At 70.8% G+C, this 461,373-nt stretch carries 399 protein-coding genes, 8 tRNA genes, 3 rRNA genes, 1 other RNA gene, 8 pseudogenes and 1 riboswitch (2 of these 420 only partly in view); of the genes and pseudogenes, 191 read left to right on the top strand and 228 right to left on the bottom strand.

Annotated features, from left to right (window positions below; translation table 11 throughout):
• Positions 1-894 carry the start of a YfjP family GTPase gene (locus tag CRP49_RS19800; RefSeq protein ID WP_373560396.1) on the bottom strand. The gene continues 1,413 nt to the left of window position 1, outside the view, so only the first 894 of its 2,307 coding nucleotides appear in the window; the start codon lies at positions 892-894; its stop codon lies off the left edge, out of view.
• 75 nt (positions 895-969) lie between these two features.
• Positions 970-2,577, bottom strand: coding sequence for a GTPase domain-containing protein (locus CRP49_RS19795; RefSeq protein ID WP_097254570.1), 1,608 nt, complete (start codon positions 2,575-2,577; stop codon positions 970-972).
• Between the two features lie 271 nt (positions 2,578-2,848).
• Between CRP49_RS19795 and CRP49_RS19790 the strand changes: the two genes are divergently transcribed.
• Together CRP49_RS19790 and CRP49_RS47935 are read left to right on the top strand one after the other, a co-directional pair.
• Positions 2,849-2,924: transfer RNA gene (locus CRP49_RS19790), tRNA-Arg, on the top strand.
• Between the two features lie 227 nt (positions 2,925-3,151).
• Positions 3,152-3,462: pseudogene (locus tag CRP49_RS47935) on the top strand (hypothetical protein); the annotation flags it as partial.
• Here CRP49_RS47935 and CRP49_RS19780 read toward each other — a convergent pair.
• The 4 genes from CRP49_RS19780 to CRP49_RS46485 all read right to left on the bottom strand — a co-directional run bounded on the left by CRP49_RS19780 (position 3,420) and on the right by CRP49_RS46485 (position 8,329).
• The gene (locus CRP49_RS19780; protein WP_097254569.1) at positions 3,420-4,274 is read right to left on the bottom strand and encodes a nuclease-related domain-containing protein; all 855 of its coding nucleotides are present in this window, start codon (positions 4,272-4,274) and stop codon (positions 3,420-3,422) included. The pseudogene CRP49_RS47935 and the gene CRP49_RS19780 sit on opposite strands and share 43 nt — an antisense overlap.
• Before the next feature lie 518 nt (positions 4,275-4,792).
• On the bottom strand, positions 4,793-6,541 hold the full coding sequence (locus CRP49_RS46490) for a hypothetical protein (RefSeq protein ID WP_143670013.1): 1,749 nt from the start codon (positions 6,539-6,541) through the stop codon (positions 4,793-4,795).
• 343 nt (positions 6,542-6,884) lie between these two features.
• The gene (locus tag CRP49_RS19775; protein ID WP_097257450.1) at positions 6,885-7,154 is read right to left on the bottom strand and encodes a barstar family protein; all 270 of its coding nucleotides are present in this window, start codon (positions 7,152-7,154) and stop codon (positions 6,885-6,887) included.
• Between the two features lie 173 nt (positions 7,155-7,327).
• On the bottom strand, positions 7,328-8,329 hold the full coding sequence (locus CRP49_RS46485; protein WP_143670012.1) for a hypothetical protein: 1,002 nt from the start codon (positions 8,327-8,329) through the stop codon (positions 7,328-7,330).
• Positions 8,330-8,974: 645 nt separating this feature from the next.
• Between CRP49_RS46485 and CRP49_RS19770 the strand changes: the two genes are divergently transcribed.
• The 6 genes from CRP49_RS19770 (at position 8,975) to CRP49_RS19745 (ending at position 14,581) form a co-directional block, all read left to right on the top strand.
• Positions 8,975-9,583: a hypothetical protein gene (locus CRP49_RS19770; protein WP_143670011.1), complete on the top strand. Its 609-nt coding sequence runs from the start codon at positions 8,975-8,977 to the stop codon at positions 9,581-9,583.
• Positions 9,584-9,811: 228 nt separating this feature from the next.
• Positions 9,812-10,336, top strand: a complete 525-nt coding sequence (locus CRP49_RS19765) for a hypothetical protein (protein ID WP_257033440.1) — start codon at positions 9,812-9,814, stop codon at positions 10,334-10,336.
• Positions 10,337-10,418: 82 nt separating this feature from the next.
• Positions 10,419-10,766 (top strand): hypothetical protein, encoded by a 348-nt coding sequence (locus CRP49_RS19760; RefSeq protein ID WP_097254567.1) that lies wholly within the window; start codon positions 10,419-10,421, stop codon positions 10,764-10,766.
• Between the two features lie 466 nt (positions 10,767-11,232).
• Positions 11,233-11,652 carry a hypothetical protein gene (locus tag CRP49_RS19755; protein WP_097254566.1) on the top strand — a complete coding sequence of 140 codons (420 nt, stop codon included), beginning with the start codon at positions 11,233-11,235 and terminating at the stop codon, positions 11,650-11,652.
• Positions 11,649-13,949, top strand: coding sequence for an FxSxx-COOH system tetratricopeptide repeat protein (gene fxsT, locus CRP49_RS19750; RefSeq protein WP_097254565.1), 2,301 nt, complete (start codon positions 11,649-11,651; stop codon positions 13,947-13,949). Before CRP49_RS19755 ends, fxsT begins: the two co-directional genes overlap by 4 nt.
• A 167-nt stretch (positions 13,950-14,116) precedes the next feature.
• Complete coding sequence (locus tag CRP49_RS19745; RefSeq protein ID WP_097254564.1) at positions 14,117-14,581, top strand: hypothetical protein; 465 nt, start codon at positions 14,117-14,119, stop codon at positions 14,579-14,581.
• A 218-nt stretch (positions 14,582-14,799) separates the two neighbouring features.
• On the opposite strand, the gene CRP49_RS19740 is transcribed toward CRP49_RS19745, so the two are convergent.
• The 5 genes and pseudogenes from CRP49_RS19740 to CRP49_RS19715 all read right to left on the bottom strand — a co-directional run bounded on the left by CRP49_RS19740 (position 14,800) and on the right by CRP49_RS19715 (position 16,752).
• Positions 14,800-15,024, bottom strand: coding sequence for a hypothetical protein (locus tag CRP49_RS19740; protein WP_101373475.1), 225 nt, complete (start codon positions 15,022-15,024; stop codon positions 14,800-14,802).
• Between the two features lie 301 nt (positions 15,025-15,325).
• Positions 15,326-15,727, bottom strand: a pseudogene (locus CRP49_RS19735) (GntR family transcriptional regulator); the annotation flags it as partial.
• Positions 15,724-15,948, bottom strand: a complete 225-nt coding sequence (locus CRP49_RS47930; protein WP_097254562.1) for a hypothetical protein — start codon at positions 15,946-15,948, stop codon at positions 15,724-15,726. The pseudogene CRP49_RS19735 and the gene CRP49_RS47930, both read right to left, overlap by 4 nt.
• 199 nt (positions 15,949-16,147) lie before the next feature.
• On the bottom strand, positions 16,148-16,462 hold the full coding sequence (locus CRP49_RS49130; protein WP_097254560.1) for a hypothetical protein: 315 nt from the start codon (positions 16,460-16,462) through the stop codon (positions 16,148-16,150).
• 5 nt (positions 16,463-16,467) lie between these two features.
• Positions 16,468-16,752, bottom strand: a complete 285-nt coding sequence (locus CRP49_RS19715; RefSeq protein WP_097254559.1) for a hypothetical protein — start codon at positions 16,750-16,752, stop codon at positions 16,468-16,470.
• 78 nt (positions 16,753-16,830) lie between these two features.
• Between CRP49_RS19715 and CRP49_RS19710 the strand changes: the two genes are divergently transcribed.
• Entirely contained in the window at positions 16,831-17,589 is a 759-nt protein-coding gene (locus CRP49_RS19710; RefSeq protein WP_097254558.1) for a GntR family transcriptional regulator, read from the top strand.
• A 207-nt stretch (positions 17,590-17,796) separates the two neighbouring features.
• Here the strand turns inward: CRP49_RS19710 and CRP49_RS19705 are convergent, their stop codons facing one another.
• Positions 17,797-18,258, bottom strand: coding sequence for a GNAT family N-acetyltransferase (locus CRP49_RS19705; RefSeq protein WP_097254557.1), 462 nt, complete (start codon positions 18,256-18,258; stop codon positions 17,797-17,799).
• Positions 18,259-18,409: 151 nt separating this feature from the next.
• On the opposite strand from CRP49_RS19705, the gene CRP49_RS19700 reads away from it, so the two are divergent.
• Complete coding sequence (locus tag CRP49_RS19700) at positions 18,410-18,712, top strand: TetR family transcriptional regulator C-terminal domain-containing protein (protein WP_179851685.1); 303 nt, start codon at positions 18,410-18,412, stop codon at positions 18,710-18,712.
• A gap of 120 nt (positions 18,713-18,832) precedes the next feature.
• Here CRP49_RS19700 and CRP49_RS19695 read toward each other — a convergent pair whose 3' ends face one another.
• Positions 18,833-20,902, bottom strand: a complete 2,070-nt coding sequence (locus tag CRP49_RS19695) for a hypothetical protein (RefSeq protein WP_218892964.1) — start codon at positions 20,900-20,902, stop codon at positions 18,833-18,835.
• Positions 20,903-21,107: 205 nt separating this feature from the next.
• Between CRP49_RS19695 and CRP49_RS19690 the strand changes: the two genes are divergently transcribed.
• Positions 21,108-22,067: a D-2-hydroxyacid dehydrogenase family protein gene (locus tag CRP49_RS19690; protein ID WP_097254555.1), complete on the top strand. Its 960-nt coding sequence runs from the start codon at positions 21,108-21,110 to the stop codon at positions 22,065-22,067.
• 49 nt (positions 22,068-22,116) lie between these two features.
• Here the strand turns inward: CRP49_RS19690 and CRP49_RS19685 are convergent, their stop codons facing one another.
• Positions 22,117-22,722: a DUF2087 domain-containing protein gene (locus tag CRP49_RS19685; RefSeq protein WP_097254554.1), complete on the bottom strand. Its 606-nt coding sequence runs from the start codon at positions 22,720-22,722 to the stop codon at positions 22,117-22,119.
• A 185-nt stretch (positions 22,723-22,907) separates the two neighbouring features.
• Here CRP49_RS19685 and CRP49_RS19680 point away from each other — a divergent pair, with 185 nt between their 5' ends.
• The gene (locus tag CRP49_RS19680) at positions 22,908-23,210 is read left to right on the top strand and encodes a chaplin (protein ID WP_097254553.1); all 303 of its coding nucleotides are present in this window, start codon (positions 22,908-22,910) and stop codon (positions 23,208-23,210) included.
• A gap of 108 nt (positions 23,211-23,318) precedes the next feature.
• On the opposite strand, the gene CRP49_RS19675 is transcribed toward CRP49_RS19680, so the two are convergent.
• The 8 genes from CRP49_RS19675 to CRP49_RS19640 form a co-directional block, all read right to left on the bottom strand.
• Positions 23,319-24,185, bottom strand: a complete 867-nt coding sequence (locus CRP49_RS19675; RefSeq protein WP_097254552.1) for a tyrosinase family protein — start codon at positions 24,183-24,185, stop codon at positions 23,319-23,321.
• Entirely contained in the window at positions 24,169-24,669 is a 501-nt protein-coding gene (locus CRP49_RS19670; RefSeq protein WP_097254551.1) for a tyrosinase cofactor, read from the bottom strand. Before CRP49_RS19670 ends, CRP49_RS19675 begins: the two co-directional genes overlap by 17 nt.
• Before the next feature lie 146 nt (positions 24,670-24,815).
• Entirely contained in the window at positions 24,816-25,328 is a 513-nt protein-coding gene (locus CRP49_RS19665; RefSeq protein WP_097254550.1) for a hypothetical protein, read from the bottom strand.
• A 148-nt stretch (positions 25,329-25,476) separates the two neighbouring features.
• Complete coding sequence (locus CRP49_RS19660) at positions 25,477-26,061, bottom strand: vitamin K epoxide reductase family protein (protein WP_097254549.1); 585 nt, start codon at positions 26,059-26,061, stop codon at positions 25,477-25,479.
• A complete protein-coding gene (locus tag CRP49_RS19655) occupies positions 26,061-26,561 on the bottom strand; it encodes a DUF5949 family protein (protein ID WP_097254548.1) in 501 nt (166 codons plus the stop codon). Before CRP49_RS19655 ends, CRP49_RS19660 begins: the two co-directional genes overlap by 1 nt.
• A gap of 114 nt (positions 26,562-26,675) precedes the next feature.
• The gene (locus CRP49_RS19650) at positions 26,676-26,969 is read right to left on the bottom strand and encodes a hypothetical protein (RefSeq protein WP_094214540.1); all 294 of its coding nucleotides are present in this window, start codon (positions 26,967-26,969) and stop codon (positions 26,676-26,678) included.
• A 210-nt stretch (positions 26,970-27,179) separates the two neighbouring features.
• Entirely contained in the window at positions 27,180-28,034 is an 855-nt protein-coding gene (locus CRP49_RS47925) for a hypothetical protein (RefSeq protein WP_257033439.1), read from the bottom strand.
• A gap of 168 nt (positions 28,035-28,202) precedes the next feature.
• A complete protein-coding gene (locus tag CRP49_RS19640; RefSeq protein WP_097254547.1) occupies positions 28,203-28,442 on the bottom strand; it encodes a chaplin in 240 nt (79 codons plus the stop codon).
• Between the two features lie 340 nt (positions 28,443-28,782).
• Here CRP49_RS19640 and CRP49_RS19635 point away from each other — a divergent pair, with 340 nt between their 5' ends.
• From CRP49_RS19635 to CRP49_RS19600, 8 genes are read left to right on the top strand one after another with little or no spacing between them, the layout of a single operon-like run.
• Complete coding sequence (locus CRP49_RS19635) at positions 28,783-30,093, top strand: glycosyltransferase (protein ID WP_097254546.1); 1,311 nt, start codon at positions 28,783-28,785, stop codon at positions 30,091-30,093.
• Complete coding sequence (locus tag CRP49_RS19630; protein ID WP_179851684.1) at positions 30,090-31,511, top strand: sugar transferase; 1,422 nt, start codon at positions 30,090-30,092, stop codon at positions 31,509-31,511. Before CRP49_RS19635 ends, CRP49_RS19630 begins: the two co-directional genes overlap by 4 nt.
• Positions 31,512-31,514: 3 nt before the next feature.
• Positions 31,515-32,873: an O-antigen ligase gene (locus CRP49_RS19625; RefSeq protein WP_097254545.1), complete on the top strand. Its 1,359-nt coding sequence runs from the start codon at positions 31,515-31,517 to the stop codon at positions 32,871-32,873.
• On the top strand, positions 32,870-34,510 hold the full coding sequence (locus CRP49_RS19620; protein ID WP_097254544.1) for a lipid II flippase MurJ: 1,641 nt from the start codon (positions 32,870-32,872) through the stop codon (positions 34,508-34,510). Before CRP49_RS19625 ends, CRP49_RS19620 begins: the two co-directional genes overlap by 4 nt.
• Complete coding sequence (locus tag CRP49_RS19615; RefSeq protein WP_179851683.1) at positions 34,494-35,255, top strand: polysaccharide deacetylase family protein; 762 nt, start codon at positions 34,494-34,496, stop codon at positions 35,253-35,255. Before CRP49_RS19620 ends, CRP49_RS19615 begins: the two co-directional genes overlap by 17 nt.
• A complete protein-coding gene (locus CRP49_RS19610) occupies positions 35,252-36,475 on the top strand; it encodes a glycosyltransferase (protein WP_097254542.1) in 1,224 nt (407 codons plus the stop codon). The genes CRP49_RS19615 and CRP49_RS19610 overlap by 4 nt, the downstream gene beginning before the upstream one ends.
• Entirely contained in the window at positions 36,472-37,128 is a 657-nt protein-coding gene (locus tag CRP49_RS19605; RefSeq protein ID WP_097254541.1) for a lipopolysaccharide biosynthesis protein, read from the top strand. Before CRP49_RS19610 ends, CRP49_RS19605 begins: the two co-directional genes overlap by 4 nt.
• Positions 37,125-38,282 (top strand): GNAT family N-acetyltransferase, encoded by a 1,158-nt coding sequence (locus CRP49_RS19600; RefSeq protein WP_097254540.1) that lies wholly within the window; start codon positions 37,125-37,127, stop codon positions 38,280-38,282. Before CRP49_RS19605 ends, CRP49_RS19600 begins: the two co-directional genes overlap by 4 nt.
• Here the strand turns inward: CRP49_RS19600 and CRP49_RS19595 are convergent.
• Entirely contained in the window at positions 38,255-39,223 is a 969-nt protein-coding gene (locus CRP49_RS19595; RefSeq protein ID WP_107487114.1) for a glycoside hydrolase family 26 protein, read from the bottom strand. The genes CRP49_RS19600 and CRP49_RS19595 overlap by 28 nt on opposite strands.
• A gap of 173 nt (positions 39,224-39,396) precedes the next feature.
• Between CRP49_RS19595 and CRP49_RS19590 the strand changes: the two genes are divergently transcribed.
• The 3 genes and pseudogenes from CRP49_RS19590 to CRP49_RS49125 form a co-directional block, all read left to right on the top strand.
• Positions 39,397-40,668 carry an ATP-grasp domain-containing protein gene (locus CRP49_RS19590; RefSeq protein ID WP_097254539.1) on the top strand — a complete coding sequence of 424 codons (1,272 nt, stop codon included), beginning with the start codon at positions 39,397-39,399 and terminating at the stop codon, positions 40,666-40,668.
• Positions 40,668-41,924, top strand: coding sequence for an NAD(P)-binding domain-containing protein (locus tag CRP49_RS19585; RefSeq protein WP_097254538.1), 1,257 nt, complete (start codon positions 40,668-40,670; stop codon positions 41,922-41,924). Before CRP49_RS19590 ends, CRP49_RS19585 begins: the two co-directional genes overlap by 1 nt.
• 3 nt (positions 41,925-41,927) lie before the next feature.
• Positions 41,928-42,527: pseudogene (locus CRP49_RS49125) on the top strand (hypothetical protein); the annotation flags it as partial.
• 171 nt (positions 42,528-42,698) lie between these two features.
• Here CRP49_RS49125 and CRP49_RS49120 read toward each other — a convergent pair.
• The 3 genes and pseudogenes from CRP49_RS49120 to CRP49_RS19570 form a co-directional block, all read right to left on the bottom strand.
• A pseudogene (locus CRP49_RS49120) lies at positions 42,699-42,860 on the bottom strand (chaplin); the annotation flags it as partial.
• Positions 42,861-43,035: 175 nt separating this feature from the next.
• Positions 43,036-43,287, bottom strand: a complete 252-nt coding sequence (locus CRP49_RS19575) for a chaplin (protein WP_306459742.1) — start codon at positions 43,285-43,287, stop codon at positions 43,036-43,038.
• A 273-nt stretch (positions 43,288-43,560) separates the two neighbouring features.
• Entirely contained in the window at positions 43,561-43,959 is a 399-nt protein-coding gene (locus tag CRP49_RS19570; RefSeq protein WP_097254535.1) for a rodlin, read from the bottom strand.
• Between the two features lie 257 nt (positions 43,960-44,216).
• Between CRP49_RS19570 and CRP49_RS19565 the strand changes: the two genes are divergently transcribed.
• Positions 44,217-44,615 carry a rodlin gene (locus tag CRP49_RS19565; RefSeq protein ID WP_097254534.1) on the top strand — a complete coding sequence of 133 codons (399 nt, stop codon included), beginning with the start codon at positions 44,217-44,219 and terminating at the stop codon, positions 44,613-44,615.
• A gap of 223 nt (positions 44,616-44,838) precedes the next feature.
• Positions 44,839-45,237: a rodlin gene (locus CRP49_RS19560; protein WP_094214524.1), complete on the top strand. Its 399-nt coding sequence runs from the start codon at positions 44,839-44,841 to the stop codon at positions 45,235-45,237.
• Positions 45,238-45,304: 67 nt separating this feature from the next.
• On the opposite strand, the gene CRP49_RS19555 is transcribed toward CRP49_RS19560, so the two are convergent.
• The 10 genes from CRP49_RS19555 to iolC form a co-directional block, all read right to left on the bottom strand.
• Positions 45,305-47,224, bottom strand: coding sequence for a long-chain fatty acid--CoA ligase (locus tag CRP49_RS19555; protein ID WP_097254533.1), 1,920 nt, complete (start codon positions 47,222-47,224; stop codon positions 45,305-45,307).
• Positions 47,225-47,310: 86 nt separating this feature from the next.
• Positions 47,311-48,834 carry a VWA domain-containing protein gene (locus CRP49_RS19550; protein WP_097254532.1) on the bottom strand — a complete coding sequence of 508 codons (1,524 nt, stop codon included), beginning with the start codon at positions 48,832-48,834 and terminating at the stop codon, positions 47,311-47,313.
• Positions 48,835-48,991: 157 nt separating this feature from the next.
• Entirely contained in the window at positions 48,992-49,855 is an 864-nt protein-coding gene (locus tag CRP49_RS19545; protein ID WP_097254531.1) for an ABC transporter permease, read from the bottom strand.
• Positions 49,852-52,683 carry a CocE/NonD family hydrolase gene (locus CRP49_RS19540; protein WP_097254530.1) on the bottom strand — a complete coding sequence of 944 codons (2,832 nt, stop codon included), beginning with the start codon at positions 52,681-52,683 and terminating at the stop codon, positions 49,852-49,854. Before CRP49_RS19540 ends, CRP49_RS19545 begins: the two co-directional genes overlap by 4 nt.
• Before the next feature lie 203 nt (positions 52,684-52,886).
• A complete protein-coding gene (locus tag CRP49_RS19535; protein ID WP_097254529.1) occupies positions 52,887-54,293 on the bottom strand; it encodes an APC family permease in 1,407 nt (468 codons plus the stop codon).
• A gap of 378 nt (positions 54,294-54,671) precedes the next feature.
• Complete coding sequence (gene mmsA / locus CRP49_RS19530; RefSeq protein ID WP_097254528.1) at positions 54,672-56,174, bottom strand: CoA-acylating methylmalonate-semialdehyde dehydrogenase; 1,503 nt, start codon at positions 56,172-56,174, stop codon at positions 54,672-54,674.
• A gap of 15 nt (positions 56,175-56,189) precedes the next feature.
• Positions 56,190-58,076 carry a 3D-(3,5/4)-trihydroxycyclohexane-1,2-dione acylhydrolase (decyclizing) gene (iolD, locus tag CRP49_RS19525; RefSeq protein WP_097254527.1) on the bottom strand — a complete coding sequence of 629 codons (1,887 nt, stop codon included), beginning with the start codon at positions 58,074-58,076 and terminating at the stop codon, positions 56,190-56,192.
• Complete coding sequence (iolB, locus tag CRP49_RS19520) at positions 58,073-58,888, bottom strand: 5-deoxy-glucuronate isomerase (protein ID WP_097254526.1); 816 nt, start codon at positions 58,886-58,888, stop codon at positions 58,073-58,075. Before iolB ends, iolD begins: the two co-directional genes overlap by 4 nt.
• 7 nt (positions 58,889-58,895) lie before the next feature.
• Positions 58,896-59,828 (bottom strand): deoxyribose-phosphate aldolase, encoded by a 933-nt coding sequence (locus CRP49_RS19515; RefSeq protein ID WP_179851682.1) that lies wholly within the window; start codon positions 59,826-59,828, stop codon positions 58,896-58,898.
• Between the two features lie 11 nt (positions 59,829-59,839).
• Positions 59,840-60,790, bottom strand: a complete 951-nt coding sequence (gene iolC / locus CRP49_RS19510; RefSeq protein ID WP_097254525.1) for a 5-dehydro-2-deoxygluconokinase — start codon at positions 60,788-60,790, stop codon at positions 59,840-59,842.
• Positions 60,791-60,915: 125 nt separating this feature from the next.
• On the opposite strand from iolC, the gene CRP49_RS19505 reads away from it, so the two are divergent.
• From CRP49_RS19505 to CRP49_RS19495, 3 genes are all read left to right on the top strand, one after another.
• Positions 60,916-61,830, top strand: a complete 915-nt coding sequence (locus CRP49_RS19505) for a sugar phosphate isomerase/epimerase (RefSeq protein WP_097254524.1) — start codon at positions 60,916-60,918, stop codon at positions 61,828-61,830.
• 349 nt (positions 61,831-62,179) lie between these two features.
• Positions 62,180-62,380: an AlpA family transcriptional regulator gene (locus CRP49_RS19500; protein ID WP_094214513.1), complete on the top strand. Its 201-nt coding sequence runs from the start codon at positions 62,180-62,182 to the stop codon at positions 62,378-62,380.
• A 58-nt stretch (positions 62,381-62,438) separates the two neighbouring features.
• Entirely contained in the window at positions 62,439-63,011 is a 573-nt protein-coding gene (locus tag CRP49_RS19495) for a GNAT family N-acetyltransferase (protein WP_097254523.1), read from the top strand.
• Here CRP49_RS19495 and CRP49_RS19490 read toward each other — a convergent pair.
• Together CRP49_RS19490 and CRP49_RS19485 are read right to left on the bottom strand one after the other, a co-directional pair.
• The gene (locus tag CRP49_RS19490; protein WP_094214511.1) at positions 62,992-64,035 is read right to left on the bottom strand and encodes a zinc-dependent alcohol dehydrogenase family protein; all 1,044 of its coding nucleotides are present in this window, start codon (positions 64,033-64,035) and stop codon (positions 62,992-62,994) included. The two genes, CRP49_RS19495 and CRP49_RS19490, sit on opposite strands and share 20 nt — an antisense overlap.
• 31 nt (positions 64,036-64,066) lie before the next feature.
• Positions 64,067-66,280 carry an MMPL family transporter gene (locus CRP49_RS19485; RefSeq protein WP_097254522.1) on the bottom strand — a complete coding sequence of 738 codons (2,214 nt, stop codon included), beginning with the start codon at positions 66,278-66,280 and terminating at the stop codon, positions 64,067-64,069.
• A gap of 160 nt (positions 66,281-66,440) precedes the next feature.
• Here CRP49_RS19485 and CRP49_RS19480 point away from each other — a divergent pair, with 160 nt between their 5' ends.
• The 4 genes from CRP49_RS19480 to CRP49_RS19465 all read left to right on the top strand — a co-directional run bounded on the left by CRP49_RS19480 (position 66,441) and on the right by CRP49_RS19465 (position 70,810).
• On the top strand, positions 66,441-67,079 hold the full coding sequence (locus CRP49_RS19480; protein ID WP_257033438.1) for a TetR/AcrR family transcriptional regulator: 639 nt from the start codon (positions 66,441-66,443) through the stop codon (positions 67,077-67,079).
• An 86-nt stretch (positions 67,080-67,165) separates the two neighbouring features.
• On the top strand, positions 67,166-68,104 hold the full coding sequence (locus tag CRP49_RS19475) for a PrsW family intramembrane metalloprotease (protein ID WP_097254520.1): 939 nt from the start codon (positions 67,166-67,168) through the stop codon (positions 68,102-68,104).
• Between the two features lie 87 nt (positions 68,105-68,191).
• Positions 68,192-68,431, top strand: a complete 240-nt coding sequence (locus CRP49_RS19470; RefSeq protein ID WP_097254519.1) for a heavy-metal-associated domain-containing protein — start codon at positions 68,192-68,194, stop codon at positions 68,429-68,431.
• Positions 68,432-68,560: 129 nt separating this feature from the next.
• On the top strand, positions 68,561-70,810 hold the full coding sequence (locus CRP49_RS19465; RefSeq protein WP_097254518.1) for a cation-translocating P-type ATPase: 2,250 nt from the start codon (positions 68,561-68,563) through the stop codon (positions 70,808-70,810).
• Positions 70,811-71,431: 621 nt separating this feature from the next.
• Here CRP49_RS19465 and CRP49_RS19460 read toward each other — a convergent pair.
• Both CRP49_RS19460 and CRP49_RS19455 read right to left on the bottom strand, forming a co-directional pair.
• A complete protein-coding gene (locus tag CRP49_RS19460) occupies positions 71,432-72,721 on the bottom strand; it encodes a citrate synthase (protein WP_097254517.1) in 1,290 nt (429 codons plus the stop codon).
• Between the two features lie 253 nt (positions 72,722-72,974).
• Positions 72,975-75,199, bottom strand: a pseudogene (locus CRP49_RS19455) (ATP-dependent RecD-like DNA helicase).
• Between the two features lie 127 nt (positions 75,200-75,326).
• Here CRP49_RS19455 and CRP49_RS19450 point away from each other — a divergent pair.
• The 6 genes from CRP49_RS19450 (at position 75,327) to CRP49_RS19425 (ending at position 82,315) form a co-directional block, all read left to right on the top strand.
• Positions 75,327-76,367: a LacI family DNA-binding transcriptional regulator gene (locus CRP49_RS19450; RefSeq protein WP_097254516.1), complete on the top strand. Its 1,041-nt coding sequence runs from the start codon at positions 75,327-75,329 to the stop codon at positions 76,365-76,367.
• On the top strand, positions 76,364-77,884 hold the full coding sequence (locus CRP49_RS19445; RefSeq protein WP_097254515.1) for a sugar ABC transporter ATP-binding protein: 1,521 nt from the start codon (positions 76,364-76,366) through the stop codon (positions 77,882-77,884). The genes CRP49_RS19450 and CRP49_RS19445 overlap by 4 nt, the downstream gene beginning before the upstream one ends.
• Positions 77,874-79,823 (top strand): substrate-binding domain-containing protein, encoded by a 1,950-nt coding sequence (locus CRP49_RS19440; RefSeq protein WP_097254514.1) that lies wholly within the window; start codon positions 77,874-77,876, stop codon positions 79,821-79,823. Before CRP49_RS19445 ends, CRP49_RS19440 begins: the two co-directional genes overlap by 11 nt.
• Before the next feature lie 73 nt (positions 79,824-79,896).
• Positions 79,897-80,799 (top strand): ribokinase, encoded by a 903-nt coding sequence (locus CRP49_RS19435; protein WP_097254513.1) that lies wholly within the window; start codon positions 79,897-79,899, stop codon positions 80,797-80,799.
• The gene (gene rbsD, locus CRP49_RS19430; RefSeq protein ID WP_097254512.1) at positions 80,796-81,185 is read left to right on the top strand and encodes a D-ribose pyranase; all 390 of its coding nucleotides are present in this window, start codon (positions 80,796-80,798) and stop codon (positions 81,183-81,185) included. The genes CRP49_RS19435 and rbsD overlap by 4 nt, the downstream gene beginning before the upstream one ends.
• Before the next feature lie 275 nt (positions 81,186-81,460).
• Positions 81,461-82,315: a phosphotransferase family protein gene (locus CRP49_RS19425; protein ID WP_097254511.1), complete on the top strand. Its 855-nt coding sequence runs from the start codon at positions 81,461-81,463 to the stop codon at positions 82,313-82,315.
• 41 nt (positions 82,316-82,356) lie between these two features.
• On the opposite strand, the gene CRP49_RS19420 is transcribed toward CRP49_RS19425, so the two are convergent.
• The 3 genes from CRP49_RS19420 to CRP49_RS19410 are packed head-to-tail and all read right to left on the bottom strand — an operon-like array spanning position 82,357 to position 85,489.
• Positions 82,357-83,157 (bottom strand): sugar phosphate isomerase/epimerase, encoded by an 801-nt coding sequence (locus CRP49_RS19420; RefSeq protein WP_097257447.1) that lies wholly within the window; start codon positions 83,155-83,157, stop codon positions 82,357-82,359.
• A gap of 32 nt (positions 83,158-83,189) precedes the next feature.
• Complete coding sequence (locus tag CRP49_RS19415; protein WP_097254510.1) at positions 83,190-84,341, bottom strand: dihydrodipicolinate synthase family protein; 1,152 nt, start codon at positions 84,339-84,341, stop codon at positions 83,190-83,192.
• The gene (locus CRP49_RS19410; RefSeq protein WP_097254509.1) at positions 84,338-85,489 is read right to left on the bottom strand and encodes a Gfo/Idh/MocA family protein; all 1,152 of its coding nucleotides are present in this window, start codon (positions 85,487-85,489) and stop codon (positions 84,338-84,340) included. Before CRP49_RS19410 ends, CRP49_RS19415 begins: the two co-directional genes overlap by 4 nt.
• Positions 85,490-85,767: 278 nt before the next feature.
• Between CRP49_RS19410 and CRP49_RS19405 the strand changes: the two genes are divergently transcribed.
• From CRP49_RS19405 to CRP49_RS19390, 4 genes are all read left to right on the top strand, one after another.
• Entirely contained in the window at positions 85,768-86,820 is a 1,053-nt protein-coding gene (locus CRP49_RS19405; protein WP_097254508.1) for a LacI family DNA-binding transcriptional regulator, read from the top strand.
• Positions 86,821-86,982: 162 nt separating this feature from the next.
• Positions 86,983-87,912: a bifunctional helix-turn-helix transcriptional regulator/GNAT family N-acetyltransferase gene (locus CRP49_RS19400; RefSeq protein WP_097254507.1), complete on the top strand. Its 930-nt coding sequence runs from the start codon at positions 86,983-86,985 to the stop codon at positions 87,910-87,912.
• Positions 87,913-87,928: 16 nt separating this feature from the next.
• Positions 87,929-88,729, top strand: a complete 801-nt coding sequence (locus CRP49_RS19395; RefSeq protein WP_097254506.1) for a sugar phosphate isomerase/epimerase — start codon at positions 87,929-87,931, stop codon at positions 88,727-88,729.
• Positions 88,730-88,909: 180 nt separating this feature from the next.
• A complete protein-coding gene (locus CRP49_RS19390; protein WP_097254505.1) occupies positions 88,910-90,151 on the top strand; it encodes an MFS transporter in 1,242 nt (413 codons plus the stop codon).
• Here CRP49_RS19390 and CRP49_RS19385 read toward each other — a convergent pair.
• Both CRP49_RS19385 and aroA read right to left on the bottom strand, forming a co-directional pair.
• Entirely contained in the window at positions 90,126-90,719 is a 594-nt protein-coding gene (locus tag CRP49_RS19385; RefSeq protein WP_097254504.1) for an alpha/beta hydrolase, read from the bottom strand. The genes CRP49_RS19390 and CRP49_RS19385 overlap by 26 nt on opposite strands.
• Before the next feature lie 58 nt (positions 90,720-90,777).
• On the bottom strand, positions 90,778-92,013 hold the full coding sequence (gene aroA, locus CRP49_RS19380; RefSeq protein ID WP_097257446.1) for a 3-phosphoshikimate 1-carboxyvinyltransferase: 1,236 nt from the start codon (positions 92,011-92,013) through the stop codon (positions 90,778-90,780).
• Between the two features lie 350 nt (positions 92,014-92,363).
• Between aroA and CRP49_RS19375 the strand changes: the two genes are divergently transcribed.
• From CRP49_RS19375 to CRP49_RS19360, 4 genes are all read left to right on the top strand, one after another.
• A complete protein-coding gene (locus CRP49_RS19375) occupies positions 92,364-94,190 on the top strand; it encodes a glycoside hydrolase family 3 protein (RefSeq protein ID WP_097254503.1) in 1,827 nt (608 codons plus the stop codon).
• A gap of 130 nt (positions 94,191-94,320) precedes the next feature.
• Positions 94,321-94,935, top strand: a complete 615-nt coding sequence (locus tag CRP49_RS19370; RefSeq protein ID WP_097254502.1) for a hypothetical protein — start codon at positions 94,321-94,323, stop codon at positions 94,933-94,935.
• 102 nt (positions 94,936-95,037) lie between these two features.
• The gene (locus tag CRP49_RS19365; RefSeq protein WP_097254501.1) at positions 95,038-95,358 is read left to right on the top strand and encodes a CU044_2847 family protein; all 321 of its coding nucleotides are present in this window, start codon (positions 95,038-95,040) and stop codon (positions 95,356-95,358) included.
• A gap of 25 nt (positions 95,359-95,383) precedes the next feature.
• Positions 95,384-99,481 (top strand): trypsin-like peptidase domain-containing protein, encoded by a 4,098-nt coding sequence (locus CRP49_RS19360; RefSeq protein ID WP_097254500.1) that lies wholly within the window; start codon positions 95,384-95,386, stop codon positions 99,479-99,481.
• Positions 99,482-99,539: 58 nt separating this feature from the next.
• Here CRP49_RS19360 and CRP49_RS19355 read toward each other — a convergent pair whose 3' ends face one another.
• The 5 genes from CRP49_RS19355 to CRP49_RS19335 all read right to left on the bottom strand — a co-directional run bounded on the left by CRP49_RS19355 (position 99,540) and on the right by CRP49_RS19335 (position 107,482).
• On the bottom strand, positions 99,540-100,964 hold the full coding sequence (locus tag CRP49_RS19355) for a S28 family serine protease (protein ID WP_097254499.1): 1,425 nt from the start codon (positions 100,962-100,964) through the stop codon (positions 99,540-99,542).
• A gap of 99 nt (positions 100,965-101,063) precedes the next feature.
• A complete protein-coding gene (locus CRP49_RS19350; protein WP_097254498.1) occupies positions 101,064-101,456 on the bottom strand; it encodes a hypothetical protein in 393 nt (130 codons plus the stop codon).
• Between the two features lie 134 nt (positions 101,457-101,590).
• Complete coding sequence (locus CRP49_RS19345; RefSeq protein ID WP_097254497.1) at positions 101,591-105,310, bottom strand: ABC transporter ATP-binding protein; 3,720 nt, start codon at positions 105,308-105,310, stop codon at positions 101,591-101,593.
• Between the two features lie 99 nt (positions 105,311-105,409).
• Positions 105,410-106,474, bottom strand: coding sequence for an esterase-like activity of phytase family protein (locus CRP49_RS19340; protein ID WP_097254496.1), 1,065 nt, complete (start codon positions 106,472-106,474; stop codon positions 105,410-105,412).
• A gap of 78 nt (positions 106,475-106,552) precedes the next feature.
• Positions 106,553-107,482 carry a serine hydrolase gene (locus CRP49_RS19335; protein ID WP_097254495.1) on the bottom strand — a complete coding sequence of 310 codons (930 nt, stop codon included), beginning with the start codon at positions 107,480-107,482 and terminating at the stop codon, positions 106,553-106,555.
• A 134-nt stretch (positions 107,483-107,616) separates the two neighbouring features.
• Between CRP49_RS19335 and CRP49_RS19330 the strand changes: the two genes are divergently transcribed.
• The 6 genes from CRP49_RS19330 to CRP49_RS19305 all read left to right on the top strand — a co-directional run bounded on the left by CRP49_RS19330 (position 107,617) and on the right by CRP49_RS19305 (position 113,919).
• Complete coding sequence (locus tag CRP49_RS19330; RefSeq protein WP_143670010.1) at positions 107,617-107,985, top strand: hypothetical protein; 369 nt, start codon at positions 107,617-107,619, stop codon at positions 107,983-107,985.
• A gap of 86 nt (positions 107,986-108,071) precedes the next feature.
• Positions 108,072-110,321, top strand: coding sequence for a glycosyltransferase family 39 protein (locus tag CRP49_RS19325; protein WP_097254493.1), 2,250 nt, complete (start codon positions 108,072-108,074; stop codon positions 110,319-110,321).
• A 159-nt stretch (positions 110,322-110,480) separates the two neighbouring features.
• Entirely contained in the window at positions 110,481-111,287 is an 807-nt protein-coding gene (locus CRP49_RS19320; RefSeq protein WP_097257445.1) for an endonuclease I family protein, read from the top strand.
• Between the two features lie 208 nt (positions 111,288-111,495).
• Complete coding sequence (locus tag CRP49_RS19315) at positions 111,496-111,849, top strand: peptidase inhibitor family I36 protein (protein ID WP_097254492.1); 354 nt, start codon at positions 111,496-111,498, stop codon at positions 111,847-111,849.
• Positions 111,850-111,888: 39 nt separating this feature from the next.
• Positions 111,889-112,431 carry a hypothetical protein gene (locus tag CRP49_RS19310; protein ID WP_143670009.1) on the top strand — a complete coding sequence of 181 codons (543 nt, stop codon included), beginning with the start codon at positions 111,889-111,891 and terminating at the stop codon, positions 112,429-112,431.
• 135 nt (positions 112,432-112,566) lie between these two features.
• Complete coding sequence (locus tag CRP49_RS19305; RefSeq protein ID WP_257033437.1) at positions 112,567-113,919, top strand: VanZ family protein; 1,353 nt, start codon at positions 112,567-112,569, stop codon at positions 113,917-113,919.
• A gap of 25 nt (positions 113,920-113,944) precedes the next feature.
• Here CRP49_RS19305 and CRP49_RS19300 read toward each other — a convergent pair whose 3' ends face one another.
• The 3 genes from CRP49_RS19300 to CRP49_RS19290 are packed head-to-tail and all read right to left on the bottom strand — an operon-like array spanning position 113,945 to position 118,124.
• Positions 113,945-115,630, bottom strand: coding sequence for a thiamine pyrophosphate-binding protein (locus CRP49_RS19300; protein WP_097254490.1), 1,686 nt, complete (start codon positions 115,628-115,630; stop codon positions 113,945-113,947).
• Positions 115,631-115,635: 5 nt separating this feature from the next.
• The gene (gene speB, locus CRP49_RS19295) at positions 115,636-116,607 is read right to left on the bottom strand and encodes an agmatinase (protein ID WP_094221415.1); all 972 of its coding nucleotides are present in this window, start codon (positions 116,605-116,607) and stop codon (positions 115,636-115,638) included.
• 56 nt (positions 116,608-116,663) lie between these two features.
• On the bottom strand, positions 116,664-118,124 hold the full coding sequence (locus CRP49_RS19290) for a sodium:solute symporter (protein ID WP_097254489.1): 1,461 nt from the start codon (positions 118,122-118,124) through the stop codon (positions 116,664-116,666).
• Positions 118,125-118,311: 187 nt separating this feature from the next.
• Here CRP49_RS19290 and CRP49_RS19285 point away from each other — a divergent pair, with 187 nt between their 5' ends.
• A complete protein-coding gene (locus CRP49_RS19285; protein ID WP_097254488.1) occupies positions 118,312-119,982 on the top strand; it encodes a PucR family transcriptional regulator in 1,671 nt (556 codons plus the stop codon).
• Positions 119,983-120,048: 66 nt separating this feature from the next.
• A complete protein-coding gene (locus CRP49_RS19280) occupies positions 120,049-120,837 on the top strand; it encodes a phosphatase (RefSeq protein ID WP_097254487.1) in 789 nt (262 codons plus the stop codon).
• A gap of 105 nt (positions 120,838-120,942) precedes the next feature.
• On the opposite strand, the gene CRP49_RS46880 is transcribed toward CRP49_RS19280, so the two are convergent.
• The 4 genes from CRP49_RS46880 to CRP49_RS19260 all read right to left on the bottom strand — a co-directional run bounded on the left by CRP49_RS46880 (position 120,943) and on the right by CRP49_RS19260 (position 124,510).
• The gene (locus CRP49_RS46880; RefSeq protein WP_179851680.1) at positions 120,943-121,284 is read right to left on the bottom strand and encodes a hypothetical protein; all 342 of its coding nucleotides are present in this window, start codon (positions 121,282-121,284) and stop codon (positions 120,943-120,945) included.
• 427 nt (positions 121,285-121,711) lie between these two features.
• Positions 121,712-122,578, bottom strand: a complete 867-nt coding sequence (tesB, locus tag CRP49_RS19270; protein WP_097254486.1) for an acyl-CoA thioesterase II — start codon at positions 122,576-122,578, stop codon at positions 121,712-121,714.
• A 35-nt stretch (positions 122,579-122,613) separates the two neighbouring features.
• Positions 122,614-123,771, bottom strand: coding sequence for an acyl-CoA dehydrogenase family protein (locus CRP49_RS19265; protein ID WP_097254485.1), 1,158 nt, complete (start codon positions 123,769-123,771; stop codon positions 122,614-122,616).
• A gap of 139 nt (positions 123,772-123,910) precedes the next feature.
• On the bottom strand, positions 123,911-124,510 hold the full coding sequence (locus CRP49_RS19260) for a TetR/AcrR family transcriptional regulator (protein ID WP_097254484.1): 600 nt from the start codon (positions 124,508-124,510) through the stop codon (positions 123,911-123,913).
• Positions 124,511-124,606: 96 nt separating this feature from the next.
• On the opposite strand from CRP49_RS19260, the gene CRP49_RS19255 reads away from it, so the two are divergent.
• The 10 genes and pseudogenes from CRP49_RS19255 to CRP49_RS19210 all read left to right on the top strand — a co-directional run bounded on the left by CRP49_RS19255 (position 124,607) and on the right by CRP49_RS19210 (position 137,505).
• On the top strand, positions 124,607-126,223 hold the full coding sequence (locus CRP49_RS19255; protein ID WP_097254483.1) for a carboxyl transferase domain-containing protein: 1,617 nt from the start codon (positions 124,607-124,609) through the stop codon (positions 126,221-126,223).
• Between the two features lie 11 nt (positions 126,224-126,234).
• Complete coding sequence (locus CRP49_RS19250) at positions 126,235-128,175, top strand: acetyl/propionyl/methylcrotonyl-CoA carboxylase subunit alpha (protein ID WP_097254482.1); 1,941 nt, start codon at positions 126,235-126,237, stop codon at positions 128,173-128,175.
• Positions 128,172-129,113 carry a hydroxymethylglutaryl-CoA lyase gene (locus CRP49_RS19245; RefSeq protein ID WP_097254481.1) on the top strand — a complete coding sequence of 314 codons (942 nt, stop codon included), beginning with the start codon at positions 128,172-128,174 and terminating at the stop codon, positions 129,111-129,113. Before CRP49_RS19250 ends, CRP49_RS19245 begins: the two co-directional genes overlap by 4 nt.
• Before the next feature lie 5 nt (positions 129,114-129,118).
• Positions 129,119-130,279: an acyl-CoA dehydrogenase family protein gene (locus CRP49_RS19240; protein ID WP_097257443.1), complete on the top strand. Its 1,161-nt coding sequence runs from the start codon at positions 129,119-129,121 to the stop codon at positions 130,277-130,279.
• A 139-nt stretch (positions 130,280-130,418) separates the two neighbouring features.
• Positions 130,419-131,465 carry an ABC transporter substrate-binding protein gene (locus CRP49_RS19235; protein WP_097254480.1) on the top strand — a complete coding sequence of 349 codons (1,047 nt, stop codon included), beginning with the start codon at positions 130,419-130,421 and terminating at the stop codon, positions 131,463-131,465.
• A gap of 44 nt (positions 131,466-131,509) precedes the next feature.
• Positions 131,510-132,331, top strand: a complete 822-nt coding sequence (locus CRP49_RS19230; RefSeq protein ID WP_097254479.1) for a siderophore-interacting protein — start codon at positions 131,510-131,512, stop codon at positions 132,329-132,331.
• 145 nt (positions 132,332-132,476) lie between these two features.
• Positions 132,477-133,942, top strand: a pseudogene (gene desA, locus CRP49_RS19225) (lysine decarboxylase DesA).
• On the top strand, positions 133,926-135,212 hold the full coding sequence (locus CRP49_RS19220; RefSeq protein WP_097254478.1) for a lysine N(6)-hydroxylase/L-ornithine N(5)-oxygenase family protein: 1,287 nt from the start codon (positions 133,926-133,928) through the stop codon (positions 135,210-135,212). The pseudogene desA and the gene CRP49_RS19220 overlap by 17 nt, the downstream one beginning before the upstream one ends.
• Positions 135,209-135,739 (top strand): GNAT family N-acetyltransferase, encoded by a 531-nt coding sequence (locus tag CRP49_RS19215; RefSeq protein WP_097254477.1) that lies wholly within the window; start codon positions 135,209-135,211, stop codon positions 135,737-135,739. Before CRP49_RS19220 ends, CRP49_RS19215 begins: the two co-directional genes overlap by 4 nt.
• Positions 135,736-137,505, top strand: coding sequence for an IucA/IucC family siderophore biosynthesis protein (locus tag CRP49_RS19210; RefSeq protein ID WP_097254476.1), 1,770 nt, complete (start codon positions 135,736-135,738; stop codon positions 137,503-137,505). The genes CRP49_RS19215 and CRP49_RS19210 overlap by 4 nt, the downstream gene beginning before the upstream one ends.
• Positions 137,506-137,572: 67 nt before the next feature.
• Here CRP49_RS19210 and CRP49_RS19205 read toward each other — a convergent pair whose 3' ends face one another.
• Entirely contained in the window at positions 137,573-139,174 is a 1,602-nt protein-coding gene (locus CRP49_RS19205; RefSeq protein ID WP_097254475.1) for a beta-N-acetylhexosaminidase, read from the bottom strand.
• Positions 139,175-139,236: 62 nt separating this feature from the next.
• Between CRP49_RS19205 and CRP49_RS19200 the strand changes: the two genes are divergently transcribed.
• Positions 139,237-140,118: a DUF4429 domain-containing protein gene (locus CRP49_RS19200; protein ID WP_097254474.1), complete on the top strand. Its 882-nt coding sequence runs from the start codon at positions 139,237-139,239 to the stop codon at positions 140,116-140,118.
• A gap of 33 nt (positions 140,119-140,151) precedes the next feature.
• Here CRP49_RS19200 and CRP49_RS19195 read toward each other — a convergent pair whose 3' ends face one another.
• The gene (locus CRP49_RS19195) at positions 140,152-141,717 is read right to left on the bottom strand and encodes a metallophosphoesterase family protein (RefSeq protein ID WP_097254473.1); all 1,566 of its coding nucleotides are present in this window, start codon (positions 141,715-141,717) and stop codon (positions 140,152-140,154) included.
• 165 nt (positions 141,718-141,882) lie between these two features.
• Between CRP49_RS19195 and CRP49_RS19190 the strand changes: the two genes are divergently transcribed.
• Complete coding sequence (locus CRP49_RS19190; RefSeq protein ID WP_097254472.1) at positions 141,883-142,140, top strand: hypothetical protein; 258 nt, start codon at positions 141,883-141,885, stop codon at positions 142,138-142,140.
• Between the two features lie 37 nt (positions 142,141-142,177).
• Positions 142,178-143,995, top strand: a complete 1,818-nt coding sequence (gene glmS / locus CRP49_RS19185; protein ID WP_097254471.1) for a glutamine--fructose-6-phosphate transaminase (isomerizing) — start codon at positions 142,178-142,180, stop codon at positions 143,993-143,995.
• Positions 143,996-144,114: 119 nt separating this feature from the next.
• Here glmS and CRP49_RS19180 read toward each other — a convergent pair whose 3' ends face one another.
• Positions 144,115-144,675, bottom strand: coding sequence for a GPR1/FUN34/YaaH family transporter (locus tag CRP49_RS19180; protein WP_097254470.1), 561 nt, complete (start codon positions 144,673-144,675; stop codon positions 144,115-144,117).
• Positions 144,676-144,799: 124 nt separating this feature from the next.
• On the bottom strand, positions 144,800-145,327 hold the full coding sequence (locus CRP49_RS19175) for a universal stress protein (RefSeq protein ID WP_094214432.1): 528 nt from the start codon (positions 145,325-145,327) through the stop codon (positions 144,800-144,802).
• Positions 145,328-145,642: 315 nt separating this feature from the next.
• Between CRP49_RS19175 and CRP49_RS19170 the strand changes: the two genes are divergently transcribed.
• The 4 genes from CRP49_RS19170 (at position 145,643) to CRP49_RS19155 (ending at position 148,388) form a co-directional block, all read left to right on the top strand.
• Positions 145,643-145,900, top strand: coding sequence for a hypothetical protein (locus tag CRP49_RS19170; protein WP_179851679.1), 258 nt, complete (start codon positions 145,643-145,645; stop codon positions 145,898-145,900).
• Positions 145,901-146,273: 373 nt separating this feature from the next.
• Positions 146,274-147,482, top strand: coding sequence for a helix-turn-helix domain-containing protein (locus CRP49_RS19165; protein ID WP_097254469.1), 1,209 nt, complete (start codon positions 146,274-146,276; stop codon positions 147,480-147,482).
• A 123-nt stretch (positions 147,483-147,605) separates the two neighbouring features.
• Positions 147,606-148,208: an oligoribonuclease gene (gene orn, locus CRP49_RS19160; RefSeq protein WP_094214434.1), complete on the top strand. Its 603-nt coding sequence runs from the start codon at positions 147,606-147,608 to the stop codon at positions 148,206-148,208.
• Positions 148,209-148,315: 107 nt separating this feature from the next.
• Positions 148,316-148,388 (top strand) — tRNA-His (locus CRP49_RS19155).
• A 73-nt stretch (positions 148,389-148,461) separates the two neighbouring features.
• Here the strand turns inward: CRP49_RS19155 and CRP49_RS19150 are convergent.
• Entirely contained in the window at positions 148,462-149,517 is a 1,056-nt protein-coding gene (locus tag CRP49_RS19150; RefSeq protein WP_097254468.1) for a LacI family DNA-binding transcriptional regulator, read from the bottom strand.
• A 311-nt stretch (positions 149,518-149,828) separates the two neighbouring features.
• Between CRP49_RS19150 and CRP49_RS19145 the strand changes: the two genes are divergently transcribed.
• From CRP49_RS19145 to CRP49_RS19130, 4 genes are all read left to right on the top strand, one after another.
• Complete coding sequence (locus tag CRP49_RS19145) at positions 149,829-151,160, top strand: ABC transporter substrate-binding protein (protein ID WP_097254467.1); 1,332 nt, start codon at positions 149,829-149,831, stop codon at positions 151,158-151,160.
• Entirely contained in the window at positions 151,157-152,182 is a 1,026-nt protein-coding gene (locus CRP49_RS19140; RefSeq protein WP_097254466.1) for a carbohydrate ABC transporter permease, read from the top strand. Before CRP49_RS19145 ends, CRP49_RS19140 begins: the two co-directional genes overlap by 4 nt.
• Complete coding sequence (locus tag CRP49_RS19135) at positions 152,179-153,072, top strand: carbohydrate ABC transporter permease (protein WP_179851678.1); 894 nt, start codon at positions 152,179-152,181, stop codon at positions 153,070-153,072. Before CRP49_RS19140 ends, CRP49_RS19135 begins: the two co-directional genes overlap by 4 nt.
• 102 nt (positions 153,073-153,174) lie before the next feature.
• Positions 153,175-154,602 (top strand): GH1 family beta-glucosidase, encoded by a 1,428-nt coding sequence (locus CRP49_RS19130; protein ID WP_097254465.1) that lies wholly within the window; start codon positions 153,175-153,177, stop codon positions 154,600-154,602.
• A gap of 69 nt (positions 154,603-154,671) precedes the next feature.
• On the opposite strand, the gene CRP49_RS19125 is transcribed toward CRP49_RS19130, so the two are convergent.
• The 3 genes from CRP49_RS19125 to CRP49_RS19115 form a co-directional block, all read right to left on the bottom strand.
• The gene (locus CRP49_RS19125; protein ID WP_097254464.1) at positions 154,672-156,138 is read right to left on the bottom strand and encodes a cellulose binding domain-containing protein; all 1,467 of its coding nucleotides are present in this window, start codon (positions 156,136-156,138) and stop codon (positions 154,672-154,674) included.
• A 112-nt stretch (positions 156,139-156,250) separates the two neighbouring features.
• Positions 156,251-157,651 carry a HAMP domain-containing sensor histidine kinase gene (locus CRP49_RS19120; protein ID WP_097254463.1) on the bottom strand — a complete coding sequence of 467 codons (1,401 nt, stop codon included), beginning with the start codon at positions 157,649-157,651 and terminating at the stop codon, positions 156,251-156,253.
• Entirely contained in the window at positions 157,648-158,367 is a 720-nt protein-coding gene (locus CRP49_RS19115) for a response regulator transcription factor (protein ID WP_097254462.1), read from the bottom strand. Before CRP49_RS19115 ends, CRP49_RS19120 begins: the two co-directional genes overlap by 4 nt.
• Positions 158,368-158,466: 99 nt before the next feature.
• On the opposite strand from CRP49_RS19115, the gene CRP49_RS19110 reads away from it, so the two are divergent.
• Entirely contained in the window at positions 158,467-158,967 is a 501-nt protein-coding gene (locus CRP49_RS19110; protein ID WP_097254461.1) for a hypothetical protein, read from the top strand.
• Positions 158,968-158,977: 10 nt separating this feature from the next.
• On the opposite strand, the gene CRP49_RS19105 is transcribed toward CRP49_RS19110, so the two are convergent.
• Together CRP49_RS19105 and CRP49_RS19100 are read right to left on the bottom strand one after the other, a co-directional pair.
• Positions 158,978-159,847: a spermidine synthase gene (locus CRP49_RS19105; protein ID WP_097254460.1), complete on the bottom strand. Its 870-nt coding sequence runs from the start codon at positions 159,845-159,847 to the stop codon at positions 158,978-158,980.
• A 34-nt stretch (positions 159,848-159,881) separates the two neighbouring features.
• On the bottom strand, positions 159,882-160,301 hold the full coding sequence (locus CRP49_RS19100; protein ID WP_097254459.1) for a hypothetical protein: 420 nt from the start codon (positions 160,299-160,301) through the stop codon (positions 159,882-159,884).
• A 265-nt stretch (positions 160,302-160,566) separates the two neighbouring features.
• On the opposite strand from CRP49_RS19100, the gene CRP49_RS19095 reads away from it, so the two are divergent.
• Positions 160,567-162,027: a tetratricopeptide repeat protein gene (locus CRP49_RS19095; RefSeq protein WP_097254458.1), complete on the top strand. Its 1,461-nt coding sequence runs from the start codon at positions 160,567-160,569 to the stop codon at positions 162,025-162,027.
• A gap of 223 nt (positions 162,028-162,250) precedes the next feature.
• Here the strand turns inward: CRP49_RS19095 and CRP49_RS19090 are convergent, their stop codons facing one another.
• Complete coding sequence (locus CRP49_RS19090; protein WP_097254457.1) at positions 162,251-162,847, bottom strand: histidine phosphatase family protein; 597 nt, start codon at positions 162,845-162,847, stop codon at positions 162,251-162,253.
• A 170-nt stretch (positions 162,848-163,017) separates the two neighbouring features.
• Between CRP49_RS19090 and CRP49_RS19085 the strand changes: the two genes are divergently transcribed.
• From CRP49_RS19085 to CRP49_RS19055, 7 genes are all read left to right on the top strand, one after another.
• Positions 163,018-163,962, top strand: a complete 945-nt coding sequence (locus CRP49_RS19085) for a phosphatase PAP2 family protein (RefSeq protein ID WP_097254456.1) — start codon at positions 163,018-163,020, stop codon at positions 163,960-163,962.
• 1 nt (position 163,963) lies between these two features.
• Positions 163,964-165,052: a hypothetical protein gene (locus CRP49_RS19080; protein WP_097257440.1), complete on the top strand. Its 1,089-nt coding sequence runs from the start codon at positions 163,964-163,966 to the stop codon at positions 165,050-165,052.
• On the top strand, positions 165,043-166,641 hold the full coding sequence (locus tag CRP49_RS19075; RefSeq protein WP_097254455.1) for a hypothetical protein: 1,599 nt from the start codon (positions 165,043-165,045) through the stop codon (positions 166,639-166,641). The genes CRP49_RS19080 and CRP49_RS19075 overlap by 10 nt, the downstream gene beginning before the upstream one ends.
• Positions 166,638-167,975 (top strand): AAA domain-containing protein, encoded by a 1,338-nt coding sequence (locus CRP49_RS19070; protein ID WP_097254454.1) that lies wholly within the window; start codon positions 166,638-166,640, stop codon positions 167,973-167,975. Before CRP49_RS19075 ends, CRP49_RS19070 begins: the two co-directional genes overlap by 4 nt.
• Positions 167,976-168,097: 122 nt before the next feature.
• On the top strand, positions 168,098-168,469 hold the full coding sequence (locus tag CRP49_RS19065) for a hypothetical protein (protein ID WP_094214450.1): 372 nt from the start codon (positions 168,098-168,100) through the stop codon (positions 168,467-168,469).
• Positions 168,470-168,589: 120 nt separating this feature from the next.
• Positions 168,590-169,165 (top strand): bifunctional DNA primase/polymerase, encoded by a 576-nt coding sequence (locus tag CRP49_RS19060; RefSeq protein WP_097254453.1) that lies wholly within the window; start codon positions 168,590-168,592, stop codon positions 169,163-169,165.
• Positions 169,156-169,229: transfer RNA gene (locus CRP49_RS19055), tRNA-Lys, on the top strand. Before CRP49_RS19060 ends, CRP49_RS19055 begins: the two co-directional genes overlap by 10 nt.
• A gap of 101 nt (positions 169,230-169,330) precedes the next feature.
• On the opposite strand, the gene CRP49_RS19050 is transcribed toward CRP49_RS19055, so the two are convergent.
• Positions 169,331-170,545 carry a M6 family metalloprotease domain-containing protein gene (locus CRP49_RS19050; RefSeq protein ID WP_097257439.1) on the bottom strand — a complete coding sequence of 405 codons (1,215 nt, stop codon included), beginning with the start codon at positions 170,543-170,545 and terminating at the stop codon, positions 169,331-169,333.
• Between the two features lie 365 nt (positions 170,546-170,910).
• Between CRP49_RS19050 and CRP49_RS19045 the strand changes: the two genes are divergently transcribed.
• Positions 170,911-172,722: a bifunctional diguanylate cyclase/phosphodiesterase gene (locus CRP49_RS19045; RefSeq protein WP_097254452.1), complete on the top strand. Its 1,812-nt coding sequence runs from the start codon at positions 170,911-170,913 to the stop codon at positions 172,720-172,722.
• Here the strand turns inward: CRP49_RS19045 and CRP49_RS19040 are convergent.
• The 3 genes from CRP49_RS19040 to CRP49_RS19030 form a co-directional block, all read right to left on the bottom strand.
• Complete coding sequence (locus CRP49_RS19040) at positions 172,701-173,789, bottom strand: LLM class flavin-dependent oxidoreductase (RefSeq protein ID WP_097254451.1); 1,089 nt, start codon at positions 173,787-173,789, stop codon at positions 172,701-172,703. The genes CRP49_RS19045 and CRP49_RS19040 overlap by 22 nt on opposite strands.
• An 87-nt stretch (positions 173,790-173,876) precedes the next feature.
• Positions 173,877-174,608, bottom strand: a complete 732-nt coding sequence (locus tag CRP49_RS19035; protein WP_097254450.1) for an aspartate/glutamate racemase family protein — start codon at positions 174,606-174,608, stop codon at positions 173,877-173,879.
• Entirely contained in the window at positions 174,605-175,399 is a 795-nt protein-coding gene (locus tag CRP49_RS19030; RefSeq protein WP_094214455.1) for an aspartate/glutamate racemase family protein, read from the bottom strand. The genes CRP49_RS19035 and CRP49_RS19030 overlap by 4 nt, the downstream gene beginning before the upstream one ends.
• A 129-nt stretch (positions 175,400-175,528) precedes the next feature.
• Here CRP49_RS19030 and CRP49_RS19025 point away from each other — a divergent pair, with 129 nt between their 5' ends.
• Both CRP49_RS19025 and CRP49_RS19020 read left to right on the top strand, forming a co-directional pair.
• Positions 175,529-176,482 (top strand): D-2-hydroxyacid dehydrogenase, encoded by a 954-nt coding sequence (locus CRP49_RS19025; RefSeq protein ID WP_097254449.1) that lies wholly within the window; start codon positions 175,529-175,531, stop codon positions 176,480-176,482.
• 16 nt (positions 176,483-176,498) lie between these two features.
• Positions 176,499-177,887 carry an amidase gene (locus CRP49_RS19020; protein ID WP_097254448.1) on the top strand — a complete coding sequence of 463 codons (1,389 nt, stop codon included), beginning with the start codon at positions 176,499-176,501 and terminating at the stop codon, positions 177,885-177,887.
• Here the strand turns inward: CRP49_RS19020 and CRP49_RS19015 are convergent.
• A complete protein-coding gene (locus CRP49_RS19015; protein ID WP_179851677.1) occupies positions 177,868-178,362 on the bottom strand; it encodes a DUF3830 family protein in 495 nt (164 codons plus the stop codon). The genes CRP49_RS19020 and CRP49_RS19015 overlap by 20 nt on opposite strands.
• 47 nt (positions 178,363-178,409) lie before the next feature.
• Here CRP49_RS19015 and ehuB point away from each other — a divergent pair, with 47 nt between their 5' ends.
• The 6 genes from ehuB (at position 178,410) to CRP49_RS18985 (ending at position 182,603) form a co-directional block, all read left to right on the top strand.
• Complete coding sequence (ehuB, locus tag CRP49_RS19010) at positions 178,410-179,327, top strand: ectoine/hydroxyectoine ABC transporter substrate-binding protein EhuB (protein ID WP_097254447.1); 918 nt, start codon at positions 178,410-178,412, stop codon at positions 179,325-179,327.
• On the top strand, positions 179,324-180,043 hold the full coding sequence (ehuC, locus tag CRP49_RS19005; RefSeq protein WP_097254446.1) for an ectoine/hydroxyectoine ABC transporter permease subunit EhuC: 720 nt from the start codon (positions 179,324-179,326) through the stop codon (positions 180,041-180,043). Before ehuB ends, ehuC begins: the two co-directional genes overlap by 4 nt.
• Positions 180,040-180,690, top strand: coding sequence for an ectoine/hydroxyectoine ABC transporter permease subunit EhuD (gene ehuD / locus CRP49_RS19000; RefSeq protein WP_097254445.1), 651 nt, complete (start codon positions 180,040-180,042; stop codon positions 180,688-180,690). Before ehuC ends, ehuD begins: the two co-directional genes overlap by 4 nt.
• Positions 180,680-181,462 (top strand): ectoine/hydroxyectoine ABC transporter ATP-binding protein EhuA, encoded by a 783-nt coding sequence (gene ehuA / locus CRP49_RS18995; RefSeq protein ID WP_097254444.1) that lies wholly within the window; start codon positions 180,680-180,682, stop codon positions 181,460-181,462. Before ehuD ends, ehuA begins: the two co-directional genes overlap by 11 nt.
• Before the next feature lie 212 nt (positions 181,463-181,674).
• Positions 181,675-182,433, top strand: coding sequence for an IclR family transcriptional regulator (locus CRP49_RS18990; RefSeq protein ID WP_101373532.1), 759 nt, complete (start codon positions 181,675-181,677; stop codon positions 182,431-182,433).
• Positions 182,434-182,529: 96 nt separating this feature from the next.
• Positions 182,530-182,603, top strand: a tRNA-Lys gene (locus CRP49_RS18985).
• On the opposite strand, the gene CRP49_RS18980 is transcribed toward CRP49_RS18985, so the two are convergent.
• The 5 genes from CRP49_RS18980 to CRP49_RS18960 form a co-directional block, all read right to left on the bottom strand.
• Positions 182,569-184,224, bottom strand: coding sequence for an AMP-binding protein (locus CRP49_RS18980; protein WP_097254443.1), 1,656 nt, complete (start codon positions 184,222-184,224; stop codon positions 182,569-182,571). The two genes, CRP49_RS18985 and CRP49_RS18980, sit on opposite strands and share 35 nt — an antisense overlap.
• 42 nt (positions 184,225-184,266) lie before the next feature.
• Entirely contained in the window at positions 184,267-184,734 is a 468-nt protein-coding gene (locus CRP49_RS18975) for a DUF3592 domain-containing protein (protein WP_097254442.1), read from the bottom strand.
• A gap of 118 nt (positions 184,735-184,852) precedes the next feature.
• Positions 184,853-185,467 (bottom strand): lytic polysaccharide monooxygenase, encoded by a 615-nt coding sequence (locus CRP49_RS18970; RefSeq protein ID WP_097254441.1) that lies wholly within the window; start codon positions 185,465-185,467, stop codon positions 184,853-184,855.
• A gap of 121 nt (positions 185,468-185,588) precedes the next feature.
• On the bottom strand, positions 185,589-186,734 hold the full coding sequence (locus CRP49_RS18965) for an SPFH domain-containing protein (protein WP_097254440.1): 1,146 nt from the start codon (positions 186,732-186,734) through the stop codon (positions 185,589-185,591).
• A gap of 90 nt (positions 186,735-186,824) precedes the next feature.
• Positions 186,825-188,111 (bottom strand): peptidoglycan-binding protein, encoded by a 1,287-nt coding sequence (locus CRP49_RS18960; RefSeq protein ID WP_097254439.1) that lies wholly within the window; start codon positions 188,109-188,111, stop codon positions 186,825-186,827.
• Between the two features lie 185 nt (positions 188,112-188,296).
• Between CRP49_RS18960 and CRP49_RS18955 the strand changes: the two genes are divergently transcribed.
• The 4 genes from CRP49_RS18955 to CRP49_RS18940 all read left to right on the top strand — a co-directional run bounded on the left by CRP49_RS18955 (position 188,297) and on the right by CRP49_RS18940 (position 193,551).
• A tRNA-Lys gene (locus CRP49_RS18955) sits at positions 188,297-188,370 on the top strand.
• 172 nt (positions 188,371-188,542) lie between these two features.
• Positions 188,543-189,265: a FadR/GntR family transcriptional regulator gene (locus CRP49_RS18950; protein WP_097254438.1), complete on the top strand. Its 723-nt coding sequence runs from the start codon at positions 188,543-188,545 to the stop codon at positions 189,263-189,265.
• A gap of 309 nt (positions 189,266-189,574) precedes the next feature.
• Entirely contained in the window at positions 189,575-191,617 is a 2,043-nt protein-coding gene (locus CRP49_RS18945; RefSeq protein WP_097254437.1) for a glycosyltransferase family 2 protein, read from the top strand.
• Entirely contained in the window at positions 191,614-193,551 is a 1,938-nt protein-coding gene (locus CRP49_RS18940) for a kelch motif-containing protein (RefSeq protein ID WP_097254436.1), read from the top strand. Before CRP49_RS18945 ends, CRP49_RS18940 begins: the two co-directional genes overlap by 4 nt.
• On the opposite strand, the gene CRP49_RS18935 is transcribed toward CRP49_RS18940, so the two are convergent.
• The 14 genes from CRP49_RS18935 to CRP49_RS18870 form a co-directional block, all read right to left on the bottom strand.
• On the bottom strand, positions 193,552-194,577 hold the full coding sequence (locus tag CRP49_RS18935) for a glycoside hydrolase family 6 protein (RefSeq protein WP_097254435.1): 1,026 nt from the start codon (positions 194,575-194,577) through the stop codon (positions 193,552-193,554). It lies immediately after the preceding gene.
• Between the two features lie 92 nt (positions 194,578-194,669).
• Entirely contained in the window at positions 194,670-195,329 is a 660-nt protein-coding gene (locus CRP49_RS18930) for a class F sortase (RefSeq protein ID WP_097254434.1), read from the bottom strand.
• A 15-nt stretch (positions 195,330-195,344) separates the two neighbouring features.
• A complete protein-coding gene (locus CRP49_RS18925) occupies positions 195,345-195,890 on the bottom strand; it encodes a hypothetical protein (protein ID WP_097254433.1) in 546 nt (181 codons plus the stop codon).
• A 117-nt stretch (positions 195,891-196,007) separates the two neighbouring features.
• Positions 196,008-196,787 (bottom strand): HAD-IIA family hydrolase, encoded by a 780-nt coding sequence (locus tag CRP49_RS18920; protein ID WP_094214473.1) that lies wholly within the window; start codon positions 196,785-196,787, stop codon positions 196,008-196,010.
• A gap of 128 nt (positions 196,788-196,915) precedes the next feature.
• Complete coding sequence (locus tag CRP49_RS18915; protein WP_097254432.1) at positions 196,916-197,971, bottom strand: 2-aminoethylphosphonate ABC transporter substrate-binding protein; 1,056 nt, start codon at positions 197,969-197,971, stop codon at positions 196,916-196,918.
• Positions 197,972-198,016: 45 nt separating this feature from the next.
• Positions 198,017-198,814 carry an ABC transporter permease gene (locus tag CRP49_RS18910; protein WP_097254431.1) on the bottom strand — a complete coding sequence of 266 codons (798 nt, stop codon included), beginning with the start codon at positions 198,812-198,814 and terminating at the stop codon, positions 198,017-198,019.
• Complete coding sequence (locus CRP49_RS18905) at positions 198,801-199,583, bottom strand: 2-aminoethylphosphonate ABC transporter permease subunit (RefSeq protein ID WP_097254430.1); 783 nt, start codon at positions 199,581-199,583, stop codon at positions 198,801-198,803. The genes CRP49_RS18910 and CRP49_RS18905 overlap by 14 nt, the downstream gene beginning before the upstream one ends.
• Entirely contained in the window at positions 199,576-200,622 is a 1,047-nt protein-coding gene (locus CRP49_RS18900; RefSeq protein ID WP_097254429.1) for an ABC transporter ATP-binding protein, read from the bottom strand. The genes CRP49_RS18905 and CRP49_RS18900 overlap by 8 nt, the downstream gene beginning before the upstream one ends.
• Position 200,623: 1 nt before the next feature.
• Complete coding sequence (locus tag CRP49_RS18895) at positions 200,624-201,310, bottom strand: HAD family hydrolase (RefSeq protein ID WP_097254428.1); 687 nt, start codon at positions 201,308-201,310, stop codon at positions 200,624-200,626.
• An 8-nt stretch (positions 201,311-201,318) separates the two neighbouring features.
• The gene (locus tag CRP49_RS18890; protein WP_257033675.1) at positions 201,319-202,404 is read right to left on the bottom strand and encodes a TIGR03364 family FAD-dependent oxidoreductase; all 1,086 of its coding nucleotides are present in this window, start codon (positions 202,402-202,404) and stop codon (positions 201,319-201,321) included.
• Positions 202,405-202,583: 179 nt separating this feature from the next.
• Positions 202,584-203,339, bottom strand: coding sequence for a GntR family transcriptional regulator (locus CRP49_RS18885; protein ID WP_097254426.1), 756 nt, complete (start codon positions 203,337-203,339; stop codon positions 202,584-202,586).
• 231 nt (positions 203,340-203,570) lie between these two features.
• Positions 203,571-204,425, bottom strand: coding sequence for a hypothetical protein (locus CRP49_RS18880; protein WP_097254425.1), 855 nt, complete (start codon positions 204,423-204,425; stop codon positions 203,571-203,573).
• Positions 204,426-204,503: 78 nt separating this feature from the next.
• Positions 204,504-204,788, bottom strand: a complete 285-nt coding sequence (locus tag CRP49_RS18875; protein ID WP_097254424.1) for a hypothetical protein — start codon at positions 204,786-204,788, stop codon at positions 204,504-204,506.
• 187 nt (positions 204,789-204,975) lie between these two features.
• On the bottom strand, positions 204,976-206,136 hold the full coding sequence (locus CRP49_RS18870) for an ROK family transcriptional regulator (protein ID WP_097254423.1): 1,161 nt from the start codon (positions 206,134-206,136) through the stop codon (positions 204,976-204,978).
• A gap of 48 nt (positions 206,137-206,184) precedes the next feature.
• Here CRP49_RS18870 and CRP49_RS18865 point away from each other — a divergent pair, with 48 nt between their 5' ends.
• The 3 genes from CRP49_RS18865 to CRP49_RS18855 all read left to right on the top strand — a co-directional run bounded on the left by CRP49_RS18865 (position 206,185) and on the right by CRP49_RS18855 (position 208,738).
• Positions 206,185-207,252, top strand: a complete 1,068-nt coding sequence (locus CRP49_RS18865) for a Gfo/Idh/MocA family oxidoreductase (RefSeq protein ID WP_097254422.1) — start codon at positions 206,185-206,187, stop codon at positions 207,250-207,252.
• A complete protein-coding gene (locus CRP49_RS18860; protein ID WP_094217847.1) occupies positions 207,252-207,752 on the top strand; it encodes a heme-degrading domain-containing protein in 501 nt (166 codons plus the stop codon). The genes CRP49_RS18865 and CRP49_RS18860 overlap by 1 nt, the downstream gene beginning before the upstream one ends.
• 92 nt (positions 207,753-207,844) lie before the next feature.
• Positions 207,845-208,738 carry an LLM class F420-dependent oxidoreductase gene (locus CRP49_RS18855; RefSeq protein ID WP_097254421.1) on the top strand — a complete coding sequence of 298 codons (894 nt, stop codon included), beginning with the start codon at positions 207,845-207,847 and terminating at the stop codon, positions 208,736-208,738.
• A gap of 1 nt (position 208,739) precedes the next feature.
• Here CRP49_RS18855 and CRP49_RS18850 read toward each other — a convergent pair whose 3' ends face one another.
• The 5 genes from CRP49_RS18850 to CRP49_RS18830 form a co-directional block, all read right to left on the bottom strand.
• The gene (locus CRP49_RS18850) at positions 208,740-209,555 is read right to left on the bottom strand and encodes a hypothetical protein (RefSeq protein ID WP_097254420.1); all 816 of its coding nucleotides are present in this window, start codon (positions 209,553-209,555) and stop codon (positions 208,740-208,742) included.
• Between the two features lie 148 nt (positions 209,556-209,703).
• Positions 209,704-210,561, bottom strand: coding sequence for a fumarylacetoacetate hydrolase family protein (locus CRP49_RS18845; RefSeq protein ID WP_097254419.1), 858 nt, complete (start codon positions 210,559-210,561; stop codon positions 209,704-209,706).
• Between the two features lie 139 nt (positions 210,562-210,700).
• Positions 210,701-211,417 (bottom strand): membrane protein insertase YidC, encoded by a 717-nt coding sequence (locus CRP49_RS18840; protein WP_097254418.1) that lies wholly within the window; start codon positions 211,415-211,417, stop codon positions 210,701-210,703.
• Between the two features lie 121 nt (positions 211,418-211,538).
• Complete coding sequence (locus CRP49_RS18835; protein WP_097254417.1) at positions 211,539-211,865, bottom strand: DUF6412 domain-containing protein; 327 nt, start codon at positions 211,863-211,865, stop codon at positions 211,539-211,541.
• 45 nt (positions 211,866-211,910) lie between these two features.
• Positions 211,911-212,438 (bottom strand): helix-turn-helix domain-containing protein, encoded by a 528-nt coding sequence (locus CRP49_RS18830; protein WP_179851675.1) that lies wholly within the window; start codon positions 212,436-212,438, stop codon positions 211,911-211,913.
• Positions 212,439-212,506: 68 nt separating this feature from the next.
• On the opposite strand from CRP49_RS18830, the gene CRP49_RS18825 reads away from it, so the two are divergent.
• Positions 212,507-213,925, top strand: a complete 1,419-nt coding sequence (locus CRP49_RS18825; protein WP_097254415.1) for an MFS transporter — start codon at positions 212,507-212,509, stop codon at positions 213,923-213,925.
• 17 nt (positions 213,926-213,942) lie between these two features.
• Here CRP49_RS18825 and CRP49_RS18820 read toward each other — a convergent pair whose 3' ends face one another.
• Positions 213,943-214,719 carry a class E sortase gene (locus CRP49_RS18820; protein WP_097254414.1) on the bottom strand — a complete coding sequence of 259 codons (777 nt, stop codon included), beginning with the start codon at positions 214,717-214,719 and terminating at the stop codon, positions 213,943-213,945.
• Between the two features lie 233 nt (positions 214,720-214,952).
• Here CRP49_RS18820 and CRP49_RS18815 point away from each other — a divergent pair, with 233 nt between their 5' ends.
• Positions 214,953-216,428: a glycoside hydrolase gene (locus CRP49_RS18815; RefSeq protein WP_097254413.1), complete on the top strand. Its 1,476-nt coding sequence runs from the start codon at positions 214,953-214,955 to the stop codon at positions 216,426-216,428.
• Here the strand turns inward: CRP49_RS18815 and CRP49_RS18810 are convergent.
• The gene (locus CRP49_RS18810; RefSeq protein ID WP_097254412.1) at positions 216,418-217,179 is read right to left on the bottom strand and encodes a TIGR03943 family protein; all 762 of its coding nucleotides are present in this window, start codon (positions 217,177-217,179) and stop codon (positions 216,418-216,420) included. The genes CRP49_RS18815 and CRP49_RS18810 overlap by 11 nt on opposite strands.
• Complete coding sequence (locus CRP49_RS18805) at positions 217,176-218,219, bottom strand: permease (protein WP_097254411.1); 1,044 nt, start codon at positions 218,217-218,219, stop codon at positions 217,176-217,178. Before CRP49_RS18805 ends, CRP49_RS18810 begins: the two co-directional genes overlap by 4 nt.
• 172 nt (positions 218,220-218,391) lie before the next feature.
• Here CRP49_RS18805 and CRP49_RS18800 point away from each other — a divergent pair, with 172 nt between their 5' ends.
• On the top strand, positions 218,392-219,408 hold the full coding sequence (locus CRP49_RS18800; protein WP_097254410.1) for a hypothetical protein: 1,017 nt from the start codon (positions 218,392-218,394) through the stop codon (positions 219,406-219,408).
• A 452-nt stretch (positions 219,409-219,860) separates the two neighbouring features.
• Here CRP49_RS18800 and CRP49_RS18795 read toward each other — a convergent pair whose 3' ends face one another.
• Positions 219,861-220,970 carry an MrcB family domain-containing protein gene (locus tag CRP49_RS18795; RefSeq protein WP_097254409.1) on the bottom strand — a complete coding sequence of 370 codons (1,110 nt, stop codon included), beginning with the start codon at positions 220,968-220,970 and terminating at the stop codon, positions 219,861-219,863.
• Positions 220,971-221,125: 155 nt separating this feature from the next.
• Between CRP49_RS18795 and CRP49_RS18790 the strand changes: the two genes are divergently transcribed.
• Together CRP49_RS18790 and CRP49_RS18785 are read left to right on the top strand one after the other, a co-directional pair.
• Positions 221,126-224,290, top strand: coding sequence for a DEAD/DEAH box helicase (locus CRP49_RS18790; protein WP_097257436.1), 3,165 nt, complete (start codon positions 221,126-221,128; stop codon positions 224,288-224,290).
• A 156-nt stretch (positions 224,291-224,446) separates the two neighbouring features.
• Entirely contained in the window at positions 224,447-225,109 is a 663-nt protein-coding gene (locus CRP49_RS18785; protein ID WP_179851674.1) for an HAD family hydrolase, read from the top strand.
• Here CRP49_RS18785 and CRP49_RS18780 read toward each other — a convergent pair.
• The gene (locus CRP49_RS18780) at positions 225,090-226,367 is read right to left on the bottom strand and encodes a transcriptional regulator (protein ID WP_097254407.1); all 1,278 of its coding nucleotides are present in this window, start codon (positions 226,365-226,367) and stop codon (positions 225,090-225,092) included. The two genes, CRP49_RS18785 and CRP49_RS18780, sit on opposite strands and share 20 nt — an antisense overlap.
• Positions 226,368-226,557: 190 nt before the next feature.
• On the opposite strand from CRP49_RS18780, the gene CRP49_RS18775 reads away from it, so the two are divergent.
• The 4 genes from CRP49_RS18775 to CRP49_RS18760 all read left to right on the top strand — a co-directional run bounded on the left by CRP49_RS18775 (position 226,558) and on the right by CRP49_RS18760 (position 228,609).
• Positions 226,558-227,049 (top strand): hypothetical protein, encoded by a 492-nt coding sequence (locus CRP49_RS18775; protein WP_179851673.1) that lies wholly within the window; start codon positions 226,558-226,560, stop codon positions 227,047-227,049.
• Between the two features lie 154 nt (positions 227,050-227,203).
• Positions 227,204-227,428, top strand: a complete 225-nt coding sequence (locus tag CRP49_RS18770; protein ID WP_097254406.1) for a DUF397 domain-containing protein — start codon at positions 227,204-227,206, stop codon at positions 227,426-227,428.
• 96 nt (positions 227,429-227,524) lie between these two features.
• Positions 227,525-228,007 carry a hypothetical protein gene (locus tag CRP49_RS18765; RefSeq protein WP_097254405.1) on the top strand — a complete coding sequence of 161 codons (483 nt, stop codon included), beginning with the start codon at positions 227,525-227,527 and terminating at the stop codon, positions 228,005-228,007.
• Complete coding sequence (locus CRP49_RS18760; protein ID WP_097254404.1) at positions 228,004-228,609, top strand: DUF5753 domain-containing protein; 606 nt, start codon at positions 228,004-228,006, stop codon at positions 228,607-228,609. The genes CRP49_RS18765 and CRP49_RS18760 overlap by 4 nt, the downstream gene beginning before the upstream one ends.
• Before the next feature lie 28 nt (positions 228,610-228,637).
• Here CRP49_RS18760 and CRP49_RS18755 read toward each other — a convergent pair whose 3' ends face one another.
• Positions 228,638-229,444: an inositol monophosphatase gene (locus CRP49_RS18755; protein ID WP_257033436.1), complete on the bottom strand. Its 807-nt coding sequence runs from the start codon at positions 229,442-229,444 to the stop codon at positions 228,638-228,640.
• Between the two features lie 228 nt (positions 229,445-229,672).
• On the opposite strand from CRP49_RS18755, the gene CRP49_RS18750 reads away from it, so the two are divergent.
• Together CRP49_RS18750 and CRP49_RS18745 are read left to right on the top strand one after the other, a co-directional pair.
• On the top strand, positions 229,673-230,863 hold the full coding sequence (locus CRP49_RS18750) for a TIGR03118 family protein (protein WP_179851672.1): 1,191 nt from the start codon (positions 229,673-229,675) through the stop codon (positions 230,861-230,863).
• A gap of 159 nt (positions 230,864-231,022) precedes the next feature.
• The gene (locus tag CRP49_RS18745; RefSeq protein ID WP_097254402.1) at positions 231,023-231,565 is read left to right on the top strand and encodes an MOSC domain-containing protein; all 543 of its coding nucleotides are present in this window, start codon (positions 231,023-231,025) and stop codon (positions 231,563-231,565) included.
• Positions 231,566-231,583: 18 nt separating this feature from the next.
• Here the strand turns inward: CRP49_RS18745 and CRP49_RS47915 are convergent, their stop codons facing one another.
• Both CRP49_RS47915 and CRP49_RS47910 read right to left on the bottom strand, forming a co-directional pair.
• Positions 231,584-231,706 carry an alpha/beta fold hydrolase gene (locus CRP49_RS47915; protein ID WP_257033435.1) on the bottom strand — a complete coding sequence of 41 codons (123 nt, stop codon included), beginning with the start codon at positions 231,704-231,706 and terminating at the stop codon, positions 231,584-231,586.
• Between the two features lie 23 nt (positions 231,707-231,729).
• Positions 231,730-232,071: an alpha/beta fold hydrolase gene (locus CRP49_RS47910; RefSeq protein ID WP_257033434.1), complete on the bottom strand. Its 342-nt coding sequence runs from the start codon at positions 232,069-232,071 to the stop codon at positions 231,730-231,732.
• A 279-nt stretch (positions 232,072-232,350) separates the two neighbouring features.
• On the opposite strand from CRP49_RS47910, the gene CRP49_RS18735 reads away from it, so the two are divergent.
• From CRP49_RS18735 to CRP49_RS18725, 3 genes are all read left to right on the top strand, one after another.
• Entirely contained in the window at positions 232,351-233,679 is a 1,329-nt protein-coding gene (locus tag CRP49_RS18735; RefSeq protein ID WP_097254400.1) for a S8 family serine peptidase, read from the top strand.
• Entirely contained in the window at positions 233,676-233,927 is a 252-nt protein-coding gene (locus CRP49_RS18730) for a hypothetical protein (RefSeq protein WP_097254399.1), read from the top strand. Before CRP49_RS18735 ends, CRP49_RS18730 begins: the two co-directional genes overlap by 4 nt.
• A gap of 89 nt (positions 233,928-234,016) precedes the next feature.
• Positions 234,017-234,319, top strand: coding sequence for a hypothetical protein (locus tag CRP49_RS18725; protein WP_094217821.1), 303 nt, complete (start codon positions 234,017-234,019; stop codon positions 234,317-234,319).
• A gap of 55 nt (positions 234,320-234,374) precedes the next feature.
• On the opposite strand, the gene CRP49_RS18720 is transcribed toward CRP49_RS18725, so the two are convergent.
• Positions 234,375-235,349, bottom strand: a complete 975-nt coding sequence (locus tag CRP49_RS18720; protein ID WP_097254398.1) for a GlxA family transcriptional regulator — start codon at positions 235,347-235,349, stop codon at positions 234,375-234,377.
• 151 nt (positions 235,350-235,500) lie between these two features.
• Between CRP49_RS18720 and CRP49_RS18715 the strand changes: the two genes are divergently transcribed.
• Positions 235,501-235,950, top strand: coding sequence for a hypothetical protein (locus CRP49_RS18715; protein WP_097254397.1), 450 nt, complete (start codon positions 235,501-235,503; stop codon positions 235,948-235,950).
• A 41-nt stretch (positions 235,951-235,991) separates the two neighbouring features.
• Positions 235,992-237,461 (top strand): alginate lyase family protein, encoded by a 1,470-nt coding sequence (locus CRP49_RS18710; RefSeq protein WP_097257434.1) that lies wholly within the window; start codon positions 235,992-235,994, stop codon positions 237,459-237,461.
• Between the two features lie 9 nt (positions 237,462-237,470).
• On the opposite strand, the gene CRP49_RS18705 is transcribed toward CRP49_RS18710, so the two are convergent.
• Positions 237,471-238,835 carry an SGNH/GDSL hydrolase family protein gene (locus CRP49_RS18705; protein WP_257033433.1) on the bottom strand — a complete coding sequence of 455 codons (1,365 nt, stop codon included), beginning with the start codon at positions 238,833-238,835 and terminating at the stop codon, positions 237,471-237,473.
• A gap of 196 nt (positions 238,836-239,031) precedes the next feature.
• On the opposite strand from CRP49_RS18705, the gene CRP49_RS18700 reads away from it, so the two are divergent.
• Positions 239,032-240,345 (top strand): DUF445 domain-containing protein, encoded by a 1,314-nt coding sequence (locus CRP49_RS18700; protein WP_373560356.1) that lies wholly within the window; start codon positions 239,032-239,034, stop codon positions 240,343-240,345.
• Between the two features lie 29 nt (positions 240,346-240,374).
• Positions 240,375-240,977, top strand: coding sequence for an RdgB/HAM1 family non-canonical purine NTP pyrophosphatase (gene rdgB, locus CRP49_RS18695; RefSeq protein ID WP_097254394.1), 603 nt, complete (start codon positions 240,375-240,377; stop codon positions 240,975-240,977).
• Positions 240,978-241,028: 51 nt separating this feature from the next.
• On the opposite strand, the gene CRP49_RS18690 is transcribed toward rdgB, so the two are convergent.
• The 4 genes and pseudogenes from CRP49_RS18690 to bcp form a co-directional block, all read right to left on the bottom strand.
• Positions 241,029-241,112 (bottom strand) — tRNA-Leu (locus tag CRP49_RS18690).
• Positions 241,112-241,786, bottom strand: coding sequence for an HNH endonuclease (locus tag CRP49_RS18685; RefSeq protein ID WP_097254393.1), 675 nt, complete (start codon positions 241,784-241,786; stop codon positions 241,112-241,114). The genes CRP49_RS18690 and CRP49_RS18685 overlap by 1 nt, the downstream gene beginning before the upstream one ends.
• Positions 241,783-242,421, bottom strand: a pseudogene (locus tag CRP49_RS18680) (HNH endonuclease signature motif containing protein). Before CRP49_RS18680 ends, CRP49_RS18685 begins: the two are co-directional and overlap by 4 nt.
• 146 nt (positions 242,422-242,567) lie before the next feature.
• Positions 242,568-243,035, bottom strand: a complete 468-nt coding sequence (bcp, locus tag CRP49_RS18675; RefSeq protein ID WP_097254392.1) for a thioredoxin-dependent thiol peroxidase — start codon at positions 243,033-243,035, stop codon at positions 242,568-242,570.
• A gap of 92 nt (positions 243,036-243,127) precedes the next feature.
• Between bcp and CRP49_RS18670 the strand changes: the two genes are divergently transcribed.
• The 3 genes from CRP49_RS18670 to CRP49_RS18660 all read left to right on the top strand — a co-directional run bounded on the left by CRP49_RS18670 (position 243,128) and on the right by CRP49_RS18660 (position 244,374).
• Complete coding sequence (locus tag CRP49_RS18670) at positions 243,128-243,457, top strand: DUF3618 domain-containing protein (protein ID WP_097254391.1); 330 nt, start codon at positions 243,128-243,130, stop codon at positions 243,455-243,457.
• Positions 243,458-243,573: 116 nt separating this feature from the next.
• Positions 243,574-243,876, top strand: a complete 303-nt coding sequence (locus tag CRP49_RS18665; protein WP_373560395.1) for a co-chaperone GroES — start codon at positions 243,574-243,576, stop codon at positions 243,874-243,876.
• 67 nt (positions 243,877-243,943) lie between these two features.
• Positions 243,944-244,015: riboswitch (guanidine-III (ykkC-III) riboswitch) on the top strand.
• A 38-nt stretch (positions 244,016-244,053) separates the two neighbouring features.
• Positions 244,054-244,374 (top strand): multidrug efflux SMR transporter, encoded by a 321-nt coding sequence (locus CRP49_RS18660; RefSeq protein WP_097254389.1) that lies wholly within the window; start codon positions 244,054-244,056, stop codon positions 244,372-244,374.
• A gap of 16 nt (positions 244,375-244,390) precedes the next feature.
• Here the strand turns inward: CRP49_RS18660 and CRP49_RS18655 are convergent, their stop codons facing one another.
• Positions 244,391-247,258, bottom strand: coding sequence for a transglycosylase domain-containing protein (locus CRP49_RS18655; protein WP_097254388.1), 2,868 nt, complete (start codon positions 247,256-247,258; stop codon positions 244,391-244,393).
• A 1,219-nt stretch (positions 247,259-248,477) separates the two neighbouring features.
• On the opposite strand from CRP49_RS18655, the gene CRP49_RS18650 reads away from it, so the two are divergent.
• From CRP49_RS18650 to CRP49_RS18635, 4 genes are read left to right on the top strand one after another with little or no spacing between them, the layout of a single operon-like run.
• Positions 248,478-249,278 (top strand): ABC-2 family transporter protein, encoded by an 801-nt coding sequence (locus CRP49_RS18650; protein WP_097254387.1) that lies wholly within the window; start codon positions 248,478-248,480, stop codon positions 249,276-249,278.
• A 55-nt stretch (positions 249,279-249,333) separates the two neighbouring features.
• Entirely contained in the window at positions 249,334-250,101 is a 768-nt protein-coding gene (locus CRP49_RS18645; protein WP_097257433.1) for an ABC transporter permease, read from the top strand.
• Positions 250,059-251,066, top strand: a complete 1,008-nt coding sequence (locus tag CRP49_RS18640) for an ATP-binding cassette domain-containing protein (protein ID WP_097257432.1) — start codon at positions 250,059-250,061, stop codon at positions 251,064-251,066. The genes CRP49_RS18645 and CRP49_RS18640 overlap by 43 nt, the downstream gene beginning before the upstream one ends.
• Before the next feature lie 51 nt (positions 251,067-251,117).
• Positions 251,118-251,816, top strand: coding sequence for a DUF1707 domain-containing protein (locus CRP49_RS18635; protein ID WP_097254386.1), 699 nt, complete (start codon positions 251,118-251,120; stop codon positions 251,814-251,816).
• 123 nt (positions 251,817-251,939) lie between these two features.
• Here CRP49_RS18635 and CRP49_RS18630 read toward each other — a convergent pair whose 3' ends face one another.
• The 3 genes from CRP49_RS18630 to CRP49_RS18620 form a co-directional block, all read right to left on the bottom strand.
• Positions 251,940-252,341, bottom strand: a complete 402-nt coding sequence (locus CRP49_RS18630; RefSeq protein WP_097254385.1) for a hypothetical protein — start codon at positions 252,339-252,341, stop codon at positions 251,940-251,942.
• A gap of 126 nt (positions 252,342-252,467) precedes the next feature.
• The gene (gene rph / locus CRP49_RS18625) at positions 252,468-253,205 is read right to left on the bottom strand and encodes a ribonuclease PH (RefSeq protein ID WP_097257431.1); all 738 of its coding nucleotides are present in this window, start codon (positions 253,203-253,205) and stop codon (positions 252,468-252,470) included.
• 77 nt (positions 253,206-253,282) lie between these two features.
• On the bottom strand, positions 253,283-253,516 hold the full coding sequence (locus CRP49_RS18620; protein WP_030782705.1) for a glucose PTS transporter subunit EIIB: 234 nt from the start codon (positions 253,514-253,516) through the stop codon (positions 253,283-253,285).
• A gap of 186 nt (positions 253,517-253,702) precedes the next feature.
• Between CRP49_RS18620 and CRP49_RS18615 the strand changes: the two genes are divergently transcribed.
• Both CRP49_RS18615 and CRP49_RS18610 read left to right on the top strand, forming a co-directional pair.
• Complete coding sequence (locus tag CRP49_RS18615) at positions 253,703-254,992, top strand: PTS transporter subunit EIIC (protein ID WP_097254384.1); 1,290 nt, start codon at positions 253,703-253,705, stop codon at positions 254,990-254,992.
• A gap of 92 nt (positions 254,993-255,084) precedes the next feature.
• Entirely contained in the window at positions 255,085-256,392 is a 1,308-nt protein-coding gene (locus CRP49_RS18610) for a PTS transporter subunit EIIC (protein ID WP_097254383.1), read from the top strand.
• A 76-nt stretch (positions 256,393-256,468) separates the two neighbouring features.
• Here the strand turns inward: CRP49_RS18610 and CRP49_RS18605 are convergent, their stop codons facing one another.
• Positions 256,469-257,221, bottom strand: coding sequence for an MBL fold metallo-hydrolase (locus CRP49_RS18605; RefSeq protein WP_094217802.1), 753 nt, complete (start codon positions 257,219-257,221; stop codon positions 256,469-256,471).
• A gap of 240 nt (positions 257,222-257,461) precedes the next feature.
• Here CRP49_RS18605 and CRP49_RS18600 point away from each other — a divergent pair, with 240 nt between their 5' ends.
• Positions 257,462-257,920, top strand: a complete 459-nt coding sequence (locus CRP49_RS18600; protein WP_097254382.1) for a type II toxin-antitoxin system PemK/MazF family toxin — start codon at positions 257,462-257,464, stop codon at positions 257,918-257,920.
• On the opposite strand, the gene CRP49_RS18595 is transcribed toward CRP49_RS18600, so the two are convergent.
• From CRP49_RS18595 to clpS, 9 genes are all read right to left on the bottom strand, one after another.
• Positions 257,917-258,393 (bottom strand): hypothetical protein, encoded by a 477-nt coding sequence (locus CRP49_RS18595; RefSeq protein ID WP_097254381.1) that lies wholly within the window; start codon positions 258,391-258,393, stop codon positions 257,917-257,919. The genes CRP49_RS18600 and CRP49_RS18595 overlap by 4 nt on opposite strands.
• Positions 258,394-258,519: 126 nt before the next feature.
• Positions 258,520-260,589 carry a putative Ig domain-containing protein gene (locus tag CRP49_RS18590; RefSeq protein WP_097254380.1) on the bottom strand — a complete coding sequence of 690 codons (2,070 nt, stop codon included), beginning with the start codon at positions 260,587-260,589 and terminating at the stop codon, positions 258,520-258,522.
• Positions 260,590-260,861: 272 nt separating this feature from the next.
• The gene (locus tag CRP49_RS18585) at positions 260,862-261,812 is read right to left on the bottom strand and encodes a PLP-dependent cysteine synthase family protein (protein WP_097254379.1); all 951 of its coding nucleotides are present in this window, start codon (positions 261,810-261,812) and stop codon (positions 260,862-260,864) included.
• Between the two features lie 17 nt (positions 261,813-261,829).
• The gene (locus tag CRP49_RS18580) at positions 261,830-262,108 is read right to left on the bottom strand and encodes a MoaD/ThiS family protein (protein ID WP_094217797.1); all 279 of its coding nucleotides are present in this window, start codon (positions 262,106-262,108) and stop codon (positions 261,830-261,832) included.
• 91 nt (positions 262,109-262,199) lie between these two features.
• Positions 262,200-262,295 carry a putative leader peptide gene (locus CRP49_RS49115; protein WP_309550412.1) on the bottom strand — a complete coding sequence of 32 codons (96 nt, stop codon included), beginning with the start codon at positions 262,293-262,295 and terminating at the stop codon, positions 262,200-262,202.
• Positions 262,296-262,374: 79 nt separating this feature from the next.
• Positions 262,375-262,797, bottom strand: a complete 423-nt coding sequence (locus CRP49_RS18575; RefSeq protein ID WP_097257430.1) for a Mov34/MPN/PAD-1 family protein — start codon at positions 262,795-262,797, stop codon at positions 262,375-262,377.
• 133 nt (positions 262,798-262,930) lie between these two features.
• Complete coding sequence (locus tag CRP49_RS18570) at positions 262,931-264,349, bottom strand: amino acid permease (RefSeq protein ID WP_097254378.1); 1,419 nt, start codon at positions 264,347-264,349, stop codon at positions 262,931-262,933.
• 342 nt (positions 264,350-264,691) lie between these two features.
• Entirely contained in the window at positions 264,692-265,297 is a 606-nt protein-coding gene (locus CRP49_RS18560) for a DUF2017 domain-containing protein (protein ID WP_097254377.1), read from the bottom strand.
• 12 nt (positions 265,298-265,309) lie between these two features.
• On the bottom strand, positions 265,310-265,627 hold the full coding sequence (gene clpS / locus CRP49_RS18555) for an ATP-dependent Clp protease adapter ClpS (protein ID WP_094217794.1): 318 nt from the start codon (positions 265,625-265,627) through the stop codon (positions 265,310-265,312).
• Between the two features lie 57 nt (positions 265,628-265,684).
• Here clpS and CRP49_RS18550 point away from each other — a divergent pair, with 57 nt between their 5' ends.
• Together CRP49_RS18550 and CRP49_RS18545 are read left to right on the top strand one after the other, a co-directional pair.
• On the top strand, positions 265,685-267,031 hold the full coding sequence (locus CRP49_RS18550) for a nicotinate phosphoribosyltransferase (RefSeq protein WP_097254376.1): 1,347 nt from the start codon (positions 265,685-265,687) through the stop codon (positions 267,029-267,031).
• Between the two features lie 97 nt (positions 267,032-267,128).
• A complete protein-coding gene (locus CRP49_RS18545) occupies positions 267,129-267,716 on the top strand; it encodes an isochorismatase family protein (RefSeq protein ID WP_097254375.1) in 588 nt (195 codons plus the stop codon).
• A 36-nt stretch (positions 267,717-267,752) separates the two neighbouring features.
• Here CRP49_RS18545 and CRP49_RS18540 read toward each other — a convergent pair whose 3' ends face one another.
• The 7 genes from CRP49_RS18540 to CRP49_RS18510 all read right to left on the bottom strand — a co-directional run bounded on the left by CRP49_RS18540 (position 267,753) and on the right by CRP49_RS18510 (position 273,702).
• Positions 267,753-268,136, bottom strand: coding sequence for a hypothetical protein (locus CRP49_RS18540; protein WP_097254374.1), 384 nt, complete (start codon positions 268,134-268,136; stop codon positions 267,753-267,755).
• Complete coding sequence (locus tag CRP49_RS18535; protein WP_143670007.1) at positions 268,136-268,657, bottom strand: hypothetical protein; 522 nt, start codon at positions 268,655-268,657, stop codon at positions 268,136-268,138. Before CRP49_RS18535 ends, CRP49_RS18540 begins: the two co-directional genes overlap by 1 nt.
• 35 nt (positions 268,658-268,692) lie before the next feature.
• A complete protein-coding gene (locus CRP49_RS18530; protein ID WP_143670006.1) occupies positions 268,693-269,274 on the bottom strand; it encodes a hypothetical protein in 582 nt (193 codons plus the stop codon).
• Between the two features lie 323 nt (positions 269,275-269,597).
• Positions 269,598-270,245: a hypothetical protein gene (locus CRP49_RS18525; protein WP_097254371.1), complete on the bottom strand. Its 648-nt coding sequence runs from the start codon at positions 270,243-270,245 to the stop codon at positions 269,598-269,600.
• Positions 270,242-270,787, bottom strand: a complete 546-nt coding sequence (locus tag CRP49_RS18520; protein WP_097254370.1) for an RNA polymerase sigma factor — start codon at positions 270,785-270,787, stop codon at positions 270,242-270,244. The genes CRP49_RS18525 and CRP49_RS18520 overlap by 4 nt, the downstream gene beginning before the upstream one ends.
• A 109-nt stretch (positions 270,788-270,896) precedes the next feature.
• Entirely contained in the window at positions 270,897-271,223 is a 327-nt protein-coding gene (locus CRP49_RS18515) for a hypothetical protein (RefSeq protein WP_097254369.1), read from the bottom strand.
• Positions 271,224-271,344: 121 nt separating this feature from the next.
• Complete coding sequence (locus CRP49_RS18510; protein ID WP_097254368.1) at positions 271,345-273,702, bottom strand: immune inhibitor A domain-containing protein; 2,358 nt, start codon at positions 273,700-273,702, stop codon at positions 271,345-271,347.
• A gap of 362 nt (positions 273,703-274,064) precedes the next feature.
• On the opposite strand from CRP49_RS18510, the gene CRP49_RS18505 reads away from it, so the two are divergent.
• On the top strand, positions 274,065-274,304 hold the full coding sequence (locus CRP49_RS18505; protein WP_094217789.1) for a hypothetical protein: 240 nt from the start codon (positions 274,065-274,067) through the stop codon (positions 274,302-274,304).
• 103 nt (positions 274,305-274,407) lie between these two features.
• Here the strand turns inward: CRP49_RS18505 and CRP49_RS18500 are convergent, their stop codons facing one another.
• Entirely contained in the window at positions 274,408-275,187 is a 780-nt protein-coding gene (locus tag CRP49_RS18500; protein WP_097254367.1) for an RDD family protein, read from the bottom strand.
• Positions 275,188-275,262: 75 nt separating this feature from the next.
• A complete protein-coding gene (locus CRP49_RS18495; RefSeq protein WP_097254366.1) occupies positions 275,263-276,999 on the bottom strand; it encodes an RDD family protein in 1,737 nt (578 codons plus the stop codon).
• Positions 277,000-277,231: 232 nt separating this feature from the next.
• Between CRP49_RS18495 and CRP49_RS18490 the strand changes: the two genes are divergently transcribed.
• Positions 277,232-277,645, top strand: a complete 414-nt coding sequence (locus tag CRP49_RS18490; protein WP_097254365.1) for an SsgA family sporulation/cell division regulator — start codon at positions 277,232-277,234, stop codon at positions 277,643-277,645.
• 50 nt (positions 277,646-277,695) lie between these two features.
• Here CRP49_RS18490 and CRP49_RS18485 read toward each other — a convergent pair whose 3' ends face one another.
• Complete coding sequence (locus CRP49_RS18485; protein ID WP_097254364.1) at positions 277,696-279,102, bottom strand: FAD-binding oxidoreductase; 1,407 nt, start codon at positions 279,100-279,102, stop codon at positions 277,696-277,698.
• Between the two features lie 92 nt (positions 279,103-279,194).
• Between CRP49_RS18485 and CRP49_RS18480 the strand changes: the two genes are divergently transcribed.
• Positions 279,195-280,682: a tetratricopeptide repeat protein gene (locus CRP49_RS18480; protein ID WP_097254363.1), complete on the top strand. Its 1,488-nt coding sequence runs from the start codon at positions 279,195-279,197 to the stop codon at positions 280,680-280,682.
• 60 nt (positions 280,683-280,742) lie between these two features.
• Here the strand turns inward: CRP49_RS18480 and hppD are convergent, their stop codons facing one another.
• Entirely contained in the window at positions 280,743-281,888 is a 1,146-nt protein-coding gene (hppD, locus tag CRP49_RS18475) for a 4-hydroxyphenylpyruvate dioxygenase (RefSeq protein ID WP_097254362.1), read from the bottom strand.
• 122 nt (positions 281,889-282,010) lie between these two features.
• Here hppD and CRP49_RS18470 point away from each other — a divergent pair, with 122 nt between their 5' ends.
• The 4 genes from CRP49_RS18470 to CRP49_RS46875 all read left to right on the top strand — a co-directional run bounded on the left by CRP49_RS18470 (position 282,011) and on the right by CRP49_RS46875 (position 283,793).
• Positions 282,011-282,493: an Lrp/AsnC family transcriptional regulator gene (locus tag CRP49_RS18470; protein ID WP_179851671.1), complete on the top strand. Its 483-nt coding sequence runs from the start codon at positions 282,011-282,013 to the stop codon at positions 282,491-282,493.
• Positions 282,494-282,534: 41 nt separating this feature from the next.
• A complete protein-coding gene (locus CRP49_RS18465) occupies positions 282,535-282,927 on the top strand; it encodes an ABC transporter permease (protein WP_306459741.1) in 393 nt (130 codons plus the stop codon).
• Positions 282,928-282,995: 68 nt separating this feature from the next.
• Positions 282,996-283,595 (top strand): transcriptional regulator, encoded by a 600-nt coding sequence (locus CRP49_RS18460; protein ID WP_097254361.1) that lies wholly within the window; start codon positions 282,996-282,998, stop codon positions 283,593-283,595.
• A gap of 21 nt (positions 283,596-283,616) precedes the next feature.
• Positions 283,617-283,793 (top strand): hypothetical protein, encoded by a 177-nt coding sequence (locus CRP49_RS46875; RefSeq protein ID WP_167444208.1) that lies wholly within the window; start codon positions 283,617-283,619, stop codon positions 283,791-283,793.
• Positions 283,794-283,827: 34 nt separating this feature from the next.
• On the opposite strand, the gene CRP49_RS18455 is transcribed toward CRP49_RS46875, so the two are convergent.
• The 3 genes from CRP49_RS18455 to CRP49_RS18445 are packed head-to-tail and all read right to left on the bottom strand — an operon-like array spanning position 283,828 to position 286,545.
• Complete coding sequence (locus tag CRP49_RS18455) at positions 283,828-284,619, bottom strand: S16 family serine protease (protein WP_097254360.1); 792 nt, start codon at positions 284,617-284,619, stop codon at positions 283,828-283,830.
• Between the two features lie 52 nt (positions 284,620-284,671).
• On the bottom strand, positions 284,672-285,781 hold the full coding sequence (gene menC, locus CRP49_RS18450; RefSeq protein WP_097254359.1) for an o-succinylbenzoate synthase: 1,110 nt from the start codon (positions 285,779-285,781) through the stop codon (positions 284,672-284,674).
• Complete coding sequence (locus tag CRP49_RS18445) at positions 285,778-286,545, bottom strand: chorismate synthase (protein WP_097254358.1); 768 nt, start codon at positions 286,543-286,545, stop codon at positions 285,778-285,780. The genes menC and CRP49_RS18445 overlap by 4 nt, the downstream gene beginning before the upstream one ends.
• 118 nt (positions 286,546-286,663) lie before the next feature.
• Here CRP49_RS18445 and CRP49_RS18440 point away from each other — a divergent pair, with 118 nt between their 5' ends.
• Positions 286,664-288,211, top strand: coding sequence for a CdaR family transcriptional regulator (locus CRP49_RS18440; RefSeq protein ID WP_097254357.1), 1,548 nt, complete (start codon positions 286,664-286,666; stop codon positions 288,209-288,211).
• Here CRP49_RS18440 and dapE read toward each other — a convergent pair.
• The 7 genes from dapE to CRP49_RS18405 form a co-directional block, all read right to left on the bottom strand.
• Positions 288,192-289,247, bottom strand: a complete 1,056-nt coding sequence (gene dapE, locus CRP49_RS18435; protein ID WP_097254356.1) for a succinyl-diaminopimelate desuccinylase — start codon at positions 289,245-289,247, stop codon at positions 288,192-288,194. The two genes, CRP49_RS18440 and dapE, sit on opposite strands and share 20 nt — an antisense overlap.
• Complete coding sequence (locus tag CRP49_RS18430; RefSeq protein WP_097254355.1) at positions 289,244-290,698, bottom strand: amino acid permease; 1,455 nt, start codon at positions 290,696-290,698, stop codon at positions 289,244-289,246. Before CRP49_RS18430 ends, dapE begins: the two co-directional genes overlap by 4 nt.
• Before the next feature lie 237 nt (positions 290,699-290,935).
• Positions 290,936-291,577: an IclR family transcriptional regulator gene (locus tag CRP49_RS18425; protein WP_094217775.1), complete on the bottom strand. Its 642-nt coding sequence runs from the start codon at positions 291,575-291,577 to the stop codon at positions 290,936-290,938.
• Positions 291,578-292,011: 434 nt separating this feature from the next.
• Complete coding sequence (locus tag CRP49_RS18420; RefSeq protein WP_097254354.1) at positions 292,012-293,805, bottom strand: DEAD/DEAH box helicase; 1,794 nt, start codon at positions 293,803-293,805, stop codon at positions 292,012-292,014.
• Between the two features lie 120 nt (positions 293,806-293,925).
• Positions 293,926-294,300, bottom strand: coding sequence for a type II toxin-antitoxin system death-on-curing family toxin (locus CRP49_RS18415; RefSeq protein ID WP_097254353.1), 375 nt, complete (start codon positions 294,298-294,300; stop codon positions 293,926-293,928).
• Positions 294,297-294,497, bottom strand: a complete 201-nt coding sequence (locus tag CRP49_RS18410) for a ribbon-helix-helix protein, CopG family (RefSeq protein WP_097254352.1) — start codon at positions 294,495-294,497, stop codon at positions 294,297-294,299. Before CRP49_RS18410 ends, CRP49_RS18415 begins: the two co-directional genes overlap by 4 nt.
• A 137-nt stretch (positions 294,498-294,634) precedes the next feature.
• Entirely contained in the window at positions 294,635-296,062 is a 1,428-nt protein-coding gene (locus tag CRP49_RS18405; RefSeq protein WP_097254351.1) for an MFS transporter, read from the bottom strand.
• 174 nt (positions 296,063-296,236) lie between these two features.
• Between CRP49_RS18405 and CRP49_RS46870 the strand changes: the two genes are divergently transcribed.
• The 4 genes from CRP49_RS46870 (at position 296,237) to CRP49_RS18390 (ending at position 297,425) form a co-directional block, all read left to right on the top strand.
• Positions 296,237-296,334 (top strand) — tRNA-OTHER (locus CRP49_RS46870).
• 19 nt (positions 296,335-296,353) lie between these two features.
• Positions 296,354-296,428, top strand: a tRNA-Cys gene (locus tag CRP49_RS18400).
• 170 nt (positions 296,429-296,598) lie between these two features.
• Positions 296,599-297,069 (top strand): hypothetical protein, encoded by a 471-nt coding sequence (locus tag CRP49_RS18395; protein ID WP_097254350.1) that lies wholly within the window; start codon positions 296,599-296,601, stop codon positions 297,067-297,069.
• A 164-nt stretch (positions 297,070-297,233) separates the two neighbouring features.
• Complete coding sequence (locus CRP49_RS18390) at positions 297,234-297,425, top strand: hypothetical protein (RefSeq protein WP_097254349.1); 192 nt, start codon at positions 297,234-297,236, stop codon at positions 297,423-297,425.
• A 1-nt stretch (position 297,426) separates the two neighbouring features.
• On the opposite strand, the gene CRP49_RS18385 is transcribed toward CRP49_RS18390, so the two are convergent.
• From CRP49_RS18385 to CRP49_RS18335, 12 genes and pseudogenes are all read right to left on the bottom strand, one after another.
• Positions 297,427-298,587 carry an SUKH-4 family immunity protein gene (locus tag CRP49_RS18385; protein ID WP_097254348.1) on the bottom strand — a complete coding sequence of 387 codons (1,161 nt, stop codon included), beginning with the start codon at positions 298,585-298,587 and terminating at the stop codon, positions 297,427-297,429.
• Positions 298,588-298,729: 142 nt separating this feature from the next.
• Complete coding sequence (locus CRP49_RS18380) at positions 298,730-299,266, bottom strand: AAA family ATPase (protein ID WP_097254347.1); 537 nt, start codon at positions 299,264-299,266, stop codon at positions 298,730-298,732.
• Entirely contained in the window at positions 299,263-299,388 is a 126-nt protein-coding gene (locus CRP49_RS47905; protein ID WP_257033432.1) for a hypothetical protein, read from the bottom strand. Before CRP49_RS47905 ends, CRP49_RS18380 begins: the two co-directional genes overlap by 4 nt.
• Positions 299,385-301,694 carry a xanthine dehydrogenase family protein molybdopterin-binding subunit gene (locus CRP49_RS18375; protein WP_097254346.1) on the bottom strand — a complete coding sequence of 770 codons (2,310 nt, stop codon included), beginning with the start codon at positions 301,692-301,694 and terminating at the stop codon, positions 299,385-299,387. The genes CRP49_RS47905 and CRP49_RS18375 overlap by 4 nt, the downstream gene beginning before the upstream one ends.
• Entirely contained in the window at positions 301,691-303,238 is a 1,548-nt protein-coding gene (locus CRP49_RS18370) for a 2Fe-2S iron-sulfur cluster-binding protein (protein WP_097254345.1), read from the bottom strand. The genes CRP49_RS18375 and CRP49_RS18370 overlap by 4 nt, the downstream gene beginning before the upstream one ends.
• A complete protein-coding gene (locus CRP49_RS18365) occupies positions 303,235-304,128 on the bottom strand; it encodes a xanthine dehydrogenase family protein subunit M (protein ID WP_097254344.1) in 894 nt (297 codons plus the stop codon). The genes CRP49_RS18370 and CRP49_RS18365 overlap by 4 nt, the downstream gene beginning before the upstream one ends.
• Positions 304,129-304,351: 223 nt before the next feature.
• Positions 304,352-305,982, bottom strand: a pseudogene (locus tag CRP49_RS18360) (beta-N-acetylhexosaminidase).
• A 10-nt stretch (positions 305,983-305,992) separates the two neighbouring features.
• Positions 305,993-306,838 (bottom strand): carbohydrate ABC transporter permease, encoded by an 846-nt coding sequence (locus CRP49_RS18355; RefSeq protein ID WP_097254343.1) that lies wholly within the window; start codon positions 306,836-306,838, stop codon positions 305,993-305,995.
• Positions 306,835-307,725, bottom strand: a complete 891-nt coding sequence (locus CRP49_RS18350; protein ID WP_097254342.1) for a carbohydrate ABC transporter permease — start codon at positions 307,723-307,725, stop codon at positions 306,835-306,837. The genes CRP49_RS18355 and CRP49_RS18350 overlap by 4 nt, the downstream gene beginning before the upstream one ends.
• Positions 307,722-309,014, bottom strand: a complete 1,293-nt coding sequence (locus tag CRP49_RS18345) for an extracellular solute-binding protein (RefSeq protein ID WP_097254341.1) — start codon at positions 309,012-309,014, stop codon at positions 307,722-307,724. The genes CRP49_RS18350 and CRP49_RS18345 overlap by 4 nt, the downstream gene beginning before the upstream one ends.
• A 199-nt stretch (positions 309,015-309,213) precedes the next feature.
• Positions 309,214-309,504, bottom strand: coding sequence for a DUF3039 domain-containing protein (locus tag CRP49_RS18340; protein WP_097254340.1), 291 nt, complete (start codon positions 309,502-309,504; stop codon positions 309,214-309,216).
• Positions 309,505-309,533: 29 nt separating this feature from the next.
• The gene (locus CRP49_RS18335; RefSeq protein WP_179851670.1) at positions 309,534-310,106 is read right to left on the bottom strand and encodes a YqgE/AlgH family protein; all 573 of its coding nucleotides are present in this window, start codon (positions 310,104-310,106) and stop codon (positions 309,534-309,536) included.
• 333 nt (positions 310,107-310,439) lie between these two features.
• Between CRP49_RS18335 and murA the strand changes: the two genes are divergently transcribed.
• Positions 310,440-311,780, top strand: a complete 1,341-nt coding sequence (murA, locus tag CRP49_RS18330) for a UDP-N-acetylglucosamine 1-carboxyvinyltransferase (RefSeq protein ID WP_094217755.1) — start codon at positions 310,440-310,442, stop codon at positions 311,778-311,780.
• Between the two features lie 108 nt (positions 311,781-311,888).
• On the opposite strand, the gene CRP49_RS18325 is transcribed toward murA, so the two are convergent.
• The 6 genes from CRP49_RS18325 to CRP49_RS18300 form a co-directional block, all read right to left on the bottom strand.
• Positions 311,889-312,170 carry an HU family DNA-binding protein gene (locus CRP49_RS18325; protein ID WP_018549700.1) on the bottom strand — a complete coding sequence of 94 codons (282 nt, stop codon included), beginning with the start codon at positions 312,168-312,170 and terminating at the stop codon, positions 311,889-311,891.
• A gap of 294 nt (positions 312,171-312,464) precedes the next feature.
• On the bottom strand, positions 312,465-313,880 hold the full coding sequence (locus CRP49_RS18320) for an NAD-dependent malic enzyme (RefSeq protein ID WP_097254338.1): 1,416 nt from the start codon (positions 313,878-313,880) through the stop codon (positions 312,465-312,467).
• Positions 313,881-314,234: 354 nt separating this feature from the next.
• Entirely contained in the window at positions 314,235-316,583 is a 2,349-nt protein-coding gene (locus CRP49_RS18315; RefSeq protein ID WP_097254337.1) for a UvrD-helicase domain-containing protein, read from the bottom strand.
• Positions 316,584-316,643: 60 nt separating this feature from the next.
• Positions 316,644-317,408: an anti-sigma factor gene (locus tag CRP49_RS18310; protein WP_179851669.1), complete on the bottom strand. Its 765-nt coding sequence runs from the start codon at positions 317,406-317,408 to the stop codon at positions 316,644-316,646.
• 50 nt (positions 317,409-317,458) lie between these two features.
• Positions 317,459-318,043, bottom strand: coding sequence for a sigma-70 family RNA polymerase sigma factor (locus tag CRP49_RS18305; protein ID WP_030167252.1), 585 nt, complete (start codon positions 318,041-318,043; stop codon positions 317,459-317,461).
• Between the two features lie 307 nt (positions 318,044-318,350).
• Positions 318,351-318,959, bottom strand: a complete 609-nt coding sequence (locus CRP49_RS18300) for an ABATE domain-containing protein (RefSeq protein ID WP_097254335.1) — start codon at positions 318,957-318,959, stop codon at positions 318,351-318,353.
• Positions 318,960-319,282: 323 nt separating this feature from the next.
• Here CRP49_RS18300 and CRP49_RS18295 point away from each other — a divergent pair, with 323 nt between their 5' ends.
• Complete coding sequence (locus CRP49_RS18295; protein WP_097254334.1) at positions 319,283-319,822, top strand: peptidoglycan-binding protein; 540 nt, start codon at positions 319,283-319,285, stop codon at positions 319,820-319,822.
• Here the strand turns inward: CRP49_RS18295 and CRP49_RS18290 are convergent.
• Positions 319,773-320,285 (bottom strand): helix-turn-helix transcriptional regulator, encoded by a 513-nt coding sequence (locus tag CRP49_RS18290; protein ID WP_097254333.1) that lies wholly within the window; start codon positions 320,283-320,285, stop codon positions 319,773-319,775. The genes CRP49_RS18295 and CRP49_RS18290 overlap by 50 nt on opposite strands.
• 316 nt (positions 320,286-320,601) lie before the next feature.
• Here CRP49_RS18290 and CRP49_RS18285 point away from each other — a divergent pair, with 316 nt between their 5' ends.
• Positions 320,602-321,096 (top strand): DUF1772 domain-containing protein, encoded by a 495-nt coding sequence (locus tag CRP49_RS18285; protein ID WP_257033431.1) that lies wholly within the window; start codon positions 320,602-320,604, stop codon positions 321,094-321,096.
• Positions 321,097-321,119: 23 nt separating this feature from the next.
• Here the strand turns inward: CRP49_RS18285 and CRP49_RS18280 are convergent, their stop codons facing one another.
• The 9 genes from CRP49_RS18280 to CRP49_RS18235 all read right to left on the bottom strand — a co-directional run bounded on the left by CRP49_RS18280 (position 321,120) and on the right by CRP49_RS18235 (position 332,270).
• Positions 321,120-322,313, bottom strand: coding sequence for a M20 family metallopeptidase (locus tag CRP49_RS18280; protein WP_097254332.1), 1,194 nt, complete (start codon positions 322,311-322,313; stop codon positions 321,120-321,122).
• On the bottom strand, positions 322,310-322,657 hold the full coding sequence (locus CRP49_RS18275; protein WP_097254331.1) for a helix-turn-helix transcriptional regulator: 348 nt from the start codon (positions 322,655-322,657) through the stop codon (positions 322,310-322,312). Before CRP49_RS18275 ends, CRP49_RS18280 begins: the two co-directional genes overlap by 4 nt.
• Positions 322,654-323,109, bottom strand: coding sequence for an SRPBCC family protein (locus CRP49_RS18270; RefSeq protein ID WP_097254330.1), 456 nt, complete (start codon positions 323,107-323,109; stop codon positions 322,654-322,656). Before CRP49_RS18270 ends, CRP49_RS18275 begins: the two co-directional genes overlap by 4 nt.
• A gap of 362 nt (positions 323,110-323,471) precedes the next feature.
• On the bottom strand, positions 323,472-324,623 hold the full coding sequence (locus CRP49_RS18265; protein ID WP_097254329.1) for a uroporphyrinogen-III synthase: 1,152 nt from the start codon (positions 324,621-324,623) through the stop codon (positions 323,472-323,474).
• Positions 324,624-324,786: 163 nt separating this feature from the next.
• Positions 324,787-326,169, bottom strand: a complete 1,383-nt coding sequence (locus tag CRP49_RS18260) for a NarK/NasA family nitrate transporter (protein ID WP_097254328.1) — start codon at positions 326,167-326,169, stop codon at positions 324,787-324,789.
• 162 nt (positions 326,170-326,331) lie between these two features.
• The gene (locus CRP49_RS18255) at positions 326,332-327,582 is read right to left on the bottom strand and encodes an acyltransferase (RefSeq protein WP_097254327.1); all 1,251 of its coding nucleotides are present in this window, start codon (positions 327,580-327,582) and stop codon (positions 326,332-326,334) included.
• The gene (locus CRP49_RS18250) at positions 327,579-329,753 is read right to left on the bottom strand and encodes a glycosyltransferase (protein WP_097254326.1); all 2,175 of its coding nucleotides are present in this window, start codon (positions 329,751-329,753) and stop codon (positions 327,579-327,581) included. The genes CRP49_RS18255 and CRP49_RS18250 overlap by 4 nt, the downstream gene beginning before the upstream one ends.
• A gap of 19 nt (positions 329,754-329,772) precedes the next feature.
• Entirely contained in the window at positions 329,773-331,080 is a 1,308-nt protein-coding gene (locus CRP49_RS47480) for a hypothetical protein (protein ID WP_143670005.1), read from the bottom strand.
• A gap of 224 nt (positions 331,081-331,304) precedes the next feature.
• Positions 331,305-332,270, bottom strand: a complete 966-nt coding sequence (locus tag CRP49_RS18235) for a LysR family transcriptional regulator (protein ID WP_097254323.1) — start codon at positions 332,268-332,270, stop codon at positions 331,305-331,307.
• 83 nt (positions 332,271-332,353) lie between these two features.
• Here CRP49_RS18235 and CRP49_RS18230 point away from each other — a divergent pair, with 83 nt between their 5' ends.
• Both CRP49_RS18230 and CRP49_RS18225 read left to right on the top strand, forming a co-directional pair.
• Positions 332,354-333,646 carry an MFS transporter gene (locus tag CRP49_RS18230; protein ID WP_097254322.1) on the top strand — a complete coding sequence of 431 codons (1,293 nt, stop codon included), beginning with the start codon at positions 332,354-332,356 and terminating at the stop codon, positions 333,644-333,646.
• 105 nt (positions 333,647-333,751) lie between these two features.
• A complete protein-coding gene (locus tag CRP49_RS18225; protein ID WP_179851667.1) occupies positions 333,752-334,762 on the top strand; it encodes a LacI family DNA-binding transcriptional regulator in 1,011 nt (336 codons plus the stop codon).
• 93 nt (positions 334,763-334,855) lie between these two features.
• On the opposite strand, the gene ssrA is transcribed toward CRP49_RS18225, so the two are convergent.
• From ssrA to ftsE, 5 genes are all read right to left on the bottom strand, one after another.
• Positions 334,856-335,224, bottom strand: a transfer-messenger RNA (tmRNA) gene (gene ssrA / locus CRP49_RS18220).
• Between the two features lie 89 nt (positions 335,225-335,313).
• On the bottom strand, positions 335,314-335,856 hold the full coding sequence (gene smpB, locus CRP49_RS18215; protein ID WP_097254321.1) for an SsrA-binding protein SmpB: 543 nt from the start codon (positions 335,854-335,856) through the stop codon (positions 335,314-335,316).
• A gap of 57 nt (positions 335,857-335,913) precedes the next feature.
• Positions 335,914-337,092, bottom strand: coding sequence for a S41 family peptidase (locus CRP49_RS18210; protein ID WP_179851666.1), 1,179 nt, complete (start codon positions 337,090-337,092; stop codon positions 335,914-335,916).
• Between the two features lie 67 nt (positions 337,093-337,159).
• Complete coding sequence (ftsX, locus tag CRP49_RS18205) at positions 337,160-338,077, bottom strand: permease-like cell division protein FtsX (RefSeq protein WP_094217737.1); 918 nt, start codon at positions 338,075-338,077, stop codon at positions 337,160-337,162.
• A gap of 36 nt (positions 338,078-338,113) precedes the next feature.
• Positions 338,114-338,803, bottom strand: coding sequence for a cell division ATP-binding protein FtsE (gene ftsE, locus CRP49_RS18200; RefSeq protein ID WP_031159396.1), 690 nt, complete (start codon positions 338,801-338,803; stop codon positions 338,114-338,116).
• A 232-nt stretch (positions 338,804-339,035) separates the two neighbouring features.
• Between ftsE and CRP49_RS18195 the strand changes: the two genes are divergently transcribed.
• Positions 339,036-339,230 (top strand): hypothetical protein, encoded by a 195-nt coding sequence (locus CRP49_RS18195; RefSeq protein ID WP_094217736.1) that lies wholly within the window; start codon positions 339,036-339,038, stop codon positions 339,228-339,230.
• 93 nt (positions 339,231-339,323) lie between these two features.
• Here the strand turns inward: CRP49_RS18195 and CRP49_RS18190 are convergent, their stop codons facing one another.
• The 4 genes from CRP49_RS18190 to CRP49_RS18175 form a co-directional block, all read right to left on the bottom strand.
• On the bottom strand, positions 339,324-340,229 hold the full coding sequence (locus CRP49_RS18190; RefSeq protein WP_097254319.1) for a hypothetical protein: 906 nt from the start codon (positions 340,227-340,229) through the stop codon (positions 339,324-339,326).
• Positions 340,230-340,520: 291 nt separating this feature from the next.
• A complete protein-coding gene (prfB, locus tag CRP49_RS18185; protein ID WP_097254318.1) occupies positions 340,521-341,627 on the bottom strand; it encodes a peptide chain release factor 2 in 1,107 nt (368 codons plus the stop codon).
• 190 nt (positions 341,628-341,817) lie between these two features.
• A complete protein-coding gene (locus CRP49_RS18180; RefSeq protein ID WP_097254317.1) occupies positions 341,818-343,044 on the bottom strand; it encodes a serine/threonine-protein kinase in 1,227 nt (408 codons plus the stop codon).
• A gap of 171 nt (positions 343,045-343,215) precedes the next feature.
• On the bottom strand, positions 343,216-344,913 hold the full coding sequence (locus CRP49_RS18175) for a serine/threonine-protein kinase (RefSeq protein ID WP_097254316.1): 1,698 nt from the start codon (positions 344,911-344,913) through the stop codon (positions 343,216-343,218).
• Between the two features lie 345 nt (positions 344,914-345,258).
• Here CRP49_RS18175 and CRP49_RS18170 point away from each other — a divergent pair, with 345 nt between their 5' ends.
• The 7 genes from CRP49_RS18170 to CRP49_RS18140 all read left to right on the top strand — a co-directional run bounded on the left by CRP49_RS18170 (position 345,259) and on the right by CRP49_RS18140 (position 359,741).
• Entirely contained in the window at positions 345,259-348,939 is a 3,681-nt protein-coding gene (locus tag CRP49_RS18170; protein ID WP_097254315.1) for an FHA domain-containing protein, read from the top strand.
• Between the two features lie 161 nt (positions 348,940-349,100).
• Positions 349,101-350,483, top strand: coding sequence for an ABC transporter substrate-binding protein (locus tag CRP49_RS18165; protein ID WP_097254314.1), 1,383 nt, complete (start codon positions 349,101-349,103; stop codon positions 350,481-350,483).
• Positions 350,484-350,490: 7 nt separating this feature from the next.
• Entirely contained in the window at positions 350,491-351,834 is a 1,344-nt protein-coding gene (locus CRP49_RS18160) for a carbohydrate ABC transporter permease (RefSeq protein ID WP_097254313.1), read from the top strand.
• Positions 351,831-352,742, top strand: a complete 912-nt coding sequence (locus tag CRP49_RS18155; protein ID WP_097254312.1) for a carbohydrate ABC transporter permease — start codon at positions 351,831-351,833, stop codon at positions 352,740-352,742. The genes CRP49_RS18160 and CRP49_RS18155 overlap by 4 nt, the downstream gene beginning before the upstream one ends.
• 184 nt (positions 352,743-352,926) lie before the next feature.
• Positions 352,927-355,191, top strand: coding sequence for a bifunctional glycosyltransferase family 2 protein/CDP-glycerol:glycerophosphate glycerophosphotransferase (locus CRP49_RS18150; RefSeq protein ID WP_097254311.1), 2,265 nt, complete (start codon positions 352,927-352,929; stop codon positions 355,189-355,191).
• A gap of 125 nt (positions 355,192-355,316) precedes the next feature.
• Positions 355,317-357,518, top strand: a complete 2,202-nt coding sequence (locus CRP49_RS18145) for a CDP-glycerol glycerophosphotransferase family protein (RefSeq protein WP_097254310.1) — start codon at positions 355,317-355,319, stop codon at positions 357,516-357,518.
• 6 nt (positions 357,519-357,524) lie between these two features.
• Positions 357,525-359,741: a bifunctional glycosyltransferase/CDP-glycerol:glycerophosphate glycerophosphotransferase gene (locus CRP49_RS18140; protein ID WP_097254309.1), complete on the top strand. Its 2,217-nt coding sequence runs from the start codon at positions 357,525-357,527 to the stop codon at positions 359,739-359,741.
• A gap of 39 nt (positions 359,742-359,780) precedes the next feature.
• Here CRP49_RS18140 and CRP49_RS18135 read toward each other — a convergent pair whose 3' ends face one another.
• Positions 359,781-360,194 (bottom strand): organic hydroperoxide resistance protein, encoded by a 414-nt coding sequence (locus CRP49_RS18135; RefSeq protein ID WP_094217855.1) that lies wholly within the window; start codon positions 360,192-360,194, stop codon positions 359,781-359,783.
• A 126-nt stretch (positions 360,195-360,320) separates the two neighbouring features.
• On the opposite strand from CRP49_RS18135, the gene CRP49_RS18130 reads away from it, so the two are divergent.
• Positions 360,321-360,806: a MarR family winged helix-turn-helix transcriptional regulator gene (locus tag CRP49_RS18130; protein WP_097254308.1), complete on the top strand. Its 486-nt coding sequence runs from the start codon at positions 360,321-360,323 to the stop codon at positions 360,804-360,806.
• Here the strand turns inward: CRP49_RS18130 and CRP49_RS18125 are convergent.
• Positions 360,754-362,334, bottom strand: coding sequence for a glycosyltransferase family 39 protein (locus CRP49_RS18125; RefSeq protein WP_257033674.1), 1,581 nt, complete (start codon positions 362,332-362,334; stop codon positions 360,754-360,756). The genes CRP49_RS18130 and CRP49_RS18125 overlap by 53 nt on opposite strands.
• Positions 362,335-362,611: 277 nt before the next feature.
• Between CRP49_RS18125 and CRP49_RS18120 the strand changes: the two genes are divergently transcribed.
• From CRP49_RS18120 to CRP49_RS18105, 4 genes are all read left to right on the top strand, one after another.
• Complete coding sequence (locus CRP49_RS18120) at positions 362,612-363,883, top strand: glycosyltransferase family 87 protein (protein ID WP_179851665.1); 1,272 nt, start codon at positions 362,612-362,614, stop codon at positions 363,881-363,883.
• 44 nt (positions 363,884-363,927) lie between these two features.
• The gene (locus tag CRP49_RS18115) at positions 363,928-365,538 is read left to right on the top strand and encodes a glycosyltransferase family 2 protein (RefSeq protein ID WP_097254305.1); all 1,611 of its coding nucleotides are present in this window, start codon (positions 363,928-363,930) and stop codon (positions 365,536-365,538) included.
• A 178-nt stretch (positions 365,539-365,716) separates the two neighbouring features.
• A complete protein-coding gene (gene galE / locus CRP49_RS18110; protein WP_097254304.1) occupies positions 365,717-366,697 on the top strand; it encodes a UDP-glucose 4-epimerase GalE in 981 nt (326 codons plus the stop codon).
• 9 nt (positions 366,698-366,706) lie between these two features.
• A complete protein-coding gene (locus CRP49_RS18105) occupies positions 366,707-367,642 on the top strand; it encodes an ADP-ribosylglycohydrolase family protein (RefSeq protein ID WP_097254303.1) in 936 nt (311 codons plus the stop codon).
• Between the two features lie 62 nt (positions 367,643-367,704).
• On the opposite strand, the gene CRP49_RS18100 is transcribed toward CRP49_RS18105, so the two are convergent.
• Positions 367,705-368,331 carry a TetR/AcrR family transcriptional regulator gene (locus tag CRP49_RS18100; RefSeq protein WP_097257426.1) on the bottom strand — a complete coding sequence of 209 codons (627 nt, stop codon included), beginning with the start codon at positions 368,329-368,331 and terminating at the stop codon, positions 367,705-367,707.
• 201 nt (positions 368,332-368,532) lie between these two features.
• Here CRP49_RS18100 and CRP49_RS18095 point away from each other — a divergent pair, with 201 nt between their 5' ends.
• The 4 genes from CRP49_RS18095 (at position 368,533) to CRP49_RS18080 (ending at position 374,283) form a co-directional block, all read left to right on the top strand.
• Positions 368,533-369,447 carry an ABC transporter permease gene (locus CRP49_RS18095; RefSeq protein ID WP_097254302.1) on the top strand — a complete coding sequence of 305 codons (915 nt, stop codon included), beginning with the start codon at positions 368,533-368,535 and terminating at the stop codon, positions 369,445-369,447.
• Complete coding sequence (locus CRP49_RS18090; RefSeq protein ID WP_097254301.1) at positions 369,440-370,306, top strand: ABC transporter ATP-binding protein; 867 nt, start codon at positions 369,440-369,442, stop codon at positions 370,304-370,306. The genes CRP49_RS18095 and CRP49_RS18090 overlap by 8 nt, the downstream gene beginning before the upstream one ends.
• Positions 370,307-370,408: 102 nt before the next feature.
• Positions 370,409-372,622, top strand: a complete 2,214-nt coding sequence (locus tag CRP49_RS18085) for a CDP-glycerol glycerophosphotransferase family protein (protein WP_097254300.1) — start codon at positions 370,409-370,411, stop codon at positions 372,620-372,622.
• Positions 372,619-374,283, top strand: coding sequence for a glycosyltransferase family 2 protein (locus tag CRP49_RS18080; protein ID WP_097254299.1), 1,665 nt, complete (start codon positions 372,619-372,621; stop codon positions 374,281-374,283). The genes CRP49_RS18085 and CRP49_RS18080 overlap by 4 nt, the downstream gene beginning before the upstream one ends.
• Positions 374,284-374,390: 107 nt before the next feature.
• Here the strand turns inward: CRP49_RS18080 and CRP49_RS18075 are convergent, their stop codons facing one another.
• The 3 genes from CRP49_RS18075 to CRP49_RS18065 all read right to left on the bottom strand — a co-directional run bounded on the left by CRP49_RS18075 (position 374,391) and on the right by CRP49_RS18065 (position 381,407).
• Complete coding sequence (locus CRP49_RS18075) at positions 374,391-375,866, bottom strand: hypothetical protein (RefSeq protein WP_097254298.1); 1,476 nt, start codon at positions 375,864-375,866, stop codon at positions 374,391-374,393.
• On the bottom strand, positions 375,847-376,320 hold the full coding sequence (locus CRP49_RS18070; RefSeq protein WP_373560355.1) for a GtrA family protein: 474 nt from the start codon (positions 376,318-376,320) through the stop codon (positions 375,847-375,849). Before CRP49_RS18070 ends, CRP49_RS18075 begins: the two co-directional genes overlap by 20 nt.
• Positions 376,321-376,451: 131 nt before the next feature.
• On the bottom strand, positions 376,452-381,407 hold the full coding sequence (locus CRP49_RS18065; RefSeq protein WP_097254296.1) for an NAD-glutamate dehydrogenase: 4,956 nt from the start codon (positions 381,405-381,407) through the stop codon (positions 376,452-376,454).
• 601 nt (positions 381,408-382,008) lie between these two features.
• Between CRP49_RS18065 and CRP49_RS18060 the strand changes: the two genes are divergently transcribed.
• Entirely contained in the window at positions 382,009-382,575 is a 567-nt protein-coding gene (locus CRP49_RS18060; RefSeq protein ID WP_094217713.1) for a DJ-1/PfpI family protein, read from the top strand.
• Between the two features lie 201 nt (positions 382,576-382,776).
• On the opposite strand, the gene CRP49_RS18055 is transcribed toward CRP49_RS18060, so the two are convergent.
• A complete protein-coding gene (locus CRP49_RS18055; RefSeq protein ID WP_097254295.1) occupies positions 382,777-383,445 on the bottom strand; it encodes an HAD family hydrolase in 669 nt (222 codons plus the stop codon).
• A gap of 59 nt (positions 383,446-383,504) precedes the next feature.
• Positions 383,505-384,017, bottom strand: a complete 513-nt coding sequence (locus CRP49_RS18050; RefSeq protein ID WP_097254294.1) for a hypothetical protein — start codon at positions 384,015-384,017, stop codon at positions 383,505-383,507.
• 303 nt (positions 384,018-384,320) lie between these two features.
• Between CRP49_RS18050 and CRP49_RS18045 the strand changes: the two genes are divergently transcribed.
• Positions 384,321-384,797: an Rv3235 family protein gene (locus tag CRP49_RS18045; RefSeq protein ID WP_257033430.1), complete on the top strand. Its 477-nt coding sequence runs from the start codon at positions 384,321-384,323 to the stop codon at positions 384,795-384,797.
• Positions 384,798-384,983: 186 nt separating this feature from the next.
• Here the strand turns inward: CRP49_RS18045 and secA are convergent, their stop codons facing one another.
• Entirely contained in the window at positions 384,984-387,794 is a 2,811-nt protein-coding gene (gene secA / locus CRP49_RS18040; RefSeq protein ID WP_097254292.1) for a preprotein translocase subunit SecA, read from the bottom strand.
• Positions 387,795-388,047: 253 nt separating this feature from the next.
• On the opposite strand from secA, the gene CRP49_RS18035 reads away from it, so the two are divergent.
• Positions 388,048-388,620, top strand: a complete 573-nt coding sequence (locus CRP49_RS18035; RefSeq protein ID WP_097254291.1) for a GNAT family N-acetyltransferase — start codon at positions 388,048-388,050, stop codon at positions 388,618-388,620.
• A 62-nt stretch (positions 388,621-388,682) separates the two neighbouring features.
• Positions 388,683-389,885 carry a winged helix-turn-helix domain-containing protein gene (locus tag CRP49_RS18030; protein WP_097254290.1) on the top strand — a complete coding sequence of 401 codons (1,203 nt, stop codon included), beginning with the start codon at positions 388,683-388,685 and terminating at the stop codon, positions 389,883-389,885.
• Positions 389,886-389,888: 3 nt separating this feature from the next.
• Here CRP49_RS18030 and CRP49_RS18025 read toward each other — a convergent pair whose 3' ends face one another.
• From CRP49_RS18025 to mtrA, 6 genes are all read right to left on the bottom strand, one after another.
• Positions 389,889-390,635, bottom strand: coding sequence for a response regulator transcription factor (locus CRP49_RS18025; protein ID WP_097254289.1), 747 nt, complete (start codon positions 390,633-390,635; stop codon positions 389,889-389,891).
• A 202-nt stretch (positions 390,636-390,837) separates the two neighbouring features.
• Positions 390,838-391,530 (bottom strand): ribosome hibernation-promoting factor, HPF/YfiA family, encoded by a 693-nt coding sequence (hpf, locus tag CRP49_RS18020; RefSeq protein ID WP_373560394.1) that lies wholly within the window; start codon positions 391,528-391,530, stop codon positions 390,838-390,840.
• Between the two features lie 307 nt (positions 391,531-391,837).
• Positions 391,838-392,713, bottom strand: a complete 876-nt coding sequence (locus tag CRP49_RS18015; RefSeq protein WP_097257425.1) for a ComF family protein — start codon at positions 392,711-392,713, stop codon at positions 391,838-391,840.
• A gap of 169 nt (positions 392,714-392,882) precedes the next feature.
• On the bottom strand, positions 392,883-394,733 hold the full coding sequence (locus CRP49_RS18010) for an LpqB family beta-propeller domain-containing protein (protein ID WP_179851664.1): 1,851 nt from the start codon (positions 394,731-394,733) through the stop codon (positions 392,883-392,885).
• Entirely contained in the window at positions 394,723-396,825 is a 2,103-nt protein-coding gene (gene mtrB / locus CRP49_RS18005) for an MtrAB system histidine kinase MtrB (protein WP_179851663.1), read from the bottom strand. The genes CRP49_RS18010 and mtrB overlap by 11 nt, the downstream gene beginning before the upstream one ends.
• Before the next feature lies 1 nt (position 396,826).
• Positions 396,827-397,516 carry a two-component system response regulator MtrA gene (gene mtrA / locus CRP49_RS18000; protein WP_187279108.1) on the bottom strand — a complete coding sequence of 230 codons (690 nt, stop codon included), beginning with the start codon at positions 397,514-397,516 and terminating at the stop codon, positions 396,827-396,829.
• 387 nt (positions 397,517-397,903) lie between these two features.
• Between mtrA and CRP49_RS17995 the strand changes: the two genes are divergently transcribed.
• Positions 397,904-398,446 carry a hypothetical protein gene (locus tag CRP49_RS17995; protein ID WP_097254287.1) on the top strand — a complete coding sequence of 181 codons (543 nt, stop codon included), beginning with the start codon at positions 397,904-397,906 and terminating at the stop codon, positions 398,444-398,446.
• Between the two features lie 88 nt (positions 398,447-398,534).
• Here CRP49_RS17995 and mtnA read toward each other — a convergent pair whose 3' ends face one another.
• Positions 398,535-399,677, bottom strand: coding sequence for an S-methyl-5-thioribose-1-phosphate isomerase (gene mtnA, locus CRP49_RS17990; RefSeq protein WP_097254286.1), 1,143 nt, complete (start codon positions 399,675-399,677; stop codon positions 398,535-398,537).
• Positions 399,678-399,817: 140 nt separating this feature from the next.
• Here mtnA and CRP49_RS17985 point away from each other — a divergent pair, with 140 nt between their 5' ends.
• The 5 genes from CRP49_RS17985 to CRP49_RS17965 are packed head-to-tail and all read left to right on the top strand — an operon-like array spanning position 399,818 to position 405,479.
• Positions 399,818-401,200, top strand: coding sequence for a glycerophosphoryl diester phosphodiesterase membrane domain-containing protein (locus tag CRP49_RS17985; RefSeq protein ID WP_097254285.1), 1,383 nt, complete (start codon positions 399,818-399,820; stop codon positions 401,198-401,200).
• Positions 401,201-401,204: 4 nt separating this feature from the next.
• A complete protein-coding gene (locus CRP49_RS17980; protein ID WP_097254284.1) occupies positions 401,205-401,987 on the top strand; it encodes a DUF4129 domain-containing protein in 783 nt (260 codons plus the stop codon).
• Complete coding sequence (locus tag CRP49_RS17975) at positions 401,984-403,180, top strand: DUF4350 domain-containing protein (protein WP_097254283.1); 1,197 nt, start codon at positions 401,984-401,986, stop codon at positions 403,178-403,180. The genes CRP49_RS17980 and CRP49_RS17975 overlap by 4 nt, the downstream gene beginning before the upstream one ends.
• Positions 403,180-404,169, top strand: coding sequence for a MoxR family ATPase (locus CRP49_RS17970; protein WP_097254282.1), 990 nt, complete (start codon positions 403,180-403,182; stop codon positions 404,167-404,169). Before CRP49_RS17975 ends, CRP49_RS17970 begins: the two co-directional genes overlap by 1 nt.
• Entirely contained in the window at positions 404,169-405,479 is a 1,311-nt protein-coding gene (locus CRP49_RS17965) for a DUF58 domain-containing protein (protein ID WP_097254281.1), read from the top strand. The genes CRP49_RS17970 and CRP49_RS17965 overlap by 1 nt, the downstream gene beginning before the upstream one ends.
• A gap of 86 nt (positions 405,480-405,565) precedes the next feature.
• Here CRP49_RS17965 and rrf read toward each other — a convergent pair.
• The 4 genes from rrf to CRP49_RS17940 all read right to left on the bottom strand — a co-directional run bounded on the left by rrf (position 405,566) and on the right by CRP49_RS17940 (position 412,286).
• Positions 405,566-405,682 (bottom strand): 5S ribosomal RNA (gene rrf, locus CRP49_RS17960).
• Positions 405,683-405,767: 85 nt separating this feature from the next.
• Positions 405,768-408,887 (bottom strand): 23S ribosomal RNA (locus CRP49_RS17955).
• 300 nt (positions 408,888-409,187) lie between these two features.
• A 16S ribosomal RNA gene (locus CRP49_RS17950) occupies positions 409,188-410,713 on the bottom strand.
• Together the 16S, 23S and 5S rRNA genes form the textbook arrangement of a ribosomal RNA operon.
• A gap of 565 nt (positions 410,714-411,278) precedes the next feature.
• Positions 411,279-412,286 (bottom strand): stage II sporulation protein M, encoded by a 1,008-nt coding sequence (locus CRP49_RS17940; RefSeq protein WP_097254280.1) that lies wholly within the window; start codon positions 412,284-412,286, stop codon positions 411,279-411,281.
• A 143-nt stretch (positions 412,287-412,429) separates the two neighbouring features.
• Here CRP49_RS17940 and CRP49_RS17935 point away from each other — a divergent pair, with 143 nt between their 5' ends.
• Entirely contained in the window at positions 412,430-413,470 is a 1,041-nt protein-coding gene (locus tag CRP49_RS17935; RefSeq protein ID WP_179851662.1) for an RDD family protein, read from the top strand.
• Positions 413,471-413,507: 37 nt separating this feature from the next.
• On the opposite strand, the gene CRP49_RS17930 is transcribed toward CRP49_RS17935, so the two are convergent.
• The gene (locus CRP49_RS17930; RefSeq protein WP_097254279.1) at positions 413,508-414,122 is read right to left on the bottom strand and encodes a hypothetical protein; all 615 of its coding nucleotides are present in this window, start codon (positions 414,120-414,122) and stop codon (positions 413,508-413,510) included.
• A gap of 105 nt (positions 414,123-414,227) precedes the next feature.
• A complete protein-coding gene (gene ahcY, locus CRP49_RS17925; protein ID WP_094220772.1) occupies positions 414,228-415,685 on the bottom strand; it encodes an adenosylhomocysteinase in 1,458 nt (485 codons plus the stop codon).
• 481 nt (positions 415,686-416,166) lie between these two features.
• On the opposite strand from ahcY, the gene CRP49_RS17920 reads away from it, so the two are divergent.
• Positions 416,167-418,248 carry a fructose-specific PTS transporter subunit EIIC gene (locus tag CRP49_RS17920; RefSeq protein ID WP_097254278.1) on the top strand — a complete coding sequence of 694 codons (2,082 nt, stop codon included), beginning with the start codon at positions 416,167-416,169 and terminating at the stop codon, positions 418,246-418,248.
• A gap of 91 nt (positions 418,249-418,339) precedes the next feature.
• On the opposite strand, the gene CRP49_RS17915 is transcribed toward CRP49_RS17920, so the two are convergent.
• The 6 genes from CRP49_RS17915 to CRP49_RS17890 form a co-directional block, all read right to left on the bottom strand.
• Positions 418,340-419,320, bottom strand: a complete 981-nt coding sequence (locus tag CRP49_RS17915; RefSeq protein WP_097254277.1) for a cation diffusion facilitator family transporter — start codon at positions 419,318-419,320, stop codon at positions 418,340-418,342.
• A gap of 132 nt (positions 419,321-419,452) precedes the next feature.
• Positions 419,453-420,604 (bottom strand): mannose-6-phosphate isomerase, class I, encoded by a 1,152-nt coding sequence (gene manA / locus CRP49_RS17910; RefSeq protein ID WP_097254276.1) that lies wholly within the window; start codon positions 420,602-420,604, stop codon positions 419,453-419,455.
• 94 nt (positions 420,605-420,698) lie between these two features.
• On the bottom strand, positions 420,699-421,826 hold the full coding sequence (locus CRP49_RS17905) for an SIS domain-containing protein (protein ID WP_097254275.1): 1,128 nt from the start codon (positions 421,824-421,826) through the stop codon (positions 420,699-420,701).
• A 105-nt stretch (positions 421,827-421,931) separates the two neighbouring features.
• The gene (locus tag CRP49_RS17900; RefSeq protein ID WP_007382472.1) at positions 421,932-422,102 is read right to left on the bottom strand and encodes a Trm112 family protein; all 171 of its coding nucleotides are present in this window, start codon (positions 422,100-422,102) and stop codon (positions 421,932-421,934) included.
• A gap of 355 nt (positions 422,103-422,457) precedes the next feature.
• Positions 422,458-423,822, bottom strand: a complete 1,365-nt coding sequence (locus tag CRP49_RS17895; protein ID WP_097254274.1) for a phosphomannomutase/phosphoglucomutase — start codon at positions 423,820-423,822, stop codon at positions 422,458-422,460.
• 162 nt (positions 423,823-423,984) lie between these two features.
• Positions 423,985-424,410 carry a DUF3499 domain-containing protein gene (locus CRP49_RS17890; RefSeq protein ID WP_094216539.1) on the bottom strand — a complete coding sequence of 142 codons (426 nt, stop codon included), beginning with the start codon at positions 424,408-424,410 and terminating at the stop codon, positions 423,985-423,987.
• 373 nt (positions 424,411-424,783) lie between these two features.
• Here CRP49_RS17890 and CRP49_RS17885 point away from each other — a divergent pair, with 373 nt between their 5' ends.
• Positions 424,784-425,167, top strand: coding sequence for a metallopeptidase family protein (locus tag CRP49_RS17885; protein WP_097254273.1), 384 nt, complete (start codon positions 424,784-424,786; stop codon positions 425,165-425,167).
• A 209-nt stretch (positions 425,168-425,376) separates the two neighbouring features.
• Here CRP49_RS17885 and CRP49_RS17880 read toward each other — a convergent pair whose 3' ends face one another.
• The 3 genes from CRP49_RS17880 to CRP49_RS17870 form a co-directional block, all read right to left on the bottom strand.
• Positions 425,377-426,885: a DUF5719 family protein gene (locus CRP49_RS17880; RefSeq protein WP_097254272.1), complete on the bottom strand. Its 1,509-nt coding sequence runs from the start codon at positions 426,883-426,885 to the stop codon at positions 425,377-425,379.
• The gene (locus CRP49_RS17875) at positions 426,882-430,505 is read right to left on the bottom strand and encodes a glycosyltransferase family 2 protein (protein WP_097254271.1); all 3,624 of its coding nucleotides are present in this window, start codon (positions 430,503-430,505) and stop codon (positions 426,882-426,884) included. The genes CRP49_RS17880 and CRP49_RS17875 overlap by 4 nt, the downstream gene beginning before the upstream one ends.
• A 172-nt stretch (positions 430,506-430,677) precedes the next feature.
• Positions 430,678-430,941, bottom strand: coding sequence for a WhiB family transcriptional regulator (locus tag CRP49_RS17870; RefSeq protein ID WP_003975777.1), 264 nt, complete (start codon positions 430,939-430,941; stop codon positions 430,678-430,680).
• A 635-nt stretch (positions 430,942-431,576) separates the two neighbouring features.
• On the opposite strand from CRP49_RS17870, the gene CRP49_RS17855 reads away from it, so the two are divergent.
• From CRP49_RS17855 to CRP49_RS17840, 4 genes are all read left to right on the top strand, one after another.
• Positions 431,577-432,083 carry a cysteine dioxygenase family protein gene (locus CRP49_RS17855; RefSeq protein WP_097254270.1) on the top strand — a complete coding sequence of 169 codons (507 nt, stop codon included), beginning with the start codon at positions 431,577-431,579 and terminating at the stop codon, positions 432,081-432,083.
• 106 nt (positions 432,084-432,189) lie between these two features.
• Positions 432,190-433,149, top strand: a complete 960-nt coding sequence (cofD, locus tag CRP49_RS17850) for a 2-phospho-L-lactate transferase (RefSeq protein ID WP_097254269.1) — start codon at positions 432,190-432,192, stop codon at positions 433,147-433,149.
• Positions 433,146-434,453, top strand: coding sequence for a coenzyme F420-0:L-glutamate ligase (locus CRP49_RS17845; RefSeq protein WP_097254268.1), 1,308 nt, complete (start codon positions 433,146-433,148; stop codon positions 434,451-434,453). Before cofD ends, CRP49_RS17845 begins: the two co-directional genes overlap by 4 nt.
• 131 nt (positions 434,454-434,584) lie before the next feature.
• A complete protein-coding gene (locus CRP49_RS17840; protein ID WP_179851661.1) occupies positions 434,585-435,598 on the top strand; it encodes a DNA-3-methyladenine glycosylase in 1,014 nt (337 codons plus the stop codon).
• 285 nt (positions 435,599-435,883) lie between these two features.
• On the opposite strand, the gene CRP49_RS17835 is transcribed toward CRP49_RS17840, so the two are convergent.
• Both CRP49_RS17835 and CRP49_RS17830 read right to left on the bottom strand, forming a co-directional pair.
• Positions 435,884-436,966 carry an NDP-sugar synthase gene (locus tag CRP49_RS17835; protein ID WP_097254267.1) on the bottom strand — a complete coding sequence of 361 codons (1,083 nt, stop codon included), beginning with the start codon at positions 436,964-436,966 and terminating at the stop codon, positions 435,884-435,886.
• A 196-nt stretch (positions 436,967-437,162) separates the two neighbouring features.
• Entirely contained in the window at positions 437,163-438,578 is a 1,416-nt protein-coding gene (locus CRP49_RS17830; RefSeq protein WP_097254266.1) for a peptidoglycan recognition protein, read from the bottom strand.
• Positions 438,579-438,689: 111 nt separating this feature from the next.
• On the opposite strand from CRP49_RS17830, the gene CRP49_RS17825 reads away from it, so the two are divergent.
• The 4 genes from CRP49_RS17825 to CRP49_RS17810 all read left to right on the top strand — a co-directional run bounded on the left by CRP49_RS17825 (position 438,690) and on the right by CRP49_RS17810 (position 444,544).
• Positions 438,690-439,445: a TIGR03089 family protein gene (locus tag CRP49_RS17825; RefSeq protein WP_097254265.1), complete on the top strand. Its 756-nt coding sequence runs from the start codon at positions 438,690-438,692 to the stop codon at positions 439,443-439,445.
• Positions 439,446-439,642: 197 nt separating this feature from the next.
• Complete coding sequence (locus CRP49_RS17820) at positions 439,643-440,812, top strand: LCP family protein (RefSeq protein WP_097254264.1); 1,170 nt, start codon at positions 439,643-439,645, stop codon at positions 440,810-440,812.
• Between the two features lie 232 nt (positions 440,813-441,044).
• Positions 441,045-442,817, top strand: a complete 1,773-nt coding sequence (locus CRP49_RS17815) for an LCP family protein (protein WP_097254263.1) — start codon at positions 441,045-441,047, stop codon at positions 442,815-442,817.
• Between the two features lie 128 nt (positions 442,818-442,945).
• Complete coding sequence (locus CRP49_RS17810) at positions 442,946-444,544, top strand: LCP family protein (RefSeq protein ID WP_097254262.1); 1,599 nt, start codon at positions 442,946-442,948, stop codon at positions 444,542-444,544.
• Positions 444,545-444,599: 55 nt separating this feature from the next.
• On the opposite strand, the gene CRP49_RS17805 is transcribed toward CRP49_RS17810, so the two are convergent.
• Positions 444,600-445,628, bottom strand: coding sequence for a glycosyltransferase family 2 protein (locus CRP49_RS17805; protein WP_097254261.1), 1,029 nt, complete (start codon positions 445,626-445,628; stop codon positions 444,600-444,602).
• Between the two features lie 247 nt (positions 445,629-445,875).
• On the opposite strand from CRP49_RS17805, the gene CRP49_RS17800 reads away from it, so the two are divergent.
• The gene (locus CRP49_RS17800) at positions 445,876-447,258 is read left to right on the top strand and encodes an LCP family protein (RefSeq protein ID WP_097254260.1); all 1,383 of its coding nucleotides are present in this window, start codon (positions 445,876-445,878) and stop codon (positions 447,256-447,258) included.
• Positions 447,259-447,309: 51 nt separating this feature from the next.
• On the opposite strand, the gene CRP49_RS17795 is transcribed toward CRP49_RS17800, so the two are convergent.
• Entirely contained in the window at positions 447,310-447,858 is a 549-nt protein-coding gene (locus CRP49_RS17795; protein ID WP_097254259.1) for an acyl-CoA thioesterase, read from the bottom strand.
• A 119-nt stretch (positions 447,859-447,977) separates the two neighbouring features.
• Here CRP49_RS17795 and CRP49_RS17790 point away from each other — a divergent pair, with 119 nt between their 5' ends.
• Positions 447,978-449,297 carry an LCP family protein gene (locus CRP49_RS17790; RefSeq protein ID WP_179851660.1) on the top strand — a complete coding sequence of 440 codons (1,320 nt, stop codon included), beginning with the start codon at positions 447,978-447,980 and terminating at the stop codon, positions 449,295-449,297.
• Here CRP49_RS17790 and CRP49_RS17785 read toward each other — a convergent pair.
• The 4 genes from CRP49_RS17785 to CRP49_RS17770 form a co-directional block, all read right to left on the bottom strand.
• Positions 449,294-450,112: a class I SAM-dependent methyltransferase gene (locus CRP49_RS17785; protein WP_097254257.1), complete on the bottom strand. Its 819-nt coding sequence runs from the start codon at positions 450,110-450,112 to the stop codon at positions 449,294-449,296. The two genes, CRP49_RS17790 and CRP49_RS17785, sit on opposite strands and share 4 nt — an antisense overlap.
• A 75-nt stretch (positions 450,113-450,187) precedes the next feature.
• Positions 450,188-450,553: a four-helix bundle copper-binding protein gene (locus CRP49_RS17780; RefSeq protein WP_097254256.1), complete on the bottom strand. Its 366-nt coding sequence runs from the start codon at positions 450,551-450,553 to the stop codon at positions 450,188-450,190.
• A 125-nt stretch (positions 450,554-450,678) separates the two neighbouring features.
• Complete coding sequence (locus CRP49_RS17775) at positions 450,679-451,458, bottom strand: SDR family oxidoreductase (RefSeq protein WP_097254255.1); 780 nt, start codon at positions 451,456-451,458, stop codon at positions 450,679-450,681.
• Positions 451,459-451,587: 129 nt separating this feature from the next.
• Positions 451,588-452,745, bottom strand: coding sequence for an acyl-CoA dehydrogenase (locus CRP49_RS17770; protein ID WP_097254254.1), 1,158 nt, complete (start codon positions 452,743-452,745; stop codon positions 451,588-451,590).
• 180 nt (positions 452,746-452,925) lie between these two features.
• On the opposite strand from CRP49_RS17770, the gene CRP49_RS17765 reads away from it, so the two are divergent.
• Positions 452,926-454,269 carry a UDP-glucose/GDP-mannose dehydrogenase family protein gene (locus CRP49_RS17765; protein WP_097254253.1) on the top strand — a complete coding sequence of 448 codons (1,344 nt, stop codon included), beginning with the start codon at positions 452,926-452,928 and terminating at the stop codon, positions 454,267-454,269.
• Between the two features lie 135 nt (positions 454,270-454,404).
• Here the strand turns inward: CRP49_RS17765 and CRP49_RS17760 are convergent, their stop codons facing one another.
• Complete coding sequence (locus tag CRP49_RS17760; RefSeq protein WP_097254252.1) at positions 454,405-454,911, bottom strand: CGNR zinc finger domain-containing protein; 507 nt, start codon at positions 454,909-454,911, stop codon at positions 454,405-454,407.
• Positions 454,912-455,038: 127 nt separating this feature from the next.
• Between CRP49_RS17760 and CRP49_RS17755 the strand changes: the two genes are divergently transcribed.
• Positions 455,039-455,398, top strand: a complete 360-nt coding sequence (locus CRP49_RS17755) for a VOC family protein (RefSeq protein WP_097254251.1) — start codon at positions 455,039-455,041, stop codon at positions 455,396-455,398.
• Between the two features lie 18 nt (positions 455,399-455,416).
• Here CRP49_RS17755 and CRP49_RS17750 read toward each other — a convergent pair whose 3' ends face one another.
• Positions 455,417-456,523, bottom strand: a complete 1,107-nt coding sequence (locus tag CRP49_RS17750) for a dipeptidase (protein ID WP_097254250.1) — start codon at positions 456,521-456,523, stop codon at positions 455,417-455,419.
• A 128-nt stretch (positions 456,524-456,651) separates the two neighbouring features.
• Positions 456,652-457,011, bottom strand: coding sequence for a MerR family transcriptional regulator (locus CRP49_RS17745; protein WP_097254249.1), 360 nt, complete (start codon positions 457,009-457,011; stop codon positions 456,652-456,654).
• Between the two features lie 62 nt (positions 457,012-457,073).
• Here CRP49_RS17745 and CRP49_RS17740 point away from each other — a divergent pair, with 62 nt between their 5' ends.
• A complete protein-coding gene (locus CRP49_RS17740) occupies positions 457,074-458,213 on the top strand; it encodes an alkene reductase (protein ID WP_097254248.1) in 1,140 nt (379 codons plus the stop codon).
• On the opposite strand, the gene CRP49_RS17735 is transcribed toward CRP49_RS17740, so the two are convergent.
• Genes CRP49_RS17735 through CRP49_RS17725 form a run of 3 tightly spaced genes read right to left on the bottom strand, consistent with a single transcriptional unit; the run spans position 458,162 to position 461,006 of the window.
• Positions 458,162-459,340: a dipeptidase gene (locus CRP49_RS17735; protein WP_097254247.1), complete on the bottom strand. Its 1,179-nt coding sequence runs from the start codon at positions 459,338-459,340 to the stop codon at positions 458,162-458,164. The two genes, CRP49_RS17740 and CRP49_RS17735, sit on opposite strands and share 52 nt — an antisense overlap.
• A 5-nt stretch (positions 459,341-459,345) precedes the next feature.
• The gene (gene purE / locus CRP49_RS17730; RefSeq protein WP_094216568.1) at positions 459,346-459,870 is read right to left on the bottom strand and encodes a 5-(carboxyamino)imidazole ribonucleotide mutase; all 525 of its coding nucleotides are present in this window, start codon (positions 459,868-459,870) and stop codon (positions 459,346-459,348) included.
• Entirely contained in the window at positions 459,867-461,006 is a 1,140-nt protein-coding gene (locus CRP49_RS17725) for a 5-(carboxyamino)imidazole ribonucleotide synthase (protein WP_097254246.1), read from the bottom strand. The genes purE and CRP49_RS17725 overlap by 4 nt, the downstream gene beginning before the upstream one ends.
• A 182-nt stretch (positions 461,007-461,188) precedes the next feature.
• On the opposite strand from CRP49_RS17725, the gene CRP49_RS17720 reads away from it, so the two are divergent.
• Positions 461,189-461,373: the 5' portion of a GtrA family protein gene (locus tag CRP49_RS17720; RefSeq protein ID WP_094216570.1), read on the top strand. The gene runs 319 nt beyond the window's last position; the window shows 185 of its 504 coding nt (coding positions 1-185); the start codon lies at positions 461,189-461,191; its stop codon lies off the right edge, out of view.

Genomic DNA, 461,373 nt, shown 5'->3' with positions numbered 1-461,373 from the left:
GCCGGTGGCGCCCGCGATGGCGACGACGGTGTGCCGCCCGGAGAGCTTGCGGCGGGCGGTCGCCTCGTCCAGGACCCGGCCCGCCTCGGCGAGGGTGCGGGTGTCCAGGCGGGTGCGGGAGAGGCCGACGAGTTCACGCAGGGCGTCGAGACGGGAGCGCAGGGGGCCGTCGTACGCCAGGGGCGCGGGGGTGTGGCTGCCCGCGCCGCGCGAGGGGGTCTCCAGTACGGAGGCGCGCTCGGCGGCGAGGGCGGCGGCGGTGCTCTCGGTCACGCGGCGTGCGATGAGCCCGTCGTCCCAGGCGTCGGCGGGGTCGGGGTCGTCGTCGGAGTCGGGGTCCGCGTCGGAGGCAGGGCCGGGGCCGGGGTCGGGGGTTTCGGCGTCCTTGTGGCCGGTGCGCGGTCCACTGTCGGCATCGGCACCGGCTTCGGAGGTCTTCACGCGCGCGTGCGGCTCCCCGTCCCCGTCCCCGTCCCCGTCCCTGTTCGGCTCGGGTACGCGCGCGTGGGGCTCACTCTCCTTGCGCTCCTGGGGAACCCACGCGTGCCACTCGCTCTCCCCGCGCTTCTCAGGTACGCGCGCGTGCAGCTCGCCGTCCGTATCGGCGTCCCGTTCCGCGGCGCCGGCCTCTGCTACGGCTTCGGCGTCTGTGTCGGTTGCCTCGGCACCGCGCCCCTCCGGGCCCGGGCCCTGTCCCGGAAGACCGTCCCCGGAGCCACCGTCCACCAGCGGGAGGCTGTCGCGGAGCGGAAGTCTGTCACCGTGCGGAAGGCTGCCGCCGAGCGGAAGGCTGTCACCCAAGGGATGGCCGTCGCCCAACTCGCCCTTGCCCCCGAGGCCGGGCTCCACTCCCCCGGACCCCTCCGCGTGCTCCGAGTGCTCCGCGTACTCCATGTGTTCCATGCGATCCATGTGATCCATGTGGTCCGTGTGGTCCGTGTGGTCGTGGTCAGTGACGGCGGTCACCGGTCACCTCTCCTTCTGCAGTACGGACAGCGCGGCGATGAGTTCGGCCTGGGGCTCGGCCTGGACGTCCAGGGCGTCGAGCGGGGCGAGGCGCCGCTCGCGTTCGGTGTGCATGACGCGGTCGACGTGTTCGGTCAGCAGGCGTCCGGCCCGGTCGCGCAGCCGCAGCGCGCCGTGGGCGCTGATCCGCTCGGCGAGCCCCTCGCCCGCGTTGCGCGCCCGGCGCCCGCCCAGCAGCGCGGTGGCGACCAGGGCGGCGACGACCTCGGCGTCGGGGGCGATGCTGCGCTCGAGTTCCCGTACCTCGTCCTCGGCGTACTCCTCCAGCTCGCGCCGCCAGCGCCGTACGGCGAGCCCGATGCGGTGCTCGGAGCTCTCCAGGGTGGGTTGCCGGTCGGCGAGCTCGGGGGCACCCGCGGCGGGCTCGCGCCGCCAGGCCTCGTCGACACGCTCGTCGGCGGCGGTGACGGAGCACAGCAGCAGCGCGGCCAGGCTCTCCACGAGGGAGTCCAGCAGCTCGCCGGGGGTGCAGTCGAGGGGGAAGGCGCGCCAGCGCTTGAGGGCGTCCCCGGCGAGCACGGCCCCGGACTGCAGTCGCCCGCGCACGCGCGCGTGCTCGCTGTCGTACGCGCTGTCGACGGCGGAGGTGAGCCGGAGGGCGGCCGCGTACTGGGCGGCGGTGGCGCTGGCCAGCTCGGGCAGGCGTGACGTCAGCGAGTCCAGGAGGCCGTGCGCCGTGCGGGCCATGACGTGCTGGCGGGCCGTGGAGTCCTGGGCGTGGTGGACGAGCCAGGTCCGCAGGGCTGCCACGGCGCTGGCGGGGAGCAGGCCACCGCCCCAGGCCGATTCGGGCAGCTCGGGCACGGTGAAGCGGGGTACGTCGCCGAGACCGGCCTTGGTGAGCAGGGCGCCGTACTGGCGAGAAACCTCGGAGACGACCTGGTGGGGCACGCGGTCGAGGACGGTCACCAGGGTGGCGCCGTACTCCTTGGCGGTGCGCAGCAGATGCCAGGGGACGGCGTCGGCGTAGCGGGCGGCGGTGGTGACCATGACCCAGACGTCGGCGGCGCAGATCAGCTGGGCGGCCAGGACACGGTTGTCGGCGACCAGGGAGTCGATGTCGGGCGCGTCGAGCAGAGCGAACCCACGCGGGAGGGTGTCGGCGGTCTCAACGCGCAGCACGCGCGCGTGGTCCCTGCCGGAGAGCAGGAGGTCGTCACCCGGCTCCTGGTCAGGCACCCACACGCGGGTGAGGTCGGGGAGGACGCGCATGGCGCTGAACCAGTGATGGTCCTCCGGATGGCATACCAGCACCGGTGTGCGGGTCGTCGGCCGCAGCACGCCCGCCTCGCTGACCCGGCGCCCCACAAGGGAGTTCACGAGGGTCGACTTGCCGGCCCCGGTGGAACCGCCGACGACGGCCAGCAGGGGCGCCTCGGGCTCCCGCAGCCGGGGCAGCAGGTAGTCGTCGAGCTGCGCCAGTAGTTCGTCGCGGTTCGCACGCGCGCGTGGGGCCCCGGCCAGGGGCAGCGGAAAGCGTGCGGCGGCGACACGGTCGCGCAGCGCGGAGAGTGTGTCGAGCAGCTGAGGCCGTACGTCCAAGGTCACCACATGCGAAGAATGCCCAATTTTAGGGGAATTCTGAAGCATATGGACATCTCAGCGCGCCGATGGAACACATCGGATGTAAGGGATGACTGGGACACGGGCACAGTCCAGGCATAACGAGTGCACAACACCCTGTGCGCCAGGGGCCAAAAGCGGTGCACGATTCGTACCTGCCTGCGATTATCAGGACCGCTTCACCGAACCTCCACATCGAGCCACGGAGGCGAAGCAACCGGGTCAAGGAACGGGGAGCTTTATCCTTGTCCCGCACCAGGCCCCCGTAGCTCAGTGGATAGAGCAGGCGCCTTCTAAGCGCTTGGCCGCAGGTTCGAGTCCTGCCGGGGGCGCCATCCCTCGCCCTCCCGATCGGGAGGGCTTTTTGCTGGTCAGGGCACGTTTCGCGAGACACGACAAAGCCCCGGGCGCTCCCCCGACGATCAAGGGAAGGCTCCGGGGCTGTACGGCTGTCACCGGGTTTTCGCGGGTGGCCGTGTCGAATACGTGTCGAAGTTCTCGGCGGGGCTCGGCCGGGGAGAGTCAGCCGACGTCCGGCAGCTATGGGAACTCCCTGGTGGCGGAGATCGGCATCCACATCGAGGGGGACGAACTCACCAGGGTCCATACGAACACGACGCGGGCATCGTGGCTCTGGTCTTCAGGTGCAAGCCCTCCGGCGGGACCGAGCACACATCCAGTGAGTCGACGGCCGTCGACCGGCTCGCACTCGAAGAGGTCAGCGAGCGCATGTCCGAGGTCTTCGCGGTCCGTCTCTTCGATGCTCTGGACGGCAACGGGCCGCACGTACGAAGTCACGCGGCCGAAGGCTCCTCAGCGCCTGACAATGCTCATGCTCCCAGCCAGGCCTGTCGATGTCGGGCGATGCTGTAGATCTCCTCAACCTGCGCGACGGACAGCACGCCGGCGAGCGGAGCCAGTGCCGAGACTTCGCGCTCGCGGTACACCCTCACCCTCAGCTGTGTGGCCACGACCTTCAGATCGATGACGCCGACAAAGACCAGGACCGGTTCGACTGGCACGGCAAAGCCGCAGTAGCGCTCAAGCACCCGCTGTACGCGCTGAGCCTCTGCCCGGCTCTTGCGGGCATACGGCTCGGCCGGGCCGTGATTGACCTTGACGGCATCATCACCAACCCAGACCGCCTTCTTCGGATGATGCTTGGTGTTGATGCTGAACACCCCGCCCGGCCCGATGAGTAGGTGGTCGAGGTCCACTTCCCGGGGCAGCGGGACAGAGTGCAGTACCCGCCACCCTTGAGGCCGAAGTCGATCGAGTTCGGCTCCCACACGTCGCTCCCCAGCCAAGCCCTTACGCCACGAGTCCCCTGCAGCGGGACGCCGGAGAAGGCGGGCCCAGAGCCGCGTGGGAAGTCCTGCGCTCTCTGTCGCGAGCCGCTCCTGCAACGCCTTCCCGGGAGGGTTCTCTGCGAGGTCGTCGTCGGTACGCAGCGGCGGCAGCCCAGAGGCCTGGCCAGGAGACATCGGCCCGCATGCCGGCGCTTGCTCCAGGCTGAGTAAGTGCCGCTGCAGCGTGGCGATCACGGCATCCTCGTACTGCCTGAGCAGAACAGTGATCCGGCCTGTCTTGCAGTCAGCCCAGCCAGCGGCTGTGCCATCGGGAAGATTGGCGTACAGACGGTCGTGACCGTGCCTCTTCCAGCGTGTGACTGTCAGCTCGCCCATGGTCCCCCCAGAGACTCGTCAGCATCGATGCCGCCATGCCAACAGCGAGAGCGTCCGGCCACAAGAGCGCGATCGGGATAGAACTTTCCCTACTTCATCAAGGCCCGCGCACGGCGCGGGCGCGCGCCGCCTCTGCGGCGCGGCCTGCCTCCTGTCTTCGCCCCGGCTGGCCGCGCCCGGCGGCGCGCTGCGTGCATGCGGGCAAGGGCGGTCCTTTTCCGCAGGCACAAGATGATGCCTCCGGCGGGGGATCGGCCGGCACCGGGTGGGAAGGGGGCGCCGTTCCCGGCCGCCGACTCACTGTGGTGAGCGTGGTGGGCTCCCATCCCGTCCACCGTCGACCCAGGCAGAGCCGAGCAGACGCGGCTCATGGCGTCCAGGTCGTTCGTACAGTGGCGCGCTCCACCTGGACGCCATGAACCACGCCCGCTCCACAGACGTGTGGGTCGACGGCGGACGGGATGGGAGCAGGGGACCTGTGCGTGTTAATGCGCGCCCTCCCCTTGCCATCGGAAGGTTCAGCTGGGCGTCGAAAGCAATCGAGACTCCAGTCTAGAAATTACACTATTTGCCTTTTCTAGATTCTGTTCTCGCGTTACTTGCAAATTACGGTCAACTATATCGTAAACGTGGTCGAGTATTTCTCCGAACCTTGCGCCGTCGGCATCGCTCTTGAATTTTGGAGGCGTCAATTTCATCTGAAGGGTTGAAACCCCATCAATCATTACCGGCCGCTGCACCGTCATCCTGTCTCGTAGCATCCGAAGGGCTCGATCTCCCGAGACCAGTGCTGCGACTTCAGGGATATCCCAGTGAATTCCTTGGAGTGCGAGGTCGGCTCGCCTCATATGCGTGAGGTCCCATGCGGCGCCCCAGCTGTTCTCTAGAACTCTTTTCTCTTTTCCTGGCTTTAGGAGTAGTTCCGCATATCCGGTCGTGTTGCCTCCGGAGAATAGAAAATCACAGGCGATTTGAAATTCGTACAGGCCTACAAAGCCGAGATCTCTGTCCAGTCCGTGTACATAGTCAGACAGAAGCCTGAGCTTTCGTTGGGTGTTAGCTCCACGGGACTGGCGGTACAGCAGTTGAAGGTTTAGCGCGAGCACGTACGATAGCGTCTGAAGTTGAGACTCCTTCCTGGGCATGCCGACAGAGAAGGCGTCCGTGGCTCGAACCGCCTGTGCCGGCACTCCGTCGTGGTTCATTAGATCCATCAGTGCTTCTGAATCCAAGCTAAGCACGGTATTGACCGCTCGGATTATCTTCCTAGCCCTGTGGTGGTTCACCGGAGCGGTGAATCGTCCCCAGCAATTTTCTGCGACCCCAAGGGTGAAGTCGACGTGCATCGGTCCGATTAGGGCGCGAAGGGTTAGCAGTCCTTCTAGCTGTCGCCGCATCGTGGGGGTGTGCGGTCTACCTGCACCGTAGAACCAACGTTCGATACCGACGATCACGTCTGAGTCAAGCATGAAGACTGTTGGATCCATTCCCGGAGCGATCTGCAACACCTTGTAAACCGCTTCGTCCGGGTTCTCAAGCGGTGCGATTGCACTGGTCTCATTAAGTGTCGTGGCGCGAACTCGCCCGTGTGCGAGCGCCGGGTACTTTCCAGCAAGGTCCGGAGGGTCGAGTCTCAGCAAGCCGACTCCTGCAATGAATTCAACCATGCCCGTTCTGGCGACTGCCTTTTTCCAGTGCGAGTTAGCTGACGACAAATCCATCTCGTCGACAATTCCGAGCCCACTGCGAGAGATGAATGCTCGATCGCCAATAACTGTCACTCTCGCGTCCTGGCGATGAGAAATCAGAAGATGCGACGGAGTGGAGTTCTCTGAGAGTTCGAACCCGTGGGCCTCTGCATACAATTTGGTGGCTGATTTGACGTTCCTGTGCCGTGGGGGGAGGCTGTGCACGAAGGCAGCAATATCAATCAGCATTATTGGTTCGCCGGAGGGTCTTAGCCCTGTCAGGTGGTGAATCTGGCCCGTATTCGAACCTTGCGCGAAGGGTACGTCGGCCGGGTCGAATCTTACGCGCGGGGCGGCGCATGTTGGGTGTGTGAGGAATATTCCCAATCCGTCATCTTGCTTGACCAATTGCACCGCCAGAAGGACATCGTGATGGATCTCGATGTCATTTTCGCAACCAGCGCATGTTAGATCGACGCCCTCAAATTTCTTCAGGGTCAGCTTGAGGGATTTCAAGACCTCTTTGCTCAAGCCGTCAGGAAGCCACCATCTGATCCGAATGGAACCATCTGGATTCATGAATTCCTCCCCCTTGACTTCCAGTTCCAGCCCCAGGCCTCGAACGGCATCGAGGACCCAAGGTTCGATGGTAAAGCCAGAATCGGTACGCCGTAGAGAATTTCCGTTGGTAGCTGTAGGTCAGTCCCTGGGCCGAACGTACGAGACAACCGGAGGCGGGGGATCCGGCTGGTCAGGCCCTGAGAGAGCTGGCCGCGCGGGGCCGTCCCTGGGCCGTCCGAGGCCGACCAACGCTGACAGCCGGCACCCGCGGGTGACCACCCCCACCCCGCTCTGGCCTGGGGCCCCGGAGATGATCTGCGACACTGGTAACGCCATGCCTAAGCCCGGAGATTGATCATCGCTAGGCATACTCGGCAACGAACTCCGGGCGGTACGTGGCTTGATAGTCATCGAGCGCCCGCCGAAGCATGGCGGCCCCGCGGGGAACGCTGGCCGCGAGCTGAGCCCAGCCCAGGAAGCGAACATGGGCAGGGACGCTGACCAGTCCGGTGATTGCGTCCCAGAAGGCATCCCAGTTCATGCCATAGAAGTTCGGGAAGCCCAGCTCCCGCTTCAGAAGCAGGTGCAGGGCGCGCTCGTCGGTCACCGCGCTGACCTCAATGGTGATCACGGCGACATGCTTGCATGTGGTCACAGGTTGCTGACATCCACGAGTGACACCAACGGCAGCGGACGGTGGCGACAACCAGGAGTCGCGCGCGGCACTGGTACACGAGGCGGGCCCCGCCAGACCGGGGCGAGGTCGAACTCCTAAAGCGGTGGTCAGGGCCGCGAGAGTCGGTGTCACGCTAGCTCGCGATCCACTTGGGACAGGTAGGTGAATGGGTGTTCTTTCCTCGCATAGCGCAGCGGGCGGACTTCCCTGGTAGCAATGTTGAATGCAATGCTGCCTGCAATGCCAGCAACCCAGCCGAGGTCCGGAACGACCAACGCACTTGCAGCAGCGGTTGCCACTCCCACCGTGACTGAGATCGATCTGTATACCCAAGCGGTGCGGCTAGCTCGGGCAGCCGACTGGTAGTCATCGCGTGCCTGTCTTAGCTCCACTTGCATTCGTTGCAACACGTCGGCCGGATGCTCCCATTCGCGGCTTAAATTGCTAAGCATGGTCTGCGTCGCGCCCATCAAGCGTTCACGCTCGGTGGCATACCTGTCACGAAAGGCGAGAATCTCTGAGGTGGGCGTGCCTGGTGCAGGCATGGGCAGCAGACGGCCGAGCTCGACTCGCCAGGCTGCCACGCCAAAGCCAGGAGCCATTGGACGTAATGATGTCTCGTAGGCAGAACGCTGATCGGTGTACGGGGTGTAGGCACGAGCATCGGATGTGCAAGCCACTTGCTGGGCCAACGCACCAATCAAGAGGAGCTGGACCTCGCGGGACACAGCAAGACCTGCGCGGTACTGCCCATGCGAGCTTTGAAGTCGTCGCCCCAGGCCGAGACGGATGATCTCTTCTTCCAAACAGTAGCCAAGCTTTGAGCGGAGAAGAAATGCATCCAAGACGGAATATTGAGGGCTCGGCGAGCGAGCAGCTAGCTCACGCAGCGCTCCGACCAACACTTCAAGGTGGGGCATGTCGTCGAGTGGTCGTCGGTACTGGGTGCCGAGAGATATGGGGTGGTAGAGCCCTCGCTCCTTGAGGTCCTTCAGCTCGCGCGAAACCGCGCCCTCGTAGACGTCTGAATCTCTAGGAACCACGGAAGCAAAATCGTCCCAATACAGAAGGGCCTGGTGGATGACCGCCTGGGGTGGTTCAACCAGTGGGTAGTAGAGCAGTGTAGGCATCGGGTTCCCCTCGGCACTTGCCTTACTTGCGGGTGATCAACCGTAGTGGACCGTTTGGGTCGCCGCCGTGGGGCTTGATGAACCTGAAACGTCCTTCGGGGGCGTGCACTTGTCCAAAAATGGGGGTTACTGGACCGAACGTGCCAGGTGCGTGCCAGATCCTGCGGCGAACCACGGGGAACACCGGGCGATGAGTTGGCAGTCAATCGGACGCCAACCATGACGCGTCGATGAATGCTAGAACGCTCACCGGCAGCGTGGCTGAGGCTGATGGAGGTGCAGCGAGGCGCACGTCTGCGTCATCGGTCGGCGTGCCCGCCGTAGTCTGACTGTCGTCGGCTGAGGTTCAGGCGGGGCGTGTCGAAGGTCCTGGCCGTCAGTCGGGCGGACCGAAGCTGGGCCGTCTCTGGGCCGTCCGAGGCCGCTCGGCAGTGGCAAATGATGACCAACGACAACCACCAGGCGCACGTGCCCGCCGCCTCTGAGCAGCGAAAACCAAGCTCACCAAGATCCCGGGCAAGACCCAGGGCAAGAAGACAGGGCTGCGCTGATTTGAGGTGACCGCGCCAGGGTTGGGTTTCGTGCACATCCATTCAGCTTTGGGTAGCTTCCTGGCTTATGCCCTTGAATGTTGTGGTCCCATTGGTGGTCACCGTCGTCGTGGCGGCCACGGGTTATGTTGCGACCTACCTGACAAATCTGCGTCTGACGCGCCGCAAGGATCATCTGGACCGGGTCAACCGCCAACTCAGCGAGCTCTACGGTCCGCTCTATGCGCAGTCTGAGGCCCTGAACCAAGCCTGGAAGAAGTTCGACGCCCGCTATAGGACGAAGTGGGTTCTGTCGGTCCCCGCCACCGCGGAGTGGGCCGCCACCTGGCGCTTGTGGATGTCAACGGTATTCATGCCGACCAACCGACGCATGGTCGAGACGATTGTCACGCATGCCGACCTGCTAATTGAGGACACGATCCACGACTCCCTGAAGGAGCTGTGCGCGCATGTGGCCTGCTACGAGCCCATCGTCGCCCGCTGGCAGGAAGACGGGTTCGACTCCGTCCAGTACGACGATCATGTATCGATCGCCGGCAACTTTCAGCACAAGGAGTTGTCCAAGTACCTACAGAAGTCCTTCGAGTCACTGAAGGTCGAACAGGGCAGGCTACTCGCACTACTGCAAGAGAGCCGACCTGAAGCGTCATTGGCTGCAGTACAGCCGACGCCCCCGTCCGGCAGCATCCCTACAGGGCGATAGAGCAACCAGTATGACTGTCAGTGACCGAGCCGCGGGAGCTGCGGCTCAGCCGGCTGCTGACATCCATACCTGACATCAACGGCTACGAACGGGGGCCTACGCCAGCATCTCCGAGCGGCTGCCGCACCAATTGCCTACCGCAGCCGGAGCGGGCTCGGATCGAACTCCTAAAGCGGTGTTCCAGGAGCCCCCGGCGCCTCACCAGCCGCGGTCGCTACGCTCGGACTCGTGAGCGAAGCCGCCCGACTCATAGCGAACCACCGAGTCCACGTCGTACCAGTTGTGTTGGCCCTGGCCAATCCACCATGGCAGCGAGACGTGTGGCTCGACCCGTCGGCGTTCGAAGACCTGGACCATGTCTTCCACACACTTTTCGACGACTTCTGTGACGCCGACGAGCCAGAGCGATACCTCGGCGTCAGCCTCCGAAGTGACGAAGAGGTCGTCCTAATGAGAGAGCTCGGTGTCGCGCTCAACGCCGCGGCGGCCGAGGCGCCCAACGACACCGACGCGGAGTTTCTCCAAGCCTCCATCTGGCCAGAGGTCGTGGCCATCGCCGGACGCCTCGCTCAGGTCATGGTCGCGAACGACCTGAGGGAACTTGCCGTGCTGCTCGACGAAGGGGCCGTGCCAAACCCGTGCCAGGTCGTGCGGGGAACCACGGGGAACGCCGGAGATCAGCGCGACGGACGCCCTAGCTCCGACATGGCCTCGTCGCAGGTCAGCCCGGCAGCTGCCCCTAAACGCCCCTAACTTCCCAAGCTGATGGCTTACCGCCGGCCTTGACCTCATCGGACGGCTTCCCTGCACCAGGTGCCGGACCGATCATAGGTTCATGGTGTCAAGCATCGTCGTTCAGTACACCGATCTCCTGAGGACCAGCGACTACGACCTGTGGAGCCGGTTGCGGGAACTCCTGAAGGGGCAGGGACTCGATCCGCACAGGACGATCGTCGTCGACCTCTTGCAGGAGGGCCCCGACCACGAGGACGGCCAAGTCATCTCCGAAGACGGCAGGGTCTACAGGTTCACCCTCTTCTATGACCAAGCAGCGGAGCACGGCGCGCGAAGTGCCTACCTCCACGGCTGGACCGACATCACCGATTCATGGCGGATCGGATCGTTGGCTATCCGAACAGCAGACGCCTTCGCTTGGATGTCTTCGCCCACCGAGTCGGGTTGACCACCGGCTCCGAGGCGGCCATCCGCTGGCCCGGCTGAGTGTCTCACTGCGTGACAACGCCCACGGACAACGGTGGACGAGCACGGACTCCAGCGGACCGTCACCGCAGGTGAGAGATGCTTTAGCCCAAGGCGGAGGCCTTATCCGATTTGCTTCGGGACGAAGAGGTCATGCCAGATGCGTGCCAGATCGTGCGGGGAACCACGGGGAACACCGGGGCACAAACGCACCCGCCCACCAGGCGTCGCCACGTTCCGCCGCAGGCCAGCCCCGTAGCGAGCCCTAGATCACATCAGCCTCCCAAGCTGAGGGCGCGCGCCCTGCCTACGGCATCGGTCGTCCCGGTCCCAGTTCTCTCAGCTGGGCGGCGGCGGAACCGCTTGAAGTTTGGGCGTTTGGACTGTGTGAGCGGGGGCTCTGTTCCTAGGCTGGGTCACCTGCAGTCGTGAGGATCGGGGGGTTGCAAGTGAGTACCGAGATCGTGCAGTTGGTGGAGCAGGCGGGGCCGTATCTGACGACTGCGGTGAGCGCGTACGGGGCGGCGGTGTTCACCCGGGCAGAGAGTGCAGCGGTGGATGCCACGGCGAATCTGGGGCGGCGCATCCTGCAGGCGGTGTGGCACCGCCGTGATGCGCAGGGCCGGGCGGAGCTGGAGGCTGCGGTCCAGGATGCGGTCGAGGCGCCGGAGGATGCGGACGCAGCGGCCGCTGTGCGCCAGCAGATCAAGCGTGCGCTGCGCGAGGACGCCGAGTTGGTGGCCGAGCTGGCCCGGATACTGCCGGCGGCCGAAGAGACGGTGAACGTGACGGCCTCGGGTGAGCGGTCGATCGCCGCGAAGACCATCGGCACGGCCGTCACCGGAGACAACACGACGATCAGGCCATGACAGACGGTGCGGTAGCCGGGGGCGGCGGTGTGCAGGCGACGGGTGCCCGGTCCATGGCGGTGGGCGGCGATGTCAGCGTGGCGATTACTGGGGACGGGGCCCGGGTGGTGATGCTGCTGGCCGAGGCGGTGCGCTGGGCCAAGGAGGTGGAGGCGCCGCCGGGGGCCGGGAATCTGCCCGGGTCCGCGTCCGGGGTGTTCGTCGGACGTAAGGGTGAGCTCGCTGAGCTGCGCCGGCTGCTGGCCGATCAGGGGGAGGCCGCGGTCACCCAGATCTCCGGGGTGCGGGGGGTCCACGGGTTGGGCGGGGTCGGCAAGAGCGCGCTCGCCCTGCGCTACGCCCACACCTACCGGCGTAGGTACACGCTGGTGTGGTGGATCAACGCCGCGAGCACCGAGCAGATCGTCACCAGTCTGGCCGCTCTCGCCACGCGGCTGTGCCCGCAGTGGGCGGCCACGGTGGGTGTGCAGGAGCGGGCGGCGTGGGCGATCCTGTGGCTGCAGTGGCATCCCGGCTGGCTGCTCGTCTTCGACAACGTCGAAGACCCCGCCGACCTGCGCCACTACCTCGGCACACTCCCGGAGGGGCACCATCTGGCCACCAGCCGCACCGCGACCGGCTGGCACACCATCGCCCCCACCATGCCCCTGGGCCTGCTCGATGCCGAGGCGGCCGTGGACCTGCTGTGCACCCTCGCCTTCGGAGCGGAACACGTCCCAACCCCGCGACAACGCCGACAGGCACAGGCGCTGACCGCCGAACTCGGCTACCTGCCCCTGGCGTTGGAACAAGCAGGTGCATACCTGTACCAGACAGGAACCGACCTGGACGACTACTCCGCCCGGCTCGGACGTGTCCTGGACACCGCCACGGAAGGCATCGACCCGCAACGCACGATCGCCCGCATCTGGCAGCACACCCTTGCCGCCATCGAAACCCGAAACCCCCTGGCCATCACCGTACTGAACGCGATCGCCTGGCTGGCCCCGGACGACATCCCCCGCACTCTCCTCACCCCTTTGGCCCCGGACCCGGTCACACTGGGCGAGGCACTGGGCGTGCTGCACGCCTACAACATGATCTCGTTCACCGCCGACCGGCAGAGCGTCAGCGTCCACCGCCTGGTGCAAACCGTCCTGCGCCACAACACCACCAACGAGCCCGACGCCTACCCGTTAGGCCGACAAGAGGCGGAGCACCTCGCCCGTGAGGCCATACCCAACCAAGACAGCGCAACCACGGAGTGGGAACGCCTCCTGCCCCACCTGTTCACACTCGCCACCACGATCACCCCACATCGCCCAGCATCAACCCAGACGGCTGACGCATACGAGGACGCGGCGCAGTACCTGTACCGACAGGGACGCGACGCCCACACCATCCCCTTGCGTACAGTCACCCTCGCCCAGCGGAAGCAGGTTCTGGGCGACACCCACCCCGACACTCTCTCCATCCGCAACAACCTCGCCCTCGCCTACGAGGCGGCGGGGGATCTGAGGCGGGCCATCCCCCTGTTCGAATCCACCCTCGTCCAGCGTGAGCAGGTTCTGGGCGACACCCACCCCGACACCCTGACGACCCGCAGCAACCTCGCCTACGTCTACCAGGCGGCGGGAGATCTGGACCGGGCCATCCCCTTGCACGAGTCCACCCTCGTCCAGCGTGAGCAGGTCCTGGGCGACACCCACCCCGACACCCTGACCAGCCGAAACAACCTCGCCTACGTCTACCAGGCGGCGGGAGATCTGGACCGGGCCATCCCCCTGTTCGAATCCACCCTCGCTCAGCGTGAGCAGGTTCTCGGCAACACCCACCCCCTCACCCTGCAAAGCCGCAGCAACCTCGCGCGCGTCTACGAGGCGGCAGGGGATCTGGGGCGCGCCATCCCCTTGCACGAGTCCACCCTCGTCCAGCGTGAGCAGGTTCTGGGCGACACCCACCCCTTCACCCTGCAAAGCCGCAATTACCTCGCCTACGCCTACCAGGCGGCGGGGGACTTGGAGCGAGCCATCCTCCTGTACGAGGCCACCCTTGCCCAGCGCGAGCAGGTCCTGGGCGACACCCACCCCGACACCCTGACCAGCCGCAACAACCTCGCCGGTGCCTACCAGGCGGCGGGGGACCTGGGACGGGCCATCCCGCTGTACGAGGCCACCCTTGCCCAGCGTGAGCAGGTTCTGGGCGACACCCACCCCCAGACCCTGACCAGCCGCAACAACCTCGCCGGTGCCTACCGAGCCGCCAGAGCTGTACAGCAGAGAGGTACAGCAACCTCAGAAACCGACCATGGTCAATGACGCCTCCTAACAGCCGAACGGTGGCCCCTATGACCTTCGTTGACCGATCTGTATAGAGCTACGGATCAGAAGGCCCTCGGTGCCAGTAACGTCGAGGACATCGCCGACTTGGCCCGAAGTTGGGCCAGCGGCCCACCCATGGCGGCGAGACGTGATCAGCTTGAGGCGTGGAGTCCGTCATCGCCAGCGCCATAGCCGTTCTCGGAACCCTGCTTGGGTCGGGGATCACTCTGGCGGTTCAGCAGCGCACCACCAACAGGAGCCATCAGTTCACCCGCCGCGAGAAGCTTCGGCAGGAGCGACTCGATGCCTACTCCGCCTATGCCGGCGCGCTGGTTAACTATCGCCGCTGTCTGGTCCATCTGTGGTTCTGTGAGCATGAGCAGCCGCCACCGGAGGACCCCGACGCGGTTCGTATCCGCGCCTACGACTTGCGCTCCAGCGCCCAGGAGGCGCTCTTCCGGGTGCAGATGCTGACGGATGACGACCAGCTGAGTCGGACCGCGGAAGACGTACTTGCGGACATCACGGAGCTGCCCAAGGCGGACGCCAGGGCTGAGCTGGACGAGATGAGAGCACGGACCCGTGACAACATCAGCCGACTCGTCGGCTCAGCGAAGCAGCACCTCTGAGGTACTTGCACAGGCCCCTGGTCTGATTCCGAACGCCGACGGACCGCACCACAACCGCACCAGATCGAGCGGGGAACAGCGGGGAACCACGGTGACTGGGGCAGCACCCCGTCGAGGCCCAGAGCGAACCGTTCATCCAGGTCACCGCCAAACCACCCCCAAATGCTCGCAGCTTCCCAAGCTGAGGGCGCGAGCCCTCGGCGCCGGCCGCCCCATGCTCAGCCGATGACCAGGCCCGTGATGCCGAAGACGAGCGTGAGGACGAAGCAGATCAGGCTCACCGCCGTTGCAAGGCGCGGGATCTCGTACGTGCGACGGAAGTTGGAGATGACGCCGTTGGACCAGAAGGAGCAGATCGCAACGATGACGGCCGGGGCAAAGAGCGGTGTTCCGTGACACACGTATGCGGCGCCCACAGCCAACCCAATGAGAACGATCAGCACATTGCCCCCCTGCATCTGCGGTGGTTCCCCAACCCCGCGCGGTGGCCACAGAATAGAGAAGAACCCAGCAGTAGTACCGGTTTCTGGCGGACGATCGCGAGATCGAGTTCAGCCGGGCCGTCTCTGGGCCGTCCGGGGTCGCACAACGTCAACCAACAACGACAGAAGCCCACGGCATCTGAGCAGCTCAGGGCCGTGGGCTTCGTCAGTCCCGCTGGTCGGCGGGACCGGTGATCACCAGACCGGCAAGTTGGGCCGCACTGAGCAGGTCATAGCCGCCAAACGCGCCCGCCCCTTCCTCTTCCTCGTGGCTTACGCAGAAGAACTCAGCGAGCGGACTGCCCGTCGGCACCTTGAGCAACGTCGTCAGGTGGCTGTCTGCCGGAACCGTGGTGGTGCGCACGGTGACACGCAGCGCCGCTTCAGCAGCGGTCCACGGGTCCAGCGTCCCCCATCCGCCGACGTACACGATCTTGCGGGGTGGGCGACGGACGAAGTTGCCCTTGCCGTGGATCTTCTCGACCAGGCCTTCGCCCTGGAGGACCGCGAGGGCGCTCCGCAGTGTCACCGTGCTGACCTTGTACCAGTCGGCGAGGTCGGCCTCGGACGGGAGACGTTCGCCTGACTTCATGCGACCGGTCGTGATCTGCTGCCGGAGATCGTCGGCGATGTCGTGATGGCGTGAAGGCACGGAGCGGGTCACCGCCTTCTCAGCACGCGAACGGCGGTGAGCCGGGATCGCGTGTGTATGGTCAGCAGCTCACCCGACTCGAAGAGAAGTTGCTTGGCACCTTGTGGGAGTTGGAAGAGGTCTGTCACCCGGCAGGCTCGGCCGCCGAGTTGGATGACGTCGCCACGCTGCACGGTGGTCGCGGTGACCTCGATGGTGGATACCAGCGCACCGCCGGGTGCCCAGCCGCTCACCGCTCCACCTCCACGAGCGTAGAACGGTCGGACCCCGAGTGGCAGAGGCAGGCGCACGTCTCGTAGACAACGGGTAGGTCAATCGGTGCGGAGACTGGCGACGACTCCGCGCAAGAAAGGTGCGTGCCGATGCGACAGGCGGTCGACCGGTACGGGACGGCCGTGGCGTCGGTGACGTGAAGCTGTCGGCGAGAAGGCATCAGCAGACCCCCGCCAGGGCCGACCAGGCTTCAGCCGGCAGATGGGAAGCGACGACCACCGGGCGCGGCCGTACTCGTTCCTCCCAAGCCAGCACGTACGGGCGGACGAGTGCGTTGTCCTCCCCCGCGAGCGAGTGTCGGTGGTTCGCGGTTTCGGAAGCCCGGCCCAGAATGACCGTCGACGCGTCAACAGACGCCGCCGAGAAGGCCGGGGTGGCTGTCGGCCGGGAGGGCGTTAACGGGCGGCGGTGCCTGCCCTTGGGGAAGCACCGCGCTCTGGTGAGTGAGGCGGCACGGCGGATACGGTTGAGCACGCTACTCAGCTCCTATCGCTGATGGCTGGTCCCCCGACATCGCCCGTCGTGGGGACCTCTTTGCGTACGACCGCCCAGAGGGTGCGGCCGTTCAAGCTGGTGGCGAGGAGCCCGAACCGATCGGCCTCGGCCACCACTTCCAGGACCTCCCGCCATAAGTCGGCGGAGAGCGATTCCGGTATCTCCGCTTCGACCGACGTGTACCGGTCGTGCTCCTCCACGCGCGCGGGGAGCCCGACGGCGGACAGCCGGGCGGCGAGGGTCGCCGCGCTAACTCCCGAAGCGGGCACAGGGCAGCCTCCGTCACCGGCGATCACTTTAAGTGAAGCTAGTTAACTAGATTAGAGCTAGTGGACTAGATTTTCCATATGCCTGAGCAGCCGCCCTATCTACGCATCGCCGACGAACTCCGGCGGCGGATCGCGGAGCACGTATGGGAGCCGGGGGATCGCCTACCCTCCCGCGCTCAGATCGGCCAGGAGTGCGGGGTGGGCGAGAACGTGGTCCGCCGGGCTCAGGAGCTGCTGATTTCCCAGGGTGTGCTGGAGGGCCGCGCCGGCTCGGGCACGTACGTCGCCGAGCCCCGGCAGCGGGTGCGGGTGGTCCGGTCGTCCGCGCGTGAGCAGCCCGACGGATCGCCGTTCCGGGCAGACATGAAGGCCGTGGGCCGGCAAGGGGATTGGGAGAGCCGGACTGAGGCCAAGGTGCCGGCTCCGGCGGACATCGCAACGCGGCTCGGCATCGCCGAGGGCGACCTATGCGTCCGGACGATGTACGAGTTCCTGGCCGACGGCAGGCCGGTACAGCTGTCCACGAGTTGGGAGCCGTACGACCTCACCGCCGGCACGCTTGTCGTCCTCCCCGAGGGAGGGCCGCACGCCGGGGCGGGTGTCGTCAACCGCATGGCCGCGATCGGCGTCACCGTCAGCCACGCCGTGGAGCAGCCGGAGCCCAGGCAGGCGACCGCCGAGGAGGCGTCACTCCTGGGCATTCAGAAGGCCGGGCTCGTCACGCACATCCGGCGGACGTACTACAGCGACCAAGGGCGGCCCGTGGAGACAGCGGACATTGTGGTGCCGGCCGCTCACTGCGAGATCGTCTACGAGATTCCGATCAACCGTCACTAGCCCAGCATCTGCCGCCAGTCGAATGCGTGTCGAAGGTCGGTCGATGAGGCACCCAGCTTGAGAAGAGAAGCAGGTCAGCAGGGGTGCGTTACCCGTCCCACCAAGCGCCTTCTAAGCGCATGGCCGCAGGTTCGAGTCCTGCCGGGGGCGCCACCCCTCGCCCTCCCGATCGGGAGGGCTTTGTGCTGCCCAGCAAGGTCAGAACACTCAGGACGCGGCCGACGCAACCGAGGCCGGCTCGCGCGTCATGAACACGTCCACCGGATCCTCGGACTCAAGAACGAACCCGTGCCGCTCATACAACCGCCGCGCCGGACTCCCCTGCAGCACGTTCAGTCGGACCAGGGTGCCCTCGCGGTCGCACCGCTTCAGCAGCTCGCGCAGCACGGCCCCGCCGATGCCGCTGCCCTGCAGGTGCGGGGCCAGGAAGAAGTGCTCCAGCCAGTGGGCGTCCTGCGCCGGTCGCAGCGCGACGCAGCCGGCGAACGTGCCGCCCACCTCGATCACCCAGGTATGCGCCGGCGCGAACCCGTCCCGCAGCCGCTGCCGCACCCGGTGCTCGTCGTACCGCCCGAGCCGCTCCAGATCCGGCCGCATCACCACGGCCCGCAGCTCGACCGCCGCCTCGAGGTCCGCCGCCGAAGCCGGCCGTATCTCCCAGTCCGCCATGATCGCCAGGCTATCCCGCGCCGAATTGCCCGGTCCCGGCAGAGTTCCCGATGCGAGCTTCTCGACGGCTTCAGCGGTCCGCGACCGTCCTCATCCGAGATCCACCCGCACCGTCACCAGTTCCGTCCCCATCACCCGCACCACCACCGCATTGGCCGCCCGCAGCGGATGCCGGGTGTACGTCGCCTTCGCCGCCACCTCGCCCGTGCTCGCGGCCGTGCAGCGGGAGACGCCGGCCGCGATCCAGGCCGGACTGCGGCAGACGCTGGGCGCGTTGCCCGCCCCGCGCCCGGGGCCGCGCCCCGACCCGGAGATCGGGGCGCGGCTGCTGTCGGCCGTCACCGACGGACTGGCGTTCGACGCGGTGAGCGCGCCGGGGAGCCTCGCGCGGGCCGATCTGGAGACCGCACTGGAGACCTACCTGGACCGCCTACTGCCCAGCGACCAGGATTGACAGCGCCCCGGTGGCCTTCGATCGGGCCGACCTGGAGACCGCACTGGACGACACCCACCTGGACCGCCTACTGCCCACCGACCAGGATTGACGCAGCCTCGGATACGGCTCGAACTCCGCTCAGGCCGCCAGTTCCGCACCCCCCGACGCACCTCTCGAGGCACCTCCCGACGCACCCCCCTCCGAATCCCCCACCGATTCCCCCTCCGCCCGCTCCGCCGCCGCCCTCGCCGCCAATGCGTTCGCCGCCGCGTTGAAGCGCTCCATGGAGGTCGGGTGGTCCGGGCCCAGGACGTACTCCTTGAGGGTGCGGCGGTCGAGGGTCATCGGGTCGGTGTGCGGGGGGCGGACCGCGTTCAGGATCTCGGGGAGGCGGGTGCAGTCGCGGTCGAGGAGGTAGGCGCCGCCGGCGGTGGTGTAGGCGGCCCGGAAGTCGTCGTCCGGGAGGTCTTGGGCGTTGGTGAGGACGTACGGCTTGAGGCTGGCCACGAAGTCGGCGACGACCGAGGAGACGTCACTGATGAGGATGTCCGCCTGGTTGAAGCACTCGTACAACGACGGCAACTGCTTGAGGATCACGTTGTGGCGGACCGGGCCCCGGGTCTCCCAGAAGATCCGGTGCCACTCGGCGCGCAGTTCCTGCCACTCGGCCGCCCCCGCGCGGTCGGGCACCCGGGACTCGCGCAGCTGCTCGGCGTCGTCGCCGCCGAGCCGGCCGGCCAGTTCGTCGAGGCGGGCCTGTATCTCCTGCAGCCGGGGCTTGGCCTCGGCGACCGCGGCCTGTGCCTCCGCCGCGCCGCGCTGTTCGTTGTCGGCCCGCAGCAGCTCGCGGATCGCCTTGTCGGCCGCGGCCGCCTCGGCGGAGCGCTTGCCGGTGAGCGGGTGCGGCTTGTAGATGACCCGGACGTTCTCCGCGAGGAGCCTCTCGATCAGGGGCACGCCCATCGGGATCAGCGAGGTATGGCAGTCGTCGTCGCTCCAGCCCTCCCAGGTCGGCGCGTAGAGGACGACGGGGAGCGGACCGGGCGTGTGCTCGGCGTGCAGACAGATCGGGGACAGCTGCGGGCGGCCCACCTCGACGATGGCGCTGTCGCTGATGGCGTGCCGTACGCGCTGGTAGCGGTCGCGGCCGGCGCGGCCGGCCACCCAGATCTCGTCGTACACCTTGCTGACCCGGTTGCTGCTGGCGAGCTTGTCGCTGTCGCCGTGGCCGATGAAGACGTGCTTGGCCTCGGCCACCCGCAGCATGTGCACGTTCTTGCCCGCGTTGCCCGGGTAGAGGACGACCCGGACGTCGGACAGCTCGAGTTCGGCCAGGTCGTCGGCCTTGGGGACGCAGACCACCGGGATCCAGGTGCGGCTGAGATAGCGGAACGAGGCCCGCTCCCGAAGGATGATCACCGGGCGCAGGTCGAGCTGCTCCAGCGTCTCGATCCACATGTTGACCTGGTACATGAAGTCGCGGGAGACGGAGGCGAAGCTGAAGTACAGCGCCACCTCGGGGCGGTATCCGGCGAGTTGGCGGTTGACCTCGGCGAACACCTCGTCTCGGGCGGGCATACGGCGGACCCTGCGGTACTGGCCCAGCAGCGCGAGGACGCCCGTCACGGTCACGCCGACCGTGAGCGCGAAGCCGGCGTACGCCGGGCCCCAGGTCCCGGCGGCCAGCGCGGCGAGGAGGCCGGCGTGGGCCGGCAGGTCCAGGTGGAGGAGTTTGCGCAGGAAGCGCCGGTAGAGGACGGCGGGCGGCTGCTTCGGGACGGGCAGCCCGCTCATGTCGAGGTTGCGGACGACCAGCGGCAGCACCCGGCGCCGGCGGACGGCGTGATGCACCGCCGTGTACAGCATCATCAGCGCGAAGTGGGCGCTGAAGACGGCGAGCGCGGCGACCAGCACCTCGTCCGGCGCGTTCATCCGGCTGGCCAGGGCGAGCACCATCACCGTGCGGACGGCGAACCGCAGCGGGCGGGTGAGCTGCAGCGTCGCCAGCCTGCGCACGAAGCCCGGAGCCCTGGAGTGCAGCACCTCGTCCACGAGATACGTCACCGCCGACGCCGCGGCGAAGCCCCACAGGGACGGCAGCAGCGCGAAGACGGGCAGCGCGGCGAAGCCGGCACCGAGCAGGAGTACGAGGAGCAGGTCGGCGGCCCCGCGCACGCGCAGGACACCACACAACCGACGGATCGTCATGGGCAGGATTCCTCTTCCGGGATCGTGTGCGCGCGCCGGGGCAAACGCCGCTGTTCACCGGTTCGACGTAAGAAGAGGGTGAAGAGTTGTACACCAGACAGAAAGAAAGGGTTCACGTTCCGTTTGGCTGGGGTACGGTGCCCGGCTCATGCTCCCGGCCGGCCGGTACAGTCGCCGCCGGGACGGGAGAGAGGGGAGTGACGACGTGCGACTTCGCTGTGCGGTGCTGGACGACTTTCAGGGTGCGGCCACCGAGTCGGCCGACTGGTCGGTGATCGAGGAGCAGGTGGAGGTCGTCGCACTGCGCGAGCACCTCGACGGCGAGGACGCCCTCGCCGCGGCCCTCGCCGATTACGACATCGTCGTCACCCTGCGCGAACGCGTCCCGTTCCCGGGCTCGCTGATCGCCCGTCTCCCGCGGCTGAAACTGCTCGTCGCCTCCGGGATGCGCAACAGCGTCATCGACTACGCCGCAGCCGAGGCGCACGGCGTCACCGTGTGCGGTACGGCGAGTTCGTCGACCCCTCCCGTGGAGCTGACCTGGGCGCTGCTGCTGGGTCTGGCCCGCGGGATCGTCGAGGAGAGCGACGCGCTGCGCTCCGGCGGGCCCTGGCAGTCCACCGTCGGCGCCGACCTGCACGGCCGCCGGCTCGGTCTGCTCGGGCTCGGGAAGATCGGCAGCCTGGTGGCGCGGGTCGGGCTCGCCTTCGGCATGCGGGTCGGCGCCTGGAGCCAGAACCTGACCAAGGAGCGGGCCGCGGAGGTGGGCGTGGAACTCGCCGCCTCCAAGGAGGAGCTGCTGGCCACCAGCGACTTCGTCTCCGTCCACCTGGCCCTCGGCGACCGCACCCGGGGCCTGGTCGGCGCCGCCGAACTGGCCCTGATGAAGCCGACCGCTTACCTGGTCAACACCTCTCGCGCGGCGATCGTGGACCAGGACGCCCTGCTGGCCGCGCTCCACGAGGGCCGGATCGCGGGCGCCTGTGTCGATGTCTTCGACGTCGAGCCGCTCCCCGCGGACCACCCGATGCGCACCGCACCCCGCCTCCTGGCCACGCCCCACCTCGGCTATGTCTCGCGGGCCAACTACGCGACGTACTACGGCCAGGCGGTGGAGGACATCCAGGCCTACCTCGCGGGTGCTCCGGTACGACGGCTGCCCTGAGGTTCCGTCACACGGCCTCCCCGCCTACGGACGGCCGCCCGATCCCCCGTCAGCCGACGTCCGGGCGCCGATAGATCCCCTCGCTCCGGTGCAGATGGTGGAGGTCCACCAGATAGCGCCGGAGCGTCACATGGTCGATCTCGTCGGAGTCCTCGCACCAGGCCCGCAGGCGCTCGTTGACGACCCGTTCCGGGTACTCGACGCCCGGCTCGAAGGTCTGCTCGGCGATGTGCCGTAGCACCAGCTTCTTACGGGTCCACTGAGCGGGCAGCCGTACCAGCCGCCGGTCCCGCACGAAGGTGTCCAGGACGGCGTCCGGTCCGTCCCCGGACCGTGCCGCCGGCCGCTCCCGTCGGGCCAGCCCGCGGAACAGGCCGTAGGAGACGGCCAGTCCGCCCCGCGCACCGTCCGCCGTCACCACGCCCTGTTCGCGCAGCCGCAGCAGCGCCAGTGCCGTGTCCTTCGCCGGCAGTCCGGCCGTCTCGGCGATCCGCTCGGGGCTGTCCGCGCCCAGCGCGACCGCCGCGAAGGTGCGCAGCCGGCTCTCCTCGGCCAGCAGCCCGATCAGCTGCCGGGCCCGCTCGGTCGTGTCGGTGTCGGTAACGGTGTCGGGTTCTGTGTCGGTGTCGGTGTCGGGTGCGGATTCGGTGGTCATGGCCGGAGGGTAGGGGGGCGGTCGCGCGCGGCGCCTCTCATTAACGCCGGCCTGCGCTGCTGCCCTTGTTGAAAGGGTGATCCGCCGCTGATCGCCGTGACCAGCCCCGAGCCACGCCGTTGAACGGGAAGTGCGGTGGCTGGTCCTGCCGCCGCACGCTCGTCGAGCAACAAAAGGAGAACGTAATGTCTCGCATTGCGAAGGCAGCCGCCATCGCTCTCGGCGCCGGTGCCGTGGTGATCAGCGGGGCCGGTCTGGCCCTTGCTGACGCGGGCGCCCAGGGCGGAACCGCCGAGTCGCCCGGCGTCCTGTCCGGCAACCTGGTCCAGGTTCCCGTCCACATTCCCCTGAACGTGTGCGGGAACACGGTCGACGTCATCGGCCTGCTGAACCCCGCCTTCGGCAACGGCTGCGCCAACCCGGGCAACGGCACGGCCACCCCCGGCACCCCCGGCCCCGGCAGCTACGGCAACAACTACGGCAGCTGATCCGAGCACACAGGGAAGGGCCCCGGCACCTCGAGCGCCGGGGCTCTTCCCATGCCGTGACACGACTGCCGTGAGCGAACTGCCGTCACACGACTGCCGTCACGCGGCTCACGCGTACCGGTAGATCCGGCTCATGTCCTCCAGCCCGTCCGGCGTCACGTCCCAGGGCGGCAGCTTCTGGTGCCGGGCGACGATCCGTTCGTGCTGCGGGTCGGCGAGGCCGGGCGGCTCCGCGGGCAGGTAGCGGTGGCTGCTGTGGGCCCGCTGCCACCGGTACCACTGCAGGTCCAGGAAGGTGTGGTGCAGCAAGAACACCGGGTCGTTGACGGCGCCGCCGCCGAGCATCGCGCCCCCGACCCAGCGGTGCACCCGGTTGTGATTGCGCAAGGAGGCGCTGCCGCTGCCGCTCCCCCAGCCCTCCAGCTTGTTGCGGAAGCCCCGGGGGACCGTGGAGTCCCAGGGCCGCACGTCGTAGACGGGGTCGTCGAGGGCCCACTGCAGCTGGCTCCTGGTGGGCAGCTCGAGGGGGGAGGCGGGGCGGCCCAGGTCCCGGGTGAGGAACCTGCCGTCGGTGATCCCCTCCTTGATGGTCCAGTGCCCCGCCGAGTAGGCGAACGGGCCGGTCATCACCTGCCGGTCGGAGCGCCGCCCGTTGCCGCCGAGCAGGTCGTTCGTCCAGGGCGCGGACGTCGTCGTACGGTCCCGGGTCCAGTTCCAGTACGGCATCGTCACCGAGGAGTCCACACGGCGCAGCGCCCGCTCCAGCTCCAGCACGAACTTGCGGTGCCAGGGCAGGAAGGAGGGGGCCATGTGGGCGGTGCGCAGGCCGTCCTCGCCGTCGGCGGTGTAGTAGTCGATGTGCAGGCGCACGAACTCGTCGTACTCACCGCGCCGTTTGAGCTCCAGCAGGGCGTTCACGAACCGCCGACGCTCGGTGCGGGTGAGCGTGCTGACGTCCTTACGCACGTACGCCATGCTCGCCCTCCATGTGCATATGTCCCGCCGGTGCCCCGCCGACCGGGCCCGGGGCGAGGTCGCGCAGTCGCTGGCCGGGGCCCATCTCGTCGACGGCGGCGCGGGTCGCCGCCAGCGGGGTCGGGTACGAGCTGTAGTGGTCGACCATGCTCAGCCAGGTGCCGTCGGCCCGGCGCATCAGGTGCAGCGGGCGGCCGTCGACGGTGACCTGCCATTCGCCTTCGCCTCCGGGCGCGGCGCGTCCGGTGAGCGACGTCACCAGGGAGCCCTGGATGCGGCGGCCCCGGTAGGTCTCGTCGAAGGAGGCGCCCTCGGGGCCGTCCGCCGAGGGCACGGGGCGGGAGGCGGCGACGACCGGCGCCAGCGCCAGGGCGGCGACCGAGGCCAGCAGCCCTCGCGTCACCTCCCTCCGCGTCACTCTCCCCGCACCCGCTCTGACCTGCTGCTCCGCACCCACCGCCACGCCACCGGCACCGACGACCATCGCTCACTCCTCGTCCGGGATCGGATATCCGTAGGGATAACCGACGGAACGCGGACGGGGTCACCGCCACAGGGCCATCCGGTGGGTACGACGGCCTCCGTACCGTCGGCTACAGGCCCGGGCCGAGGCCCAGAATCGACCGTCGGCTACAGGCCCGGGCCCAGGCCCAGATCGGCGCCGGGGACGGTCTGCAGGACCGGGGCGACGACGCCGGCCTGCGGGAGCTTGAGGTCCGGGAGGCCGAAGTTGTCCGGGTTGGGCGCGGTCAGGGGGGCGTCCAGTGCCAGGCCGGGGCCGAGGGTGCGCAGGTCGGAGGCGGGGGCGCCGACGCCGACGTGGTCGAAGTCGTCGCCGAGGACGTGCGGCACCGGTGCCCTCAGGTCCGCGCCGGGCAGGCTGCCGGTCACCGGCAGCTGGGGCAGCGTCCGATCGGGCAGGAGCCGGCCGGTGACGTACCGCGGCCCTTCGGGGGCGCCCGGCTTCAGCAGCGGCACCTCCAGACCGAGCTTGGGCACCTCCATGTTCAGGGACTTGGAGACGCCGTCCAGCGGTACGGGGACGGGGACCGTGCCGACCGCGGCGGCGGGGGCGGCGGCCCCCACGGCGGCCGCGACGCCCGTGACGACGGCGGCAAGGGTTCCTCGGGTGGTCGACTTCATGTCAGGTACGGGCCCTTTCAGGATGCGGAGGGTTCGACGTCCGTACCGCGTAACGAGCCGGAAAACGGCACCAGCGCACATTTCGCCCGGGTGCAGCAATTGTCGGCTCGTCACTCTTCAGGTCGGCCACTCATCAGCTGGTCACTCTTCAGCTCGTCCAGAAGTCCCACCATCGCGTCAGGACGAGCATTCCGATGACACCGATGTGCAGGAGCGGAGGCACCCAGGTGAATTCCGCGAAGAAGTTCCTGAGCCATCCGGGGGCGGGCAGGAACCCGTTCCTGACGACGAGTGAGGTGGCGTACCAGAACATGAGGATCGTGGCGACCCACGCCAGACAGCACCACAGGCACAGCGCGTTGATCCGGTAGAGCGACTCGAACTGCAGCCAGGAGCAGAACCCCACGCCGAACAGGCACCCGGCCTCGAACAGCAGCCAGTACCAGCCGGGGAACCTGGCGTCGGCCAGCAGGCTCACGCCGACGCAGACGACGATGCCGTAGGCCACCAGGCCCAGCATCGGGTTGGGGAACCCGAAGGCCGAAGCCTGGTCGCTCTTCATCACGCTGCCGCAGGACACCACCGGGTTCAGGCTGCACCCGGGGACGAAGTTCGGGTTCTCCAGCAGCTTGAACTTGTCCAGGGTGATGACCCAGGAGGCCAGCAGTCCGGCCGCCCCGGTGATCACCAGCAGCAGCCCGAACCCCCTGCCGCCGGCCAGGGTCCGGGGCATCAGCGGCGCAGGCTGCGGGCCGGCAGGACGACGTGCGCGGCGGACGTCAGGGTCTCCTCGGCACCGGCGAAGGCGGCCAGCGCAGCGGGCTCGACGGGCTTGCCGGGCTCTCCCTCGGGCCAGGCGCGGGTGGTGAAGACGAGGTAGGCGTAGCCGCGTTCGGCGACGGCGGCGAGCCACTCCGGCGGCGCGTCGGCCTGGGCGACCAGCTGCGGCATGTTGAGGACGGCCTGGCCGGCCTCGACGAGCAGGGTGACGGGCAGGCTGGGCTTGGTGGTGCCGTCGACCAGCGCGCCGCCGACCGGCAGGCCGTTGCCCACCAGCAGCTGCTCGACCGCGGCGGCGGTGGCCTCCGGACCGCCCTCGGCGTCCCCGAGGGAGTAGGCCAGCAGGTAGGGCATGTCGCTGCCGTCGGGTGCCTCGCCGCTCCAGGCCAGGACGACGAGCGTGCCGAGTGCGGGGGCACGGAAGGGGCTGGTTTCGCTTGAGGTTGAGGTCACCGCGCGACCTTATCGACGGGGTGTGGCGCGGCCCGGCGGCTTCTCACCCTTCCGGCCCAGCGCCCGGGACCGCTCCACACGATCGAGGGAAGAGGCCTCGAACCGCCTCGAACCTCAGCTCTGCAGGGGCAGGCCGCCGAGCAGGGGGTTGTGCTGGTTCAGGGCAGCGGTGGCGCCCTTGACGGTGTTGAGCACGGAGTCCTTGTTCTCGGTGTCGAGCGCGTCCGACTGGTGCTGCAGCGGCATGACGTCCTTCAGGGTGAAGCCGCCCTTGGTGAGCGTGTTCACGGCGCCGTTGAGGCTGGTGGGCGTCAGGTCGGCGGTGCTGTGGGCGGCGAACGCGGGCGCGGCGACGCCGGCGAGGGCCACGGAACCGGCAACGACAGCGGCAGCCTTCAGGGACTTCATCGTGTTCCTTTCTTCGGCAACTCACGTCACCCCAGGGATTCTGACGCCGTGCCTAACGAGTTCCCTCCGGGCCGGAAACCCCGCGCCGAGAAGACATATGAGATCCCCTTCCCGCCACATCCCCTTTCCGCCGGTGAACAGCCCTCAGCCGCCGTGCCCGACGGATACGTACGACGGACACGACGGCTGAGGCAGCGGGAATCGCGTGGGTCACCCGGTGGGCAGCGACGGGTCCGCCGGCAGGCTGGGCAGGGGCAGCGGCAGGGACAGGCCGTCGAGGGTCGAGGTGATCAGGTCGACCAGGTCGCTCACGACTCCGGTGGCGGTCGCCAGCAGCGCGTCGAGGTTGGAGGTGACGGCCTTGAGCAGCGCGTCGATCGCGTTGTTCAGGTCGTCGGTGAGGTCGCGGGCCTGGGGCACCTTGACGTCACTCTTGGCGAACGTGGTCAGCAGGGACGCGGACGAGGCGGCGGGCACGTTCGGCGCCGCGGGCACACTCGGCACGGCAGGCGTGCTCGGGGTGGCCGGCAGGGACGGGGCGGGGGGCTGGCTCTGAGAGGCCGACGCACTCGGAGAGGCCGCCGTACTGGGTGTGTTCGACGTACTCGGAGAAGCCGCCGTACTCGGCGTGGCCGGAGCGGTGGGCGTCGCCGGGGTCGTAGGAGTCGCCGGAGTGGTCGGCGTGGCCGGGGTGGTCGGCGTCGCCGGAGTGGTGGGCGTAGCCGGAGTCGTCGGCGTCGCAGGGGTCGTAGGCGCCACCCCTGCGGCCTTGGCGACGGCTTCCTTCGCCGCGTCGCCGAGCTTCCGGGCCTGGTCGGGGGTCAGGCGGCCCTTCTGGAGGGACTGGTCGAGCAGGTCGAGGACCGGGTTGAGAACCGGGTCGACGTTACGCAGGGACCTGACCTGGGCGAGCAACGTGTCGGCGCCGGGGACGGACGCGTGGGAGCTCGCGTGGGTGCGCTCCCGGGCCGAGTCGGCGGCGACGGCGGCCGGGCCGGCGATGCCGACCAGGAGGGCGGCGCAGAGGGTGGTGGACGCGAGACGCCGCGGGGGCAGCACACGCATGGGGGTTCCTTTCGGTGGGGCAGGGGCCTGTGCCCACCGTTGAACCCGCCATGACGTTCCGCAACCGCTCGCACACCCGCAGTGAACCATCCGGGGGAGACCGGAACCGGCCGTCCGCCCGCGGACGAAGCGCGGGCGGACGGCCGGCCGAAGGGCAGCGTCCCGACGTCAGTCGTTGCCGCACTTGTTGCCGAACGCCGGGTTCAGCAGAGCGATGACGTCCACGGTGTCGCCGCAGACGTTGACCGGCACGTGGACCGGGACCTGGACGACGTTGCCCGACGCCACGCCGGGCGAATCGGTGGAGACGCCGTTCGCGCCGGAGTCGGCGGAGGCCACACCGGCACCGCCGGCGACGGCCGCGATGGCGGCGGAGGTCAGGACCAGACCCTTCGCGATACGCGACATGGAGAGGTGCTCCTTGGGATCGACACAACATCCGGGCGGGATGCCCGGCGCTGTGTCAACGCTCCGCGCTCCCCGGGGTTGTGCCGCCAATGGGGTGATGTCCCGCTGTCGTGCGCCCGTCGCGCCCGGCGAAGGGCGCGCTCCGGCGGATACGGACGCGATCCGGCGCATGGCGTAGGGAGATCCACGATCCGCGCGGTGTGACCAGCGGGGCTTCCGGCTCGTTTCCCACCGGGACGCGTCGTGGGCCGGCGCGCTCTTCCGTCGCCGTGGGCGCGCAGGCATGACGCGCGTACCACCCGCGCCCCCGAGCGCCCCCCGTGAGCGAGGTAACCCCCGAATGCACCAGTCAGCACCCGTCTTCCGGCCGCGGGTCCTGCACCTAGCGCAACCCGTCGACGGCGGGGTCGCCCAGGTCGTACTGGACCTCGCCCGGGCCCAGCTCGCGGACGGTCTACAGGTCACGGCCGGCTGCCCCGGCGGTGAACTCGCCGCGGGTCTGCGGGACCTGGGCGCCGGGGTCCACGAGTGGCGGGCCGGGCGGTCGCCGGGTCCGGGGCTGGCCGGTGAGGTACGGCGGCTCGCACGGCTGATCGACGAGGTACGGCCCGAACTGGTGCACGCACACAGCGCCAAGGCGGGGCTCGCCGCCCGGCTCGCCGTGCGCGGGCGCATCCCGACCGTGTTCCAGCCGCACGCCTGGTCGTTCGAGGCCGTCGGCGGGGCCACCGCCGCCCTCGCCCGGCGCTGGGAGCGGTGGGGGGCGCGGTGGGCCGACCGGGTGGTGTGCGTCAGCGAGGCGGAGCGCACGACCGGCGTAAACGCCGGGGTGCGCGCCGCATACGCGGTGATCCCCAACGGCATCGACCTCGACCGCTTCTCCCCCGCCCCTGCCACGCCCGGCTTTTCCCCCGCCCCCGCCGCACCCGGCTCCTCCCCCGCCCCCACGGCGGCCCGGCCCGCACCCGACCGCGCCGCCCTGCTGCCCGGCCTCGACCCGGCGGCGCCGCTCGTGGTCTGCGTCGGACGGCTGTGCCGGCAGAAGGGCCAGGACGTGCTGCTGCGGGCCTGGGAGCAGGTGCTGCGCGCGGTGCCGCGCGCCCGGCTGGTGCTGGTCGGCGACGGACCCGACCGTGACACGCTGGCCGGACGGGCCCACCCCTCCGTCCACTTCACCGGCGCCGTGGCCGACCTCGTGCCCTGGTACCGGGCCGCAGACCTGGTGGTCCTGCCCTCGCGCTGGGAGGGCATGGCCCTCGCCCCGCTGGAGGCGCTGGCCTGCGGGCGGCCCGTCGTGCTCACCGACGTGAACGGCGCCCGCGAGAGCCTGCCGCCCGCGCTCGCGGCCCGCTGCCTGGTCCCGCCGGAGGATCCCGAGGCGCTGGCCGGGGCCGTCGCCGCGCTGCTGCCCGACGCACCACTGCGCGCGTCGCTCGGCGACCAGGGGCGCCGTCACGTCCGGTCCACACACGACGTGCGGCACACCGCCGAGCGGGTCGCGGACCTCTACCGCGTGCTCCTCGGCGCCGCCGAAGGGGCCGCCGAAGGGGCCGCCGAATGGCCTCTCGACACAGACTCCGGCGCCCCGGAGGCGAACAAGGAAACACGCCCGCCCGTGCCCTCCGAGTGCAGGGAGTCCATCCACTCGTGACTGCGGACAGCACCGTCCCCTCCCCCGGCGCGCAGCCGTGGGACCACGGATCCTCACCCGTCTCGGTGAGGCCGGCCCGCCCCGCGGGCAGCTTCCGGTTCCCGGCGCGGCGGCGGCCCGCGCGGTCCACCTCGCCCCTGCCGCTGCTCGTCGCCGATCTGCTCGCCGCACTGGCGGGCGCGGTCACCCTGGACGAGGCGAGCCGCCGGCTGTCGCTGGTCGTCGCGCTGGTGCTGGGAGCGATAGTCCTGCGCCCGCGCTCGTCCCGGGCGCTCCCCGGCGTGCTCGACGAACTGCCCGTCGTCTGCGGCCGGATCGCGGTCGCCTGGCTGTCGGTCGCCGCCCTGCTCGCCGCCTACGACCCCGGCCGCGCACTGACCGCCCGCACCCTGCTGCTCGGCTGGGCGGTGCACGCGGCGGCGGACTGCGCGGCGCGCGGCTGCGTGTACTGGCGGCGCCGCGCGGTGCTGCTGCGCCACCCGCGTACGGCCCTGGTCATCGGCCCCGCCGCCACCGCGCAGCGGGTGGCCGCCGCGCTGCTGCGGCACCCGCGTTGCGGGGTGCGGCCGGTGGGTGTCGTCGCCGAGCACCCCGACGGCAGGGGCGGGCTGCCCGTGCTCAGCACCGGCGAGGAGGTGGAGCGGGCGCTCATCCAGAACGGGGTACGGGTCGTGCTCACCGTCGACCCGGCCGTGCCCGCCCAGAAGGGTCCGCTGCTGCGGGCGCTGGTCGAGTCGGGCTGCACGGTGTGGGAGGTGGACGCGGACGGCCCGTCGTACGAGATGCGCGACCAGCTCGCGGGGTACTCCGTGCGCCGCCTGGACCTGGGCAACCGGCGGCGCGGCAGCCTCGGCAAGCGGCTGCTGGACGTGGTGGTGTCCGGGACTTCGCTGGTGCTGGCCGGCCCGGCGCTGCTGGTGTGCGCGGCCGTGCTCAGGCTCACCGACGGGCCCGGGGTCGTCTTCCGGCAGGAGCGCATCGGCAGGAACGGCCGCCCCTTCACTCTGCTGAAGTTCCGCACCCACCGCCCGGTCGACGAGCACGAGGCGGCGACCCGGTGGAGCGTGGCGGGCGAGCGCGAGATGAGCCGCTTCTGCCGCTTCCTGCGCATGAGTTCGCTGGACGAGCTGCTCCAGCTGTGGAACGTCTTCCGGGGCGACATGAGCCTGGTCGGTCCGCGCCCCGAACGGCCGTACTTCGTCGCCCAGTTCAGCCGGGTCCATCCCGGCTACGCGGCCCGCCACCGCGTGCGGACCGGCATCACCGGCCTCGCCCAGATCAACGGCCTGCGCGGCGACACCTCCATCGAGGACCGGGCCCGCTTCGACAACGCCTACATCGACACCTGGTCGCTGTGGCAGGACGTCTGCATCCTGCTGCGCACCGCGGCCGCGCTCGTGCGTTCCACGGGGAGCTGACCGATGAGCCTTGCCCTGCCCCTCGGCCGTCTGCGCGGTGCGTCCCCGGTGCTGCCGGTGGTGGCCGTGGTCGCCCTGCTCGCGCTGCCCCTCTCCCCCGGCGGCGAGGGCGGCGCGGGCCCGGCCGACGCGCTGTCGGCGCTGGTCGTCGCCTACTGCGTCGTACGACTCCTGCGCGAGCGGCGGCGCCCGCTGTCCCGTACCGCCGCAGTGGTCCTCGGCCTGCCGCTGCCCGGTCTCGCGCTGGCCGCGATGGGCGCGGTGTCGCCGGGCGCCGGGATCACCGGCCTCGGCCGTTACCTCCAGATCTTCGTCCTCGTCCCCGCCGCCGTCCTCCTGCTGATCCGCGACCGGCGTGACTTCCGGCTGCTGGCCTGGGCGTTCGTGGGGCTCGCGGTGTGGCAGGGGGCGATCGGCGTCCAGCAGTACGCCACCGGGACCGGCGCCTCCTACCAGGGCGAGGACATCCGCGCGGTCGGCACCTTCGGGGCGCAGGACGTGATGGGCATGGCGACCGTGGTGTCCTTCGGGCTGGTGTGCGCGGTGGGACTGGCGCTCGGCCGGACCCGGGTGCGCGAGCGGTGGGCCGCGGCCGCCTGCGCGCTCGCCCTCCTGCTGCCCCTGGCGCTGTCCTTCAGCAGGGGCGCCTGGATCGCCACCGCCGTGACGCTCACCGTCCAGCTGGTGCTGGCCGGGCTGCGCCGGGCGCTGAAGGTCGCGGCGGCCGTGGTGGCCGCGGGCGTGGTCCTGGTGGGCGGTCTCGGGGTGGGTACGGCGATGCTGCAGGAGCGGATCGACAGCATCACGCAGGTCACCGACGCGCCCGACCAGTCGGTCACCGACCGGTACACCATGTGGGCCGCGGCCACCGACATGTGGCGGCAGCGCCCGCTGACCGGCGTCGGATTGAAGGGCTTCCCCGAGTACCGCGACGGACACGCCTCGCTCGCGCTGTCCTCGGGCAGCGACACGGAGGGCGCGGGCGCCGCCTACCGCAGGCAGCCGCTCCTGTCCCCGCACAACATGTATCTGCTGGTGCTCAGCGAGCAGGGTCTGATCGGGCTGCTCTGCCTGGCGGGCGGCTGGCTGGCCATGCTGGTGTGCGCGCTGCGGGGTTTGTGGCGGGCCCGCCGTTCGGGCCGCGGCGTGGAGTGCGCGCTGGCCGCCTGCGGGCTGCTGGTCTGGCAGCTCGTCGACTTCGCCTACGCCGACATCGGCGGCCCGTCGACCGTACTGACCGCGGTGTGCTTCGGGCTGGTGGCGTGGTGGGCGCTGGTGGGCGGGGAGGCGGTGGCCTGCGGCGAGGCCGCCGCGTTCACGGGCACGCGGGGAACGGTCGTCGGGGAGGGGGCCCTCCGATGACCACGCAGGCCACCACCCCCCGGGAGGACACCGCCCCCGAACACGCCCCGCCCACCCGCGGGTTCCTCGCCAAGGCCACCCTCGTCACCGCCTCCCTCTCGGTCGCGGGGGCGCTGCTCGGGCTGGTGCGGGACCAGTCGCTGGCGCGGCTGTTCGGGGCCGGGCGGGACACCGACGCCTTCCTGGTCGCTTGGACGGTGCCGGAGTTCGCGGCCACGCTGCTCATCGAGGACGGGCTGGCGTTCGCGCTGATCCCGGCGTTCAGCGGGGCCCTGGCCCGGCGTGCCCAGGGTGCCCCCGGCGACCCCGTCCGGGCGCTGGTGGCCGGCACCCTGCCCCGGCTGGCGCTGGCCTTCGCCGCGGTGGGCGCGCTGCTCGCGGCGGCCGCCCCGCAGCTGGTCGAGGCCCTCGCGCCCGGCCTGCGCGACCCCGCGCTCGCCGTGGACTGCACCCGGCTCACCGCGACCTGTGTGCTCAGCTTCGGGCTCGCCGGGTACTGCAGCGCGGCCCTGCGGGCCCACCGCCGCTTCCTGGCCCCGGCGGCGATCTATGTCGCCTACAACGTCGGCATCGTCACCGCGATGTTCGCCCTCGGCGGCCACTGGGGGGTGCGCTCGGCCGCGCTCGGGGTCGCGGCGGGCGGCTGCCTGATGGTGGCCATCCAACTTCCGTCGCTGGGACGGCAGTTGCGCAGCCGCCGTACGGCCGGGTCGGTGGCCGCGGAGGTCGCCGGTGCGCGGCCCCTGGACATCGCGCTGATGGCCACCGTGCTGCTGTTCGCGCTGTGCCGGCAGTCGCAGGTGCTCATCGAGCGGTTCCTCGCCTCGAACCTGCCCGCCGGGGCCATCTCGCACCTGAACTACGCGCAGAAGGTCGCGCAGATCCCCATGACGCTGTCGATGATGCTGTGCACGGTCACCTTCCCGCTGGTGGCGCGGGCGCTCGCCGACGGCGACATCGAGCGGGCCCGTACCCGGGTGGAGCGCGATCTGGCGGTGGCCTGCTGCCTGGTGCTGCTCGGCACCGCGGCCGTCGTCGCCTGCGCCCCGCAGCTCGTCCAGCTCCTCTTCCAGCGGGGCGCGTTCACCGCCGAGGACACCGCGGCGACCGCGAGCGTGATGCGCGTGTACGCGCTCGGGCTGCTCGGCCAGACGCTGACGGGGGTGCTGGTCCGCTCCTACTTCTCGGCGGGCCGCGCCACCTGGTACCCGGTCGCCGCCATGGCCGCCGGCATCGCCGTGACCTCCTGGCTCGGCGCCTGGACGGTCGGCTCCTGGGGCGTCACCGGGATCGCCGCCGCCAACGCGCTCGGCATCACGGTCACCGCCGGCCTGCTGCTGTCCGGCATGCGGAGACGGACCACCCGTCAGAACAGCTCGCGCAGCGTGCCGATCCGTACCGGGCGGGTGCTGCGCGAGCTGGGCCGGACGCTGCCGGCCGCCGTGGCGGCCGCGGGGGCGGGGGCGCTGGTCGCGAGCAGGCTCACCGCCCCGGTCACCGGTCTGCTCGCCGGGGGCGCCACCGTCACGGTGGTGTTCGTCCTGCTCGGCCGGGCCCTGGGCGCCCAGGGCTGCGCGCCCGCACTCCGTTTCGTCCGCACCCTCGCCCGAAGGCTCGCCCATGCCGTCCTCCGTTGAGTCCCCGCTCCGCGCCGGGGCCACCAGACCCGGCCCCGTCCCGTGGATCGCCATGTACCACTCGGTCGGCGACTGCTCCGACGACCCGTACCGCGTCACGGTCACGCCCGGCCGGCTGGACCGGCAACTGCGCTGGCTGCGCGGCCATGGCCTCAGGGGCGTGTCGGTGGCCGAACTGCTCGCCGCCCGCGCCCGGGGCGAGGGACGCGGCCTGGTGGGGCTCACCTTCGACGACGGGTACGCGGACTTCCTCGACAACGCCCTGCCCGCGCTGGCCCGTTGGGAGTGCACGGCCACCCTGTTCGTGCTGCCCGGCCGGCTCGGCGGGGACAACGCGTGGGACCCGCTGGGCCCGCGCAAGCCGCTGCTCACCGGCCACGGCATCCGGCACGCCGCCCGGGCGGGCGTGGAGATCGGCTCGCACGGCCTCACCCACATCGACCTCACCCGCGCCGACGACACCACCCTCAGGGCCGAGACCGCCGAGAGCCGCGCGCGGCTGGAGGAGGTGACCGGCACCCCGGTCACCGGCTTCTGCTACCCGTACGGCACGGTCGACCAGCGGGCCGTCGACGCCGTACGGGAGGCCGGTTACGGCTATGCCTGCGCCATCGACCCCGGCGCGCTGAGCGGCCCGTACACCCTGCCCCGGGTGCACATCGGGCAGCACGACACCGCCGTACGCCTGTTCCTGAAGCACCGGCTGCACCGGCTGCGCCGCCGTCCCGTCGAGGGGCTGCGGTGAGGGCGCTGCACATCATCACCGGGCTCGGGGTCGGCGGCGCCGAGCAGCAACTGCGGCTGCTGCTGCGGCACCTGCCGGTGGAGTGCGACGTGGTGACGCTGACCAACCCCGGGCCGGTCGCCGAGGGGCTGGCCGCGGACGGCGTCCGGGTGGTCCACCTCGGCATGACCGGCAACCGCGACCTCGGCGCGCTGCCACGCCTGGCCCGGATCATCCGGGACGGCCGCTACGACCTGGTGCACACCCACCTCTACCGGGCCTGTCTGTACGGCCGGATCGCCGCCCGGCTCGCCGGGGTCCGCGCGGTCGTCGCCACCGAACACTCCCTCGGCGACTCGCAGATGGAGGGCCGGCCGCTCACGGCGGGCGTGCGCGCGCTGTACCTGGCCGGTGAGCGGCTGGGCCGGTCCACGGTCGCCGTCTCCCCCACGGTCGCCGAGCGGCTCACCCGCTGGGGCGTGCCCGGGCCGCGCATCGAGGTCGTGCCCAACGGCATCGACCTGGAGCGGTTCCGCTTCGACCCCGTACAACGCGAGCGCACCCGCGCCCGGCTCGGGCTGCCCGAGGACGCGTTCGTCATCGGCGGCATCGGCCGCCTCCACCCCGGCAAACGCTTCGAGGTGCTGATCCGGGCCCTCGTCGAACTCCCCGGCGACTGCAGGCTGCTGCTGGTCGGCGGGGGCGGCGAGGAGAGCGCCCTGCGCCGGACCGCCGAGGAGGCCCGGGTCGCCGACCGGGTGCTGTTCACCGGCGAGCGGCCGTACGACTGCGACGGCTCCCGGGGCCCGGACCTGCCCGCGCTGACCTCGGCGATGGACGTGCTCGCCTCGCCGTCCCCGGAGGAGGCCTTCGGACTGGCCGTCGTCGAGGCGCTGGCGGCCGGGCTGCCCGTGCGCCACGCCTGCTGCCCGGCCATCGACGACCTGCCGCCCGAAGCCGCCCCGAACGCCCTGCGCGTCCAGGGCGACGCGGCTGCCTACGCCCGCGCGCTCGCCGAGGTCCGCGCGGCCGGCCCCGGCCCGCGCACCGCCCCCGAGGCGGCCCGCCACTACTGCATCAGCCGCAGCGCCGCCCGCCTCATGGACGTCTACACGGCGGCGCTGGGCCCTGTCGTCAGACTCCCGCCTGCCGCGCTCCGGGCGGACGCCGCGAGTCTGACGACAGGGCCTGCCCGCACGATCCCCCAGCCCCGATCCTCCGAGGGAGTCACCTCGCCATGACCGAGAACCCCACCCGGTACCCCCGCCCCGACCGCTTCTCCCGCGCTCGCAGGCTGCCGCCCTGGTCGCTGGTGGCGGCCGGCGTCCTCGCGGGCGGGCTGCTGGGCGGTGCGTACGGCGTGCTGAAGGCGCCGACGTACACGGCCACCAGCTATGTCATCGCCGTACCCACCGAGCACTCCGACACCGCCTCCGCGCTCGGCTTCGCCCAGGCCTACGGCCGGGTCGCCACCCAGCTCGCGGTGCTCGGCGACGCGCAGGTGGCGGCCGGGGTGCCCGTGGACACCCTGCGCGACAGCGTCCGCACGGCCACCTCGCCGGACGCCCCGATGGTCGCCGTCTCCGCCACCTCCGCCCGCCCGGCCCAGGCCGCCGACATGGCCAACGCGGTCGCCCGGGCCCTCACCCGGCACGCCAACGACACCAAAACCGCCACGCACGTCGAACTCCTGCAGTTCTCCCGCGCGTTGCAGCCGACCGCGCCGACCTCCACGTCGGCCGGGGTGACCGCTCTGGTGGGGGCGAGCGCGGGTGGGCTGCTCGGCGGGCTGGTGCTGCTGGTGCGGCCGAAGCGCCGGCCGGAGCAGGAGCCGGTGCGGTCGGCCTCGGTGCCCGGACCCTCGGTCGCCGCCGACGCGCGCGGCCAGCTGTGACGGCGACGTACACGGCGCCCCCGACGTACACCGCCGGCCTCGTCACCGACGGGGACGCCTTCGCCGAACTGGCCCCGGCCTGGGGGCGGCTGTACGGGCGGTGCGCCGCCGCGACCCCGTTCCAGAGCCACGCCTGGCTGCACTCGTGGTGGCGGTCGTACGGCGACCGGGGGCGGCTCAGGCTGCTGCTGGTGCGTTCCGGCGGCGAACTGGTCGCCGCCGCGCCGATGATGCTGGTCCGCCGCCCGCTGCCCGCGCTGGTGCCGCTGGGCGGTGCGATCTCCGACTACGGGGACGTGCTGCTGGACGACGCCGACGACGGGCGCGCGTCCGGCGCCCTCACCGAGGCCCTGTCGGAGGCGGCGCGCACGGCGCTGATCGACTTCCGCGAGGTGCGGCCGGGCGGCGCGGTGGAGCGCGTCTACGACCGCTGGCGCGGGCCGCGCCGCACGATCGGCGACTCGATGTGCCTGGAGCTGCCCGCCGTACCCATGGACGAGCTGGTCGCCCGGCTGCCGTCGAACAAGGCCCAGCGGGTGCGTGCCAAGCTGCGCAAGCTGACGGCGCTCGGCGTGGAGCGGCGGGTGGTCGGCCCCGAGGACGTGGACGCGGCGCTGCACCGGCTGCTGGAGCTGCACCGGCTGCAGTGGCAGGGGCGGAGGGTGACGACCGAGCATCTGCATCCCCGGTTCCGGGAGCATCTGGTCCGCGCGGTGGGGCCGATGGTCCGCTCCGGCGACGCCGTCGTGACCGAGTTCCGGATCGGCGCCGAGGTGGTGGCGGTCGACCTGACGTTGCTGTCCCGGAGTCTGGCCGGCGGCTATCTGTACGGCGCCCATCCGAGCCTCAGGGAACGCAGGGCGGACGTGGCGGTGATGCTGCTGGAGGCGTGCACCGAAAGCGCCGCGAACACAGCGAACGCCGGTGCGGGCGGGCGCGGCACGCTGAGCCTGCTGCGCGGCAACGAGCCGTACAAACACCACTGGCGCCCCGAACCGGTCGTCAACCAGCGGCTTCTGCTGGCCCGGCGGCGCACCGCCCCGCTGCTGTCGGCCGCGCTGTGCGAGGCGGCCGCCCGGCGGCGGGGCAAGGAGGTGCTGCACCGGTGGAGGAGACGCGCTCAGGGTCAGCGGCCGTACAGGGCGGACCGGTAGGCCTCGGTCGACTTGGGGTTGGCCGAGCACTGCCACACGCCGTGCGGGCAGTAGTCGGTCAGCGTGTTGTACAGCGGCCGGTGCTCGTCCATCCAGTCGAGCATGCGCCGCATGTACTCGGGGTTGTCGCCGTTGCGGAAGAGTCCCCATTCCGGATACGAGACGGGCTTGCCGTGGGATTTCGCGAAATCCACCTGCTGCTGAAGACCGTAGGGCTCTTTCACCTGTTCGTCGAAGGACATTCCGGCCGGCTGGTCGTAGGAGTCCGTCCCGATGATGTCGACCGTGGCGTCCCCGGGATAGCACGCGGTCCACGGAACGGCGTCCCGGCCGCGGCTCGGGCTGAAGTCGAACCGGAACTTCTGGCCCGGCACCACCCGCATCGCCGTGACGATCCTGTTCCAGTACGCCTTCCAGGCCTGCGGGTCCGGTCCGCAGCGATGGGTGTAGGTGACGCCGTTCATCTCCCAGCCGAGCACGATGACCGTGTCCGGCACCTTCAGCGCCACCAGCCGCTCGGCGAGGGCGCGGAAGTGCCGGTCGAACTGCCCGGCCGCGCCCTGCCGCAGCAGCGAGCGCACCTGGTCGTCGGGCACGTGCTCCTCGTTGCGCTCCTGCATGGGCACGTTGAGGACGAGGGTCCGGTCCGTCTTCTGGCGCCGCCAGTGCGCCCAGGCGTCCAGGAAGCCGGGCGGACCCTCGATGTCCTGCCAGCGGCCGCCGGGCAGATAGGTGTGCGCGACCTTCAGCTCGGTGCCGCCGAGCCAGTGGCTCAACTCGGCGATGCGGGCCACCCCGATCGGCCCGGAGTCGAGGAAGGCGCCGAAGGGCGGGGGCTCCTTCGCGGGCTCGGGCGCGGCCGCGAGGGCGGCCGACGCGGTGACGGCCGCCGCGAGCACGGTCAGCCGCCGGGACCGGGCCCTTCGCCGCTGTGGAGCCATGCCTGCTCCTCTCCTCTCCGCTTCTGCTGCTTTGTCTCCGCTGGGCCGCGTCTCCGCCGCGCAGTTCCTGTTATTGACACCCAGTCATATCGATATGAATTCCGCCAGTGCGGCTACGGCTTTCAGGTGGCCCGAACCCCCGCACGGGCGAACGAGAAGAAAGGAATACGCCCGTGTCGCAGCTCGACGACCGGGTCCCCGCGGTGCTGCTGCGGATCGACCGGAATCCCTTTCACCACGGCACCCTGGGCGCCGTACGTTCGCTGGGCCGGGCGGGCGTGGAGGTGCATCTCGTCGCCGACTGCGCGGGAAGCCCCGTGCGCAGGTCGCGTTACATGCGCCGGATCCATCCCCCGCCGGCGCCCGGTGCGTCCCCCGGCGAGATCGCGGCCGCGCTGCGCCGGGTGGCGGCCCGGGTCGCACGGCCCGCGGTGCTGATCCCGCTGGACGACGCGAGCGCCGTCGCGACCGGCCGGCTGCGGGAGCAGCTGGCGCCCGCCTACCTGCTGCCGCAGCAGCCGGGTGCGCTGCCCGGCCGGGTGGCCGACAAGGCGGAGCTGGCCGGGGTGTGCGCGGCCGCCGCCGTCCCGCATCCGGTGACACTGGTCCCGGACAGCGCCGAGGACGCGGCCGCGGCCGCCTGGCGGCTGGGGCTCCCGATGGTGGCCAAGTGGAGCCGGCCCTGGCTGGTCCCGGCCGGCAGCGGGCTGCGCTCCACGATCGTGGTGACCTCCGCGCGGCAGGCCCGGGAGCTGTACCTGCGCTCCGCCGAGGCGGGCAGCAGCCTGCTGCTGCAGACCTTCCTGCCGCCGGGCCCGGACCGCGACTGGTTCTTCCACGGGTACGCCGACCGCTCGGGCGCCGTGCGCGCCGGCGGGCCCGGCCGCAAGCAACTGGCCTGGCCGCGTGGGGCGGGCCTGACCGCGGTCGGCCGGTGGACGCCCAACCCGCAGGTGCAGGCGCTGGCCGAGCGGCTCACCAGCGAACTGGGCTACCGGGGCATCTTCGACCTGGACTTCCGCCGCTGCGGCAGCACCGGCCGCTACCACCTGCTCGACTTCAACCCGCGCCCCGGCGCCCAGTTCCGGCTGTTCGCCGACAGCGCGGGCCTGGACGTCGTACGCGCCCTGCACCTGGACCTGACCCACCGTCCGTTGCCGGACGGGGTGCCGCTGCCCGGCCGGGAGTTCGTGGTGGAGAACTACGCGCCGCTCAACGCGCTGCGTCCGGCGCTCGGGGAGCGGGAGCTGGCCTGGCACGCGGCGGACGACCGGGCGCCGGGCCGGGCGCTGTGGGCGCTGTGGGGCCGGCACGCGGCGGGTCGGCTCGCCGGGCGCCTGCGGCAGCGGCCGGTCCGCCGTGGCCTCACCGACGACTTGTCCGACGACTTGTCCGAGGACTTGTCCGAGGACTTCTCCGACGACGAGAAAGCGAGCAGTTGCTGATGTACGACCTGCTGGTGGTGGGCGCGGGCCCGTACGGTCTGTCGATCGCGTCGCACGCCGCGGCGGCCGGGCTGAACGTGCGGGTCCTCGGGCGGCCCATGGCGTCCTGGCGCGACCACATGCCCCGCGGGATGTTCCTGAAGTCGGAACCGTGGGCCTCCAACCTCTCGGATCCCGAGGGCCGTTGGCGGCTCGACGTGTTCTGTGCGTTCCGGGGCATGACGGCCCGTCACGCGGAGCCGATCCCGCTGGACGTGTTCGCCGAGTACGGCCTGTGGTTCGCGCGCAACGCCGTTCCCGTGCTCGACGAGCGGACGGTGGCCCGCCTGGCGCCCCTCAACGGCGGCTTCGAGGCGGTCACCGAGGACGGCGAGACGCTCGCCGCGCGGACCGTCGCACTGGCCGTGGGCGTGCTGCCGTTCACCAAGATCCCGGCGGCGCTGCGCGGCCTCCCGCCGGAGCTGGTCTCCCACAGCAGCCACCACGCCGACCTCGACCGCTTCCGCGACGAGGACGTCACCGTGATCGGCGGCGGGCAGGCGGCCCTGGAGACGGCCGCGCTGCTCGCCGAACAGGGCACCCGGGTACGGGTGCTGGCCCGCGCGGAGCGGCTGTGCTGGAACGACGTGCCGCCGCCCTGGGAGCGCCCCTGGTGGCGCACCGCCCGCGCCCCGCACAGCGGCCTCGGCCCCGGCTGGCGGAACTGGTTCTACGCCGAGCGGCCCGGCCTGTACCGGCGGCTGCCGGAAGGGACCCGGACCGGGATCGCGGCCGGCGCGCTCGGCCCGGCCGGAGCCTGGTGGGTACGTGAGCGGGTGGAGAGCCGGGTGGAGGTGCTGCTCGGCCAGGAGGTGGCGGCGGCCCGTGCGGTGCCGGGCGGGCTGCGCCTGGAGACGGTGGCCCGGCGGGGCGGGACGCGGACACTGGAGACCGGGCACGTCATCGCGGCGACCGGGTTCCGGGTCGGCCTCGAACGGCTGCGGCCGCTCTCCCCCGAGCTGCGCGCGCTGCTGGCGACGACGGCCGACGGTGCCCCGGAGGTGGGGCCGGACTTCGAGTCGACGTACCCCGGCCTGTTCCTGGCCGGTCTGGTCACGGCCTCGGGCTTCGGCCCGGCGATGCGCTTCGTGCACGGCGCGACCTTCACGGCGGGCACGCTGGTGCGCGGGGTACGGCGCCGGCTGCGCTCGGGGCCGGCGGGCTGGCGGATCCCGGCCGGACGGCGTGGCGAGGTGCCGGAGGCGGTGGGGCGCTGAAGGATGCGGTACGGCGCCACTGCGGAAGGCGCCTGCGTGTGGCACGGGACGCGGGGTGCCGGGCACTGGGGTCCGGCACCCCGCGCGCTACCGACCGGAGGCCGCGCGGCCTCGCCGGTACAGGACCGTCCCGGCCGCGATCAGCGCGGCACTGGCGGCCGAGGTCGCCAGCATGGCCCGCGCGTCACCACCGGTGTGCGGAAGGCTCGGCGGCTGCCCCCCGTGGTGGCCGCCGCCGTAGGGCGGGGGCGTGTGGTCACCGCCGCCATAAGGGGGCGGAGTGGTGTGGTCACCGCCGCCGTACGGAGGCGGAGTGGTGTGACCGCCACCGCCGTACGGAGGCGGGGTCGTGTGACCGCCACCGCCGTAGGGAGGCGGAGTGGTGTGGTCTCCATCGCCATAGGGGGGCGGGGTCGTGTGGTCCCCACCGCCATAGGGGGGCGGGGTGGTGTGGCCACCCCCGCCATACGGAGGCGGAGTCGTGTGATCACTGCCGTGCGGAGACGGGGTCTTGTGGTCCTCGCTGCCGTACGGAGACGGAGTCTTGTGGTCCTCGCTGCCGTACGGTGGCGGGGTCTTGTGGTCCTCGCCGCCATAGGGAGGCGGGGTGGTGTGGCTGCCGCTGCCGTACGGGGACGGCGTCGTGTGGTCACCGCCGCTGCGAGAAGACGGGGTCTGGTCGCCGTGGCCCGAGTCGTGGCCGGAGTCGCGGTTCGAGCCCCCGTGCCGGTCGCCGCCGTCTTTCTTCGAACTGTGCGTGGTGGTACAGGAGTTGCCGAACGCCGGGTTCAGCGCGGCAGCCGCGTCCACGGAGTTGCCGCAGACGTTGACCGGGACTTCCACCGGGGCCTGGACGGTGTTGCCGGACAGCACGCCGGGCGAACCCTGTGCGACGCCGTGCGCGCCCGTGTCGGCGAGCGCATGACTGCCGTACATGGACAGCATGCCTGTCGCCGCGGCGGCCACGACCATGCCCTTGCTGAGGGTCTGTCGCAATCTCGTTGTCTTCCTGCTCGAAGAAGTGGGAAGGCCGGCCTCGGGACGAAGAATCGAAGGATCGACGGTCCGAGGCCGGCCAGGACACAGCCGGTGGGCTGGTGCGTTGCGTGCGTCAGTCGTTGACGCAGGGGTTGCCGAACGCCGGGTTCAGCAGACCGATGACGTCCACCGTGTTGCCGCAGACGTTGACCGGCACGTGGACCGGGACCTGGATCACGTTGCCGGAGATGACGCCGGGGGACTGGGCCGCCCCACCGGTGGCCCCGGAGTCGGCGAAGGCGGGGGCCGCCCCGCCCAGGGCCAGGATGGCGCCGGCGACGACAGCAGCGCTCTTCTTCATGAACTTTCCCTTCTCAGCGGTCATGCCCCTTTGACGGCCGAAACCGAGCGAGCACAGCTTGAACGGCTCGCACCATGACCGGCAGGTTGTAAAACGAGGGATAGACAGCCGAAGAAACTGCGGAACGCGCGTCGCCTTGGAATTCACTCGAACGCCATCAGGGAATTGACAGGTTGGCGTATACGAGGAGAAACGCTTCTTCGAAAAAGGCGACGAGAGACGGCGAAGGCCGCCCGGGCAGCGGTGCGGAAATCCGCACGCCACCCGGGCGGCCCTCGGACCGGCCCGGGCCGGCGGTCAGCCGTTGGTGGACAGGACCTTGAGGTCGTCCAGCACGTGCGACACCGGCTCGTCGCCCTTGGCCTGGGTGGAGTTCTCGGCGCACTCCTGGTACTGCGGCGCGGACAGCACCGGGATGTCCTGCACGCCGACGTTGACGGCGGCGAGGATGGACTGGGCGTTGACCTTCGCCGGCAGGCCGACACAGAGCTTGTTCAGCGAGCTCTGGACCAGCGTGGCCTGCGGGCTCATGTCGCCCGTGGTCGTGCTGTTGCCGAACGACTCGCTGGCGCCGTCGCCACTGAACGACGTGGTGCCGTTGTCGTTGTCGATGGCAAGCGCCTGCGGGGCCATCGCCGCCGACACACCGACGAGGGACGCGGCGACCGCCGCCACGGCCATTGCCTTCTTCAGCATCTTGCTTTCCTTTCCTGACTGCTCGCCAAGACGCACGTTCTGCCCCGCATCAACCGCGGCCGGATCGATTGGTTGCGGGTCATCACCCGTTCGGCTCGTTCGGCCTCGGGGAATCGGTGGAATTCCCCTGTCCGTCTCCCCGGGCATACGCCACAGCCCCGTTTAGGCCATCGGAGTGAAGCAGAGCAACCCATCGCCTGATGGGCAGTTGACCAGGAAGCTCCGGTGGTCGGGGTTTCTCCAGAAGGGAATTACAAGTGATCAAGAAGGTTCTGGCCTCCGCCGCGGTCGCCGCTTCCATCGTCGGTTTCTCCGCCGCCGCCGCGTCCCCGGCCCTGGCCGTCGACAACGACAACGGCACCACGTCGTTCAGCGGCAACGACGCCGTTCAGTCGTTCGGCAACTCCAGCACGAGCGGGGACCTGAGCCCCCAGCTGGCGCTCATCCAGGGCTCGTTCAACAAGCCCTGCATCGGCCTGCCGGCGAAGCTCAACGCCCAGTCCATCCTGGCGCTGGTCAACGTCGGCGTGCAGGACATCCCGATCCTGTCCGCGCCGCAGAACCAGCAGTGCACCGAGAACTCCACCCAGGCCAAGGGCGACGAGCCGCTCTCGCACATCCTCGACGACATCTCCGCCCTGTCCAGCAACGGCTGATCCGGAGATCTCCCGGCCCTGCACGGGCCCTCCCCGACGGGCCGCCGACTTCCCGGCGGCCCGTCGGCGTGTTCGGCCGCCCCCTGACGGCAAAGGGGGGTATCTATGGACTTATCGGACTGCATTAGCCCAATCGGGGCAAAGCCCGCAACTGCGGCGTGGTCCGGGCCGTTGACGATCACGCAGCTCCTCCCCGGAGTCCGCCTTTCGAAAGGGAACCAACATGAAGAAGCTGTGGGCGACCGCGGCTGTCGCCGCCTCGATCGCCGGTCTCGCTGGTGCGGCCGCCCCCCAGGCCCTCGCCGTCGACAACGACAACGGCACCACGTCGTTCAGCGGTAACAACGCCTCGTCGTCGTTCGGCAACTCGGGCACGCTCGGCGACCAGAGCCCGCAGCTGTCGCTGGTCGAGGGCTCGCTGAACAAGGCCTGCGTCGGCCTGCCCGCGAAGGTCAACGTCCAGTCGGTGGCCGCGCTCATCGCGAACGTCGGCGTCCAGGACATCCCGGTCCTGTCCGCGCCGCAGAACCAGCAGTGCGCCGAGAACTCCACCCAGGCCAAGGGCGACGAGCCGCTCTCGCACATCCTGGACGACATCTCCGCCCTGTCCAGCAACGGCTGAGCAAGGTCCTCCGCGCGGCGGGTCACCGGTTCCTCCGGTGGCCCGCCGCCGTCGTGTGCCGCTGGTGCTACTTCCGGTACAGCGCGTCGATCTGTTCGGCGTAGGCCGCCGTCACGGCGTGCCGCTTCATCTTCAGGGACGGCGTCAGCAGCCCGTTCTCCTCGGTGAACTCCCCCTCGACGAGTGCGAAGGCGCGGATCGACTCGGCGCGCGAGACGGCCTCGTTGGCGTAGTCGACCGCCTTCCGCACCTCGGCCCGCAGCCGCTCGTCCCGGACCAGCTCGGACAGCGGGGTGTCCGCGGGCAGCTTGCGGACCGCCAGCCAGTGGGCGACGGCCTCGGGGTCGAGGGTGATCAGGGCCGCCACGAAGGGCCGGTTGTCCCCGACGACCACGCACTGGCCGACCGGCGAGCGGCTGCGCAGCCGGTCCTCCAGGACGGCCGGGGAGACGTTCTTGCCGCCGGAGGTGATGATGATGTCCTTCTTGCGGCCGGTGATGGTGAGGTAGCCGTCCTCGTCCAGGGAGCCGAGGTCGCCGGTGGCGAACCAGTCGTCGGCGAGGACGGCGTCGGTGGCCGCCGGGTTGTTCCAGTACGACCCGAAGACCACCCCGCCCTTGATCAGCACCTCCCCGTCGTCGGCGATGCGCACGGACACGCCGGGGATCGGCAGGCCGACCGTGCCGGGGCGGGGGCCGAGCGGGGGCACGATGGTGGCGGCCGCGCTGGTCTCGGTCAGGCCGTAGCCCTCGTAGACGACGATCCCGGCCGCGTGGAAGAACAGGTTGAGGTTGCGGTCCAGCGGGGAGCCGCCGCTCATGGCGTACCGCAGACGGCCGCCCAGCTCCTTGCGGATGCGCCGGTAGACCAGCAGGTCGTACAGGGCCCAGGCGGCGTACAGGCCGGGTCCCGGACCCTTGCCGGTGCCGAGGAACTTCCTCAGGTACGCCTCGCCGAAGCGCACGGCGACACGTTCGGCGCGGTCGAAGGAGGCGCCGCGGCCGATCTTCTCGGCGGTGGCCCGGCCGGTGTCGTGGATCTTCTCGAAGAGGTACGGCACCCCGACCAGGACGGTGGGCCGGAACTCCTTGAGCGCGGGCCGGAGTTCGTCGGGCTTGACGCTCGGGAAGTGGCCGACCTCGATACGGCCCATCAGACAGGCGAGTTGCAGGGTGCGGCCGAGGATGTGGGCGAGCGGCAGGAACAGCAGGATGGAGGCCGTCCGGCCGGTGACGGCCTGGAAGACCGGGTGCAGCAGCTCGACGGTGTTGGCGGCCTCGGCGTGCAGGTTGGCGTGGGTGAGGACGCAGCCCTTGGGCTGTCCGGTGGTGCCGGAGGTGTAGCAGAGGGTGGCGATGGCGTCGGGGGCCACGGCGGCGCGCCGCTTGGCGACCTCGTCGTCGGCCAGGTCGCGGCCGAGGGCGGTGAGGTGGGCGAGGGCATCCGCGTCGAGTTCCCACAGGTGCGGTGGCTGGGGGTGGTGCGCGGTGCCGGTGGTGACCGTGGCGGTGTTCTCGGCGGTCTCGGTGACGACGTACCGGGCGCCGGAGTCGCGGACGATCCACTCCACCTGCTCGGCGGAGGAGGTCGGGTAGACGGGCACGGACTGGCCGCCGGCCGCCCAGATGGCGAAGTCCAGGACGGTCCACTCGTAGCGGGTGCGGCACATCACGGCGACCCGGCCGCCCGGTTCGAGTCCGGCGGCGATCAGCCCCTTGGCGACGGCGGTGACCTCGGCGGCGAAGGCGGCCGCCGTGACCGGGCGCCAGGCGCCTTCGGTACGGCGGCGCAGCAGCACCGCGTCCGGGGTCTCGGCCGCGTGCGTGAACGGGAGGTCGGCCAGGGAGCCGTCGGTGAGCGGCGGTGCCAGGGGCGCCGCACGCACCTCGCGCACGGCGCCCGTCGCGTCCCTGACGATCTCCACCGAGGCACGGGCCGCCAGGTCGGTGCGCTGCCGTGCCCGCTTCAGATCCCTGCGTACGCCCATGACGGCTCCCGGTGGCGGCTCGAACGTACCTGCCGGGACGTCAACTTACTCCGAAGTAAGGGAGGGTCAATGGGACGTGCGGTGGCTCAGTCCCCGGTGTCCGTGTGGCTCGCCTCCCGGATCGCGTCGGCGAGGTCCTGTACGTCCTGGTCCTCGGTGACGTCGGCCAGCGTGGCCGCGCGGCCGGCGAGGCGGGTGAGGCTCGGGGCGCCGGGGAGGGCGGGGCCGTCGTCGGTGCCGGCGCGCAGGGCGTCGGCGAAGTAGGCGGCCACCGCCGTGACCTGGAAGCGGGGGCTCGCCTCCCAGACGGAGCCCTTGAGGGCGCCGGTCTCCACGGCGCCGGACTCCTCGTGCGGGGCCCGGGTGATGGGGTCGAGCCAGCGGACGGTGGCGGTGGCGAGGTGGCCGTCGGCGCCCGGCCTGGTGCGCACCGCGTACAGGGCGGTGACGGTGTGGCCGGGGCCGACCTCGCCACCATCCACGTGGTCGTTGCGGAAGTCGTCGTCGGCGACCTTGCGGTCGTCGTAGCCGACGAGGCGGAACTCGGCGACGGTGTGCGGGTCGAAGGCGACCTGCGCCTTGGCGTCGCGGGCGGTCAGCTCGATGTTCTGCGGGAGTTGCTCGCAGAAGACCTTGCGGGCCCCGTCGGTGTCGGAGACGTAGGCGGTGTGGCCGTCGCCCTTGTCGGCGAGGCGTTCCATGAGGGCGTCGCCGTAGTTGCTGCCGACGCCGACGCCGAAGAGGGTGATGCCGTGCTCGCGGCGGGCGGAGTCGATGCGGCGCAGGATCGCGTCGGGGCTGGTCTCGCCCTCGTTGGCGAGGGCGTCGGAGACGAGGACGACCCGGTTGGTGGCGCCCTTGCGCAGGCCCTCGACGGCGGTGGCGTAGCCGGTCTCGACGCCCGCGCCGAGGTTGGTGGAGGACTGGGCCTCGAGGCCGTCGACGGCGTCGTGGATCTCGCCGCGGTGGCCGCCGAGGCGGGTCATCGGCAGGACGGTCTCGGCGTGTTCGCTGAAGGTGACGACGGCCACCGAGTCGTCGTCGCGCAGCCGGTCCGTCATGGTGTTCAGGGACTGCTTGGCGAGGTCGAGGCGGCCGGGTTCGTCCATGGAGCCGGAGACGTCGATGACGAAGGTGAGCGCGGCCGGTGGGCGCTTCTCGGTGGGTTCCGCGGTCCGGGTGGCGAGGCCGACGCGGACCAGGGACCAGTTGGGCCTCGCGGTGCGGGCGCCGTCGACGGTGACGGAGAAGCCGTTGCCGTCGGGGCGGCGGTAGTCCTGGCGGAAGCTGTTGACGAACTCCTCGGGGCGGACGGTCGACGGGTCGGGGGTGCGGCCGTCGGCGAGGGTGCGGCGGGCGTAGGTGTAGGAGGCGGTGTCGACGTCGAGGGCGAAGGTGGAGAGGTCGCCGTCGGACGGGGGCGACTCGAAGCCCCGCTCGTCCCGGCCGGGGGCGGGGGCGGGGGCGGGCAGGCCGCGCTTGTCGGAGCTGTTGGTGTGGTTCTCGGTGCCGCCCGCCCCGCAGGCCGTCAGCAGCAGGCTTCCCGCCGCCGTGAGGGCGAGCAGTGTGCCGCGTATCCGTCGTGATCGCTGTGTCCGGTTCCGCTCCATCTCGCGTTCCCCCTGCGTCGGTTGACGTCGGCTTGTGCGACCTCTGCCGACTGTGACGGCGCAGGGGGCCGGAACGTGCGATCCGGGGTGTTGCGGATGCGTCTCGAACCGGCCACGGCGGGGCCCTGTCGAGACCGGTGGGTGACCCTCCGGTGACCTAGGACACCACGTCCTTGCGGGCGAACCCCCGGAAGGCCAGGGCGAACAGCACCAGGGCGTACGTTATGGAGATCGCGGCGCCCTGGATCATGCCGGACCACTCGGGGTGCGGCTGGACGGCGTCGGCCCAGGCGAACTGCCAGTGCGCGGGCAGGAAGTCGCGCCAGTGGCCGAGGGCGGTGACCGCGTCCAGGACGTTGCCGACGATGGTCAGGCCGACCGCGCCGCCGACCGCGCCGAGCGGTGCGTCCGTCTTGGTCGACAGCCAGAACGCCAGTCCCGCGGTGACCAGTTGGGACACGAAGACGTACGCCACGACCACCAGGAGCCGCTGTGCCGCCGTGCCGGAGTCCAGTGCGCCGCCGGTGGGTATCTGCAGCGGGCCCCAGCCGTAGGCAGCCGTGCCGACCGCGAGGGCCACGACCGGCAGCAGCACCATCGCGGCGAGGCTCATCCCGAGGCCCACGGCGAGCTTGGACCACAGCAGCCGGGCCCGGGGCACGGGCGCGGCCAGCAGATAGCGCAGCGAGGACCAGCTCGCCTCGGAGGCGACCGTGTCCCCGCAGAACAGGGCGACCGGGATCACCAGCAGGAAGCCCGCCGAGACGAACAGGTTGACCGCGGCGAAGTTGGCGCCGGACGCGGTGGCCGTGTCCATCAGGGTGACCTGGCCGTTGCGGCTGCCCGGGTCGCCGCCGATCGCGAAGGCGATGAGCAGCACGAACGGCAGGACGGCCAGGATCCCGCCCATGATCAGCGTGCGCCGCCGCTTGAGCTGGCGTACCAGCTCCACGCGCAGGGGCAGCGTGCGGCCGGCACGGTAGCCGGAGGCCGTCTCGGTGCGCTCGACCAGCGTGCTCATGCGGAACCTCCGATCAGGGTGAGGAAGGCGTCCTCGAGACGGCGGTGGGGGCCGAGCGAGGCGACCGGGACTTCGAGGCGCACCAGCTCGACGAGGAGACGGGCGGCGGCCGCGGAGCCGGTGACGGAGAGCCCGGGCACTCCCCCGGCGGTCTCGGAGACGGGGGGCGGGACGGTGATCTGCTCGGCCTCACCGGCTCCGGGCGCGCCCGCGTCGTCGGACGCCGTGCCCCGGTCCGCGCGACCGGCGGCCACCGGGACCGCGACCGGCTCCGTCTCGGAGCGGGAGGCCTCGCCGGGTGCCAGCCGCACGAGCAGACCCCCGTCCGTCCGTACCGCCGACTCGACCCCGGGCAGCGTGGCGACCTTCTCGACCAACGGGTCCGCGATGTCGGCCGCCAGGCCGACGAGCAGGGTGTCGCCGGAGCCCACGATCTCGCCCACCGGGCCGGCCTGGACGAGGCGGCCGCGGTCCATCACGACCAGGTGGGTGCAGGACTGCTCGACCTCGGCGAGGAGGTGGCTGGAGACGATCACGGTACGGCCGGCGGCCGCGTAGCGGATCATCACCTCGCGCATCTCGCGGATCTGGGGCGGGTCGAGGCCGTTGGTGGGCTCGTCCAGGATGAGCAGGTCGGGCAGGCCGAGCATGGCCTGGGCGATGGCGAGGCGCTGGCGCATGCCCTGGGAGTAGGTGCGCACCGCGCGGGCGAGGGCGTCGCCGAGGCCGGCGATCTCCAGGGCCTCGTCCAGGTGCGCGTCCTCGGGCGGGCGGCCGGTGGCCCGCCAGTACAGCTCCAGGTTCTCCCGGCCGGACAGGTGCGGCAGGAAGCCCGCGCCCTCCACGAAGGCGCCGACCCGCGACAGCACGGGCGCGCCGGGCCGGATGGCGTGGCCGAAGACGCGGATCTCGCCGCCGTCCGGCTTGATCAGGCCCATCAGCATGCGCAGGGTGGTGGTCTTGCCGGCGCCGTTGGGCCCGAGCAGACCGAGCACCTGGCCCTTCTCCACGCGGAAGGACAGCTCACGCACCGCGTACCGGTCGGCGGACTTGGCGTACCGCTTGCTCAGGTTCGTTATCTGCAGCGGTACGTCGGCGAGTGCCGGGTCGGGTGCGGGGGCGGTCGTACGGCGGCGGCCGGTGAACAGCAGGGCGAGCGCGCCCGCGGCTCCGGCCAGGGGCAGCCACCACACCCAGGCGGGCAGGGGGGCGGCCGCGGTGGTGACGGCGGGGGCCGTCGGCACGCTCAGGTCTCCCTCGAGGGAGACGGTGTACGTGGCCGGGGCGGCCGGTGAGGCGTAGCCCAGGTCGGTGGAGGCTAGGACCAGGCGGAGCCGGTGGCCCTTCTGGACCTCGTGGTCGATCGCCGGGAGGGTGATCGTGACGTCCTTGCCGGACTTGGCGCCGGTGACGCGCAGGGGCGCGACGAGCTGCGAGGGCAGCACCTGCTGGGTGCCGTCGGGGCCGACGTCGTAGACCTTGCCGAACAGGACGGCGTCCTCGCTGGTGGAGGTGACGTGGGCCGTCACGGTCGGCGAGCCGGTGATCCTGAGGTCGCCGGTCACGGGCGCCGAGTCGAACTTCGCGTACTGGCCGGGGAAGTCGAGGGAGACACCGACGCCGAGCGCGGACAGCTGGGCGAGGCCGCCGCTGCCGCCGAGGCCGGGCAGGGCGGAGACGCCGGGCGGGCTGGCGCCCGCGGGGTTCGCGAAGCGCTGCTCGCGGCCGGTCAGGGCGATGGCCCGCTGGTGGTCGCGCAGGCCGGGGTAGCTGTCGGCGCTCGCGCCGCGCAGCTGGGCGGCGCCGTCGGTGGAGTCGACGCCTCCCGTGCGGGTGATCCGGAAGGCCGGGCCGGTGTCGGCGGACGTGTCGCCCTTGAGGTAGCGGTCGAACCAGCTCGCCACCCGCCCCTGCACCCGGCCGCTCTCCAGGTCGCCGCCGTCGTGTCCGCCCGCGATCCAGTCGACGTCGACCGGGGCGCCGCCCGCACGGATGGCCTTGGCGGCGGCGTCGGACTGGGCGAGGGTGAACAGGGAGTCGGTCTGGCCCTGCACCAGCAGGGTGGGCACCTTGATGCGGTCGGCGACCGCGGACGGCGAGCGCTCCTCCAGCAGTCTGCGGGCGGCCGCGTCCGGGGTGCCGGACTCGGCGACCCGGTCGTACATCCGGCACAGCTCCGGCTCGAACTTCGCGCAGCCGCCCGCGGTGTTGAAGAAGATGCCGGCCCACAGCTTCTTGAACACGCCGTTCGGGAACAGGGCGTCGGCGAGGTTCCAGTAGGTGATGGCCGGGGCGATGGCGTCGACGCGGTGGTCGTATCCGGCGGCGAGCAGGGAGACGGCCCCGCCGTAGGAGCCGCCGGCCAGGCCCACGCGCGGGTCGCCCGGCTTGTCGAGGCGGACCTGGGGCTGCTCGGCCAGCCAGTCGATGAGCCGGGAGACGTCGGCGACCTCGTGCTTCGGGTCGTTCAGCCCGACCTTTCCGGTCGAGTGGCCGAAGCCGCGCGCGGACCAGGTCAGCACCGCGTATCCGTCGCGGGCGAGGTCCTCGGCCTGCTGCCGGACGTCGTCCTTGCTGCCGCCGAAGCCGTGTCCGAGCAGGACGGCGGGGCGGCGGCCGGCCGAGCCTCCGGTGAAGTACGAGGTGTCGATGCGCGTCCCGTCGGCCATGGTCATGACCCGGTCGCTGCGGTGCACCGGCGGCGCGCCGTCGGAGGCGACGGCCGACCACGTGCCGGCGCCGGCGAGCACCACGACGGCGGCCGCGGCGGCCATCAGCCGCCGCGGCCCCTTGAGCAGCCCGCGGAGTGCGGGCCCGCTCTGCCTCATGCGCGCCCCTCCGGGGGCAGGTGAAGATCCATGCCTCAACGGTACGGGCCGCCACCGACAGCGGAGGCGGCCGCCAGGCTGAACCCCAGGCCCTCCTTGGGGCGTACGGGTCTGCCCCGGCGTACTTCAGGCGTGGTACGCAGACGTCCTCGCCGCCCGGCACGGTGCGGGCGGCGAGGACGCGGGGACGGGTGAGGGGTTCGCTAGGCCTGCTCGTCCTCCGGGATCGAGACCAGCCAGCGGGTCTCGCGGCGCGGGCGGAGGTAGAAGGCCCAGTAGAGGGTGGCGACCGCGGTGATGCCGCCGGTCCACAGCAGGTAGGTCGCCTCCTGCTGGGTGAGGATGTAGCCGAGGACCGCGATCAGCAGGACCGGCATCGCGGGCCACAGCGGCATCCGCCAGGCGGGCGTGTGCTTGTGGGAGCCGCGGCGGGCCAGCAGGGCGGCGACCGCGACCAGCAGGTACATGCCGGTCACCGAGACGCCCGTCACGCCGTACAGGGTGTCCAGGTTGACGAAGCAGAGCAGGGCGCCGGGGACGCCGACCGCGAGCGTGGCGACCCAGGGGGAGCCGAAGCGGCCGAGCTTGGAGAAGACGTTGTTGACCGGGCCGGGCCAGGCCTTGTCACGGGCGGAGGCGAACAGGACGCGGGAGTTCTGGATGACCATGACGATGCCCGCGTTGATGATCGCGAGGGCCACGCACAGGCTGACGAAGGTGCCGACCGCCGAGTTGGACCAGGCGGTGACCATGGAGCTGATGTCGCCGCCGGTCAGCTCCTTGAGGTCGCCGGCGCCCATGGTGATGGCGGCGACCGGGACCAGGATGACCACGGTGGAGATCGCCAGGGTGGCCAGCACCGTGCGGGCGACGTTGCGGCGCGGGTTCTCCAGCTCCTCGGAGAGGTAGACGGCGGTCGAGAAGCCCTGGGTGACGAAGAGGGCGATGGCGAGCCCGGAGACGACCAGCATGGCCGTCACGGTGTCCGTGTGGCCGTGCTCGCCGGCCACCTGCATGGAGACGAGGCTGCCGACCCCGCGGTGGCTGTGGGTGAAGCCCAGGAGGGCGACGACACCGGCGGCGACGACCTCCAGGACCAGGAAGATGCCGGTGATCCAGGCGTTGGCGCGCAGGTCGAGCAGGCCCGCGAGGGTGGCGAGCAGCATCACGCCGGCGCCGGTCATCGACGGGTCGAGGTGCACGATCGGCGCGAGGTAGTCGGCCGTGCCCATCGCGATCACCGGCGGGACGATCATCACGACCAGCAGGGACAGGACGAAGACGAGCCAGCCCGCGAGCCGCCCGGCCATCGTCGACACCATGGCGTACTCGCCGCCCGCGCTGGGGATGAGGGTGCCCAGCTCGGAGTAGCAGAACGCCACGGCGATACAGAGGAGGGAGCCGATGGCGATCGTCAGGGCGGTGGCGGTACCGAGGGAGCCGAAGAGGTCGGGGACGACCACGAAGAGCGTGGAGGCGGGCGTGACACAGGAGAGCGTCAGCAGGGTGCCGCCGACGATGCCGATGGAACGCTTGAGCTTCTGGGGGCTGTCAGGGGCCCCGGAAGCATCTATGACGGCTGTCTCGACAGGGCGGAGCGTGTCGGTCATGCGGCGGGTTCCGATCGACTCGTTCGACTGAGGGTGGGGTCGGGAGCGCTATCGCCTCCGGCGGCTCGTCGTACGTTCGTCTCGTCCGCTCCCGGCGCTGCATAGAGAACCCCGACGAAAACCATTGCGTCAATGGCCGTTTACCTTCGGAATCCGCACCTCCGACAAGACTTAAGAAGCATCACTTTCACAGGCTGCGCCGCCCTATAGGCGCATCCAGCAAGCCTCAGCGGAATGTGACCTTGCTTTCGAAGGTCATCTGCCCGTAACCCCTTCGCCATCCGTTTAATCCCGCAAGAACGAGAATCGCAGCCAAGGCGTCAAAAAAATGTCAGGCCGTCCGGTATCCGGACGGCCTGACAGGGGGTGGTGCAGCACTCAGTGGTTGCGGGGGAAGCCGAGGTCGACGCCGGCGGGGGCCTCGGAGGGGTCCGGCCAGCGGGTGGTGACGACCTTGCCGCGGGTGTAGAAGTGCGTGCCGTCGTTGCCGTAGATGTGGTGGTCGCCGAAGAGGGAGTCCTTCCAGCCGCCGAAGGAGTGGTAGCCGACGGGGACCGGGATCGGGACGTTCACGCCGACCATGCCGGCCTCGATCTCCAGCTGGAAGCGGCGGGCGGCGCCGCCGTCCCGGGTGAAGATCGCGGTGCCGTTGCCGAACGGGGAGGCGTTGATGAGGGCGACGCCCTCCTCGTAGGTGTCCACGCGCAGCACGCACAGCACCGGGCCGAAGATCTCGTCCTGGTAGGCCTTCGCGGACGTGGGCACCTTGTCGAGCAGGGAGATGCCGATCCAGTGGCCGTCCTCGTAGCCCTCGACGGTGTAGCCGGTGCCGTCCAGGACGACCTCGGCGCCCTCGGCGGCGGCGCCCTCGACGTAGGAGGCGACCTTGTCGCGGTGGACCTTCGTGATGAGCGGGCCCATCTCGGAGGTCGGGTCGTTGCCGGGACCGATCTTGATCTTCTCGGCGCGCTCGCGGATCTTGTCGACCAGCTCGTCGCCGATGGCGCCGACCGCGACGACGGCGGAGATGGCCATGCAGCGCTCGCCGGCGGAGCCGTAGGCGGCGGAGACGGCGGCGTCGGCGGCCGCGTCCAGGTCGGCGTCGGGCAGGACCAGCATGTGGTTCTTGGCGCCGCCCAGGGCCTGGACGCGCTTGTGGTTGGCGGAGGCGGTGGTGTGGATGTAGCGGGCGATCGGGGTCGAGCCCACGAACGAGACCGCCTTGACGTCCGGGTGCTCCAGGAGGCGGTCGACGGCCACCTTGTCGCCGTGCACGACATTGAAGACGCCGTCGGGCAGGCCGGCCTCGGCGAGCAGCTCGGCGATCTTGACGGCGGCCGAGGGGTCCTTCTCGGACGGCTTGAGGACGAAGGTGTTGCCGGTCGCGATGGCGATCGGGAACATCCACATCGGGACCATCGCCGGGAAGTTGAACGGCGTGATGCCCGCGACGACACCCAGCGGCTGGCGGATCGAGGCCACGTCGACCCGGCTGGCGACCTGCGTGGACAGCTCGCCCTTCAGCTGCACGTTGATGCCACACGCCAGGTCGACGATCTCCAGGCCGCGGGCGACCTCGCCGAGCGCGTCGGAGTGCACCTTGCCGTGCTCGGCGGTGATCAGCTCCGCGATCGCGTCCCGGTTCGCGTCCAGCAGCGCCCGGAACTTGAACAGGATCGACGTGCGCTGGGCCAGCGAGGACTGGCCCCAGGTCACGAAGGCGTCCTTGGCCGCCGCGACGGCCGCGTCCACCTCCTCGACCGACGCGAACGCGACCTTGGTGGTGACCGCGCCGGTCGCCGGGTCCGTGACCGGCCCGTACGTACCCGACGCGCCTTCGACGGTCTTGCCGCCGATCCAGTGGTTGACGATCTTCGTCATGCCCAGAAACTCCTTTTACAGATGGCGGCGTCGGGTCGAGACGTGCCGTTCGTACAGCTCACGTGCCTTGACCGCGGACGATCGGGTCGCGGTCTCGGCCACAGGAACATCCCACCAGGCCTGCGCCGGAGGCGCGCCCGACACAGTGTCGGACGTTTCGGTCTCCACGTAGACACATGTGGCAGTGTCGGCGGCCCGCGCCTCGGCGAGCGCCGCGCGCAGGTCCCGTACGGTCTTCGCGCGCAGCACGCGCATGCCGAGGCTGGCCGCGTTGGCGGCGAGGTCGACGGGCAGCGGAGCGCCGGTGAAGGTGCCGTCGTCCGAGGTGAAGCGGTAGGCGGTGCCGAACCGCTCGCCGCCCACGGACTCCGACAGACCCCCGATCGAGGCGTACCCGTGGTTCTGCACGAGCAGCATCTTGATCGCGATGCCCTCCTGTACGGCGGTCACGATCTCCGTCGGCATCATCAGGTACGTCCCGTCGCCGACCAGCGCCCACACGTTCCGCTCGGGTGCGGCGAGCTTCACGCCGATCGCGGCCGGTATCTCGTAGCCCATGCAGGAGTAGCCGTACTCCAGGTGGTACTGGTCCCGGGACCGGGTGCGCCACAGCTTGTGCAGGTCGCCGGGGAGCGAGCCGGCCGCGTTGATGATGATGTCGGACTCGTCCACCAGGGCGTCCAGGGCGCCGAGGACCTGCGGCTGGGTCGGCCTGATGTCCGGCTCGTCCGCCTCGTAGCAGGCGTCGACGCGCTGCTCCCAGCGCTCCTTGTCCTCGGTGTACTCGGTGACGTAGGAGTCGGCGGCCCGGTGCTCGTGCATCACCAGCGCCTCGGTCAGCTCGCCCAGGCCGCTGCGGGCGTCCGCGACCAGCGGCAGCCCGGCCAGCTTGTGGCCGTCGAAGGGCGCGATGTTGAGGTTCAGGAAACGCACGTCCGGGTTCTCGAAGAGCGTGCCGGAGGCGGTGGTGAAGTCGGTGTAGCGGGTGCCCACGCCGATCACCAGGTCCGCGGTGCGGGCCAGCTCGTCGGCGGTCGCGGTGCCGGTGTGGCCGACGCCGCCGACGTCCTGCGGGTGGTCGTGGCGCAGCGAGCCCTTGCCGGCCTGGGTGGAGGCGACCGGTATCCGGGTGGCCTCCGCGAACTCCGCGAGGGTCTCCTCGGCGCGGCTGTGGTGGACTCCGCCGCCCGCGATGACGAGGGGCCGGCGGGCCTCCCGGATCACCCGGACCGCCTCGGCCAGCTCGGTGGGGTCCGCGCCGGGACGTCGTACGACCCACACCCGCTCGGCGAAGAACTCCTCCGGCCAGTCGTACGCCTCCGCCTGCACGTCCTGCGGCAGGGCCAGGGTGACCGCGCCGGTCTCCACGGGGTCGGTGAGGACCCGCATGGCCTGCAGGGCGCTCGGGATCAGGGCCTCGGGCCGGGTGATCCGGTCGAAGTACCTCGACACCGGGCGCAGGGTGTCGTTGACCGACACATCGCCCGCGTACGGCACCTCCAGCTGCTGCAGGACCGGGTCGGCGGGGCGGGTCGCGAACACGTCGCCGGGCAGCAGCAGCACCGGGAGGTGGTTGATGGTGGCCAGCGCGGCGCCGGTGACCAGGTTGGTCGCGCCCGGGCCGATGGAGGTGGTCACCGCGTGGGTGGACAGGCGGTTCGACTGGCGGGCGTAGCCGACCGCCGCGTGCACCATGGACTGCTCGTTGCGGCCCTGGTGGTACGGCATGACATCGGTGTACTCGATCAGCGCCTGGCCGAGCCCGGCCACGTTGCCGTGCCCGAAGATGCCCCAGGTGGCGCCGATCAGCCGCTGCCGCTCGCCGTCGCGTTCCGTGTACTGGGCGGCGAGGAAGCGGACGAGTGCCTGCGCGACCGTGAGCCTCGTCGTCGAGGTCGTCATCGGTAAGCCTCCGTGTGATCCGGGTGGAAGCAGATCCGCCACTCCCGCGTCTCACCCGGACCGGACATGACGTTCAGGTAGTACATGTCGTGCCCGGGCTGGGCGATCGACGGGCCGTGCCAGCCGTCGGGGACGAGGACGGCGTCACCGGAGCGGACCTCGGCGAGGACGTCGGTCCCGCCCTCGCGCGAGGGGAATACGCGCTGATAGCCGAAACCGTTCGGGCCGTCGATCTCGAAGTAGTAGATCTCCTCCAGCTCGGACTCCTCGCCCGGCCGGTGCTCGTCGTGCTTGTGCGGCGGGTACGACGACCAGTTGCCGCCGGGGGTGATCACCTCGACGGCGATCAGCTTGTCGCAGTCGAAGGAGTCGGCAGAGGCGAAGTTGCGCACCCGGCGGGCGCAGGTGCCGCTGCCGCGCTCCTCGACGGGGACCTCCGGCGCGGGGCCGTAGCGGGCGGGGAGTCGTCGCTCGCACTTCGCTCCTGCCAGGGCGAAGCGGCCTCCCGCGCCGGAGGCGATCAGGACCTGGGCGTCCCGGGGCACGTACGCGAAGTCGGAGACCTCCGCGAAAACGCTTTCCCGGCCCAGGAGTTGGAATTCTTCCCCCGCGATGCGCACGGTACATCCGCCTTGCAGCGGAAGCACGATCCATTCACTGTCCCCAGTGGTGAACGTATGTGTACCGCCCGGTGACAACTCCACGATGCGCAGGCTGCTGTGCGTCCAGCCGGCCCGCTTGGGGTCGATGTCGACGGCGTACTGGGCGTTCGCGGTGGCACCCCGGGGCAGGTGCAGGTCGGTGCTGGTCATGCGGCCCTCACAGCAGTCCTACGGCGGTGTCCACGGCGGCGACCACATCGCCGTCCGCCGGGTACAGCAGCGAGCGGCCGACCACCAGGCCACGCACGGTGGGCAGTTGCAGCGCGCCGCGCCACTTCTCGTAGGCGGCCACCTGCTCCTCGGGCGAGTCGCCGATGTCACCGCCGAGCAGCACGGCCGGCAGGGTCGAGGTCTCCATGACCCGGGCCATGTCGTCGGGGTTCTCGGTGACCGGCACCTTCAGCCAGGTGTAGGCCGAGGAGCCGCCGAGGCCCGAGGCGATGGCGATGGACTTGGTGACCGCCTCCGCGCTCAGGTCGTTGCGCACCCGTCCGTCGGGGCCGCGCCGGCTGATGAACGGCTCCACGAAGACCGGGAGCCGGTGCGCGGCCATCGCGTCGATGGCGCGGGCGGTGGACTCCAGGGTGGTCAGGGAGCCCGGGTCGTCGTAGTCGATGCGCAGCAGCAGCTTGCCGGCGTCGAAGCCGAGGCGCTGGATGTCCTCGGGGCGGTGGCCGGTGAAGCGGTCGTCCAGTTCGAAGCTGGCGCCCTGCAGGCCGCCGCGGTTCATGGAGCCCATGACGACCTTGTGGTCGAGGGCGCCGAGCAGGAGCAGATCGTCCAGGATGTCGGCGGTGGCGAGGACGCCGTCGACGCCGGGCCGGGACAGCGCGAGGCACAGGCGTTCCAGCAGGTCGGCGCGGTTGGCCATGGCGAGCCTGCGGTCGCCGACACCGAGTGCGCCACGGGCCGGATGGTCGGCGGCGACGATCATCAGCCGGCCGTTCTCGTTCAGCAGCGGGCGGCGGCCCCGGCGCAGCGCGGCCTCGGCGATCGCCTCGGGGTGGTGGGTGCGGGTGCGGACCAGCTCGGCCACGTCCACGCGCGGCTGCCGAGTGCTGTCCCCGCCCTCGTGGTGGGTGCCTGCCACCCTGCCCGCCCTCACAGGACCGCTCCGGCCTCGAGCGCGGCGGCCACCTCGTCGGGGGTGGGCATCGCGGAGGAGCACTCCAGGCGGGAGGCGACGATGGCGCCGGCCGCGTTGGCGTGTCGCATGATCGTCTCCAGGTCCCAGCCCTCCAGCAGTCCGTGGCAGAGGGAGCCACCGAAGGCGTCACCGGCACCGAGTCCGTTGAGGACGTTCACCGGGAGCGGCGGGACCTCGGCGGACTCGCCCTTGTTGTTCACGGCGAGAACTCCCTTGGGTCCCTGCTTGACCACGGCGACCTCGACCCCGGCGTCCAGCAGCGCGCGAGCTGCTGCGTGCGGCTCACGCACCCCGGTGGCGACCTCGACCTCGTCCAGGTTGCCGACAGCCACGGTGGTGTGGCGCAGGGCCTCGGCGTAGAAGGGGCGGGCGGACGCTGGGTCCTTCCAGAACATGGGGCGCCAGTCCAGGTCGAAGACCGTCGTACCCGACTTCGCCCGGTGGGCCAGGGCCGCGAGGGTCGCCGTACGGCTGGGCTCCTCGCTCAGGCCGGTGCCGGTGATCCAGAAGATCCGGGTGTCCCGGATGGCGTCCAGGTCCAGGTCGTGGGCGTCGATCTCCAGGTCCGGCGCCTTGGGCTGCCGGTAGAAGTACAGCGGGAAGTCGTCCGGCGGGAAGACCTCGCAGAAGGTGACCGGCGTGGGCAGTCCGGGCACCGGGGTGACCCAGCGGTCGTCGACACCGAAGCCGCGCAGGGCCTCGTGCAGATAGGCGCCGAACGGGTCGTCGCCCGTGCGGGTGATCACGGCGGTCCGCCGGCCCAGCCGGGCCGCGGCCACCGCCACGTTCGTCGCCGACCCGCCGAGGAACTTGCCGAAGGACGACACCTGGGCGAGCGGGACACCGGTTTGCAGCGGGTAGAGGTCCACACCGATCCGCCCCATGGTGATCAGGTCGTACGCCATCGGCTTCCCTTCGTCACGGCTCTCCCCGGCTTTCTAGTCCTGTCCGCCGAGCCCTGTCAATGTTTTGTCCAGACATTCGGACGAGACCTTGACACCGCTTTCCACCGCCCCGCAGGCTGACGGCCATGACGTCGTTGTCACCCTCCTCACTTTCCCGTATCCGGATCGGATCGGCGCCCGACTCCTGGGGCGTCTGGTTCCCGGACGACCCGCAACAGGTCCCCTGGCAGCGCTTCCTCGACGAGGTCGCCGACTCGGGCTACGAGTGGATCGAGCTGGGCCCCTACGGCTATCTGCCGACCGACCCGGCGGTGCTCGCCGAGGAGACCGCCCGGCGTGGCCTGAAGGTGTCGGCCGGCACGGTCTTCACCGGCCTGCACCACGGCGAGGCGGTCTGGGACAAGACCTGGGCGCACGTCTCCGACATCGCCGCCCTCACCCAGGCGATGGGCGCCCGCCACCTGGTCGTCATCCCGTCCTTCTGGCGGGACGACAAGACGGGTGAGGTGCTGGAGCCGTCCGAGCTGACGGCTGCGCAGTGGCGCGATCTGACCTCCCTGACCGAGCGCCTCGGGCACGAGGTGCGGGAGCGGTACGGCCTCACGATCGTCGTCCACCCGCATGCCGACACCCACATCGACAGCGAGGAGAACGTCACCCGCTTCCTCGACGGCACCGACTCCGACCTGGTGTCGCTGTGCCTGGACACCGGGCACTACGCCTACTGCGGCGGGGACAGCGTCAAGCTGATCGAGACCTACGGCGAGCGGATCGGCTATCTGCACCTGAAGCAGGTGGACCCGGAGATCCTGGCCGACGTGCGGGCCAAGGGGACGCCGTTCGGGCCCGCGGTGGCGCAGGGGGTGATGTGTGAACCTCCCTCCGGGGTGCCCGAGTTGGGGCCGGTGCTGGATGCCGCGCAGAAGCTGGATGTGGATCTGTTCGCGATTGTGGAGCAGGACATGTATCCCTGCGATCCGGACAAGCCGCTGCCGATTGCGCGGCGGACTCGGGCCTTCTTGAGGTCGTGCGGGGCGTAAGGGCGCCTTCTCGTCTGCCGGGTTGTGTGATGGGGCGAGTGCGGGTCGTTTGTGGCTTGTCGCGCCCACGCTGCCGCTCGGGTTCGAGCAGCCTGTGCGTATCTCGTGTCATGGGTGCCCCGCCGGCGCGCCGGCGTGCGCCTTTGCTGCGGGTGTGTCACAAACACCCCCTTCCTGTCACACATGTCGCACCTACGCGAGTTCTCGGTCACACCGGTCAACAGCCACTTTCCCGTGGTCACTCTGCGTCGTTCACCGGGCACAGGCTTGGTGATCGCCAGCGCAGCGCCCGGCTCCCCCGACGGCCGCCCCCGGCCGCCGCCGCGGCGCGCGCAGGGAGGTGCAACTCATGACCGACCGAAGGCTCTGGTCCTACAAGGAGATCGCGGCGCACATCCGGGTGCAGCCGGACACCGTACGGTCCTACCGCAAGCACGGCCTGCTGCCTCCGCCCGACCACGTGGAGGGCGGCAAGCCCTACTGGTTCGCCGAAACCGTCCGCGCCTGGGTTGCCTCCCGACCGGGCAACCGGGGCCGAAGAGTGGACTGACCAGGCCTTCCGGAAAAAGCGACTGTGCCCCACCCGTCGCGTGGGGCACAGTCGCCTCATGAGCTTCTCCAGCTTCTCCGTCAAACCCGTCCTGACCGGCCGGAAGACCGTCCTGCGGCCCTTCACCGAGGCCGACGCCGACGTGATGTGGGAGATCATCGAAGACCCCGAGGTCGTCCACTTCACCTACGAGCCGTCCACCGAGCTGACCCCGGAGCGGCTGCGGTCCTGGTACGGCTCCCGGGCCGCCGCCCCCGACCGGCTCGACCTGGCCGTCACCGACCCCGCGACCGGTGAAGTACTGGGAGAGGTCGTCCTGTACGAGTACGACCCGGACGCCCGCAGCTGCACCTTCCGCACGCTCATCGGGCCCCGGGGCCGCGGCCGCGGGATCGGCACCGAGGCGGCCGGACTGATCGTCGCCCACGGCTTCGAGGAACTCGGTCTGCACCGCATCGAGTTGGGTGCCTACGCCCACAACCGCCGGGCCCTGCACGTCTACGAGAAGATCGGGTTCGTGGTCGAGGGGGTCCGGCGGGAGGTGCAGCGGCGGGACGGTGAGTGGGCCGACGAGGTGATCATGTCGATCCTCGACCGTGAGTGGGCCGCGCTCAGCTCCACGGTTCGATGACCGTCACGCCCGCGCCCGGTGCCGTACCCATCGCCGCCAGGGCCTCCGGGACCGCGTCGAGCGGGATCGTGCGTGTGATGAGCAGGTCCGGGCGCAGCACCCCGGACCCGACCAGCTCCAGCATCCCCGGGTAGGCGTGCGCGGCCATGCCGTGGCTGCCGAGGAGTTCGAGCTCCAGGGCGATGGCGCGGGCCAGCGGCACGGGGGTGGTGCCGTCCGCCGAGGGCAGCAGGCCCACCTGGACGTGCCGGCCGCGGCGGCGCAGGGAGTCCACGGAGGCCGCGCAGGTGGCGGGCGAGCCGAGGGCGTCGAGGGAGAGGTGGGCGCCACCGCCGGTCAGCTCCCGGACGGCGGCCGCCGTGTCGGGCACGCCGGTCGCGTCCAGGCACTCGGCCGCCCCGAACTTCCGCGCCAGGTCCAGGGCCCGGGGCGACACGTCGACGGCGACCACCCGCGCTCCCGAGGCCGCCGCGATCATCACCGCCGACAGCCCGACCCCGCCGCAGCCGTGCACGGCGACCCACTCGCCCGCCGCCACCCGGCCCTGCTGCACCACCGCGCGGAAGGCGGTGGCGAAGCGGCAGCCGAGGGCGGCGGCCGTGGCGTACGTCATCCCGTCCGGGATCGCGACCAGGTTCACATCGGCGTGGTCGAGGGCCACGTACTGGGCGAAGGAGCCCCAGTGGTGGAAGCCGGGCTGGGTCTGGCGCTCGCACACCTGCTGGTCTCCGGCCGCGCAGGACGGGCAGCTGCCGCAGGCGCAGACGAACGGCACGGTGACCCGGTCGCCGGGGCGCCAGCCGGTCACCCGGGCGCCCACCGTCTCGACGACTCCGGCGAGTTCGTGCCCCGGCACGTGCGGGAGCGTGATGTCCGGGTCGTGGCCCATCCAGCCGTGCCAGTCACTACGGCACAGGCCGGTCGCCTCGACCCGCACCACCACCCCGTGCTCGGCGGGCTCCGGATCCGGCACCTCCCGCACCTCGGCCGGCTCCCCGTACTGCTCGAACACCACGGCTCTCATGCGCCTCACCTTGTCACGGAAGCCACCCGTCTCACACTCCCGCCGGTTCCTTCTCCTTCTTCTTCGCCGGCGCGGCCGGTTCGCCCTCGCTGAGTCCGAACCGCTGGTGGAAGCGCCGCAAGGGGGCCGGGGCCCACCACGTGGCGCGGCCCGTGAGCCGCATGATCGCCGGGACCAGGAGGCTGCGTACGACCATCGCATCCATCAGCACCGCGAGGGCGATGCCGAGGCCCAGCATCTTGGTGTTGGTCACCCGGGAGGTGCCGATGGCGACCATCACCACCGCGAGGATGACCGCCGCCGCGGTGATCAGCCCTCCGGTGCGCTGCAGCCCGTGGCGGACCGCCTCGTTGTGGTCGCCGGTGCGGTCGTACTCCTCCTTGATGCGGGAGAGCAGGAACACGCCGTAGTCCATGGAGAGGCCGAAGGCCACGCAGAACATCAGGACGGGCAGGGTGGTCTCGATCGAGCCGGTGCTGGTGAAGCCGAGCGCACCGGAGAGGTGGCCGTCCTGGAACACCCAGACCACCGCGCCGAACATCGCCGTCAGGCTGAGCGCGTTGAGCACCACCGCCTGCAGCGGTATCAGCACGCTGCCGGTGAGCAGGAAGACCAGCAGCAGGGTGACGATCGCGATGAACGCCCCCGCCCAGGGCAGGCGTTCGCCGATCGCGTGCTTGGAGTCGACCAGGACGGCGGCCGTGCCGGTCACCTTGGTGTCGAAGGGAGCCTTGAGCGAGCGCAGGTCGCCGACCAGGCGCTGGGCGGCACTGTCGACGGCCTCGCCCTTCGGCTGCACCGTGAAGTAGGCCGTGTCGCCCTTGACCAGCGGGCCGTCGACGCGGACGACCTCGGGCAGGGCGGCCACCCGCTGCTTGTAGTCGGCGTACTGGGTCTGAGTGGCCCTGCCCTCGGCGAGGATCTCCAGGCCGCCGCCGGGGCTGCCCGGGAAGTCGTCCCGGATGTGCTGCTGCACCACGTGCGACTCGGCGCCCGAGGGCAGCTGGCGGTCGTCGGCGGTGCCGAACTTCACGCCCAGGAAGGGCAGTCCGAGGAGCACCAGCAGGGCGGTCGTACCGAGCGCGAAGAGCGGAGCGCGGCGCATTACCAGCGTGGCGGCCCGCGCCCAGGCGGTGCCCTCGGCGCCGGAGGGCTTCGCGGTGCGGCGGAAGAGGCGGCGCAGGTCGAGGGAGTTGACCCGGTGGCCGAGCAGGAGCAGGGCGGCCGGGAGCAGGATCAGGGCGGCCGCGGCGGCGAGCAGGACCACGGCGATGCCGGCGTAGGCGAAGGACCGCAGGAAGTACTGCGGGAAGACCATCATGGCGGCCAGGGAGACCGCGACGGTGAGGGCGGAGAACAGGACCGTGCGCCCGGCCGTGCGCAGGGTCGTGCCGACGGCGGTCAACGGGTCGGCCCCGGTGGAGAGTTCTTCTCGGTAGCGGCGGACGATGAACAGGGCGTAGTCGATGGCGAGGCCGAGGCCCAGGGCCGTGGTGAGGTTCAGCGCGAAGACGGAGACGTCGGTGAAGGACGTCAGGCCGCGCAGCACCGCGTTCGTGCCGAGGATGGCGACGATGCCGATGCCCAGCGGCAGCAGGGCCGCGATCGCGCTGCCGAAGACCATTACCAGCAGGACGAGGGTGATGGGCAGGGCGATCATCTCGGCGCGGGTGAGGTCCTCCTTGATGATCGTCTGCATCTCGTGCCGTACCGCGACGATGCCGCCGACCTTCACCTGGACCGGGCCGTGTGTGCCCCGGTAGTGGGGCGCTATGCGGTCCAGGGTCTTGCCCATCGCGTTCTCGTCGCCGGTGATGCGGGCGGCGATCAGCGCCTCGTGGCCGTCCTTGGCGCGCAGGGCGGGCGATTTCGACTGCCAGTAGGAGCCGACGCCGGTCACGCCCTGCTCGGTGGCCAGCCGCTCGGTCAGGTCACGGGCCCGGGCGGCGACCGCCGGGTCGTCGACGGAGGCGCGGCCGGAGTCCACCAGGAGCAGCAGGTTGGGCTGGGAGTCGGGGAACTCGCGCTCCAGGGCCTTGGTCGCGTACGTGGACTCGGCGGCCGGGTCCTCCCAGCCGCCGCTGCCCAGACGGTCCGCGACCCCGCTGCCGGCGAGCACGGCGAGCGCGGTGAGCACGAGGGCCGCCAGCAGCGACAGGCGCGGGCGGGCGGTCACGAAACGTGTCCAGCCGCCGACGGGGGGCGGTCCGTCCCCCGGGTGCGGCGCCTTGTTGACTTCGGTCATCGTGCGGTGTCCCCTTCACCCTGACCCAGGTCTGTGCAGGCAGGCAGCATGGGTCGGTCATTGCCATAAACTGGCAAACACGAGAGATCGCTCGCGTTTCTCAAGAATGCGAGCGACCGCTCGTGTTTGTCAATCGCCTTCGAAGGGCTGGGGATCACGCGTGTCCGAAACCTCGGATAAGGAGCAGCCGCGCCGCCGCCAGGCGCGCGGTGAACGCCGCATCGCGCAGCTCCTCCAGGCCGCCGCCCAGGTCTTCTGCACCACCGGCTACACCGCCGCCAGCACCAACGCCATCGCCCGCGAGGCGGGCGTCTCGCCGGGCACGCTCTACCAGTTCTTCCCGAACAAGGAGGCGCTCGCTATCGAGCTGGGCGACCGGCTCGTCCACGAGATGCAGGAGACGTACGGCGAGGCGCTGACCCCGGTCGAACCGGCCACCCCGCTGGAGGAGGCGATCGGCACGGCCGTCGACCGGTTCATCGCCTTCAACACCGAGCACCCGGTCTTCTTCGCGCTGATGCACGGCCCCGACGTACCCGGCAGGATCGCCGAGGCGCACGACCAGCTGCACGCCACCCTGGTCGGCCGTATCGAGGGCCTGCTCGGCTCCCTCATGCCCGGGGCCGGCCCGGCCGACGTCACGCGCACGGCCCACGTCTGCCTCGGCGTCTACAAGGCGGGCCTGGAGCTGGTCCTCGCCCACGAGGGCGCCGAGCGGGCGGCCTACGTCCAGGAGATCAAGGACGTCCTGATCCGCTACCTGGAACCACTGGTGGGCGACCAGCTCGGCCACGGGTGACCCCAGGGCGATCCCCGGACTGCGCCCGTGGGCACATCTGCCTAAAGTGCGGATAAATCGCCCAGCAGGAGCCCTAGGGGACCCACGTGACCCACTCGCCGCCGCCCGGTATGCCCCGGGCCCGCATTCCCGGCCCCCAGCAGCCCCCGCCGCCGTACCCGCGCATCGGCGCGGGCCTGTGGAGGCGCTGCCTGGGCGGCGGTCTCACCCTGTGGGCGCTGGCCGCGCTGGTGACGTACACGACGCGGAACACCACGCTGCTGCCGACCCTCGTCCTGCTCGGCGGATTCCTGGTCCCCGTCGTCTTCGTGCTGTGGGCGTACGAGCGGCACGGCCGGGACCTGGGCGTCAGTGCGGTTCTCGGCTGCTTCCTGGCCGGCGGCGCGCTCGGCGTGGTCGGCGCCTCGGCGATGGAGTCGTACCTGCTCTGCCCCTCCCCGGGGATGTTCACCGGCGTCGCCCTGATCGAGGAGGCCGCCACACTCGGCGCACTGGTGTTCGCGCTGCGCCGGCAGCCGGGCATCCGCGGGATCAGGGCCGGGCTGGTGCTCGGCGCGGCCGTCGGCTTCGGCTTCGCGGCCCTGGAGAGCTGCGGATACGCCTTCGCCGCGGCCGTCTCCGCCGACGGCATCGACCTCAGGACGCTGCTGGAGACGGAGATCCTGCGTGGGGTGCTCGCCCCCTTCGGGCACGGCCTGTGGACGGCGATCGCGGGCGGCGTACTGCTCGCCCACCGCCGTCCGAACGGGCACTTCCGGCTCGCCGCGCCGGTCGTCGGCACCTGGCTGGGCGTCTCGGTGCTGCACGCTCTGTGGGACGCCACGCACGGCATCGCGATCTGGCTGGTGACCCGCCTCTTGAGCACCGGCCCGGCACCGGAGCTGTTCGCACAGGGGTACATCCCGCGGCCCAGCGCCGCACAGGAGCACCTGTTCACGCTGTTCTCGGTCGGCGGTCTGATGCTCGTCGCCGTACTCGGCATCGCCTGGATGCGGTCGCTGGCACACCGGGACACCTCTTGGTGAAATACCCCCTAGGGGTATACTCTGAGAAACGTTGGGGCTCCCCCGTGGGCCCCAACGGCCCCACACGCCACGACGAGGAGTAACGACATGACCGCCCAGACCGACACTTCGGGCTCCGTCACCACCGTCTACCAGGTGACCGGCATGAGCTGTGGCCACTGCGAGGGCTCCGTCTCCGGCGAGATCTCCCAGATTCCCGGCGTCAGCTCGGTCAAGGCCGTCGCGTCGACCGGCGAGGTGACCGTCGTCTCCGAGGCCCCGCTCGACGACGAGGCCGTCCGCGCCGCCGTGGACGAGGCGGGCTTCGAGCTGGCCGGCAAGGCCTGAGAGCACGGCCCGAGCGACCGGGCCCGCCCCGAGCTGCGGGTGCGAGCCCCGAAACCTTTCACCGACCGGGCCGTGCCGACCAGCTGATACTGGCTCCGCACGGTCCGGTCCGATGTCTGGAGTCCGGACATGACCAGCACCACCACAGAGACAGCGGGCGCGATAGGCAGCACGTCCGAGGTCGAGCTGCTCATCGGCGGGATGACCTGCGCCTCCTGCGCCGCGCGGGTGGAGAAGAAGCTCAACCGCATGGACGGCGTGAGCGCCACCGTGAACTACGCGACGGAGAAGGCGAAGGTCAGCTACGCCGAGGGCGTCCAGATAGCCGACCTGATCGCGACCGTCGTGAAGACCGGCTACACCGCCGAGGAGCCCGCGCCACCGGAGCCCGAACCCGAGGCCGAGGCCGGCGAGAGCGCCGAGCACGACCCCGAACTCGCCGCCCTGCAGCACCGCCTGCTCGTCTCCGTGCTGCTCGCCGCCCCCGTCGTCCTGCTCGCCATGATCCCCGCGCTGCAGTTCGACAACTGGCAGTGGCTCTCGCTCACGCTCGCCGCCCCGGTCGTCGTCTGGGGCGGCCTGCCCTTCCACCGGGCCGCCTGGACCAACGCCCGGCACGGCGCCGCCACCATGGACACCCTCGTCTCGGTCGGCACGCTGGCCGCGTTCGGCTGGTCGCTGTGGGCCCTGTTCTTCGGCGACGCGGGCATGCCCGGCATGCACGACGAGTTCCGGTTCACCGTCTCGCGGATGGACGGCGCCTCCACCATCTACCTGGAGGTCGCCGCCGGAGTCGTCGCGCTGATCCTCCTCGGCCGCTATCTGGAGGCCCGCTCCAAGCGGCGCGCGGGTGCGGCCCTGAAGGCCCTGATGAAGCTGGGCGCCAGGGACGTCGCCGTACTGCGGGACGGGCACGAGGTGCGCGTGCCGGTGGCCTCGCTGGCCGTCGGCGACCGGTTCGTCGTACGGCCCGGCGAGAAGGTCGCCACCGACGGCACGGTCGTCCAGGGCGTCTCCGCGGTGGACGCGTCCATGCTGACCGGCGAGTCGGTGCCGGTGGACGTCGGCCCCGGCGACCGGGTCACCGGCGCCACGGTCAACGCGGGCGGCCGGCTGGTGGTGGAGGCGACCCGGGTCGGCACGGACACCCAGCTCGCCCGGATGGCCCGGCTGGTGGAGGACGCGCAGAACGGCAAGGCCGAGGTGCAGCGGCTCGCCGACCGGATCTCCGCCGTCTTCGTCCCCGTCGTCATCCTCATCGCGCTCGCCACCTTCGGCGTCTGGCTGGCGGCCACCGGCGACACCTCCGCCGCGTTCACGGCCGCCGTCGCCGTGCTGATCATCGCCTGCCCCTGCGCGCTCGGCCTCGCCACGCCGACCGCGCTGATGGTCGGCACCGGCCGGGGCGCCCAGCTCGGCATCCTGATCAAGGGGCCCGAGGTGCTGGAGTCCACGCGCCGCGTCGACACCGTCGTCCTGGACAAGACCGGCACGGTCACCACCGGCCGGATGACCCTCCAGGCGGTGTACGTCGCCGACGGCGAGGACGAGAAGGAGCTGCTGCGGCTCGCCGGAGCCCTGGAACACGCCTCCGAGCACCCCGTCGCGCGGGCGATAGCCGGGGGCGCCGAGAAGCGGGCCGGGCGGCTCCCCGCGGTCGAGCACTTCGAGAACGTCCCCGGGCGGGGCGTACGCGGGCGCGTGGAAGGCCGTGAGGTGGCCGTGGGGCGCCTGTACGACGCACTCCCGGAGGAGTTGGCCCGGGCCGGGCGACAGGCCGAGCAGGAGGGCCGTACGGCCGTCACGGCCGGCTGGGACGGACGGGCCCGCGGTGTCCTCGCCGTCGCCGACGCGGTCAAGGAGACCAGCGCCGAGGCGGTGCGCGAGCTGCGCGCCCTCGGGCTCACCCCGGTCCTGCTCACCGGGGACAACCGGACGGTCGCCGAGGCGGTCGCGCACACCGTCGGCATCGACGAGGTGATCTCCGAGGTGCTCCCCGAGGAGAAGGTGGACGTCGTACGGCGGCTGCAGCGCGAGGGACGCGCCGTGGCGATGGTGGGTGACGGCGTCAACGACGCGGCCGCGCTGGCCACGGCCGACCTGGGGCTCGCCATGGGCACCGGCACCGACGCGGCGATCGAGGCCGGCGATCTGACGCTCGTGCGCGGGGACCTCCGGGTGGCCGCGGACGCCATCCGGCTCTCCCGGCGCACCCTCGCCACCATCAAGGGCAACCTCGTGTGGGCCTTCGGCTACAACGTGGCCGCGCTGCCGCTGGCCGCCGCGGGGCTGCTGAACCCGATGATCGCGGGGGCGGCGATGGCCTTCTCCTCGGTGTTCGTGGTGACCAACAGCCTGCGACTGCGCCGCTTCCGCTGAAGTTCCCAGGGGTTACCGGGGGTTATGCGCGGCTGAAGTAAGAGTCCCTCTAGAGTCGGGCGCGAGCCTCACATAAGCTCTTCACAAGGCTCGCGCATCTTCCTTACGCTTGGGCCTCGATCGTCGTATCGGGGCTCTTGCGCACCTAAGGGACATATGCAAGAGACGCAGATCACAGTGATGCGAACGTAACCATCGAAGGGGTTCGAAGGTCTAAGTTGGCGATGTCAGAACAGCGTCTTGGGGGGCGCTGACTGGCATCTGGGGATGTCTTGGGGGACTTCCTCAGAGATGCGTTGCCGGGGCACGCACACCGGGAAGCTTTGAGCGGCCCTCCCAGCGTGCGTTGTCCCGGCAGATCGCACCGCATCACTGGAGTACGACGGGTTTTGCTCGTTGTGCTCAGACAGCGATTTCAGGCGCTGTCCTCTCCGAGCGCCCGGCCGGATCCCGTGGGGGGAATCCGCACCGGGACATGGGAAGGCGCCCTGGTCGTCGGCCCGTGGGGGGACTGACGGCTCAGGGCGCCTTCTTTTTTCCTGCTCGGCGGCGGCTCACGTCGCGACCACTCAGCACTGGTTCAGGGCCCGCCCTGCGGGCAGGCCCTCGCACTCAGTACGTTCAGCGCTCCTCGACCGGAACGAAGTCGCGCTCGACGACGCCCGTGTAGATCTGGCGCGGGCGGCCGATGCGGGAGCCGGGCTCCTTGATCATCTCGGTCCACTGGGCGATCCAGCCCGGCAGACGGCCGAGGGCGAACAGGACCGTGAACATCTCGGTCGGGAAGCCCATGGCGCGGTAGATCAGGCCGGTGTAGAAGTCGACGTTCGGGTAGAGGTTGCGCGAGACGAAGTAGTCGTCGGAGAGCGCGTGCTCCTCCAGCTTGAGCGCGATGTCCAGCAGATCGTCGGACTTGCCGAGGGCGGAGAGGACGTCGTGCGCGGCGGCCTTGATGATCTTGGCGCGGGGGTCGAAGCTCTTGTAGACCCGGTGGCCGAAGCCCATCAGGCGGACGCCGTCTTCCTTGTTCTTCACCTTGCGGATGAAGGCGTCGACGTCGCCGCCGTTCTCCTGGATGCCCTCCAGCATCTCCAGGACGGACTGGTTGGCGCCGCCGTGCAGGGGGCCCCACAGGGCGGAGATGCCGGCCGAGATCGACGCGAACATGTTGGCCTGGGACGAGCCGACCAGGCGGACCGTCGAGGTCGAACAGTTCTGCTCGTGGTCCGCGTGCAGGATCAGCAGCTTGTCGAGCGCGGAGACGACGACCGGGTCCAGCTCGTACTCGTCCGCCGGGACCGAGAAGGTCATGCGGAGGAAGTTCTCGACGTAGCCCAGGTCGTTGCGCGGGTAGACGAACGGGTGACCGATCGACTTCTTGTACGCGTACGCCGCGATCGTCGGAAGCTTGGCGAGCAGGCGGATGGTGGAGAGGTTGCGCTGCTTCTCGTCGAACGGGTTGTGGCTGTCCTGGTAGAAGGTGGACAGCGCCGAGACGACCGACGACAGCATGGCCATCGGGTGGGCGTCGCGCGGGAAGCCCTTGTAGAAGTTCTTGACGTCCTCGTGCAGCAGGGTGTGCCGCGTGATGTCGTTCTTGAACGTGGAGAGCTCGTCGACGGTCGGCAGCTCACCGTTGATGAGCAGGTACGCCACCTCGAGGAAGGTGGAGCGCTCGGCGAGCTGCTCGATGGGGTAGCCGCGGTAGCGGAGGATGCCCGCCTCGCCGTCCAGGTAGGTGATGGCGGATTTATAGGCGGCGGTGTTGCCGTAACCGCTGTCCAGAGTCACCAGACCGGTCTGGGCGCGGAGCTTCCCGATGTCGAAGCCCGTGTCACCGACGGTGCTGTCGACCACCGGGTAGGTGTACTCGCCGTCGCCGTACCGCAGTACTACAGAGTTGTCGCTCACGTCTTCCCTCACCCGACGTAGTGCCTCATCTTCGAGGTGCCCTGACTGTCTCTACCATCCCCCATTTGGCTCAGGAGAGTGCACTCGGGGTCGACCATTGGGCCTATTGGCGGCACTCAGTGCCGCCAACCTGCTCATCCTGCCCCCTCCGACCGGCATCTGGAAGTGCTCTGTGACCTTTGCGACTCGTTTGATCGATCATTTTTTGTGATGCGGTTCGCCACCCCTGTCGCCGCCCCTGCTCAGGAGCCGGTCAGGAGCCGTGCAGCCTGAAGTCCAGTGCCGTGCAGCGCCGTCCGGCCGAGACCGTGCGCACCGCCTGTCCGATCGCCTTGCGTGAACCGACGAGCACGACGAGCCGTTTCGCCCGTGTCACCGCCGTGTACAGGAGGTTCCGCTGGAGCATCATCCAGGCCCCGGTGGTGACGGGGATCACCACTGCGGGATATTCACTCCCCTGTGAACGGTGGATCGTCACCGCGTACGCGTGCGCCAGTTCGTCCAGTTCATCGAACTCGTACGGAACCTCCTCGTCCTCGTCCGTCAGCACCGTCAGCCGCTGGTCGACCGGATCGAGCGAGGTGACCACGCCCACGGTGCCGTTGAAGACGCCGTTCTTCCCCTTCTCGTAATTGTTGCGGATCTGGGTGACCTTGTCGCCGACGCGGAAGACCCGGCCGCCGAACCGCTTCTCCGGCAGATCGGGCCGGCCGGGCGTGATGGCCTGCTGGAGCAGGCCGTTGAGGGTGCCGGCACCGGCCGGGCCGCGGTGCATGGGCGCGAGCACCTGGACGTCCCGGCGCGGGTCGAGCCCGAACTTGGCCGGAACACGACGGGCGGCCACGTCCACGGTGAGCCGGCCGGCCTCCTCGGTGTCGTCCTCCACGAAGAGGAAGAAGTCCTTCAGGCCGTCGGTGAGCGGATGCTGCCCGGCGTTGATGCGGTGCGCGTTGGTGACCACGCCGGACTGCTGGGCCTGCCGGAAGACCCGGGTGAGCCGCACGGCCGGGACCGGGCCGCCCTCGGCCAGCAGGTCGCGCAGCACCTCGCCCGCGCCGACGCTGGGCAGCTGGTCGACGTCACCGACGAACAGCAGATGGGCACCCGGAGGCACCGCCTTCACCAGCTTGTTGGCGAGCAGCAGGTCCAGCATGGAGGCCTCGTCCACGACGACCAGGTCGGCGTCCAGCGGGCGGTCCCGGTCGTAGGCCGCGTCGCCGCCGGGCTTCAGCTCCAGCAGCCGGTGGACCGTGGAGGCCTCGGCGCCCGTCAGTTCGGCGAGCCGCTTGGCGGCCCGCCCGGTGGGGGCGGCGAGCAGCACCTTGGCCTGCTTGGCGCGGGCCAGCTCCACGATCGAGCGGACCGTGAAGGACTTGCCGCAGCCGGGCCCGCCGGTGAGCACGGCGACCTTCTCGGTCAGCGCGAGCCGGACGGCGGCCTCCTGCTCGGGGCGAGGTCGGCTCCGGTACGGGACTTCAGCCAGCCGAGCGCCTTGCCCCAGTCCACGTCCCGGAAGGCCGGCATCCGGTCCTCCGGCGTCCGCAGCAGGCGCAGCAGCTGGGCGGAGAGGGAGAGTTCGGCACGGTGGAAGGGCACCAGGTAGACGGCGGTGACGGGCTCCGCGTCCCCTTCGGGGCCGGGCACCTTCTCGCGTACGACCCCGGGTTCCACGCCGTCCTCCGCCGGTTCGGCCAGCTCGGCGAGGCACTCGATGACCAGCCCCGTGTCGACCTGGAGCAGCTTGACCGCGTCCGCGATCAGCCGCTCCTCGGGCAGGAAGCAGTGGCCCTGGTCGGTGGACTGGGACAGCGCGTACTGGAGGCCCGCCTTCACGCGCTCCGGGCTGTCGTGCGGGATGCCGACCGACTGGGCGATCTTGTCGGCGGTGAGGAAGCCGATGCCCCAGACGTCGGCGGCCAGCCGGTACGGCTCGTTCCTCACGACCGAGATGGACGCGTCGCCGTACTTCTTGTAGATCCGTACCGCGATGGACGTGGAGACCTCGACGGTCTGGAGGAAGAGCATGACCTCCTTGATCGCCTTCTGCTCCTCCCAGGCGTCGGCGATCTTCTTCGTCCGCTTGGGGCCGAGGCCGGGCACCTCGATCAGCCGCTTCGGCTCCTCCTCGATGATCTGGAGGGTGTCCAGGCCGAAGTGCTGGGTGATGCGGTCGGCGAAGACCGGGCCGATGCCCTTGACCAGCCCGGATCCGAGATAGCGGCGGATGCCCTGGACGGTGGCCGGCAGGACGGTCGTGTAGTTCTCCACCGTGAACTGCTTGCCGTACTGGGGGTGGGAGCCCCAGCGGCCTTCCATGCGGAGGGACTCGCCGACCTGGGCTCCGAGCAGGGCACCCACCACCGTGAGGAGATCGCCGCCGCCGCGGCCGGTGTCGACCCGGGCGACCGTGTAGCCGTTCTCCTCGTTGGTGTACGTGATCCGCTCCAGGACCCCTTCGACCACCGCCAGATTGGACATGATCCGACGCTACAGCCGGGCTCTGACATCACGATCCGGTCTCGGGCTCTTGTGGATGACCGTGTAATCGATTCCAATCCTCCGTACGTATTGATGTAAACGATTCCACGAGGAGGTGGAGCCGGCGATGGCGAGCATCAAGGACGTGGCCGCCGCGGCAGGCGTGTCCGTCGCCACGGTGTCGCGCGTCCTGAACGAGCACCCGTCGGTCAGCGCGGACGCACGCACGCGCGTACTGGCCGCCGTCGAGGCGCTGGGCTACCGCCCGAACGCCGTCGCCCGTTCCCTGCGCACCGACCAGACACACACCCTCGGCCTGGTCATCAGCGACGTACTCAACCCGTACTTCACCGAGCTGGCCCGCTCCGTCGAGGAGGAGGCCCGCGCCCTCGGCTACAGCGTGATCATCGGCAACGCCGACGAGCGGCCGGACCTGCAGGACCACCACGTACGGACCCTGCTGGACCGCCGGATCGACGGCCTGCTCGTCTCCCCCACCGACGGCGGCTCCCCGCTGATGCTGGACGCCGCGCGCGCGGGGACGCCGATGGTCTTCGTGGACCGGTGGATCCCGGGCGTCGAGGTACCGGTCGTACGGGCCGACGGACGCGCGGCCGTACGGGATCTCGTCGCGCATCTGCACGGGCTCGGGCACCGGCGGCTCGCGATCATCGCGGGGCCGGCGGCGACCACGACCGGCAGCGAGCGCGTCGAGGCCTTCCGGGCGGCCATGGCCGAGTACGGTCTTCCGCTCCCGGACGCCTACATCGGCCAGGGCGACTTCCAGGCAGAGAGCGGCCGGCGGGTCACCGAGGGCTTCCTCGACCTGCCCGAGCCGCCCGAAGTCGTCTTCGCCGCGGACAACCTGATGGCACTCGGTGCCCTGGACGCGATCCGCGCGCGCGGGCTGCGCGTCCCGGACGACATCGCGCTGGCCGCGTTCGACGACATCCCGTGGTTCGTGCACACCGATCCGCCGATCACCGCGATCGCCCAGCCCACGGGCGAGCTGGGCCGGGCCGCCGTACGGGCCCTGGTGGACCGCATCGAGGGGCGGGACGTCCCCGCGTCCGTCACCTTCGCCGCCCGTCTCGTCGTACGCCGCTCGTGCGGCGAGCCGGCTCCCCAGGAGCCGTCCCCCTCCCCAGTGCAAAGGAGCACGTCGTGAGCAACCCGGACGAGTTGCTGCGCATCGAGGGCATACGCAAGACCTTCCCGGGTGTGGTGGCGCTGGACGGCGTCGACTTCGACCTGCGCCGGGGCGAGGTGCACGTGCTGCTCGGTGAGAACGGCGCGGGCAAGAGTACGCTCATCAAGATGCTCTCCGGTGCCTACACGCCCGACGCCGGGCGGATCCTGGCCGGCGGCGAGGAGGTGCGCATCCACGGTGCGCAGGACTCCGAGCGCCTCGGGATCGCCACCATCTACCAGGAGTTCAACCTCGTTCCCGATCTGACGGTCGCCGAGAACATCTTCCTGGGCCGCCAGCCGCGCCGGTTCGGGATGATCGACCGGGGGCGGATGGAGGCCGACGCCGAGGTGCTCCTCGCGCGCGTGGGCGTGAACGTGTCCCCCCGCGCGCGTGTGCGCGAACTCGGTATCGCCCGCCTCCAGATGGTCGAGATCGCCAAGGCGCTGAGCCTCGACGCGCGCGTGCTCATCATGGACGAGCCGACCGCCGTGCTCACCTCGGAGGAGGTCGAGAAGCTCTTCGCGATCGTGCGCTCGCTGCGGGCGGACGGTGTCGGGATCGTCTTCATCACCCACCACCTGGAGGAGATCGCCGCCCTCGGCGACCGGGTCACGGTCATCCGGGACGGCAAGAGCGTCGGGCAGGTCCCCGCGTCCACTCCCGAGGACGAACTCGTACGGCTCATGGTGGGCCGCTCCATCGAGCAGCAGTACCCGCGCGAACGGGCCGAGCAGGGAGCCGCGTTGCTCACCGTCGAGGGGCTGACCCGGGACGGTGTGTTCCACGACGTGAGCTTCGAGGTGCGGGCCGGTGAGGTCGTCGGCATCGCAGGTCTGGTCGGCGCGGGGCGGACCGAGGTCGTACGGGCCGTGTTCGGCGCGGATCCGTACGACAAGGGGGCCGTGAAGGTCTCCGGCAGCGAGTTGAGGCGGCACGACGTGAACGCGGCCATGGCGGCCGGGATCGGCCTCGTACCCGAGGACCGCAAGGGCCAGGGGCTGGTGCTGGACGCCTCCGTCGAGGAGAACCTCGGCCTGGTGACCATGCGGAAGGCGACCCGGGCCGGGCTCGTCGACATCAAGGGGCAGCGCGAGGCGGCCGGGCGGATCGCCGGGCAGCTGGGCGTGCGGATGGCCGGGCTGGCCCAGCACGTGCGGACCCTCTCCGGCGGCAACCAGCAGAAGGTCGTCATCGGCAAGTGGCTCCTCGCCGACACCAAGGTGCTGATCCTCGACGAGCCGACGCGCGGTATCGACGTCGGCGCCAAGGTCGAGATCTACCAGCTGATCAACGAGCTGACGGCCGCGGGAGCCGCCGTCCTGATGATCTCCAGCGACCTGCCCGAGGTGCTCGGCATGAGCGACCGGGTGCTGGTGATGGCCCAGGGCCGGATCGCGGGTGAACTCTCCGCCGACGAGGCCACGCAGGACGCGGTGATGTCCCTCGCCGTGAGCACCCCTACTACCGAACTGGAGGCCACCGGTGGCCACTGACACGCTCAAGAGCACGACGGGCGCGGGTGGCGCCCCGGCCGGCCTGCGCCGCCTCCTGCTCGACAACGGCGCGCTCACCGCGCTGATCGTCCTGGTCATCGCCCTGTCGGCGCTGTCCGGTGACTTCCTGACGACGGACAACCTGCTCAACGTCGGTGTCCAGGCGGCCGTGACGGCGATCCTGGCGTTCGGTGTGACCTTCGTGATCGTGTCGGCGGGCATCGACCTGTCGGTCGGCTCGGTGGCGGCCCTGTCGGCCACCGTGCTCGCCTGGAGCGCGACTTCGCACGGCGTGCCGGTCTTCCTGGCCGTGGTCCTGGCGGTCGCCACCGGCATCGTGGCCGGTCTGGTCAACGGCTTCCTGATCGCGTACGGCAAGCTGCCGCCGTTCATCGCGACGCTCGCCATGCTGTCGGTGGCGCGCGGTCTGTCGCTGGTCATCAGCGGGGGCTCCCCGATCGCCTTCCCCGGCTCGGTCTCGCACCTCGGTGACACGCTCGGCGGCTGGCTGCCGGTGCCGGTGCTGGTCATGGTCGTCATGGGGCTGGTGGCCGCGTTCGTGCTCGGCCGGACGTACATCGGGCGCTCCATGTACGCGATCGGCGGCAACGAGGAGGCTGCGCGTCTGTCCGGCCTCCGGGTGAAGAAGCAGAAGCTCGCCATCTACGCGTTCTCCGGCCTGTTCGCCGCGGTCGCCGGCATCGTGCTGGCCGCCCGCCTCTCCTCCGCCCAGCCGCAGGCCGCCGACGGCTACGAGCTGGACGCGATCGCCGCGGTCGTCATCGGCGGGGCGTCGCTGGCGGGCGGCGCGGGCAAGGCGTCCGGCACCCTGATCGGTGCGCTGATCCTGGCTGTGCTGAGGAACGGCCTGAACCTGCTGAACGTCTCCGCCTTCTGGCAGCAGGTGGTCATCGGTGTGGTCATCGCGCTGGCGGTGCTGCTCGACACCCTGCGGCGCAAGGCGGGTGCGGCCCCGGTGGCCGCCGGCGCGGGTGGCGGCAAGGGCAAGCAGGCGGGGACGTACGCGCTCGCGGCGGTGGTCACGGTCGCGATCGTGGGTGCCACCTCCTTCCTGCACAGCGGCTCCTCCGCCACGACGACCCCGAAGATGGGCCTCTCCCTCTCCACCCTCAACAACCCCTTCTTCGTGCAGATCCGGTCCGGTGCCCAGGCCGAGGCGAAGAAGCTGGGCGTGGACCTGACCGTCACGGACGCCCAGAACGACGCCTCCCAGCAGGCCAACCAGCTGCAGAACTTCACCAGTTCGAACCTCGGCGCGATCATCGTCAACCCGGTGGACTCGGACGCGGCGAGCAACTCGGTGAAGGCCGCCGACCAGGCCCGGATCCCGGTCGTCGCGGTCGACCGGGGCGTCAACAAGGCCACGGTGGACGCCCTGGTGGCCTCCGACAACGTCGCCGGCGGTGAGCTGGCCGCGAAGACGGTCGCCGAGAAGCTGGGCGGCAAGGGCAGGATCGTGATCCTGCAGGGCCAGGCGGGCACCTCCGCGGCCCGCGAGCGGGCGGAAGGTTTCGCCAAGGGTCTGAAGGCCTACCCGGGCATCCAGGTCCTGGCCCAGCAGCCCGCTGACTTCGACCGCACCAAGGGCCTCGACGTGATGTCGAACCTGCTCCAGGCCCACCCGGACGTCCAGGGTGTCATCGCCGCCAACGACGAGATGGCCCTCGGCGCGATCAAGGCGCTGGGCTCCAAGGCCGGCACGTCGGTCCAGATCGTCGGCTTCGACGGAACTCCGGACGGTCTGACGGCGGTCAAGGACGGCACGCTGTACGCGTCAGTGGCGCAGCAGCCGTCGCAGCTGGGCAGGATCGCCGTGGACAACGCGCTGCGGGCGATCCAGGGCAAGAAGGTGGAGTCGACGGTGAAGGTGCCGGTGAAGGTGGTCACGAAGGAGAACGTCGCCGGGTTCACCGGCTGAGGTACCTCGGAGGCGGCCGGTGGCTCAGAGCGAGCCCCGGCCGCCTCAACTCGTTTCCCTAGGGAGTCTTTTCATGTACGACTACGACCTCCTGGTCGTGGGTTCGGCCAACGCCGACCTGGTGATAGGCGTCGAGCGGCGGCCGGCCGCCGGCGAGACGGTGCTCGGCGGCGACCTCGCCGTCCACCCGGGCGGCAAGGGCGCCAACCAGGCGGTCGCGGCCGCCCGGCTCGGGGCGCGTACGGCACTGCTGGCCCGGGTCGGCGACGACGCCCACGGCCGGCTGCTGCTCGACTCGCAGCGGGCGTCCGGGGTGGACACGGTGGGCGTGCTGGTGGGCGGGGCGCCGACGGGCGTCGCGCTCATCACCGTCGACCCCTCCGGGGACAACAGCATCGTGGTCTCCCCCGGCGCCAACGCCCGTCTGGCACCGGCCGACGTCCGGGCCGCCGTCAGCCTCTTCCTCGCCTCGCGGGTGGTGTCGGCGCAGCTGGAGATCCCGCTGGAGACGGTCGTGGAGGTCGTACGGAACCTCGCCGAGGGCAGCCGGTTCGTGCTGAACCCGTCCCCGCCGCGCCCGCTGCCCACAGAGGTGCTGGCCGCCTGCGACCCGCTGATCGTCAACGAGCACGAGGCCCGGGTGCTCCTCGGCGACTCCGCCGTCGGCGAGGAGCCCGAGGACTGGGCGCGGCTGCTGCTGGCCAAGGGCCCGCGCTCGGTGGTCGTGACGCTGGGCGCGGAGGGGGCGCTGGTGTGCGACTCCTCCGGGGTGACCCGGGTGCCGTCGGTGAAGGTGGACGCGGTGGACACGACGGGGGCGGGCGACGCGTTCACGGCGGCCCTGGCCTGGAAGCTGGGCGCGGGTTCCGCACTGGCCGAGGCCGCCGCCTACGCGGCCCGGGTCGGGGCGGCCGCGGTGACGAAACGGGGCGCGCAGGAGTCGTACCCGACGGCCTCGGAGGTCGACGCGCGGTGAAGAAGGCGGGCATTCTCAACCGTCATCTGTCCGGTGCGCTCGCCGAGTTGGGACACGGCGACGAGGTGCTGGTGTGCGACGCGGGCATGCCGATCCCGGACGGTCCCCGGGTGGTGGACCTCGCCTTCCGCGCCGGTGTCCCGTCCTTCGCCGAGGTGCTGGACGGGCTGCTGGCCGAGCTGGTGGTGGAGGGGGCCACGGCGGCGGAGCAGGTACGGGGCGCGAATCCGGCGGCGGCCGCGCTGCTGGACGGGCACTTCCCCGGCCTGGCGCTGGTCCCGCACGAGCGGCTGAAGGAGCTGTCGGCGGGGGCGCGGCTGGTGGTGCGCACCGGGGAGGCACGGCCGTACGCGAACGTGCTGTTGCGGTGCGGGGTGTTCTTCTGAGGCCCTGAAGTCACCGACTGAGGTCCTGAAGTCGGCGACGCCCTGACGTTTCGAGGGGGCGTACCCGGTCCGTCGACCGGGTACGCCCCCTCGGCTTTCCCCTCCGTATCAGAACCTCGCGATCCCCCCCGGGTCCCTCCCCTGGAGGTCCTGATGCGAAGTACGACACGCGAGGTGGGGGGAGGGTTGCACGCCCACTCGTGATTTTCGCGGGTACCTGCGACGGCCGCCGAATTCCGTTGCTCACCGCAAACCGGTGGCCTACGGTCCCGGTCATGCTGAAGGACCTCTGTGCCCGCCTCGGCCTCGCCGGCGCACCGCTGACCCGGTTCGCGGACGGCTCGCAGCCGGTCTACGCGGTGGGTGACGAGCACGTGCTCAAGCTGTTCCCCGGAGCCGCCGCAGAGGCCGGCGTCGCCGAAGGCCGCGTCCTCGCCCACCTCCAGGGACGGCTGCCGGTACCGACCCCGCGGGTACGTGAATTCGGCCCCTACGAGAACGGCTGGCACTACGTCCTGATGTCCCGCCTGCGCGGCGAGAACCTGGCCCACGTCTGGGACCGGGTGCCGCGCGGCCACCGCGACCGGCTCGTCACCGAGATCGGCGAGACCCTGGCGGTGCTGCACTCCCTCGACCCCGACCCCCTCGCGGACGTCCTCGGCCCCGGCGACTGGGGCGCCTTCCTGGACCGCCGGGCCGTCGGAGCCGTGGCACAGCAGCGCGCCGAGGGACTGCCGGCCGCCTGGCTGGAGCAGATCCCGGACTTCCTCGCCTCGGTCCCGCTGCCGCGCGCCCCACACCGTTCCCTGCTGCACACCGAGGTCATGCTGCAGCACTTCCTCGTCGATCCCGACGGCTGGCGTCTGACCGGGCTCTTCGACTTCGAACCGGCCATGATCGGCGACCGCGCCTACGACTTCGTGGCCGTCGGCCTGTTCGTCACCCGCGGCGACCCGCACCTGCTGGCCCGGCTCGCCGGGGCCTACGGCCACACCTTCGAGCCGCCCCAACTGCTCGCGTACACCCTGCTGCACGTGTACAGCGACCTTCCCTGGTACCTGAGCGAACTGCGCGCGCCCGCCGAGGAGACGCTGCCCTCGCTCGCGGAGGCGTGGTTCGGCACGGAGTGACGTGTCGGGCCCCTGCCACCCGGGCGGGGGCCCCTCGGCGGTCAACCGGCGACGTGCGTCACGAACCGTTCCGCCGTCTCCGCCAGCACCTCCCGCCCGTCCCTGGCCCACAGCTCCTCGTTGAACAGCTCGACCTCGATCGGGCCCGTGTAACCGGCCGCCTCCACGTACCCCTTCCACTCCCGCATGTCGATCGCGCCGTCGCCGATCTGGCCGCGGCCGGTGAGGACGCCCTCGGGCAGGGGGGTGGTCCAGTCGGCCAGCTGGAAGGTGTGGATGCGGCCGCCCGCGCCTGCCCGGGCGATCTGGGCGGGGGCCCGGTCGTCCCACCAGATGTGGTACGTGTCCACGGTCACGCCCACCTGGTGCGCCGGGAAACGCTCGGCGAGGTCCAGGGCCTGGGCGAGGGTGGAGACCACGCAGCGGTCGGACGCGTACATGGGGTGCAGGGGTTCGATGGCGAGGCGTACGCCGTGTTCCTCGGCGTACGGGCCCAGTTCCGCGAGCGCGTCGGCGATGCGCTCGCGGGCGCCGTGCAGGTCGCGCGAGCCCGCGGGCAGGCCGCCCGAGACCAGGACCAGGGTGTCCGTGCCGAGCGCGGCCGCCTCGTCGATCGCCCGGCGGTTGTCGGCCAGGGCCTGCTCCCGCTCGGCCGGGTCGATCGCCGTGAAGAAGCCGCCACGGCACAGGGTCGTCACCGTCAGGCCCGCGTCACGGACCAGCTTGGCGGTCGCCTCCACGCCGTACGACTGGACCGGCTCGCGCCACAGGCCCACTCCCGGTACGCCCAACTGCACGCAGCTGTCCACCAGTTCGGGGAGGGACAGCTGCTTGACCGTCATCTGGTTGATGGAGAAGCGTTCGAGTCCGGTGCTCACTGGTTCACCCCGTACAGCGACAGCAGGTTCTTCATGCGTTCCTCGGCCAGTTTCGGGTCCGGGAACAGGCCGAGGCCGTCGGCGAGTTCGTAGGCGCGGGCGAAGTGGGGCAGCGAGCGGGCCGACTGGAGGCCGCCGACCATCGTGAAGTGGGACTGGTGGCCCGCGAGCCAGGCCAGGAACACCACTCCGGTCTTGTAGAAGCGGGTCGGGGCCTGGAAGAGGTGGCGGGACAACTCCACGGTGGGGTCGAGCAGGGCGCGGAAGCCCGGCGTGTCGCCCGTGTCCAGGACGCGGACGGCTTCGGCCGCCAGGGGCCCCAGCGGGTCGAAGATGCCGAGCAGGGCGTGACTGAAGCCCTGCTCGTCGCCCGCGATCAGCTCGGGGTAGTTGAAGTCGTCCCCGGTGTAGCAGCGCACGCCCTGCGGGAGGCGGCGGCGCAGGTCGATCTCGCGCTGGGCGTCCAGGAGGGAGACCTTGATGCCGTCCACCTTGTCCGGGTGCGCCGAGATCACCTCCAGGAAGGTGTCCGTCGCCGCGTCCAGGTCGGACGACCCCCAGTAGCCCTCCAGTGCCGGGTCGAACATCGGGCCCAGCCAGTGCAGGACCACCGGATCGGCGGCCTGGCGGAGGAGGTGGCCGTAGATCTCCAGGTAGTCCTCGGGGCCGCGAGCGGTGGCCGCGAGCGCCCTGGACGCCATCAGGATGGCCTGCGCGCCCGCCTCCTCCACGACCGCGAGCTGCTCCTCGTAGGCCGCGCGGATCTCGGCCAGGGTGCCGCCGGTGATCTGATCGGTGCCGACACCACAGGCGATCCGGCCACCCACGCTGTGCGCCTCCGCCGCCGACCGGCGGATCAGCTCGGCCGCGCCCGCCCAGTCCAGGCCCATCCCGCGCTGGGCGGTGTCCATCGCCTCGGCGACACCGAGCCCGTGGGACCACAGGTGGCGGCGGAAGGCGAGGGTGGCGTCCCAGTCGACGGCGGCCGGCGAGTCGGGGGTCGTGTCCGCGAACGGGTCGGCCACGACGTGCGCCGCCGAGAAGACCGTACGGGAGGTGAAGGGGGTGCCGGGCGTCAGCGCGAGCGGTTCGGTCCGGGGCTCGTACGTCCTCAGGGCGCCGTTCACAAGAGGAAGTTGGATGGTCACAGCGCGATCTCCGGCACGTCGAGACGGCGGCCCTCGGCCGAGGACTTCAGGCCCAGCTCGGCGAGCTGGACGCCGCGGGCGCCGGCCAGGAGGTCCCAGTGGTACGGCGCGTCGGCGTAGACGTGCTTCAGGAACAGCTCCCACTGGGCCTTGAAGCCGTTGTCGAACTCGGCGTTGTCCGGCACCTCCTGCCACTGGTCGCGGAAGACCTCGGTGGCGGGGATGTCCGGGTTCCAGACCGGCTTGGGGGTCGCGCTGCGGTGCTGGGCACGGCAGTTGCGCAGGCCGGCGACCGCCGAGCCCTCGGTGCCGTCCACCTGGAACTCCACCAGCTCGTCGCGGTTGACGCGGACCGCCCACGAGGAGTTGATCTGGGCGATCGCGCCGCCCTCCAGCTCGAAGATGCCGTAGGCGGCGTCGTCGGCCGTCGCGTCGTAGGGCTTGCCGTGCTCGTCCCAGCGCTGCGCGATGTGGGTGGTGGCCAGGGCCTGGACGGAGGTCACCCGGCCGAACAGCTCGTGGAGCACGTATTCCCAGTGCGGGAACATGTCGACAACGATGCCACCGCCGTCCTCGGCGCGGTAGTTCCAGGAGGGGCGCTGGGCGGGCTGCCAGTCGCCCTCGAAGACCCAGTAGCCGAACTCGCCCCGGATGGACAGGATCCGCCCGAAGAAGCCGCCGTCGATCAGGCGCTTCAGCTTCAGGAGGCCGGGGAGGAAGATCTTGTCCTGGACGACGCCGTGCCTGATGCCCTTCTCCTGGGCCAGGCGGGCCAGCTCCAGGGCGCCCTCCAGCCCCGTGGCCGTGGGCTTCTCGGTGTAGATGTGCTTGCCGGCCGCGATGGCCTTCTTGATCGACTCCTCGCGGGCCGAGGTGACCTGGGAGTCGAAGTAGATGTCGACGGTCGGGTCGGCGAGGACGGCGTCCACGTCGGTGGAGACATGCTCCAGGCCGTGCCGGTCGGCCATCTCCCTGAGGGCGTGCTCGCGGCGGCCGAGCAGGATCGGCTCGGGCCACAGCACGGTGCCGTCGCCGAGGTCGAGGCCGCCCTGTTCGCGCAGGGCGAGGATCGACCGGACGAGGTGCTGGCGGTAGCCCATGCGCCCGGTCACGCCGTTCATGGCGATACGCACCGTCTTGCGTGTCACGTCAGTCCCCTTCGTGGGCGCCGGGCGCCCCGATCAGCATCAGCATCGTCGCCGTCAGCGGCAAGCGCAGCAAGCGCTTTCTATCTGGAGAAGCTAGCCTCTGAACTGGGTCTGTACAAGACCGTGTCCTCTTCGAGTTGTTCGAGGGGGCGAACAACCGGGGTCGTTGGCCTTAAGGTCTGCTCGACACCGCACGGGAACCGTGACCGTGCCCGGCCTGTCTACGTGGAAGTACGAGCACCAATGCGCGATCAGATGCGCGACCGGAGGACGACGAGATGACGGTGACCCTGGCGGATGTGGCGGCCCGCGCGCAGGTCTCCCCCGCGACGGTGTCGCGCGTGCTGAACGGGAACTACCCGGTGGCCGCCTCCACTCGCGAGCGGGTGCTGCGGGCCGTGGACGAGCTGGACTACGTCCTCAACGGCCCGGCCAGCGCGCTCGCCGCGGCCACCTCCGACCTCGTCGGCATCCTCGTGAACGACATCGCGGACCCCTTCTTCGGGATCATGGCCTCCGCGATCCAGGGCGAGATCGGCGGGCCGGGCGGCCGGGCGGGCGGCGAACGCCTGGCGGTCGTCTGCAACACCGGCGGCTCGCCCGAGCGCGAACTGACGTACCTCACCCTCCTGCAGCGGCAGCGGGCCGCGGCCGTGGTGCTGACCGGCGGCGCCGTGGAGAACGCGCCGCACGCGGCGGCGGTGGCGGCGAAGCTGCGCAAGCTGGCGGAGGCCGGGACCCGGGTCGTGCTGTGCGGGCGGCCGCCGACGCCGGACACCGAGGCCATCGCGCTGACCTTCGACAACCGCGGCGGCGCCCGCGCCCTCACGGACCACCTCATCGGCCTCGGCCACCGCCGGCTCGGCTACATCGGCGGCCCCGAGGAGCGGACCACCACCCGGCACCGCCTGGAGGGCCACCGCAGTGCGCTGGCGGCGGCGGGCATCGAGGAGGACCCTCGCTGGACGGTCTACGGCCGCTACGACCGCCGGTCCGGCTACGAGGCCACGCTGGAACTGCTGCGCCGGGACCCGTCCCTGACCGCGATAGTGGCCGCGAACGACTCCGTCGCGGTGGGCGCGTGCGCCGCGCTGCGGGAATCGGGACTGCGGATTCCCGAGGACGTGTCGGTGGCCGGGTTCGACGACCTGCCGTTCAGCATCGACGCGGTGCCTTCTCTCACGACGGTGCGGTTGCCGCTGTCGGAGGCGGGGGCCCGGGCCGGGCGGATCGCGATGGGGCGTGAGGAGCCGCCGCCCGGGGGGATTGCCTCGGTGCGGGGGGAGTTGATGGTGCGGGGGTCTACGGGGGTGCCTCGGCGCGTCGGCTAATAGCCGGCGTCTAGTGGTGCATCCGTCCCACGGCGGGCGTGGGCGGGCTTCCCTGGCATGGGGCAGCCCGCCGTGGAGTCGTAGACGGTGGACGGCGCGGGCGCTTCGGCCTAGCCTCGGAGGAACGGTATCTCTGACTGAGTCAAGTATCCGGGGGCGATCATGACCGTCCAGGACGTCCGTGCCTTCAACCGCTTCTACACCGGCGTCATCGGCGCCCTCGACTACGGCCGTCACCTCTACGCGCCGTACACCCTCACCGAGTCCCGGGTCCTGTACGAACTCGCGCACGCCCGGCATCTGGACGCGGCCGACCTGCGCACCCGGCTCGCGCTGGACGCCGGCTATCTGAGCCGCATCCTCAACAAGTTCGAGGAGGCGGGGCTGATCGAGCGCGGGACGTCCGCGGCGGATACGCGCCGCAGGAGCGTCACGCTCACCGCGGCCGGGCGCGAGGCCGCCGCGCTGCTGGACGAGCGGGCGCGGGAGACGGTGGGGGCGTTGCTGGACACCGTGGCGCCGGAGGACCGGCCGCGGCTGGCGGAGGCGATGCGGACCATCCGGGGCATCCTCGGGGGCGAGCAGGGGATCCCGGGTGACGTCGTCCTGCGGGAGCCGCTGCCCGGTGACCTCGGCTGGATCGTGCAGCGCAACGCCGCCCTGTACGCGGCCGAGTACGGCTGGAACGCCGACTACGAGGGGCTGGTGGCGAGGATCGTCGCCGACTTCGCCGAGGACCACGACCCGCATCTGGAGCGGGTGTGGATCGCGGAGCTGGAGGGGCGGGCGGTGGGGTGTGTGATGTGCGTGCGGGACGACGCTCCCGCCACCGCGCGGCTGCGGCTGCTGCTCGTGGAGCCCGACGCGCGCGGGCACGGCATCGGTGACCGGCTGGTGCGGGCCGTGGTCGACTTCGCGCGCGGAGTCGGCTACCGCGACCTGGTGCTGTGGACCAACGACGTGCTCAGCAGCGCCCGGCATCTCTACCGGCGGCACGGGTTCGTACTCGTCGCCGAGCGGCCGCACCGCTCCTTCGGCAAGGATCTGGTGGGGCAGGACTGGCGGTTGGATCTGCCCGGATCGGGCGTGTGACGAGTAGGGTCCGAGCATGAAGCTGGCGTTCTCCACTCTCGGTGTCCCCGGCCTGCCCGTCCCTGAGGTCCTGGCGCTCGCGACCGCGCACGGCTACCACGGCGTCGAACTGCGCACCCATCCCGAGGAGCCGGTGCACCCGGGCCTCCCCGCCGCCGAGCGGGCCGAGACGGCCGCGCTGTTCAAGGCGGCCGGGGTCGAAGTGCTGGGCCTCGCCGGGTACGCGCGCGTCGCCGCGCCCGGCGACGACACCCCCGTCCTCGACGAGATCCGTCAACTCCTCCAGCTGGCCCACGACCTGGGCGCCCCGTTCATCCGGGTCTTCCCCGGCGCCGACCCGGACCGGCCCCGCGAGGAGTCGGACGCCATCGCCGCCCGGCGGCTGGGCACCGCCGCCGAGGACGCCTCGGCGCTCGGTGTCCGGATCCTGCTGGAGACCCACGACTCGCACCGCACCGCCGCCGACGTGATCCGCGTCCTCGGCCCGGTGGGCCACCGGCAGGTGGGCGCGCTGTGGGACGTGATGCACACCTGGCTGGGCGGCGAGCAGCCCTCGGACAGCTATGCGGCACTCGCCCCGCACCTCGGCTACGTCCAGGTCAAGGACATCGCCTCGGCCGACGACACCACCCCGCTCCCGCTCGGCGCGGGCATCCTCCCGCTCACCGAGTGCGTGGACGTCCTCTCCCGCCACGGCTGGGACGGCTGGCTGTGCTGGGAGTACGAGAAGCGCTGGTACGAGGCGGCGGCCCCGCTCCCGGACCTGCTGGGCGCGGGCCGCGACCACCTCGTACGCCTGCTGGGCGAGGCTGCCTAGTACCTGTCCGGCGGATCAGGCCGACTCCGGGCACCGGTGCGAGATGAGCACCGGTGCCTGGGGCCCGATGAGCGCCCGCCCCCCGGATAATTCGCTGGCCGGGCCCCAGGCCCCCCGATAGCCTCCCCCGGTGATTCCGCCGCCCGCACGCTGTGCCCTCCCCTGCCCCCGTTCGCTCTCATGAGCCTCGCCCGCTCGCTCATCGACGTACGGCCGCTGCGTACCTCGCCCGTCTTCCGGCGGCTGCTGGTCGGGCGGACCGTGTCTCTGCTCGGTGGGTCCATGACGCTGGTGACGGTCATGTACCAGGTGTGGGACATGACCCGCAGTACGGCGTGGACCGGTGCGGTCGGGCTGGCGCAGGCGTTGCCGCTGGTGGTGTTCGGGCTGTTCGCGGGGGCCCGGGTGGACCGGGCGGACCGGCGGCGGATCTTCCTGACGGCCACCGTGGGCCAGGCCGCCTGCTCGCTGCTGCTGGCCGTGCAGGGCTTCACCGGGCATGTCCCGGTGGTGACGGTGCTCGGGCTGGTCGCCGTCCAGTCGGGCTTCGGCGCGCTCGGCGCCCCGGCGGCCGGTGTCTTCGTGCCGCGGCTGCTGCCCAAGGACCAGGTGCCCGCCGGTCTCGCCCTGAACCAGATCACCGGCCAGGCGATGTTCCTGCTCGGCCCGGCCCTGGCCGGTGTGCTGCTGGGCTGGCTGGGCATCGGCGCCTGCTATCTGCTGGACGCACTCAGCTTCGGTCTCGCCTTCTACGGCGCCTTCGGGCTGCCCGCGCTGCCGCCGGAGGGCGAGCCGTCGCGGGCGGGGATGCACGGGGTGCTGGACGGGCTGCGGTTCCTGGCCGGGCACCGGGTGGTGCGGGGCGCGCTGATCACCGACCTCGCCGCCACCGTGCTGTCGTTCCCGGTCAGCCTCTTCCCGCTGGTCAACGCAGAGCGGTTCGGGAACAGCCCGCGCACCCTCGGCCTGCTCCTGTCGGCCCTCGCGGTGGGCGGCGTCGCGGCGACGGCACTGTCCGGCTCCGTGACCCGGCTCGGCCGGCCGGGCGCGGTGATGCTGTGCGCCTCCGCCACCTGGGGCGCGGCCCTGGTCGCCTTCGGTCTGTCGACCGACCCGTGGATCGGCCTCGCGCTGCTCGTCGTGGCCGGGGCGGCGGACGCCACGTCGGTCGTCTCCCGGTCCACGATCGTGCAGACCCGTACCCCGGACGCGCTGCTCGGCCGGGTCACGGCGGCCGAGGCGATCGTCGGCCAGGCGGGCCCCAGCCTCGGCAACGTCCGGGGCGGCCTGGTCGCCGGCTGGAGCTCCGGCGCGACCGCCCTGGTCACCGGCGGCGTGATGTGCGTCCTGGCGGTGGCGGCGGTCGCGGCGACGACTCCCGAGCTGAGGGACCGGGCTACCGAGCTGCCGGACGCGCCGTGAGCGGTACCGCGCCGTCCAGGCACCAGTCGAGGACGCCCGGCCAGGAGCCGTAACCGGCGTCCAGGTCGAGGTGCGCGGCGCCCGGGACGATGTCGGTGGGAATGCCGAGCGGCGCACCGAAGAGACGGTCGGCGCCCTCGGGGCAGTACGGGTCGTCGTCGCCCGCGACGAGCCGGGTGTCGCCGGGCGGTACGAAGTCGGGGGCGGGCGGTGCGAAGGCCGCCACCTCCGGGTACCGGACGAGGACGGATCCGGACGGCGGCGCGACGAGCAGCACCCGGTCCGCGTACCTCTGCTGCTTGATGCCCCTGGCCGCGGCGTGCAGCCACAGCACGGCGGAGAGGCTGTGCGCCACGACGACCCGCTCCCCGGAGTCGTCCAACTCCTCCAGGTGCCGGGCCAGTTCGCCGAGCCACACCTCGAGGTCCGGGTCGTCCGGGTCGGGCAGCTGCGGGTAGGTGACCCGGTGGCCCAGGGCGGTGAGCCGGCCGGCGAGCCAGTGCTGCCAGTGGCCCTCGGGCCGGTGGTTCTGCCAGCCGTGCAGGATGAGGTACGAGCGCGTGGTCATGCGGGCGATGATTTCCGACCCCGTTCCTTCCGGTCCAGCAGGGACAGTCACCGTCCCATCAGCTGGTCGCGCTCAGTGCCGCGAACGCCTCGTGGAAGTCCGGGAACGTCTTCCGTACGCAGCCGGGATCGTCGTACGACAGCCCGGGCGTGCGCAGTCCGGTCACCGCGAAGGACATCACGATGCGGTGGTCGCCGTAGGACTTGATCCCGACGTCCGGCAGGGGCGTGCCGGGCCGGATCTCGATCCAGTCGGGGCCGGTCGCCACGTCCACGCCGAGCCGGCGCAGGTTCTCCGCGCAGGCCTCCAGCCGGTCGCACTCCTTCACCCGGGTGTTGGCCACGTCCTCGATGCGGACCGGACCGGAGGCGAAGGGCGCGATCGCGGCGAGGGTCGGCATGGTGTCGGAGATGTCCCGCATGTTGACGGTCAGGCCGCGCAGAACTCCCGTGCCGCGTACGGTCGTCCGGTCCGCGGCGACGTCCACCTCCGCGCCCATCCGCCCCAGCACCTCGACGAACCGCAGGTCACCCTGGAGGGCTCCCGATCCCAGGCCCGGCACGGTCACCTCGCGGCCCGGGGTGACGGCCGCCGCGGCGAAGAAGTAGCTGGCGGTCGAGGCGTCCGGCTCAATCGCGTAGGTGGTGGCCCGGTAGCCGCCCGGCGGGACCTCGAAGACCTCGCCGTCCCGGACCACCTCGACGCCGAACGCCCGCATCATCGCCAGCGTGATCTCCACGTACGGCACCGAGACCAGGTCGGTCACCCGGATCCGCAGGCCGTTGCGGGTCAGCGGGCCCAGCAGGAGCAGCGCGGTCAGGTACTGCGAGGACTGGCCCGCGTCCAGCACGACCTCGCCGCCCTCGACCCCGGCCGCCCGGACGGTCAGCGGGTGGTGGCCCTCGGCCTCCTCGTGCCGCAGGTCGACGCCGAGGTCGCGCAGGGCCCGGGTGAGCGGGCCGAGGGGGCGCCGGCGCATCTGCGGGGAGGCGTCGAAACGGTAGGTGCCGTGGCCCGCGGCCGCCAGGGTGGGCAGGAAGCGGGCGGTGGTGGCGCCGTCGCGGCAGTACACGTCGGCCTCGGCGAGCGCCGGGCCCTGCGGGCGGCCGTCCACCTGCCAGGCGTCCGGGGTACGGCCCACCCGGTAGCCGAGCCGGACCAGGCCCTCCGCGAAGCCCTCGGTGTCGTCGGAGCGCAGGGGCCGTACGAGGGTGCTGACGCCGTCGGCGGCGGCCGCGAGAAAGAGCGCGCGGGCGGTGATGGACTTGGAACCGGGGATGTCGACTGCGGGCATGGCCGCCATGATGGTGCGTCGCCCGGGCGGATGGGCGGAATGTCCAGGGGCTGGACCACGCCACCTCGCACACCCACGGGAACCCGCCGCCCTCCCCGCCCGTCCAACGCACAAGCTGCCGGACGAGTCCGTGGTGCGGTGTCGGCCCTCGCCGCAGGCCGCGAACGCCGACGTACCCTCTCCGCCGCACCACGCCCGACAGCCCACCGCCATCGGCGCGCCCCCCTCCCAAGCGCCGATGGCGGCCCCATGCTGGCTTACTGTGCAGTCACTTGACGGAAAGAAACTTCCCGGATATTGGTGACTCCTCGGAAGTTTCCTTCAGCGGTTCTCCTCTGGAAGGAGCGCACGTGCACGACAGCAGCACGGGAAACACCGCACGGCCGTCCAGACGGACCGTCCTCGCCGCGACCGCGGGCCTCACCGCCGCGCTGACCGCACCGGCCACCGCCGCCCACGCCGCCACCCCGAACGACCGCAAGCTCCGCGCCCTCGTCTCCCGCATGACGCTGGAGGAGAAGGTCGGCCAGCTCTTCGTGATGCGGGTCTACGGCCACTCCGCCACCACCCCCGACCAGGCCGACATCGACGCCAACCTCAAGGAGATCGGGGTCCGCACGGCCGCCGAGCTGATCGAGAAGTACCGGGTCGGCGGGATCATCTACTTCACCTGGGCCCACAACACCCGCGACCCCCACCAGATCGCCGACCTGTCCAACGGCATCCAGCGGGCCTCCCTGGAGCAGCCCCGTGGCCTGCCGCTGCTCATCGCCACCGACCAGGAGCACGGAATAGTGTGCAGGGTGGGCAAGCCGGCCACGCTGTTCCCGGGCGCGATGGCGATCGGGGCGGGCCGCTCCCGTTCCGACGCCCGCACCCTCGGCCGCGTCTCCGGCGCGGAACTCCGGGCCATGGGCATCAACCAGGACTACTCCCCCGACGCCGACGTGAACGTCAACCCGGCCAACCCGGTCATCGGCGTACGGTCCTTCGGGGCCGACCCGGACGCGGTGGCGGCCCTGGTGGCGGCCGAGGTGAGGGGCTATCAGGCGTCCCGGGTCGCGGCGACCGCCAAGCACTTCCCGGGCCACGGCGACACCGCCGTCGACAGCCACACCGGCTTCCCGGTCATCACGCACAGCCGGGACCTGTGGGAGAAGCTGGACGCGGTCCCCTTCCGGGCCGCGATCGAGGCGGGCATCGACTCGGTCATGACCGCCCACATCCAGTTCCCGGCCCTCGACGACTCCGGCGACCCGGCCACCCTCTCCCACCCGATCCTCACCGGCATCCTGCGCGGCGAACTCGGCTACGACGGGGTCGTGGTCACCGACTCCCTCGGCATGGAGGGCGTACGCACCAAGTACGGCGACGACCGGGTGCCGGTGCTGGCCCTGAAGGCCGGAGTCGACCAGCTGCTCAACCCGCCCTCGATCGACGTGGCCTGGCACGCGGTCCTGAACGCCGTCCAGAACGGCGAGCTGACCGAGGCCCGGCTGGACGAATCGATCCTGCGGATCCTTCGGCTGAAGGGCCGGCTCGGACTCCTCGACCAGGCGTACGTCACCCGGGCCGGCGTCGATCGCACGGTGGGCGCCGAGTCCCACCTGGCCACCGCGGACCGGATCGCCGAGCGGACCACGACCCTGCTGGTCAACGAGGACGACACCCTCCCGCTGGACCCCCGCACCGCGCCCAGGATCCTGGTCGTCGGCGCCGACCCGGCCTCCCCGTCCGGCACCACCGGCCCGCCCACCTCGGTCCTGGCCGGCGCCCTCACCGAACTGGGCTTCACCGCCACCGCCCTGTCCACCGGCACCGCCCCCTCCGCGACGACCGTCGCCAAGGCGGTGGCGGCGGCGCAGGACGCGGACGCGGTGGTCGTCGGGACGTACAACGTCACGGCGGGCAGCGCCCAGCGAACCCTGGTCGAGCAGTTGCTCGCCACCGGCAGACCGGTCGCGGGCGTCGCCATCCGCAACCCCTACGACGTGGCGCAGCTCCCCTCCGTGAAGGCCTACCTGGCGGCCTACTCCTGGACCGACGTCGAACTGCGCGCCGCCGCACGGGTGATCGCCGGACGGGTGGACCCACGGGGCAGGCTCCCGGTGCCGGTGCAGCGGGCGGATGATCCGACGCAGGTGCTGTACCCCCTCGGTCACGGCCTGACGTACTAGACGTACGTCACACACCGGACACACCACTCCCAAACGGCGGAAACCCCACCGTTCGCCTGGCGTGGCCCCCTCGCCGGGGCCACGCTGGACGGGGGTGTCTGGGGGGTTCGCAATGCACGGGAAAGGTGCCATGGGGGTGGCGTACCGACTACTGCCGCTCGCCCCTGCCCTCACCATGGCCATGCTGCTCACCGGCTGCCAGGGCCAAGCTGACGCCCCGGTGGGCAACGCCCGTCCCGCCACCCTCCGCCCCACCGGCTACGGCGCCCAGTTCCTCGGGGTCGGCGAATGCAGCTCCTTCGGCACCACCAGCTTCACCGAGGTGCCCTGCACCAGCGAACGGGCCGCCGCCCAGGTCGCCGCCCGCTACGACGGCACGGTCACCGACGGCCCGCTGTGCCCGCCCACCACCGACTTCGTCCTGCACATCAGCGAACAGCGGCCGCAGGACGACGAGGACGGCGACGGGGCGATCCCCCAGGGCTACGCCTGCATGCGCAACCTGGAACCCCCGCACCCCGGCGACCCGGGCGCCGGCGGCGGCCCCCGCACGATCCCCGGCGACTGCGTGTACGACTCGGGCGACGGCCAGGTGCGGGAGACGGCGTGCGACGGGTCGGGGCGCCGGAAGCCGCAGTACAGGATCACTGAGGCGGTCCCCGACCGATCCGACTGCCCTGCGTCGACCGTCCTCTACGTCCAGCTGAGCGGGCAGCGGCCGGTGGGCTGCGCCCGGCCGGTGTGAGGGCTCCTCCGTACGGCCCCCTCCGAGCTGCGGCACCTGTCGGACGTGATCGATGCTGGCCGGGATCCCTGATGAGCGCCCGCGAGCAACGAAGGAGGCGTCTTGACCACACCTCTGACCCGAATTCCGCTGGAGGGTGGGGGCTGCCTTCTGGTCGAGGGCGCGGCCGGCTTCGAGGGGCCGGTGAAGGCCGGGCGCGTCGGGGACGCCATTCGTGAGGTGCCGGAGACGCTGCAGCAGGCTCTGGTACCGATCACCCAGGCCGCGCAGGCCGCCCTGGACCAACTGCGCAAGGCGCGGCCCGACCAGATCACGGTCGAGTTCGGAGTGGACCTCGCGGTCGAGGCCGGGGCGGTGATCACCAAGAGCAGGGCGAACTGTCATCTGCAGGTGACGGTGTCGTGGAAGAGCGACGGTGGCTAGCCCCGGAAGAAGGGCTGACGATGGCATGCCGTCGGACCTGCCCACGGCGGTCGCGCAGATCCTCGGGCCGGACGGGAGCGTGGCGGGGGCGGGTTTCCTGGTGGCCGAGGACGTCCTGGTCACCTGTGCGCACGTGGTCCGGGCGGCCGGGTCCGGGCCCGGGGAGCGGGTGCGGCTGGCCTTCCCTCGTGCGGCGGGTGCCGACGGGCTGGAGGGGCACGTCGAGGGGTGGCGTGCGCCCGAGGGCGAGGACGTCGCCTTCGTCCGGCTGAGTGAAGTGCCGCCGGGTACACGGGTGTTGCCACTGGGCTCCGGGGCGGGGTGCGGCGGCCACGAGGTCCGGTCGTACGGCTTTCCGGCCCAGGCGCCGCGGGACGGGCACCTGGGCTTCGGCACGGTGGGCGATCTGCTGCCGGCCTCGCAGGACGGGAGCGCGCTCCTTCAGCTGACCGACGCCAACGACCTCACCACCGGGTTCAGCGGCGGGCCCGTCCTCGACCAGGTGACCGGCCTGGTCGTCGGCATGGTCACCGAGATCACGGCGCCCGACCCGTTGGCGCGGGGACAGGACATCGCGTACGTCACCCCGACCGAGGTCCTGCGGGAGGTCCGGCCGGAACTGGCGGCACAGGAGGTCTGCCCTTATCGAGGCCTGGAGCCGTTCACCGCGGAGCACGCCCGCTGGTTCGAGGGGCGCGGGGACGCGGTACGGCAGGTCGTGGCGAACCTGGCCCTGGGGCGGCGGCTGACGCTGCTGCTGGGGCCGTCCGGGTCGGGCAAGTCGTCGTTGATTCAGGCGGGGGTGTTGCGGGCGCTGGCGGAGGGGGCGGTGCCGGGGAGCGATCGGTGGCTGCCGGTGCTGGCGCGGCCTCGGCAGGATCTGCGGACGGAGATCGAGCGGGCCGGGCTGCCCGGAGCGGCGGGCGACGGGATCACGGCGGCGGTCGACCACAAGCTGGCGAGCGAGCCCGACCACGAGCGTGTCCTGCTGGTCATCGACCAGTTCGAAGAGCTTCTGGTCCAGGGTGCCGACGGTCGGCTACAGGACTTCCTGGCCGTTGTCGACGACGTCACCGCGGCCGCCGACGCGCCTACCAGGCTCAGCGTGATCCTGGTCATGCGCGACGACTTCTATCCCCAACTGGCCGCGCTTGCACCCAAGTTGCTGGAGGCTGCGACACCCGGGCTGCTCAACGTGCCGGGCGCGCTGAGCCAGCGCGATCTGCACGACATCATTGTGCTGCCCGCCGAGAAGGCGGGACTCCGCTTCCAGCCGGGGCTGCCCGAGCAGATCATCAGTGACGTCCTGGAGAGCAGCCCCGAAGCGATGGCGGCTCGGCTGGCTCCGGTCACCGTGCTGCCGCTGCTGGAGTTGACGCTCAAGCAGCTGTGGTCGCGCCGGGAGGACGGTTACCTCACCCATGAGGCGTACCGGCGCATCGGGGCGGTCACCGGAAGCCTGACGACGTGGTGCGGCAGCGCCCTGGATGAGCTGTCCACCGGTCAGCAGCAGATCGCGCGGCGCATCCTCACCTCGCTGGTGCACCCGGCGGACCCCGGCCGCCGTATCCCCGCGGTCCGCGCGCAGGTGCCTCTTGACGAGCTGCGCGATCTGGCGGCGGGCCCGGACGGTTCGCCCGTCGGCGACGTCAACGTCGTCATCGCCACGCTCACGCACCATCGCATCATCACCACGCAGTCGCTCCGCGATCCCCATCGCCCCGATGCGCCTCCCGGGGAGCCGGTGGCGGAACTGATCCATGATGCGCTCATCCGTGACTGGGGCAAACTGCGGGAGTGGGTGCACGAGGACCGCCGGTTCCAGGAGTGGCTCAACCGCACCCGTGAACGGCAGCTCCGCTGGGCCGGGAAGAAAGACCCGGGCGACCTGCTCGCGGGGACGGCGCTCGGGGAAGGCGTCGACTGGTCACGGGAACGTGGTCTGCCCGACGACATCGCGGCCTTTCTCTCCGCGAGCCGGCAACGCCAGGAGGCGATCGCTCAGCGGCGCAGGCGGCTTGTCACGGTGCTGGCCACGTTGCTGGTGCTCGCGCTGATCGCCGGCGGGGTCGCGGTGTGGCAGTGGCGGACGGCGGTCGGTGAACGGCAGGCGGCGCTGTCACGGCAGCTGGCGGCCCAGTCCGACACACTCATCAGAACGAACCCCGAACTCGCTTCGCTCCTGGCCATCCAGGCATACCGCACCAACCCGACTTCGGAGGCGCTCGACAGTCTCCGCACCGCCGCGGACCTTCCCCTGCAGCGACGCTTGTCCGGCCATGCCATGACGGTGACCTCGGTTGCGTTCAGCCCGGACAGCAGGACCCTCGCCACCGGAAGCTACGACCGGACCGTGCGCCTGTGGGACGTGGCCACCGGAACAACACGCCACATCCTGAAGAGACACACCGACCAGGTGTACTCCGTGGCGTTCAGCCCCGACGGCAGAACCCTGGCCACCGCCGGCATCGACGGGAGGGTTCTGTTGTGGGATGTTGCCACCGGTGATCCCCTTTACTCCCTGACATACAGCCAATCGGCAAATGCGGTGGCGTTCAGTCCCGACGGCAAAACCCTCGCCACCGCCACCGCCGACACCGTGCAACTGTGGGATGCGACCACCCGCAAGGCGGGCAGAGTTCTGAGCGGACACACGGGTCTGGTGAGCTCGGTCGCGTTCAGCCCGGACAGCAGGACCCTCGCCACCGCAAGCTGGGACCGCACCACGCGCCTGTGGGACGTGGCCACCGGAACAACACGCCACATCCTGGAGGGGCACACCAGCGAGGTGGTCTCGGTCGCGTACAGTCCCGACGGCAAAACCCTGGCCACCGCCGGAAACGATGTCACCGTACTGCTGTGGGATGTGGCCACCGGCAAGTCTCGTACATCCCTGACCACCGCTACGGATTCGGTGGCGTTCAGTCCTGACGGCAAATCCCTGGCCACCGCAAGCCCCGACCACACCGTGCAGCTGTGGAATGTGACCACCGGTGCAACGATCTCGTCCCTGACCGGACATAGCGACCAGGTCCTTCAGACAGCGTTCAGCCCCGACGGCAAGACGCTCGCCAGCGTCGGTCTCGACCACACCGTGCGCCTGTGGAAGGTGAGCACTGCCGTGATGGGCGTCACTCTGGCAGGGCACACCGATTCGGTGACATCGGTGGCGTTCAGCCCCGACGGCAACATCCTCGCCACTGGCAGCGTCGACCGGACTGCCCGGCTGTGGAACGTGCCCACTGGCAGGGCCCGCGCCCCCCTGCGGGGACACACCGGCGTGATCATCTCGGTGGCGTTCACCCCGGACGGGAAAACCCTCGCCACCGGCAGTTCCGACGCCACGGCCCGCCTGTGGGACGTAGCGACCGGCACAACACGCCGCATCCTGAAGGGGCACATCGACGGCGTGAATTCGGTGGCGTTCAGCCCCGACGGCAAGACCCTCGCCACCGTCGGCTCGGACCAGACCGTGCGGCTCTGGGACGTGGCCACCGGAACAACACGCCACATCCTGAAGGGACACACGGACGAGGTGACCTCGGTCGCCTACAGCCCGGACGGCAAGACCCTCGCCACCGGCAGTTTCGACTACACCGCCCGGCTCTGGGACGTGTCCGCGGGAACTACCCGCCACATCCTGCGGGGGCACAGCTCCGTGATCAAGTCAGTGGCATTCAGCCCCGACGGCAAGACCCTCGCCACCACCAGCAATGATCAAACAGCACGGCTGTGGAACGTGGCGACGGGCAAGACCCGGACCACCCTGACCGGACACACCAGAGAAGTGTTTTCGGTGGCGTTCAGTCCCGACGGCAAGACCCTCGCCACCGGCAGCAGCGACAACACGACACGACTGTGGGACAGCTCCTCCGGTAAAGAGCGCATCACGCTCACCAGACAGACCGACCCGGTGATCGCCGTGGCGTTCAGCCCGCGCGGCCACACGCTCGCCACCGGCAGCACGGACTTCACCGCGCGACTGTGGCATGTCGACCTCCCCGATCCTTCCGAAGCAGTCCAGAAGATCTGTCGTGCCGTCAACCGGGACCTGACCTCAGAAGAACGGACGGCCTACCTACCAGGCCAGTCATCAGGTCCCGTATGCCCAACCCACCGATAGTCAAGACAGCGGAGTCGGCCACGCCGACCCCGCCGTCATCAGCTGTCGAACTGACGCATCACGGACGCAACGCGGGCTCCCTCTCCACCCCCCGCACATCCAGCTTCGAGTCATACCGAGCCAGCGGCTTCGCCGCAGACGGGTTCTTCTGGACCGCGGACGACGCAACGCCCGCCCACTCCAGAATCCGCGCCGTCGCCAGCGACTTCTCGTCCGCCACCAGACCCGCCACGTTCGCCCCGTGGTTCAACCCGGGCGCCGTGAAGACGTACGAGTCACGGGCGCCCGCGCCGAGGCGGAAGCGTTCCGAGCCCCACGGGTCGTTCTGGCCGTAGACGAACAGCATGTGCTGCGCGTGGTGGCGGACCCACGTGTCGACGTCCCGCATCGCGAACGGCTGGAAGCGCATCGGGATGGAGCGCGGTACGAAGTTGCGCGGCGGCTGGTAGCCGTAGCGGATCAACTTCCGCTCGATGTACGGGAAGTGGATGGTGGGGGCGCCCAACTGCGTCCCCGCCTGGTAGTAGTACGGCGTGTACGTCTCCAGGCCCTGGTCGGTGTACGCCGAGAAGCCCGAGATCGTGTCCACCGAGTCCCAGATCGCCTCGTCCGTCGCGGTCGCCGCGGTCGCCGGGATGGAGGAGCAGTCGGACAGTAGGCTGTACTGCCAGAAGCCCCAGACGTAGTCGAGGACGACCGCCTCGTAGGCCTTGTCCAGGCCGCCGATGGTGTCGAAGGTGTAGTGGTTGTCGGCGGCGTACGCCGCGTACTTCTTCTCCAGCGGCTCGCGGCGGACCAGGGCCTCACGCTGGACGGCGTTCAAGCGGTCCCGGCACTCCTTGGTGCCGACGGTGGTGAAGAAGCGGTCGTAGGCCGAGTCCTCGTTGTTCACGACGTCGTTGGGGGCGACGTAGGCGACCACGCCGTCCATGTCGTGGGGGTAGAAGCGCTCGTAGTAGGTGGCCGTCATGCCGCCCTTGGAGCCGCCGGTGGCCAGCCAGTTGGCGGAGTAGATCGGCTTCAGCGCCTCGTAGACGCGGTGCTGGTCGCTCGCCGCCTGCCAGATGTCCAGCTTGGACCAGTCGGCCGGGTCGGGGCGGGACGGCGTGAAGAAGCGGTACTCCAGGGAGACCTGGTTGCCGTCCACGATCTGGGTGGGCTCGCGGCGGGACGGGTTGGTGGAGACGTTGTAGCCGCTGGTGTAGAAGACCGTGGGGCGCGAGACGTCCTTGTGCAGCACGGTGATGCGCTGCTGGAAGGTGCCTCGGTCCGGGTGGCGGTGGTCCACCGGCTGGGTGTAGTTCAGGACGAAGTAGCGGTAGCCGGGGTACGGCTTCTCCTGGATCAGGCTCATGCCGGGTATGGACAGGAGCCGGTCCTTGATGTCGGTGGGCTCGGACTGTGCGGCGGTGGCCGCGCCCGCTGTGCTCAACGTGCCTATGAACACCGTGAGCGCCAGCAGCCATCTGAGCGCCTTGCGCATGCGCACTCTCCCCTGTGAGACAGATGTCCGCCGGAAGCTAGCGGATCAACTGCCGTCACACCAGGGTGGATTGGGCGCTCTTCGCGATCAGCGGAGATTTCAGCACAGGATCCAGCCAGAGCTGACCGAACCCCGGCCCACCACGCCCTTCACCCACACGCACCGCTGCCCGGCATGGACGGTCACCGGGCCCGCGTGGTGCTTGTAGCTGCCCTTGTCCACGACCGGCCGGTTGCCACGGGCCTGCACGCTCACCGACATCACGCGCTTGACGCCCGGGTTCCGGGCGACGGTGACGGCGCAGACGTAGCCGTCGTGCTTGAAGACGTGCACGGTGCCGGTGCTGAAGGGCAGGGTCCGCACCTCGCGCCCGGCGCAGGAGCCGTCTGCCGAGGCGAGGGCGGTGCCGGGTACCGCGAGGGCGAGCCCGAGGGACCCGGCCAGGACGGCCGCGCCCATCGCCAGGCGCCTGCGTATCGCACCACTGTCCACTGTCGTCCTCCCCGTACCGCCGTCATGCGTGCCCGGTGACCGTACTGATGTACGGACGCATGAGGTGGGTCCGTGGTTGCACGACAGGAAGCAGGACGGGTCGAGCGGCCTCGATGCCTCAGTGTCTCAGTGCCTCAGTGGGAGACGCCCACCGGCTCCTCCGGCTCGGACTGGCCTACGAAGGTCCGCCACAGTGCGGCGTACCGGCCGCCGCGGGCGAGGAGTTCCTCGTGGGTGCCGTCCTCCGCCACCCGGCCGTGGTCCATGAGCACCACCCGGTCCGCGCGGGCGGCCGTGGTCAGCCGGTGGGCGACCACCAGCGTCGTACGGCGGCCCGCCAGGCGGTCGGTCGCCTGGTTGACCTGGGCCTCGGTGGCCAGGTCCAGGGCGGCCGTGGCCTCGTCGAGGAGGAGGACGTCGGGGTCGACCAGTTCGGCACGGGCGAGTGCGATCAGCTGGCGCTGGCCGGCCGAGAGGTTGCGGCCGCGCTCGGCGACCTCGTGGAGGTAGCCGCCGTCCAGGGTGGCGATCATGTCGTGCGCGCCGACCGACCGCGCCGCGGCCTCCACTTCGGCGTCGGTGGCGTCGGGGCGGCCGTAGGCGATGGCGTCGCGGATGGTGCCCTGGAAGAGGTACGCCTCCTGCGGGACCACGCCGAGGCGGTGGCGGTACGAGGTCAGGTCCAGGGTGCGCAGATCCGTACCGTCGGCCGTGACCCGGCCGGCGGTGGGGTCGTAGAACCGGGCCACCAGCTTGACCAGCGTCGACTTGCCGGCGCCCGTCTCGCCGACGAAGGCGACCGTCTGCCCGGCCGGGATCGTCAGGTCGATGCCGGTCAGGGCCTCCTCCTCGGCGCCGTACGCGAAGTGCACGTCCTCGAAGGCGATGTCGCCGCGCAGGGCGAGGACTTCGAGGGGTTCGTCGGCGGACTCGGTGGAGGTCGGCTCGCGCAGCAGTTCCTGGATGCGGCCCAGCGAGACCGTGGCCTGCTGGTAGCCGTCGAAGACCTGGGAGAGCTGCTGGACCGGGGCGAAGAACAGGTCGATGTAGAGGAGGTAGGCGACCAGGGCGCCGGTGGTCAGGGTGGCCGCCTCGATGCGGCCCGCGCCCGCGATCAGGACGCCGGCCGCGGCCACCGACGACAGCAGCTGGACGAACGGGAAGTAGACGGATATCAGCCACTGGCCCCGGATACGGGCCTGACGGTAGCTGTCGCTGCGCTCGGCGAACCGCCGCCCGCCGTCCCGCTCGCGCCGGAACGCCTGCACGATCCTGAGCCCGGCCACCGACTCCTGGAGATCGGCGTTGACCACCGACACCCGCTCACGAGCGAGTTCGTACGCCTTCACGCTCGCCCGGCGGAAGAAGAAGGTGGCGACGATCAGCGGGGGCAGGGTGGCGAAGACGACCAGGGCGAGCTGGACGTCGAGCACGAGCAGGACGCCCATGATGCCGAAGAAGGTGACGACCGAGACGAACGCCGTGACCAGGCCGGTCTGCAGGAAGGTCGACAGGGCGTCGACGTCCGTCGTCATCCGCGTCATGATCCGGCCGGTCAGCTCGCGCTCGTAGTAGTCCAGGCCGAGGCGCTGGAGCTGGGCGAAGATCTTCAGGCGCAGGGAGTACAGGACGCGCTCGCCGGTACGTCCGGTCATCCGGGTCTCGCCGATCTGCGCGGCCCACTGCACCAGCACGGTGCACAGACCCAGCAGGGAGGCCGCCCACACCGCGCCGAGGGCCATCTTGGTGACGCCCTGGTCGATGCCGTGCCGGATCAGCACCGGCAGCAGCAGGCCCGCGCCCGCATCCACGGCGACCAGCAGCAGGCTGACGAGCAGGGGCGCGCCGAAGCCGCGGAGCAGGCGCCGGAGGCCGTACGACTCCTCGGCGCGTACCGCGTGGGCCTCGTCGATGTCGGGGGTGTCGGTGGCCGGCGGCAGCGCCTCGACCTGGGCGAGGAGCTCGGGGGTGGCCGGGGTGCCGGACAGCGCCTGATCCTTGGGCTCGCGGTCGCCGGTCCACAGCCGTGGGGTGACCCCGCGCTCGGCGTCGAACTCGGCGTCCAGCTCCTCGCGGACGGACATGTCCTCCTGCGGCAGGGCGGGGCGGGCGTGGCCCGGGGAGACCCCGCCCAGTTCGTCCGGGTCGGTGAGCAGCCGGCGGTAGAGGGCGGAGCGCTCCTGGAGTTCCTCGTGCGTGCCGAGGTCGGCGAGCCGGCCGCCGTCCAGGACGGCGATGCGGTCGGCGAGGTTGAGGGTGGAGCGGCGGTGCGCGATGAGAAGGGTCGTACGGCCCTCCATGACGTGCTTCAGCGCCTCGTGGATCTCGTGTTCCACGCGGGCGTCCACGGCCGAGGTCGCGTCGTCCAGGACCAGCAGGCGCGGGTCGGTGAGCAGGGCGCGGGCGAGCGCGATGCGCTGGCGCTGGCCGCCGGAGAGGGTCAGGCCGTGCTCGCCGACCTTGGTGCCGTAGCCCTCGGGCAGCTCGGCGATGAAACGGTCCGCCTGGGCGGCGCGGGCGGCGGCCTCGATCTCCTCCTGGGTGGCGTCCGGGCGGCCGTAGGCGATGTTGCTGCGGACGGTGTCGGAGAAGAGGAACGAATCTTCGGGCACCAGTCCGATCGCCGCCCTGAGCGAGTCCAGGGTCAGCTCGCGCACGTCGTGGCCGCCGATCAGGACGGCGCCGTGGGTGACGTCGTAGAAGCGCGGCAGGAGCAGGGAGACGGTGGACTTGCCGGAGCCGGAGGAGCCGACGACGGCCAGGGTCTCCCCCGGCCGGATCTCGAAGCTGAGCCCTTCGAGGACGGGGCGCTCATGTTCGTACCCGAACGAGACGTCGTCGAACTCGACGGTCGCCGGCGCGTCGGCCGGGAGGGTCTTCGTGCCCTCCTTCAGGGTCGGCTCGGTGTCGATCAGCTCCAGGACGCGCTCGGTGCCGGCGCGGGCCTGCTGGCCGACGGTGAGGACCATGGCGAGCATACGGACCGGGCCGACCAGCTGGGCGAGGTAGGTGGAGAAGGCGACGAAGGTGCCGAGGGTGATGTGCCCGCGGACCGCGAGCCAGCCGCCGAGGGCCAGCATGGCGACCTGGCCGAGGGCCGGGACGGCCTGCAGGGCCGGGGTGAACCTGCTGTTCAGGCGTATGGTCCGCAGGCGCCCGGCGAACAGGCGGCGCCCGACCTCACGCAGCTTCCCGGTCTCCTGCTCCTCCTGCCCGAAGCCCTTCACCACGCGTACGCCGCTCACGGCGCCGTCGACCACGCCCGCGACGGCGGCGGCCTGGGCCTGGGCGTACCAGGTGGCGGGGTGGAGCTTGCTGCGGCTGTGCTTGGCGATCCAGCCGAGGGCCGGGGCCACGGCCAGGGCGACCAGGGTCAGCGGCAGCGACAGCCACGCCATGATCCCCAGGGAGATCAGGAAGAGCAGGACGTTCCCGATGGTCATCGGGAGCATGAAGAGCAGGCCCTGGATCAGCTGGAGGTCGCTGGTGGCCCGGCCGACCACCTGGCCGGTGGACAGCTCGTCCTGGCGGCGGCCGTCGAGACGGGTGATCGTGCCGTATATCTCGGTCCGCAGGTCGTACTGGACGTCGAGGGCGAGCCGGCCGCCGTAGTAGCGGCGGATGTAGGTGAGGGCGTAGACGAGGACGGCGGCGCCGAGCAGGGCGCCGGCCCACGGGGCCATGGAGCGGCTGTGGTCGCCGATGACGTCGTCGATGATCACCTTGGTGATCAGCGGGACCACGGCCATCACGGCCATGCCGCCCAGGGAGGCCCCGAGAGCGAGGACGACGTCCTTCGGATACCGCCAGGCGTAGCCCGCCAGCCGTCGTGCCCATCCCCGTTGCGCTGCCACGCCGGTGCCTTCCGTCAGACCTGCTCTTCCGGAAGACACCAACGTCAACAGGAGCGGATTTCATCCCTCCGCAATAAAACGAAAGCGGACGTCGGAACGTCAGGCACGTACCCGCAAGTAATAGAACCGGGTCGTCTGGGCCGGGTTCTGGTTGTCGTCGCTCACCAGCAGGACCTTCAGGCGGCCGGTGTGGTCGCGTCCGGTGATCGTCATGCCCTCGATGTTGTCGAGGAGGGGGTTCGGCTGGGGCTGCTTGGCCGTGGCGCCGAGGGAGGGGCAGGCGGCGATGTCCGTGAGCAGGGTCTTCCTGATCAGGCGGACGTCCGGCTGGCCGGTCAGGTTCTCGACGGTGCTGGTGTCGGTGGCATGGCGGAGGTCGGCCTCGTAGAGGCGGACGGTGTTGCCGACGCCTGCGGTGAAGCCGCGCTCCAGGACGAGGAGGCGGCCGTCGGGGGTGGCCTGGACCTCCGGGACGCCGAGGCCGGCGTCGGTGCGGTAGGCGTACTGGGCGGCGAGCCGGAAGCGGCCGTGGTGGCGGGTCCAGGTCTGGAAGCGGACGATGCCGGCGGAGTCCCCGGAGATCGCGTACTCCATGGAGGCCAGCAGGGTGCGGCCGCCGGGCAGCAGGGTCAGGCCCTCGAAGGTCTGGTTCGCGGTGGCGCGGCCGGCCGGGGCGACCAGAAGGGAGGACGGGACCGGGAGGCGGTCGAGGATCTTCCCGTCACGGGAGTAGCGCCGGACGGACGGCTCGGTCTCGGAGGAGATCAGCCGGGTGCCGTCACGGTCGATGACGAGACCCTCGGAGTCGAGGTCGGCGCCCTTCTCGTCGGCGAGGTGGACGGCCGAGGCCGGCTGGAGGGTCTTCGGGTCCAGGCCGAAGAGGGAGGACCGGTCCTCCAGCGCGGCCAGCGAGCCGATGGGGGTCCCCCCGCTCGAGCGAAGCCGAGAGTGGGGGAGGTCCACCGCGAGTGCGGAGAAGTTGCCGACGAAGGTGCCCTGGTACGTCGTCTTGTCGAGCGCGTCGGAGAAGCGGTCGAGGGAGACGGTCGGCGAACAGGCGTTGCCGTCCGCCGGGTCGGCGGCACCGGCGGGCCCGGCGGCGGCCAGGCAGGTGGCCGCCGCCAGGCCGGCGGTGAGGGTGGCGAGTACGGTTCCCAGGCGCATGGGCGCCACCGTAGGTCGGTCCGGTGACCGAAGGGAGACCGTCTCGTGAAGCGTCGTCAGCCCCGCGTCATCCCCGCGTCAGCCCTGCGGGGGCACCGCGGGGAACGCCTCGCTCGGCGTGGACGTCGGCGTGTAGCGCAGCGAGGTGGCGGAGGACGTCGCCGGGACGAGGTTCTTGTGGATGGCCTTCGCCACGTTCTGGATGGTGGTGACGCCGTAGTCCATGGTGCTGTTGTCCCAGGTGAGCACCGTCATCATGTAGTCGTGGCCGCCGCCGTTGAAGGTGCCGACGCTGTGCACCCGCCAGCCGTGCGTGGAGCGCTGCAGCCAGCCGTTCTTGACGTGCACGGTGACCGTGGACGGCGCCCCGGCCGGCGTCCCCCAGCGCTGCGAGGAGATGACCTGGCTCATCAGCTTCAGGATGTACGCGCGCGAGTTGTCGCTCAGGACCGTGTTCTTGGCGGTGATGAGCTTGAGCAGCTTCTGCTCGTCGGTGACGTTGATCTGGGTCAGGCCCCAGTAGCCGTTCGCGCCCGGGACGGTCTTCGTCATTCCGGCGGCGCTCAGGAAGCCCTTGATCTTCGTCAGCCCCAGCTGCTTCCAGAGCGTGCTGGTCGCGCTGTTGTCCGACTTGGTGATCATGGCCTTGGCGAGCGTGGTCTCACGGTCGGTCAGATACCGGTTGTGCTTCTTCGCGTCCCACAGCAGCGTGGCGAGAACGGTGACCTTGACGACGCTCGCGGAGTCGTAGGCGGAGGTGGCCCGCAGCGTGCAGGTGGTGTTGGTGGTGCGGTCGTAGACACCGATCGCGACGGTGCCCTTGCGGTTCGCCAGCGCCGCCGTGATGTCCTTCTGCAGCTTGGTGGCGAGGCCCGCCTTGTCGGACGTACAGCTGACGGCGGGGGGCGCGGCCGCGGCCGGGGTGGCGGCGGCCACGGTGGGTATGAGCACCCCGGCGCCGAGGGCTGCCGCAAGCACTCGGGCGTGTCGGGATATCCGGTGGGTCATGGAAGTTTCTCCCCCTTGAACGACGTCGGGCGCACCCCGGCGCCTACTGAGGTGACTCGTCGGGGTGGCCGAAAGTTGTACGCATGTTCCCAGGGCGGGAGTTCGGGGGGACGGGCGGGGGCAGAGATCCGGTCATGCCGGACGAGAAGGACAGCGAATTCAAGCGGTCGGGGCGGTTGTTCGCGGCGGTGGCGGTGTTGCGCCTCCTCGCCGATCCGCGCAGCTCCCTGCCCGGCCCGGAGGCGTTCACGGGGAAGGACAGCCCTGCTCGGCGGATCAATGACCTGAAGTCGAACCCGTACCACGCGCTACTGAAGGCGCGCAAACGGGGTGAAGAGCACACGAAGGCGGCAACTGCTGTATTCCGCTCTATACCTGACTTCCTGGAGCGCGACCCCATACCAAGCGACACCATAGGCGAGCGCCTGCTCGCGGACTTCACGGCCGGCTATGAAGCCCAACTGGCCAAGTACCGGGAGGACCACGAGGGCGTACTGGACTAGACGGAACCTTTCGCCCTCTGTGATTTCACAGCCAACCGCCAGGTACACCACAGCGCGCGCTCACACCGCCTCTGCACGCTGCTCCCGTGACATCTGCCACCGATCCCCTCCCCCACACGACGACCGTGACCGCCGGGCCGCCGCCCGCGGCCGCGGTCCCGGCCGCCGCGCCGCGCTGGTCGCTGCCCGCCCTGATCGCGATCATGATCCTGGCGTCGGTGCTCTACTCCTGGAACCTGTCCGGCTCCAGCCTCAACAGCTTCTACAGCGCGGCCGTGCTCAGCGGTACGCAGAGCTGGAAGGCGTGGTTCTTCGGCTCGCTGGACGCGGGCAACTTCCTCACCGTCGACAAACCGCCCCTCGCGCTGATGGTCATGGGGCTGTCCTGCCGCGTCTTCGGCTTCGGGACGTGGCAGATGATGGCGCCGATGATCGTGGCCGCGCTGGCGACGATCTGGATCCTGCACACGTCCGTGAAGCGGGTGTGGGGACACGCGGCGGCCGCCCTGGCCGCGCTGGTCCTGGCGTTGACGCCCATCACCGTGGCCATCAACCGGGACAACAACCCCGACACGCTGCTGGTCCTGCTGATGGTCGGCGGCGCGGCGCTCGCCCTGCGCGCGGTGACGGGCGGCCGCCTGCTGCCGCTGCTCGGTTCGGCGGTCTGCTTCGGGCTCGCCTTCAACACCAAGATGCTGCAGGGCTACATCGCGCTGCCCGCGGTCTTCGCGGTGTACCTGTACGCGGCCCGGCTCCCGCTGGTGAAGCGGATCGTCAACCTGGCGATCGCGGCCGTGGCGTTGGCGGTCTCCAGCTTCTGGTGGGCGGCGGCGGTCTCCCTCGTCCCTGCCTCGGAGCGGCCGTACATCGGCGGTTCGACGGACGGCACCGCCTGGAACCTGATCATGGGCTACAACGGGCTCGGCCGGGTCCTCGGCGGCGAGGGCAACGGCGGAGGCGGGGGCGGCGGAGGCGGCGGCTTCTCCGGATCCGCGGGCCTGGGCCGGATGTTCAACGACATCCTCGGCGGGCAGATCTCCTGGCTGCTGCCCTTCTCGGCGCTCGCGCTCGTCGCCGGCCTGATCCTGTGCGGCCGCGCCCCGCGCACCGACCTCACCCGCGCCGCGCTGGTGCTGTGGGGCGGCTGGACCGTGCTGCACTTCCTGACCTTCAGCATGGCCGAGGGCACCATGCACCCGTACTACACGACCGCGCTCGCACCCGGCATCGCGGTGCTGTGCGGGGGCGGCGGCGTGATGCTGCTGCGTGCGTTCCGGGACGACAAGCGGTGGGTGTGGGTGCTCCCGGTCGCCCTGGCCGTGACCGGTATCTGGGCGATCGTGCTGCTGCGCCGGGCCTCCGACTGGAACACCTGGCTGTGGCCGGTGATCGGTGTGGTCATGGCGGCGGCGATCGTGGGCCTGTTCGTCTTCCGGGGCGGCAACCGGGTGCGGCTGCTGGCGGCTTCCGTCGCCGCGGCGGTCGTCGCTGCGCTGGCCGGTCCGGCGGCTTACGCCTGGTCGGTGCCGGCGGGGTCGGGCGGTGGCCGTATGGGCGGTACGAACCCGACGGCGGGGCCGTCGACGGGGAGCGGCTTCGGTGGCGGCCCGGGCGGCGGCAACCGGGGCGGCTTCGAGGTCGCGGGCGGCGGTCCCGGCAACGGCGAGCTGCCGGGCGGCACCCAGCAGGGCGGCCAGGCGGGCGGCGGCTTCCCCGGCGGCGGGAACGGTGAGTTGCCGGGTGCCCCGAGCGGGCAGAACAGCCGTAGCGGCCAGACCGGCGAGGCTCCTGGGGGCAACGGCCAGATGGGCGGTACGCCCCCGGGCGGCACCGGCACCAACGGTGGTACGGCCGAGGGCGGCACCGGGCAGGGCGGACTGCCCGGCGGGAACGGCGGCTTCGGCGGTGGCGGCATGGGCGGCGGGCCCGGCGGTGGCATGGGCGGGGCCGACAGCGAGCTGATCTCGTACCTGAAGAAGCACCAGGACGGCGCCAAGTGGCTGCTGGCGGTGTCCAACTCACAGAGCGCCGCCCAGATCGAGCTGAGCAGCAACGTGCCCGTCATCTCCATGTGGGGCTTCACCGGCACCGACAACGCGATGACCGTCGCCAAGCTCAAGGAGCTGGTGAAGAAGGGCGAGCTGCACTACATCCAGATCGGCAGCGGCGGCGGCATGGGCGGCGGGCCCGGCGGCGGCAACAGCCTCAGCACCGAGGTGTCGAACTGGGTGAAGAAGCACGGTACGGCGGTGAAGGAGAGCGCGTACAGCAAGAGTTCTTCGTCGCAGAGCAACAGCTCGTCGCTCTACCGTCTGGACCCGTCGGACGTCAGCTGACACAACTCGCTTGAGAACGGCCCCCGATCGCCGGATCGGGGGCCGTTTGTCGTGTTCCTTCACCTGATGGAAACGTCCCACTCATTGCACGGCCTGCATGTCCATGCCACGCTCCCGGTTGCCGCCTCCATTCAACCCGCGTAGAACGGACCCCACATGATGCTGGCGACACCCCCGCGCCGCTGGAAGTCGGTGGCGCTGACCACGGCAGCCGTGCTGGTCGGCCTCACCGCCCCCACCCTGACCGCGACCCCGGCCCAGGCGACGACGACCGCGTACGACTCGACGTACTACAAGAACGCCGTCGGCAAGACCGGCACGAGCCTGAAGTCGTCCCTGCACACGATCATCAGCTCGGGTGTGACGAAGCTGTCGTACTCGGCACTCTGGGACGCCCTGAAGAACACGGACCAGGACCCGAACAACAGCGGCAACGTGATCCTGCTGTACTCGGGCATCTCGCGCAGCAAGTCGCTCAACGGCGGTGACAGCGGCGACTGGAACCGTGAGCACGTCTGGGCGATCTCGCACGGCGACCTCACCACCTCGACCGGCCCCGGCACCGACCTGCACCACATCCGCCCGGAGGACGTCGCGGTCAACGCCAAGCGCGGCAACCTCGACTTCGACGAGGGGGGCAGCACGTTCACCAACAGCGGCGGCAGCAGGGCCGACTCCGACTCCTTCGAGCCGCGCGACGCGGTCAAGGGTGACGTCGCCCGCATGATCCTCTACATGGCGGTCCGCTACGAGGGCGACGACGGTTTCGCCGACCTCGAACCCGACGACAAGGTCGGCAACGGCAGCAACCCCTACATAGGCAAGCTGTCGATCCTGAAGAAGTGGAACGACGAGGACCCGCCGGACGCCTTCGAGGAGCGCCGCAACCAGGTCATCTACGACTCCTACCAGCACAACCGCAACCCGTTCGTCGATCACCCGGAGTGGGTCGACAAGATCTGGTAGGCGGGGCGGGCGGCCGGCGGTTGTCGGCGCGGAGTGGACGGCTGTTGTACTAGTTCCACTAGTTCCACTTCTCCCACTAGTTCTACTTCTTCGCCCACACCGGTGATGTCGATCTTGGGCCCGGGCGTGTCCCCGATCCGGAACAGGAGCATGGCGATGCCTCGGCACCACGGCCGGGGTATCCCAACTCCCCTTTCTGGAGAGGCCCGTGAAGATTCGCTCCTGGTCCCTGGCCGCCGCTCTCGCCCTGACCGCCCTCCTCCTGCCCGCCCAGGCCGCCTCGGCCCAGGCCGCCGCGCCCTCCTGTCCCGACGGCTCGGTGTGCTTCTGGAGCGGGGACGGCTTCGGCGGGGACTACTGGGAGTGGACGGCCCGCAGCGGCTACCGCGACATGCCGCCCAACCTCCACGACAACGTGGGCTCCTTCGTCGCCTCCACCCGCGCCTGCTTCATCAACTGGGACCCGGTGGAGAAGCGGGACGTCTTCAACGGCGACTGGCGCTCCCAGTACTCCGGCGACTTCGGCGGGCGGATCGACGGGGTGGGCGCGGGCGCCTGCTGACCCCGGGCCGTTGCGGACCGGCGTGGCATGCTGATCCGCATGGCTCAAGACCCGTACGGCCGTTGGTCCTTCGAAGCGGCGCGCGAGCCTGCCCGGTTCGGGGCCGGTGAGGTCGACGGCGTTCCCGGCACGGAACACGCCGTGGACGCCGACGGGTCCCTGTGCGGCATTCCGGAGCAGCGGATCGTCCGTTACCGGCACCTGTTCGTCGCCCACGGCCGCCACGCCTGCCCCGAGTGCCGTCGGCAGGTGGCGGCGGCCCCGTCACAGCCGTCCGCGCAGGAACGCCTGCACGACAGGGTTGTGGCCGCCGCCCCGGGAAGCACCCGTGACGACCTGCTCTCCGCGCTGCGCACCGGCGCGAAGGTCGTTCGGTGGATCAACGGTCCGTCCGAGAGCCTGGCGCAGTACTACGTGAAGCTCGACGAGCTGCGCGACGGCGCGGAGGCCGTCGCCCAGGCGCTCGGCGCGGCCGAGTCGGTCGGTCTGGCCCAGGTCGACGACGGCCCCTGGCGGTTCACCGTCGTCCTGCCGCACGACGGTGGCCGCCCGGTCGTCGCCCGAGGACCGCAACGGCCCTAGCCGACCCCCGCCGTTCGTCCCCATCCCCTCAGCCCGAGGTAGGGTCGGCGCGACGCCCGCGACCCTGACCAGGTCGTCGGAGCGCGCGCCGTCGACGAGAGCGGGGGCGCTTCACGGGGGGAGTGCTGCAAAGCTGTGTTCGAAGCTGTCTTCGGCGACGACATGTGGTTCCTGGCCGGGCTCACTGTCGTCGCCCTCGTCGCAGGGCTGACCGCGTGGGCTGCGGCCCGTCGCCGCGAGGTGGATCACGCCGTCTGGTGGCTGCCGCTGACGTTCTGCCTGACCGGTGTCCTCGGTGTCACCCTCGCGCTGCGGGGCGGCGAGGCGGGACGGGCCGAGTGTGTGATCAACCATGAGATCACCGAGCCGCTGCACACCACGCAGGGTCTGTGGAATCTGGCGATGTTCGTCCCGCTGGGCCTGTTCGGTGTCCTGGCACTGCGGCGTCCGCTTCCGGTGCTCGTCGGTGCCCTCGCACTGCCCTGCCTCATCGAACTCGCCCAGGCCCTGGCCCCGTTCGTGAGCGGCATCTGCGACAGCGCGGATGTGGAGATGAACGCCGGTGGGGGCGTCCTGGGCGTGGCCGCCGGGCTGGTGCTGGTGCGCGGCCGCGTCGCGTGGCGTTCGTGGGCCAGGCCCACGCTGATCGTGGCCGGGGCGCTCGCCGTGGCCGGGCCGGCCGTCTTCCAGACCGCGATCACCGCGTACCACGTGGACGGTTCCAGCGTGCGTGACGCACACGGCGACGAGCGGGCGGCCGCCGAGCGCGTCATCCGTCAGGCCTTCGGCGACCGGTACCCCGTCGGAGCCGTGCACATCAGCCCCGGCATCGACGGCTACAACGGCTGGATGTCGATACAGATCGCGGACGGATTCCCCGCTGAGCTGATGTGGCCCGGCGGACGCCGCCTGACCGTGGACTTCGAGGACTCCCCGCACCCGACGAAGGCCGGCTTCCCCGTCCCCGGCGCCACCGCACCCCACGACACCCAGGACGCGTACCGCATCGCCCACTCTTACATGACATCCCACTACCCGTGGGCCGAGTCGGCCTCCTGGCACGACACTCACCCCGCCGGCAGCAAAGCCAAGTCCGGGTGGCTCACGTCATGGCGCTTCAAGGAGCGCGGGGTGGCGATGCCGCGCAGTCTCGACGTGCGGATCAACCGCTCCGGCCGCGTCTCCCAGCTGCTGGTCGACTTCGGCCCCGAGCGGGTCAAGCTTCCCGCCCGGCTGATCTCGGCGCAGCAGGCCGAGGAGATCGTCCGCAAGGAGCAGAAGAAGAGCGGTGCCGATCTCAGCCGACTGAGGATCCACGCCGACACCCTGAAAACCGAACGCGCCAAGGGCTGGCAGGGCCCCTGGCGCGTGGTGTGGTCCGTCCGCGTCACCGACCACCGGTGCACACCCCACGGATCCGGCGAGGCCAACGGCTGCGAGCCCTACGACACGGTCCTGGACGCCGGCACCGGAGAGATCTACGGCTGATGAGGCGCCCTGGGCCACAGGCGTCCTAGCCCAGATGCGTAGGCGCGAACATCCGCAGCACCGCCGGGAGTACGACCACCGACGGGCCGGGGGTCGCCAGGGCCTTCGCCAGATCCTCCTCCAGAGTCTCCGGAGTCGTACGAACCCCGGGGACGCCGAAGGACTCGGCGAGGGCCACGTAGTCCGGCCGCGTGAGTTCCGTGGCCGTTGCCTGGCCGAAGGCGTCCGTCATGTACTCGCGGAGGATGCCGTAGCCGCCGTCGTCGACGATCAGCCAGGTGACCGGGAGGTCGTACTGGCGTGCCGTCGCCAGCTCGGCGATCGAGTACAGGGCTCCGCCGTCGCCCGAGACCGCCAGGACCGGGCGGGTGGGGTCCGCGGCGGCCGCGCCGAGGGCCGCCGGGAAGCCGTAGCCGAGGCCGCCGGCGCCCTGGGCGGAGTGCATGGTGTTCGCGCCGTGGGGGTCGAAGGCCGACCAGGCCCAGTACGCCAGGATCGTCATGTCCCAGCAGGAGGGGGAGCCGGCGGGGAGTGCGCGGCGGACCGAGGCCAACACATCCTGTTCCAGGGTGAGTTCCTGGGAGGCTATGCGGTCGGCGACCTTCGCCAGCAGCTCCCGTACCCGCTCCGGTGCCGACTCGTCCGTGCGCTCCTCCACCGTCTCCAGCAGGGCCTGGAGGGCCAGGCGGGCGTCCGCGTGGATGCCGAGGGCCGGGTGGTTGGACTCCAGCTTGCCGAGGTCGGCCTCGACCTGGATGACGCGGCCCCGGGGCTTGAACGTGTGGTAGTTGGAGGAGAGTTCACCCAGGCCAGAGCCGACCACCAGGAGGACGTCCGCGTCCTCCAGGAAGTCCGTGGTGTGGCGGTCCTCCAGCCAGGACTGGAGGGAGAGGGGGTGCGTCCAGGGGAAGGCGCCCTTGCCGCCGAACGTGGTGACCACGGGGGCGTCGAGCTTCTCGGCCAGCTGCAGAAGCTTCCCCGAGGCGTCCGAGCGTACGACTCCGCCGCCCGCGATGATCGCCGGGCGGGCGGCGCGGGACAGCAAGTCGGCTGCCACCGCCGTGAGTTCGGGGCGCGGGACCAGGTCATCGGGGGTCGCGTCCATCGCCGTCACCACCGGCAACGACGTCTCCGACAGCAGCACGTCCTGCGGGATCTCCACCCACACCGGGCCGTGCGGGGCCGTCAGTGCCGACTGCCAGGCCGCCGCGATGGCCGAGGGGATCTGGGACTGGGTGCGGACCGTGTGGACCGACTTGACGACGCCCCGGAAGGAGGCGGACTGGTCGGGGAGTTCGTGCAGGTAGCCGTGGCGGCCGCCGCCCAGGCCCGCCGTCGGGATCTGGCTGCTGATCGCCAGGACGGGGGCGGAAGCGGCGGCGGCCTCCTGCAGCGCGGCCAGCGAGGTCAGCGCGCCCGGGCCCGTCGACAGCAGCAGCGGTGCCGCCTCGCCGGTGATCCTGCCGTACGCGTCCGCCGCGAAGCCCGCGTTGTTCTCCACCCGCAGGCCGATGTAGCGGAGCGCCGAGCGGCGCAGGGCGTCGAACATGCCGAGGGCGTGCTGGCCGGGCAGGCCGAAGACGGTGGTCGCGCCGAGCCCGGCCAGGGTTTCCACGACCAGGTCTCCGCCGTTGCGCCCGGGGGGCGGGTTCAGCGCGGTCGAGATCTGCGCCGCCGTCGGGCGGAGTACCAGGTCGTGGTCGTGAGTCACTGCGCTTACGCGTCCTTCCGGGCCGCCGCGATCTGGCGGCTCATGATGGTGGTCAGTTCGTACGCCGTGTGGGAGGCCGCCACCGACGTGATCTCCGCGTGGTCGTACGCGGGGGCCACCTCGACGACGTCCGCCGACACCAGGTTGCACGATGCCAGCCCCCGCAGGATCTCCAGGAGTTCGCGGGAGGTCATGCCGCCGGCCTCGGGGGTGCCGGTGCCGGGCGCGTGGGCCGGGTCGAGGCAGTCGATGTCGATGGAGATGTACAGCGGGCGGTCGCCGATGCGCTGGCGCAGCTGGTCGGCGACCTCGTCGGCGCCGCGGCGGTAGATGTCCGCGGAGGTGACGATGCCGAAGCCCATCTTCTCGTCGTCGGTGAGGTCCTGCTTGCCGTACAGCGGGCCGCGGGTGCCGACGTGGGAGAGGGCGGAGGTGTCGAGGATGCCCTCCTCGACCGCGCGGCGGAACGGGGTGCCGTGCGTGTACTCGGCGCCGAAGTAGGTGTCCCAGGTGTCGAGGTGCGCGTCGAAGTGGAGCAGGGCCACCGGGCCGTGCTTCTTCGCGACCGAGCGCAGGAGGGGCAGCGCGATGGTGTGGTCGCCGCCCAGGGTCATCAGGCGGGCGCCGGTGCCGAGGAGGTCGTCGGCGGCGGCCTCGATGGTCTCCACGGCCTCGTTGATGTTGAACGGGTTGACGGCGATGTCGCCACCGTCCGCGACCTGGGCGAGCGCGAACGGCGACGCGTCCTGCGCCGGGTTGTACGGGCGCAGCAGCCGGGACGCCTCACGGATGGCGTTGCCGCCGAAGCGGGCGCCCGGCCGGTACGAGACGCCGGAGTCGAACGGCACGCCCACGACGGCGACGTCGGCGGTGCCGACCTCGTCCAGGCGGGGCAGCCGGGCGAAGGTCGCGGGTCCGGCGTACCGCGGGATGCGGGAGGAGTCGACGGGGCCGCGGGGCGTCTCGTTGCTGCTCATAGTGAAATGCCTTCTTTCTTGCGCTTCGTCGCGCATGTACTGCTTTCCCTATGACTCTACTGGTGAGCCGGGACCGGTTCGGACGCGAGTTCGGGGGACCGTCCCGCCAGGCGCTCGCGCCAGGTGGTGAGGACGGCCTCGTCGGTGGGCCTGGTCGCCAGGGAGACGGCGACGTAGGCGGCGAGGGAGGCGAGCAGGCCGTAGTAGACGGGCTCGTTGGCGAGGATGCCGTAGCCCGCCATCAGGCCGATCACGGCGAGGCCGCCGACGATCACGGAGGCCAGCGCACCCTGCACGGTGCCGCGCTTCCACAGCAGGCCGCCGAGGATCGGGACGAGCAGGCCGCCGACCAGCAGGTTGTAGGCGACGGTCAGGGCCTCGACGACGTTGTTCAGCGCGATCGCCGTACCGATCACCGCGACGCCCATGACCAGGATGAAGACGCGGTTGCCCTTGACCTCGTCGTGCGCGTCGCCGTCCCGGCGCACCGCGCCCCGCAGCCGGGACCAGATGTCGTTGTTGGCGACCGTGGCGCAGGCGATCAGGGCGCCGGAGGACGTCGACATCACGGCGGCGAGGGCGGCGGCCAGCACCAGGCCGCGCACACCGATGGGCAGCTCGTCCTTGACGATGGTCGCGAAGGCGTCGTCGGGGCTGCCGAGCTTGGGGTAGAGGACCTTGGCGGCCGTGCCGATGACGGCACCGGCGAGGGCGTAGGCCAGACAGTAGGTGCCGGCCACCGTGCCGCCCCACTTGGCGGTCTTGTCGCTGCGCGCGGTGAACACGCGCTGCCAGATGTCCTGGCCGATCAGCATGCCGAAGGTGTAGATCAGCACGTAGGTGAAGATCGTCTCGCCGCCGATGCCCAGCGGGTCGAAGTACGAGGTCGGCAGCTTGGCCTTCATCTCGGAGAAGCCGCCGGCCTTGACCACCGCGATGGGCAGGAGCAGGAGCAGCACGCCGATCGTCTTGACGACGAACTGCACCATGTCGGTGAGCGTGATGGACCACATGCCGCCGAGCGTCGAGTACGCGACGACGATCGAGCCGCCGAGGATGATCGCGACCGTGCGGTTCATGTCGAAGAGCACGTCGAAGATGGTGGCGTAGGCGATGGTCGAGGTGACGGCGAGCATCAGGGTGTACGCCCACATGACCACACCGGAGATGACACCGGCCCGGCCGCCGTAGCGCAGGTCCAGCATCTCGGAGACGGTGTAGACCTTCAGGCGGGCGATGCGCGCGGAGAAGAAGACCGACAGGGCCAGCAGGCCGAGGCCGATGGTGAAGACCATCCAGGCGCCGGAGAGGCCGTACTGGTAGCCGAGGCCGACGCCGCCGATGGTGGACGCGCCGCCGAGGACGATCGCGGCCATGGTGCCGGAGTACATCGCGGGGCCGAGGCGGCGGCCGGCCACCAGGAACTCGCTCTTCGACTTGGCGCGGCGCATGCCCCACCAACCCATGGCCAGCATCCCGGCCAGGTAGACGACGATCACTGTGTAGTCGACGGCCATGTGGGGCCCTCCTTCGCGCACGGTCGGTGGCGTGTCGTGCAGAGACGTATGGGGGTTCCTGAGACAGGAGCGCCGACAGCTGATCGCGGGGACATCCGCCCGTACCCGCGGCTGCCGTGCTGACTTGACACTAGGTGGCCGGAAAGCGACTGCGAAGTGTACGTTTCATCCATACGAACGGGGTGGGATGGAGGAAACGCACACCATGCCGGAGACGATCACCCCAGCCGTCCCACCGACCCCACCGGTCCCGCTTTCGTCCCTACTGGCCCGTGAAGACCTGGCCCTGCGGCAGATCGCGGGCCCCTCGGATCCGGACATCGTGATCCACTGGGCGCACACCTCGGAGATGGCCGACCCGTACCCGTACCTGCTGGGCGGCGAGCTGCTGCTCACGGCCGGGGTGCACATCCCGGAGGCGGCGGGCTCGGGAACCTACTTCGACGACTACGTGTCCCGGATCGTGGCCGCGGGCGGGGCTGCCCTCGGCTTCGGCCTGGCACCCGTGCACGACACGGTCCCGCGCGCCCTGGTCGCCGCCTGCGACGCCTACGGCCTCCCCCTCCTGGAGGTCCCGCCGCAGACGACCTTCTCGGGCGTGGCCCGCGCGGTCTGGCAACTGATGGCCCAGGCCCGCCTGGCCGAACTCCGCCGCGTCACGGAGGCCCAGCAGAGCCTCGCCGCCGCAGCCTCCCGCCCCGACCCGATCCCCTCGGTCCTGCGCCAACTCGCCCAACGCCTTGGCGGCCACGCGATCCTCTACGGCCCCGACGGCACGGAGATCGCGGGGGCGGGCCGGGAGCCTGCGGAGGGGGTCCAGGAGGCCCTGGCGGGACTGGCGGGGGTGGTACGGCCGACGGGCCGGGGAACTCCCGGGCCGGAGCACGAGCCGGACGGCACCCTCGCGACCACGCACCCGACCCGCACCGACGCCACCCTCACCACCCCCGGCTCCCGTCCCACAGTCACCCCCTCCTCGTCCTCCACCGCCACCACCCCGAAAGCTCCCGCCACCCCGAAAGCTGCCGTAACCGCCACCACCCGACCCGCCCCCACCTCCGCCACCGACACCCACGCCGACACCCACCTCGCCGCCTACGCCCTCGGGGCCGGAGAAGGGTTCGTCCTCGGTGTGGCCACCCCGCGCCGCGAACCGGGCGACCACACCATCGCCTCCGTCGCCTCCGTGCTGCTGTCCCTGCTCACCGGTGAGCATCACAGCGGGGCCGGTGCGGCGCGGTCCTCGGCGCTCGTGCGGCTGTTGCTCGGTTCGGCGCCGGAGGAGGTGGCGCCGCTCGTGGGCGAGGGGCGGTGGGTCGTCGTGCACGCGCGGCCGGAGGGGCAGGCGCCGGACGCCGTGGCCGCCTCCGCGCTGGGGGCGGCGCTGGGGTCGCCGCTGGTCGACCTCGGCCGGGACGTCGTACGGGTGCTGGTGCCCGCCGAGCGGGAGCCGGTCCCGCAGCCGGGCTGGACGCTCGGGGTCAGTGCGGCCGCCGGCCCGCGTGAGTGGCCGGCCGCCGACACCCAGGCGGCCCGCGCCCTGGCCCGCGCCCGTGCCACCCGCACCCCGCTGGTCCGGCACGGCGCCCGGCCCGGCCTGGAGGACCTGGTGCCCCGCGCGGACGCCCAGGCGCACGCCCGGGCGCTGCTCGCCCCGCTCGCCGCGCAGCCCGCGCTCGCCGAGACCCTGCGTACCTGGCTGTCCCTGCACGGCAGTTGGGACCGTACGGCGGTGGCACTGGACGTGCACCGCAACACCGTGCGGCAGCGGATCGCCCGGTGCGCGGCGCTGCTCGGGGCGGACCTGGACGACCCGGACGTACGGATGGAGCTGTGGTTCGCGCTGCGCCAGGGCTGAGTGAGCCACGTCCCAGGGTGCGATATGCCGACGACTCGGCAGGTCCGCTGCCTCACAATGGGAGGCATGCCGATATCCGGGACACCCAGCCGCGCCCAGCTCGTCGACCACCTGGTGAGGACCCGTATCGCGGGGGACGTCGCCACACCCCGCGAGAACAACCTCTCCCACTACCGCAAGCTGGCCAACGGCGACCGCCACTACTGGTTCGGTCTGGAGCTGGGTGACCGCTGGTCGGACGAGCAGGACGTGCTCGCGGTGATGGCCGAACGGGTGGGCGTCAACGACGATCCCGAGTACCGGTACGGGCAGGACACCATCGACCCCGAGCTGACCGTGGACGCGCTGCAGCGCCTCGCGCTCCGGCTGCGCAAGGCGGCCGACGGGCAGCAGCGGGTGCTGTTCGCCACCGGCCACCCGGGCGGCCTGCTGGACGTGCACCGGGCCACGGCCGCCGCGCTGCGCGCCGCCGGCTGCGAGATCGCCGTCATCCCGGACGGGCTGCAGACGGAGGAGGGGTACGTCATGCAGTTCGCGGACGTGGCCGTCCTGGAGCACGGCGCGACGCTGTGGCACACGCACTCCGGCGAGCCGATGCGGGCCATCCTGACCGGACTTGAGCGCGAGGGGCGTCCGCTACCGGACCTGGTGGTCGCGGACCACGGCTGGGCCGGGTACGCCGGACAGCACGGCGTCGACTCCGTCGGATACGCCGACTGCAACGACCCCGCGCTGTTCGTCGCCGAGTCCGAGGGCACCCTCCAGGTGGCGGTACCCCTCGACGACCATGTCGTGAGCCCCCGCTACTACGACCCGATGACGGCGTATCTGCTGGCGGAGGCGGGCCTGGCATGACGGCCTTGGCATAACGCGTCACGGCCCCGGCACAACGCGCCGACGGGCGCCACGATGTGCGGCTCTGTCGGCAGAGCCGCACATCGTGCTCAGTTCGTGGTCGGGTCAGTGACCTCCTCCGCCGTGACCTCCGCCGCCGTTACCTCCACCGCCGTGGTCTCCACCGCCGTGGTCACCGTTGTCGTGGTCACCGCCGTAGCCGCCGTGGTCACCGTTGTCGTGGTCGCCGCCGTAGCCGCCATGGTCGCCGTGGTCACCGTTGTCGTGGTCGCCGCCGTAGCCGCCGTGGTCGCCGTTGTCGTCGTCACAGCCTCTGCTGTAGGAGCTGTGGTCGTCGTGGGACGAGCCCGCGAAGGCGGTGCCCGCCGTGCCGATGGCGGCTCCGCCTGCCAGCAGCACCCCGGCCGCGGACATCGCGACAAGACGCCTCGTGCGCTGTGATCGCATGGGATATACCTTCCATCTCCATCGTCGCTCGCGGCTCCCGGACAGGGGCGCGAGGTGATGGCCGACGCCGCGACAAAGGGGAAGATGCGGCGCGGTCTTCAGATGCCACCGCAGTGTGTTGAGCGGCACGGTGCATGCCAACGATGTCGGCACCTGCAGCCACCGGGGCGTGGTCACGCCATCGAGTGCTGCGGCTGAGGTCCGAGGGGTACGGAACCTCGCCAGCCGGGCAAACCGTGCGCTGCGGCTTTCACTCAAAGAGCCTAGTACCTCATGCGTCACTCGTCACTTCGAGCGACGATTCGCCGCCCGGGTCTCGGACCGGACCCTGGAAAGACCGCCCCACAGCCGGGCACACGGCCCGCATCCCGATCGTCAACTCCGTTACGCTCCGCATGTGTTCGCCCGTTCAACAGCTGCGCGGAAGTCAGCGCGGGACGCGGACCACGCCCTCCTGGATGACGGAGATCGCGAGCTGCCCGTCCTGGGTGTAGATACGGGCCTGGCCGAGGCCCCGGCCTCCGTGCGCGGACGGCGACTCCTGGTCGTACAGCAGCCATTCGTCGGCGCGGAAGGGCCGGTGGAACCACATCGCGTGGTCCAGGGACGCGCCGACGACGTCCCCGACGGCCCAGCCGCCGCGCCCGTGCGCGAGCAGCACGGAGTCGAGGAGGGTCATGTCGGAGACGTAGGTGGCGAGGACGACATGGAGCAGCGGGTCGTCGTCGAGCTTGCCGTTGGTGCGGAACCACACCTGGCTGTGCGGCTCGCGCGGTTCGCCGAACTTCCCGTACGGCGGCTCGTCCACGTACCGCAGGTCGATCGCCTCGCGGGCCTCCAGGAACCTCTCCACGACCTCCGGGGCCAGGTGGTCGTAGCCGCGCAGCCGCTCCTGGGAGGTGGGCAGGGTCTCCGGGTCGGGGGCGAGCGGCATGGGGGCCTGGTGGTCGAGGCCTTCCTCGTACGTCTGGAAGGACGCCGAGAGATGGAAGATCGGCTTGCCGTGCTGGACGGCGACCACGCGGCGGGTGGTGAAGGAGCGTCCGTCGCGGATGCGGTCGACGCTGTAGACGATCGGTGCGCCGGGGTCGCCCGGGCGCAGGAAGTACGCGTGCAGGGAGTGGGCGAGCCGGTCCGCGGGGACCGTCCGCCCGGCGGCGACCAGCGCCTGCGCCGCGACCTGCCCGCCGAAGACGCGCGGGACGACGGCGGAGCGGGACTGGCCGCGGAAGATGTCCTCCTCGAGCTGCTCGAGATCGAGCAGCTCGAGGAGGTCCTGGAGTGCCTGGCTCATGGCGTTAGTTGTACCGGCCAGTGATTGCGGGGACCTTACAGACCCATGTCCTTGGCGATGATCGTCTTCATGATCTCGCTGGTGCCGCCGTAGATGCGGTTGACGCGGTTGTCCGCGTACAGGCGGGCGATCGGGTACTCGTTCATGAAGCCGTAGCCGCCGTGCAGCTGGAGGCAGCGGTCGATGACGCGGTGGGCGACCTCGGTGCAGAAGAGCTTCGCGGAGGCGGCCTCGGCCGGGGTCAGCTCGCCGGCGTCCAGGGCCTCCGTGGCGCGGTCGGCGACGGCCTCGGCAGCGTCGACCTCGGCCTGGCAGGAGGCCAGCTCGAACTTGGTGTTCTGGAAGGCGGCGACGGGCTGGCCGAAGACGACGCGGTCCTGGACGTACTGCTTGGCGAACCGGACGGCGGCCTTGGCCTGCGCGTAGGCACCGAAGGCGATGCCCCAGCGCTCGGAGGCCAGGTTGTGGCCGAGGTAGTAGAAGCCCTTGTTCTCCTCGCCGAGGAGGTCCTCGACGGGGACCTTGACGTCGACGAACGCCAGCTCGGCGGTGTCGGAGGTCTTCAGGCCGAGCTTGTCGAGCTTGCGGCCGACGGAGTAGCCCTCGGCCTTGGTGTCCACGACGAAGAGGGAGATGCCGTGGCGGCGGTCCTCGGCGGTGGGCGCGGCGGTGCGGGCGCAGACGATCATGCGGTCGGCGTGCACGCCGCCGGTGATGAAGGTCTTGGCGCCGTTGAGGACGTAGTGCGTGCCGTCCTCGGAGAGCTTGGCGGTGGTCTTCATGCCCGCGAGGTCGGAGCCGGTGCCCGGCTCGGTCATCGCGATCGCCCACATCTCCTCGCCGGAGACGAACTTCGGCAGGTACCGCTTCTTCTGCTCGTCGGAGGCGAGCAGCTTGATGTACGGCAGGCCGAGCAGCACGTGCACGCCGGAGCCGCCGAAGGACACACCCGCGCGGGCGGTCTCCTCGTAGAGGACGGCCTCGAACTTGTACGAGTCGATGCCCGCGCCGCCGTACTCCTCGTCGACCCGGATACCGAAGACGCCCAGCTCGGCGAGCTTGTAGTAGAACTCGCGCGGGGCCTGCCCGGCGGCGAACCACTCGTCGTACACGGGCACGACCTCGGCCTCGATGAAGGCGCGGATGGTCTCCCGGAACGCCTCGTGATCCTCGTTGAACAGCGTGCGGCGCACTCCGCCACCTCCACGGACTTCGGCATGTCTAAGCGCTTGCTCAGAACCAACCGTACCGGTGAGTACGCGGAGTGGTCCAGGGTTGAACGGGGGTAATGCTCGTCACTTGTGGGGGCCGCCGGGGGGCGAGGCCTGCGGCTCAGTCGCTCCCCGCCGCCGCGAACGCCCCCCGCGCCATCCGGTGCAGCAACTCCGCCATGGCCCCGCGGCCGGGCAGGGTGCCGGCGCGGCCGAGGTGCGGGGTGGAGTTCAGCAGGCCGAAGACCGAGTGGACGGCGGAGCGGGCCGACGGCTCCGACAGGGCCGGGTACACCTCGCGGACCACCTCCACCCACAGCTCCACGTACTGCCGCTGCAGCTGGCGCACCAGCTTGCGGTCGCTGTCGCGGAGGCGGTCCAGCTCGCGGTCGTGGAGGGTGATCAGGGGGCGGTCGTCCAGGGCGAAGTCGATGTGACCCTCGATGAGGGAGTCGAGGACGTCGGAGGGGCCGGTGTGGCCGTCGGACTCCGCCAGGCGCCGCTTCGCCCCGGTCAGCAGCTGGCCGCTGATGCCCACCAGCAGCTCCGCGAGCATCGCGTCCTTGCCCGGGAAGTGCCGGTACAGACCGGGGCCGCTGATGCCGACCGCGGCGCCTATCTCGTCGACACCGACGCCATGGAAGCCGCGCTCGGCGAAGAGCCGGGCGGCCTCCTTGAGGATCTGCTCGCGACGGGTGGGGGCGTCGGTTCTGGTGACCATGCCAGCAATTCTAGACAGCGAGGTTAGCGGTCGTTAACCTGGAGGAAATGGTTAACGCTCATTAACAGTACGACCACTGGGTGAGGGGACCGCAGGATGCAGGAGGCACCGGAGCTGACGAGCGCGGCAGATCCCGCGTCGGAGGCCTGGCGGGCCAATGAACAGGCCCATCTCGCACTCGTCGAGGAGCTGCGCGGCAAGCTGGCCGCCGCGGCCCTCGGCGGCGGCGAGAAGGCCCGCGCCCGGCACACCGCGCGCGGCAAGCTGCTGCCGAGGGACCGGGTGGACACACTGCTCGACCCCGGGTCGCCCTTCCTGGAGCTGGCCCCGCTCGCGGCCGACGGGATGTACGACGGGCAGGCACCGGCCGCCGGTGTGATCGCCGGGATCGGGCGGGTCAGCGGGCGCGAGTGCGTGATCGTCGCCAACGACGCCACCGTCAAGGGCGGCACGTACTACCCGATGACGGTGAAGAAGCACCTGCGGGCGCAGGAGGTCGCCCTGGAGAACCGGCTGCCCTGCGTCTACCTGGTCGACTCCGGGGGCGCCTTCCTGCCCATGCAGGACGAGGTCTTCCCCGACCGGGAGCACTTCGGGCGGATCTTCTACAACCAGGCGCGGATGTCCGGCGCCGGGATCCCGCAGATCGCGGCGGTCCTCGGCTCGTGCACGGCGGGTGGGGCGTACGTGCCCGCCATGAGCGACGAGGCCGTGATCGTCCGTAACCAGGGCACGATCTTCCTCGGCGGCCCGCCGCTGGTGAAGGCCGCCACCGGTGAGGTCGTCACCGCGGAGGAGCTGGGCGGCGGCGAGGTCCACTCCCGGATCTCCGGCGTCACCGACCACCTCGCCGAGGACGACCCGCACGCCCTGCGCATCGTGCGGAACATCGTCGCCACCCTGCCCGCCCGGCAGTCCCTCCCCTGGGAGGTCACGCCGGTCGCGGAGCCGAAGGTGGACCCGTACGGGCTCTACGGCGCCGTTCCCGTGGACTCCCGTACCCCCTACGACGTACGCGAGATCATCGCGCGCGTGGTGGACGGCTCCCGCTTCGCCGAGTTCAAGTCCGAGTTCGGGCAGACCCTGATCACCGGCTTCGCCCGGATCCACGGCCACCCGGTCGGGATCGTCGCCAACAACGGCATCCTGTTCTCCGAGTCCGCCCAGAAGGGCGCCCACTTCATCGAGCTGTGCGACCAGCGCGGCATCCCGCTGGTGTTCCTGCAGAACATCTCCGGCTTCATGGTCGGCCGGGACTACGAGGCGGGCGGCATCGCCAAGCACGGCGCCAAGATGGTGACGGCCGTGGCGTGCACCAGGGTCCCCAAGCTGACCGTGGTCGTCGGCGGCTCGTACGGCGCCGGCAACTACTCGATGTGCGGCCGGGCCTACTCCCCGCGCTTCCTGTGGATGTGGCCCAACGCCAAGATCTCGGTCATGGGCGGCGAGCAGGCCGCCTCCGTCCTCGCCACGGTCAAGCGCGACCAGCTGGAGGCGCGCGGCGAGGACTGGCCGGCCGAGGACGAGGAGTCCTTCAAGGCGCCGATCCGCGCGCAGTACGAGCGCCAGGGCAACGCCTACTACGCCACCGCCCGGCTCTGGGACGACGGTGTGATCGACCCGCTGGAGACCCGTCAGGTGCTGGGCCTCGCCCTGACCGCCTGTGCCAACGCGCCCCTGGGAGACCCCCAGTTCGGCGTCTTCCGGATGTGAGGAGGGGAACCGTGTTCGACACAGTGCTGGTGGCCAACCGGGGCGAGATCGCCGTACGCGTCATCCGTACGCTCCGCTCGCTGGGCGTGCGCTCGGTGGCGGTCTTCTCCGACGCCGACGCCGACGCGCGGCACGTCCGGGAGGCCGACACGGCGGTACGGATCGGTCCGGCGCCGGCCGCCGAGAGCTATCTGTCCGTGGAGCGGCTCCTTGAGGCCGCCGCCCGCACCGGCGCCCAGGCGGTGCATCCCGGGTACGGCTTCCTCGCCGAGAACGCGGGCTTCGCGCGCGCGTGCGAGGAGGCGGGGCTGGTCTTCATCGGCCCGCCGGCCGACGCCATCGCGTTGATGGGCGACAAGATCCGCGCCAAGGAGACGGTGAAGGCCGCCGGGGTGCCGGTCGTGCCGGGTTCCAGTGGCAGCGGGCTCTCCGACGTCCGACTGGCCGAAGCCGCCCGCGAGATCGGGACCCCCGTGCTGCTGAAGCCGAGCGCCGGCGGCGGCGGCAAGGGCATGCGCCTGGTCCGGGACGTGACCCGGCTGGAGGAGGAGATCGCGGCCGCCCGCCGCGAGGCCCGCGCCTCCTTCGGTGACGACACGCTCCTGGTGGAGCGGTGGGTGGACCGGCCCCGGCACATCGAGATCCAGGTGCTGGCGGACGGCCACGGGAACGTGGTCCACCTCGGCGAGCGCGAGTGCTCGCTGCAGCGGCGGCACCAGAAGATCATCGAGGAGGCACCGAGCGTGCTCCTCGACGAGGAGACCCGGGCCGCGATGGGCGAGGCGGCCGTACAGGCGGCGCGCTCGTGCGGGTACCGGGGCGCGGGCACGGTGGAGTTCATCGTGCCGGGTGGCGACCCGTCGTCGTACTACTTCATGGAGATGAACACCCGTCTCCAGGTGGAGCACCCCGTCACCGAGCTGATCACCGGCTTGGACCTGGTGGAGTGGCAGCTGCGGGTGGCGGCCGGCGAACGGCTGGGCTTCGCGCAGGAGGACGTGACGCTGACCGGGCACGCGGTCGAGGCCCGGATCTGCGCCGAGGACCCCGCGCGCGGCTTCCTGCCGTCCGGCGGCACGGTGCTGCTGCTGAACGAGCCCCAGGGCGACGGCGTCCGCACCGACTCCGGGCTCAGCGAGGGCACCGAGGTGGGCAGCCTGTACGACCCGATGCTGTCCAAGGTCATCGCGTACGGCCCCGACCGCGCGACGGCGCTGCGCAAGCTCCGGTCGGCCCTCGCGGAGACGGTCACGCTGGGCGTGCAGACCAACGCGGGGTTCCTGCGGCGGCTGCTGGCCCATCCGGCCGTGGTGTCGGGCGAGTTGGACACCGGCCTGGTCGAGCGGGTGGTGGACGAGCTGGTCTCCACCGACGTACCGGAGGAGGTGTACGAGGCGGCGGCGGCCGTACGGCTGGAGGCACTGCGGCCGCGCTCCGAAGGCTGGACCGACCCCTTCTCGGTGCCGAGCGGCTGGCGGCTGGGCGGGACTCCGAAGCAGCCCGCCTTCGACCTGCGCGTGGCCGATCCGGTCACGTACGCCCCCCGAGGCGCCCACACCGTCACCGACGACCGGGTGTCCGTCACCCTCGACGGTGTCCGGCACTCCTTCCACCGGGCCGGTGACTGGATCGGCCGGGACGGCGACGCCTGGCAGGTGCGCGACCACGACCCGGTGGCCGCCTCCCTCACGGGTGCCGGGCACGCGGGCGCCGACTCGCTGACCGCGCCCATGCCCGGCACGGTGACCGTGGTGAAGGTCGCCGTCGGCGACGAAGTGGCAGCGGGCCAGAGCCTGTTGGTGGTCGAGGCGATGAAGATGGAGCACGTCATCTCCGCCCCGCACGCCGGCACGGTCGCCGAGATCGACGTGACCCCGGGCACGACGGTCGCCATGGACCAGGTACTCGCCGTGATCGCACCACACGACAAGGAAGGCGCGGTGGCGGAATGAGCGCCGACGGACTGCCCATGGTCGTACCGGCCCAGGACCTGCCCGCGCGGGTGCGGATCCACGAGGTCGGCGCGCGGGACGGGCTGCAGAACGAGAAGATGACCGTGCCGACGGAGGTCAAGGCGGAGTTCATCCGCCGGCTGGCCGGCGCGGGCCTGACGACCATCGAGGCGACCAGCTTCGTGCACCCCAAGTGGGTGCCCCAACTGGCCGACGCCGAGCAGCTGTTCCCGCTCCTCGGCGACCTCGACGTCGAACTCCCCGTGCTGGTGCCCAACCAGCGCGGCCTGGACCGGGCGCTGGCGCTCGGCGCCCGCCGGATCGCGGTGTTCGCCAGCGCCACCGAGTCCTTCGCGAAGGCCAACCTCAACAGGACGGTCGACGAGTCGCTGGCCGTGTTCGACCCGGTGGTGCGGCAGGCGAAGGACGCCGGCGGGCATGTGCGCGGCTATGTCTCCATGTGCTTCGGCGACCCCTGGGAGGGGGCGGTCCCCCTCCACCAGGTGGCCCGCGTCTGCAGGGCGCTGCTGGACATGGGCTGCGACGAACTGAGCCTTGGGGACACCATCGGGGTCGCGACCCCGGGCCACGTCCTCGAACTCCTCTCCCTGCTCAACGAGGAGGGCGTGCCGACCAACGTCATCGGCGTGCACTTCCACGACACCTACGGCCAGGCACTGGCCAACACCTACGCGGCACTGGAACACGGGGTCACGACGATCGACGCCTCCGCCGGAGGTCTCGGCGGCTGCCCCTACGCCAAGTCCGCGACCGGCAACCTCGCCACCGAAGACCTCGTGTGGATGCTGCAGGGCCTCGGCATCGACACCGGAGTCGACCTCGGCCGTCTCGTCGCCACCAGCGTGTGGATGGCCGCTCACCTGGGCCGACCCAGCCCGTCCCGCACCGTCCGAGCCCTGTCCCACAAGGAGCAGTGATCACGATGGACCACCGCCTCTCCCCCGAACTGGAGGAACTCCGCCGTACGGTGGAGGAGTTCGCGCACGATGTCGTGGCGCCGAAGATCGGCGACTTCTACGAGCGGCACGAGTTCCCGTACGAGATCGTCCGCGAGATGGGCCGCATGGGCCTGTTCGGGCTGCCGTTCCCGGAGGAGTACGGCGGCATGGGCGGCGACTACCTGGCCCTCGGCATCGCCCTGGAAGAGCTGGCCCGGGTCGACTCCTCCGTGGCCATCACCCTGGAGGCCGGCGTCTCGCTGGGCGCCATGCCCCTGCACCTGTTCGGCACGGAGGAGCAGAAGCGCGAGTGGCTCCCCCGCCTGTGCGCGGGCGAGATCCTGGGCGCGTTCGGGCTCACCGAACCGGACGGCGGCTCGGATGCCGGGGCCACCCGCACCACGGCCCGCCTGGACCCGGACACCAACGAATGGGTCATCAACGGCACCAAGTGCTTCATCACCAACTCGGGCACGGACATCACGGGTTTGGTGACGGTCACCGCCGTGACCGGCCGCAAGCCGGACGGCAAGCCGCAGATCTCGTCGATCATCGTCCCCTCGGGCACGCCCGGTTTCACGGTCGCCGCCCCCTACTCGAAGGTCGGCTGGAACGCCTCCGACACCCGCGAACTGTCCTTCCAGGACGTCCGCGTACCAGCCGCCAACCTGCTCGGCGAGGAGGGCCGGGGCTACGCCCAGTTCCTGCGCATCCTCGACGAGGGCCGCATCGCCATCGCGGCCCTGGCGACGGGCCTGGCCCAGGGCTGCGTCGACGAGTCGGTCAAGTACGCCAAGGAGCGCCACGCCTTCGGCCGGCCCATCGGCGCCAACCAGGCCATCCAGTTCAAGATCGCGGACATGGAGATGAAGGCCCACACGGCCCGCCTCGCCTGGCGCGACGCGGCCAGCCGCCTGGTCTCGGGCGAGCCCTTCAAGAAGGAGGCGGCCCTGGCCAAGCTGTACTCCTCCACGGTCGCCGTGGACAACGCCCGCGAGGCCACCCAGATCCACGGCGGCTACGGCTTCATGAACGAGTATCCGGTGGCCCGCATGTGGCGCGACTCCAAGATCCTGGAGATCGGCGAGGGCACCAGCGAGGTCCAGCGGATGCTGATCGCACGGGAGTTGGGGCTGGTGGGCTGAGGTAGCTCCGGCGGCCCACAGGTCGTACACAGGTTCGGGCGCGAGGCGCCCCACCCCCTGGACATCGACTGAGGTTAGGCTAACCTACCTTCGAACTTGTCCGGCGGGCGCCTCGCCCCGTTCGAAAGCAGTCATACCCATGTCCCATGCCCGTGCCACCCACTTCACTCGCCGCGGCCTGCTCGCCGCGGGCGGCGCCCTCGGACTAGGTGCGGCGCTCGCCGCCTGCGGGGACGACAAGGGGAAAGACGCGGACTCCGGGAAGGCGGCCAAGAGCGGCAAGTCCGGCCCCTGGAGCTTCAAGGACGACCGCGGTACGACCGTGAAGCTGGACAAGGTCCCCGCGAACATCGTGGCGTTCACCGGTGTCGGTGCCGCGCTGTTCGACTACGGCATCCAGGTCAAGGGCGTCTTCGGCCCGACGAAGACCACCGCGGGCAAGGCCGACGTCCAGGCCGGCGACATGGACATCAGCAAGGTGACGGTCCTCGGCAACACCTGGGGCCAGTTCAACATCGAGAAGTACGCGGCTCTCGCGCCCGACGTGCTCATCACGACGATGTTCGACGCCGCCGGCACCCTCTGGTACGTCCCCGACGAGTCGAAGAAGAAGATCGCCCAGCTGGCCCCCAGCGTCGGCATCTCCGTCTACGACCGCCAGCTCACCCAGCCGTTGCAGCGCATGTGGGAGCTGGCCGAGTCGCTCGGCGCCGACATGAAGGCGGCCGCCGTCACCGACGCGAAGAAGCGGTTCGAGGACGCCGCCGCCCGGCTGCGCGCCGCGGCCAAGGCCAAGCCCGGCATCAAGGTGATGGCCGGTTCCGCGAGCGACCAGCTCTTCTACGTCTCCGGCACCAACCTCTCCATCGACCTGGAGTACTTCAAGGCCCTCGGCGTGAACTTCGTGGAGCCGCCGGAGAGCGCGAAGAAGCAGGGCGGCGGCTGGTACGAGTCGCTGAGCTGGGAGAACGTCGACAAGTACAAGGCCGACATCATCATGATGGACGACCGGTCCTCGGCGATCCAGCCCGCCGACATCACCAAGGCGACGTGGAAGAAGCTGCCCGCGGTCAAGGCGGGGCAGGTCATCGCGCGGTCGCCCGAGCCGATCCTGTCGTACGACAAGTGCGTCCCGCTGCTGACGAACCTGGCGGAGGCCCTGGAAAAGGCCAAGAAGGTCAGCTGAACCCCCCTCACATCCCTTCCTGAACCACAGCCTCAGGAGCCCACATGACCACGGCCGTAGCCGCCCCGTTCCGTTTCTTCTCCCTTCAGGTCGTACGGACGAGGCGGCTCGGGCCGTCCCTGGTCCGGGTCACCTTCGGCGGTGACGACCTGTACGCCTTCCACTCCGACGGGCGTGACCAGTCCCTGTCGCTGTTCCTGCCGCATCCGGGGCAGAGCGAGCCCGTCGTCCCGCTGGACCTGGGGGACGGGTGGTGGCAGGGCTGGCGTGAACTGCCCGACGACATACGGGCGGTGATGCGCTCGTACACCCTGAGGGCGCTGCGCCGGGCCCCCGACGAGATCGACATCGACTTCGCCCTGCACACCCCCGCCGGGCCCGCCTCGCGCTGGGCCTCCCGGGCCGCCGCCGGTGACCGTGTCCTGCTGCTCGGGCCGGCGATCGCCGACAACCGGGCCATCCGGTTCCGGCCGCCGGTCGACACCGACCTCGTCGTCCTCTGGGGTGACGAGAGCGCCGTGCCCGCCGCCACCGCCATCCTGGAGTCCCTGCCGGCCGGCACCCGCGTGCGCGCCTGGCTCGAAGTACCGCACGCCGGTGACATCCAGGACGTGGCGACCGAGGCGGACGCGGAGATCACGTGGCTCGTACGGCTCGACGGGTCCCCCATGGCCGTCGACGCCGTACGGGCCGCTCAACTCCCCACCGCGGAAGCGCCGTACGTGTGGATCGCCGGTGAGTCCGGCCGGGTGAAGGAGCTGCGCAGGCACTTCGTCGGTGAGCGCGGGATCGACCGGCGGCGCGTCACCTTCGTCGGGTACTGGCGGAAGGGCATGACGGAGGAACAGCTCCGCGTGGCCGAGTAACTCCCCCTGAAGTGACCCCAGTCACGGGAGAGGCACGCCTCGATCCAAAAAACTTAGGTTAGGCTAACCTAAGTTCACCTCCCCGGCCTCTCCCGGCCTCTCCCCGCATCTCCCCGCACGGACAGTCCCCTCGGAGGACCCCCACATGCGCTCGCACCTGCTCAATGGCCTCACAGCGGAGCACTACCGCCGCTCCGTGACCCAAGGAGTCGAGCGGGTGGCGGCCAAACTCGCCACCACCGACCGTCCGTTCACCGGCGTCACCGTGGACGCCCTCGCCCCCCGCATCGACGCGATCGACCTCGACCGGCCACTCGGTGACTCCGCCGCGGTCCTGGACGAGCTGGAGGACCTCTACCTCCGCGACGCGATCTACTTCCACCATCCCCGCTACCTCGCCCACCTCAACTGCCCCGTGGTCATCCCGGCGGTGCTCGGCGAGGCCGTGCTCTCCGCGGTCAACTCCTCCCTCGACACCTGGGACCAGTCGGCCGGCGGCACCCTCATCGAGCGGAAACTGATCGACTGGACGGCCGAGCGGATCGGCCTCGGCCCGGCCGCCGACGGCGTGTTCACCTCCGGCGGCACCCAGTCCAACCTCCAGGCACTGCTGCTGGCCCGGGAGGAGACCAAGCCAGGGCCGGCAGGGTGGGAAGAAAGGGCCAGCCTCGCCGACCTGCGCATCTTCGCCTCCGAGGTCAGCCACTTCAGCGTGAAGAAGTCCGCGAAGCTCCTCGGGCTGAGCCCGGACTCCGTGGTCTCCATCCCGGTCGACCACGACAAGCGGATGCAGACCGTCGCCCTCGCCCACGAGCTGGAGCGCTGCAAGAGGGACGGCCTCGTCCCCATGGCCGTCGTCGCCACCGCCGGCACCACCGACTTCGGCTCCATCGACCCGCTGCCGGAGATCGCCGAGCTGTGCGCCCAGTTCGGCGCCTGGATGCACGTGGACGCGGCCTACGGCTGCGGGCTGCTCGCCTCCCTGAAGCACCGGGACCGTATCGACGGCATCGAGCACGCCGACTCGGTCACCGTCGACTACCACAAGTCCTTCTTCCAGCCGGTGAGTTCCTCCGCCGTGCTGGTCCGGGACGCGGCCACCCTGCGCCACGCCACCTACCACGCGGAGTACCTGAACCCGCGCCGCATGGTGCAGGAGCGCATCCCCAACCAGGTCGACAAGTCCCTGCAGACCACTCGCCGCTTCGACGCCCTCAAGCTGTGGATGACGTTGCGGGTGATGGGCGCCGACGGCATCGGCGAACTCTTCGACCAGGTCTGCGAGCTGGCCCAGGAGGGCTGGCGGCTGCTCGCCGCCGACCCCCGTTACGACGTCGTCGTGGAGCCTTCGCTCTCCACCCTCGTCTTCCGCTACATCCCGGCGGCCGTCACCGACCCGGCCGAGATCGACCGCGCCAACCTGTACGCCCGGGGGCCCTGTTCGCCTCCGGCGACGCCGTGGTCGCGGGCACCAAGGTCGGCGGCCGCCACTACCTGAAGTTCACCCTGCTCAACCCCGAGACGACGGCGGCCGACATCGCCGCCGTCCTCGATCTGATCGCCGGCCACGCCGAGCAGTACCTGGGAGAGTCCCTTGACCGCGCGTCCTGAAGCCCCGACCAAGACCTACGACTTCGTGGGGATCGGGCTCGGCCCCTTCAACCTCGGCCTCGCCTGCCTCACCGAGCCCATCGCAGAACTCGACGGAGTCTTCCTGGACTCCAAGCCCGACTTCGAGTGGCACGCCGGCATGTTCCTGGACGGCGCCCATCTGCAGACCCCGTTCATGTCGGACCTGGTCACCCTGGCCGACCCGACCTCGCCGTACTCCTTCCTCACCTACCTGAAGGAGAAGGGCAGACTCTACTCGTTCTACATCCGCGAGAACTTCTATCCCCTGCGCGTCGAGTACGACGACTACTGCCGCTGGGCGGCGAACAAACTCACCAACGTCCGCTTCGGCACCACGGTCACCGAGGTGACGTACGAGGACGACCGGTACGTCGTGCGCACCCAGACCGGGGAAACGTTTCGCGCCCGTCACCTCGTCCTCGGCACGGGAACGGTCCCCTATGTTCCGCAGCCGTGCCAGGGCCTTGGCGGCGACTTCCTGCACAACGCGCAGTACATGCACCGCAAGGCGGAGCTGCAGACCAAGAAGTCCATCACGATCGTCGGCAGCGGCCAGAGCGCGGCGGAGATCTACTACGAGCTGCTCTCCGAGATCGACGTCCACGGCTACGACCTCAACTGGGTGACCCGCTCCCCGCGTTTCTTCCCCCTCGAATACACCAAGCTGACCCTGGAGATGACCTCCCCGGACTACATCGACTACTTCCGGGCGCTCCCCGAGGAAACCCGCTACCGGCTGGAGAAGCAGCAGAAGGGCCTGTTCAAGGGCATCAACTCGGACCTGATCGACTCGATCTTCGACCTGCTCTACCAGAAGAACGTCGAAAGCGGCGACCGCCCGGTCCCCACCCGCCTGCTCACCAACTCGTCGCTGACGAGCGCCCGTTACGAGGACAGCTCGTACACCCTCGGCTTCCACCAGGACGAGCAGGACAAGGACTTCGAGATCCACACCGAGGGCCTGGTGCTGGCCACCGGCTACCACTACGAGCCCCCGGCCTTCCTCGACCCGATCCGCGACCGCCTCCGCTTCGACGGCCACGGCCGCTTCGACGTCGCCCGCAACTACGCGATCGACGTGACGGGCCGGGGCGTCTTCCTCCAGAACGCCGGCGTCCACACCCACAGCATCACCAGCCCCGACCTGGGCATGGGCGCGTACCGGAACTCGTACATCATCCGCGAGCTGCTGGGGACCGAGTACTACCCGGTCGAGAAGACCGTCGCCTTCCAGGAGTTCGCCGCATGACCTTCACCTTCCGCCCCCTCGACCCCCTGAAGGACGCCGAGCTGCTGCACGGCTGGGTCACCCACCCCAAGGCCGCCTTCTGGATGATGCAGGACGCGAAGCTGGAGGACGTCGAGCGCGCCTACATGGAGATCGCGGCCGACGAGTACCACCACGCGCTGCTCGGCCTGCGGGACGGCGTGCCCGCCTTCCTGATGGAGAAGTACGACCCGGCCCACCGGGAGCTGGTCGGGCTGTACGAGCCCGAGCCCGGTGACGTCGGGATGCACTTCCTGACCCCGCCCACCGACACCCCCGTGCACGGGTTCACCAAGGCCGTCATCACCGCCGTCATGGCTCACCTCTTCGAGGACCCGGCCACGCGCAGGGTCGTCGTCGAGCCGGACGTCCGCAACAAGGCCGTGCACGCCCTCAACGAAGCCGTCGGGTTCGTGCCCGAGCGGGAGATACGGAAGCCGGAGAAGCGGGCGTTGCTGAGTTTCTGCACGCGGGAGCGGTTCGTCGCCGCGACGGGGGTGGCCGCATGAGTCTCGCCGACGCCGTGGCCCACCTGTCCCCGGAGCGCTGGGACACGGCCAACCGCCTCCTCATCCGCAAGGCGCTCGCCGAGTTCGCCCATGAGCGGCTGATCACGCCCGAGCCGGAGGGCGACGGGTACGTCGTCCGCAGCGACGACGGGCTCACCGCCTACCGGTTCGCGGCCACCCTGCGCGGCCTCGACCACTGGGCGGTCGACGCCGGCTCGATCACCTGTCATCGGGCCGGGACCGAACTCCCCCTGACCGCCCTGGACTTCTTCATCGAGCTGCGGCAGGCGCTGGGGCTCAGCGACGAGATCCTGCCCGTCTACCTGGAGGAGATCTCCTCCACCCTCTCCGGCACCTGCTACAAGCTCACCAAGCCGAAGGTCACCTCCGCCGAGCTGGCGCGCAGCGGCTTCCAGGCGATCGAGACCGGGATGACCGAGGGCCACCCCTGCTTCGTCGCCAACAACGGGCGGCTCGGCTTCGGCATCCACGAGTACCTGTCGTACGCGCCGGAGACCGCGAGCCCCGTACGGTTGGTGTGGCTGGCCGCGCACCGGTCGCGGGCCGCGTTCACGGCGGGGATCGGGATCGAGTACGAGTCCTTCCTGCGGGAGGAACTCGGTGAGCGGACGCTGGACCGTTTCCGCGCCACGCTCACCGACCAGGGACTCGACCCGGCCGACTACCTGCTCATCCCGGTCCACCCCTGGCAGTGGTGGAACAAGCTCAGCGTCACCTTCGCCGCCGAGGTGGCCCGCCGGCACCTGGTGTGCCTGGGCGAGGGCGACGACGAGTACCTGGCCCAGCAGTCCATACGGACCTTCTTCAACACCTCCGACCCGCACAAGCACTATGTGAAGACGGCCCTGTCCGTCATCAACATGGGCTTCATGCGCGGGCTTTCGGCCGCCTACATGGAGGCGACGCCGGCGATCAACGACTGGCTCGCCCAGCTCGTCGAGAACGACAGCGTGCTGAAGTCGACCGGACTGTCGATCATCCGGGAGCGGGCGGCCGTCGGCTACCGGCATCTGGAGTACGAGCAGGCCACCGACCGCTACTCGCCGTACCGCAAGATGCTGGCCGCGCTGTGGCGGGAGAGCCCGGTGCCGTCGCTGCGCGAGGGCGAGTCCCTCGCGACCATGGCGTCCCTGCTGCACGTGGACCACGAGGGGGCCTCGTTCGCGGGCGCGCTGATCGAGCGCTCGGGCCTCTCCCCCGCCGAGTGGCTGCGGCAGTACCTGCGGGCCTACTTCACCCCGCTGCTGCACAGCTTCTACGCCTACGACCTGGTCTTCATGCCGCACGGGGAGAACGTGATCCTGGTGCTGAGGGACGGGGTCGTGCAGCGCGCGATCTACAAGGACATCGCCGAGGAGATCGCCGTCATGGACCCGGACGCGATCCTGCCGCCGGAGGTGCGGCGGATCCGGGTCGAGGTGCCCGAGGACAAGAAGCTGCTGTCGATCTTCACGGACGTCTTCGACTGCTTCTTCCGGTTCCTCGCGGCGAACCTCGCCGCCGAGGGGATCCTGGAGGAGGACGGCTTCTGGCGTACGGTCGCGGAGGTCACCCGCGCGTACCAGGAGTCGGCGCCGGAACTCGCCGACAGGTTCGCGCAGTACGACATGTTCGCGCCGGAGTTCGCGCTGTCCTGCCTGAACCGGCTCCAGCTGCGCGACAACCGCCAGATGGTGGACCTCGCCGATCCGTCGGGTGCGCTCCAGCTGGTCGGCAACCTGAAGAACCCGATCGCCGGCTTCTGACGGCTCACACGAACGGACGGGCACCCCGGAGTACGGTCCTCCGGGGTGCCCGTCCGTCAGCGTGGGCTCAGCTCGCCGGCCAGGGCACCTGCGGCGACCGGTAGTACGTGATCCCGAGGGCCTTCCAGCGCGGGCCCTGGGCCGCGAGGCGCACCCGATAGCGGGCCCAGTCATGGGTGGCCGCCGGGGACCAGCCCAGCTCGGCCGCTCCCGCGAGGCGCGGGAAGGCCATGTACTCGATGTCGGCGGACTTGGTGAGGGTCTCGGACCACAGCGGCGCCTCGACGCCCTTGACGGCCGAGGCGGGTGCTCCGGGGAGGTAGGCGCCCGGGTTCCAGTCGTAGGAGCGCTTCACCTCCACGTAGCCCGCCCACTTCGTGCCGAGCCTGGTGTTCCGGGTGTACTTCATGTCGAGGTAGAGCCGGTCGGCCGGGGACAGGATCAGCCCGGTGCCGTTCTGGGCCGCCTTGGCCACCTGGGCCTTCTCCGCCGCGCTGGTGCCGTCCACGCCCCAGTACTGGGCGAGGGCGCCCTGGGCGGGGGTGGCGCCGGTCAGCTGGTGCCAGCCGATGACCGTCTTGCCGTACTTGGCGACGATCGGCTGCACCCGGTCCATGAACTTCACGTAGTCGGCGTGGCTGGTGGAGTGCGCCTCGTCGCCGCCGATGTGCAGGTAGCGGCCGGGGGTGAGCGCGGCCAGCTCGCGGATGACGTCGTCCACGAAGGTGTACGTCACCTCCTTGGGCACGCACAGCGAGCTGAAGCCGACCTTGGTGCCGGTGTACAGCGGGGGTGCGACGCCGTCGCAGTTGAGGTCGGCGTAGGAGGCGAGGGCCGCGTTGGTGTGGCCGGGCAGGTCGATCTCGGGGACGACCTCCAGAAAGCGGGAACCGGCGTAGCGGACGATCTCCTGGTAGTCGGCCTTGGTGAAGTAGCCGCCGTGGCCGCCGCCGACCTGGGTGGAGCCGCCGTAGGTGGCCAGGCGCGGCCAGGAGTCGACGGCGATGCGCCAGCCCTGGTCGTCGCTGAGGTGCAGATGCAGGGTGTTGATCTTGTACAGGGCCATCTGGTCGATGTAGCGCTTGACCTGGGCGACCGTGAAGAAGTGCCGGGAGACGTCCAGCATGGCGCCGCGGTAGCCGTAGCGCGGTCGGTCCTCGATGGTGCCGCCGGCGATCCGCCAGGGGCCGGGCTGGACGGTCTTCTTCTCGATCGAGGCCGGGAGCAGCTGACGCAGGGTCTGGACGCCGTGGAAGAGACCTGCGGGGGTGCTCGCGGTGAGGGAGACGCCGTGGGGTCCGCTGCCGAGGCGGTAGCCCTCGGCGCCGAACGGCCCGTCGGCCAGGTGGAGTCGGATACCGCCGCCGCCCTGCTGGGTGAGCGGCAGCGGGTAGCCGGTGGACGGGCGCAGAATGCCGGCGAGGTACGCGCCGATCCGGCGGACCTCGGCCGAGTCGTCGACGACGAGGCGGGTGGCACGGGCGATGCGGTACGGGTATCCGGCGGGCCTGACCGAGGCGGGCGCGGGGACCACCCGGTCGAGCGGGGTCGTCGCGGCCGCGCTCGGGACGGGCGCCGCGCCGACGGTGAACGCGCCTGCCGCCGCCAGAAGCAGCAGTGACCCGAGGATCCGGGTCAGTCGGGGAGTCGTGCTGTGGTTCGGTCTCACATGCGCTCCCTTCACGAGTGGTAAAGACCACTCTCCCGCAGATCCGGTGAAACAATCCCCGCATGGCGGAAATCATCCAGAAGGACGGCACCTGGGCGTTCGACGGCGACGCCCTCAGGCTGACCCCCGGGCGGGACAAGAACGTCGGTCTGCTGCGCGGCACGCTGGGTGAACTCGTCGTACCGCTGGGCGCGTTGGCGGGCGTCTCGTTCGAGCAGGGGAAGAAGTCGGGGCGGCTGAGGCTGCGGCTGCGCGACGGCGCCGACCCGCTGCTGCACGCCACCGGCGGCCGGCTCACCGAGCCGCACGACCCGTACCAGCTGACCGTGGAGTCCGACCGGTACGGCGTCGCCGAGTACTTCGCGGACGAGGTCCGCAACGCCCTGCTGCTGGACGGGGTTTCCCCGGACCCGGTCGCCGGGTACCTGCTGCCGGGGCCGTCCGTGCCGCTGTCCGCCTCGGCCGGGGACGGCACGGCGGGCTTCGACGGCGAGCAGGTGCGCCTGGAGTGGAACTGGAAGACGGAGGACGCGAAGGCCGCCACCGGCCCCCGGACCATCCCGCTCACCGAGATCACGGCCGTGGAGTGGCAGCCGGCGGCGGGCCTGGAGAACGGCCATCTGCGCTTCACCGTGCGCGGCGCGCCCGCCACCGCACCGCCGAAGTACGACCCCAACGCCGTCGAGCTGTGGGGTTTCAAGAAGGACCCGCTGATGGCCCTGATCGCGGCCGCCGTACAGGCCCGGCTGCCGCACCCGTCGGCCCCGCCCGCCGAGACGGCCCTACGACCCGGGCCGGCGCAGCTCACGAAGGCGCCCCCCGCCGAGGACGACCACGACGCACTGCTGCGACGGCTGCGCGAGCTGGGCGAGCTGCACCGCTCCGGGGTGCTGACGGACGAGGAGTTCGCCCTGGCGAAACAGGCGGTCCTGAGGCGCATGTAGACGCACACAGAGGACCGCCTGCTCTCAGCAGGCCTACTTGGCCTTGCGTGCCACCGTGAAGTGGTCGATCCGGTCGCCGGTCTCGGCGATGCCCTGGACCTTCAAGGTGGTGTAGCGGCCCTTCGGCGCGGGGGTGACGTCCACGCGCAGGAAGGAGTAGTTCAGGTAGCGGACGCGCGACCAGGTGACGGTCTCGTTCTGCTTGCCGTCCTTGAGGTTGACGAAGGAGGCGACGGAGTCGACCTCGTGCTCGTGGCCCTCGTACGAGTCCGGGGCGGTGAAGGCGTAGAGGCTGCGGCCCGCCGCACCGGCCGTGACGTACACCACGCCCTCGGTGTCGGAGTACGCCGTCTCGCCGATCGGCAGCTTCTTGACGACCTGGTTGCCCTTGATGACGTCGGTGCGCTCGTACTGGTGGTTGTGGCCGTTGATGACCAGGTCCACCTGGTACTTGTCGAACAGCGGCACCCACTCCTGGCGCACGCCCCCCTCCGAGGCGTGCGCGGTGGAGGTGCAGTACGCGCAGTGGTGGAAGAACACGATGACGAAGTCGATGTCGTCCGAGGCGCGGAACTTCTTCAGCTGGTCCTCGAACCACTTCGTCTGGGTTCCACCGGAGATGCCCAGGTTCGCCGGGATCTCGAAGGAGACGTCGTTGGGGTCCAGCGAGATGATCGCCGTGTTGCCGTAGACGAAGGAGTAGACACCCGGGAGGTTCTTCGCGTCCGGGCCGTTGTCGGGGAGGCTCCAGCGGGCCTCCTCGCCGCCGTAGCCGTTCGGCGAGTACCAGGCCTCCATGTCGTGGTTGCCGTACGAGACCATCCACGGGACCTGCTTGGCGACCGACTCGGTCTGGTACAGGAACTGGTCCCAGGTGCGCGAGTCGAAGCCGGTGTCGGTGGTCTTGCCCGCGCCGGACGGGTCGCCGTAGGCGATGTCGCCGGCGTGCAGGTGGAAGGCCGGGTTCTGGCCGAGGATCAGGCTGTCGTTGGCCAGGGCGTGGTAGCTGACGCCCTGGTCGCCGAAGGCCGTGAAGGTGAACGGCGCCTTGTGGGCGGGGGCGGTGGTGAAGGTGCCCAGGGTGCCCAGCAGGTGCGGCTCGGCCGGGTCGAAGCCCTGGTGGCCCACGCCGTAGTAGTAGGTCCTGCCCGGGCGCAGGTGGGTGAGCTTGGCGTGGATGTAGTACTGGGTGCGGTCGCCGCTCGCGCCGACGCCGGCCGGGGTGTAGAGGGTGCGGACCTCGGCGGGGATCTTGCGGGAGAGGTCGCACGGGTGGCCGCCGATGCGGATGAACGGGTCCTTCACCGCGACCGGGACCTGCCAGGAGACAGTGATCTCGGTGCGCGGGTCGTTGCCCCAGGCGAGGTGGCGGCCGAACGGGGCGACGTAGGCGCCGTCGACCTGCTCGGTGGCGGGGGCGGTGCGCTGGGTCGGTACGGCGGCCTGGGCGGTGCCGCCCGGTATGAACGCGCCGCCCGTGACGGCGCCCAGGGTGACTGCGCCGCCTCTGATCATGGTGCGCCGCGAGAATCTGGCGCGCAGGTACTCATGCTGCTCGGCCATGCTCATGCGCTCGGCCAGCTTCTCGGGTACTCCCATACGAGGAATGTCCATGGCGTCTGAAACTCGTGGGTCCGGACGACGCGGCACAAGACGCAGGATGGACAGCTTGCAAACAGCGCCCCATAAGAGCTTCAACAGGCAGCTGCCCGGAATCGGGCAGGATTCTTGCGAAACCGGCGCTCGTACCCCAGGATCTACCGGGTGCACGAGGAACTTGTCGATCATCTGACGCGGTCCACGCCCCTGAACCGGGGCGAGGCGCTGCGGGTGATCCAGGACGTGCTCGCCTACTTCGACGAGACGACGCAGGACTACGTCCGTCGCCGCCACCGCGAACTGCAGGCCCAGGGCCTGCAGAACTCGGCGATCTTCGATCGGATCGAGGCGGACCTGAAATACCGGGCGGTGGCGCCGCCGGAGCTGACGCTCAGGCAGCTGCGCCGCATGGTCTACGGCTGAGAACCAGTCGGAACCACGGACTGAGGAATACCTATATATGTGCGGAATTGTCGGATACATCGGGAAGCGTGACGTGGCGCCCCTGCTCCTGGAGGGCCTGCAGCGCCTGGAGTACCGCGGCTACGACTCGGCGGGCATCGTCGTCACCTCCCCGAAGACGGCCGGCCTGAAGATGGTCAAGGCCAAGGGCCGGGTGCGCGACCTGGAGGCCAAGGTCCCCGCGCGCTTCAAGGGCACCACCGGTATCGCCCACACCCGCTGGGCCACCCACGGCGCCCCCTCCGACGTGAACGCCCACCCGCACATGTCGGCCGACCAGAGGGTCGCCGTCGTGCACAACGGCATCATCGACAACGCCTCCGACCTGCGCCGCAAGCTGGAGGCGGACGGTGTCGAGTTCCTCTCCGAGACCGACACCGAGGTCCTCGTCCACCTGATCGCCCGCTCCCAGGCCGAGACCCTGGAGGAGAAGGTCCGCCAGGCCCTGCGCGTGGTCGAGGGCACCTACGGCATCGCGGTGATGCACGCCGACTTCTCCGACCGCATCGTGGTGGCCCGCAACGGCTCCCCGGTGGTCCTCGGCATCGGCGAGAAGGAGATGTTCGTCGCCTCCGACATCGCCGCCCTGGTCGCCCACACCCGGCAGATAGTGACGCTGGACGACGGCGAGATGGCCACCCTCAAGGCCGACGACTTCCGCACCTACACCACCGAGGGCACCCGTACGACGGCCGAGCCGACCACCGTGGAGTGGGAGGCGGCGTCGTACGACATGGGCGGCCACGACACGTACATGCACAAGGAGATCCACGAGCAGGCCGACGCCGTGGACCGCGTGCTGCGCGGCCGCATCGACGACCGCTTCTCCACCGTGCACCTCGGCGGTCTGAACCTGGACGCCCGCGAGGCGCGCAAGATCCGCCGGGTGAAGATCCTCGGCTGCGGCACCTCGTACCACGCGGGCATGATCGGCGCCCAGATGATCGAGGAGCTGGCCCGTATCCCCGCCGACGCCGAGCCGGCCTCCGAGTTCCGCTACCGCAACGCGGTCGTGGACCCCGACACCCTGTATGTCGCGGTCTCCCAGTCCGGTGAGACGTACGACGTCCTCGCCGCCGTCCAGGAGCTGAAGCGCAAGGGCGCCCGCGTCCTCGGCGTGGTGAACGTCGTCGGCTCGGCGATCGCCCGCGAGGCCGACGGCGGCATCTATGTGCACGCCGGCCCCGAGGTCTGCGTGGTCTCCACCAAGTGCTTCACCAACACCACGGTCGCCTTCGCGCTGCTGGCCCTGCACCTCGGCCGCACCCGTGACCTCTCGGTCCGCGACGGCAAGCGCATCATCGAGGGCCTGCGCAAGCTGCCCGCGCAGATCTCCGAGATCCTCGACCAGGAGGAGGAGATCAAGAAGCTGGCGGAGCAGTACGCCGAGGCCCGCTCGATGCTCTTCATCGGCCGTGTGCGGGGCTACCCGGTGGCCCGCGAGGCCTCCCTGAAGCTCAAGGAGGTCTCCTACATCCACGCCGAGGCCTACCCCGCCTCCGAGCTGAAGCACGGCCCGCTGGCCCTCATCGAGCCGGCCCTGCCGACGGTGGCGATCGTCCCCGACGACGACCTCCTGGAGAAGAACCGCGCGGCCCTGGAGGAGATCAAGGCCCGCAGCGGCAAGATCCTCGCGGTGGCCCACCAGGTCCAGGAGAAGGCCGACGAGACGATCGTCGTCCCGAAGAACGAGGACGAGCTGGACCCGATCCTCATGGGCATCCCGCTCCAGCTGCTGTCGTACCACACGGCGAAGGTCCTCGGGCGCGACATCGACAAGCCCAGGAACCTCGCGAAGTCAGTGACAGTGGAGTAACTCCCTAGGGGCGCGGGGAACTGCGCGACCAGCGCCCACGCACCCGCACAGGCGCGACGAACAGAACGGACCCCCACGTGTGCCACCGATCACGTGGGGGTCCCTTCCGTGCCGCTGCATCAGCCGGTGGCCGTCACCCCCCGGCGGGCGGCACGCCCGGGAAGCGCCGTCGGCCAGTGCGCGAGCGCCGCCGTCGCCGCGTACCAGGCAACCGCACCGGAGACCGCGGCCACCCAGCCGCCGACCTTCGCGAGAGAGGAGCTGTCGGCGAAGGCCGCGACGGCGAGCAGCAGCATCGCCAGGAACAGCAGCCCGTGGACGAGCTGGCCGAGGCTGTCCCCGCCCGCCAGGGTCAGCGTGAGCGCCACGAGGGCGAACAGCAGCAGGAACAGGCCGGCCGCGTTGGCCGACATCTGACCCGCGACGGCCCAGGTGAACCAGAGAGCGCCGAGGGCCACGAAGCCGGTGCCGGAGCCGCTGTCACCGGCGCGGAAGGCCAGCAGGCCGACGAGGAACAGGGCGATGCCGCCCACGTAGTGAGCGAGTGTCACGGCGTCGGATGCCCCTACGCCGTCGATCACGCCGGTTGTGCCGAGCCCGAACGCCAACAGGGTGACACCCAGGGCGAGTCGGCCGACCACGGTGGTGTTTCCGCTTCCCGCGGAGACGTCGTTGTCCACAGCGGGCTCCCTTCATGCAGTGCAGTTGCGCGGTGACCGATATATGCCCTTCACAAGGGCACAAACACCTCTACGCACGAGTAGTTTCGCGCTGCACAAAGGGAGTTGACAGAGCGTCGGAAGCTCAGGGAATGACGATCACGGGCCGCTGCGCACGCTTGGCGAGCCGCCCGGCCACGGAGCCGAAGATCCGGCCCACGATGCCGTGCGTCGAGCCGACCACGATCGCGTCGGCCTCGTACTCCCGCCCCACCTCTTCGAGTTCGTGGCAGATGTCACCGCCGCGCTCGACCAGGATCCAGGGCACCTCGGCCAGATAGTCCGCGCACGCCAGCTCCAGACCGAGCACCTCGGTGCGGTGGTCCGGCACGTCGACGAAGACGGGCGGCTCGCAGCCGGCCCACACCGTGGTGGGCAGCCGGTTGGCCACGTGGACGATGATCAGGCCCGAGCCGGAGCGGTGGGCCATGCCGATGGCGTAGGCGAGGGCGCGCTCGCTGGACGTCGAGCCGTCGAAGCCGACGACCACACCGTGCTTGAAGGCGGGGTCGCAGGAAGGGCTTGACTCTTCCGCCGCCAGGGGCTCGGCCGCCGTGGGATCGGCGACGGGCCGCTTGCGGTCCGCGGGTTCGAAGAATTCGTGACCGGCCATGGCTGTCTCGGCGTTGTGATCCTTTGTGGGTGGGGGGTGACATCGGGTGGCGGTGCTGTGTCCGGGATTCGTCTTCCCAGCCCCATACCCCCAAGGGTACGGCGGCACGCCTCCTCTGCCCAGATCGCGCACACGCTCCGTAAGCGGCCCCCCGGTGTCCGTAGGGGTTCCCCGGAGCATGCACGAGCAGCGCCCGTAACGCAATGGTTGCTGCCCCGTACAGGCGGTTTGCACAGGATCCCGGGGCGACGGCCGGTGACCGACCGATCGAACAGGCGTTGAACCCGGGTGAGCCATCGCCGCAGGGAGTACGAGATGTCCGGACCCCGCTCCACCTCCGACCCGCACCCCGCCCCGGACACCACGAGCGACGTGATCCGCTGGGCGGCCTTCAGCTGCGTCCTCGTACCCGTGGTCCTCGTCTGGTACGGCACCTCGCTCGCCGGTGCCGCCGGCACCGCCCTCGGCCTCGCCGCCGTCACGGCCGCCTGCCGCGTCCTGCTGCGGCGGTCCGAGCGTTGCGCCGCGCAAAGAGGCGGACGTCACACCAAGCAGAAGACACCGGTCGACTGACCGGTTTTTGCGCCTCCGAACGCTTCTTTTCGGCCAACTTCTGGATGCCGTTCCGGAGGGGTCGCACCCACCCCCCAACCCCCGTTCCACCTGCACGGAAAGGGTCTGAGCGGACCCGCGCACCCTACGCGGTTTGGCCACTGCGACAAGGCGCACTTCCCTGCACGGCCCACGAGTGCAACCCTTCGTGATCGAATGCTTCACGCCAAGTTGTCATGTCGACAATGTCCGGCGTGTCTAACCGGCCACCGTGAGACCGCGGTAGCCAGTAGATTCGATCTTGATTACGGCGGGGGACTCGTGCAGGACCGAGGGGAAACGTGCAGGAGCGACACAACCGAGGAGCCGCGACCACCGAGGGGGGCTTAGCAGGATGAGCCACGACTCCACTGCCGCGCCGGAAGCCGCGGCCCGGAAACTCTCCGGGCGACGCCGCAAGGAAATCGTCGCGGTGCTGCTGTTCAGCGGCGGCCCCATCTTCGAGAGTTCCATTCCGCTGTCGGTGTTCGGGATCGACCGCCAGGACGCCGGCGTGCCGCGCTACCGACTGCTGGTGTGCGCCGGCGAGGAAGGCCCACTGCGGACCACAGGGGGCCTGGAACTCACCGCACCGCATGGGCTGGAGGCGATCTCGCGCGCGGGTACGGTCGTCGTACCGGCCTGGCGCTCGATCACCTCACCGCCGCCGGAGGAGGCGCTCGACGCACTGCGCCGTGCGCACGAGGAGGGCGCCCGTATCGTCGGGCTGTGCACCGGGGCCTTCGTCCTGGCCGCGGCCGGACTGCTGGACGGCCGCCCGGCGACCACACACTGGATGTACGCACCGACGCTGGCCAAGCGCTATCCGTCGGTGCACGTGGATCCGCGCGAACTGTTCGTCGACGACGGAGACGTACTGACCTCCGCCGGTACGGCCGCGGGGATCGACCTGTGTCTGCACATCGTGCGGACGGACCACGGCAACGAGGCGGCCGGCGCGCTGGCCCGCCGGCTGGTGGTCCCGCCGCGCCGCAGCGGCGGCCAGGAGCGCTATCTCGACAGGTCTTTACCAGAGGAGATCGGCGCCGACCCGCTCGCCGAGGTCGTCGCCTGGGCGCTGGAACACCTCCACGAGCAGTTCGACGTGGAGACGCTGGCGGCACGCGCCTACATGAGCCGCCGTACGTTCGACCGCCGGTTCCGTTCGCTCACCGGCAGCGCCCCGCTGCAGTGGCTGATCACCCAGCGGGTGCTGCAGGCGCAGCGGCTGCTGGAGACGTCGGACTACTCCGTGGACGAGGTGGCGGGCCGCTGCGGCTTCCGCTCACCGGTCGCGCTGCGCGGGCACTTCCGCCGCCAGCTCGGCTCGTCCCCCGCCGCCTACCGGGCCGCCTACCGGGCCCGTCGGCCGCAGGGCGAGCGGCACGGTGACACGGAGGCGCCGGTGGCACAGCCAGGGCTGTCGGGCGCGCCCGGCCTGCCCGGTCCCGGACCGCTGGGCCACACGCCCCCGGTCCTGCACCCGGACCGGGAGAGCGGGGTCCCGATGCAGAGCCGCCGCCAGCCGGTGAGCCTGCTGCCGGGACCGCGCAGCGGCAGCTGAGCGAGGCGTACAGAGAGAGAGGGGGCGGACACACACCCGCCCCCTCTCTCTATGCCTCCGGCGGCGAGATCACCCCGTGCACGGCAGACCCGCGGAGCGACCCCGCGCCGTAAGGTGAGACACATGAACGATCGCATGGTGTGGATCGACTGCGAGATGACCGGCCTCTCGCTGTCCGACGACGCTCTCATCGAGGTGGCCGCCCTCGTCACCGACTCCGAGCTGAACGTACTCGGCGAGGGGGTGGACATCGTCATCCGTCCGCCGGACTCGGCGCTGGAGACGATGCCGGAGGTGGTGCGTCAGATGCACACCGCGTCCGGGCTCCTCGACGAGCTGGCCGGGGGCACGACGCTGGCCGACGCCGAGGAGCAGGTGCTGGCGTATGTACGGGAGTGGGTGAAGGAGCCCGGCAAGGCCCCGCTGTGCGGCAACTCCGTCGGCACCGACCGCGGCTTCCTGCTGCGGGACATGCCGACCCTGGAGGACTACCTCCACTACCGGATCGTCGACGTCTCGTCGATCAAGGAGCTGGCCCGCCGCTGGTACCCCCGGGCCTACTTCAACAGCCCGGAGAAGAACGGCAACCACCGCGCCCTCGCCGACATCCGCGAGTCGATCGCCGAGCTGCGCTACTACCGCGAGGCCGTCTTCGTCCCGCAGCCCGGCCCGGACTCCGACACCGCCAAGTCGATCGCCGCCAAGCACGTCCTGCCGGCCCAGTAGGACCCCGCCGGAAGCCCCCGCGAAAACCTGTGCGCGAGCACCCCTTCGGACCCTGTAGACTTCTTCTCGGCCGGTCGGGGAAACGACAAGTTCCACCGCCGGTCATGGTGGGTGTAGCTCAGCTGGTAGAGCACCTGGTTGTGGTCCAGGATGCCGCGGGTTCGAGTCCCGTCACTCACCCTGAGTGATCAGCCGGTGACTCCGTCGAGAGACGGGTCACCGGCTGATTCGTTTTCGCGGTCACCCGCCCCGCTCAAGACGAAGCCCGCACCTCCAGCTCCGTGGACAGCACCGCATGCCGCCGCTCCAGCCCCCGGGACATGGCCGGGCGGCGGTCGGCTATCTCCGTGAGCAGGAGGTCGATCATCGCGCGGCCCATCTCCTCGATGGGCTGGCGGACGCTGGTCAGTGGTGGGTCCATGTGGCGGGCGATGGCCGAGTCGTCGTAACCGACCAGCGCCACGTCGTCCGGGATCCGGCGGCCCGCCTCGCGCAGGACCTGGCGGGCGCCCGCCGCCATGACGTCGGAGCCGGCGAAGACCGCGTCCAGGTCGGGGTGGCGTTCGAGCAGCGTGGTCATCGCGCGGCGGCCGCCCTCCTCGGTGAAGTCCCCGGGCTCGATGAGGAGTTCGTCCACCTGGCGGCCCGCGTCCCGCAGGGCGTCGCGGTAGCCGTCGACGCGGCGCTGGGCGCCGTAGACGTCGAGGCGGCCGGTGATGTGGGCGATCTTGCGGCGGCCCCGGGAGAGCAGGTGTTCCACGGCCGAGCGGCCGCCGCCGTAGTTGTCCGAGTCCACCGAGGTGAGCGTCTCCGTGGCCGAGCGCGGGCCGCTGATCACCGCCGGGATCTCCAGCTGGGCCAGCAGGTCGGGGAGGGGGTCGTCGGCGTGGACCGAGACCAGGAGGACGCCGTCCACTCGGTGGGCCGCCAGGTACTGGGCGAGGCGCTGCCGTTCGCGGTCGCTGCCCGCGAAGATCAGCAGTAGCTGCATCTCCGTGTCGGAGAGTTCGGCGCCCACGCCGCGCAGCATGTCCGAGAAGTACGGCTCCGCGAAGAAGCGGGTCTCGGGCTCGGGGACGACCAGCGCGATGGCGTCGGTGCGGTTGGCCGCGAGGGCGCGAGCCGCCGTGTTCGGGACGTAGCCGAGTTCGGCGACCGCCGCCTCGACCGCCGCGCGGGTCGCGTCGCTGACCCGGGGCGAGCCGTTGATCACCCGCGAGACCGTGCCCCGGCCGACCCCGGCCCGGGCGGCAACCTCCTCGAGCGTGGGCCGCCCACCGCTCCGGCCCCGCGCTCCGTGGCTTGCCATGGGATCCGCCTCCCTCACACCAACATCCTGGCTGGCTGGAATCTAACAGTCCTGGCCAGAGCGGCGAGCGACTCCGGAGGTCCGGGGAAGGCCAGTTAACGCTCGGATAACTGAACGCATCCCTCCGCGTCCGCTCCCTTGACACCCCGCCGCGAACCGACGACTCTTCAACACATCACTGGTGGGAGCGCTCCCACAGTACCTGACACATACACATCCCGCACGTTCCCCGCCCGAGCCGCAGCGAGTACGAACGGGCCCAACCATGCAGTTGGCCGGGGGGTCGGCACGTCAGGCAACAGGAGGACGCAATGCGCACGAGCATCCGCCGGTCCCGCAGGCTGGGGGCCTTCGTGGCCGTCGCCGCGCTGACCACAGGGCTGCTGGCCGGCTGCGCCAACGACTCGGACGACGGCTCGTCGAACGCGGACGGCGGCAGCAACGGCAGTGGCAAGGGCAAGATCACGCTGACCATCGGGACCTTCGGCGTCTTCGGCTACAAGCAGGCCGGCCTCTACGACGAGTACATGAAGCTCCATCCGAACATCAACATCAAGGAGAACGTCACCACTCGTACCGACGTCTACTGGCCGAAGGTGCTCACCCGCCTCCAGGCCGGCTCCGGCACCGACGACATCCAGGCCATCGAAGTCGGCAACATCACCGAGGCCGTCCAGACGCAGGGGAACAAGTTCGTCGACCTCGGCAAGGACGTCGACAAGTCGCAGTGGCTGGACTGGAAGAACGCCCAGGCCACCACCAAGGACGGCAAGCTCATCGGGCTCGGGACCGACATCGGGCCGATGGCCATCTGCTACCGCAAGGACCTGTTCAAGCAGGCCGGCCTGGAGACCGACCGGACCAAGCTCGCCGCGCAGTGGAAGGGCGACTGGGCCAAGTACGTCGACGTCGGCAAGCAGTACATGAAGAAGGCGCCCAAGGGCACCAAGTTCGTGGACTCCGCGTCCTCCGTCTACAACGCGGCCCTGGGCGGCGGCGACCAGCGGTACTACGACAAGGACGGCAACGTCGTCTGGGACAAGTCCAGCGGTGTGAAGACGGCCTGGGACGTGGCGATGTCCGTCGCGACCAGCAACATGTCGGCGAAGCTGAAGCAGTTCGACCCGACCTGGGACCAGGGGTACGCCAACGGCACCTTCGCCACGGTGGCCTGCCCGGCCTGGATGATCGGCTACATCGAGCAGAAGTCCGGTGACTCCGGCAAGGGCAAGTGGGACGTGGCGGCGGCCCCGACCGCGGCCAACTGGGGCGGCTCCTTCCTCGGTGTGCCGACGGCGGGCAAGCACCAGAAGGAGGCCGTCGAGCTGGCCAAGTGGCTGACCGCGCCCGAGCAGCAGGCCAAGGTCTTCGCCAAGCAGGCCAGCTTCCCGTCGACCCCGTCGGCGTACGCGAGCCTGAAGCCGGCCGCCGACACCACGGCGTACTTCTCGAACGCGCCGATCACGCAGATCTTCTCCGACTCGGCGAAGACCATCCCGACGCAGTACTTCGGCACGAAGGACCAGCCGATCAACACCGCGATCACCGACGTCGGCATCCTCCAGGTCGAGCAGAAGGGCAAGTCCCCGGCGCAGGGCTGGGACGCCGCGTCCAAGGAGATCAAGGACGTGCTCGGCCAGTGACCAGCTCCAAGCAGGCTCTCGCGCACCCCGCGTCGAGCGCCGAGGCCGCGCCCGGCACCCCGCCGGGCGCGGCCCGGGGCGCTCACGGTCGCGGTACGCCGGCGGGCACCGACTCCTGGCGCAGCCGGCTGTACCGCTGGGACATGAAGGCGTCGCCGTACGCGTTCGTGGCCCCCTTCTTCGTCCTGTTCGGGGCGTTCACGCTGGTCCCGCTGCTCTACACGGCCTGGTACTCGCTGCACGACGTCCAGCTGTCGGCGCTGGACCACCAGACCTGGGCGGGCCTGGACAACTACCGGAACCTGTTGTCCTCGGACTTCTTCTGGAACGCCCTGAAGAACACGTTCACCATCGGTCTGATCTCCACGGTTCCGCAGCTGCTGGCCGCGCTCGGCCTCGCCCATCTGCTGAACTACAGGCTGCGCGGCTCGACCGTGTGGCGGGTCGTGATGCTGACCCCGTACGCCACCTCGGTGGCCGCCGCGACCTTGGTGTTCACGCTGCTGTACTCGTGGGACGGCGGCATGATCAACTGGATCCTCCACTTCGTCGGCGTCGATCCCGTCAACTGGCGTGAGTCGGACTGGGGTTCGCAGTTCGCGGTGTCGTCGATCGTGATCTGGCGCTGGACCGGGTACAACGCGCTGATCTACCTGGCGGCGATGCAGGCGATCCCGACGGATCTGTACGAGTCGGCGGCGATCGACGGCGCGAACCGCTGGCAGCAGTTCCGGCATGTGACGATCCCGCAGCTCAGGCCCACGATCCTGTTCACGATCGTCGTCTCCACCATCGGCGCGACCCAGCTCTTCGGTGAGCCGCTGCTGTTCGGCGGGGTCAGCGGGTCCAAGGGCGGCTCCGAGCACCAGTACCAGACGCTCGGTCTGTACATGTACGACCAGGGCTGGATCATCGGCAACCTCGGCAAGGCGTCCGCGATCGCCTGGTCGATGTTCCTGATCCTGTTGATCGTCGCCGCGGTCAATCTGCTGCTCACCCGACGGCTGAGGAAGTCCCAATGACGACCAGTGAACTGACGCTGCCCGCGGCGAAGGCGACGAAGGTGAAGCGTCGCCGGGTGATGGGCGCGGGCAAGCAGCTGCACGCGGGCCCGGTGACGTACGTCGTCCTGACCGTCTTCGCCCTCGTCTCGCTGGCCCCGCTGGTGTGGACGGCCATCGCGGCCTCGCGCACCGACCGGCGGCTCGCCCAGACTCCGCCGCCGCTGTGGTTCGGCGGCAACCTGTTCAAGAACATGCAGGCCGCCTGGGACCAGGCGGGGCTCGGCACGGCGATGTTCAACTCGGTGATCGTGGCGGGCACGATCACGGTGAGCACGGTGCTGTTCGCCACGCTGGCCGGCTTCGCCTTCGCCAAGCTGCGGTTCCGGTTCTCCGGCCTGCTGTTGCTGCTGACCATCGGCACGATGATGATCCCGCCGCAGCTGGCCGTCGTACCGCTGTACCTGTGGATGTCGGACTTCGGCTGGTCCAACCAGCTGCAGACGGTGATCCTGCCGAGCCTGGTGACGGCGTTCGGCACGTTCTTCATGCGGCAGTACCTGGTGCAGGCGCTGCCGTCGGAGCTGATCGAGGCGGCCCGGGTGGACGGGGCGAGCAGCATCCGGATCGTGTGGCACGTGGTGTTTCCGGCCGCCCGGCCCGCGATGGCCGTGCTCGGCCTGCTGACCTTCGTGTTCGCCTGGAACGACTTCCTGTGGCCGATCATCGCCCTGAACCAGCAGAACCCGACCGTGCAGGTGGCCCTGAACTCGCTCGGCACCGGTTATGTCCCGGACCAGGCGGTGATCATGGCGGGTGCGCTGCTCGGCACGCTGCCGCTGCTGATCGCCTTCCTGCTGTTCGGCAAGCAGATCGTGGGCGGGATCATGCAGGGCGCGATCAAGGGCTGACCGCCTTCCGCCAGGGGCCGGGCCACCGCCGCCCCGGCCCCTTCCTCCCCCACCTCCCCACCCACTTCGTCGGTCTCCTACGACCTCAATGGGAGCGCTTCCATGCCTGAACCCGTTACCTCCGTGACCTTTCCTCCCGCCTTCCTCTGGGGCGCCGCGACCTCCGCGTACCAGATCGAGGGGGCGGTGCGGGAGGACGGCCGCACCCCCTCGATCTGGGACACCTTCAGCCATACGCCGGGCAGGACGGCCGGCGGTGAGACCGGTGACATCGCCGTCGACCACTACCACCGCTACCGCGACGACGTGGCGCTCATGGCGGACCTGGGCCTGAACGCCTACCGCTTCTCGGTCTCCTGGTCCCGGGTGCAGCCGACCGGGCGGGGCCCGGCGGTCCAGGTGGGCCTGGACTTCTACCGCCGCCTGGTGGACGAGCTGCTCGCGCGCGGCATCAAGCCGGCGGTCACCCTCTACCACTGGGACCTGCCGCAGGAGCTGGAGGACGCGGGCGGCTGGCCGGAGCGGGACACCGCGCTCCGGTTCGCCGAGTACGCGCAGCTGGTCGGCGAGGCGCTGGGCGACCGGGTGGAGCACTGGATCACCCTCAACGAGCCCTGGTGCAGCGCCTTCCTGGGCTACGGCTCCGGCGTCCACGCCCCCGGCCGCACCGACCCGGCCGCCTCCCTGCGCGCGGCCCACCACCTCAACCTGGCCCACGGCCTGGGTACGGCGGCCCTGCGCTCGGTGATGCCGGCCCGCAACCAGATCGCCATCAGCCTCAACTCCTCGGTGGTGCGGCCCCTTTCACAGGACCCGGCCGACCTGGCGGCGGCCCGCCGCATCGACGACCTGGCCAACGGGATCTTCCACGGGCCGATGCTGCACGGGGCGTACCCCGAGACCCTCTTCCCGGCGACGGCGTCGGTCACCGACTGGTCGTACGTCCTCGACGGCGACGTCCGCACGATCAACGCGCCGCTGGACGCGCTCGGCCTGAACTACTACACGCCGACCCTCGTCTCGGCAGCCCCCGAAACGGTCCGGGGCCCGCGGGCGGACGGCCACGGCGCAAGCGACCACTCCCCCTGGCCGGCCGCCGACGGTGTGCTGTTCCACCAGACCCCGGGCGAACGCACGGAGATGGGCTGGACGATCGACCCGACGGGCCTGCACGAGCTGATCATGCGCTACTCACGGGAGGCCCCCGGCCTGCCGCTGTACATCACCGAGAACGGCGCGGCCTACGACGACAAGCCCGACCCGGACGGCAACGTCCACGACCCCGAGCGCATCGCCTACCTCCACTCCCACCTCTCGGCGGTCCGCCGCGCCCTCACCGACGGCGCGGACGTACGCGGCTACTACCTCTGGTCCCTGCTGGACAACTTCGAGTGGGCGTACGGCTACGGCAAGCGCTTCGGTGCGGTGTACGTGGACTACGCGACCCTGGAGCGGACTCCGAAGTCGAGCGCGCGGTGGTACGCGGAGGCGGCACGGACGGGGGCGCTGCCGGCGGTGTCGGCCGCCTAGCGGGAAGGGGCGCGGCACCCCTCGGGGGAGGGGTGCCGCGCCTCGCCGGTCAGGAGCCGTACGGCTCGGTCACTTGAAGGCGCCGAACGCCTTCGAGAACGCGAACTTGTCCTGGGTGATCGAGCTGCACGTGGCGTCGGCGGTGGGCTTGGTGCCCCCGTCGCACTGCTTGTCGCGGGTCGCGGACCACATGGAGAGCCAGCCGAGGCCCTTGGACTTGGCGAAGTTCACCAGCTGGGTGGCGTCGTCGACCTTGAAGACCTCGGAGGAGACGTCGTTGACGCCGATCATCGGGGTGACCGCGACCGTCTTCCAGGCGGCGGAGTCGGAGAGCCCCAGGACGCTCTTGACCTGGGCCTGGGTGGCGGTCGCCGCCTGCTCGGCGTAGGTGCCCATGTCGCCGCTGTAGGAGGGGCCGTAGTCCATCGCCATGATGTTGACGGTGTCGATCTTCACGCCGTTGGACTTGGCGTTGGAGAGCAGGTTCACGCCGTCCTGGGTCAGGCCCTCGGGCATCACCGGGAGGGTGTAGGAGACGTCCAGGCCCGGGTGCTGGGCCTGGAGCTTGGCTATGGCCTGGGCGCGGCGGGTGTTGGCGGTCGTGTTCGGCAGCGCGCCGCCCTCGACGTCGAAGTCGACCTTGGTCAGCTTGAAGGCGTCGACGACCTTGCCGTAGGCGGCGGCCAGCGCGTCCGCGGAGGAGCAGGTGGTGGCCAGCTCGGAGCCGGAGGCGCCGCCGAAGGAGACCCGGACGTCACCGCCCTTGGCGCGCAGGGAGCCGATCTGCGCGGCCACGCCGTCGCTGGTGACGTCCGTGACGCCGCCCCACTTGGGGGTGCAGCCGCCGCCGTCGGTGATGAAGGCGAGGTTGAAGTTCTTCACGCCGGTCGCGTCGGCCGCGGCGAGGAGGTCGAAGGCCGGGTAGAGGGAGGTGTCGACGTAGGGCGCGAAGCCGGCGGAAGCGGTGGTGCCGCTGCCGGTGCTGCCGGTCGGCGTGGGCGTCGCGCTCTGGGTGGGGGTGGCGCTCTGGGTCGGGGTCGCGGTCTTGGTGGGGGTCGGGGTCGGCGACTGGGTCTGCGTCGGGCGGCCGCTCGGCTCGGGGGTCGCGCCGCCGTCCGCGGAACAGCTCGCGTTGTCGATACGACAACCGGTGGGATCCCCGGCACCGTTGACGACGAAGCCGACGGTGACCGACTTGCCGGGCGCGAGGCCCTCGGTGTCCCACTTGGCCTGCTTCACGGTGACGTGCTGACCGCTCACGCTCGACTCGCCGTTCCACAGCGAACTGAGCTTCGCGCCCGCGGGGAGGTCGAACTCCAGCGTCCAGGTCTTCTCCGCCTGGCCGCTGTTGTTGGTGACGACGTACTGCGCGGTGTAGCCCGTCGACCAGTCGCTGGTCTTGGTGTACGCGGCGTTCACGCCGGCCGCGTTCGCGGTGCCGGTCAGCAGGACCGCGCCGCCGCCGACCACGGCCGCGGCGACCAGGCCGCCGATCGCCTTGTTCCTGCCACTGATCCTGCGCCGGTGCGTGCTCATGCGCGTGCCTGCTTTCGCTGTTCACGGGGAGGTGAGGTGCGGCAGCACGCTAGCGAGCGAGAATCGGACAAACGGCTTGATACGGGCGGCTGTTGGGGATCTTATGGTGCGCTTAAGGAAGGGATCGGGGACGGTTAAAGGTCGAGACCAATTTGCGCGGCCGGCGCCTCCGCGCCGCTCCCCGGCGCCCTCCGCCCCCCGGCCCCCGCCCGTCCAGCTGGAACCAGATCCGCACCTCGGTGCCGCCCAGCACCGAGGATCCGATGCGGACGTCGCCGCCGGTGGCCTCCGCGAGCCGGCGCACGATGTCGAGGCCGAGCCCGGTCGAGCCCGCGCTGCCGGAGCCGCGGCCGCGGGCCATCGCCGCCTCGGGGTCCGGTATGCCCGCCCCCGCGTCGGAGACCAGCACGATCACCGCGTCCTCGCCGTTGTGCACGTCGACCGCGAAGGCGGTGCCCTCGGCGGTGTGCCGGAAGACGTTGCCGAGCAGCGCGTCGAGCGCGGCGGCCAGGTCGGCCCGGGCCACGGGTATGCGCACCGGCCGCTCCACTCCGGCCACCCGCCATTTGCGGCCCTCGTCCTCGGCGAGCGCGGACCAGAACTCCATGCGCTCGCGGACCACTTCGGCCGCGTCGCACCCGGCGCCGGGCCCGGCCGCCGCGGTCTGCGGCTTGGCCTCCCGGGCCGTCCGGATGATGGTGTCGACCTCCCGCTCCAGCTGGGCGACGGCGGCCCGGGTCTGCTCGGCGGCCGGACCGCCACCGAGGGAGGCCGCGTTGAGCCGGAGCACGGTCAGGGGGGTGCGCAGGCGATGGGAGAGATCCGCCGCCAGTTCTCTCTCGTTCGCGAGGAGCTGTACGACCTGGTCGGCCATGGAGTTGAACGCGACCGCCGCCAGCCTCAGTTCGGTCGGGCCGTCCTCCGGCACCCGGGCGCCCAGCTGGCCCTCGCCCAGCTCGTGCGCACCCTCGACCAGCCGCTGCGCGGGCCGCACCATGCGCACCCCGAGCCGGTCGGCGACCGCGACCGAGCCGACGATCAGCGCGAGTCCGACACCGGCGAGCACCGCCCAGGCCGTGCCGACGCCGTTGCTCACCTCGGACTGGGGGACGTACACCTCGACGACCGCGACGCCGGAGCTGAGCGCGACCGGCTGCAGCAGGGTGGAGCCGCCGGTGACCGAGGTGGTGGAGGCACGGCCCAGCTTCCGTACGGCCTCTATGTCCCGGTCGGCGGCGCGCTTGCGGCCGAGGTCGAGCGCGGCCCGGCCGTCGGCGGCGGGCAGGTGGACGGCCATCCCGGAGTCCGCGCCGGCCGAGGCCACCACCCGCTCCAGCTTGTCCCGGTCGGTGGTGATGGACAGCGCGGGGGCGACCGCGGCGGCCTCCCGCTCGGCGTTGGAGAACGCGTGGTCGCGGGCCATCTCCTTGACCACGAGACCGAGGGGGACGGCGAAGGCGACCACGACCATCGTGGTGACCGCCAGACACACCTTGACCAGGGCCCATCTCATCGCGGCGGCTCCCCTTCCCCGTCGGCGAGCACGGGCGGCTCCAGCTTCACGCCGACACCCCGGAGGGTGTGCAGATAGCGCGGCCGGGCGGCCGTCTCCCCCAACTTCCGGCGCAACCAGGACAGATGCACGTCGATGGTCTGGTCGTCGCCGTAGGACTGCTGCCAGACCTCGGCGAGGAGTTCCTTGCGGGCCACGACGACACCGGGGCGGCCGGCGAGGAAGGCGAGCAGGTCGAACTCGCGGCGGGTCAGGTCGAGCCGGACGCCGTCCAGTTCGGCTTGGCGGCGCAGCGGATCCACGGTCAGCCCGCCGACCCGGATGACGGGCGAGGGCGGGGCCTCCCCGACGGCGGAGCGGGCCCGGCGCAGCACGGCCGCGATCCGCGCGGACAGATGCTCGACCGAGAACGGCTTGGTCAGATAGTCGTCCGCCCCCGCGTTCAGCAGCCGCACGATCTCCGTCTCGTCGTCCCGCGCGGTGGCGATGATGACGGGCACGTCGGTGATGCCGCGCAGCATCTTCAGGGCCTCGGAGCCGTCCAGGTCGGGCAGTCCGAGGTCCAGGATGACGACGTCGAAACGGAGATGGGCGACCTCGCGCAGCGCCTCCAGTGCCGTACCGACGCTGCGCACGGTGTGCGAGGCGTCGGTCAGATGCCGGATGAGCGCCGAGCGTACGAACTGGTCGTCCTCGACCACGAGCACACTTGCCATGCGCCGCACCGTACGCCATGCGGTGGACACCGGTCCGGCGCCTGTGGATAACTCGGGGCGAGTGCGCACGGCGGTAACCCTGAGGCAGTATGGCTCGCGATGCGCAGAGGACTCGTACACGTACTGGCGTGGCTGCTCGCTACGGGCGCGGCGGTCACGCTGTCGTGGTGGGGCGTGCACACGGTGATGGCCGGGACGGCGTACGACCCGCCGCGCGCCCTGCCGATCACGGCGGCGGACACGACCACGCAGCGCTCGAAGCCGCTGGACACGCCGACCGCGCGGCCGGCTCCGTCGAGGAGCCCGTCGTCCGAGCCGCCGTCGCCCACACCGTCCCGGACACGGACCCCCAGCACCAGCCCCTCCGCCACGGCCTCCGGCCGGGTCAAGGCCTACGACACGGACGGGGGCCGGGCGGTCTTCGACCTGGGACCGGCGAGCGCCACGCTCGTCTCGGCGACGCCGGGGACCGGCTGGTCGATGCAGGTGTGGAAGACGGAGACGTGGATCCGGGTGGAGTTCGGCAGCGGCGCGGACCGGGTGTCGGTGTTCTGCACCTGGCACGACGGGCCGCCCCATGTGGAGGTCGGCACCTACTGAGCCGCCGGCGCTAACGGAACACCGAGGGCGGCGGGGCCGGGGAGGCCACCGCCGCCGCGTCCGTCACGGGTGCGGCGCCACCGGTGAAGTCGAGGAGCTGCTTGCCGTGTTCGACGCGGGCGGGGTGCGGGTCGGAGGCGGCGCGGCGGGTGAGTTCGGCGAGCGGGAGCGGGAGGTCGCAGGCGGCCAGGATGGCGTTGCCGAAGCGCTTGCCGCGCAGCACGGCCGGGTCCGCGATCAGCGCGAGTTCCGGGAAGCGGGCGGCGGCGGTGGCGATCTGGCCGCGCAGATGGGCGAGCGGCGGGCCGTCGGCGAGGTTGGCGGCGTAGACACCGGAGGGCTTCAGGGCCCGGCGGACCTCGTCCAGGAACTCGGTGGAGGTGAGGTGGGCGGGGGTCCGGGCGCCGCTGAAGACATCGGCGATGACCAGGTCGGCCCAGCCGTCCGGCACCTTGGCAAGACCTTCGCGGGCGTCGGCCGACCTGACCCGTATTCGGGCGTTCGGGTCCAGCGGCAGCTCGCGGCGGACCAGTTGGACCAGGGCAGCGTCCCGCTCGACGACCTGCTGGGTGGAGCGGGGACGGGTGGCGGCGACGTACCGGGCGAGGGTGAGGGCGCCGCCGCCGAGGTGCACCGCCTGCACCGGCTTACCGGGCGGGGCGACGAGATCGATGACATGGCCGAGGCGGCGCTGGTACTCGAAGGAGAGGTACTCCGGGTCGTCCAGGTCGACGTGCGACTGGGGCGCCCCGTCGATCAGCAGCGTCCAGGCCCGGCCGCGGTCCGGGTCGGGTATGAGCTGCGCGAGTCCGCCGTCGACCGTCTCCACCACGGCCTCGACGGCGGCCGACCTGCGCCGGTTGTTCCTGGACCTGCCCATCGGTCCATTTTCGCAGCTGCCGCGGGTGCTCGCTTCACCGGCAGCTGTCGGCCGCCTCGATCAGCCGGGCCGCCTCCCCGAGGGCCCGGCGCAGCACCACCGGGTCGGTCGCGAGGTCGGCCTCGCCGGGCGGCACCAGCCAGTCCGAGCCCTCCACCGGCGGCTCCGGGGCCAGCCGCAGTCCCCGCCCGTCGGTCTCGGTGCAGGTGCTGCCCGGTACGTCCCAGCAGGCGGCGGTGCCCGCCGGCACCAGGAAGCCGAGGGTGTCGCATCCGTCGTCGTGCAGAACGGGCCCCACGGCCTCCCCGGCCCCCCGCCGCAGGATGTCGACCGCCTCCAGCCCCTGCCGGGTCGGCACCGTGACGAGGTCGCAGGCCGCGTCGCCCGCCGTCATCGACGGCGTCGCAACCGGCGTGTCCGACATACAAGGATCGTTGCTCTGGCTGGTCTCCATGCCGGCCTCCACCACGCCGCCCTGTTGCAGTCCACGGAGTCCAACGCACGAGCGCGTCAACGGCTACGGCACAAGTGCGCCGCAAAGGATGGCAGTTCATGGCAGATCGTGGATGAGATATCCGGTTTGTAGCTAAACACAGCGTGGCGGGTCCGACACAGCAGGTACGTTCTTGCTCGCCGGAACCAGGGTGTCACAGGACAACTCAGCCCGAATCCACTCCGGATCCGGCATGGTTCGACGGTTCGCACGAGAGGACCCGGCCATGGCGTCGTCAACCGAGACCTCGTCACAGCCCGAACGGCCACCCCGGCCGAACCTCGCCTTCCGGCAGCTGCGCGGCCGGCGCTCACCGGCCGAGTTCGCGGCACTGGTGCGGCGGGCCGCCCGCGAGATCGGTGAGCGGGTGAGCTGTGACGCGCGTTACATCGGCAGGGTCGAGGCGGGTGAGATCCGCTGCCCCAACTACGCGTACGAACGGGTGTTCCTGCACATGTTCCCCGGCCGCACGCTCACCGACCTCGGCTTCGCGCCGCGCTCCGCCGTCCGCGGACGCGCGGCGCGTCCGCCCGGGGAGGCGCCCCCGGCGTTCGGCACCGCTGAGACGCGGGGGGCGTGCGAGCCGTATGACACTCCGGACCGGTACGACCCGCAGGACCCGCACGACCCGCACGAGAACGACCACTTGGACCACGAGGAGAGCGACGTGCTGCGTCGCGCATTCATGACCGGCGGAGGCGCCACGGTTGCCGCCGCCACGCTGAGCCCGTTGGGGCTCACCACCGACGCCGTGGCGGCGGCCCGGCCGCTGCGCCGCGCCGGAACCCCCGAGGCGGCCGCCCTGGAGGAGGCCGTCCGCCGCATTCGGCTGCTCGACGACCGGCACGGCGCTGACGGCCTGTACCGGCGCGCGGCAGCGCCGCTGCGCGCCGCCTACGCGCTCCTGGACGCCGGAGCGACCCGGCAGACGACCGCCGAGCGACTGCACTCGGGCGCCGGTGAACTCGCCATCTCCGTGGGCTGGCTGGCCCACGACTCCGGGCGCTTCGACGATGCCCGCTCGCACTACGCGGAGGCGCTCGCGACCGCCCGGATGACCGGCGACGACGGTCTGGAGGCCCACGCGTTCTGCAACACGGCGTTCCTGGCCCGCGACGCCGGGCGCCCCCGCGAGGCGGTGCGCGCCGCGCAGGCCGCCCAGCGCGTCGCCCGCCCGCTGGGCTCCCCCCGTCTGATGTCCCTGCTCGCCCTGCGCGAGGCGGGCGGCTGGGCGGGGCTCGCCGACCGCACCGGCTGCGAACAGGCACTGGCCCGGGCCCAGGCCCTCTTCGAGCGGGGCCACTCGGACGCCGACCCCGAGTGGATGAGCTTCTACGGAGAGGCCGAGCTGGAGGGTCTTGAGGCGCAGTGCTGGTCGACGCTGGGCGACTGGCGGCGCGCGTCCCGCCACGCGCGCCGTGCGGCGGGCCTCCAGGACCCGCACTTCACCCGCAACATCGCCCTCTACACCGCCGAACTCGCCGACGACCTGGCCCGCGAGGGCCGCCCCGACGAGGCGGCGGCCGCCGCGCTGCACGTCCTGTCCCTGCTGGACCAGGTCCAGTCGTCCCGCATCCAGACGATGCTGGCGGGGACGGCACGGGTGTTGCTGCCGCATCGGCGGGCTTCGGGTGTGTCGGACTTCTTGGACCGCCACGCTTCGCTGCCGCGGGCTGGGCGGGGGTAGGGTCCGTCGTCGGCTGCGGGTGCGTGGGGGCTTGTCGCGCCCACGCGGCGGAGCCGCACATCGATACAGCCCCGCGCCCCTGGGGAGTTGCAGCCCCGTCGGCCCTCTAGTTGCCCCACGTAGCTGCGGGCAGTCGTGCCGCTGGGGCGGCACGGGTGGGCGCAGCGGCACCCTGCCAGCGCCGGGAAGCGCCCCCCGGCCAGCACCAACACCGGGCACCCAGTTACCCCGCCAAGTGCCCCAAGTCGTTCCAGCTCTCGATCGCCGGCTCGCCGTAGGCCCAGCCGAGTATCGAAAGTGAGGTCGGGTTCAGGCGTATGCGGGCCGCGAAGTCCAGGGGCAGGCCGAGCCACCGTGCGCCGATGGACCGCAGGATGTGCCCGTGGGCGAAGACGAGTACGTCGCGGTCGGCCGAGCGGGCCCAGGCCACGACCTCGTCCGCGCGCGCGGTGACCTCGGCGATGGACTCGCCCTCGGGAACGCCGTCCCGCCAGATCAGCCATCCCGGCCGCACGGCCTGGATCTCGGCGGGCGTCATGCCCTCGTACGCGCCGTAGTCCCATTCCATGAGCGTGTCCCAGGACTCGGCTCGCTCACCGAACCCGGCCAGCTCGCACGTCTCACGCGCGCGTGCCAGCGGACTGGTCCGCACCTCGACACCCGGCAGCCCGTCCAGCGGAGCGCGATGCAGCCGCTCGCCGAGCAGCTTGGCCCCGCGCCGGCCCTCCTCCAGGAGCGGCACATCGGTCCTGCCGGTGTGCTTGCCGGACAGCGACCATGCCGTCTGTCCGTGCCGGGCCAGCAGGATGCGCGGTGCCATGGGGGACCTTTCCAGAAGCAGGGAGGGGTCCCTCCATCATCGCAGGGGCAACCCACCGCGCGATCTCGGCGTCTTTGAGGGCTGAGCGCCCGCATGGCCGGGATATGGACACCGTAAAGTGGCACGGTCGCCCGTCGGGGCGCACCAAGCAGAAGGGGGAGGGCGATCGGATGTCGCAGACCGAGACACCGGGCACCGAGGTGGCCCCGCGAACCCGGCTGCGGTGGTGGACCGAGCTGCCCCTGATCCTGCTGGTCTACGGCTGCTACTCGGCCGGCCGCCTCCTCGCGCGGGGTGACGTCTCCACCGCCGTCGACCACGGCCTGGCCATCCTGCGCATCGAGAAGGCCCTGTACCTCAACGCCGAGCACCCGCTCAACCGGCTGTTCACGCGCGAGGCGTGGCTCGGCGTACCGGCCGACTTCTGGTACGCCTCCCTGCACTACCTGGTCACGCCCGTCATCCTCGTCTGGCTGTTCCGGGCCCGCGCCGAGCACTACCGGGCGGCCCGCACCTGGCTGATGACGTCCACGTTCATCGGATTGATCGGCTTCACCCTGCTGCCCACCTGCCCGCCCCGCCTGCTCGCCGACGGCCACGGCTTCGTCGACACGATGGCCCAGTACAGCTCGTACGGCTGGTGGGGCGGCGAGGCCAGCGCGCCGCGCGGCATGGGCGGCATGACCAACCAGTACGCGGCGATGCCGAGCCTGCACGTGGGCTGGGCGCTGTGGTGCGGGGTCATGCTGTGGCGGTACGGCGGCAACCGCCTCACGAAGGCCCTCGGCGTCGCCTACCCGCTGGTGACCGCGATCGTCGTCATGGGCACCGCCAACCACTACTCCCTGGACGCGGTCGCCGGGGTCGCGGTGATGGGCGTGGGCCTGCTGCTCGCGCCGCGCGTGCTGCGCGGTGCGGATCTGCTGCGGGCCCGCTTCGAGCGCCGTACCCCAGCGGTCCCTTCGGGCACGGGTTCCCCGATTGTCAGTGGCGGATGCCAGACTTCCGCGGGTGAGCGAATTCCACGGCAGCGCGAGTCGCAGCTCGCATCCGCAGCCGAACCGGACGGCTCCCCCAGCGACGCAGGGGAAGAGGCTCCGGCAGCGGCTCGCTGAGCTGCGCGGTCCCGACGTACCGGCCAAGGCCCTGGACGCGCGCGCCCTCGCGGCGCTCGCCGCGAACCCCGGGTGCCGCAGGCGGGCGATCCTGGACGGCGCCGGAGTGGACAAGGCGGCGCTGGCCGGCGCGCTGGGCGCGCCCTCCGGCTTCGGGCAGTCGCAGTTCGCGCTGACCCGGGGCAACGCGTTCGAGGCACGGGTGAAGGCGGACGGCGGCGCCGAGCTGCTGCGGCTGGTCCACACACGGCTCGACCCGGGCGCGGAACCGCCCGCCGGAGCAGCCGTCCCCGACCTGTCCGCGCTCGGCCCCGAGGGCCGGACGGCCCGTACGGCGCTGGCGCTGCGCGAGGCCGTGGCCGCGGGCGGCTGGACGCTGCTCGACCACCCGATGCTGGCGCTGGACGTGGCGGGCTCGCTCGCCTTCCTGGAGCCGGACGCGGTGGTGGTGCACCCGGACGGCAGCTGGACGGTCGTGGAGATCAAGTCCTTCCCGATGCTGGACGGTTCGGCCGACCCGGCGAAGGTGGGCGCGGCCGCCCGGCAGGCGGCGGTGTACGTGCTGGCCCTGGAGGAGGTCGCGGCCCGTCTCGACCACCCCGCTCCCCGGGTACGGCACCGGGTGCTGCTGGTGTGCCCGAAGGACTTCTCCAACCTGGCCACCGCCTCCGCCGTGGACGTGCGCAAGCAGCGCGCGGTCACCGCCCGCCAGCTGGCCCGGCTCACCCGCATCGAGGAGATCGCCGATGCCCTGCCCGAGGGTGTGTGCTTCGCACCGGACCGCCCGGCCGAGGAGCTGACGGCGGCCGTGGAGACGGTCCCGGCGACGTACGCGCCCGAGTGCCTGTCGGCCTGCGAACTGGCCTTCCACTGTCGGGAACGCGCCGGCGCGGCGGACGCCGTGACCCGCCTCGGCCGCCCCCTGCGGGCCGAGCTGGGCGGCCTGAACACGGTCGAGGACGTCCTCGCGGCCGCCCGCGGCGACAGCGGCGACCCCGACGACCCGGCGGTGGCCGCGCTGCGCCGGGCGGCGGCCCTGCGCGCGGAGGCACTCGCCATGGCCGGCCGGGCGGTGGCCCCGTGTCCCTGATCGCCACCCTGGCCCGGCTCGAGGCCGTCAGCACCGGACGTGCCCAGCCGGCCGCGACCGTCCGCCACCGGCACCTGTCCGAGCACCCCCTGGTGTTCGTGCCGCTCACCACCGCCGGTGAGGCCGGCGCGCCGCTCGGTGCGCTGGTGGGCACCGACCGGGACGCGCCACGACTGCTGGTCGTACCCCAGCCCCGCGACCGTGACCTGCGGTTCGCGTTCCTCGCCGAGCTGGCCGACGTCGTCCTGCCGTACCTCGACTCCTACGCGGAGGCCGTCGAGGCGGCCGAGCGCACGGAGACCGACCCGGAGTCCGGCAAGCGGGTCAAGGTCGAGGTCGAGCTGTGCACGGACGCGCCCCAGCTGATCGTGCCGAGCCGCGCGGGCCTGGACTTCGTACGACTCCTCGGCCGCTCCATGCGCTTCCGCCGCACCGCCGAACAGGACCCGGAGACGCCCCACCCCGCGCCGCCCCGCATCCCCCTGCTGGGCCGCTGGCTCACCCACTACGGCGAGCGGGCCCGCGTACCCGGCTCCTCGCTGCTCCTGGCCCTGACCGACGTGCTGTCCCGGCACTGGGCGACCGGCCAGTCCAGCCTGGAGGACCAGCACCTGGGCGCGCTGCTCGCCTGGATCGACCCTCCCGCGGACAGCACCGGCGCCGAGGCCGCCCGCCGGGCCGAACTCGCGCGCGACGCCGACGGCCAGCTGCTGTGCCCGCCGGCCGGCCCGGCCACCGACCCGGCGTTCGACAACAAGCTCCTGGCCCCGGCCATCGAGCGCTACGACCGCGCGCGTGGCGCGCTGGCCGCCGCCGAGGACGCCCTGCAGGCGGACGACCGGCTGGCCGCGCTCACTGCGGCCGAGCGGGAGATCCGCGACCTGGTCGAAAGCCGCACCCGGCCCACCTGGGACGCGGTCTGGCGGGGCCTGGACCTGCTGCGGGCGCTGCCGGACGGGGCCCGTGTCGAGGAGCGGTGGACCCGGGACCGCTGGTCGTTCACCGGCCACCGCGACCGGGTCCTTGCCGGTGAACCCCCGCAGCCGCGCCGCGACGACGCGGTGACGGCGGCGAACAAGCTGGCCACGCGCGAGCGCGAGCAGGCCCGGCTGGAGGCGCAGGAGGCACTGGACGACCCGCTGGTGCTGGCGGGGCGGCGGCTGGCCGGGGAGGCCTTCGCGGGCGAGGTGACCGATGTCGTCCTGGCGTACAGCGAGGGCAAGCGGCCCAGCCCGCGCCCGCTGGTGACGGTGCGCACGGACGACCGGCCGCATCTGGCGGAGCGCGCGAAGGTCTACCGCTCGCTGGGCGGCAAGCCGCAGGCGGCGGAGTTCGTCGGATACGACGCCGCTCCGGACGAGGGAGTCCTCGTCCTCCGGATCGTGGACAAGATGGGCCGGGGCAAGGAGCCCGAGCCCGGTTCGGTGCCGGAGAAGGGCGACGCGGTCTGCTTCACCCTCTTCGAGCACGAGCAGCGCGGCGGCGCGAAGCTGCCCGACCCGGAGGAGACCCCGTGGACGCACGGCGGCCCGCCGGGCGAAGCCGTACCGGAAGCGCCCGACACGACGACCGAGGAGGACGTGCTGTGACGACGGTCGACTTCGACCCCGGAGCCGCTGCCGCCCGCGCCACGGCCGCGATCCTCCACGACACCCTGCAGGGCGCCGATCGGGGTGTGGTCGTCGACTCCCCGCCCGGCGCCGGCAAGTCCACCCTGGTGGTCCGCGCGGCCCTCGAACTGGCCGAGGCGGGCCGCCCGTTGATGGTGGTCGCGCAGACGAACGCCCAGGTGGACGACCTCGTCCTCCGCCTCGCCGAGAAGAACCCGGACCTGCCCGTCGGCCGCCTGCACAGCAGCGACACGGACCCCTACGACAAGGCGCTGGACGACCTCCCGCAGATCCGCACGTCGGCGAAGGCGGCGGACCTGGCCGGCCTCCCGGTCGTCCTGTCCACGGCCGCGAAGTGGGCGCACGTCAAGGTGGACGAGCCGTGGCGGCACGCGATCGTCGACGAGGCGTACCAGATGCGCTCGGACTCCCTGCTGGCCGTGGCCGGCCTGTTCGAGCGGGCGCTGTTCGTGGGCGACCCGGGCCAGCTGGACCCGTTCGCGATCGTGGGCAGTGAGCAGTGGGCGGGCCTGTCGTACGACCCCTCGGCCTCGGCGGTCACCACCCTCCTGGCCCACAACCCGGGCCTGCCCCAGCACCGCCTGCCCGTCTCCTGGCGCCTCCCGGCCTCCGCGGCCCAGCTGGTCTCGGACGCCTTCTATCCCTACACGCCGTTCCGCAGCGGCACCGGCCCCGGCGACCGCCGCCTCGCCTTCGCCGTCCCCTCCGACGGCTCGGGCCCGGACCGGGTGATCGACGAGGCGGCGGAATCCGGCTGGGGCCTGCTGGAGCTGCCCGGCCGGCACACCCCGCGCACGGACCCGGAGGCGGTCCGGGCGGTGGCCTCGGTCGTACGACGCCTGCTGGACCGCGAAGGCGCCGCCGTCTCGGAACGCTCCCCGGCCCCTTCCCCGCTCACCCCCGACCGCATCGCCGTCGGCACGGCCCACCGCGACCAGGCGGCGGCGGTCCGCTCGGCGCTCGCGGAACTGGGCGTCACGGACGTCACCGTCGACACGGCCAACCGCCTCCAGGGCCGCGAGTACGACGTCACGGTCGTCCTCCACCCGCTCTCCGGCCGCCCCGACGCCACCGCCTTCCACCTGGAGACCGGCCGCCTGTGTGTCCTGGCCTCCCGCCACCGCCACGCCTGCATCGTGGTCTGCCGCGCGGGCGTAGGCGACCTCCTGGACGACTACCCCTCCACAGAACCGGTCCAGCTGGGGACGCTGGTGAAGTTTCCTGATGGTTGGGAGGCGAATCACGCGGTGTTGGCTCATCTGGCGGAACATCGCGTGAGCTGGCGGCCTTGAGTTTCTTGGTGTGTACGCGGGACTTCGGGCAGACCCGAGGTCCCCTTGCGCCCGCGCGAGACAATGGAGGGTGGACCACCGGAAGGCGGCGCCCACCGGACCGTACGAGGAGGAGACGAGACATGGCGGAGCCCACGCCGCGTCGGCATGAACCGCGGCTACGCCCCGCGCCCCTGATCTTCGAGCCCGCGGAGGCGGCCTCCGATCCCGAGCACTTCTTCGACCTGGAGTCGATGGAGGATCCGCAGGCGCTGCTGGCGCGGGCGACGGAGCTGGCCCTGGCCTTCCAGGCGGCGGCCGACCGGGCCGTGGAGTTCCAGGCCATCGCGGCGGCCCAGCTCGCCGACCCGCGCCGGTTCGACCGGCTGACCCCGGCGGACATCGCCGAGCGGGCCGAGTGGACCGAGGACTACGCCAAGAAGATGGTGGAGTTCGGCCGGGATCTGCTGCGCGGAGTCGACACCGAGGGCCGGAGCCCCGTCGACCCCGTCTAGCCCACACGTCACCCGCCTGGCATATGCCGGGCGGGCAAGATACTCCTCCCCGCCCGCCCCTGTCCCGGTTTTCCGCAACCCAGAAGAACCGTGTGCTCACGGCCGGTACATGTAGTCGTCATGAGCTGCACACCGCATGTCACCTGTGCCACCACCGACGGAGCCGCGTGGCTCGCCTCGGCAGGAACGTATCCGCGAAGCACGCTCGCCCTGTGGCGGGAGCGGCCCGACGCCCCGCTGGTCCTCCCCTGCGGCTCCGTCTTCGACGTGGTGAGCGCCCCGGCGATCTTCGGGCGCCGCATGCTGGACCGCTTATGGGACGAGGGACCGGGGTCCGGGCCGGTCGCGGTCTTCCGGGGCCGCATGCTGCTGTTCGCCGCCCCGGGCACGGCCCATCGGCTGCCCTCGCTGCTGAGCTGGGAGGAGTGGGGGTCCCACCGCACGGAAGCCGTTCCGCCGCTGCTCTGCCACGGCACGGGAGACGCCGTGACCGTCCCCGCCCTGTCCGGCGACGAGTCCCCCACCCCCGGCGGCTCCCGCTGGCTGGTCGCCCCGGACACCCGTCATCCCTGGCTGCCGGGCCCCGAGGTCCTGCTCTGGGCGGCCGTACGAGCGGCCCGTGCGGCCGTACGGATATCGATTTTTCCTCCCGCCGACCAGGATGCTAAGGTCTACGACGTCAGCAGGCGCCGCTAGCTCAGTTGGTTAGAGCAGCTGACTCTTAATCAGCGGGTCCGGGGTTCGAGTCCCTGGCGGCGCACGTGACGACGGCGGGTCGGATTCGAAAGAATCCGGCCCGCCGTTTTCGTATACCAAAGCTCCCGCGAGACACGCGCACCAAAGCTCCCGCAAGGCGCGCTCTCAGCCCGTCACCCCCGGCGTGATCTTCACCGTCCACGCGCCGGACGCCGTCCGCCCCTCCACCTCCACCTTCACGCCCTCCCCGGGCACCGTGAAGCTCTCCCCGAGGGAGACCGGGGCGTCGGCCAGGGGCGGGTAGACCGAGTTCTCCCAGCACGCCTCGGTGTGCGGGTGGGCGTCCACCACCTCGATCGGACCCCCGCCGGACTCCGCGCCGCCGCGCACCCGGTAGACCAGGACCCCCTGCCGGCAGCCCGCGCGGTCGTTGCCCACCGGACCGCGCGCCTCGAAGGCCAGGACGCTGTCGGCGCCGGTGCGCACGACCGCCAGCTTCGCGCCATGGCCGAGGCCGAAGGCGGGGGCACCGGCCGCACCCTGTACCGGGACGCCGGGGCCCGCGGCCAGCGGCTCCAGGGTCAGCCGGGTCGGCCCCGCACCCCGCACGCACACCACCTGGCGCGGATCCAGCCAGCCCAGCTTCCACTTGTGCCAGGCGAACAGGTCCGGGGACAGCCCGAACTGGCTGCCCATCAGGTCCCAGTCGCCGACGTAGGTGTCCCAGTCGCCCTTGCCGTCGACCGGGCGGTGGTAGAGGTCGGGGAGGTCGAAGACATGGCCGGTCTCGTGGGCGAGAACCAGCCGGTCGGGCGGGTGCTTCTCGAAGACCGTGACGACCCGGCGAACGTCCGTGCCGTCCACGTGCATGGGGGTGTCGAGGTTGACGACCTTCGTCGCGTCCGAGTCGACGCCGGGCGCGTCCGGGTCGGCGACGAAGTAGACGACGTCGTAACGGGAGAAGTCGACCTCCTGGTCGGCCGCGGCGAACGCGTCGCGCAGATAGGCGGCGCGGTTCTCGGGGCTCCAGTCGCGCTTCATGGCGTACGAGGCGGACGGCCGCGGCATCCTCAGCCAGTGGCCGAGCGGGTGCGGGCGCAGCGTGAACCGGCCGTACGAGGCCTGTTCGAAGAAGCGGCTGGTGGCCGGGAAGTGGTCGGCGGCCAGCTCGGCGGGGGTGGTGCGCGGGGTGGCGTCCGGGAAGGACAGGAAGATCATGACGGCGTCGAGCGTGCCGGTCGGGCGGGTGTAGTCGGGGTTCCAGGTGTCCACGCCCTCCGAGTGGTGGGCCTCGCTGCGGTGCAGGGCGCAGGGCGCCGTCGAGAAGGGTTCGGCGACCGACGGGCCGGTGAGGATCGAGGTCGCGGCGAGCGCCGACATCGTGGTGAACACGGCGGCGGTGCTGCGCAGCTTGGGCACGAAAGGACCTCCGGATTCGGTTCGCGGGACACCGAATCCAGACTGTGGTAGTTCATTGACGTTCGTCCTGTTTGCCTGAACCAGAAGGGTGAGTGCGCCCGTTTGGGCTCCGGCGTGCACCCAGAGCCGACACCCCGAAACACTCACGGAACGTCACAACTGGTCGAGGGCCTGAAGAACCCGTCCAGGTGCGGGCAGAAACGATCTGTCAGAACCTGTGGTCTGTCCGGGAGACTGGAGAGTGGCTGGAAGGCCCCAGGGCCAGCCTCTATGATCGGCACACTTTCCGGCACGGACACAGATCGAGTGCACTGCGGGAGCGAGCGGTGAGCGGAACCTCCGAAGGGCCGACGCCCGCGGCAGACCTCGACCGGTCAGCCGTCACAGACAGTGACCACGGCATCTACCATCGTGTCTTCGCGGCGGCCCCGCTCTCCATGGCCGTCGTCGATCGCGAGGGGCTCGTCGTCAGCGCCAACGCGGCCTTCGGCGACCTGCTCGGCGCCGACCCGGACGGGCTGACCGGACGGGTCGCCGCCGATCTGGTGGACCTGGCCTCGGACGCCCGTACCTGGCACGCCTACCGCGAGGTCCTGCGCGGCCGGCAGGCCAGGCTGCGCTGCACCCGCCGGCTGAAGCACCCCGAGGGGCACTCGGTGTGGGTGCAGGTCACCGTCGCCCCGCTGGCCGACGGCGGGCCCGGCGTCCTCGTGTCGGTCGCCGACATCGGCGCCCGCCGCGAACTCCAGGCCCGGCTGCGGCACTTGCAGATGCACGACCCGGTGACCCGGCTGCCCAACCGCACCCTGTTCTTCGAGCGCCTGACGGCCGCGCTGGAGGCGGAGTCGTACGAGCAGAGCGGCACCGGCCGCATCGGCCTGTGCTACCTGGACCTGGACGGCTTCAAGGCCGTCAACGACACCCTCGGCCACCGCGTCGGCGACCGGCTGCTCGCGGCCGTCGCCGAGCGGCTGACCCGGGTCGCCGACGAGACCGGGTACGCCCGCACAGGCACCCCCCTGGTGGCCCGGCTCGGCGGCGACGAATTCGCCTTGCTGGTCGAGGACTCCACCGGCACCGAGCAGCTCGCCGACCTCGCCGAGTCCGTGCTGAAGGCCCTGGAGGCACCCTTCGACCTGGCCGGACAGCGGCTGTCGCTGACCGCGTCCGTCGGGGTCGTGGAACGGCACGCGGCCGGTACGACCGCCACGGGTCTGATGCAGGCGGCCGACACGACGCTGTACTGGGCGAAGGCAGACGGCAAGGCCCGCTGGACCCTGTTCGACCCCGAGCGCAACGCGCACCTGGTGACCCGTCAGGCCCTCTCCTCCACCCTCCGCCCGGCCATCGAGCGGGGCGAGTTCGCCCTGGAGTACCAGCCGTTGGTGGGCATGGAGGACGGACGGCTGAGCGGGGTCGAGGCGTTGATCCGCTGGAATCATCCTCAGTTCGGCACACTGGCGCCGAATCGGTTCATCGGATTGGCCGAGGAGGACGGTTCGATCGTTCAGCTCGGCCGCTGGGCCCTGGCGACCGCCTGCCGGCAGGCCCGCCGATGGCAGCTGGACCACCCCGGCGAGCCGCCCATCTTCGTCAGCGTGAACGTGGCCGTACGCCAGGTGTGGGACTCCGACCTGGTGGCGGACGTGGCGGAGACGCTCGCCGAGACCGGGCTCGCCCCGCACCTGCTCCAGCTGGAGCTGACCGAGTCGGCCGTGATGGGTTCGGCGGGCCGCCCGCTGCAGGCCCTCCAGGCCCTCAGCGACATGGGCGTCCGCATCGCCATCGACGACTTCGGCACCGGCTACTCGAACCTGGCCTATCTGAGCCGGCTGCCGGTGTCGGTGCTGAAGCTGGACGGCTCCTTCGTGCGCGGCTTCCAGTACGAGGGCGACAAGAGCACGGTGGCCGTGCCGCCCAACCCGGCCGACGAGGTGATCGTGGAGGCGATGATCCAGCTGGCCCACCGCCTCGGCCTGACCGTCACCGCGGAGTGCGTGGAGACCTCGGCGCAGGCCACGCGGCTGCGCCGGATCGGCTGCGACACCGGGCAGGGCTGGCTGTACTCCCGTCCGGTGCCGCCGGATCGTATCTCCGAGCTGCTGGGCGAGCAGGCCTACGCGGTGGGCAAGCCGTAGGCGTCGGCGATCAGTTCGTAGGAGCGCAGCCGCAGCTCGCCGCGGTGGGCGTGCGAGGTGAGCATCAACTCGTCGGCGCCGGTGCGCTTCTGGAGATCGTCCAGGCCGGAGCGGACCTCGTCCGCCGTGCCGTGCACGATGTTGCCGGTCCAGGAGGCGACGAAGTCCTCCTCCATCGGGCTGAACTCGTGCTTCTCGGCGTCGGCCGGGTCGGGGAACAGGCCCGGGCGGCCGGTGCGCAGCCGGAGCATGTTCAGCGCGGCCGCCCGCACCTGCCGGCCGGCCTCCCGCTCGTCGTCCGTGGCGAGGGCGGAGACGCCGATGAGGGCGTACGGCTCGGCCAGCACCGCGGAGGGCCGGAAGGTCTGCCGGTACAGGTCGAGGGCCGGGATGGTGTTCTGCGCGGAGAAGTGGTGCGCGAAGGCGAAGGGCAGGCCGAGGAGACCGGCCAGGCGGGCGCTGAAGCCCGAGGAGCCGAGCAGCCAGACAGGCGGGCGGTGCGCGGACTGGACGCCACCGGGGCTGGTCCCCTGGATGGGGCCGGGGATGGCGTGGATGCGCCGGTAGGGGTGCCCGTCCGGGAAGTCGTCGTCCAGGAAGCGGATGAGTTCGGCCAGCTGCTCCGGGAAGTCGTCGGCGCCCTCGTTGAGGGTGTCGGCGCGGCGCAGCGCGGCGGCGGTGGCGCCGTCCGTGCCGGGCGCCCGCCCGAGGCCCAGGTCGATCCGCCCCGGCGCCATCGCCTCCAGCGTGCCGAACTGCTCGGCGATCACCAGGGGTGCGTGGTTGGGCAGCATGACGCCGCCCGAGCCGAGCCGGATGCGGTCGGTGTGGGCGGCGAGGTGGGCGAGGATCACGGCGGGCGAGGAGGAGGCGACGCCGGGCATGGAGTGGTGCTCGGCCACCCAGTACCGGTGGAAGCCGCGCGACTCGGCGAACCGGGACAGCTCCACGCTGGTGCGCAGCGCGTCGGTGGCGGTACTGCCCGCGCCGACGGTCACCAGGTCCAGTACGGAGAGGGGGACGGGGGCGGTCCCGTGCGTCGCGCCCCGGATCTCGTCTGCCGACACGGTGTGAGCCTCCTGTTGTGGCCGTGAGCTGTCGTTCTCGGCGATAACAGGAGGCTGTCTCCGCTTATTCCTTCTCGACCGACCGAGTCAGACCTGCACGATCGGCTCGCGGGTGAACAACTTCCCCAGCCTCGGCGCGTTCACCCGGCGGTCCGCCAGCCTCAGCCCCTCCCACACCGACACCTGGTTCGCCGTGAGCACCGGCTTGGACAACGCCTTCTCCAGCAGGCCGATGTGCGCGGCCGTGTGCAACGCCGTGTCCGGCAGCAACACGGCCTGCGCACCGGAGGTGTCCGCCGCCCGCGCCAGCGTCAGCACCTCCTCCTCACCCCACGTCCCGACCTCCGCCGCCGTGACGATCCCGGACGACCGCACCGCGACCACGTCGAGCCCCCCGGCCCGCAGGAAGTCCGCGAACAGCGCCGTCACCTCCTCCGGGTAGGTCGCGCCCACGGCGACCCGTCCTACCCCCAGCTCCCGGGCCGCGTGCACGAAGGCGAAGGACGTCGAGGAGGCCGGCATCCCGGCCAGCCGGGCCAGCGCCCGCACCTGCTCCTGGGCGCCCTCCCAGCCGTACACGAAGCTGCCGCTGGTGCACGCCCACACCACCGTCTCGGCGCCGGTGAGCCGCAGCTCGGCCACGCCGGCGGCGAGCCGCTCGGCCGAGCCCATCTCGCGCAGCGCGTCCACCCGGTGTGCGTCCACGCCGATGTCGGTGTGGACCAGGTCCACCCGGATGTCGCTGCCCAGGAGCTGCTCGATGCGTGGGTAGTCGTCCTCGCCGGAGTGGCCGGGGTAGAGGAGTCCGAGTGCAGTCATGACGGCCCTTCTTGGTGTTCCTGCGTTTCTTCCGGCAGTACGGGCCATTCCCGCGCGGCCTCGTCCAGCAGCGCCTGATAGGGCCCCACGGCTCGGGTACCCAGCCGGCGCAGCGCCGCCCACATCGTGACCTGGTTGGCCGACAGCACGGGGATGCGCAGCTCGGCCTCCAGCTGGGGGATGACGTCGTAGGTCGGAAGGTTGGTGCAGGAGATGAAGAGCGCGTCGGCGCCGCCGGGGCGGACCGCGGTGCGGGCCATCGCGACCACGTCCCGGTACGGCACCTGCCAGATGTGCCGGGTCAGCCCCATGAAGGCGCAGCCGGTGACCCGTACGCCGGCCTCGGCGACGAACTCCTGGAGGGCCCGGGTGACGGAGACGGTGTACGGGGTGACGAGGGCGACCCGGCGTACCCGCAACTCCGCCAGGGCCTCCAGCAGGGCGCCCGAGGTGGTCACCGAGGGCAGGGCGCCGGCTCTGGTCATCGCCGCGCACATCGCCCGTTCGCCCGCGATCCCGTCGACGAAGCTGCCCGAGGTGCAGGCGTAGGCGACGACCTCGGGGGCGACGGCGGTCAGCGCGCGCACCGCCTCGCCGAGGGTCTCGTGCTCGCTGACCAGCCGGGCCAGGTCCAGGCTCACCTCGACCGGCACGAACGGGGTCCGGGTCAGGTGCAGCGACACCTCGTCGGGCACCCAGCGCCACAGCTCGCGGTCGAGGGCGAAGTCGAAGGGGGCGACCACTCCGACACCGCGCTGGGGGCGGGGGCCGCCGAGAAAGGAGATGTCCATGGCAGGGGCACCGTCCTCATGCTGAGAGACGACGGAGGAACGGTCGGTGGGTACGCCCGTGTTGACGAAGGTAGGTTCCGGTGCGAGCGTGGTCAATCCGCGCATGTCAGACGCCCGGAGCGGCCCCGAATGACGCTGACCCAGCCCACCCTTCTCGTCCTGGACGCCGACCCGCCACCCCGGCTCGGCCGCCTCACCGGCCGTGCCCGGATCGTGCACACCGACGCGGCCGGTCTGGCCGAGCGGCTGCCGGAGGCGGACGTGCTGCTGGTGTGGGACTTCACCTCGCACGCCGTACGGGAGGCCTGGCCCGGGGCGGGGCCGCGGCCGCGCTGGGTGCACACGGCGAGCGCGGGCGTGGACCATCTGATGTGCCCGGAACTCGCCGCCTCCGAGACGGTGGTGACCAACGCGCGCGGGATCTTCGACCAGCCGATCGCCGAGTACGTGGCCGCCCTGGTGCTGGCGGTCGCCAAGGATCTGCCGCGCACGCTGGAGCTGCAGCGGGAGCGGACCTGGCGGCACCGGGAGGCCCGGCGGGTGGCGGGCACGCGCGCGTGCGTGGTCGGCTCCGGGCCGATCGGCCGGGCCATAGCCCGCACCCTGAAGGCCCTGGACGTGACGACGGCGCTGGTCGGGCGGGTCCCGCGGACCGGGATCCACGGCCCGGGCGATCTCGACCGGCTGATCGCCCGCGCGGACTGGGTGATCGCCGCCGCACCGCTGACCGAGCAGACGTACGGCATGTTCGACACCCGCCGGTTCGGCGTGATGCAGCCCTCGGCGGTCTTCGTGAACGTCGGCCGCGGCCAGCTGGTCGACGAGGACGCGCTCGCCGAGGCCCTGCGCAGACGCTGGATCGCCGGCGCGGCCCTGGACGTGTTCGCCGCCGAACCCCTGCCCGAGGACAGCCCGTTGTGGGGGCTGCCGGGGCTGATCGTCTCCCCGCACATGAGCGGCGACACCGTCGGGTGGCGGGATGAACTCGGCCTTCAGTTCGTGGAGTTGTACGAGCGGTGGGCGGCGGGCAGATCACTGGTGAACGTGGTCGACAAGAAACGCGGCTACGTCCCCGGTCACTGAACCACCAGGAGGGTGCATGCAGCTCACCGACCTGACCGCCGTACAACTCCTCGACGGCTACCGCAAGGGCGAGTTCAGTCCCGTGGAGGCGACCGAACAGGCCCTGGAGCGGGCGCGGCGGATCCAGCCGGAGGTGAACGCGTTCGTGCGCCTCACCGAGGAGGACGCGCTGGCGCGGGCGCGGGAGTCGGCGGAGCGCTGGCGGCACGGCGAGCCCGCCGGGCTGCTGGACGGGGTGCCGGTGACGGTGAAGGACATCCTGCTGCTGCGCGGCCACCCCACCCTGCGTGGCTCGAAGACCGTGTCCGAGCAGGGCCGTTGGGACGAGGACGCGCCCTCGGTCGCCCGGCTGCGCGAGCACGGCGCGGTCTTCCTCGGCAAGACCACGACACCCGAGTACGGCTGGAAGGGCGTCACCGACTCCCCGCTGACCGGCGTGACCCGCAACCCGTACGACCCCTCGCGCACCGCGGGCGGCTCCAGCGGCGGCAGCGCGGCGGCCGTCGCGCTCGGCGCGGGCCCGCTGTCGCTGGGCACGGACGGCGGCGGCAGCATCCGCATCCCGGCCGCGTTCTGCGGGATCTTCGGGCTGAAGCCGACGTACGGCAGGGTGCCGCTGTATCCGGCGAGCGCGTTCGGCACGCTGTCGCACGTCGGCCCGATGACCCGGGACGCGGCGGACGCGGCGCTGATGCTGGACGTCATCGGCACCCCCGACCCGCGCGACTGGTCGGCGCTGCCCCCGCCGCCGGAGTCGTTCACCGCGGGCCTGGACCGGGGCGTGCGCGGGCTGCGGGTGGCGTACTCGCCCACCCTGGGCGGGCAGGTGGCCGTCCGCCCTGCGGTCGCGGCGGCCGTACGGCGGGCGGTGGCCCACCTCGCGGACCTCGGCGCCTACGTCGAGGAGACCGACCCGGACTTCAGCGACCCGGTGCACGCCTTCCACACCCTGTGGTTCAGCGGCGCGGCCCGGCTCACCCAGAGCTTCTCGCCGCACCGGCGGCAACTGCTCGACCCCGGCCTGCGCGAGATCTGCGCCCAGGGTGCGCGGGCGAGCGCACTGGACTACCTGGCCGCGGTGGACGTCCGCATGGACCTCGGCCGCCGGATGGGCCGCTTCCACGAGCGGTACGACCTGCTGGTCACGCCCACCCTGCCCGTCACGGCGTTCGAGGCGGGCGAGGAGGTGCCCCAGGGGTCCGGCCTGCGGCGCTGGACCGGCTGGACGCCGTTCACGTACCCCTTCAACCTCACCCAACAGCCCGCGGCGACGGTGCCCGTGGGCACTGACGGCGACGGGCTGCCGGTCGGGCTGCAGATCGTGGCCGCCCGGCACCGCGACGACCTGGTGCTCCGGGCCTCCCACGCCCTGTACGAGGCGGACCTCACCCTCTCCGGAAGCTGAGCGTCTCCCCCGCCGCCCCGCTGCGCCACAGGTCGTTGCAGGCCTCGGCCATCTCCTCCAGTCCGGCCACGACCTGGCCCCAGACGATCCCGGGCACCCAGCCCACGTCGCCGTTGAGCAGCAGGTTGTTGCGCTCGTAGAACAGGGCCAGGTCGACCACGGTGGCATCGGGGCGGACCTCGCGGTCGTAGCCGTAGGCCTTCGTGCCCAGTTCGGTGCCGGCGAAGGAGAAGTAGCAGAGGTCGCCGGGGATCGGAGTGACCGTCGGGTTCTCCAGTGGGGGTTCCGTGGAGGCGAAGGGCGGGAAGAGGGCGTAGATCTCGTTGCGCGCGTACTTGGCGTGGAAGACGTCCCCCGCGAGCGGCAGCGCCTCCCACACTGCGGCGCAGGTCAGGGGCGCGCGGTCGTCCAGCAGTCGTGCCGTGCAGTGCGCGTCCCGCTTGTCGAGCGAGACGGTGACGAATCGATCGGCCATGGGATCCAGAGTGCATAGGACAGATGCGCTTGGGTAGCCGCGCCGCCATGGCTCCACCACTTGGGAACGACGTACACACGATCCGGTCGGAACACAGACACAGCAGGCGCTCGGTGCTCGCGGGCCTCACGGCAGCCGGTGTGCTGGGTGCCGCGGGCTGTACGCGGGTGGCCTCGGCGTCCGGCACCAGGGGCGGCGACCTGCTCGACCGGCTGCGCGCGCAGGGGGTCGTACGGCTCGGGATCGCCGGTGAGATCCCCTTCGGGTACATCGACCGGAACGGGCATCTCACCGGGGAGGCGCCCGAGCTGGCGAAGGTGATCTTCAAGCGGCTCGGCGTGGACCGGGTGCAGCCGGTGCCGACCGAGTTCGGTTCGCTCATCCCCGGGCTGAACTCCCAGCAGTTCGATGTCGTGGCCGCCGGGATGTACGTCAATCCCGAGCGCTGCCAGCAGGTGATCTTCGCGGATCCGGACTACCAGATGCTGGACTCGTTCATCGTCCGGAAGGGGAATCCGAAGGGGCTGCACTCCTACCGGGACGTGGTGGCGAAGAAGGCGAGGTTCGCGACCGGGACCGGGTACGCCGAGATCCAGTACGCGGTCGAGGCCGGGTACAAGGAGAGCGACATCCTGATCGTCCCGGACCAGGTCGCCGGGCTCAACGCCGTCGAGGCCGGGCGCGTCGACGTCTTCGCCGGTACGGCGCTCACCGCCCGCGAGGTGGTGAAGAAGTCCGCCAAGGCGGAGGCCACGAAGCCCTTCGCCCCGCTGGTCAAGGGCAAACCGCACGTCGACGGCGGGGCGTTCGCGTTCCGGCCCACCGAGACGAGGCTGCGCGACGCCTTCAACGTCGAACTGCGCAAGCTGAAGCGGAGTGGGGAGCTGTTCCGCATCCTGCGGCCCTTCGGCTTCACCAAGGCCGAGCTGACGGACCTCACCGCGAAGGAGCTGTGCGGCGGATGACCTCGGGGCTCTGGGAACTCGTACTGAAAGGCGTCTGGACCACCGTCCAGCTGCTGGTGTTCAGCGCGCTGCTGGCCACCGCGGTGTCCTTCGTCGTCGGTGTCGCGCGCACCCACCGGCTGTGGATCGTGCGCTTCCTCGCCGGCTTCTACACCGAGGTGTTCCGCGGCACCTCGGCGCTGGTGATGATCTTCTGGGTGTTCTTCGTGCTGCCGGTCGCGTTCGGCTGGCAGCTGGTGCCGATGTGGGCGGGCACGCTGGCGCTCGGGCTGACGTACGGCGCGTACGGCTCGGAGATCGTGCGCGGCGCGCTGAACGCGGTCGACCCGGCGCAGCGGGAAGGAGGGATCGCGCTCAGTTTCACGCCCTGGCAGCGGCTGCGGCTGGTCCTGCTGCCGCAGGCGGTGCCGGAGATGATCCCCTCCTTCTGCAACCTGCTGATCGAGCTGCTCAAGGGCACCGCGCTGGTGTCGGTCATGGGCATGGGCGATCTGACCTTCAGCGCCAACCTGGTGCGGCTGGCGCTGCAGCAGAGCGCGGAGATCTACACGTACGTGCTGCTGATCTACTTCGCGATCGCCTTCGTGCTCACCCGCCTGATGCGCGGTCTGGAGAAGCGGCTCAAGGCCGGGGTCGGCAAGGACGCCGGCACGGAGTCGGCGGCGCGTGAGCTGAAGCGGGCGCAGACGACCGGAGTGGGGGGTCGAGTCGCATGAAGTGGGACTGGAACGCCGTCAGCGAGTTCATGCCGCGCTTCTGGGACGGGCTGCTGGTCACCCTGCAGGCGCTGGCCCTCGGCTCGCTGCTGTCCTTCACGCTCGGCCTGGTGTGGGCGCTGCTGATGCGGACGCCGAGCCGGTGGGTGCGCTGGCCGGTCGGGGTGGTGACGGAGTTCGTGCGCAACACCCCGCTGCTGGTGCAGCTGTTCTTCCTGTTCTATGTGCTGCCCGAGTGGGGCCTGACCTTCTCGGCGCTGGCCACCGGCGTCTTCGCGATCGGCCTGCACTACTCGACCTACACGATGCAGGTCTACCGGGCCGGTATCGAGGCGGTGCCGGCCGGCCAGTGGGAGGCGGCGACGGCGCTGAACCTGCCCCTGCGCCGGACCTGGACCGCGGTGATCCTTCCGCAGGCGATCCGCCGGGTGGTCCCGGCCCTCGGCAACTACGTGATCGCCATGCTCAAGGACACGCCGATGCTGATGGTGATCACCGTGCTGGAGATGCTCGGGCGGGCCCGGCTCTTCTCCCAGCAGCACTTCCAGTTCACCGAGCCGCTCACCGTGATCGGTGTGGCCTTCGTCCTCATCTCCTACCTGGCCTCCCTTCTTCTGCGAGCCCTGGAGCGACGCCTTGTCCGTTGAGACCAGCAAACAGCCCACCGTCACCGACACGCGTCCGACCGAGCTGGTCCGCCTGGAGGGGGTGACCAAGCGGTTCGGGGACAACACGGTCCTCGACGGGCTCGACCTCTCCGTGGAGGCGGGCCGGCATGTGACCCTGATCGGCCCGTCCGGCTCCGGCAAGACGACGATCCTGCGCCTGCTGATGACCCTCACCAAGCCGGACGAGGGCACGATCACCGTCGACGGGGAACGGCTGTTCCCGGCCCCGGAGAAGCAGGTCCGGGAGGTCCGCAAGAAGATCGGGATGGTGTTCCAGCAGTTCAATCTGTTCCCGAACATGTCCGTGCTGCGGAACATCACCGAGGCGCCGGTGCAGGTGCTCGGCATGTCCCGGGACGAGGCCGAGGCGCGGGCGCGGGAGCTGCTGGACCTGGTGGGGCTGGCCGACAAGTGCGACGCACGGCCCACCCGGCTCTCCGGCGGCCAGCAGCAGCGGGTGGCGATCGCCCGGGCGCTGGCGATGCGGCCGCGGGTGCTGCTGCTGGACGAGGTGACCTCGGCGCTCGACCCCGAGCTGGTCGCGGGCGTCCTGGATCTGCTCAGGGACATCGCCCGCACCACCGACATCACCATGCTCTGCGTGACCCACGAGATGGGTTTCGCCCGGGACATCTCCGACCAGGTACTGATGTTCGACGCCGGGCGCGTGATCGAGTCGGGCCCGCCGGAGAAGATCTTCAGCGATCCGGAGCGGGACCGGACCCGGGAATTCCTCAGCGCGGTGTTGTGACTACGACGCGTGAAAACGGGAAGAGTCGAGGTCCGGGGAGTGGGTGATGACCCTGGCATATGCCAGAGGGTCTGCACCGCAGTTGGGAGAGGGGGGCGAGCACCACAATCTCGCCAACACCCTCTCCCCAACGGGCCTTTGCCCGTTATCGTGGTAGCGATCCGCCGACCGGACTGAGCGGCCACAGACAGGCGAGCGCAGGGGGAAACACCGTGGCGCTGATGCACGAGCCGACCGCCCCATACCACTCCGCCCAGGACGCACTGCGCGTGCTGGAGACCGTGGCCCGTCACCCCGCCGGCGTCACCGACACCGAGCTGGCCCGCCGCACCGGCCTGGGCCCCGAGCGGCTGACCACCCTGCTGCGCATGCTGCGCCGCGAGGGCTACGTCGAGCAGATCACCGACGGGGCGTACGTCACCGGCGACACCCTGCGCCGCCTCACCTCGGCGCACGACCGCGAGCGGGCCCTGCGCGAGAAGCTCCAGCACACCCTGAACCGGCTGCGGGACTCCGTCGGCGCGGCCGTGTACATGAGCCGGTACGTGGACGGCGAGGTCAAGGTCACCCAGTACGCCGCCGGGCCGAGCACCCCGGCGGTCAACGAGTGGGTCGACTTCCGCTACTCCGCCCACGCCACCGCCGTCGGCAAGAGCCTGCTGACCCAGCTGGACCACAACGGCCGCCGCGACCACCTCTCCCGGCACAAGATGGCCCGCCTCACCTCGCGCACCATCACCAGCGACAAGCTGCTGCTCTCCCGCCTGGAGTCCCAGCCGCCGACGGTGCCGATCCTGGACCTCCAGGAGTACGCGATCGGCACGGTCTGCGCGGCCGTCCCGATCACCGCGGGCTCGTCGGTCGGCTGCCTGGCCCTGTCCCTCCCGGTGGAGCACGCCCACCGCCTGCGCCAGGCCGCGGACGCCCTCAACCGGAACGCGGCGCCTGTCCTGCTGTCCCTGACGATCTAGGCGGCCCCTCGGGGTGGTCACGACCACCCCTGCGGACCAGGTAGTATTTTCTTCGTCGCCAGCCGCGGAACAGAAACCGCGGAAGGCGAGAGTCATGCGCCGCTAGCTCAGTTGGTTAGAGCAGCTGACTCTTAATCAGCGGGTCCGGGGTTCGAGTCCCTGGCGGCGCACAGATGAGGGGCCCTTCGCGGAAGCGAGGGGCCCTTCGACGTCTTCCCTGGTCAGTCGCCGGTACGTCCCCTCCCCCGGCGGCCGCCACCACACCGGGTCGGCACACCGGAACCCCTCGCGCCGCAGCCGCGCCCGCTCGATCTTGTTGGTGGCCGTTACGGGCATCCGCTCCACCACCCGCACGAACCGGGGCGCCATCTTCGTCCCGAGGTCGGGCTGGGCTCGCAGGAACGCGGCGAAGGCGACCGGATCGAACCGCCCGGCGACGGTCGCCATGACCTGGTCCCCGGTGACCGGATCAGGCACCCCGTACACGGCGACGGCCACCGCGCCCTCGTACCGGGCGAGGATGTTCTCGATCATCGCGGCGGCCAGATTCTCCCCGTCGACCCGGATCCGATCATCGGTACGGCCGGCGAAGTACAGGTACCCCTCGGCATCCCGATAGAAGAGATCCCCGGTCCAGTACGCCCCACCCCGCCGCCGCTCGGCCTCGGCGGCGGGATTCCGCCAGTACCCCTCGAAGGGACTGGGCCCCTGGTTCACCAGCTCCCCGATGGCCTCGTCACCGTTGAGGAGCCGCCCGGCGCCGTCGAAGACGGCCACCGGACACTCCAGCCCCGTACCCGGATCGAGCACCACCAGACCGGTCCCCGCCGGCCCCACCGCCCCCACCGGAGTGCCCGGCGCCCACTGGATCGCCGCCCCGCCCTCGGACGACCCGTACCCCTCCACCAGCCGCACCCCGAACCGCCGCTCGAACGCGGCCGCGTCCACCGCCCCGGCCTCCGTCCCGAACCCCGTCCGCAGCGGGTTGTCCCGGTCGTCGGGCCGCGCCTCGGTGGCGAGGATGTACTGGATCGCCCGCCCGACATAGGTGAAGTACGTCGCCTCGTACCGCCGCACGTCCGCCAGAAACCCGGACGCCGAGAACCGCCGCCGCAGCGCCACCCCCGCCCCGGCGGCCAGCGCGGGCGCCCAGTCCGCGATCACCGCGTTGCCGTGGAACATCGGCATACAGACGTAGTGCACGTCGTCCGCGCGAACCCCGAACCGTGCGGTCAGCGCATATCCCGCAGCGGCCAGCCGCCCCTGGGAACAGAGGGCGGCCTTGGGGGCGCCGGTGGAGCCGGAGGTGAAGTAGAGCAGGATCCGGTCGTTCGGGGTGGCCGGGGCGGGGTCGGGTACGGCGTCGGCGTAGGGGGCGAGGAGGGCGGCGTACGCGTCGTCGTCAGTGACGAGGACCCGCACACCCGGCAGCTCCAGCCCCGCCAGCAACGGCAGATGAGCCCGCTCGGTGACCAGCACCGGGCACTCGACGTGCCGGATGTCCCGGGCCAGCTCGGCACCCCGACGGGTGGGGTTGATCCCGGCGACGGCCGCACCGGCGAGCGCGGCGGCCCCGAGCCACAGCGGGAACTCCTCGGTGTTGTCGAGCAGCACGCCGATGTGCGGGACGGCACCTGGTGTCAGGAGGTCGGCGAGCAGCGCGGCCCGGGCCGCCGCCCCCGCGGCCACCTCGTGGTGGGTCAGCACCCGCTCCTCGCACCACAGTCCCGGCCGGTGATCTCCCCAGCGGGCCGCGACCAGCTCGGCTACCGTGCGCATCCTGGACTCCATGGGGGCGCAGGGTAATTGACGTAGCGTCAGATGTGGAGGCCGCTACGGCAGCAGGCCCGCCGACTCCGCGAACATCGTGTGGGCCACGACCATGAAGCCGATGCAGAAGGTGGTGACCACGCCGAGGAAGGTCAGCCCGAAGCCGGTGCTGAAGGCCAGCTTGCCGCGGGACGGCGGGAGGGCGGTGGCCTGCTGCGGCTGCTCCGGGAGGTATCGCACGGTGACGAAGTCGCCCTCGAGCACGGTCGCGGGACCGTCCTCCTCCTCGAACCGGACCGTGCGGCCTTCGCGGGTCGTGAACTCGTAGACGTGGTGCACGGTCGTCCGCACGGAGGTGTCCCCACCGCCCCCGCTGGTCGTGGTGTACATCCGCAGGCAGCGCGCCTCGGCCGTCAGACCCTGCGCCCACGTCCTGCCGAGCCTCCGGGCGCGGCGGACCAGCAGGTACGCGGCGGACGCACAGCCCGCGATGATGAGGGTGGGGACGGCGTAGAAGAACAGTTCGAACATGAGGTTCCCCCGAGGTCGATGTGCCGCTCCGATCGATCGGCGTGGCGGGAACCTATCCGGCGGGACGGGCCGCTGACCTCAAGGGAACCTCAGTTTCGGTGCCGTGACGGAACGGCGGTCAGAAGGTGACGTCGGAGCAGGCGTAGAACGCGTTGCCCGTGTCGGCGATCGTCCACACCGCGAGGATGACGTGGTGGCCGCTCAGCCCGGTCGGCAGGGTGCCGCTGTGGCTGAGAGTGGCCGGCGGACGCTGGCCGTTGTAGGGGACGGTGAGGAACGGGGTGGTGTTGAGGTCCGAGCGGGCGAGAGCGTGGTTCTGGTTCCAGCCCTGCTTGGTGACGTAGTACTTGAAGTCCGTCGTGGCGTGCATGGCGGTGAACTGCCAGCGGAAGGTGTACGACTGACCGCCGGTCACCTTCGTGGTGGGCCAGGCCGCGCCGGACGGTGTCGTCGGCGAGCTGAGCTGGGCGAAGCGGCTCAGGCCGCCGTTGCAGATCTGGCCGTCGGCGGGTCCGGCGGCCGGGAAGCCCTTGGGGCCCTCGACGCTCTGCGGCTCCCACTGGATGTCGCCGCAGTTCGTCACGGTGCCGTTCTGGCAGAGCTTCTGCCTGCTGATGGGGAGGTCGGTGTAGCCGTGCCCGCTGGCGCCGCCGGTGGAGAGCGCGAAGGCTCCGGCGGTCACCACACCCAGCACGACTGCGGATAACGCTGAGAATCTGGTCTTCGTGCGCATGCTGCCGCTCCTGGAGAACGTGGGGGAGGTTCAGTGAGCTGAGCCGTGCAGTAGGTCTAGACCAAGTCTCAGATTATTGCCGTTAGTTGGCCGTGTCTATATCAAGACGTGTCCATACCAATCACATCGGCTCCCGACGGCCCGAGCAGAACGCCACCGTCAGATCCCGGACGAGCACCTTGCGCTCGTAGTCGTCCAGTTCGACGAGACCGCGCATGGTCAGCCGGGTCACCGTGTCCTCCACCGAGTCCACGACCGAGTTGAGCATGCTGGCCCGCTGCCGGGCGTCCAGCGCGGCGATGGTGCGCCGGTGCATCGCCGCGGCGATCTCCGGCGCGTACTCCACCCGCAGCGGCTGCACCGAGAACACCTCCAGGCCGATCGGCCCCGCCTCCGCCGCCACCAGCCGGGTCAGCGCCTCCCCCGCCGCGGCCACCCCGCCCCGCGCCGAACCCGGCAGGTCCACCGGCACCCGGGCCAGCGCCGCCTCCACGCACTCCTGCAGATAGGTCTCGTGGTCCTCGATGCCGAGCACGGCCCGCGCGGTGTCCCGCACCCGCCACACCACCTGGACGACGACCCGCAGCGCCACCCCGTTGGCGTCCGCCGCCGGCATCGCCTCGCTGCGCCAGTGCCGCAGCCGTACGTCCACCCGGCGGCGCACCAGCAGCGGGTTCACCCAGAGCAGGCCGGTGCGCCGGACCGTCCCGCGGTAGCGGCCGAACAGCCCGAGCAGCCGGGCCTGCCCGGTCCGGCCGCGGGCGAGCCCGCCGAAGCCGAGCACACCGAGCGCCCCGGCCCCGGTGTATGCCGCCCACTGCGCCGGCCCGAGACTCGCACCCGTGCAGGCCGGCAGGCGCAGCGCCGCCACCGCGAGCGGCGGCAGCACACCCGCCCACCACGAGGTGGCCAGGCACCCCGCGACGCCGCCCGCCCCGGCCAGCACCCCGGCCAGGCCGGGCAGCACCCGCGCCGGACGCTCCACCAGCTCCGGGTCGACCTGCGGCAGCGTCCGGCTGCGGGCCGGGACCGGCCGCCGGAGGCGGGGCTGCTCGCCGGTGCCCTGCCGGCGGCCCACGACGGCGGGCTTCAGCGGCACCGGCACCGACTCGGGGTCGGGCTCGTCGCGGAAGAGCAGGTGGACGGGGATCTCGGTGGTCGCCTCGTTCTGGATCAGCCGGGCCGGACGGGTGGCCATGCCCCCCGCGCCCACCGGGCTCTCCGGCTGCTCTTCGGACTCGGACGTGTGTGACGTGGTCGTACTCATGCGTGCCTCCAGCCTCCGCGCCAGATGCGTCATGACAGTGAGAAATGAGAGTGAGAGATGAGAAATGGGGGTGGGATCGGGGGTGCCCGCCTACGCGAACAGGCGGCGCCAGGTCTCCGGGCCCGGGTAGCCGTCCGCCGCGCCGCCCCGCCAGCCCTGGCTGCGCTGGAACGCCTCCACGGCCCGCCGGTCCGCCTCGCTCCAGCTCGGACCGGGCCCGTCGGCGTAGAAGCTGCCGAACCCTTTCTTCACCAGTTGCTTCCCCAGCTGGGTGACGTACTCGTTCTCCGCGCCCGGGCGGAAGAGGTTCCGGCCGGGATAGCCGGCCACCCCGTGCGAGGCGGGCCGGGTGGATCCGGCCGCTTTGGGGGTGACGTTCCTGCCCTGCCCGGAGACGAGCAGCCTCCAGGTACGGGGGCCGGGGAGCCCGTCGGCGTCCGCGCCCGTCCAGCCCTGGGCCAGCTGGAACGCCCGGGTCGCCTGCCGGTCCGCCTCGCCCCAGACCGGGCCCGGGCCCTCTCGGTAGTAGGAGCCGGCACCGCGGGCCGCCAGCAGCCGGCCGAGCTGGGTGACGTACTTGTTGTTCGTGCCGGGGCCGAAGAACCCGGCGCCCGGGAAGGGCGACGGTGTTTTGCTGCCGGCGCCCGCGGCGCCGGCGGTCACGCCCTTGTAGCGGTAGGGGACGTACTTGTCGGCGTGGGTCCAGTAGGGGTACGGGGTGGGCTGGCGGCGGGTGTGCGGGGGCGTCTGCTCGTAGACCATGTAGTTGGTGTGCGTGTAGTCCGACCAGCCGCCGAAGATCACGACGTGGGAGCCCTTCTCGGGGTTGTCCGGGTTGTGGAAGAGGAGGATGTCGCCGGGCTGCAGCTCCTCCTTGGTGATCTTCACCCCGAACTGGTCGAGGCTGCCGGTCCACTCGTTGGTGGTCAGGCCCCAGGCCATGGAGACATAGCCCGAGCAGTCCTGCCGGTAACCGTCGGACCAGTAGTCGTCCATGCTGTACGGCACCTGCGCGGTGACCCAGATCTTGGCCCGGTTGATGATCTTGGTCCGGGTGGTGGCGGGGATCGGGGCGAGTCCCGGCTTGGCCGGTTCGCCGGCCGGGCCGTGCAGCGGGGCCCTGGGGCCCTGGGGGGTGTCAGGCCCATCATCCGCCGCGGGGGTGCCGGGGCGGGGCGGGGAGTGGGGGGCGGTGAGGGCGGCGGCCGGCGGGACCGCGCCGAGGGCGGACGCGGCGGCGGCCACGACCACGACTCCTCGGGCGGCCGGGTGACGGCCGAAGCCGCCGGGCGGGCGGGGACTCGCCCGGTGACGGAGGCAGCCGGGGCAGCCGCAGTCGCTCACGGGGTCGACTTCCTCGAACACCGGAGCGGCCATGCGATCTGCCTCACATTCGGGGTGGATTTGTCCGCGGATGTGCACGTTGATCAGTTTCACAACTGTCGGCGGGGTGCGCATGTTGACGGTCCGAATGATGTACAGCTCGTACGACCAACTCCCCCGGACACCGGAACGTGGTCGGGAGCACCCCTCCAGGTCAGGTAGAGTTCTCTCGTCAGCAGGCGCCGCTAGCTCAGTTGGTTAGAGCAGCTGACTCTTAATCAGCGGGTCCGGGGTTCGAGTCCCTGGCGGCGCACGATGACGATGGCGAGCCATGTCCGCAAAAAGCGCGGACCTGGCTCGCCATCTCTGTTATTGCGCGGCTGCGCCGCGCGCGGTGGGGGCTCCGCCACCCACACCCCCCGACGACAGCAGGCCCCCCGTGCGAACGGGGGGCCTGCTGCTGTTTGGCCGGATACCCTCTGGCCATGGCAGCGCGTGACCTCCAGGAGCGGATCAAGAAGCTCATCATCGACCGGCGGCTGCCCTCGGGCGCCCCGCTGCCGACCGAGCCCGAGCTGATGGAGTTCCTCGGGGCGAGCCGGAACTCGGTGCGGGAGGCGCTGAAGGCGCTCCAGGCGATGGGGATCGTGGAGATCCGGCACGGGTTCGGGACGTACGTCGGCCCGATGTCGCTCGCCCCGATGATCGAGGGGCTCGCCTTCCGTACGGTCGCCGGGCACTACCGGGGCGAGGACTCCCTGCTGCAGCTGCTTGAGCTGCGCGAGGCCGTCGAGACCGGACTGGTCTCGCGGCTGGCCGGGCGGCTGCCGGAGACCGACCTCGTTGAACTGGACGGCCTCGTGAACCGTATGGAACGGGAGGCCGCCGAAGGCCGCGGCCTCGCCGAAACCGACCGCGCGTTTCACGCCACCCTCTACCGGGGGCTGGACAACGTGCTGCTGAGCGAGGTGCTGGAGGCGTTCTGGGACGCGTTCCACCGGGTCCAGCGCGATCTGGTGGACGTACCGCAGGACCCACGGGTCACTTGCCGTCAGCACCGGGAGATCCTCGACGCGGTCCGGTCCGGCGATTCCATACGGGCGGAGGAGGCCATAAGAGATCACTTCGGCAACATCCGTGCCCGCCTCTCCCCCACGGGCGCACCGGAGCCTCCCGAGCCACACGCGCGCCACAATGAACGGGTTTGACCGGTAAACACCGCGTTTCGCGTCTTGCGATCATGCTGAGCGCCGTAGAACCCTGGTTGTTCATGACGCCGCGGATTCGCGGCACTTGGGGGGGAAAGCGGTTGCGTACCGGCGGGGAGGGGGCCCCGCTCATGAATCGGTGCCGAGGGGGGCATCATGCAACCGGAAGGTCGCGGTCCCGTGTCTATAGGGTGAGCAAGACGTGGTGACGGTGACTCACCATGCAACCGCCTGTGACGGCCGAGGGGACCCCGATCCGGCGGAAGGACCGACGAACACGCGGTGACCTGCGTGTGGGGGGAATGACTCATGACGTCGACGCCGACGGGCGCCCGGCAGAGCCACGAACAGAACAACGACCCGTCACAGACCACCCAGCTCCGTGCGATCGGGCACCGGACGGGCCAGTTCCGCCGCATCAGGAAGAGCCTGCCGAGATACGACTACGAGCACTACAGCCGGCTGGCGGGTCCCCTCACCCAGCCCGACCCGGGCAAGCCCTACAAGGTGCAGTACCGCTCGCTGCTCTCGCAGGAGCCGCACCGGATACGCGCCGCGCTCATGCTGGGCGCGGCCCCGGTACTCTCCCTGGTCCTGCTGTTCTGGCTCATGCAGCCCGAGCACTGGACCGAACGGGACTACCCGGCCTACGACTTCCTGCCGGCGCTCGACATCGTCATGCTCGTCTCGATCGGTCTGATCGAGTTCTTCCGCTGCATGAACGTGCTGTCGAACGCGCACGCCACGCTGGTCGCCCGGGACCCGGTCCCGGTCGTGCCGGAGACCGGAACCCGCGTCGCCTTCCTCACCTCCTTCGTGCCCGGCAAGGAGCCGCTGGAGATGGTGACCAAGACCCTGGAGGCCGCGGTCAAGCTGCGCCACCGGGGCCTCATGCACGTGTGGCTGCTGGACGAGGGCGACGACCCCGCCGTCAAGGAGGTCTGCGCCCGGCTCGGCGTCCACCACTTCTCCCGCAAGGGCGTCGCCCGGTGGAACCAGCCCAAGGGCCCGCACCGCGCCAAGACCAAGCACGGCAACTACAACGCCTGGCTTGAGGCGCACGGCGGCGAGTACGACTTCTTCGCCTCCGTCGACACCGACCACGTGCCGCTGCCCAACTACCTGGAGCGGATGCTCGGTTACTTCCGCGACCCGGACGTCGGCTTCGTCATCGGCCCGCAGGTCTACGGCAACTACGACACGTTCGTCACCAAGGCCGCCGAGTCGCAGCAGTTCCTCTTCCACGCCCTCATCCAGCGCGCCGGCAACCGCTACGGCGCCCCGATGTTCGTGGGCACGTCGAACGCCGTGCGGATCAGCGCGATCAAGCAGATCGGCGGGCTGTACGACTCGATCACCGAGGACATGGCCACCGGGTTCGAGATGCACCGCGCCAAGAACCCGGCCACGGGCCGGAAGTGGAAGTCGGTCTACACCCCGGACGTCCTCGCCGTCGGCGAGGGCCCGAACGCCTGGACGGACTTCTTCACCCAGCAGATGCGCTGGTCCCGGGGAACGTACGAGACGATCCTCAAGCAGTACTGGAAGGGCTTCTGGTCGCTGCCGCCCGGCAAGCTCTTCAACTACACGATGATGATCATCTTCTACCCGATGTCCGCCCTCAACTGGATCCTGGCGGCGCTGAGTTGTGCGCTGTTCCTGGGCCTGGGCGCCTCGGGCGTGAACATCGACCCGACCGTGTGGCTGATGCTGTACGGCAACGCCTCCGCGCTCCAGATCGGCCTGTACATCTGGAACCGGCGGCACAATGTCTCCCCGCACGAGCCGGAGGGCTCCGGCGGTGTCGCGGGCATGGTGATGTCGGCGCTGTCCGCGCCGATCTACGCCCGCTCGCTGATGGACGCGGTGCTGCGCCGCAAGAGCAAGTTCGTGGTGACTCCGAAGGGCGACTCGGCCAGCCCGGACACGCTGTTCGGGACCTTCCGGATCCACTGGTTCTTCATCCTGGTCTTCGGTGGTTCGCTCGCCGCGGGCTTCGTGTTCGGGCACTCCCACCCGGCGATGATCACGTGGGCGGTCTTCGCCATGCTGATCACCGCCTCGCCGATCTTCGCCTGGCGGCACGCGCTGCGGCAGGAGAAGAAGAAGCCCCGGCAGGCGGCGGCTTCCGGTGCGGGTACGGCTGCCGAGGTGGCGGCACCCGGGCCGGCGGTGGCGGAGCCGCAGGACGCGGTGCCCGCGGGGTACGCGGCCCACGCGCCGCACGCCCACGCCCCGCAGCAGCGGCCCAGTTGGGCCGCCTCGCCCCGGGGGCCGGGCGGTGACCCCGCGGGGGACAACGAACAGACCATGCAGATCGCGCTCGGCGGACTTGGGGGACGTAAGGAATGAAGGACCAGGCCGGCCGCCGTCGTGCTCGTCGACTCGCGATAGGCACGGCGGTGGTACTCGCGCTGGCCGGGATGAACGGGCCGTGGCTCTACCGCTTCGGAACCGAGCAGTACCACCAGTACAAGATCAACAAGCCCGAGTACAAGGCCGCGAACGGCCACTGGGACATCGTCGACTTCCCCGAGGAGTACCGCCAGGACACCATCCACGCGGCGCTCCTGCACACCGGCAAGGTGCTGCTGGTGGCCGGCTCGGGCAACAACCAGGACAACTTCGACAAGAAGAAGTTCGACACCCGTATCTGGGACCCGGTCAAGGGCACGATCAAGAAGGTGCCGACGCCCGCCGACCTGTTCTGCACCGGCCACACCCAGCTGGCCAACGGCAACCTGCTGATCGCGGGCGGGACGAAGCGCTACGAGAAGCTCAAGGGCGACGTCACCAAGGCCGGCGGCCTGATGGTCGTGCACAACGAGAACCCGGACAAGCCGATGACGCTGCCCGCGGGCACCAAGTTCACCGGCAAGGAGAACGGCAAGACCTTCGTGTCGAAGGACCCGGTGCTCGTACCGCGCGCGAAGAAGGTCTTCGACCCGAAGACCGGCGCGTTCCTGCGCAACGACCCCGGGCTCGGCCGTATCTACGTCGAGGCGCAGCGCAGCGGCACCCAGTACGAGACCGGCACCCAGGACAACTACCGGATCCAGGGCCTGACCGGCGCCGACGCGCGCAACACGTACGGCATCGCGCAGAAGCTCGCTCTCGACAAGAAGGACTTCCAGGGCATCCGCGACGCCTACGAGTTCGACCCGGTCGCCGAGCGGTACATCAAGGTCGACCCGATGAACGAGGCCCGCTGGTACCCGACGCTCACGACCCTGTCGGACGGGAAGATCCTCAGCGTCTCCGGTCTCGACGACATCGGTCAGCTGGTCCCGGGGAAGAACGAGATCTTCGACCCCAAGACCAAGAAGTGGACGTACACGCAGAAGATCCGGCAGTTCCCGACGTATCCGGCGCTGTTCCTGATGCAGAACGGGAAGATCTTCTACTCGGGTTCCAACGCGGGGTACGGACCGGACAACGTGGGCCGTGTTCCCGGGATCTGGGACGTCGGCACCAACAAGTTCACCAAGCTGCCCGGGCTCAGCGACCCGAACATGATGGAGACGTCAGGGACGGTGCTCCTGCCTCCGGCGCAGGACGAGAAGTTCATGGTGATCGGTGGCGGCGGGGTCGGCGAGTCCAAGCTGTCCAGCAAGAAGACGCGGCTCATCGACCTGAAGGCGCAGAACCCGCACTTCGTCGACGGGCCCCAACTGGAGAAGGGGACCCGGTATCCGCAGTCCTCGATCCTTCCCGACGACACCGTGCTGGTGTCGGGGGGGTCCGAGGACTACCGGGGGCGCGGCGCCTCCAACATCCTGCAGGCCCGGATGTACCACCCGGACAGCAACAGCTTCACCCAGGTCGCCGATCCACTGGTCGGGCGGAACTACCACTCCGGGTCGATCCTGCTGCCGGACGGGCGGGTGATGTTCTTCGGGTCCGACTCGCTGTACGCGGACAAGGCGAACACGAAGCCGGGGAAGTTCGAGCAGCGGATCGAGATCTACACGCCTCCCTATCTGTACCGGGACTCCCGGCCGTCGTTGAGCGGGGGGCCGCAGACGATCGCCCGGGGTGCTTCGGGGACGTTCACCTCGAAGCACGCCTCGAGCATCAAGAAGGTGCGGCTGATCCGGCCGAGCGCGTCGACCCATGTGACGGACGTGGATCAGCGGTCGATCGCCCTGGACTTCACGACGTCCGGTGACAAGATCACGGTCACGGTGCCGAAGAGCCGCAATCTGGTGCAGTCGGGGTGGTACATGCTGTTCGTGGACGACGACCAGGGGACGCCGTCCAAGGCTCAGTGGGTGAAGGTGCCGTAGCTATTTGCTGTTCTCGGCAAGGGCGAGTGCGTAACTCGCCCACCACTGCCCAGCCTTCGGGCCCCCCTTGCAGGTGCCGTCCGACTCTCCCGGGCGCTTGACCCACAGGTAGGCGTCCACGAGGGGGTCCGCCGTCTTCGTCGTCGGGGTCTCGCCCAGGGCCCGGCCGGGCGGGTTGCACCACTTCTGGGCCGGGTCGCCCTCGGTGTACGGGCCGTTGCCGTTGCGGCTGGTGTCGATGACGAAGTGCTTGCCGCCCACCTTGGCGGAGAGCTGTTTGCCGTAGGCGATGGAATCCTGGGTGGAGTAGAAGTTGGAGACGTTGACGGCGAAGCCGTCGGCGCGGTCGATGCCGGCCTGCTGGAGGGGCTGGAAGATCTGGTCGGGGTGGCCCCAGCCGGCGTTGCCGGCGTCCAGGTAGACCTTGGTGTTCTTCAGGGACTTGAGCTTGTCGATGGCGCCCCGCAGGAGGTCGTAGCGCTCCTCGTGGAACTCGTCCGGGGTGCAGCCGTCGACGAGGTGGAGTACGGCGTCGGGTTCGAGGATGACGGTGGCGGGGCGGTCCCCGATGCCCCGGGCGACGCCGTCGACCCAGGCGCGGTAGGCGTTGCCGTCGGCCGCGCCGCCCTGGGAGTACTGGCCGCAGTCGCGGTGCGGGATGTCGTAGAGGACGAGCAGGGCCGTGCGGTCGGACTTCTCGGCGGCCTCGGTGAAGCCGCGGGCCTCCCGCTCGGGGTTCTCCGGGCCGATCCACTCCCCCACCGGCTGCTCGGCGATCTTGCGGATCTGTGCGGCGTCGGTCTTCTTGCCGGCCTTCTCGTAGGCGGCGAGCTGGCGGGCCGCGGTGCCGTCCGGGTTCACCCAGAACGGGTCGGCGGACTTGGGCTGTTGAGTGATCCCGGCGCCCGGATCGGCGGCCTGGTCCCCGTCCGACGAGGAGCACCCGGCGAGCAGCAGTGCCGCCCCCAGCACCGCCGCGGACGCCCGTGCCCGTGCCGAAGTGCGGGCCCCCCTGGTGTCGTACATGCGTTTCCCCCCTGGGCGCATCGTTCCGGCCTGGTCGACCGAGTACCAATCGTGGCATACCGGCCGTGCCGGTCACGAGGTCGTGCAGGGGGTCAGGGGCCGGTGCCCGTGAGGTACGCGGAGACCACCACGTTGGCCGTGTAGCTGCGGCTGATGCGGTCGAAGGTGCCGCCGCAGGTGATCAGGCGGAGTTCGGCGCGGCCCGGCTGATGGGGGCCGTAGGCCTGCCGGGCGTCGAAGTCGTCGCGGGCCAGGACGCGGATGCCGTCGATGGTGAAGTGGGCGACCTTGCCGTCCGAGCGGACCACGCGGATCGTCTCGCCCGGCTTCAGGGTGCTGAGCTTGTAGAAGACGGCGGGCCGGGTCTCGGTGTCGACGTGGCCCACCATGAGCGCGGCCCCTGCCGCGCCGGGCGCGGTCCCGGAGCCGTACCAGCCGACCACTCCCGGCTGGTTGAACGGCGGCGGGTCGACGGCGCCCCTGCTGTCCAGGCCGCGGGCCGTCACGGGGGCCTGCACGCCCAGTTCGGGGATGTCGATGCGCTGCGGGGTCGCGGGGCCGAGCGGCTTGGCCGCGGGCGGCAGCCGGACCTGCTCGGTGCCGAGTCCGGCCACGTCACCCGGGCCGGACGGGCTCTCGGGTACGTCGGTCACGCCCCGCCCCCACAGCCACAGCCCGAGCAGCAGGAGTGTCCAGGCCAGGGCGGTGAGCAGGCGCGCGGTGCCGGTGGTGCGCCCGGGGTCGTCGGACATGGTGGCCGTACGCCCTCAGTCCGTGCCGCGGCTCCGGCGGGCCCTGAGCAGCCCGACGGAGGCCGCCGCGACCCCGGCGAGGGCCAGGCCGGTCACCGCCTGGCCGGTGCCGGGAGCGGACCCGCTGGTGGCCACCGTGGCGAAGTGTGCGGTGCCGCCGCCGCCCGCGTGGACCGGGGCGACCGGCGAGGCGAGGGTGCCGGACGGCAGCCCGTCATGGCCCGAGGAGGTCTCCACGACGGTGATCCGGCCGGTGATGACCGTGCCGGAACAGCTGATCCGCACCTCGTAGCCGCCCGGCTCCAGCGAGGTGCGGATGCGGGTCTCCCCGGCCAGCGTGCCCTGGCTGCCGGTCAGCCGGGCGTCGGAGACGAACGCGGCGGAGGCGGCGGTGCCCTGCGCCCCGGTACAGCCGCGTACCCGTAGGGACACGTCGCCGCCCGGGGCCGGGGAGGCCGGGGTCACCGTGACTCCTGGGCCGTCGTCGGCCGCGTACGCCACCGGGGTCAGGGCGGCGACGGCCAGGAGTCCTGTACAGAGAGTGAGGCGAACTGAACCCATCGTGAACCTCCAGACAGTGGGAGGCTCCCCCGTACGGCGCGCCTCCGCATCCTGGGGAGGCGCGCGATTGCTCCATACGGGTGGGACGGGGTGTGTGCCGGGTTTGAAAGTCCCTGATCAGACGAGGTCTACGAGGTCCGCGATGGAGTCGACGACCTGGGAGGGGCGGAAGGGGTAGCGGTCGACGTCGTCCGGCTGGGTGACGCCGGTCAGCACCAGGAAGGTGCGCATCCCGGCCTCCAGGCCCGCGAGGACGTCGGTGTCCATCCGGTCGCCGATCATCGCGGAGGTCTCGGAGTGGGCGCCGATCGCGTTGAGCCCGGCCCGCATCATCAGCGGGTTGGGCTTGCCGACGAAGTACGGCTTCTTGCCGGTCGCGGCGGTGATCAGGGCGGCGACCGAGCCGGTGGCGGGCAGGTCGCCCTCGGTGGAGGGGCCGACGTTGTCGGGGTTGGTCGCGATGAACCGGGCCCCGCCGTTGATGAGACGCACGGCCTTCGTCAGGGCCTCGAAGGAGTAGGTGCGGGTCTCGCCGAGGATCACGAAGTCGGGCTCGTGGTCGGTGAGGATGTAGCCGATGTCGTGCAGTGCCGTGGTCAGGCCCGCCTCGCCGATGACGTAGGCGCTTCCGCCGGGCCGCTGGTCGTCCAGGAACTGGGCGGTGGCCAGGGCGGAGGTCCAGATGTTCTCCACCGGCACGTCCAGGCCCATCCGGCGCAGCCGGGCGTGCAGGTCACGGGCGGTGTAGATGGAGTTGTTGGTCAGGACCAGGAAGGGCCGCCCGGATTCGCGCAGCTTCTTCAGGAAGGCGTCGGCGCCGGGGATCGGCACTCCCTCGTGGATCAGGACGCCGTCCATGTCGGTGAGCCACGACTCGATGGGCTTGCGGTCTGCCATGTGCTTGCGTCTCCTGCGTGCGTACGGTCAAGAAGCGGGGGCGCCGGAACCACGGCGTACCGACGCCCCCAGCCTAATCAGGAAGGCCTGATCCTGACCCTGGTCAGGAGTGACTGATCAGCGACGGGTCAGCTGCCGGTGGCCGACTTCCAGTCCTCGACGTAGGCCGTGAGGTTCTTGTCGATGTCGTTCCAGTCCGGCTGGAAGATGTCCACGCCGTCCATCAGCTTGGTGAGCGCGACGGCGTTGGCGTCGGTGGCCTTGATGTCCTGGCGGGCGCTGAAGCCGCCGCCGATCTCGCTGACCTGCTGCTGGGCCTGCTGCCCGAGCATGAAGTCGAGCAGCTTCCGGCCGTTCTCGCTGTGCGGGGCCTTGGTGACCAGGCCGGCCGCGTAGGGCAGGGCGAAGGTGGTGGGCTTGCCGTCCTTGCCGGCCGGGAACCAGATGCCGAGGTCGGTCATGTCCTTGGACTGGGCGTAGTTCATCTGCACGTCCCCGTTGGCGACGAGGAGTTCGCCCTTGTCGACCTTGGGGGCGAGCTTGCCGGTGGAGGCGGACGGGCCGACGTTGTTGGCCTGGAGCTTCTTCAGGTAGGCGAGGGCCGCGTCCTTGCCGCCGAAGTCGTGGATGGCCTTGATGAGGACGGCGGTGCCGTCACCGGCGACGCCGGGGGTGGAGTACTGGAGCTTGTTCTTGTACTTGCCGTCGAGCAGCTCGTCCCAGGTCCTGGGCGCCTGCTTCAGCTCCTTCTTGTTGTAGACGAAGCCGAAGTAGTTGTTGACGACCGAGGTCCAGGTGCCGTCGACGGCCTTGTCGGCGCCGCTGACCAGCTCGGAGTCCTTCGGCTCGTACTTCTGCAGCAGGCCCTTGCCGTCGGCCTGCTGGATGAACGGCGGGAGGGTGACCAGCACGTCGGCCTGCGGGTTGCTCTTCTCGCGGACGGCGCGCTGCACCATCTCGCCGGAGCCGCCCTCGACGTACTTGACCTTGATCCCGGTCCGCTTCTCGAAGTCCGCGAAGACCTTGTCGTACCAGCCGTCGCCGTTCTGGCCCTTGAGGCCGTCGGCGCTGTAGACGGTGACGACCTTCTCGTCGGAGGCGGCGGAGGAGCCGCCGCAGGCGGACAGCAGCGGGGTGGCGAGCAGGGTGAGGGCTACGGCGAGCGTGACGCTGTTTCTGGGCATGGCGAGGCGAACTCCTTGCAGAGATAAGCGGGTTGGGAGGGCGGATCAGCGGTACGACGCCCGGGTGCGGACCCGGGAGACGGCGAACAGGACGAGCAGGGTCGCGGCCATCAGCACCACCGCGACGGCGGAGCCCGTGAACAGGGCGCCGCGGTCGGTGGCCGCGTAGATCAGGACCGGAAGCGGGGTCCAGTCGGGCGGGTAGAGCATCATCGTGGCGCTCAGCTCGCCCATGGACAGGGCGAAGCAGAGGCCGGCGGCGGCGGTGAGGGAGGGCAGCAGGAGCGGGAGCCGGACCCGCCACAGGACATACGCGGGCCGGGCGCCGAGGGAGGCGGCGGCCTGTTCGTAGGCCGGGTCGAGGCGGGTGATCGCGGCCGACACGGACTGGTGGGCGAAGGCGGTCACCAGGACGGTGTGGGCGATGATCACGATCCACCGGGTGCCATTGAGCAGCAGCGGCGGCTGGGAGAAGGCCACCAGGACCGACAGGCCGACCACGACCGAGGGCACGGCGACCGGCAGCACGAACAGCGCGTCGAGCACGCGGCGGTGGCGCTTCTTCAGGGCCGCACCGGCGAGCGCGGCCCAAGTGCCGGTGGCCAGGGCGAGCAGGCTCGCGGTGACGGCGGTGACCAGGCTGGTGGTCAGGGCCTGGAGGGCCTCGCCGCGGGTCGCGGAGCGGTAGTGAGCCGTCGTCAGCCCCGAGGGCAGGACGCCGGACCAGTGGGTGGCGAAGGAGGCGCCGAGGACGACGAGGAGGGGCAGGGCGAAGAGGGGCAGGAAGAGCAGCAGGAACACCGCCCATACGGCCCACTTGGCCTTGCGGCTATGCACCAGCACGACGGCTCACCACCCGGTAGAGGCCGTACAGCCCCACGGAGATCAGGACGTTGACGACGGCGACCACGCACGCGCCCGGATAGTCGGACTCCAGGATCGCCTTGCTGTAGACGAGCATCGGGAGGGTCGTGACCCCTTTCGCGCCGGTGAACAGCACGATCCCGAACTCGTTGAGGCACAGCACCAGGACGAGGCTTCCGCCGGCCGCGAGCGCGGGCAGCGCCTCCGGCAGGATCAGCCGCCGTACGATCCGCGGCGCGCGGGCACCGAGCGAACTGGCCGCCTCCAGCTGCGCGGTGTCGAGTTGGGAGAAGGCGGCGAGCAGCGGCCGCATCACGAACGGCGTGAAGTAGGTGACCTCCGCCAGCAGCACGCCCCAGGGCGTGGTGAGGAACTGGAAGGAACCGACGATGCCCGTGGTGCCGTAGATGAACAGCAGCGCCAACGTGATGAGGAAGGACGGGAAGGACAGGTACACATCGATGAACCGCGCCACCGCCTTCGCCCCGGGGAACGGTACGAACGCGATGACCAGCGCCAGCAGGAACCCGAGGACCAGGCAGCCGGCCGTGGAGGCCAGCGCCAGCCAGACGGTGGTCCACAGCGCGTGCCGGAAGGCTTCGGAGACGAAGACGTCGGCGTAGGGCCGGAGGGAGGTGCCGCCGGTGTCGGGGTGGAAGGACTGCTGGACGACCAGGGCAAGGGGGTAGAGGAAGAAGAGGGTCAGGAGGGCCGTCGGGGGCAGGGCCCACCACAGGCGCCTATTCATGGGTGACTCCGGCGGGCAGCAGCACCGCGTCCTCGGGTGCGAAGTACAGGCTCACCGAGTCCCCATGGGCCGGCGGGTTCTTCAGCTCGCGAAGGTCCGCCACGACCGTGTGCCCGTCGACCTCGACGTACAGCCGGTGTGTGGCCCCCCGCCACTGGATCTCGGTGACGGTGCCGAGGAGCCGGTTGGGACCCTCGCCGAGCCCGACCAGATGCGGCCGTACGCACAGCGTGGCCCGCGCCCCCGTGACCACATCCGCCGTGTCGACCTTCAGCTGGGCGCCCGCGAAGTCGACTCCCCAGGCCCCCACCGTCACCGGCAACAGATTCGCGCCGCCCACAAAGGAAGCCGTGAACTCGCTCTTCGGCGCCCGATACAGCTCGCGAGGCGTCCCGCACTGCTGAAGCCGCGAAGCGTCCATCACCGCGATCCGGTCCGCCAGCGTCAGCGCCTCGACCTGGTCGTGAGTGACGTACAGCATCGACACGTCCGGCAACTCCCGGTGCAGCCGGGCCAGTTCGGCCAGCATGCCGGACCGCAGCTGGGCGTCCAGCGCGGACAGCGGCTCGTCCAGGAGCAGTACGTCCGGCCGGATGGCGAGCGCGCGGGCGATGGCGACGCGCTGCTGCTGTCCGCCGGACAACTCCCGTGGGAAGCGGCGGGCGTAGGCGGCCATGCCGGTCATCTCCAGCGCCTCGGCGACCCGCCCCCGTATCTCGCCCTTGGGTGTCTTCCGTGCCCGGAGTCCGAACGCCACGTTCTCGTCCACCCGCAGGTGCGGGAAGAGGGCGTACTGCTGGACCACCATGCCGATGCCGCGCCGGTACGGCGGCAGGTCCGTCACGTCCCGGTCGCCGAGGAAGACCCGCCCGGAGGCGGGCCGTACGAACCCGGCGACCGCCCGCAGCGCGGTGGTCTTGCCGGAGCCGGACGGCCCGAGCAGCGCCATGACCTCGCCGGGCTCGACGGTCAGGTCGAGGGAGTCGAGGACGACGTTGCCGTCGTAGGCGACCGTGACGGAGTCGAAGCGGATGCCCATCTCACCGGGCTCCCGTGAGCAGGGCGGGCAGGGCGGCGACGGAGTCGAGGACGTGGGTGGCGCCGGCGGCCCGGAACTCGGCGTCGCCATGGGCGCCGGTGCGGACGCCGGCGACCAGTCCCGCACCCGCCCGTACGCCGCTGAGCACGTCGTACGACGTGTCGCCGACGACGGCGACCTGCCGGACGTCCTCGGCGGCCTTGGTCCGCACGAAGGCCTCCAGGGCCATGTCCGGGAAGGGCCGCCCGCGCCCGCCCGCGTCGGCCGGGCAGAGGGTGAGCGGTACGAGGTCCCGCCAGCCGAGGGCGGCCAGGATGGCGTCCTGGGTGACGCGGGCGAAGCCGGTGGTCAGGACGACGGTACGACCGCTGCCGACGAGTTCCTCGATGGCCTCGCGGGCGCCGGGGACCGGGGCGATGAGCCCTGCGTCGACGAGGTCGCCGTACGCCTTCTCGAAGACGGTGTTGGCGCGCTGGGCGAGATCCTCGTCCCCGAACAGGTGCCGGAAGACGGAGATCTTGGACTCGCCCATGGTGGCGCGGACGTAGGCGAGCTTCTCGGCGTGGTCGGCGGAGCCGGGCTCGACGCCCAGTTCGGCAGCGGCGGCGGCGAAGGCGCGCTCGACGAGGCCGCCGTCGGCGACGGTGGTGCCGGCCATGTCGAGGACGACGAGTCGGATGTCGGTCATGGGGGTACTCACCAGCCCAGTTCGTTCGCGGTCGTTTCGGCTATCGCCGGCGAGCAGGTCATGCCGCGCCCGCCGGGCCCGGTGACCAGCCACACCCCGTCGCCCACCTGCTGCCGGTGGACGACCCGGCTGGTGTCGGTGCACTGCGCGTACACGCCGGCCCAGCGGCGCCGGACCTTCGGCAGCGGGCGGCCGAGCAGGGACTCGACCACGCCGGTGAGGTGGTCGTAGGGGTCCTCGACGGTGTCGAAGGCGAAGGGGTGCTCGTACTCGTGGGTGTCGCCGATGGTCAGGCCGCCGTCGGCGCGCTGCACCATGAGCAGCTGCATCTTGTGCGCGGCGGCGGTCTCCGGCTGCGGTTGGCGGGTGTTCAGCTCGTCCAGTGCCGGGGAGGCGTACGCCGGGTAGTACCGGAAGCTGTCGGCGTCCGCGACCGAGGTGGTGAGCGGTTCGCCGAGCGGGTCGGTCTGCATCATCTGGAGGCGGACGCGGCGCACGGGCAGGTCGGGCCCGGCGAGTTCCCGTACCAGTCCGCCGAGCCAGGCGCCGGTGCACAGCACGACGGCGTCCGCCTGGTGCACGTCGCCGTGGTCGTCGCGGACGGCCCCGGCACCGACCACCTCACGGACCTCGCGCCCCGGCAGGAAGGTGTAGTTCGGGGACTTCAGCAGCTCCGCGCGCAGGGCGAGTTGGGCGGTGCGCGGTTCGACGGCGGCGTCGCGCTCGCAGTGGAGGGCGGCGGTGAACTCGCCGCGCAGGGCGGGGTTGAGGGCCCGCGCCTCGCCGGGGGTCAGCAGCTTGTAGCCGCGGGCGGCGGCGTCCGGGCGGGCCACGGCGGCCTCGGCGACGGCGAGTTCGAGGGGGCCGCGCACCGGGGTGAGCGACCCGTTGGCCCGGAAGCCGAGCCCGGGCACCCGCCCGCCGATCCCCTCCCACAGCTCCCTCGCCCGCAGCGCGGTCTCCAGCTCTTCTCCACCGGCGCGCCCGCTGACCCAGATCTGCCCGAAGTTGCGCAGCGAGGCGCCGCGCGCCTCCGCCTCACGCTCGATCTGGACGACCTGATGGCCGCGCTCCACTGCTTGCCAGGCGTGCATGGTGCCCACCACGCCTGCTCCGACGACTGTCACTCTCACGGCGGCAACGCTCCTCGCGAACGGGTAACCGGAAGGGTCCGGCTGACAACGAGAGCGTGAACGACCCATCACGTTTGGGCTAGACCCGTTATCTTCTCGTGATAATAGAAGGGGTAGGCATGGGTGACTTTGGGTGGTTTTCAGCCGTTCAGATGCGCGGTGAAGGAGAACCGGTCACCGCGGTACAGGGTGCGCACGCGCTCCAGCGGGCGCCCTTCCGTGTCCCGGGACACGCGGTGGATCAGCAGCATGGGCAGGGCGGGCGGGGTGCCGATGAGCAGGGCCTCGCGGGGGGTGGCCAGCACGGTCTCGATGCGCTCGTCGGCGTCACCGAACTCGATGCCCTGGGCTTTGAGGTAGGCGTAGAAGGAGGAGTCGGGGTCGAAGCGGGAGTCGAGGTCGGGGACCCGGTCGACGGCGACGTAGGTGCTCTCCAGGCCGACCCGCTCGTCGTCGGCGAGCAGCACGCGCTCCAGGTGCCAGACGGGTTCGCCCCGGGTGAGCCCGGTCTCGGCGGCGAGCGGCTCCGGGCACGGGAAGCTATCGAGGGTGACGAGCGTACGTCCGGGCGTACGGCCCTGCCGGCGCACGCCCTCGGTGTAGCTGGCGAGGGACAGCGGCTGGGCCAGCTTGGGCCCGGCGACGACGGTCCCCCGGCCCCGCCGCTGGAGCCGCCCCTCCAGCACCAGCTCCCGCACGGCCTGCCGTACGGTCTCGCGGGCGACGTCGTACCGCTCGGCGAGATCACGCTCGGTGGGGATGAGGCTGCCCTCCCCGAGTTCCTCCAGCAGTCCGGCGATGCGCGCCTTGACCGCGTAGTACTTCGGGATGCGCCCGTGCTCGGGGATGCCGGAGCGAACGGGGGCGCCGGGGGCCTGGTCGTTCGGGTAGTCCACGGATGGATCGTCGCAGACGGGGGCGGGGGTTTCGTACGGCGGCCCGTGCCCGAGGTGTACGGAGACCCGCGCCCGGCCTGTACGGCAGCCCGCGCCCGAGCTGTACGGAGACCCGCGCCCGAGCTGTACGACGGCCCGCGCCCGAGCTGTACGGAGACCCGCGCCCGAGCTGTACGACGGCCCGCGCCCGGCCTGTACGGCGGCCGGAGCTCAGCGGCGTCCGCCCGCGCCTCAGCGGCGTCGGCGGGCCAGGAGGGACGCGCCCGCGCCGACCGCGAGGAGGACAGCGCCCGCCGCGAGCAGCCCGTGCGCGAGCCCGAGCCCGGTACGGGCGAGCTCCCGGGCCCGCTCTCCGGCTTCCTCGGCATCCTCGGCGAGGAAGAGGGAGGGGTCGTCGGGGTCCTCCGGGCTGGCGCTGCTCGGGGAGGCCTGAGGTGTACCGGCCGGGGCGGTCGCCGTCGCCTCCGGATCCTCCGGGGCCCCCGTGCCTTGCGGCTCCGCGGTGTCTTCCGGCACGTTCCCGTCCTCGCCGACCCCGAAGCGGTAGTCGTTGGACTCCCCGACCCAGTCGCCGTCCTGGCCCCGGCGCTGCACCACGGCCGCGTTGGCGGTGATGTGATCGGGTACGGCGTCGGAGGTGAGCGAGAGCCTGAGCTTGACGGTGACGGTCGCGCCGGGCGCCACGGTGAACCCGCCGAACCCGGCGCCGTCCAGCACGCCGACCAGTTCCTGCTCGTCGGTGCTCTCGAAGGTGACGGGCCGGGCGCGGGAGCCGTCGTAGAAGTCCAGCCTGGGCTGGGACGGCTTCAGGGTGCGCTTGTCGTCGACGAGGACGACGACGGGGTGGACGTCGGCGCAGGTGCGGTTGGTGGTGTTGGTGAGGTCGATGTACCAGGTGCCGTAGTCGCCGCCCACCTCGTAGGAGGTGGGACCGCCGTGGATCCGGGTGGCCAGCGGGAAGGCACGGCCGCCGGGTGCCGCGCAGGAGGGGGTCGCGGCCGCGTGGGCGGCAGCCGACGACACGGGCACGAGAGCGGCGGCTGCGGCGAGGAAGAGGGGCAGGGACGTGACCGGTCGCATAAACACATGACCATGCCGGGTGGCGGCGAGGGCTCGGGGTGCCACTCCGGAGGCGGGCGGAAGTCCGCTCGATCGGCCGACAGGCTAAAGGGAGGCCACGACCTGGCCGGACATCACCTGGGGAGGGTTGGGGAGCAGCGACGCGAGGTTGTCCCGCACGAAGACCGCCGCCCTCTTGATCGATTCGTCGGCTCCCGCCTCGTTCTCGAAGACGCTGGTCGAGACCATGACCCCGTTGCCGGCGTCGACCCAGTAGTAGGCCAGGAGGCCGGGAATCTCACGGATGAGCGGCACGAATCCCTCGCTCACCCGACGTCCCGCCTCGGCCGGGTCGGTCACCCCTTCGTACCGTCTGACGGCTGCGTACACGGCTGTTCTCCTCACGAGTTCCGGTCAAGTTCCGGTCATCTGGTGCGCAGACGCCGTACCCGTGCGACGCACGCTCCGCTCGCGAGTCGTCCGGCAATCACCTGAAGGAGCCGGCGAGTGGTCCGGACGGTGGCCTGTGCCGCGCCTCTCAGCCGTCCGCCCGCGCCTCTCAGTCCGCCCGCCCGAATCAGCCGTCCGCCCGCCCGAACATCGGCGCCAGCAGCAGCTGCGCGGCGCCCTCCGCGACGACCCGCTCCCCTCGCGGAGCGACCCGCACGGGGACCGTCCCGCCGGGCACACCCTCCCGCCGGGCCCGTGCGTCGAGCATCTCGGCGACCCCCCGCACGAACGGCTCCGGCACTGCGGAGATCGTCCGCCCTCCGAGCAGCACCAGGTCGATATCCAGCAGGCCCACCAGGTTCCCGGCCCCGACCCCCAGCACCCGCGCCGCCTCCTCCACGTCCCCCCGCCCCACGGCCCCGAGGCACAGCACCTCCACACACCCCCGGTTCCCGCACCCGCACACCGGCCCGTCCAGCTGAAGCACCTGGTGCCCGAACTCCCCCGCCCCGGTCCGCGCCCCCCGATGGACGCTGCCGCCGATCACCAACCCGGCGCCCAGTCCCGTACCGAGGTGCAGATACGCGAAGGACCTGCCCTCACCCCCCACCGAGAGCCCGAGCGCCGCCGCGTTGGTGTCCTTGTCCACCACGACCGGCACCCCCAGCCGCTCGGCCAGCGCGTCCCGCAGCGGGAACCCGTCCCACTCCGGAAACCCGGTGACCCGGTGCAGCACCCCGCGCGCGTGATCGAGCGGGCCGGGCAGGGCGACTCCCACACCGAGCAGCGAACCGGCATCGGAGAGCCCGCGACTTCCCAGACTCCCGTGACCTCCGAGGACCTCCCCCACCAGCCCCTCGACCACCCCGGCCACGACCCCCAGAACAGCCTCCGCCCCGGCCCCCAGGTCAACCGCCTCGCGCCGCTCCCCGACCACAGCCCCGTCGAGATCCACCAGCACGGCCCGCACCTCGTCCCGGTCCAGATGCACCCCCACCGCATGCCCGGCCTCCGGCACCAGCCGCAGCACGGTGCGCGGCTTGCCCCCGGTGGACGCCCGGCGCCCGGCCTCCGCCGCGAGCCCCTCCTCCCGCAGCCGCGCGGTGATCTTGCTGACGGCCTGCGGGGTCAGCCCGGTCCGCTCGGCCAGTTCGAGCCGGCTGATGCCCTCCGCCCCGGCCGCCCGCAGCAGATCCAGCACCAGCGCGGTGTTGTGACTGCGCACCGCGAGGAGATTCGCCCCCACCGACCGCCCGCCGCCGCTCTTCGTCCTGTTCACGCCACCCATTCTCCCCACCGCTTGCACTTTGGCAACAGCGTTGCGAAAGTAGGACGCATGACTGGTACCCCCCTCCGCGTCGGCCTGATCGGCTACGGCCTCGCAGGCTCCGTCTTCCACGCCCCGCTGATCGCCGCCACCGAGGGCCTCGCCCTGGACACCGTGGTCACCTCGTACCCCGAGCGGCAGGAACAGGCCCACGCCGAGTTCCCGGGCGTCCGCATCGCCGCCACGCCCGACGAGCTGTTCGACCACGCCGACGAGCTGGACCTGATCGTCATCGCCTCCCCGAACAAGACGCACGTCCCGCTCGCCACCACCGCCCTGGAGGCGGGCCTGCCGGCGGTCGTGGACAAGCCGGTGGCGGGTACGGCGGCCGAGGCGCGGGAGTTGGCCGCCCTCGCCGAGGAGCGCGGCCTGCTGCTCTCGGTCTTCCAGAACCGGCGCTGGGACAGCGACTTCCTGACCCTGCGCGAGCTGCTGGAGAAGGGCGAACTGGGCGACGTCTGGCGCTTCGAGTCCCGCTTCGAGCGCTGGCGCCCGCAGCCCAAGGGCGGCTGGCGCGAGTCCGGCGACCCGGCAGAGATCGGAGGTCTGCTCTACGACCTCGGCAGCCATGTCGTCGACCAGGCCCTGGTTCTCTTCGGCCCGGTCACCGAGGTGTACGCCGAGCGGGACATCCGCCGCCCCGGCGCCGAGACGGACGACGACACCTTCATCGCGCTCACCCACGCGAACGGCGTCCGCTCCCACCTCTACGTCTCCGCCACCACGGCCCAGCTCGGCCCGCGCTTCCGGGTCCTCGGTTCGCAGGCGGGCTATGTGAAGTACGGCCTGGACCCGCAGGAGGCGGCCCTCAGGGAAGGCCTGCGCCCCGGGCCGCAGTGGGGTGCCGAGCCCGAGTCCCTGTGGGGCCGGCTCGGCTCCGGCGAGTCCCCGCTGACCGGCGGCGGCCGCCCCGTGCCGACCGTCCCCGGCGACTACCCGGCCTACTATGCGGCCGTGGCGGCGGCCCTGACCGGCGCCGGCCCCAACCCCGTGACCGCGCTGGAGGCGGCCGCGACCCTCGACGTACTGGAAGCTGCCCGACGCTCCGCCCGCGACAAGGTGACGGTGACCCTCTGATGCACCACCCGCAGATCACCCCGAAGTTCGCCCCCGAGATCACCCCGAGCGTGGAGGAGCTGGAGGCGCAGGAACGCCGCCTGGTCTTCCGCCACTTCACCTACGACGACGCCTGGGCCCTGGGCACGCTCCTGGTCGAGCTGGCCAGGGAGCGCCAGGCGCCGGTGGCCATCGATATCCACCGCGCCGGCCAGCAGCTCTTCCACGCGGCCCTGCCCGGCTCCACGCCGGACAACGACGCCTGGATCGACCGCAAGCGCCGGGTGGTGGAGCGCTACGGCGCCTCCTCCTACCTGGTCGGTGCCCGCTTCCGCGCCAAGGGCACGACGTTCGAGGACTCCGCTCGCCTCGATCCGGACACGTACGCGGCCCACGGCGGCTCGTTCCCGATCCATGTCGAGAACGCGGGCGTCATCGGCACGGTGACCGTGTCCGGCCTGCCCCAGCTGCAGGACCACCGCATGGTGGTGGAGGCGCTGGAGCAGTTCCTGGGCGAGTAGCCCGTCCGTGGGATTACCGCGCGGCTCCCTCCGGTTGGCACCGGCGTACACGAGGATCACGGCACGCCACCCACCCGGAGGTAACGGACCCGATGACCGAGTCGACGAGCAGCGCGCACCCCCTCAAGGAGACGATCGGCCGGTACGGCGTCTGGAGCGTGGGGCTCCGCTCGGAGGACCCGGCCCGGCGCGGCGACATCGCCGAGGCGGCCGCGGAGCTGGAACAACTCGGGTACGGAGCCGCCTGGCTGGGCGGCAGCAGCGCCGCCCGGCATGCCGTCCCGCTCCTCGAAGCGACGTCCCGGCTGACCGTCGGCACGAGCATCCAGAGCATCTGGCAGTACGACGCCGAGGCGAGCGCGGCCGGCTTCGCGGAGGTGGAGTCGGCCCACCCCGGCCGCTTCCTGCTCGGCCTCGGCGTGAGCCACGCCAAGCTCGCGGACCAGTACCGCCGCCCGTACTCGGCGCTGGTCGCCTACCTGGACGCGCTGGACGCGGCCGGCGTCCCGGCCGGGCGCCGGGTCCTGGCGGCCCTCGGCCCGAAGACCCTGAAGCTGTCCCGGGACCGGGCGGCGGGCGCGATCCCCTACCTCGTCACGCCCGAGCACACCGCCCAGGCCCGCGAGATCCTGGGTGAAGAGCCGCTGCTCGCCCCGGAGTTCGCGGTGGTCTGGGAGACCGCACCGTCCCGCGCCCGCGCCCTGGCCCGCGACCACCTGGCGCTCTACCTCTCGCTCCCCAACTACACCAACAGCTTCCTGCGCCTCGGCTTCACCGAGGACGACCTGGCCGCCGGCGGCAGCGACCGCCTGGTCGACGCGCTGTACGCGTGGGGCGACGAGGACCGGATCAGGGACCGCGTCAACGCCTTCCACGAGGCGGGCGCGGACCATGTGGCGATCCAGGTGGTGGACGGCGGCTCCCGCGACGCCCTTCCCAGGGAGGTATGGCGCCGCCTGGCCGCTCTCTGGGCTGAGCGGCCGTGACTCAGACCGCGGCCTGACCGCCGCTCCGCGCCGGGCAGTCGTGCAGCAGCTTCCTGATCTGCCCGGCACGGTCGGTACCCGGAAGCATCTGGTTCATGCGGCGTTGCAGCAGGGCCCTCGTCTCCTCGTCCAGGTACTCGCAGTGCCCCCGGAACACCTCGCGCAGCGCCTTGAGCGCCCAGTACTCGTTGAACGGTTTGTCCTCGGCCACCGCCGCCTCGGCGAGTGCGCGCCCCCACGCCGGATCCGGATTGGCGTACAAGTACGCGGCAGCGGCCAGTCGCAACCCGCGGTCGTCGCTGTGGAGATGGCTCTCGACGTCGAAGTCCCGGGCGCCACGGAGCAGACCGATCATCTCGTCCACCACGTCGGACATCGCCTGTGTCCTCGCCCGCCCGCTGGACATGGTCCACCGGATCTCGTTGTACCGTGCCGCCAGCCGGCCGACGGGATCGGTCGGCGCCGACACGGCGGCCTGGCCGGGCTGCGCCCTGCTGAGCGCCTCCCTCACCCCGTCGGCCAGATCGTCCGTCGTCTCCTGATGCCTTGCCTCGACCTCCCGCGTCTCGCGGATGGCCTCCTGCGCGGCACTCCGGGCCTCCTCCACCTGGCGCTTCAGCGTGATGCCGAATCCGGAGATCTCGGAGAAGAAGACACCCAGGAGCACCAGGATCACGAGGCCGAGGACGACCATCGGAGGGTCCGTCATCTGCGGGTGCCGACACACCCTGACGACGTTCCCGTTCGAAGCCATCTGCTGGTCGCACACCTCGGTGGTGAAGAACACGACCACGGCCGCGCACGCGGCGAGGGTCACCAGTGAAGCGGCCGCCCACTGGAGCGGCCCGACTCCTCTGCGACCGGTCGTCGAGGTCCGATCAGCTCCCGTAGCGGCCATCCCCCACCCTTCGGCACCTTCGGTCAAGCCGACATCGGCGCCATGGTAGCGGCGGGACCTCCGCGCCTCAGGCGTCCTTGAGTTCCTGTCGCTGCCGCCCGAGCCCCGCGATCTCCAGCTCCACCACGTCCCCGGCCCGCAGGAACGGCTTCGGCTCGGGCTGCCCGAGCGCCACGCCCGCCGGCGTCCCGGTGTTGATGACATCACCGGGGTACAGGGTCATGAACTGGCTGACGTAACGGACCACTTCAGCCACCGGGAAGATCTGCTCGGCGGTGGTCCCGTCCTGCTTCAGCTCCCCGTTCACCCACAGCTTGAGCGACAGATCCTGCGGGTCGGCGATCTCGTCGGCGGTCACCAGCCACGGCCCCAGCGGGTTGAACGTCTCGCAGTTCTTCCCCTTGTCCCAGGTCCCGCCGCGCTCGATCTGGAACTCCCGCTCGGACACGTCGTGCGCCACCGCGTACCCGGCGACATGCGCGAGCGCCTCCTCGGCCGACTCCAGGTAGCGGGCCGTACGTCCGATGACGACGGCCAGCTCCACCTCCCAGTCGGTCTTGCTGGACCCGCGCGGCACGAGCACGGTGTCGTTCGGCCCGATGACCGTGTCCGCGGCCTTGAAGAAGATCACGGGCTCGGCGGGCGGCTCGGCCCCCGTCTCGCGGGCGTGGTCGTAGTAGTTGAGCCCGATGCACACGACCTTGCCGATCCGGCCGAGCGGGGGCCCGATCCGCAGGCCCGCCGCGTCCAGCACGGGCAGCTCACCCGCCTCGGCCGCCGCCCGTACCCGGCCGAGCGCGCCGTCGTCGGCGAGCAGCGCCCCGTCGATGTCGTCCACGATCCCCGACAGGTCCCGCAGGGTCCCCTCGGCGTCGAGCAGCGCGGGTCGCTCCGCACCGGCCGTACCGACTCGCAGCAGCTTCATGGTCACAATCTCCCTCGATCGCGGGCGCCCGCCGATGTGTGCAGCCATCGGAGGACTGGTCGATCGTCCAATTCCCCCGTCCAGTCCGCAAGACCTTGTTCACGGACTGGACCGTAACCATGCCCCCGTGATCCACGGCTCAGCGGTACAGCGCGGCCCGCTCCACCGCGCTCCACGTCGTACTGGTGACGACGTACAGCGCGGCCGCGAGCGGCACCACGGCCACGGTGACGAGCGTGAAGAAGGACATGAACGGCATGACCTTGTTGACCGCGCCGAGCCCGGGCACCTGCTCGCCCTGACCCGCGGTGACCGTGACCGGGTTCTTGGCCATCATCAGCTTGGTGCGCCGGTAGTTGAAGGCGGCGACGGCCGCGACGAGGGCGAAGAGCGCGAGGTAGACGAGTCCGGCCGCCCCGAAGACCCCGCCGCCGGAGAGGGCGTCGGCCCAGCGGCCGCCGAGCGGTGCCGCGAACAGCTCGTGGGCCAGCAGCCCATTGGTCTCGCCGCCGATCGAGGTGTTGGAGAAGAGGTGGTAGAGGAGGAAGAAGGCGGGCAGCTGGAGCAGGCTGGGCAGGCACCCGGAGAGCGGCGAGACCTTTTCCTCGGCGTGCAGTTCCAGCACCGCCTTCTGCAGCCGCTCGGGCTCCTTGGCGTGCTTCTTGCGCAGCTCGGCGATTCTCGGCTGCAGCTCGGCCCGGGCGCGCTGGCCGCGGGCGGCGGCCCGGGACAGGGGATGCACGAGCAGTCGTACGAGCGCGGTGAACAGGACGATCGCGGCGGCGGCCGCGGAGGCGTGGAACAGCGGCTGGAGCAGGTCGGCGAGCTGCTCGACCAAGCGGGCGAAAACGGACATGAAAGCGGACAAGGCGGGACCCTCCGTGCTGGGGTACGTCGTCGTGCCGGGGTGACCGGAGATGGCATGGCGGCATGACGACCCGCGCGGGGGTCACGGATGAATCAGTGAACCGGTGCCCTTACGCGCAGGTCGTCGCGAGGGCGTGTCCGGGTGCCCGGGGCCGGCGGCGCCCCGAGGCGTCGGGGTCGCGCTGGGGCAGGAAGGCCGTGCGTCTGTCCCGGTCGCGTATCGCCGTACGGACCCGGGTGGGCGGGACGGCGGGTGCGCAGCGGGCGGTGATCAGCGAGCTGGCGGCGAGCGCAGAACCGGCCGCGGCGGTCGCGGCGAGCGCGACGGTGGTGGAGAGGCTGCCGGTGTCGAGGAGCGCGGCCTGGAGCAGCAGCAGGTTCACCAGGACGAGCAGCAGGGCGACGGGACGCGCGCCGACGACACGACTGCGATCCACTTCCTCCCCCTTCGCTGACCTGCTGCTCTCATTTATAGCTGCCGGCTATACGGGATCGATCTCCAGGGGCTCCAAGAGCCTCTTCGGCTTGAGCAGCGCCCTGCTGACCGGATCCGCCGGATCGGGATCGAGTCCCGGGCCCGGCACCAGTACAACGTCCGCGACGGGCACGACGGTTCCGCAGGCGGGACATTCGCCGTTCGGCCCGAGTTCGGTCCCGCAGTCCGCGTGCCGGAAGGACCGCAGCTGGGTCTCCTGGAAGTTCTCGCGGCCCCACAGCGCGAGGGCCCGCAGCGCCGGCCACAGCGCGATACCGCGCGCGGTGACGACGTACTCGTCACGCGGTGGCGCCTCCTGGTAGCGGCGCTTGTCGAGGATCCCCTCCTCGGTGAGCGTCTTCAGCCTGGCCGAGAGCACCGCGCGCGGGATGCCGAGGTGGACGAGGAAGTCGTTGTAGCGCCGGACGCCGTAGATGGCGTCGCGGACGACGAGGAGCGTCCACCGCTCGCCGACGACCTCCAGCGCGCGGGCGATCGAGCATTGCTGCGTCGCGTAGTCCTTGCCCAGTGCCATGGCGTCCACCCTAGCCACTTTCCGACCTGTTGGTTCAATGACCGAACCGAGGCTGTTACGGTACACCCATGACAAGGTTCAGTGAACGAACCCTCCGCCGGGCCGGAGCGGCCGACACGCACAGCGCACCGCGCACACCACCCACAGCGGAAGCACCCCCGCACCCAAGGGCCACCCTCGCCCTGACCAGCGCCGCAACGGCGGTGGCCCTGATGACGTACACGGCCCCGATGGTCACGCTCCCCGACACGGTGGCGGCGCTGCACACCCCCGTCTCCGCGCAGGCCTGGCTGCTGAACGGCACCCCGCTGGGCCTGGCCGCCCTCCTCCTGGTGGCCGGCAGCCTGGCCGACGACTACGGCCGCCGCCGTATCTTCCTGGCCGGCACCCTGGCCCTCGGCCTGACGACAGCCCTGGGCGGCCTGACCACCTCCACGTTCCTCTTCACCCTGGCCCGCATCGCGCAGGGCGCGGCGAGCGCGGCGATCCTGGCGAGCAGCCTGGGCCTGCTGGTGACGGCGTTCCCGACCCCGCGCGGCCGGCTGCACGCGACCGGCGTGTGGGGCGCGTTCGTGAGCGGCGGCATCGCGGCGGGCCCGCTGGTCGCCGGCGCGATGCCGACCTGGCGGGTGGCGTACGGCGTCCTGGGCGCGGCGGCGCTGCTGGTGGCGGCGCTGGCCCTCCGGCCCCTGCCGGAGTCGAAGGCACCCCGCGGCGGCCGCCCCGACCTCCTCGGCGCCCTGACCTTCGGCTCGGCACTGGTGGCCCTGGTGGCGGCCCTCACCCTCGGCCGGGACGGCTGGCTACGGACGCCGGTGGGCCTGCTGCTGGCGGCGGCCGTACTGCTGGTCGCCCTGTTCACGCTGGTGGAGCGCCGGACGAAGACCCCCATGATCGACCTCTCTCTCCTCCGCCACCCCCGCTTCCTGGCGTCCTCGGCCGGCGGTCTGTTCACCGGCCTGACGGTGATCGGCCTGTTCAGCTACGTCCCCGCCCTGCTGCAGCAGACCCTGCACATGTCCGCGATGACCACGGCCTGGCTGCTCCTGCTGTGGTCCGGCCTGTCCTTCGTGGTGGCCCTGCAGGCGAAGCGGCTGGCGGGCCGGGTGGGTCCGCGCCTGCAGCTGGCCGCCGGCTTCCTGCTCCACGCGGCGGGCGCGCTGACGATGCTGGGCGCGATCGGCGCGGGCTCCTGGGTACGGCTCCTGCCCGGCCTGGTGCTCGGCGGCGTGGGCAGCGGCCTCCTGAACGCCGCGCTGCCCCTCATGGCGGTGGAGTCGGTACCGCTCGCCCGCGCGGCGATGGGCTCGGGCGCTCAGCAGACGTTCCGCTACATCGGCTCCTGCGCGGGCGTGGCCCTGACGATCGCCCTCGTCACGTCGTCCGGCGGCGGCCTGGCGCGGGGCGCGGATGTGGCGATGGTGGTGTCGGCAGGCCTGGCCGTGCTCGGGGCCGTGGCTGTGGGGGTGCTGCGCGAGCGGGCGTGAGCCGGCCCGATCCCGGCCTACCCCCTGGGCCGCATCGACACCAGCTTCCCCCACACCACCATCCGGTAGCGCGAGGTGAACTCGGGAGTGCAGGTGGTCAGGGTGATGTAGTAACCCGGCTCGTCGTACCCGTACGCGGGCCGGACGAGCGACCGCGGCACGGGCCGTACGACCCCGGAGTCCCGGGAGGACGTCTGCGGAAGGATCTTGTCGACGGCGTACGTGTACGTGGCCGTCCTCGTCTCGACCTGGAGGGTGTCCTCGGGCCGGAGCCTCGGCAGGTACCGAAAGGGCTCACCGTGGGTGTTCCGGTGCCCGGCGAGCGCGAAGTTGCCCGCCTGGCCGGGCTGTTGGGTGCCGGGGTAGTGACCGACGTACCCCTTGTTGAGGACGTCCGGCTTGCTCACGCCTTCGGCGACGGGGACGCGGAGATGCAGCCGGGGGATGGTGAGGACGGCGTACGCCTGGGAGCGGCGGGGCGTGCCGGAGACGAGGACGGGGGTGTACGAGGGCTGCCGCGCACGTCCGGGAGTTTTTGTGGCCCCTGACGACGCCGACGCAGAGGGCGTGGCGCCACCCGAAGCGGAACTACCGCTCCCCCACTCCTTCTCCAGGGCCGCCACCTTCCGCTCGGCCCCCTGCCGCGCCTCCCTGTTGGTCCACCACAACTGATGTACGACCAGCAGCATGAGCACGGCCCCGACGGTGATGAGCACCTCGCCGCCGCCCCACAGCCCGCGCCGCCACCTGGCCCGCCTCCGCCGATCACGGTGCCGCACGACACGCATTCGCACACCCACCTCTCCAGAGCCGCCCGCACGATAGGGCGAGTCGGGTGAACTCACCAGAGCCGTAAGGCCTCCCGCCACTGACGTCGGCTTCCTCAACGGGTTTTAGAAAGGGCTGTCACAACCCTCGACAACCCCACACGCCACACCCGATGCTTCCTGTTGGCATGCGGGGGGACGAGTCAACGCCGGTACGGAACACCGGCGTTTGAGCCGCACGGAGAGGCAGAGAAGAAGCCATGATCCGACGCAGAACGCTGCTGGCCGCCGCAGGCGGCGGCATCCTGGGCAGCGCCCTGGCCACGGGCACGGCCCGCGCCGACGCCACGATCGCCGTCAACCCGTCGACGACCTACGGCACCTGGGAGGGCTGGGGCACCTCCCTGGCCTGGTGGGCGAACGTCTTCGGCGCCCGGGACGACTTCGCGGACCTCTTCTTCACCACGAAGACGACGACGTACAACGGCACGGCCCTGCCCGGCCTCGGCCTGAACATCGCCCGCTACAACCTGGGCGCCTGCAGCTCGAACAGCGTCGGCGGCGAGTCGATGGTGGCCTCCCCCAACATCCCGCCCTTCAAGCAGATCGAGGGCTACTGGCAGGACTGGAACAACGAGGACCCCACGTCCTCGGCCTGGAAGTGGACGGCGGACGCGACGCAGCGAGCGATGCTGCTGAAGGCGACGGCGCGAGGCGCTACGACGGAGCTGTTCGCCAACTCACCCATGTGGTGGATGTGCCTCAACCACAACCCGTCCGGCGCCTCCGACGGCGGCAACAACCTCCAGTCCTGGAACTACCGCCAGCACGCCTCGCACCTGGCGGCGGTGGCCCTCTACGCGAAGCAGAACTGGGGCGTGAACTTCGCGACGGTGGATGCCTTCAACGAGCCCTCGTCGTCCTGGTGGACGGCGACCGGCACGCAGGAGGGCTGCCACATGGACGCGACGGTCCAGTCCGCCGTACTCCCTTACCTCCGCAGCGAGTTGGACAAACGAGGCCTGACGGCCACGAAGATCTCGGCATCGGACGAGACCAGCTACGACCTGGCCCGCACCACCTGGAACTCCTTCTCCTCGACGGCGAAGGGCTACGTCAACCGGGTCAACGTCCACGGCTACCAGGGCTCGGGCGGCCGCCGCGACCTCCTCTACACGGACGTGGTGACGACGGCCGGCAAGGCCCTGTGGAACTCGGAGACGGGCGACAGCGACGGCACCGGCTACACGATGGCCTTCAACCTCCTCTACGACTTCCGCTGGCTGCACCCGACCGCCTGGGTCTACTGGCAGGTGATGGACCCGTCGACGGGCTGGGCGATGATCGCGTACGACCAGAACACCCTGCAGCCGACGACGATCCAGACGAAGTACTACGTGATGGCGCAGTTCAGCCGCCACCTCCGCCCCGGGATGAAGATCCTGGACACGGGCGTGAGCTATGCGGCGGCGGGGTACGACGCGTCGGCGAAGCGGTTGGTGATCGTGGCGCTGAACACGTCGTCCTCGGCCCAGACGCTGACCTTCGACCTGTCCCGCTTCACCACCGTGACCGGCGGCTCGGGCGGCCTGGTCCCCCGCTGGAACACGGTCACGACAGGCGGCGGGGACCTCTACACCTCGCACTCGGACACACACCTGTCCGGCAAGACGCTGGCGGTCCCCTTCGCGGCGAAGTCGGTGCAGACGCTGCAGGTGGACGGGGTCACTGTGTAGCGCGGTGACTCAGGGCCTCGGGAGGGAGTGAGTCCTGGTACGCGTTCCACGGACGGGCGACCTCCTCGACCGTACGGGCGTCGAGCGCGACCGGCGCGGACCTGGTACCCAGCTTCCCACCCGGGTGCCAGGTCCCGGTGACCGTCACCCAGGTGTTGGCGGGCAGCGCGGGACCGCCGTGGATCCGCACCTTCACGGACTGGGCGTCCGCCGCACAGCAGTTGAGGATGACCCGCGTCAGGTCCCAGCTCCCGCCCGGCCCACCGGGTGTGACGAACCCGGTCATCCGGATGCTCCGCCCCTTGATGGCCTGGTCCCGGTCCTGCCGTACCCGGCTGGTGAAGTCGGAGAGGGTCATGGGGACGGGCGAGGTGGCGGGGAGCGGATCGAAGTCGCTCTGTTCGGCAACGGCCTTGGGCGGCTGCCGGGAGGCGGTGTAGGCGCCGAGGGCGGGAGGCGCGTAGCAGAGCAGGCTGAGCGCCGGGAGAAGGAGCAGCCAGGCGACGCGGGGCATGGCGGAGTGGTCGTGACCGTGACCGCCGTGCTCCTCCTCGTCGTGGGGCCCCTCGTGTTGGCCTTTGTCGAGCATGGCGCTCGCGAGGCCCAGCAGGAGCAGCACCGCCCCGGAGGCGATCAGCAGGGGCCGCATCCCCTCCTTGACGTACCTCAGGTACAGGTCGGTGAAAAGGGAGACGTGCAGCAGCCCGAGCCCGCAGAGCACGAGCAGCACCGGCTGGAGGAATCGCTTCACAACAGCACCCCACCGATCAACGAGCTGCACGCGACGGCGACGACGACGGTGGCGGCGGAGAACCGTACGGCGAAGGCCCGCCCGAAGGTGCCCGCCTGAAGGGCGATGAGCTTCAGGTCGACCATGGGCCCCACCACCATGAACGCGAGCCGCGCGACCGGCGGGAACCCGGTCAGCGAGGCCGCCAGGAACGCGTCGGCCTCGGAACACACGGCGAGCAGCACGGCGAGCGCGGCCAGAAAGAGCACGGACAGCCAGGGCGTCCCGGTGAAGGTGTCGAGCACGGACCTTGGCACCGCCACGTTGAAGGTGGCGGCCGCCATGGCCCCGAGGACGAGAAACCCACCGGCGTGCAGGAAGTCGTGCTGAAACCCGAGCCGGAACTCGTTCCACCGGCTGTGCCCCGCCCGATGCCCGGTATGCCGCGCGGTCGGCCGCAACCACTCGGTCCGCCCGAACCGCAACCACAGCCACCCCATCACCACGGCGGTGACGAGCGAGGCGAGCAACCGGGCCAGCACCATGGCCGGGTTCCCGGGGAACGCGACAGCGGTGGCGGTGAGCACGACGGGATTGACGGCCGGAGCGGACAGCAGGAAGGCAAAAGCGGCAGCCGGGGCGACCCCGCGCCCGATCAGACTGGAGGCGACCGGCACGGAAGCGCACTCACACCCGGGCAGGACGACCCCGGCGACACCGGCGACCGGTACGGCGAGCGCGGGCCGCCGCGGCAGCACCCGGCTGAACACGCTCTCCGGCACGAACGCGTTGATCGCGCCGGACAGGGCCGTACCGAGCAACAGGAAAGGCAGGGCCTGCACCGTGACGGCCAGACACACGGTCCGCCAGGCCTGCACGGCCGGGGTGTCTCCCCAGCGCCCGAGGAGAATCACGACGGTACCGGGCACAACGGCGGCGCCCACGAGGAGCAGCGGCCAGAACCGGGGCGGCGCGGACCGCGAGTCAGGCCCTTTTTCCGCACCCGTCAGGGCGCCGGCCGCCGCCTGGTCCTCGACGACCAGGGCACCCGTCTTCTCCATGCCGACTCCGACTGTCGATGTCCGTGTCGAAGATAACGGCCCACGCCGCCCGTCCCCCATCACCGGCGGGCCGACACCCCGTTCCTCACCTCCCCTTTCTCACCTCTTTCCCTCCCTTTTGCGCCTCACATGCGCCTCACGTTTGTCACCGCCCGGCAGTACGGTGTCACCCATGCGCCCCGACACGCCTGCCGAGAACGTCGACCACACCGCCGAAGCGGCACGCCTGGAGCGGACCGCCGGCCTGTATCCCGAGGACACCGAGGCCCTGCTCCTGCGCGCCGCGGCCCACCTGGAACTGGCCGGCGACCGCCCCGCCGCGACGACGCTCTACGACCGCCTGCTGTCGTCCCTCGACGGCCTGGAGAGCCCTGCTTTGGTACGGGCCCTGAAGGCGTCGAACCTCTGGGAGTACGGCCATGAGGCGGAGGCAAGGGCGATCATCGACGGAATCCGCGCAGCGGCCCCGCGCGACCCGGCCCCCTGGGTGATCGTGGCCGAGGCCCTGGAGGCACACGACGAGCTGGGGGCGGCGGAGGAGACGTTCACGGAGGCGGCGAGGTTGCTGCTGACGGACGGGACAGAGCCGCCGTACTCGACCCATCCCCTGCTGTTCGGCCGCCACCGCGTCCGCCGCATGCTGGGCCTGGCCCACGACAGCTGGGACACTCTGGCGGACACCCTCCACTCGTCGTCGGTCTCGTTGGACGAGTTGCACGACCCCAAGCGGGTGTGGTCCCTGGGCTCCGACAACCCCGCGGAACTGGAGGCGGAGATCTCACGCCTGCGCGCCGAACTGGGCGCGTATCGGGAGGCGTTGTCCCGCCCGTTCCCGGTGGCGGTCCTCCACTGGCCGGCCTCCGAACTGACGGAACTGACGTCGGCGTACCCGGACCTGTCTGCGGAGTACCCCTCTCACGGGGAGCACCTGTCGACCATAGAGTCCTCGCTCCGCGAACTGTCCTCGTCGGGGACGCCGAACCTTGGCATCGTGACGGGGACTGTGCCGTCGTACGAGGCGTTCGCGGCGTCGGAGGGGGCGTCACCGGAGGACGTGACGTTGCTGCCGCAGTATGCGACGACGTTGGCGGCGCGGGGGCGGGCTGTGGTTTGGCCGCCGCAGCGGGGGGCGGCTTGTTGGTGTGGGTCGGGTGGGATCTATGAGGGGTGCCACGGACTGGGGGCGTAAGGCGGGCGGTTCATCGGGCAGGTCGGGGCGGCCGACCTACCCGAAGGCATTCAAATCCATCCCGCATCGGCGGTGGTCGAACGGCAGGACCGCGCGCCGATCGGACGAGTTGGACCCCCGGCAATAGGCTCCGACGGCATGGCAGAGCCCATCTTCTACGTCGACCGCTCGGACATCCTGGAAGGGAAGCTCGCGGAGGTCAGGGGGTCTGACGGGGGGCGACGCACTGCTGCTTCGAGGCGGGGGCAGGCTGGGTTCACGGAGCGGAATGCTGGTGTGGCTCCACCCAGTCCTCTGGGACGTGCCACGGGGCATAGGAACAGAGGCCCACCACTCGGCCCCATAGCCACGCGTCGCAAGGCGCCACCCACCTGAGCCCCTGGCTTTCCCCGGGCCGCCGGATCGCTTCTTCCCGGTGCTGGAGCGCGGTCCTGGGTACGTAGCGAGTTCGCTTAGGCCGCCCCCGCTAGATCCCAGGTAACAGCCATGGATGAACCCGCCCAGCCTCCATCTGTAGTGCGCCATATCGAGGCAATGTCGTGGTCCTCAAGGTATTCGGCGTACTGCCCGATATCTTCCGTGAAGAGCGCGATGAGGTGGGGCTTCGGTTCGTCGCGCTTCTCGTGCCAGTAGTAGCTGTACTCCAGCAGCTGGGCCACTGCTTCACGGACGGCCTTGGTGGCGTTCCCCTTCTTCACCGCCTTACCTTCAACCAGCCAGGTCCGCGGCTCATCAGCAACACGCCGGCGCAAGACCAGGTCCCTGGGGTACATGCCTTGCGTGATCGGTGTGTATCCACGCGTGACGACGTGGAGTCCGAAGTCCTTAATGAGTTCTTCGTGCCAACGCTCCCTGCGGTGCTGACCGCCCTCGATGCGGACGTAGTACTCACTGCTGTCGTTGGGGTGGAAGCCGTCCAGGGGATCGTCAGCAGGAACATGCCCCTCGTTCACGAACACGAAGGGCTCATCCCGCGTCGGCGTCTGGAGCCAGATGCGCTGGCTGGCAGCAGCATCACGAAGCAATAGGGATGCCGTGCGAAGGTCCTTGGCGAGGACCTCCTCCGAGGGCAGGTTGGCAATTTCGTAGCGTCGGGCGGCCACGCTCCCTGCCTCGTATGCGCGAGGCAGGTCCTGCCGCGTACCGAAGGCTGGTGTGTACGTCCACTGCACTGCCAACTCGGGCTGAATTCCGGCCCGGAGATGCTTCGCCCGGCGCTTCAGCTCACGCCGCAGCTCAGCCGGCTTGTACTCCTTGGACAGCTTCGTCACGCCCTGCTGCAAGGTGAGCGTCACGGCAGTGAGGTCTGCGTCAAAGATGTAGGCGAGGTACAGCCCCTCCTGGGGCTCCTTGTTGATCTCCGGGTCAAACACTCCGATCCACGGAGTGGTGGCTGCGCCCCCTTGTCCACCATGCCCTGAGGCGACGAAGTCGTACGGCAACGGGAGGTCGGTCATGTCCTTCACCTCCCTAAGGAGGTCCTGAGCCTTAACACCTTTGGACGTCCCGTGCTTGGCGTCGTAGGTCTTCGCTATGCGTATGAGCAGGTCACGTAGGGGCACACCCAAAACGTAACCCGTATCGATCAGTTATTCCCCTCAATAGATCGACAACCGCACAGCTGGTGACCGAATCTGACCGACCTCAGACCCTGTCAGTGCTCCCTGGTAGAACGTCTGCATCGTCCATCGACATGCTCAGCCGGGGGTACAAGCCGATGTCTCAGAGCCGCCACGACGCATCTGCCCCAACCGATGGACTGTACGAACAGCTCATCACGTTGCGCTTCGAACAGCAGCTGAAGGAGCTTGCCGGCCTCGGCTGGCGCCCCGTGAGCGACACGGTGGGGCCGGAGTCGGTGCCGCACGTTCTGGCTCGACATGTCGCAGGCACCGTTCGGCGCGTACTGCAAAATCTCCCGGCCGAGGAACAGGTCTACGCGGCCAACCACATCCTTGAGTCCATCAGCACTCTGGAAGGTGCACAGGAGTGGGTAGACCTCGTCGCCGACGGCCCCCGCCAACTCCTTGCGCTTACACGGCAAGAGGCCCCGGGCGTCTTTGCCGTACGGCCCGGCATCCCACTCTCCGAAGCGGCACTCATCACCAATGCGCCCGAAGACCCGAGCCTCGGCTTCGAGCTGCGCGCCGAACTCGCCACTGCTGACCGTGTCGACCTGCTCTGCGCATTCGTGAAGTGGCACGGCTTGCGGATCATCGAGCAGTCGCTGAGGGCGGCCCGTGATCGAGATGTGCCGATACGGGTCATCACAACGACCTACATCGGGGCAACCGAACGGCGTGCGCTGGACCGCTTGGTGGAGGAGTTCAACGCCCAGGTCAAGGTCAACTACGAGACCCGATCCACGCGGCTGCACGCCAAAGCTTGGCTGTTCCGCCGCAAGAGCGGCTACGACACCGCCTATGTCGGCAGCTCCAACCTGTCCAAGGCTGCGCTGCTCGACGGCTTGGAGTGGAACGTACGACTGTCCTCCGTCGCCACACCGGACGTACTGCGCAAGTTCGATGCCACCTTCGAGGCCTACTGGAGTGATCCATCCTTCGAGACATACGACCCCAAGGCCGACGGAGGCCGCCTCCAAGAGGCGTTGGCGATCGCGGGCGGTACGTCGTCGACTACCGCCGCTGAACGAGGGATCACACTGTCCGGTCTGGAAGTACGGCCGTATCCACACCAGCGCGACATGCTGGAGCGGTTGGAGGTCGAGCGGGAGGTGCACGACAGGCACCGGAATCTACTCGTCGCCGCTACCGGCACCGGCAAGACAGTCATGGCTGCGCTCGACTACAAGCAGCTGCGAAAGAAGCATGGCCGTGACCTGCGTCTCCTGTTCGTCGCTCACCGCAAGGAGATTCTGCACCAGTCCCTTCGGACCTACCAAGATGTCTTGGTGGACCCGAACTTCGGTGAATCCCTCCACAGCGGCGAGATCCCAGAGCGCTGGACGCATGTGTTCGCCAGCGTGCAGTCCTTGAATGCTCGGGCCCTCAATCGGCTCGCGCCTGATCACTTCGATGTGATCGTGATCGACGAGTTCCACCATGGGACCTCACCGACGTACCGGAAGATCCTCGACCACTTCGAGCCGTTGGAGCTGCTGGGGCTCACTGCGACGCCTGAGCGCATGGACGGCAAGAACGTCCAGGACGAGTTCTTCGGTGGGCGGATCTCTGCCGAGATGCGGCTGTGGGAGGCGCTGGAGAATGATCTACTCAGCCCCTTCCACTACTTCGGCATCAGCGACAACACCGATCTCAGTACGGTGGAGTGGAAGCGAGGGGCGTACGACCCCAGCGCGTTGAGCAACATGCTGTCGAGTGATGTGAGGCGCGCAGGGCTGGTCGTCAAGGCTGTACAGGAGAAGATCGCCGAGCCGGGTGCCATGCGAGCACTGGGATTCTGCGTATCGGTGCTGCACGCGGAGTTCATGGCAGACGCCTTCCGTATGGCCGGCCTCAGTGCCATGGCCCTGTCCGGAGAGACTCCCGCAGAGCAGCGCAAGCAGGCGCTGGCAGACCTGAGGTCAGGGACCCTGCAGGTGATCTTCTCGGTCGACCTCTTCAATGAGGGGCTCGACATCCCTGACGTAGACACACTGCTCCTCCTCCGCCCGACCTCCAGCGCCACGGTGTTCCTGCAACAGCTCGGCCGGGGGCTACGTCGCTCGGAGGACAAGGCCGTACTCACCGTGCTCGATTTCATCGGGCAGCACCGCAAGGAATTCCGCTTCGAGAACCAGTTCCGGGCGCTCACCAACCTGACCCGCAAGCGCCTGCTGGACAACATTGAGCACGACTTCCCTCAGCTACCGTCTGGCTGCCAGATCCTCCTTGAGGAGAAGGCGAAGAAAACCATCATCGCCAACATCAAAGAGCAGATCGGCGTCAACGTCACAGCACTGGCCCGCGAGGTCGCTGATTATGCAGAGCCAACGCTCAGCCGCTACCTGAACGAGAGCGGCCGCGAGCTCAAGGAGCTCTACCGCGGCACCGGCAACTCCTGGACTGGGCTCCTCCGCCGCTCAGGGCTCCTCAAGGGTGACGGGCCCGAAGGTGAAGCAGCGCTCCTCAAGCGCGTCTCGTCCTTCCTCCATGTGGACGACCCTTTGCGCGTGGCCGCCTACACCCAGATGTTGGAAGACAACGCTCCTGCCTACAGCGATCTCGACGAGCAGGGGCAGGCGTACGCCCGCATGCTCTTTTTCCAGCTCTGGCCGCTCGGCGGCGTAACGCGGAAGGGATTTGCCCACTACGACGCGGGGTTCGCGACGCTACGCAAGCAGCACGCGGTGCGGAGTGAGTTGCGCCAGGTACTTGCGCACAACCTCGCCCAGACCGAACACGTTCCGATCCCGCTCCTCGGAATGGGCAGCCACTCCGGCATCCCGTTGACCGTGCACGCGTCCTACACGCGCGAGGAAATCCTGCCCGCCCTCGGCCAATCCGCCATAGGTGGCTTCATGCCAGGGGACTTCCGCGAGGGGGTGAAGTGGTGCGAATCGATCAAGACCGACGCCCTGCTGATCACCCTGGACAAGGACGAGAAGGACTTCTCGCCACAGACCCGCTACCACGACTACGCGCTGAGCGAGACCCTCTTCCACTGGGAGTCGCAGAACCAGACTTCAGATACCTCCCCCACCGGCCTGCGCTATCAGCAGCATGCTGCCGAGGGCAGCCATGTACTGCTCTTTGTCCGTCGTTACAAGAGCACAGACATCGGCGGTGCACAGCCGTGGATGCTGCTGGGTCCGGCTGAGTACGTGGAGCACACCGGGAGCAAGCCGATGGCGATCACTTGGAAGCTGAAGCACCAGATCCCGGCGGACGTCTGGACGTACTCGGCGATCGCAGCCGGGTGACGTGTCACGGCGATTCGCTCACGGCATCGAACTCGGCCTCGAAGTGCATCTGAGCGCGGTCCAAAGCCTCATCCGCGTCGCAGCCATGAACTCGGAGCCAGTGCGGCTCATGGAGACGGCGAGGGTGGCCGGTCTGCTCCCCGCTACCCTTCCCCCATGATTCGCGCAGTGGTCTTCGACGTAGGCGAGTGCCTCGTGGACGAGACCCGGGAGTACGGGACCTGGGCCGACTGGCTGGGGGTGCCGCGTCACACGTTCCATGCGATGTTCGGGGCTGTCATCGCGCAGGGACGGGACTACCGGGACGTCTTCCAGGAGTTCCGGCCCGGATTCGACCTCTATGAGGAGCGGGAGAAGCGTGCCGCTGCTGGCCAGCCGGAGACCTTCGGCGAGGAGGACCTGTACTCGGACGTGCGACCGGCCCTGGCCAAGCTGCGAGCGGACGGACTGTGGCTCGGTATCGCCGGGAATCAGACCGTTCGTGCTGGACGAATCCTGCGCCGGTTGTTTTCACACGACGTCGATCTGATCGGTACGTCGGACGACTGGGGGGCTAGCAAGCCCGATCTTGAGTTCTTCAAGAGGGTCGCCGAGTCCGTGCCGTTCGAGGTAGAGGAGATCCTGTACGTCGGGGATCGGTGCGACAACGACATCCGACCGGCTCGTCAGGCCGGCATGCAGACCGCGCTAGTGCATCGCGGGCCCTGGGCCACGATTCAGTGGAGCACCCATGAGGCCAGGGAGCTGCCGACCTTCCAGGTCGAAAGTCTGCAGGAACTACCCCAGCGAATCAGTCAGTTCAACGCCCCAAGGCGCTGAGCGTCGTCGCCCAGTCGTACAGGCGGTCGTCGAGGTCACGGACACAGCGCTCATGCTGGTGGGGCGTGAGTGCGCGGCGAACCTCGCGTACTCGGTCCATGCCGGTGGCGTACCAAGTGATCGCCAACTGGTCGAGGGCCTGGCCTGCGTACCCGCACGCCTGTTCCGGGTTTCCTGACGCCACCTCCACGGCTGCCAAATCGCCGTAGATCACTGAGCGCTGTTTGTCCTCTGCGGCCGTCATCGAGGACAAGGCATGGAGCAAGCTCTCACGGGCCTGTGGGAGGTGCCCCGCGATCATCTGAGTGTTGCCCTTGAAGGCTGCCAGACGGGCCGGGGAGAACCAGTCCATCCACTCCGGCGACGAGTGGTCATTGCCGACCGCCAACACGTCCTCGGCGTGACCGATCAGGTTCAGTGCAGTGCGGGTGTTCCCACACCTGGTCTCGCATTCGGCCTCCACCGCGTCAAGCCAGGCCAGGAACTCTGCGGAGGTGGGAGCACGGCGGGCGTATGTGCGGGCTGCCGTCATGCGCTCCAGGGCTCCGTCACGGTCCGCCACCCAGCCCGGGACGAAAGCCATGTGCGCGATGATCGCCGAGCCGAGCAACGGGTCGTCGGCTTCCCCAGCGGCTTGCAGGGCCAGTAGGAGGGTGTCGGTTGCCCTGCTCGGTTCGCGAAGGTCGAAGAACTCGATTCGGCCCGCCAGAAGGTACGTCTCGGCCAGAGCGGTGGCCACCGTGCGACGAGTCGTGTCCCTCGTCTCTGGCAGCAGGGCACAGCCCAGAGCGGCGTGGGCGACAACTGCGGGGTGCAGCTGCGTTGGCGTGACGGACCAGTAGAGCCGACGGTGAGAACGCGTTACTGCCTGAAAGTCGGCTCCGGCCGTGTCGGGCTGTGGTGCCGCGCTGGCTCTGCCGGGCAGGACCGCCAGGCCCAGGGTCGCCGCGCCACCGGCGACCAGGGTGCGTCGCGAGTGGCCGGCCTGATGCGAGCCGTCGGAACCCCACGGCGGTGTGAAGCCAAGCGCCTCCATGCTCTGGCCCAGCAGATGGACGAGCACCCGCTGGCAGTCCGGCTGCGGCCACGGAGGACTGTCCGACTCCCATCGCCGGACCTGCCGCACCCCGATCGACAGCCCGCGAATGCCCATGCCCTTGGCGTGCCGAGTAAGGGCATCGGCCAGGTCCTGCTGCGAGTTGAACCCGGCGGCTACGCGAGCAGCCTTGAGTCGGACGTTGCCGGTGGGCCTGGGCACTTGGACACCTCCTACTGCTGGCTGCTCCAACAGTCCCATACTAAGTCCCTTGTTGGGCGCCGTTTACCCCATAAGGGGTAGACGGCGCCCTTCTTGAGTCCTCTCAGAGGCCTTTCCAAGCCCTCGAATATGTCGGGCACTTACAGAACGCTGTGTCCCATACCTGATCGGACCCAGGACAGGAGACAGGATGGATACACAGGCGGCCTTGGACAGAGCCATTGCCACGTGGCTCGCCCGAGCTCATCCGGCACCGGAGCGGGCGCGGTCCGAGTGGGCGATCCAGGGCGTCGCGCTCCTGCCTCTCGGCGATCGATTCGCAGCGGTGCGTGTGCCAGCCGACGTGGTTCATGCCGCCGTGGCTTCGAGTGACCGGGACCAGGTCGCGGCTGCTCTTGGCGAGAAACTGGGCGGTTCCATCATCTACGACAGCCGCGTCGCGGGTGGGACGTACTACGCCCTGATTCAGGGCCATGCGGGTCTGGTCTGGGCATACGACGACATCGCCACGTGCCTCGGGCACGGCACCTACCTCGGAGTGCCGCGGCTCGACCAGCAACAGCCGCCCGGCACGTACTGGGTGATTCCGCCGCGCTACGAGGGTGACCTGTGCGCACCGCGAACGATCATCCCTCTGATCGAGTTGGGCCGGTCCCGACTGGCCTCCCGCGCCGAGGCCTGACCGCATGGCCGTCGTCGCGTTGATGCCTGCGCTCCGCTGGGCGCAGCAAGGGCGCCGATCACTTAGGCATCCGCCCCCTCCCCATGAACTCCCGCCCACCACGGGCGGCGGCGGTCAGTCGTGGCCGCGATCAGCTGAGCAGGAAGGTGCAGTGATGCTGGACGGAACCAAGCTGTACGGGCTCGACATCAGCGGGGCCTCCTTCGTGAAGGCATGCGGAGGTCCCTGCACGGAGGGGTGCGTGACCCTGGCCCGGATCGGCGACGACGCCTGGGCGCTGGGTGACAGCAAGCGGCCGGATGTCGAGCCGCTTCGGTTCACGACGGAGGAGCTGACGGTGGCCGGCATCGATCCGGCGAGGTTCGGGCTGTCTGTCTGACGGTCCGTCTCCCTCACTACCGGTCTCGGCTCCCGCATGGGGCCGGGACCGGTCCCCCCTTCGGCCTTCGGCCTTCGACGCTCGGCAGGAACGACGGTGCATCACCACGGCTATCTATGGGTCGGAGCGAAAGAGCGCTTCGACCAGGAGGCCCTCCGGCGGCCTCCGCATCCCGAGCCGCCGCCGGCCGGAAGCAAGCCGGAGCTGATCCAGCGCTATCGCGAGGTGGCGGCGGAGTTCGCGTCCGTGGATCTGCCTCCGCTGGAGACGGCTTACTGGCTCGTCAAACCCCGTTCCTTGGTTCGCGGCACATGGGGTGAGGCGAAGGACGCTGCCGCCTGGATCGGGGCGCGCGTGGCCGAGTACGCGCCCCGGTTTGCCTCCGAAGGGGAGCGTCACTTCATCGATCTTGCCTTGTTGGCCAACTCCACTGCTGAGAAGCTGAGTTCGGGGGGCGATGTATCGCTCGGGTTCTATCTCGATCGACCCTCGTACCTGTCGCTTGCGGTGGTGACGTGTTCTCCGAACCGTACGAAGCCTGAACTGACCTGTCCCGTTGAGCAAGGAGAGACAGTGTGACCAGCTTGATTCCCTGGCAACAGCGGCTGTCCACCGGCACGGAAGACATCCAGGATGAAGTCATCCACTGGTACCAGCAGACGCGGCGCGGGAAGGCGTACGTTCCCGAGATGATTTGGGGCACGCTCCAGACCGAGGCCTACGCGAGCGTGATCCTCCGTAAGGTCGTCGAGTTTCTTGGCGTACCGGATGACGTGGCGGCTGGTGTAGCCAAGCGCATGGAGCGTCAGCAGGTCCTGCACGACGGGAAGCATCACTACGACGTGATCCTCGGCGAGCAAGCCCTGTACACGAATGTCGGTGGGCCGGAGGTCATGCGCGGGCAGATGGAACGCCTGCTCCGCGACATCGATCTGCCCTCGCTGACCCTCGGCGTCCTGCCCGCCACCGCCGAGGTGGGGGTGGTACCTGTGCCCGGCTTCAACATGTTCGACGGCGGGCGAGTCCACTACGAACTCGTGTCGTCCGGTGTGGACATCACTGACATAGACGAACTCGGCCTCCACAACAAGGCATTCGACGCCCTGAGCAGCGCGGCCAGCTATGGAGATGCCGCTGGCAGTCTGATCAGCAAGGCCCTGGCTTTCTGGAGCAAGGGGTAACGACCAGAATGCTGTGGGTGGCGGTTTTCTACGGCTTCTGCGGCTCTCCGTTCTGGATACTGCGCCACAGCTCCCCTACCTCCTCCGCCACCCCAGGCGCCGCCAGCAGCAAAGGCTCGTCATACGCCGGCACCCCCGGAAGTGCCACCGCCCCCGCCTCCACCGCGATCAGGTAGGCCGGAAGCCCGTCCACCGCATGGAATTCGCCGACGGCTGCGACGGTGGCTCGACCTGCAGCCACCTGGGCCAGGGAGAGCGCCGTCGAGCCCATCACCCTTGCCGTGCAGTGGCGGTGGGACAGGGCCGCCAGAAGGGCGTCCAGGCCCGGCCAGTGGGCGTGGGCTGCCCATTCCGTCAAGAACAGGTGGCCTGTGAGGGTGGTGTGGGCGGCCGCCCGGATGGGGACGCCGTTCAGGTGGGCGCCTCGTCCCCGGATCGCCGTGAAGGTTTCTCCTCGCCAAGGGTCGGCCACCAAGCCCAGCAGCGGGGTGCCATCGGGCGCCGCCAGGCCCAGGGAGAAGGAGCACCAGCCGATGCCGTGGGCGTAGTTCGTCGTGCCGTCCACCGGGTCGACCACCCAGTACGGGGCGTTCGGGGTCGCCGGCTCGTGGGTGCCGTATTCCTCGCCCTCGATGCCGTGGGTCGGGAAGGCCGCCCGCAGGACCGAGCGGACGTGCGCCTCGATGGTTTCGTCTGTCTGCGTGACGATGTCGGCCGGGCTTGCCTTCTCTCGTACCCCGCCGCCACGCGGGCGGCGGATCTCCTCTGATGCCCAGGCGGCCAGGTCGGTCGCCACTGCCAGGGCCCGGTCGAGTTCCAGGTCGTGGTCGCTCACAGGGGTTCACCGCCGGCGGTCGGGTCAGGGACGGTCCTGGGAAGGATGTCATGTCCCCGCGCTGGCGCTCCGGCTGGTCCAGCTGCGTCGGCTTCGCAGTCGCCGGCGGACAGCGGCGTCAAATTCCGTCCAACGATGCCGCACCCTGCGTGTCGCTTATGTATGCATTTGCTATTGCATGAGATTACTTCTATCGGTTTGTCACGTACTGGAACAGGAGTAATCCGCATGGCATCACAGGCACCCGCCCGCAAACCCCGTCCCGGTCTGCGGCGGCTGACCACGGTCTCGCTCGCTCTCGGCACGCTCGGCGCGCTCGTCGCCGCGGCGCCGCCCGGGGACGTGCCACGCGGGGCCGATCACGGGTTCCGGGAGCGCGATCTGGTGTCCGACATCCCGGGCAGGGCGGAGAAGACCGACCCGAACCTGGTCAACCCCTGGGGTCTGGCCAGCACGCCCGCCGGCAGCATCTTCGCCGCGGACAATGGCTCGGACTCGGCCACGAAGTACTCGGGCGCCCGGGACAACCAGCCGGTCAACATCCTCTCCCCGGTCGTGTCGATCCCCGAGGGCGGCGCCCCGACCGGGGTCGTACGCAACGACACCGACGACTTCCGCTTCACCGATCCCGGGTCAGGGAAGTCCGGGGTCGCCCGCTTCCTCTTCGCGGGTGAGAACGGTGACCTCTTCGCCTTCAGCTCGAACGTGAACCCGTTGAGCGCTGTCCGGGTCGCGCACGAGAACAGTGACGGCGAGAACGCCGTCTTCAAGGGCCTGACGATCGTGCCCGGCAAGAAGGAGCACGGGGACGACAAGAAGCACGGAGGGGACTGCAAGAAGGGCGGTAAGTGCCACGAGCCGCGCGTGCTGGTCGCGAACTTCCGTGACGCCCGCATCGACAGCTTCGACAAGAAGTTCCACCTTCTGCCGCCGGACGACCGATTCGAGGACCCCAACATCGAGAGCGGCTTCGCGCCGTTCGACGTCAAGCTGATCGGCAACAGGGTCTTCGTGACCTACGCCAAGCAGGACGCCGACAAGGAAGACGACGTGCCCGGTCCGGGCAACGGCTTCATCGACGTGTTCAGCACCGAGGGCAAGCTGCTCAAGCGCTTCGCGAGCCACGGCGTGCTCAACTCGCCCTGGGGGCTCGAGACGGCGCCCGAGAAGTTCGGGAAGTTCTCCGGTGACCTGCTCGTCGGCAACTTCGGAGACGGCAGGATCAACGTCTTCGACCTGAAGACCGGCCACTTCGAGGGAACCCTTCGGGACCGCAACGGGCACCCGATCGTGATCCCGGGGCTGTGGGGGCTCCAGCGCGGCACCAACAAGTCGGGCGGCCGGAACAGCGTCTGGTTCGCGGCGGGAATCAACGGCGAGAACAACGGACTCCTCGGCACCCTGCGCGCCGAGAAGTAGAGCGGGGAGTAGGCCGAGGAGTAGTACGAGTAGTACGTCGCCTCGCCCGCCCCCGGGTGCTCGCCCGGGGGCGGGTTAGGCTCACGGCTGATCTTGGAGCGCTGAGCGGACAGCGGAAGCGGACAACGGACAACAGACAGCAGAAGCGGGGGTTACGACATGGGTGGCACTGTCGCTGCCGTGAGCAGTAACGGGGAGTACTCCTTCACCAAGCCGAACCGGGAGAGCATCACCCTGCTCGCCGGGCTCGGGGTCGAGGGGGACGTGCATGCCGGGGTGACCGTCAAGCATCGGTCCCGGGTTGCCCAGGATCCGACTCAGCCCAACCTGCGCCAGGTGCACCTCATTCACGAGGAGCTGTTCGAGGGGGTCGCGGGGCGTGGGTTTCGGGTCGGAGCCGGGGAGCTGGGCGAGAACATCACCACCCGGGGGATCGATCTGCTGGGGCTGCCCACCGGGAGCCTCCTGCGGATCGGGGACCACGCCGTCGTCGAGGTGACCGGGCTGCGTAATCCCTGTGCTCAGATCGACAACTTTCAGCGCGGGCTGCTGAAGGAGGTCGTGGGGCGAGGGGACGACGGGCGCGTCTTCTACAAGGCCGGTGTCATGGGTGTGGTGAAGGTGGGGGGCGTTGTGCGGCCCGCAGATTCCATCGCCGTAGAGCTGCCTGACGGGCCCCACCGGCCGCTTGAGCGGGTCTGACGAGCGTTCAGGCAGGCTTCAGGTGCTGGCGGGCACGAACGCGGCTATCGCCTCGTACAGCTCCTTCGGACTGTCCAAGTGGACGTCGTGGCCCGCGTTCGGGATGACATTGAGTTGGGTCGAGGGGCGGCGGGATGTCATCTCCCTCGGCTCCCCCTCGCTCATCATGCCGCGGTCAGCAGTGCCGTCAGGCCGCCGAGGGACTGGCCCACCAGATGCGCCGACGGGATGTTCAGGTGGTCCAGCAGGGCTGCGGCGTCCCGCACCGCCGCCGCTCTCGTCATGTCCGCCGGCCTGCGCGTGCTGTCTCCGTGGCCCCTCGCGTCGTACCGCACCACTCGACGGCCGGCCCTCAGGAGGCGGGACGTCAGGTCGTCCCATTCGTACATCTGGCCCGCCAGGCCGTGGAGGAGGAACGGGCGGCGCCCGGCACTTGGTGGGACCTGGTCTCGGTAGGCGATGCTCGTGCCGTCCGAGGTGATGATACGGGCGACCGTGGCGGGCAACTTGCCCTCCTCTAGCGACAGTTCGTGCGGGGTCGCCCGCCGCCAGTGGTGTCCCGAGTTGCGCGGCCCCACCGGCGGGGTGACGGTGGATGAGGGGTGTTGACGGTGCCGATGGCACTGGGGGCGAGGGGCATCGTGTTCGTACTCGGCAGACCCGCGCGATTGTTGAATCGTTGAGTTGAGCCTGACCGGGGGTCGGCGCATGCCCGCGTTCTGAACATGCACAGCGACAGCGCCACGTGCACAGCGACAGCGCATGGCGCAGGAGCGGAGAAGGCAATGGCGAACGACATCGGCAGGCGCTTCGGCGGTGAGCCGCCCGAGCGGATGGGTGCCTCGGCAGAGCGGGGCGCGGAGTACACCGGACGGTACGTCGTCCTGCTGGACCAGGCGGACCCGGAGCGCGGGATGAACGCGCTGCGTTCCACCGCCGGTGTCGCGGCCGTGGAACGGGTCAGAGGAGCCGAGCCCGAGAGCGCGGCCGAGATGCTCGCACGGCCGGGCACCTCGGTGCTGTTCGACGAGCTGGCCGTCGCGGTGGTCGACGCGCAGCCGGATCAGCGGCACGCGCTGGTGACCACGGCCGAGGCGGAGCCCACGATCATCGCGGCCGAGCCGGAGCGCGTCGTATACGCCACGGTGATCACCGAGGCCCGGCAGGCGGTGACCGGGTTCTTCCCGGCCTACCGCAGCGACGAGCGGGAGCTGCAGCGGTTCACGCAGACCCAGGTCGCCGCGCAGATGGGCCCGTCCTGGGACGAGACGACCACGACCTGGGGCCTCCAGGCCATCCGCGCGAACCTGTCCGGGCAGACCGGGCGGGGTGTGAAGGTCGCCGTTCTGGACACCGGTGTGGACACCGACCATCCGGATCTGACCCGGTGCCTGGAGGAGACCGCCTCCTTCGTGCTCGGTCAGACCGTGGAGGACGGCAAGGGGCACGGCACGCACTGCATCGGGACCGTGGCCGGTCCGGCCAGGCCCGCGCAGGGTCCCCGCTACGGCGTCGCCACTGAGGCCCGGGTGCTCGCGGGCAAGGTGCTCGACAACAGCGGTCAGGGCACCGACGGTCAGGTCCTGGCGGGCATCGCCTGGGCGGTCTCGCACGGGGCACGCGTGATCTCCATGTCGTTCGGTGCCCCGGTCGACCCAGGCGAACTCTTCCCGCAGACGTACGAGCAGGTGGCGCAACGCGCGCTCCAGAAGGGCACCCTGATGGTCGCCGCGGCCGGCAACGAGAGCCGTCGGCCCGGTTTCGTCGCGGCTGTCGACCGCCCCGCCAACTGCCCGTCCATCCTCGCCGTGGCCGCGGTCGACAGGGCAATGGCGACCGCCTGGTTCTCCTGCGGCGCCATCAACGGCCAGGGCGGCGAGATCGACATCGCCGCGCCCGGCGTGGACGTGCTCTCGGCCGTCCCGAACGGCGGGCTGGCGCTGAAGTCCGGCACCAGCATGGCCACACCCCATGTCGCCGGCACCGCCGCCCTCATCGCCCAGGCGCATCCCGAGGCCTCGGCGACCGACCTGAGCAACCGGCTGCGGTCCGGGGCGTCTCCGCTGTCGCAGGGCGCCGATGAGATCGGCGCGGGTCTGCTGCAGGCCCCGTGAACAACCCGTCGCCCGGTTCGGAACCGGTCGGGGTCATCCTCTCCGTCGACCCCGACCGGTTCGCGCACGTGGTGGAGGCCCTGCGGCGGACCGGGCTGACCGTCACCGGGGAGCAGCCGGTCCTCGGGACGCTCGCGGGCACGATCGCCGAGGACCGGATCCCGGAACTGTCGCGCGTCGACGGCGTCGAGTCCGTCGACCGCGAGCGTACGTACCGTCTGCCGCCGCCGGACTCGCCCGTCGAGTAGCAGACGGAAACTTGACAGGCCTCGACTCAGGTTCGGTTCGCCTGCCGACCCCGGCGCTAGCCTCAGGGCACAGACAAAAGGAGGCAGGCATGGCGAAGGTTCCCAGCTCGGTGATCGCCGCGACCGGGCTCGTCGGTGGTTACGGCGTCGCCCGCTGGACCAAGAAGCGGCAGCTCGGCGGGGCCGTGCTGGCCGTCGCCGGTGCCGCCGCCGCGCAGCAGTGGCGCAAGCAGGCGGGCGGGGCGGCCGCCGGTGCGCTGACCGCCGCGTACGTCGCCGCGTTCGCCGGATCCCACCCGCTGGCGAAGAAGGTCGGCGCCTGGCCGTCGGTCTTCGGCGTCGCGGGCGCCGTGGCCCTGGCATCCTGGGCCGTCGCCGACCGCCGGGGCTGACCGGCAGAGCCCTCCCCGGCTCGTCGCCGACCAGCGAGCCTGAGCCGACAGAGCCCTACGACACCCCTACGACGCCCTCTTCCGCCGACCGGAACGACCGCCGATAGGCCTGCGGACTCGTCCCCACCACCCGGCGGAACCGTTCCCGGAAAGCCGTCGGGGAGCCGAAGCCCGCCTGGGCCGCGATCCGCTCCACCGGGTACGGCGTCGTCTCCAGCAGGTACTGCGCCCGCCGTACCCGCGCCCGGTGCAGCCACTGCAGCGGTGTTGTACCGGTCTGCTCGCGGAAGCGGCGGTTGAGGGTACGGCTGCTCATGCGGGCCTGTGCCGCGATCTCGTCCAGGGTGAGATCGCGGTCGCAGTTGTCCTGCAGCCAGGCCAGCACAGGCTCCAGCGTGGCACCGGCGGGCGCCGGAGGCAGGTCGTGGACGATGAACTGGGCCTGCCCGCCCTCCCGTTCCAGCGGCATCACGGACATCCGGGCCGCATGCGCGGCGACCGCCGAGCCGTGGTCCTTGCGGATCATGTGCAGGCACATGTCCATGGCCGCGGCCGCGCCCGCCGAGGTGAGGAACTGGCCGTTGTCGACGTAGAGCACGTTCGGGTCGACGGTGATCTTTGGATACATCGAGGCCAGATCCCCCGCCGCCCTCCAGTGCGTCGTCGCCCGCCGGCCGTCCAGCAGGCCCGTCGCCGCGAACACGAACGCGCCCACGCAGATCGACGCGATGCGCGTCCCGTTCGCCGCCGCCGCGCACACCGCCTCCGCGACGCCCGGCGGCAGCGGCACGGTCGGGTCGGCGACCCCCGGCAGCATGATCGTGTCCGCCTCGGCCAGCGCCTCCAGGCCGTACGGCGCCCGTACCGAGAAGACGCCGGCACCCGCGCTCACCTCCCCCTCCGGGGAGCAGACCCGCACCCGGTAGGCGGGCCTGCCGTCCGGCAGCCGGGCCCAGCCGAAGGTGTCGATCGGGACGGACAGGTCGAACGGGATCACCTGGTCCAGCGCCAGGACGGCCACGGTGTGCATGGCGGGAATGTAGCCCTACGACGGATTATCGCCAACCCGGCCAGGCGGCCAAGCCTCCCCTGATACCCGTAAAAACGAGTTGGCGAGAATCCGTCGCCCCCTGGCAATCCCGCCACTTCTCCGAGATCCCCCACTCCCCTAGCGTCCCCTCGTGACCAAGTTCCTCCTCGCCGTCCACGTCCTCGCCGCGATCGTCGCCATCGGGCCCGTCACCGTCGCCGCCAGCATGTTCCCGCCCGCCGCCCGCCGGGCCCTGGCCGCCCCGGACGACACCCGGGCCGCCGAGACGGTGCACCTGCTGCACCGGATCTGCAAGGTCTACGCCGTCGTCGGCGTCGTCGTCCCGGTCTTCGGGTTCGCCACCGCGAGCAACATGGGCGTGCTCGGCAGCGCCTGGCTGATCGTGTCCATCGCGCTCACGGCGCTGGCCGCCCTCGTGCTCGCCGCGCTGGTGCTGCCCGCCCAGACCGCGCTCGTGGAGGGCGAGGGCACCCGCGAGAAGACCGTACGACTGGCCATGTTCACCGGGGTGTTCAACCTGTTGTGGGCGGCCGTGACGATCCTGATGATCATCCGGCCGGGGTCGACGACCGGAGCTTGAACTTTCTGTTATCGGCGGCCGTTTCCGTGCGTCTCCAGGGCATGCACGTGACACCTCAGACCCTCAGCCGCCGGAGTCTCGTCAAGGCCGCGGGCGTCGCGACCGCGGCAACGGCCCTCGTGACGGCGCCGGCCGCCACGACACCGGCCGCCGCCGACACCGCCTTCGCGCACCCCGGTCTGCTGCACACCCGTGCCGACCTCGCCCGCATGGCGGCCAAGGTGAAGGCGGGCGCCGCGCCCTGGACCGCCGGGTACGCGAAGCTCACCGCCAACCGGCACGCGCAGAGCAGCTGGAAGGCCAACCCGCAGACGACCGTGTACCGGGGCGACGGCAGCCCGCAGAACTACGGGATCCTCTACAACGACATCCACGCCGCCTACCAGAACGCCCTGCGCCACCACGTCAGCGGGGAGCAGCAGTACGCCGACACGGCCGTGGCGATCCTCAACGCCTGGTCGCGCACGCTCACCTCCCTCGCCGGGTCCGCCGACCGCTTCCTCGCGGCCGGCCTGTACGGCTACCAGTTCGCCAACGCCGCCGAACTCGTCCGCGACCACCCCGACTTCGACCTCCCCGCCGCCAGAAAGGTCCTCCTGAACGTCTTCTCCCCGCTCAGCGAGTCCTTCCTCACCCGGCACAACGACGCCGTCATCACCAACTACTGGCCCAACTGGGACCTGTGCGCCCTCGCCTGCGTCCTGGCCACCGGCATCTTCTGCGACGACCGCGGCCGCGTCGAGAAGGCCGTCGAGTACTTCAAGCACGGCGCCGGCCTCGGCTCCGTCCAGCACGCCATCCCGGTCGTCCACCCCGACGGACTCGCCGAATGGCTGGAGGCCGGCCGCGACCAGGGCCACGCCCTGCTCGGCGTGAGCCTCATGGGCACCATCTGCGAGATGGCCTGGAACCAGGGCATCGACCTCTACGGCCACGACGACAGCCGCTTCCTCAAGGGCGCCCAGTACGTGGCCAAATGGAGCCTCGGGGAGTCCGTGCCGTACACGCCCAACACACGGAAGAAGGGTGCGGTCAACGGCTGGTCCGGGAGTGAGACGGCCACCGCCGCCGCTGCCGTCGACCCGGCCATGACCCGGCCGATCTGGGCGATGATCGCCAACCACTACACCAAGCGCCGCGGCCTGTCCGCCACCTACCTCACCCGGATCGCCGCCAAGGCCGCACCCGAGGGCGGCGGCGGGGACTACGGCCCCAACAGCGGCGGCTTCGACCAACTCGGCTTCGGGACACTCACCTTCACCCGCGACCGCAGCCCTCGCCCCCAGACCCCGCCCTCCCCCAGCGCGACCGCCGCAGGCTCCAGCCCGACCGCCGCGGGCTCCGCCCCCCGCCCGCAGACCCAGTCCACCGGCAAGCCCGACCACGACCTCGCCGCGACCGGCACCGCCGACATCCTCGGCTGGCTGGGGGCGGCGAGCGTCACCGCCATGGCCGGCGGACTGCTGCTGCTCCGGCGGCGGGACAAGGCCGCCCGGAACTCGGCACACTGACGCAGGCACCTACAGCTCCGCCTGCCCCGCCCCCTTGAGCGCGTTCAGGTCGAAGGCCTCACCCATCTTGTCGAAGCCCAGGTCGCTGGGGTGCAGATGGTCGCCGGAGTCGTACTCGGGGCGCAGGCGGCGGGGGTCGTAGGGGTCCCGGAGCGACTTGTCGAAGTCGACGACGGCGTCGTACACCCGGCCCGCCCGGATCTCGGCGTTCACCTGTTGGCGCACCTCCTCCCGGGCCGGGGTCCAGCCGCGGTGGCCCTCGAAGGGCATGAGGGTGGCGCCGACCACCTTCAGGCCGCGGGCGTGGGCCTGACGGACCAGGGTGCGCAGGCCGTCGGCGATCCGGTCCGGGTCGGCGAGGTGCGGGTTGCGCAGGATGTCGTTGATACCGAGGTCGATGACGACGACCTTGACGTTGGTCCGGGAGAGCACGTCCCGGCCGAAGCGGCCCAGGCCACTCTGGTTCTCCGCCGGGCGGCCCAGGCCGTCGGCGAGAACCTGGTTGCCGCTGATGCCCTCGTTGACGACGCCGTAGCGGGGCAGCGCCTCGCCGCTCTCGACGGCCGTGCGCAGGCGGCCCGCCAGGACGTCGGTCCAGCGGTGGTTGGCACCGACGGTGGAGGTTATGCCGTCGGTTATGGAGTCACCGAACACGACGACCGTGCCGGTGGCCTCGTTGCTCAGGACGTCCAGGGCCGTCAGATAGCGCCAGTACGGGGTCTGTTCGGTGTACGGGGTGCCGGTCGCGTCCTCCGTGCGGTCGCCCTGGGCGACGTACGACACCTGCCGCGCGTGCGGGTGGTACGTCACCGGGCCGGACGGGGTGGGCGAGTACGTGGTGACCAGGACGTCCGTGCCGTGCGGAATGGTCAGGCGCACGGCGTCGCTCAGCACCTGGCCGCCCGGCGGTATGACGACACTGGTGCCGCCGTTGAAGGTGAGGTGCCGCATCGTTTCCGCGTCGGCCGCGGCGGTGCCGTCACCCGCCGAGAGGGCGAGGGAGGCGTGCGTGACGGTCAGCGGGGACTGGCCGTACAGATTGGACAGCGTGATCCGGGCACTCGTCCCGCCCGTGCTCGCGTGCACCACGTTCCGCACCGAGCGGCCGGCCAGACCCTCCGTCTCCGTGCCCGGCTCGCCGCCCATGGGCGCCGTGGACCAGGCACCGACCCAGGTGCCGGTCGAGGCGGGAGCGACGGAGGAGTCGTGGTGCGGGCGGCCGCCGGCGAAGGCGCTGTGGGAGGTGCCGTCGTCGGCCCCCACGGTGACGTAGATGGCGGCGCACACGGCCACGACCAGCGCTACGAGCGCACTCAGGACGGCACGGTGCTTTGCGGGGGACACCCCCGCACCCCCGTTACGACGCTTGGTCACGCTGGTGTTGTTCTCCCCGGGAAATGGGAGCCCAAGGCTCCGATCCGAAGAGCCCATGATCTCTCACGGGCTCGGGAGATCTGACAGGACCCTGCCCAAAACCCCCGTCCACACAGACGCCGGGAACTCCTGTTCCGTTCCGGGAGTCGGTCAGGAAGGGACAATTGTGTGCGGGATCACCGAACGGGTGGAGCAGATGGAACGTACGGACACGGAAACACCGAGCCGGACCACGTCGTACCGGACCATGACCGCCTTCACCCCGGCCGACGAGGAGCGCCGGCGCGGGGTACGGCGCATGAAGCTGACGGCGACCGGACTACTGCTGTTCGTGGCGGTCGTCTACGTGCTCGCCACCTGGGCCTCGCACCAGGGCGCCGGACCCTGGGCGGGCTATGTGGCCGCCGCCGCCGAAGCCGGCATGGTCGGCGCCCTGGCCGACTGGTTCGCCGTCACCGCCCTCTTCCGGCACCCACTCGGCCTGCCCATCCCGCACACCGCGATCATCCCGACCAAGAAAGACCAGCTCGGCGTCTCGCTCGGCGAATTCGTCGGCGAGAACTTCCTCTCCGAGGACGTCGTACGACAACGACTGCGCGCCGTCGGCATCGGCAGCCGGCTCGGCGCCTGGCTCGCCGAACCCGAGCACGCCGACCGAGTCACCGCGGAACTGGCCACCGCACTCAGAGGCGCCCTGACCGTGCTGCGCGACTCCGATGTGCAGGCCGTCGTCGGAGAGGCCATCACCCGGCGCGCCGACGCCCAGGAGATCGCACCCGGCATCGGCAAGATGCTGGAGAAGATCGTGGCCGACGGCGGCCACAAACGGGTCGTCGACCTCGTCGTCACCCGCGCCCACGACTGGCTGGTCATGCACCGCGACGACGTGATGGTCGCCGTGGAGGGCGGCGCCCCCGGCTGGACCCCGCGATTCGTGGACCGCAAGGTAGGCGAACGCGTCTACAAGGAGCTGCTGCGCTTCGCCACCGAGATGCGCGACATGCCCTCCCACCCCGCACGCGGCGCCCTCGACCGCTTCCTCACCGACTTCGCCTCCGACCTCCAGTCCGACACGGACACCCGCGCGCGGGTCGAGCGGCTCAAGGGCGAGGTACTGGGCCGCGGCGAGGTGCAGGACCTGATCGCCTCCGCCTGGACGGCCGTACGCTCCATGATCGTCGCCGCGGCCGAGGACGAACGCAGCGAGCTGCGGCTGCGGGTACGGGCCGCCCTGCTGTCCCTGGGCTCCCGGATGGCCGCCGAACCCAAGGTGCAGGAGAAGGTCGACAGCTGGGTCGAGGGCGTGGCCGTGCACATCGTCACCACCTACCGCAAGGAGATCACCTCCCTGATCACCGACACCGTGGCCGGCTGGGACGCCGAGCACACCACCCGCAAGATCGAGGCCCACATCGGCCGCGACCTGCAGTTCATCCGCATCAACGGCACGGTGGTGGGCTCACTGGCAGGCCTGCTCATCTACGTCATCTCACGGGGGGTCGGAGCCTGACCCCCGACCTCCCAGGAATACTGACCCCCATGACCCGCCTGATCCTCGCCACCCGCAACGCCGGAAAGATCACCGAGCTGAGGGCGATCCTCGCCGAGTCCGGACTCCCCCACGAACTCGTCGGCGCGGACGCCTACCCCGACATCCCCGACGTCAAGGAAACCGGGGTGACGTTCGCGGAGAACGCCCTGTTGAAGGCCCACGCCCTGGCCCAGGCCACCGGCCTGCCCGCCGTCGCCGACGACTCCGGCCTCTGCGTCGACGTCCTGAACGGCGCCCCCGGCATCTTCTCCGCCCGCTGGGCAGGCCGCCACGGCGACGACAAGGCCAACCTGGAGCTGCTGCTGGCCCAGCTCTCCGACATCGCGGAGGAACACCGGGGCGCCCACTTCGCGTGTGCGGCGGCGCTGGCGTTGCCGGACGGGAGGGAACGGGTGGTCGAGGGCCGGCTGCGGGGTGTCCTGCGGCACGCCCCCTCGGGGACCAACGGCTTCGGCTACGACCCGATCCTGCAGCCGGAGGGCGAGACGCGGACTTGCGCCGAGCTGAGCCCCGAGGAGAAGAACGCCATCAGTCATCGGGGGGAGGCGTTTCGGGCGCTGGTGCCGGTTGTGCGGGAGTTGTTGGACTGAGGGCGCAAAAACGGCCTGCGAGTCGCACCTTCGATTCACAGGCCGTTCATGTGCGGCGGAAGGGATTCGAACCCTCAAGCCCGATCAAGGGCCACAGATCCTAAGTCTGCTGCGTCGCCATTGCGCCACCGCCGCTAGCCGCCTGCCATCGTACCGGGAGTCGCTGGCCGCCTTCTGCCTCCCCTGCACCAGGTGCTGGTAATCGCGTGGCAGTTGGGGCACAGCAACCGCAGGTTCTCGCGCCGGTCGTCACTCCAATCCCCGTTGACGTGGTCGACCTCCAGTGTCATGGGCTTGCCGAGCCACTCCGGCTCGACCCCGCAATCTGCGCACCGTTCCGGTACTCCCACGGCCCGGAGTGCACGACGCAGCAGCACAGTCCCTGTCCGACGCGTGCCGTCATGGCGAACCAGGATATCCTCGGGGCCTTTGGCGTTGTGGCTCCGCTTACCGCGCCGGTGACCCTGCCCGAGGAAGTGGGCGGTCGAGATGTCCTCTTCGGCGATCCACTGACGCAGCAGCGCACGTTGCCAGTGGTTGTCCGGGCGATCCAAACGTCGCAGCACCTCTTTGAGGGATGCCGACTCGGCGACCGCCCCACGCAGTTCACCGTGGGTGGGACTTGGACGCCTGCCATGGTGGGCGAAATGAGACACGTCAATGCCGAAGTCAGCGAATCGCTTCATGAGATATCGCCGGAGGTTGGCGTACGACCGCGCACCCAAAAAGGCGATGACCTCGTCGATATCGGAGCACTGTGCGGCAGCTTCTTCCAGCCGCTCACGGGGGTACTGCACACCGCTGCTCACCGGGCATCCCTGCCACGGCCCCGGTAAGTGTCTGTTGCGGAATGGCAGTTGGGGCAGAGGAAGCGCAGGTTGTCGATACGGTTGTCGCGCCAGTTGCCGTCGATGTGATCGACCTACAGGGGCAGCGGCTTCCCCCGCCACACCGCCTCGATTCCGCACAGGGCACAGCACTCTTCCAGGCCCTGCGCGAGAAGCGCCTGCTTGAGGCGGTCGCTCGGGACTCGCCGGGCCTGTGTGTCCCGCAGCTCGACGAGCACGGCTTCTGCCGTCCGACGAGGCCTGGCGTCGCCACCTCGCCGTGGCACTTGAAAGTGCGAAGTGTCGATGCCGTACGCCTTGATCCGGCGGCTGATGTGCGTGTGCTGCCCGCCGACGACGTCGACCTCGAGTCGGCGCAGCACCTCACACATGTTCGTCGAAGCCGCCACCGCCTGCTCAAGGATTGCCCTCGTCCACTTCACCCCCTCCCGCTCGAAGTGCGAGGTGTCCACGCCAAGCTTCTTCATTCGCCCCCGGATGTAGTGCCGCGTCGAGCTCGTCGGATCCACCCCCAGCCTCTCCAGCGCCTCCGACAAATTCCGCGCCCCCCGAGCCGCCTCCTCCAGCCGCTCCTTGGTGTACGCACTGGCCCCCATCGAGCCCCCTCCGTCCCGGCCGCGCGTTCGCAGCCCGTACGGAGTAACGAACCGGTTATCGGACAGTCACGCACGGAATGGAAAACGGCCCGCGCCGGGTCACCCCGGTTCGGGCCGTTGAGCAGCAGAAACGTGACGTCTGGGACTCAGATCCCCAGATCCTTGATGATCTTGGCCACGTGGCCCGTTGCGCGGACGTTGTACAGGGCGCGTTCGACCTTGCCCTGTTCGTCGACGATCACCGTGGAGCGGATGACGCCCATGTACGTCTTGCCGTAGTTCATCTTCTCGCCGAAGGCGCCGTAGGCGTCGAGGACCTTCTTGTCGGGGTCGGCGAGGAGGGTGATCTTCAGGGACTCCTTCTCGCGGAACTTGGCCAGCTTCTCCGGCTTGTCGGGGGAGATGCCGATGACGTCGTAGCCGGCGCCGGCCAGGAGGGAGAGGTTGTCCGTGAAGTCGCAGGCCTGCTTGGTGCAGCCGGGGGTGAGGGCCGCGGGGTAGAAGTAGACGATGACCTTGCGGCCCTTGTGGTCCGACAAGGACACCTCGTTGCCGTCGGCGTCGGGGAGGGTGAAGGCGGGGGCCACGTCCCCGGGCTGGAGTCGCTCGCTCATCGGTCCAGCGTAACGGGGGGCGTTGCGGCACGGTGGCGGCTGGAGCTGACAGACTGTCCGGAACAGCATCAGGAGACTTCGGAGGCCGTACGGTGGCGGACACGTCGGACACCAGAACCCCGGCGCAGATCGAGGCGGACATCAAGCGCCGTCGCGAAGTGCTGGCCGAGACGCTCGACGAGATCGGGGTGCGGGTGCATCCGCAGACGATCGTCGCGGATGCCAAGGCCAAGGTCGTCGCCAATATCGATCACACGGTGGGGCGGGCTTACGTCCAGGTCAACCGGGTGGTGAGTGAGGTGCGGGCGCGGTTCGTGGATGAGGAGGGCGCGCCGCGGCTGGAGCGGGTCGTGCCTGTCGCGCTGGTTGTGGTGGGGGTCGTGGGGCTGTTCGCCCTGGGGTCGCGGCGGCGTAAGCGCTGATCGGGGCGGAGACGAGTGGTGGCCCGGGGTCGTACGGGCCGGTCCGAGGCAGGTAGGTTCGAGGCGTGAGCGCCAACAGAAACAGCAACCCTCAGCACGACAAGCTGCCCATCCGGATGCTGCACGACCGGGTTCTCGTGCGGCAGGACGCCGGTGAGGGCGAGCGACGGTCGGGCGGCGGCATCCTGATTCCCGCGACCGCGGCGGTCGGGCGGCGGCTGGCCTGGGCCGAGGTCGTCGCGGTGGGGCAGAACGTACGGACCGTGGAGCCGGGTGACCGGGTCCTGTACGACCCGGAGGACCGGGCCGAGGTCGAGGTGCGGGGCGTGGCGTACGTGCTCATGCGGGAGCGGGATCTGCACGCGGTGGCCGCCGACCGGTTCGAGGGCGGCGAGGATTCCACCGGCCTGTATCTCTGAGGCCGGCCCTGTACCTCTGATTCACAAGCTGTAAGGGGCTGGTGACTGTTGTCACCAGCCCCTTTTGTCGTTCCTTTGCTATGTTCGAAGGAGCCCGACGAGACGCGCCGTACCGGGATGCAGGCAAAGACGACGCACCTGAGAAGAGTCGTTCTGTTTGTCTCGGAGGTGTTTGTCGTGGCTTGGGTGCTGCTTGTCGTGGCCGGTCTGCTGGAGATCGGCTGGTCGATCGGGATGAAGTACACCGACGGGTTCACGCGGGTCGTGCCCAGTGTGTTCACCGGTGCCGGGATCGTGGCCAGCATGGTGCTGCTGTCGTATGCCGCCAAGTCGCTGCCCATCGGTACCGCCTACGGCGTGTGGGTGGGGATCGGGGCGGCCGGGGCGGCGGTGCTCGGCATGGTGGTGCTGGGTGAGCCGGTCACCGCCGCCCGGATCTTCTTCGTCTGTCTGCTGCTGGTCGCCGTGGTGGGGCTGAAGGCGACCAGCGGTCACTGACGGTCGAAGCCGGTCACTACGGTTGGCCTGCTGTGGCGCCGCCGTCCGTGGTGCCGACGTCGGTGCCGCCGCCTGTGGTGGTGCCTCCCCCGGTGGTTCCGCCGGGGGTGCCGCCTCCGGTTGTCGTACCGCCTCCTGTTGTCCCTCCGGTCGTGCCGCCGCCGTCGGTGGTGCCGCCGCCGTCGGTGGTGGTCGTACCGCCGTCCGTCGTCGTGCCGCCGCCGGTGGTGCCGCCGTCGGTGGGGGTTCCGGTGGTGGTGCCGTCGGTCGGGGTGCCGGTCGGGCCGCCGTTGTCCTGGCCGCCGTCGGTGGTGGTGCCGCCGGTGTCCTGGCCGCCGGGGGTCGTGGCGCCGTCGGTCGGGGCCTGGGTGCCGGGTGCCTGGACGTCGGCGCCCTGCTGCAGCTGGAGGTCGAAGTCGCTGGCCGGCTTGCCCTTGAGGGCGTCCTTGGTGAACTGGGCCCAGATCTGGGTGGGCGCGCCGCCGCCGTTGATGCGCGGGAGGCCCAGCGCGCCGTACAGCGGCTTGTGGGCGGCGGTGACCGGGTCCTGGCCCATGACGGAGACGACGGTGGCGAGGTCGGGGGTGTAGCCAGCGAACCAGGCGGCGGTGTCCTCCTCGGCGGTGCCGGTCTTGCCGGCGGCGGGGCGGCCGGCGGCCTGGGCGGCGGTGGCGGTGCCGGTCTGGACCACGCTCTGCAGGATGGAGGTGGTGGTGTCGGCGGCCTCGCGGCTGACGGCCTGCTTGACGGGCGCGTCGGGCAGCTTGATCTCCTGGGTGCTGTCCTTGGTGATCTTCTCGATCATCGTGTACGTGCCGTGCTTGCCGTGGTTGGCGAGGGTCGCGTACGCCTCCGCCATGTCCAGGACGCTGGCGGTGGCGGTGCCGAGGGCGATGGACGGGTAGGGCTGGAGGTCCTTGGTCTCGGCGGGGATGCCGAGGTCCACGGCGGTCTGCTTGACCTTGGAGGGGCCGACGTCGACGGCCATCTGCGCGTACACGGAGTTCACCGACAGGTCGGTGGCCTTGCGGACGGTGATGTCGCCGTAGGACTTGGAGTCCTCGTTCTCCGGGGCGTAGGCGCCGCCGCTCCAGCCCTGGACGGGCCGCTTGTTGGTGCCGTCGTAGTAGGTGTTCGGGCTGATGGTCTGGCCGTCCTGGGTGGTCGAGCCGTTCTGGACCGCGGAGGTGAACACGAACGGCTTGAAGGTGGAGCCGACCTGGAAGTCACCGCGGGTGGCGCCGTTGGTGTACTGCTTCACGTAGTCGATGCCGCCGTACATGGCGACGACCTTGCCGGTCTTGGGGTCGACGGAGGCGCCGCCGGCCCGGACGGACTTGTCGACCTTGTTGTTCTTCTTGTCCAGCTTGGACATCAGCTGGTCGTCGACGGCCTTGACGAAGGCGTCCTGCTTGTCCTTCTGGATGGTGGTGGTGATGCGGTAGCCACCGATCTCCAGCTGGTCCTTGGTGAGGATGTTGTTCTCGGAGAGGTAGTCCTTGACGGCGTTGACGAGGTAGCCGCGCTGGCCGGAGAGGCCGGTGGAGATGGTCTGCTCCTTCGGCATGGGGAACTTCATGCCGGCGCGCTCGGACTCGCTGAGCCAGCCCTTCTTGACCATGCCGTCCAGGACGTAGTTCCAGCGGGCGAGGGCGGCGGACTTGTTCTCGGGGTGGGCTACGACGTCGTACTCGCTCGGTGCGTTGACGAGGGCGGCGAGGTAGGCGGCGCGGGCCGGGTCGAGGGCGGCGGCGTCCCGGCCGTAGTAGGCCTGGGCGGCGGCCTGGATGCCGTAGGCGTTGCGGCCGAAGTAGCTGGTGTTGAGGTAGCCCTCGAGGATCTGGTCCTTGGACTTGGTGCGGTCCAGCTTGATCGAGATGAAGAACTCCTTGGCCTTACGGGTGACCGTCTGTTCCTGGGCCAGGTAGTAGTTCTTCACGTACTGCTGGGTGATCGTCGAGCCGGACTGCTTGCCCTTGCCGGTGGCCGTGTTCCAGCCGGCGCGGAGCATGGCCTTGGGGTCGACGGCGGACTCGGTGTAGAAGTCGCGGTCCTCGGCGGCCAGGACGGCGTGCTGGGCGTCCTTGGAGATCTGGGCGAGGGTGACGTTCTCGCGGTTGATCTGGCCGTCGCGGGCGAGCTGGGAGCCGTCGGCGTAGAGGTAGACGTTGTTCTGCTTGGTGGCGAGGGCGTTGGCGGGCGGGATCTTCACGAGGGAGTACCCGAGGAAGAACAGCCCGATGATCAGCAGGACACCGATCACGAAGGTGCCGAGCACCATGCGCCAGGTGGGGATGAGCCGACGCCAGCCGGTGCGCTTGGGGCGCTTGGGCTTCTTGCCCTTGCCGCCGCCGGGGCCGCCAGGGCCGCCGCTGTCTGCGAGGGGGGTGGGGGGCTCGTCGGGGGTCTGGGGGGTGGAGGGCGTGGAAGTGGTGCGGGTGGTGCGGGTGGTGGCAGCACCGGCCGTGGCCGCGGAGCCGCTGGCGGCGGCCACTGCGCCGGCGCCGGCCGGAGACTTCGGGGCGGCAGCGGCGGAGGCCCCGGCCATGGCGGCACCGCTCGCGGCGGCAGCCTGAGCAGCGGGGCTCGCCTTGCCGGGGCGGTTCGATTGGCTCGGCTGGGTCGGCTCGGCCTGTCGAGGGGCCTTGACCCGGCGGAGGACCTGGGTGGTCTCGGCGGGTGCCGGGGGCTCGCCGGAGGCCTGGGAGGCGGCGGCCGCCTTACCGGTGTCGGCCGCCGGGTTCCCTTCCTGGGGTGCCCGGGGTGCCTTGATACGCCGGAGGACCTGGGTGCTCTCGGCTGCGGGCTGCCCGGAGTCGTGAGCCTTGTCGGCCGCCTGGGCCCGGCCGGACTGCTGGGGCACTCCGGCCCGCTGGGACGTCATGGCCGAGTCGGCCCGTTTCTGGGACTCGCCGGACTGTGAAGAGGAGGCCTGGGACTGCCCGGGGAGACGGGACCCCACGGACGCCTGCCCCGCCTGGGGCTTGTCGAACGGACGGGGCCCGGCAGAGCCCTGGGGCTTCTCCGGTCCCTGGACGTTCCTGGCTGCCTGGGGCTTCTCGGCTCCCTGAACGTTCCCGGATGCCTGGGACCTGTCGGATGCCTGGGGCTTCTCGGGCTGACGAGACTCGGCAGACCCCTGAGCCCCCGCAGACGACTGGGACTGCTGGGGCTGCTGGGGCTGCTGGAACCCCTGAGGCCTCTGGGACCCCTCGGCCCCCGGACCCCCTTCGATCCCCCGGCCCTCCGTGCCGGTCCTCCCCGCACGGCTCGCCTGGGCAGCCAGAGCCGCCCGACGCGCCCGCGCGGCCTGGTCAGCACCGGCACCCGGAAGCGACTGGCCCCCGGACGTCCGATCTCCCTGGTCCGCCGCGCCCGCCGGCCCCTGGGCACCCGAACCCGCCGAACCGTCCCGGCCCCGATCCGGGCCCTGGGCACCCCGAGCAGCCGCCCCCTGACCCGGCCGGTCCTGACCACCACGGAACCGGTCCTGGTCCGCCCGGCCCTGATCCTGCTGGACCCGATCCCGGCCGTGGGCACCCTGAGCCGCCCGGACAGCCGAACCGTCCTGGTCCCGCCCCGACCGCTCCTGACCCGCACCGACCTGATCCCGACCCGAAGCACCCCGAGCCGACCCCGCAGCCGAACCCGGGCGGCCCTGGTCCTGTCCCGGGCCGCGCTGGTCCCGGCCCTCGTCCTGGCCGGCCCGGGCTCGGTCCTGGGCCTCTCGGCCCCCGGACCTGGCGCTCTCGGATGTGGCGGTGCTGTCGGGTGTTCTCGGAGTCCGCTCCTGGCGGCTCCGGGTGGTGGCCCCCGGGTCTCCGGGCACTTCAGCCGGCAGCGGTTCTTCTGGTGCCCCGCCCTCGGTGTGCTGCTGCGGCTGCGGCTCGTCGCTCATCTCGTGCACGGACTCCTGTTTCGCGTCGTACGTTTCCCGTACGCCTCGTACGCCTTCTGCGCCCCCAGTTTGAAGACTCTCGCACCTGGCGTTCCGTTCCCGGATTCCGGCACGCTTCCGGGGCGGAAAATGCGTGGCCGGTCGCCGGGCCTCCGGACTAGGCTCCTGCGCTTCGGTGTCGAGCGGTCCAGGGAGGTCGACTGTTGTGGGCGCGGGACGGTTGTACGCGGCCGTCGCGGCGGGGGGATTCAGACGGTACGCGACGTATCGGGCGGCCACTGCGGCAGGGGTGTTCACCAACACGGTCTTCGGGCTGATCCTCGTGTACACCTACCTGGCACTGTGGGACGAGAAACCGCACCTCGGAGGCTATGACCAGGCGCAGGCGGTCACCTTCGTATGGCTGGGTCAGGCGCTGTACGCGACGCTGGCGATTCAGGGGGGCGGCTTCGAGACCGAGTTCATGGAACGCATCCGTACGGGTGAGGTCGCGATCGATCTGTACCGGCCGGCGGACCTCCAAGTGTGGTGGCTCTCGAACGATTTGGGGCGGGCGCTGTTCCAGCTGCTCGGGCGTGGGGTGATCCCGTTCACTTTCGGGGCGCTCGTCTTCCCGACGGCGATCCCGGACGATCCGGGCACCTGGCTGGCCTTCCTGGTCGCCGTGGCGCTCGCGATGATCGTCAGCTTCGGGATCCGCTACCTGGTGGCTCTGACCGGGTTCTGGCTGATGGACGGCACGGGGGCGCTGCAGGCGCTGATGGTCACCGGCATCTTCTGCTCGGGGATGACCCTGCCGCTGAACGCGTTCCCGGGGACGCTCGGCGAGGTCGTACGGGCGCTGCCGTGGGCGGCGCAGGTCCAGGTGCCCGCGGACGTGCTGATGGGCAAGGCCGACCCGCTGCCCGCCTTCCTCTTCCAGGCGGCGTGGGCGGTGGTGCTGCTGGCGGCCGGGCGGCTGCTGCAGACGGCGGCGGCGCGACGGGTGGTGGTTCAGGGTGGGTGAGGGTCGGTACAACGCCGTGACCGAGGGGCTGCGCGCCTACCGGCTGATCTCGGGGATGTGGATCCGCTCCACGCTGACCTACCGGTTGTCCTTCGCGATGACCGCGTTCGGCGGTGTGCTGGTGACCGGGCTCGACTTCGTCTCGATCCTGTTGATGTTCTCGCGGGTCGACGTGCTCGGGGGCTACTCGCTGCCCGAGGTCGCGTTCCTGTACGGGCTGTCGGCGACCTCTTTCGGGATCGCGGACCTGGCGATCGGCTCGGCGGGCCGGCTGGGCTCCCGGGTGCGCGACGGCACGCTGGACACCCTGCTGGTGCGGCCCGCACCCGTGCTGGCGCAGGTCGCCGCGGACCGGTTCGCGCTGCGCCGGATCGGCCGGATCACGCAGGGGACGCTGGTGCTGGGCTATGCGCTGGTCGCGTCGGACATCGACTGGACGCCGGTCAAGGTGCTGATGGTGCCGGGGATGCTGGTCTGCGGCGGGGTGATCTTCTCCGCGCTGTTCGTGGCGGGGGCGGCCTTCCAGTTCGTGGCGCAGGACGCGGCCGAGGTGCAGAGCGCGTTCACGTACGGCGGTCAGACGCTGTTGCAGTACCCGCCGACCGTGTTCGGCAAGGAGTTGGTGCGCGGGGTGACGTTCATGCTCCCGCTGGCCTTCGTCAACTGGGTGCCGGCGGCCTATGTGCTGGGGCAGCCGTATCCGCTGGGCGGCATGCCGGAGTGGGCGGCCTTCGCGCCGCCGCTGGTGGCGGTGGTGTGCTGCGCGGCGGCGGGGCTGGCGTGGCGGGCGGGCCTTCGGTCGTATCGGAGTACAGGGAGTTAGCGGTGGACGCGTTCATCGAGGTGGACCGGGTCGAGAAGGTCTTCGAGGTGCGCAAGAAGGCCGGGTTTCTGAAGCGGGAGCGGCGGCAGGTGCGGGCGGTGGACTCGATCTCGTTCACCGTGGCGCGCGGGGAGATGGTCGGGTACATCGGGCCGAACGGCGCCGGGAAGTCGACCACGATCAAGATGCTGACCGGCATTCTGATGCCGAGCGCGGGCCGGCTGCGGGTTGCGGGGATCGATCCCTCGCGGGAGCGGACGCGGCTGGCGCACCGGATAGGGGTGGTGTTCGGGCAGCGGACGACGCTGTGGTGGGACCTGCCGCTGATCGACTCCTACCGGCTGGCGCACCGCATGTACCGCATCCCGGACGCCCGTTACCGGGAGAACCTGGATCGGTGTGTGGAACTGCTGGAGCTGGGCGCCCTGTTGGACGTGCCGGTACGGCAGCTCTCGCTGGGGCAGCGGATGCGCGGGGACATCGCGGCGGCCCTGCTGCACGATCCGGAGGTGCTGTACCTGGACGAGCCGACGATCGGTCTGGATGTCGTGTCCAAGGCCAAGGTGCGGGGTTTCCTGAAGGAGTTGAACACCGAGCGCGGGACGACCGTGCTGCTGACGACGCACGACCTGCAGGACATCGAGCAGTTGTGCTCGCGGGTGATGGTGATCGACCACGGGCGGCTGATGTACGACGGTCCGCTCGCCGGGCTGCACGAGGCCGGGGAGGGCGAGCGGACGCTGGTGGTGGACCTGGAGCGGGAGCTGCCGCCGATCGAGGTGCCGCCGTGCCGGGTGGTGCGGGTGGAGGGGCCGCGGCAGTGGCTGGCCTTCCCGGCGGGGCAGTCGGCGGCGCCGCTGGTGGCGGCCATCGCGGCCGCGTATCCGCTGGTGGATCTGTCGGTGCGGGAGCCTGACATCGAGGCCGTCATCGCGAAGATGTACGCCGAGAAGGCCGTCTCGTAGGCGTCTTGTCGTGGGCATCTCTTCGTGGGCATCTTCTCGTAGGCTTCTGCCATGACCGACGACGCAGTCCCGGAACTCCGTGCATCCGACGCCGACCGTGAGCGGGTCGCCGAGGTCCTGCGGGACGCCCTCGCCGAGGGGCGCCTGGACATGGAGGAGTTCGAGGAGCGGCTGGAGGCGACGTACAAGGCGCGTACGTACGCCGAGCTGACGCCGATCACCCGTGATCTGCCGGCGGGCGGGGCCGTGGCGCCGGCTCCGGTCTCCTTCACCAAGGAACCGGTGGAGAGCGGGAGTTGGGCGGGCCGGATCGTCGGGGGCGAGGGGTCGTCCACGGGAGCGGTCGCCGTCATGTCGGGCTTTCAGCGCAAGGGGCGCTGGACGGTGCCGAAGAAGTTCACCGCCTTCGCCTTCTGGGGCGGCGGCGAGATCGATCTGCGGGAGGCGGACTTCGCGAGCAACGAGGTCCACATCAACTGTGTGGCGATCATGGGCGGCATGCAGGTGATCGTGCCGCCGGGCGTCGACGTCGTCGTCCGCGGGATCGGCGTCATGGGCGGCTTCGAGCACCCCAGGGACGACGGGCTGACCGAGCTGGGCGCGCCGCGGGTGGTCATCGGCGGCTTCGCCTTCTGGGGCGGGGTCGGCGTGGAGCGCAAGGTGACCCGGGCCGAGCAGAAGCGACTGAAGGAACAGCGGCGTCAGGAGCGGCTGGAGCACAAGGAGCGGCGCAGGCTCAAGGGGTCCTGAGACCCCCGGGTGGGCGCTGACGTCCCCGGGGCTCCGCCCCAGACCCCGTCCTGTGCCCACCCTCCCCCACGCTCGGCTGCGCTCGCGCGGGGGACCCCCATCCCGACTCGGTCGGCTGAGAAGCTACGACGTGCACACCTTCGTCAGTTCGCCCGCCGCGTCCGTGACCGGGCTGACGTCCGGTGTGTTGTCGCCGTTCTTGATGGCCGTGCGGACGTTCTGCACGGCCTTGTTGAGGTTGTCGACCGCCTTGTTGACGTCGGCGTTGTCGGTCTTGTCGCCGATCTTGTCGAGGTTGTTGTCGATGCGGGCGAGGGACTGGTCGAGCTGCGTCGGGTCGTTCGAGGCGTTCTCCACGGCCTGCTGGAGGTCGGTGACGCTGTCGGCGATGGAGTCGGCGGTCTGGACGCAGTCCAGGGCCTTGTTCACGGCGTCGCAGCCGGTGGTCAGGCCGGCGGTGAGCGCGGCGGTCGCTATGACGGCGGCGACGGCGGTGAGACGGCCTCGGCGTCGGCTGGCGGCCATGGTGGTGTTCCCTCCCCTGAATACAACTGGCGGGGCGCACGGAGGTGGGCCGTGCGCCCGTACCCATACGGACGCTGAGGAACGGGCGGGGGTTGCCCTTCCGTGCCCCCGGGTTTGGCGCGCCCTTTACTTTTCGAGCGTGGCGGCCAGCGCGGCCTTCTGGATCGCGGTCAGCTCGGTGCAGCCGGTGACGGCGAGGTCGAGCAGGGCGTTCAGTTCCTCGCGGGCGAAGGGCTCGGCCTCGGCGGTGCCCTGGACCTCGACGAAGCGGCCGTCGCCGGTGCAGACGACGTTCATGTCGGTCTCGGCGCGGACGTCCTCCTCGTAGCAGAGGTCGAGGAGGGGCACGCCGCCGACGATGCCGACCGAGACCGCCGACACCGTGCCGGTCAGCGGCTGGCGGCCGCCCCTGATCAGCTTCTTGCCCTGGGCCCAGGAGATGGCGTCGGCGAGGGCGACGTAGGCGCCGGTGATGGCCGCCGTACGCGTGCCGCCGTCGGCCTGGAGGACGTCGCAGTCGAGGACGATGGTGTTCTCGCCGAGCGCCTTGTAGTCGATGACGGCGCGCAGGGAGCGGCCGATGAGCCGGGAGATCTCGTGGGTACGGCCGCCGATCTTGCCCTTGACGGACTCGCGGTCGCCGCGGGTGTTGGTGGCGCGGGGCAGCATGGCGTACTCCGCGGTGACCCAGCCCTCGCCGCTGCCCTTGCGCCAGCGCGGGACGCCTTCGGTGACCGAGGCGGTGCAGAAGACCTTGGTGTCGCCGAAGGAGACGAGGACGGAGCCCTCGGCGTGCTTGCTCCAGCCACGTTCGATGGTGACCGGGCGGAGCTGTTCAGGAGTGCGGCCGTCGATTCGAGACATGACCACGAGCCTATCCGGAGCGACGGAAGGGGCTCCCCCCTAGGTGGGAAGAGCCCCTTACCGGTGAACCCGAGGGTTCACATCATGTCTTCGATCTCCGCGGCGATCGGGTCGGCGTCGGTGCCGATGACGACCTGGATGGCGGTGCCCATCTTGACGACGCCGTGGGCGCCCGCGGCCTTCAGGGCGGCCTCGTCGACCAGCGAGGGGTCGGAGACCTCGGTGCGCAGCCGGGTGATGCAGCCCTCGATCTCCTCGATGTTGTCGATGCCGCCGAGGCCGGCGACGATCTTCTCAGCCTTGCTGGCCATGTTCCTTCTCCCTGATCCGAACCGCTTTGTCGCAGTAACCCACAGTTGGCCCATCTTTGCGAGCGGTCATGCCGTGCGTGCCGAATGATGGCGATCACGACAGCGGAACCGTCCGCCAACTGGTCTACACCACCGGGGGTACGGTCGCCAAACCGCGTACCGGCCGAGCTGCCCGGGAGGACGTCCATGAGCGCCGACAGCACGGTCAGCCCCGCGCGCGCCCGCTGGAACACCCTCTTCCAGGGCTTGCAGAAGATGGGCCGCAGCCTGCAGCTGCCGATCGCGGTGCTGCCGGCGGCGGGCATCCTGAACCGGCTTGGCCAGCCGGACGTGTTCGGGGCCGACGGCCTGGGCTGGACGGACGTCTCGAAGGTGATGAAGGGGGCGGGCGGGGCGCTGCTCGACGGCTCGATCGGCCTTCCGCTGCTGTTCTGCGTGGGCGTCGCGATCGGCATGGCCCGCAAGTCGGACGGCTCGACGGCCCTCGCGGCGGTGGCGGGCTTCCTCGTCTACTACGGCGTGCTGCACCAGTTCCCGCAGCAGTGCCCACCCGGCTCGAAGACGATCCCGGACATCGGCTGCCAGGTCCAGGCGGGGTCGGTCACCTCGTTCACGTTCCAGAACCCGGGTGTCTTCGGCGGCATCGTCATGGGTCTGCTGGCCGCGTTCTTCTGGGCCCGCTTCCACCGCACCAAGCTGGTGGACTGGCTGGGCTTCTTCAACGGGCGCCGCCTGGTCCCGATCATCATGTCGTTCGTCGCCATCGTCTTCGCGGCGGTGTGCCTGTGGATCTGGCCGCCGGTCGGTGACGCCCTGGAGAGTTTCAGCCACTGGCTGCGGGACGCGGGGTCCTGGGGCGCGGGCATCTTCGGCGTCGCCAACCGGGCGCTGCTCGTCATCGGCCTGCACCAGTTCCTGAACGTGCCCATCTGGTTCCAGTTCGGCAGCTACACGACGCCCGAGGGCAAGGTGGTGCACGGCGACATCAACATGTTCCTGGCGGGGGACCCGAACGCGGGCCAGTTCACCTCGGGCTTCTTCCCGATCATGATGTTCGCGCTGCCCGCGGCCGCGCTGGCGATGACCCACTGCGCGCGGCCGAACCGCCGCAAGGAGGTGGGCGGTCTGATGCTCTCGGTCGCGCTGACCTCGTTCGTCACCGGCATCACCGAACCGATCGAGTACTCGTTCATGTTCATCGCCCCCCTGCTGTACGCGGTCCACGCGGTGCTCACCGGGGTGTCGATGGCGGTGACCTGGGCGCTCGGGGTGCACGACGGCTTCAGTTTCTCGGCCGGCCTCATCGACTACGTCATCAACTGGAACCTGGCCACCAAGCCCTGGCTGATCATCCCGATCGGCCTGTGTTTCGCGGCGGTCTACTACGTGATCTTCCGGTTCGCCATCACGAAGTTCGACCTCAGGACGCCCGGGCGCGAGCCCGAGGAGGAGGTCGAGGACGTCACCAAACTGTGAGCGGATTCGTGGGTTCCTTATCCCGCCTTCATCGTGCTACAACAGGTCTACACCACTGAGTGGTGTAGACCACCACCCGATGGAGGAAGTCTATGAGCACCGCCACCGCGCCCACGGCGGCCCCCACGAAGAAGTGGGGATCAGGTCTGTTCCAGGGCCTGCAGAAGGTAGGACGCAGCCTGCAGCTCCCGATCGCCGTGCTGCCGGCGGCGGGGCTCCTGATGCGCCTCGGCCAGCCCGATGTGCGGGACAAGCTGCACCTGCCGGCCGATGTCGCGAAGGTCTTCGCCGGGGCCGGCGGTGTCCTGTTCGACAGCTCCTTCGGACTGCCCCTGCTGTTCTGCATAGGCGTGGCCATCGGCTTCGCGAAGAAGGCCGACGGCTCGACGGCGCTCGCCGCCGTGGTCAGCTTCCTCACCTACTACGCGGTGATCCACCAGTTCCCGATCAAGGACGGCCACGAGGGCGCCACCTACACGCCCGTCGCCCCCTTCGGCGGCTTCTGGCAGAAGGGCCACGAGGCCGCCACGGCCGCGACCTTCCAGAACCCGGGTGTGCTCGGCGGCATCATCCTCGGTCTGCTGACCGCCGTGCTGTGGCAGCGCTACCACCGCAAGAAGCTCGTGGACTGGCTCGGCTTCTTCAACGGCCGTCGTCTGGTGCCGATCATCATGTCCGTCGTCGGCGCGGCCCTCGGTGTCCTGGTGGTCCTCGGCTGGCAGCCCATCGGTGACGTGATCACCAACTTCGGTGAGTGGATGACCGGCCTCGGCTCCTTCGGCGCGGCGCTCTTCGGTCTGATCAACCGTGCGCTGATCCCGATCGGCATGCACCAGTTCGTCAACTCCGTGGCCTGGTTCCAGATCGGCGACTACACCAACTCCGCCGGCACCGTCTTCCACGGCGACCTGCCGCGCTTCTTCGCCGGTGACCCGCACGCCGGTATGTTCATGACCGGCTTCTTCCCGATCATGATGTTCGGTCTGCCGGCCGCCGCCCTGGCCATCGCGCACACCGCCCGGCCCGAGCGCCGCCAGGCCGTGATGGGCATGATGATGTCGCTGGCGCTGACCTCGTTCGTCACCGGTGTGACCGAGCCGATCGAGTTCTCGTTCATGTTCATCGCGCCGATCCTGTACGCCATCCACGCCGTGCTGACCGCGCTGTCCATGGCCGTCACCTGGGCGCTGGGCATGCACATGGGCTTCAGCTTCTCGGCCGGCCTCACCGACGTGTTCATCAACTGGGGCATCTCCACCAAGCCCTGGCTGCTGATCCCCGTCGGCCTGGTCTTCGGCGCGATCTACTACGTCGTCTTCCGCTTCGCCATCGTCAAGTTCAACCTCCCCACCCCGGGCCGCGAGCCCGAGGAGGAGATCGAGGACCTCACCAAGGCGTGAGCCCCTCCCCCCGGGCAGACCCAAGGCCCCCGGAGCCAGTGCGGCTCCGGGGGCCTTCTCGTGTCTGCGGGCGGGGTCAGATCTCGTACGTGACCCGCGGCGCGGCCAGCTCCACCGGCCCCGCGAAGACCTCGCGCGCGTCCGCGAGGTTGACCTGCGGGTCGGTCCACGGCGGGATGTGGGTGAGGACCAGGCGCCGCACGCCCGCGCGGGCCGCCGTCTCACCCGCCTCACGGCCGTTGAGGTGCAGGTCGGGGATGTTCTCCTTGCCGTGCGTGAACGCGGCCTCGCACAGGAACAGGTCGGTGTCCCGGGCCAGCTCGTCCAGCGCCTCGCTGACGCCCGTGTCGCCGGAGTACGTCAGGGACTTTCCGCCGTGCTCGACGCGGATGGCGTACGCCTCCACGGGGTGGCGGACCCGCTCGGTGTGCACGGTGAACGGGCCGATCTCGAACGTGGACGGCTTCACCGTGTGGAAGTCGAAGACCTCGCTCATGGAGGACGCGGAGGGGGTGTCGGCGTACGCCGTGGTCAAACGGTGTTCGGTGCCCTCGGGGCCGTAGACCGGGATCGGGTCGCAGCGGCCGCCGTCGTGGCGGTAGTAGCGCGCGACGAAGTACCCGAGCATGTCGATGCAGTGATCGGCGTGCAGATGACTGAGGAAGATCGCGTCGAGGTCGTAAAGACCGCAGTGGCGCTGCAGCTCGCCCAGGGCGCCATTGCCCATGTCGAGAAGCAGCCGGAAGCCGTCGGCCTCTACGAGGTAGCTCGAACAGGCCGATTCCGCGGACGGGAACGACCCCGAACAGCCGACGACGGTGAGCTTCATGAAGCAGAAACCTCCGTTGGCGGAAAACCGATGGACGGGAAGCGGGAGAGGGGTCGGGAAGGGGGCAGACGGGGGTCGTGCGGTTTGTCGAGCGTAAGGCGCAAAAGGGCGGGTCGCTCCTCCGCCAGGGGCCGTTGTGGGCGAACTCACCTGTGGTGTCACCGGTTCGGCTGGACCGGGGGCGCATGCAGCTCACAGGAGGGCGCGCGCCGCTGCTCGCACGCCGGTAACGTCGTCCGTATGGACACGTCATGGTGGCTGGCGCTCGCGGCGGTGGTACTGCTCGCGCTGGTCGCCACGCTCGTCGACGGCTGGGGCCGGGGCCGCCGGCCCGGCGGGCGCCGGCTGCGGCCGCCCGGGCGCCCCGGCGGCCGGGCCAGGGTGACGACGCGTCCGCACCCGGGGGACATCTGGTGGGCGAACGTGTCGTACGAGGACCGCGCCGAAGTAAAGGACCGGCCCTGTCTGGTGCTGGCCGTGCGCGGCGACCGGGCCACGGTCGCGAAGATCACCAGCAAGTACCACGACGAGCGCGCCGGGGTGATCCCGCTGCCGCCCGGCGCGGTCGGCAACGCCCACGGCCGGCCCAGCTTCCTGCAGACCGACGAGCTGCGCGAGGTGCCGTTCGGCGATTTCCGGCGCCGGGTGGGCGTGGTGGACCCGGTCCTGTGGGACCAGGTCAGACACCTCGCCCCCTAGGGCACGGTCACGGTGACCTTCCACTCCTCGATGCCCTTGCAGGAGACCTGGCCGGGGGCCGTGGGCTCGGCGCACAGGGGACGGGAGGACGTCAGCTCGGTCTTGCCGGCCGCCACCGCCTGGTAGGCGGCGCTCGCGTCGCCCGGCTGCAGGACGAAGCCCGCGTTGATCGCCTTCAGGGCCGAGCCGCTCGCGGTGACCGGCTTCCAGGGACGGCTCTTGGTCCCGTCGAGGGTGAGCCGCAGCTCGCCGCCCTTGGCCAGGCAGACGGTACGGCCGTTGTCGGCGGCGGTCAGCTCCACGTGGGTGACACAGCCGCTGCCGGACGACGGGGCGGATGCCGACGGTGACACCTTGCCGTTGTCCCCGGAGCCGGAGCCGGTTCCGCTGCCGTTGTCCCCGCCGCTCTGGGAGCCGCAGCCCGCGAGGAGCAGCGCTGCCGCCGCGAAAGCGATGGGCGTCGTACGGCGCATGGGTGTCCGCCTTTCTGCCGTGGCCGTCTGCCGGCCTCCTGGTGCAGATGAGACGTACCACCGGCACGGACGGATCCCGCACCCGGAAGGAAATCTTCCGGGTGCGGGATCCGGTTGCCGTACGGCTCAGCTGGTCGTCAGGGCGGTGTCGTCCACGACGAAGCTGGTCTGGAGGGAGGAGTCCTCCACCCCGCTGAACTTCAGGGTGACCGTCTGACCCGCGAACGAGGACAGGTCGAAGGTCTTCTGCGCGTACCCGGAGGCGGCGTTGACGTTCGAGTACGTCGCCAGGGTGGTCGAACCGGCGGTCACGGTCAGCTTGTCGTACGCGGTGCTGCCGGTCTCGGCGGTGTCGATGTGCAGGTAGAAGGTGTAGCTGGCCTTGCAGCCGGACGGGATGGTCACCGACTGGGACAGCGTGTCGGTGTGGGAGGAGCCGTACCCGTCGAGCCAGGCCTTGTAGGAGCCGCCGTGCGCGGCCTCACCGGAGTCGTTGGTGATGACGCCGCTGGAGGCGGTCCAGGTGGTGTTGCCCGACTCGAAGCCCGGGTTGCCGAGCAGCTGGGCCGAGGTGCAGGTGCCGCCGGAGGAGCCGACCGTCCAGGTGAAGGAGGTCGAGCCGGAGGCGCCGGTGGAGTCCTTCGCGGTGACCGTGACCTGGTAGGTGCCCGCGGTGGACGCCGTACCGGAGATCAGGCCGGAGGAGCTGTTGATGGACAGGCCGGTGGGCAGGCCGGAGGCGCTGTAGGTCAGGGTCGCGCCCGCGCTGTCGGTGGCGTGGATCTGCAGGCTGGCCGAGCCGCCGGTGGTGGTCGACTGGCTGCCGGGGTTGGTGACGGTCACCGTGTTGCCGGTGCTGGTGCCGGCGGTGAAGGCGGTGGTGCCGTTCGGGGTGCCCCAGCCGGTCGGGCCGTCGTAGCCGGTGCCCGCGGTGCAGAAGTACGAGGTGGAGCAGGAGCCGTTGCTGCCGCTGGTCACGTCGTACAGGTTGCTCGTGTGCTGGTACGGGTACTTCGCCGGGTAGTCGCTGGAGCCCGGGGTGCCCGCGAGGGCGTAGACGCCGGCGACGATCGGGGCGGAGGCGCTGGTGCCGCCGTAGACCGCCCAGCCGGAGCCGCCGTAGGTGTCGTAGACCGCCACGCCGGTGGCCGGGTCGGCGACCGCGGAGACGTCGGCCTCCATGCGCTTGGTGCAGCCGGTGTCGGTCTGCCAGCTCGGCTTCGCGTCGTACGCCGAGCAGCCGGAGCCGGTGCCCTCGGTGGAGCTGGTGTGCCACACCGACTCGCTCCAGCCACGGGAGTTGGAGGAGGTGGTGAGCGCGGTGCCGCCGACGGCGGTCACGTACTGGGAGGTCGCCGGGTACTCGGCGCCGTAGGCGGAGTCACCGGAGGAGACGGTGATGGCGACGCCCGGGTGCTTGAAGTACTGGGTGTCCTCGCTGGTCTGGGAGGAGGACTCGGAGCCGCCCCAGCTGTTGGAGACGACCTTGGCACCGAGCGAGACGGCCTCGTTCTCGGCGATGCCGAGGTCGGTGTCGTTCGCGGAGTTGGCCTCGACCAGGATGATGCTGCAGTTCGGGCAGACCGCGCTGACCATGTCGAGGTCCAGCGCCTCCTCGCCCGCCCAGCCGGTGTCGTTGGTGGGCAGCGAGGTGGTGGAGCCGGTCTGGCTGACCTGCTTGAAGCAGCCGTTGGCCTTGGTGCAGGCGGACAGGCCGTAGGTGGAGCGGTAAGTGCCCAGGTCCGCCTCGGCGTTGGGGTCGTTGTACGCGTCGACGATGGCGACCGTCAGACCGCTGCCGCCCGTCGAGGGCAGGTTGTAGGCGCTGTGCAGGTTGGCCGGGGAGAGGCCGGAGGGCGCGGCCGCGGCGACCGCCGAGGCGAGCCGCTGCTTGATGTCGGTGCGGCGCTGGGCGAAGCAGGACGCGTGGCCCGGCTTGGCGGTGGCGCACAGATGGGTCGTGGGGACCTTCTGGCCGGCCTTGCCGGTCGAGTGGAAGGTCTGGCGCTCCGGGGCGGTCAGGGCCTTGGCGTTCTGCGCGGCCCGGGAGATGTGGGGCGCGGGAGCGGCGGCGGCCTGGGCCCCGGCAGCGGGTGCCGCGGCGAGTCCGGCGACGGTCAGGGCGAGGGCGGGGAGGGCGATGGAGAAGAGTCTTCGCAGACTCCGTCGCCGCCCGCTCGGGCGTGACTCACGCATGGGGTACTGCCTCCATGGGGAAGTGGGGTTTCTCGCACTGGTTGGGCAGGCCCGTGACGCGCGTAGCGGCGGCAGAACCGCGCAGTCATGAGCATGACACTCACAGACGCCCTGTATGTCGGGTGAGCGTGACATGACAGGGTGCGGGAGGAACGTAGCCCTGGCCCGAGAGTCACCGGCAGTACCGGAGGGAATTCTTTGCCCCTCCATAGGATGGGCTTAGCCCCCTCATAGGAGGGGGATGGCGCGTAGTTGGCCCGTAGAGCGGGGCGCTATGCCCAGAGCTGGCCCTGCAGCGTCGCGATGGCCTCCTCGGTGGTGGCCGCCGTGTAGACGCCGGTGGAGAGGTACTTCCAGCCGCCGTCGGCCACGATGAAGACGATGTCGGCGCTCTCGCCGGCCTGCACCGCCTTCTTGCCGACTCCGATCGCCGCGTGCAGGGCGGCGCCGGTGGAGACGCCCGCGAAGATGCCCTCCTGCTGCAGGAGTTCACGGGTGCGGGTGACCGCGTCGGCGGAGCCGACCGAGAAGCGGGTGGTGAGCACGGAGGCGTCGTACAGCTCCGGTACGAAGCCCTCGTCGAGGTTGCGCAGGCCGTAGACCAGGTCGTCGTAGCGCGGTTCGGCGGCGACGATCTTCACGTCCGGCTTGTGCTCGCGCAGGTAGCGGCCGACGCCCATGAGGGTGCCGGTGGTGCCGAGGCCCGCGACGAAGTGGGTGATGGAGGGGAGGTCCGCCAGGATCTCCGGGCCGGTCGTCGCGTAGTGGGCGCCCGCGTTGTCCGGGTTGCCGTACTGGTAGAGCATCACCCAGTCGGGGTGCTCGGCGGCCAGCTCCTTGGCCACGCGCACGGCGGTGTTGGAGCCGCCCGCCGCCGGGGAGGAGATGATCTCGGCGCCCCACATGCCGAGCAGGTCCCGGCGCTCCTGCGAGGTGTTCTCGGGCATCACGCACACCATGCGGTAGCCCTTGAGCTTCGCCGCCATGGCCAGCGAGATGCCCGTGTTGCCGGAGGTCGGCTCCAGGATCGTGCAGCCCGGGGTGAGCCGGCCGTCCTTCTCCGCCTGCTCGATCATGTGCAGGGCCGGGCGGTCCTTGACCGAGCCGGTGGGGTTGCGGTCCTCCAGCTTGGCCCAGATACGGACGTCCGGGGACGGCGACAACCGCGGCAGGCGCACCAAGGGGGTGTTGCCCACCGCGGCCAGCGGGGAGTCGTAGCGCATGGGTGATCAGCGGCCGATCAGGCCATGCCGCCGGCGACGGCCGGCAGGATCGTCACGGTGTCGCCGTCGGTCAGCTTGGTGTTGATGTTGTCGAGGAAGCGGACGTCCTCGTCGTTCAGGTAGACGTTGACGAAGCGGCGCAGCTTGCCCTCGTCCACGATGCGGGCGTGGATGCCCGCGTGCCGGGTCTCGAGGTCGGTGAACAGGTCGGCGAGGGTGTCACCGCTGCCCTCCACCGCCTTCTGACCGTCGGTGTACTGGCGGAGGATGGTGGGGATGCGGACCTCGATGGCCATGGTTGCGGCTCCTGTCGGAAAGGGTTCGTCGAAGTGGGGGTGGGCACGCGGCGGCGCGCCGCGGCTCACGGCCGTACGGCGGCGGGGAACGTCAACAGATGGCGCTGTTCAGCCGGCACAGGTCGACGTGCAGCCGCGCCACGAGCAGAGTGCCCGGCGCCTTCTCGCTCACGTCGTTCAGAACCATGGGCTCATCGTATCGATTCCCGGTCCCGCTCCCAGAGTGTGATCTCGCATGCTGGATGAATTCTGACCGAATCGCGGGATCAGTAGGCCTCCACGACCTTGACCTCCTCCTCCGTGACCTCGCCCTCCACGATGCGGTACGAGCGGAACTGGAAGTCGCCGAGGCCGTCGGTGTCGGCGGTGGACACCAGGACGTAGTGGGCGCCGGGCTCGTTCGCGTACGAGATGTCGGTGCGGGACGGGTACGCCTCGGTCGCCGTGTGCGAGTGGTAGATGACCACGGGCTCCTCGTCGCGGTCGTCCATCTCGCGGTAGAGCTTGAGGAGGTCCCCGGAGTCGAACTCGTAGAACGTGGGCGACATGGCCGCGTTCAGCATCGGGATGAAGCGCTCGGGGCGGTCCGAACCGGCCGGGCCCGCAACGACGCCGCACGCCTCGTCGGGGTGGTCCTTGCGCGCGTGCGCGACGATCTGGTCGACGAGGGCCTGGGTGATGGTCAGCATGCTCGCCAGGATAAGCAGAAGGGCCACCCCGTACCGAGGGATGGTACGGGGTGGCCCATATGCCGGACGTCCTGAGCGGCGGCCGCCGGGGGTGCCACGAGTACTCCCGGAGGCCGGACGTCCTTCGGTGAGGTCAGCCCACCTTCTCCAGCTCCGGCTCGCGGCGCTCGGCGACCTGCGGGTTGCGGGCCTTGAGGACCGCCCAGCCGATGCCGAGGGCGGCGGCCCAGCCGGCCATCACGTAGAGGCAGACGCGGGAGTCGGCGTCGTACGCGATCAGACCGGTGACGAAGAGCAGGAACACGATGGCGATCCAGCTGCACACCGCGCCGCCCGGCGCCGGGAAGGAGGAGGCGGGCAGCCGGCCCGCGACGACCGCGCGGCGGTAGAGGACGTGGCTGATCAGGATCATCAGCCAGGTCCAGATGCCGGCCGCGGTGGCGACGGAGGTGACGTAGCCGAACGCCTTCTCCGGGACGATGTAGTTGAGGACCACGCCGATGGCCATGAAGGCGACGGAGACGGTGATGCCGAGCGCCGGGGTCTTGGAGGCGGACAGCTTCTGGAAGCCCCTCGGGGCCTCTCCGCTCTCGGCCAGGGTGCGCAGCATGCGGCCGGTCGAGTACATGCCGGAGTTGCAGGAGGAGAGGGCGGCGGTGAGGACCACGAAGTTGACGATGCCCGCGCCCGCCGGGATGCCGATCTTCGCGAACGCCTCGACGAAGGGCGAGACGCCCGGCGCGAACTCGGTCCACTTCACCACGCACAGGATGACGGTGAGCGCGCCGACGTAGAAGAGGGCGATACGCCACGGGAGCGTGTTGATGGCCTTGGGGAGGGTCTTCTCCGGGTTCTCCGACTCGCCGGCCGTGACACCGACCAGCTCCACCGCGAGGTAGGCGAACATGACGCCCTGCAGGGTCATCAGGGACGAGCCGATGCCCTTGGGGAAGAAGCCGTCGAACTGGTAGAGGTTCGCGACCGACGCCGTGTCACCGGCGGAGCTGAAGCCGAAGGTGAGGACGCCGAGGCCGATCACGATCATGCCGATCAGGGCGGTGACCTTGACCATGGAGAACCAGAACTCCAGCTCTCCGAAGACCTTCACGGAGATCAGGTTGACCCCGAAGAGGATCACCAGGAAGACGAGGGCCGTCACCCACTGGGGGATGTGCGGGAACCAGTAGTTGACGTAGATGGCGGCGGCCGTCAGCTCGGCCATGCCGGTCACCACCCACATCAGCCAGTACGTCCAGCCGGTGAAGTAGCCGAAGAACGGGCCGAGGAACTCGCGGGAGTACTCCGCGAAGGAGCCCGAGACCGGGCGGTAGAGCAGCAGCTCGCCGAGCGCCCGCATGATGAAGAAGACGATCGCGCCCGCGAGGGCGTACATCAGGATGAGGCTGGGACCGGCCTTGGCGATGTTCGCCCCGGCTCCCAGGAACAGGCCGACGCCGATGGCACCGCCGATCGCGATCATCTGGACCTGACGGCTGCCGAGCCCGCGCTCGTACCCCTCTTCCGGGGCGTCGTTGACCCTCTCGGAGGTCATGTCGTGGTGCGCCTTTCTCCATGCCGAACCGGGCCTTTCGTCGGCCTCGGATCGGGTTTCGATCCCCCCGGATTGATGGAGCTGAGCGGGTTTCGCGAGCCCGCTCGTGCCTGGCCGACGGTCGCCGGCTCGGTGGCGCACCCGGCCGAACATGGGTGGTGTCGGTCGGGCGGTCGTGAAGATTTATCACGGCCGCAATATGGAGCACAGGAGCACGATGTGACGCATCGCACAGGGAGAAGCGGACAAAGAGCGCCCTAAAGCGGCAAACCAGGCCGCAACGGTGATGCGATCGTTATCCGGATTTGAGCGTCCTCTGAGCGAACACGAAATCTAGACAGGTTACGGCAAAAGGGTTGTCACGAGCGTCTCCTGGAGGCCGCCCAGCCACAGATACGCCATCACCATCGGCTTGCGCGGGTCCTCGTCCGGGAGCCGGTAGAGCAGATCGGTGTCGTCCTCGTCGAGGATCTCCAGCCGGGCGCCGATCGCCAGGCGCAGGTCGTTGAGGGCGCCGAGCCAGCGCCGCGACTCCTCCGGGGACAGCTTGAGCACCGCCCCGCCCTCGCCCACCGGGGAGAGCGCGTCCAGGGTGCGGATCACCGCGAGGGCGTTGTCCCGCTTGCCGGCCCTGAGGTCGTTCTCGGTGTAGCGGCGGAACTCGGCGGAGTGCTCCCGCTGCTCCTCGGCGTCGGCCGGGGAGTCGGGTGCCTTCTCCGGGTCGCTGTAGGCGTCCGGGAAGAGTCTGCGCAGGACGGGGTCGGCGGGCGGCTCGCTCGGTCCCTCGGCGAACAGCTCGGCCAGCGGGTCGGCGGGGGCGTCCGCGGCGGGGCCCGGGCCGATGAGTTCCAGGAGCTGGACGGCCAGCGAGCGGATGATGGAGATCTCGACGTCGTCGAGGGCGACAGCCGCGCCGCCGCCGGGGATCGGTTCGAAGTGTCCGGGCATGGAGAAGGTTCGCTACTTCCGGTCCTGCTGGAGGGTGGCCCACAGGCCGTAGCCGTGCATCGCCTGCACGTCGCGTTCCATCTCCTCGCGAGTGCCGCTGGAGACGACCGCCCGGCCCTTGTGGTGGACGTCAAGCATGAGCTTGGTGGCCTTGTCCTTCGGATATCCGAAGTACGCCTGGAAGACGTACGTCACATAGCTCATGAGGTTGACCGGGTCGTTGTGGACGATCGTGACCCAGGGGACGTCGGGCTCGGGTACGGCGAAGACCTCCTCCGCCGACTCGGTGCGTTCGATCTCTACGGGCGCGGGTGACGTCACACAGCCCATGCTGCCACGCCCCTGATAAATCGTCACACTGACGAAATGGGGGTACGATGCGTTGCCATGAACACAGCGGACCTTGGGCTGCCGGTGGACGTTCCCTCGACGGCGCTCTTCACGGACCAGTACGAGCTGACGATGCTGCAGGCCGCGCTGCGGGCCGGTACGGCCGAGCGGCGCAGTGTGTTCGAGGTCTTCACCCGGCGGCTGCCGAACGGGCGACGCTACGGCGTGGTGGCGGGCACCGGGCGCGTCCTGGACGCGGTCGAGAACTTCCGCTTCGACGAGGGTGTCCTCGGCTTCCTGCGGGAGCGGAAGATCGTGGACGAGCAGACCTCGAAGTGGCTCGCCGACTACCGCTTCAGCGGCGACATCTGGGGCTACCCCGAGGGCGAGGTGTACTTCCCCGGCTCGCCGATCATCCGGGTCGAGGGCACCTTCGCCGAGTGCGTGCTGCTGGAGACCGTGATCCTCTCCATCCTCAACCACGACTCGGCCATCGCGGCCGCCGCCTCCCGGATGGCCTCCGCCGCCGGCGACCGGCCGCTGATCGAGATGGGTGCCCGCCGCACCCACGAACTGGCCGCCGTGGCCGCCTCGCGCGCCGCCTACGTCGGCGGCTTCGCGACCACCTCCGACCTCGCGGCCGGCTTCCGGTACGGCATCCCGACCGTCGGCACCTCCGCGCACGCCTTCACCCTGCTGCACGATCGCGAGCGGGACGCCTTCCAGGCCCAGGTGGCCACCCTCGGCCGGGGCACCACGCTGCTGGTCGACACCTACGACGTCGCCGAGGCGGTCCGTACGGCGGTGGAGGTGGCCGGACCAGAGCTGGGCGCGGTCCGCATCGACTCCGGCGACCTGCTCCTCGTGGCACACCGGGTGCGGCAGCAGCTGGACGAGCTGGGCGCGACCGCCACGAAGATCGTCGTGACCTCCGACCTGGACGAGTACGCCATCGCCTCGCTGGCCGCGGCGCCCGTGGACGCGTACGGCGTCGGCACCCAGCTGGTGACCGGCTCCGGGCATCCGACCTGCTCGATGGTCTACAAGCTGGTCGCCCGCGCCGAGTCCGCCGACCCGGCGGCGCCGCTGGTACCGGTCGCGAAGAAGGCCAGCGGGGGCAAGACCTCCGTCGGCGGACGCAAGTGGGCGGCGCGCCGGCTGGACGAGGAGGGGGTGGCCGAGGCCGAGGTGGTCGGGACCGGGCCGGTGCCGTCCGAGCTGGCCGACCGGCAGCTGCTGGTGCAGCTGGTCAAGGGCGGCGAGGTCGTCGCCCGGGAGCCGCTCGACGTGCCCCGTGAGCGGCACATCGCGGCACGGGCCAACCTGCCGCTGTCCGCTACACAGCTCTCCCGCGGGGAACCCGTCATTCCGACGGAGTATGTCCAGGGGCGCTCGGGTAGCTAAAGCGCGACCGTCGTCCGCCCCCTTTGATGCCCTCTCCCGAACCGGCCGCGAAGTCTCTAGGCTCAGTTACTTAACCCTCAGGCGAAGGACACCCATCATGCGCCGCGCGTTGATCGTCGTAGATGTGCAGAACGACTTCTGCGAAGGGGGCAGCCTCGCGGTGGCCGGGGGCGCCGACGTGGCCGCCGCGATCACCGAGCTGATCGGCCAGGCGGGCGGTACCGGCTACCGCCATGTGGTCGCCACCCGGGACCACCACATCGCGCCCGGCGGCCACTTCGCGGACAACCCCGACTTCGCCCGCTCCTGGCCCGCGCACTGTGTCGCGGGCACGGAGGGGGTGGGCTTCCACCCGAACTTCGCCCCGGCCGTCGCCTCCGGGGCGGTGGACGCGGTGTTCGACAAGGGCGCGTACTCGGCGGCGTACAGCGGCTTCGAGGGCGCGGACGAGAACGGGGTCGCGCTGGCCGACTGGCTGCGTGCCCGGGAGATCGTGGAGGTGGACGTCGTCGGGATCGCCACGGACCACTGCGTGCGGGCCACCGCGCTGGACGCCGTGAAGGAGGGCTTCCGCACCCATGTCCTGCTCGACCTGACCGCCGGGGTCGGCGAGGAGACCACCACCGCGGCGCTCCAGGAACTGCGTGAGGCGGGCGTGGAGCTGACCGGGAAGCCCGTCGTCTGAACGGGCCTCCCGGGAAAGCGCCGGCCCGGTACCCGGTCAGCCCCTGATGCCGCCGAGGTTGATCTCGTCGCAGCTCCGCTCGATGAACTCACCGACCCGGACGCTGGCCTGCCGGGACCTGTCCCGCTCCTCCTTGTTCGGATGCTCGTACCACTCGATCAGCCGGTCGAACTCCCCCGCGATGTCGTCCGGGGCCAGCTCACGCAGGTCCTCGACGACATGGGCCCGGCGGTGCGCCGACAATTCCGCGGACCTGGAGAAATCGAGCGGCTCGGCCTCCTTGCAGAACTCCGGGCGCGCCTTGGAATTCCGGAATGCTTCGACATCGGGGCCGCTTTCGCCCGACCGCAGCGCGAACACGGCGAGAAAAGCGGCGACCGCGGCCACGGCAACGCCGACAATGGTCCAGAATTTCGCCATCACGTGCCCGCCTTGATGGCGTTCAGGTCGTGCTGGTCGTAGTACTGGGGCCAGATCTCCACCCGCATGCAGGAATTGTTGTCCGTGTCATTGCTCTTGCTGCGGTGGCCGAGGTCGGCGGTGTGCCCGAATTCGTGGCAGCCCAGGCTGCGCCACTGGTTGGCGGTCTTGTACTGGTAGGTGTTGAGACGCACGCGGATGATGTCGCAGGACGTCCACAGCACGTTCCAGTCGGTGCAGTCGGTGCGTCCGTGCCAGCCGCTGTCGCCGTAGTCGCCGTCGTAGACCTCGATGTCACCGCCGCCCCAGGACGTGGTGATGACGCTGCGTTCCAGCTGGCTCTTGCCGTGGTTCATCGCCTTCGTGCCGTTGGCCGTCAGGTTGAAACCCTTGATCGCCTGGTTGCGGTTGTCGGGGTCGGTGCCGTCGTCGTCGTGGCTGGCGAACGCGGTGAACGGCGCGCTGAGCACCAGGGCCGCGGACGCCGCGAGCACGGCCATGGACCTGCGAGAGGTGTGCACGATGTTCTCTTCTTCCTTCGGGGAGCCGGCCGGGCTCAGGTGGACGACGGGTACGGGGTCGGCTCGGAGCCGTCGTTCGTCGAGCCGTCGGGCACCGGCTCCGTGGGCCCGCTGTCCGGAACGTCGTTCTGCTGCTCGCCGGTCGCCGGCACGGGCTGCGGCAGGACCGTCAGCTGGCCCGCGTTCGCCGGGTCGAGCAGGCGCTTCAGCTCGGCGTAGAAGTCGGTGTTGGTCCGTCCGTCGATGAGCGGGAACAGCGGACCCTCGGGGTCGGCCGAGGACCTGACGATGCCGTCCTTGTTCAGCACCCGGCCCTGGGTGCTCACATAGCGCCAGTTCAGGGTGACGGCGTCCCTGGTCAGGAAGTAGTAGCCGGTGTCGCCCACCTGGCTCCAGGTCAGGTTCTCCATCTGGTAGCCGTTGCCGGAGCCGTCCCAGCCCCACTCCTCCAGCGTGAGCGTGGAGCCGATGGTGGCCCCGCCCTTCTTCATGACCGCGTCGACGCGGAGCGTCACGTTGCGCGCCTGGTCGGTGCCGCCCTCCTCGGCGGAGCCGACCGTCCGGCCCGGGGCGGTGTTCTGCACCGTGCCCCGGATGATCACCGGAGAGGTGCCCACCAGGGCATTGACGGTGGTGAAATCGAAATTCTCACGACCGTGCACAATGCGTTCCGGGCTCGCGTCCCGGTGCGTCGGCGCGCCCTGCGCGGACCCCGATGAAGTGGCGATTATTCCCGCCATGGCACCGGCCGCAGCCGCGACGGCGGCCGCGCGCACGAAATAGCCCATTTTCACTTGCCAAGCCCCCCACAGACTCAGGGGAGAACATCCGTTCCCCAGTGATCACGGGAAGGCTAACAGGTAAGTGATCGGTAAGGAAGAAGTAATTGAAGGGAAAAGGAGGGCGAGCGGAGCGAGGGGAGCGATATCGATGAAAAACGTCAGACACGTCCCGGGCAGGCGGGTGCATCCGGCTTGTCCACTTCCGCCGCCATCCATTCCTCGGCGGGAGCGATCTCGCTGCCGGTGAAAAGCAGCGGCACCTCGTCGCCGAACCGCGAGACGCTCACCAGAACCCGGGCGCCGGTGCGGTAGGCGGCGGCGTCCTCGCGCGGCACCTCGAACCGGACCTCGTCGGGCCCCTTGCCGGGCTTCACGTACCGCTGGACGTCCAGCCGGACGCCGACCTTGCCGCCCCCGGCGGCGTCGGTACCGGCCACCGTGCCCTCGACGATGAGCTTCGCGCAGGAAACGATGCCCGACTGGTCGGGCTTCGCCTCCGCGTCCGAGTCCGCGGACCAGGGCGCCCAGACGGCGGTGAGGACCACCCCGGCCACAACCGCCGCGAGGCCGAGGACCGCCACGAGCGCCGTCCGGGACCGGCGGACACGCGCCGCTACGGGCCTCCCGCCCGGCCCCGGGGACGGGCCGTCGACCGCCGCCGCAGGGGCCTCGGACTTCGCCGCCTCCGCCGCGCCCTCCGTGTCCCCCACGACCTCCGTGTCCTCTTCCAGGAGTGCCCCGATGAACTTCAGGCGCTCCGCCACGAGGTCCTCGGTGTCCCTGTCGCCCCACGAGCCGTCGTTCATCGCGCCTCCACCGCCGCATCGGTCTCCAGACGTGCCTTCATCGCCCGGCCGGCCGCGTGCAGGCGGCTCTTGACCGTGCCGACCGGTACCGCCAGGACCTCGGCCATCTGGGGCACGGTCAGGTCGGCGTAGTACCGCAGCACCAGCGCCTGCCGCTGGAGCGTCGGCAGCGCGTCCAGGCCCTCGGCGACGGCCAGGGTGAGCAGCTCCGTCTCCGGTCCCGGCACGGTCCGGCGCCACTCGCCCATGGTCCGCAGCCGCTCGCTGACCAGCTCCTGCCGGTTGCGGCTGCGGTGCCAGTCGACCGCGTGGTTCGAGGCGACGACGACCGCCCAGGCGCCCAGGTCCCGGGGTGCCTCCGCACCGCGGGCCAGCCGCTCGATCAGCCGGAGCCGCACCTGCTGAACCCCGTCGGCGCGGTCCTCGCGCGGTACGCCGCCCAGCGCCAGGACCGCCGTCACGCGGCGCACCTGTGCAGGGCTGAGCAGGTCTTCGTCCTCCGCCGGCACGGTCCCCCCATGCGTTCTCCTCGACGACACCATCGCTACTGAGACGGTGGGGGGACCCGAAACGTTCGGTACCTGTTGGGACTTTCTTGGGCTGTGCTTGAACCGCCCTGTACCCGGCGGGAGGGGCGGCGGGGGCGAGGAGTCAGGCCTGCGCGGCCGGCCGGCGCAGCAGGGCCCTGATCGGATGCCACAGCTCGGTCACGGTGACACCGTTGTCCGGGGCCGTGCGCCATATCAGGCCGTCGGGATGGTGCAGCACCGCCGTGACCTCGTCCGGCGTGGGAGGCTCCGCGTTGCCCCGCAGGTACACCGCACGCAACCCCAGGTTGCGCAGTCGGGTCAGGGCACGGGCCCGGTTCTGGGCGTGCACGAGCACCCGCACCCCGGCCTGGCCACCGGCCGGACTGGGCAGGTTCAGCGCCACCACCACCGTGCCGTTCGGCAGCTTGCAGAAGCCTCCTGCGGCCATGCGGTCACATCCCCGTTTCGGTCGGTGTCAATAAGCGGTCCACAGGACGCACCTAAACACGATCGGCGGCAACCCGCCAAGGGGTTGCCGCCGATGCGCGTCTGACCTGCGGTTTTAAGAACTACTTCACCGCGGGACCGACCTTGAGCGAGATCGTCGAGCCGTCCTTGGCCTCCTTGACGATCGTGATCTTGGTGTTGGTGTCAGTGACCTTCACGCCGCCCGTCGGGTTCGACGGGTCGTAGTAGGTGCTGGTGTGGTCGTTGAAGACCGAGACACCCTTCGAGCCCTTGATCTTCAGCGCGACGTCGGCCTTGTGCAGCGTGATGCCGTCGGTGCCGTACAGGCTGAACGGGGAGTCGTAGGCCTGGATGCGGTTGCGCACCAGCGTGCCGTCGGTCCACTTCAGCGCCTTCGGGTGCGCGTCGATCGGCAGGATCAGACCGGTGCCCGGGTGGCCGCCGTCGTCGTTCGTGTTGTTGTCCGCCTGGGAGGTGTCCCACTTCCAGATCAGCAGGCCGTTCTGGTACGGGTAGTGCTCCACCCAGTCCGGACGCGACGCGAAGCCGAAGTTGTACGGGCCGACCTTGAGGGTCTTGTCGTACGACACGTACTGGCGGTTCTCGGCGATGTAGTACTGCTTGTAGTCCTTGGTGAAGGACGCGCCGGCGCGGGAGAAGCCGGCCGCGGTCCAAGCGGCGTCCTCCGCCTCGGCGTTGTCCGAGAAGACCGGCGTGCCGTCGGCGGTCACGGTGATCTGGTCGGCCGCGAAGCCCAGTTCCGCGACACCGCCGTCGGTGGCGTAGCGGAAGCGCAGGTCGATCTTCTTGCCCGCGTAGGCGTCGAGGGAGTACGACAGCTTCTTGTGCGTCTGCGAGAAGCCGGTGAGGGCCGGCTTGCCGCTGCCGTCGCGCGGAACGGCCTGGCCGTCCGCCGTACCGTCCAGGGCGGTCCAGTTGGCGCCGCCGTCGGTGGACACCTCGGCGTACAGGTAGTCGTAGCCGTCCTCGATGGCCCACCAGCCGTCCAGGTCCAGCTTCGCCGACGACTTGCCGCTGAGGTCCACGGAACGGGTCAGCGTGTTCTTCAGGTCGTTGCCGCTGCCGCTCCACCACTGGGTCGAACCCTCGGCGGGCTGGGTGATCGTGGTCTTGACGGCCTTGTCCGGCAGCGTCACCACGAGGGCCTGCTTGTCCCAGGTGTTGTACTCGGCGAGACCCAGCTTGTGCGTGGACTGCTTGCCGGCCTTGGCGGAGTCGTAGTTCAGCCAGCCCAGCTGCAGCTTGTCCCAGGCGTTCATGTCGCCGGGCAGGTCGCCGATGGACTTCTTGCCGGTGCCGAGCCAGGAACCGGAGGACATCAGGGTCCAGAAGCCGGTGGAGTTGTCGCCGCCGTCGGTGTCGTACTCGTCCGGCAGGCCGAGGTCGTGGCCGTACTCGTGGGCGAAGACGCCGAGGCCGCCGTTCTCCGGCTGGATGGTGTAGTCGCCGACCCAGACACCGGTGTCGCCGACCTGCGCACCGCCGAGCTTGTTGCCCGCGGGGCCGGTGGCGCCGGCGTCGGTGCCGAAGGCGTACCAGCGGTGGGCCCAGATCGCGTCCTTGCCCTGGGCGCCGCCGCCCGCGGACTCGTCCTCACCGGCGTGCACGATCTGGAAGTGGTCGACGTAGCCGTCGGGCTCGTTGAAGTTGCCGTCGCCGTCGTAGTCGTAGCGGTCCCACTGGTCGTACTTGGCCAGGTCCGCCTTGATGGCGGCGTCGGACTTGCCGGCCGCCTTCTGCTGGGCGACCCAGGCGTTCAGGCCGTCGCTGACGACGTTCCACACGCTCGGGCAGTTGGTGGAGCCGCAGGCGTTGTTGCCGTAACGGGCCTCGTTGTAGGGGACCTTGACCCAGTCCGAGACCTCACCGTCGACGGAGTAGCGGCCCGAGGACTGCTTCTCGTAGTACTTCTTCAGCGACTCGGTCTTCTTGCCGGTGCCGAAGTAGAGGTCCTGGTAGTGCTTCTGGTTGTAGTCCTTCTGCCAGGCTGTCGAGTTGTCCTTCTTGCGGTCCGGCGCGGCGATCGTGTTGTGCAGCGGGCCGGGAGTGCCGCCGAACTTGGGGTCGGTCTGGTCCCCGAACTCCACCAGGATGGTGAAGATCTTGTCGGTCTTCTCGCGGCTCAGCTCGACGTACTTGCCGTGGCCCTTCTTGCTCTTGAGCTGGACGACCTTCGAGCCGTTGCGCTCCTGGGCCTTGGCCTTGCCCGATATGAGCTGGTTCAGGGCCTCCTGACGCTGGGCCTTCTGCGTCTTGCTCAGCGGGCCGTCGAGGTCGTGCTTCTGCTGCTTCACCGGGGCCGGGTCATGCCGGTTCACGGCAGCCGGGCGGGCCGTGGTGCTCGCCTCGGCGACGGCGAACGTCGCGAAGCCGGCGGAGGCCGCGGCGAGGGCCACACCGATGGCGGCAGCTCTGAACGTCCAGGGTCTGCTGGTCACTTGAGTTCCTCCCCCGCGCCGCGCACACGGACAGGGGGATCCTCGGTCATGGAAGGGTCCGTGCACGCATGATCAACGCGTGTAATCAAGTGACGACATTTGACTAGAGGTTTAGAAGAAAAGACAGATCTTGACTTGAGCAGGACAAGTGCACTATGCGGAGCAGACGTTCGCTTTACGAACACGTCCGTATGTCGGACAACGGGCGCGTGAGCCTGCCCACTTGCCGGACCCCATGACTCTGTGCGCCCCCCGTGCACCGGTACCGTGGGTTAGGTCACGCTTACCACGCGTCCGGCTCGGGCATGCACGCGAAGAGAGTCGAATGGCGCCCCCACCTTTCTTCCGAGGACACGATTGCCATGCCTCGTCCGACCGCCGCACAGCTCGCCTACGGTTCGTGCACCGTGATCTTCTCGACGCTCGCCATGCTGCTGCTGTCCCAGACGAGTTCGGGCATCGGGGTCACCGTCATCGCCCTGGCCGCGCTCGCGCTGGGGCTGCTCGTCGCGATGACGGTGCCCCTACCACCGAGGCCGCGCACCGTCGCGCCGCCGGCCGAGACCGCGCCGGAGAGCGAGCGGGTCCCGACCACGTTGTGAACGACGCGCACGCACGACGCACGCGAGAGCGGCGGGTCCCAGGGAGCCATGGACCCGCCACTCTCGTGTGGGCGGTGCGCCGCGCTTCTCAGCGCCGCGCCTCTCAGTCGGTGCTGACCTCCACGGTCTTGGCGGCCTTGTCGTGCAGGCCCTGCTTGTACGGCTTGTCGAAGTAGCTCCAGCCGCCGCAGATCACCGTCCAGATGCAGGCGCAGCAGAAGGCGAACGGCAGCCACAGCACCAGGGCGCGGATGAGCGAGGTCTGCATCGAGGGCGTGGCGCCGTCGTTCAGGTTGGCCACCCGCATCTTGAACCACTTCTTGCCCAGGGTCTGTCCCGTCCTGGCGATCATGAGGGTGTCGTAGGCGACGTAGAGGATGGCAGCGGCGACGGACTGCCACAGGGACCGAGCGACCTCGATCCGCTCCCCGTTCATCGTGTACTCGTGGACCCCGAGGGGCCAGGTGACCAGCCAGACGACGATGCCCACGAGGATCATGTCGATGATGCGCGCGATGGTCCGCTTGGCGCTGTCGGCGAGCGGGGGCATCCCGGCGAGCGGGTCGGCGGGGTAGCCCGGGCCGCCGGGACCACCGGGACCGCCGTACGGGCCGCCGCCACCGTAGGGCCCGCCGCCGTAGGGGGGTGGTTGCTGGCCGCCGCCGTACGGGGGTGGCTGCTGCCCTCCCCAGGGCGGGGGTTGCTGACCTCCGGGCGGCGGTTGCTCACCGCCCGGGGACGGGCCGCCGGGCGGTGGGGGCTGCTGGGCTCCGGAAGGGGTGTCGTACGGCGAGCCCGATCCCTGGTCCGAGGGGGGCCGCTTCCTGAACGGGTCGTCCTCGGGGGGCTGCTCTCCGGAGCCGGGGGGCGGTTCGCTGCTCATGGCCCGAGTGGACCGCGAACGCCCCGGCTCCGCACCCGGCGAGCGGCCGTACGGAGTACGGGACCGCCCGCCGGGTCAGGACGCGACGAAGGTGTGGGCCGCCTTGTCGTGCCAGCACTGGTGCCAGGGCCGGTCGAACAGGCACCACAGCACGCCGACGATCCCGATGCCGAGCAGACCGGGGATGCTGTAGACCAGCCAGCGGCGCAGGGCCGCGCCGAACGTCGGAGGCGCGTGCGCCTCGATGTCCCGGACCTCCAGGCCGCACAGCTTCTTGCCGAGGGTGCGGCCCCACTTGGCGGTGGGCAGCACCTCGTACAGGACGCCGAAGAGGAGGAGGACGGCGAGGACGATGCCGAGGGCGGTGCCGGTGGTGCCGTCGACCAGCCAGACGGTGACGGTACGGCCGGACAGCTTGGCCTCGTCGATCTTCTGCTGGACGTGGTCGACCGCCGGAGCGCCGAGCGGGACCGCCGCGGCGGCGGTGACGGCGCCGATGACCAGGCTGTCGATCAGACGGGCGGCGAACCGCTTGCCGAGGCCGGCCGGGCGGGCCGCGGCCTGCCGGCGGGCGGCCGCCTGGAAGATGTCCTCCACCGGCGGCTTCCACGGTGCCACCGGCTCGTCCGCGCCCCCGGCCAGCTGGTGCACCTGCTGAGCCCAGGAGGACTGCCCACCGCCCGGACCCGAGGTCATCGGGGTGCCGGCACCGGCCTGCTGCGGCACCCCGGGGGCCACGGCGGCGGAGGCCTGGGGCGCCTGCGGGCTCTGCGCGGCAGCGGCCCGCGCGGCCGCCGCCTTCCCGGCACCGAACCCGGGGCGGGCGGGCGGCGCGGACTGTGCGCCGGGCGCCCCGATCGGACCCTGCACACCGGGACCGCCAAGTCCGCCTGCGGCAGCGGCACTTGGGCCACCTGGCCCCGCGTGGGGCGCGCCGACCGGGCCCTGGGCCCCGAAGCCGCCGGCACCCGCCGCGCCGGACGCAGCCCCTGAGCCGAAGCCACCGGCACCTGCTGCGCCGGACGCCTGCGCACCGGGGCTCGCCGTACCGGGGCCACCGGACGCGGTCCCCGAGCCGAAGCCGCCCGCGCCGGGACCGCCCGCAGCCGCCGAGCCGGGTGCCTGCCCGCCGGGGCCCGCCGTCCCGGGCCCACCGGACGCCGCCCCCGAGCCGAAGCCGCCCGCGCCGGGACCGCCCGCAGCCGCCGAGCCGGGTGCCTGCCCGCCGGGGCCCGCCGTCCCGGGCCCACCGGACGCCGCCCCCGAGCCGGAGGCCTGCGCGCCGAAGCCCGGCGTGCCGGAGGCTCCCGAGCCTGCCGGGCCCGTTGCCCCGGCAGCGCCGGGCTGCCTGCCCTGTCCCGGCCGGAACGTCATCGTGCCGTCGTCCGTGACCGCCGCCGGGCCCGGGACCGGGCGGCGGAAGATGAAGGTGCCGCCGGGGTCCTGGGCGGTGTCGTCCGCGGGCGGGATCGACGCCGTGCCGTCGGTGCGGGCGGCGTGGCCGGACGGCTGGGACGGGTTGTCCGCGGGGACGCGGGGGTCGGTGCCCCAGGCGGACGGCTGGTCCTGCCCGGAGGGTGCCGGCTGCGGGTCCTCGTCGAAGAAGTGCGGGCCCGTCTCCTCGACGGACGGGGCCGCCGGGCGGGCGCCGGGCGGCGGGGTGAGCGGTTCGCCGTCCTGCGGCGCCGGCCGGCTGGTGCCCGGCACCCAGGAGGCGCCGTTCCAGTACCGGACGTAGCCGGGGATGGACGGGTCCGGGTAGTAGCCCTCGCGGGGCCTGTCGTCACCGGGGGCCGGGGTTGGGGCGCTCATGTCCGTCGTCCCGTATCTGCTCGGGGGTGAAATGGGGTCCCCCACATCTATCAGACCCGGGCATGCCATACCGCCAGTCCCGCCGGACCCACCCCTTTCCGGGCAACGCCGTACACGGGTCCCACACCTGGGCGGAAAAGTTTCCCGAACCCGCGTAATGCCCGTGCCCCTGCCCCCTCTCCCCTGGTACGGGCCCGGTCCGAGCGGCCCCGGCAGAGAGGAGACGCAGGTCATGCATGACACCGTGGTGGAGCGGGAGCTGGAGTTGAGGCTCATCCTGTCGCCCGAGCGGAGCATCCCGGTCCCGGCCCGGCTGAGCTACCGCTCCGACGACCCGTACGCGATCCACATCTGCTTCCACATCAACTCCGAGCACCCCGTCAACTGGACGTTCGCCCGGGAGCTGCTGGTGGAGGGGGTGTTCCGGCCGTGCGGGCAGGGGGATGTGCGGGTGTGGCCGACCAAGGTCGAGGGGCGCAGCGTCGTCCTGATGGCGCTGAGTTCGCCGGACGGGGACGCCCTGCTGGAGGCGCCGTCCGCGCAGGTGTCGGCCTGGCTGGAGCGGACGCTGCGCGTGGTGCCCCCGGGGAGCGAGGGCGGGCAGCTGGGCATCGACGACGCGCTCGACCAACTGCTCGCTCAGTGAGGGCAGCTGCTCGCCCAGAGAAGGCAGCTGCTCGCCCGGTGAGCGCGGGTTCAGAAGAGCTTGCCGGGGTTGAGGATGCCGAGCGGGTCGAAGACCTGCTTCACCGCCCGCTGCATCTCCACGCCGACCGGGCCGATCTCCCGCGCCAGCCACTCCTTCTTCAGGACGCCCACCCCGTGTTCGCCGGTGATGGTGCCGCCGAGTTCCAGACCGAGGGCCATGATCTCGTCGAAGGACTCGCGGGCCCGCCGGGACTCGTCGGGGTCCTGGGCGTCGAAGCAGACGGTGGGGTGCGTGTTGCCGTCGCCGGCGTGTGCGCAGACCCCGATGGTGAGTCCGAACTTGGCGGCGATCTGCTCGACGCCCTCCAGCATCGCGCCGAGCTTCGAGCGGGGCACGCACACGTCGTCGATCATCGTCGTGCCCTTCACCGCCTCCAGCGCGGTCAGCGAGAGCCGCCGGGCCTGGAGGAGGAGTTCGGACTCGGCGGCGTCCTCGGCCGGGACGACCTGGGTGGCGCCGGCGGCCTCGCACAGCGCGCCGACGGCGGCGAGGTCGGGGGTCGGGTCCGGGGTGTCGAAGGCGGCCAGCAGCAGCGCCTCGGTGGTCTCCGGGAGACCCATGTGGGCGAGGTCGTTGACCGCCTTGACGGTCGTACGGTCCATCAGTTCGAGGAGGGAGGGCACGTGACCGCCCTCCATGATCCGGCACACCGCGTCGCAGGCGGCGGCCGCGGAGCCGAACTCGGCGGCCAGGACGAGCTGCTGGGGCGGCTTGGGCCGCAGGCCCAGGACCGCGCGGACGACGATGCCGAGCGAGCCCTCGGAGCCGACGAAGAGCCGGGTGAGGTCGTAGCCGGCCACCCCTTTCGCGGTACGGCGCCCGGTGGACATCAGGCGGCCGTCGGCGAGGACGACCTCCAGACCGAGGACGTACTCGGCGGTCACGCCGTACTTCACACAGCACAGGCCGCCCGACCCCGTGCCGATGTTGCCGCCGATGGTGCACATCTCCCAGCTGGACGGGTCGGGCGGGTAGTACAGGCCGTGTTCCTCGACCGCGCGGGAGAGGGTGGCGTTGATGACGCCCGGTTCGACGACGGCGATCCGGTCGACGGGGCTGATCTCCAGGATGCGGTCCATCTTGGTCAGGGACAGCACGATGCAGCCGTCGGTGGCGTTGGCGCCGCCGGACAGGCCGGAGCGGGCGCCCTGCGGGACGACCGGGACGCGCAGCTCGGTGGCGGTGCGCATGACGTGCTGGACCTGTTCGACGGTGCGCGGCAGCACGACCACGGCCGGGGCGCCGGCCGGGCAGAAGCTCGCCATGTCGTTGGCGTAGGAGGCGGTGATGTCGGGGTCGGTCAGGACGGCCTCGGCGGGCAGGCCGGCCAGGAGCCGGTCGGTGAGGTTACCGGTGTGTTCGTCGCGGGGGGCTTCGATACGGCTCATGATCACAGCGTCGCACTCGGGGCCATCGGTGTGAACCCCGTCCGTGCCGCCCTTGGGCCACCCGGACGTGCCGGTCGTACTGCCGCACAGTGAGCGGCATGGAGATCCGACAGTACGGCCGCTCCGTCCCCGGTACGTCCCTGGTGGCCGAGCCGCCTCCGCCGCGCCGCCCCCGGCGGTGGCTGCGGCGCGTGCTGGTCACCGCGTGTGTCTGCGGGGTCGCTGCGGGCGCGGCCCTGATGCTGCCGCAGGCCGAGCCGCACCGCCCGGCCGCACCGCCCGCCCCGGGCCCCCAGGCCCAGGCCCGGCTGCAGGCACGGACGCTGGCCGCGGTCACCTCCGGGTTGCCGGCCGGGCTGCCGGAGCTGGCGGCGCTGATCGGGCAGCAGGAGAGCCGGGTGCGGGCGCAGCCGCGGGACGCGCGGGCGTGGGCGGTGCTGGGGAGCGCGTACCTGGAGCAGGGGCGGCACAGTGCCGACGCGGCGAACTTTCCGAAGGCCGAGCGGGCGCTGCGGACCTCGCTGGAGGTGCGGGGCACCGGCAACGCGGAGGCGCTGGGCGGGCTGGCCGCGCTGGCGAACGCGCGCCGGGACTTCCCGTCGGCCAAGCGGTACGGCGAGCAGGCGCTGAAGCTGGCGCCGAAGCGGTGGACGTCGTATCCGGCGCTGATCGACGCCTACACCGGGCTCGGCGACTACAAGGCGGCCCGGGGCGCCCTGGACAAACTGACGGCGCTGCGCACCGGCGCGGCCGAACGGCCCGCGGTGATGGCGCGGGCCTCGGCGGTCTACCGGGACCGGGGCTGGCGCGAGGACGCCGTGGCCCAGCTGACGGACGCGGCGGCGGCCGCCCGCACCCCCGCCGAGCAGGCCGCCTATCTGACCGGGGTCGGGCAGCTGGCCTGGGAGCGGGGCGACCGGGAGGACGCGCTGCGGCACTTCCGGGCGGCCGTACGCCTCGACCCGGACCAGCGGGCGGCGCTCGCCGGGCAGGGGCGGGCGCTGGCCGCGCTGGGCCGCACCGACGAGGCGGTCGCCGCGTACCGGACGGCCCTGACCAAGCACGCCGACCCCCAGGTCACGCTGGAACTCGGCGAGTTGTACGAGTCGCAGGGGCAGTTCGCGGCGGCCCGGGAGCAGTACGGGCTGCTGCGGGAGCGGGTACGGCAGGCGGTGGCGGGCGGGGTCGACGAGGAGCTGCTGATCGGGCAGTTCGAGGCGGACCACGGGGACCCGCAGGACGCGGTGGCGCGGCTGGAGGAGGAGTGGGAGCGCCAGCCGGGGATCGAGGTGGCCGACGCCCTCGCCTGGGCGCTGCACCGGGACGGCGACGACGAGGAGGCGCTGGACTACGCCACGATCGCGACGGACAAGACGAAGGGCGGCGGGGTGCGCAGCGCGCTGTACGTGTTCCACCGGGGGATGATCGAGCGCGAGCTGGAGCTGAACGGGCCGGCCCAGCGGCATCTTGACGAGGCGCTGCGGATCAACCCGTACTTCTCGCCGCTGCGGGTCTCTGCGGCGCAGTCGGCGTTGCAGGAGTTGGCCGAGGAACCCGAGGAGCCCCTGCCCGCCGACCTGTCCTAGGGACAGGCCGACGGGTTTCAGGCCGGCGGGCTTCAGGTTGCCGCGCTACAGGCTGCCGCGTTACAGGTTGCCGCGCTTCTCCTGCTCGCGTTCGATCGCCTCGAACAGGGCCTTGAAGTTGCCCTTGCCGAAGCCCATCGAGCCGTGCCGTTCGATGATCTCGAAGAACACGGTCGGCTTGTCCTGGACCGGCTTGGTGAAGATCTGCAGCAGGTAGCCGTCCTCGTCGCGGTCGGCGAGGATCTTCAGTTCGCGCAGGGTCTCTATCGGCACCCGGGTGTCGCCCACCCACTCGCCGAGCGTGTCGTAGTACGAGTCCGGGGTGTCGAGGAACTGGACCCCGGCCGCGCGCATGGTGCGGACGGTCGCGACGATGTCGTTGGTGTTCAGCGCGATGTGCTGGACGCCGGCGCCGCCGTAGAACTCCAGGTACTCGTCGATCTGGGACTTCTTCTTGGCGATCGCGGGCTCGTTGATCGGGAACTTGACCTTGAGGGTGCCGTCCGCGACGACCTTCGACATCAGCGCGCTGTACTCGGTGGCGATGTCGTCGCCCACGAACTCCTTCATGTTCGTGAAGCCCATGACCTTGTTGTAGAAGCCGACCCACTCGTTCATCCGGCCGAGTTCGACGTTGCCCACGCAGTGGTCGATGGCCTGGAAGGTGCGCTGGGCGGGCGGTTCGACCATCGGCGCGGCCGCCACGAACCCGGGCAGGTACGGGCCGTCGTAGCCGGAGCGGTCGACAAGGGTGTGGCGGGTCTCGCCGTAGGTGGCGATGGCGGCGAGGACGACGGTGCCGTGCTCGTCCTTCAGCTCGTACGGCTCGGCGACCGAGCGGGCGCCGTGCTCGATCGCGTAGGCGTAGGCACGGCGGGCGTCCGGGACCTCGATGGCCAGGTCGATGACGCCGTCGCCGTGCTCGGCCACGTGCCGGGCGAGGAAGTCGCCCCAGGCGGTGCTCGCCTTGATCACCGAGGTGAACACGAAGCGGGCGGAGCCGTTCTCCAGCACGTAGCTCGCGGTCTCGCGGCTGCCGTTCTCCGGTCCGGAGTAGGCGACCAGCTTCATGCCGAAGGCGGTGGAGTAGTAGTGCGCCGCCTGCTTGGCGTTGCCCACGGCGAAGACGACCGCGTCCATTCCCTTGACCGGGAAGGGGTCGGCCTGCCGGGCGGTGTCGGGAGTGTGGTGTGTGGTCTGCGTCATGCCGGAAGGGTGGCCCCGGCCTGCAAGGTGCGCAATAGTTTGTTTGTTCACTGGGCAATCTGCTCAGTGGTGTGACCGTTTCTGCGGTCCTTCTGTACAGGATGACCATCCCGGGAGGCGCGGTGGCGATCGATCATCTGGACGGCCGGATCATCGTGCTGCTGGCCCGGGAGCCGCGCATCGGTGTGCTGGAGATGTCCCGGCGGCTGGGGGTCGCCCGGGGGACGGTGCAGGCGCGGCTGGACCGGCTTCAGTCGAATGGAGTGATCCGCGGATTCGGGCCCCAGGTGGACCCGGCGGCCCTCGGCTACCCGGTCACCGCGTTCGCCACGCTGCAGATCCGGCAGGGCCAAGGGCCCGATGTCCGGGCGCACTTGGCGACCGTGCCGGAGGTGCTGGAGCTGCTCACCACCACCGGCAGCGGGGACATGCTGTGCCGCCTGGTGGCCCGCTCGAACGCCGATCTCCAGCGGGTGATCGACCGGGTCGTCGGTTTTGATGGCATCGTCCGGGCCTCCACGGCGATCGTCATGGAGAACCCCGTTCCGCTGCGGATCATCCCGTTGGTGGAGCAGGCCGCCGAGGACAGTCGGGAAGGGACCTAGCAGATGACGCCTGGCAGCACGCGGGCGCGGTCCTCCTGTGCATGGTCGTGGCGACCGTCGTCGGCGTGCCCGTCGGGATCGTCACGTATCGCAACTCCGTCCTGGGCCTGCGCGCGGTCGACCCGGCCCTGGTGGACGCGGCACGCGGCATCGGCATGTCCCCGCTCGCCGTCCTCACCCGCATCGAACTCCCCCTCGCCGCCCCGCTGATCCTCGCCGGTGTACGCACGGCCCTGGTCCTCGACGTCGGTACGGCCACCCTGGCGGCCTTCGGCGGAGGCGGCGGGCTGAACGTGCTGATCACCACGGGCCTCACCCACCGGCAGACGCCGGTACTGGTGCTCGGCTCGGTCCTCACCGTCGCCCTCGCCCTGCTGGTCGACTGGCTGGCCTCGCCGGCGGAGGCGTCGTTGCTGCGGCCACGCGGGCTGTAGACCGGTACAAAGAGTCCGTTGCAAAGAAGTCCTTGCAACGGACTCTTTGCATAGCTATCTTTGTACGCATGACGGAGCACGAGAAGACGGAGCCCGAGGGGCGGAAACAGCGCCGGCTGGACCCGCGCGCACTGCGGGGGCTCGCCCACCCGCTGCGGATGCAGCTGCTGGACACGCTGCGCCAGCGCGGACCCGCCACCGCCTCCCAACTGGCGGAGCGGCTCGGCGAGTCCAGCGGTGCGACCAGCTACCACCTGCGCCAGCTCGCCGCCCACGGCTTCGTCGAGGACGCACCCGAGCACGGCAAGGGCCGGGAGCGCTGGTGGCGGGCCGTGGACCAGGGACTGGTCTTCGACAGCGCCGACTTCGAGGGTGCGGGACCTGAAGTGCGCGGGATGGCCGAGGTCTTCCTGCACGAGGTCGCCGGAACCCACGCACGCGAGCTGGCCACCTGGCTCAGCACCCGGGACCAGTGGTCCACGGACTGGTCCCGCGGCTCCGACATGAGCGACGCGACGCTACGGCTCACGCCCGAGCTGGCCGCCGAATTCGTCACGAAGATGCACGCCCTGATCGAGGACTACCGGGGCCGTGTCCCCGACGCGGACACACCCGGTTCCGAGCAAGTACGCATCCACACGCACCTGTTCCCCATCGACACCGACTGAGACGAACTGAGAGGCCCCGCCATGCAGCTCACCACCCAGCTCGCCCAGCACCACGTCGCCGACCTGACCGCCGAGGCCGCAGCCCACCGCCTCGCCACCGAGGCGAAGCCCCCGGTCGAACTGCGCACCCGCGTCGGCTGGACCCTCGTGGAGGTCGGCCTGCGCCTCGCGGCCGCGCCGAAGCCGGCGGTCGCCTGAAGCAGCCAGTGGTCGCCCGACAGCCAGTGCTCGCCTAGCAGCTCGGGACCGAGTCCTTCCCCTTCTCCAGCGCCACCAGGGAGTTCACCGCGCCCTTGAGCGTGGTCACCGGCACCAGCCGCAGCCCCTTGGGCAGCTCGGCCTTCGCATCACTGCACTCGGCCTTCGGCACCAGGAAGACGGTGGCCCCGTCCCGCCGGGCGGCCTGTGTCTTCAGGGCCACCCCGCCGACCGCGCCGACCTTCCCGGCGGCGTCGATCGTCCCCGTACCGGCGATGGTGCGGCCACCCGTGAGGTCGCCGCCGCTGCCGTCGCCGTTCAGCTTGTCGATGATCCCCAGGGTGAACAGCAGCCCCGCGCTGGGCCCGCCCACATCGGCGAGCTTCAGCTGGACCCTGACCTTGTCGGCGCTCAGGTCCAGGTACTTCAGCGCCGCCTGGGTCGCCGCGTCCTGGGACTGCCGCATCTGCTCCTGGTTGTGCTTCTCGATCTCCTTGACGGTGTCGCCGCTCGGGTAGACCGCGTCGCGGGGCATCACGGCCCGGTCCGTGCGGAACCAGTTGCCGATCACGTCCCGGAGCGACACCCGGGCGTCCGGGCCGGTCGCCACGATGGTCGTCATCCGCAGCTGCCCGCTGGTGTTCCGGGTGGGCGCGCCGGAGACGGTGATCACCTCGGTGCCCTGGTTCTTCCCGAGCACGTTCGCCGTCATCCCGGGCTGCGCCACCGAGAACGGCAGCGGCGCGAAGACCGCCGTGGCGAGCAGGGCCACGACGGGCAGGGCGCAGACGGCGACGGCCTGGGGGCGCGAGAGACGTGAGAGCACGGAATCAATCTACGTGACCGCCGCCTGCCTGCTCCTGCCTCCCACCGCCTCCTCAAGCGGCGTACAGATCCCGCCGCTCCCGGGTGAACCGCCGCAGCGCGTCCGGCAGCGGCTCGACGCCGATCCCGGGCGTGGTCGGCACCGGGAGGTGGCCGTCCGCCAGCACGAACGGCTCGGTGATGTCCTCGGCGAAGTAGCGCGAGGAGGCCGAGGTGTCGCCGGGCAGGGTGAAGCCGGGCAGGGCGGCCAGGGCCAGGTTGGGGGCGCGGCCGATGCCCGTCTCCAGCATTCCGCCGCACCACACCGGGACCCCGTGCGCGTGGGCCACGTCGTGGACGCGGCGGGCCTCCAGGTAGCCGCCGACCCGGGCGGGCTTGACGTTCACTACCCGGCAGGCGTCCATGGCGATCGCGGACGCGGTGTCCCGGGCGTGGTGCAGGGACTCGTCCAGGCAGACCGGGGTCGCCAGGCGCTGCTGGAGCTGTGCATGGGCATGGAGGATGTTCTCCTCCAGCGGCTCCTCGATCAGCAGCAGCCCGAACTCGTCCAGCCGCCGCAGGTGTTCGGCGTCCGCGAGGGTGTAGGCGGTGTTGGCGTCGACCTGGAGGGGCAGCCCGGCGCCGAAGCGCTCGCGGACCGCCCGGACCGGCTCGACGTCCCAGCCTGGCTCGATCTTCAGCTTGATGCGGACGTACCCCTCGGCGAGGTAACGCTCGACGTCGTCCAGCAGCTCGGGCACGGAGTTCTTGATGCCGACGGAGACCCCGGCGGGCACCCGGTCCCGTACGGCGCCGAGGTAGGTCGCGAGCGGCATGCCGTACGCCCGCAGCTCGGCGTCGAGCACCGCCGTCTCCAGGGCCGCCTTCGCCAGCTCGTGCCCCTTGATCTTCGCCATCGCGGGGGCCAGCGCGGCCGTGGTGAGGTGCGGGAGGGCGGCCACCCGGGGCAGCAGGAAGTCGCGCAACACGATCTCGGCGCCGGCCACGAACTCCGAGCAGTACAGCGGCTCGGGGTCGGCGGCGAACTCCGACCAGCCCTCGGCCTCGTCCGTGACGACGTGCAGGAGGAAGGTGTCCTTGGTCGTCATCGTGCCGAAGGACGTACGGAAGGGCGTGACCAGCGGGATCGCCACGTGCACGATCTCCACGCGCTCCAGTTTCATGCGGCCTCCTCCGTCCGGGTGAGCGTGTACCAGCCGTCGCGGGACATGCCCGTCGCCCGGAAGCCCTCCGCGAAGGCCTCCAGGAACACCGCGCGCACGGCGTGCCGCCAGCGCAGGGCGAGCGCGGGGTCGGCGGCACGGAGCCCGACGATGTCGTCGGGGACCCGGCACCAGACGTACCGGTCGCCGAGGTCACGGCGGGCGAGCGCGCCGCCGTCCGGCGCGGTCCGGGTGACCGGACCGTGGGCGCCCGCGTCCGCGTCCGTGTCGTACGACGGCCTCGGCGCCGCCAGATCCCAGGTCACCGTCAGCCGGTCGCTCTCGTCGCCGTCGTTCACGCCGTCGGTCATGGGGCCGTAGAAGTCGACCAGGTACTCCGTGCCGACGGCGCCCAGCTTGACCAGGTTGAAGCGGGCGTTGCGGCCGACCAGCGGGTCGAAGGTCCAGCGCATGGTGCGGGCACCGAGCCCGAGGGCCCAGTCGCGCTGGGCCTGCTTCACGGCGTACCCGAGGCCCCGGTCGGCGGCCGCCACCAGCGAGTACGTGCTGTGCTCCGCGCCGAGCACGGCCACGGCGGCCCCGGCCAGCCGCTGCCCGTCGTACACGGCGTGCACGGCGCCGCCGGCGTGCACCAGGCTGTGCAGCACCTCGGCCGGGTAGGGCGGGGCGGTCCGGGGGGTGTGCCAGACGTCGCTGAAGTGGTCGGCCACGGCCGCGAGCCCGGCGACGTCGTGGACGGTGCGGATGGTGACCCCTGTGGTCATGACTCCTGCTGTCATGGGACGAGTCTCGGAGGCCATGGAGGGCCGCGTGTTGTGCGAGCGGCCAAGGGATGCGTACGTTCGTTTCAGCATCAGCCAAGCCGACCCCGCGAGGACTCCCATGGACGCGTGCACTCTCGGCGACCTCCTGGACGTCGTCGGCGGCCCCGCCCTGCGCCTGCACACCGCCCCCGCCGGGCAGGCCGTACCCGTCACCGAGGCGGTGCTCTACGACGGCCGGACCCCGCTCCCCCGGCTGCCCGGCGCGCTGCTGCTGGCGGTCGGGGTGCGGGCGGCGCAGGCGGGACCCCTGGTGCGGGCGGCGGCGGAGGCCGGACTGACCGGGGTGGTGGTGCGGGGCCCGGACGGGCCGGTCGGGGAGGCGGAGGCGCACGGGGTGGCGCTGCTGTCGGTCGCCGAGGACGCGGCCTGGCACCAGGTGCACCTGCTGCTGGCCTCGGCCATCGGCGCGCGGCCCGCCACCGCCTCCGACACCGGCCTCGGCGACCTGTTCGCGCTGGCCGACGCGATCGCGGCCGGGGTCGGCGGGGCCACCGCCATCGAGGATCCCCGGCAGCGGATCCTGGCCTACTCGACCGTCCCCGGGCAGGCGGTGGACGAGGACCGGCGGCAGGGCATCCTCGGCCTGCAGGTGCCGGCCAGCGCGGAGAACACCGAGCAGTACCGGCGGCTGTTCGCGGCCGACCGGCCGGTGCGGCTGCCCGCGCTGACCGGGTCGGACCTGCCCCGCCTGGCGATGCCGGTGCGGGCCGGCGGGGAGACGCTCGGCTCCGTCTGGGTGATCGACGGCGGCTCGCTCGCCCCCGACGCCGAGGACACCCTGGTCCAGGGCGCCGCCACGGCCGCCCTGCTTCTGCTCCGGGCCCGCGCGGCCCGCGAACTGGCCCGGCACCGGGGCAGCGACCTGCTGCGCCGCCTGCTGGAGGGCACGACGGACGCGCCGACGGCCGCCCAGCGGCTCGGGGTCACGGGCCCGGCCCGGGTGGCCGCGTTCGTCCTGGACTCGACCGCGAGCGTCCCGGACGCCGAGCGGACCGCGCTGCGCCTGCTGGACGTCGTACGCCTGCAGTGCGAGGCGCGCTACGGGCGGCACGCGTGCGTGCTGGTGGACGGGGTGGTGTACGCCGTACTCCCGGCGCCCGGTGAGCGGCACAAGTCACTGGCCGAGGACATCGTCGGGCGGGCCGGGCAGGCGCTGCGGGTGCCGGTGCGGGCGGCACTGGGCGAGGTGGTGCCGGACGCGGCCGGCCTCGCGGACTCCCGGGCGGACGCGGACCTGGTGCTGCGGGTGCTGGACCCGGACCTGCCGGTCGCCACGGTGGACGAGGTGCGCCCGCGCGTGACGCTGCTGCGGCTGGCCGAAGTGATGGGCGAGCGGCGGGAGTTGAGCGCGGGCGCCTGGCGGCGGGTGCTGGCGTACGACGCGGAGAACGGTACGGAGTACGCGCGCACGCTGGTCTGCTGGTTCGACGCGGGCTGCGACATGGCGGGCGCGGCCAAGCTGCTCGCCGTGCACCCCAACACCTGCCGCTACCGGCTCAAGCAGCTCCAGCAGCACGCCGGGGTCGACCTGGACGACCCCGACGAACGGCTGGTGCTGTGGCTTCAGTTGAGGGCGCTGGCCGGGCTCAGCCCAGCCACCGCCTGAGCCGCTCCTCGCACCGCTCCAGGTGGTCGACGGGCACGTACTCCCCCGCCGTGTGGGCCAGCGACGGATCCCCGGGACCGTAGTTGAGCGCGGGCACGCCGAGCGCGGCGAACCGGGCCACGTCCGTCCAGCCGAGCTTGGGCCGCGGCTCGGCGCCGAGCGCGGAGACCAGCCCGCCGACCCGGTTCAGATGAGGCAGGGCCCCCGCGACGACTTCGGTGACATGAACCTCGTACTCCGGGAAGATCCCGCGCACGTACGCCTCCGCCTCCTCGGCCGAACGACTGGGCGCGAAGCGGCAGTTGACGGTCACGACACACTCGTCGGGTACGACGTTCCCGGCGACCCCGGCCCGCACCGCGACCGCGCTCAGCCCCTCCCGGTACTCCAGCCCGTCCACGACGACCCGCTCGGGCGTGTGCTCGTCGAGCCGCTGGAGCACCCGGGCGGCCTTGTGGGCGGCGTTGACGCCCTGCCAGGCGCGGGCGGTGTGGGCGCGGGCGCCCTTGACGACGATGTCGGCGGTGAGGATGCCCTGGCAGCCGGCCTCGACACCGGCCTGGGAGGGCTCCATGAGGATCGCCAGGTCGGCCTCTTCGAGCAGCCCCGGCCGCGCGGCGCCGATCCGGGCCAGCCCGTTGCGCTCCCCCTCGACCTCCTCGCACTCGTAGAAGACGTAGGTGAGGTCGCGGGCGGGCGCGGTGACGGTGGCGGCGATCCGCAGCGCCACCGCCACCCCGCCCTTCATGTCGCAGGCACCGAGCCCGTGGACGCTCCCGCCGTCGAGCCGGGAGGGCAGGTTCCCGGCGGCCGGGACGGTGTCCAGGTGACCGGCGAGCAGGGCGCGTTCGGACCGGCCGAGGGTGGTGCGGGCGACGACGGAGTTGCCGACCCGGTCGACGGTGAGGTGGGGCAGGGCACGCAGGCCGGCCTCCACGGCGTCCGCGATCCTCTCCTCCTGTCCGCTCTCGGAAGGGAGGTCGACGAGGGCCCGGGTGAGGGTGACGACGTCGGCGGTGAGGTCGAGGGCGGTCATGCGGGGTCCTCGTGGGGTGCGTTGAGCCTGGAGTGCCGGATGCCGTAGAGGCCGTAGATCACAAGCCCGGCCGCCATCCACACCCCGAACGCGATCCAGGTGTCGGTGCCCAGGCTGAACAGCATGTAGACGCAGAAGCCGACGCCGAGCAGGGGCGTGACCGGCGAGAGCGGGACCCGGAAGGAGCGCGGGGCGCCCGGGCTGCGCCTGCGCAGGATGACGACGGCCAGGTTGACCAGCATGAACGCGAAGAGGGTGCCGATGCTGGTGGCGTCGGCGAGGCTGCCGAGCGGGACGAGGGCGGCGAGGACGGCGATGAAGGCGGAGACGATGACGGTGTTGGCGCGCGGGACACCGGTCCTCGGGTTGACCTTGGCGAACAGCGGCGGCACCAGCCCGTCCCGGGCCATCGCGAAGAGGATGCGGATCTGCCCGTACTGCACGGTGAGCACGACGCTGGTGGTGGCGACGACGGCACCGATGGACAGCAGGATCGGCCAGAGGCTGCCCCCGCCCACCGACCGCACCAGCACCTCGCTCAGGGTCGCCTCGGTCCCCGCGAACTGCTTCCACGGCATGGCACCGAGCGCGGCGACGGCGACGAGGACGTAGAGGGCGGTGACCAGGACGAGGGACAGGATGATCGCGCGAGGCAGGTCCCGCTGCGGATTCCGGGCTTCCTCCCCCGCGGTGGAGGCGGCGTCGAAGCCGATGTAGGAGAAGAAGAGGGAGGCCGCCCCGGCACTCATGCCGGCGGCGCCGAGCGGGAAGAGGGGGTGGAAGTTCCCGGCACGGAAGGCGGTGAAGGCGACGGCGCAGAACATCACGAGCGCGGCGATCTTGACCCCGACCATGATCGTGTTGGCGACGGCGCTCTCCTTGGCCCCGCGCAGCAGCACGACCATGGCGAGTACGACGATGAGAGCGGCCGGGATGTTGAGGGTGCCGCCGAGTCCGGGCGGGGCACTGAGCGACTCGGGCAGGGTGACCCCGAAGGCCAGGTCGAGCAGTTCGTTGACGTACTGCCCCCAGCCCACGGCCACGGCGGCCACGGACACCCCGTACTCCAGGATCAGACACCACCCGCACACCCAGGCGACCAGCTCGCCGAGGGTGGCGTAGGCGTAGCTGTACGACGATCCCGACCCGGGGATCATGCCGGCCAGCTCGGCATAGGAGAGCGCCGAGAACAGCGCGGTGACCCCGGCGAGCACGAAGGACACCACGATCGCGGGCCCGGCCTCCGGGACGGCTTGCCCGAGCACGACGAAGATTCCGGTACCGAGGGTGGCCCCCACACTGAGCAACGTGAGCTGGGCGACCCCCATGGTCCGCTTGAGCGGACTGGAGGCGGCCTCGCCTATGAGCGTGCCTACGGCTTGCCGCCGGGTGAGCCGGCCTCCGCGCGCTGTCTGCTGTCCGGCCTGTGGCCGGCTCTCGACTCTCTCCACCGTGCCGTTCCCTCCGCCATCGGGGCTGTATGGCCCTTGATGATGCGGAGGGGTGGTCAGCGGGAGGTGAGGGGAACGGCCAAAGGTTGGGGATTCGGATTAGCGGGATGGCCAAAGCACTGGTCCGACGGCGGCTTGCTGGCGGACGGTCTGTGCACTCAGGGGCGCGGGGAACTGCGCGACCAGCCCCCACCCACCCGCACCCAAAAACAACCGCACCCCCGCCAAAAGCAGCGCTCAGCGCAACGCTTCGGCGACTTCCCGCGCCGCATCGACCACCCTGGGCCCCACCCTTTCCGGAACGGAATCCGCGAGCATCACCACACCCACACTGCCCTCGACACCCGTCACACCGATGAGCGGCGCCGCGGCCCCACTGGCCCCCGCCTCCAGCTCGCCGTGCGTCAGCGTGTACCCGGGGTCGCCCGAGGGCGACTGCCGCGCGGAGAGAATCGCCTTGCCCGCGGCCCCCCGGTCCAGCGGATGCCGGAAACCGGCGCGGTAGGCCACGTGGTAGTCCGTCCAGGTCGGCTCGACCACGGCGACGGCGAGCGCCTCCGTCCCGTCCACCAGCGTCAGATGCGCCGTGGCCCCGATGTCCTCGGCGAGCGAGCGCAGCGCGGGCAGCGCGGCCTCCCGTACCAGCGGATGCACCTGCCGGCCCAGCCGCAGCACCCCCAGCCCGACCCGGGCTCGCCCGCCCAGATCACGGCGTACGAGCGCATGCTGCTCCAGCGTGGCGAGCAACCGGTACACCACGGTCCGGTTCACGCCCAGTTTGTTGGAAAGCTCGGTGACGGTCAGGCCATGGTCCGTGTCGGCCAGCAGCTTGAGGACACGCAGTCCCCGGTCGAGCGTCTGGGAGGTCTCCGCGGTCACGACGCCCACTCCTTTGGTGGTGAGGTCGGCAACCCCTGGGCGGACGGATGCGTCGCCGGGTCCCGACGGCGACGCGCCTCAGAGGCGACCGATCGGCAGAACGACCCGTCGGCTCCGGGCCATGTCGCTTCACGGCTGCGCTCCGCGGCGGCGCTGCCACGGGGCGTGTGCGTAGCGGGACAGTAGCGAAGCCGGTTCGCTGAGCGGAAGTCTCCGTCCAGAATCCGGGCAAGGGCAGATCCGGCCTGCCTGCATTCGTCCGGATACGCACGGCCCCATGAACATGGCAGCCCCAGGATCATGGGGGCCTCGGGCGGAACAGAAAACAGGACGGGGTCCGGGACAGGGTCCGGGGCGGAGCCCCGCGACGACGCCTTCTCGACCAACCGAGACGGGCGGGCGGGTGGGAAAGAAACCGCCAAACCAGCGGAGCGTCACCGCATCCGCGTAGCCCACTCCTGCACCTTGGCGATCCGCTGCCGCAGCTGCCCCGCCGTCGCCTCCGCACTCGGCGGCCCCCCGCACACCCGCCGCAGCTCGGTGTGAATGACACCATGCGGCTTGCCGCTCTGGTGGACGTAGGCGCTGACCATCGTGTTGAGCTGCTTGCGCAGCTCCATCATCTCCTTGTGGCTGACCACCGGCCGCCGCTCGGCGGGCAGTTCGAGCAGGTCGGCCTCGGAGTCCGGCTTCTTACGGCTGTGCGCGATCTGCCGGGCCTGCCGCTTCTGCAGCAGCAACTGCACCTGCTCGGGCTCCAGCAGCCCAGGAATCCCGAGGTAGTCCTGCTCCTCCTCGCTCCCGGGGTGGGCCTGCATACCGAACTCGGCACCGTCGTACAGCACCCGGTCGAAGACGGCGTCGGACTCCAGCGCCTCGAAGGGCAGCATGTCCTGCTCACCGGTGTCCTCGTCCTGCTCCCGGTTCGCCTCCTCCATCTCCTTCTCGGATTCGGCGTACGGGTCCTCCTCGCCCTCCTTCTTCGGCTTGTCGAGGGCGTGGTCCCGCTCCTTCTCCATCTCGTTGGCGAAGGTCAGCAGGTCGGGGACGGTGGGCAGGAACACGGACGCGGTCTCGCCGCGCCGCCGGGACCGTACGAAACGCCCGACGGCCTGAGCGAAGAACAGCGGAGTCGAAATGGTGGTGGCGTACACCCCCACCGCGAGCCGCGGCACGTCGACGCCCTCGGACACCATCCGCACAGCGACCATCCAGCGGTCGTTGCTCTCGCTGAAATCGTCGATCCTCTTCGAGGCACCGGCGTCGTCGGACAGCACCAGAGTCGCCTTGGACCCGGTGATCTCCCGGATCAGCTTGGCGTACGCACGCGCCGAGTCCTGGTCGGAGGCGATGACCAGCGCACCCGCGTCCGGGATGGCCTTCCTGACCTCGGTCAGCCGCTGGTCGGCGGCGCGCAGCACGCTCGGCATCCAGTCGCCGCGCGGATCGAGGGCGGTGCGCCAGGCCTGGCTGATCGCGTCCTTGGTCATCGGCTCGCCGAGCCGGGCGGCGATCTCGTCACCGGCCTTGGTGCGCCAGCGCATGTTGCCGCTGTAGCTGAGGAAGATGACGGGCCGGACGACATGGTCGGCCAGGGCGTTGCCGTACCCGTACGTGTAATCGGCGGAGGACCGCCGGATCCCGTCCGTCCCCTCCTCGTACGTCACGAAGGGGATGGGGTTGGTGTCGGACCGGAACGGCGTACCGGTCAGCGCGAGCCGCCGGGTCGCGGGCTCGAACGCCTCCAGACACGCCTCGCCCCAGGACTTGGAGTCACCGGCGTGGTGGATCTCGTCAAGAATCACAAGGGTCTTGCGCTGCTCGACCCGGTTGCGGTGCAGCATCGGACGCACGCCGACACCGGCGTACGTGACGGCGACCCCGTCGTAGTCCTTGCCGAGCGGCCCCGCGCTGTACTCGGGATCGAGCTTGATCCCTATCCTTGCCGCAGCCTCGGCCCACTGCTTCTTCAGATGCTCGGTCGGCGCGACCACGGTCACCTGCTGCACGACATGGTGGTGCAGCAGCCAGGAGGCGAGGGTCAGCGCGAAGGTCGTCTTGCCGGCGCCGGGCGTGGCGACGGCGAGGAAGTCACGCGGCTGCTCCTGGATGTACTTCTCCATCGCCCCCTGCTGCCAGGCACGCAGCCTGCTGGCGGTACCCCAGGGCGCGCGCCCGGGGAAGGCGGGGGAAAGGTGGTGGGAGGAGGAAGCGGCGGTGGTAGTCACGGTCTCCGTAGTTAAGGGGGTAGGGCGGCTCGGCTACGTATGACAACCGGGCCACCCTACCGGCGCCCCACCCCCGTCAACGCCCGGACGAGGCCGGGTCCCCCGTGGGTGGGATCCACGTCACAACCGCCGCAGCCGCTCCGCGATCCGCGAGACGTCGCTGATACTCCCGGAGGCCACGTCGATGACCAGGCCGTATGCGGTGTCCTGATCGACGTCGGCGAGATCGACCCCGTTGAGGGCGAGGAAGGTGGCCGTGGCCAGCCAGGCGGTGCGCTTGTTGCCGTCGACCAGGGGGTGGTTGGCGGCGAGGGCGTGCAGCAGGGCGGCGGCCTGCTCGTGCAGGTCCTCGTAGGCGGCCGTACCGAACATCCGTGCACGGGGCCGGTGTACGGCCGAGGCCAGCAGCCCGGGCTCCCGCGCCTCGGGCGGACGGCCGCCGAAGGCGATCTCGGCGATGGCGGTGACGTCGGCGACGGTGAGACAGCGGTTCATTCGCCGAGCCTCCTCAACAGGTCGGCGTGGCTCAGCGCGAGGCGCTCGGCGTGGGCACGGACGGCCGCCCCTTCCTCGTCCAGATACCGGCGTACGGCGTCCAGCACCACCTCCTCGGTACCGCGGCCGGACGCGTCAGCGAGATCGTCCAGCGCCTGCCGGGTGGCGGGGTCGAGGGAGAGAGTCAGCTCATGCATGCGGGGAGGCTAGGACGCGGCGGCACGACCCGGCGACCGATATACCGGGGCGCCCGATACACCGCAGACTCACCGCTCCCGCAGACTCACCGCCCCCGCAGACTCACCGCTCCCGCAGACTCACCGCTCCCCCAGGCTCACCGCTCCCGCAGCCGCGTCGTGACCCACGCCCCCGCCAGCGCCACCCCCGCCATCGGCAGGAACACGGCGGCGAAGGCGGCGGGACGGGTGACCTCGGCTGTCGTGACCGTGGTGCTGCCGCCGCCCAGGGCGGCGAAGGCCGCGCCGGTCGCGGCCAGGAGGACCACGTTGGAGAGGGCGTCGGAGATCTGCAGGGCGGCGGAGTTGGCGCCGGCCTCCTCCGGGGCGGACAGCTGGAGCAGGAGCACGCTGGCGGAGGCGATCACCAGCCCCATACCGAAGCAGCCGAAGCCCCAGGCGACGGCGACGATCCAGACCGGCACGGCCTGTACGAGCACACTCGGCGCGGTGACGATCGCGGCGGCCACCAGCACCATCCCGACGGTCATCAACCGCTCCCGGTACGGTTCCACGCGCGGCCGGGACTGCACCCATGAGCCCAGCGCCCATGTGACCCCGCCCGCGGCCAGCGAGAACCCGGCCAGCGTCGGCGACAGCCCCCGCTGGGTGACGAGCATCAGCGGGACGAAGGACTCGGCCGCGATGAAGGACCCGGCGGCGACCCCGCGCAGCAGCACGACGGAGGGCAGCCCGCGGGCGGCGCGGTAGGTGCCGCGCGGCAGCAGACCGAGGACGGCGGGCACCAGCAGGGCGGCTCCCGCGAGGCCGGGGAGGAGCGAGAGCCAGCGCAGGTCCTGGGCGGCGTACTGGAGGAGTCCCGCGCCGAGGGAGATGGCGAGGGCGAGCCGGATACGCCGCCGGTCGAAGGAGCCGGAGCCCTCGGTGCCGGCCACGGGGCCTGCCGCCCTCCGTCGTATCTGCGGCAGCGCGAGAGCGAGCGGGAACACCACGAGCACGGGTATGCCGAGGAAGACCCACCGCCAGCCGAGGTGCTCGGTCACGGCGCCCGAGGCGAGGGGCCCGACGATGGACGGTACGACCCACCCGGCGGCGAAGGCCGCCATGATCGCGGGCCGCAGCCGCTCGGGGTAGGCCCGGCCGACGACGACGTACAGCGCGACGATGACCAGCCCGCCGCCGAAGCCCTGTACGGCCCGGCCGAGGATGAACACCCACATGCCCTGGGCGGTCCCGGCGACGACGAGCCCCGCGGCGAAGGCCGCGATCCCCGTGGTCAGCGCCCCGAGCGGTCCCTTGCGGTCCGACCACTGCCCGGCGAGCACCATGCCGAACAGGCTGGTCGTGAAGTACCCCGAGAAGGCGAACGCGTACAGCGCCACGCCGTCCAGCTCCCGCGCCGCGACAGGCATCGCCGTCCCGACGGCGGTCGCCTCGAAGGCGATGAGCAGCACGACGGAGACGATCCCGACACTGAGCGCCCGATAGGCCCGGCTCAGCACACCGCCGTCTCTGTCGGCGGCCTCATCCACAACAGCGGCGTCAGGAGACTTCAGGGCACTCATGCTCGTCAGCGTAAGGCCCACAACAAGGTTTGACCCCTGTCGGTAGTCCCACCCGACCTGCGACCTTGGTCGTACACCGGCCGTTTCATGAACGCGGTGTGGCAGTCCCATTGCAGCCCGCGCCGTCCCCTTGAACCCCTCTCTCACCGGCCCGTACGTTCATTCCACGAACACGGCCGTGTGCCCGAGTGGTTCAGGGGCTCGCCTGCGCTGCATCCATCAGCGAGCTCCGCTCGCGGGGAGTTACGTGGGTCCGATTCCCGCCACGGCCGAACAACAGAAGATGATCACGGCCGTGTGCCCGAGTGGTTTAGGGGCTCGCCTGCAAAGCGAGTTACGTGGGTTCGATTCCCGCCACGGCCTCCAATGCCTTGACCAGGCAAAACGAAAGGGCGGCACCCCGTGCGGGGTGCCGCCCTTTTGGTCGTCCGTGCCGGTTTCCGTGTGCCGGATGCGACGGGTGGGACAGGAGCGCATGCTGGTACTGGAAGCATCTTCCGCTGGAGGTGATGACGTTGAGGCGTCCCCTCACTACTGTGACCGCCGCTGCATTCCTGCTGGTCTCTGTCGCCTCTACGGTAGGCACAGCGGACGCGGCCGAGGTACGGGTCCCGGCTTCCGTTCCGGCGACCCAGTGCACGTCCCGTGACGCGTTCCCGCCCGGCGGCGGCACCAACACCGGCGGTATCCCGAACCGGTACCAGTACTCGAACAGCCCGTACGCCGGCGCCCGCTTCGACGGCTGCGCCGACACGCTCCAGATCTACTACGGCGACTTTTCCAACCCGCGCTATGCCTACTACGAGATCGCTTACACCTATCCGTCACAGCTCGGCTGGTACAGATGGGTGGACCGCGGAATGGGGCGCAGGGTCTGGTCGGTCCGCCCGCCCATTACTCGCGGCGACTGGAACTTCAAGGTACGGGCCTGTGCCAACACGTTCGACAGTCCGGGACCCGGCACCTGCACGGCGTGGTCGCCGCAACTCTTCCTGCACGCTGTCTGAGCACACACCGTCAAGCGAGTTACGTCCCGCTGACTCCGATCCCGAGGGTGACCATGGCCACGAAGCCTGCTTGCGGACCTGAGCGAGATCCTGAGTTCTTTGCCGCGATCGACGAGGTGTTCGGCAAATACCCTGACGCCGCCCGTAGATACGCGGTGTCCTGCATGAGGCTCGAGCACGACATCATGCAGATCGACTTCGAGAAGCAGGTCGGGGTGTCCCGCGTCGAGGACGGTCAGATCATCACCGAGTTCCGCAATCGCGACGACGAGTCCGTGCGCTCGCATCACTCGGCCTGCTGCAAGTGGGTCGGAGAGGCTCCGCACAAGGTCTGCGTGGAGATCTGCCTGGAGTGACTCAGAGCACCCCGCCCGCCTCGTCCTGGAACAGTTCCGTCCAGTAGTGCCATTCGGTGGCCGGGGACAGGGCCGTCGGGTCCATCGACGTCAGGGTCTGGATCATCGCCGCGGCCAGCTGGTCGTACGCGTCCGTCGTCAGTTCGTTGCCCAGGTGTTCGTCGATGGTGCGCTCGTGGTGCAGGAGCCAGAGGGTGAAGGCCAGGGTGGAGACGTCGGTGTTCAGGGGGTAGAGCGTTGCCTCCGGCTCGCTGAAGGTGAGGATCGCGCCCGTTCTGCCGTCGATCACCAGGCTGTTGTCCTCGACCAGGTAGCCGAGGCGGATCAGGTGGTCGCAGTGGGCGGGGAGGTCCTCCAGGGGGTACTCGTCGGCGCGTTCTCCGGTGTAGTACTCGGTGAGGGTGGGCAGCGGGACGTCCGTGTCGGCGTGGAAGAGGACCGCCTCCTCCGGCAGACCCGTCTCGCGCAGGAAACGGCGGGTCAGCTCGTGGGTGAGCGTGGTGGGGAAGTCGACCTCCTCGAAGCGGGCCACCCGGCCGTGGCCGAACTCCTGGTCCAGGACCCGGGCCGGGACGTCCAGGGTGAGGCCGGACGCCGTGCCGGGGCCGGCGATGAGGGCGAGCGGGCGGATCAGGGCCGCCGTCTTCCAGTACGGCGGGACCTCGCCGTTCGTGCCCTCCTCGAAGAGCGCGAGGAGGCGGCGGGAGGCCTCGGTCACCGTCTTGGGGCCGTACTGGCCCGACAGGGCGGCGAAACGGCCGCGCAGACCTGCCAGTTCCTCGGTGACGGCGGCGAAGCGCAGGAGGGTGTCCAGGGACGGGGCGAAGGGGCGGGAGTCGGACGGGTCGAAGAGGTAGGCCGTCGTGATCTCGCCCGTGTCGCCGTCGAGCAGGATCGACTCGCGCTCCATGCCCGCGGGGTTGAGGAGTTCGCCTATCACCAGGCGGTTGCGCAGCTCCTCCGCCAGGCGGAAGGGGCCGTCCGTGGCGTCGCCGAGGGTGCGCAGGCCGTGCGTGCGGAGCGGGGAGAACGTCAACAGGTCGGTGTCCGTGGGCAGTCCGGGGCCCGCGAGCAGGCCGCGCGTCGGCACGTGCGTGACGTACCGGTCCAGCTCCGCCTCGGTCAGCGTGATCGCCGGCACCCCGGCATCGGTCGTGCTCATCGCTCCCCCGCGATCTTCCTCGGTGCGTCGGTCCCTGGGCTGGGCATGCCCGGCCGTCCTCCGGCTTCCCTCCGGAAGCGGCCGTCCCCCACTGCCCAGAACACTACGCCGCACCACTGACAACGCCCTTGGATTAAGGACGTCAGGCGACCCTCGCGCGTTCCGTGCCGGCCAGGATCGCGTCCACGGTTTTCGCCGGGGTCCAGTCCGAGCTGTCCAGCCACAGGCCGATGCGCGGGGTGCGCAGGCGCAGTTCCTCGTCCAGGGCCACCGGCGTCCATGCGCCGTAGCCGGTCTTCGGGCGCCCGGCTTCGCGTACCGTCACCGCCTCGGGGCGGGGCGCCAGGACGACCACGTACAGCGGGCGGGTGCGGATCAGGCCGGTGTACGTCGTCAACCGCTCGCCCAGCAGGACGTCCTGGACGACGGCCGTGAAGCCCGCCTCCGCGTACGTGTCCGCCGCGGCCGCCGACAGCCGGTGGCGCAGATGGAGTTGGGCCGTCGCCTCGTCGTCGGGGCCGGCTCCGGGGGCGTACTCGCGCCTGCCCGAGACGATCATGCGGCGGAACGCGTCGCCCCGGACGTGTGCCGCGCGCGGGAGCCGCTCGGCGAGGAGTTGCGCGACCGTCGACTTACCGGACGCCATCACCCCGGTGATGACGACGACCCCGTCCCTCATGTGAAGTAGATGCCGCCCAGGACGACCGCCAGTGCCGCCACGGCGAACAGCAGGATCCACAGGAACAACTTGCCCACGCTGGGCGGGGGTTCGTAGCGATGTTCTTCAGGAGGCGTGGTCACTGCGGTGTCACCACCGCGGCCTGCGGGCGGATGGGGAGGCGGTTGACCGGGCGGCCGGTGGCCGCGCGTACGGCCGAGGCGATGGCCGCCGGTGACGTCACCACCGGGACCGCGCTGACCGACTTGGCGCCGAAGGGGGCGACCACGTCCCGTTCCTCGACCAGCTTCACGATCTGGACTTCCGGTGCGTCCAGGGCGGTAGGGAGCGCGTATCCGGTGAGGTCGGGGTGGCGGATCAGGCCGCGCGGTGTGCGGAGGTTCTCCGTCAGCGCGATGCCCACGCCCTGGGTGACGCCCGCCTCGATGCGCGAGACCAGCTGCGCCGGGTTCAGCACCCGGCCCACGTCCTGGGCGACCGCCAGCTCGACCACCCGGACCGAGCCGAGTTCGATGTCCACGTCCACCACCGCGCGGATCGCGCAGAAGGCGAGGCCGACGAAGGCGTCGCCCTGGCCCTCGGCGTTCAGCGGCTCGGTGGGGTGCGGGCGGCACTGGGCGGTGGCCCACAGCTCCTTGCCGTCCAGGGCCTCGGTGACGGTCGTCGAGAGAACGCCGTCGTACGAGGTGATCTTGCCGTCGGTGATCTGGAGCAGCTCCGTCGACATGCCGAACTTGTGCGCCAGGGGCTGCAGCAGTTGTGTGCGGACCATCTTGGCCGCGCGTTCCACCGCGCCGCCGGAGACCCAGGTGTGGCGGCCGCGGCAGCCCGCGCCCGCCGGGGGCTGGTCGGTGTCGACCGGTGCCACGTGCACCTCGTCGATACCGAGCGTGTCCTGGACGATCTGCCGGGCGAGGGTGGTGAAGCCCTGGCCCGTCTCCACGGCCGCGCACAGCACGGTCGCGACGCCGTCGTGGACCTTCACGGTCGCCGTGGAGACCTCGTCGGCGCCCTCCGCGCCGAGCATGTGCACCATGCCCAGGCCGTAGCCGACGCCCCGGCGCACCGCGCCCGGTTCGCCCGCGCCCTCGGGGCCGCCGGGCAGCAGCCACTCCTCCTCGGGCGTGTCCTTGGGCAGGGCGGGGAGGGGGAAGTCGCGGACCGCCTGGAGGAGTTCGGCCACCGGCGCCGGGCAGGTGACCGTCTGGCCGATCGGCAGCACGTCGCCGGTCGCGAGCGCGTTGCGCAGGCGCAGTTCGGCCGGGTCCTGGCCGAGTTTCTTCGCGAGCTTGTCCATCTGCGCCTCGTAGGCGGCGCACACCTGCATGGCGCCCTCGCCACGCACATGGCCGGAGGGCGGGTTGTTGGTGCGTACGGCCCAGCCCTCGATGAAGGCGTTCGGGACGACGTAGGGGCCGCAGGCGAAGGAGACGGCGGCGGCGAGGGACTCTGCGGAGGTGTCGGCGTAGGGGCCCGCGTCGAGGAGGATCTGGGCCTCGACCTTCACCAGCCTGCCGTCGGCGTCGGCGTGGTGGCGGTAGCGCAGCAGGGTCGGGTGGCGGTGGGCGTGGCCGAGGAAGGACTCCTCGCGGGTGGCCGTGAGCTTCACCGGGCAGCCGGTCTTGAGGGCGAGCAGGCCGAGCGGGAGCTGGAAGCCCTGGTCCTCGCGGTCGGCGGTGGCGCCGGGCACCCCGGTGACGACGATCTTCACCCGATCGGGGGACAGGCCGTAGCAGGCCGCGGCGGTGTTGCGGTCGGAGTGCGGGTCGGTGGAGGCCAGGTACAGCTCCACGCCGCCGTCGGGGCGCGGCACCGCGAGACCGGCCTCGGCGCCGATGGGGGCCGGGTCCTGGCGGCCGATGCGGTACAGGCCCTCGACGACGACCTCGCCGACCGCGTCCGGGTCGCCGTGGCGCAGCGGGATGTGCCGGATCAGGTTGCCGTCGGGGTGCAGGGGTTCGGCCTCGAAGGCCTGCTCCGGGTCGGTGACCGGGTCGAGTACCTCGTACTCGACGATGACGGCGGCGGCGGCCATCCGGGCGGTGTCCGGGTGGTCGGCGGCGACGGCCGCGATGGGCTCGCCGTGGTGGCGTACGACCTCGGCGGCGAACACCGGGCGGTCGGGGGTGCCCCGGCCGTGGCGCGGGGTCCCCGGCACGTCCTCGTGGGTGATGACGGCCCGGACGCCGGGCATCTCGCGCGCGTGGGTGGTGTCGATGGACACGATGCGCGCGTGTGCGTGCGGGGAGCGCAGGACGGCCGCCCACAGCAGGCCCTCGGCCCACAGGTCGGCGGCGTACGGGAAGGTGCCCTCGGTCTTGGCCCGGGCGTCGGCGTGCGGCAGGGAGGCGCCGAGGCCGTGCGGCAGCGACTCGGCGGCCGGGGCCGCTTCCGCCGCGGTGGTCGCGATGGCGGCTTCGTTGGTCACGCCTGGCCTCCGTCCTGGCCGTACTGCTGATCGTGCGCTCCCGGTGTACCGAAGGTGCCGGGGCTGTCGAAGACACCATGCGCCTCGAACGCCGACGGGTTGACGCCGCCGGAGCCCGGGCCCGCCTGGCGCGGAATACGTGCCTCGTCCCCGTCCGTCTCAACGTCGCCGGCGGTGTGCGCCTCGCGTTCGGCGACGACCTCCTTGACGGCGTCCAGGACGCCCCGGTAGCCGGAGCAGCGGCACAGGTTGCCGCACAGGGCCTGCCGGGTCTCCAGCTCGGTCGGCGCCGGGTTGCCCTCCAGCAGGTCGTGCACGGTCATCGCCATGCCCGGCACGCAGAAACCGCACTGCACGGCACCGCACCGGGCGAGCGCCCGCTGCACGTCGGAGGGCTGCCCGTCGACGGCCAGGCCCTCGACGGTACGGACCTCGGCACCGGCCGCGGTGACCGCCGGGACCAGGCAGGAGGCCACCAGGCGCCCGTCCACCTGCACGTTGCAGGCGCCGCACTCGCCCTGCGAGCAGCCGTCCTTGGCCCCGGCGAGGCCGAGCCGCTCCCTGAGGACGTACAGCAGGGACTCGCCGATCCAGGCGTCGGTGACGGGCCGGTCGGCGCCGTTGACGCGCAGGACGTAGGAGGCGAGGGGGTGGTCGTCGTTCGGGCCTTGGGCGGCCTGGGCGGGGTCCTCGGGGGCGTCCTGCCCGGCGGCCGCCGGGTCCTCGGGGTCCGGGGCCTGCGCCGCGGGCTCGACAGCCTCTACGGCCTCACTGTCCTCCGGCGTGCCGACGGCGTCCGGCGCGGTGTCGGCCGTGTCCGGCGTTTCCGCGGCCTCCTGTGCGGCCGCCCGGGCCGTGGGCTCACTGTGCTGTGCCGGGCCGTCAGCGGGGCCCTCAGGGGCCTGTGCGGGTGCTGTGGGGGCGTACGGCGCAGTGGGGGCGTACTCCGGCGCCGGGGACGCGTCGGCCGCGTGGGGCTCGGCGCCGGGTTCCGGCTGTCCCCAGGGCCGGCCCGCGGACTCCGTCGCCCAGGGCGCGGGCGCGCCGCCGGGCAGGGTGGCCGGAGGAGTGCCGCCCCACTGCTCGACCAGCGAGGACGTGGTGAACTCGCCCGATTCATCCGGGATATCCCCGCCGGCGACCGGGATGGACCACTGCCCGGTGACGTCGCGCCCGGGCGCCGCCGGGGCCGCGGGCTCCTCGAAGGTCCACTGCTGGGTGGCGGCCGGGTGGTACGTGAACCGGTCGTCCGCCGCCTGCTCCTGGGGCACGGCGTTCGGGTCGGGCCACTGGTGACCGTCGGCGGGCACGGCCCAGGTGCCGGTGGCGGTCGGGTCGCTCGCCTCGTGGGTCGCCGTTATCTGCGGCGGCACATAGCCGTGGCCGGGCGCGGCCAGGGGGCTGTCACCGGACAGCAGGGCGTCGATGCCGCCCTCGGGGAGCTTGACGAAGGCGGTGGCGCCGTCGTCGTAGTCGCCCTGGGGCAGCGGATTCCAGCGGCCGCCACCCTGGGGCGTGCCCTCTCCGTGCTGGTCGTCGGTCACGACAGCGCCCTCCCCAGTGCTCGTCGGGCCAGCGCGGCGACGGTGCGCCGCAGGTGCAGTACGGCGGGCGGAAGCGGGGCCACGGAACCGTCCGGCTCCGGGGCGGGGTCGGGGATGCAGGCCGCGGCGACGTACTCCCCGAAGGCGCTCAGGGCCTCCGGGACGAGTGCGCGGTCGTTGTCCCAGTCGATGAGCCCGGCGACCCACTGCTCGGCCTCCAGGGGCCTGAGCGGCATCGGCGCTATGGCACCGACGGCACACCGCACCCCGCGCCGGGCCGGGTCGAGCACCAGGGCCACGGAGGCCGCCGCGCGGCCCGGGCCGGTGCGTCCGGTCGCCTTCAGGAAGACCTGCGGGGCGTGCAGCAGCGGCACGCGCACGTAGCCGATGAGTTCGCCGCCGCGCAGCATCTCCACGCCGGCCAGCAGGTGCGACACCGGGATCTCCCGGCGGGCTCCGCCCGGGCCCGCGATGATCAGCGTCGCCTCCAGGGCGGCCAGCACCGGCAGCGCGTCCCCGGTGGGGGCGGCCGAGGCGATGTTGCCGCCCAGGGTGCCCGCGTTGCGGATGTGCGGCGGGCCCGCCGCGCGCGCGGCGGCGGCGAGCGCCGGGATCAGGGCCGCGAAGTCGGGGCGGCCCATCCGCGCGTGTGTGAGGCCCGCGCCGAGCAGCGCGTGGCCGTCCTGGTACTGCCAGCCGCGGATCTCGCTGATCCGGCCGAGGCCCACCAGGGCGGCGGGCCTGAGCTGACCGGAGTTGACGGCGGCCATCAGGTCGGTGCCGCCCGCCACGGGGACGGCCGTGGGCATGGCCGCGAGGGCCGCCACAGCCTCGTCCAGTGTCGTGGGCAGCGTGACGGCCTGCTCCGCCTGCGGTGCGTGCGTGGTCAAACCGGCTGCCCCTTCCCGCTGCCCCACCTGGTCCCACCTGTGTGGCCGTACGGTACGTGCTCACAGGGCGGACGTGGCAACTCTGGCACATCTTCGCAAGGCCCGAACGCGGGGGTCCGCTAGGAGGCATTCGCCCACCTCACCAGCGAGATGGTCCGTTTTGCACGGCATCGCCGGTGCGTACTTATTGCCACTCTTCGGCGATCCTGTCGATGTTTTTCCGTTATCTGTTCGGAGGCGGTCCCTCCAGCGGCCGCCCGAGCACACCGGGGCGCCGCTGCCACGGCCGTGGCCCGGTGGGCGGCCGGTAGGCGACACCGAGGGCGTCAAGTCGCCCGTAGTGGGCGGCCATACGGCGCTCGAAGTCCGCGAAGTCCCGTTCCTGCGGGGCGGGCAGCCGGCTCCAGGCGACCTCGGCGAAGGCGGCCAGCCTGGGGAAGGTCTGGTAGTCCACGCGCGCGGTGTCCTCCATCACCTCGGTCCAGACGTTGGCCTGGGTGCCCAGCACGTGCCCGGCTTCCTCCTCGCTGAGCTGGGACGGAACGGGCTCGAACCGGTAGACGTCCTCCAGGGTGCGCACGAAGCCGATCGGCACGGGCTCGTCCTCGCCCGGGGCCTGCCGGTGGTCCAGGTAGACGTACTGCTCCGGGCACATGACGACGTCGTGCCCCGCGCGCGCGGCCGCGACGCCGCCCCCGTAGCCGCGCCAGGAGGACACCGCCGCTCCCGGCGCGAGTCCGCCCTCCAGGATCTCGTCCCAGCCGATGAGCCGACGCCCGCGCGCGGTAAGCCACTTGTCGAAGTGCCCGATGAACCAGGACTGCAACTCGTCCTCGTCGGCGAGCCCGAGTTCCGTGATGCGGGTCTTGGCCGTCACCGAGTCGCTCCACTGCTCCTTGAGGCATTCGTCGCCGCCGACGTGAATGAACTCCGAGGGGAACAGCTCCAGGACTTCCTCGAACACCCCCTCGTAGAAGCGCAGGGTGGTGTCAGTGGGGGCGAGTACGTTGGACGAGATCCCCCAGGTGTCCCACACGGTCAGGGCGGTGCCCCCCTCAATGGATGCAGTGGTGACGTCGGTGTTGCCCAGTTCCGGATACGCGGCGATGGCGGCCTGCGAGTGGCCCGGTACGTCGATTTCCGGGACGACGGTGATATGCCGCTCGGCGGCGTAGGCGACGATCTCCCGGATGTCGTCCTGGGTGTAGTAACCCCCGTGCGGCTTCTCCTCCCACAGCGGCGAGGCCCGGTGTCCGAATTTCGTCCGCGCCCGCCAGGAGGCGACCTCGGTCAGCCTGGGGTGGCGCCGGATCTCGATCCGCCAGCCCTGGTCGTCCGTCAGGTGGAAGTGGAAGACGTTGAGTTTGTGCGCGGCCATCAGGTCCAGGTAGCGCAGGACGCCTTCCTTGGGCATGAAGTGCCGGGCGACATCGAGCATGAGGCCGCGCCAGCGGAAACGGGGGGAATCCTCGACGGTGATCTGCGGCAGGTCCCAGTCCTGCCCCGGCCGCACCGGCGCCCGGCGGAACGCGTCGGGGCCGAGCAGCTGCCGGAAGGTCTGGGCCCCCAGAAGACACCGGCCGCGCTGCCGCCCTGGATGCGGTAGGGGCCGTCGTCGTTGACCAGGCGGTAGCCCTCCGGGGGCAGGTCGGGTTCGATGCTCAGCACGAGGCGGTTGGCACCGTCGCCCGCCTCCGGAAACGGCAGGCCCGTCGCGGCACCGACCGTGGCGCGCAGCCAGCGCGCGACGCCCTCCGTGCCGGGCCGCGCCTCCAGGGCCGTATCGCTGTCGAGGCTCGTGTAGCCGGCGGCGTTCCAGGAACAGCGCACCGGAGCCGGAATCAGATCCACCATGTCAGTCACATCAGTCCTTTACCGCTCCGCCCAGTCCCGAGACCAGGCGTCGCTGTACGAGTACGAAGAAGACCAGCACCGGAATCGTCATCACCGTGGACGCGGCCATGACCCCGCCCCAGTCCGGCTCGTCCGGCTTGAAGAACACCAGCAGGGCCATCGGCAGGGTCGACCGGGAGGTGTCGCTGATGATGAAGGACTTGGCGAACAGGAAGTCGTTCCAGGCCGAGATGAAGGAAAACACGCTCGTGGCCACCAGGCCGGGGAGGACGAGCGGGAAAAGGATCTGCCACAGGAATCTCCCGCGGCTCGCCCCGTCCAGGTACGCGGCCTCCTCCAGCGCTTCCGGCACGGCTTTCACGAACCCCCTCAGCATCCAGATCGCGAAGGGCAGCGAGAAGGCGATGTGAGGCAGGATCAGCGCACCGAGCGTGTTCAGCTGGCCGAAGTCCCGCATGAGGAAGAACAGGGGGATGGTGAGGGCTTCCACGGGCACCATCTGGGCCACCAGAAACATGATCAGCAAGGTGGTCCGGAAGCGGAAACGGAACCGCGCGACGGCGGTCGCGGCGAGAAACGCGATCACCGCGGAGACGATCACCACACTGCCCGCCACCACCACGCTGTTGGCGAAGTAACGGCCGAATTCCTGTTGTCCGAAGACCCGTCGGAAGGAGTCCAGGGACGGCGAGAGCGTCCACGGCCGGGGCCGGTCGGACGCGATCTCGCCGGCCGGTTTGAAGGCGCTCAGCACCATCCAGTACAGCGGGAAGGCGACAGCGGCCGCGATCAGCAGGGCCGCGGCCTCTGCCGCCAACCGCCACGGCCGCTGCACACGCACCCGAAGAAGATTCACAGCTCCTCCCCCTCCCGGCGCAGCAGCCGCAGGTACACCAGCGTCACGACGAGCAGGATCAGCAGCGTCATCACGCCGATCGCCGAGCCGAGGCCGTACTGGGAGGACGCGAACGCCTTCTGATAGGCGTACACGTTCAGCACCAGGTTCTGCCCCGCGATACCACCGCCGCCCGTCATGACATAGATCTGCGTGAAGACCTTGAAGTCCCAGATGACCGACTGGATGGTGACGACCGTGAGGATCGGCCGGAGCATCGGCGCGAGCACCGACCGCCAGATCCGCCACTGCGAGGCGCCGTCCAGGGCCGCGGCCTCCAGCACCTCGGACGGTACGGCGCGGATCCCGGCGTAGACCGTCACCATCACGAACGGGAAGGAGCACCAGACCACTTCGAGCAGGACGAGCAGGAAGGCGCTGTAGCGCCCGTACGTCCAGGAGTGGTCGCCGAGGCCGAGGATGCGGTTCACCGGGCCGAAGTCGGGGTCGAAGAGGAACAGCCACACCGTGGAGCCGGTGACGGCCGGCGTCGCCCACGCCCCCAGCGCGGCCAGCATCAACGCCAGCCGCGGTACGGCACGCACCCGCGTGAGCAGCACGGCGAGCGCACAGCCGACGGCGAGGGTGGAGCCGACACAGGCCGCGGCGAACACCACGGTGGCCAGCAGCACCTGCCAGAACTGCCCGTCGGAGAACAGGTCGGCATAGTTCCCGAACCCCCGGAAGACGCTCGGTTCGCCCCCGCTGACCTGAGCCTGGGTGTACCGGAAGAGGGAGATCAGGCCGAGCTGGTAGACGGGGTAGAGGAGCAGCCCGCCGAGGACGACAAGGGCGGGTGTCAGATAGAGCCAGGGAGTCCAGGGGGCTCGGTGGCGCATGCTGCTCATCCGGCGGAGCCGAACACGTCGTTCATCTTCGCGGCGGCCTCCTTCGCGGCCGCATCCACGCTCTTCTTGCCGCTGATGACTTCCTGGAACATCGTCGGCAGCACCAGCGAGGAGTCGATCTGCGACCAGGCGGGCGATACGGGGACGAACTTCGTGCCGGACGCCAGCGTGGTCACGAACGGCTTCACGAAGGGCTGCCGGGCCGCCGCCCGGTCACGGACGTCCGTGAAGGTCGGCAGGAAGCCCATCGCGTCGAACAGGGCGGACTGCGTCTTCTTGGACGCCAGCCGCTCCATGAGGTCCACGGCGAGCGTGCGGTGGGTGGTGCTCTTCAGGACGCCGATGTTGTTGCCGCCCGCGAACGCCGGGGCGATCGAGCCGGAGGCGACACCCGGCAGCGGTACGACCGCGTACCTGCCCTTCACCTTCCCGGCCTCCACGGCCGCGTGGCTGAAGTCGCCGCCGATCGCCATCCCCGCCTTGCCCGCGGCGAACGCGGTCACCGTGTCGTTGCCGCCCATGCCCGCGCACTTGGCGGCGGGACAGTTGGCGTCGGAGAACAGCGCGGTGTAGGCCTTGATGCCCGTGCGGGCCGCGGCGCTGTCGAGCGCGGAGGCGTACGAGCCGCCCTTGCCGGTGGCCAGGTCGCCACCGTTGGCCCAGATGAAGGGCATGGCGCCGTAGGTGTAGGCACCGCCGACGACCAGGCCGTACAGGTCGGGCTTCGCGGCGCGGATCGTACGGGCCGTGGTGGCCAGCTCGGTCATGGACTTCGGCGGTTTCAGGCCGAGTTCCCGGAAGACGTCGGTGCGGTAGTACAGGGCGCGGACGCCGACGTAGAAGGGTGCGCCGTAGACCTTTCCGGCCACCGTGACCGACTGCCGGGCGGTCGAGTCGGTGTTCTTCGCCTCGCTCCAGGCGGAGAACTCCCGGGTGACGTCGAGGAGTCCGCCGTCGTGGACGTAGCCGGCGGTGTCGGTGTTGCCGTACTCGATGACGTCGGGCGCGGACGCCGGGTCGTTGAAGGCGGCCTTGACGCGCTGGGCGCGGGTCTCGACCGGGATGTACTCGACGTCGACCTTGGTGTCCTTGTGGGCCGTCCGGAAGGCGGCGACGACCGTGTCGACGACCTTCTTCTTCGGCTCGTTGCCGACCTCCTGGAAGAGCCAGACCCGCAGGGTGCCGGTCTTCTCGTCCCGGTCGGAGGCGGAGTTGGAGGAGGACTGCGGGGCGCAGGCGGTGGCGACGACGAGGGTGAGCAGTGCGGCGAGTGGGGCGGACAGCTTCATGGAGCGTTCCTCCGGGAGTAGCACGTTGCAACATGTGCAATGACTGTTTCGCTCTGCACAACACCATGGAGGCTATGGACAACATGAACATGCCGACAAGAGGTCTCAACCACTCTGTGACCAGAAAGCACAAAGGCCCCCGGGACGCGTCTCGACGCGTCCCGGGGGCCTCGCGGTGTTCAGACCGGCAGGGGGACCCTTACTTGCCGCCGCCCTTGTCGCCGCCCTTGTCGTCGCCGCCGCTGCCCATGGACTCGTAGATCTCCTTGCACATGGGACACACGGGGTACTTCTTCGGGTCGCGGCCCGGCACCCACACCTTGCCGCACAGCGCCACGACGGGGGTACCGTCGAGGGCGCTCGCCATGATCTTGTCCTTCTGGACGTAGTGGGCGAAGCGCTCGTGGTCGCCGTCGCCGTGGGACACCTGTGGCGTCGGCTCTACGAGGGTCCCCGTACCAGTCCCGCGCTCGGGCTCAAGAGTGCTCATATCAGCAAGGGTACTGAAGCTCACACGCATCAGTTGAGCGACGGGTCGTCCGGGTACGTGGCCACCATCGCCAGCTCGTTGCGCTGGCGGCGCAGCACTTCGCGCCACAGTCGCTCCGGGGCCGGCGAGGACACGTCGCCCGGCTCCGACTCGACGACGTACCAGGCGCCCTCCACCAGCTCGTCCTCCAGCTGACCGGGGCCCCAGCCGGCGTACCCGGCGAAGATTCTCAGCGAGCCGAGGACCGAGGCGAGCAGCTCCGGCGGGGCCTCCAGGTCGACCAGGCCGATCGCGCCGTGCACCCGCCGCCAGCCGAGCGGGGCGCGGTCGCCGTTCGCACCGCCCGGGATGACCGCAACGCCGAGGGCCGAGTCCAGCGAGACGGGTCCGCCCTGGAAGACCACACCGGGCTCGCCCGCGAGATCGGCCCAGCCCTCCAGGATGTCGCCCACGTCCACCGGGGTGGGGCGGTTGAGGACGACACCGAGGGAGCCCTCCTCGTCGTGGTCGAGAAGGAGCACCACCGCACGGTCGAAGTTCGGGTCCGCCAGGGCGGGCGTGGCCACGAGCAGCCGCCCTGTGAGCGAGGACACCTCGGTCATGCCAGACATGATCCCGCATCTTCCCCTGGTGTGGGGAGGCAATCGGGGTGTGGGAGTGAACGCAGCTTGAATGGGGTGGTGGGGCCCGGTAGGGCCTCGTTTGAGGGTGGTGGCGGGAGACGGGCGGGCGTATGGGGGCTGCCCCGGCGCACGCCGCCTCGGCGGTGACCCCATGTGCCCGATAGGGAACGGTTCGTGTTGTGACACAGCTATGACGTGGCTGGGTTGTCCCTGGGCTTACGGGAGGGGGGTGATCGGCGATTACCCTGTCTTTCCGGCCCCCGCGCTAAGTGATCGGCCGACCCCTGCCCGACTCATCGGAACGCGAGATACATGACCGTCAACGACGATGTCCTGCTTGTCCACGGCGGAACCCCGCTGGAGGGCGAGATCCGTGTCCGCGGTGCGAAGAACCTCGTACCGAAGGCCATGGTCGCCGCCCTGCTGGGCAGCGCGCCGAGTCGACTGCGCAACGTTCCGGACATCCGTGACGTGCGCGTCGTACGCGGCCTGCTCCAGCTGCACGGGGTGACGGTCCGTCCGGGTGAGGAGCCCGGTGAGCTGGTGCTCGACCCGACCCATGTGGAGAGCGCGAACGTCGCTGACATCGATGCCCACGCGGGTTCCAGCCGCATCCCGATCCTCTTCTGCGGTCCGCTGCTGCACCGTCTCGGCCACGCCTTCATCCCGGGCCTCGGCGGCTGCGACATCGGCGGCCGGCCCATCGACTTCCACTTCGACGTGCTGCGGCAGTTCGGCGCGACCATCGAGAAGCGCGCGGACGGCCAGTACCTGGAGGCGCCGCAGCGGCTGCGCGGTACGAAGATCCGGCTGCCGTACCCGTCCGTCGGCGCGACCGAGCAGGTGCTGCTGACGGCCGTACTGGCCGAGGGCGTCACGGAGTTGTCCAACGCGGCCGTCGAGCCGGAGATCGAGGACCTGATCTGCGTTCTGCAGAAGATGGGCGCGATCATCGCGATGGACACCGACCGGACGATCCGCATCACCGGTGTGGACCAGCTCGGCGGCTACACCCACGCGGCCCTCCCGGACCGCCTGGAAGCCGCGTCCTGGGCCTCCGCGGCGCTGGCGACCAACGGCAACATCTACGTCCGCGGCGCCCAGCAGCGCTCGATGATGACGTTCCTGAACACCTACCGGAAGGTGGGCGGTGCCTTCGAGATCGACGACGAGGGCATCCGCTTCTGGCACCCCGGCGGCCAGCTGAAGTCCATCGCCCTCGAGACGGACGTGCACCCCGGTTTCCAGACCGACTGGCAGCAGCCGCTGGTGGTGGCCCTGACGCAGGCCACGGGCCTGTCCATCATCCACGAGACGGTGTACGAGTCCCGGCTCGGCTTCACCTCCGCGCTCAACCAGATGGGCGCGCACATCCAGCTCTACCGCGAGTGCCTGGGCGGCTCCGACTGCCGCTTCGGCCAGCGCAACTTCCTGCACTCCGCGGTCGTCTCCGGCCCGACCAAGCTGCAGGGTGCCGACCTGGTCATCCCCGACCTGCGCGGCGGCTTCTCGTACCTCATCGCGGCCCTCGCGGCCGAGGGCACCTCCCGGGTCCACGGCATCGAACTGATCAACCGCGGCTACGAGAACTTCATGGAGAAGCTCATGGAGCTGGGCGCGAAGGTGGAGCTGCCCGGGAAGGCACTCGGCTGACGCCGGTCCTCGAGCACAACCACGATGGGGCGGCACCCGGAAGACCGGGTGCCGCCCCATCAGCGTCTTACAGCCCTACGCCGTCCCGTTGGCACAGAGCAGGCAAGGTCACTTACCCTTGGCCGCTTCCTTGAGCTTGGAGCCCGCGGAGACCTTCACGCTGAAGCCGGCCGGGATGTTGATGGGCTCACCGGTCTGCGGGTTGCGCGCGGTACGAGCGGCACGGTGGGTGCGCTCGAAGGTCAGGAAGCCGGGGATGGTGACCTTCTCGTCGCCCTTGGAGACGATGTCGCCGACGACCTCGGCGAACGCGGCCAGCACGGCGTCGGCGTCCTTGCGGGTCACCTCGGCGCGGTCGGCCAGCGCGGCCACCAGCTCACTGCGGTTCATGTTGTTACTCCCGTGTTCTTCTTGCCGTTGAGGCGTGAGGTGAGATCGATGCCGATGCGCTCGCGCCCAGAGACGCATCCTGCCCCTACCTGCGGCGGGAAAGCCAATCCGGCACCCGTAGGAGTCGTGAGAACACCCTAGGGAGTCACACGAAAAGCGCCTGCTCGGCCGTCACCCTAGAGGGCACCCGCCGGTGGGGGGTTCCACGACGCGCCGATGCGGGGGCTGCCGTGTCGATCCTCACAGCCCCAGCACAGTCGGTCTCACAGCATCTGAACCCTACGGTACGGACGCCTACGACGCAGCGCCGACCGCCTTGGCCGCCTCGCGCACCGCTCCGGCGACCGCGCCCGCGACCTTGTCGTTGAAGACGCTCGGGATGATGTAGTTCGGGTTCAGCTCGTCCTCGGTCACCACGTCGGCGAGGGCCTTCGCGGCGGCGAGCATCATCTCGGTGTTGACCGTACGGGACTGCGCGTCCAGCAGGCCGCGGAAGACACCCGGAAAGACCAGCACGTTGTTGATCTGGTTCGGGAAGTCGGAGCGGCCGGTGGCCACAACAGCGGCCGTCTGACGGGCGATTGCGGGCTCGACCTCGGGGTCCGGGTTCGCGAGCGCGAACACGATGGCGCCGTCGGCCATGGCGGCCACGTCGTCGCCGTCCAGCACGTTGGGGGCCGAGACGCCGATGAAGACGTCCGCGCCGCGCACGGCCTCCTTCAGGGTGCCGGTGAGGCCCTCGGGGTTGGTGTTGTCGGCGATCCAGCGCAGCGGGGAGTCGGCCGGGGCGTCCACCAGGTCCCCGCGGTCGGCGTGCACGACGCCCTGGATGTCGGCGACGACGGCGTTCTTGACGCCCGCCGCGATCAACAGCTTGAGGATGGCCGTACCGGCCGCGCCGGCGCCGGACATGACGACCCGGATGTTCTCGATCGCCTTGCCGGTGACGCGAAGTGCGTTCGTCAGGGCGGCGAGGACGACGATCGCGGTGCCGTGCTGGTCGTCGTGGAAGACGGGGATGTCGAGGGCCTCGCGCAGGCGGGCCTCGATCTCGAAGCAGCGGGGCGCGGAGATGTCCTCGAGGTTGATGCCGGCGAAGCCGGGGGCGATCGCCTTGACGATCTCGACGATGGCGTCGGTGTCCTGGGTGTCCAGGCACAGCGGCCAGGCGTCGATGCCGGCGAACCGCTTGAAGAGGGCCGCCTTGCCCTCCATGACCGGCAGAGCGGCCATGGGGCCGATGTTGCCGAGGCCCAGCACGGCGGAGCCGTCCGTCACGACCGCAACGGAGTTGCGCTTGATGGTGAGACGGCGGGCGTCCTCGGGGTTCTCGGCGATCGCCATGCAGACGCGGGCCACACCCGGCGTGTAGATCATCGAGAGGTCGTCACGGTTGCGGATCGGGTGCTTCGACGCCATCTCGATCTTGCCGCCGAGGTGCATCAGGAACGTACGGTCCGAGACCTTGCCGAGCGTGACGCCCTCGATACCGCGCAGCTTCTCGACGACCTCGTCGGCGTGCGTGGTCGAGGTGGCCGCGATGGTGACGTCGATGCGGAGCTTCTCGTGGCCGGAGGCGGTGACGTCGAGGCCCGTGACCGAGCCTCCGGAGGACTCCACAGCGGTGGTGATCTGCGAGACGGCGCTTCCGCTCGCGGGCACCTCCAGCCGGATGGTCATCGAGTAGGAGACGCTGGGCGCCGTTGCCATGGCCGACTTCCTCTGCTTTCACCGTGTCGCGAGTTGTGCCGTCCGATCGTCGCACCTACCCGCGAGTACGTGATAGCCGCCCTGAATTGCGGACGTTTTGTTCACGGCAGGCGCGCGGTTTCGGAAAACCACTTCCACCATACGAGAAGTGATCAGGCGAAGAAAGAGGCCCACGTCACATGGTGACGTGGGCCTCCCACACGTTCATGACACCGACCCGCCATGCTCGCCTCGCGGCAAGGGGTCCCTCTAAGGGACGAAGGTTGGGCCCGGGGGCTTGGATCGGGCCGGTGCCACACCAAGGCTAACAAACGGATCCCGTAAGGCCATTCCCGTCGGCGGACTTCACAGGTTTCAGTCCCGCAGCAGGTCCGGCACCCCCGCCGCGTCCGGCTCGTCCCGCTCGCCCGAGACCACCGTCAGCTGCTGGGTGGCCCTGGTCAGCGCCACGTACAGCACCCGCAGGCCGGCCGGGGACTCGTCGGCGATCTCCGCCGGGGACACGACGATCGTCGCGTCGTACTCCAGGCCCTTGGCCTCCAGGCTGCCGAGCGCCACCACCCGGTCGCCGAGCCCGGCCAGCCAGCGCCTGGCCTCCTCGCGCCGGTTCATCGCGACGACCACGCCGACCGTGCCGTCCACCATGCCGAGCAGCTGCTCGGCCGCCGCGCGCACGGTCTTCTCCAGGGAGTCCCGTACAACCGAGAAGCGCGGCTCGACCCCGGTGGACCGTACGGCTGACGGTGCCACGGAGCCGGGCATGGCTAGGGCGAGGACCCTGGCGGCCAGCTCGGCGATCTCGGCCGGGTTGCGGTAGTTCACGGTGAGCTGGAAGCGGCGCCGGGGGCGGGTGCCGAGGGCCTCGTCACGCGCCTCGCCCGCCTCGTCCGGGTCGGACCAGGAGGACTGCGCCGGGTCGCCGACGACCGTCCAGGTGGCGTGCCGGCCGCGGCGTCCGACCATGCGCCACTGCATCGGCGTGAGGTCCTGCGCCTCGTCCACGATCACGTGCGCGTACTCGGTGCGCTCCTGTGCGAGGCGCTCGGCCCGCTCACGCTGGGTCTCCTCGCGCATCGGCATCAGCTCCTCCAGGCCGGTGAGCTGGTCCAGCGGATCGAGGTCGCGCTTCTTCCGCGGCCGGGCCGGGGCGCCGAGGATCGCCTGCAGCTCGTCCAGCATGGCGATGTCGTGGACGGAGTACCCGTCCCGCTTCAGCGAACGGGCGACCCTGCGGACCTCGCCGGGGTTGAGGATCCGGCGGGCCCAGCGGCCGAGCCGCCGCTCGTCCGCCATGGCGGCGAGAACCCCCTTCGGGGTCAGCTCGGGCCACCAGGCGTCGACGAAGGCGATGAAGGGGTCCTCGCTGGTGATGTCCTCGTCGAAGGAGGAGCGCAGCTCGGCGGCCAGCTCCGGGTCGCTGTGCCGGCCGGCCGCGCCGGACTTCGCCCACAGGGCGTCCAGGAGCAGCTTGCGGGCGCGCGGGCGAAGCAGGTTGACCGGCGCGGTGCCGCCCAGGGCGGTGCGGCGGATACGTTCCAGCTCGTCGGCCTCCAGTTCGAGGCGGCGCCCGAAGGCGACGACGCGGAGGCGGGCGGGGGTGGCCTGCGCAGCGGTGTCGGTGTCGGTGTCGTCGTCCAGGGCGAGCTGCCCCACCGGAGCGGTCTTCCCCAGCTCCAGCGCGCCCCGGGCGGCCTTCCGCAGCACCTTCAGCATCCGGTACGAGCCCTTGGCCCGGGCCACGGACGGGGAGTCGTACAGCGTGGCCTCCACGCCGTCGACGAGGGAGCCGATCGCGCGGATGGCGACCTGGCCCTCCTCACCCAGCGAGGGCAGCACGCCCTCGGTGTAGGCCACCAGCAGCGGGGTCGGCGAGACGATCAGGATGCCGCCCGCGTAGCGTCTGCGGTCCTGGTAGAGCAGGTAGGCCGCGCGGTGCAGGGCGACCGCGGTCTTGCCGGTGCCCGGGCCGCCCTCGACGTAGGTGACGGAGGCGGCGGGGGCGCGGATGACCAGGTCCTGCTCGGCCTGGATGGAGGAGACGATGTCCCGCATGGTGTGACTGCGGGCCTGGCCGAGGGCGGCCATCAGCGCGCCGTCACCGATGACGGGCAGCTCGCGCTCGCCGAGGAACGCCGTCAGCTCCGGGCGCATCAGGTCGTCCTCGACCCCGAGGACCTGGCGGCCCTTGGAGCGGATGACCCGGCGCCGTACGACCCGGCCGGGGTCCTTCGGGGTGGACCGGTAGAAGGGCGCTGCGGCCGGCGCCCGCCAGTCGATGACCAGCGGGGAGTAGTCCTCGTCGAGCACGCCGATCCGGCCGATGTGCAGGGTCTCGGCGATGTCGGCGGTGTTGTCGGGCCGGACCGCGCCCTCGGCGGGCTCGACCGCCGTGTACGCGCCGTCGGGGCCCTTCTTCCCGTCCTTGCCGAGCAGCAGGTCGATCCGGCCGAAGAGGAAGTCCTCGAACTCGTTGTTGAGCCGGTTCAGGTGGATGCCGGCCCGGAAGACCTGGGCGTCCCGCTCGGCGAGCGCGCCGGGCGTACCGACCTGGCCGCGCTTGGCCGCGTCGTTCATGAGGAACTCCGCCTCGTGGATCTTCTCCTCGAGGCGTCGGTACACCCGGTCGAGGTGTTCCTGTTCGACGCTGATCTCCCGGTCCCGGACCGAGTCGACCGCGGTTTCCTGTTGAGCCTGAGCGGCCACCGGGCCCCCTTCTGACGTGCTGGGCAGCCGTCAACCGTACGCGAAGGGGGCCCGCAGAGGCTACGCGTCCACTTGGACGAGCTTCTTCCCGTCGAACGTCACGACCTCGAAGTGGTCGATCTCGTTCGGCTTGAGGGCCGTGCCGCCGCCGATGTAGAGCGGGTTCTTGGCCTCCGGGGACTTCGCGTCCGGAAGGCCGTAGCCCCACTTCGGGACGGACCAGGAGCCCAGCGTCTGGCGGTCGCCGTTCTTGGCGACGGCGACCAGGGAGCACTTGAGCGGACCCTTGACGCCCTTGAGCTCGAGCACCGTCGAGGTGCCCCAGTTCTTCTCACCCATGGCGACGGTCGCGCTGGCGCCCGTCGCGCTGTCCGTGCCCGAGACCTTGTCGGGCAGCTGGTTGAAGGTCGTCTGAGCGGTGGCCGCCAGCGGTGTGGCGGTCTTCCCCGAGTCGCCTCCGCCGCTCGTCGCCATGACGGCCACCGGGCCGGCGATGATCAGCGCGGCAGCGGCCGCGACCAGGTAGAAGCCCTTGCGCCGCTTCTGCGCACGGCGCTCGGAGACCTCGTCGACCAGCTTCTCGACCAGGCGTGGGCTCGGCTTGGCGGACAGCGACTCGCCGATCGCGGGCGTACTGCCGGAGCCCGGCAGGTCCGCGAGGGCGGCCAGCATCGGCTCCATCCCGGCCAGCTCGTCCAGCTGCTGGGCGCACCACTCGCAGCCCGCGAGGTGGGCCTCGAAAGCGGTTGCCTCGGCGTCGTCGAGGATCCCGAGGGCGTAGGCGCCGACGGTTTCGTGCTCGTTCGGGGCCTGTGATCCCTGCATGGACCCAGAAATACCCGAACCACCCGTTCCGAACCCCCCGTACATGCTCATCACGCCGTCACCCCCCGCTCCTCCAGTGCCAGCTTCATCGACCGCAGGGCGTAGAACACCCGGGAACGGACGGTTCCGCTGGGAATGCCCAGGGTTTCGGCCGCCTCGTTGACGGTACGCCCCTTGAAGTACGTCTCGACGAGGACCTCCCGGTGGGCCGGGGTCAGGTCGTCGAGCGCGTCAGACAGCGTCATCAGCCACAGCGCCTTGTCGATCTCGTCCTCCGCGGGGATGACCTCCAGCGGCGACGGATCGACCTCCTGCGGCCGGGCCTGCCGGCTGCGGTGGCCGTCGATGACGATGCGGCGCGCGACCGTCACCAGCCAGGGGCGTACCGAACCGGTCGCCCGATTGAGCTGACCGGCGTTCTTCCAGGCACGGATGAGCGTTTCCTGTACGACGTCCTCGGCGCGCTGCCGGTCTCCGGCGACCAGCCTGAGGACATACGCAAGCAGAGGTCCGGCGTGCTCGCGGTACAGGGCACGCATCAGCTCCTCATCTGGTTCCGAGGGCTGTGAGGACATGCGATGTCGGGCCCTCGACCCACGTTCATTGGCCACGGCCGCATCCTTGCGCACGCCCACCTCCGGTGTCCGGGGGTTCCCCCAGTCGGTCGCTCGCCCACCCGTACGGACCGGGGCGGCGTGATGTTCAAAGTGGAGTGGCAGTTTTCTTGGGAGTGACGTGACGAGCGGGACATGCGCACACATTCCCACCGCGTGATCTTTACATTTCCGACACATCGTCGGGGGGTGGCCGAGCTGCCCGCGCCGGGCGACGGGCAAACCCGGGGCTGAGTGATGTTGCGGAAATCACGTCGGTCGACACAAGGGCGCAATGCGACAGAAGGCTCGTACCGGATATTCGGGCCCCGCGACTCAGGCTCGCGACTCAGGCCCTCGCAAGGGCCGCCCGCCGCCGGTGCCGGGCCACCCGCTCGCGGTTGCCGCAGACCTCGCTGGAGCACCAGCGCCGCCGGCGCCCCCGGGACGTGTCCAGGTACACGAGGGGGCAGTTGTCCCCCTCGCACTCCCGGACGGCCGCCCGCGCCACCGGATCGGTGAGCAGCTCGACGGCGTCCCACGCGACGATGGCGAGCAGCCCCGCGCACTCGGGCGCCCCCGCCAACTCCCGCACCAGCGTGCCGTCCTCGCCGCGCACCGCACACGGGACCGGGGGCGCGGCCCGGGCGGCGACCTCGTTGAGCCGGACGAGAGCGCGCTCGTACGGCCGCTCGTCCGCCGTCTTCGTCGTGCGCACCAACTGCCCGATGCACCCGCGCAGTTCCCGGAACCCCACCAGCCAGGAGGCGTCGGCGTGGCCCAGCGGGGTGCCGGGCGGCACCAGCCCGGACCCGCTGATCCAGGCGCACAACGGCCCGACGGCGTCCAGCCGTTCGCCCGGGTGGGTGGTCGCGAGGAGATCCAGGCAGATCCGCCCGGCGTCGAACCGCAGCTCGTACGGGACCGTGGCCGTACCCAGTGCCGTACCCAGTGCCATGTGCCTGTCACCGCCTAGGACAGGGGAACCGTTCCGTCGCTCCTCCTCACAGTGCCTGCCCGGAGACGCCTGCGGAACCCCTCGTACCGCCGGTGGCACACCGCCTTTCGTCGCGCCGTCCCACCCGGCCCACGACGTTCCCCGCCCGACCCGTCTCCGGCGGGGATGCCGGAGCCCGGCCCCCGGGTCGGCCCCTTCCGGTCCAGAAACCCGGCCGGCCCTCGTCCCGCCTGCCCACGGCCATGACGCTGTCTCCTGCGAACGGACAGCGAGCCGCCCCAGGGGGGAACCACGGGGGACGGCGGTTCAGAAAGGACACGTTCATGAGCATGCGCACCCGGGCCGTCGCGATGGCGACGGCCGCGCTGCTGGGCGCCGGAGCGACCGGCATCGCCCTGGCACCCGGCGCGAGTGCCGCCTCGTACCACGGCATCGACGGCAACGGAGCCGTCGCCGACGACCTGCAGGACGAGGAGGACCTCGGCGTCGACAACTACGCCGAGAGCAACGCCACGGCCCTCTGGCAGACCGTCCTGTACGCGGACGGCGCCCAGTGGCAGGACGAGGACGGCGACTTGCAGCCCTTCAAGAAGAACCAGATCGACGGCACCTTCGGCCCCGAGACCGAGTCGGCCACCCAGTGGTGGCAGGAGCACTACAACATCTCGGAGAACGACGGCGTCGTCACCGACCCGAGCTGGGAGTTCGCTCAGCGCTGGCTCACCGGCCCGACCTCGGGCGGCACCGTGACGTACGTGGGTGACGCACGGAACGTCACCCTCAAGCGCGTCAGCGGCAAGTACCGGGTGCGGATCAAGGGCGCCGGCCCCTGGAAGCTCGCCTACTACGACCAGCTCGGCTGAACACACCCCGGGGACGGGCGGTCGTACGGTCGCCCGCCCTGCGGGGCAGCGCCCACAGCAGCCCCGCGGCCAGCAGCACGATGACGGCGAACGCGGCCAGCGCGGCCGTCCGCCACCGCCCGTGCGTACTGCCACCGCTTGGCTCCGGCCCGGCCTCGGCTGGGGCCTCCGGTGTCCCGGCGGGCTCCGACACGCCCTGCGGCCACGCCTGTTCGGCCAGTTCCCACAGCGCCAGCAGCCGCGGCTGGTCCGCTCCGGCCAGCCGGCCGAGCACCTGCGCGGCTCCCCTCGGCGGGAGTTTGGCCCCGCTGAGATACCGCTGCCAGGACGACTTGCTGTACGCGGTGCGCCGGGCCAGTTCGGCCAGGCTGAGTCCGGTACGGCCCTTCAGGACGCGCATCTGCTCGACCAGGTGCCGTGCCTCTCTCGGCAGTGCATCCGGCAGAGGCTGCCAGCGTGTCATCCTCGTCCCCCCGAGTGCTCGCCACCCCCGTCCCCGGGTGCGGCCTCTCCCCGCCACAGTTCGGCGTCAGCCTGACGCCCGGCCGAAAAGATCCGGCAGAGCGCACGCCTGCCGACCCGGAGCACGCGTGGTCGCATCCGGTGAGCCGAGCGCCCTCCGCCGCAGGACTCCGCCGGTGCCGCCGGGCCCGTTGCCGTGACCCTGTACCCAGAACGTCGTACGGCCCTTCGGGCGTCGGCGTAGCTGGAGGCCCGCGTATGCGGGTGCGCGCTTCGGCCATGTCCCGGGCCGGGGCCGCTCCGGTTGGCTGGAAGGCATGACGAATACGAGGGAAACACGGACCAGCAAGGCCGTCCTGGGCGCGGCCACGATCGCCATGGGCCTGATCGCCGGGGTGTTCTACATCTTCGCCTGCGCGGTGATGCCGGCCCTGGCCCGCAGCGACGACCGCACGTACGTCGAGGTCATGCGCAACATCAACGTTGTGATCCAGAACCCGGTGTTCTTCCTCAGCTTCATGGGGGCGCTGGCACTGACGGCGGTGTCGGCGTGGCAGCTTCGGGGTGCCGCGTGCGGGCGGTGGGTGTGGGCGGCACTGGCGGCGTACGCCCTGGTCTTCCTCGTCACGATGGCGTTCAACATCCCGCTGAACAACGCCCTTGCGGCAAAGGGAGACCCGGCCGCCCTGCGGAGGCACTTCGAAGGACCGTGGGTGGCGTGGAACGTGGTCCGGGCGGTGGGGTCGACGGTGGCACTGGGATTGCTGACCCGGGCGCTGCTGGTGCACGGGCGCTTCGGCCGGTCTTCGTGACCGGGCAGGCGGGTTCGGGGACGTCAGCCCGCCCGGAGGAGGTCGAGGACGGCCCGTTGGTAGACGGCGTACACCGTGGGAAGCGCGGCGAGGTGGGCTCGCTCGTCGATGCCGTGCAGCCCCTCGTACGGCACCCCGAAGCCGGCCGTGGCCGCGATGCCCTCCCCGGCCAACAGGTTGCCGATGTTCGACGGCCCCGCCGTCTTCGCCCGCACGGTCAGCCCGGCCCCGGCGGCGGCGCCCAGCAGAGCGGCGGCGGGCTGCTCGTCCTCGGTCAGCCGGAACGGCGGCCATGTCGCGACGGGGGCGACCTCCGTCGGCCTCGGGGCGGGCAGCTCCGCATCGAGCTTCGCGACGGCCTCGCGGACCAGTGTCTCGGCGTCGTGGGCGTCGAAGGCCGGCACGGTGCGGACGTCGACGTTCAGCTCGCAGCGGTCGGGAGTCACCGAGAAGCCCTGACCGCCGTGGAAGGAAGTCACCGACAGCTTGGGTGGCAGCGGGAAGGCCGGGGCTGCTTTCACGCCCGGCAGTTCGGCCGCGTCGAGAAGGCGTACGAGGCGGGCGGCGCGGGAGATCGCGCCCACCACGGTCCGGCTCGACCCGGAGTGTCCCGAGGGGGCGTGCACGACGATGGTGGCCCGCCACAGGCCCCGGCCGCCGACCACCACCTCGTCCAGGCCCGGGTAGCCGATCATCACCCCGGCCGGGCGGGCCGCGGCCTCGTCGGCGAGGTAGGCGCGGGCGCCGCCGAAGCCGCCGGTGTGCTCGTCGACGTCCAGGAGCACGGCGAGCCCGCCGTGCAGGGTCTCGGCGCGGGGCGCGAGGTCGGCGGCGATGTGGCAGAACATCGCCGCGGCGAGCTTGGAGTCGGCCGCACCCCGGCCCAGCAGCCAGCCGTCGGCGATGTCACCGCCGGCCGGCGCGAACGACCAGGCTGCCTCGTCGCCGTACGGAGCGGTGTCCACGCACGCGTCCAGCGTCCACCAGGGGCCCGGCCGGCCGCCGGGGATCTCCACCAGTAGCCCCACCGGCTTCCCGGCGTCGTCGTTCAGACGGCGGTGTGGCAGCGAGCGGGCGGTCAGCCAGTCCTCCAGCACGCCCAGGACGGGCCCGTAGTCGTCGATCCCCGCCCGGCTCGGGCGCCGGATCAGCTCTTGGGCCAGCTCGACCACGGACGCCGTGCGAGCCTCGGCGGCCCGCTGAAGGTTCTCGCTCACGCTTCTCCTGTGGCCCCTTCCGCCAGATCCTTGATCGCGTCCAGGCGGTGCTCCCACTGGGTGGCGAGGGTGTCCATCCAGCGCATCGCCTGTCTCAGCGGTTGCAGGTCGACTTCGTAGCGGACCTCGCGCCCGGCCCGGTGAGCACGTACCAGTCCCGCGCGATCGAGGACGGCCAGGTGTTTGGCCACCGCCTGGCGGGTGACGGGGAGGCCCGCTGCCAGGGACGTCGACGTTGCGCCGCCTTCGCGGGCGAGGACGGCGAGTACTTCCCGGCGGATCGGGTCGGCCAAAGCCACCAGGACGTCCTCGGGGGCCCGTTGGCCGTCGGCGGTGCTGGTCATGCCTTGATCTGTTCGCAGTCCGCGCGCAGCAGGTCGAGCTTGCCGGGCCAGTTGCGACTGTTGGCGCGGTGACGCTCGGCGACCTCGTCGGCCGGCAGCCCCAGCCGCGCGAAGCCGCTCTCGACCAGGGTGAGTCGGGTGCCTCCGGCATCGTCTTCGGTCAGCGTGAACTCGACCAGCGTGGCGTTGCCGTGGGCCGGCTCTTCTCCGGCAGCACCCTGCGACCACCGCCAGGAGAAGAGGCGTGGTGGCTCGACGGTCTCGATGCGGGCCGGAATGACGCCATGGACACCGTGATCGAAGACGAGCAGACCACCGGGGCGCAGGTCGATCTCGACCGGCTCCCCGGTGCCGAACCAGCGGCCGAGGAAAGCCGGTTCCGTCAGCACGGACCAGACCCGCTCCACGGGGGCGTTGATCGCGATGGTGCGTTCGATCGTGTCGGGGATCATTGCAACCTCATCTCGTCCGGATGCGCTACCTCTAGGTTGCACACGAGGACGCCTTTATGCAACCAGGAGGTTGCACCTTGAGTCCGCCACGTACTGTGATCGTCGGGACCCGCAGGGCCTCCAGGCACACGGCGGACAGGTAGGGCAGCGACGCGATCTCCGGTGTGGAGGCGTGCTCCGGCAGTGTCCGTAGTTCCTTCCGGCGGGAGTGACGCAGTCGCATGCAGCCACAACTCCCCTCGCTCAGAGGCGAGTTCACATTCTCGGGCAGCCGTGGCGGTCGAGGGAGGGCGAGGCGGGGGGAGCTGGGGGAGCCGAGGGGGCGCGTAGAGAAGCCCCCGCTCCGCCGAGCGGAACGCCTCTTACGCGTCCGCGTACTTCGCGTCCGCCGCCGGGTCCAGCGCCAGCCGGTACCCCCGCTTCACCACCGTCTGGATCAGCTTCGGCGCCCCTAGCGCCGTACGCAGCCGGGCCATCGCCGTCTCCACCGCGTGCTCGTCGCGGCCGGCGCCCGGCAGCGCGCGCAGCAGCTCGGCCCGGGCCACCACCCAGCCCGGGCGCCGCGACAGCGCCCGCAGCAGGGACATGCCCGCCGGTGGCACCGGCTTCAGGTCGCCGTCCACCAGCACCGCGTGGCCCCGGATCTCCACCCGATGCCCGGCGATCGGCAGGGACCGTGCCCGCCCGGGCAGTTCCTGGCACAGCAGCTGTACGAGCGGTCCGAGCCGGAACCGCTCGGGCTGTACGGTGTCCACGCCCGCCGCCTGAAGCGGCAGCGCGGTGACGGGGCCCACGCAGGCGGGCAGTACGTCATGGCCCAGCGCGACCAGGACCTCGCCGAGCAGCCCCCGCGCCTCGGCCCGCGACAGCAGGGACGCGGCGGCCGGCGCGCTGGTGAAGGTGAGCGCGTCCACCCCGCGCGAGACGACGGCGTCCAGCAGCCGGTCGACGGGGCCTATGTCCTCCGGTGGCATCCAGCGGTACACCGGCACCGGAAGGACCTCCGCGCCCCCGACCCGCAGCGCCTCGACGAACCCGGGCAGCGGCTCGCCGTGCAGCTGTACGGCGATCCGGCGCCCGTCGACGCCCTCCTCCAGCAGCCGGTCGAGCACCTCGGCCATGGACTCGCTGGACGGCGACCACTCCTCGGTGAGCCCGGCGGCCCGGATGGCCCCCTTCACCTTGGGCCCGCGGGCCAGCAGCTCCACGCCCCGCAGCCGGTCGAGCAGCTGCTCCCCGAGCCCCCACCCGTCGGCGGCCTCGACCCAGCCCCGGAACCCGATCGCGGTGGTGGCCACCACGACGTCCGGCACGTGATCGATGATCTCCTTGGTGGCGGCGAGCAGTTCACCGTCGTCGGCGAGGGGCACGATGCGCAGAGCGGGCGCGTGCAGGACCGTGGCCCCACGCCGCTGCAGCAGCGCGCCCAGCTCGTCGGCACGGCGCGCGGCGGTCACACCTACGGTGAACCCGGCGAGGGGTCCCTGTTCGGGTTGGTGCTTCTGGTCGTACATGGCTCTCCTACCTGGCCCGCATGCCGAACGAGCCTGTCAACGGCTCGTGACAGGCTCGGTTCGGCTTGATGTCCACGGTGTTACCGATGCCGGGTTCCACCTGGACCGGCCGATGTGATCTTCGGCCGGGGATCCGGGGGTTGCCCCCCGGATGGGCACAGCGTCACACCTCGGCGTAGCTGAGCTGCGGCTTGGCCTCGGCGGCAGCCGTGGCCTGGGCCTGCGTGGCCGGGCGGCGAAGGTATACGGCCCACGTCACCGCGAAGCAGACGGCGTAGAAGGCGAGGAAGGCGACGAAGGCGCCCGTGCCGGAGCCGTAGGAGAGGAAGGACTGGCGGAAGGCCATGTTGATGCCGACACCACCGAGCGCGCCGACGGCTCCGATGAGCCCCATGGCGGCACCGGACAGACGCCGGCCGTAGGCGGCCGCCTCCTCGCCCTGGAGCCCCTTCGCGACGGCCTTCGCCTGGAAGATGCCGGGGATCATCTTGTACGTCGACCCGTTGCCGAGCCCGCTCAGCACGAACAGCACGACGAAGACCGACACGAACAGCGGCAGCGACTTCTGCATGCTGGCGAAGACGAGCACGGCGGTGGCGGCGGCCATGCCGACGTAGTTCCAGAGGGTGATGCGGGCCCCGCCGTAGCGGTCGGCGAGCCAGCCGCCGACGGGCCGGATGAGGGAGCCGAGCAGCGGGCCGATGAAGGTGAGGTAGGCGGCCTGCAGCGGGGTGCGCCCGAACTGGTTCGTCAGCACCTGCCCGAAGGCGAAGCTGTAGCCGATGAACGACCCGAACGTGCCGATGTAGAGGAAGGACATGATCCAGGTGTGGGCGTCCTTCGCGGCGTCCTTGGCGGCGCCGGTGTCGTTCTTCACGGAGGCGAGGTTGTCCATGAACACCGCGGCGAGGACGGCGGCGACGACGATCAGCGGGATGTAGATGCCCAGCAGCAGACGCGGGCCACCGCTGGCCCCGATGATGGCGAGGGACACCAGCTGGATGACCGGCACGCCGATGTTGCCGCCGCCGGCGTTCAGCCCGAGCGCCCACCCCTTCTTCCGCAGCGGGAAGAAGGCGTTGATGTTGGTCATGGAGGAGGCGAAGTTGCCGCCGCCGATGCCCGCGAGCAGGCCGACCAGGAGGAAGGTGTCGAAGGAGGTCCCCGGCTTCATCACCGTGAACGCGGCGACGGTCGGCACCAGCAGCAGACCGGCCGAGACGATCGTCCAGTTCCGCCCGCCGAAGATCGCGACGGCGAAGGTGTAGGGGACGCGGACGACGGCGCCGACCAGCGTGACCATCGAGGTCAGCAGGAACTTGTCCGCCGGGGTCAGCCCGTACTCCGGGCCCATGAAGAGCACCAGCACGGACCACATGGTCCAGATCGAGAATCCGATGTGCTCGGAGAGGACGGAGAAGATCAGGTTCCGGCGGGCGACCTTCTCGCCGGTCGCGTTCCAGAAGGTCTCGTCCTCCGGATCCCAGTGCTCGATCCAGCGGCCTCCCCTACTGCTCGGGGCGGGGGCTGTACTAGGGGCTGTCATGACGCCTCCACGGTGCTCCGGGGCTCAGGTGGTTCGGGGTGATGAGCGGTGATGAGTCCCGAAGGTAGGGAGGGCGCGTTTCCTGCCTGTGCCTGTGGGTGACCGGAAGGGAACGTTGCTCTCACTCGCGGAGCAAGGCGTCGGTGAGGGAAAAAATCGGGCTCAGGCGGGCCTGCGCCGGCCTCCCCCGCGCTTCACACCGTCCGGCCACAGGCGTGGGCTGCGCTTCGCGGCGATGTCCTCGACCCAGCCGAACCAGACGATGCAGCTGCCGATGAACACCCAGGTGATCGCGAGGACCGGCCAGGAGCTCTCCAGCAGCCAGGAGAAGTGCAGGTACATCACGTCGACCTGCCACAGCTGGTCCCACAGCGTGGCGGCGACCAGGATGCAGAGGTTGTGCCAGAGGTAGATCGTCACCGCCCGGGAGTTGAGCAGGGTGACGATCCGGTCGAAGGGGCGCAGCCAGCGGGGCCACTCCGTCCAGGAAGGGCTGACGTGGAGGAGCAGCAGCACGGTCGCGAAGGACCAGAGGGACTGGGCGAACGGGATGTCGTCCAGGTCATGTCCCGGCCGGAAGCCGTGGGTCAGCGCGTACCACAGGCCCACGGCGGCGATGGCCGGAGCCACCGAGGGCACGACATAGCGGGGGACGCGCTTCAGGACGCCTTCCTGGTGCGCCATGCCGAGGATCCAGCAGGCACCGAAGGTGCTGTAGTCGGTGAGGGCTGAGGGGATGCGGTCCCCGGGCAGGGTGAGGTAGCCGAACTCGAAGGCGGCCGAGAGCGCGATCGGCGACAGGATGGTCGCCCAGGGCAGCGCCCGCAGCGCCTTGAGCAGGAACGGGGACAGCAGGACGTACCAGAGGTAGGCACGGATGTACCAGAGCGGTCCGGCCAGCTCCGCTCCCCAGTCCGCGCCGAGGATGCCGTGGATGCCGCGCAGGCCCTCGGCGTACGGCGGGTCGCTCAGCGGCAGGATCCAGAAGCCGAGGTGGAGCCACCACCAGCCGGGGTGTCCGTCGTCGCCCGGGCTCCAGCCCTGGAGCACCATGCCGGTCACCCCGAGGGCGCCGAGCAGCCACAGCGGGGGCAGCAGACGGCGCAGTCGGCCGCGTACGACCTGCAGCGGAGGGCGCTTGAGCGAGCGGGCCATGAGGTTGCCCGCCAGGGCGAACATCACCCCCATGGAGGGGAAGACGACGGGCAGCCAGGCCCAGCCCATCAGGTGGTAGAAGACGACACGGAAGAGAGCCACCGCCCTCAGGAGGTCGAAGTACCGGTCGCGCCCGGGTGCGCGGCCCTGTTGCTCCGGCCGCGGCGGCAGGGTGGACTCGTCCGTGCCGGAGGGCAGGGTGGGAACGGTCACGTGCTGGGCTTCCTGGGTGTTCGTGTGTGCGGGCGGGGTGGTCATCCGGCCGGCCTCCCGTTCACGACGGGCCGGGCGGGCTGGTTCGGGGGAGCCGCGATGCCGCCCGTGCGGCGCAGCTTCTGCCAGCGCAGCCGGCCGCCGGTGAGGGCCGTGATCCAGGACTGGAGCAGTACGACGTACATGAGCTGGCGGTAGAGGATCTGCTGCAGGGGCAGCGAGATCAGCGGGGTCAGCGGCTCACGGTCCAGCAGGAAGGCGTAGGCCGCGCAGGCCGCCTGGACCGCGAGGACGCCGAACCAGGCCGCGATCGTCTTCTCGGTGGGGCCGAACACCAGGCCGTAGACGAGGAAGATGTCGATCAGCGGGGCCAGCAGCGGGGCGACGACCATGAAGAGGGACACCAGGGGCAGACCCACGCGGCCGAACCGGCCGGAGGGGCCGCGCTCGAAGAGGGCGCGCCGGTGCTTCCAGATCGCCTGCATGGTGCCGTACGACCAGCGGTAGCGCTGGGACCACAGCTGCTGGACGGACTCCGGCGCCTCGGTCCAGGCGCGGGCCTTCTCCGCGTACACCACGCGCCAGCCGTCACGGTGGAGGGCCATGGTGATGTCGGTGTCCTCGGCGAGCGTGTCGTCGCTCATGCCGCCGACCCGTTCCAGGGCCGAGCGCCGGAAGGCACCCACGGCGCCGGGGATGGTCGGCATGCACCGCAGGACGTCGTACATGCGGCGGTCGAGGTTGAAGCCCATCACGTACTCGATGTGCTGCCAGGCGCCGATGAGCGTGTCCTTGTTGCCGACCTTGGCGTTGCCGGCGACGGCGCCGACCCGCGGGTCGGCGAAGGGCTGCACCAGTTCGCGTACCGTGGCCGGCTCGAAGACGGTGTCGCCGTCCATCATCACGACCAGGTCGTACCGGGCGTTCGCCAGGCCGCGGTTGAGGGCGGCCGGCTTGCCCGCGTTGAGCTGCCGGATCACGCGGACGTCGGGCAGCCCCAGCCCCTCCACGATGCGGGCGGTGCCGTCCGTGGAGCCGTCGTCGATGACGAGGACCTCGATCGGATGCTCGCTGCGCATCAGTGAACGGACGGTGTCCTCGATGCACTTGGCCTCGTTGTAGGCCGGGACCAGCACCGACACCGGCTCGGTGACCGGTCGTTCGCCCCAGCGGAAGCCTCGGCGACGGGTGCGGCGCGCGTGCACGGCGGACAGGAGCAGCATCAGGCCGAAGCGCGCGAACACCAGGAAGCCGATGACGGCGAGGCCGACGACGAGGAACCCGGTGATGTGGTCCGACGCCTTCACCAGGAGGACCCATGCCTTGCCCTTCCACAGCTCCAGGCCGGTGACCGGGGTGTCCGCGCTCGGTGCCTTCAGTGCCTCGGTGAGGGTCTGGAACGCGTAGCCCTGCTGCTGCAGTCGGGGCAGGAACCTGTCGAGTGCCTGGACGGTCTGGTGGCGGTCGCCGCCCGAGTCGTGCATGAGGACGACCGCGCCCTTGCCGCCGTGGGGCGTGGCCCTGCGGATGATCTCCTCGACGCCCGGCCTGCGCCAGTCCTCGCTGTCGGTGTCGTTGACGACCGTGAGGTAGCCGCGGCTGCCGACGTACTCGGTCACCGGCCAGGACCTGTCGTCCATGGCGTCCGCGGAGGAGGAGTACGGCGGCCGGAACAGCGAGCTGCGGATGCCGGCCGCTCCGGCGAGCGCCAGCTGGTTCTGGGACAGCTCCCAGTCGATGCGCTGCGTGGAGTGGTACGAGAGGTCGGGGTGGTCGAAGGTGTGCAGGCCGACCTCGTGGCCCTCGGCCACCATGCGCCGGACGAGGTCCGGGTAGCGCGAGGTCATGCTGCCGGTGACGAAGAAGACGGCGTGCGCGCGGTGCTTCTTCAGGATGTCGAGGACCTTCGGCGTCCAGGTCGGGTCGGGGCCGTCGTCGAAGGTGAGGACGATGCGGTGGTCGGGCACCCGCAGGCTGTCGGCGCGGCCGCCCCGGGTGTCGATGACCGGACCGCCGTCGAGGATCTTCTCCGGCACCTTGTCGCTCGCCGCCTCGGGCCGCACCCGGTGGTCCGCGAGGATCTCGTTGTGCACGTATCCGCGCAGCATGAGCATCGCCAGGGTCGCGCAGAGGACCAGGATCGCCAGCAGATGGCGCAGCGGCAGCCGGGGGCGCCGGGCCGACGGGATGGTACGGCGACGGAAGCGTGAAGCCATCAGAGGGTGTTTCCCCTGGTCAGAGTGTGAACGTGGGACGCGGGTGCCGGTGCCTGCCGCCGGGGGTGTGGGTGCTGCCCGAGGGGGACGGCGAGGGGGCGGACGTGGTGCTGCCGCTGGTGGGGGACGGGTCCGGGGAAGGCGCGGCGGAAGAGGCCGGCGCGGACGGGGAGTTCTTGCTGCCGCCGACGGTGCCGGGGGCGGAGGAGGTGCCGGCCGTCGGCTTGGTGGCGGTGGCCCTGGGGCTGGTGAGCGCGCCGGCGCCCGGGACGGAGGTGGCGCCCGCCGTGGGAGGCAGGGCCTGCCCGGTCGCCGAGGGGGTCGCGGCCTTGGAGGCGCTGGGCAGCGGCGAGCTGTCCACCTGGCGGGCCGGCTGGTCGTCGTCCTGCCCGGGCACGGGCAGCCACGGCGCGTCGGAGCTGCCCGACAGCAGGGTGGCGACGATGACGACGGCGTAACCGGCACAGGCGACGGCGACGAGCAGCCCGAGCCGGCGGAAGCGCCGACTGCGCCGACCCGACGCGTCCACGAAGACCGGCCCGTCGGAGCCGTCACGACCACTGTCGCGCGGGCCGCCGCCGGCGACCGGGCTCATCCGTGCGTCGCCTAGCTGGACGGCGTCGAGCTGGATGGTGACCTCGTGGGGGTCGTGGGTGGGTGTGGTCGGTGCGGTGGGGGCGGCTGGCGCGGCGGGGTCGCCTGGCGCGGCGGGGTCGGCCGGCGCGGTGGGGTCGGCCGGCACGGCGGGGTCGGCCGGCACGGCGGGGTCGGCCGGCACGGCGGGGTCGGCCGGCACGGCGGGGTCGGCCGGCACGGTGGCGTAGGCCGGCACGGTGGCGTAGGCCGACGTCCCGGGGAGGACGGCCGTCGCGGTGGGGCCGCCCGGCACGGTGCCGTAGGTCGGCACGGTGGCGAAGGTCGGCGCGGTGGGATCGGCGGGCGCGATGGCGTACGCCGTCGGCGCGGTGGGATCGGCCGGCGCGATGGCGTAGGCCGTCGTCGCGGTGGGATCGGCGGGCGCGATGGCGTAGGCCGTCGTCGCGGTGGGATCGGCGGGCGCGGTGGCGTACGCCGATGTCGCGGTGGGATCGGCCGGCGCGATGGGGCCGCCCGGCACGGTGGCGTAGGCCGACGTCCCGGGGAGAACGGCCGTCGCATTGGGGCCGCCCGGCACGGTGCCGTAGGTCGGCGCGGTGGGATCGGCCGGCGCGGTGGCGTAAGCCGGCGTCCCAGGGAGCAGGGCCGTCTCGGCGGCCGCGGTCAGGGCGGTGCGACCGCCCTGGGGTATCTCCGCCTCAGGGGTCGCCTGTCCCTCGTCCTCCGGCACCGGCAGATCCCGGCTCGCGGATGCGATTCGGGCACCTTCCGGTTGGGCGTCTTCTCGCCATGTTTTCACGCGCGTACATCCCCCCACGGGACATCTCGGGGTGCGCGTACGACTCCGAGCACCGTCGACCGGACCAGGCCCCCACCCGCCCCGAGCGCCCCCTGTACCACACCGTGCTCAGGCCCTGAATGTAGCGCACGCGGAGGATCCGTGTTCGCCACGCGTCAGTCGTGGAGGTTCATCACATCATCATCGATGGCCGGAATCCATCGGTCGGCGGGCTGTCGTAGCCAACCCGCGACCTTCGCGATCTCGGCCGCGGCCCTCCGGAGCGCGTCAAGACCGGGATGGACCAGCCCCTTCCGCCAGACGAGCGAGACGGGCGACAGCGGAACGGGGTCGACGAGCGGTCGCAGCACCATGCCGGGCAGGGTCGGAAAGTCCACGACGGCCAGGATCGGGTTGCCGGTCTTGGCCATGATCCGCTCGAACTCCTCGTCCCCGACCGCCAGCGGAAGAGGCGGCGCGAGCCCGATGCCGCGTCCGTCGAAGAGGCGAAGAGCCAGATCGGTCCACTCCCGGGTGCGCGGGTTCCCGGCACCGGCGTACACGGTCTCCCCGGCCAGCGCTGCCAGCGGCACAGCCGGCCGGGCGGCCAGCGGGTGGTCCTCGGGCAGCAACACGGCCATCGGCTCGTAGCGCACGGGCTGTTGCTCCAGACCGGAGCGCAGGGCCGGGTCCAGGCCGGCGAAGCGCCCGAAGGAGGCGTCGAGACGGCCGGCGAGCAGCTCGGCCGCCGCTCCGGTGAGGCCGCTCTCGTAGCGGGCCATCAGCTCGCAGTCGGGGGCGAGTTCCCGGGCCCGGTGCAGCACCCGGCGGCCGGTGACCAGGCCCGCGCTGTTGAGGTCGACCAGCAGCGGCCGGGCCTGGCCGAAGGCGGCGAGCAGGTCGTCCTGGGCGGCGAGGACCCGCCGGGCGTGCGGCAGCAGGCGCTCGCCGTCCGCGGTCAGCGTCACCTGCCGGGTGGTCCGCACGAACAGCTCGGCACCCAACTCCCGCTCCAGCCGCCGCACATCCCGGCTGAGCGCCTGCTGGGCGACGTACAGCCGGGCCGCGGCGCGGGTGAAGTGCAGCTCCTCGGCGACGGCGAGGAAGGCACGCAGGAGGCGGGGTTCTATGGCGGCGGGCATGACGGGAATTTACAACGCGGGTGCGTGAATCGACACCGAGAAGGTGTTGGACCCGGTGATCCACTCCGGGCGACCGTTGAGCCATGCCGCACCGGACCACCGAAGACACTCGACCACCGACACCGACACCGACCACATCAGCACCGATACCGACCACACCAGCACAACCCACCGGATACCGCCGCCTCTTCTCCCTCCCCGGCACCCGCGCCTTCACCGCCGGCAACCTGATCGCCCGCCTCCCCATAGGCATGTTCGGGGTGAGCGCGGTCGTGATGATCGCCGGATCCCGGGGCTCGTACGCCCTCGCAGGCGCCGTCACGGCCACCGGGCTCGCGGCGACCGGGCTGGCCGGGCCCTGGATCGCTCGCCTCGTCGACCGCCACGGGCAGGCCCGGGTCGCCGTACCGGCCACGCTGACAGCCGTGCTCGGCAGCCTCGCGCTACTGCTGTGCGTGCGCTACGACGCCCCGGACTGGACCCTGTTCGCCGCGTACGCCGCCACCGCGGCCACCCCCAACATCGGCGGCCTGTCCCGCGCCCGCTGGGCCCATCTGCTGCGCGACGACCCCGGCGCGCTGCACACCGCGAACTCCTTCGAGCAGGCGGCCGACGAGCTGTGCTTCATGCTCGGCCCGGTGCTGGCGTCCTTCCTGACCGGCACGTTCTTCCCGGAGGCGGGCACACTCGCCGGAGCCGTCCTGCTGCTGGCCGGCATGCTGCTGTTCACCGCACAGCGGGCGACCGAGCCGCCGCCGCAGGCCCGTTCGAAGGCGCCGTCGCCGCTGCGGAGCCCGGGGATGCCGCCGCTGCTGGCCTGTTTCGTGGCGACCGGCGCGGTGTTCGGCTCGATGGAGGTCGTCACGATCGCCTACGCCGACGCCCAGGGGCACCGCGCGGCGGCCGGTGTGGTCCTCGCGCTGCAGGCGGCGGGTTCCTGCGCGGCCGGCCTGCTGTACGGGGCGCTGAAGCCGGCCGGCCTCCGCCTCTCCCGGTGCCTGCTCGCGATGGCCGGGCTGATGACCCTGCCCTGGCTGGCGGCCACCACCGCCGGTTCGCTCACGGTCCTGGCGGGCGCGCTGCTCCTGGCGGGCATGGCGACCGCGCCGACGATGGTGACCGCGATGACCCTGGTGCAGAAGCGCACCCCGGCGGACCGCCTCAACGAGGGCATGAGCCTCGTCGTCACCGGCCTGCTCACCGGCATCGCGGCCGGCTCGGCGGCCGGCGGCTGGGCGGCGGACCACCTCTCCCCCGCCCTCGCCTTCGCGGTCCCGGCCGCGGCGGCGACCGTGGCCCTGTTGATCAACTGGACGGCGACGGCCGCGCGTTCAGGTCGCCGATCCCCTTCCCGCCATTCCCGTCACACCTGTTGACCCCCTCCACAGCCTCCACCTACCTTCCTCCATCGAAGCGCTTCGACGTCCCACGTCGAACGGGTTCGACGAGCGGTGCGTGACGCTCTCTCTGGAGCTGGGCTGATGGTCAAGATCACCGATGTGGCGCGGCACGCCGGGGTCTCCCCCAGCACCGTCTCCTACGCCCTCAGCGGCAAGCGCCCGATCTCCGAGGAGACGAGACGACGGGTGGAGGCGGCCGTCCGCGAGCTGGGCTATCGGCCGCACGCGAGCGCCCGGGCCCTCGCCGGCAGTCGCTCGAACGTCCTGGCCCTGGTGATCCCCCTGCGGACCGGCATCCACCTACCCGTGGTCACGCAGTTCGCGGTGTCGGTGGTGACGGCCGCCCGCCGGTACGACCATGACGTCCTGCTGCTCACCCAGGAGGAGGGCGAGGACGGGCTGCGCCGGGTCGCGGACGCGGCGCTGGTGGACGCGTTGATCGTGATGGACGTCCAACTGCACGACCCGCGGCTGCCGTTGCTGCGCGCGCTGGACCGGCCGTCGGTGCTGATCGGGTTCCCGCGCGAGCCGGCGGGGCTGACCTGTGTCGACCTCGACTTCAGGGCGGCCGCTGTGCTGTGCGTGGAGCGGCTGGCGGGGCTCGGGCACCGGGTCGTGGCGCTGGTCGGGTCGCCGCCGGAGGTGTACGTGCGGGGCACGGCGTTCGCGCAGCGGGTGGTCCAGGGCTTCACCGCCGCCGCCGACCGCAATGCGCTCGCCTCCCGCGTCCACCCGTGCGAGGCCACGCCCGCCGCCGCCCGCCGGCTCGCCGAGCGACTGCTGCGCGAGCAGCCCGCGCTGACGGGGGTCGTCGTGCACAACGAGGCGGTCCTGGAGCCGCTGATCGACGCCTTCGAGCAGCTCGGGCTGCGCGTCCCCGGCGATCTGTCGATCACCGCGATCTGCCCCGACGAGACCGCGGCGGCCCTCCGCGTGCCCGTGACCTCGGTGGCCCTGCCGTCCGCCGAGCTGGGCGAGCGGGCCGTGGACCTGCTGCTGCGCAAACTGACCGGAACCGAGGTACCCGAGGCGACCCTGCTGACTCCCCACCTGACGAACCGCGCGAGCACCGCACCCCGCGACGCGCCCTGAAGCCCTGGCAGGCTGCGGCGTCCCGGACAACAGCGAAGGCCCCGCTGCGCGTGCAGCGGGGCCTTCGCCCACATGGGGTACCCCCGGAGGGGTTCGTGGAGATGGCGGGAATCGAACCCGCGTCCAACGGTGCGGAATCAGGGCTTCTCCGTGTGCAGTCCGCTGTGATTTTCTCGGCCCCGGCGATCACGCGAACAAGTCGCCGACGGGCCCAGTCACTGTTAGATTTCCCTCTTCACCCCGTGACCGGGATCAAGGTTTAGTTCCCTAGCTGATGCCAGGATCCGGGTCGGGAACAGCCCCGGGCTGACACTTCGCAAGTCGCTACTTAGGCAGCGAGGGCGAAGGAATCGCGCTTGGTGTTGGCGATTATTTTTTGCGACATATGGTTTACGAGATCATTGCCGCTTCCTCGACACGCTTCCCCTGCTTCGACAGCCGCTGTCGAAACCGATCATCCCCATGTTGTGTTTTCAATGCACACACCGGGTTCAACCGGTGTTGGTGCCATCGTACGTGACCAACCAGCGCCGATGCCACCGTATTCCAGGCTACGCGCCCCGCTGCTTCCGCTTCGCCGCCGCGATCGCGCGGTCCGACTCACGCCGGTCCTGCTTCTCCCGCAGGGTCTGGCGCTTGTCGTACTCCTTCTTGCCTCGCGCGAGCGCGATCTCGGCCTTCGCGCGGCCGTCCCTGAAGTACAGGGCGAGCGGCACGATGGTGTGACCCGTCTCCTGGGCCTTGGACTCCAGCTTGTCGATCTCCTCGCGGTGCAGCAGCAGCTTGCGCTTGCGGCGCGCGGAGTGGTTGGTCCAGCTGCCCTGGTGGTACTCGGGGATGTGGGCGTTGTGCAGCCACGCCTCACCCCGGTCGATCTGGACGAAGCCGTCGGTCAGCGAGGTCCGTCCCTCGCGCAGCGACTTGACCTCGGTGCCGGTGAGCACGAGCCCGGCCTCGTAGGTGTCGACGATCGCGTAGTCGTGCCGGGCCTTCTTGTTCTGGGCGACGATCTTGCGCTTGCCGCCCTTCTCGCCGTCCCTGGCCTTGGCGGCCCCGCCGCCCTGCTTGGGCTGGGACTCCTTGGGTACGTACATTCCCTTGCTCATAGTGCCGTCCATTTTCGCACTACGGAGGGGTCCCGTGGCCAGCCCTTAATCGGCGTCGCCGAGGCCGGTGAGGACCGTTTCCGCCCGCTGGAGGGCCTCCGGCCCGGCTTCCAGGTCCGGGGTGATGCCCCGGCCGTCCACGGTGTGGCCGGAGGGGGTGCGGTAGTGGCCCACGGTCAGCTCGGCCACCGAGCCGTCGGGCAGCTCCGTCGGCATCTGGATGGAGCCCTTGCCGAAGGTGCGGGAACCGATCACGACCGCGCGGCCCCGGTCCTGGAGGGCGCCGGTGAGCATCTCGGCCGCGCTCATGGTGCCGCCGTCGACCAGGGCGACCAGGGGCCGGCTGGTGTCGCCGCCGGGTTTGGCGTGCAGGGCGCGCTGGGCGCCGTCGACGTCGTAGGTGGCGACCAGGCCGCCGTCGAGGAAGGCGGAGGCGGTGTCCACCGCCTCGGTGACCAGGCCGCCGGAGTTCCCGCGCAGGTCGAGCACGATGCCGGCGCCGGCCGGGGCCTGCCGTACGGCGGCGCGGACGGCTGCGCCGGAGCCCTTGGTGAAGGCGGCGATCTGGATGACGGCGACCCCGCCGGGCAGCTTGCGGACGGTCACCGAGTCCGTGGACAGGCGGGCCCGGTGCAGGGTCTCGGTCCACGCGCGCGTGCCGCGCTGCAGGCCGAGCGTGACCGTCGTACCGGCGGGCGCGTCGTCCGCGTCGCCGCGCAGTAAGGAGACCACCTCGGTGACCGGCCGGCCGTCGACCGAGTCGCCGTCGACGCTGCGCAGCCGGTCGCCCTTGCGGATCCCGGCGTCGGCGGCGGGCGAGCCGGGCTGCACCCGGGTCACCGCGATACGGCCGTCCCCCTCGCGCCGCGCCCACAGGCCGACGCCGGTGTACTGGCCGTCGAGGGCCTCCTGGAACTCCTGGTACTCGCCCTCGGAGTAGACGGCGCCCCAGCGGTCACCGCTGCGGCTGACGGCCCGCTCGGCGGCCTCCATCGGCGACTTGCCGTCGGCCATGGCCTCGGCGGCGGCCTGCCGCACGTCCTCGTGCCCGGGATCCGGGTGCGCGGCACCTGCGGCGGTCTTGCGGCCGGCAGTGCCGGCCTGGCCGGTGTCCGGGAAGGAGCCGGTGGCGGCGCCCGCGACGAGGACGCCGGCGAACACCAATGTCAGGGCGGCCCCGCGGCGGATGCGGCGGGGCTGACAGAACAGGTCGCGGCCTGACATGGCCGTGAGTCTAGGGGAACGCGAAGGGCCGTACGGCCGGATGTCCGTACGGCCCTCTTGGCATGCGTCACACCTTCAGGTACTTGCGCAGCGCGAAGAACGCCGCCAACGCCGGCATCAGCACGCTGGTGGCGAGGATCAGCGGGAGCTTGGTCAACACCGCGTCCCAGCCTACGAAGTTGATCAGCGTGAGCTTGGCGGACAGGGCCATGCCGTGGTCGATGGTGAAGTACCGCCCCACCACCAGGAAGACGCAGGCGAGGCCACCGCCGATGAGGCCGGCGACCGCGGCCTCCATGATGAACGGCGCCTGGATGTAGAAGCCCGAGGCACCGACCAGGCGCATGATGCCGGTCTCGCGCCTACGGCTGAACGCCGATACGCGCACGGTGTTGACGATCAGCAGCAGCGCGACGAGCAGCATCAGCGCCATCACACCGAGCGCCGCCCGGTTCATCAGGTTCAGCAGCTGGAAGAGGTTGTCCAGGATGCCCTTCTGGTCCTGCACCGACTGCACACCGTCGCGCCCGTTGAACGCGGTCGCGATCACCTGGTACTTCTGCGGGTCCTTGAGCTTGATGCGGTACGACTCCTGCATCTGGTCCGGCGTCAGCGAGCTGGCCAGCGGGGAGTTGCCGAACTGCTCCTTGTAGTGCTTGTACGCCTGGTCCTGCGACTCGTACGCGACTTTCTCGACGATCGACATCTTGTGCAGGTCGGCGAGGATCTGCTTCTTCTGGTCCTCGGTCACCGCGCCCTTGGCGCAGTTGACGTCCGACTGCGCATCGCTCTTGTTGCACAGGAAGATCGAGACGTTGACCTTGTCGTACCAGTAGCCCTTCATGGTGCTCACCTGGTCGCTCATCAGCAGCGAACCGCCGAACAGGGCCAGGGACAGGGCGACGGAGACGATGACGGCGAAGGTCATCGTCAGATTGCGGCGGAGACCGACACCGATCTCCGACAGGACGAACTGGGCGCGCATGGCGTCTGGTTAAGCCTTTCCGTGGATCTCGTGCGGTCAGTGCTGGTAGCCGTAGACGCCTCGGGCCTGGTCGCGGACGAGGCGGCCCTTCTCCAGCTCGATGACGCGCTTGCGCATCTGGTCCACGATGTTCTGGTCGTGCGTCGCCATGATCACGGTGGTGCCCGTCCGGTTGATGCGGTCGAGCAGCTTCATGATGCCGACGGAGGTCTGCGGGTCGAGGTTGCCGGTGGGCTCGTCGGCGATCAGCAGCTTGGGCCGGTTCACGAAGGCCCGCGCGATGGCCACGCGCTGCTGCTCACCACCGGACAGCTCGCCCGGCATCCGGTCCTCCTTGCCGCCGAGCCCGACGAGGTCGAGCACCTGCGGCACGGACTTGCGGATCTCGCCGCGCGACTTGCCGATCACCTCCTGCGCGAAGGCCACGTTCTCCGCGACCGTCTTGTTCGGCAGGAGCCGGAAGTCCTGGAAGACCGTCCCCAGCTGGCGGCGCATCTGCGGCACCTTCCAGTTGGAGAGGCGTGCGAGGTCCTTGCCCAGGACGTGCACCTGGCCGTGGCTGCACCGCTCCTCGCGGAGGACGAGCCGCAGGAAGGTGGACTTTCCGGAGCCGGAGGACCCCACGAGGAAGACGAACTCGCCCTTCTCCACTTCCAGGGACACATCCCGGAGGGCTGGGCGGGTCTGCTTGGGGTAGACCTTGGAGACGTTGTCGAATCGGATCACGGATGCACCACGGGTCGCCGGGGGTAGATGAGCGTGACCATACGCGAACCGAGTGCACAAGCGCAGGGCCCGGTTGCGGTTGGGCGAGAGTTGTGCGTATTTGTACGGGCCCGCGGTGGCCCTTCTCCGGACGCCCGCGCTCTTTCCGGGGGAACCTGGCAGAGTGGAAGGGGAACGTTCTCGTTCCCGTGTGCGTTGTATGTGTGATGGCCGGTGCAAGGAGGGCGAGCGCATGACGTACGACCGGTTGGTGTGCGCGAACTGCGCGTCGCCTGTGAGTGAGGGCCGGTGCCCGGTGTGCCGTGCCAACCGCGAGCGACTGCAGCAGCAGGAGGGCTTCTTCGCGGGGCTGAACCCGATGGCGCTGATCGCGCTGCTCGCGGTGCTGATCGCCGCGGTGGCGCTGCTGGCGCACCAGACCGCGTAAGAAGACCGTAGGAACACCGGAAGGGCCCGGAGCGCCATGCTCCGGGCCCTTCCGCTTGCGTACTGCGTACCGTGCGTGACCGTGAGGCTACGCTCAGGCGGCCGCGCCGCCCCGGCCGTTCACCAGACGCGGCAGGATGCGGAAGCCGACACCGCCGGCGATCATGGTCGCAGCGCCGACGATCAGGAACGCGGTCTGCCCGGCACCGGTCTCGGCGAGCTGCTTGTCACCGCCCTGGGCCGAGGTGTCCGAGCCCGTGTCGGTGAGGGCCGAGGAGCCCTCCTCCTGGGACGCGTTGTTGTTGCCACCGTCGGGGGTGGTGTTGCCGTTGCCGCCGGTGCTGCCGTTGCCACCGGTGCTGCTGCCACCACCGGTGCTGCTGCCGCCGGAGGAACCGTTGCCGCCCGAGTTGCCGTTGCCGCCCGAGTTGCCGTTGCCACCGGAGTTGCCGTTGCCGCCGGTGTCGCCACCGGAGGTGCTGCCGCCGGACGTGCTGCCACCGGACGTGCTGCTGCCGCCGGTGGAGTCGTCGCCGCCGGTGGTGGTGCCACCGGTGGAGTCGTCACCACCCGTGGTGGAACCGCCGGTGGAGTCGTCACCGCCCGTGGTGGTGCCGCCCGTGGAGTCGTCGCCGCCGGTGGTGGTGCCGCTGCTGTCGCCGCCGCCGATGACACCGCCGATGCTGGCGGTACCGCCGGTGGAGTCGTCGCCGCCCGTGGTGGTGCCGCCGGTGGAGTCGTCGCCACCCGTGGTGGTGCCGCCGGTGGAGTCACCGCCGGTCGAGCTGCCGCCCGTGGTGTCGCAGACACCGATGGGGTCGCAGCCACCGCTGGTCCCGCCGTCGTCGTTGCCGTCCGCGCTCACGCCCAGGGTGATCGGACCGGCCTGGACACCGAGGTCCAGAGCCGATGCGGCACCCGCGGCGGTCAGCGAGGCACCGGCCGCGATCACGGCGCCGGCGGCTATCCGCGCGACCCGGATCCGCGTCTTCTTCGTCATATGGTTGCTACCCCCAGTAGCTGTTCGTCAATGAGGCGGCGTGCGGGGCTTGCCGTGATCGACGGAGGTAGCTGTGACGAGATTCGCGTCAATTCCCCCGGTTCACATGCGCCCCAGAGATACGCATGCCACGCTTCACCCTTCCCATTTTTCAAAGCAACGTCAAGGCCGTTGCGCGCGCAATGTCCGCTGGGGTGGCGTTTGCGGGTACTTGGAGCCTGTGAGTGTGATGTAAAACCCAGACAAAAGACAACTGCCGCCTCTGGGGCGGCAGTTGTCATGTCGACAAAGTTACTTCTCCTGCTGCTTGCGCCAGCGAATGCCGGCCTCCAGGAATCCGTCGATCTCGCCGTTGAACACGGCCTCCGGGTTGCCCACTTCGAACTCGGTCCGCAGGTCCTTGACCATCTGGTACGGGTGCAGGACGTACGAACGCATCTGGTTGCCCCAGGAGTTGCCGCCGTCGCCCTTGAGGGCGTCCATCTTGGCCTGCTCCTCCTGGCGGCGCCGCTCCAGCAGCTTGGCCTGGAGGACGTTCATCGCGGTGGCCTTGTTCTGGATCTGCGACCGCTCGTTCTGGCAGGAGACCACGATGCCGGTGGGGAGGTGGGTGAGGCGCACCGCGGAGTCGGTGGTGTTCACGCCCTGGCCGCCGGGGCCGGAGGACCGGTACACGTCGACGCGCAGCTCGGACTCGTCGATCTCGATGTGGTCGGTCTGCTCGACGACGGGGAGCACCTCGACACCGGCGAAGGAGGTCTGGCGCCGCCCCTGGTTGTCGTAGGGCGAGATCCGGACGAGCCGGTGGGTGCCCTGCTCCACGGAGAGGGTGCCGTAGGCGTACGGCGCCTGCACGGAGAAGGTGGTCGACTTGATGCCGGCCTCTTCCGCGTACGACGTCTCGATCAGCTCGGTCTTGTAGCCGCGCTGCTCGGCCCAGCGCAGGTACATGCGCTGCAGCTTCTCGGCGAAGTCGGCGGCGTCGACGCCACCGGCCTCGGCGCGGATGTTGACGAGCGCCTCACGGGAGTCGTACTCGCCGGACAGAAGGGTGCGGACCTCCATCTCGTCCAGCGACTTCTTCACCGCGGCCAGCTCGGACTCGGCCTCGGCACGGGTGTCCGGGTCGTCCTCCTCCTCGGCCATCTCGAAGAGGACGGCGAGATCGTCGATCCGGCCGCGCAGCGCTTCCGCCTTCCTGACCTCGGCCTGGAGGTGGGAGAGCTTGCTGGTGATCTTCTGCGCCTCGTCCGGGTTGTCCCACAGGGACGGCGCGGCCGCCTGCTCCTCGAGCACGGCGATGTCTGCCCTCAGCTTGTCGAGGTCCAGGACGGCCTCGATCGACTCCATGGTCGAGGAGAGGGACTTCAGCTCTTCGGATACATCGACGACTGCCACGCCTCCAGCGTAACGGCTCCGCCGAGCGGCCAGGGCAGGGTGCGTGGGTGAGGACCGCTTCTCGATCTACCGAGACGGGATGGGGGTCCCCCCGCGCGAGCGCAGCCGAGCGTGGGGGAGGGTGGGAAACGGGGTCCAGGGGCGGAGCCCCTGGCGGGGGCCAGGGCAGAGCCCCGGACGGCCGGCGCGCCTACGGCGTCGACGTGCTGTGGGTCTCCTGCGCCGGCTCCTCGTCCCCCGAGGTCGCCGCCCACGCACCGACACCGATGGCCGCGGCCAGGACCACCCCCGCAACGCTCAGGGTGATCCTGCGGCGCCGGGCCGCGGCACGGTGCCGGGCCGAGCCGGGCCGGGGCGCGCCCGAGGCCCTGGGGGCACGCGCCGTACCCCGCGCTCCCCCTGCCAGCTCATCAGCACCCGGCACCCTCATCGACGTATGCGTGTCCCGGTTGGAGTCCGGCTTGGCCCCGGGGACGAGGGAGACCGCTCCCCGCCGCCGTACGGGCTCACCGTGGCCGGCCGGTGCCGGAGGAGCTTCCTCCGCCTCCTCCTCGGAGAGGCCGTCCGGCTCGTCCACGTCCAGCGGCGGCATCCCGGCCAGCATCGGCAGCTGCTCCCGCAGCCGCGACGCCAGCTCGGACGCCCGCAGCCGCGACGCCGGCGCCTTCGCGAGGCACTGCACGATCAGCTGCCACAGCTCGTCGGGGATCCCCGGCAGCGGTACGACCGTCTCCGTCACGTGGCGGCGCAGCACCGCCCCCGGGTGCCCGCCCCCGAAGGGGGTGAAGCCGGCCAGCAGTTCGTACAGCACCGTCGCCAGGGCGTAGATGTCGACCGAGGCGCGCGGCGGCAGCCCTTCGACGATCTCCGGGGCCAGGTAGTCCGGCGTGCCGATGATCTTCGTGGCCCGGGTCCGCTTCGGCGAGTCGATCAGCTTCGCCACACCGAAGTCCGTCAGCAGGGCGGGGTGCGCGCCGCCCGGGCCGAGCGGGCCCTGCATGTCCAGCAGGACGTTCTCGGGCTTGACGTCCCGGTGCACGACCCCGGACGCGTGGGCCGCCGCGAGCCCGTCGGCGATGTCCGCGACGATCGCCACGGCCGCCTCGGGGGCGAGCCGCCGCTCCCGCTCCAGGCGGGTGCGCAGATCGGTGCCGCGCACCAGGTCCATGACGAGTGCCAGGTCGTTGCCGTCGACCACGAGGTCGCGCACGGTGACGATGTGCGGGTGCTCCAGGCCGAGCAGTGCGGTGCGCTCCTGGACGAAGCGCGAGACCAGCTCCTGGTCGGACGCGAGGTCCTCACGCAGCAGCTTGATGGCGACGGGACCCTCGGGACCCTCGCCCAGCCACACCGTGCCGGCGCTGCCCCGCCCCAGGATCTGGTTGGCGGTGTACCGGCTGCCGATCTTCCGTGCCAAGACTGCTCCTACTGACGCGTGTTGCCGACGCTGCGTCATTCCGGGGGCTAACCCCCGGACCCCCAGCCGACAGACGACTCCCAGCCGACAAAACTACGCGTCGAACGAGCCAACCTTCACCGCGGAGACGGAAATCACCCGCCAGATGTCGACAAGTCCCCAAACCAGCGATCAGTTGCCGCTGCCGGTGGACGAGCCCAGCTCCTTCACCCAGTGGCCCACCTGCCCGGCGAAGTGGCGCACCTCGTGCCAGTAGCCCCTGCCCTGGCCGACCCAGGTGTGCAGCGGGGTCAGCTCCCAGATCAGCCAGCTGGCGACGACCAGGATGACGATCGTGAACAGGCAGCCCTTCAGGCAGCCGAGTCCGGGGATCTTCATCGGGTTGGCGCTGCGCTGCCGCGCCGGCCGGGGCTCGCGCGCGGGCCGCTGCGGCTCCGGGGCGGGGGGCGCGTACCGCTGCTGAGGCTGCTGCGGCGGGGCGTACTGCTGGGGCTGCTGCTGCGGATAGCCGTACCCGGCGTGCGGCTGCTGCTGCCGGCCGCGCGGCTGCGGCTGCTGCGGGCGCGCCTGCGGGGCCTGGCGCGGCTGCTGCTGCGGCCGGGCGGCCTGCCGCTGGGGGCGGCGGCGCAGCGGATCCTCGTCGGGGTCGAGGTACTGGATCTGCGTCTGCTCGTTGCGGTCCCGGGCGGCGCGCAGCTGGGTCTGCCAGGGGTGCGGCTGCTCGGGCTGCTGGCCCGGCTGGCCCGGGGGCATCGACGGCATGACGGCCGTCGGGTCGGCCGCGCCGGTGTTCGGCAGCACGGCGGTGGGGTCGGCCGCGCCGACGGGGCCACCCGTGTGCGGCAGGAAGCTGGTCGCCGCATTGGGATCGTGCTGGCCGTACGCCCCCTGCGGCGCGTTCGTGGGCAGCACCTGGGTGGGGTCGGCGGCGCCGGGTACGCCCGGGACGGCGGCCGGGGCCGGGTCGGGGGCCAGCAGGGCGGCGACGCCCTCGGCTGCGGCGATCTGGGCGGCGTTCGCGTGCACACCGACGCCCTCGGCCACGACCCGCAGCCCGCGCGCGAGGTTCTCGGCGCTGGGCCGCTGCTCGGGGTTCTTGCGCAGACAGCGCTCTATCACCGTCCACAGCGGGTCCGGGACGGTGGAGGGGCGGCGCGGCTCGGCGCTCAGGTGCTGGTGGAGCACTTCGAGGGCGGTGGCACCGGAGAACGGCGGGCGGCCGGTGACCAGTTCGTACAGCAGGATGCCGGCGCCGTAGATGTCGACGGCGGAGGTCTGCGGGCGGCCCTCGGCGGACTCCGGCGCGATGTACGCGGGCGTGCCGACGAACTCGTGGGTACGGGTCAGGCCCGGGGAGTCGGCCAGGCGGGCGATGCCGAAGTCGGTCAGCATCGGGTGCATCTGGCCGTCGTACTGCTGGAGCAGCACGTTGGCGGGCTTGAGGTCGCGGTGGACGACGCCGTCGGCGTGGCTCGCGGCGAGGGCGTCGGCGATCTGCGCGGTCATCAGGGCGGCGGCGACCGGCGTGAGAGGGCCGTTCTCGCGCAGGTAGCGGTGCAGGTCGGGGCCGTCGACGAGGTCCATGACCAGGGCCAGCAGATCGCCCTCGACGACCAGGTCGCGGACCCGGACGATGTTGGGGTGGGTGAGCCGGAGCAGGACGGAGCGTTCCCGCAGGAACCGCATCACGATGTCCGGATCGCTCGCCAGCTCCTCCTTGAGGACCTTGATCGCGACCGTCTCGCCGGGCTGGCCTGCCACGGCCGCCTCGGCACCCGCGGTCTCGCGCTGGCGGGCACGCCAGACGGTGCCCGTGGCGCCGCGTCCGAGCGGCTCCTCGAGCAGGTACTTGCTGCCGACTGGCCGCACGTTCCGCGCTCCCTGCTGTCTGTTCGCCTGTGTTCCGGTTTCTGTTCCGGCCCACTGTAGTGCCGCCCCCCTGGGCACTACGTAAGCGTTCCCGTCGATGTTCGAAGGAAAGACGCTCGCCTCGGTCTCCTGGTTGCCCAGCGTCGGACGTGACCGATCTCAACTGATCACCCATGCATTACCGGTCAGGCACTTTTGGGGGCAGAGCTGACCAATCAAGATCACTTGGCACCGGGCCGCGGGCGCGTTGTCAGTGACAGGTGCGAGGATGCGTGCAGTACTGGCCGACGTGCTCGTGCGGGGGTGGGGGATGTCCGCGCCCGGGCAGAAGGGACCCCTGCGCCGATGCAGATCCGGCTGACCGTCGTAGACCCGCTGGGCCCGTCCCCGCAGCGGGGCCGCGCCGCGAGCCGCGACGTGCTGGTGACGGCGCCCGCGGGCACGGACCTGGCCGCGGTGGCGTCGGCCCTGGCCACGGCGGTCACCGGAGACGGCGGCACGGGCCGGGACACGGGCAGCGCCTCGGTGGTCCTGTACGCGGGCGCGGAGCGGCTGGACCCGCGCCGCTGCACCCTCGGCGAGCCGCCCCTGGTCGACGGCGCCGTGCTGTCCCTGGGCGCCCCGGCGGCCCCCGAGCCGCATCCCGAGCTGGACGACGCGCCGACCCAGCTGCACGTGGTCGCGGGCCCGGACGCGGGCGGGGTCCATCTCCTGCACGGCGGCCGGATCACGGTCGGCCGCTCCGCCGACGCCGACGTCCCGCTGGACGACCCGGACGTCTCCCGTCTGCACTGCGCGGTCACGGTCGCCGCCGACGGCCGCGTCTCGGTGGCCGACCTCGGCTCCACCAACGGCACGGCCCTGGACGGCACCCGCGTGAGCGACCGCCCGGTGCGGTTCCCTCCGGGGGCCCTGCTGAGGATCGGCGAGTCCGCCCTGCGGGTCACCCCGTCCGCGGGCCCCGGGGCGCGGGTACGGACGGTGCCTGACGGGGAAGGGTGCGTGCGGTTCGCGCTGGGGGCGGTCGGCGAGGGCGGTGGTCCGGGGACTGCGGGCGCTGCCGGGCACGCGCGCGTGGAGCCCGCCTCGGGCCCGGTTGCCGGCGGCGGCCCTTCTGGACCGACCCATCACGCGTACGGCACGGCGAGCTGGGGTGCCCCGGGCGGAGGCGCGGGGGCTCAGGAGCACCGGCGCGGCGAACAGACGGCGGTACCGGGTCAGGCCGGGGCGCCGAGGATCGAGACGCAGGGCGGAGGCGCAGGGGGGCCGGGTTCGGCTTCCGGTAAGGCCGCCGACGGGGGTGGCTTCGGGGCCGGCGGACCGGGCGGCGAACGCCCGGCACCCGGGATGCCCGGCTCGGCCACCGGCGGCGGGGGCACGGCCGCGGGCCGCTCCGGGGCCGGCGGGCCGGGCGCCGAAGTCGCCGCACCCGGCATGCCCGGTTCGACGTCCCGTGGTGGGGACACACACGCGGGGCAGTACGGCGTCGGCGGCCCGGGGGGCCTGACCGGGGCCGCATACGCCGATACGACGACCCCCGGCCCGGCGTCGGACAGTGCCTCTTCCGGCACCGACGCGGGAGACGGCCGCGGCCGCAAGGACACTCCCCTCCGGGGCACCGACGCCCCGCAGGGCGGCCGCCGCCGGGGCGGGATCGGTGCCTGGGCGCGGCGACTGGCCGGTGGACGCGGGGAACAGCAGATGGCCCGGCCGGAGGCGTACGGCGCCGCTGAGACCGGTGCGGGCGGTGTGCCGGAGGCCGATGTCCCGCAGGTGCCGGAGACCTGGCCGGACCCCGCCGCACTGCTGCTGACGGCCCTGGGTCCCGGGCCCCGGCTGTGGGAGCGGGGGCCGGGACACCCGGAGGCACTGACCGTGCGGCTCGGCACGGGCGACCGGAGCGCACCGGACGGCTCGGGCGTGCTGCCCGCCGTACCGGTGACCGCCGCTCTGCGTGAGGCGGGCGCGCTGGGCCTGGCAGGTCCGCGCCCCCGGCTGTCCGGGCTGGCCCGCGCGGTGCTGGCCCAGCTGGCCGCGCTGCACTCCCCCGACCTGCTGGAAGTCGTCCTGATCAGCGCCGACCGCAGCCGCCCGGTGGAGGAGCGGACGGCCGAGTGGTCCTGGCTGGGCTGGCTGCCGCACGTGCGCCCGGGCCACGGCCAGGACTGCCGTCTGCTGCTGGCCTACGACCGCGAACAGGCGGCGGCCCGCACGGAGGAACTCCTGCGCCGGGTGGAGGAGTTCGCGGCGACGGGCCGAGGCGCGGCCCAGCCGGCCTCGGCGTCCCAAGCCGCCGCGCCGGATCCGAACCGCCTCGCCGGACAGGCCTCGCCCGCCGTACCCGAGACGGCCCACCACGCCGCTCCCGGCACCCACCCCACGGACGCACCCCCCGCCTCCCCTCCCCGGACCACCCCCGCCCGCCGCCCCTCCTGGGCCAGGGAAGGCACCGAGCTGGACGGATTCGGTGGCTTCCCGGGCCCGTTCACCGTCGTCGTCGTGGACGGGGACCCCGGCGGTGCCTCGCTGCAGGAAGCCCTGGCGCGGCTGGCCGTGGCCGGTCCGCGGGCCGGGATCCATGTGGTCTGCCTCGCCGAGACCGCGGCCGCCACCCCCGCCTCGCCCGTGGCGCAGACGTACGAGGAGGCCTGCGCGGTCACGCCCACCTTCCGGCACTGCGGGGCCGTGGCCCTGCTCAGCGGTGATGTCGCCGGCGCGCTGCACCTGATGCGCGTCGCACCGACCGGACCCGTCGGCCCGGGTGCCGTCGGCACCGTGGACGCCGTCTCCCCCGCCTGGGCGGAGCGGTTCGCGCGGGCGCTGGCGCCGCTCAGGCCCGACGGCCCCGTCGGCGAGCGGCACGCGCGCGTGGCCGTACCGCTGCCGCAGTCGGCGCGGCTGCTGGACGAGCTGGGCCTGGCCCGGGCCACCCCCGCCTCGCTGATGGCGCGCTGGGCGGACGCGGCCGACGACACGGAGTCGCTGGGCGGCCGGGCCCGGGCGGTGCTCGGCGCCGGGCCGCGCGGCCCGCTCGCCGCCGACCTGGTGGCCGACGGGCCGCATCTGCTGATCGAGGGGCCGGCCGGCAGTGGCCGTACCGAGCTGCTGCGGGCCGTGGTCGCGTCGCTGGCCGCCGCCGAGCGGCCCGACCGGCTCGGCATGGTGCTGATCGACGGCCGGGACGGCGTCGGCACGGGCGCGGGGCGCGGCGAGGGACTGCGGGTCTGCACGGACATACCCCACGTGACGACCCACCTCATCGCCAACGACCCGGTCCGCATGCGGGAGTTCGCGCAGTCGCTGAGCGCCGAGCTGAAACGGCGCGCGGAGTTGCTGGGGCGGACGGACTTCGCCGGGTGGCACGCGGGGCGTGAGGTGTCCGGCCGGATCGTCGCGCAGCGCACCCCGGGCGGGCGCCCGGCGCCTTCCGGGGCCGGGGACATAGAGGCGCCGCCCAGCTCCACGCTGCGGCTGCGGCCCGGCGCCGCACGGCAGCGCACCGAGGCCGCATCCCCGCTGCCCCGGCTCGTCGTGGTCGTCGACGACCTGGACGCGCTGGTCTCCCCCGCGCTCGGCTCGCCGGGCCGGCCCGCCGCCGGGTCGGTGATGCGGGCCCTGGAGGCGGTGGCCAGGGAGGGCGAGCGGCTCGGCGTGCACCTGGTGGCCGCGGCCGCGACGGGCGGTCGTACGGCGGAGACGGAACCGGCCCGGCAGGCCACCCTGCGGGTCGTGCTGGACGCGCCGACGGCCGGGCCGGAGGAGCCGGCACCGGGGCGCGGCAGGCTGACGTACGCGGACGGGCGGACCGTCGGCTTCCAGGGCGGCCGGGTGACGGGCCGCATCCCGCGCACCGCGACCCAGCGGCCGACGGTCGTCCCGCTGGAGTGGCACCGCATGGGCGATCCGCCGGCCCGCCGTCCCGTGCGGGAACTGGGCAACGGCCCCACCGACCTGGCCCTGCTGGCGAGCGCGGTGGAGCGGGCGGCCCGGGAGGTCGCCGCGGCGGAGGTGCCCTCGCTCCTCTAGGCCCTGTCGGCATTGGTACGCATACTCCCCTGATCACGAGCCGGTCACGATGAACCGCCGGACGGCGCAGGCGCTCTTGCCCCCCTTGTGCGGCCCGGCGTAGACCGGAGCGCACGGGACAGTGTTCTGACGTTCAACGGAGAACGACGAACGGGGAAGTGATGCGTGGCAACAGCAGCACCATCCGGACAAACACGGCCGTCACCACAGTCGCCGCACTGCTCGCGGGAGCCCTCGTGCTCACCGCCTGCTCCAGCGGCGACGGCAAGAAAGGCAGCGGCGACACGAGCGGCGGGGCCACCGCGAGCGGCTCCGGCCTCACCCTGCCGAAACTGAACGGCGCGAGCCTGGAGGTCGCCGCCGTCTGGACCGGCACCGAGCAGAAGAACTTCAAGAAGGTTCTGGCCGAGTTCGAGAAGCGCACGGGCGCGAAGGTGACGTTCGTGCCCGCCCAGGACCCGATCATCAACTTCCTCGGTTCGAAGATCGCGGGCGGTCAGCCGCCGGACGTGGCCCTGCTGCCGCAGCCGGGTGCGATCAAGCAGGCCGTGGACAAGAAGTGGGCCAAGCCCCTCGGCGCGGACGCGCTCAAGGAGCTGCAGAAGAACTACTCGCAGGGCTGGCAGGACATCGGCAAGGTCGACGGCAAGCAGTACGGCGTCTACTACAAGGCCGCCAACAAGTCGCTGATCTGGTACAACGCCAAGGCCTTCGAGAACGCGGGCGCCAAGGAGCCGAAGACCTGGCAGGAGCTGCTGACCGCCGCGCAGGCGGTGTACGACTCCGGTGTCACGCCGTTCTCGGTGGGCGGCGCCGACGGCTGGACGCTGACGGACTGGTTCGAGAACGTCTATCTGTCCCAGGCCGGGCCCGAGAAGTACGACCAGCTCGCCCAGCACAAGATCAAGTGGACCGATCCCTCGGTGAAGCAGGCCCTGACCACGCTCGCCCAGATCTGGGGCAAGAAGGACTATGTGGCGGGCGGAGCGGACGGTGCCCTGCAGACCGAGTTCCCGAACTCCGTCACGCAGACCTTCACCGGCGGGGACCAGCCGAAGGCGGCGATGGTCTACGAGGGCGACTTCGTGCAGGTCAACATCGGTGACACCAAGGCGAAGGTGGGCACGGACGCGAAGGTGTTCCCGTTCCCGGCCGTCGGCTCGTCCGCGCCGGTGGTCTCCGGCGGTGACGCGGCCGTCATCCTGAAGGACTCCAAGGCGGCGCAGGCGCTGGCCACCTTCCTGGCCTCCCCGGACGCGGCGACCATCCAGGCCAAGCTGGGCGGCTACCTCTCGCCGAACAAGAACGTGCCGGACTCGGCCTACCCGAACCCGGTGCAGCAGAAGATCGCCAAGGCGCTGATCGCGTCCGGCGACGACTTCCGCTTCGACATGTCCGACCAGGCCCCGCAGGCCTTCGGCGGCACCCCGGGCAAGGGCGAGTGGAAGGATCTGCAGGACTTCCTGAAGAACCCGAAGGACGTGGCGGGCGCCCAGGCGAAGCTGGAGAAGGACGCGGCGGCGGCCTACGGGAACGGGAGCTGATCCGGCGATGGCGTCGGCAGCGGCGGCCGGGACCCCACCGGGCCCCGCCGCACCGAAGAGCCGCAGGAGCGTGACCGGCACCCGCAGGACGGTGGCAGCCCTGTTCCTGCTGCCCGCCCTGGTGCTGCTGGGCGCGCTCGTGGTCTACCCGATCGGGTACTCGATCATCCGCAGCTTCTACAACGCCTCGGGCGACGGCTTCGCCGGCTTCGACAACTACAAGGCGCTGTTCACCGACGACGGCATCCGCACCGCCCTGAAGAACAACATCATCTGGGTGGTGTTCGCGCCGACCGTCTCCACGGCCCTCGGTCTGGTCTTCGCGGTGCTGACCGAACGGGTGCGCTGGGGCACGGCGTTCAAGCTGGTCGTCTTCATGCCGATGGCGATCTCGATGCTGGCGGCCGGGATCATCTTCCGCCTGGTGTACGACCAGGACCCGGACAAGGGCGTCGCCAACGCGGTGTGGGTGGGCGTGCACGACACCTTCGCCCAGTCGTCGGCGTTCCCGAAGGCACACCTGGGCCGCGAGTCGCCGCTCAAGCCGGACCAGGGCGGCTTCCTCACCACGGCCACCGTGCACACCGGGCAGACGGTCGCGCTCCCGCTGGTCGGCGTCGCCCCCGACCAGATGCCCGACAGCGCGAGGAAGGCCGTGGCGGCCAAGCCGGAGCCGGGGAGGATCACCGGCACCACCTGGCAGGACTTCACGCGCGGCAAGGGCGTCGGGAAGCTGGGCGTGCCCGACCCGTCCGAGCTGGGCTACGCCGGGATGCGGATCGAGGCGGTGAAGGACGGAAAGGTGGTGGCGTCCACCAAGGCGGCCGGCGACGGCACCTTCACGCTGCCCGCGACGGCCGACGGGGCCCAGCTGAGGCTTCCCGCGAGCAACTTCAGGGAGCCGTACAACGGTGTCGACTGGCTCGGCCCGTCGCTGGTCACCCCGGCCATCATCGGGTCGTACGTGTGGATGTGGGCGGGCTTCGCGATGGTGCTGATCGCGGCCGGGCTCGCGGGCGTGCCCCGGGAGCTGCTGGAGGCCGCGCGGGTGGACGGCGCGAACGAGTGGCAGGTGTTCCGCCGGGTCACCGTGCCGCTGCTCGCCCCGGTCCTGGCGGTCGTCACCGTCACGCTGATGATCAACGTGCTCAAGGTGTTCGACCTCGTCTACATCATCGCGCCGGGCTCCTCCCAGGACGACGCGAACGTGCTGGCCCTGGAGCTGTACCGCAAGGGCTTCGCGGAGAGCCAGCCGGGCATCGCGAGCGCGATCGCGGTGTTCCTGCTACTGCTCGTCATCCCGGTGATGTTGTTCAACATCCGCAGGTTGCGGCGGGAGGTGCGGCGATGACGACCGCTGCCGGAAGCATCGGAAAGGTGGCACCCGCCGACATGACGGTGAAGGCACGGCAGTCGCTCGGTTCGAGGATCGCCGAGAAGCTCAGCGGCGGTCTGGTCCGCGTCTTCCTCATCCTGGTGGGCCTGTTCTGGCTGGTGCCGACCATCGGTCTGCTCATCTCCTCCCTGCGCACACCGGAGGACATGAGCGCGAGCGGCTGGTGGAAGGTGTTCACCCAGCCGTCGCAGCTGACCTTCGAGAGCTACCAGAAGCTGCTGGAGAACAGCGACATCACCAACTCCCTGATGAACACCGTGCTGATCACGGTCCCGGCGACGATCCTGGTCGTGGTGATCGGCTCGCTCGCGGGCTACGCGTTCGCGTGGATGGAGTTCCCGGGCCGGGACTGGTGGTTCCTCGGCGTGGTCAGCCTGCTGGTGGTGCCGGTGCAGGTGGCGCTGATCCCGATCGCCGAACTGTTCGGCAGGATCGGCCTGTTCGGGACGATCCTCGGGGTGATCCTGTTCCATGTGGGCTTCGGGCTGCCGTTCGCGGTGTTCCTGCTGCGGAACTTCTTCGCGGAGATCCCGAGGGAGCTGCTCGAGGCGGCCCGCCTCGACGGCGCCGGTGAACTGCGCCTGTTCGCCCGGGTGGTGATGCCGCTCGGCGGCCCGGCGATCGCGAGCCTCGGCATCTTCCAGTTCCTGTGGGTGTGGAACGACATGCTGGTCGCGCTGGTGTTCACCAAGTCCGGTTCGCAGCCGATCACGGTCGCCCTGCAGACGCAGGTACGGCAGTTCGGCAACAACATCGACGTGCTGGCGCCGGGTGCGTTCATCTCGATGGTGATCCCGCTGGTCGTGTTCTTCGCGTTCCAGCGGCAGTTCGTGTCCGGGGTCATGGCGGGCGCGGTCAAGTAGCAACAAAAAGGACACTTGTCGGGGGGCGGGCCTTCAGGGACCCGCCCCTTCCCCGGGGGTCTGGGGGTGTCCCCCAGAAAACACAGCACCCGACGTCCCCCACATGCCGTACGAACCGTAACCAAATCACTCCATTGGCCGTTCCCGGGCAGAACGCCCGCGCCGACCGACCCATGGATGTCCCTTGCCCAGGTTCAGTGTCATTGTCCCCGCGTACAAGGTCCAGGCGTACCTCTCGGAGTGCCTGGACTCGGTGCTCTCCCAGTCGTATCCCGATCTCGAACTGATCGCGGTGGACGACTGCTCGCCGGACGCCTGCGGCGCCCTGATCGACGAGTACGCCGCCCGCGACGCGCGCGTGAAGGCCGTCCACCTGGCCGAGAACCAGGGCCTGGGCCGCGCCCGCAACGCGGGCATGGCCCGGGCGACGGGCGACTACCTGGTCTTCCTGGACAGCGACGACACGCTCACCCCGGACGCGCTGCGCGCGATCGCCGACCGGATCAAGGAGACCGGCGAGCCGGACGTCCTGGTCTTCGACTACGCGCGCACCTACTGGAACGGCGAGGCGGAGCGCAACAAGGTCGCCGCCCAGCTCACCCAGCAGGGCCCGGCACCCTTCCGCCTCGAGGACCGCCCCGGGCTACTGCGGGTGCTGATGGTCGCCTGGAACAAGGCGTACCGGCGGGAGTTCGTCACGGAGCAGGGACTCGGGTTCCCGACCGGCTACTACGAGGACACGCCCTGGACCTTCCCGGCCCTCATGGCGGCGGAGTCGATCGCCACCCTGGACCGGGTGTGCGTGCGCTACCGGCAGCGTCGGCAGGGCAACATCCTGCGCACCACCAGCCGCAAGCACTTCGACATCTTCGACCAGTACGACCGGGTGTTCGCGTTCATCGACGGACGGCCCGAACTCGCCCGCTGGCGGCCGGTGTTGTTCCGCCGCATGGTCGACCACTTCTCCACCGTGTTCACCAAGCGGGACCGGCTCCCGCGCGGCACCCGGGGCGAGTTCCTGCGCAAGGCCCGCGCCCACTACCGCCGTTACCACGCCCGGGGCGCCTCGGTGCCGCTGCGCACCCGGGTGCGCCACAGCCTCGTCCGTTACGGCCTGCACCGCACCTATCGCGCCCTCCAGCTGGCGATGTCCGCCCGCCGCCGCACCCTCAAGGCCACCGTCAAGCTCGCCCGGGCCGTCCGGGCGGCCATCCTCCAGCTGCACTACCGCATCCAGCTGCGCCTCCCGCTCCGCGCCGACCGGGCCGTCTTCGCCGCGTACTGGAACCGTGGCCACGGCTGTAATCCGGGCGCCCTGGAGGAGGCGTTCCGCACCCACGCCCCGCACATCCGCACCGCCTGGATCGCCCGCCCCGAGCACCAGCACACCATCCCGCCGGGCCCGCGCCGGGTGCGCCCGGGCAGCTTCGCCTACTGGACGGCGCTGGCCCGCTCCAAGTACCTGGTCAACAACGTCAACTTCGACCGCCGGCTGAGGAAGCGCCCCGGTCAGGTCTTCGTCCAGACCCAGCACGGCACCCCCCTCAAGCACATGGGCCTCGACCTCCAGGAACGCCCGGCGGCCGCCGGTGACATGGACTTCGAGGAGCTTCTGCGGGGCGTCGACAAGTGGGACTACGTGCTGTCCGCCAACCGTCACACCACCCTGACCTGGGAGCGTGTCTACCCCGGCGGCTACACCACGCTGGAGTACGGCTATCCGCGCAACGACGTCTTCCAGCGGGCGACGTCCGCCGACGTGACCCGGATCCGCGAGTCGCTGGGCATCCCCGAGGGCACGGTCGCGCTGCTGTACGCCCCCACCCACCGCGACTACCACCGCACCCAGCGCCCCGCCCTCGATCTGGACCGGATCCTGCGCCGGCTGGGCCCGCGCTTCGTGATCCTGGCCCGCGCCCACTACTGGCACCCCGGCCCGCTCGCCGAGGGCGCCGCCCGGGTCATCGACGTCGGCGACCACCCGGACATCGCCTCCCTCTGCCTCGCCTCGGACGCGTTGATCACCGACTACTCGTCGCTGATGTTCGACTACGCCAACCTGGACCGGCCGATCGTCGTCCACACCGAGGACTGGGACGCGTACACGGCGGCCCGGGGCACCTACTTCGACCTGCGTGCCTTCCCGCCGGGCGCGGTCGCCCGCAGCGAGGACGAGCTGATCGACATCTTCGCCACCGGCCACTGGCGCGGCTCGCGCTCCGCCCAGCTGCGGGCGGCCTTCCGGGAGCGGTTCTGCCCGTGCGACGACGGACGCGCCGCCGAGCGCGTCGTACGGCATGTCGTGCTGGGCGAGCCGGCCGGGCGGCCGGGGTTCGTGCCGCTCGCCGAGCGCAAGCCCGTGCCCTCGGCCGCCGCGGCGCTGGACCGCTCCCCGCTCGCCACCGTGCCGCAACCTTCCGGCTCCCTCCCCGTCACCGAGAGCCGCTGAACAGCGTTGGTCCTTACGGGAGTTCCCATGCCCCTCAGCACGACGCGGCCCACTCCGGTCCGGCCGTCCACCTGGCGCCCCACCGGACGACCCAGCCGCTTCCGCAAGACGACAGAAAGAGCAGAATGCCCCGCTTCACCATCATCGTCCCGTCCCACGGGGTCGCTGGTCGGCTGTCCCAGGCGCTGGACTCGGTCCTCGGCCAGTCCTTCGGCGACCTGCAGCTGATCCCGGTCTGCGACGCCCCCGACGCCCCGGCCGCCGCGGTGGCCGCCGCCTACGCCGAGCGGGACTCCCGGGTGACACCGGTCAACTCGCCGCCGGCCGCCGGTCTGAGCGGGGCACGCAACGCCGGGGTGCGGGCGGCGACCGGCGCGTATGTGCTGTTCCTCGACGGTGACGACCTGCTGCTGCCGGGCGCGCTGGCGGCGCTGGACGCGCGGCTGACCGAGACCGCCGGGGTCGACGTGCTCCATGTCGAGCACGAGCGGACCCCCTGGTGGGAGGGCGAGGCGAGCAACCCGGCGGCCCCACTGCTGGCCAGGGCGCCGAAGGGGGCCTTCGCTCCGGACGCGTTCCCCGAGCTGACGGGCGTGCAGCTGCCGGCGTGGAGCGCGGTCTACCGCCGTACCTTTCTCACCGAGCACCGACTCGCCTTTCCCGAGAGCCACTTCACGGATCTGGGCTGGGGCGGGCTGACCACGATCGCCGCCGGGCGGATCGCGGTGCTGCGCAGGGTCGTCGTACGGCACCGGCTGCGCCGGCAGGGCAGCAGGCTCAACCTGCCCGGACCGCACCAGCACGCCCTGCTGGACCAGGTGGAGCTGGTGCTGACCCGGGCGGCCGAGAGCGGGCTGTCCGCCGAGCGGACCCACGCCCTCTTCGAGCAGCTCTTCGGGTATGTGCTGAAGACGGCGTCCCGGCCGCAGCGGCTGCCCGCCGGGCACCGGGCGTTCTTCCGCCGGGCCGGCCGGCTCTACCGGCAGCACCGGCCCGCCGGCTACCACGCCCCGGGCGGCAGCGTCGGCGTGCAGCACCGGCTGCTGACGGCCGGCGCGTACACCGCGTTCCGCGCGCTGCGCGGCGCCAACCAGGCGGCGGCCACGGCCGCCGAGGCCGTACCGCGCCCGCAGCTGCTGCGCACCCGGTTGCGCTACGCCCGCGACCTGCGCCGCTCCCTCGACCCGAACCTGGCCGTGTACTGCGCCTACTGGGGCCGCGGCTACGCCTGCAACCCGGCCGCGATCCACGCCAAGGCCCGCGAACTCGCCCCGCACATCCGCTCGGTGTTCCTGGTCGAGGCCGACCAGGCGCATGCGATGCCGAAGGACGTCGACCACGCGGTGATCGGCTCCCGCCGCTACTGGGAGGTGCTGGCCCGCGCCAAGTACCTGGTGAACAACGCCAACTTCGCCGAGGGCGTCGTCAAGCGGCGGGGCAGTGTCCATCTGCAGACCCAGCACGGCACCCCGCTGAAGACGATGGGCGTGGACCAGTCGACGTACCCGGTGGTGGCCGCGCAGTCCGGCAGTTTCACCAGAATGCTGGGCCGGGTGGACCGCTGGGACTTCAACCTCTCGTCCAACCGCCACTCCACCCAGATGTGGGAGCGCGCCTTCCCCGGCACGTACGAGCATCTGGAGTACGGCTATCCGCGCAACGACATCTACTACACGGCGACCGCCGACGACGTCGCCCGCGTCCGGCGCGAGCTGGGCGTGCCCGAGGGCAGCACGGCCGTGCTGTACGCGCCGACCCACCGCGACCACCACACCGGCTTCGAGGCCGGCCTGGATCTGGAGGCGTTCTGCGCGGCGGCCGGCGAGGACGTGGTCGTCCTGCTGCGCGCCCACTACTTCTACGACCGGGGGCGCGCCCAGGGTTCCGCCCGGATCATCGACGTCACCACGCACCGCTCCTCCGAAGACGTGTGCCTGGCGGCGGACGCGCTGGTCACCGACTACTCCTCGATCATGTTCGACTACGCCAACCTGGACCGGCCGATCGTCGTGTACGCCGACGACTGGGACGTCTACCAGGAGACGCGGGGCGTCTACTTCGACCTGATGACCGAGCCGCCGGGACCGGTCGCCCGCACCCCCGAGGAGCTGGCCCGCGTCTTCCGCGACGGCTCCTACGCGGGCCCGGAGGCCAAGGCCCGGCGGGCCGCGTTCCGCGAGCGGTTCTGCCAGTTCGACGACGGGCTGGCCGCCGAACGCGTCGTACGGCGGGTGCTGCTCGGCGAGCCGCCGGAGGCGATCCCGCCGGTGATCCCGCTCGCGGAGCGCATCCCCGCCCCCGCCGCCGCGACCCTCGTGAGGAGCTGACCCGCAGTGCCCCGCTTCAGTGTCATCGTCCCCTGCTTCAAGGTGCAGGGCTTCCTGCGCGAGTGCCTGGACTCGGTGCTGCTGCAGTCCTTCAACGACCTCGAACTGATCGCCGTGGACGACTGCTCCCCGGACGGCTGCGGCGCGATCCTGGACGAGTACGCCGAGCGCGACCCGCGCGTGAAGGTGCTGCACCTGCCGGAGAACGTCGGCCTCGGCCGGGCCCGTAACGCCGGTCTGCCGCACGCCACCGGCGACTACCTGTTCTTCCTGGACAGCGACGACACCCTCACCTCGGGCGCGCTGCGCGCCGTGGCCGACCGGCTGGCGGAGGCCGAGGACCCGGACGTGCTGGTCTTCGACTACGCGCGCACCTACTGGTGGGGCGGCACCCGGCGCAACGTGCTCGCGCAGGTGCTCGCCGAGGCCGGCGCGGACACCTTCACGGCCACCGACCGGCCGGAGATCCTGGATCTGCTGATGGTGGTGTGGAACAAGGTCTACCGGCGCGACTTCGTCGAGGAGCACGGCTTCGAGTTCCCGCCCGGGTACTACGAGGACACCCCCTGGACCTTCCCGGTCATGCTCAGCGCCCGCCGGATCGCCGCCCTGGACCGGATCTGCCTGAACTACCGGCAGCGCCGGCAGGGCAACATCCTGTCCACCACCAGCCGCAAGCACTTCGACATCCACGACCAGTACGAGCGGGTCTTCGCCTTCGTGGCCGAGCACGAGGAACTGGCGGGCTGGCGGCCGTATCTGCACCGCAAGATGGGCGAGCACTGCCTGGACATCCTCGCCAAGCCGGACCGGCTGCCACCCGCGGACAAGGCCGAGTTCTTCCGGCGTACGGCCGAGATGTTCCGCCGCCACCGGCCAGAGGGCGCCCTGGTGGACGGTGAGGTCGCCCTGCTGGAGGGCGACTACCCGGCGTACCGGCTGAAGCGGCAGGCCGCGCGGGCCGGGCAGGAAGCCGGACGGTGGACGGCTCAGCTGCGCCGGGAGGCCGCGCTACGGGCCCGCAGCGGCTGGACCGGGCTGCACGCGCGCCGGCCGCTGGACCCGCACCTGGTGGTGTACTCGGCGTCCTCGCACCGGGGCGTGCTGGGCGATCCGGCCGCCGTGTACCGCAAGGCGCGCGAGATCGCCCCGCAGTTGCGTGGGGTGTGGGTGGTCCGCGACGAGGAGGCCGCCGCGCAGCTGCCGCCCGACGTGGAGCACGTGCTGGTGGGCTCCCGGCGCTACCTGGAGGTCACCGCGCGGGCCAAGTTCTTCGTCAACGACGTCAACTGGCCCGGCTCGCTGGCCAAACGGCCCGGCAGCGTGCACATCCACACCCACCAGGGCACCCCGCTGAAGTACATGGGCGCCGACCTGCTGGACAAGCCGGGCGCCCGGCTCGGCTTCGACGTGCCGCAGATGCTGCGCCGGGCCGACCGCTGGGACCACAGCCTGGTCGCCAACCGGCACTCCGAGCTGGTGTGGGAGCGTGCCTACCCCTGCCACTTCACCTCGGTGCGCACCGGCAGCCCGCGCAACGACGTGCTGGTCGGCGCGGCCGACGGGGACGGCGCCGCTTTCCGGGCGCGGCACGGCATCCCCGAGGACCACCTGGTGGTGCTGTACGCGCCGACGCGCCGGGACTACCGGCGGGGCGGGCACGTGGACCGGATCGACCTGGCCCGGTTCGCGGCCGACCTGGGCAAGGGCTGCACCCTCGTGGTCCGGCTGCACCCGACGCTGGCGACCGGTCCCGCGCGCGGGATGGGCCTGACCGAGCTGGCCCGGCGCGGGATCGTGGTCGACGCGACGGACGAGCCGCACGTCGAGGAGGTGATGCTCGCCTCCGACGTGCTGGTCACCGACTACTCGGCCCTGATGTTCGACTACGCCAACCTGGACCGGCCGATCGTGGTCCACGCCGACGACTGGGCCGCGTACACCGCGAGCCGGGGCGCCTATCTCGACATCACCGCGGAGGCGCCGGGCCATGTGTCCCACTCCTACCGGGAGCTGGCCTGGCTGTTCGCCTCCGGGTCGTGGCAGGACGAGGAGGCGGCGCGGCTGCGGGCGGACTTCCGGGAGCGGTTCTGCGAGTTCGACGACGGCCGGGCCGCCGAGCGGGTCGTACGGACGCTGCTGCTGGGCGAGTCGATGCCCGAGGGCGCTGCCGTACGGATCCCGGGGCAGAACGCGGGAAGTGACCTGCTGGCCTCCACGTGAGGCCGGCAGGTCACCGGTTCCTTCGTACAACCCGGGGTCCTACTCGATGACGAGGTCGACCTCGATGTTGCCGCGGGTGGCGTTGGAGTAGGGGCAGACCTGGTGGGCGGTCTCGACCAGCTTGCGGCCGGTCGCCTCGTCCACGGTCTCGGGCAGCTCGACGCGCAGCGTCACCTTCAGGCCGAAGCCCTCGCCCTGCTTGCCGATGCCGACCTCGGCGGTCACGGCGGCGTCGCTGACGTCCACCTTCGCCTGCCGGCCGACGAGACCGAGGGCGCTGCCGAAACAGGCGGCGTAGCCGGCGGCGAAGAGCTGCTCGGGGTTGGTGCCCTCGCCGTTGCCGCCCAGCTCCACCGGCGGGGCCAGCTTGAGGTCGATCTTGCCGTCGGAGGAGACGGCACGACCGTCGCGGCCGTGGGTGGCGGTGGCGACAGCGGTGTAGAGCGCGTCCATGAAGACCATCCCTCTCAAAGTCATGTGCGGTCCGGCGGCTCCTGTCCTGCCGCCTTCACGACCACAAGTAGAGCACACAATTAAGTTGTGCACAACTAAATGGCTCGCTAGAGCTACCCTGGAGGCATGACCGCCACCCAGACCCCTGCCCCCGAAGCGGACTGGCTCCGCCTGGACCGCCAGATCTGCTTCTCGCTGCACGCGGCATCCCGCGCCTTCAACAGCGTCTACCGCGTGATCCTCAAGGACCTCGGGCTCACCTACCCGCAGTACCTGGTGATGCTGGTGCTGTGGGAGCAGGGCGACCTGCCGGTCAAGAAGCTCGGCGAGCATCTGCGCCTGGACTCCGGCACGCTGTCCCCGCTGGTCAAGCGGCTGGAGGGGGCCGGCCTGGTCCGGCGCGAGCGCAGCGTGCAGGACGAGCGGTCGGTGCGGGTACGGCTCACCGAGGAGGGCGTGGCGCTGCGCGAGCGGGCCCTGGAGGTGCCGCGCCGCATCGTGGCGGCGACGGGCTTCGAACTGGCGGAGATCGGCGAACTGCGCGAACGCCTCGACCAGCTCACCTCAACGCTGGACGCGGCGGCACTGGAAGAGGCGGAGGGCTGCCGCTGAGCGCGGGGTGGGGGGCGCCGAGAGCGGGGTGGCTGCCGTTGAGAGCGGAGCGGCTACCGCTGACAGCAGGCCGGCGGACGTAGAGCCGCACGGTCACATCGCCCTGCACGGACTCCTCACCGGGCACGAACCGCTCCGCCAGCACGGCGAGCTTCGCCCGCTCAACGGGACTGCCCGACCTCCAGCGCCCGGCGAGCAGATCCCGGTCGGCGACGACCCACACCCGCTCCAGCCCTGCCACCCGGCGACGCAGGGTCTCCGCCCCGACTTCCCTCCCGTACAGACTCCCCGACACGGCCCCCGACTCCGCCAGCCCCACATCCCGCGCCCCGCGAAACGCCCCCGGATAGGCAAGAGCCACGTTCCGCGTCTGCACCGGCAGGAACAGCACGGGATCTCCGGCGCGCACCTCTCGCGCGGCGACCCGGGAGACGGCACCGAGGTCATCGGGGCGGCGGGCAGGGTCGCGGTCGTCCCGGAGGAGGGGGAGCTGGTGGATGAGAGCGAGGGTGAGGGCGAGGACGCCGGTGAGGGTGAGGAGGGGGCTGGTTTTCGAGAGCGACGGCAGCCGAGGGTGCCCTTCCGGCATGCGACCACCGAGCCGCAGGCGACCCACCGCCCCCGCCACCCGATCAGCCCCCGCAGCCACCAGCAACGGCGCCCCCGACAGGGCGTACAGCACGTACCGGTCGACGTACAGCGGCGAAACCTGCGACACCAGCATCAACGCCGCCGGCGGCACCACAACCAACGGCAGGGCAACCCCCGCACACGTCAACGCCCCCCGCCGCCCCAGCACCCCCACCAGCCCCAGCACAGCCAACCCCAGACACGCCCAGTACACCCCGTCCGTCGGCCCGAGAAACCCCCGCAGCAAACCCCCCGCCGTCTGCCACGTCGGCTCCCGCAACCACGCCACCTGAGCCGACTGCGCCCGCGACACAAGAACCATCGGCACCAGCGCAACTCCCACGGTCCCCGCCGCACACCCCCAGCCCCGCCACACCCGCACCCCCACCCGCCCCAGCGCCAGCGACACCGCGTGGGCGAGCAGCAGCAGGACCGCGAACTCGTGCAGCCAGCAGGTGAGGCCGAGGACGACGCCGTACGCCCGCCAGGAGGAACCCCCCTGCACGGCCCGCACGAGCAGCAGCGTCGCCCCGGTGGCACCGGCCGCGACCAAGGCGTACGAGCGGCCCTCCTGCGCGTAGTGCCCGGCCATCGGCGTGACCGCGTACAGCAGCCCCGCCCACAACCCGACCCGCGGCCGCACCAGCCGGGCGCCGAGCGCGGCCACCAGTCCCGCCGTCAGCGCCGCCGCGCACACGGAGGGCAGCCGGAGGACGACTTCGCCGGGGTGGACGCCGAGGACGGCGTGCATGAGGAGGTAGTACAGGCCGTGCACCGCGTCCACACCGTGCAGCAACTGCCAGATCTGCGGCACCGTGCGGCGCGCGACCTGGAAGGTGACGGCCTCGTCCCGCCACATACCGCCGCGGTCCAGCCCCCAGAGCCCGAGCACCAACATGACCAACCCGGCCACACACCGCGCACCTCTGGCCGCGCGAGTCGTTGCACCAGGTGCGTCCCGCGCATCCGGTGCAACCGATACATCCGGTGCATCCGCTGCGTCCGGTGCGTCAGCCGGTACGACATCCGCTGCGGCAGCCGCCCTGCGCGACTGCGGTTTCACAAGAGGCCCGATGCTCACCATGGCCCGATCTTTTGCGATTAGCCAACCTTTGCCGGTCATTGACGGCGTATCGGCATGGATACACCATCCGCGCGGATTAGGCTCCCACGTGATGAACCGTCTCCGTGTCACCCCCGGCCCGGTCCTCGCCCTCACCGCCGTATGGCTCGCCACCCGTGCCCTGATGTCGTGGCTGCTCACGCACGACAGCTCGCCCCTGCTGGGCGGAGGTTCGGTGCCGCGCGAGGTGTGGCGGCTGTACTTCCACTGGTACGGCGTCCTGTCGCACGGCGCGTTCCCGGCGCACGACAGCACCTGGCAGTACCCACCGGGCGCGGGCGCGGTGCTGCTGGCGCCCGGCCTGCTCCCGTGGTTGACGTACTTTCAGGCGTTCGTGGTGCTGACGCTGGCCGCGGACGCGCTGATCGCGGCGGCCCTGGTCCGCGCGGGAACGCGCCCCGGGCGGAGCCTGTTCGGCGCGACCCTGTGGACCTGCGGGCTGCCGCTGCTGCTGCATGTGCCGCTCGCCCGGTACGACGTGCAGGTGACCGCGCTCGCCGTCATCTCCCTGTTGACGTTGGGCCGCTCCCCCCGCGCGGGCGGCGTTTTCAGCGCGCTGGGCGCGCTGGTGAAGGTGTGGCCGGGCCTGGTGCTGCTGGGCGCGCCCCGGGGGCCCGTGACGCGCAGGGCGTGGGGGTGGACGGTGGCCGCCGGGAGCGCCTTCCTCGCACTCCTCGCCCTTTCGTTCCACAATCCGCTGGCCTTCCTGCGGGAGCAGGGCGGCCGGGGTGTGCAGATCGAGTCGTTCGGCGGTACGGCGCTGAATCTGGCGCGGCACGCCGGCTGGTCCGGCCGGGCCCGCTACCAGTACGGCGCGATCGAGCTGGTCGGCCCGCACGTGCCCGCCGTCGCCACCGCGTCCCTCGCGCTCACCGCGGCGGCCTTCGGGCTGCTGGTGCTGTGGCGGGTGCGGGCGCGACTCTGGAGCCCGGCCACGCCGTACGACGCCGCGCTCGCCGCGGTGCTGCTGTTCACCGTCACCAGCCGGGTGATCAGCCCCCAGTACATGATCTGGCTGATCGGTCTCGCCGCCGTGTGCCTGACCTCGCGGCACACCAGTCAGCGCCCGGTGGCCGTGCTGATCCTCGCGGCGAGCGCGCTCACCTCCGTGGCCTTCCCGATGTTCTACCGCGAGGTGGTCGCCGGCAGCTGGACCGGCTGTCTGCTGATGCTGGCCCGCAACGGGCTGCTGGCCGCCGCCGCGGTGCTGTCCTTCGTCCGGCTGTGGCGCTCCGCGCGGCCGCCGTCCGGAAAGCCCGCGCCCTCGACGCAACCCCGACCGGATTCAGACCGTCTTCCCGACCGAGCGCTAAGCATCTCTTAACGGGGTATTACCGAATATTTCTACGCTCCCGGCCTGTGGACCCCATGCATCCAGACCCGCGAGACCCGAACCCTACGCCTCAGGTCGGTGTCGTCGTCATCGGCTACAACGACGCCGACCACGTCGTCGACGCCGTACGCTCGGCGCTCGACCAGGGCGCCGCCGTCGGTGAGGTCGTCGCCGTCGACGACTGCTCGACGGACGGCAGCGGCGAACTGCTGGCCCGCCTGGCCGCCGGCGAACCCAGACTGCGGGTCGTGCGCCGCGGGGTCAACAGCGGCGGCTGCGGCAGCCCGCGCAACACCGGGATCGACGCGGTGACGATGCCGTACGTGATGTTCCTGGACAGCGACGACGTGCTGCCGCCCGGCGCGGTGGACGCGCTGCTGGCGGCGGCCTCGGGGGCGCGTGCCGAGGTCGCGAGCGGGCTGTGCGTGCGCCGGGAGCTGCCCTCGGGGCGCGATCAGCCCTGGCAGGCGCCCCTCTATGCGGCGCACACCGTCCTCGCACGCCCCTCCCAGCGCCCTCGCCTGGTGCACGACACGCTGTGCGTCAACAAGCTGTACCGGACCGCCTTCCTGCGCGAGCACGGCATCCGCTTCCCCGAGGGGCGCTTCCTCTACGAGGACTTCGTCTTCACCGCGCGCGTGCTCGCCGCGGCGCCGCGCATCGCACTCGTACCGGACCGCGTCTACGTGTGGCACGTGCGCCGGTCCGCCGAGCAGTTGTCACTCTCCCTGGACCGGGGGCGCATCGACAACTGGAAGGCGCGTACCGAGGCGTGCGCGCTGGCGTACGACATTCTGCTGAGCGCCGGGCAGAAGGAGCTGGCGCGGGCCGCGCGGGCGAAGTTCCTCGACCACGAGGTGCGTATGTACGCCCGCGAGCTGGGGTTGCGCGACGCGCACTACCAGCGCGCGTGGTGGGCGCACACCCGGGAGTACCTCGCGCGCTACGACGCCGCCGACTGGGAGCTGAACCCGACGGCGCCCGGCCGGCTGCTCGCGCGGGTCGTCCTGGAGTCCGCCGAGCCGTGCGACCTGCCCCGGCTGAAGGAGCTGGCCTCGCGCCCGGCCCGGCTGCTCCCGCCCTACGCCCGCACGCCCGACGGCACGCCCGTATGGTCCGCAGACCTCCCCCAGGTCGCCCTCACCCCCTTCCTGACCCGCCCCACCCGCGTCCTGCCGCTCACGGTGGACGCGGAACTGCGCCCCCGCGCGCGTGACGCCCGACTGTGCCTACGGCTGCACGAGCTGTACGGACGGATGGCCGAGGCCGGGCCGCGGGAGGTGGAGGTGGAGTGGCAGTCCAGGGAGGACGGGCGCACGGACCGGCGCGCGACGACCACCTTCACACCCTCCAGCGCCGACGACTGGTCGGCCGAGGTGCCCGTCGATCTGGGCGCGCTCGGCGCGGGCACCTGGGATCTGCGCCTGACCGTGCACTTCGCGGACGGCGCGTCCCGGGAGGTGACGGCGCACGCCCTCGCGGGCGCCGGCCGGCTGCGCCGACGCGCCGTCCCGAGCGCCCGGCACGGCGTACTGCTGGTCCAGCCGTACGCCACCCACTCCGGCGCCCTGGCCCTGCGCGTGGCGACCGGGGTACGGGGCGTCATGGGCGTGGCCCGCGGCCGACTCCGCCGCCTGCTTCACTGAGACCCACGGGACTGAGACGCCCCAGGGACCGAGAGCCACGGGCCCAGGAGTCAACACGCCCAAAGAACCATCACGCCCGAAGAACCATCACGACCGAAGAACCATCACGACCGAAAGCCATCACGACCAAGAGCCACCGGCCACCACAGGCCGGCCGGCTGACGAGGGGAGGCCGTACATGACCTGGCTGATCACCGGCGGCGCCGGATACATCGGGGCGCACGTCGTACGCGCGATGACCGAGGCGGGCGAGCGGACCGTGGTCTACGACGACCTGTCCACCGGTGTCGCCGGGCGCGTGCCCGACGAGGTCCCGCTGGTGCGGGGCTCGATCCTGGACGGCGAGAAGGTGGCCCGCACCCTCGCCGAGTACGAGGTGACCGGGGTCGTCCACCTGGCCGCGAAGAAGCAGGTGGGCGAGTCCGTGGACCTCCCGCTGCACTACTACCGGGAGAACGTGGAGGGCCTGCGCGTCCTGCTGGAGGCGGTGACGCAGGCGGAGATCCCGTCCTTCGTCTTCTCCTCCTCGGCCGCCGTCTACGGCATGCCGGACGTGGACCTGGTCACGGAGGAGACCCCCTGTCTCCCGCTCTCCCCCTACGGCGAGACCAAGCTGGCCGGCGAGTGGCTGGTGCGCGCGACGGGCCGGGCGACGGGCCTGGCGACCGCGTCCCTGCGCTACTTCAACGTGGCCGGCGCGGCCACCCCCGCCCTGGCCGACACGGGCGTCTTCAACCTTGTCCCCATGGTCTTCGAGAAGCTCACCGAGGGCGCGGCGCCGCGCATCTTCGGCGACGACTACCCGACCCCCGACGGCACCTGCGTCCGCGACTACATCCACGTGGTCGACCTGGCCGAGGCCCATGTGACGGTCGCCCGCGCCCTGCGCTCCACCCCCGGCCGCGACCTGACCCTCAACATCGGCCGCGGAGAGGGTGTCTCGGTCCGCGAGATGATCGACCACATCAACGCGGTCACCGGCTACGACCGCCCCCCGATCATCACCCCGCGCCGCCCCGGCGACCCCGCCCGCGTCGTCGCCTCCGCCGACCGCATCGCCACCGAACTGGGCTGGCAGGCCAAGTACGACGTCCAGGACATGATCACCTCAGCCTGGGAAGGCTGGGTACGCCTCCACCCGGAGGCGGCGCGCTCGTAGGCTCCGGTGATGACCGATCCCTCGTGCATCGAACGCGCCGTCGGAGCCCTGCTCGGCTCCGCCGTGGGCGACGCCCTCGGGGCACCCTTCGAGTTCGGCCCCGAAGGCGCCTTCTCGGCCCGTTTCCCGCACCCCGGGCACGGCGGGGAGATGTGCGGGGGCGGCGGCTGGGACCCCGGCGAGGCGACCGACGACACGCAGATGGCCGTACTGACCGCCGAGTCGCTGCTGGAGCGCGGGGGCCTGGACCTCCCGGACGTGTTCCGCCGCTTCCAGCGCTGGGCTGCCGCCGACCCGAAGGACATCGGTCTCCAGACGGAGGCGGTCCTGACCGGCGGCGCCCCCTGGGACACAGCCGCGACCCTGCACTTCCGGACGAACCAACGGGCGGCCGGGAACGGGGCGTTGATGCGGGCGGCCCCCTCGGCGCTCCACTTCGCACGCTACGGCCGTGCGGCCACCATGGACGCTGCCCGCCGCCTCTGCGCCCTCACTCACGGCGACCCCGCGGCCTGGGAGGGCACGGCCGTCCTGCACGAGCTGATCCGCGCCGCCCTGACCGGAGAGGATCCGCTCACCGCCGTACCGGACACCCTGGCGGCGCTCCACCCCGACCACCGGGCCCGCTACGCGACCATCCTCTCCCCCGGCTGGCACCCGGACCAGGCCACCGAGTTCAACGGCGCGGTCTGGCCCTGCCTGGGCTCGGCGGTCTGGGCCCTGCGCACGACGACGTCCTACGAGGAGGCGGTACGTACGGCGATCGACCTGGGCGGCGACACGGACACGGTGGCGGCGGTCACCGGGGCGTTGGCGGGAGCGGTGTACGGGATCGGCGCGGTACCGGAACGCTGGACCGCGCTAATTCACGTACCGCTGCCAGGGTTCGACGGGCGGGTACTACGGGCACCGGAACTGGTCGACCTCGCCCAGCGGTTGCTCTAGCGGCAAGCCGCCTGCGCGGGCAAGCGGGACCCACCCCCGGCCGGCCACAGTGCCGGGCAAGGTCACAGCGCCTTGAGCGCCCCCGCCGTAGCCCGGGCCAGATTCTCCAGGTACCCCTTCGGCAGCTTCGGGGAGCGGATCACCACCGAGCGCCAGTACAGCGGGCCGGAGATCAGGTCCAGGGCCAGGTCGGGATCGATCCCGGCCCGGACCTCGCCCCGCGCCTCCGCCGCCGCCACGATCTTGCTGGCGACCCCCTCCTGACCGTCCCGCAGCGCCTTCTGCATGGCCTCCGCGATGTCGGGATTGCGGGCCGCCTCCGCCTGGAGGTCGGGGATGATCTGGGAGGCCACGGGGTGGCGCAGGGCGCGGGACGTCACCTCGTACAACAGCCGCAGGTCCCCCTCCAGGGAGCCCGTGTCCGGGACCGGCAGGCCCAGTACCGCCATCGCCGACACCACGTCCAGCACCAGGTGGAGCTTGGAGCGCCAGCGGCGGTAGACAGCCGTCTTGCCGACGCCCGCCCGCCGTGCGATGCCCTCGATGGACATACGGGCATAGCCGACGGCCGCCAGTTCCTCGAAGACGGCCGCGCGGATGGCCTCGGTCACGTCCTCCCGGAGCACGGCAGCCCCGGCGGGGGCCCGGCGGCGCACGCGCTTCGGGGCCTCGTCGGCGTTCGTCGTCATACCGAACAGCATAGGGCGTTACGACGAAACGGTTGCGTTCCGACGGTCGATGGTTCTACGCTCACGTTGCGACGATACGGTCCCGTCCCGACGTAAGAGAACGTGAAGAGAAGCGTAAGGAAACGCCGGATGGCGGACGAGGACCGCGCAGGCCCGGCGGCAGCCGGACGCACCCCCCTCCCCCGAGCGAAAGCAGCGGATGTGAGCCAGGTCCTCCACACACCGCCCCCCACCCAGGTCCCGGCCGACGACGACCTCACGGCGCTGGCCGCCCGGCACGGCCTCACGGTCAGCGGCGCCCGCCCGACCCTGCCGGAGTACGTCCGCCAGCTGTGGGCCCGACGCCACTTCATCACCGCCTTCGCCACCGCCAAACTCACCGCCCAGTACAGCCAGGCGAAGCTCGGCCAGATCTGGCAGGTCATGAACCCGCTGCTGAACGCGGCGGTCTACTACTTCATCTTCGGCGTGCTCCTGGGCACCAGCAAGGGCGTGCCGGACTACATCCCCTTCCTGGTCACGGGCGTGTTCATCTGGACGTTCACGCAGAGCTCGATCATGGCGGGGACCCGCGCGATCTCGGGCAACCTCGGTCTGGTCCGCGCCCTGCACTTCCCACGCGCCTCGCTGCCGATCTCCTTCTGCCTCCAGCAGCTCCAGCAGTTGCTGTTCTCGATGACCGCGCTGGTCGTGATCATCCTGTCCTTCGGCATCCCGATCACGCCCCGCTGGCTGCTCGCGATCCCCGCGCTGATCCTGCAGTCCGTCTTCAACGCGGGCGTGTCGATGATCGTGGCCCGGTGGGGTGCCAAGACCCCGGACATCGCCCAGCTGATGCCGTTCGTGCTGCGCACCTGGATGTACGTGTCCGGCGTGATGTGGAGCATCAGCAAGCTCACCAAGAAGGACAACCTGCCGCACATCGTCACGGTCATGCTGGAGACCAACCCGGCCGCCGTCTACATCGACCTCATGCGGTACGCGCTGATCCACAGCTTCCACGGCAAGCAGCTGCCCCCGCACGTGTGGGCGGCGGCCACCGGCTGGGCGCTGCTGGCCGGCATCGGCGGCTTCATCTATTTCTGGAAGGCTGAGGAGACGTACGGCCGTGGCTGAGCAGACCGCAGAGAACATCCCCACCGTCGTCGCCGACGGCGTCGACATCGTCTACCGGGTCAACGGCACCGGCGCGGGCCGCGGCACCGCCACCGCCGCCCTCAACCGCATCCTGCGCCGCAAGCAGGCCGAGAAGGCGGCCGGCGTGCGCCGGGTGCACGCGGTGAAGAAGGTGTCGTTCGTCGCCTACAAGGGCGAGGCGATCGGACTGATCGGCACGAACGGCTCCGGCAAGTCCACGCTGCTCAAGGCCGTCGCCGGGCTCCTCCCGGTGGAGAACGGACACATCTACACCCACGGCCAGCCCTCCCTGCTGGGCGTCAACGCGGCCCTGATGAACGACCTCACCGGCGAACGCAACGTCCACCTCGGCGGTCTCGCCATGGGCATGTCCCGTGAGCAGGTCAAGGACCGCTACCAGGACATCGTCGACTTCTCCGGGATCAACGAGAAGGGCGACTTCATCACGCTGCCCATGCGGACGTACTCCTCCGGCATGGCCGCCCGCCTGCGCTTCTCCATCGCCGCCGCCAAGGATCACGACGTCCTGCTGATCGACGAGGCGCTGGCCACCGGCGACCGCTCCTTCCAGAAGCGCTCCGAGGAGCGGATCCGCGAGCTGCGCGAGCACGCGGGAACGGTCTTCCTGGTCAGCCACAACAACAAGTCGATCCGTGACACCTGCGAGCGGGTGCTGTGGCTGGAGCGCGGCGAGCTGCGCATGGACGGGCCGACGGAGGACGTCATGCAGGAGTACGAGGCCTTCACCGGCGACAAGACCGGCAAGGCACAGCAGAAGCCGGCACCCAAGAAGGCGGCGCCGAAACCCGAGGCTCCCAAAGTCCCTCTTCCTTCGTGAGCCCTGCTCTTACCTCAGGCGTGGTTATACCTTTCATCCCTCTAGTGACAGTATGTTATGAAGGGTGCCCCCTGAGATGACGAGCCCAAGGAGTCCCCTGCGATGCCCCAACTCAGCGTCATCGTCTACGGGCCGAACGCCCAAGGACATCTGACCGAGCTGCTGGACTCGCTGGAGGCCCGCCCGCTCCCGGACGCCGAGGTGATCGTCGCCGCGGTCGGCGACTGGGCGCGGGAGACGGCCGAGCGCCACGCTCCTGAGACGGTCGTGGTGCCCCTGCCGGAGGACACCGGTGACGCGGCGGCCCGGGCGGCGGGCGCCGCGCGGGCCTCCGGCCGCTGGCTGCACTTCGTGCACTCCAAGGACGGTCTGCCCGCCGGCGCGCCCCGGCTGATCGCCGAGCGGACCGCCGAACTGGACGACACCGGCACCACTGGCACCCCCGTTGACGTACTCCTCCTCGACCACGTCACCACCACCTGGCAGACCGCCGCCGCCCCCTCCCGCGACGGCCGCCTCCTCGCCGGCGCCGGCCGCGCCGACCTCGCCCTGGACGACGCGGCCGACCTGCTGCGCCTCACCCCGCTGCTCGGCACCCGCGCCCTGCGCACCGCGTTCTGGCGGGCGCACGAGGAGCAGCTCACCACCGACGACGAGCCGTACGCCGCCCACGCGGCCCTGCTGCACGCCGGCCGTGTCGCCTGCCTGAACCAGGCGGCGTACGAGAACCGCGTGCTGCGCCCCGAGAGCCAGCCGCCCCTCACCCCCGAGGACCGCTTCGCGCTCATCGACCGCTACGAGTCCCTGCTCCCGCTCGCCAGGGACCGCCGTGCCGCCCGTACGGTTCTGTACGACCTGATGGTCCGCGACCTGGTGCGCACCTTCGCCGGCGAGAACCTGCCCGACGCGGTGGCCCGTGAGTTCTTCCGCCGGGCCTCCCTCGCGGCGGTCCGCTGGCGCCCGGAGGGCCACCAGCGCCCGGCCGGCATCGAGGGCGTCCGGCACGCCCTGCTCGAAGAGGGCGCGTACACCAAGTACCGCGCCTTCCAGGCCGCCAACCGCAGCCGCCGCGCCGCCAAGAAGGCCGTACGGACCCGTAAGCGCCAGGTCGGCGCGAAGCTCCGCGACCAGCAGTACCGCAGGGCGCTCAGCCGTCCGGTCGACCCGAACCTGGCCGTGTTCGCGGCCTACTGGGAGCGCGGGGTCTCCTGCAACCCGGCCGCCATCGCCGCCAAGCTCGCCGAACTCGCCCCGCACATCCACCGGGTGTGGGTGGTGAACAAGGAGAACGCGGCCCTCCTGCCGCCCGGCACGGACCATGTGATCCCCGGCACCCGCCGCTACTGGGAGACCCTGGCCACCGCCAAGTACCTCGTCAACAACGTCAACTTCCCCAACGCGGTGGTCAAACGCCCCGAGGCGATCCACCTCCAGACCCACCACGGCACCCCGCTCAAGCGCATGGGCCTGGACCAGATGGAACACCCGGCCGCCGCCAAGGGCCTGGACTTCGCCGCACTGCTGGCCCGTATCGACAAGTGGGACTACAGCGTCAGCGCCAACAGCCACTCCACCCGCATGTGGGAGCGCGCCTACCCGGCCCGCTACACCTCCCTGGACCACGGCTATCCGCGCAACGACGTCTTCTACACGGCCACGGCCGCCGACGTCCGCGCCGCCCGCGCGCGCCTGGGCATCGCCCCCGGCAGGACAGCCGTCCTCTACGCCCCCACCCACCGCGACTACGAGGCCGGCTTCACGCCCCGCCTCGACCTCGCCGCCCTCGCCGACCAGCTCGGCGAGGACACGGTCCTGCTGGTCCGCGCCCACTACTTCTACGGCGGCGCGGCCTCCCCGCTGACCGGCCTGCGCCGCTCCGGCCGGATCATCGACGTCTCCTCCTACGACCCCGTAGAGGAGCTGTGCCTGGCCGCCGACGCGCTGGTCACGGACTACTCGTCGATCATGTTCGACTACGCCAACCTGGACCGCCCGATCGTCGTCTACGCCGACGACTGGGAGACGTACCGGACCACCCGGGGCGTCTACTTCGACCTGATGGCCGAGGCGCCGGGCCGGGTCGCCCGCACCCAGGAGGAACTCGCGGAGATCTTCCTCTCCGGCGCCTGGCGTGACGAGGGCGCGGCGAAGGCGCGGGCCGCGTTCCGGCGCCGGTTCTGCGAGTACGACGACGGACGCGCCGCCGAACGGGTCGTACGACGGGTCTTCCTCGGTGAACCCGAGGAGGCGCTGCCCCCGGTACTCCCGCTCGACGAACGCACCCCCGCCCCGACCCCCGAGGAGGCCACGGCATGACGACCCCCGACGTCACGGTGACGGTCATCGTCTACAACGACGCGGCCCGCCTCCCCCGGGCGGTCGCGTCGCTGCGCGCCCAGACCCACGCCAACATCGAGATCGTCATCAGCGACGACCACTCGACCGACGACACGCCCGCGGTGGCACGGCGGCTGGCCGCCGAGGACCACCGCGTCCGCTACCTCCGCCTGCCGGAGAACAGCGGCGGCTGCAGCGCCCCGCGCAACCGGGCCATCGAGATCGCCCGGGCGCCGTACCTGATGTTCCTCGACAGCGACGACGAACTCCCGCCGCGCGCGGTCGAGCTGCTGCTGGCGGCGCACCGGGAGCGGGAGGTGGACTTCACGATGGGTGCGGTCCGCCGGGTCCGGGTGGACAACGGTCACCGCTCGACCTGGATGCCCCACCTGGTCGCCGAGCACCGCACGGTGGAAGGCATCGAGGACGACCCCCGGCTGCTCTTCGAGCACCTCTCCACCAGCAAGATGTACGCCCGCGCGTTCCTCGACCGCCACCAGCTCCGCTTCCCGGAGGGCATCCACTACGAGGACCAGCTGTTCTCGGCGCAGGCGTACTGCCTGGCGAAGGCGTTCACGATCATCCCGGACCCGGTGTACGTCTGGTACATCGACCCGTTCGCGGCGGCGGCCTCGGCGTCCATCTCCAACCAGCGGCACAAGGTCACGAACGTCCGCGACCGGGTCCACGTCCAGCGTCTGATCGACGACTTCCTGGTGGAGAGCGGGCACGCGGCGCTGCGGGAGGACAAGGACTTCAAGTTCCTCAAGCACGACTTCCGGATGTACGCGGGCGACCTGCCCTACCGGGACGCCGAGTGGCTGGAGTCCTTCGCCGAGATCATGAACCCGTACCTGGACACGCTGGCCGAGGGCGCCTTCGCCCGCCTGCCCCGCCCGGAACGGATCATCCTCCAACTCCTGCGCGACGGCCGCCTGTCCGACGTCCGGCTGGCGGCGCGCGGCCTGGGCAACGGCGTAGCACCTCGGCAGGTCACCGCCGACGACTCCGGCACCACCTACTGGGGTGACACCGTCCCCTCCGCCGACCGGGCCCGCCGCGAACTGGACGTCTCCGACCTGGAGCTGGACACGCGCCCCTTCCCCAGCGCTCACTTCCGCCACGAGATCACCGAACTGACGCCGGGCCCTGGAGCCTGCGTCACCCTCGCGATCCGCACCTACGACCCCGGCCTGCGGCTCCCGGTGGGACCGCAGCGCGCGAGTCTGGTGCTGGCCCCCGGCCGGCGCCGCCTGACGGTCCCGTTCCGCCTGGACCCGGTCCGCCCGGGCCTCTTCGAGGGCCGCGTCCGCCTGGACCTGTCGACGGCACCGCTGCCTGTGCAGGGCTTCGACGGAGTACGCCACCCGCTGCTCCGCCTGGAACAACAGGGTCTGGCCCACTCGGGCCTGCTCCTGGCCCCCCTGGACTTCCCCGTCGTCACAGCCCGCATCGACTACCGCTCCGGCGCCACCCCCCACCAGGTCACCATCGAACCGGAGGGCCGCAACCCCGGCCGCCTCCAGATCCGTTGGCAGCCGGTGGGAGTTACGGCCACGGTGATCAGACCGGTGGTCCAGAAGGTGGCCCGCCCGAAGGTACGGAACGCTGCGCGGCTGGTGGCGAGTGTGCTGAGGTAACAGGGCCGATCTTCGTCTGCGGGTGCGTGGGGGCTGGTCGCGCAGTTCCCCGCGCCCCTTTGGGGCGCGGGCAAGCGAAACCCACCCCCGCCCAGCCGCAGCGCCGGTCAGCGGTCCACTTCGTACAGGACCTGCTCACCCGGCCCGGTGGCCACCTGCCGCAGCCACGGCTCCGCGGACGACCTGCCGCCCACGACCCACCGCACCCCGTACTCCCGCAATATGGTCCGCCGCCCCTCGGCCGACGTACCCGCAGCGAAGTACCGCGTCACCGCCGCATCCCGCCGACCCGCATCCGGCAGAAACACATCGGGATACCCAGGAGCCACGGTGTACGGCCCGTACGCGGGAATCTGCCGGGACGGAAACGTACGGGCCATGACCACGTCCCCGTACTTCACCCAGGGCGTGATCCACTGATACCCCACCCACGGCGTCCGGTACTTCGCCGCGACCGCCCCGGGCAGCGCATCCCGCCCGACCACATACCCGAGCGTCCCCGCCTGCGCCCACGCCCCCACGGCCAGCGCAGCGCCGAGCACACACGCCCACCCGACCTGGACCGCCCGCTTCCCCGCCGACACGGCCTCCAGCGCGGCCGCCAGCTGGGCCGGGATCAGTACGGCCGGCAGGGCGCGGCCCCACGAGTAGTGCCCGGTCAGCCCGCCCGCGGCGAACACCAGCACACCGAGGAGGAAGAAGAGGACCAGCGGATCCCAGCGGTCCCGCCGCCAGCGCAGGCCCAGTGCCACGACCCCCAGCAGCACCAGCCCGAACCGCCCGGCCAGGTGGTCGTACAGCGGCCGGTGGATCGCCTCCAGGTCCGCGCCGGCGGAGAAGAGCGAGAAGAAGTCGTAGTACGGCCAGAGCCCCAGCAGCACCACGCCGAGCGCCAGAGCGGCGCCGAGCCGCAGCAGTACCGTCCTGCCCGGCCGTGCCGCGATCACCAGCGCCAGCGCGCCCAGTGACGCCACCACCCCCGTGAACTGGTGGCACAGCAGGATCAGCCCCCACAGCAGGCCGAGCCCCAGCCACACCCCCCAGCGGGTCTCGTCGCGCAACGCCCGGGTCAGCCAGGCCCAGAAGTGGAACGACAGGCCGAGGGCGAGCACGCTCGGGTACGACACCGTCAGCGCGAGCGAGTTGAGACCGAGGAAGCCGCTCCAGTTGAACAGGAGGGGGCCCCAGAGGAAGACCAGGCTCAGGATCGCGAGGGCGGGCGCCGCGCGGTGCGCGCTGAGCGTGCGGACGTACCGCCACACCCCGGTGACCAGCAGCCCGAGCCCGACGACCGCGCCGATCCGCAGCACGTCGAACACCGACAGGCTGGTGATCCTGGCGAGGCAGCCCAGCAGCAGCATCCAGGGCGAGTAGTACGGGCTCGGCGTGTCGGCGTCGACCAACGGGTTCCCGGGGTTCGACAGGCTGTGCCGCAGCCGTTGCACGGTCGCCGCGTGCATACCGAGATCGCCCGCCCAGGGCAGACGGACGATCACCAGGAGCATCAGAACCAGCACGAGCGCGGCGGCGGCCTGCGGCAGCGCCCGCACCGCGCCCGCGGGGCTAGGCGGCGCGGCGCGCATCCTGCTGGAACACCCAGGTGCGGTAGACAAGGAAACGGAAGGCGGAGGCGAGCACGATCGACAGCGCCTTCACCGCATTCGATTCGAACGCACTGTGCAGTCCGAGCCCGTGATAACCGACCCAGAACAGGCCGCTTTCCATGACCACGCCGAGTCCGCTGAAGACGAAGAACAGGACGAGCTGGCGGCGGGTGCGCGAGGCCCGGTCGCGATACGCGTAATAGCGGAAGCCCAGGTAATTGGTCGCCATCGCGATACAGCTGGCCAGGACCGTCGCGGTCATCGCCTGCCAACGCAGGCCGTGCAGCAGCAGGTTGAAGACCAGGAAATTGACGAGGACACCGCTGCCGCCGACAACCCCGAATTTCACGACTTCCAGCACGACGCGCGTGACGGGCCGGGCCGGAGCCGGCGCGGTTGCCGCCGGGCGGGTCTCGGTGAGGTTCACTGTCACAGCCCCGACCCTATCCGAAACGTACCGATTAGCAGGAAACGGTAAATTCGCTGATCTTTTTTGGCTAAGGCTCGGCAAGAAAGAAGGCGCCCCGGGCCTGACCGGCCCGGGGCGCCCTCATCGCCGTACGGCTACGAATGCGTGCGCAGCAGCGTCCGCATCGTCCGCATCGCCACCGACAGGTTGGCGAGGTCGAAGGATTCCGAACCGCGGATCTCCTCCAGGGTGGAGCGCGCCCGGCCCAGGATCGCCGAGTTCTTCTGCTCCCAGGCCTGGTAGCGCTGCTCCGGGCTGGCGGAGCCGTTGCCGGCCGCGAGGATGTCCGCCGTGAGGGCCGAGTGGGCCGCGTACAGGTCCTCGCGGATGGAGGCGCGGGCCATCGACTGCCAACGGTCGGCGCGCGGCAGCTCGATGATGCGGTCCATCAGCTGCGTGATGTTGAGCCGGTCGGCGAGGTCGTAGTAGACCTCGGCGACGTCCAGCGGCTCCTTGCCCATGCGGTCGGCCACCGAGACGATGTCCAGCGCCGGGAAGGCGGAGGAGAACCCGGCCACGCGGGTGGCCAGTTCGTCCGGGACACCGGCCGCGGACAGCTCGTCGTACACGTGCTGGTACCACTCCAGGTCCGCGCCGCGCAGCAGCTTGGGCAGCTCCTGCCAGACCCGCTCCACCCGCTCGCCGAAGAACTCGACGGTCTCGGCGAGCTGCAGCGGCTGCGGCCGGTTGTTCAGCAGCCAGCGCGTGCCGCGCTCGACCAGGCGGCGCGAGTGCAGCCGGATCCGGGTCTGGACGGCCGCGTCGACCTTGTTGTCCAGCTCCTCGACCGCGTCCCACACCGGCGCCGAGCGGAAGATCGCGCGGGCCGCGGTCTGGGCGCGGACGATCTCCTCCAGCGAGGCACCCGTCTCCTCGCGCAGACGGTGCAGATACGTCGTACCGCCCGTGTTGACCGTGTCGTTGACCAGCACGGTCGTGGTGATCTCGCGGCGCAGCGGGTGGCTGTCGACCGCGTCCGCGAACCGCTCGCGCAGCGCCGTCGGGAAGTAGGCGTGCAGCAGGGTGCGCAGATACGGGTCGTCCGGCAGCGAGGTGTGCAGCAGCTCCTCGGCGACCGTGATCTTCGTGTACGCCAGCAGGACGGCCGTCTCCGGACCGGTCAGGCCCTGGCCCTGGCCGAGCCGCTCGCGGATCTGGCGGTCGGTGGGCAGGAACTCCAGCGCCCGGTCCAGGTGGCCCTCGCGGACCATGTGGCGGATGAACCGCTGCTGCGCGTGCAGCATGTCCTTGGACTGGAAGAGGGCGTTGGCGAGCGCCGTGTTCTGCGCGTAGTTGTTGCGCAGGACCAGCGCGCCGACCTCGTCGGTCATCTCGGCGAGCAGCTTGTTGCGCTGCTTGACGGTCATGTCGCCGTCCGCGACCAGGCCGTTCAGCAGGATCTTGATGTTCACCTCGTGGTCGGAGGTGTCCACACCGGCGCTGTTGTCGATCGCGTCGGTGTTGATCCGGCCGCCGTGCAGCGCGAACTCGATGCGGCCCAGCTGGGTCAGGCCCAGGTTGCCGCCCTCGCCGACGACCTTGACGCGCAGGTCGCGGCCGTCGACGCGGATGGCGTCGTTGGCCTTGTCGCCGACGTCGGCGTTGGACTCCGCCGACGACTTCACGTACGTGCCGATGCCGCCGTTCCACAGCAGGTCCACCGGCGCCTGGAAGATCGTCTTCATCAGGTCGGCCGGGGTCATCTTGGAGATCTTCTCCTCGATGCCCAGCGCCTCGCGGATGTGCGCGTTGAGCGGGATCGCCTTGGCCGTGCGCGGGAAGATCCCGCCGCCCGCCGACAGCAGCTCGGTGTTGTAGTCCGCCCAGCTGGAGCGGGGCAGCTCGAACAGGCGGCGGCGCTCGGCGTAGGAGGTGGCCGCGTCCGGGTTCGGGTCGATGAAGATGTGCCGGTGGTCGAAGGCGGCGACCAGGCGGATGTGCTCGGAGAGCAGCATGCCGTTGCCGAACACGTCACCGGACATGTCACCGATGCCGACGACCGTGAAGTCCTCGGTCTGCGTGTCCACGCCCAGCTCACGGAAGTGCCGCTTCACGGACTCCCAGGCGCCGCGCGCGGTGATGCCCATGCCCTTGTGGTCGTAGCCCGCGCTGCCGCCGGAGGCGAAGGCGTCGCCGAGCCAGAAGTTGTACTTCTCGGCAACTCCGTTGGCGATGTCGGAGAACGTCGCGGTGCCCTTGTCGGCCGCGACCACCAGGTAGGTGTCGTCCCCGTCGTGCCGCACCACGTCCTGCGGCGGCACGACCTCGCCGGCCACCATGTTGTCGGTGATGTCGAGCAGCGCCGAGATGAACGTCTTGTAGCTGGCGATGCCCTCGGCCAGCCACGCGTCCCGGTCCACGCTCGGGTCCGGCAGCTGCTTGGCGACGAAGCCGCCCTTGGCGCCGACCGGCACGATGACGGTGTTCTTCACCATCTGCGCCTTGACCAGGCCGAGGATCTCGGTACGGAAGTCCTCACGGCGGTCCGACCAGCGCAGGCCGCCTCGGGCGACCTTGCCGAAGCGCAGGTGCACGCCCTCGACCCGCGGCGAGTACACCCAGATCTCGTACGCCGGGCGCGGCGCGGGCAGGTCCGGGATGGCCTGCGGGTCGAACTTCATGGACACGTACTCGTGCGGCTTGCCGCCGAGCGCCTCCTGGAAGAAGTTCGTGCGCAGGGTCGCCTTGATGACGGTCAGGAAGGAGCGCAGGATGCGGTCCTCGTCCAGGCTCGCCACCTGGTCCAGGGCCGCGTCCAGCTCCTCCAGCAGAGCGTCCACGATCTCCAGGCCGGCCTTCTGCCGGTCCGGGGACATCCGCGCCTCGAACAGGGAGACGAGGAGCCGGGTGGTGTGGACGTTGTTGCGGAGGGTGTCCTCCATGTAGTCCTGGCTGAAGGTGGAGCCGGCCTGCCGCAGGTACTTGGCGTACGCGCGCAGCACCGTAGCCTGCCGCCAGTTCAGCCCGGCGCTCAGCACGAGGGCGTTGAAGCCGTCGTTCTCCGCCAGACCGGTCCAGGTCGCGGCGAACGCCTCCTGGAACCGCTCACGGCCGTCGTCGCCGAGGTAGTCGCCGTTGCCGCCGCCCAGCGCCTTGGGCAGGCGCAGACCGAAGTCGTAGATCCAGGCGACGGTGCGGTCCGCGCAGCGCAGCTCGTACGGCCGCTCGTCCACGACCTCGACGCCGAGCCGGTTGAGGACCGGCAGCACGGCGGACAGGGAGACCGCGTCGCCCTTGCGGTAGATCTTGAAGCGGCGCTCGTCGGGAGCGGCGCCCACCGGCTCGTACAGGCTGAGCGAGAAGTCGTTGCCCTTCTCCGCGGTGAGCCGCTCCAGGTGGACCAGGTCGGCGACCGCCGCGCGCGGGGTGTGGTCGGCCTTGTAGCCCTCGGGGAAGGAGTTGCCGCCGTAGTAGCGGCGCAGCAGCTCGGCCGCGCGCTCCTCGCCGCACTCGGCGTTCAGCGCCTCCGCGAACCCGTCCGCCCAGGACCGGGCGGCCTCGACCAGGCGGGCCTCGATACGGTCCTTGTCGGCGTCCGACAGCTGGGGCAGCTCGGTGCCCGGCGGGACGCGGACGACGAAGTGCAGCCGGGACAGGATCGACTCGGTGTTCCAGGCGGTGAAGTCGACGCTGATGCCGCCGAGCTCCTCCTTCAGGATGTCGATGATCCGCAGCCGGACGCCGGTGGTGTAGCGGTCGCGCGGGAGGTAGACGAGGGCCGAGTAGTAGCGGCCGTACTCGTCCTGGCGCAGGTACAGCCGCAGCCGGCGGCGCTCCTGCAGGTACAGAACGCTCGTCGCGATGGCCTGCAGCTCGGCGGCCGGGGTCTGGAACAGCTCGTCGCGCGGGTAGGTCTCCAGGATCTGGAGCAGGTCGCGGCCGTCGTGGCTCTCGGGCGAGAAGCCGGCGCGTTGCAGGACCTCGTCGACCTTGCGCCGGATGACCGGGACCCGGCGGACGGACTCGGTGTAGGCGGCGGAGGAGAACAGACCGAGGAAACGGCGCTCGCCGACGACGCTGCCGTCCGCGGCGAACTTCTTGACGCCGACGTAGTCCAGGTACGACGGCCGGTGCACGGTGGCCCGGCTGTTGGCCTTGGTCAGCACCAGCTGCTTGTGCTCGCGCGCCTTGGCGCGGGCGTCGGCCGGCAGCCGCTCGAAGGACGGGCTGACCGGGTGCTGGTCGTCCTCGGCGTGGTGCGGGTCGGAGCGCAGGATGCCCAGGCCGGTGCCGGGCACGGCGGCGAGGGTGTCGTCGTCGCGCAGCTGGTACTCGCGGAAGCCGAGGAAGGTGAAGTGATCGGCGGACAGCCAGCGCAGCAGCTCGCGGGCCTCCTCGACCTCGGGCGTGGGGAGGTCGCCCGGCCGGGGCTCGCTCCCCAGCTCGTCGGCGATCCGGGTCGCCGCGTCCCGCATCTTCTCCCAGTCCTCGACGGCCTCGCGGACGTCGGACAGGACGCGCAGCAGGTCGGCGGTGATCTGCTTCAGATCGGCGCGGTCGGTCTCCCGGTCGGTCTCGACGTGGATCCAGGACTCGATGTGCGCGTCGTGCGGGAGGTCGCCGCCGGGTGCGGTGGGCAGCACCTCGATGAGCTTGCCGGTGAGGTCGCGCCGGACGACGATCTGCGGGTGGATGACGACGTGGATGCCGCGTCCCTGCCGGGTCAGCTCATTGGTGACCGAGTCGACGAGGAAGGGCATGTCGTCGGTGACGACCTCCACGACGGTGTGGCTGCAGGTCCACCCGTTCTCCTCGACGGTCGGGGTGTGCACCCGGACGTTCGCGGTGCCCTGGGGGCGGTTCTCGGCGAGCCGGTAGTGCGAGACCGCGGCGCCGAAGACATCGACCGGGTCGCGGTCGGTGAGGTCTTCCGGGGCGGTGTGCAGGTAGTAGCGCTGGAGGAACGCGAGCACGGACTCGGTGTCGGGAGTACCGGCCGAGCCCTCGCCCGTCGTCCCGGTCGGTAGGTGCCCCCCGACCGGGCTGTTCTCAGCTACCCGGGCGGCCCGTTCGAGCAGCTCGGCCTTGGCTTCGTCCAGCTTGGTCTGCATTGTCCTCTGGCTCCTGTCGCGCGCCATTGCGTGACGTAGAAGGAAAAACGGCCTCTTCCCCTCCGGCTCGACGCCACGGCCCGGGGTGTCCGGTCCGATCCGACGCTATGCCGCGAGGTGAGATGAGCGGGGGGTATTCGGCCATTGTTGGCACGCCCGTCAGATGTGACGCTGCTCTCGGCACCGTCGCTTTCCGGGCCGTCGTCGGCGTCCTGGGGGCATCTGTGCTCCCCTCCCGCCCGCGAAGACCAGCGACCGCCGCCCGGTCACGGAGGTGTTCCGTGCAACCCGGGCGCAGGGCAGGAGCAGGATCGCCCCCGCGAGATATCGCGCTGATCACGCCACAAGGCTATCGCTCCTTACCCGGGGCCCGTCATGAGCCGTATGTGTACAAAACAGGGGTCGGAAGTTTGACGTTCTGCACAGGGGCGGGGCGGGGGTGGGTGGCGTATCCGGGTGCCGTATCCGGTCGCGCCCGGAGTCTGCGGGACGCACCCTGAAAGCGACGGGCCCTCTTGGCAAGCGCGCCCTGGGAAGGCACGTTGCCTGCAACAGTGCCCGTCCCCCGTGGAGGGGACAGTGCCGCCCGGGAGGAGCCGACATGCCCGCGAAGATCCTCATCATCACCGGCGACGCAGCGGAGTCCCTGGAAGTCCTCTACCCCTACCAGCGTCTGCGCGAGGAAGGCTACGACGTCGACATCGCGGCCCCCACCCGCAAGACGCTCCGCTTCGTCGTCCACGACTTCGAGCCCGGCTACGACACCTACACCGAGAAGCCCGGCTACACGTGGCCCGCCGACCTCGCCTTCTCCGAGGTCGACCCCGGCCAGTACGCGGCCATCGTCATCCCCGGCGGCCGCGCCCCCGAGTACCTGCGCAACGACCCCGAGCTGCGCAAGATCCTCAAGGCCTTCTTCGACGCGGACAAGCCCGTCGCCCAGATCTGCCACGGCCCCCTGCTCACCGCCGCGATCGACAGCCTCCGCGGCCGCCGCGTCACGGCGTACCCGGCCCTGGAACCGGACATGCAGACCGCCGGAGCCCACTTCGAGGACAGCGAAGCGGTGGTGGACGGCACACTGATCTCGGCCCGCGCGTGGCCGGACCATCCGGCTTGGATGCGGGAGTTCCTGAAGGTACTGAGGGCAAAGGCACCGGCGAGCTGAGCACCGTTCGCTCGGCGCCCACCCTGCTGCGGCCGTCACGCCCGCATGGGTGCGGGCAGTCGTGCCGCTGGGGCGGCACGGGTGGGGGGTGGGGTCCCCCCCGCTCGAGCGAAGCCGAGAGTGGGGGAGGCACCCTGCCGGCGCCGGGAAGCGACCCCGCCCCCGGCCGACACCAACACCGGGCACCGCATCAAGCCCCGCTCACGCCACCAGTCGCTGCGCCTCCTCCACCGCCTCGGCCAACGTGTCCACCACCGGCACCCCGACCTCCTCCAGGCTGGCCCGGCTGTGCGAACCCCCGGTGTACAGCACAGCCCCCGCCCCCACATGCCGCGCAGCAACCGCATCATCCGCCGCATCACCGATCACCACGGTCCGAGCAACCTCCACCGCCCCGGACAGCGCCTCCAGATGCCGCACCATGTGCTCGGCCTTGCTGCCACCGGACGGCCCCGTACGCCCGTCGACCCGTATGAAGTGCGGCTCGATCCCGAACCCCCGCACCAGCGGCACAAGCTCCTCATGCCCGTACATGCTCAGCAGCGACTGACTGTGCCCCGCCGACCGCCACCCCGCGAGCAGCTCGGCCGCCCCGTCGGCCAGCCCGCAGCGGACCCGATGCTCCGCGTAGTACCGATGGAAGACCTCGTCCATCTGCTCCCACTCGGCATCCGTGGGCAGCCGCCCGAGCAACCGCTCGTAGAACCTCGGCACCGGCACGCAGTACAGCGCCCGGTACTGCTCCAGCGTGATCGGCGCCAGCCCCAGCTCGGCGAAGGCCGCGTTCGTCGCCCCGATGATCGCGTCATTGTCATGGAACAGGGTCCCGTTCCAGTCCCAGACAATGTGCGCGCTTCCGTGCATCCCCATGCCGAAAACCGTACCCGCCCGCACTGACAGTCAGCGCGGGCCGACAGCCCGGGACCCGCTCAGACCCCGCCCACCAGGTTGGGAATCTCCTGCGTGGCGTACCACAGCAGCTCATGGTCGTCGGCGCCGTCCACGACGAACTGCGCGTCGTCGTCCCCGCCGTCGGCCGCCTCCAGCGCCTCCGCGGCCGCGGCCACGTCCTGCTCCGCGTCATCGGCGTCGACATGCACCGCCGCAGCCTTGGCGAGCGCCACCGTACCGGCCACCGTCACCTCGCCGAGCGCGGTCGGATCGAGCCCGCGGTCCGGGTCCGCCGTGGCGGCGCCGTCGGACACGTCGACGGCGACCACGACCCGGCGCCGTACCGCACCCGGATCGGCCGCCAGCAGTCGCAGCGAAGCCAGCGCGGCCCGGCTGAGCGCCGCGTACTCCAGCTCCTCGATGTCCTCGGAGAGGTACCACTCACGCAGGGCGGGCGTGACGGCGTACGCGACGAAGGGGCCGGTCCCCAGCTCACCCGTCTTGTGCGCCTCGGCGAGACCGGGGAGGGTCAGGGGGACGTAGACGCGCATGGCTGGCCGCTCTTTCCTGGTCACCGACGGGCTTTCAGGATACGTGCGCCCGTCCCCTTTCGAGTCCCCACCCACACCCCCGGCCGCGTCCACCCACCGCCCCACACTTCACCCGGTCCCCCCGCTCAACCACGGGATTTCCAGGCCCTCTCACCACCCGGATAAGTGAACGTATCCACCCCCTCACCACCCACCCCACGTTCCTTGCGGCGGCCACCCCCACCCCCGTACAAGATCCCCACCAGCGAGTTACCGCCCGGTATCCCCCGGGCCGACCGAACGGGGACCCCGATGAACAAGGTCATGAGCCGCAAGCCCCAGCCCCGCCCGCACCACCGCCCGCCGACCCGCCACGACTCCCGCCGCCCCGGCAGCGCCCCACCCCGCAACCCCGCCCGCAGCAGGGCCCGTACGGCGCCGGAAGCGGCCGTGGCGCAGCCGCGCCCCACCGACCTCTTCGCCGACCGCCTGCTGGCCGTCCTGAGCGGTCAGCGCCCCGTCCACTGGATGCTCCGGCACACCGCGGGCCGCGCCTACGACGACCTCGCCCACCTCGCCGAACGCGGCCCCCTCCGCACCCACGGCACCCGCCCGGTCGTCCACGACATCGGCTACTACGTCCCCCGCGCCGGCGCCCTGGAGGTCTTCGCCCGCATCGCCGCCGGCAACCAACTACGCGCCATGGCCTTCCGCCTGGAACGAGGCAACGACCACCGCTGGCGCTGCACAGCAGTAGAACTGGAAGGCCCCAGGCCCCCACGTAACCCAGAGCCTGCGTAGCTGCGGGCAGTCGTGCCGCTGGGGCGGCACGGGTGGGCGCAGCGGCACCCCGCAAGCGCGGGCAAGCGAAACCCACCCCCGCCCAGCCACAGCACAGCGCACCGAAGCAACCACCCGCACCACAAGCCAAAGGGCCGAGCCCCCGAAGGAGACCCGGCCCTAAGTCAACGGCTGAAGCACCGCAGGCTACTTCTTGCGGCGCCGCCCACCCTTCGCCTGCCGACGCCGCTCCGCCCGCGTCAGCCCGTCCGACTCGGACCGCACAGGCTCATCGTCCTCGAGGTCGCGCTCCACGACGCCGCCCTCACCGTCCACGGTGGGCGCGGAGAAGTGCAGATCCCGCCGCTGCGGAACATCCAGCCCCTTGGCCCGGATCTCCGGACGCGCACCGGCCTGCGCCGGCTCCGTGTCCTGGACACCCTCCGCCACCGGCTGGGCCTCCTCGACCGGGACCTCCTCGACCTGCTGCTCGACCTGGACCTCCAGGTTGAACAGGTAGCCGACGGACTCCTCCTTGATGCCCTCCATCATCGCGGTGAACATGTCGAAGCCCTCGCGCTGGTACTCGATCAGCGGGTCCTTCTGCGCCATCGCGCGCAGACCGATGCCCTCCTGGAGGTAGTCCATCTCGTAGAGGTGCTCACGCCACTTGCGGTCGAGGACCGACAGCACGACCCGCCGCTCCAGCTCTCGCATGATCTCGGAGCCGAGCTGCGCCTCCCGGGCCTCGTACTGCTCGCGGATGTCGTCCTTGATGGACTCGGAGATGAACTCGGCGGTCAGACCGGCCCGGTCACCGGCCGCCTCCTCCAGCTCCTCGACGGTGACCTTCACCGGGTAGAGCTGCTTGAAGGCACCCCACAGCCGGTCCAGGTCCCAGTCCTCGGGGAAGCCCTCGGCGGTCTCCGCGCCGACGTACTCGTCGATCGTGTCGTTCATGAAGTGCTGCACCTGCTCGTGCAGGTCCTCGCCCTCCAGGACGCGGCGGCGCTCGCCGTAGATGACCTCGCGCTGCCGGTTGAGCACCTCGTCGTACTTCAGAACGTTCTTACGCGTCTCGAAGTTCTGCTGCTCGACCTGCGACTGCGCGGACGCGATCGCGCGCGTGACCATCTTGTTCTCGATCGGCACGTCGTCCGGCACGTTCGCCATCGACATCACGCGCTCGACCATCTGGGCCTTGAAGAGCCGCATCAGGTCGTCACCGAGGGAGAGGTAGAAGCGGGACTCACCCGGGTCGCCCTGACGGCCGGAACGACCGCGCAGCTGGTTGTCGATACGCCGCGACTCGTGCCGCTCGGTACCCAGCACGTACAGGCCGCCGAGCTCCTCGACCTCGTCCTTCTCGGCCTTGACCGCATGCTCGGCCTTCTCCAGGGCGGCGGGCAGGGCGTGCGCCCACTCCTCGATGTGCTCCTCGGGGTCGAGGCCGCGCTGACGCAGCTCCGCCTCGGCGAGGTCCTCGGGGTTGCCGCCGAGCTTGATGTCCGTACCACGGCCGGCCATGTTGGTGGCCACCGTCACGGCGCCCTTGCGGCCGGCCTGGGCAACGATCGTCGCCTCGCGCTCGTGGTGCTTGGCGTTCAGCACCTCGTGCTGGATGCCGCGCTTGCTGAGCTGCTGGGAGAGGTACTCCGACTTCTCGACGGACGTCGTGCCGACGAGGATCGGCTGGCCCTTCTCGTGCTTCTCGGCGATGTCGTCGACGACCGCCTCGAACTTGGCGACCTCGGTGCGGTAGATCAGGTCCGACTGGTCCTTGCGGATCATCGGCTTGTTGGTCGGGATGGGGACCACGCCGAGCTTGTAGATCTGGTGGAACTCGGCGGCCTCGGTCATCGCCGTACCGGTCATGCCGGAGAGCTTGCTGTAGAGGCGGAAGAAGTTCTGCAGGGTGATCGTGGCGAGCGTCTGGTTCTCGTCCTTGATGTCCACCCCTTCCTTCGCCTCGATCGCCTGGTGCATGCCCTCGTTGTAGCGGCGGCCGGCGAGGATACGGCCGGTGTGCTCGTCGACGATCATGACCTCGCCGTCGATGACGACGTAGTCCTTGTCCTTCTTGAAGAGCTCCTTGGCCTTGATGGCGTTGTTCAGGTAACCCACCAGCGGCGTGTTCACCGACTCGTAGAGGTTGTCGATGCCCAGCCAGTCCTCGACCTTGGAGACGCCGTTCTCGTGGATGGCGACCGTGCGCTTCTTCTCGTCGACGTCGTAGTCGCCGGTCTCCTCCATGCCCTTGAGCGGGTTGCCCGCCTCGCCCTTCTTCAGGCGGGTGACCAGCTTGGCGAAGTCGCCGTACCACTTGGTGGCCTGGTCGGCCGGGCCGGAGATGATCAGCGGCGTACGGGCCTCGTCGACCAGGATGGAGTCGACCTCGTCGACGATGGCGAAGTTGTGGCCGCGCTGGACGAGCTCGTCCTTGGACCACGCCATGTTGTCGCGAAGGTAGTCGAAGCCGAACTCGTTGTTCGTGCCGTACGTGATGTCGCACTCGTACTGCTCGCGGCGCTGGGCCGGCGTCATGTTGGCCAGGATGCAGCCGACGGTCAGGCCCAGGAACCGGTGGACGCGGCCCATCATCTCGGAGTCGCGCTCGGCCAGGTAGTCGTTGACCGTGATCAGGTGGACGCCGTCGCCGGAGAGGGCGTTCAGATACGCGGGCAGTGTGCCGACGAGGGTCTTGCCCTCACCGGTCTTCATCTCGGCCACGTAGCCGAGGTGGAGGGCGGCGCCACCCATCATCTGCACGTCGTAGTGCCGCTGGCCGAGGACGCGCTTGGCGGCCTCGCGGACGGTGGCGAACGCCTCGGGGAGCAGGTCGTCCAGGCTCTCACCATCTGCGTACCGCTGCTTGTACTCCTCGGTGAGAGCCCGCAGCTCGGCGTCGGAGAGGTCGACGAAGTCCTCTTCGATGGAGTTGACCTGGTCCGCGATGCGGTGCAGCTTGCGCAGGATCTTGCCTTCGCCTGCACGCATGATCTTCGAGAGGACGGACACGGGAGCTGGTCTCCTTGCCGATCGGGCCTGGGACGGTCGGTTTTCCTTTTCACGTACTGAGCAACGGCCATCGTATGCGAGGACCTGGCTGCGCCGGGAGGCCTGGCGGCCCGACGGCTGCTTCACCCAGGACAACGGGCGGGCCGCGCGGATAGTGCCGCCCTGCGAGAAGGAATTGCGCGAAATGTGATCACCCGCTCACGCACGGCGAAAAACGCTGGCGTGGCGCGGTCCGCCCGCGCAGAATCGGCCGATGGAACCCGTAATCCTCCCCACCGACCGTCTCGTGCTGCGCACCGTCGGCCCGGACGACACCGAGGCGGTGTACGCGGCCGCCCAGGACCCCGACCTGCAGCGCTGGATCTCCCAGTTCCCGTCGCCGTATCTCCGTGAGCACGCCGAGAGCTTCACCGGGCAGATGGTGCCCGACGGCTGGGCGAACGACTCGATGTACACGTTCGGCGTGTTCCTCCCCGAAGGGGAACTGGCAGGGATGCTCGGGATCACGATGCGTGCGCTGGGTGTCGGCGAGGTCGGGTTCTGGGCCGTGAAGGAGCACCGCGGCCGCGGCTACATCACCGAGGCCACGCTCGCCGCCGCCCGCTGGGCCTTCCTCGCGCTGTCCGTCGACCGCCTGGAGTGGCGCGCGGAGGTCGGAAACGGTCCCTCGCGCGCGGTGGCGGAGCGCGCCGGCTTCACCATCGAGGGCACCCTGCGCTCGGCGATCAACAACAAGGGGGTACGCCGGGACTGCTGGCTGGGCTCCCTGCTCCCCTCGGACCTGGGCCTGCCGTCGACGGCGCCGTACCTGCCCGCCCGGATCTGACCCAGCCGGGCGAAACCGCAGGTCATCCCGCACTGTCAGTGCCACCCCCTATCGTCCGACCCATGACGACCCTGCCGCGCCCCACCACCACCCTCACCGCGGACGACGCCCGCCGAATCGCCCTTCGGGCCCAGGGCTTCCTCGGCGCGCCCGACCGGCGGGCCGGGGTCCGCGGGGTGCTCCGCCACCTCGGCGCGGTCCAGCTCGACACGATCTCGGTCCTCGCCCGCTCCCACGAGCTGATCCCGTACGCCCGCCTCGGCGCGGTCGGCCGCAAGACCGTCGAGTCCGCGTACTGGAACCCTGCACCGACTGGCGCGCCTCCGGCACAACGCCATGCCTTCGAGTACTGGTCGCACGCGGCATGCATCCTCCCGGTCGAGGAGTGGCCGCACTTCGCCTTCCGCCGCCGCGCCTACCGCAACCGCCCGCACTGGAACCACCAGCTTCCCGACGGCGTCTACGACCAGGTCATCAAGCAGCTGCGCACGGAAGGACCGCTGACGGCCACGGAGTTGGGCGGTGCGAAGAAGACCAACGACTGGTGGGACTGGTCCGGCACCAAGGTCGCCGTGGAGCGGGCGCTGATGTACGGCGAGGTGGTGTGCGTCGAGCGCCGCGGCTGGAAGCGGGTGTACGACCTCGCCGAGCGCGCGATCCCGGACGCGCTGCTGCACGACGAGCTGGACGACACCGAGTGCGTGCGCCGTCTGGTCCGGCTGGCCGGTGAGTCCCTGGGTGTCGGCACGCGCGCGGACATCGCGGACTACCACCGCCTCAAGGGCGAGCAGGTCGACGCGGTGATCGCCGACTCGGGTCTGGTGCCGGTCGAGGTGGAGGGCTGGGGGAAGCCTGCCTGGGCGGACCCGGCGGCCCTCGCCACACCGCCGCGCGGCCGTCACCGCACCACGCTGCTGTCCCCGTTCGACTCCCTGATCTGGGAGCGGGCGCGCACGGAGCGGATTTTCGGCTTCACCCACCGCCTGGAGGCCTACGTCCCCAAGCCGAAGCGGGTCTACGGCTACTTCGCGATGCCGGTGCTGGCCGGCGGCCTGCTGGTCGGGCGGGTCGACCCGGCCCGCGAGGGCCGCACGCTGGTGGCCAGGCAGGTGACCCTGGACGGCCCGAAGGCGGTCCCGGCGGTCGCACAGGCCCTCGTCGAGGCGGCGACCTGGGTGAACTGCACGGACGTCCGCGTGGAACGCGTCGACGCACCGGAACTCCACGAGCCCCTCACCAGGGAACTCGCGGCCCTTCTCGGCTAGGAGCTAGCGGATCTCGAGGATCTTCTCCCGCATCGCGTAGACCACCGCTTCCATCCTGGAGTGCAGTTGCAGCTTCTCCAGGATGTTGCGGACGTGGTTCTTCACGGTGTTCTCGGAGATGAACAGCTCCTTGGCGATGTCCCGGTTGTTCATGCCGGTGGCGACGAGCTTGAGAACCTCCAGCTCGCGGTCGGTCAGCCGCGGCGCGGGCACCAGCCGGCGTTCGTCGGTGCGCTGGATCATCGACTTGAACTCGGTGAGGAGTTTGGACGCCATGGACGGGCTGATCTGCGACTGCCCGTCGGCCACCGCGCGAATGGCGGTGGCCACCTCGTCCGTGGAGATCTCCTTGAGGAGATATCCGGTCGCACCCGCCTTGATCGCGTCGTAGAGGTCGGCCTCCTCGTCGCTGATCGTCAGCATGATGATCTTCGCGCTGGGGGCGACCTCCTTGATGGAGGTGCAGGCCTCGATCCCGCCGCGCTTGGGCATACGCACGTCCATCAGCACGATGTCGGGCAGCAGATCCGCGGCCTTGTCGACGGCCTCGGCGCCGTCGCCCGCCTCGCCGACGACCTGGATGTCCTCCTCGGCCGCGAGCACGATCTCCAGGCCACGGCGGAAGAGGGCATGGTCGTCCACGACCAGGACTCTGATCGGCTCCTGGCGCGAAGAGCCCGTGTCCGGGCCCATGCCGCTGACACCGTCGCCTGCGTCAGCGTCTCGCATCGGTCCGAAGGTGTCCGCCATCGTTCCTCCCCCTGAGGCTGTGGCCTGTGGTCCTGTGCCATGCCAACCCAAGGCAGCGGCCCACCGGTTGGGCCGGTGCGGCCATGATTTCATGCCTGGACGACGCCGAGGTGACGAGCGGGGCGCGAAGTGGTCGCACACGGATGCCCCTGGGGGCGCACACACGCATCCAGGGGCACCGGCTCAGCTTCTGCCAGGTGGGTCAGCCACCCAGCGTGCCCCCTGCCGCCGGGGGCTGCGCCTCAGCGACCATCGGGTCCGTGCTGAGGTGGATGACGCCGTAGTCGTAGGCGTGTCGCCGGTAGACGACGCTCGGCTCCTTGGTCTCGGAGTCGACGAACAAGTAGAAGTCGTGGCCGACCAGTTCCATCTCGTAGAGGGCCTGGTCGAGGCTCATCGGGGCGGCGACGTGCGTCTTCTCGCGGACGATCAGGGGACCTTCGCCCTTGACCTCCAGCGAGCCGATCTTCTTGGTCGGCACGCCGTCCGTCTCGTCTTCGTGGACGGGGAGGCCGTTGCCGTTGAGCGTCGCCACGCCCGGGACGTGGTCGGGGACCTCCGCCGCCGAGATCCGGCGTGCCCCGCGCCGCGAGAAACGCTTGTCGTGCTGCTTGCGCAGCCGGGCGTCCAGCTTCTCCGCCGCCAGGTCGAGTGCCGCGTACGGATCGCTGGCCGCTGCCTCCGCCCGGATCACCGGACCGCGGGAGCGGAGCGTGATCTCCACTCGGTCACACCGGTCGGCCTGACGGGGGTTGGGCTCCTTGGACACCTCGACGTCGAGGCTGATCACCTTGCCATCGAGCTTCTGGATCTTCTCCAGATTCAGCTTCTCGGCCACGTGCTTGCGGAACCGCTCGGGCACCTCGGTCTTGCGGCCCTTGACGACGATGTCCACGCAGAACTCCGTTCCCGGATCGCTCCGCTCCATCGGCGGAGCATCTCCCTTTTGCACCCGGTTCCGGTGAGCCCCGGAACCTCGGACTCGGTGACTTCACCTCCTCCTCCCCCATGGGCAAGATCTCCACCCCAGCGCTGCGGGTGATTGCGGAAAACCCGCAGCACGGCATTCGGATATGAGAGGTGTGGCCTGCGCCTTTCCTCACAACCGAACATATCTCGCCCGGACGGATGTCGTCACCCTCTACTGCGGCGTACCTCCGTTCAGGTGAATTGACCCTCTCACTACCTGCAACGATGCAGGTTCATGCCCAGTTCCTGTTTATTTCAAAAGAATCCCTCGGAGCGGCGACCACGGCTGCGCGCAGCGTCTCTCCGACGTCGTGGGGCGCCACTATTTCAGGTGCACCGTGCACCCAGTTCTCCCTCTCCAACCATGCTCCGATCCGTTGTTCCCCCCTTCCTTCCCGAGTTACGGCCTCGTACACAGCCGTTCCCCCATTGCGGCGTGATACGACCGCCTCCCGCAGGGCCCGCGCCGCCTCCGCGAGGCTCGCGCCCGTCGTCATCAGATCGTCGACGACCACGACACGGCCCCCGGTGAGCAGCCGCTCCCCGCCCGCCGTCACCTCCAGCGCGCCGGCGAGGTTCTCCAGGCGCTGCCGGGCGTCGAGCGCCGCCTGGTCCGCCACGACCCGCCGCTGCCGCAGGACGGCGGCCACCCGGGCCGGTGTCCCGGTGCGCCGCAGCTCACCGGCCGCCGCGAGCGCCATCCGCCGCACCGGATCATGCCCGCGTGCCCGCACGGCCCACCGGGCGGAGGGCACGGGGACGAGCAGCACGCTCCCGGACCCCCGCCGTCCCGTGCGCGCACCACCGGGCCCGCCCGGCCCGAGACCCACCCGCACGGCCCCCGCCAAGGCCGCGCCCAAGGCCCCCGCGACCGCCAGCGCACCGCGCTCCTTGTGGGCGAGGAGGAGAGCCCGCACCTCCGCCGCGTAGGGAGCCGCCGCGTGCACCACCGGCAGCCCGGGCGGCTCCGGCACCGGCCGCACCCGGCCCGGCGCGGCACCGCCCAGTGCGGTCCGGCACCGCGGACACAGCTCCGTACGAGGTGCCCCGCAGCCCGCGCAGTCGGCCGGCAGCACCAGGTCGGTGAGGTCCTGCCACCAGCCCCGCATGTCCACCACTGTGCCAACACCCGGGACGACCGGCCACCCCTGTGGAAAACGCCCTGTGGACAGCCCGGAACAACGCCCACCGCTCATCACCCACACGAGTGACGGCCGTATGGACGTCCACGCGGGACGGACGTCCACGCGGGGCAGACATCCACGCCGAACGGCGTTCTCAGCCCGGATAGACCGGCGCGGTCCCGTCCTTGTCCACCTTCTGCCACTGAGCCCCGGACGGCAGTCGTACGATCCCGTCCTCCGAGTAGGCCACCAGCGGCACCCGGTCGTCCTCGGACGCGGCGATCGCCTTCACACCCGACAGGGCCGCGGGCGCCGGACCGTCCAGAGTGGAGCCGTCGACCTGGACGTACCGCAGCTGATGCACGCCTCCCTGCTCCAGTCCGACCACGACCAGCCGGCTGTCCCCGGCCCAGGACATGGCGGTGACCTGCTCCAGATCGGGGGCGGCGGAGCGCAGTTCGACGACCGCGGGACGAGCCCCCGACTTGTCGTCGCGCTCGATCCGGCCGATGAGCAGGGACTGCTTGCCGTCATCCTTCTCCACGACCAGGGCGACCCGCACCCCGTCGGCGGCCACCCGCACGTCACTGATGCGTCCGGGCAGGTCCGGGATGGTGACCTCCACCGGCTTGCCGACGCCCTGATCCAGGTGCTCCAGGACGTACAGCTTCGGATGGCGCGGGTCGCGGTCGGCCACCCACAGGTCACCGCGGGCGTCCCAACTCGGCGTGGTCAGCCGGTCGGTCGCGGTCGCCCCCTGGCTGCTGACCACCGCTTCCCCGAGCGAACTGCTGGACGCCGGCGAGGTCACGTACAGTGCCTTGCCGTCGGCACCGACCCCCGCCACGGTGTGCTCGTCCCGCGAGACGGCCACCGACTGCAGCTCCTTCTCGCCCTCCCCCAGCGGGCCCGGCACCGGAACGGCGCTGGTCCCCGCGCTCTCGGTGGGCAACCGCACCAGCCGGTGCTTGCCGTCGAGGAAGTACAGGTACTCGGGGCGCTGGGCCGAGGCGTGCCAGGCGGCGGACTCGGCACGCTCCTCGGTGAGGTCGCACAGCTGGTGGCCGCCGGGCCCCTGCAACTCGACCGACTCCAGCGTCGGCGTCAGGTTCCGCAGCGTGAACAGCAACTGGGTCGCCATCTCCCTGCACTTGGCGGCCCCTGCCCGGGAGGCCTTGGAGTTCAGCGGCACCGTCAGTCTGTTCTGGTCGTCCGGCGTCAGCCCCGACGTGCCCTCCTGCAGGGCCGTACCGGTCGGGAAGCTGGACCTGACGACCGGCCCGAGCCAACTGGTGGGCCCGCGCAGCAGCGACCGCACCATCTGGGTCATCGGGTCCACCTTGCTGCGGACGAACACCGGGTCGGCGACCGCCACCGGCTGCCCGGTCGCCCCGACCGTCGTGGTCGAGGCGAAGTAGTACTTGTTGACGGACGTGTAGTTGCGCTGGAAGTCCGACTTACCCATGACGACGCCCTGGGGCAGCGCGTCGATGCGCCACTGGCCGCTCTTGGCGTCCTTGGTGAGGTGCACCTTCTTGCTGTAGGGCCCGGCGGCAGGTGCGTACGCCTCCTGCGCGTCGACCGTGGCGACCAGGCTGCCTGAAAGGACGTAGGTGAGGCTGCCGGCGTCGGCCGCCTCGCGGCCGTGGGGCTGCTGGCCGGGCACGGCGCTCGGTCCGTTCGCGAGGACAGTGGCCGACCGCTCCGGTCGCCAGGTGCGCGCGGCATCGGCGGTGAGGTACTTGCGGGCAGTGTCGTACTGCGGATCGTCGCTGGTCAGGGCCTCCAGGAAGCCCTGCATGATCTCGCCGGGCTCGGCGTCCTCGGCGGGCGGCATGGCGAACACGCGCACCCCTGTGTCCTGCCGCGGCGTGGACTCGACGTCCCGCAGGTCCCCGCTGTCGGGCATCGAGGCGCACCCGGCCAGCAGAACGACCCCGCAGGCCGCGTAGGCCACCGCGCGTCCCGGCCTGCGCCGGACGCCCCCCTCGCGGTCAGCGCCCACGAAATGCCTCCCCTGGCTCGGTCGAGTCCTTGGGCCCGGCCGGATCCGGACGGCCCGTGTGTGTTTCGGGTGCCGGATCCGCCGCGGGTCTGTCGTCGGGGCGCCGGGCGCCCCCGGTGGGCCGGGGCACCACGCGCGCGCCGTTGCCGTTGCCGGGCAGCGCGGTCGGGTCGGCGGCCGGGGTGACGGAGGCCAGACGCGGGGCGATCGGGGCGCGCGCGGGCAGCGGCGGTACCTGGCCGCCGCCCGGCTGCACCGGAACGGTCGCCCGCTTCTCCTCGCCCCCGCGGGGCAGGCCGGCGTCGTCGAGTCCGCGGTTGCGCCGCGAGTCCTTGGGTTCCAGCGGTATCGGCGAGCCGCGCAGTGGTTCGTCCGCGGTCCGCGGCAGCGTCAGCCGGAACTGCGAGCCGCCGCCCGGCTCCCCCCAGGCCTGCAGCCAGCCGCCGTGCAGCCGGGCGTCCTCCAGGGCGATCGATAGCCCGAGGCCCGTACCGCCGGTGGTACGCGCGCGTGCCGGGTCGGCCCGCCAGAAGCGGCTGAAGACCCGGGTCGCCTCGCCGGGCTTGAGTCCGACGCCGTAGTCGCGCACCGCGATGGCGACCGCGCCGCCCGCGGCGGCGAGCTTGACGATGACGTCCTTGCCCTCGCCGTGCTCAACGGCGTTGACGACGAGATTGCGCAGTATGCGCTCCACCCGTCGGGCGTCGGCCTCGGCGACGACGGGCTGCTGGTCGCCGACTACGCGTATGTGGGTGCCCTTGCGCTCGGCGAGCGGCTCGGCGCCGCCGACGACCCGCCGCACGACCTCCCTGAGGTCTATCGGCTCGGCCTCCAGCGCCGCGGCGCCCGCGTCGAAGCGGCTGATCTCCAGCAGGTCCGCGAGCAGCGACTCGAACCGGTCCAGCTGGTCGGCGAGCAGCTCGGCCGACCGCGCGGTCACCGGATCGAAGTCCTCACGGGCCTCGTGGATGACGTCGGCGGCCATCCGTACGGTCGTCAGCGGCGTGCGCAGCTCGTGCGAGACGTCGGAGACGAACCGCCGCTGCATCCGCGACAGGTCCTCCATCTGCTGGATCTTCACCTGGAGGTTCTGCGCCATCTTGTTGAAGGCCTCGCCCAGGCGCGCGATGTCGTCCTCGCCGGTGACCTTCATCCGCTCCTGAAGGCGCCCGGCGGACAGCCGCTCCGCGATCCCGGCCGCCATCCGCACCGGAGTGACGACCTGTCGCACCACCAGCCAGGCGATGGCTCCCAGGAGTACGACGACGAAGAGCCCGGCGGTCGCGAGCGTGCCCTTGACCAGGCTGAGCGACTTCTCCTCCTGGGTGAGCGGGAAGAGGTAGTACAGCTCGTAGGGGCGGCCGTTGGGGTCGTTGACCTGCTTGCCGATGACCAGCGCCGGCTGGGACTCCTTGCCGTTGGAGTAGACGATCCGGGTGTAGCTCTGGGCGGCCGTCGTACTGCTGTTGATCCGCTCGCGCAGGTCGGCGGGCACGCTGAAGGAGGGGTCGACCTTCCCGGAGCCGCGCGGGCTGCGGCCGCCGCCGCTGTCGTCGCCCACAGGGAGCGTCACAATTTCGAAGGCACCGGCACCGCCGCTGGAGAGCGAATCCACGAGGTCACTCATCCACGGGATGACGTTCTGCGACTGCCGTCCGTCGGCCGTGGCGGTGCCGTCGCCGCTGGTACCCGGGCCCGTGCCGCCGGCCGCCTCGTCGGCCTTCTGCTTGGCCACCGCGAACCCGCCGGTGGCCTGACTCTGCGACGCCTTCACCTTCGCGTCCAGCAGGCCGTTGCGCACCTGCCCGATCACGACGAAGCCGAGCAGCAGGACGACACCCAGCGACATCAGCAGGGTCGTGGCGACGACCCGCAGCTGGATGTTGCGCCGCCACAGCCGCATGACGGGCAGCAGCGGGCGGCGCACCCAGCGCATGAACAGGCGGACGACCGGACTGCCCTGGACCCCGCCCTGCAGCAGCCCGCCCTCGAAGAAGCGTCCCCAGCCCGAACCCGCCGCCTTCCGGCCGACAGGCCGCCCCGGACGGGCCCCGGACCGGCCGGGAGCCGAAGCGGTCCTGTCTCCGGACATGTCAGCTCGGTCCGGCCTTGTAACCGACACCACGGACTGTCACCACGATCTCCGGCCGCTCCGGGTCCTTCTCGACCTTGGAGCGAAGCCGCTGGACGTGCACGTTGACGAGCCGCGTGTCCGCAGCGTGGCGGTAACCCCACACCTGCTCGAGCAGCACCTCACGCGTGAACACCTGCCACGGCTTGCGGGCCAGCGCGACCAGCAGGTCGAACTCCAGCGGGGTCAGCGCGATCGACTGCCCGTCCCGCTTCACCGAGTGCCCGGCCACGTCGATGACCAGGTCACCGATGGTGAGCTGCTCCGGCGCCGGCTCCTCCGACCTCCTGAGCCGCGCCCGGATCCGGGCCACCAGCTCCTTCGGCTTGAACGGCTTCACGATGTAGTCGTCGGCGCCCGACTCCAGGCCCACGACCACGTCGACGGTGTCGCTCTTGGCCGTCAGCATCACGATCGGCACCCCGGACTCCGCCCTGATCAGGCGGCACACCTCGATACCGTCACGGCCGGGCAGCATCAGATCGAGCAGCACCAGATCGGGCTTGCTCTCACGGAAAGCGGCCAGCGCCTTGTCGCCGTCGGCTACGAAAGACGGCTCAAAACCTTCACCACGCAGCACGATACCGAGCATCTCGGCCAGTGCGGTGTCGTCGTCGACGACAAGGACTCGTCCCTTCATAAACGACATCATCCCATTCTCATAACAGCGACAGGCGCCCTGGTGAGGCAGGTCACGGCCTCGTGACGATAGTCGTAGGAGCCCGTCACTGTCTGCCTTCGTCCGCCGACGTTGATGTCAGCCACGGATGTCAGCTACCCAGCGCAACCACTTCTGAGATCGCCCATGCGTTCCCTCGTCATCATGTCTGCACTGGCTACCGCCATTGCACCAGCCGCCGCCCCCATCGGCCCACGCGCCTGCCGCTGTGCCTCCGGGACACGTGCACTTCTGGCCCGAACCGCGACGAAGATCGACGGAGTCAGCGACACCACGATGGGCTGCGAGCCCGGCCGAACCACAGGGTCGTGTGTCGCTCTCTGAGTGTTCGATGGCCGCTCTCTCGGCGCTGAACTCCTCATGCCCAAGATGCTCTTCGAGACCGCTCTGAGGTTCATGAAGCTGCAGCCCGGCCTCACCGCCAAGCAGGCCGTCGCGAAAGCCAAGAAACAGAACCCGATGTTGGCCAACCTCGACACGAAGGAGCTGGAGCGGAAGCTCGAGGAACAGGCGGCCAAGGACGCCGCGAAGGCGAATCCGACCGCTGCCGCCAAGCCGGCGGGGCCGGCCCCGGGCGTGTACTTCATCAGGCGCTCCGACAACGAGTACCTCACCTTGCAGGGCGGCAATCCGTCGCCCGGCAAACCGGTGGAGGTGGAGCGCTTCCGGGCTGAGCCAGCACAACAGAGGCAGGTGGAAATGGCGGGGACCGACGGCAGCGGCACCACCCACACCCTGTGCAACCTCGCCGTCCCCACCTACCTCGGCTACGACGGCAAGCCGCAGGCCAACATGATGAACCGCGGCCCCGGCCCGGCAGCCGCCGCCCACCACTACAGACCTCGCACCTTGCGGCAGACGAACGATGCCCCCTGCACGCCACCTGATATGGCATTGCCTTGATGTCAGCCTCAGATGTCAACAGCCCCTTCGTCTGCGGATCACCACAGGTGGAGGGGCCGTTGCCGTTGATCGACGCGACTTCATCCCATTAGCTGGTCGTTACCTGGCGTGACCTGTCACACAGCTCCGCAAGAGCCTCGGTCGTCACAGGAGAAACGGCCCCCTCCTCAGTGACGATCGCCGTCACCAGCTCGGGCGGCGTCACGTCGAACGCCGGGTTGTACGCCTGGGTCCCCAGGGGTGCCACCGGAATCCCGCCTCCTGCTCCTGTCACCGGCACCTGGGGTGCTGTGACCTCGGTCACCTCATAACCGGGGCGCTGCTCGACCTCGATGGACGCCCCGTCCGGCGTCTGCGGGTCGACCGTCGTCACCGGGGCCACCACGATGAACGGCACATGGTGGTACCGCGCGAGCACCGCGAGCGGATAGCTCCCCACCTTGTTCGCCACCGAACCGTCGGCCGCGATCCGGTCCGCCCCGATCAGCACCGCATCCACCTCACCCGCCGCGAACAGCGAACCGGCCGCGTTGTCGGTGAGCAAGGTGTACGCCATGCCGTGGCGGGCCGCCTCGTACGCCGTCAGGCGAGCCCCTTGCAGCAACGGACGCGTTTCGTCCACCCACAGCCGCCGCAGCCGCCCCGCACGGTGCGCGGCGAGAGTCACCGCGAACGCCGTGCCCTCCCCGCCCGACACCAGCGATCCGCTGTTGCAGTGGGTCAGGATCCGCTGCCCGCCACCCGGCAGCAGCTCGTCCAGCAGCGCCAGGCCGTGGGCGGCCATCCGGGCGCTGGCCTCGGCATCCTCCCGGTGCAGAGTCCGCGCGGCGGTCAGCGCCGCCGTCGCCGCCGCGGTCGGATCGCCCGTACTCGCGAGCGCCGTGCGGTAGGCGGCCTCGGCTCTGTGCACCCCGACGGAAAGGTTCACGGCGGTCGGCCGGGCACCCTCGAGCGCCCGCGCGGCCTCCTCCACGTCGAAGCCCCGCGCGGCGGCGAGCGCCACGCCGTACGCCCCGGCGATACCGAGCAGCGGCGCCCCGCGCACGGCGAGCGAGCGGATCGCCTCCACCAGCGCGGGCGCGTCCGTGCACACCAGCTCGACCTCTTCGCCGGGCAGCCTCGTCTGGTCGAGAAGGACCAGTACGGGACCTTCAGGTGGTTCCTCCCATCGGAGCACAGGGATCTCGGTCGGCCTCTTGTCCTCGCTGGATTGCGCGTACTGATCAGCCATGCGGTCAGTCTGCCCCGGATCCGGCGGACAATTGAAGGTGTGCAGGCCCTACCGCGGCCGGTCACGTGGTGACCACCCCATGGCACGATGTCTGCCAACCTGCCGTCGCGACCGCGGACGGGCACCGTGAAGGAGCATCGATGACAGACACTCCGGGCTGGGCCTCGCCCGGATCCGCCTCGTCGCCCGACGGGCGGGAACCCGGCGCGTCCGGCCCCGCCGAGCCCACCGACCGTCCCGGCCCCGCCGAACCGGCCGCGCAGCCTGGCGCAGACCCGCAGGGCCAAGGCCCGAAGTGGTCCAAGGACCAGCCGCCGGCCGGCCAGTGGTCCGCGCCCACGGGTCCCCCGAGCCCTGGCCAGGCCCCGCCACCCCCACCGCCCGGCCCGGGCTGGGGCGGCGGGTACGGCGGCGGACAGCCCGGCGGGTACGGAGGCGGCTCCTACGGCGGTCCTCCTGGCGGCCACGGTGGCTACGGCACCCCCGGCGGCTACGGAGCCTGGGGCGGCGGCTGGGGCGGCCCCCCGCCCGCTGCCAAGCCCGGCGTGATCCCGCTGCGCCCGCTCGGCGTCGGCGAGATCCTCGACGGTGCCGTCTCCACCATGCGCACCTACTGGCGCACGGTCCTCGGCATCTCGCTCACCGTCGCGGTCCTCACCCAGCTGAGCGTCATCCTCCTGCAGGGCCTCCTGCTGAACGACGAGACCACCAGCACCCTCAACGACCGCAGCGCCTCGGCGAGCGAGATACTCCAGGCCGTGGGAGCGGTCATGGCCGGCACCGGTCTCGTGGCCGTGATCTCCGTCGTCGGCACCATCATCGCGACCGCCCTGCTCACGACGGTCACCAGCCGCGCCGTCCTCGGCAAGCCGGTCAGCACGGGCGAGGCCTGGCGGGACGCCCGCCCGCAGGTACCGAAGCTGTTCGGTCTGCTCCTCCTGCTGGGCCTCATCGCCGTCGGTGTGCTGCTCTGCGGCGCGCTGCCCGGCATCCTCGTCGTCGTCGCCGGTGGAAACAAGGGAGCCGGCATCGCGCTGATCGTCCTGGGCGTCCTCGCCGCCGGCATCGTGGCGGTGTGGCTGACGGTCCGCTTCTCCCTGGCCTCGCCCGCGCTGATGCTGGAGCGGCAGAGCATCGTGAAGTCGATGAGCCGCTCCGCGAAGCTGGTCCGCGGCTCCTGGTGGCGCGTCCTCGGCATCCAGCTGCTCGCCGGGCTCATCGCCAACATCGTCTCGTCGCTCGTCGTGATCCCCTTCGCCCTCATCGCGGGCGCCGTCAGCGGCGACGGGATGGCGGGCCTCTTCGCCCCCGACGCACAGAGCCCCGGCTGGAGTTTCCTGATCATCAGCGGCATCGGTTCGGTGATCGGCTCCATGATCACGCTCCCGATCAACGCGGGCGTCACCGTGCTCCTGTACATCGACCAGCGGATCCGCCGCGAGGCCCTCGACCTCGAACTGGCCCGCGCCGCCGGCGTCCAGGACTACGGCGCCGGCGCCCCCGGCCCCGTCCCCGGGAGCTGATGCGGTGAGCCTGACGGGGGGAGTTCTCACGGCGGCACCGGCCCTGCCGGGCGCCGCCGGATCGGCCGTACGAAGCCTGCTGGGCGCGGCACACGGCACGGTCCTGGCGGCCGGCGGCTCGGGCGACGAGCCGCCGGTGACCATTCCGCGCGATCCCGCGCGGGAGGCGGCGCGCCGTGAGCTGTCCAAGCGGATGTACCACGAGAACGACCCCAGCCTGCTCCAGCGCGCCCTGAACGCCTTCTGGGACTGGCTGGACAAGCTGTTCAACACGGCCGCCTCGGCGACACCGGGCGGCACGCTCGGCCTGCTCGTCGTCGTCCTGTTCGTCCTCGCCGTGCTGGCCGCCCTGTGGTGGCGCCTGGGCACTCCGCGCCGCCAACCGGTCTCCGCCACAGCCCTGTTCGACGAGCGCCCCCGCAGCGCCGCCGAACACCGCGCGGCCAGCGAGGCACACGCCGCCCAGGGCCACTGGAACCAGGCCGTCCAGGAACGCATGCGAGCCATCGTCCGCTCCCTGGAGGAACGAACCCTGCTCGACGTCCGGCCCGGCCGCACCGCCGACGAAGCCGCCGCCGAAGCCGGCCGCACCCTCCCGGCGCACACCGACCGACTGCGCTCCGCCGCCCGGGAGTTCGACGACGTCACATACGGCGGACGCAGGGCGAGCGAGCAGTCGTACCGGCGCATCGCCGAACTCGACCGCGACCTGGAGCGCAGCCGGCCGGTCCTCGCCAACAGCACCAACAGCACGGCCCACAACACCAGCAAGGGGGCCGCCGAATGACCGCCGAGGCCACGTTGCCGACCACCTCGGCGTCGCCCACCGCCCGCCAGATGTGGACTCGCGGGCGAGGCATCGCCGCGGCCGTCGTGCTGATCCTGATCGCGGCCGTCGCGATCGCCGCCGTCCGCTCCCAGACCCGGCACGGCGAACTCGACCCGCGCTCCCCCGATCCCTACGGCAGCCGCGCCGTCGCCGAACTCCTCGCCGACCGGGGCGTCTCCACGCGCGTGGTCACCTCGCTCGGCGCGGCACGCGCCGCCGCCGGCCCGGACACCACACTTCTCGTCGCCGTACCCGACCTTCTGACGCCCCGTCAACAGACCCGATTGCACTCGGCCGTGGCGGACTCCGGTGGCCGCACCATCCTCGTCGCCGCCGGCAGCTCGTCCGTCGAACGACTCGCACCCGGGGTCACCGCGGACCCCGCCACCAGCTACGACTCGACGCTCGCCCCCGACTGCACCCTGCCCGAAGCCCGGCGCGCCGGCAGCGCCGACACCGGCGGCATCCGCTACACCACCACGCACCTCGACGCCGACTCCTGCTACCCCAGCGAACGCCTCGCCACCCTGCTCCGCCTTCCGGCGGCCTCCGGAGACGGCGACACCGTCGTGCTCGGCGCGCCCGACATCCTCTTCAACAAGCGCCTCGACGAACAGGGCAACGCCTCGCTCGCCCTCCAACTCCTCGGCTCCCGCCCCCATCTGGTCTGGTACCTCCCCTCGCTCTCCGACGCTTCCGCCGCCGACACCGGCGAACGAAAGAGCTTCCTCGACCTGCTCCCCTCGGGCTGGCTCTGGGGCACCCTGCAGCTGTTCATCGCCGCGGCCCTCGCCGCCTTCTGGCGGGCACGCCGGTTCGGCCCCTTGGTGCCCGAGAAACTCCCCGTCGCGATCCGCGCCTCCGAAACCGTCGAAGGCCGCGCTCGCCTCTACCGCAAGGCCAACGCCCGCGACCGTGCGGCTGCCGCTCTTCGCTCCACCACCCGCACGCGCCTGGCCCCCCTCGTAGGCGTCCCCGTCGCCCAGGCGCACGCGCCCGAAGCCCTGCTCCCCGCCCTGTCCGCCCACCTCAACGGAGACGGACAGGCCCTGCACTCCCTCCTCTTCGGACCGCCGCCCGGCGACGACGCGGCCCTCATCGCACTCACCGACCAACTCGACGCCCTCGAAAGAGAGGTACGCCGTCCATGATGGACCCGACCACTGACAACGCTGGGAACACCGGGGACCCGGCCGCCGCCCGGGCCGCCCTGGAAGCCCTGCGCACCGAGATCGCCAAAGCCGTGGTCGGCCAGGACTCCGCCGTGACCGGCCTCGTCGTCGCTCTCCTCTGCCGTGGACACGTTCTCCTAGAAGGAGTCCCCGGAGTCGCCAAAACGTTGCTCGTCCGTACCCTCGCATCCGCGCTCGAACTCGACACCAAGCGCGTCCAGTTCACCCCCGACCTGATGCCGAGCGACGTCACCGGCTCCCTCGTCTACGACACGCGCACCGCCGAGTTCTCCTTCCAGCCGGGCCCGGTCTTCACCAACCTCCTTCTGGCGGACGAGATCAACCGCACCCCGCCGAAGACCCAGTCCTCCCTGTTGGAAGCCATGGAGGAACGCCAGGTCACGGTCGACGGCACCCCGCGCCTGCTGCCCGAGCCGTTCCTCGTGGCCGCGACCCAGAACCCGGTCGAGTACGAGGGCACCTACCCCCTCCCCGAAGCCCAACTGGACCGCTTTCTCCTCAAACTGACGATCCCTCTACCCTCCCGCCAGGACGAGATCGACGTCCTCACCCGCCACGCCTCGGGCTTCAACCCGCGCGACCTGCACGCCGCCGGCGTCCGCCCGGTCGCCGGTCCGGCCGACCTGGACGCGGCCCGCGCCGCGGTCGCCAAGACAACCGTCTCCCCCGAGATCACGGCCTACGTGGTGGACATCTGCCGCGCCACCCGCGAATCGCCGTCCCTCACCCTCGGCGTCTCCCCGCGCGGCGCCACCGCACTACTCGCCACCTCGCGGGCCTGGGCCTGGCTGACCGGTCGCGACTACGTCATCCCCGACGACGTGAAGGCCCTCGCCCTGCCCACCCTGCGCCACCGCGTCCAGCTTCGCCCAGAGGCCGAGATGGAGGGCGTGACCGCGGACTCCGTCATCAACGCCATCCTCGCCCACGTCCCGGTCCCCCGCTGATGGCACTCACCGGACGCGCCGCCCTTCTCGCGGCCCTCGGCTCGATCCCCGTCGGCATCCTGGAACCCGGCTGGACGGGCATCCTCGCGGTCAACGGTCCCCTGGCTCTGGCCTGCGCCTGCGACTTCGCACTCGCGGCACCCGTACGACGGCTCGTCCTGTCCCGCTCCGGCGACACCTCCGCACGTCTCGGCGAAACCGCCGACGTCACCCTGACGATCACCAACCCGACCGGCCGCCTTCTGCGGGCACGCCTGCGAGACGCATGGCCCCCCAGCAGCTGGCGGCCCGGCACCGAGGTCGAAAGCTCGCGCCACCGTGTCACCATCCCGGCCGGCGAACGCCGACGGGTGACGACCCGGCTGCGCCCCACCCGTCGCGGCGATCGCCAGGCCGACCGCGTGACGATCCGCTCCTACGGCCCCCTCGGGCTCTTTTCCCGCCAGGGCACCCACAAGGTGCCGTGGACGGTACGAGTCCTGCCCCCGTTCACCAGCCGCAAGCACCTGCCGTCGAAACTCGCCCGATTGCGTGAACTCGACGGCCGCACCAGCGTGCTGACCCGCGGCGAGGGCACCGAGTTCGACAGTCTGCGCGAGTACGTCCCCGGCGACGACACCCGCTCGATCGACTGGCGCGCCACCGCCCGCCAGTCCACCGTGGCCGTCCGCACCTGGCGGCCCGAACGCGATCGCCACATCCTCCTGGTCCTCGACACCGGACGTACCTCGGCCGGCCGCGTGGGCGACATCCCACGCCTGGACGCCTCCCTGGACGCGGCCCTGCTCCTCGCGGCGCTCGCCTCCCGCGCCGGCGACCGCGTTGACCTGCTCGCCTACGACCGCCGGATCCGAGCCCTGGTCCAGGGCCGCTCCGCCGGCGATGTCCTGCCGTCGCTGGTCAACGCGATGGCAACGCTGGAGCCGGAACTCGTCGAAACCGACGCCCGTGGCCTCACCGCGGCAGCTCTTCGTACGGCCCCTCGCCGCTCCCTGATCGTGCTGCTCACGACGCTCGACGCGGCGCCGGTGGAGCAGGGTCTGCTGCCTGTGCTCCCGCAGCTCACCCAGCGCCACACGGTCCTCGTCGCCTCGGTGGCCGATCCGAACATCGCCCGGATGGCTCAGGCTCGGGGAAACGCCGAGGCGGTGTACGAAGCTGCCGCGGCCGCGCAGGCCCAGAGCGAACGTCAGCGCACGGCGGAACAACTCCGTCGTCATGGAGTGACGGTCGTGGACGCGACGCCGGACGATCTGGCCCCGGCACTGGCTGATGCCTATCTCGCCCTGAAGGCGGCAGGCCGGCTCTAATCCGCCGCTGCCAGCCCCCTTCGGGGAAATGACTCCTGAACGCAGAAAACCCCCGCATCGAAGATGCGGGGGTTTTCCCAAAATTTGTTCGGCGGCGTCCTACTCTCCCACAGGGTCCCCCCTGCAGTACCATCGGCGCTGTGAGGCTTAGCTTCCGGGTTCGGAATGTAACCGGGCGTTTCCCTCACGCTATGACCACCGAAACACTATGAAACTGACAACCAGACCATGCGTGGCCACATGGGGCTGTTCGTGGTTTCAGAACCAACACAGTGGACGCGAGCAACTGAGGACAAGCCCTCGGCCTATTAGTACCAGTCAACTCCACCCGTTACCGGGCTTCCATATCTGGCCTATCAACCCAGTCGTCTACTGGGAGCCTTACCCCATCAAGTGGGTGGGAGTCCTCATCTCGAAGCAGGCTTCCCGCTTAGATGCTTTCAGCGGTTATCCCTCCCGAACGTAGCCAACCAGCCATGCCCTTGGCAGAACAACTGGCACACCAGAGGTTCGTCCGTCCCGGTCCTCTCGTACTAGGGACAGCCCTTCTCAAGACTCCTACGCGCACAGCGGATAGGGACCGAACTGTCTCACGACGTTCTAAACCCAGCTCGCGTACCGCTTTAATGGGCGAACAGCCCAACCCTTGGGACCGACTCCAGCCCCAGGATGCGACGAGCCGACATCGAGGTGCCAAACCATCCCGTCGATATGGACTCTTGGGGAAGATCAGCCTGTTATCCCCGGGGTACCTTTTATCCGTTGAGCGACGGCGCTTCCACAAGCCACCGCCGGATCACTAGTCCCGACTTTCGTCCCTGCTCGACCCGTCGGTCTCACAGTCAAGCTCCCTTGTGCACTTACACTCAACACCTGATTGCCAACCAGGCTGAGGGAACCTTTGGGCGCCTCCGTTACTCTTTAGGAGGCAACCGCCCCAGTTAAACTACCCATCAGACACTGTCCCTGATCCGGATCACGGACCCAGGTTAGACATCCAGCACGACCAGACTGGTATTTCAACGACGACTCCCACCATACTGGCGTATGGCTTTCACAGTCTCCCAGCTATCCTACACAAGCCGAACCGAACACCAATATCAAACTGTAGTAAAGGTCCCGGGGTCTTTCCGTCCTGCTGCGCGAAACGAGCATCTTTACTCGTAGTGCAATTTCACCGGGCCTATGGTTGAGACAGTCGAGAAGTCGTTACGCCATTCGTGCAGGTCGGAACTTACCCGACAAGGAATTTCGCTACCTTAGGATGGTTATAGTTACCACCGCCGTTTACTGGCGCTTAAGTTCTCAGCTTCGCCCCACCGAAATGGAGCTAACCGGTCCCCTTAACGTTCCAGCACCGGGCAGGCGTCAGTCCGTATACATCGCCTTACGGCTTCGCACGGACCTGTGTTTTTAGTAAACAGTCGCTTCTCGCTGGTCTCTGCGGCCACCCCCAGCTCGAACAGCAAGTGTTCTCACCAGGAATGGCCCCCCTTCTCCCGAAGTTACGGGGGCATTTTGCCGAGTTCCTTAACCATAGTTCACCCGAACGCCTCGGTATTCTCTACCTGACCACCTGAGTCGGTTTAGGGTACGGGCCGCCATGAAACTCGCTAGAGGCTTTTCTCGACAGCATAGGATCATCCACTTCGCCACAATCGGCTCGGCATCAGGTCTCAGACTACATGCAAGGCGGATTTGCCTACCTCACGTCCTACACCCTTACCCCGGGACAACCACCGCCCGGGATGGACTACCTTCCTGCGTCACCCCATCACTCACCTACTACCATCTTGGGTCAGCGGCTCCACCACTTTCCTTTCCCCGAAGGGTCCGGAACGGCTTCACGGCCTTAGCATCAATAGGTTCGATGTTTGACGCTTCACAGCGGGTACCGGAATATCAACCGGTTATCCATCGACTACGCCTGTCGGCCTCGCCTTAGGTCCCGACTTACCCTGGGCAGATCAGCTTGACCCAGGAACCCTTAGTCAATCGGCGCAAACGTTTCTCACGTTTGTATCGCTACTCATGCCTGCATTCTCACTCGTCAACCGTCCACAACTACCTTCCGGTGCTGCTTCACCCGGCAGACGACGCTCCCCTACCCATCACAGCACCCGTTGGGGCTATATGCTGCAATGACACGACTTCGGCGGTACGCTTGAGCCCCGCTACATTGTCGGCGCGGAATCACTAGACCAGTGAGCTATTACGCACTCTTTCAAGGGTGGCTGCTTCTAAGCCAACCTCCTGGTTGTCTGTGCGACTCCACATCCTTTCCCACTTAGCGTACGCTTAGGGGCCTTAGTCGATGCTCTGGGCTGTTTCCCTCTCGACCATGGAGCTTATCCCCCACAGTCTCACTGCCGCGCTCTCACTTACCGGCATTCGGAGTTTGGCTAAGGTCAGTAACCCGGTAGGGCCCATCGCCTATCCAGTGCTCTACCTCCGGCAAGAAACACACGACGCTGCACCTAAATGCATTTCGGGGAGAACCAGCTATCACGGAGTTTGATTGGCCTTTCACCCCTAACCACAGGTCATCCCCCAGGTTTTCAACCCTGGTGGGTTCGGTCCTCCACGAAGTCTTACCTCCGCTTCAACCTGCCCATGGCTAGATCACTCCGCTTCGGGTCTTGAGCGTGCTACTGAAGCGCCCTGTTCGGACTCGCTTTCGCTACGGCTTCCCCACCCGGGTTAACCTCGCAACACACCGCAAACTCGCAGGCTCATTCTTCAAAAGGCACGCAGTCACGAGAAGCACCGAAGTGCTTCCGACGCTCCCACGGCTTGTAGGCACACGGTTTCAGGTACTATTTCACTCCGCTCCCGCGGTACTTTTCACCATTCCCTCACGGTACTATCCGCTATCGGTCACCAGGGAATATTTAGGCTTAGCGGGTGGTCCCGCCAGATTCACACGGGATTTCTCGGGCCCCGTGCTACTTGGGTGTCTCTCAAACGAGCCGCTGACGTTTCGACTACGGGGGTCTTACCCTCTACGCCGGACCTTTCGCATGTCCTTCGCCTACATCAACGGTTTCTGACTCGTCCTGTCGCCGGCAGACGACAGAAGAGAGATCCCACAACCCCGCATGCGCAACCCCTGCCGGGTCTCACACGCATACGGTTTGGCCTCATCCGGTTTCGCTCGCCACTACTCCCGGAATCACGGTTGTTTTCTCTTCCTGAGGGTACTGAGATGTTTCACTTCCCCTCGTTCCCTCCACACTGCCTATGTGTTCAGCAGCGGGTGACAGCCCATGACGACTGCCGGGTTTCCCCATTCGGAAACCCCCGGATCAAAGCCTGGTTGACGACTCCCCGGGGACTATCGCGGCCTCCCACGTCCTTCATCGGTTCCTGGTGCCAAGGCATCCACCGTGCGCCCTTAAAAACTTGGCCACAGATGCTCGCGTCCACTGTGCAGTTCTCAAACAACGACCAGCCACCCGTCACACACCGCTTACACGATGCTTCACCGGGGCCGGCGACTGAGGAAATCCATTCCCTCAGACACCCAACAGCGTGCCCGACACGATCAGCCGACCAGATCAGCGTTCCACGCCCCGAAGAGCAGTACTAGCGCCTGGTCCATCCTGGACCGTGCCGAATAATCAACGTTCCACCCATGAGCAACCAGCATCAGACATTCGCCGATGTACTGGCCTCTGGACCGCTAGGCGGCCTAGAAGTGCTCCTTAGAAAGGAGGTGATCCAGCCGCACCTTCCGGTACGGCTACCTTGTTACGACTTCGTCCCAATCGCTAGTCCCACCTTCGACAGCTCCCTCCCACAAGGGGTTGGGCCACCGGCTTCGGGTGTTACCAACTTTCGTGACGTGACGGGCGGTGTGTACAAGGCCCGGGAACGTATTCACCGCAGCAATGCTGATCTGCGATTACTAGCGACTCCGACTTCATGGGGTCGAGTTGCAGACCCCAATCCGAACTGAGACCGGCTTTTTGAGATTCGCTCCACCTCACGGTATCGCAGCTCTTTGTACCGGCCATTGTAGCACGTGTGCAGCCCAAGACATAAGGGGCATGATGACTTGACGTCGTCCCCACCTTCCTCCGAGTTGACCCCGGCGGTCTCCTGTGAGTCCCCATCACCCCGAAGGGCATGCTGGCAACACAGAACAAGGGTTGCGCTCGTTGCGGGACTTAACCCAACATCTCACGACACGAGCTGACGACAGCCATGCACCACCTGTACACCGACCACAAGGGGGGCACTATCTCTAATGCTTTCCGGTGTATGTCAAGCCTTGGTAAGGTTCTTCGCGTTGCGTCGAATTAAGCCACATGCTCCGCCGCTTGTGCGGGCCCCCGTCAATTCCTTTGAGTTTTAGCCTTGCGGCCGTACTCCCCAGGCGGGGAACTTAATGCGTTAGCTGCGGCACCGACGACGTGGAATGTCGCCAACACCTAGTTCCCACCGTTTACGGCGTGGACTACCAGGGTATCTAATCCTGTTCGCTCCCCACGCTTTCGCTCCTCAGCGTCAGTAATGGCCCAGAGATCCGCCTTCGCCACCGGTGTTCCTCCTGATATCTGCGCATTTCACCGCTACACCAGGAATTCCGATCTCCCCTACCACACTCTAGCTAGCCCGTATCGACTGCAGACCCGAGGTTAAGCCTCGGGCTTTCACAATCGACGTGACAAGCCGCCTACGAGCTCTTTACGCCCAATAATTCCGGACAACGCTTGCGCCCTACGTATTACCGCGGCTGCTGGCACGTAGTTAGCCGGCGCTTCTTCTGCAGGTACCGTCACTTTCGCTTCTTCCCTGCTGAAAGAGGTTTACAACCCGAAGGCCGTCATCCCTCACGCGGCGTCGCTGCATCAGGCTTTCGCCCATTGTGCAATATTCCCCACTGCTGCCTCCCGTAGGAGTCTGGGCCGTGTCTCAGTCCCAGTGTGGCCGGTCGCCCTCTCAGGCCGGCTACCCGTCGTCGCCTTGGTGAGCCATTACCTCACCAACAAGCTGATAGGCCGCGGGCTCATCCTTCACCGCCGGAGCTTTCCAACCCCCAAGATGCCTTGGAGGCTCGTATCCGGTATTAGACCCCGTTTCCAGGGCTTGTCCCAGAGTGAAGGGCAGATTGCCCACGTGTTACTCACCCGTTCGCCACTAATCCACCCCGAAGGGCTTCATCGTTCGACTTGCATGTGTTAAGCACGCCGCCAGCGTTCGTCCTGAGCCAGGATCAAACTCTCCGTGAATGTTTACCGGTAATCCGGTGCACACATCACGAGAGCGGTCCAAGAGGAGGAATGATCCTCTCGGACACAGCGTCCTCGCTGTGTTATTTCAAAGGAACCTCGTCCCAGCCGTGATGGCCGGAGACGGGGTATCAACATATCTGGCGTTGATTTTTGGCACGCTGTTGAGTTCTCAAGGAACGGTCGCTTCCTTTGTACTCACCCTCTCGGGCTTTCCTCCGGGCGCTTCCCTTCGGTCTTGCGTTTCCGACTCTATCAGATCTTTTCTCGATCCGATTTCCTCGGTGCTTTCCAGGTTTCCGCTCTCGCGGTTTCCTTTCCGGCGGTTCCGACTTTATCAGAAGTTTTTGACCGGCCTGACCGGCCGCTCATTTCTGAGTAGTAAGTCGGAGTGCTTCTCAGCGTCACAGTCGCGACGCCTGGGGAAGCAGACAGATTCTAAACGATCAGCCCTGAACTTGTCCAGTTCTAGGCAACTCATTGAATCTACCTCCCCCCTCCACCCGTGTCAACGGGTTTCGTGGGGCGAAGAGGAGACTAGCAGCTCACAGGCCCTGGACGCACATCAGGCGGCCGTCGGGACGGTCGAGCTGCGCTCGGCCGCGTCGAGGTCGCCCGTCTCGCCGGCGCGTACCGCCCGGCCGCCGAGGACGTAGACGTACGCCAGGAATGCCACCTCGGCCGCGACTCCGATGCCGATGCGGGCCCAGGTGGGAAGGCCGGACGGGGTAACGAAGCCTTCGATGGCACCGGAGACGAACAGAACCAGTGCGAGGCCTATCGCCATGCCCACCGCGGCCCGACCTTCCTCGGCGAGAGCGGTACGCCGGCTTCGGGGACCTGGGTCGATGACGGTCCAGCCGAGGCGGAGGCCGGTGCCTGCGGCGACGAAGACCGCGGTCAGTTCGAGCAGGCCGTGCGGGAGGACCAGGCCGAGGAAAGTGTCGAGACGGCCGGCGGAGGACATCAGGCCGATGCCGACGCCCAGGTTGAGCATGTTCTCGAAGAGGATCCAGAGCACGGGCAGCCCCAGGAAGACGCCCAGGACCAGGCACATCGCGGCGGCCCGGGCGTTGTTCGTCCACACCTGGGCGGCGAAGGAAGCCGCGGGGTGGCTCGAGTAGTAGGTCTCGTACTCGCCGCCGGGACGGGTCAGCTCGCGCAGCTGGCTGGGGGCCGCGATGGTCGACTGCACCTCTGGATGGGTGCCTATCCACCAGCCCAGGAGGATCGCGATGGCGGTCGAGATGAGCGCGGTGGGCACCCACCAGTGGCGGGCACGGTAGACCGCGGCGGGGAATCCCTGACCGAGGAAGCGCGTGACGTCGCGCCACGAGGTGCGGCGGGTACCCGTGACGGCGCTGCGCGCGCGTGCCACGAGTTGGCTGAGCCGGCCCGTCAGCTGCGGATCGGGAGCGCTGGACTGGATGAGAGAGAGGTGGGTGGCGGTGCGCTGGTAGAGGGCGACGAGTTCGTCTGCCTCGGCGCCGTTGAGGCGGCGCTGGCGGCGGAGCAGGGCGTCGAGGCGGTCCCATTCGGCTCGGTGTGCGGAGACGAAGACGTCCAGGTCCATCGGGTCTGCCTGCTCCTCGGCTGGTCGTCCACTGCTCGTGGTGGAGGCTCGTGATGCTGTCAGCTTGTCTTACTGCGGCGCGATGCGCCCTCAGCTTGGCAGACTTGCGCTTCACGGGGCAGACCAGGGGAAGGACGGCGGGCGTGAGTGAGCTGGTGACCGGCGAGGCGGTGGCGCTGGAACTGCGGCCTGCCAAGCTGCCGAGCAGGGCGTTGGCGGTGTTGCTGGACCTGGTCGTGGCCGTGCTCGTGTACATCGGCGTGACCTTCGCGCTGGTGGCGGCGACCGCGTCCTTGGACGAGGCGGCCCAGGTCGCGCTGTCGATCGCGACCTTCATGTTGGTGCTGGTCGGCGGTCCGATCGCGGTGGAGACGCTCAGCCATGGGCGCTCGCTCGGGAAGCTGGCGTTCGGGCTGCGGGTGGTGCGGGACGACGGTGGGCCCATCCGCTTCCGGCACGCGCTGGTGCGGGGTGCGATCGGTGTGGTCGAGATCCTGATGACCTTCGGGATCGTGGCCTGCATCGCCTCGCTGGTGTCGGCGCGGGGTCGGCGGCTCGGGGACGTCTTCGCGGGCACCCTGGTCGTGCGCGAGCGGATTCCCGTGGGGCGGGCGGGTCTCGTGCCCCCGCCTCCGCCGTGGCTGGCGGGGCGGTTCGCCGAGCTGGACCTGTCGGCCGTACCGGACGGGCTGTGGCTCGCCGTCCGGCAGTACCTGACGCGGATGCAGCAGCTCGATCCTCAGGTGTCCTGGGACATGGGGCAGCGGCTCGCTGCCGATCTCGCCGCTCGTACGGGGGCTCCGACGCCGCAGGGTATGCACCCGGCCGCTTTCCTGGCGGCTGTGGTCCATGAGCGGCAGGCTCGCGAGGCCCGGCATGCCTTCGGGGGCCCGGGGCCTGTGGCCACCGGGGGTGCGCCGTCCGGTTTCGCGCCCGGCGCGCCCGGTGGTGCCGTGCCCGGTGGCTATCCTCCGCCGGTGCCGCAGGCGCCCGTGCCGAACGCGTATCAGCCTCAGGCGCCGGTCTGGCCGCAGGGTTCTGGTCAGCCTGCCCCGTACCCGGGTCCGGGTGTGCCGCAGTCTCAGGCTCCGGTCGCGCCGCCCGCGTCGACGCAGCGCGATGAGCCGCCGTCCGAGCGGCCGGCCACGGGTTCTGGTTCCACTGGGTTCGCTCCGCCGGCGTAGCGGGCCGCCTCGCGCCGCCGGCTCCGGCGGCGCGGGCTCAGTCGAATCTCGACGGCGGTGACTGGAGGTCTTCCAGCTCGATTCCGGGCGCGGACAGGACCACGTCTCCGGCGATGTGCACGGTGTGCTGTTCGCCCGTGTCCAGGGCTGTGACCTGGTATTCGTCCACGGTCAGGGGGCCGTTGTCAGTGGCGTGTGCTTCGCTGTTCACCAAGGCCCAGGACTGGTCCACGGTGCGTGGGGCAAGGACCGGGTCCGTGAAGGCCACGAGGCGTACGCGGGTCGCGGCGGACGAGGGGGTGAGGCGCAGCAGACGGGCGGTGGCGACGAGGAACGCGGGGGACGTGCCGGTGAAGGCGTGGGCGCGCACATTGCCTTCGGTGGCATGGGCTCCGGTGGGGTCGGTGCGGACCCAGGTGACGCCGTCGAGGGCGGCGCCGCGCACCTGCCAGCCTCCCGCGTGGAGTTCGAGGCGGATGGGGCGGCCGAGGTCGTCCAGGGCGAGGTCGACCGAGCCGCGGTGGTCGCCCGCGGGGGTGGTGAGCTGGGAGACGTAGCGCCAGCCGGACGGGCCGGGGGCGCACTGGAAGTGCTCTTCTGCGAGGGGGGTGTGATCGTGCGGATCGTGGAGCGAATAACGGCCGCGGGGCATGGGGGTCCTGGAGCTTGACGGGCTGGTCCGGCCGGAGGCCAAAGGGGCAGGCCCCCGGCACGGGGGTGCGGGGGCCTGCCTCGGAGGAACTGCGGACCTGCGGACTCAGTAGCGGTAGTGGTCCGACTTGTACGGGCCGTCGACTTCCACGCCGATGTACGCGGCCTGCTCGGGGCGCAGCGTGGTGAGCTTCACGCCGAGCGCGTCCAGGTGGAGGCGGGCGACCTTCTCGTCGAGGTGCTTGGGCAGCGTGTAGACGCCGGTCGGGTACTCGTCGGGCTTGGTGAACAGCTCGATCTGGGCCAGGGTCTGGTCCGCGAAGGAGTTGGACATCACGAACGACGGGTGACCGGTGGCGTTGCCCAGGTTCAGCAGGCGGCCCTCGGAGAGGACGATGATCACCTTGCCGTCGGGGAAGGTCCAGGTGTGGACCTGCGGCTTGACCTCGTCCTTGACGATGCCGGGGACCTTGGCAAGGCCGGCCATGTCGATCTCGTTGTCGAAGTGGCCGATGTTGCCGACGATGGCCTGGTGCTTCATCTTGGCCATGTCCGAGGCCATGATGATGTCCTTGTTGCCGGTCGTGGTCACGAAGATGTCGGCCTTGTCGATGACCTCGTCGAGGGTCGTGACCTGGTAGCCGTCCATCGCCGCCTGCAGGGCGCAGATCGGGTCGATCTCGGTGATGATCACTCGGGCGCCCTGGCCGCGCAGGGACTCCGCGCAGCCCTTGCCCACGTCGCCGTAGCCGCAGACGACGGCGGTCTTGCCGCCGATCAGGACGTCGGTGGCGCGGTTGATGCCGTCGATCAGGGAGTGGCGGCAGCCGTACTTGTTGTCGAACTTCGACTTGGTGACGGCGTCGTTGACGTTGATCGCCGGGAAGAGGAGGACGCCGTCGCGCTGCATCTCGTACAGGCGGTGGACGCCGGTCGTGGTCTCCTCGGTCACGCCGCGGATCTCGGACGCCAGCTGGGTCCACTTCTGCGAGCCGTCCGTGATGGTGCGGTGCAGGAGTTCGAGGATGACGCGGTGCTCGTCGGACTCGGCGGTGTCGACGCCGGGGACCTTGCCGTCCTTCTCGTACTCGACGCCCTTGTGGACGAGGAGGGTGGCGTCACCGCCGTCGTCGAGGATCATGTTCGGGCCGCCGGTGGGGCTGTCCGGCCAGGTCAGCGCCTGCTCGGTGCACCACCAGTACTCCTCCAGGGTCTCGCCCTTCCAGGCGAAGACCGGGACGCCCTGCGGGTTGTCGGGCGTGCCGTTCGGGCCGACGGCGATGGCGGCGGCCGCGTGGTCCTGGGTGGAGAAGATGTTGCAGGACGCCCAGCGGACCTGCGCGCCCAGGGCGACCAGGGTCTCGATCAGGACGGCGGTCTGCACGGTCATGTGCAGGGAACCGGTGACACGGGCGCCGGCCAGTGGCTGCGCCTCGGCGTACTCCTTGCGGATCGCCATGAGGCCCGGCATCTCATGCTCGGCGAGGGTGATCTCCTTGCGGCCGAACTCGGCCAGGGAGAGGTCGGCGACTTTGAAGTCCTGTCGGTTGTCGACAGTCGTCATTGCGAGCTGCTCCTCGGGATTGGGTCGAGGTGGGTACGGCTGGTCTGCGCGGCGGCGGACACAGGGGTGCCCGAGAAGAGGCACAGGCATGCCCACGTACGCGCAGCGCAGTCCGTCGGAGGCCCTCTCTCCCTCGGTCGGTCCGCTTCGGGACCGCCCGACCGCCATCAGCAGCGACGTCTGGCTCCGTCCCAAGCTACACCGGAGGGCCGGGCCATCCCCAGTCCGCCTGCGAACAGTTCAAGTCGTTCCGGGGATGTGGCCGGGGATGTGGCCGGGGGCGGAGCGGGGTTTCGCAGGCGGGTGGGCGGGTGGCGGGAAGGTGTGGGGCGGGGGCCTACAGACCGGTATGGACTGGGAATTCCGCTCCTTTTGAGGCGTGGGCGGGGTGGTGCAGGATGCGGGGTGATCGGGAGTTCCGATCGATCTCGCGAGGCGTCCGGGACGGCGCCTTGTGTGACGAAGGCGTTAGGAGATCGACGTGACCAGTCCGGCCGACCCTCCCCCCACGGGCGGCGGTGACGAGCCGCAGCGGATCAAGCTGCTGGCGGTGACCGCGTGCCCGACCGGCATCGCACACACGTACATGGCGGCAGAGAAGCTCGCGCAGGCCGCCGCGGGCCTCGGTATCGAGATGAAGGTGGAGACACAAGGATCCATCGGGGCTGAGAACGTCCTCGATGACAACGATGTCAGATCGGCCGACGGCATCATCGTCGCCGCGGACAAAGACGTGGACCTGAGTCGTTTCGCGGGCAAGCGCGTGCTGACGGTCGGGGTCGCCGAGGGCATCCACCACCCCGGGCGGCTGATCGAGCGGGTGCGGTCGGCGCCCGTGTACACGCCCGGCGGGGCTGCCACCGGGCCGGCCTCCGGGAACGGCGGCGGCAAGGAGCGGGGCACGGTCTACAAGGCGCTGATGAACGGTGTCTCGTACATGATCCCGTTCGTGGTCGTCGGCGGTCTGCTGATCGCGGTCTCGCTGGCGCTCGGCGGGCATGCGACGGCCAAGGGGTATGTGATCCCGGACGGCACCTTCTGGGCACACGTCAACGCGATCGGCGGGATCGGCTTCCAGCTGATGATTCCGATCCTGTCCGGATACATCGCCTACGCCATAGCCGACCGGCCCGCTCTGGTGCCAGGCATGATCGGTGGCTGGATCGCCAACACGGGGGCGCTGTACGACTCCCAGGCGGGCGCCGGCTTCATCGGGGCGATCGTGACCGGCTTCCTGGCCGGATATCTGGTGCTGTGGATCAAGAAGGTCCGGGTCCCGAAGTTCGTACAGCCGATCATGCCGATCATCGTGATCCCGATCGTGGCGACGACGGCGCTGGGGCTGTTCTTCGTCTATGTCATCGGCAAGCCGATCTCCTGGGTGTTCGAGCACCTGACCAGCTGGCTCGGCGGGATGACCGGCAGCAGTGCGGTGCTGCTGGGCGCGATCCTGGGCCTGATGATCGCGTTCGACATGGGCGGGCCGGTCAACAAGACGGCGTTCCTGTTCGGCGCGGGGCTCATCGCGAGCGGCAACCAGACGGTCATGGGCATGTGCGCGGCCGCGATCCCGGTGATGCCGCTGGGCCAGGGCCTGGCCACGCTGATCCGCAGGCGGCTGTACACCGAGCAGGAGCGGGAGACGGGGCTGGCGGCGCTGTTCATGGGCTGCTTCGGCATCTCGGAGGGCGCGATCCCGTTCGCGGCGGCACGGCCCGCGCAGGTCATTCCGGCCAACATGCTGGGCGGCGCGGTGGCCGGTGCGGTCGCGGGGCTGGCCGGGGTGAAGGACGCGGTGCCGCACGGCGGGCCGGTCGTGGCGGTGCTGGGCGCGGTGAGCGGCGTACCGATGTTCTTCGTGGCCGTGGTGATCGGCGCGGCGGTGACGGCGTTGACGACCGTGGCGCTGGTGGACCTGGCCGAGCGCGCCAGGCGTGCCGAGCCGGCCGGTGGGGCCGAGCCTGGGCCGGCCGGGGCTGGTGCGGTCGTTCCCGGACAGGCTCGGCGCGAGCCGGTGGCGGTCGCCGCCGCTCCGGCGGTCGCGGTGGTCCACGGGGCGTCCGCCGAGGGGGTGGCCGGTACGGCGGAGGCCTCCGGCGAGGTGCCTGAGGTCCTCTCCGGGTATCTCACCGGGCGGACGGTGCAGGTCGGTCTCGCCGCGGACGGCAAGGAGTCCGCGATCCGGGAGATGGCGGAGCTGCTGGGCCGCAGTGGCCGGGTCGCCGACGTCGAGGAGCTGGTGGCGGTCGCGCTGCGGCGCGAGGAGCAGGGGACGACGGGGCTCGGTGAGGAGATCGCGATTCCGCACGCCAAGACGGACGCGGTGACAGCGCCGGTCGTGGGGTTCGCGCGGTCGGCGCAGGGTGTCGAGTGGGGTTCGCTGGACGGTACGAAGGCTCGGCTGGTCTTCATGATCGCCGTGCCGGAGGCGGCCGCCGGGGACGAGCATCTGCGGATCCTCGCGCTGCTGTCCCGCAAGCTGATGGACCCCGGTTTCCGGGAGCGGCTGCTGGCGGCGGAGGAGGGGCGGGCCGTACTCGACGTGCTCGGCGAGGTCGGGTGAGCTGATCTCTCCTGACCTCGGGAGAGGCGAAGGGCGCCGACGGTGACGTCGGCGCCCTGGCCCGTAGAGCCGACTCGAGGGGGTGAGCCCCTCAGTGACCGACCGGGTGCGGGGTCGGGCCGCCGGGGGTCGCCTCCGGGTCGGGGCCCTTGGCGGCCTCGGCCTCGCTGTAGATGTCCGGCTCCAGGTAGATGACCCGGGCGATGGGGACGGCGGCGCGGATGCGGGCCTCGGCCGCGTTGATGGCGTTCGCGACCTCGGCGGCCGTGTCGTCGTGCTGGACGGCGATCTTGGCGGCGATCAGCAGCTCCTCGGGGCCGAGGTGGAGCGTGCGCATGTGGATGACGCCGGTGACCGTGTCGCCGTCGACGATGGCGGCCTCGATCTTCTTGACCTCCTCGATGCCCGCGGCCTCGCCGAGCAGCAGCGACTTGGTCTCGGCGGCCAGGACCAGGGCGATCAGGACGAGCAGGACGCCGATGCAGACGGTGCCGATGCCGTCCCAGATGCCGTCGCCGGTGAGCAGGGCGAGACCGACGCCGCCGAGGGCGAGGACCAGACCGATGAGCGCGCCGAAGTCCTCCAGGAGGACGACCGGCAGCTCGGGCGCCTTGGCCCGGCGGATGAACTGCGACCAGGAGAGCTTGCCCCGCAGCTCGTTCGACTCCTTGATGGCCGTACGGAACGAGAAGCCCTCGGCGATGATCGCGAACAGGAGGACGCCCACCGGCCAGTACCAGTGCTCGATCTCGTGCGGGTGCAGGATCTTCTCGTAGCCCTCGTAGATGGCGAACATGCCGCCGACGGAGAACAGGACGATCGAGACGAGGAAGGCGTAGATGTAGCGCTCGCGGCCGTAGCCGAAGGGGTGCTGCGGGGTCGCCTCGCGCTGGGCCTTCTTGCCGCCGATCAGGAGCAGGAACTGGTTCCCCGAGTCGGCCAGCGAGTGGACACCCTCGGCGAGCATCGACGAGGAGCCGCTGAACGCGAACGCCACGAACTTCGATGCCGCGATCGCGAGGTTGGCGCCGAGTGCCGCCACGATCGCCCTGGTACCGCCTGACGCGCTCATGTGTCCGCGTTGTCCCTTCGCCCTCGTACGTCTACGCCGTCCAGGCGTGCGCCCGTCTTTGCCCGTGCTTTGCCGGTGGGCCATTCTTGCAGCCCGGCCGGGCGGCGGCGCGTCAGGTATCCACAGCCCCGGTCATACGATCACAGTGGCGCGGAAGACCGTACCCGCGCCGGACACCTCGGCCTTCTCGCCGGCCGGGACGAAGACCGACTGGCCGGGGGCGAGTTCGTGTTCGCCCGCCCGGACGGTACCGGCCGTGCAGAGCAGGATCTGCGGGGTGTCCAGGGTGAGGTCGTGGGTGGTGCCGCCCTCGGGGAGCACGTACCGGGAGAGCCGGAACTCGTCGATCGGCGTCTCGTAGACCTCCTCGCCGTCCGGGGATGCCTCGGGGCGCAGCACGCCCGGGTCGCCGGCCTCGAAGCGGACGATGCGCAGGAGTTCGGGGACGTCGACGTGCTTGGGGGTCAGGCCGCAGCGCAGGACGTTGTCGGAGTTGGCCATGATCTCGACGCCGAGGCCGTCGAGGTAGGCGTGCGGGATGCCGGCGCCGAGGAACAGGGCCTCGCCGGGCTGCAGGCGGACGTGGTTGAGCAGCATGGCCGCGATGACGCCGGGGTCGCCCGGGTAGTGGTGGGCGAGGTCGGCGTAGGGCGCGTAGTCGCCGCCGAGGCGGGTGCAGGCGGCGGTGGCCTCGGCGACCGTGTGGGCCATCTCCTCCGGGTCGGCGCTGAGGACGGCCGTGAGGACCTCGCGCAGGGCGGCGTCCTCGGGGTGGGCGTGCAGCAGGTCGACGTACGGCTTCAGGGAGTCGACGCCGAGGCCGTCGAGCAGGCCGGCCGCCTGGACCGGGTCGCGGAAGCCGCACAGGCCGTCGAACTCGGTGAGCGCGCAGATCAGTTCCGGCTTGTGGTTGGCGTCCTTGTAGTTGCGGTGCGGGGCGTCGACGGGGATGCCGCGCCGCTCCTCGTCGGCGTAGCCCTCCTTGGCCTGTGCCAGGTTGGGGTGCACCTGGAGGGAGAGGGGGGCGCCGGCGGCGAGGACCTTGAGCAGGAAGGGCAGGTGGGGGCCGAACTTGGCGACCGCCTTCGCTCCGAGTTCCTTCTCCGGGTCCGCGTCGATGACCTCGACGAGCGTCCCGCGCGCGGTGCGCGAGGGAGCACCGGGGTGCGCTCCCATCCACATCTCCGCCTGCGGTTCGCCGGTCGGCTCCACGCCGAGCAGGTGCGGGATGGCGGTGGGGGAACCCCAGGCGTAGGGGCGGATCGTGTTGTCGAGGCGGTCCATGTGGTTTCTCTGTCTCCGTACGTACGCTGCTCGGCCGGCGCTGTCGTCGGTCCCGCGCCGGTGGTGGGCGCGAGTCGGACGACCTGGAGCAAGATCAGGCCCCGGAAGCGAGCGCCAGGTAAACGGCGGCGAAATCCGTGATGGCGATCAGTTCCGCGAGGGTCTCCAGATCGCCGCCCTCCTCCGGTTCCAGCTCGCTGATCGGCGTGTCGTGGCTGAGGGCCAGGTCACGGGCGGCGGGAGCGGCGGTGAGGCCGCCGATCGGGCGGTCGCGGAGCAGCACCACGCGCGCGTGCAGCGCGGGCGTCTCCTCCACGCGGTCACGGAAGAAGTCATCGGGGTCGGCGCTGGCGGCGAGGGGACCGGCCAGCAGGGCGCTGTGCGCGGCGAGTGCCTCGGGGAGTTCGGCGACCAGGGCGGGGCGGCCGGCCAGCTCGGCGAGCGCGTCGGCGAAACGGCGGCCCGCGGGCCCGGCCGAGCTGCCCTCCGTCCAGACCACGGGCAGTGTGTCGGCGAGTTCGGCGGCGAGGGTCTTGGCCGGGTTGCTGTAGGTCGCGATGGCCGGGCCGCAGCGTTCGGCGATGTGGTCCAGGCGGTCGGCGATCTTCTCCAGGTCCTCCGGCGGGGCGGTGAGCAGGCCGATGCGGTCGAGGAGCGCCAGCAGCGGGGTGAGCAGGGCCCAGAAGACGCCCGGGGAGGACGCGGCGAGGGGTTCTTCCTGGTCGTACGGCGACGTCGCCATCGGTACGAACAGGCCGTGCGCGCCGGCCATCGCCTCGGCGAGCGGGGTGCGGGCCGGGGCCACGGCGACGAGCGAGCAGCCGCGGCGGTAGGCCTGCTCCGCGAGCAGGGAGAGGCTGGGTTCGGTGCCGTCCGGGGTGGCGATGAGCAGCAGGTCGACGGAGCCGGCCCAGCCCGGGAGGTCCCAGCGCAGGGCGCCCGCGGCCGGGGCGACGCCGGTGGGGGCCAGTCGGGTGACGGGGCTACCGGGGCCGGCAAGGCTGCTGATGAGGTCGGCGGTGTGGGTGGCGGCGGTTCCCGGGCCCGCGATCAGGACGGCGCGGGGCCGGCCGTCGGGCTTGAGGTCGCCGATGCCGGCCTCGGTGGCGTGCCGGGCCGCGGTGCGTACGCGGGCGCCGGCCTCCGCCGCGCCGCGGAGGAGGCCTCGGCGGTCGGCCTCGGCGAGGCCCTCTGGGGCGTCGAGCAGCGATTCGTCGAGCATGGGCGGCAGCCTCCGATCGCCGGGGGTCCTGTGCGGGGGTCGAGCGCGGGGGTGGGCGCCCCGGCGTTGCGGGGCGACGGCCTTCTGTGCGGGGCGGTGGGCCTCTTACGCGGGGCGGCGGGCCTCGTCGACGAGCAGGACCGGGATGCCGTCGCGGACGGGGTATGCCAGGCCGCAGTCCTGGCCGGTGCAGATCAGCTCGGTGTCCTGCTCCTTGAGGGGGGCGTGGCAGGCCGGGCAGGCGAGGATCTCCAGGAGGCCGGCTTCGAGCGGCATGGGGTGTCCCTTCGGGCGGGTGACGGCTTTGCTGATGTGCGGTCAGCGTACCGCTGGTGGCGGGGTTGAGCTGGGCTTGCGTGCCGCCCAGGGGGCTCTGCCCCCTGGACCCCCGGATTTTTGCCCACCCGCCCACCCGTCTCGGTCGGCTCAGAAGCTAGGTCCCGGTGACGGGGCTCGGGTGGTTGAAAGGGGGGCGGAGCGGGAGCGGGCAGTCTCGGTCGGGCCCGGGAGCCAGGGCCCGGCGCCTCGGCTCGGGTGGCCGAGACGGAGGGCGGGGTGGGAGCGGGAGGTCCCGGGCCGCTCGGGAGTGCGGTCCCGGTGTTGCGGCTCGGGTGGGCGTCGGGTTCGGGGGTCAGGCCCGGATGATGGCCAGGGCCTCGTCGCGGATCTTGGTCATGGTCGGTTCGTCCTTCGCCTCCGCGTTCAGGCGGAGCAGGGGTTCCGTGTTGGACGGGCGGACGTTGAACCACCAGTCGGCGGCGGAGACCGTGAGGCCGTCAAGGTCGTCGAGGGTGATGCCGGGGCGGCCCTCGTAGGCGGCGCGGATCGCGGCGAGGCGGGCGGTCTGGTCGGCGACCGTGGAGTTGATCTCGCCGGAGCCGGCGTAGCGGTCGTACTGGGCGACGAGGCCGGACAGGGGGCCGTCCTGGCCGCCGAGGGCCGCGAGGACGTGCAGGGCGGCCAGCATGCCCGTGTCGGCGTTCCAGAAGTCCTTGAAGTAGTAGTGGGCGGAGTGCTCGCCGCCGAAGATCGCGCCGGAGCGGGCCATCTCGGCCTTGATGAAGGAGTGGCCGACGCGGGTGCGGGCGGGGGTGCCGCCGTTCTCCTGCACCACCTCCGGGACCGTGCGGGAGGTGATCAGGTTGTGGATGACCGTGCCCTTGCCGCCGTTGCGGGCCAGCTCGCGGGCGGCGACCAGCGCGGTGATCGCCGACGGGGAGACCGGGTCGCCGTTCTGGTCCACGACGAAGCAGCGGTCGGCGTCGCCGTCGAAGGCGATGCCCAGGTCGGCGCCCTCCGCCGGGACCCGCTTCTGCAGGTCCACGATGTTGGCCGGGTCGAGCGGGTTGGCCTCGTGGTTCGGGAAGGTGCCGTCCAGTTCGAAGTACATCGGGACGAGGGTCAGGGGCAGGCCGGCGAAGACCGTGGGGACCGTGTGGCCGCCCATGCCGTTGCCGGCGTCGACCACGACCTTCAGGGGGCGGATGGAGGTCAGGTCGACGAGGGAGCGGAGGTGCGCCGCGTAATCCTCCAACGTCTCGCGCGTGGTGAGGGTTCCCGGCTCGGCGACCGGCTCCGGGGCGCCCGACTCCAGCCAGCGCTCGGCCAGTTCGCGGATCTGCGCGAGGCCCGTGTCCTGGCCGACGGGGGCGGCGCCCGCGCGGCACATCTTGATGCCGTTGTACTGCGCCGGGTTGTGGGAGGCCGTGAACATCGCGCCCGGGAGGTTCAGCGCGCCCGAGGCGTAGTACAGCTGGTCCGTGGAGCACAGGCCGATCTCGGTGACGTCCACGCCGCGGTCCGCCGCACCGCGCGCGAAGGCGCGGGACAGGGCGGGGGACGAGGGGCGCATGTCGTGGCCCACGACGATGGCCGCCGCACCCGTCACCTCGGCGAAGGCGGCACCGAAGAGACCGGCCAGTGACTCGTCCCACTGGTCCGGGACCACTCCGCGTACGTCGTACGCCTTCACGATCTGCGACAGATCAGCAGCCACGGCCAACCCTCCTGAAAGTCCTATGGGTGCAGACAAACTACCCGTCAGGGGTAAGGGGCGGGTGTGCGGACACCAAGTGGACCCACGAGCGCATCCGAGTCGTAACGCGGGGCGGGGGTGGCGTGGGGTGGAGCGGGAAGGCCGACTGCCGGTGAGCGGGGGTCAGTTGTCCGGGGAACGCAGGACACGCAGGTGGCCGCGGCGGGCGACCTCCATGGGGTCCGCGGTGCGTCCTCCGCCGCCGCCCGCCTCGGCCGCACGCTCCTGGGGGCGGGCCGCCTCGCGCACGGCGTTGGCAAGCGCTTCCAGATCGTCTCCGCTGGGCCGCGCGGGAGCGGAGCCGTCGAGGAGGCGGACGACCTCCCAGCCACGGGGCGCGGTGAGGCGCTCGGAGTGCTCGGCGCACAGGTCGTAGCAGTGGGGTTCGGCGTAGGTGGCGAGCGGGCCGAGGACCGCGGTCGAGTCGGCGTAGACGTACGTCAGCGTCGCGACGGCGGGTCGGCCGCAGGCGGTGCGCGAACAGCGACGTACAGGGCTCACGACGTTGGACGGTACCGCACTCTTGAGCGGGCCGCGACGACTCTCCACCAGGTCACTCCACCGTGTCGTGCTGTGAGACGCCCCACACGCCCCTCCGAACACGCCCTGCTGACCTGCGTGGACGGGTTCGCGCGGGGTGCTGGTCGGGGCTCTGTCCGGTCATGAGTCGGTACAAACAACGTCAATTGCCTTGAGTTCGCCGGTCTTGGAGGGTTATGGAAACGAGCCAGACCTTGGCCGGAATGGTCATCCCGCGACATAAGGCGTCGTGGCCGGTTGCTGTTCGGTCAGGGGCGGGTTGCCGCGTGGGTACCGGGCGGGCGGGGCGTGCGGGGACTAGGCTTCAGCAGTGATGGACAACCGTGTACCGCCCCGTGCCGCCGGCCCCGGGCCCCGTCGACGTGATCGTCACGGGCGGGGCATGAGGGGGCCTATCGCGCCGCCGCAGGTGCCGCTGGCGGCCAGCCGGGCCGAGGTCTTCGCCGACCTGGTGCAGGACTCCGTGGAGCGCCTTGAGCGGCGGTGGCCGCAGTTGGCCGACATCGACTTTCTGGTGCTCGAGGTGCCTCGGCTGGAGGGGCGGGGTGCCGAGGGGTGGAGCGACGAGGCCGTGCCGTTGGGCGGGATCATTCCCGCGCGGGACGGGCGGCGGGCTCGGGTCGTGGTGTACCGGCGGCCGGTGGAGATCCGGACCAAGGGGCGGGATGAGCGGGCTGCGCTGGTGCACGAGGTGGTTGTGGAGCAGGTGGCCGAGTTGCTGGGGCTGACTCCGGAGACTGTGGATCCTCGGTACGGGGAGGACTAGGGCGGGGTTGATCTGTTGCCCGGTGCCACGGCTGGGCGGGGTGGGCTTCGCTTGCCCGCGCCGGCGGGGTGCCGCTGCGCCCACCCGTGCCGCCCCAGCGGCACGACTGCCCGCAGCTGCGGCGACTACGGCGGGGCAGCCGTACGACCGCCCGCGGCTACGCCGGTTGCACGTCGACCGCAGCTGCGTTGCTCGCCGCCCCGCCCCCGCTACTTCTGCAGTACCGACAAGTCCTCGTCCGCCTCCGGTACCGCCACCAGGCCTCGGTCGGTTGGGAGGGTTTGGATGGTGAAGCCCGGGATGCCGGATTCTGTGGCGGAGAGGGTTCGGGCGGCGTAGAGGGGGGCGTCGGAGGTGGGTTCCAGGGTGAGGGCGTAGGTGCCCTTCAGGTCGGACGGGATGGGGGGCGAAATGTCCTGGGTCGTGCCGGATTTGATCGTGTAGGTCTTCGTCGCCGGGGTGCCGCCCTCGCTGCCCGCCGAGGCGGTGACCTTGACCGTGACCGTCGCGGTGGGGGCGGTCAGGGAGAGAGTCGAGGACTTGCCGCTGTTGTCCGCGGAGGTCGCGCGCGTGCCGACGGGGGCCGTGGCGGGGATGAACGCCGTTTCCTGCTTGGATCCCTTGCCGCGGATCACGCGCAGTGCCGCCACGACCGGGACCGACTGGTCCGTGGGCGTCAGGACCAGGGAGCCCGCCTCGCCGCGGGTGACGTCGCCGAGGTCGGCCGCGGTCGTCATGCCGGACTTGACGTGCAGTGTCTCGTTCCCGGCCGGGGTGATCAGGCCGTCGGGCGAGGCCAGGCGGACCTTCAGGTCCGCGTCGGCGTCGCCGGGCGTGAAGGCGATCAGGCGGACGTCGGTGGCGTCCTTCGGGATGCCGGGCAGGACCAGGCTGCCGGCCGGGTCGGCGGCCGCGGCCAGCCAGTCGCCGCCCACCTTGTCGTCCAGGGCCTGCACCGCGGCGCCGACCCGCCCGCTGCGCACGTTGACGTGCACGGTCAGGTCGGTCTGCCGCTCGGCGGTGAGGGTGGACAGGAGGATGGGCTTGCTCGAGTGCGGCGGGATCGTGAAGCCGTCCGGCACCGTGGACTTGATCGCGCCGTCCTTGCCGTACAGCTCGATGTCGACGACGGCGGCGGAGTCGTCCGGGTTGGTGAGGTGCACGTAGTCGGTGCGGTCGGCGGACGTGCTGGCGCCCGGGAACCAGAACTCGGTGTCCGGGGCGGTGCAGTTGACGCCCTGGAGGCCGCGGCCGGTGCCCGCGGCGACCTCGGTGGTCTCCTGGACGGTCCAGCCCGGCGCGAACTTCCCGTCGGCGGTGCCAACCAGCGCGGGCGCCTCGGCGCCGGAGGTGTCACCGGTGACCGGGGTGCCGGGTTCCTTCGGGATGAGGACCGGCTTGTCGGCCTTCTTCTTGGTGTCCTTGCCGGTCTTGCTGTCGCTCGTGCCGTCCGCCGACTGCTCGGTGGCCGCCTGGAGTTCGGCCTTGCCGCCGCTCGCCACGCCCTTGGTGACGGGCGTGAACGACGTGTACGACGTGTCGGCGATGTCGGAGATGCTGGGCGCGGGGCACAGCAGGCTGGCGCGCTCCACGGGCAGCTCGGCGGCCGCCTTGGCGGTGCCCGCGCCGGACGCGGACGGTGTGTCGAGCGCGGCGAAGGCGGTGACGGCGGCCAGTGCGGTGGTGCCGACGATCAGGGACAGGGTCGTGCGGTTCACTGCTGGCTCCCGTCGGGGTGCTCACTGCCGGTGCCGTAGGGGTGCTGGGCCTGGTCGTAGCCCTGCTGGTACGCCGTCGGGTCGTACGGCATCTGCCCGTCCGTACCGCCGTAGGCGTAGGGGTCGTACTGGCCGTTCTGGTAGGGGTCGGGCTGGTACGCCTGCTGGTCGTAGCCGCCGGCCGGGTACTGGCCTGCGCCCTGGTACTGGTCGGCGCCGTAGCCGGCGTACTCGGCGCCCTGGTAGGACGCGGCGTCCCAGTCGGCGTACTGCTGCTGGTGCGGGACGGCGGCCGGGGCCTCCTGCGGGAGCGGAGGCACAGCGGACTGTTCCTGGTCGGCCGCCTCCTCGGCCTGGGCGCGCAGGCGGCGGGCGCGGCGGCCCTCGCCCGCGGTGGCCTGGGCGGGCAGCGGCTGCTCCTCGGGGAGGTCGTCGTCGATGTCGCGGCGGCGGCCGGGCAGGGCGAGGACGACGAGGACGAGGGCGAGCGTGCCCTGGGCCCACAGCCAGGCGGTGTGGGTGATCGGGGCGTCGTAGGTGACGTCGAGCCTGCCGCCGGTGGAGGGCAGCTGGAAGCCCTGGGCCCAGCCGTCGACCGTGGTGCGGGTGAGCGGCTTGCCGTCCAGGGTGGCCGTCCAGCCGTCGGAGGCGGCGTCGGCCAGGCGCAGGACGCGGCTGCCCGAGCCCGAGGGGACGGTGGTGTGGATCTCCACCGGCCCGGCGGCGACGGACTGGGCGGTGCCGGAGCCGCCCGCGGGCACGATCGTGGCGCGGGAGACCTGCTGGTCGACCCGCCACAGGGCGCTGCCGTTCTGCTGGCTGAGCCTGCTCAGGCCGTGCGTGGCGTCCAGGACGCGGGTGACGTCGCGGGGTGCGCCCTTGTGGACGAGGACGTAGCGGACCGCGAAGCCGCCGAGCTGGCCGGCCTGGTCGGCGCCGGAGCCGGCGACGAGGTTGGCGACGACCTTGTCGAGCCCCGCGTTCTCACCGTCGGCGGCGGCGAGTTCAGCGTCTCCCATGCGGGCGCCGGAGCCGCGGACGAGGGTGTAGCGCACGCGCGCGGTGGAGTCGCTGTCGAGGATCAGGGTGCGGGCCTGGTCGGAGGTGGTGGCGTCCTCGGCGACGAACGCGGGGACCTGCACCGGGTCGCGGCGCTCCAGCGGCCCGTCGGCGCCGCGGATCATCCAGCCGGCGGCGACCAGCAGCGGACCGGCGGCCGAGGCGAAGGCGATGAGGGCGGCGACCGGCTGGCGCCAGCCGAAGCTCTGCTCGGCCACGCGCGCGCGTGCCCCGTCGGCGCCGAGCGCGGCGGCGGCCAGCAGGGCGATGCCGTAGACGAGGGTGGCCGGTCCGGCCCAGGTGGAGTGGTTGGACAGGACGGCGAAGACGAGGCCCACCAGGGCGATCGCCCAGGCGGTGCGGATGCCCAACTGGCGTTCGGAGCGCAGGAGTGCGGCCAGGGCGGCGAGGACGATGCCAATGAGCATCAGGCCGTGGACGGTGCCGGGGCCGCCCGGGCTGGCGCCGAGCAGGTCGAGCGCGGAGGCGGTCGAGGCGCCGTACGCCAGGCCCGCCTCCTTGAAGAAGCCGGTCGGGAGCAGGGTCAGCGACCAGGGGGCGAGGACCAGCAGGGGGGTGCCGAGCTGGGCGAGGAAACGCAGGCCGTGGGCGACGAGGTCGCCGCGGCGCAGGACCAGCACGCCGAGACCGAGGATCAGGGCGATGGGCCAGACGATCGGCGTGAACGCGGTGGTGAGGGTCAGCAGCAGCGCGTACGCCCAGGTGGCGCGCCAACTGCCGCGCGCGCCGGAGGCATGGGCGAGGCCGCTCGCGGCGATGCCAGCGCGCGCGATGAGCGGCAGCAGTACGGCGAGGACGGCGGTGCCGATGCGGCCGCCGGCCAGGGCGCCGGTGGCGGCGGGGAGGAAGGCGTAGGCGATGGCCGCCCAGGCACGCAGCAGGCGGGAGGTGACGAGGGGCCGGGAGGCGAAGTAGGCGGTGAAGCCGGCCAGCGGCACCGAGCAGACCAGCAGGACGGTGACCGCGAGCCCGGTGGAGCCGAACAGGATCGAGGCGAGCGTTGCGACGACGGCGAGGTAGGGCGGTGCGGACGGGGTGCCGCCGGCGCCGACCGGGTGCCAGGCGTCGGCGAAGCGGGACCAGAGGTCGCCGGCGCCGGCCGGGGCGGGCAGCAGGGCGCCGCCCGCGAGCGCGCCGCCGCCGAGCAGGGCGCGGCAGGCGACGAGGGAGACGAGGAGGAGGGCCAGGAAGAGCACCGGGCCGGGCTTGCGGGCGATCCGCTTGAGGCGGGCGAACTGCTCGATCTCCAGGAAGTCGGCGTCGTCGCCGCCGGGCCCCGACTCCACGGCGCCGCCGTGCCGGCCGGCCGAGGAGGTCTCGCTGTCGGAGCCGCCGGAGAAGTTTCCGGCGAACTGTTCCACGGTGGCGCGGACGGTGGCGCCGGGCGGCGGGAAGAGCTGACGCAGTTCGCCCTTGTCGATCTGCGAGGTCCCGCGGCGGCGCCGTCCGGCGAGGATCCGCTCGGGCCGCAGCAGGGTGCCGAGCAGGCCGCGGATCTCGTCGACGGCCTGCCCCGGGACCTTGCCGACGAGATAGGCGACGGTCCTCAGGAGGGTGCCGAGGACGAGCCGCAGCAGCACCCAGGGCAGCACGGCGGCCCGGGTGTTGACGAGGAGGGTGTAGACGGCACCGGCCTTGTCGACCTTGTGCGGGGAGGCGGCGGTGCGGCCGACACAGTCGACGGTGCGGCGCTCGCGGGAGGACGCCTCGGCGTGCCGTACGACCGCTTCTGGGGCGACGAGGACGCGGTGGCCGGCGCTGTGGGCGCGCCAGCACAGGTCGACGTCGTCGCGCATCAGGGGCAGCCGGCGGTCGAATCCGCCGAGCTGCTCGAAGACGTCGCGGCGGATGAGCATGCCGGCGGTGGAGACGGACAGCACGGTGCGGACGTGGTCGTGCTGGCCCTGGTCCTGTTCTCGGCGGTCCAGGCCGGTCCAGCGGCGGCCGGAGTTGGCGATGGAGACGCCGACCTCCAGCAGTTGCCTGCGGTCGTACCAGCCGCGCAGCTTGGGGCCGACGATCGCCACGTCGTCGCGGCCCAGTTCGAGTTCGTTCTCGACGACGCGGAGCAGCTGGGCGAGGGCGTCGGGTTCGGGAGCGCAGTCGTCGTGCAGCAGCCACAGCCACTGGACGGGCTCGCCGTGCGGCAGTTCGGGCAGGTCGTAGGCGTCGTCGCGCCACGAGCGGGTGACCGGGTCCCAGCCGCTGGGGCGCTTGAGGTACGGCAGCTCGTCCGGTGTGAGGAGGGGCGCGGTGCGGCTCGCCTCCTCGACGGCCTGGCCGAAGCCGGTGCGCCGGGCGAGGTGCAGCACGCGGTCGTCGCCGAGGGCCTCGGTGACCAGCTGGGCGGAGTCGTCCGCGCTGCCGGTGTCGGCCGCCACCGCGTACTGGACGGGGCGTTCCTGGCCGAGCAGCCCGGCGAGCGCGTCGGGCAGCCAGCGGGCGCCGTCGTGGGAGACGAGGACCGCCGTCACCACATGACGCGGGAACTCAGGAAGGACAGCCTGCTCTTGGGCTGCCGTTTGGCTGTGCACGGACATCGAGGTACGGGCCCCGGTTCGGATGGACTGCGGTGGACGCCTGTGCCCACGGGGGGCGGCGGGGCGTCTCGGACGAGCGACCACACTATCGGCTGGCCATGACGACGGCCCGCCGCCTGTGGATAACCCACCGGCGACGGGCCGTTCGTACGGTTTGTGTGTGTAGGTGTGTTCAGACGGCGGCCTTCTTCAGCCGGCGGCGCTCCCGCTCGGACAGGCCGCCCCAGATGCCGAAGCGCTCGTCGTTGGCGAGGGCGTACTCGAGGCATTCGGAGCGCACCTCACAGGCGAGGCAGACCTTCTTCGCCTCTCTGGTGGAGCCGCCCTTCTCGGGGAAGAAGGACTCGGGGTCGGTCTGGGCGCACAGCGCGCGCTCCTGCCAGCCGAGTTCCTCGTCCGCGTCGTCGACCAGCAGTTGCTGCACCAGCTCGGTCATGTGCGCCCCTCGTCTGTCTTTCGCGTCCCCGTGTGTAGTAGCCGTTACCGATTTCGGCTGAACGACACGAGTGAAATTACAAGTGTGCTGCTCCGGGCGAGTCAAGCCGAGATCTGCTATTGGGCCCGTTATTCACTCTGCGGAACCAAGGCCGAGCGGAAAGTGTTCAAATCGCCATAAACCTTGACACGCAGACGAGGCCCATAGGGGCGGCGCACCCCGTACGGACCTCTGTACGAAGGAAGACGCCCCCGCGTTCGATCGCGTTCCGCGAGGTTTGAGCGCTCGGATGTGCGCCATGTGTCCTCGGGGCCGAGTGAACAAACCTTTCACCTGACAGATGAACCGGATGAGGTGAAACATGTCCCACATAACGGGCACCGAGTTGACAGTGCCGGTGTGAACCGATGTCCTAGTGGGCATGCTCGCGAACTTGGCACTCACCTCGACCCGCACCGCCGGGTCCCTCGGTGCTGCCCAGGTCCGCTGTAGCTGTTGTTGCTGTCCCAGCTGTTGAGCCGACGCGCTCCGGCTGTCGCCGAGTCCTCTGACCCGGCCGCTTTCTCCTTCGCAGAACCCCCAGTTCAGGGCACCCCCCACTCTTCCGCTCTTCCGCCGAGGACCACAGCATCCCGATGAACAGCGACAACGACCTCCAGATCGCCGGCGACATCCTCGAAGTCCCGCACCTGCTCCAGCCGCCGCGCGAGCACCCGGCCACCGTCGCCGAGTTCGTCGGCCTCGCCCGCGCCATCGCCGACGACCGCTCCCAGTGGGCGCACCTCGTCCGCTACGACGCCAGCACCCGCTGGTACCACCGGCTGCGCACCGGCCCCGGCTACGAGGTGTGGCTGCTGTCCTGGGTGCCCGGGCAGGGCAGCGGGCTGCACGACCACGGCCGCTCCTCCGGTGTCCTCACCGTTCTGGAGGGCACGCTGACCGAGCGGACCGAGCGCGCCACGCGCGCGCTCGCGCCCGGCGCGCAGCGGGTGTTCGCGCCGGGGTACGTGCACGAGGTGGTGAACGACGCGCTGGAGCCGGCGGTGAGCCTGCACGTCTACTACCCGGGCCTGACCGAGATGCCGATGCACACGGCCCAGCACTGCGAGGCGCGTACCGAGCCGCGCCCGGTGACCGCCTGACCGACTCACCGCTCGACCGCCTGACCGGTTGATCACCTGGCCGAATGATCGCCTGGCCGATTGACCACCTGACGCGTTGTCGTACCCGCCTGCCAGACTTGGCCCCATGCGCATTGTGGTTCTGGCAGGCGGCATCGGCGGTGCTCGTTTCCTGCGCGGTCTGAAGCGGGCCGTGCCGGACGCGGACATCACGGTGATCGGTAACACCGGCGACGACATCCACCTCTTCGGGCTGAAGGTCTGCCCGGACCTCGACACGGTGATGTACACGCTGGGCGGCGGCATCAACGAGGAGCAGGGCTGGGGGCGGACCGACGAGACCTTCCACCTCAAGGAGGAGCTGGCGGCCTACGGCGTCGGCCCGGAGTGGTTCGGGCTCGGCGACCGGGATTTCGCCACGCACATCGTGCGGACCCAGATGCTGGGCGCCGGCTATCCGCTGAGCGCGGTCACCGAGGCACTGTGCGACCGCTGGAAGCCGGGCGTGAAGCTGATCCCGATGACCGACGACCGTGTGGAGACGCACGTGGCGGTCGAGACGGACGGCGAGCGCAAGGTGATCCATTTCCAGGAGTACTGGGTACGGCTGCGTGCCTCGGTCCCGGCCGAGGCGGTCGTGCCGGTCGGCGCGGAGCAGGCCAAGCCCGCGCCCGGTGTCCTGGAGGCCATCGCCGAGGCGGACGTCATCCTCTTCCCGCCGTCCAACCCGATCGTGTCCATCGGCACGATCCTCGCCGTGCCCGGCATCCGGGAGGCGATCGCGGACGCGGGCGTGCCGGTGGTGGGCCTCTCCCCCATCGTCGGGGACGCGCCCGTGCGCGGGATGGCCGACAAGGTGCTCGCCGCGGTCGGCGTGGAGTCCACGGCCGCGGCGGTCGCCGAGCACTACGGCTCCGGGCTGCTGGACGGCTGGCTGGTCGACACCGTCGACGCGGGCGTGGTCGAGCGGGTGGAGGCGGACGGGATCCGCTGCCGGGCCGTACCGCTGATGATGACCGACCTGGACGCGACCGCGCAGATGGCGCGGGAGGCGCTGGCGCTCGCCGAGGAGGTGCGGGGAGCGTGAGCGAGGAGCACGCGGAGTACCGGGTCTGGGCCCTGCCCGGCATCCCCGAGGTGCGGCAGGGCGACGATCTGGCCAAGCTGATCGCCGCGGCCGAGCCCGGCCTGGTCGACGGGGACGTGCTGCTCGTCACCTCCAAGATCGTGTCCAAGGCCGAGGGGCGGATCGTCGAGGCGGCCGACCGGGAGGCCGCGATCGACTCCGAGACCGTGCGGGTGGTGGCCCGGCGCGGCACGCTGCGCATCGTCGAGAACCGGCAGGGCCTGGTCATGGCCGCCGCCGGGGTCGACGCCTCCAACACCCCTTCCGGGACCGTGTTGTTGCTGCCCGAGGATCCGGACGCCTCCGCGCGCGCGATCCGTGACGGGCTGCGTGACACCCTCGGCGTCAACGTCGGGATCGTCATCACCGACACCTTCGGGCGGCCCTGGCGCTCGGGGCTCACGGACGTGGCGATCGGCGCCGCCGGAGTGCGGGTGCTGGACGATCTGCGCGGGGGCACGGACGCGTACGGCAATCCGCTCAGCGCCACCGTCGTCGCCACCGCGGACGAACTGGCCGCCGCCGGTGACCTGGTCAAGGGCAAGGCGGCGGGACTGCCGGTCGCCGTGGTGCGCGGGCTGGCCCACGCCGTGGCCGACGAGCACGGTGAGGGGGCGCGGGCGCTGGTGCGTACTGGGCGGGACGACATGTTCCGGCTCGGCACGTCCGAGGCCGTGCGGGAGGCGGTGACCCAGCGCCGTACCGTACGGGCCTTCACCGATGCGCCCGTGGACCCGGGCGCGGTCCGGCGCGCGGTGGCCGCGGCGGTGACCGCGCCCGCCCCGCACCACACCACCCCCTGGCGGTTCGTACTGCTGGAGTCGGAGGAGTCGCGGGTACGGCTGCTCGACGCCATGCGCGACGCCTGGATCGCGGATCTGCGCCGGGACGGCAAGAGCGAGGAGTCCATCGCCAAGCGGGTCCGGCGCGGGGACGTGCTGCGGCACGCGCCGTATCTGGCCGTGCCCTGCCTCGTCATGGACGGCTCGCACACCTACGGCGACCCGCGGCGGGACGCCGCCGAGCGGGAGATGTTCGTGGTCGCGGCAGGCGCGGGCGTGCAGAACTTCCTGGTCGCGCTGGCCGGGGAGCGGCTGGGGTCGGCGTGGGTGTCCTCGACGATGTTCTGCCGGGACGTGGTGCGCGAGGTGCTCGGGCTGCCGGCGGACTGGGATCCGATGGGGGCGGTGGCGATCGGGGATCCGGCGGAGGAGCCGAGACCGCGGCCCGAGCGGGATGCGGGGGCGTTCATCGAGGTGCGGTGAGAGTCCCGTACGACCGTCGGGTCTCACCTAGTCTCGTAGGACAGTGGTCTCCGCGGCACCGGCACCCCCAGGACTCATAGAACTCAGACCCGTAGGACTCGTAGGACTCGTAGGACTCGTAGGACTCATTCGTGGCAGGACGATTCGCTCCGCGGCCCACGCGTACGACCGTGCGCGGTGGGGAGGTCGCCGTGCCCGCGGGGGTGCCCCGGCAGGGTGCGGGGGCTGCGGCGCGGGTGCGGAGCTGGGTGCCGGACGGGCCGCTCGATCTCGGGCTGGTGCTGGGGCCGCTGCGGCGCGGGCCGGCCGATCCGACGTTCCGGGCGACGCGGGACGGGTCCGTGTGGCGGGCCTGCCGGACGCCCGCCGGGCCCGGGACGCTGCGGGTGTACGTCCACGGCGGTGAGGTGCGCGCGGAGGCGTGGGGGCCGGGTGCGGAGTGGCTGTTGGAGCAGGTGCCGGAGCTGCTCGGTGCCGCCGATGATCCGGACGCGTTCGTGCCGCGGCACCGGGTGGTGGCGCTGGCGCGGCATCGGCGGCCGGGGCTGCGGCTGACGCGGACCGGGCTGGTGCTGGAGTCGTTGATCCCGTCGGTGCTGGAGCAGAAGGTCACGACCGATGAGGCGTATCGGGCGTGGCGGTTGCTGGTGCGGAGGTTCGGGGAGCGGGCGCCTGGGCCCGCGGGGGTGAGCGAACGGCCGATGTGGGTGATGCCCGCGCCTCGGACCTGGGCGCTGATTCCCTCCTGGGAGTGGCATCGGGCCGGGGTCGACGACAAGCGGGCCTCGACGATTCTGCGGGCCGTGCGGGTTGCTGCGCGGCTGGAGCAGGCGGTGGGGATGGCGGCGGGTGAGGCTCAGGCGCGGTTGGAGGTCGTGCCGGGGGTCGGGCCGTGGACGTCGGCGGAGGTTGTGCAGCGGAGTCATGGGGCGGCGGATGCGGTGACGGTCGGGGATCTGCATCTGCCGGGGATCGTGGGGTGGGCGTTGGCGGGGGATCGGGATGCCGACGATGCGGAGATGCTGCGCTTGCTTGAGCCGTATGCGGGGCAGCGGCATCGGGCGGCTCGGTTGATTCTGCTGAGCGGGCAGGTGCCTGGGCGGAGGGCGCCGAAGATGCCTCGGGTGGACATCGGGCTGCTGTAGGGGCGTTGCTTCGGTGCCCGGTGCTGCGGCTGGCCGGGGGTGGGCTTCGCTTACCTGCGCCGGCGGGGTGCCGCTGCGCCCACCCGTGCCGCCCCAGCGGCACGACTGCCCGCAGCTACGGCGGTACGGGTGCCCGCAGCAACGCAGGTCGTACGACAGCCGCTGCCGGGTGGGCGCCGCCCAGCGGCACGACTGCCCGCAGCTACGGCGGTACGAGCGCCGCAAAGGGGCGGCGCGGGGAACTGTGCGATCAGCCCCCACACACCCCCAGCCGAATGACAGCCCTTACTGGTCCGAGGAGAAGCGGAGTGCTCCCCCCGGGATGCGGGCGTCGCACCACACGCGTACGCCTTCGCGGAGTTCGTTGTCGGGGCCGACCACCGCGCCGTCGCCGATGACCGTGCCGGTGAGGATGGAGCGTTCGCCCACTCGGGCTCGGGTGCCGATGAGGGAGTCGGTGATGACGGCGCCGGGTTCGATGACGGCGCCGGGGAGGATCGTCGAGCCGAAGACCCGCGCGCCCTCCGCCACGAACGCGCCCTCGCCGACCACCGTGCCGCCCGTCAGCTTCGCGTCCGGGGCGACCGTGGCCGTGGGGAGGATCAGGCGGTCGCCGCAGCGGCCGGGGACGGCGGGGGACGGGGCGCGGCCGAGGACGAGGTCCGCGGAGCCGCGGACGAAGGCCGCGGGGGTGCCGAGGTCCAGCCAGTAGGTCGAGTCGACCATGCCCTGGAGGTGGGCACCGGCGGAGAGGAGGTCCGGGAACGTCTCGCGCTCCACCGAGACCGGCCGGCCCGCCGGGATCGTGTCGATGACCGAGCGGCGGAAGACGTACGCCCCCGCGTTGATCTGGTCGGTGACGATCTCCTCCGGAGTCTGCGGCTTCTCCAGGAAGGCGAGGACGCGGCCGGTGTCGTCGGTGGGGACCAGGCCGTACGCGCGCGGGTCGGTCACCTTGGTGAGGTGCAGGGAGACGTCCGCGCCCGTCGACTCGTGGGTGTGTACGAGCCGCCTGATGTCCAGGCCGGTCAGGATGTCGCCGTTGAAGATCAGTACCGGGTCGTCGGGGCCGGAGTGCAGACGCGAGGCCACGTTGCGGATGGCGCCGCCCGTGCCGAGGGGCTCCTCCTCGGTGACGTACTCGATGTGCAGCCCGAGGGAGGCGCCGTCGCCGAAGTAGGGCTCGAAGACCTCGGCGAGATAGCTCGTCGCGAGCACGATGTGCTCCACACCCGCCGCTCTCGCTCGCGCCAGCTGGTGCGTGAGGAACGGCACCCCGGCCGCCGGGACCATGGGCTTCGGCGTGTGCACCGTGAGCGGACGCAGCCGGGTGCCTTTGCCGCCGACCAGGAGGATCGCTTCTGTCACCTGTCGTCTCTGCTTCCTGCCGGGACCGGCCGAACTACCGTTTCGGCCGGCCAGTGTATGCAGACCGTGCGACGGTGCCCTCGTCGGCCGCGCGGTGTCCCGCGAGATCGGCGTCCGGTTTCCCCCAACCGTCCCCCGCCGTCCGCGAGCCTGCCCACCCGTCCCCCGACGGCGGTGAACGCGCACCCTCCGGCTCTCAGCGCCCCTGATACCGCGCCGCGCTGGAACGGGCCGTGCCGAGCTTGGCGTAGAGCTGCTTGCCCGGACACTCGGTGGCGTATCCGTCCCGATGGCCGGAGATCACGTTCAGTCGTACGTTCTTCCCCTTTGGGTAGAGATTGCCACCGGCCGACGTCAGATATGTCTTTCCGCTCGGATTGGCACCGAAGAGCCCGAGCTTCCACGCGGTGAGCCGGGCGACGGCCGTCACCGCGGCGGCGGACGGCTTGGTGGTGCCGTAGGTGCCGATCACGGCGATGCCCATGCTGTTGCTGTTGAACCCGAGGGTGTGGGCGCCCATGACCGCCTTCGCCACACCCCCGGCCCGGCCCTCGTAGATGGTTCCGCACCTGTCGACGAGGAAGTTGTAGCCGATGTCCCGCCAGCCCATGCTCTTGACGTGGTAGCGGTAGATACTGCGGATGACGGAGGAGGCCTGGGAGCAGGTGTACTTGTTGCCCGACGCCGTGTGGTGGACGAAGGCCGCCTTGACCGTGTTCGTGTAGCGGAACCCGGGCTCGCGCAGTGACTCGTCCGCGCCCCAGCCGCGCCGGGTCACGATCGGCGGGCGCGGCCCGATGTACGGCTTCGCGCGCGAAACTCCCCCGTTGAGGCGGCTCAGTTCCCGCTCGGTGGCCCACCGGCCCAGCTCGGGGATGTCCGGGGCGCCGTAAGGCACGAGGTCGGTGTTGGCCGCGTAGGCGGCGACGGCCGCGTCGGTCCGGGTGCCGCTGCGGGGGGCGTCCGCCGGCGGGCCCTGGGGTGGTGCCTCGTCCCCGGGGTCCACGAGTTCCAGGCGCAGCCCGGACGGCAGGGGCGAGTCCGGGCCGTCGGTGGAGCCGCCCCGGGCCCCTGTCGCCGGGACGGGCTCGGCGTCCGCGCGCACCCGTACGTCCACGCCGTCCGAGTCGCCGACCCACAGCGGTGCGGTGGCCCCGCGCACCCGGCCCGAGGAGCGTTCCGCCGTACCCGGGTCGGCGCCGTGTTCCTCGTTGTGCGTCTCGATGTCCTGCCAGCCGGTCCACGCTCCCGACGCGGCGGACCGGGTACGCGCCTGGACCCGGCCGTGCAGCTCGGTGTCCGGGTCGTCCCAGACCACGCCGACCAGCGAGAAGTGCCGTACTCCTGCGCGGTACAGGCCCTGCTCCGGGGCCGCGCCGACAACGCGGGAGCGGGAACGGGGAACGAGGGGCAGCGACTGGGTGCGGCCCGGGACCGCGGCCTCGGCCACCCGGCCCGTGGCGGCCGTCCGGTCCGCTCGTGCGGGCGTGGCGGTCGCGGCGGTGGCGGGCAAGGTCAGCGGGAGCGCGAGAGCGGCCGCGCACGTGACGCCGATCGAGGGAGCGCCGATCGAGGAAGTGAGGAATCCACGCATGCCCATGATCCTGGACATAGCCATATAAATCTGTCCATCGGGGAACTGACGGGCCGTCGGGAGCCGCTCCGCCGAACCGGTGGCCCCGGCGCTCGGTGCGCGGGCCCGCCCCGGCGTACTCTTGCGCGGGTGAATGCCACCGATCGCACCCCTGCCGACCTGCTGCGTTCCGCGCTCGCCGCGGATCCCGGCCGCCCCCTGGTGACCTTCTACGACGACGCCACGGGCGAACGCGTCGAACTCTCCGTCGCCACCTTCGCCAATTGGGTGGCCAAGACCGCGAATCTCCTTCAGGGCGACCTGTCCGCCGGACCCGGCGACCGGGTCGCGCTGCTGCTGCCCGCGCACTGGCAGACGGCCGTGTGGCTGCTCGCCTGTGCGTCGGTGGGGGCGGTGGCGGACGTGGCCGGGGACCCGGCCGCCGCCGACGTCGTCGTCAGCGGGCCGGACTCCCTGGAGGCGGCGCGGGCGTGCCGCGGGGAGCGGGTCGCTCTCGCACTGCGGCCGCTGGGCGGGCGGTTCCCGCAGGTCCCGGATGGCTTCGTCGATTACGCCGTGGAAGTGCCGAGCCAGGGGGATCGGTTCGTGCCGTTCGCGCCGGTGGATCCTGAGGAGCCGGCGCTGATTGTGGCCGGGGCGGAGTTCAGTGCGGGCGAGGTGGTCGAGCGGGCCTTGACCGACGCGCCGTCGCTGGACTTGACGGGGCCGGGGTCTCGGTTGTTGTCGGGGCTGTCGTACGACACATGGGAAGGGCTCAGCGCGGGGTTGTACGCGCCCTTGGCTGTCGGGGGGTCCGTGGTGTTGTGCAGGAATCTTGACCGGCTGGGTGAGGAGGCTCTCGCCAAGCGGGTGGAGAGCGAGAGGGTGACTGCTTTGCGGCAGTAAGGCTGTGTTTTGGAGTGCGGGTCCGTTGTGGCTGGTCGCGCCCACGCGGCGGAGCCGCATATCGACACAGCCCCGCGCCCCTTCAGGTTGGCTGCCGTCACCCGTGTGGAGTAGCAAAGGGCGGCTCCCCAGCCCGCCCCCCGCCATCGTCGTAAGAGCAGGACGTGACGCTCGTACGCCATGAGGGGGCCCGCACCGTGAACGACAGCGTTCGTCGGGGGCTCGGGGCCTCGGCCGCCGGGGACGGGCTCCTTCGGGGGCGTCGGCGGCGGTGGGTCAGGGGGGCGGCGCTGGGGGTGGGTGTGGTCGTCGTCGTGGCGGCCGGGGCCGGGTGGGCCGTGTACGCCAAGCTCAGTGCCAACATCACGCCCGATGACGCGGCCGCCGCCGAGCTTGCCCGGTACGAGCGGGAGCGGCCCACCGCGCTGGTGCGGGACGCGCAGAACATCCTGTTGATCGGGTCGGACACCCGGGCCGGGGACGGCAACGGGCAGTACGGGCGGGACCTGGGCAGCGAGCGGTCCGACACCACGATCCTGCTGCACCTGGCCGCCGACCGGCGCAGCGCCACCGCCGTCTCGCTGCCCCGGGACCTGATGGTGGACATCCCGGGCTGCCGGCGCGCGGACGGCAGCCGCAGCGAGCCGGTGTTCGCGATGTTCAACCACGCCTTCCAGGTGGGCGGTTCGGCGTGCACCATCCGTACCGTCGAGAAGCTGACGGACATCCGGATCGACCATCACGTGGTGGTCGACTTCAGCGGGTTCAAGGAGATGGTCGACGCCGTCGACGGGGTCCAGGTGTGTCTGAAGGAGCCCATCGACGACAAGGCCGCCAAGCTGAAGCTGCCCGCGGGCAAGGTGACGCTCGACGGGGAGCAGGCGCTCGGGTACGTACGGGCCCGTAAGTCGATCGGGGACGGCAGCGACACCGAGCGGATGGAGCGGCAGCAGCGGTTCCTCGGCGCGCTCGTCAACAAGGTGCGGAGCAGCGACGTCCTGCTGAACCCGGCGAAGCTCTACCCGGTGCTGGACGCGGCGACCTCCTCGCTCACCACCGATCCGGAACTGGCGAGTCTGCGCGGTTTGTACCAGTTGGTGCGCGGGCTGCGGAACATCCCCACGGAACATGTGCAGTTCCTGACGGTGCCGCGGGAGTCGTACGTCTACGACTCCAATCGCGACCAACTCGTGGAGCCGGAGGCCGAGAAGCTGTTCGCGCGACTGCGGGCGGACCAGCCGGTGGCGGTGACACAGAAGGATTCTCAGGAAGTTCTCAGGCAGGGCCCGGGAGAGGACCGTGCGGACGGCGCCTCCCCCGCCCCGACGTTCCGCGGGAACACCGCCGCCGAGCACGGCTGCGCGTGAGGCGCGCACCGGGACGACGAACCTCTGTTCAGAAATATGAGGGGGATTGCCCAGTTGTAGGAAGGTGGAATTTGTCACCGGCGTCGCTTGACGCTGAACTGGGCGGATAGTGTGAGCGATCCGGTGCACCCGGCCGCGAGGTCTGTCCTGGGGTCGTGCACTGATTCAGCGAGACCCGAGCGCCTTTGAGGGGGAAGGCGCCGCGTGGCCCCGACGGAGGATTCGGACAACCGTGGACGCGCAAGGCCGTGGGCGGGCGGACAACATCGACCCCGCAGACCAGTGGGTACTCAATCCGAGCACCGGCGAATACGAACTGCGACTGAGTCCTTCCGCACCGCAGTCATCGGTTCCCGGTCCGCGGAGACCGAACGCCCGTGATTCCCGTGCTTCAGGTGCTTCCGGCGGTGCGGCGCGCGGCCGCGGCGACGCGGCGGCGGGTGGCACGCGCGAGATGCGGCAGGTGCGCGGCGCGGAGGTGCCGGGACCGCGCCGGCGTCGGGGTGCCGAACCCGAGCCGCCGCCGGGGCGGCGCAACCGGCGGCCGGTGAAGAAGAAGTCGAAGGCGAAGAAGATACTGGCGTGGACCGCCGGCGGCACGGCGTTCGTGCTGGTGGCCGTCGGCACGGCCGGCTACCTCTATCTGAAGCATCTCGAGGGCAACGTCACCACCACGGACGTCGGCGACGCGGCCAAGGACGGCTTCAGTAAGGACGACGCCTTCAACATCCTGATCATCGGCACCGACAAGCGGACCGGTAAGGGCAACGAGGGCTACGGCGACAAGAACAGCGTCGGGCACGCCGACACCAACATCCTGCTGCACGTCGCCAAGGACCGGACGAACGCGACCGCGCTGAGCATTCCGCGCGACCTGATCGTGAACGTGCCGGACTGCGAGACCACCCAGGCCGACGGCAGCAAGAAGATCATCGCCGGCACCGACGGGGTCCGCTTCAACACCAGCCTGGGCCAGGAGGGCCGGGACCCGGGCTGCACGATGCGCACGGTGAAGGAGGTCACCGGCATAGAGCCCGACCACTTCATGATGGTCGACTTCAACGCGGTGAAGACGCTGACGACCGCGGTCGGCGGCGTCGACGTGTGCCTCAAGCACGCGGTGAAGGACAAGGACTCGCACCTGGACCTGCCCGCCGGCCCGTCCAAGATCGCGGGCGAGCAGGCGCTGGCGTTCGTCCGCACCCGGCACAGCTGGGGCAACCAGGGCGACCTGGACCGCATCAAAGTGCAGCAGCAGTTCATGGCCTCGCTGATGCGCAAGATGTCCTCCAGCGACACCCTCACCAGCCCGACCAAGCTGGTGAAGCTGGCGGAGGCGGCCACCAAGGCGCTGACCGTCGACAAGGGCATCGGTTCGGTGAGCACGCTCAAGGACGTGGCGCTGGAGCTGAAGAAGGTGCCGCCGAAGAACATCTCCTTCCTGACGGTGCCGGTGGTCGACAACCCGGCAGACGGTGTCGTGCACAAGACGGTCATCGTCAACCCGAACACCGCCCCCCAGGTCTTCGACGCCATCAAGAACGACGTCTCCTTCACCGAGGTGAAGAAGAAGCAGAAGGCGGCCAAGGACGCGGCGGCCGCCCGCCTCAAGGGCAGCAGGTCCGCGCCCTCCGAGGTGCGGGTGCGGGTCCTCAACGGCGGCGCCGAGGCCGGCAGCGCGCAGGAGACCCTGAACTGGCTGCAGACCGACAAGGGCGTGCTCAAGTCGGAGAACGCCGGCAACGCGCCCGCGGAACTGAGCAGGACGACGCTCGAGTACGCACCCGACCAGGCGCCCCAGGCGCGTGAACTGGCCGCCCTGATGGGGCTGCCCGGAAGCGCGCTGAAGCCGGGCAAGAGCGTCACCAACTCGCAGGGGCTGCCCGCGATGACGCTCACCCTGGGCAAGGACTTCAAGGGTGCGGGCGTCTCCCTCACCGCTCCGACCAAGGCGCCGGAGGTCGACGGCAAGTCCACGGCCGACAAGGTTCAGTGCGCCTCGTAGGTAACCCAACGGGTCCGTCGTGCGTCTAACTCGGCGCGGGACGGACCCGTTTCATGGCGCAGGGTGGGGAGGGCAGGGAGTTGTCGCAGAGCGATGTGCGGGGGGAGCCTCCTGCGGTCGAGGACACGATGGCGCTCACGCCCCGGACGGCGGTCGCGCCGGAGGGGTCCGGACGGCACGGCGGCGGACGTCGCGGCGGCGGCCCGAAGACCGAGAGGCGACCGCGCCGACGGCGGGCGCTGCGCTGGTCGGCGACCGTGCTCGCGGTGGTGATACTCGGCACGGCCGGCGCCGGATACCTGTACTACCAGCACCTGAACGGCAACATCCAGAAGGGTCGGCGCAGCAACGGCGACGACTCCAAGGCGCAGCGGACCCGGCCGAACGCGGCCGGCCAGACCCCGCTGAACATCCTGCTGATCGGCTCCGACAGCCGTAACTCCGACGAGAACGTGAAGCTCGGCGGGGCCAAGTACGACCGCGGCAGCCCACCGCTCGCCGACGTGCAGATGCTCATCCACCTCTCCGCGGACCGCAAGAGCGCCGCCATGGTGAGCATTCCCCGGGACACCCGGGTCGACATCCCCAAGTGCACGGACCCCGACACCGGCAAGGTCTACCCGGCGACCAACGACATCATCAACACCACCCTGGCCCGGGGCGGGGCCGGCTGCACGCTGGCCACCTGGGAGAACCTCACCGGCGTCTACATCGACCACTGGATGACGATCGACTTCGCGGGCGTGGTGAAGATGGCGGACGCCATCGGCGGCGTCGAGGTGTGCGTACGGCAGAACGTGTGGGACCACTCCACGCCCGCCCAACGCGGCGGCTCCGGGCTGAAGATGAAGGCCGGGCGGAAGAAGGTCGAGGGCGTGCAGGCCCTGCAGTGGCTGCGCACGCGGCACGCCTGGGGCAGTGACGTGATGCGGGCCCGCGCCCAGCACATGTACCTCAACTCGATGATCCGCACGCTGCAGCATCAGAACGTCTTCACCGACACTGGCCGGTTGATGGACCTGGCCGAGGCGGCCACCAAGTCCCTGAAGGTGTCCGAGGAGATCGGCACCGTCAAGAAGCTCTACGACCTCGGCATGGAGCTGAAGTCGGTGCCGTCGGACCGCATCACGTCGGTGACGATGCCCAACGTCCAGGACTCGCAGAACAGCGAGCACGTCGTACCGGAGAAGGCCGGTGCCGACAAGATGTGGCAGATGCTCCGCGACGACGTCGCGTTCGACAAGAACGGCAAGCCGTCGAAGGCGAAGCAGGCGGCGAGCAAGTCCCAGCCGACGAAGGCTCCCTCGGTCGACGCGGCGCGGCTCGGGGTGGTGGTGCAGAACGCCACGCAGTCCTCGACCGAGGCCGCGGTCGGGGGCCGGGCCGGGACGATCGGCCAGGTGCTCGTGCAGAAGGGGTACGGCAGGGCCACGGCCGACACCTCGGCGACGCTGTCCGCGGACCAGACCGTCGTGCGCTACCCGAGCGCCGACCTGGAGGGGGACGCGCAGGCCGTCGCCAAGGCGCTGGGCATCCCGCTGAGCCAGGTGAAGCAGTCGACCGACGTGTCCGGGGTCACCCTCGTCGTGGGCGCGGACTGGCGCACGGGCACGGCCTACCCGAAGAAGTCCGCTCCGAAGGCCGGCGACCTGCCCAGCAACTCCGACGCCATCAACGGCTCGGACACCTCCCAGTGCATGGACGTGTACAAGCCCTACCAGTGGTGAAGCAACAAGAGGGCCCCTCCGCGCAGGAGGGGCCCTCGTCGTTTCATGTGCTCGCTCAGCGGGGTTCCAGCACCGCCGGCCGACGCGAGGCGATCACTCGCTTCGCCAGCGACTTGGGGCTGGTCAGGAAGCCCCAGCCCCACGACATGTGCATGGTCGCCAGGGCCACCGGGATCTGCAGCCGGGCCCGGAGCGGAAGCCCCTTGCCCGCCGGGACCGAACCCGCCACGATCGCCGCCAGATAGCCGCCGGGGACCACCAGACCCCACGGCGTCAGGGCCGCGCCCACCACGAGACCCGCCGCCATCGCGCACACCGCGGTCGGCGGGGCGAGGTAGCGCAGGTTGATGGAGCCCTCGTGGTAGCGGGCGACGACATGGCGCCAGCGGCCGTAGTCCTTGTACTGCTTGGCGAGCGCCTTCACGCTCGGCCGCGGCCGGTACGACACCCTCAGCTCCGGCGAGAACCAGATCAGGCCGCCCGCCTCACGGATGCGGAAGTTCAGCTCCCAGTCCTGGGCGCGGATGAACTCCTCGTTGTAGCCGCCCTGTTGCTCCAGCGCCTCGCGGCGGAAGACGCCGAGGTAGACCGTCTCGGCGGGGCCCGCCTGGCCACCGGTGTGGAAGGCCGCGTTGCCGACGCCGACCTTCGAGGTCATGGCGGCGGCGACCGCGTGCTCCCAGTCGTTCTCGCCCTCGGCGTGCATGATGCCGCCGACGTTCTGCGCGCCGGTCTCCTCCAGGAGCCGCACGGCGGTCGCGATGTAGTTCGGCGAGAGCATGCCGTGGCCGTCGACGCGGACCACGATCGGGTGCCGGGAGGCCTTGATCGCCGCGTTCAGCGCGGCGGGGGTGCGGCCGGTCGGGTTCGGGACGGTGTGTACACGCGCGTCGTCTGCCACGAGCTGAGCGGCGATCTCGTCCGTGCGGTCCGTGGACGGACCGAGGGCGATCACGACCTCCATCTCGCCGGCGTACTCCTGCGCGAGGATCGCTTGGACGGCCCCGCGCAGATGCCGCTCCTCGTTGAGGACGGGCATGATCACAGAAACAGCGGGGAGTCGCACGTCGGGCTTGGCGTTCATAGGGGGCTCACGTTACCGCGAACGGGGGACACCGGTGCGCGCCGCCGGGGCGTGGAGGCGGGCAGGAGATCGTATCGGCCTACGGTGCTCACAAATCCCACGTACGGCCGCAGCCCGGAGGTGTCCCTTGCCGAGCCCGCCCAGGTCCCCCGCCCGGCCGCAGCGCCGAGCGCAACCGCCCCGCCGGGTGCCACGGCAGCCCCAGCGGACCGTGCGGCCCCCGCGCCCCAGGCGGCCGCGCTGGGCCATGCGGGCGGTGACCACGCTGTCCGTGGTCGTGCTCGCCTCCGCCGGGATCGGTCACGCGGTCGTCACCAGCCTGGACGCGGGCATCGCCCGGGTCGACGCCTTCAAGGACATGAAGAACCGGCCCCGCGCCGGGCACGGCATGAACGTCCTGCTGGTCGGCACGGACGCCCGCGACAGGATCAGCGAGTCGGAGCGGCGCGCGTACCGGCTGGGCGGGCAGCCCTGTCACTGCACCGACACGATGATGATCGTGCACATCTCGGACGACCGGGAACGGGCGAGCGTGGTGAGCCTGCCCCGCGACTCCTACGCCGAGGTGCCCGAGCACGTCGACCCGGCCACCGGACGGCGGCACACCCCGCACCCCGTCAAGCTGAACGCGGCCTACGCCGAGGGCGGCCCCCAGCTGACCATCGCCACGGTCGAGAACATGACCCATGTGAAGATCGACCACTATCTGGAGGTCGACTTCACCAGCTTCATGAAGACCGTGGACGTGCTCGGCGGCGTCCAGGTCTGCACGGCGACGCCGCTGAAGGACTCGTACACCGGCCTCGACCTCGCGCCCGGCACGTACACGCTCAACGGCGGGCAGGCGCTGCAGTACGTGCGCGCCCGGCACGCGGACGGGGCGAGCGACCTGGGCCGGATGAGGCGGCAGCAGCGGTTCCTGGCCGCGCTGATCGAGCGGGCCACCTCCTCCGGGGTGCTGCTGAACCCGATGAGGTTCCGGGACGTGACCCGGGCGGTGCTCGGCTCGGTGCGGGCCGACGAGGGTTTCGGCACCGACGAGCTGCTCGACCTCGGCCGGGCGATGCGGAACTTCTCCCCGTCCTCCTCCGAGTTCACCACCGTGCCGATCGGGCAGCTGAACTTCGCGGTCAAGGGCCTCGGCTCGACCCTGAAGTGGGACCCGGCGGCGTCCGGCCGGCTCTTCCAGGCCCTGCGCGACGACAAGCCGCTCAGCGTGGACCACCCGCACCGCGGGCCTCGGCCCGCGCCTGTCGAGGTCGACCCGCGGCAGGTCCGGGTCCAGGTGGAGAACGGAACCGGCACGGCCGGGCTGGCCAAGCGGGTCGACGCGGCGCTCGCGACGGCCGGCTTCGCCACCACCCGCCAGCCGACCACCGCGACCGTGCACAACGCCAGGCGCACGGTGATCTCCTACGACCCCCGCTGGGACCGCTCCGCCCGCACCCTGGCCGCGGCCCTGCCCGGCAGCGAACTGCGCGCGGTACCGGGTCAGGGCCAGCTGATCAAGGTGACCGCCGGGTCGGACTTCAAGGCCGTGCACCAGGTACGGGTCGAGGACCCGGCCAAACCGGAGCAGGCGGTGCTGCGCGGCAACGAGGTGATCTGCTCGGCTTCCGAAGGGGCCTAGTACTTCGAAGGGGCATGTGGTCCGAGGGGGCCCGGTGCTCCGAGGAGAGCCCTAGTCCTCGAAGCCCTCCGCCGCCCGCTTCTCGCGCAGCTCGCGGATCGCGCGCCGGCGGGCCAGGCGGTGGGTGCGGCGGATCTGGGCCTCCTGGTAGCGGCGGCGGTCACGGTCGGTCTCCGGCAGCACCGGGGGCACCTGGCGCGGCTTGCCGTCGGCGTCCACGGCCGCGAAGACCAGATAGGCCGAGCCGACCTGGGTCGGCGGGGCGGACTCGTTCCAGCGCTCGGCCAGCACCCGCACGCCGACCTCCATCGAGGTCCGGCCGGTCCAGTTGACCTGGGCCTTCACATGGACCAGATCGCCCACGCGGACGGGCTCCAGGAAGGCCATCTCGTCCATGGACGCGGTGACGGCGGGACCGCCGGAGTGCCGGCCGGCCACCGCGCCCGCCGCGTCGTCGACCAGCTTCATGATCACACCGCCGTGCACCGTCCCCAACAGATTGGTGTCGTTGTGGGTCATGATGTGGCTGAGCGTGGTGCGGGAAGCGGACGTCGGCTTGCCCGGGATGTCCGGATCCACGTCCGTGGCCTGGTCTGTCATGGCCCCCACCTTATGCCGAACTGACGTTCGCGGAATTTGTGTCAGCTTCGCAACAGCGCCGCTCTGATTTTCCGACACCCCTTGTAAGGCCCACAGCGGTGCCCTGCACACTGGGGCGCATGAATGACTGGCCCGAGGGATGGCGAGACGACAATCGCGGCCCGCGCTACGGACGCGGCAGCGGCGGCGCGCAGCCGGAAGGCGCCCGCGTGATGCGTCAGGTGCGGCGCGGCCCGGCGGTACCGCCCGGACAGCGCTCGTACGGCGACCCCGGCCCGTCGGCACCGCCGTACGGCGCCGGAGTCCCGCAGCAGCCGTCGTACGTCGACGGCCAGGGATACGACGACGGCGCCGGCTACGGCGACTACGACAGCGGGTACAACACGGGCCAGGTCTACGGCGGCGGCCCGGGCGGGCCCAGCGGCCCGGCAGGGGCACCCACCCGGGGTCCACGTCCGGCGCCGAACTGGCGGCGGCGCATCAAGTGGACCGCGATCACGCTGGCCGGTGTGCTGATCGTCACCTCGGTGGCGACCTACTTCTGGGCCGACTCCAAGCTGCGCCGCGAGGTCGACCTGTCGAAGGTCATCGACCGGCCGGAGTCCGGCTCGGGCACGAACTACCTGATCGTCGGCTCGGACAGCCGTGAGGGCATGTCCAAGGCGGACGAGAAGAAGCTGCACACCGGTGGCGCCGAGGGCAAGCGCACCGACTCGATGATGATCCTGCACGTCGGCGACAGCGGCGACACGCTGATCTCGCTGCCGCGTGACTCGGACGTGGAGATCCCGTCGTACAAGGGGTCGACGTCCGGGAAGGTCTACCCGGCCAGGGGCCGGCACGAGAAGCTGAACGCGGCCTACGCCGAGGACGGCCCGACCCTCCTCGTGCGCACGGTCGAGTACAACACCGGCCTGCACATCGACCACTACGTGGAGATCGGCTTCCAGGGCTTCGCGAACATCGTGGACGCGGTCGGCGGCGTCGAGATCGACATCGACAAGGGCTTCAAGGACAAGTGGTCCGGCGCCGACTTCAAGGCGGGCAAGCAGACCCTCAACGGCCAGCAGGCCCTGGCCTTCGTCCGCACCCGGCACGCCTTCGCGGCCAGCGACCTGCAGCGCACCAAGAACCAGCAGAAGTTCCTGTCCGCCCTGGCCCACCAGGTCGCCACCCCGGGGACGATCCTCAACCCCTTCAAGTTCTACCCGACCATGGGCGCGGGCCTGGACTCCCTGATCGTCGACAAGGACATGGGCCTGTGGGACCTGGGGTCCATGTTCTGGGCGATGAAGGGCGTCAACGGCGGTGACGGCACCTCGCTGAACATGCCGATCTCCGGATCCACCGGCGGCAACCTCGTCTGGGACAAGGCGAAGGTGAAGACCCTGGTGAACGAGCTGAACAACGACCAGAAGGTGACCGTCACCAACAACTAGGCGGTCGCTGAGGCGAGCAGCGCGACATGGGGAAGGGCGAGCAGCCCTTCCCCATCCGCGTATACGGCGCTCAGCCGCTCGTACTCCCGCCTGATCCGTACGACGGTCTCCGCGTCCTGCGAGGTCACGACCAGCCCGACGTTGCCGACCCCGGCGGCCACCCCGCCCCACCACTCCTCGACGCCGGCGCGGTGCGCCCAGGCCAGCTCGCCGCCCTCGGCACCACTGAACCCGGCCTGCGTGAGCATCTCCGCCAGGCCCTCCGGGGTCCGGGTGAAGTCCTCCTCCGGGTCCAGGCGCGGCAGGTACGACGGCGGTACGGCACCGCCGGCCGCGCACGCCTGCCCGAGCAGTTCCTGCCCCGCCCCGCGCCGGGCGCCCCACAGCGTCACGGCGATCCCCCCACCGGGCCGCAGCACCCGGCGCAGCTCGGCGAGCGCGGCACGCGGCCGACCCACGTGGTTGAGCACGAAGTTGCCGACCACGGCATCGAACTCCCCGTCAGGAAAGGGCAGTTCGGGCAGAACGGCGACCTCTGCGGCCACCCCGCGCCGGCGCGCCTCGGCGACCATGCCGGCGTCGGCGTCCACGGCCCGCACCAACGCGCCCCGCTCCCCCGCCGCCAAGGCGGCCGTGCCGGTCCCCGTCCCGACATCGAGGACCCGCGTCCCCTCCCCGACCCCGGCCGCGTCCAGCAGCGCGGGCACCGGGTACGCACACAGCCGCGCGTAGCTCCCGGCGTACGCCTCGGTCCGCCCCGCCCACATGGCCCGCTCGGAGGCGTCGAAGGCCGCCGTCGCATCCGTCTCGATCATGCGCCCAGGGTGCCGCACAAAGGATCAAGGGCACCCACGGGGGTGCCCCTGAACGCCCTCACGGGGTGGGGAGGGTCACATCCGTGCGCCCGCCATCGCTCGGCACATCTCCGCGCAGCGGCGACACGCCTCGGCGCAGCGCATCATCTGCTTGTCGTCGGGCATGGACATACACGCCTCGGCGCACATGTCACAGGCCTTGGCGCACATCGCGCACATCTCGGGCGACATCGGCGAGCGGCGCATCATCATGTCGGCGCACATGCGGGTCATCTCGGAGCAGTCCATGAGCGCGCGCATGATCTGCATCTGGGCCTGGCCGCCCATCTGCATGCAGGAGCTCATGGTCTCCTCGCAGATGTTGTGGCACGACATGCAGGCCTCGACGCAGTCCTGCATCTCCTTGGTCATGGCGGGCATGGTGGTTCCGGGCTGGGTCATGGCTCCTCCTGGGGAGGGAGAGGGGTCCGGGGCGGGCCCCGTGTGGTTCCGTCCTACGCCCGGGCGCCCGGCTCTGCCATTCGACGCATGTCCCGCTTCGCACCCGTTCGGCCCAGAGGGATTCTTCAGACGGTGGGGGTCGTACCGCCGTCGATGACGTACTCGGCGCCGAGGATGGCCGACGCGCGGTCGGAGACCAGGAAGGCGATCAGGTCGGCGACCTCCTCGGGGCGGTTGGGGCGGCCGAGCGGGATGCCGCCGAGGGAGTCCATGAGCCGGTCCAGGGCCGCCTCCCGGGTGACGCCGGCCTCTTCGGCGATCCGGGTCACCAGCTGGTCGGCCGCGCTGGTCCGGATGAAGCCGGGCGAGACCGCGGTGACCCGTACCCCGTGCGGGGCGACCTCGTTGGCCAGGCCCTTGCTGTAGGTGGTCAGCGCGGCCTTCGCGGCGGCGTAGGCGAGGGTGCCGTTCCACAGCGGCATCCGGCGCTGGATGGACGTGACGTGCACGATCACCCCGCGGCCGGCCTCGATCATGCCGGGCAGCAGGCCGCGGTCCAGGCGTACGGCGGCCAGCAGGTTGACGGTCAGTTCGCGGGCCCAGTCGTCCTCGCCGAGGACCGCGAAGCCGCCGGCCGGGGCCGCGGATCCGCCCAGGGTGTGGACGAGGATGTCGACGCCGCCCAGGCGGGAGTTCACCTCGGAGACGACCTCGGCGGCGCCCTCGACGGTGGCGAGGTCCGCCGCGATGAACGTCTTCTCCTCGACCTCCTCGGGGCGGCTGCGGGCGGTGACCAGCACGCTCGCGCCGGCCCTGCGCAGGGAGTCGGCGATGGCGGCTCCGGTGCCCTTGGTGCCGCCGGTGACCAGTGCGCGCCTGCCGTCGAGGGATTCGCTGGTGGGCATGGTGACGGTGCCTTCCGTGACCGGGGTCGGGCCGGGAGATGCCCCGCTGTCCACGCTACGCCGATAGGCCGGTAGCCCCCGTCCGAGGCGGACGGGGGCTACCGGGCAGCAGCGAGGAGAGCGCGCGCCTTACGGCAGGTTGCGGGCCATCACGATCCGCTGGACCTGGTTCGTGCCCTCGTAGATCTGGGTGATCTTGGCGTCGCGCATCATGCGCTCCACCGGGTAGTCGCGGGTGTAGCCGTAGCCGCCGAGGAGCTGGACGGCGTCGGTGGTGACCTCCATGGCCACGTCCGAGGCGAAGCACTTGGCGGCCGCGCCCTGGAAGGTGAGGTCCTTGTCGCCGCGCTCGGAGGCGGCCGCGGCCTGGTAGGTCAGGGCGCGGGCGGCGGCGATCTTCATGGCCATGTCGGCGAGCATGAACTGGATGCCCTGGAAGTCGGCGATCGGCTTGCCGAACTGCTTGCGCTCCTGGACGTAGCCCTTGGCGTAGTCGAGGGCGCCCTGGGCGACACCGAGGGCCTGGGCCGCGATGGTGATGCGGGTGTGGTCCAGGGTCTTCATGGCGGTGGCGAAGCCGGTGCCCTCCTCGCCGATGATGCGGTCGGCGGGGATGCGGACGTTGTCGAGGTAGACCTCGCGGGTCGGGGAGCCCTTGATGCCGAGCTTCTTCTCCGGGGCGCCGAAGGAGACGCCTTCGTCCGACTTCTCGACGACGAAGGCGGAGATGCCCTTGGTGCGCTTGCTCGGGTCGGTCACGGCCATGACCGTGTAGTACTCGGAGACGCCCGCGTTGGTGATCCAGCGCTTGACGCCGTTGAGGACGTAGTGGTCGCCGTCGCGGACCGCCTTGGTCGTCATGCCGCCCGCGTCCGAGCCCGCCTCCGGCTCGGAGAGGCAGTACGAGAACATCGCGTCGCCCTTGGCGAGCGGGGCGAGGTACTTCTTCTTCAGGTCCTCGGAGCCGGACAGGATCACCGGGAGCGAGCCCAGCTTGTTCACGGCGGGGATGAGGGAGGAGGACACGCAGGCGCGGGCCACCTCCTCGATCACGATGACCGTGGCGAGCGCGTCGGCGCCGGCGCCGCCGTACTCCTCGGGGACGTGCACGGCGTGCAGGTCGTTGGCGACCAGGGCGTCGAGGGCCTCCTGCGGGAAGCGGGCCTCCTCGTCCACCGCTGCGGCGAACGGCGCGATCTTCGCCTCGACCAGCGAACGGACGGCGTCACGGAGCATGTCGTGCTCTTCGGACGGGCGGTACAGGTCGAAGTCAGCCGATCCGGCCAAGGTCTCTCACGCTCCAAAGACGCTGTGATGCTGACGCTAATTACCGTTAAGTAACTCAAATTTTAGAGGGCCGACCGGGGGACGCCTACGTGAGATGGGCGACAGCGGGGAAATTGCCCGGTGGACGCCCCGACTATGCTCGGCTCCGCATCACCGACGTACCCGATCTGGAGCACATCCATGAGCCTGAAGATCACCGTGATCGGCACCGGCTACCTGGGCGCCACGCACGCCGCGGCCATGGCCGAACTCGGTTTCGAGGTGCTGGGGCTCGATGTCGTGCCCGAGAAGATCGCGATGCTGGAGCGGGGCGAGACCCCGATGTACGAGCCGGGGCTCGACGAGCTGCTGCGCCGGCATGTCGCCGGCTTCGAGGGGTCCACCGGGCGGCTGCGGTTCACCCAGGACTGGGCCGAGGTCGGGGCCTTCGGTGACGTGCACTTCGTGTGTGTGAACACTCCGCAGCGGCACGGGGAGTACGCGGCGGACATGTCGTACGTCGACGCCGCCTTCGCCTCCCTCGCCCCGCATCTGCACGCGCCCGCCCTGGTCGTCGGCAAGTCGACGGTGCCGGTCGGCTCGGCCGAGCGGCTGGCCGCCTATCTGGCCGAGCACGCGCCCGCCGGTGCGGACGCCGAGCTGGCCTGGAACCCGGAGTTCCTGCGCGAGGGCTTCGCCGTGCAGGACACGCTGCACCCGGACCGGATCGTGGTGGGCGTGCGCGGCGACCGCGCGGAGAAGCTGCTGCGGGAGGTGTACGCCACGCCGATCGGCGAGGGCACGCCGTTCGTGGTGACCGACTTCCCGACCGCCGAACTGGTGAAGACCTCGGCGAACTCCTTCCTCGCGACCAAGATCTCCTTCATCAACGCGATGGCGGAGGTCTGCGAGGCCGCGGGCGGTGACGTGGCGAAGCTGGCGGAGGCCATCGGCTACGACGACCGGATCGGGAAGAAGTTCCTGCGCGCCGGGATCGGGTTCGGTGGTGGCTGTCTGCCGAAGGACATCCGGGCGTTCATGGCGCGCGCCGGCGAGCTGGGCGCGGACCAGGCGCTGACCTTCCTGCGCGAGATCGACTCCGTCAACATGCGCCAGCGCGGTCAGATGGTGGAGCTGGCCCGGCAGGCGCTGGGCGGCGGTCCGTTCCTGGGCAAGCGGGTCGCGGTGCTCGGCGCCACCTTCAAGCCGGACTCGGACGACGTCCGCGACTCGCCCGCGCTGAACGTGGCCGGGCAGATCCATCTGCAGGGCGGCCAGGTGACCGTGTACGACCCGAAGGGCATGGAGAACGCCCGCAAGGTCTTCCCCACCCTGGGCTACGCCGACTCGGCCCTGGAGGCGGTCCGGGGCGCCGACGTCGTACTGCACCTGACCGAGTGGCGGGAGTTCCGCGAGCTGGACCCGGCGGCGCTGGGCCGGGCCGCGGCGGCCCGGCTGATCCTGGACGGGCGCAACGCCCTGGATCCGGAGCTGTGGCGGCGGGCCGGGTGGACGTACCGGGCGATGGGCCGGCCGACCGCCTAGCGGCCGGCGGCATGCCTTCAGGGCGACGCCGGTTCGGCCGAGGCTCAGTCGGCCGAACCGGCGTCTTCCCGCATTCTGCACCACGGGACACATGCGTGGCCGATGAACTCCCTGTGGTTTACGGCTCCTTGTGGTTCACGGCTCCTTCGCCCGGTAGCGGCGCATCTTGGCGCGCGCTCCGCACACCTGCATCGAGCACCAGCGGCCCCGTCCGGCGGGGCTGCGGTCGTAGTACGCCCAGTGGCAGGTCTCGGCCTCGCATGCCTTGAGGCGGGTCCAGGTGCCCGCGACCAGCGCCTCGGCGACGGCGGCGGCGACGCGGGAGATGAGGGGGCGTACGTCGGCGGGGACGAGGGCCGCCGAGCCGTCGGCCGCGTCGACGGTCACGTGCAGGGGGGCCGACGCCAGGAGCTCGCCCAGGGGCGTCACCGGGCGGTGGGGCAGGTGGCCGGCGTGGGCCAGCAGGGTCGCGCGCAGTGATTCACGCAGCTCACGGGCCCGGGGGACGTCGTCCTCCTGGAGTCCGAAGCGCGCCCGGCCGTCCGCCGTGTCGAGCGAGTCGGCACCCGACTCGATGTCCAGCGTGTTCACCAGGGACTCGACCAGGGCCAGGCCTCCCGGCGCGGGCGATCTCTCACTCATGGCTGCAAGTTACCTCCCGAATCCGGTTGCGGCGTTACCGCCGATGCAGGAGCATCAGGTAACGCGTTACTGGTTGCCCGCTTCTAAAGGTAACTCCGAAGGTAACTCCGACTTCGAGGAGGAAGTCATGGCACTCGCCAAGCTGGGTGTGGTCGTCCTGGACTGTCCCGATCCCCGTGCGCTGGCCGGCTTCTACGCCGGGGTGCTGGGCGGCACGGTCGAGGACCAGGGCGACTGGGTCGACCTGAAGGTCCCGGGCGGGCAGGCGCTGGCCTTCCAGGAGGCGCCCGGGTTCGTCCCGCCGCAGTGGCCCGCGCCGGACGCCTCGCAGCAGTTCCACCTGGACCTGGTGGTGGAGGACATGGACGCGGCCGAGAAGGAGGTGCTGGAGCTGGGCGCCAGGGCGCTGGACGCCGAGGACCGCTCGCGCACCTGGCGGGTGTACGCGGACCCCGCGGGGCACCCCTTCTGCCTCTGCGCCAGCTGAGGTAGCCGAAGACGGGCCCTAGCCATCCAGCTCCGCGATCCGCGCGTTCGATGGCTCCCGGCGGTGTTGTGCGGCGCGGGCCGTGAAGTCCGCGCTGCGAAGCACCCGCTGGACGTTTCCCCAGGTCAGCAGGGACAGCTCGGACTCGGACCAGCCGCGGCGGAGCAGCTCGGCGATCAGGTGGGGATAGCGGGAGGCGTCGGCGAGGTCGCGGGGGTGGGCGGCGCCGGAGTCGTAGGTGCCGGACAGGCCGACGCACTCGGGGCCGGCGACCGCGCGGACATGGTCGAGGTGGTCGGCGACGTCCCGGACGGTGGGGCCGGTCTGCTCGGCGGTCAGCGGCACCATGCACAGACCGCCCGCGGCGCCCAGCTCGGCGAGCAGGTCGTCGGGCAGGTTGGCCGGGTGGGGGCGCAGGGCGCGGGCGGCGGAGCGGGTGCACAGCACCGGGGTCTTGGAGAGGGCGGTGGCCCGGCTGACGGTGGCCTCGGAGGCGCCGGAGAGGTCGGCCAGGACGCCGAGGCGGTTCATCTCGCGGATGACCTCCTCGCCGAACCGGGTCAGCCCCGCCTCGCTCGCCCAGGCGGTGCCCGCCAGCGTGAGGAGGCGCAGGCCGAGAGCGTGCAGGACGCGCAGGATGCCCAGGGAGTCGTCGAGCGCGGGCGCCCCGGCCGGGCCCAGCACGACGGCGACTCTGCCGCAGTTGCGGGCGTCGATGATCTGTCCGGCGGTGCGCACCAGGCGCAGTCCCTCCGGATGGGAGTCGGTCACGGAGTGGACGAGGTCCAGCTGCTCCAGGGTGGCGCCCACCGCACGGTCCCCGGCCAGCCCCTCGGGCAGGTGCAGCGACCAGAACAGGGCGCCCACATGGCCCTCGCGCATCCGCGGCACATCGGTGTCGACGGCCATCTCGCCCAGCTCCAGGTCGTACCAGGGCAGATGGCGCAGGGCCCACGGCAGCCCGCTGTAGCCGTCGGCGACGGGGTGATCGGCGAGCAGGGAGTGCGCCCGCCGCAGCGTCTCGTCGGCCGGGCCGTACGGCTCGTCGGGGAAGGGGTCGTCCGGCAGGCCGTAGTCCCCGCCGACCTCGGTCGTGGTGGGCGTGTCGTCCTGGAGGTCGGCCATGGCGGGCTCCGTACGTCGTCTGAGCTACGTCGGTCGTGAGCTACGTCTGATGCGGCTGGCGTACCGACACGTTCGCACGGAGCGCGGGGATCCTTCCTGGCGAGTGGGGCGTTCGGGGGTACGGTCCGTCACTCGGCCCCGGCCGCCCGGATCACCTCGTCCAGCGTCTCCCGCGAGCGGACGAGGTCGGCGATCAGGCGATCGATGCGGTCGCGTTCGGCGCTGAGGTCGGCGACCAGCCGTGGGGTGGCGATCGCGGAGGGCCCGCCGTCCTGGTCGCGCATACAGGGCAGCAGCAGCCGGATCCGCTCGCTGTGCAGGCCGGCCGCGTACAGCTCCTGGATCCGGATGACCCGGTCGACGGCCGGCTCCGGGTAGTCGCGGTGTCCGCCGGGGGTGCGCTCGGCCGTGAGCAGCCCCTGGGTCTCGTAGTAGCGCAGCGACCGCTCGCTCACGCCGGTGCGCCGGGCCAGTTCACCGATCCGCATGTCCGTCTCCGCCGGGAAGAGGGCTTGAATCTGACATCAATGTCAAGTTCTACCGTGCGGCCATGACGCAGACAACGGACTTCCTGGCCCCGGCCCGGCTCGGCCGGCTGGCGCTCCCCAACCACCTGGTCATGGCCCCGCTCACCCGCAACCGCGCGGAACCCGACGGCACCCCGACCCCGCTCATGGTCACGCACTACGCCCAGCGGGCCTCGGCCGGGCTGATCGTCGCCGAGGGCTCGACGCCGAACGCGGTCGGGCAGACGTACCCCGACATCACCGCCATCCACACCGACCGGCACACGGCCGGCTGGCGTCAGGTCACCGACGCGGTACGGGCGGCCGGCGGGCGGATGTTCCTCCAGCTCCAGCACGGCGGCCGGGTCAGCCATCCGGCGACCACCGGTCTCACCCCGGTCGCGCCCTCCCCCGTACCGCTGCCGGAGACGATCTTCACGCCGGGCGGGCACCGGACGGCCGTCGAGCCGCGCGAGATGACGGCGGACGACATCCGCGCCACCGTCGCAGACTTCGCGGCCGCCGCCCGCCGGGCCGTCGACGCGGGCTTCGAGGGCGTCGAGGTGCACTCGGCCAACGGGATGCTGCTGCACCAGTTCCTCGCGGACAACACCAACCGCCGCACCGACGCCTACGGCGGCTCCGTCGAGCGGCGGACGCGGTTCGCGGCGGAGGTGACCGAGGCGGTGGCCGACGCGATCGGCGCGGACCGGGTGGGCATCCGCATCTCGCCCGCGAGCACCGTCAACGGCGTCCTGGAGGACGACACCGACGGCCTCTACGCCGCGCTCCTGGCCCGCCTGAAGGGCCTGGACCTCGCCTATCTGCACCTGGTGCGCTCCGCCCCGGACACCGGCTGGTACCGGCGGATCCGCGCCGACTGGCCCGGCATCCTGATCGGCAACCCGGACCTGACCGACCTCTCCACCGAGGGCGTCACCCGGGCCGCGCGAGACATGCTGGCGGCGGGCGCCGACCTGGTGGCGCTCGGCCGGCCGTTCCTTGCCAACCCGGACCTGGTCGAGCGGCTGCGACTCGGCGCGCCGCTCAACCCGGTCCGGGACCGGTACTTCATGTACGTGGGCGGGGTCGACGGCTACAACGACTACCCCGCCCTCGGCGAGCTGCCGGATCAGCCGTCCAGCGACTCGATGGTCGCGTTGGACGGACCGCGCGTGGCCTGAAGCCCACCGGCCACGTCCTCCGCAGCGCCCAGCACCCGTACCGCGTTCTGCCAGGTCAGCTTGGCCAGGTCGGCCCGGGACCAGCCTCGGTCGAGCAGCTCGGCGATCAGGTTCGGGTAACCGGAGACGTCGTTCAGACCGTCCGGGGTGAACGCGGTGCCGTCGTAGTCGCCGCCGATGCCGAGGTGGTCGATGCCCGCGACCTCGCGCATGTGGTCGAGGTGGTCCGCGACCGTGGAGACCGTGGCGACCGGGCGCGGGTTGCGCTCCTCGAAGGCGCGGTGGATCTTCATCGCCTCGGGGGTGGTGTCGAGGTGGTGGAAGCCGTTGGCGCGCATGTTCTCGTCGGCCGCGAGCGTCCAGTCGACCGCCGCCTGGAGCACGAACTTCGGTACGAACGTCACCATCGCCATGCCGCCGTTGCCGGGCAGCCGCTCCAGGACGTCGTCCGGGATGTTGCGCGGGTGGTCGCAGACGGCACGGGCGGAGGAGTGCGAGAAGATCACCGGCGCGGACGAGGCGTCCAGCGCGTCCCGCATGGTCGTGGCCGCCACATGGGAGAGGTCCACCAGCATGCCGAGCCGGTTCATCTCGCGGACGACCTCGCGGCCGAAGGCGGACAGGCCGCCCACGTTCGGCTCGTCGGTCGCCGAGTCCGCCCAGTCCACGTTGTCGTTGTGGGTGAGCGTCATGTACCGCACGCCGAGCGCGTACAGGCCCCGGAGCGTGCCCAGGGAGTTCCCGATGGAGTGGCCGCCCTCGGCACCCATGAGGGAGGCGATACGGCCGTCCGCGCGGGCCGCCTCCATGTCGGCCGCCGTCAGGGCGGGGGCCAGCTGTGCGGGGTAGCGGGCCAGCATCTGCCGGACGCCGTCGATCTGCTCCAGGGTCGCCGGGACCGCGTCCGGCAGGTCGGAGGGGACGTACACCGACCAGTACTGGGCGCCGACCCCGCCCTCGCGCAGCCGCGGCAGGTCGGTGTGCAGGCTCGCGTTCTGGTGGGCGGCGAGGTCGAGGGCGTCGAGGTCGTAGCGGACCTGCTTGCGCAGCGCGTACGGCAGGTCGTTGTGCCCGTCGACGACGGGGAACTCGCGCAGCAGCTCGCGGGCGTCGTCCAGCGAGGTCACGGGCGTCACTTCCCGAAGCCGAAGCCGCCCGCGGCGCCCTCGACCTTGGCGCGCAGCCGCTTGCCCTTCTCGGTGGCCTGGTCGTTGAGGTCCTGCTGGAAGTCGCGCATCTTCTGCAGCAGGTCCTCGTCGTGCGCGGCGAGCATGCGGGCCGCGAGCAGACCGGCGTTGCGGGCGCCCGCGACGGAGACGGTGGCGACCGGGACACCGGCCGGCATCTGCACGATGGAGAGCAGCGAGTCCATGCCGTCGAGGTACTTCAGCGGCACGGGCACGCCGATGACCGGCAGCGGGGTGACCGAGGCGAGCATGCCCGGCAGGTGGGCGGCACCGCCCGCACCGGCGATGATCACCTTCAGGCCGCGGTCGGCGGCGTGCTCGCCGTAGCTGATCATCTCGCGCGGCATGCGGTGCGCGGAGACGACGTCGACCTCGTACGCGATCTCGAACTCGTCCAGGGCCTGGGCGGCGGCCTCCATGACGGGCCAGTCGGAGTCCGACCCCATGACGATGCCAACAACAGGGCTCATTCGGTGATCGTGCCTCTCAGGTAGCCGGCTGCGTGACGGGCGCGCTCCAGCACGTCGTCCAGGTCGTCGCCGTAGGTGTTGACGTGTCCGACCTTGCGGCCGGGCTTCACGTCCTTGCCATACATGTGGATCTTGAGCTTGGGGTCGCGGGCCATGCAGTGCAAGTACGCGGAGTACATGTCCGGGTAGTCGCCGCCGAGGACGTTGGCCATCACCGTCCACTTGGCGCGCGGGCGCGGGTCGCCCAGCGGGAGGTCGAGCACGGCACGCACGTGGTTGGCGAACTGGGAGGTGATCGCACCGTCCTGGGTCCAGTGGCCCGAGTTGTGCGGACGCATCGCCAGTTCGTTGACGAGTATGCGGCCGTCGCGGGTCTGGAACAGCTCGACGGCGAGGTGGCCGACGACGCCCAGCTCCTTGGCGATGCGCAGCGCCATCGCCTCGGCCTGGAGGGCCAGCTCCTCGTCAAGGTCGGGGGCGGGCGCGATCACGGTGTCGCAGACGCCGGCGACCTGCTGCGACTCGACCACCGGGTAGGCGACGGCCTGGCCGTGCGGGGACCGTACGACGTTGGCGGCCAGCTCGCGGACGTAGTCGACCTTCTCCTCGGCGAGGACCGGGACGCCCGCCCTGAACGGGTCGGCGGCCTCCTCGACGGAGTCGACGACCCACACGCCCTTGCCGTCGTAGCCGCCGCGGACGGTCTTGAGGACGACCGGGAAGCCGTCCCCTTCCGCCGCGAAGGCCGCCACGTCCTGCGGGTCGCCCACGATCCGGTGCCGTGGGCACGGCACTCCGATCGCGTCGAGCTTCGCCCGCATCACGCCCTTGTCCTGGGCGTGCACGAGCGCGTCGGGTCCTGGGCGCACGGGGATACCGTCCGCCTCCAGGGCCCTGAGGTGCTCGGTGGGTACATGTTCGTGATCGAAGGTGATCACATCGCAACCGCGCGCGAACTCACGCAGCGTGTCCAGGTCGCGATAGTCGCCTATGACGACATCGCTGACGACCTGCGCCGCTGAATCCTGAGGGGTGTCACTGAGGAGCTTGAACCTGATGCCCAACGGGATGCCCGCTTCGTGCGTCATACGCGCGAGCTGCCCCCCGCCGACCATGCCGACTACCGGGAACGTCACGCCCCTAGGGTATCGGCCGGGGCGGCGTGGCCGGATTACGTCCCTCACACCGCCTCTTACCCGGGACTTTCCCGGCTCTTTCCGACCCGTTCCCAAGCTGTGGCCTGGTCCGGGAGCGGCGCACAGGTCGCCTGGATAGCATGGCTGGGTTGACGAAACCTACGGACGGGAGCTGCACAGCCATGGAACGTCGTTCCTCGGGGCTGCAACGACTCGTACGCGAGGTGGCCAAGTTCGGCGCCGTCGGAGGCGCCGGCGTCCTTGTCAATCTCGGCGTGTTCAACCTGGTCCGGCATGTCTCCGACCTGCCGGTGGTGCGCGCCAGCATCATCGCGACCGTCGTCGCGATCGCCTTCAACTACGTCGG

It is taken from the genome of Streptomyces sp. Ag109_G2-15, assembly GCF_900215565.1.
Classification (GTDB): domain Bacteria; phylum Actinomycetota; class Actinomycetes; order Streptomycetales; family Streptomycetaceae; genus Streptomyces; species Streptomyces diastatochromogenes.
This window is presented reverse-complemented; position numbering and strand designations above follow the sequence as displayed.

Coding starts and splice junctions, on each gene's coding strand:
- CRP49_RS19780 (WP_097254569.1), bottom strand. CDS start 4,274: ATGGGCGAGCTGACAGTCACACGCTGGAAGAGGCACGGTCACGACCGT.
- CRP49_RS46490 (WP_143670013.1), bottom strand. CDS start 6,541: ATGAATCCAGATGGTTCCATTCGGATCAGATGGTGGCTTCCTGACGGC.
- CRP49_RS46485 (WP_143670012.1), bottom strand. CDS start 8,329: ATGCCTACACTGCTCTACTACCCACTGGTTGAACCACCCCAGGCGGTC.
- CRP49_RS19760 (WP_097254567.1), top strand. CDS start 10,419: ATGGTGTCAAGCATCGTCGTTCAGTACACCGATCTCCTGAGGACCAGC.
- fxsT (WP_097254565.1), top strand. CDS start 11,649: ATGACAGACGGTGCGGTAGCCGGGGGCGGCGGTGTGCAGGCGACGGGT.
- CRP49_RS19710 (WP_097254558.1), top strand. CDS start 16,831: ATGCCTGAGCAGCCGCCCTATCTACGCATCGCCGACGAACTCCGGCGG.
- CRP49_RS19705 (WP_097254557.1), bottom strand. CDS start 18,258: ATGGCGGACTGGGAGATACGGCCGGCTTCGGCGGCGGACCTCGAGGCG.
- CRP49_RS19695 (WP_218892964.1), bottom strand. CDS start 20,902: ATGACGATCCGTCGGTTGTGTGGTGTCCTGCGCGTGCGCGGGGCCGCC.
- CRP49_RS19685 (WP_097254554.1), bottom strand. CDS start 22,722: ATGACCACCGAATCCGCACCCGACACCGACACCGACACAGAACCCGAC.
- CRP49_RS19680 (WP_097254553.1), top strand. CDS start 22,908: ATGTCTCGCATTGCGAAGGCAGCCGCCATCGCTCTCGGCGCCGGTGCC.
- CRP49_RS19675 (WP_097254552.1), bottom strand. CDS start 24,185: ATGGCGTACGTGCGTAAGGACGTCAGCACGCTCACCCGCACCGAGCGT.
- CRP49_RS19670 (WP_097254551.1), bottom strand. CDS start 24,669: ATGGTCGTCGGTGCCGGTGGCGTGGCGGTGGGTGCGGAGCAGCAGGTC.
- CRP49_RS19665 (WP_097254550.1), bottom strand. CDS start 25,328: ATGAAGTCGACCACCCGAGGAACCCTTGCCGCCGTCGTCACGGGCGTC.
- CRP49_RS19660 (WP_097254549.1), bottom strand. CDS start 26,061: ATGCCCCGGACCCTGGCCGGCGGCAGGGGGTTCGGGCTGCTGCTGGTG.
- CRP49_RS19650 (WP_094214540.1), bottom strand. CDS start 26,969: ATGAAGTCCCTGAAGGCTGCCGCTGTCGTTGCCGGTTCCGTGGCCCTC.
- CRP49_RS47925 (WP_257033439.1), bottom strand. CDS start 28,034: ATGCGTGTGCTGCCCCCGCGGCGTCTCGCGTCCACCACCCTCTGCGCC.
- CRP49_RS19640 (WP_097254547.1), bottom strand. CDS start 28,442: ATGTCGCGTATCGCGAAGGGTCTGGTCCTGACCTCCGCCGCCATCGCG.
- CRP49_RS19635 (WP_097254546.1), top strand. CDS start 28,783: ATGCACCAGTCAGCACCCGTCTTCCGGCCGCGGGTCCTGCACCTAGCG.
- CRP49_RS19625 (WP_097254545.1), top strand. CDS start 31,515: ATGAGCCTTGCCCTGCCCCTCGGCCGTCTGCGCGGTGCGTCCCCGGTG.
- CRP49_RS19620 (WP_097254544.1), top strand. CDS start 32,870: ATGACCACGCAGGCCACCACCCCCCGGGAGGACACCGCCCCCGAACAC.
- CRP49_RS19615 (WP_179851683.1), top strand. CDS start 34,494: ATGCCGTCCTCCGTTGAGTCCCCGCTCCGCGCCGGGGCCACCAGACCC.
- CRP49_RS19605 (WP_097254541.1), top strand. CDS start 36,472: ATGACCGAGAACCCCACCCGGTACCCCCGCCCCGACCGCTTCTCCCGC.
- CRP49_RS19595 (WP_107487114.1), bottom strand. CDS start 39,223: ATGGCTCCACAGCGGCGAAGGGCCCGGTCCCGGCGGCTGACCGTGCTC.
- CRP49_RS19585 (WP_097254538.1), top strand. CDS start 40,668: ATGTACGACCTGCTGGTGGTGGGCGCGGGCCCGTACGGTCTGTCGATC.
- CRP49_RS19575 (WP_306459742.1), bottom strand. CDS start 43,287: ATGACCGCTGAGAAGGGAAAGTTCATGAAGAAGAGCGCTGCTGTCGTC.
- CRP49_RS19570 (WP_097254535.1), bottom strand. CDS start 43,959: ATGCTGAAGAAGGCAATGGCCGTGGCGGCGGTCGCCGCGTCCCTCGTC.
- CRP49_RS19560 (WP_094214524.1), top strand. CDS start 44,839: ATGAAGAAGCTGTGGGCGACCGCGGCTGTCGCCGCCTCGATCGCCGGT.
- CRP49_RS19555 (WP_097254533.1), bottom strand. CDS start 47,224: ATGGGCGTACGCAGGGATCTGAAGCGGGCACGGCAGCGCACCGACCTG.
- CRP49_RS19550 (WP_097254532.1), bottom strand. CDS start 48,834: ATGGAGCGGAACCGGACACAGCGATCACGACGGATACGCGGCACACTG.
- CRP49_RS19545 (WP_097254531.1), bottom strand. CDS start 49,855: ATGAGCACGCTGGTCGAGCGCACCGAGACGGCCTCCGGCTACCGTGCC.
- CRP49_RS19540 (WP_097254530.1), bottom strand. CDS start 52,683: ATGAGGCAGAGCGGGCCCGCACTCCGCGGGCTGCTCAAGGGGCCGCGG.
- CRP49_RS19535 (WP_097254529.1), bottom strand. CDS start 54,293: ATGACCGACACGCTCCGCCCTGTCGAGACAGCCGTCATAGATGCTTCC.
- mmsA (WP_097254528.1), bottom strand. CDS start 56,174: ATGACGAAGATCGTCAACCACTGGATCGGCGGCAAGACCGTCGAAGGC.
- iolD (WP_097254527.1), bottom strand. CDS start 58,076: ATGACGACCTCGACGACGAGGCTCACGGTCGCGCAGGCACTCGTCCGC.
- iolB (WP_097254526.1), bottom strand. CDS start 58,888: ATGACCAGCACCGACCTGCACCTGCCCCGGGGTGCCACCGCGAACGCC.
- iolC (WP_097254525.1), bottom strand. CDS start 60,790: ATGGCGTACGACCTGATCACCATGGGGCGGATCGGTGTGGACCTCTAC.
- CRP49_RS19505 (WP_097254524.1), top strand. CDS start 60,916: ATGACGTCGTTGTCACCCTCCTCACTTTCCCGTATCCGGATCGGATCG.
- CRP49_RS19500 (WP_094214513.1), top strand. CDS start 62,180: ATGACCGACCGAAGGCTCTGGTCCTACAAGGAGATCGCGGCGCACATC.
- CRP49_RS19495 (WP_097254523.1), top strand. CDS start 62,439: ATGAGCTTCTCCAGCTTCTCCGTCAAACCCGTCCTGACCGGCCGGAAG.
- CRP49_RS19490 (WP_094214511.1), bottom strand. CDS start 64,035: ATGAGAGCCGTGGTGTTCGAGCAGTACGGGGAGCCGGCCGAGGTGCGG.
- CRP49_RS19485 (WP_097254522.1), bottom strand. CDS start 66,280: ATGACCGAAGTCAACAAGGCGCCGCACCCGGGGGACGGACCGCCCCCC.
- CRP49_RS19470 (WP_097254519.1), top strand. CDS start 68,192: ATGACCGCCCAGACCGACACTTCGGGCTCCGTCACCACCGTCTACCAG.
- CRP49_RS19465 (WP_097254518.1), top strand. CDS start 68,561: ATGACCAGCACCACCACAGAGACAGCGGGCGCGATAGGCAGCACGTCC.
- CRP49_RS19450 (WP_097254516.1), top strand. CDS start 75,327: ATGGCGAGCATCAAGGACGTGGCCGCCGCGGCAGGCGTGTCCGTCGCC.
- CRP49_RS19435 (WP_097254513.1), top strand. CDS start 79,897: ATGTACGACTACGACCTCCTGGTCGTGGGTTCGGCCAACGCCGACCTG.
- CRP49_RS19425 (WP_097254511.1), top strand. CDS start 81,461: ATGCTGAAGGACCTCTGTGCCCGCCTCGGCCTCGCCGGCGCACCGCTG.
- CRP49_RS19420 (WP_097257447.1), bottom strand. CDS start 83,157: ATGACGGTCAAGCAGCTGTCCCTCCCCGAACTGGTGGACAGCTGCGTG.
- CRP49_RS19405 (WP_097254508.1), top strand. CDS start 85,768: ATGACGGTGACCCTGGCGGATGTGGCGGCCCGCGCGCAGGTCTCCCCC.
- CRP49_RS19400 (WP_097254507.1), top strand. CDS start 86,983: ATGACCGTCCAGGACGTCCGTGCCTTCAACCGCTTCTACACCGGCGTC.
- CRP49_RS19395 (WP_097254506.1), top strand. CDS start 87,929: ATGAAGCTGGCGTTCTCCACTCTCGGTGTCCCCGGCCTGCCCGTCCCT.
- CRP49_RS19390 (WP_097254505.1), top strand. CDS start 88,910: ATGAGCCTCGCCCGCTCGCTCATCGACGTACGGCCGCTGCGTACCTCG.
- CRP49_RS19385 (WP_097254504.1), bottom strand. CDS start 90,719: ATGACCACGCGCTCGTACCTCATCCTGCACGGCTGGCAGAACCACCGG.
- aroA (WP_097257446.1), bottom strand. CDS start 92,013: ATGCCCGCAGTCGACATCCCCGGTTCCAAGTCCATCACCGCCCGCGCG.
- CRP49_RS19370 (WP_097254502.1), top strand. CDS start 94,321: ATGGGGGTGGCGTACCGACTACTGCCGCTCGCCCCTGCCCTCACCATG.
- CRP49_RS19360 (WP_097254500.1), top strand. CDS start 95,384: ATGCCGTCGGACCTGCCCACGGCGGTCGCGCAGATCCTCGGGCCGGAC.
- CRP49_RS19355 (WP_097254499.1), bottom strand. CDS start 100,964: ATGCGCAAGGCGCTCAGATGGCTGCTGGCGCTCACGGTGTTCATAGGC.
- CRP49_RS19340 (WP_097254496.1), bottom strand. CDS start 106,474: ATGCGCCTGGGAACCGTACTCGCCACCCTCACCGCCGGCCTGGCGGCG.
- CRP49_RS19335 (WP_097254495.1), bottom strand. CDS start 107,482: ATGACCCACCGGATATCCCGACACGCCCGAGTGCTTGCGGCAGCCCTC.
- CRP49_RS19330 (WP_143670010.1), top strand. CDS start 107,617: ATGCCGGACGAGAAGGACAGCGAATTCAAGCGGTCGGGGCGGTTGTTC.
- CRP49_RS19320 (WP_097257445.1), top strand. CDS start 110,481: ATGCTGGCGACACCCCCGCGCCGCTGGAAGTCGGTGGCGCTGACCACG.
- CRP49_RS19310 (WP_143670009.1), top strand. CDS start 111,889: ATGGCTCAAGACCCGTACGGCCGTTGGTCCTTCGAAGCGGCGCGCGAG.
- speB (WP_094221415.1), bottom strand. CDS start 116,607: ATGAGCAGCAACGAGACGCCCCGCGGCCCCGTCGACTCCTCCCGCATC.
- CRP49_RS19290 (WP_097254489.1), bottom strand. CDS start 118,124: ATGGCCGTCGACTACACAGTGATCGTCGTCTACCTGGCCGGGATGCTG.
- CRP49_RS19285 (WP_097254488.1), top strand. CDS start 118,312: ATGGAGGAAACGCACACCATGCCGGAGACGATCACCCCAGCCGTCCCA.
- CRP49_RS19280 (WP_097254487.1), top strand. CDS start 120,049: ATGCCGATATCCGGGACACCCAGCCGCGCCCAGCTCGTCGACCACCTG.
- CRP49_RS46880 (WP_179851680.1), bottom strand. CDS start 121,284: ATGCGATCACAGCGCACGAGGCGTCTTGTCGCGATGTCCGCGGCCGGG.
- tesB (WP_097254486.1), bottom strand. CDS start 122,578: ATGAGCCAGGCACTCCAGGACCTCCTCGAGCTGCTCGATCTCGAGCAG.
- CRP49_RS19260 (WP_097254484.1), bottom strand. CDS start 124,510: ATGGTCACCAGAACCGACGCCCCCACCCGTCGCGAGCAGATCCTCAAG.
- CRP49_RS19255 (WP_097254483.1), top strand. CDS start 124,607: ATGCAGGAGGCACCGGAGCTGACGAGCGCGGCAGATCCCGCGTCGGAG.
- CRP49_RS19245 (WP_097254481.1), top strand. CDS start 128,172: ATGAGCGCCGACGGACTGCCCATGGTCGTACCGGCCCAGGACCTGCCC.
- CRP49_RS19240 (WP_097257443.1), top strand. CDS start 129,119: ATGGACCACCGCCTCTCCCCCGAACTGGAGGAACTCCGCCGTACGGTG.
- CRP49_RS19235 (WP_097254480.1), top strand. CDS start 130,419: ATGTCCCATGCCCGTGCCACCCACTTCACTCGCCGCGGCCTGCTCGCC.
- CRP49_RS19230 (WP_097254479.1), top strand. CDS start 131,510: ATGACCACGGCCGTAGCCGCCCCGTTCCGTTTCTTCTCCCTTCAGGTC.
- CRP49_RS19215 (WP_097254477.1), top strand. CDS start 135,209: ATGACCTTCACCTTCCGCCCCCTCGACCCCCTGAAGGACGCCGAGCTG.
- CRP49_RS19210 (WP_097254476.1), top strand. CDS start 135,736: ATGAGTCTCGCCGACGCCGTGGCCCACCTGTCCCCGGAGCGCTGGGAC.
- CRP49_RS19200 (WP_097254474.1), top strand. CDS start 139,237: ATGGCGGAAATCATCCAGAAGGACGGCACCTGGGCGTTCGACGGCGAC.
- CRP49_RS19195 (WP_097254473.1), bottom strand. CDS start 141,717: ATGGGAGTACCCGAGAAGCTGGCCGAGCGCATGAGCATGGCCGAGCAG.
- glmS (WP_097254471.1), top strand. CDS start 142,178: ATGTGCGGAATTGTCGGATACATCGGGAAGCGTGACGTGGCGCCCCTG.
- CRP49_RS19175 (WP_094214432.1), bottom strand. CDS start 145,327: ATGGCCGGTCACGAATTCTTCGAACCCGCGGACCGCAAGCGGCCCGTC.
- CRP49_RS19170 (WP_179851679.1), top strand. CDS start 145,643: ATGTCCGGACCCCGCTCCACCTCCGACCCGCACCCCGCCCCGGACACC.
- CRP49_RS19165 (WP_097254469.1), top strand. CDS start 146,274: ATGAGCCACGACTCCACTGCCGCGCCGGAAGCCGCGGCCCGGAAACTC.
- orn (WP_094214434.1), top strand. CDS start 147,606: ATGAACGATCGCATGGTGTGGATCGACTGCGAGATGACCGGCCTCTCG.
- CRP49_RS19150 (WP_097254468.1), bottom strand. CDS start 149,517: ATGGCAAGCCACGGAGCGCGGGGCCGGAGCGGTGGGCGGCCCACGCTC.
- CRP49_RS19145 (WP_097254467.1), top strand. CDS start 149,829: ATGCGCACGAGCATCCGCCGGTCCCGCAGGCTGGGGGCCTTCGTGGCC.
- CRP49_RS19135 (WP_179851678.1), top strand. CDS start 152,179: ATGACGACCAGTGAACTGACGCTGCCCGCGGCGAAGGCGACGAAGGTG.
- CRP49_RS19130 (WP_097254465.1), top strand. CDS start 153,175: ATGCCTGAACCCGTTACCTCCGTGACCTTTCCTCCCGCCTTCCTCTGG.
- CRP49_RS19125 (WP_097254464.1), bottom strand. CDS start 156,138: ATGAGCACGCACCGGCGCAGGATCAGTGGCAGGAACAAGGCGATCGGC.
- CRP49_RS19120 (WP_097254463.1), bottom strand. CDS start 157,651: ATGAGATGGGCCCTGGTCAAGGTGTGTCTGGCGGTCACCACGATGGTC.
- CRP49_RS19115 (WP_097254462.1), bottom strand. CDS start 158,367: ATGGCAAGTGTGCTCGTGGTCGAGGACGACCAGTTCGTACGCTCGGCG.
- CRP49_RS19110 (WP_097254461.1), top strand. CDS start 158,467: ATGCGCAGAGGACTCGTACACGTACTGGCGTGGCTGCTCGCTACGGGC.
- CRP49_RS19105 (WP_097254460.1), bottom strand. CDS start 159,847: ATGGGCAGGTCCAGGAACAACCGGCGCAGGTCGGCCGCCGTCGAGGCC.
- CRP49_RS19100 (WP_097254459.1), bottom strand. CDS start 160,301: ATGGAGACCAGCCAGAGCAACGATCCTTGTATGTCGGACACGCCGGTT.
- CRP49_RS19095 (WP_097254458.1), top strand. CDS start 160,567: ATGGCGTCGTCAACCGAGACCTCGTCACAGCCCGAACGGCCACCCCGG.
- CRP49_RS19090 (WP_097254457.1), bottom strand. CDS start 162,847: ATGGCACCGCGCATCCTGCTGGCCCGGCACGGACAGACGGCATGGTCG.
- CRP49_RS19085 (WP_097254456.1), top strand. CDS start 163,018: ATGTCGCAGACCGAGACACCGGGCACCGAGGTGGCCCCGCGAACCCGG.
- CRP49_RS19065 (WP_094214450.1), top strand. CDS start 168,098: ATGGCGGAGCCCACGCCGCGTCGGCATGAACCGCGGCTACGCCCCGCG.
- CRP49_RS19060 (WP_097254453.1), top strand. CDS start 168,590: ATGAGCTGCACACCGCATGTCACCTGTGCCACCACCGACGGAGCCGCG.
- CRP49_RS19050 (WP_097257439.1), bottom strand. CDS start 170,545: ATGTCGGCGCTCGCCGCGACCTCGATCCTCACCGGCCCGTCGGTCGCC.
- CRP49_RS19035 (WP_097254450.1), bottom strand. CDS start 174,608: ATGACTGCACTCGGACTCCTCTACCCCGGCCACTCCGGCGAGGACGAC.
- CRP49_RS19030 (WP_094214455.1), bottom strand. CDS start 175,399: ATGGACATCTCCTTTCTCGGCGGCCCCCGCCCCCAGCGCGGTGTCGGA.
- CRP49_RS19025 (WP_097254449.1), top strand. CDS start 175,529: ATGACGCTGACCCAGCCCACCCTTCTCGTCCTGGACGCCGACCCGCCA.
- CRP49_RS19020 (WP_097254448.1), top strand. CDS start 176,499: ATGCAGCTCACCGACCTGACCGCCGTACAACTCCTCGACGGCTACCGC.
- CRP49_RS19015 (WP_179851677.1), bottom strand. CDS start 178,362: ATGGCCGATCGATTCGTCACCGTCTCGCTCGACAAGCGGGACGCGCAC.
- ehuB (WP_097254447.1), top strand. CDS start 178,410: ATGGCTCCACCACTTGGGAACGACGTACACACGATCCGGTCGGAACAC.
- ehuC (WP_097254446.1), top strand. CDS start 179,324: ATGACCTCGGGGCTCTGGGAACTCGTACTGAAAGGCGTCTGGACCACC.
- ehuD (WP_097254445.1), top strand. CDS start 180,040: ATGAAGTGGGACTGGAACGCCGTCAGCGAGTTCATGCCGCGCTTCTGG.
- CRP49_RS18980 (WP_097254443.1), bottom strand. CDS start 184,224: ATGGAGTCCAGGATGCGCACGGTAGCCGAGCTGGTCGCGGCCCGCTGG.
- CRP49_RS18975 (WP_097254442.1), bottom strand. CDS start 184,734: ATGTTCGAACTGTTCTTCTACGCCGTCCCCACCCTCATCATCGCGGGC.
- CRP49_RS18970 (WP_097254441.1), bottom strand. CDS start 185,467: ATGCGCACGAAGACCAGATTCTCAGCGTTATCCGCAGTCGTGCTGGGT.
- CRP49_RS18965 (WP_097254440.1), bottom strand. CDS start 186,734: ATGAGTACGACCACGTCACACACGTCCGAGTCCGAAGAGCAGCCGGAG.
- CRP49_RS18960 (WP_097254439.1), bottom strand. CDS start 188,111: ATGGCCGCTCCGGTGTTCGAGGAAGTCGACCCCGTGAGCGACTGCGGC.
- CRP49_RS18950 (WP_097254438.1), top strand. CDS start 188,543: ATGGCAGCGCGTGACCTCCAGGAGCGGATCAAGAAGCTCATCATCGAC.
- CRP49_RS18945 (WP_097254437.1), top strand. CDS start 189,575: ATGACGTCGACGCCGACGGGCGCCCGGCAGAGCCACGAACAGAACAAC.
- CRP49_RS18940 (WP_097254436.1), top strand. CDS start 191,614: ATGAAGGACCAGGCCGGCCGCCGTCGTGCTCGTCGACTCGCGATAGGC.
- CRP49_RS18935 (WP_097254435.1), bottom strand. CDS start 194,577: ATGTACGACACCAGGGGGGCCCGCACTTCGGCACGGGCACGGGCGTCC.
- CRP49_RS18930 (WP_097254434.1), bottom strand. CDS start 195,329: ATGTCCGACGACCCCGGGCGCACCACCGGCACCGCGCGCCTGCTCACC.
- CRP49_RS18925 (WP_097254433.1), bottom strand. CDS start 195,890: ATGGGTTCAGTTCGCCTCACTCTCTGTACAGGACTCCTGGCCGTCGCC.
- CRP49_RS18920 (WP_094214473.1), bottom strand. CDS start 196,787: ATGGCAGACCGCAAGCCCATCGAGTCGTGGCTCACCGACATGGACGGC.
- CRP49_RS18915 (WP_097254432.1), bottom strand. CDS start 197,971: ATGCCCAGAAACAGCGTCACGCTCGCCGTAGCCCTCACCCTGCTCGCC.
- CRP49_RS18905 (WP_097254430.1), bottom strand. CDS start 199,583: ATGAATAGGCGCCTGTGGTGGGCCCTGCCCCCGACGGCCCTCCTGACC.
- CRP49_RS18900 (WP_097254429.1), bottom strand. CDS start 200,622: ATGGGCATCCGCTTCGACTCCGTCACGGTCGCCTACGACGGCAACGTC.
- CRP49_RS18895 (WP_097254428.1), bottom strand. CDS start 201,310: ATGACCGACATCCGACTCGTCGTCCTCGACATGGCCGGCACCACCGTC.
- CRP49_RS18890 (WP_257033675.1), bottom strand. CDS start 202,404: ATGCACGCCTGGCAAGCAGTGGAGCGCGGCCATCAGGTCGTCCAGATC.
- CRP49_RS18870 (WP_097254423.1), bottom strand. CDS start 206,136: ATGGGTGGCGTGAACAGGACGAAGAGCGGCGGCGGGCGGTCGGTGGGG.
- CRP49_RS18865 (WP_097254422.1), top strand. CDS start 206,185: ATGACTGGTACCCCCCTCCGCGTCGGCCTGATCGGCTACGGCCTCGCA.
- CRP49_RS18860 (WP_094217847.1), top strand. CDS start 207,252: ATGCACCACCCGCAGATCACCCCGAAGTTCGCCCCCGAGATCACCCCG.
- CRP49_RS18855 (WP_097254421.1), top strand. CDS start 207,845: ATGACCGAGTCGACGAGCAGCGCGCACCCCCTCAAGGAGACGATCGGC.
- CRP49_RS18845 (WP_097254419.1), bottom strand. CDS start 210,561: ATGAAGCTGCTGCGAGTCGGTACGGCCGGTGCGGAGCGACCCGCGCTG.
- CRP49_RS18840 (WP_097254418.1), bottom strand. CDS start 211,417: ATGTCCGTTTTCGCCCGCTTGGTCGAGCAGCTCGCCGACCTGCTCCAG.
- CRP49_RS18830 (WP_179851675.1), bottom strand. CDS start 212,438: ATGGCACTGGGCAAGGACTACGCGACGCAGCAATGCTCGATCGCCCGC.
- CRP49_RS18825 (WP_097254415.1), top strand. CDS start 212,507: ATGACAAGGTTCAGTGAACGAACCCTCCGCCGGGCCGGAGCGGCCGAC.
- CRP49_RS18815 (WP_097254413.1), top strand. CDS start 214,953: ATGATCCGACGCAGAACGCTGCTGGCCGCCGCAGGCGGCGGCATCCTG.
- CRP49_RS18805 (WP_097254411.1), bottom strand. CDS start 218,219: ATGGAGAAGACGGGTGCCCTGGTCGTCGAGGACCAGGCGGCGGCCGGC.
- CRP49_RS18800 (WP_097254410.1), top strand. CDS start 218,392: ATGCGCCCCGACACGCCTGCCGAGAACGTCGACCACACCGCCGAAGCG.
- CRP49_RS18790 (WP_097257436.1), top strand. CDS start 221,126: ATGTCTCAGAGCCGCCACGACGCATCTGCCCCAACCGATGGACTGTAC.
- CRP49_RS18785 (WP_179851674.1), top strand. CDS start 224,447: ATGATTCGCGCAGTGGTCTTCGACGTAGGCGAGTGCCTCGTGGACGAG.
- CRP49_RS18775 (WP_179851673.1), top strand. CDS start 226,558: ATGGATACACAGGCGGCCTTGGACAGAGCCATTGCCACGTGGCTCGCC.
- CRP49_RS18770 (WP_097254406.1), top strand. CDS start 227,204: ATGCTGGACGGAACCAAGCTGTACGGGCTCGACATCAGCGGGGCCTCC.
- CRP49_RS18750 (WP_179851672.1), top strand. CDS start 229,673: ATGGCATCACAGGCACCCGCCCGCAAACCCCGTCCCGGTCTGCGGCGG.
- CRP49_RS18745 (WP_097254402.1), top strand. CDS start 231,023: ATGGGTGGCACTGTCGCTGCCGTGAGCAGTAACGGGGAGTACTCCTTC.
- CRP49_RS47915 (WP_257033435.1), bottom strand. CDS start 231,706: ATGACATCCCGCCGCCCCTCGACCCAACTCAATGTCATCCCGAACGCG.
- CRP49_RS18735 (WP_097254400.1), top strand. CDS start 232,351: ATGGCGAACGACATCGGCAGGCGCTTCGGCGGTGAGCCGCCCGAGCGG.
- CRP49_RS18725 (WP_094217821.1), top strand. CDS start 234,017: ATGGCGAAGGTTCCCAGCTCGGTGATCGCCGCGACCGGGCTCGTCGGT.
- CRP49_RS18720 (WP_097254398.1), bottom strand. CDS start 235,349: ATGCACACCGTGGCCGTCCTGGCGCTGGACCAGGTGATCCCGTTCGAC.
- CRP49_RS18710 (WP_097257434.1), top strand. CDS start 235,992: ATGCACGTGACACCTCAGACCCTCAGCCGCCGGAGTCTCGTCAAGGCC.
- CRP49_RS18700 (WP_373560356.1), top strand. CDS start 239,032: ATGGAACGTACGGACACGGAAACACCGAGCCGGACCACGTCGTACCGG.
- rdgB (WP_097254394.1), top strand. CDS start 240,375: ATGACCCGCCTGATCCTCGCCACCCGCAACGCCGGAAAGATCACCGAG.
- bcp (WP_097254392.1), bottom strand. CDS start 243,035: ATGAGCGAGCGACTCCAGCCCGGGGACGTGGCCCCCGCCTTCACCCTC.
- CRP49_RS18665 (WP_373560395.1), top strand. CDS start 243,574: ATGCTGCACGACCGGGTTCTCGTGCGGCAGGACGCCGGTGAGGGCGAG.
- CRP49_RS18655 (WP_097254388.1), bottom strand. CDS start 247,258: ATGACGTCCCAGCGGGCCGGAGTGCCCCAGCAGTCCGGCCGGGCCCAG.
- CRP49_RS18645 (WP_097257433.1), top strand. CDS start 249,334: ATGTGGATCCGCTCCACGCTGACCTACCGGTTGTCCTTCGCGATGACC.
- CRP49_RS18635 (WP_097254386.1), top strand. CDS start 251,118: ATGACCGACGACGCAGTCCCGGAACTCCGTGCATCCGACGCCGACCGT.
- CRP49_RS18630 (WP_097254385.1), bottom strand. CDS start 252,341: ATGGCCGCCAGCCGACGCCGAGGCCGTCTCACCGCCGTCGCCGCCGTC.
- rph (WP_097257431.1), bottom strand. CDS start 253,205: ATGTCTCGAATCGACGGCCGCACTCCTGAACAGCTCCGCCCGGTCACC.
- CRP49_RS18620 (WP_030782705.1), bottom strand. CDS start 253,516: ATGGCCAGCAAGGCTGAGAAGATCGTCGCCGGCCTCGGCGGCATCGAC.
- CRP49_RS18615 (WP_097254384.1), top strand. CDS start 253,703: ATGAGCGCCGACAGCACGGTCAGCCCCGCGCGCGCCCGCTGGAACACC.
- CRP49_RS18610 (WP_097254383.1), top strand. CDS start 255,085: ATGAGCACCGCCACCGCGCCCACGGCGGCCCCCACGAAGAAGTGGGGA.
- CRP49_RS18605 (WP_094217802.1), bottom strand. CDS start 257,221: ATGAAGCTCACCGTCGTCGGCTGTTCGGGGTCGTTCCCGTCCGCGGAA.
- CRP49_RS18600 (WP_097254382.1), top strand. CDS start 257,462: ATGGACACGTCATGGTGGCTGGCGCTCGCGGCGGTGGTACTGCTCGCG.
- CRP49_RS18595 (WP_097254381.1), bottom strand. CDS start 258,393: ATGCGCCGTACGACGCCCATCGCTTTCGCGGCGGCAGCGCTGCTCCTC.
- CRP49_RS18590 (WP_097254380.1), bottom strand. CDS start 260,589: ATGCGTGAGTCACGCCCGAGCGGGCGGCGACGGAGTCTGCGAAGACTC.
- CRP49_RS18585 (WP_097254379.1), bottom strand. CDS start 261,812: ATGCGCTACGACTCCCCGCTGGCCGCGGTGGGCAACACCCCCTTGGTG.
- CRP49_RS18580 (WP_094217797.1), bottom strand. CDS start 262,108: ATGGCCATCGAGGTCCGCATCCCCACCATCCTCCGCCAGTACACCGAC.
- CRP49_RS49115 (WP_309550412.1), bottom strand. CDS start 262,295: ATGGTTCTGAACGACGTGAGCGAGAAGGCGCCGGGCACTCTGCTCGTG.
- CRP49_RS18575 (WP_097257430.1), bottom strand. CDS start 262,797: ATGCTGACCATCACCCAGGCCCTCGTCGACCAGATCGTCGCGCACGCG.
- CRP49_RS18570 (WP_097254378.1), bottom strand. CDS start 264,349: ATGACCTCCGAGAGGGTCAACGACGCCCCGGAAGAGGGGTACGAGCGC.
- CRP49_RS18560 (WP_097254377.1), bottom strand. CDS start 265,297: ATGCCCGGACACTTCGAACCGATCCCCGGCGGCGGCGCGGCTGTCGCC.
- clpS (WP_094217794.1), bottom strand. CDS start 265,627: ATGGGCTGTGTGACGTCACCCGCGCCCGTAGAGATCGAACGCACCGAG.
- CRP49_RS18550 (WP_097254376.1), top strand. CDS start 265,685: ATGAACACAGCGGACCTTGGGCTGCCGGTGGACGTTCCCTCGACGGCG.
- CRP49_RS18545 (WP_097254375.1), top strand. CDS start 267,129: ATGCGCCGCGCGTTGATCGTCGTAGATGTGCAGAACGACTTCTGCGAA.
- CRP49_RS18540 (WP_097254374.1), bottom strand. CDS start 268,136: ATGGCGAAATTCTGGACCATTGTCGGCGTTGCCGTGGCCGCGGTCGCC.
- CRP49_RS18525 (WP_097254371.1), bottom strand. CDS start 270,245: ATGAACGACGGCTCGTGGGGCGACAGGGACACCGAGGACCTCGTGGCG.
- CRP49_RS18520 (WP_097254370.1), bottom strand. CDS start 270,787: ATGGTGTCGTCGAGGAGAACGCATGGGGGGACCGTGCCGGCGGAGGAC.
- CRP49_RS18515 (WP_097254369.1), bottom strand. CDS start 271,223: ATGGCCGCAGGAGGCTTCTGCAAGCTGCCGAACGGCACGGTGGTGGTG.
- CRP49_RS18505 (WP_094217789.1), top strand. CDS start 274,065: ATGCCTCGTCCGACCGCCGCACAGCTCGCCTACGGTTCGTGCACCGTG.
- CRP49_RS18500 (WP_097254367.1), bottom strand. CDS start 275,187: ATGAGCAGCGAACCGCCCCCCGGCTCCGGAGAGCAGCCCCCCGAGGAC.
- CRP49_RS18495 (WP_097254366.1), bottom strand. CDS start 276,999: ATGAGCGCCCCAACCCCGGCCCCCGGTGACGACAGGCCCCGCGAGGGC.
- CRP49_RS18490 (WP_097254365.1), top strand. CDS start 277,232: ATGCATGACACCGTGGTGGAGCGGGAGCTGGAGTTGAGGCTCATCCTG.
- CRP49_RS18480 (WP_097254363.1), top strand. CDS start 279,195: ATGGAGATCCGACAGTACGGCCGCTCCGTCCCCGGTACGTCCCTGGTG.
- hppD (WP_097254362.1), bottom strand. CDS start 281,888: ATGACGCAGACCACACACCACACTCCCGACACCGCCCGGCAGGCCGAC.
- CRP49_RS18465 (WP_306459741.1), top strand. CDS start 282,535: ATGGTCGTGGCGACCGTCGTCGGCGTGCCCGTCGGGATCGTCACGTAT.
- CRP49_RS18460 (WP_097254361.1), top strand. CDS start 282,996: ATGACGGAGCACGAGAAGACGGAGCCCGAGGGGCGGAAACAGCGCCGG.
- CRP49_RS46875 (WP_167444208.1), top strand. CDS start 283,617: ATGCAGCTCACCACCCAGCTCGCCCAGCACCACGTCGCCGACCTGACC.
- menC (WP_097254359.1), bottom strand. CDS start 285,781: ATGAAACTGGAGCGCGTGGAGATCGTGCACGTGGCGATCCCGCTGGTC.
- CRP49_RS18445 (WP_097254358.1), bottom strand. CDS start 286,545: ATGACCACAGGGGTCACCATCCGCACCGTCCACGACGTCGCCGGGCTC.
- CRP49_RS18440 (WP_097254357.1), top strand. CDS start 286,664: ATGGACGCGTGCACTCTCGGCGACCTCCTGGACGTCGTCGGCGGCCCC.
- dapE (WP_097254356.1), bottom strand. CDS start 289,247: ATGACCGCCCTCGACCTCACCGCCGACGTCGTCACCCTCACCCGGGCC.
- CRP49_RS18415 (WP_097254353.1), bottom strand. CDS start 294,300: ATGAACCGCTGTCTCACCGTCGCCGACGTCACCGCCATCGCCGAGATC.
- CRP49_RS18410 (WP_097254352.1), bottom strand. CDS start 294,497: ATGCATGAGCTGACTCTCTCCCTCGACCCCGCCACCCGGCAGGCGCTG.
- CRP49_RS18405 (WP_097254351.1), bottom strand. CDS start 296,062: ATGAGTGCCCTGAAGTCTCCTGACGCCGCTGTTGTGGATGAGGCCGCC.
- CRP49_RS18390 (WP_097254349.1), top strand. CDS start 297,234: ATGAGGCTCGAGCACGACATCATGCAGATCGACTTCGAGAAGCAGGTC.
- CRP49_RS18385 (WP_097254348.1), bottom strand. CDS start 298,587: ATGAGCACGACCGATGCCGGGGTGCCGGCGATCACGCTGACCGAGGCG.
- CRP49_RS18380 (WP_097254347.1), bottom strand. CDS start 299,266: ATGAGGGACGGGGTCGTCGTCATCACCGGGGTGATGGCGTCCGGTAAG.
- CRP49_RS18350 (WP_097254342.1), bottom strand. CDS start 307,725: ATGAGCAGCATGCGCCACCGAGCCCCCTGGACTCCCTGGCTCTATCTG.
- CRP49_RS18345 (WP_097254341.1), bottom strand. CDS start 309,014: ATGAAGCTGTCCGCCCCACTCGCCGCACTGCTCACCCTCGTCGTCGCC.
- CRP49_RS18340 (WP_097254340.1), bottom strand. CDS start 309,504: ATGAGCACTCTTGAGCCCGAGCGCGGGACTGGTACGGGGACCCTCGTA.
- CRP49_RS18335 (WP_179851670.1), bottom strand. CDS start 310,106: ATGACCGAGGTGTCCTCGCTCACAGGGCGGCTGCTCGTGGCCACGCCC.
- murA (WP_094217755.1), top strand. CDS start 310,440: ATGACCGTCAACGACGATGTCCTGCTTGTCCACGGCGGAACCCCGCTG.
- CRP49_RS18325 (WP_018549700.1), bottom strand. CDS start 312,170: ATGAACCGCAGTGAGCTGGTGGCCGCGCTGGCCGACCGCGCCGAGGTG.
- CRP49_RS18320 (WP_097254338.1), bottom strand. CDS start 313,880: ATGGCAACGGCGCCCAGCGTCTCCTACTCGATGACCATCCGGCTGGAG.
- CRP49_RS18310 (WP_179851669.1), bottom strand. CDS start 317,408: ATGCAGGGATCACAGGCCCCGAACGAGCACGAAACCGTCGGCGCCTAC.
- CRP49_RS18300 (WP_097254335.1), bottom strand. CDS start 318,959: ATGGCACTGGGTACGGCACTGGGTACGGCCACGGTCCCGTACGAGCTG.
- CRP49_RS18295 (WP_097254334.1), top strand. CDS start 319,283: ATGAGCATGCGCACCCGGGCCGTCGCGATGGCGACGGCCGCGCTGCTG.
- CRP49_RS18290 (WP_097254333.1), bottom strand. CDS start 320,285: ATGACACGCTGGCAGCCTCTGCCGGATGCACTGCCGAGAGAGGCACGG.
- CRP49_RS18285 (WP_257033431.1), top strand. CDS start 320,602: ATGACGAATACGAGGGAAACACGGACCAGCAAGGCCGTCCTGGGCGCG.
- CRP49_RS18275 (WP_097254331.1), bottom strand. CDS start 322,657: ATGACCAGCACCGCCGACGGCCAACGGGCCCCCGAGGACGTCCTGGTG.
- CRP49_RS18270 (WP_097254330.1), bottom strand. CDS start 323,109: ATGATCCCCGACACGATCGAACGCACCATCGCGATCAACGCCCCCGTG.
- CRP49_RS18265 (WP_097254329.1), bottom strand. CDS start 324,623: ATGTACGACCAGAAGCACCAACCCGAACAGGGACCCCTCGCCGGGTTC.
- CRP49_RS18260 (WP_097254328.1), bottom strand. CDS start 326,169: ATGACAGCCCCTAGTACAGCCCCCGCCCCGAGCAGTAGGGGAGGCCGC.
- CRP49_RS18255 (WP_097254327.1), bottom strand. CDS start 327,582: ATGACCACCCCGCCCGCACACACGAACACCCAGGAAGCCCAGCACGTG.
- CRP49_RS18250 (WP_097254326.1), bottom strand. CDS start 329,753: ATGGCTTCACGCTTCCGTCGCCGTACCATCCCGTCGGCCCGGCGCCCC.
- CRP49_RS18235 (WP_097254323.1), bottom strand. CDS start 332,270: ATGCCCGCCGCCATAGAACCCCGCCTCCTGCGTGCCTTCCTCGCCGTC.
- CRP49_RS18230 (WP_097254322.1), top strand. CDS start 332,354: ATGCCGCACCGGACCACCGAAGACACTCGACCACCGACACCGACACCG.
- CRP49_RS18225 (WP_179851667.1), top strand. CDS start 333,752: ATGGTCAAGATCACCGATGTGGCGCGGCACGCCGGGGTCTCCCCCAGC.
- smpB (WP_097254321.1), bottom strand. CDS start 335,856: ATGTACGTACCCAAGGAGTCCCAGCCCAAGCAGGGCGGCGGGGCCGCC.
- CRP49_RS18210 (WP_179851666.1), bottom strand. CDS start 337,092: ATGTCAGGCCGCGACCTGTTCTGTCAGCCCCGCCGCATCCGCCGCGGG.
- ftsX (WP_094217737.1), bottom strand. CDS start 338,077: ATGCGCGCCCAGTTCGTCCTGTCGGAGATCGGTGTCGGTCTCCGCCGC.
- CRP49_RS18195 (WP_094217736.1), top strand. CDS start 339,036: ATGACGTACGACCGGTTGGTGTGCGCGAACTGCGCGTCGCCTGTGAGT.
- CRP49_RS18190 (WP_097254319.1), bottom strand. CDS start 340,229: ATGACGAAGAAGACGCGGATCCGGGTCGCGCGGATAGCCGCCGGCGCC.
- CRP49_RS18170 (WP_097254315.1), top strand. CDS start 345,259: ATGCAGATCCGGCTGACCGTCGTAGACCCGCTGGGCCCGTCCCCGCAG.
- CRP49_RS18165 (WP_097254314.1), top strand. CDS start 349,101: ATGCGTGGCAACAGCAGCACCATCCGGACAAACACGGCCGTCACCACA.
- CRP49_RS18160 (WP_097254313.1), top strand. CDS start 350,491: ATGGCGTCGGCAGCGGCGGCCGGGACCCCACCGGGCCCCGCCGCACCG.
- CRP49_RS18155 (WP_097254312.1), top strand. CDS start 351,831: ATGACGACCGCTGCCGGAAGCATCGGAAAGGTGGCACCCGCCGACATG.
- CRP49_RS18145 (WP_097254310.1), top strand. CDS start 355,317: ATGCCCCGCTTCACCATCATCGTCCCGTCCCACGGGGTCGCTGGTCGG.
- CRP49_RS18135 (WP_094217855.1), bottom strand. CDS start 360,194: ATGGACGCGCTCTACACCGCTGTCGCCACCGCCACCCACGGCCGCGAC.
- CRP49_RS18130 (WP_097254308.1), top strand. CDS start 360,321: ATGACCGCCACCCAGACCCCTGCCCCCGAAGCGGACTGGCTCCGCCTG.
- CRP49_RS18125 (WP_257033674.1), bottom strand. CDS start 362,334: ATGTTGGTGCTCGGGCTCTGGGGGCTGGACCGCGGCGGTATGTGGCGG.
- CRP49_RS18120 (WP_179851665.1), top strand. CDS start 362,612: ATGAACCGTCTCCGTGTCACCCCCGGCCCGGTCCTCGCCCTCACCGCC.
- CRP49_RS18115 (WP_097254305.1), top strand. CDS start 363,928: ATGCATCCAGACCCGCGAGACCCGAACCCTACGCCTCAGGTCGGTGTC.
- galE (WP_097254304.1), top strand. CDS start 365,717: ATGACCTGGCTGATCACCGGCGGCGCCGGATACATCGGGGCGCACGTC.
- CRP49_RS18105 (WP_097254303.1), top strand. CDS start 366,707: ATGACCGATCCCTCGTGCATCGAACGCGCCGTCGGAGCCCTGCTCGGC.
- CRP49_RS18100 (WP_097257426.1), bottom strand. CDS start 368,331: ATGACGACGAACGCCGACGAGGCCCCGAAGCGCGTGCGCCGCCGGGCC.
- CRP49_RS18085 (WP_097254300.1), top strand. CDS start 370,409: ATGCCCCAACTCAGCGTCATCGTCTACGGGCCGAACGCCCAAGGACAT.
- CRP49_RS18080 (WP_097254299.1), top strand. CDS start 372,619: ATGACGACCCCCGACGTCACGGTGACGGTCATCGTCTACAACGACGCG.
- CRP49_RS18075 (WP_097254298.1), bottom strand. CDS start 375,866: ATGCGCGCCGCGCCGCCTAGCCCCGCGGGCGCGGTGCGGGCGCTGCCG.
- CRP49_RS18065 (WP_097254296.1), bottom strand. CDS start 381,407: ATGCAGACCAAGCTGGACGAAGCCAAGGCCGAGCTGCTCGAACGGGCC.
- CRP49_RS18060 (WP_094217713.1), top strand. CDS start 382,009: ATGCCCGCGAAGATCCTCATCATCACCGGCGACGCAGCGGAGTCCCTG.
- CRP49_RS18055 (WP_097254295.1), bottom strand. CDS start 383,445: ATGGGGATGCACGGAAGCGCGCACATTGTCTGGGACTGGAACGGGACC.
- CRP49_RS18050 (WP_097254294.1), bottom strand. CDS start 384,017: ATGCGCGTCTACGTCCCCCTGACCCTCCCCGGTCTCGCCGAGGCGCAC.
- CRP49_RS18045 (WP_257033430.1), top strand. CDS start 384,321: ATGAGCCGCAAGCCCCAGCCCCGCCCGCACCACCGCCCGCCGACCCGC.
- CRP49_RS18035 (WP_097254291.1), top strand. CDS start 388,048: ATGGAACCCGTAATCCTCCCCACCGACCGTCTCGTGCTGCGCACCGTC.
- CRP49_RS18030 (WP_097254290.1), top strand. CDS start 388,683: ATGACGACCCTGCCGCGCCCCACCACCACCCTCACCGCGGACGACGCC.
- CRP49_RS18025 (WP_097254289.1), bottom strand. CDS start 390,635: ATGGCGGACACCTTCGGACCGATGCGAGACGCTGACGCAGGCGACGGT.
- CRP49_RS18015 (WP_097257425.1), bottom strand. CDS start 392,713: ATGCGGGGCTGGTGGCAGGACCTCACCGACCTGGTGCTGCCGGCCGAC.
- mtrB (WP_179851663.1), bottom strand. CDS start 396,825: ATGTCCGGAGACAGGACCGCTTCGGCTCCCGGCCGGTCCGGGGCCCGT.
- mtrA (WP_187279108.1), bottom strand. CDS start 397,516: ATGATGTCGTTTATGAAGGGACGAGTCCTTGTCGTCGACGACGACACC.
- CRP49_RS17995 (WP_097254287.1), top strand. CDS start 397,904: ATGCCCAAGATGCTCTTCGAGACCGCTCTGAGGTTCATGAAGCTGCAG.
- mtnA (WP_097254286.1), bottom strand. CDS start 399,677: ATGGCTGATCAGTACGCGCAATCCAGCGAGGACAAGAGGCCGACCGAG.
- CRP49_RS17985 (WP_097254285.1), top strand. CDS start 399,818: ATGACAGACACTCCGGGCTGGGCCTCGCCCGGATCCGCCTCGTCGCCC.
- CRP49_RS17975 (WP_097254283.1), top strand. CDS start 401,984: ATGACCGCCGAGGCCACGTTGCCGACCACCTCGGCGTCGCCCACCGCC.
- CRP49_RS17970 (WP_097254282.1), top strand. CDS start 403,180: ATGGACCCGACCACTGACAACGCTGGGAACACCGGGGACCCGGCCGCC.
- CRP49_RS17965 (WP_097254281.1), top strand. CDS start 404,169: ATGGCACTCACCGGACGCGCCGCCCTTCTCGCGGCCCTCGGCTCGATC.
- CRP49_RS17940 (WP_097254280.1), bottom strand. CDS start 412,286: ATGGACCTGGACGTCTTCGTCTCCGCACACCGAGCCGAATGGGACCGC.
- CRP49_RS17930 (WP_097254279.1), bottom strand. CDS start 414,122: ATGCCCCGCGGCCGTTATTCGCTCCACGATCCGCACGATCACACCCCC.
- ahcY (WP_094220772.1), bottom strand. CDS start 415,685: ATGACGACTGTCGACAACCGACAGGACTTCAAAGTCGCCGACCTCTCC.
- CRP49_RS17915 (WP_097254277.1), bottom strand. CDS start 419,320: ATGAGCGCGTCAGGCGGTACCAGGGCGATCGTGGCGGCACTCGGCGCC.
- manA (WP_097254276.1), bottom strand. CDS start 420,604: ATGGACCGCCTCGACAACACGATCCGCCCCTACGCCTGGGGTTCCCCC.
- CRP49_RS17905 (WP_097254275.1), bottom strand. CDS start 421,826: ATGCTCGACGAATCGCTGCTCGACGCCCCAGAGGGCCTCGCCGAGGCC.
- CRP49_RS17900 (WP_007382472.1), bottom strand. CDS start 422,102: ATGCCGCTCGAAGCCGGCCTCCTGGAGATCCTCGCCTGCCCGGCCTGC.
- CRP49_RS17885 (WP_097254273.1), top strand. CDS start 424,784: ATGAGGGGGCCTATCGCGCCGCCGCAGGTGCCGCTGGCGGCCAGCCGG.
- CRP49_RS17875 (WP_097254271.1), bottom strand. CDS start 430,505: ATGTCCGTGCACAGCCAAACGGCAGCCCAAGAGCAGGCTGTCCTTCCT.
- CRP49_RS17870 (WP_003975777.1), bottom strand. CDS start 430,941: ATGACCGAGCTGGTGCAGCAACTGCTGGTCGACGACGCGGACGAGGAA.
- CRP49_RS17855 (WP_097254270.1), top strand. CDS start 431,577: ATGAACAGCGACAACGACCTCCAGATCGCCGGCGACATCCTCGAAGTC.
- cofD (WP_097254269.1), top strand. CDS start 432,190: ATGCGCATTGTGGTTCTGGCAGGCGGCATCGGCGGTGCTCGTTTCCTG.
- CRP49_RS17830 (WP_097254266.1), bottom strand. CDS start 438,578: ATGTCCAGGATCATGGGCATGCGTGGATTCCTCACTTCCTCGATCGGC.
- CRP49_RS17810 (WP_097254262.1), top strand. CDS start 442,946: ATGGCGCTCACGCCCCGGACGGCGGTCGCGCCGGAGGGGTCCGGACGG.
- CRP49_RS17805 (WP_097254261.1), bottom strand. CDS start 445,628: ATGAACGCCAAGCCCGACGTGCGACTCCCCGCTGTTTCTGTGATCATG.
- CRP49_RS17800 (WP_097254260.1), top strand. CDS start 445,876: ATGCGGGCGGTGACCACGCTGTCCGTGGTCGTGCTCGCCTCCGCCGGG.
- CRP49_RS17795 (WP_097254259.1), bottom strand. CDS start 447,858: ATGACAGACCAGGCCACGGACGTGGATCCGGACATCCCGGGCAAGCCG.
- CRP49_RS17790 (WP_179851660.1), top strand. CDS start 447,978: ATGAATGACTGGCCCGAGGGATGGCGAGACGACAATCGCGGCCCGCGC.
- CRP49_RS17785 (WP_097254257.1), bottom strand. CDS start 450,112: ATGATCGAGACGGATGCGACGGCGGCCTTCGACGCCTCCGAGCGGGCC.
- CRP49_RS17780 (WP_097254256.1), bottom strand. CDS start 450,553: ATGACCCAGCCCGGAACCACCATGCCCGCCATGACCAAGGAGATGCAG.
- CRP49_RS17775 (WP_097254255.1), bottom strand. CDS start 451,458: ATGCCCACCAGCGAATCCCTCGACGGCAGGCGCGCACTGGTCACCGGC.
- CRP49_RS17765 (WP_097254253.1), top strand. CDS start 452,926: ATGAGCCTGAAGATCACCGTGATCGGCACCGGCTACCTGGGCGCCACG.
- CRP49_RS17760 (WP_097254252.1), bottom strand. CDS start 454,911: ATGAGTGAGAGATCGCCCGCGCCGGGAGGCCTGGCCCTGGTCGAGTCC.
- CRP49_RS17755 (WP_097254251.1), top strand. CDS start 455,039: ATGGCACTCGCCAAGCTGGGTGTGGTCGTCCTGGACTGTCCCGATCCC.
- CRP49_RS17750 (WP_097254250.1), bottom strand. CDS start 456,523: ATGGCCGACCTCCAGGACGACACGCCCACCACGACCGAGGTCGGCGGG.
- CRP49_RS17745 (WP_097254249.1), bottom strand. CDS start 457,011: ATGCGGATCGGTGAACTGGCCCGGCGCACCGGCGTGAGCGAGCGGTCG.
- CRP49_RS17740 (WP_097254248.1), top strand. CDS start 457,074: ATGACGCAGACAACGGACTTCCTGGCCCCGGCCCGGCTCGGCCGGCTG.
- purE (WP_094216568.1), bottom strand. CDS start 459,870: ATGAGCCCTGTTGTTGGCATCGTCATGGGGTCGGACTCCGACTGGCCC.